The 458,104-nt window shown below is 63.0% G+C and carries 407 protein-coding genes, 3 tRNA genes and 3 pseudogenes (2 of these 413 only partly in view); 198 read left to right on the forward strand and 215 right to left on the reverse strand.

Translation table 11 applies throughout. The annotated features are described in order from the left end of the window. The 3 genes in view from ACMDCR_RS28365 to ACMDCR_RS28375 are tightly spaced (at most 51 nt apart) and all read left to right on the forward strand, a layout consistent with a single transcriptional unit that may run on beyond the window. Positions 1-570, forward strand: partial view of a M23 family metallopeptidase gene (locus ACMDCR_RS28365; RefSeq protein WP_413989814.1) — the final stretch only. 1,368 nt of this gene lie to the left of the window's left edge; the window shows 570 of its 1,938 coding nt (coding positions 1,369-1,938); its start codon lies off the left edge, out of view; it ends in the stop codon at positions 568-570. 51 nt (positions 571-621) lie between these two features. Next, entirely contained in the window at positions 622-1,914 is a 1,293-nt protein-coding gene (locus ACMDCR_RS28370) for an ATP-binding protein (protein ID WP_413989815.1), read from the forward strand. Then, on the forward strand, positions 1,904-2,437 hold the full coding sequence (locus ACMDCR_RS28375; protein WP_413989816.1) for a response regulator transcription factor: 534 nt from the start codon (positions 1,904-1,906) through the stop codon (positions 2,435-2,437). The genes ACMDCR_RS28370 and ACMDCR_RS28375 overlap by 11 nt, the downstream gene beginning before the upstream one ends. A 95-nt stretch (positions 2,438-2,532) precedes the next feature. Here ACMDCR_RS28375 and ACMDCR_RS28380 read toward each other — a convergent pair whose 3' ends face one another. The 5 genes from ACMDCR_RS28380 to cyoA are packed head-to-tail and all read right to left on the reverse strand — an operon-like array spanning position 2,533 to position 7,563. Continuing rightward, positions 2,533-3,273, reverse strand: coding sequence for an SURF1 family protein (locus ACMDCR_RS28380; RefSeq protein WP_413989817.1), 741 nt, complete (start codon positions 3,271-3,273; stop codon positions 2,533-2,535). A gap of 24 nt (positions 3,274-3,297) precedes the next feature. After that, positions 3,298-3,660: a cytochrome o ubiquinol oxidase subunit IV gene (gene cyoD, locus ACMDCR_RS28385; RefSeq protein ID WP_413989818.1), complete on the reverse strand. Its 363-nt coding sequence runs from the start codon at positions 3,658-3,660 to the stop codon at positions 3,298-3,300. Beyond that, positions 3,657-4,280 (reverse strand): cytochrome o ubiquinol oxidase subunit III, encoded by a 624-nt coding sequence (gene cyoC / locus ACMDCR_RS28390; protein ID WP_413993751.1) that lies wholly within the window; start codon positions 4,278-4,280, stop codon positions 3,657-3,659. The genes cyoD and cyoC overlap by 4 nt, the downstream gene beginning before the upstream one ends. A gap of 23 nt (positions 4,281-4,303) precedes the next feature. Further along, positions 4,304-6,310, reverse strand: a complete 2,007-nt coding sequence (cyoB, locus tag ACMDCR_RS28395) for a cytochrome o ubiquinol oxidase subunit I (protein ID WP_413989819.1) — start codon at positions 6,308-6,310, stop codon at positions 4,304-4,306. A 29-nt stretch (positions 6,311-6,339) separates the two neighbouring features. Continuing rightward, a complete protein-coding gene (cyoA, locus tag ACMDCR_RS28400) occupies positions 6,340-7,563 on the reverse strand; it encodes a ubiquinol oxidase subunit II (protein ID WP_413989820.1) in 1,224 nt (407 codons plus the stop codon). A gap of 260 nt (positions 7,564-7,823) precedes the next feature. Between cyoA and ACMDCR_RS28405 the strand changes: the two genes are divergently transcribed. Both ACMDCR_RS28405 and ACMDCR_RS28410 read left to right on the forward strand, forming a co-directional pair. Next, positions 7,824-9,146 carry an MFS transporter gene (locus ACMDCR_RS28405; RefSeq protein ID WP_413993752.1) on the forward strand — a complete coding sequence of 441 codons (1,323 nt, stop codon included), beginning with the start codon at positions 7,824-7,826 and terminating at the stop codon, positions 9,144-9,146. A gap of 303 nt (positions 9,147-9,449) precedes the next feature. After that, on the forward strand, positions 9,450-10,397 hold the full coding sequence (locus ACMDCR_RS28410) for an IS110 family transposase (protein WP_413987661.1): 948 nt from the start codon (positions 9,450-9,452) through the stop codon (positions 10,395-10,397). A gap of 101 nt (positions 10,398-10,498) precedes the next feature. Here the strand turns inward: ACMDCR_RS28410 and clpB are convergent, their stop codons facing one another. After that, positions 10,499-13,099, reverse strand: a complete 2,601-nt coding sequence (clpB, locus tag ACMDCR_RS28415) for an ATP-dependent chaperone ClpB (RefSeq protein WP_413989821.1) — start codon at positions 13,097-13,099, stop codon at positions 10,499-10,501. 558 nt (positions 13,100-13,657) lie between these two features. On the opposite strand from clpB, the gene ACMDCR_RS28420 reads away from it, so the two are divergent. The 12 genes from ACMDCR_RS28420 (at position 13,658) to ACMDCR_RS28475 (ending at position 26,192) form a co-directional block, all read left to right on the forward strand. Beyond that, positions 13,658-14,797 carry a transporter substrate-binding domain-containing protein gene (locus tag ACMDCR_RS28420; protein ID WP_413989822.1) on the forward strand — a complete coding sequence of 380 codons (1,140 nt, stop codon included), beginning with the start codon at positions 13,658-13,660 and terminating at the stop codon, positions 14,795-14,797. Then, positions 14,794-15,378 (forward strand): ANTAR domain-containing response regulator, encoded by a 585-nt coding sequence (locus ACMDCR_RS28425; protein WP_413989823.1) that lies wholly within the window; start codon positions 14,794-14,796, stop codon positions 15,376-15,378. The genes ACMDCR_RS28420 and ACMDCR_RS28425 overlap by 4 nt, the downstream gene beginning before the upstream one ends. Then, entirely contained in the window at positions 15,378-16,226 is an 849-nt protein-coding gene (locus ACMDCR_RS28430; protein ID WP_413989824.1) for an ABC transporter permease, read from the forward strand. The genes ACMDCR_RS28425 and ACMDCR_RS28430 overlap by 1 nt, the downstream gene beginning before the upstream one ends. Position 16,227: 1 nt before the next feature. Further along, positions 16,228-17,148 carry an ABC transporter permease gene (locus ACMDCR_RS28435; RefSeq protein WP_413989825.1) on the forward strand — a complete coding sequence of 307 codons (921 nt, stop codon included), beginning with the start codon at positions 16,228-16,230 and terminating at the stop codon, positions 17,146-17,148. A gap of 28 nt (positions 17,149-17,176) precedes the next feature. Beyond that, the gene (locus ACMDCR_RS28440) at positions 17,177-18,799 is read left to right on the forward strand and encodes an ABC transporter substrate-binding protein (protein ID WP_413989826.1); all 1,623 of its coding nucleotides are present in this window, start codon (positions 17,177-17,179) and stop codon (positions 18,797-18,799) included. 402 nt (positions 18,800-19,201) lie between these two features. Next, positions 19,202-20,146, forward strand: coding sequence for an acetamidase/formamidase family protein (locus tag ACMDCR_RS28445; RefSeq protein ID WP_413989827.1), 945 nt, complete (start codon positions 19,202-19,204; stop codon positions 20,144-20,146). 29 nt (positions 20,147-20,175) lie between these two features. Then, positions 20,176-21,837, forward strand: coding sequence for an ABC transporter ATP-binding protein (locus tag ACMDCR_RS28450; RefSeq protein WP_413993753.1), 1,662 nt, complete (start codon positions 20,176-20,178; stop codon positions 21,835-21,837). Positions 21,838-22,150: 313 nt separating this feature from the next. Further along, positions 22,151-22,813, forward strand: a complete 663-nt coding sequence (locus tag ACMDCR_RS28455) for a DUF3313 domain-containing protein (RefSeq protein WP_413989828.1) — start codon at positions 22,151-22,153, stop codon at positions 22,811-22,813. A gap of 423 nt (positions 22,814-23,236) precedes the next feature. After that, positions 23,237-23,977, forward strand: a complete 741-nt coding sequence (locus ACMDCR_RS28460) for a response regulator (protein ID WP_413989829.1) — start codon at positions 23,237-23,239, stop codon at positions 23,975-23,977. Further along, a complete protein-coding gene (locus ACMDCR_RS28465; RefSeq protein ID WP_413989830.1) occupies positions 23,977-25,347 on the forward strand; it encodes an ATP-binding protein in 1,371 nt (456 codons plus the stop codon). Before ACMDCR_RS28460 ends, ACMDCR_RS28465 begins: the two co-directional genes overlap by 1 nt. 218 nt (positions 25,348-25,565) lie before the next feature. Continuing rightward, the gene (locus ACMDCR_RS28470; RefSeq protein WP_413989831.1) at positions 25,566-25,946 is read left to right on the forward strand and encodes a hypothetical protein; all 381 of its coding nucleotides are present in this window, start codon (positions 25,566-25,568) and stop codon (positions 25,944-25,946) included. A 42-nt stretch (positions 25,947-25,988) separates the two neighbouring features. Beyond that, on the forward strand, positions 25,989-26,192 hold the full coding sequence (locus ACMDCR_RS28475; RefSeq protein WP_413989832.1) for a hypothetical protein: 204 nt from the start codon (positions 25,989-25,991) through the stop codon (positions 26,190-26,192). Between the two features lie 73 nt (positions 26,193-26,265). On the opposite strand, the gene glgA is transcribed toward ACMDCR_RS28475, so the two are convergent. Beyond that, positions 26,266-27,705: a glycogen synthase GlgA gene (glgA, locus tag ACMDCR_RS28480; protein ID WP_413989833.1), complete on the reverse strand. Its 1,440-nt coding sequence runs from the start codon at positions 27,703-27,705 to the stop codon at positions 26,266-26,268. 412 nt (positions 27,706-28,117) lie between these two features. Then, entirely contained in the window at positions 28,118-28,270 is a 153-nt protein-coding gene (locus ACMDCR_RS28485; RefSeq protein WP_413989834.1) for a DUF3309 family protein, read from the reverse strand. A gap of 538 nt (positions 28,271-28,808) precedes the next feature. Here ACMDCR_RS28485 and ACMDCR_RS28490 point away from each other — a divergent pair. The 6 genes from ACMDCR_RS28490 to ACMDCR_RS28515 all read left to right on the forward strand — a co-directional run bounded on the left by ACMDCR_RS28490 (position 28,809) and on the right by ACMDCR_RS28515 (position 35,272). Continuing rightward, positions 28,809-29,228, forward strand: a complete 420-nt coding sequence (locus ACMDCR_RS28490) for a MucR family transcriptional regulator (RefSeq protein WP_413989835.1) — start codon at positions 28,809-28,811, stop codon at positions 29,226-29,228. 593 nt (positions 29,229-29,821) lie between these two features. Continuing rightward, the gene (locus tag ACMDCR_RS28495; protein ID WP_413989836.1) at positions 29,822-30,517 is read left to right on the forward strand and encodes an outer membrane protein; all 696 of its coding nucleotides are present in this window, start codon (positions 29,822-29,824) and stop codon (positions 30,515-30,517) included. A 184-nt stretch (positions 30,518-30,701) separates the two neighbouring features. Then, positions 30,702-31,817 (forward strand): calcium:proton antiporter, encoded by a 1,116-nt coding sequence (locus ACMDCR_RS28500; protein ID WP_413989837.1) that lies wholly within the window; start codon positions 30,702-30,704, stop codon positions 31,815-31,817. A 344-nt stretch (positions 31,818-32,161) separates the two neighbouring features. Further along, the gene (zwf, locus tag ACMDCR_RS28505; protein WP_413993754.1) at positions 32,162-33,622 is read left to right on the forward strand and encodes a glucose-6-phosphate dehydrogenase; all 1,461 of its coding nucleotides are present in this window, start codon (positions 32,162-32,164) and stop codon (positions 33,620-33,622) included. A 476-nt stretch (positions 33,623-34,098) separates the two neighbouring features. Next, positions 34,099-34,602, forward strand: a complete 504-nt coding sequence (locus tag ACMDCR_RS28510) for a hypothetical protein (protein ID WP_413989838.1) — start codon at positions 34,099-34,101, stop codon at positions 34,600-34,602. Between the two features lie 274 nt (positions 34,603-34,876). Then, entirely contained in the window at positions 34,877-35,272 is a 396-nt protein-coding gene (locus ACMDCR_RS28515; protein WP_413989839.1) for a hypothetical protein, read from the forward strand. Positions 35,273-35,347: 75 nt separating this feature from the next. On the opposite strand, the gene ACMDCR_RS28520 is transcribed toward ACMDCR_RS28515, so the two are convergent. From ACMDCR_RS28520 to ACMDCR_RS28530, 3 genes are all read right to left on the reverse strand, one after another. Further along, positions 35,348-36,121, reverse strand: a complete 774-nt coding sequence (locus ACMDCR_RS28520) for a hypothetical protein (RefSeq protein WP_413989840.1) — start codon at positions 36,119-36,121, stop codon at positions 35,348-35,350. Between the two features lie 1,985 nt (positions 36,122-38,106). Beyond that, complete coding sequence (locus ACMDCR_RS28525) at positions 38,107-39,003, reverse strand: fructose bisphosphate aldolase (protein ID WP_413989841.1); 897 nt, start codon at positions 39,001-39,003, stop codon at positions 38,107-38,109. Between the two features lie 333 nt (positions 39,004-39,336). Further along, the gene (locus tag ACMDCR_RS28530; protein WP_413989842.1) at positions 39,337-39,531 is read right to left on the reverse strand and encodes a DUF2735 domain-containing protein; all 195 of its coding nucleotides are present in this window, start codon (positions 39,529-39,531) and stop codon (positions 39,337-39,339) included. A gap of 802 nt (positions 39,532-40,333) precedes the next feature. Here ACMDCR_RS28530 and ACMDCR_RS28535 point away from each other — a divergent pair. The 4 genes from ACMDCR_RS28535 to ACMDCR_RS28550 all read left to right on the forward strand — a co-directional run bounded on the left by ACMDCR_RS28535 (position 40,334) and on the right by ACMDCR_RS28550 (position 44,253). After that, positions 40,334-41,371 (forward strand): glutamine synthetase beta-grasp domain-containing protein, encoded by a 1,038-nt coding sequence (locus ACMDCR_RS28535; RefSeq protein ID WP_413989843.1) that lies wholly within the window; start codon positions 40,334-40,336, stop codon positions 41,369-41,371. A gap of 250 nt (positions 41,372-41,621) precedes the next feature. Continuing rightward, positions 41,622-42,878, forward strand: coding sequence for a 23S rRNA (adenine(2503)-C(2))-methyltransferase RlmN (rlmN, locus tag ACMDCR_RS28540; RefSeq protein ID WP_413989844.1), 1,257 nt, complete (start codon positions 41,622-41,624; stop codon positions 42,876-42,878). A gap of 130 nt (positions 42,879-43,008) precedes the next feature. After that, positions 43,009-43,515 (forward strand): hypothetical protein, encoded by a 507-nt coding sequence (locus tag ACMDCR_RS28545; RefSeq protein ID WP_413989845.1) that lies wholly within the window; start codon positions 43,009-43,011, stop codon positions 43,513-43,515. Positions 43,516-43,689: 174 nt separating this feature from the next. Further along, positions 43,690-44,253: an invasion associated locus B family protein gene (locus ACMDCR_RS28550; protein WP_413989846.1), complete on the forward strand. Its 564-nt coding sequence runs from the start codon at positions 43,690-43,692 to the stop codon at positions 44,251-44,253. Between the two features lie 134 nt (positions 44,254-44,387). Here the strand turns inward: ACMDCR_RS28550 and ACMDCR_RS28555 are convergent, their stop codons facing one another. The 6 genes from ACMDCR_RS28555 to ACMDCR_RS28580 all read right to left on the reverse strand — a co-directional run bounded on the left by ACMDCR_RS28555 (position 44,388) and on the right by ACMDCR_RS28580 (position 49,984). Beyond that, complete coding sequence (locus ACMDCR_RS28555; RefSeq protein WP_413989847.1) at positions 44,388-44,942, reverse strand: VUT family protein; 555 nt, start codon at positions 44,940-44,942, stop codon at positions 44,388-44,390. A 209-nt stretch (positions 44,943-45,151) separates the two neighbouring features. Continuing rightward, positions 45,152-45,781: a DUF1638 domain-containing protein gene (locus tag ACMDCR_RS28560; protein WP_413989848.1), complete on the reverse strand. Its 630-nt coding sequence runs from the start codon at positions 45,779-45,781 to the stop codon at positions 45,152-45,154. A gap of 45 nt (positions 45,782-45,826) precedes the next feature. Beyond that, positions 45,827-46,522, reverse strand: a complete 696-nt coding sequence (locus ACMDCR_RS28565; protein WP_413989849.1) for a corrinoid protein — start codon at positions 46,520-46,522, stop codon at positions 45,827-45,829. A gap of 208 nt (positions 46,523-46,730) precedes the next feature. Then, the gene (locus tag ACMDCR_RS28570; RefSeq protein WP_413989850.1) at positions 46,731-48,083 is read right to left on the reverse strand and encodes an MFS transporter; all 1,353 of its coding nucleotides are present in this window, start codon (positions 48,081-48,083) and stop codon (positions 46,731-46,733) included. Positions 48,084-48,419: 336 nt separating this feature from the next. Beyond that, complete coding sequence (locus ACMDCR_RS28575; RefSeq protein ID WP_413989851.1) at positions 48,420-49,055, reverse strand: PadR family transcriptional regulator; 636 nt, start codon at positions 49,053-49,055, stop codon at positions 48,420-48,422. 251 nt (positions 49,056-49,306) lie between these two features. Further along, positions 49,307-49,984: a DJ-1/PfpI family protein gene (locus ACMDCR_RS28580; protein WP_413989852.1), complete on the reverse strand. Its 678-nt coding sequence runs from the start codon at positions 49,982-49,984 to the stop codon at positions 49,307-49,309. A gap of 91 nt (positions 49,985-50,075) precedes the next feature. On the opposite strand from ACMDCR_RS28580, the gene ACMDCR_RS28585 reads away from it, so the two are divergent. Further along, on the forward strand, positions 50,076-51,062 hold the full coding sequence (locus ACMDCR_RS28585) for a GlxA family transcriptional regulator (RefSeq protein WP_413989853.1): 987 nt from the start codon (positions 50,076-50,078) through the stop codon (positions 51,060-51,062). Between the two features lie 234 nt (positions 51,063-51,296). On the opposite strand, the gene ACMDCR_RS28590 is transcribed toward ACMDCR_RS28585, so the two are convergent. From ACMDCR_RS28590 to ACMDCR_RS28600, 3 genes are read right to left on the reverse strand one after another with little or no spacing between them, the layout of a single operon-like run. Next, positions 51,297-52,418, reverse strand: a complete 1,122-nt coding sequence (locus tag ACMDCR_RS28590) for an ABC transporter permease (RefSeq protein WP_413989854.1) — start codon at positions 52,416-52,418, stop codon at positions 51,297-51,299. 2 nt (positions 52,419-52,420) lie between these two features. Beyond that, a complete protein-coding gene (locus ACMDCR_RS28595) occupies positions 52,421-53,344 on the reverse strand; it encodes an ABC transporter ATP-binding protein (protein ID WP_413993755.1) in 924 nt (307 codons plus the stop codon). 2 nt (positions 53,345-53,346) lie between these two features. Further along, positions 53,347-54,348 carry an HlyD family secretion protein gene (locus tag ACMDCR_RS28600; protein ID WP_413989855.1) on the reverse strand — a complete coding sequence of 334 codons (1,002 nt, stop codon included), beginning with the start codon at positions 54,346-54,348 and terminating at the stop codon, positions 53,347-53,349. A gap of 372 nt (positions 54,349-54,720) precedes the next feature. Between ACMDCR_RS28600 and ACMDCR_RS28605 the strand changes: the two genes are divergently transcribed. The 3 genes and pseudogenes from ACMDCR_RS28605 (at position 54,721) to ACMDCR_RS28615 (ending at position 55,947) form a co-directional block, all read left to right on the forward strand. After that, positions 54,721-55,389 (forward strand): TetR/AcrR family transcriptional regulator, encoded by a 669-nt coding sequence (locus ACMDCR_RS28605; protein ID WP_413989856.1) that lies wholly within the window; start codon positions 54,721-54,723, stop codon positions 55,387-55,389. A gap of 44 nt (positions 55,390-55,433) precedes the next feature. After that, positions 55,434-55,801 (forward strand): annotated as a pseudogene (locus tag ACMDCR_RS28610) (hypothetical protein); the annotation flags it as partial. Continuing rightward, positions 55,798-55,947, forward strand: coding sequence for a hypothetical protein (locus ACMDCR_RS28615; RefSeq protein WP_413989857.1), 150 nt, complete (start codon positions 55,798-55,800; stop codon positions 55,945-55,947). The pseudogene ACMDCR_RS28610 and the gene ACMDCR_RS28615, both read left to right, overlap by 4 nt. A 95-nt stretch (positions 55,948-56,042) precedes the next feature. Here the strand turns inward: ACMDCR_RS28615 and ACMDCR_RS28620 are convergent, their stop codons facing one another. From ACMDCR_RS28620 to ACMDCR_RS28650, 7 genes are all read right to left on the reverse strand, one after another. Continuing rightward, positions 56,043-56,321, reverse strand: a complete 279-nt coding sequence (locus tag ACMDCR_RS28620; protein ID WP_413989858.1) for a hypothetical protein — start codon at positions 56,319-56,321, stop codon at positions 56,043-56,045. A gap of 394 nt (positions 56,322-56,715) precedes the next feature. After that, positions 56,716-59,850, reverse strand: a complete 3,135-nt coding sequence (locus tag ACMDCR_RS28625; RefSeq protein WP_413989859.1) for a cyclic nucleotide-binding domain-containing protein — start codon at positions 59,848-59,850, stop codon at positions 56,716-56,718. Between the two features lie 370 nt (positions 59,851-60,220). Continuing rightward, positions 60,221-62,050, reverse strand: a complete 1,830-nt coding sequence (locus ACMDCR_RS28630) for a glycoside hydrolase family 15 protein (RefSeq protein WP_413989860.1) — start codon at positions 62,048-62,050, stop codon at positions 60,221-60,223. Positions 62,051-62,185: 135 nt separating this feature from the next. After that, on the reverse strand, positions 62,186-63,166 hold the full coding sequence (locus ACMDCR_RS28635) for an HlyD family secretion protein (RefSeq protein WP_413989861.1): 981 nt from the start codon (positions 63,164-63,166) through the stop codon (positions 62,186-62,188). Continuing rightward, positions 63,163-65,487 (reverse strand): ABC transporter permease, encoded by a 2,325-nt coding sequence (locus tag ACMDCR_RS28640; RefSeq protein ID WP_413989862.1) that lies wholly within the window; start codon positions 65,485-65,487, stop codon positions 63,163-63,165. The genes ACMDCR_RS28635 and ACMDCR_RS28640 overlap by 4 nt, the downstream gene beginning before the upstream one ends. Continuing rightward, positions 65,484-66,527, reverse strand: a complete 1,044-nt coding sequence (locus ACMDCR_RS28645; RefSeq protein WP_413989863.1) for an HlyD family secretion protein — start codon at positions 66,525-66,527, stop codon at positions 65,484-65,486. Before ACMDCR_RS28645 ends, ACMDCR_RS28640 begins: the two co-directional genes overlap by 4 nt. Before the next feature lie 168 nt (positions 66,528-66,695). Beyond that, entirely contained in the window at positions 66,696-68,528 is a 1,833-nt protein-coding gene (locus ACMDCR_RS28650) for a hypothetical protein (protein ID WP_413989864.1), read from the reverse strand. A 363-nt stretch (positions 68,529-68,891) separates the two neighbouring features. Between ACMDCR_RS28650 and ACMDCR_RS28655 the strand changes: the two genes are divergently transcribed. Further along, entirely contained in the window at positions 68,892-69,998 is a 1,107-nt protein-coding gene (locus ACMDCR_RS28655; RefSeq protein ID WP_413993756.1) for a DUF2252 family protein, read from the forward strand. A gap of 251 nt (positions 69,999-70,249) precedes the next feature. Here ACMDCR_RS28655 and ACMDCR_RS28660 read toward each other — a convergent pair whose 3' ends face one another. The 3 genes from ACMDCR_RS28660 to ACMDCR_RS28670 form a co-directional block, all read right to left on the reverse strand. Beyond that, complete coding sequence (locus ACMDCR_RS28660; RefSeq protein ID WP_413989865.1) at positions 70,250-71,806, reverse strand: sugar ABC transporter ATP-binding protein; 1,557 nt, start codon at positions 71,804-71,806, stop codon at positions 70,250-70,252. A 230-nt stretch (positions 71,807-72,036) separates the two neighbouring features. Continuing rightward, the gene (locus tag ACMDCR_RS28665) at positions 72,037-72,978 is read right to left on the reverse strand and encodes a substrate-binding domain-containing protein (protein ID WP_413989866.1); all 942 of its coding nucleotides are present in this window, start codon (positions 72,976-72,978) and stop codon (positions 72,037-72,039) included. A 53-nt stretch (positions 72,979-73,031) separates the two neighbouring features. After that, positions 73,032-74,027: an ABC transporter permease gene (locus ACMDCR_RS28670; protein WP_413989867.1), complete on the reverse strand. Its 996-nt coding sequence runs from the start codon at positions 74,025-74,027 to the stop codon at positions 73,032-73,034. Positions 74,028-74,459: 432 nt separating this feature from the next. On the opposite strand from ACMDCR_RS28670, the gene ACMDCR_RS28675 reads away from it, so the two are divergent. Then, entirely contained in the window at positions 74,460-75,392 is a 933-nt protein-coding gene (locus ACMDCR_RS28675; RefSeq protein ID WP_413989868.1) for a dihydrodipicolinate synthase family protein, read from the forward strand. A 610-nt stretch (positions 75,393-76,002) separates the two neighbouring features. On the opposite strand, the gene ACMDCR_RS28680 is transcribed toward ACMDCR_RS28675, so the two are convergent. Together ACMDCR_RS28680 and cpdR are read right to left on the reverse strand one after the other, a co-directional pair. Beyond that, positions 76,003-76,077: transfer RNA gene (locus tag ACMDCR_RS28680), tRNA-Val, on the reverse strand. 77 nt (positions 76,078-76,154) lie between these two features. Next, positions 76,155-76,517 carry a cell cycle two-component system response regulator CpdR gene (gene cpdR / locus ACMDCR_RS28685; RefSeq protein WP_284313823.1) on the reverse strand — a complete coding sequence of 121 codons (363 nt, stop codon included), beginning with the start codon at positions 76,515-76,517 and terminating at the stop codon, positions 76,155-76,157. 280 nt (positions 76,518-76,797) lie between these two features. Here cpdR and ACMDCR_RS28690 point away from each other — a divergent pair, with 280 nt between their 5' ends. From ACMDCR_RS28690 to ACMDCR_RS28705, 4 genes are all read left to right on the forward strand, one after another. Further along, the gene (locus ACMDCR_RS28690) at positions 76,798-77,676 is read left to right on the forward strand and encodes an N-formylglutamate amidohydrolase (RefSeq protein WP_413993757.1); all 879 of its coding nucleotides are present in this window, start codon (positions 76,798-76,800) and stop codon (positions 77,674-77,676) included. Between the two features lie 56 nt (positions 77,677-77,732). Beyond that, positions 77,733-78,212, forward strand: coding sequence for a gamma-glutamylcyclotransferase (locus ACMDCR_RS28695; protein WP_413993758.1), 480 nt, complete (start codon positions 77,733-77,735; stop codon positions 78,210-78,212). A 341-nt stretch (positions 78,213-78,553) separates the two neighbouring features. Further along, the gene (locus tag ACMDCR_RS28700; RefSeq protein WP_284313899.1) at positions 78,554-79,099 is read left to right on the forward strand and encodes an HNH endonuclease; all 546 of its coding nucleotides are present in this window, start codon (positions 78,554-78,556) and stop codon (positions 79,097-79,099) included. Between the two features lie 110 nt (positions 79,100-79,209). Further along, on the forward strand, positions 79,210-80,433 hold the full coding sequence (locus ACMDCR_RS28705; protein ID WP_413989869.1) for a hypothetical protein: 1,224 nt from the start codon (positions 79,210-79,212) through the stop codon (positions 80,431-80,433). Between the two features lie 6 nt (positions 80,434-80,439). On the opposite strand, the gene ACMDCR_RS28710 is transcribed toward ACMDCR_RS28705, so the two are convergent. Beyond that, positions 80,440-81,228 (reverse strand): metallophosphoesterase family protein, encoded by a 789-nt coding sequence (locus tag ACMDCR_RS28710; RefSeq protein ID WP_413989870.1) that lies wholly within the window; start codon positions 81,226-81,228, stop codon positions 80,440-80,442. Positions 81,229-81,382: 154 nt separating this feature from the next. On the opposite strand from ACMDCR_RS28710, the gene ACMDCR_RS28715 reads away from it, so the two are divergent. Next, the gene (locus ACMDCR_RS28715; protein WP_413989871.1) at positions 81,383-81,799 is read left to right on the forward strand and encodes a VOC family protein; all 417 of its coding nucleotides are present in this window, start codon (positions 81,383-81,385) and stop codon (positions 81,797-81,799) included. A gap of 54 nt (positions 81,800-81,853) precedes the next feature. On the opposite strand, the gene ACMDCR_RS28720 is transcribed toward ACMDCR_RS28715, so the two are convergent. From ACMDCR_RS28720 to ACMDCR_RS28735, 4 genes are all read right to left on the reverse strand, one after another. Further along, positions 81,854-82,579 (reverse strand): metallophosphoesterase family protein, encoded by a 726-nt coding sequence (locus ACMDCR_RS28720; RefSeq protein ID WP_413989872.1) that lies wholly within the window; start codon positions 82,577-82,579, stop codon positions 81,854-81,856. Between the two features lie 353 nt (positions 82,580-82,932). Next, positions 82,933-83,688 (reverse strand): metallophosphoesterase family protein, encoded by a 756-nt coding sequence (locus ACMDCR_RS28725; RefSeq protein WP_413989873.1) that lies wholly within the window; start codon positions 83,686-83,688, stop codon positions 82,933-82,935. A gap of 228 nt (positions 83,689-83,916) precedes the next feature. After that, positions 83,917-86,478: a GcvT family protein gene (locus ACMDCR_RS28730; RefSeq protein ID WP_413989874.1), complete on the reverse strand. Its 2,562-nt coding sequence runs from the start codon at positions 86,476-86,478 to the stop codon at positions 83,917-83,919. Positions 86,479-86,759: 281 nt separating this feature from the next. Beyond that, on the reverse strand, positions 86,760-87,215 hold the full coding sequence (locus ACMDCR_RS28735; protein ID WP_413989875.1) for a DUF5680 domain-containing protein: 456 nt from the start codon (positions 87,213-87,215) through the stop codon (positions 86,760-86,762). A 413-nt stretch (positions 87,216-87,628) separates the two neighbouring features. Between ACMDCR_RS28735 and tkt the strand changes: the two genes are divergently transcribed. Beyond that, positions 87,629-89,677, forward strand: a complete 2,049-nt coding sequence (tkt, locus tag ACMDCR_RS28740) for a transketolase (RefSeq protein WP_413989876.1) — start codon at positions 87,629-87,631, stop codon at positions 89,675-89,677. Between the two features lie 1,131 nt (positions 89,678-90,808). On the opposite strand, the pseudogene ACMDCR_RS28745 reads toward tkt, so the two are convergent. The 4 genes and pseudogenes from ACMDCR_RS28745 to ACMDCR_RS28760 form a co-directional block, all read right to left on the reverse strand. After that, a pseudogene (locus ACMDCR_RS28745) lies at positions 90,809-91,696 on the reverse strand (LysR family transcriptional regulator); the annotation flags it as partial. Positions 91,697-91,786: 90 nt separating this feature from the next. Next, positions 91,787-93,019 (reverse strand): multidrug effflux MFS transporter, encoded by a 1,233-nt coding sequence (locus tag ACMDCR_RS28750; protein WP_413989877.1) that lies wholly within the window; start codon positions 93,017-93,019, stop codon positions 91,787-91,789. A gap of 2 nt (positions 93,020-93,021) precedes the next feature. Further along, entirely contained in the window at positions 93,022-93,762 is a 741-nt protein-coding gene (locus tag ACMDCR_RS28755; RefSeq protein ID WP_413989878.1) for an SDR family oxidoreductase, read from the reverse strand. Between the two features lie 17 nt (positions 93,763-93,779). Then, a complete protein-coding gene (locus ACMDCR_RS28760) occupies positions 93,780-94,769 on the reverse strand; it encodes an aldo/keto reductase (RefSeq protein WP_413989879.1) in 990 nt (329 codons plus the stop codon). Between the two features lie 224 nt (positions 94,770-94,993). Here ACMDCR_RS28760 and ACMDCR_RS28765 point away from each other — a divergent pair, with 224 nt between their 5' ends. Further along, positions 94,994-95,209, forward strand: coding sequence for a thiamine pyrophosphate-dependent enzyme (locus ACMDCR_RS28765; protein WP_413989880.1), 216 nt, complete (start codon positions 94,994-94,996; stop codon positions 95,207-95,209). A gap of 100 nt (positions 95,210-95,309) precedes the next feature. Beyond that, on the forward strand, positions 95,310-95,465 hold the full coding sequence (locus tag ACMDCR_RS28770; RefSeq protein ID WP_284313796.1) for a DUF3309 family protein: 156 nt from the start codon (positions 95,310-95,312) through the stop codon (positions 95,463-95,465). A gap of 275 nt (positions 95,466-95,740) precedes the next feature. Here the strand turns inward: ACMDCR_RS28770 and ACMDCR_RS28775 are convergent, their stop codons facing one another. Together ACMDCR_RS28775 and ACMDCR_RS28780 are read right to left on the reverse strand one after the other, a co-directional pair. Then, on the reverse strand, positions 95,741-96,973 hold the full coding sequence (locus ACMDCR_RS28775) for an MFS transporter (RefSeq protein ID WP_413989881.1): 1,233 nt from the start codon (positions 96,971-96,973) through the stop codon (positions 95,741-95,743). A 107-nt stretch (positions 96,974-97,080) separates the two neighbouring features. Then, on the reverse strand, positions 97,081-97,722 hold the full coding sequence (locus ACMDCR_RS28780) for an alpha/beta hydrolase (RefSeq protein WP_413989882.1): 642 nt from the start codon (positions 97,720-97,722) through the stop codon (positions 97,081-97,083). Positions 97,723-98,057: 335 nt separating this feature from the next. On the opposite strand from ACMDCR_RS28780, the gene ACMDCR_RS28785 reads away from it, so the two are divergent. The 3 genes from ACMDCR_RS28785 (at position 98,058) to ACMDCR_RS28795 (ending at position 101,346) form a co-directional block, all read left to right on the forward strand. Further along, complete coding sequence (locus tag ACMDCR_RS28785) at positions 98,058-99,620, forward strand: trimethylamine methyltransferase family protein (RefSeq protein ID WP_413989883.1); 1,563 nt, start codon at positions 98,058-98,060, stop codon at positions 99,618-99,620. A 695-nt stretch (positions 99,621-100,315) separates the two neighbouring features. Beyond that, positions 100,316-100,789 carry a translation initiation factor 2 gene (locus ACMDCR_RS28790; RefSeq protein WP_413989884.1) on the forward strand — a complete coding sequence of 158 codons (474 nt, stop codon included), beginning with the start codon at positions 100,316-100,318 and terminating at the stop codon, positions 100,787-100,789. A gap of 272 nt (positions 100,790-101,061) precedes the next feature. Beyond that, positions 101,062-101,346: a hypothetical protein gene (locus tag ACMDCR_RS28795; protein WP_413989885.1), complete on the forward strand. Its 285-nt coding sequence runs from the start codon at positions 101,062-101,064 to the stop codon at positions 101,344-101,346. A gap of 177 nt (positions 101,347-101,523) precedes the next feature. Here ACMDCR_RS28795 and ACMDCR_RS28800 read toward each other — a convergent pair whose 3' ends face one another. Further along, positions 101,524-102,576: a helix-turn-helix domain-containing protein gene (locus tag ACMDCR_RS28800; RefSeq protein ID WP_413989886.1), complete on the reverse strand. Its 1,053-nt coding sequence runs from the start codon at positions 102,574-102,576 to the stop codon at positions 101,524-101,526. A 148-nt stretch (positions 102,577-102,724) separates the two neighbouring features. Here ACMDCR_RS28800 and ACMDCR_RS28805 point away from each other — a divergent pair, with 148 nt between their 5' ends. After that, on the forward strand, positions 102,725-103,444 hold the full coding sequence (locus ACMDCR_RS28805; protein WP_413989887.1) for a hypothetical protein: 720 nt from the start codon (positions 102,725-102,727) through the stop codon (positions 103,442-103,444). 137 nt (positions 103,445-103,581) lie between these two features. On the opposite strand, the gene ACMDCR_RS28810 is transcribed toward ACMDCR_RS28805, so the two are convergent. Beyond that, on the reverse strand, positions 103,582-104,238 hold the full coding sequence (locus ACMDCR_RS28810) for a TetR/AcrR family transcriptional regulator (protein WP_413989888.1): 657 nt from the start codon (positions 104,236-104,238) through the stop codon (positions 103,582-103,584). 182 nt (positions 104,239-104,420) lie between these two features. Here ACMDCR_RS28810 and ACMDCR_RS28815 point away from each other — a divergent pair, with 182 nt between their 5' ends. The 3 genes from ACMDCR_RS28815 (at position 104,421) to ACMDCR_RS28825 (ending at position 109,037) form a co-directional block, all read left to right on the forward strand. Continuing rightward, a complete protein-coding gene (locus ACMDCR_RS28815; protein WP_413989889.1) occupies positions 104,421-105,788 on the forward strand; it encodes an HlyD family secretion protein in 1,368 nt (455 codons plus the stop codon). Positions 105,789-105,927: 139 nt separating this feature from the next. Further along, positions 105,928-107,517 carry a DHA2 family efflux MFS transporter permease subunit gene (locus ACMDCR_RS28820; RefSeq protein WP_413989890.1) on the forward strand — a complete coding sequence of 530 codons (1,590 nt, stop codon included), beginning with the start codon at positions 105,928-105,930 and terminating at the stop codon, positions 107,515-107,517. Between the two features lie 230 nt (positions 107,518-107,747). Continuing rightward, the gene (locus ACMDCR_RS28825) at positions 107,748-109,037 is read left to right on the forward strand and encodes a glutamate-5-semialdehyde dehydrogenase (protein ID WP_413989891.1); all 1,290 of its coding nucleotides are present in this window, start codon (positions 107,748-107,750) and stop codon (positions 109,035-109,037) included. A gap of 25 nt (positions 109,038-109,062) precedes the next feature. Here the strand turns inward: ACMDCR_RS28825 and ACMDCR_RS28830 are convergent, their stop codons facing one another. Next, complete coding sequence (locus ACMDCR_RS28830) at positions 109,063-110,010, reverse strand: IS110 family transposase (RefSeq protein ID WP_413987661.1); 948 nt, start codon at positions 110,008-110,010, stop codon at positions 109,063-109,065. A 318-nt stretch (positions 110,011-110,328) separates the two neighbouring features. Between ACMDCR_RS28830 and ACMDCR_RS28835 the strand changes: the two genes are divergently transcribed. Continuing rightward, a complete protein-coding gene (locus tag ACMDCR_RS28835; RefSeq protein WP_413989892.1) occupies positions 110,329-110,865 on the forward strand; it encodes a Fur family transcriptional regulator in 537 nt (178 codons plus the stop codon). 11 nt (positions 110,866-110,876) lie between these two features. Here the strand turns inward: ACMDCR_RS28835 and ACMDCR_RS28840 are convergent, their stop codons facing one another. Beyond that, complete coding sequence (locus ACMDCR_RS28840; protein ID WP_413989893.1) at positions 110,877-111,974, reverse strand: FUSC family protein; 1,098 nt, start codon at positions 111,972-111,974, stop codon at positions 110,877-110,879. Positions 111,975-112,191: 217 nt separating this feature from the next. Here ACMDCR_RS28840 and ispG point away from each other — a divergent pair, with 217 nt between their 5' ends. Next, entirely contained in the window at positions 112,192-113,445 is a 1,254-nt protein-coding gene (gene ispG, locus ACMDCR_RS28845; RefSeq protein ID WP_413989894.1) for a flavodoxin-dependent (E)-4-hydroxy-3-methylbut-2-enyl-diphosphate synthase, read from the forward strand. 425 nt (positions 113,446-113,870) lie between these two features. Further along, positions 113,871-114,794 (forward strand): LysR substrate-binding domain-containing protein, encoded by a 924-nt coding sequence (locus ACMDCR_RS28850; protein ID WP_413989895.1) that lies wholly within the window; start codon positions 113,871-113,873, stop codon positions 114,792-114,794. On the opposite strand, the gene ACMDCR_RS28855 is transcribed toward ACMDCR_RS28850, so the two are convergent. Further along, entirely contained in the window at positions 114,786-116,936 is a 2,151-nt protein-coding gene (locus tag ACMDCR_RS28855; RefSeq protein WP_413989896.1) for an alpha/beta fold hydrolase, read from the reverse strand. The genes ACMDCR_RS28850 and ACMDCR_RS28855 overlap by 9 nt on opposite strands. A gap of 177 nt (positions 116,937-117,113) precedes the next feature. Here ACMDCR_RS28855 and ACMDCR_RS28860 point away from each other — a divergent pair, with 177 nt between their 5' ends. Further along, positions 117,114-117,371, forward strand: coding sequence for a hypothetical protein (locus tag ACMDCR_RS28860; RefSeq protein WP_413989897.1), 258 nt, complete (start codon positions 117,114-117,116; stop codon positions 117,369-117,371). On the opposite strand, the gene ACMDCR_RS28865 is transcribed toward ACMDCR_RS28860, so the two are convergent. After that, positions 117,352-118,113: an RluA family pseudouridine synthase gene (locus ACMDCR_RS28865; protein WP_413989898.1), complete on the reverse strand. Its 762-nt coding sequence runs from the start codon at positions 118,111-118,113 to the stop codon at positions 117,352-117,354. The two genes, ACMDCR_RS28860 and ACMDCR_RS28865, sit on opposite strands and share 20 nt — an antisense overlap. A gap of 217 nt (positions 118,114-118,330) precedes the next feature. Here ACMDCR_RS28865 and ftsY point away from each other — a divergent pair, with 217 nt between their 5' ends. After that, positions 118,331-119,596, forward strand: a complete 1,266-nt coding sequence (gene ftsY, locus ACMDCR_RS28870; RefSeq protein ID WP_413989899.1) for a signal recognition particle-docking protein FtsY — start codon at positions 118,331-118,333, stop codon at positions 119,594-119,596. Between the two features lie 3 nt (positions 119,597-119,599). Continuing rightward, positions 119,600-120,268: a septation protein A gene (locus ACMDCR_RS28875; protein ID WP_413989900.1), complete on the forward strand. Its 669-nt coding sequence runs from the start codon at positions 119,600-119,602 to the stop codon at positions 120,266-120,268. Positions 120,269-120,450: 182 nt separating this feature from the next. Here ACMDCR_RS28875 and ACMDCR_RS28880 read toward each other — a convergent pair whose 3' ends face one another. Then, positions 120,451-121,518, reverse strand: coding sequence for a DUF2125 domain-containing protein (locus tag ACMDCR_RS28880; protein WP_413989901.1), 1,068 nt, complete (start codon positions 121,516-121,518; stop codon positions 120,451-120,453). Between the two features lie 197 nt (positions 121,519-121,715). On the opposite strand from ACMDCR_RS28880, the gene ACMDCR_RS28885 reads away from it, so the two are divergent. Then, entirely contained in the window at positions 121,716-121,997 is a 282-nt protein-coding gene (locus tag ACMDCR_RS28885) for a BolA family protein (protein WP_413989902.1), read from the forward strand. A gap of 60 nt (positions 121,998-122,057) precedes the next feature. Here the strand turns inward: ACMDCR_RS28885 and ACMDCR_RS28890 are convergent, their stop codons facing one another. From ACMDCR_RS28890 to ACMDCR_RS28900, 3 genes are all read right to left on the reverse strand, one after another. After that, the gene (locus ACMDCR_RS28890; protein ID WP_413989903.1) at positions 122,058-123,641 is read right to left on the reverse strand and encodes a DUF882 domain-containing protein; all 1,584 of its coding nucleotides are present in this window, start codon (positions 123,639-123,641) and stop codon (positions 122,058-122,060) included. 350 nt (positions 123,642-123,991) lie between these two features. Beyond that, positions 123,992-126,049 (reverse strand): L,D-transpeptidase family protein, encoded by a 2,058-nt coding sequence (locus ACMDCR_RS28895; RefSeq protein WP_413989904.1) that lies wholly within the window; start codon positions 126,047-126,049, stop codon positions 123,992-123,994. 153 nt (positions 126,050-126,202) lie between these two features. After that, entirely contained in the window at positions 126,203-127,720 is a 1,518-nt protein-coding gene (locus ACMDCR_RS28900) for a sigma-54-dependent transcriptional regulator (protein WP_413989905.1), read from the reverse strand. Between the two features lie 263 nt (positions 127,721-127,983). On the opposite strand from ACMDCR_RS28900, the gene ACMDCR_RS28905 reads away from it, so the two are divergent. Next, entirely contained in the window at positions 127,984-129,849 is a 1,866-nt protein-coding gene (locus ACMDCR_RS28905; RefSeq protein WP_413989906.1) for a M3 family oligoendopeptidase, read from the forward strand. A 269-nt stretch (positions 129,850-130,118) separates the two neighbouring features. On the opposite strand, the gene ACMDCR_RS28910 is transcribed toward ACMDCR_RS28905, so the two are convergent. Both ACMDCR_RS28910 and ACMDCR_RS28915 read right to left on the reverse strand, forming a co-directional pair. Then, positions 130,119-131,465 (reverse strand): porin, encoded by a 1,347-nt coding sequence (locus ACMDCR_RS28910; protein ID WP_413989907.1) that lies wholly within the window; start codon positions 131,463-131,465, stop codon positions 130,119-130,121. A 518-nt stretch (positions 131,466-131,983) separates the two neighbouring features. Continuing rightward, positions 131,984-132,838, reverse strand: a complete 855-nt coding sequence (locus ACMDCR_RS28915) for a DMT family transporter (protein WP_413989908.1) — start codon at positions 132,836-132,838, stop codon at positions 131,984-131,986. Between ACMDCR_RS28915 and ACMDCR_RS28920 the strand changes: the two genes are divergently transcribed. The 3 genes from ACMDCR_RS28920 to ACMDCR_RS28930 all read left to right on the forward strand — a co-directional run bounded on the left by ACMDCR_RS28920 (position 132,837) and on the right by ACMDCR_RS28930 (position 136,427). After that, positions 132,837-132,995 (forward strand): hypothetical protein, encoded by a 159-nt coding sequence (locus ACMDCR_RS28920; RefSeq protein WP_413989909.1) that lies wholly within the window; start codon positions 132,837-132,839, stop codon positions 132,993-132,995. The two genes, ACMDCR_RS28915 and ACMDCR_RS28920, sit on opposite strands and share 2 nt — an antisense overlap. A gap of 3 nt (positions 132,996-132,998) precedes the next feature. Then, positions 132,999-133,433: an Lrp/AsnC family transcriptional regulator gene (locus tag ACMDCR_RS28925; protein ID WP_413989910.1), complete on the forward strand. Its 435-nt coding sequence runs from the start codon at positions 132,999-133,001 to the stop codon at positions 133,431-133,433. 225 nt (positions 133,434-133,658) lie between these two features. Then, positions 133,659-136,427 carry an SEL1-like repeat protein gene (locus ACMDCR_RS28930; RefSeq protein WP_413989911.1) on the forward strand — a complete coding sequence of 923 codons (2,769 nt, stop codon included), beginning with the start codon at positions 133,659-133,661 and terminating at the stop codon, positions 136,425-136,427. A gap of 7 nt (positions 136,428-136,434) precedes the next feature. On the opposite strand, the gene ACMDCR_RS28935 is transcribed toward ACMDCR_RS28930, so the two are convergent. From ACMDCR_RS28935 to acnA, 3 genes are all read right to left on the reverse strand, one after another. Further along, the gene (locus ACMDCR_RS28935) at positions 136,435-136,707 is read right to left on the reverse strand and encodes a hypothetical protein (RefSeq protein WP_413989912.1); all 273 of its coding nucleotides are present in this window, start codon (positions 136,705-136,707) and stop codon (positions 136,435-136,437) included. 337 nt (positions 136,708-137,044) lie between these two features. Continuing rightward, the gene (locus tag ACMDCR_RS28940) at positions 137,045-137,713 is read right to left on the reverse strand and encodes a carbonic anhydrase (RefSeq protein ID WP_413989913.1); all 669 of its coding nucleotides are present in this window, start codon (positions 137,711-137,713) and stop codon (positions 137,045-137,047) included. A 130-nt stretch (positions 137,714-137,843) separates the two neighbouring features. Then, on the reverse strand, positions 137,844-140,525 hold the full coding sequence (gene acnA, locus ACMDCR_RS28945; RefSeq protein ID WP_413989914.1) for an aconitate hydratase AcnA: 2,682 nt from the start codon (positions 140,523-140,525) through the stop codon (positions 137,844-137,846). 408 nt (positions 140,526-140,933) lie between these two features. Here acnA and ACMDCR_RS28950 point away from each other — a divergent pair, with 408 nt between their 5' ends. Continuing rightward, positions 140,934-141,221: a hypothetical protein gene (locus ACMDCR_RS28950; protein WP_413989915.1), complete on the forward strand. Its 288-nt coding sequence runs from the start codon at positions 140,934-140,936 to the stop codon at positions 141,219-141,221. 62 nt (positions 141,222-141,283) lie between these two features. Here ACMDCR_RS28950 and ACMDCR_RS28955 read toward each other — a convergent pair whose 3' ends face one another. From ACMDCR_RS28955 to ACMDCR_RS28985, 7 genes are all read right to left on the reverse strand, one after another. Beyond that, positions 141,284-141,703 (reverse strand): type II toxin-antitoxin system VapC family toxin, encoded by a 420-nt coding sequence (locus ACMDCR_RS28955; RefSeq protein WP_413989916.1) that lies wholly within the window; start codon positions 141,701-141,703, stop codon positions 141,284-141,286. Continuing rightward, positions 141,700-141,963 (reverse strand): type II toxin-antitoxin system prevent-host-death family antitoxin, encoded by a 264-nt coding sequence (locus ACMDCR_RS28960; RefSeq protein ID WP_413989917.1) that lies wholly within the window; start codon positions 141,961-141,963, stop codon positions 141,700-141,702. The genes ACMDCR_RS28955 and ACMDCR_RS28960 overlap by 4 nt, the downstream gene beginning before the upstream one ends. Positions 141,964-142,075: 112 nt before the next feature. Next, positions 142,076-142,588, reverse strand: coding sequence for an iron response transcriptional regulator IrrA (gene irrA / locus ACMDCR_RS28965; RefSeq protein ID WP_413989918.1), 513 nt, complete (start codon positions 142,586-142,588; stop codon positions 142,076-142,078). Between the two features lie 236 nt (positions 142,589-142,824). Continuing rightward, positions 142,825-144,021 carry a lytic murein transglycosylase gene (locus ACMDCR_RS28970; RefSeq protein ID WP_413989919.1) on the reverse strand — a complete coding sequence of 399 codons (1,197 nt, stop codon included), beginning with the start codon at positions 144,019-144,021 and terminating at the stop codon, positions 142,825-142,827. Between the two features lie 225 nt (positions 144,022-144,246). After that, positions 144,247-144,831 (reverse strand): cob(I)yrinic acid a,c-diamide adenosyltransferase, encoded by a 585-nt coding sequence (locus tag ACMDCR_RS28975; protein ID WP_413993759.1) that lies wholly within the window; start codon positions 144,829-144,831, stop codon positions 144,247-144,249. Between the two features lie 116 nt (positions 144,832-144,947). Next, positions 144,948-145,496, reverse strand: a complete 549-nt coding sequence (locus ACMDCR_RS28980) for an acyloxyacyl hydrolase (RefSeq protein ID WP_413989920.1) — start codon at positions 145,494-145,496, stop codon at positions 144,948-144,950. A gap of 147 nt (positions 145,497-145,643) precedes the next feature. Beyond that, positions 145,644-145,835 carry a twin transmembrane helix small protein gene (locus ACMDCR_RS28985; protein ID WP_284315583.1) on the reverse strand — a complete coding sequence of 64 codons (192 nt, stop codon included), beginning with the start codon at positions 145,833-145,835 and terminating at the stop codon, positions 145,644-145,646. A gap of 117 nt (positions 145,836-145,952) precedes the next feature. Between ACMDCR_RS28985 and ACMDCR_RS28990 the strand changes: the two genes are divergently transcribed. From ACMDCR_RS28990 to ACMDCR_RS29000, 3 genes are read left to right on the forward strand one after another with little or no spacing between them, the layout of a single operon-like run. Next, entirely contained in the window at positions 145,953-146,900 is a 948-nt protein-coding gene (locus ACMDCR_RS28990; protein WP_413989921.1) for a PfkB family carbohydrate kinase, read from the forward strand. Then, entirely contained in the window at positions 146,897-147,544 is a 648-nt protein-coding gene (eda, locus tag ACMDCR_RS28995; RefSeq protein ID WP_413989922.1) for a bifunctional 4-hydroxy-2-oxoglutarate aldolase/2-dehydro-3-deoxy-phosphogluconate aldolase, read from the forward strand. The genes ACMDCR_RS28990 and eda overlap by 4 nt, the downstream gene beginning before the upstream one ends. Beyond that, a complete protein-coding gene (locus ACMDCR_RS29000) occupies positions 147,544-147,906 on the forward strand; it encodes a hypothetical protein (RefSeq protein WP_413989923.1) in 363 nt (120 codons plus the stop codon). The genes eda and ACMDCR_RS29000 overlap by 1 nt, the downstream gene beginning before the upstream one ends. A 37-nt stretch (positions 147,907-147,943) precedes the next feature. Here ACMDCR_RS29000 and ACMDCR_RS29005 read toward each other — a convergent pair whose 3' ends face one another. Beyond that, entirely contained in the window at positions 147,944-150,706 is a 2,763-nt protein-coding gene (locus ACMDCR_RS29005) for a DNA translocase FtsK (protein WP_413989924.1), read from the reverse strand. A gap of 137 nt (positions 150,707-150,843) precedes the next feature. Continuing rightward, positions 150,844-151,737 carry a LysR family transcriptional regulator gene (locus ACMDCR_RS29010; RefSeq protein ID WP_413989925.1) on the reverse strand — a complete coding sequence of 298 codons (894 nt, stop codon included), beginning with the start codon at positions 151,735-151,737 and terminating at the stop codon, positions 150,844-150,846. Between the two features lie 106 nt (positions 151,738-151,843). On the opposite strand from ACMDCR_RS29010, the gene ACMDCR_RS29015 reads away from it, so the two are divergent. From ACMDCR_RS29015 to ACMDCR_RS29030, 4 genes are all read left to right on the forward strand, one after another. Then, positions 151,844-152,476 carry a malonic semialdehyde reductase gene (locus tag ACMDCR_RS29015; RefSeq protein ID WP_413989926.1) on the forward strand — a complete coding sequence of 211 codons (633 nt, stop codon included), beginning with the start codon at positions 151,844-151,846 and terminating at the stop codon, positions 152,474-152,476. A 170-nt stretch (positions 152,477-152,646) separates the two neighbouring features. Then, complete coding sequence (gene nhaA, locus ACMDCR_RS29020; RefSeq protein WP_413989927.1) at positions 152,647-153,807, forward strand: Na+/H+ antiporter NhaA; 1,161 nt, start codon at positions 152,647-152,649, stop codon at positions 153,805-153,807. A gap of 114 nt (positions 153,808-153,921) precedes the next feature. Then, positions 153,922-154,956: an aspartate-semialdehyde dehydrogenase gene (locus ACMDCR_RS29025; protein WP_413989928.1), complete on the forward strand. Its 1,035-nt coding sequence runs from the start codon at positions 153,922-153,924 to the stop codon at positions 154,954-154,956. A 92-nt stretch (positions 154,957-155,048) separates the two neighbouring features. Next, the gene (locus tag ACMDCR_RS29030; protein WP_413989929.1) at positions 155,049-155,954 is read left to right on the forward strand and encodes a DMT family transporter; all 906 of its coding nucleotides are present in this window, start codon (positions 155,049-155,051) and stop codon (positions 155,952-155,954) included. Between the two features lie 63 nt (positions 155,955-156,017). Here ACMDCR_RS29030 and ACMDCR_RS29035 read toward each other — a convergent pair whose 3' ends face one another. From ACMDCR_RS29035 to proB, 3 genes are all read right to left on the reverse strand, one after another. Then, positions 156,018-156,311 (reverse strand): hypothetical protein, encoded by a 294-nt coding sequence (locus ACMDCR_RS29035; protein WP_413989930.1) that lies wholly within the window; start codon positions 156,309-156,311, stop codon positions 156,018-156,020. Between the two features lie 28 nt (positions 156,312-156,339). Further along, positions 156,340-156,738: a VOC family protein gene (locus tag ACMDCR_RS29040; RefSeq protein ID WP_413989931.1), complete on the reverse strand. Its 399-nt coding sequence runs from the start codon at positions 156,736-156,738 to the stop codon at positions 156,340-156,342. 101 nt (positions 156,739-156,839) lie between these two features. Then, entirely contained in the window at positions 156,840-157,988 is a 1,149-nt protein-coding gene (proB, locus tag ACMDCR_RS29045) for a glutamate 5-kinase (RefSeq protein ID WP_413989932.1), read from the reverse strand. A 287-nt stretch (positions 157,989-158,275) separates the two neighbouring features. Here proB and ACMDCR_RS29050 point away from each other — a divergent pair, with 287 nt between their 5' ends. The 4 genes from ACMDCR_RS29050 to ACMDCR_RS29065 all read left to right on the forward strand — a co-directional run bounded on the left by ACMDCR_RS29050 (position 158,276) and on the right by ACMDCR_RS29065 (position 162,826). Next, positions 158,276-159,004 (forward strand): FadR/GntR family transcriptional regulator, encoded by a 729-nt coding sequence (locus tag ACMDCR_RS29050; protein ID WP_413989933.1) that lies wholly within the window; start codon positions 158,276-158,278, stop codon positions 159,002-159,004. A 151-nt stretch (positions 159,005-159,155) separates the two neighbouring features. After that, on the forward strand, positions 159,156-160,166 hold the full coding sequence (locus tag ACMDCR_RS29055; RefSeq protein ID WP_413989934.1) for an NAD-dependent epimerase/dehydratase family protein: 1,011 nt from the start codon (positions 159,156-159,158) through the stop codon (positions 160,164-160,166). 69 nt (positions 160,167-160,235) lie between these two features. Then, entirely contained in the window at positions 160,236-162,002 is a 1,767-nt protein-coding gene (gene ggt / locus ACMDCR_RS29060) for a gamma-glutamyltransferase (protein WP_413989935.1), read from the forward strand. 185 nt (positions 162,003-162,187) lie between these two features. Further along, positions 162,188-162,826: a LysE family translocator gene (locus ACMDCR_RS29065; RefSeq protein WP_413989936.1), complete on the forward strand. Its 639-nt coding sequence runs from the start codon at positions 162,188-162,190 to the stop codon at positions 162,824-162,826. 45 nt (positions 162,827-162,871) lie between these two features. On the opposite strand, the gene ACMDCR_RS29070 is transcribed toward ACMDCR_RS29065, so the two are convergent. Beyond that, a complete protein-coding gene (locus ACMDCR_RS29070) occupies positions 162,872-163,762 on the reverse strand; it encodes a LysR family transcriptional regulator (protein WP_413989937.1) in 891 nt (296 codons plus the stop codon). A 114-nt stretch (positions 163,763-163,876) separates the two neighbouring features. On the opposite strand from ACMDCR_RS29070, the gene ACMDCR_RS29075 reads away from it, so the two are divergent. Continuing rightward, the gene (locus ACMDCR_RS29075; protein WP_413989938.1) at positions 163,877-164,620 is read left to right on the forward strand and encodes an SDR family NAD(P)-dependent oxidoreductase; all 744 of its coding nucleotides are present in this window, start codon (positions 163,877-163,879) and stop codon (positions 164,618-164,620) included. Between the two features lie 131 nt (positions 164,621-164,751). Here the strand turns inward: ACMDCR_RS29075 and ACMDCR_RS29080 are convergent, their stop codons facing one another. The 11 genes from ACMDCR_RS29080 to leuB form a co-directional block, all read right to left on the reverse strand. After that, entirely contained in the window at positions 164,752-165,150 is a 399-nt protein-coding gene (locus ACMDCR_RS29080) for a GFA family protein (protein WP_413989939.1), read from the reverse strand. Positions 165,151-165,266: 116 nt separating this feature from the next. Beyond that, complete coding sequence (locus ACMDCR_RS29085) at positions 165,267-165,884, reverse strand: hypothetical protein (protein ID WP_413989940.1); 618 nt, start codon at positions 165,882-165,884, stop codon at positions 165,267-165,269. A 166-nt stretch (positions 165,885-166,050) separates the two neighbouring features. Next, positions 166,051-166,653, reverse strand: coding sequence for an HAD family hydrolase (locus ACMDCR_RS29090; RefSeq protein WP_413989941.1), 603 nt, complete (start codon positions 166,651-166,653; stop codon positions 166,051-166,053). Between the two features lie 210 nt (positions 166,654-166,863). Beyond that, positions 166,864-167,511 carry a glutathione S-transferase family protein gene (locus ACMDCR_RS29095; protein ID WP_413989942.1) on the reverse strand — a complete coding sequence of 216 codons (648 nt, stop codon included), beginning with the start codon at positions 167,509-167,511 and terminating at the stop codon, positions 166,864-166,866. A gap of 311 nt (positions 167,512-167,822) precedes the next feature. Continuing rightward, a complete protein-coding gene (locus ACMDCR_RS29100) occupies positions 167,823-169,310 on the reverse strand; it encodes a L,D-transpeptidase family protein (RefSeq protein WP_413989943.1) in 1,488 nt (495 codons plus the stop codon). Between the two features lie 297 nt (positions 169,311-169,607). Beyond that, on the reverse strand, positions 169,608-170,489 hold the full coding sequence (locus ACMDCR_RS29105) for a 3-hydroxybutyryl-CoA dehydrogenase (protein ID WP_413989944.1): 882 nt from the start codon (positions 170,487-170,489) through the stop codon (positions 169,608-169,610). 145 nt (positions 170,490-170,634) lie between these two features. Next, positions 170,635-170,793, reverse strand: coding sequence for a hypothetical protein (locus tag ACMDCR_RS29110; protein WP_413989945.1), 159 nt, complete (start codon positions 170,791-170,793; stop codon positions 170,635-170,637). A gap of 208 nt (positions 170,794-171,001) precedes the next feature. Next, on the reverse strand, positions 171,002-171,943 hold the full coding sequence (locus ACMDCR_RS29115) for an electron transfer flavoprotein subunit alpha/FixB family protein (RefSeq protein WP_413989946.1): 942 nt from the start codon (positions 171,941-171,943) through the stop codon (positions 171,002-171,004). Between the two features lie 19 nt (positions 171,944-171,962). Further along, entirely contained in the window at positions 171,963-172,712 is a 750-nt protein-coding gene (locus ACMDCR_RS29120; protein ID WP_413989947.1) for an electron transfer flavoprotein subunit beta/FixA family protein, read from the reverse strand. A gap of 187 nt (positions 172,713-172,899) precedes the next feature. Continuing rightward, on the reverse strand, positions 172,900-173,649 hold the full coding sequence (locus ACMDCR_RS29125; RefSeq protein WP_284310699.1) for a rhomboid family intramembrane serine protease: 750 nt from the start codon (positions 173,647-173,649) through the stop codon (positions 172,900-172,902). 153 nt (positions 173,650-173,802) lie between these two features. After that, the gene (gene leuB, locus ACMDCR_RS29130) at positions 173,803-174,909 is read right to left on the reverse strand and encodes a 3-isopropylmalate dehydrogenase (RefSeq protein WP_413989948.1); all 1,107 of its coding nucleotides are present in this window, start codon (positions 174,907-174,909) and stop codon (positions 173,803-173,805) included. 489 nt (positions 174,910-175,398) lie between these two features. Here leuB and ACMDCR_RS29135 point away from each other — a divergent pair, with 489 nt between their 5' ends. Continuing rightward, positions 175,399-177,570, forward strand: coding sequence for a primosomal protein N' (locus ACMDCR_RS29135; RefSeq protein WP_413989949.1), 2,172 nt, complete (start codon positions 175,399-175,401; stop codon positions 177,568-177,570). Positions 177,571-177,580: 10 nt separating this feature from the next. Here ACMDCR_RS29135 and ACMDCR_RS29140 read toward each other — a convergent pair whose 3' ends face one another. Both ACMDCR_RS29140 and ACMDCR_RS29145 read right to left on the reverse strand, forming a co-directional pair. Next, the gene (locus ACMDCR_RS29140; RefSeq protein ID WP_413989950.1) at positions 177,581-177,964 is read right to left on the reverse strand and encodes a helix-turn-helix domain-containing protein; all 384 of its coding nucleotides are present in this window, start codon (positions 177,962-177,964) and stop codon (positions 177,581-177,583) included. Further along, positions 177,961-178,257, reverse strand: a complete 297-nt coding sequence (locus tag ACMDCR_RS29145; protein ID WP_413989951.1) for a type II toxin-antitoxin system HigB family toxin — start codon at positions 178,255-178,257, stop codon at positions 177,961-177,963. The genes ACMDCR_RS29140 and ACMDCR_RS29145 overlap by 4 nt, the downstream gene beginning before the upstream one ends. 234 nt (positions 178,258-178,491) lie before the next feature. On the opposite strand from ACMDCR_RS29145, the gene ACMDCR_RS29150 reads away from it, so the two are divergent. The 6 genes from ACMDCR_RS29150 (at position 178,492) to ACMDCR_RS29175 (ending at position 184,384) form a co-directional block, all read left to right on the forward strand. Continuing rightward, entirely contained in the window at positions 178,492-180,018 is a 1,527-nt protein-coding gene (locus tag ACMDCR_RS29150; RefSeq protein WP_413989952.1) for an aldehyde dehydrogenase family protein, read from the forward strand. Continuing rightward, positions 180,015-180,944 carry a transglycosylase SLT domain-containing protein gene (locus ACMDCR_RS29155; RefSeq protein WP_413989953.1) on the forward strand — a complete coding sequence of 310 codons (930 nt, stop codon included), beginning with the start codon at positions 180,015-180,017 and terminating at the stop codon, positions 180,942-180,944. Before ACMDCR_RS29150 ends, ACMDCR_RS29155 begins: the two co-directional genes overlap by 4 nt. A gap of 100 nt (positions 180,945-181,044) precedes the next feature. Then, on the forward strand, positions 181,045-181,788 hold the full coding sequence (locus tag ACMDCR_RS29160; RefSeq protein WP_413989954.1) for a glycosyltransferase family 2 protein: 744 nt from the start codon (positions 181,045-181,047) through the stop codon (positions 181,786-181,788). 282 nt (positions 181,789-182,070) lie between these two features. After that, the gene (locus tag ACMDCR_RS29165; RefSeq protein WP_413989955.1) at positions 182,071-182,859 is read left to right on the forward strand and encodes a glycosyltransferase family 25 protein; all 789 of its coding nucleotides are present in this window, start codon (positions 182,071-182,073) and stop codon (positions 182,857-182,859) included. A gap of 179 nt (positions 182,860-183,038) precedes the next feature. Then, on the forward strand, positions 183,039-183,296 hold the full coding sequence (locus tag ACMDCR_RS29170) for a hypothetical protein (RefSeq protein ID WP_413989956.1): 258 nt from the start codon (positions 183,039-183,041) through the stop codon (positions 183,294-183,296). 185 nt (positions 183,297-183,481) lie between these two features. After that, positions 183,482-184,384 carry a GDP-L-fucose synthase family protein gene (locus ACMDCR_RS29175; protein ID WP_413993760.1) on the forward strand — a complete coding sequence of 301 codons (903 nt, stop codon included), beginning with the start codon at positions 183,482-183,484 and terminating at the stop codon, positions 184,382-184,384. Positions 184,385-184,670: 286 nt separating this feature from the next. Here ACMDCR_RS29175 and ACMDCR_RS29180 read toward each other — a convergent pair whose 3' ends face one another. Together ACMDCR_RS29180 and ACMDCR_RS29185 are read right to left on the reverse strand one after the other, a co-directional pair. Further along, positions 184,671-185,000 (reverse strand): hypothetical protein, encoded by a 330-nt coding sequence (locus tag ACMDCR_RS29180; protein ID WP_413989957.1) that lies wholly within the window; start codon positions 184,998-185,000, stop codon positions 184,671-184,673. 242 nt (positions 185,001-185,242) lie between these two features. Beyond that, positions 185,243-186,088 carry a LexA family transcriptional regulator gene (locus tag ACMDCR_RS29185; RefSeq protein ID WP_413989958.1) on the reverse strand — a complete coding sequence of 282 codons (846 nt, stop codon included), beginning with the start codon at positions 186,086-186,088 and terminating at the stop codon, positions 185,243-185,245. 75 nt (positions 186,089-186,163) lie between these two features. On the opposite strand from ACMDCR_RS29185, the gene ACMDCR_RS29190 reads away from it, so the two are divergent. From ACMDCR_RS29190 to ACMDCR_RS29205, 4 genes are all read left to right on the forward strand, one after another. Continuing rightward, positions 186,164-186,433 carry a hypothetical protein gene (locus tag ACMDCR_RS29190; RefSeq protein WP_413989959.1) on the forward strand — a complete coding sequence of 90 codons (270 nt, stop codon included), beginning with the start codon at positions 186,164-186,166 and terminating at the stop codon, positions 186,431-186,433. Positions 186,434-186,442: 9 nt separating this feature from the next. After that, positions 186,443-186,982 carry a hypothetical protein gene (locus ACMDCR_RS29195; RefSeq protein WP_413989960.1) on the forward strand — a complete coding sequence of 180 codons (540 nt, stop codon included), beginning with the start codon at positions 186,443-186,445 and terminating at the stop codon, positions 186,980-186,982. A 111-nt stretch (positions 186,983-187,093) separates the two neighbouring features. After that, positions 187,094-187,603, forward strand: a complete 510-nt coding sequence (locus tag ACMDCR_RS29200) for a hypothetical protein (RefSeq protein ID WP_413989961.1) — start codon at positions 187,094-187,096, stop codon at positions 187,601-187,603. Positions 187,604-187,747: 144 nt separating this feature from the next. Continuing rightward, positions 187,748-188,719, forward strand: coding sequence for a peptidoglycan-binding domain-containing protein (locus ACMDCR_RS29205; RefSeq protein WP_413989962.1), 972 nt, complete (start codon positions 187,748-187,750; stop codon positions 188,717-188,719). 163 nt (positions 188,720-188,882) lie between these two features. On the opposite strand, the gene ACMDCR_RS29210 is transcribed toward ACMDCR_RS29205, so the two are convergent. The 5 genes from ACMDCR_RS29210 to ACMDCR_RS29230 all read right to left on the reverse strand — a co-directional run bounded on the left by ACMDCR_RS29210 (position 188,883) and on the right by ACMDCR_RS29230 (position 192,673). Next, complete coding sequence (locus tag ACMDCR_RS29210; RefSeq protein WP_413989963.1) at positions 188,883-189,917, reverse strand: ABC transporter substrate-binding protein; 1,035 nt, start codon at positions 189,915-189,917, stop codon at positions 188,883-188,885. Positions 189,918-189,944: 27 nt separating this feature from the next. Beyond that, the gene (locus ACMDCR_RS29215; protein WP_413989964.1) at positions 189,945-190,784 is read right to left on the reverse strand and encodes an ABC transporter permease; all 840 of its coding nucleotides are present in this window, start codon (positions 190,782-190,784) and stop codon (positions 189,945-189,947) included. Further along, on the reverse strand, positions 190,781-191,641 hold the full coding sequence (locus tag ACMDCR_RS29220; protein WP_413989965.1) for an ABC transporter ATP-binding protein: 861 nt from the start codon (positions 191,639-191,641) through the stop codon (positions 190,781-190,783). The genes ACMDCR_RS29215 and ACMDCR_RS29220 overlap by 4 nt, the downstream gene beginning before the upstream one ends. 47 nt (positions 191,642-191,688) lie before the next feature. Beyond that, the gene (locus tag ACMDCR_RS29225) at positions 191,689-192,000 is read right to left on the reverse strand and encodes a hypothetical protein (protein WP_413989966.1); all 312 of its coding nucleotides are present in this window, start codon (positions 191,998-192,000) and stop codon (positions 191,689-191,691) included. Positions 192,001-192,244: 244 nt separating this feature from the next. Continuing rightward, complete coding sequence (locus ACMDCR_RS29230; protein WP_413989967.1) at positions 192,245-192,673, reverse strand: winged helix-turn-helix transcriptional regulator; 429 nt, start codon at positions 192,671-192,673, stop codon at positions 192,245-192,247. 89 nt (positions 192,674-192,762) lie between these two features. On the opposite strand from ACMDCR_RS29230, the gene ACMDCR_RS29235 reads away from it, so the two are divergent. The 6 genes from ACMDCR_RS29235 (at position 192,763) to ACMDCR_RS29260 (ending at position 203,422) form a co-directional block, all read left to right on the forward strand. Continuing rightward, positions 192,763-193,578: an oxidoreductase gene (locus tag ACMDCR_RS29235; protein ID WP_413989968.1), complete on the forward strand. Its 816-nt coding sequence runs from the start codon at positions 192,763-192,765 to the stop codon at positions 193,576-193,578. Positions 193,579-193,638: 60 nt separating this feature from the next. Continuing rightward, a complete protein-coding gene (locus tag ACMDCR_RS29240; protein WP_413989969.1) occupies positions 193,639-194,640 on the forward strand; it encodes an NADP-dependent oxidoreductase in 1,002 nt (333 codons plus the stop codon). A gap of 543 nt (positions 194,641-195,183) precedes the next feature. Then, entirely contained in the window at positions 195,184-195,513 is a 330-nt protein-coding gene (locus ACMDCR_RS29245; RefSeq protein WP_413989970.1) for a hypothetical protein, read from the forward strand. A 305-nt stretch (positions 195,514-195,818) separates the two neighbouring features. Then, positions 195,819-196,610, forward strand: coding sequence for a helix-turn-helix domain-containing protein (locus tag ACMDCR_RS29250; protein ID WP_413989971.1), 792 nt, complete (start codon positions 195,819-195,821; stop codon positions 196,608-196,610). A gap of 329 nt (positions 196,611-196,939) precedes the next feature. Then, the gene (locus ACMDCR_RS29255) at positions 196,940-200,947 is read left to right on the forward strand and encodes a beta strand repeat-containing protein (protein WP_413989972.1); all 4,008 of its coding nucleotides are present in this window, start codon (positions 196,940-196,942) and stop codon (positions 200,945-200,947) included. A 1,155-nt stretch (positions 200,948-202,102) separates the two neighbouring features. Further along, positions 202,103-203,422 carry a porin gene (locus tag ACMDCR_RS29260; RefSeq protein WP_413989973.1) on the forward strand — a complete coding sequence of 440 codons (1,320 nt, stop codon included), beginning with the start codon at positions 202,103-202,105 and terminating at the stop codon, positions 203,420-203,422. 234 nt (positions 203,423-203,656) lie between these two features. Here ACMDCR_RS29260 and ACMDCR_RS29265 read toward each other — a convergent pair whose 3' ends face one another. Next, on the reverse strand, positions 203,657-203,824 hold the full coding sequence (locus tag ACMDCR_RS29265) for a low affinity iron permease family protein (protein WP_413989974.1): 168 nt from the start codon (positions 203,822-203,824) through the stop codon (positions 203,657-203,659). Positions 203,825-203,899: 75 nt separating this feature from the next. On the opposite strand from ACMDCR_RS29265, the gene ACMDCR_RS29270 reads away from it, so the two are divergent. From ACMDCR_RS29270 to ACMDCR_RS29285, 4 genes are all read left to right on the forward strand, one after another. Then, on the forward strand, positions 203,900-204,247 hold the full coding sequence (locus ACMDCR_RS29270) for a low affinity iron permease family protein (RefSeq protein ID WP_413989975.1): 348 nt from the start codon (positions 203,900-203,902) through the stop codon (positions 204,245-204,247). Positions 204,248-204,485: 238 nt separating this feature from the next. Further along, positions 204,486-204,773 (forward strand): hypothetical protein, encoded by a 288-nt coding sequence (locus tag ACMDCR_RS29275; RefSeq protein WP_413989976.1) that lies wholly within the window; start codon positions 204,486-204,488, stop codon positions 204,771-204,773. A gap of 87 nt (positions 204,774-204,860) precedes the next feature. Further along, positions 204,861-205,352 (forward strand): ferritin-like domain-containing protein, encoded by a 492-nt coding sequence (locus ACMDCR_RS29280; protein WP_413989977.1) that lies wholly within the window; start codon positions 204,861-204,863, stop codon positions 205,350-205,352. Positions 205,353-205,720: 368 nt separating this feature from the next. Further along, positions 205,721-206,713 (forward strand): carbon-nitrogen hydrolase family protein, encoded by a 993-nt coding sequence (locus ACMDCR_RS29285; protein ID WP_413989978.1) that lies wholly within the window; start codon positions 205,721-205,723, stop codon positions 206,711-206,713. On the opposite strand, the gene ACMDCR_RS29290 is transcribed toward ACMDCR_RS29285, so the two are convergent. Beyond that, on the reverse strand, positions 206,673-206,882 hold the full coding sequence (locus ACMDCR_RS29290; RefSeq protein WP_413989979.1) for a hypothetical protein: 210 nt from the start codon (positions 206,880-206,882) through the stop codon (positions 206,673-206,675). The two genes, ACMDCR_RS29285 and ACMDCR_RS29290, sit on opposite strands and share 41 nt — an antisense overlap. A gap of 166 nt (positions 206,883-207,048) precedes the next feature. Here ACMDCR_RS29290 and ACMDCR_RS29295 point away from each other — a divergent pair, with 166 nt between their 5' ends. Next, a complete protein-coding gene (locus ACMDCR_RS29295) occupies positions 207,049-207,906 on the forward strand; it encodes a class I SAM-dependent methyltransferase (RefSeq protein WP_413989980.1) in 858 nt (285 codons plus the stop codon). Positions 207,907-208,096: 190 nt separating this feature from the next. Here the strand turns inward: ACMDCR_RS29295 and ACMDCR_RS29300 are convergent, their stop codons facing one another. Beyond that, positions 208,097-208,990 carry a LysR substrate-binding domain-containing protein gene (locus ACMDCR_RS29300; RefSeq protein WP_413989981.1) on the reverse strand — a complete coding sequence of 298 codons (894 nt, stop codon included), beginning with the start codon at positions 208,988-208,990 and terminating at the stop codon, positions 208,097-208,099. Positions 208,991-209,117: 127 nt separating this feature from the next. Here ACMDCR_RS29300 and ACMDCR_RS29305 point away from each other — a divergent pair, with 127 nt between their 5' ends. From ACMDCR_RS29305 to ACMDCR_RS29325, 5 genes are all read left to right on the forward strand, one after another. After that, the gene (locus tag ACMDCR_RS29305; RefSeq protein ID WP_413989982.1) at positions 209,118-209,822 is read left to right on the forward strand and encodes an SDR family oxidoreductase; all 705 of its coding nucleotides are present in this window, start codon (positions 209,118-209,120) and stop codon (positions 209,820-209,822) included. A gap of 353 nt (positions 209,823-210,175) precedes the next feature. Further along, the gene (locus ACMDCR_RS29310) at positions 210,176-211,165 is read left to right on the forward strand and encodes a hypothetical protein (protein ID WP_413993761.1); all 990 of its coding nucleotides are present in this window, start codon (positions 210,176-210,178) and stop codon (positions 211,163-211,165) included. A 308-nt stretch (positions 211,166-211,473) separates the two neighbouring features. Next, positions 211,474-214,749 (forward strand): TIR domain-containing protein, encoded by a 3,276-nt coding sequence (locus ACMDCR_RS29315; protein ID WP_413989983.1) that lies wholly within the window; start codon positions 211,474-211,476, stop codon positions 214,747-214,749. After that, positions 214,746-215,693: an amidohydrolase family protein gene (locus ACMDCR_RS29320; protein WP_413989984.1), complete on the forward strand. Its 948-nt coding sequence runs from the start codon at positions 214,746-214,748 to the stop codon at positions 215,691-215,693. Before ACMDCR_RS29315 ends, ACMDCR_RS29320 begins: the two co-directional genes overlap by 4 nt. A gap of 340 nt (positions 215,694-216,033) precedes the next feature. Then, complete coding sequence (locus tag ACMDCR_RS29325; protein ID WP_413989985.1) at positions 216,034-216,954, forward strand: hypothetical protein; 921 nt, start codon at positions 216,034-216,036, stop codon at positions 216,952-216,954. Positions 216,955-217,169: 215 nt separating this feature from the next. Here the strand turns inward: ACMDCR_RS29325 and ACMDCR_RS29330 are convergent, their stop codons facing one another. From ACMDCR_RS29330 to ACMDCR_RS29340, 3 genes are all read right to left on the reverse strand, one after another. Further along, positions 217,170-217,433 (reverse strand): hypothetical protein, encoded by a 264-nt coding sequence (locus tag ACMDCR_RS29330; RefSeq protein ID WP_413989986.1) that lies wholly within the window; start codon positions 217,431-217,433, stop codon positions 217,170-217,172. Then, positions 217,430-218,224 (reverse strand): DUF899 domain-containing protein, encoded by a 795-nt coding sequence (locus ACMDCR_RS29335; protein ID WP_413989987.1) that lies wholly within the window; start codon positions 218,222-218,224, stop codon positions 217,430-217,432. The genes ACMDCR_RS29330 and ACMDCR_RS29335 overlap by 4 nt, the downstream gene beginning before the upstream one ends. A 254-nt stretch (positions 218,225-218,478) precedes the next feature. Then, complete coding sequence (locus ACMDCR_RS29340) at positions 218,479-219,228, reverse strand: SDR family NAD(P)-dependent oxidoreductase (RefSeq protein ID WP_413989988.1); 750 nt, start codon at positions 219,226-219,228, stop codon at positions 218,479-218,481. A 124-nt stretch (positions 219,229-219,352) separates the two neighbouring features. Between ACMDCR_RS29340 and ACMDCR_RS29345 the strand changes: the two genes are divergently transcribed. After that, the gene (locus ACMDCR_RS29345) at positions 219,353-220,243 is read left to right on the forward strand and encodes a LysR family transcriptional regulator (RefSeq protein ID WP_413989989.1); all 891 of its coding nucleotides are present in this window, start codon (positions 219,353-219,355) and stop codon (positions 220,241-220,243) included. Positions 220,244-220,280: 37 nt separating this feature from the next. Here the strand turns inward: ACMDCR_RS29345 and ACMDCR_RS29350 are convergent, their stop codons facing one another. The 3 genes from ACMDCR_RS29350 to ACMDCR_RS29360 all read right to left on the reverse strand — a co-directional run bounded on the left by ACMDCR_RS29350 (position 220,281) and on the right by ACMDCR_RS29360 (position 222,688). Further along, the gene (locus tag ACMDCR_RS29350; RefSeq protein WP_413989990.1) at positions 220,281-220,985 is read right to left on the reverse strand and encodes an SDR family NAD(P)-dependent oxidoreductase; all 705 of its coding nucleotides are present in this window, start codon (positions 220,983-220,985) and stop codon (positions 220,281-220,283) included. Between the two features lie 163 nt (positions 220,986-221,148). After that, entirely contained in the window at positions 221,149-222,327 is a 1,179-nt protein-coding gene (locus tag ACMDCR_RS29355) for an ATP-binding protein (RefSeq protein WP_413989991.1), read from the reverse strand. 214 nt (positions 222,328-222,541) lie between these two features. Beyond that, positions 222,542-222,688: a hypothetical protein gene (locus tag ACMDCR_RS29360; protein WP_413989992.1), complete on the reverse strand. Its 147-nt coding sequence runs from the start codon at positions 222,686-222,688 to the stop codon at positions 222,542-222,544. Between the two features lie 98 nt (positions 222,689-222,786). On the opposite strand from ACMDCR_RS29360, the gene ACMDCR_RS29365 reads away from it, so the two are divergent. Together ACMDCR_RS29365 and ACMDCR_RS29370 are read left to right on the forward strand one after the other, a co-directional pair. Then, positions 222,787-223,167: a VOC family protein gene (locus ACMDCR_RS29365; RefSeq protein ID WP_413989993.1), complete on the forward strand. Its 381-nt coding sequence runs from the start codon at positions 222,787-222,789 to the stop codon at positions 223,165-223,167. 181 nt (positions 223,168-223,348) lie between these two features. Next, positions 223,349-224,947 carry a purple acid phosphatase family protein gene (locus ACMDCR_RS29370; RefSeq protein WP_413989994.1) on the forward strand — a complete coding sequence of 533 codons (1,599 nt, stop codon included), beginning with the start codon at positions 223,349-223,351 and terminating at the stop codon, positions 224,945-224,947. 84 nt (positions 224,948-225,031) lie between these two features. On the opposite strand, the gene ACMDCR_RS29375 is transcribed toward ACMDCR_RS29370, so the two are convergent. The 4 genes from ACMDCR_RS29375 to ACMDCR_RS29390 all read right to left on the reverse strand — a co-directional run bounded on the left by ACMDCR_RS29375 (position 225,032) and on the right by ACMDCR_RS29390 (position 227,990). Then, positions 225,032-225,430: a YybH family protein gene (locus ACMDCR_RS29375; protein ID WP_413989995.1), complete on the reverse strand. Its 399-nt coding sequence runs from the start codon at positions 225,428-225,430 to the stop codon at positions 225,032-225,034. A 127-nt stretch (positions 225,431-225,557) separates the two neighbouring features. Beyond that, positions 225,558-226,052, reverse strand: a complete 495-nt coding sequence (locus tag ACMDCR_RS29380) for an N-acetyltransferase family protein (protein ID WP_413989996.1) — start codon at positions 226,050-226,052, stop codon at positions 225,558-225,560. 222 nt (positions 226,053-226,274) lie between these two features. Continuing rightward, entirely contained in the window at positions 226,275-227,156 is an 882-nt protein-coding gene (locus tag ACMDCR_RS29385; RefSeq protein WP_413989997.1) for an alpha/beta fold hydrolase, read from the reverse strand. Positions 227,157-227,492: 336 nt separating this feature from the next. After that, entirely contained in the window at positions 227,493-227,990 is a 498-nt protein-coding gene (locus ACMDCR_RS29390) for a DinB family protein (protein WP_413989998.1), read from the reverse strand. A gap of 65 nt (positions 227,991-228,055) precedes the next feature. Between ACMDCR_RS29390 and ACMDCR_RS29395 the strand changes: the two genes are divergently transcribed. Further along, positions 228,056-228,676: a TetR/AcrR family transcriptional regulator gene (locus tag ACMDCR_RS29395; RefSeq protein WP_413989999.1), complete on the forward strand. Its 621-nt coding sequence runs from the start codon at positions 228,056-228,058 to the stop codon at positions 228,674-228,676. Positions 228,677-228,808: 132 nt separating this feature from the next. Here ACMDCR_RS29395 and ACMDCR_RS29400 read toward each other — a convergent pair whose 3' ends face one another. After that, entirely contained in the window at positions 228,809-229,489 is a 681-nt protein-coding gene (locus ACMDCR_RS29400; RefSeq protein WP_413990000.1) for a dimethylsulfonioproprionate lyase family protein, read from the reverse strand. A 91-nt stretch (positions 229,490-229,580) separates the two neighbouring features. Continuing rightward, the gene (locus tag ACMDCR_RS29405) at positions 229,581-230,531 is read right to left on the reverse strand and encodes a LysR family transcriptional regulator (RefSeq protein WP_413990001.1); all 951 of its coding nucleotides are present in this window, start codon (positions 230,529-230,531) and stop codon (positions 229,581-229,583) included. A 142-nt stretch (positions 230,532-230,673) separates the two neighbouring features. Here ACMDCR_RS29405 and ACMDCR_RS29410 point away from each other — a divergent pair, with 142 nt between their 5' ends. The 3 genes from ACMDCR_RS29410 to ACMDCR_RS29420 all read left to right on the forward strand — a co-directional run bounded on the left by ACMDCR_RS29410 (position 230,674) and on the right by ACMDCR_RS29420 (position 232,553). Next, positions 230,674-232,086, forward strand: coding sequence for an MFS transporter (locus ACMDCR_RS29410; RefSeq protein ID WP_413990002.1), 1,413 nt, complete (start codon positions 230,674-230,676; stop codon positions 232,084-232,086). Positions 232,087-232,171: 85 nt separating this feature from the next. Continuing rightward, a complete protein-coding gene (locus ACMDCR_RS29415) occupies positions 232,172-232,333 on the forward strand; it encodes a DUF1328 family protein (RefSeq protein WP_413990003.1) in 162 nt (53 codons plus the stop codon). 37 nt (positions 232,334-232,370) lie between these two features. After that, entirely contained in the window at positions 232,371-232,553 is a 183-nt protein-coding gene (locus ACMDCR_RS29420; RefSeq protein WP_413990004.1) for a hypothetical protein, read from the forward strand. Between the two features lie 67 nt (positions 232,554-232,620). Here the strand turns inward: ACMDCR_RS29420 and ACMDCR_RS29425 are convergent, their stop codons facing one another. Beyond that, the gene (locus ACMDCR_RS29425) at positions 232,621-232,812 is read right to left on the reverse strand and encodes a methyltransferase family protein (protein ID WP_413990005.1); all 192 of its coding nucleotides are present in this window, start codon (positions 232,810-232,812) and stop codon (positions 232,621-232,623) included. A gap of 12 nt (positions 232,813-232,824) precedes the next feature. Beyond that, a complete protein-coding gene (locus ACMDCR_RS29430) occupies positions 232,825-233,382 on the reverse strand; it encodes an isoprenylcysteine carboxylmethyltransferase family protein (protein ID WP_413990006.1) in 558 nt (185 codons plus the stop codon). A 191-nt stretch (positions 233,383-233,573) separates the two neighbouring features. Here ACMDCR_RS29430 and ACMDCR_RS29435 point away from each other — a divergent pair, with 191 nt between their 5' ends. Continuing rightward, complete coding sequence (locus ACMDCR_RS29435; protein ID WP_413990007.1) at positions 233,574-235,094, forward strand: alpha/beta fold hydrolase; 1,521 nt, start codon at positions 233,574-233,576, stop codon at positions 235,092-235,094. Positions 235,095-235,150: 56 nt separating this feature from the next. Here the strand turns inward: ACMDCR_RS29435 and ACMDCR_RS29440 are convergent, their stop codons facing one another. From ACMDCR_RS29440 to ACMDCR_RS29450, 3 genes are read right to left on the reverse strand one after another with little or no spacing between them, the layout of a single operon-like run. After that, entirely contained in the window at positions 235,151-235,384 is a 234-nt protein-coding gene (locus tag ACMDCR_RS29440) for a DUF1127 domain-containing protein (RefSeq protein WP_413990008.1), read from the reverse strand. Beyond that, positions 235,365-235,541, reverse strand: coding sequence for a hypothetical protein (locus ACMDCR_RS29445; protein WP_413990009.1), 177 nt, complete (start codon positions 235,539-235,541; stop codon positions 235,365-235,367). Before ACMDCR_RS29445 ends, ACMDCR_RS29440 begins: the two co-directional genes overlap by 20 nt. Positions 235,542-235,590: 49 nt before the next feature. After that, positions 235,591-236,073 (reverse strand): NUDIX hydrolase, encoded by a 483-nt coding sequence (locus tag ACMDCR_RS29450; protein ID WP_413990010.1) that lies wholly within the window; start codon positions 236,071-236,073, stop codon positions 235,591-235,593. Between the two features lie 357 nt (positions 236,074-236,430). Here ACMDCR_RS29450 and ACMDCR_RS29455 point away from each other — a divergent pair, with 357 nt between their 5' ends. From ACMDCR_RS29455 to ACMDCR_RS29470, 4 genes are all read left to right on the forward strand, one after another. Beyond that, positions 236,431-237,438 carry a GSU2403 family nucleotidyltransferase fold protein gene (locus ACMDCR_RS29455; protein WP_413990011.1) on the forward strand — a complete coding sequence of 336 codons (1,008 nt, stop codon included), beginning with the start codon at positions 236,431-236,433 and terminating at the stop codon, positions 237,436-237,438. Positions 237,439-237,512: 74 nt separating this feature from the next. Continuing rightward, positions 237,513-238,691, forward strand: a complete 1,179-nt coding sequence (gene ampC / locus ACMDCR_RS29460; protein WP_413990012.1) for a class C beta-lactamase — start codon at positions 237,513-237,515, stop codon at positions 238,689-238,691. Positions 238,692-238,856: 165 nt separating this feature from the next. Continuing rightward, a complete protein-coding gene (locus tag ACMDCR_RS29465) occupies positions 238,857-239,363 on the forward strand; it encodes a DoxX family protein (RefSeq protein ID WP_413990013.1) in 507 nt (168 codons plus the stop codon). A gap of 200 nt (positions 239,364-239,563) precedes the next feature. After that, on the forward strand, positions 239,564-240,331 hold the full coding sequence (locus ACMDCR_RS29470) for an SDR family NAD(P)-dependent oxidoreductase (RefSeq protein ID WP_413990014.1): 768 nt from the start codon (positions 239,564-239,566) through the stop codon (positions 240,329-240,331). 133 nt (positions 240,332-240,464) lie between these two features. Here the strand turns inward: ACMDCR_RS29470 and ACMDCR_RS29475 are convergent, their stop codons facing one another. After that, positions 240,465-240,938, reverse strand: coding sequence for a monooxygenase family protein (locus ACMDCR_RS29475; RefSeq protein ID WP_413990015.1), 474 nt, complete (start codon positions 240,936-240,938; stop codon positions 240,465-240,467). A gap of 112 nt (positions 240,939-241,050) precedes the next feature. Between ACMDCR_RS29475 and ACMDCR_RS29480 the strand changes: the two genes are divergently transcribed. Beyond that, the gene (locus tag ACMDCR_RS29480; protein WP_413990016.1) at positions 241,051-241,554 is read left to right on the forward strand and encodes a TetR/AcrR family transcriptional regulator; all 504 of its coding nucleotides are present in this window, start codon (positions 241,051-241,053) and stop codon (positions 241,552-241,554) included. A 54-nt stretch (positions 241,555-241,608) separates the two neighbouring features. Here the strand turns inward: ACMDCR_RS29480 and ACMDCR_RS29485 are convergent, their stop codons facing one another. The 3 genes from ACMDCR_RS29485 to ACMDCR_RS29495 all read right to left on the reverse strand — a co-directional run bounded on the left by ACMDCR_RS29485 (position 241,609) and on the right by ACMDCR_RS29495 (position 247,371). Further along, positions 241,609-242,736 carry an alpha/beta hydrolase gene (locus ACMDCR_RS29485; RefSeq protein WP_413990017.1) on the reverse strand — a complete coding sequence of 376 codons (1,128 nt, stop codon included), beginning with the start codon at positions 242,734-242,736 and terminating at the stop codon, positions 241,609-241,611. A gap of 262 nt (positions 242,737-242,998) precedes the next feature. Then, positions 242,999-246,166, reverse strand: coding sequence for an efflux RND transporter permease subunit (locus ACMDCR_RS29490; protein ID WP_413990018.1), 3,168 nt, complete (start codon positions 246,164-246,166; stop codon positions 242,999-243,001). Next, positions 246,163-247,371 carry an efflux RND transporter periplasmic adaptor subunit gene (locus ACMDCR_RS29495; RefSeq protein WP_413990019.1) on the reverse strand — a complete coding sequence of 403 codons (1,209 nt, stop codon included), beginning with the start codon at positions 247,369-247,371 and terminating at the stop codon, positions 246,163-246,165. Before ACMDCR_RS29495 ends, ACMDCR_RS29490 begins: the two co-directional genes overlap by 4 nt. A 728-nt stretch (positions 247,372-248,099) precedes the next feature. On the opposite strand from ACMDCR_RS29495, the gene ACMDCR_RS29500 reads away from it, so the two are divergent. Next, positions 248,100-248,861, forward strand: a complete 762-nt coding sequence (locus tag ACMDCR_RS29500; protein ID WP_413990020.1) for a hypothetical protein — start codon at positions 248,100-248,102, stop codon at positions 248,859-248,861. A 22-nt stretch (positions 248,862-248,883) separates the two neighbouring features. Here ACMDCR_RS29500 and ACMDCR_RS29505 read toward each other — a convergent pair whose 3' ends face one another. After that, positions 248,884-250,206 (reverse strand): cation:proton antiporter, encoded by a 1,323-nt coding sequence (locus tag ACMDCR_RS29505; protein WP_413990021.1) that lies wholly within the window; start codon positions 250,204-250,206, stop codon positions 248,884-248,886. 647 nt (positions 250,207-250,853) lie between these two features. On the opposite strand from ACMDCR_RS29505, the gene ACMDCR_RS29510 reads away from it, so the two are divergent. After that, positions 250,854-251,615 (forward strand): hypothetical protein, encoded by a 762-nt coding sequence (locus tag ACMDCR_RS29510; protein ID WP_413990022.1) that lies wholly within the window; start codon positions 250,854-250,856, stop codon positions 251,613-251,615. 308 nt (positions 251,616-251,923) lie between these two features. Here ACMDCR_RS29510 and ACMDCR_RS29515 read toward each other — a convergent pair whose 3' ends face one another. Then, positions 251,924-252,163, reverse strand: coding sequence for a hypothetical protein (locus tag ACMDCR_RS29515; RefSeq protein ID WP_413990023.1), 240 nt, complete (start codon positions 252,161-252,163; stop codon positions 251,924-251,926). Between the two features lie 822 nt (positions 252,164-252,985). On the opposite strand from ACMDCR_RS29515, the gene ACMDCR_RS29520 reads away from it, so the two are divergent. Next, entirely contained in the window at positions 252,986-253,576 is a 591-nt protein-coding gene (locus ACMDCR_RS29520; RefSeq protein ID WP_413990024.1) for a hypothetical protein, read from the forward strand. A gap of 17 nt (positions 253,577-253,593) precedes the next feature. Here the strand turns inward: ACMDCR_RS29520 and ACMDCR_RS29525 are convergent, their stop codons facing one another. Further along, positions 253,594-254,643 carry a HoxN/HupN/NixA family nickel/cobalt transporter gene (locus tag ACMDCR_RS29525; RefSeq protein ID WP_413990025.1) on the reverse strand — a complete coding sequence of 350 codons (1,050 nt, stop codon included), beginning with the start codon at positions 254,641-254,643 and terminating at the stop codon, positions 253,594-253,596. 150 nt (positions 254,644-254,793) lie between these two features. On the opposite strand from ACMDCR_RS29525, the gene nikR reads away from it, so the two are divergent. Together nikR and copC are read left to right on the forward strand one after the other, a co-directional pair. After that, a complete protein-coding gene (gene nikR, locus ACMDCR_RS29530; protein WP_413990026.1) occupies positions 254,794-255,228 on the forward strand; it encodes a nickel-responsive transcriptional regulator NikR in 435 nt (144 codons plus the stop codon). A 12-nt stretch (positions 255,229-255,240) separates the two neighbouring features. Next, on the forward strand, positions 255,241-255,612 hold the full coding sequence (copC, locus tag ACMDCR_RS29535; protein ID WP_413990027.1) for a copper homeostasis periplasmic binding protein CopC: 372 nt from the start codon (positions 255,241-255,243) through the stop codon (positions 255,610-255,612). A gap of 43 nt (positions 255,613-255,655) precedes the next feature. Here copC and ACMDCR_RS29540 read toward each other — a convergent pair whose 3' ends face one another. Beyond that, positions 255,656-256,456: an endonuclease/exonuclease/phosphatase family protein gene (locus ACMDCR_RS29540; protein WP_413990028.1), complete on the reverse strand. Its 801-nt coding sequence runs from the start codon at positions 256,454-256,456 to the stop codon at positions 255,656-255,658. A gap of 391 nt (positions 256,457-256,847) precedes the next feature. Between ACMDCR_RS29540 and ACMDCR_RS29545 the strand changes: the two genes are divergently transcribed. After that, complete coding sequence (locus ACMDCR_RS29545; RefSeq protein WP_413990029.1) at positions 256,848-258,299, forward strand: CoA transferase; 1,452 nt, start codon at positions 256,848-256,850, stop codon at positions 258,297-258,299. Between the two features lie 15 nt (positions 258,300-258,314). Here the strand turns inward: ACMDCR_RS29545 and ACMDCR_RS29550 are convergent, their stop codons facing one another. Together ACMDCR_RS29550 and poxB are read right to left on the reverse strand one after the other, a co-directional pair. Beyond that, a complete protein-coding gene (locus ACMDCR_RS29550) occupies positions 258,315-259,223 on the reverse strand; it encodes a GGDEF domain-containing protein (protein WP_413990030.1) in 909 nt (302 codons plus the stop codon). Between the two features lie 106 nt (positions 259,224-259,329). Beyond that, positions 259,330-261,063: a ubiquinone-dependent pyruvate dehydrogenase gene (gene poxB, locus ACMDCR_RS29555; RefSeq protein WP_413990031.1), complete on the reverse strand. Its 1,734-nt coding sequence runs from the start codon at positions 261,061-261,063 to the stop codon at positions 259,330-259,332. Positions 261,064-261,545: 482 nt separating this feature from the next. Between poxB and ACMDCR_RS29560 the strand changes: the two genes are divergently transcribed. Both ACMDCR_RS29560 and ACMDCR_RS29565 read left to right on the forward strand, forming a co-directional pair. Further along, on the forward strand, positions 261,546-261,695 hold the full coding sequence (locus tag ACMDCR_RS29560; RefSeq protein WP_413990032.1) for a hypothetical protein: 150 nt from the start codon (positions 261,546-261,548) through the stop codon (positions 261,693-261,695). A 273-nt stretch (positions 261,696-261,968) separates the two neighbouring features. Beyond that, positions 261,969-262,235, forward strand: coding sequence for a hypothetical protein (locus ACMDCR_RS29565; protein ID WP_413990033.1), 267 nt, complete (start codon positions 261,969-261,971; stop codon positions 262,233-262,235). A 146-nt stretch (positions 262,236-262,381) separates the two neighbouring features. Here ACMDCR_RS29565 and ACMDCR_RS29570 read toward each other — a convergent pair whose 3' ends face one another. Next, positions 262,382-263,356 carry a diguanylate cyclase gene (locus ACMDCR_RS29570; protein WP_413990034.1) on the reverse strand — a complete coding sequence of 325 codons (975 nt, stop codon included), beginning with the start codon at positions 263,354-263,356 and terminating at the stop codon, positions 262,382-262,384. 71 nt (positions 263,357-263,427) lie between these two features. Between ACMDCR_RS29570 and ACMDCR_RS29575 the strand changes: the two genes are divergently transcribed. Then, positions 263,428-263,778, forward strand: a complete 351-nt coding sequence (locus ACMDCR_RS29575) for a hypothetical protein (protein WP_413990035.1) — start codon at positions 263,428-263,430, stop codon at positions 263,776-263,778. 123 nt (positions 263,779-263,901) lie between these two features. Here ACMDCR_RS29575 and ACMDCR_RS29580 read toward each other — a convergent pair whose 3' ends face one another. Further along, positions 263,902-264,966, reverse strand: coding sequence for an SAM-dependent methyltransferase (locus ACMDCR_RS29580; protein ID WP_413990036.1), 1,065 nt, complete (start codon positions 264,964-264,966; stop codon positions 263,902-263,904). Between the two features lie 604 nt (positions 264,967-265,570). On the opposite strand from ACMDCR_RS29580, the gene ACMDCR_RS29585 reads away from it, so the two are divergent. Further along, positions 265,571-265,834: a hypothetical protein gene (locus ACMDCR_RS29585; RefSeq protein ID WP_413990037.1), complete on the forward strand. Its 264-nt coding sequence runs from the start codon at positions 265,571-265,573 to the stop codon at positions 265,832-265,834. Positions 265,835-266,291: 457 nt separating this feature from the next. Beyond that, complete coding sequence (locus tag ACMDCR_RS29590) at positions 266,292-266,579, forward strand: hypothetical protein (RefSeq protein ID WP_413990038.1); 288 nt, start codon at positions 266,292-266,294, stop codon at positions 266,577-266,579. A gap of 185 nt (positions 266,580-266,764) precedes the next feature. Here the strand turns inward: ACMDCR_RS29590 and ACMDCR_RS29595 are convergent, their stop codons facing one another. The 3 genes from ACMDCR_RS29595 to ACMDCR_RS29605 all read right to left on the reverse strand — a co-directional run bounded on the left by ACMDCR_RS29595 (position 266,765) and on the right by ACMDCR_RS29605 (position 268,588). Continuing rightward, complete coding sequence (locus ACMDCR_RS29595) at positions 266,765-267,754, reverse strand: aldo/keto reductase (RefSeq protein WP_413990039.1); 990 nt, start codon at positions 267,752-267,754, stop codon at positions 266,765-266,767. 23 nt (positions 267,755-267,777) lie between these two features. After that, positions 267,778-268,008 (reverse strand): tautomerase family protein, encoded by a 231-nt coding sequence (locus tag ACMDCR_RS29600; protein ID WP_413990040.1) that lies wholly within the window; start codon positions 268,006-268,008, stop codon positions 267,778-267,780. Positions 268,009-268,192: 184 nt separating this feature from the next. Continuing rightward, positions 268,193-268,588, reverse strand: a complete 396-nt coding sequence (locus tag ACMDCR_RS29605; RefSeq protein ID WP_413990041.1) for a cupin domain-containing protein — start codon at positions 268,586-268,588, stop codon at positions 268,193-268,195. Between the two features lie 119 nt (positions 268,589-268,707). Between ACMDCR_RS29605 and ACMDCR_RS29610 the strand changes: the two genes are divergently transcribed. Continuing rightward, the gene (locus ACMDCR_RS29610) at positions 268,708-269,625 is read left to right on the forward strand and encodes a LysR family transcriptional regulator (RefSeq protein ID WP_413990042.1); all 918 of its coding nucleotides are present in this window, start codon (positions 268,708-268,710) and stop codon (positions 269,623-269,625) included. A gap of 195 nt (positions 269,626-269,820) precedes the next feature. Here the strand turns inward: ACMDCR_RS29610 and ACMDCR_RS29615 are convergent, their stop codons facing one another. After that, positions 269,821-270,813, reverse strand: coding sequence for a LacI family DNA-binding transcriptional regulator (locus ACMDCR_RS29615; protein WP_413990043.1), 993 nt, complete (start codon positions 270,811-270,813; stop codon positions 269,821-269,823). 274 nt (positions 270,814-271,087) lie between these two features. Here ACMDCR_RS29615 and ACMDCR_RS29620 point away from each other — a divergent pair, with 274 nt between their 5' ends. From ACMDCR_RS29620 to ACMDCR_RS29640, 5 genes are all read left to right on the forward strand, one after another. After that, complete coding sequence (locus ACMDCR_RS29620; protein WP_413990044.1) at positions 271,088-272,398, forward strand: ABC transporter substrate-binding protein; 1,311 nt, start codon at positions 271,088-271,090, stop codon at positions 272,396-272,398. A gap of 182 nt (positions 272,399-272,580) precedes the next feature. After that, positions 272,581-273,351 (forward strand): L-iditol 2-dehydrogenase, encoded by a 771-nt coding sequence (locus ACMDCR_RS29625; RefSeq protein WP_413990045.1) that lies wholly within the window; start codon positions 272,581-272,583, stop codon positions 273,349-273,351. 35 nt (positions 273,352-273,386) lie between these two features. Continuing rightward, positions 273,387-274,367: a sugar kinase gene (locus ACMDCR_RS29630; RefSeq protein WP_413990046.1), complete on the forward strand. Its 981-nt coding sequence runs from the start codon at positions 273,387-273,389 to the stop codon at positions 274,365-274,367. Next, complete coding sequence (locus ACMDCR_RS29635) at positions 274,364-275,647, forward strand: D-tagatose-bisphosphate aldolase, class II, non-catalytic subunit (protein WP_413990047.1); 1,284 nt, start codon at positions 274,364-274,366, stop codon at positions 275,645-275,647. Before ACMDCR_RS29630 ends, ACMDCR_RS29635 begins: the two co-directional genes overlap by 4 nt. A 647-nt stretch (positions 275,648-276,294) precedes the next feature. Beyond that, entirely contained in the window at positions 276,295-277,185 is an 891-nt protein-coding gene (locus tag ACMDCR_RS29640; protein ID WP_413990048.1) for an adenylate/guanylate cyclase domain-containing protein, read from the forward strand. Positions 277,186-277,255: 70 nt separating this feature from the next. Here the strand turns inward: ACMDCR_RS29640 and ACMDCR_RS29645 are convergent, their stop codons facing one another. From ACMDCR_RS29645 to ACMDCR_RS29685, 9 genes are all read right to left on the reverse strand, one after another. Next, complete coding sequence (locus tag ACMDCR_RS29645) at positions 277,256-278,338, reverse strand: ABC transporter ATP-binding protein (protein WP_413990049.1); 1,083 nt, start codon at positions 278,336-278,338, stop codon at positions 277,256-277,258. Beyond that, a complete protein-coding gene (locus ACMDCR_RS29650; RefSeq protein WP_413990050.1) occupies positions 278,335-279,135 on the reverse strand; it encodes an ABC transporter permease in 801 nt (266 codons plus the stop codon). The genes ACMDCR_RS29645 and ACMDCR_RS29650 overlap by 4 nt, the downstream gene beginning before the upstream one ends. Further along, a complete protein-coding gene (locus tag ACMDCR_RS29655) occupies positions 279,136-279,972 on the reverse strand; it encodes an ABC transporter permease (RefSeq protein ID WP_413993762.1) in 837 nt (278 codons plus the stop codon). It lies immediately after the preceding gene. A 92-nt stretch (positions 279,973-280,064) separates the two neighbouring features. Beyond that, a complete protein-coding gene (locus ACMDCR_RS29660; protein WP_413990051.1) occupies positions 280,065-281,093 on the reverse strand; it encodes an ABC transporter substrate-binding protein in 1,029 nt (342 codons plus the stop codon). A 61-nt stretch (positions 281,094-281,154) separates the two neighbouring features. Next, positions 281,155-281,469, reverse strand: coding sequence for an NIPSNAP family protein (locus tag ACMDCR_RS29665; protein WP_413990052.1), 315 nt, complete (start codon positions 281,467-281,469; stop codon positions 281,155-281,157). A 12-nt stretch (positions 281,470-281,481) separates the two neighbouring features. Beyond that, the gene (locus ACMDCR_RS29670) at positions 281,482-282,957 is read right to left on the reverse strand and encodes an aldehyde dehydrogenase (RefSeq protein ID WP_413990053.1); all 1,476 of its coding nucleotides are present in this window, start codon (positions 282,955-282,957) and stop codon (positions 281,482-281,484) included. An 11-nt stretch (positions 282,958-282,968) separates the two neighbouring features. Beyond that, complete coding sequence (locus ACMDCR_RS29675; RefSeq protein WP_413990054.1) at positions 282,969-284,003, reverse strand: LLM class flavin-dependent oxidoreductase; 1,035 nt, start codon at positions 284,001-284,003, stop codon at positions 282,969-282,971. After that, complete coding sequence (locus ACMDCR_RS29680; RefSeq protein WP_413990055.1) at positions 284,000-285,760, reverse strand: alpha/beta fold hydrolase; 1,761 nt, start codon at positions 285,758-285,760, stop codon at positions 284,000-284,002. The genes ACMDCR_RS29675 and ACMDCR_RS29680 overlap by 4 nt, the downstream gene beginning before the upstream one ends. Then, the gene (locus tag ACMDCR_RS29685) at positions 285,753-286,343 is read right to left on the reverse strand and encodes an amino acid synthesis family protein (RefSeq protein WP_413990056.1); all 591 of its coding nucleotides are present in this window, start codon (positions 286,341-286,343) and stop codon (positions 285,753-285,755) included. Before ACMDCR_RS29685 ends, ACMDCR_RS29680 begins: the two co-directional genes overlap by 8 nt. A 136-nt stretch (positions 286,344-286,479) precedes the next feature. On the opposite strand from ACMDCR_RS29685, the gene ACMDCR_RS29690 reads away from it, so the two are divergent. Beyond that, positions 286,480-287,190, forward strand: a complete 711-nt coding sequence (locus ACMDCR_RS29690; protein WP_413990057.1) for a GntR family transcriptional regulator — start codon at positions 286,480-286,482, stop codon at positions 287,188-287,190. Positions 287,191-287,229: 39 nt separating this feature from the next. Here the strand turns inward: ACMDCR_RS29690 and ACMDCR_RS29695 are convergent, their stop codons facing one another. The 4 genes from ACMDCR_RS29695 to ACMDCR_RS29710 form a co-directional block, all read right to left on the reverse strand. Then, the gene (locus ACMDCR_RS29695; RefSeq protein ID WP_413990058.1) at positions 287,230-287,898 is read right to left on the reverse strand and encodes a DNA-binding response regulator; all 669 of its coding nucleotides are present in this window, start codon (positions 287,896-287,898) and stop codon (positions 287,230-287,232) included. Positions 287,899-288,410: 512 nt separating this feature from the next. Continuing rightward, positions 288,411-289,496, reverse strand: coding sequence for a DUF5666 domain-containing protein (locus ACMDCR_RS29700; protein ID WP_413990059.1), 1,086 nt, complete (start codon positions 289,494-289,496; stop codon positions 288,411-288,413). Continuing rightward, a complete protein-coding gene (locus ACMDCR_RS29705; RefSeq protein ID WP_413990060.1) occupies positions 289,493-290,365 on the reverse strand; it encodes a DUF6502 family protein in 873 nt (290 codons plus the stop codon). The genes ACMDCR_RS29700 and ACMDCR_RS29705 overlap by 4 nt, the downstream gene beginning before the upstream one ends. Before the next feature lie 511 nt (positions 290,366-290,876). Next, positions 290,877-291,608 carry a winged helix-turn-helix domain-containing protein gene (locus ACMDCR_RS29710; RefSeq protein ID WP_413990061.1) on the reverse strand — a complete coding sequence of 244 codons (732 nt, stop codon included), beginning with the start codon at positions 291,606-291,608 and terminating at the stop codon, positions 290,877-290,879. 601 nt (positions 291,609-292,209) lie between these two features. On the opposite strand from ACMDCR_RS29710, the gene ACMDCR_RS29715 reads away from it, so the two are divergent. After that, the gene (locus ACMDCR_RS29715) at positions 292,210-293,511 is read left to right on the forward strand and encodes a porin (protein ID WP_413990062.1); all 1,302 of its coding nucleotides are present in this window, start codon (positions 292,210-292,212) and stop codon (positions 293,509-293,511) included. A gap of 99 nt (positions 293,512-293,610) precedes the next feature. Here ACMDCR_RS29715 and ACMDCR_RS29720 read toward each other — a convergent pair whose 3' ends face one another. After that, on the reverse strand, positions 293,611-295,878 hold the full coding sequence (locus ACMDCR_RS29720) for an FdhF/YdeP family oxidoreductase (protein WP_413990063.1): 2,268 nt from the start codon (positions 295,876-295,878) through the stop codon (positions 293,611-293,613). 403 nt (positions 295,879-296,281) lie between these two features. On the opposite strand from ACMDCR_RS29720, the gene ACMDCR_RS29725 reads away from it, so the two are divergent. Then, positions 296,282-298,285 carry an amidase gene (locus ACMDCR_RS29725; RefSeq protein ID WP_413990064.1) on the forward strand — a complete coding sequence of 668 codons (2,004 nt, stop codon included), beginning with the start codon at positions 296,282-296,284 and terminating at the stop codon, positions 298,283-298,285. Between the two features lie 38 nt (positions 298,286-298,323). Here ACMDCR_RS29725 and ACMDCR_RS29730 read toward each other — a convergent pair whose 3' ends face one another. Then, entirely contained in the window at positions 298,324-299,058 is a 735-nt protein-coding gene (locus ACMDCR_RS29730) for a Crp/Fnr family transcriptional regulator (protein ID WP_413990065.1), read from the reverse strand. Between the two features lie 202 nt (positions 299,059-299,260). On the opposite strand from ACMDCR_RS29730, the gene ACMDCR_RS29735 reads away from it, so the two are divergent. Further along, positions 299,261-300,460, forward strand: coding sequence for an HWE histidine kinase domain-containing protein (locus ACMDCR_RS29735; protein ID WP_413990066.1), 1,200 nt, complete (start codon positions 299,261-299,263; stop codon positions 300,458-300,460). An 80-nt stretch (positions 300,461-300,540) separates the two neighbouring features. Here ACMDCR_RS29735 and ACMDCR_RS29740 read toward each other — a convergent pair whose 3' ends face one another. Then, positions 300,541-301,629 carry an alpha/beta hydrolase family protein gene (locus tag ACMDCR_RS29740; protein WP_413990067.1) on the reverse strand — a complete coding sequence of 363 codons (1,089 nt, stop codon included), beginning with the start codon at positions 301,627-301,629 and terminating at the stop codon, positions 300,541-300,543. 470 nt (positions 301,630-302,099) lie between these two features. Here ACMDCR_RS29740 and ACMDCR_RS29745 point away from each other — a divergent pair, with 470 nt between their 5' ends. From ACMDCR_RS29745 to ACMDCR_RS29760, 4 genes are all read left to right on the forward strand, one after another. After that, on the forward strand, positions 302,100-302,603 hold the full coding sequence (locus ACMDCR_RS29745; protein ID WP_413990068.1) for a hypothetical protein: 504 nt from the start codon (positions 302,100-302,102) through the stop codon (positions 302,601-302,603). Between the two features lie 280 nt (positions 302,604-302,883). Continuing rightward, positions 302,884-303,360: a DUF5681 domain-containing protein gene (locus ACMDCR_RS29750; protein ID WP_413990069.1), complete on the forward strand. Its 477-nt coding sequence runs from the start codon at positions 302,884-302,886 to the stop codon at positions 303,358-303,360. After that, complete coding sequence (locus ACMDCR_RS29755; protein ID WP_413990070.1) at positions 303,357-303,797, forward strand: hypothetical protein; 441 nt, start codon at positions 303,357-303,359, stop codon at positions 303,795-303,797. The genes ACMDCR_RS29750 and ACMDCR_RS29755 overlap by 4 nt, the downstream gene beginning before the upstream one ends. Further along, the gene (locus ACMDCR_RS29760; RefSeq protein WP_413990071.1) at positions 303,784-304,122 is read left to right on the forward strand and encodes a hypothetical protein; all 339 of its coding nucleotides are present in this window, start codon (positions 303,784-303,786) and stop codon (positions 304,120-304,122) included. Before ACMDCR_RS29755 ends, ACMDCR_RS29760 begins: the two co-directional genes overlap by 14 nt. Positions 304,123-304,197: 75 nt before the next feature. Here ACMDCR_RS29760 and ACMDCR_RS29765 read toward each other — a convergent pair whose 3' ends face one another. Next, positions 304,198-305,163 carry a DMT family transporter gene (locus ACMDCR_RS29765; protein WP_413990072.1) on the reverse strand — a complete coding sequence of 322 codons (966 nt, stop codon included), beginning with the start codon at positions 305,161-305,163 and terminating at the stop codon, positions 304,198-304,200. A gap of 395 nt (positions 305,164-305,558) precedes the next feature. Between ACMDCR_RS29765 and ACMDCR_RS29770 the strand changes: the two genes are divergently transcribed. Then, positions 305,559-306,020 (forward strand): MarR family winged helix-turn-helix transcriptional regulator, encoded by a 462-nt coding sequence (locus ACMDCR_RS29770; RefSeq protein ID WP_413990073.1) that lies wholly within the window; start codon positions 305,559-305,561, stop codon positions 306,018-306,020. A 152-nt stretch (positions 306,021-306,172) separates the two neighbouring features. Further along, a complete protein-coding gene (locus ACMDCR_RS29775) occupies positions 306,173-306,574 on the forward strand; it encodes a DUF1398 family protein (protein WP_413990074.1) in 402 nt (133 codons plus the stop codon). 96 nt (positions 306,575-306,670) lie between these two features. On the opposite strand, the gene ACMDCR_RS29780 is transcribed toward ACMDCR_RS29775, so the two are convergent. Beyond that, entirely contained in the window at positions 306,671-307,081 is a 411-nt protein-coding gene (locus ACMDCR_RS29780) for a cupin domain-containing protein (RefSeq protein ID WP_413990075.1), read from the reverse strand. A 322-nt stretch (positions 307,082-307,403) separates the two neighbouring features. Between ACMDCR_RS29780 and ACMDCR_RS29785 the strand changes: the two genes are divergently transcribed. After that, the gene (locus ACMDCR_RS29785) at positions 307,404-307,757 is read left to right on the forward strand and encodes a hypothetical protein (protein ID WP_413990076.1); all 354 of its coding nucleotides are present in this window, start codon (positions 307,404-307,406) and stop codon (positions 307,755-307,757) included. A 177-nt stretch (positions 307,758-307,934) separates the two neighbouring features. Here ACMDCR_RS29785 and ACMDCR_RS29790 read toward each other — a convergent pair whose 3' ends face one another. The 3 genes from ACMDCR_RS29790 to ACMDCR_RS29800 all read right to left on the reverse strand — a co-directional run bounded on the left by ACMDCR_RS29790 (position 307,935) and on the right by ACMDCR_RS29800 (position 309,385). Next, entirely contained in the window at positions 307,935-308,126 is a 192-nt protein-coding gene (locus ACMDCR_RS29790) for a hypothetical protein (protein WP_413990077.1), read from the reverse strand. A 283-nt stretch (positions 308,127-308,409) separates the two neighbouring features. After that, a complete protein-coding gene (locus ACMDCR_RS29795) occupies positions 308,410-308,880 on the reverse strand; it encodes a YHS domain-containing (seleno)protein (protein WP_413990078.1) in 471 nt (156 codons plus the stop codon). A 232-nt stretch (positions 308,881-309,112) separates the two neighbouring features. Then, positions 309,113-309,385 (reverse strand): DUF4242 domain-containing protein, encoded by a 273-nt coding sequence (locus tag ACMDCR_RS29800; protein WP_413990079.1) that lies wholly within the window; start codon positions 309,383-309,385, stop codon positions 309,113-309,115. A 146-nt stretch (positions 309,386-309,531) separates the two neighbouring features. Here ACMDCR_RS29800 and ACMDCR_RS29805 point away from each other — a divergent pair, with 146 nt between their 5' ends. Next, complete coding sequence (locus ACMDCR_RS29805) at positions 309,532-311,505, forward strand: BTAD domain-containing putative transcriptional regulator (RefSeq protein ID WP_413990080.1); 1,974 nt, start codon at positions 309,532-309,534, stop codon at positions 311,503-311,505. 63 nt (positions 311,506-311,568) lie between these two features. Here ACMDCR_RS29805 and ACMDCR_RS29810 read toward each other — a convergent pair. From ACMDCR_RS29810 to ACMDCR_RS29820, 3 genes are all read right to left on the reverse strand, one after another. Continuing rightward, positions 311,569-311,645, reverse strand: a tRNA-Arg gene (locus ACMDCR_RS29810). A gap of 137 nt (positions 311,646-311,782) precedes the next feature. Next, complete coding sequence (locus tag ACMDCR_RS29815; RefSeq protein WP_413993763.1) at positions 311,783-311,917, reverse strand: BrnA antitoxin family protein; 135 nt, start codon at positions 311,915-311,917, stop codon at positions 311,783-311,785. 735 nt (positions 311,918-312,652) lie between these two features. Beyond that, positions 312,653-313,360, reverse strand: a complete 708-nt coding sequence (locus tag ACMDCR_RS29820) for a DUF2461 domain-containing protein (RefSeq protein ID WP_413990081.1) — start codon at positions 313,358-313,360, stop codon at positions 312,653-312,655. Positions 313,361-313,664: 304 nt separating this feature from the next. Between ACMDCR_RS29820 and ACMDCR_RS29825 the strand changes: the two genes are divergently transcribed. Next, complete coding sequence (locus ACMDCR_RS29825; RefSeq protein WP_413990082.1) at positions 313,665-314,747, forward strand: P1 family peptidase; 1,083 nt, start codon at positions 313,665-313,667, stop codon at positions 314,745-314,747. Positions 314,748-314,844: 97 nt separating this feature from the next. Here the strand turns inward: ACMDCR_RS29825 and ACMDCR_RS29830 are convergent, their stop codons facing one another. From ACMDCR_RS29830 to ACMDCR_RS29860, 7 genes are all read right to left on the reverse strand, one after another. Further along, positions 314,845-315,783 (reverse strand): IS110 family transposase, encoded by a 939-nt coding sequence (locus tag ACMDCR_RS29830; protein WP_413990083.1) that lies wholly within the window; start codon positions 315,781-315,783, stop codon positions 314,845-314,847. Positions 315,784-316,229: 446 nt separating this feature from the next. Next, positions 316,230-318,236: an ASKHA domain-containing protein gene (locus ACMDCR_RS29835; RefSeq protein WP_413990084.1), complete on the reverse strand. Its 2,007-nt coding sequence runs from the start codon at positions 318,234-318,236 to the stop codon at positions 316,230-316,232. Between the two features lie 258 nt (positions 318,237-318,494). Then, positions 318,495-319,403, reverse strand: coding sequence for a methyltetrahydrofolate cobalamin methyltransferase (locus ACMDCR_RS29840; protein WP_413990085.1), 909 nt, complete (start codon positions 319,401-319,403; stop codon positions 318,495-318,497). Positions 319,404-319,505: 102 nt separating this feature from the next. Further along, a complete protein-coding gene (locus ACMDCR_RS29845) occupies positions 319,506-320,432 on the reverse strand; it encodes a prephenate/arogenate dehydrogenase family protein (RefSeq protein ID WP_413990086.1) in 927 nt (308 codons plus the stop codon). A gap of 115 nt (positions 320,433-320,547) precedes the next feature. Next, positions 320,548-321,252, reverse strand: coding sequence for a glutathione S-transferase N-terminal domain-containing protein (locus ACMDCR_RS29850; RefSeq protein WP_413990087.1), 705 nt, complete (start codon positions 321,250-321,252; stop codon positions 320,548-320,550). Between the two features lie 96 nt (positions 321,253-321,348). Next, on the reverse strand, positions 321,349-322,440 hold the full coding sequence (gene hisC, locus ACMDCR_RS29855) for a histidinol-phosphate transaminase (protein ID WP_413990088.1): 1,092 nt from the start codon (positions 322,438-322,440) through the stop codon (positions 321,349-321,351). Positions 322,441-322,537: 97 nt separating this feature from the next. Then, positions 322,538-323,338: a chorismate mutase gene (locus ACMDCR_RS29860; protein ID WP_413990089.1), complete on the reverse strand. Its 801-nt coding sequence runs from the start codon at positions 323,336-323,338 to the stop codon at positions 322,538-322,540. A gap of 347 nt (positions 323,339-323,685) precedes the next feature. Between ACMDCR_RS29860 and ACMDCR_RS29865 the strand changes: the two genes are divergently transcribed. After that, entirely contained in the window at positions 323,686-323,961 is a 276-nt protein-coding gene (locus ACMDCR_RS29865; protein ID WP_413990090.1) for a hypothetical protein, read from the forward strand. Positions 323,962-324,169: 208 nt separating this feature from the next. Here ACMDCR_RS29865 and ACMDCR_RS29870 read toward each other — a convergent pair. The 4 genes and pseudogenes from ACMDCR_RS29870 to ACMDCR_RS29885 form a co-directional block, all read right to left on the reverse strand. Beyond that, a pseudogene (locus ACMDCR_RS29870) lies at positions 324,170-324,588 on the reverse strand (IS5 family transposase). Beyond that, positions 324,531-324,920 (reverse strand): IS5 family transposase, encoded by a 390-nt coding sequence (locus tag ACMDCR_RS29875; RefSeq protein WP_413990091.1) that lies wholly within the window; start codon positions 324,918-324,920, stop codon positions 324,531-324,533. Before ACMDCR_RS29875 ends, ACMDCR_RS29870 begins: the two are co-directional and overlap by 58 nt. Before the next feature lie 78 nt (positions 324,921-324,998). Beyond that, positions 324,999-326,363 carry an ABC1 kinase family protein gene (locus ACMDCR_RS29880; RefSeq protein WP_413990092.1) on the reverse strand — a complete coding sequence of 455 codons (1,365 nt, stop codon included), beginning with the start codon at positions 326,361-326,363 and terminating at the stop codon, positions 324,999-325,001. A 90-nt stretch (positions 326,364-326,453) separates the two neighbouring features. Next, complete coding sequence (locus ACMDCR_RS29885; protein WP_413990093.1) at positions 326,454-326,930, reverse strand: YaiI/YqxD family protein; 477 nt, start codon at positions 326,928-326,930, stop codon at positions 326,454-326,456. Positions 326,931-327,047: 117 nt separating this feature from the next. On the opposite strand from ACMDCR_RS29885, the gene ACMDCR_RS29890 reads away from it, so the two are divergent. The 10 genes from ACMDCR_RS29890 to ACMDCR_RS29935 all read left to right on the forward strand — a co-directional run bounded on the left by ACMDCR_RS29890 (position 327,048) and on the right by ACMDCR_RS29935 (position 340,293). Continuing rightward, positions 327,048-328,388, forward strand: a complete 1,341-nt coding sequence (locus ACMDCR_RS29890; RefSeq protein ID WP_413990094.1) for an RsmB/NOP family class I SAM-dependent RNA methyltransferase — start codon at positions 327,048-327,050, stop codon at positions 328,386-328,388. Between the two features lie 95 nt (positions 328,389-328,483). Next, positions 328,484-328,867 (forward strand): endonuclease domain-containing protein, encoded by a 384-nt coding sequence (locus ACMDCR_RS29895; protein WP_413990095.1) that lies wholly within the window; start codon positions 328,484-328,486, stop codon positions 328,865-328,867. A gap of 272 nt (positions 328,868-329,139) precedes the next feature. Next, positions 329,140-330,837, forward strand: coding sequence for a heparinase II/III family protein (locus ACMDCR_RS29900; protein ID WP_413990096.1), 1,698 nt, complete (start codon positions 329,140-329,142; stop codon positions 330,835-330,837). 1,678 nt (positions 330,838-332,515) lie between these two features. Continuing rightward, positions 332,516-334,189 carry a putative bifunctional diguanylate cyclase/phosphodiesterase gene (locus ACMDCR_RS29905; protein WP_413990097.1) on the forward strand — a complete coding sequence of 558 codons (1,674 nt, stop codon included), beginning with the start codon at positions 332,516-332,518 and terminating at the stop codon, positions 334,187-334,189. 43 nt (positions 334,190-334,232) lie between these two features. Next, positions 334,233-334,757 (forward strand): ubiquinone biosynthesis methyltransferase UbiE, encoded by a 525-nt coding sequence (locus ACMDCR_RS29910; protein WP_413990098.1) that lies wholly within the window; start codon positions 334,233-334,235, stop codon positions 334,755-334,757. After that, positions 334,754-335,938, forward strand: a complete 1,185-nt coding sequence (locus ACMDCR_RS29915; protein WP_413990099.1) for a methyltransferase domain-containing protein — start codon at positions 334,754-334,756, stop codon at positions 335,936-335,938. Before ACMDCR_RS29910 ends, ACMDCR_RS29915 begins: the two co-directional genes overlap by 4 nt. Continuing rightward, the gene (locus ACMDCR_RS29920) at positions 335,935-338,310 is read left to right on the forward strand and encodes a SpoIIE family protein phosphatase (RefSeq protein ID WP_413990100.1); all 2,376 of its coding nucleotides are present in this window, start codon (positions 335,935-335,937) and stop codon (positions 338,308-338,310) included. The genes ACMDCR_RS29915 and ACMDCR_RS29920 overlap by 4 nt, the downstream gene beginning before the upstream one ends. Positions 338,311-338,314: 4 nt before the next feature. Beyond that, positions 338,315-338,875, forward strand: coding sequence for a slr1658 superfamily regulator (locus ACMDCR_RS29925; RefSeq protein ID WP_413990101.1), 561 nt, complete (start codon positions 338,315-338,317; stop codon positions 338,873-338,875). A gap of 4 nt (positions 338,876-338,879) precedes the next feature. Next, complete coding sequence (locus tag ACMDCR_RS29930; protein WP_413990102.1) at positions 338,880-339,230, forward strand: slr1659 superfamily regulator; 351 nt, start codon at positions 338,880-338,882, stop codon at positions 339,228-339,230. A 712-nt stretch (positions 339,231-339,942) separates the two neighbouring features. Further along, positions 339,943-340,293: a hypothetical protein gene (locus ACMDCR_RS29935; protein WP_413990103.1), complete on the forward strand. Its 351-nt coding sequence runs from the start codon at positions 339,943-339,945 to the stop codon at positions 340,291-340,293. A 414-nt stretch (positions 340,294-340,707) separates the two neighbouring features. Here the strand turns inward: ACMDCR_RS29935 and ACMDCR_RS29940 are convergent, their stop codons facing one another. Then, on the reverse strand, positions 340,708-341,628 hold the full coding sequence (locus tag ACMDCR_RS29940; protein ID WP_413990104.1) for a DUF4436 family protein: 921 nt from the start codon (positions 341,626-341,628) through the stop codon (positions 340,708-340,710). A gap of 20 nt (positions 341,629-341,648) precedes the next feature. Further along, positions 341,649-341,834 (reverse strand): hypothetical protein, encoded by a 186-nt coding sequence (locus ACMDCR_RS29945; RefSeq protein ID WP_413990105.1) that lies wholly within the window; start codon positions 341,832-341,834, stop codon positions 341,649-341,651. 273 nt (positions 341,835-342,107) lie between these two features. Here ACMDCR_RS29945 and ACMDCR_RS29950 point away from each other — a divergent pair, with 273 nt between their 5' ends. Next, positions 342,108-342,488, forward strand: a complete 381-nt coding sequence (locus ACMDCR_RS29950; RefSeq protein ID WP_413990106.1) for a response regulator transcription factor — start codon at positions 342,108-342,110, stop codon at positions 342,486-342,488. Between the two features lie 204 nt (positions 342,489-342,692). On the opposite strand, the gene ACMDCR_RS29955 is transcribed toward ACMDCR_RS29950, so the two are convergent. Beyond that, positions 342,693-343,718, reverse strand: a complete 1,026-nt coding sequence (locus tag ACMDCR_RS29955) for a peptidoglycan-binding domain-containing protein (protein ID WP_413990107.1) — start codon at positions 343,716-343,718, stop codon at positions 342,693-342,695. 611 nt (positions 343,719-344,329) lie between these two features. Between ACMDCR_RS29955 and ACMDCR_RS29960 the strand changes: the two genes are divergently transcribed. Then, a complete protein-coding gene (locus tag ACMDCR_RS29960; protein ID WP_413990108.1) occupies positions 344,330-345,214 on the forward strand; it encodes a hypothetical protein in 885 nt (294 codons plus the stop codon). Positions 345,215-345,481: 267 nt separating this feature from the next. On the opposite strand, the gene ACMDCR_RS29965 is transcribed toward ACMDCR_RS29960, so the two are convergent. Both ACMDCR_RS29965 and ACMDCR_RS29970 read right to left on the reverse strand, forming a co-directional pair. Next, complete coding sequence (locus tag ACMDCR_RS29965; RefSeq protein ID WP_413990109.1) at positions 345,482-346,195, reverse strand: sugar transferase; 714 nt, start codon at positions 346,193-346,195, stop codon at positions 345,482-345,484. Between the two features lie 658 nt (positions 346,196-346,853). Next, entirely contained in the window at positions 346,854-348,557 is a 1,704-nt protein-coding gene (locus ACMDCR_RS29970; protein WP_413990110.1) for a BTAD domain-containing putative transcriptional regulator, read from the reverse strand. 130 nt (positions 348,558-348,687) lie between these two features. Between ACMDCR_RS29970 and ACMDCR_RS29975 the strand changes: the two genes are divergently transcribed. The 5 genes from ACMDCR_RS29975 to purH all read left to right on the forward strand — a co-directional run bounded on the left by ACMDCR_RS29975 (position 348,688) and on the right by purH (position 353,835). After that, complete coding sequence (locus tag ACMDCR_RS29975) at positions 348,688-349,344, forward strand: peroxiredoxin (protein WP_413990111.1); 657 nt, start codon at positions 348,688-348,690, stop codon at positions 349,342-349,344. 278 nt (positions 349,345-349,622) lie between these two features. After that, positions 349,623-350,654, forward strand: coding sequence for an MBL fold metallo-hydrolase (locus tag ACMDCR_RS29980; RefSeq protein ID WP_413990112.1), 1,032 nt, complete (start codon positions 349,623-349,625; stop codon positions 350,652-350,654). A gap of 169 nt (positions 350,655-350,823) precedes the next feature. Next, positions 350,824-351,297, forward strand: coding sequence for a VOC family protein (locus ACMDCR_RS29985; RefSeq protein ID WP_413993764.1), 474 nt, complete (start codon positions 350,824-350,826; stop codon positions 351,295-351,297). Positions 351,298-351,415: 118 nt separating this feature from the next. Beyond that, complete coding sequence (locus ACMDCR_RS29990; RefSeq protein ID WP_413990113.1) at positions 351,416-352,144, forward strand: type 1 glutamine amidotransferase domain-containing protein; 729 nt, start codon at positions 351,416-351,418, stop codon at positions 352,142-352,144. A 101-nt stretch (positions 352,145-352,245) separates the two neighbouring features. Continuing rightward, entirely contained in the window at positions 352,246-353,835 is a 1,590-nt protein-coding gene (gene purH, locus ACMDCR_RS29995; protein ID WP_413990114.1) for a bifunctional phosphoribosylaminoimidazolecarboxamide formyltransferase/IMP cyclohydrolase, read from the forward strand. Between the two features lie 99 nt (positions 353,836-353,934). Here purH and ACMDCR_RS30000 read toward each other — a convergent pair whose 3' ends face one another. The 8 genes from ACMDCR_RS30000 to ACMDCR_RS30035 all read right to left on the reverse strand — a co-directional run bounded on the left by ACMDCR_RS30000 (position 353,935) and on the right by ACMDCR_RS30035 (position 360,596). Continuing rightward, positions 353,935-354,255 (reverse strand): helix-turn-helix domain-containing protein, encoded by a 321-nt coding sequence (locus tag ACMDCR_RS30000; protein ID WP_413990115.1) that lies wholly within the window; start codon positions 354,253-354,255, stop codon positions 353,935-353,937. Next, entirely contained in the window at positions 354,236-354,601 is a 366-nt protein-coding gene (locus ACMDCR_RS30005) for a type II toxin-antitoxin system RelE/ParE family toxin (RefSeq protein WP_413993765.1), read from the reverse strand. Before ACMDCR_RS30005 ends, ACMDCR_RS30000 begins: the two co-directional genes overlap by 20 nt. Before the next feature lie 111 nt (positions 354,602-354,712). Next, positions 354,713-355,096, reverse strand: coding sequence for a VOC family protein (locus ACMDCR_RS30010; protein WP_413990116.1), 384 nt, complete (start codon positions 355,094-355,096; stop codon positions 354,713-354,715). Between the two features lie 159 nt (positions 355,097-355,255). Beyond that, positions 355,256-356,731 carry a M81 family metallopeptidase gene (locus ACMDCR_RS30015; RefSeq protein WP_413990117.1) on the reverse strand — a complete coding sequence of 492 codons (1,476 nt, stop codon included), beginning with the start codon at positions 356,729-356,731 and terminating at the stop codon, positions 355,256-355,258. Positions 356,732-356,849: 118 nt separating this feature from the next. After that, positions 356,850-357,215 (reverse strand): RidA family protein, encoded by a 366-nt coding sequence (locus ACMDCR_RS30020; RefSeq protein WP_413993766.1) that lies wholly within the window; start codon positions 357,213-357,215, stop codon positions 356,850-356,852. A 90-nt stretch (positions 357,216-357,305) separates the two neighbouring features. Further along, positions 357,306-358,181: a carbohydrate ABC transporter permease gene (locus tag ACMDCR_RS30025; RefSeq protein WP_413990118.1), complete on the reverse strand. Its 876-nt coding sequence runs from the start codon at positions 358,179-358,181 to the stop codon at positions 357,306-357,308. Further along, positions 358,178-359,047, reverse strand: coding sequence for a carbohydrate ABC transporter permease (locus ACMDCR_RS30030; RefSeq protein WP_413990119.1), 870 nt, complete (start codon positions 359,045-359,047; stop codon positions 358,178-358,180). The genes ACMDCR_RS30025 and ACMDCR_RS30030 overlap by 4 nt, the downstream gene beginning before the upstream one ends. Positions 359,048-359,357: 310 nt before the next feature. Next, on the reverse strand, positions 359,358-360,596 hold the full coding sequence (locus ACMDCR_RS30035) for an ABC transporter substrate-binding protein (RefSeq protein WP_413990120.1): 1,239 nt from the start codon (positions 360,594-360,596) through the stop codon (positions 359,358-359,360). Positions 360,597-360,984: 388 nt separating this feature from the next. Between ACMDCR_RS30035 and ACMDCR_RS30040 the strand changes: the two genes are divergently transcribed. Genes ACMDCR_RS30040 through ACMDCR_RS30055 form a run of 4 tightly spaced genes read left to right on the forward strand, consistent with a single transcriptional unit; the run spans position 360,985 to position 363,554 of the window. After that, on the forward strand, positions 360,985-361,773 hold the full coding sequence (locus ACMDCR_RS30040) for an SDR family oxidoreductase (protein ID WP_413990121.1): 789 nt from the start codon (positions 360,985-360,987) through the stop codon (positions 361,771-361,773). A gap of 1 nt (position 361,774) precedes the next feature. After that, the gene (locus ACMDCR_RS30045; RefSeq protein WP_413990122.1) at positions 361,775-362,842 is read left to right on the forward strand and encodes an ABC transporter ATP-binding protein; all 1,068 of its coding nucleotides are present in this window, start codon (positions 361,775-361,777) and stop codon (positions 362,840-362,842) included. A 57-nt stretch (positions 362,843-362,899) separates the two neighbouring features. After that, the gene (locus ACMDCR_RS30050; RefSeq protein ID WP_413990123.1) at positions 362,900-363,130 is read left to right on the forward strand and encodes a type II toxin-antitoxin system Phd/YefM family antitoxin; all 231 of its coding nucleotides are present in this window, start codon (positions 362,900-362,902) and stop codon (positions 363,128-363,130) included. Positions 363,131-363,140: 10 nt separating this feature from the next. Further along, positions 363,141-363,554 carry a hypothetical protein gene (locus ACMDCR_RS30055; RefSeq protein WP_413990124.1) on the forward strand — a complete coding sequence of 138 codons (414 nt, stop codon included), beginning with the start codon at positions 363,141-363,143 and terminating at the stop codon, positions 363,552-363,554. Between the two features lie 29 nt (positions 363,555-363,583). On the opposite strand, the gene ACMDCR_RS30060 is transcribed toward ACMDCR_RS30055, so the two are convergent. Then, complete coding sequence (locus ACMDCR_RS30060; RefSeq protein WP_413990125.1) at positions 363,584-364,525, reverse strand: LysR family transcriptional regulator; 942 nt, start codon at positions 364,523-364,525, stop codon at positions 363,584-363,586. 237 nt (positions 364,526-364,762) lie between these two features. On the opposite strand from ACMDCR_RS30060, the gene ACMDCR_RS30065 reads away from it, so the two are divergent. Continuing rightward, positions 364,763-366,262 carry a CoA-acylating methylmalonate-semialdehyde dehydrogenase gene (locus tag ACMDCR_RS30065; protein ID WP_413990126.1) on the forward strand — a complete coding sequence of 500 codons (1,500 nt, stop codon included), beginning with the start codon at positions 364,763-364,765 and terminating at the stop codon, positions 366,260-366,262. A gap of 108 nt (positions 366,263-366,370) precedes the next feature. Here the strand turns inward: ACMDCR_RS30065 and ACMDCR_RS30070 are convergent, their stop codons facing one another. The 3 genes from ACMDCR_RS30070 to ACMDCR_RS30080 all read right to left on the reverse strand — a co-directional run bounded on the left by ACMDCR_RS30070 (position 366,371) and on the right by ACMDCR_RS30080 (position 369,017). Further along, positions 366,371-366,847 (reverse strand): hypothetical protein, encoded by a 477-nt coding sequence (locus tag ACMDCR_RS30070; RefSeq protein WP_413990127.1) that lies wholly within the window; start codon positions 366,845-366,847, stop codon positions 366,371-366,373. A gap of 263 nt (positions 366,848-367,110) precedes the next feature. Further along, positions 367,111-367,500, reverse strand: coding sequence for a VOC family protein (locus ACMDCR_RS30075; RefSeq protein ID WP_413990128.1), 390 nt, complete (start codon positions 367,498-367,500; stop codon positions 367,111-367,113). A gap of 89 nt (positions 367,501-367,589) precedes the next feature. Then, a complete protein-coding gene (locus ACMDCR_RS30080) occupies positions 367,590-369,017 on the reverse strand; it encodes an MFS transporter (RefSeq protein WP_413990129.1) in 1,428 nt (475 codons plus the stop codon). Between the two features lie 1,525 nt (positions 369,018-370,542). Here ACMDCR_RS30080 and ACMDCR_RS30085 point away from each other — a divergent pair. From ACMDCR_RS30085 to ACMDCR_RS30095, 3 genes are all read left to right on the forward strand, one after another. Further along, positions 370,543-371,289: an outer membrane protein gene (locus tag ACMDCR_RS30085; protein WP_413990130.1), complete on the forward strand. Its 747-nt coding sequence runs from the start codon at positions 370,543-370,545 to the stop codon at positions 371,287-371,289. A 623-nt stretch (positions 371,290-371,912) separates the two neighbouring features. Next, positions 371,913-372,437: a hypothetical protein gene (locus tag ACMDCR_RS30090; protein WP_413990131.1), complete on the forward strand. Its 525-nt coding sequence runs from the start codon at positions 371,913-371,915 to the stop codon at positions 372,435-372,437. Positions 372,438-372,732: 295 nt separating this feature from the next. Beyond that, complete coding sequence (locus ACMDCR_RS30095) at positions 372,733-376,707, forward strand: leucine-rich repeat domain-containing protein (protein WP_413990132.1); 3,975 nt, start codon at positions 372,733-372,735, stop codon at positions 376,705-376,707. A gap of 200 nt (positions 376,708-376,907) precedes the next feature. On the opposite strand, the gene ACMDCR_RS30100 is transcribed toward ACMDCR_RS30095, so the two are convergent. Further along, positions 376,908-376,983, reverse strand: a tRNA-Ala gene (locus ACMDCR_RS30100). A 104-nt stretch (positions 376,984-377,087) separates the two neighbouring features. Here ACMDCR_RS30100 and cbiB point away from each other — a divergent pair. Beyond that, positions 377,088-378,071, forward strand: a complete 984-nt coding sequence (cbiB, locus tag ACMDCR_RS30105) for an adenosylcobinamide-phosphate synthase CbiB (RefSeq protein ID WP_413990133.1) — start codon at positions 377,088-377,090, stop codon at positions 378,069-378,071. Positions 378,072-378,345: 274 nt separating this feature from the next. Here the strand turns inward: cbiB and ACMDCR_RS30110 are convergent, their stop codons facing one another. Further along, positions 378,346-379,812 carry a cobyric acid synthase gene (locus tag ACMDCR_RS30110; protein WP_413990134.1) on the reverse strand — a complete coding sequence of 489 codons (1,467 nt, stop codon included), beginning with the start codon at positions 379,810-379,812 and terminating at the stop codon, positions 378,346-378,348. A 214-nt stretch (positions 379,813-380,026) separates the two neighbouring features. Here ACMDCR_RS30110 and ACMDCR_RS30115 point away from each other — a divergent pair, with 214 nt between their 5' ends. From ACMDCR_RS30115 to ACMDCR_RS30135, 5 genes are all read left to right on the forward strand, one after another. After that, positions 380,027-382,702: a TIGR02302 family protein gene (locus tag ACMDCR_RS30115; RefSeq protein ID WP_413990135.1), complete on the forward strand. Its 2,676-nt coding sequence runs from the start codon at positions 380,027-380,029 to the stop codon at positions 382,700-382,702. Between the two features lie 192 nt (positions 382,703-382,894). Next, positions 382,895-383,293 (forward strand): GFA family protein, encoded by a 399-nt coding sequence (locus ACMDCR_RS30120; RefSeq protein ID WP_413990136.1) that lies wholly within the window; start codon positions 382,895-382,897, stop codon positions 383,291-383,293. Positions 383,294-383,439: 146 nt separating this feature from the next. Further along, complete coding sequence (locus ACMDCR_RS30125; RefSeq protein ID WP_413990137.1) at positions 383,440-385,476, forward strand: FAD-dependent oxidoreductase; 2,037 nt, start codon at positions 383,440-383,442, stop codon at positions 385,474-385,476. 220 nt (positions 385,477-385,696) lie between these two features. Next, the gene (locus ACMDCR_RS30130) at positions 385,697-386,833 is read left to right on the forward strand and encodes an MGDG synthase family glycosyltransferase (RefSeq protein WP_413990138.1); all 1,137 of its coding nucleotides are present in this window, start codon (positions 385,697-385,699) and stop codon (positions 386,831-386,833) included. 90 nt (positions 386,834-386,923) lie between these two features. Further along, a complete protein-coding gene (locus ACMDCR_RS30135) occupies positions 386,924-387,445 on the forward strand; it encodes a hypothetical protein (protein WP_413990139.1) in 522 nt (173 codons plus the stop codon). A 72-nt stretch (positions 387,446-387,517) separates the two neighbouring features. On the opposite strand, the gene ACMDCR_RS30140 is transcribed toward ACMDCR_RS30135, so the two are convergent. The 3 genes from ACMDCR_RS30140 to ACMDCR_RS30150 form a co-directional block, all read right to left on the reverse strand. Next, complete coding sequence (locus ACMDCR_RS30140; RefSeq protein WP_413990140.1) at positions 387,518-388,141, reverse strand: transposase; 624 nt, start codon at positions 388,139-388,141, stop codon at positions 387,518-387,520. A 127-nt stretch (positions 388,142-388,268) separates the two neighbouring features. Continuing rightward, the gene (locus ACMDCR_RS30145; RefSeq protein ID WP_413990141.1) at positions 388,269-390,695 is read right to left on the reverse strand and encodes a GcvT family protein; all 2,427 of its coding nucleotides are present in this window, start codon (positions 390,693-390,695) and stop codon (positions 388,269-388,271) included. A gap of 141 nt (positions 390,696-390,836) precedes the next feature. Next, on the reverse strand, positions 390,837-392,402 hold the full coding sequence (locus tag ACMDCR_RS30150) for a trimethylamine methyltransferase family protein (protein WP_413990142.1): 1,566 nt from the start codon (positions 392,400-392,402) through the stop codon (positions 390,837-390,839). Between the two features lie 227 nt (positions 392,403-392,629). Here ACMDCR_RS30150 and ACMDCR_RS30155 point away from each other — a divergent pair, with 227 nt between their 5' ends. The 3 genes from ACMDCR_RS30155 to ACMDCR_RS30165 all read left to right on the forward strand — a co-directional run bounded on the left by ACMDCR_RS30155 (position 392,630) and on the right by ACMDCR_RS30165 (position 396,602). After that, positions 392,630-393,790 (forward strand): iron-containing alcohol dehydrogenase, encoded by a 1,161-nt coding sequence (locus tag ACMDCR_RS30155; RefSeq protein WP_413990143.1) that lies wholly within the window; start codon positions 392,630-392,632, stop codon positions 393,788-393,790. Positions 393,791-393,906: 116 nt separating this feature from the next. Beyond that, positions 393,907-395,409, forward strand: a complete 1,503-nt coding sequence (locus ACMDCR_RS30160) for an aldehyde dehydrogenase (RefSeq protein WP_413990144.1) — start codon at positions 393,907-393,909, stop codon at positions 395,407-395,409. An 83-nt stretch (positions 395,410-395,492) separates the two neighbouring features. After that, entirely contained in the window at positions 395,493-396,602 is a 1,110-nt protein-coding gene (locus ACMDCR_RS30165) for a mandelate racemase/muconate lactonizing enzyme family protein (protein ID WP_413990145.1), read from the forward strand. Positions 396,603-396,672: 70 nt separating this feature from the next. Here the strand turns inward: ACMDCR_RS30165 and ACMDCR_RS30170 are convergent, their stop codons facing one another. Both ACMDCR_RS30170 and ACMDCR_RS30175 read right to left on the reverse strand, forming a co-directional pair. Continuing rightward, entirely contained in the window at positions 396,673-397,611 is a 939-nt protein-coding gene (locus ACMDCR_RS30170; RefSeq protein ID WP_413990083.1) for an IS110 family transposase, read from the reverse strand. Positions 397,612-397,994: 383 nt separating this feature from the next. After that, entirely contained in the window at positions 397,995-400,808 is a 2,814-nt protein-coding gene (locus tag ACMDCR_RS30175) for a S10 family serine carboxypeptidase-like protein (protein WP_413990146.1), read from the reverse strand. A 442-nt stretch (positions 400,809-401,250) separates the two neighbouring features. Here ACMDCR_RS30175 and ACMDCR_RS30180 point away from each other — a divergent pair, with 442 nt between their 5' ends. Further along, positions 401,251-401,571, forward strand: a complete 321-nt coding sequence (locus tag ACMDCR_RS30180) for an MmcQ/YjbR family DNA-binding protein (RefSeq protein ID WP_413990147.1) — start codon at positions 401,251-401,253, stop codon at positions 401,569-401,571. 100 nt (positions 401,572-401,671) lie between these two features. On the opposite strand, the gene ACMDCR_RS30185 is transcribed toward ACMDCR_RS30180, so the two are convergent. Next, entirely contained in the window at positions 401,672-402,562 is an 891-nt protein-coding gene (locus ACMDCR_RS30185) for a DMT family transporter (RefSeq protein WP_413990148.1), read from the reverse strand. A gap of 183 nt (positions 402,563-402,745) precedes the next feature. Here ACMDCR_RS30185 and ACMDCR_RS30190 point away from each other — a divergent pair, with 183 nt between their 5' ends. The 4 genes from ACMDCR_RS30190 to ACMDCR_RS30205 are packed head-to-tail and all read left to right on the forward strand — an operon-like array spanning position 402,746 to position 405,816. After that, complete coding sequence (locus ACMDCR_RS30190) at positions 402,746-403,684, forward strand: LysR substrate-binding domain-containing protein (RefSeq protein ID WP_413990149.1); 939 nt, start codon at positions 402,746-402,748, stop codon at positions 403,682-403,684. A gap of 49 nt (positions 403,685-403,733) precedes the next feature. Continuing rightward, entirely contained in the window at positions 403,734-404,927 is a 1,194-nt protein-coding gene (locus tag ACMDCR_RS30195) for an MFS transporter (RefSeq protein ID WP_413990150.1), read from the forward strand. Positions 404,928-404,961: 34 nt separating this feature from the next. After that, positions 404,962-405,192, forward strand: coding sequence for a hypothetical protein (locus ACMDCR_RS30200; RefSeq protein WP_413990151.1), 231 nt, complete (start codon positions 404,962-404,964; stop codon positions 405,190-405,192). Between the two features lie 21 nt (positions 405,193-405,213). Continuing rightward, positions 405,214-405,816, forward strand: a complete 603-nt coding sequence (locus tag ACMDCR_RS30205) for a Fic/DOC family protein (RefSeq protein WP_413990152.1) — start codon at positions 405,214-405,216, stop codon at positions 405,814-405,816. Positions 405,817-405,876: 60 nt separating this feature from the next. Here ACMDCR_RS30205 and glk read toward each other — a convergent pair whose 3' ends face one another. From glk to ACMDCR_RS30235, 6 genes are all read right to left on the reverse strand, one after another. Continuing rightward, positions 405,877-406,830 (reverse strand): glucokinase, encoded by a 954-nt coding sequence (glk, locus tag ACMDCR_RS30210; protein WP_413990153.1) that lies wholly within the window; start codon positions 406,828-406,830, stop codon positions 405,877-405,879. Positions 406,831-407,006: 176 nt separating this feature from the next. Next, a complete protein-coding gene (locus tag ACMDCR_RS30215; RefSeq protein ID WP_413990154.1) occupies positions 407,007-407,633 on the reverse strand; it encodes a glutathione S-transferase family protein in 627 nt (208 codons plus the stop codon). 277 nt (positions 407,634-407,910) lie between these two features. Then, positions 407,911-409,308, reverse strand: coding sequence for an NAD(P)(+) transhydrogenase (Re/Si-specific) subunit beta (locus tag ACMDCR_RS30220; protein ID WP_413990155.1), 1,398 nt, complete (start codon positions 409,306-409,308; stop codon positions 407,911-407,913). Between the two features lie 9 nt (positions 409,309-409,317). After that, complete coding sequence (locus ACMDCR_RS30225; protein WP_413990156.1) at positions 409,318-409,806, reverse strand: NAD(P) transhydrogenase subunit alpha; 489 nt, start codon at positions 409,804-409,806, stop codon at positions 409,318-409,320. A 93-nt stretch (positions 409,807-409,899) separates the two neighbouring features. Further along, positions 409,900-411,042 (reverse strand): Re/Si-specific NAD(P)(+) transhydrogenase subunit alpha, encoded by a 1,143-nt coding sequence (locus ACMDCR_RS30230; RefSeq protein ID WP_413993767.1) that lies wholly within the window; start codon positions 411,040-411,042, stop codon positions 409,900-409,902. 123 nt (positions 411,043-411,165) lie between these two features. Continuing rightward, positions 411,166-411,453, reverse strand: coding sequence for a hypothetical protein (locus tag ACMDCR_RS30235; RefSeq protein WP_413990157.1), 288 nt, complete (start codon positions 411,451-411,453; stop codon positions 411,166-411,168). Positions 411,454-411,596: 143 nt separating this feature from the next. Between ACMDCR_RS30235 and ACMDCR_RS30240 the strand changes: the two genes are divergently transcribed. After that, positions 411,597-411,926, forward strand: coding sequence for a CopG family ribbon-helix-helix protein (locus ACMDCR_RS30240; RefSeq protein WP_413990158.1), 330 nt, complete (start codon positions 411,597-411,599; stop codon positions 411,924-411,926). Positions 411,927-412,224: 298 nt separating this feature from the next. Here ACMDCR_RS30240 and ACMDCR_RS30245 read toward each other — a convergent pair whose 3' ends face one another. Together ACMDCR_RS30245 and ACMDCR_RS30250 are read right to left on the reverse strand one after the other, a co-directional pair. Continuing rightward, complete coding sequence (locus tag ACMDCR_RS30245) at positions 412,225-413,757, reverse strand: trimethylamine methyltransferase family protein (protein WP_413990159.1); 1,533 nt, start codon at positions 413,755-413,757, stop codon at positions 412,225-412,227. Between the two features lie 223 nt (positions 413,758-413,980). After that, entirely contained in the window at positions 413,981-414,568 is a 588-nt protein-coding gene (locus ACMDCR_RS30250; RefSeq protein ID WP_413990160.1) for a hypothetical protein, read from the reverse strand. A gap of 103 nt (positions 414,569-414,671) precedes the next feature. On the opposite strand from ACMDCR_RS30250, the gene leuD reads away from it, so the two are divergent. From leuD to htpX, 3 genes are all read left to right on the forward strand, one after another. Continuing rightward, a complete protein-coding gene (gene leuD, locus ACMDCR_RS30255) occupies positions 414,672-415,277 on the forward strand; it encodes a 3-isopropylmalate dehydratase small subunit (protein ID WP_413990161.1) in 606 nt (201 codons plus the stop codon). 266 nt (positions 415,278-415,543) lie between these two features. Continuing rightward, entirely contained in the window at positions 415,544-416,239 is a 696-nt protein-coding gene (locus ACMDCR_RS30260) for a L,D-transpeptidase (protein ID WP_413990162.1), read from the forward strand. Positions 416,240-416,446: 207 nt separating this feature from the next. Continuing rightward, positions 416,447-417,367, forward strand: a complete 921-nt coding sequence (htpX, locus tag ACMDCR_RS30265; RefSeq protein WP_413990163.1) for a zinc metalloprotease HtpX — start codon at positions 416,447-416,449, stop codon at positions 417,365-417,367. A gap of 25 nt (positions 417,368-417,392) precedes the next feature. Here htpX and ACMDCR_RS30270 read toward each other — a convergent pair whose 3' ends face one another. Both ACMDCR_RS30270 and ACMDCR_RS30275 read right to left on the reverse strand, forming a co-directional pair. Next, entirely contained in the window at positions 417,393-419,480 is a 2,088-nt protein-coding gene (locus ACMDCR_RS30270; RefSeq protein ID WP_413990164.1) for a CHASE2 domain-containing protein, read from the reverse strand. Next, positions 419,473-420,213 carry a Crp/Fnr family transcriptional regulator gene (locus tag ACMDCR_RS30275; protein ID WP_413990165.1) on the reverse strand — a complete coding sequence of 247 codons (741 nt, stop codon included), beginning with the start codon at positions 420,211-420,213 and terminating at the stop codon, positions 419,473-419,475. Before ACMDCR_RS30275 ends, ACMDCR_RS30270 begins: the two co-directional genes overlap by 8 nt. 196 nt (positions 420,214-420,409) lie before the next feature. Here ACMDCR_RS30275 and ACMDCR_RS30280 point away from each other — a divergent pair, with 196 nt between their 5' ends. The 7 genes from ACMDCR_RS30280 (at position 420,410) to ACMDCR_RS30310 (ending at position 426,269) form a co-directional block, all read left to right on the forward strand. Then, on the forward strand, positions 420,410-421,150 hold the full coding sequence (locus ACMDCR_RS30280; protein WP_413990166.1) for a ComF family protein: 741 nt from the start codon (positions 420,410-420,412) through the stop codon (positions 421,148-421,150). Between the two features lie 4 nt (positions 421,151-421,154). After that, the gene (locus ACMDCR_RS30285; protein WP_413990167.1) at positions 421,155-422,282 is read left to right on the forward strand and encodes a YwqG family protein; all 1,128 of its coding nucleotides are present in this window, start codon (positions 421,155-421,157) and stop codon (positions 422,280-422,282) included. A 157-nt stretch (positions 422,283-422,439) separates the two neighbouring features. Beyond that, positions 422,440-422,697, forward strand: coding sequence for a glutaredoxin 3 (gene grxC, locus ACMDCR_RS30290; RefSeq protein ID WP_413990168.1), 258 nt, complete (start codon positions 422,440-422,442; stop codon positions 422,695-422,697). 13 nt (positions 422,698-422,710) lie between these two features. Next, positions 422,711-423,553: a carbon-nitrogen hydrolase family protein gene (locus ACMDCR_RS30295; protein WP_413990169.1), complete on the forward strand. Its 843-nt coding sequence runs from the start codon at positions 422,711-422,713 to the stop codon at positions 423,551-423,553. Then, positions 423,550-423,996: a DUF1178 family protein gene (locus ACMDCR_RS30300; RefSeq protein WP_413990170.1), complete on the forward strand. Its 447-nt coding sequence runs from the start codon at positions 423,550-423,552 to the stop codon at positions 423,994-423,996. Before ACMDCR_RS30295 ends, ACMDCR_RS30300 begins: the two co-directional genes overlap by 4 nt. A gap of 294 nt (positions 423,997-424,290) precedes the next feature. Further along, positions 424,291-424,944, forward strand: coding sequence for a TerC family protein (locus ACMDCR_RS30305; protein WP_413990171.1), 654 nt, complete (start codon positions 424,291-424,293; stop codon positions 424,942-424,944). A gap of 296 nt (positions 424,945-425,240) precedes the next feature. Then, entirely contained in the window at positions 425,241-426,269 is a 1,029-nt protein-coding gene (locus tag ACMDCR_RS30310; RefSeq protein WP_413990172.1) for a LacI family DNA-binding transcriptional regulator, read from the forward strand. A 54-nt stretch (positions 426,270-426,323) separates the two neighbouring features. Here the strand turns inward: ACMDCR_RS30310 and ACMDCR_RS30315 are convergent, their stop codons facing one another. After that, positions 426,324-427,847: a S10 family peptidase gene (locus tag ACMDCR_RS30315; RefSeq protein WP_413990173.1), complete on the reverse strand. Its 1,524-nt coding sequence runs from the start codon at positions 427,845-427,847 to the stop codon at positions 426,324-426,326. A gap of 181 nt (positions 427,848-428,028) precedes the next feature. Beyond that, entirely contained in the window at positions 428,029-428,781 is a 753-nt protein-coding gene (gene ubiG, locus ACMDCR_RS30320) for a bifunctional 2-polyprenyl-6-hydroxyphenol methylase/3-demethylubiquinol 3-O-methyltransferase UbiG (protein ID WP_413990174.1), read from the reverse strand. Positions 428,782-429,086: 305 nt separating this feature from the next. Here ubiG and ACMDCR_RS30325 point away from each other — a divergent pair, with 305 nt between their 5' ends. Together ACMDCR_RS30325 and gfa are read left to right on the forward strand one after the other, a co-directional pair. After that, a complete protein-coding gene (locus ACMDCR_RS30325; protein WP_413990175.1) occupies positions 429,087-433,907 on the forward strand; it encodes an NAD-glutamate dehydrogenase in 4,821 nt (1,606 codons plus the stop codon). Positions 433,908-434,063: 156 nt separating this feature from the next. Continuing rightward, positions 434,064-434,630, forward strand: a complete 567-nt coding sequence (gene gfa, locus ACMDCR_RS30330; RefSeq protein ID WP_413990176.1) for an S-(hydroxymethyl)glutathione synthase — start codon at positions 434,064-434,066, stop codon at positions 434,628-434,630. 132 nt (positions 434,631-434,762) lie between these two features. Here gfa and ACMDCR_RS30335 read toward each other — a convergent pair whose 3' ends face one another. Next, the gene (locus ACMDCR_RS30335) at positions 434,763-435,563 is read right to left on the reverse strand and encodes a TrmH family RNA methyltransferase (protein WP_413990177.1); all 801 of its coding nucleotides are present in this window, start codon (positions 435,561-435,563) and stop codon (positions 434,763-434,765) included. 185 nt (positions 435,564-435,748) lie between these two features. On the opposite strand from ACMDCR_RS30335, the gene ACMDCR_RS30340 reads away from it, so the two are divergent. Beyond that, the gene (locus ACMDCR_RS30340) at positions 435,749-436,597 is read left to right on the forward strand and encodes a methyltransferase domain-containing protein (RefSeq protein ID WP_413990178.1); all 849 of its coding nucleotides are present in this window, start codon (positions 435,749-435,751) and stop codon (positions 436,595-436,597) included. 9 nt (positions 436,598-436,606) lie between these two features. Here ACMDCR_RS30340 and ACMDCR_RS30345 read toward each other — a convergent pair whose 3' ends face one another. From ACMDCR_RS30345 to ACMDCR_RS30365, 5 genes are all read right to left on the reverse strand, one after another. Further along, positions 436,607-436,936, reverse strand: a complete 330-nt coding sequence (locus ACMDCR_RS30345; protein ID WP_413990179.1) for a type II toxin-antitoxin system RelE/ParE family toxin — start codon at positions 436,934-436,936, stop codon at positions 436,607-436,609. Further along, on the reverse strand, positions 436,920-437,210 hold the full coding sequence (locus ACMDCR_RS30350) for a type II toxin-antitoxin system ParD family antitoxin (protein ID WP_413990180.1): 291 nt from the start codon (positions 437,208-437,210) through the stop codon (positions 436,920-436,922). Before ACMDCR_RS30350 ends, ACMDCR_RS30345 begins: the two co-directional genes overlap by 17 nt. Positions 437,211-437,301: 91 nt before the next feature. After that, positions 437,302-437,715 carry an 8-oxo-dGTP diphosphatase MutT gene (gene mutT, locus ACMDCR_RS30355; protein ID WP_413990181.1) on the reverse strand — a complete coding sequence of 138 codons (414 nt, stop codon included), beginning with the start codon at positions 437,713-437,715 and terminating at the stop codon, positions 437,302-437,304. Continuing rightward, positions 437,712-438,950 carry a bifunctional glutamate N-acetyltransferase/amino-acid acetyltransferase ArgJ gene (gene argJ / locus ACMDCR_RS30360; protein ID WP_413990182.1) on the reverse strand — a complete coding sequence of 413 codons (1,239 nt, stop codon included), beginning with the start codon at positions 438,948-438,950 and terminating at the stop codon, positions 437,712-437,714. The genes mutT and argJ overlap by 4 nt, the downstream gene beginning before the upstream one ends. Positions 438,951-439,070: 120 nt before the next feature. Beyond that, positions 439,071-440,093 (reverse strand): peptidylprolyl isomerase, encoded by a 1,023-nt coding sequence (locus ACMDCR_RS30365; RefSeq protein ID WP_413990183.1) that lies wholly within the window; start codon positions 440,091-440,093, stop codon positions 439,071-439,073. On the opposite strand from ACMDCR_RS30365, the gene ACMDCR_RS30370 reads away from it, so the two are divergent. Both ACMDCR_RS30370 and secA read left to right on the forward strand, forming a co-directional pair. Continuing rightward, positions 440,092-440,298, forward strand: a complete 207-nt coding sequence (locus ACMDCR_RS30370; RefSeq protein WP_413990184.1) for a hypothetical protein — start codon at positions 440,092-440,094, stop codon at positions 440,296-440,298. The genes ACMDCR_RS30365 and ACMDCR_RS30370 overlap by 2 nt on opposite strands. Positions 440,299-440,795: 497 nt before the next feature. After that, positions 440,796-443,609 (forward strand): preprotein translocase subunit SecA, encoded by a 2,814-nt coding sequence (gene secA / locus ACMDCR_RS30375; protein ID WP_413990185.1) that lies wholly within the window; start codon positions 440,796-440,798, stop codon positions 443,607-443,609. Positions 443,610-444,983: 1,374 nt separating this feature from the next. Here the strand turns inward: secA and ACMDCR_RS30380 are convergent. From ACMDCR_RS30380 to ACMDCR_RS30425, 10 genes are all read right to left on the reverse strand, one after another. Then, positions 444,984-445,718, reverse strand: a complete 735-nt coding sequence (locus tag ACMDCR_RS30380; RefSeq protein WP_413990186.1) for a TfuA-like protein — start codon at positions 445,716-445,718, stop codon at positions 444,984-444,986. After that, the gene (locus ACMDCR_RS30385) at positions 445,715-446,596 is read right to left on the reverse strand and encodes an EamA family transporter (protein ID WP_413990187.1); all 882 of its coding nucleotides are present in this window, start codon (positions 446,594-446,596) and stop codon (positions 445,715-445,717) included. The genes ACMDCR_RS30380 and ACMDCR_RS30385 overlap by 4 nt, the downstream gene beginning before the upstream one ends. A gap of 162 nt (positions 446,597-446,758) precedes the next feature. Next, positions 446,759-447,913, reverse strand: coding sequence for a YcaO-like family protein (locus tag ACMDCR_RS30390; protein WP_413990188.1), 1,155 nt, complete (start codon positions 447,911-447,913; stop codon positions 446,759-446,761). 63 nt (positions 447,914-447,976) lie between these two features. Next, the gene (locus ACMDCR_RS30395; RefSeq protein ID WP_413990189.1) at positions 447,977-448,171 is read right to left on the reverse strand and encodes a hypothetical protein; all 195 of its coding nucleotides are present in this window, start codon (positions 448,169-448,171) and stop codon (positions 447,977-447,979) included. 97 nt (positions 448,172-448,268) lie between these two features. After that, complete coding sequence (locus ACMDCR_RS30400; RefSeq protein ID WP_413990190.1) at positions 448,269-448,652, reverse strand: hypothetical protein; 384 nt, start codon at positions 448,650-448,652, stop codon at positions 448,269-448,271. Positions 448,653-449,050: 398 nt separating this feature from the next. Next, the gene (locus ACMDCR_RS30405; RefSeq protein WP_413990191.1) at positions 449,051-450,250 is read right to left on the reverse strand and encodes a YcaO-like family protein; all 1,200 of its coding nucleotides are present in this window, start codon (positions 450,248-450,250) and stop codon (positions 449,051-449,053) included. Between the two features lie 38 nt (positions 450,251-450,288). Continuing rightward, entirely contained in the window at positions 450,289-450,876 is a 588-nt protein-coding gene (locus ACMDCR_RS30410) for a hypothetical protein (RefSeq protein ID WP_413990192.1), read from the reverse strand. A gap of 76 nt (positions 450,877-450,952) precedes the next feature. Further along, on the reverse strand, positions 450,953-452,920 hold the full coding sequence (locus ACMDCR_RS30415; RefSeq protein ID WP_413990193.1) for a BTAD domain-containing putative transcriptional regulator: 1,968 nt from the start codon (positions 452,918-452,920) through the stop codon (positions 450,953-450,955). A 794-nt stretch (positions 452,921-453,714) separates the two neighbouring features. Continuing rightward, a complete protein-coding gene (locus tag ACMDCR_RS30420; RefSeq protein WP_413990194.1) occupies positions 453,715-456,936 on the reverse strand; it encodes an efflux RND transporter permease subunit in 3,222 nt (1,073 codons plus the stop codon). A 15-nt stretch (positions 456,937-456,951) separates the two neighbouring features. Continuing rightward, positions 456,952-458,104 carry the 3' portion of an efflux RND transporter periplasmic adaptor subunit gene (locus ACMDCR_RS30425; protein ID WP_413990195.1) on the reverse strand. The gene runs 11 nt beyond the window's last position, so the window shows 1,153 of its 1,164 coding nt (coding positions 12-1,164); its start codon lies off the right edge, out of view; the stop codon is at positions 456,952-456,954.

The following is a 458,104-nucleotide window of genomic DNA, read 5'->3' on the forward strand; positions in this document are numbered from 1 at the left end:
ATGGATGACGGCAAGGTCGACTACTACGACGAGGACGGCAAGTCGGCCCGCAAGTTCCTGACCCGCAAGCCGATCGACAGCGGCGAGATGCGCTCGACCTTCGGCATGCGGCGCCACCCGGTCCTCGGCTATTACAAGATGCATACGGGGGTGGACTGGGCCGACAAGATCGGCACGCCCATTCACGCCACCGGCAACGGCACCATCATCAAGGCCGGCTGGACCAACGGCTATGGCCGCCATATCGAGATCCAGCATGCCAATGGCTATGTGACCACCTATTCGCATATGAGCGGCTTCGCCAGCACATCGGTGGTGGGTGCCGAGGTCACCATGGGCGAGGTGATCGGCTATCTGGGCATGACGGGCCTGGCAACCGGCCCGCACATCCACTACGAGGTGAAGATCAACGGCAGCTTCGTCGACCCGATGCGCATCAAGCTGCCACAGGGCCGCGAACTCAACGGCGACCTCCTCACCTCCTTCAGGCAGGAACGCGACCGCATCGACGGCCTGATGAGCAAGGCGCCGGTGGCCGAGATCTCCAACGGCAACACCAACAAGAGCTGAGGCTGGGGGAGGCTCCTCGCGCCCTTGCCCGATCCGTGCCAGAACACGGCCATGAACTCCATCCAGGACACCACCAACAAGAAGAACCTCCACCTGCTCATCCAGCTGCGCTGGCTGGCGGTTATCGGGCAGGTCGTCACCATCCTCTTCGTCGATCTCGTGCTCGGCATCCCCCTGCCCCTCGTCGAGATGGCGGCGGTGATCGCCTTCCTGGTGGGGCTCAATGCCGTCAGCCTGTTACGGCGCCGCAACCAAGACGCGGTGAGCAATACCGAGCTCTTCCTCGAACTCCTGCTCGACGTCGCCGCCCTCACAGTGCAGCTCTATCTGAGCGGGGGCGCCTCCAACCCCTTCATCTATCTCTACCTCCTGCAGGTCATCATCGGCGCTGTGCTGCTGGAGACCTGGTCGATCTGGACGCTGCTCGCCATCACCAGCGCCTGCTTCATCGGATTGACCACCTACAACCAGCCCATCGCCCTGCCCCGGCAGGCCAGCAGCGACCTGACCAACCTCCAGACGCAGGGCCTGTTCATCTGCTTCGTGCTGGCGGCGATACTCCTCGTGTTCTTCGTCACCCGCATCGACCGCAACCTCAGGGCGCGCGATGCCCACCTCGCCAGCCTGCGTCAGCAATCGGCGGAGGAGGACCATATCGTGCGCATGGGCCTGCTCGCCTCCGGAGCCGCGCATGAGCTCGGCACCCCGCTCGCCACGCTCTCGGTGATCCTCGGCGACTGGCAGCGCATGCCCCTGTTCAAGGCCGACCGCGAGTTGACGCAGGAGCTGCAGGAAATGCGCAGCCAGCTCGACCGCTGCAAGGCGATCGTCACCGGCATCCTGATGTCCTCCGGCGAAATGCGCGGCGAGGGCACGCTGCGCACCAGCGTCAACCTATTCTTCGACGGGCTGGCTGAGGAGTGGCGCGCCCATCGCTCGCCCGCCTGGTTCGACTATGAAAACGTCTTCGGGGCGGACGCGCCGATCGTCTCTGATTCGGCCCTCAAGCAGATCGTCTTCAACCTGTTCGACAATGCGCTCGAAGCCTCCCCGGGCTGGGTCGGCGTCACGCTCGAGCGGCGCGACGACATGATCGCGCTGCAGGTCAGGGATGCAGGGCCGGGTTTTGCCAAGGAAGTGCTGGACCAATTCGGCAAACCCTATACTTCCAGCAAGAACCGGCCGGGCGGCGGCCTCGGTCTCTTCCTGGTGGTGAATGTGGTGCGCAAGCTCGGAGGCACGGTCACGGCAAGCAATGAAATCACCGGCGGGGCGCGGGTGGAGTTGACGCTGCCGCTCGCTTCCCTCTCCCCCGGCGAGGCGGGAGAGGCCGATGGAGCCTGAGCGCACGCTGCTGATCGTGGAGGACGACACCTCCTTCGCCCGTGCGCTGCGCCGTTCCTTCGAGCGTCGCGACTATGCGGTGCACCAGGCGGCAGGCCTGGAGGAGGTGCGCAGGCTCCTGGAGGAGCACTCGCCCGACCATGCGGTGGTGGATCTCAAGCTCACCGGCGGCTCGGGCCTCGAATGCGTCAAGGCCCTGCATCTGCACGATCCCGGCATGAAGATCGTGGTCCTCACCGGCTTTGCCTCGATCGCCACCGCCGTGGAGGCGATCAAGCTCGGCGCCTGTCATTATCTCGCCAAGCCATCCAACACCGACGACATCGAGGCCGCCTTCCAGCGCAGCAACGGCGACGCCAGCGTGCCGACCGGCGATGCGCCAACGTCCATCAAGAACCTGGAATGGGAGCGCATCCACGAAACGCTGGTGGATACGCAATTCAACATCTCCGAGACAGCGCGCCGGCTCGGCATGCACCGAAGGACGCTGGCACGAAAGCTGGAGAAGCGTCGGCTGCGGTAGGCTTCAGAGGGGAATCGCGGACTTCCAGCTACCACTCGGAACCATCGCACGCTCCACAAAGCAAGATGCAGGCTGGAAGCCTGCGATCCCAGGGGTTACCGCCGCCTCACTTTTCGCTGGTCCCGGATCAGCAACACCAGTCCCGCCACCGCCATGATTGCCAGGGCGAACCAGGTCAGCGCATAGACGAAATGGTTGTTGGGCAGGTCCACCACCGTCAGCCCGCCGACCGGCACGGCATTCGGGGCGCCCTTGTCGGCGTCGATGAAATAGGGGGCGACGTCCTTGAGGCCGCGCTTCTGGGCGATGGCGTCGACATCGCGCGAGTACCAGCGGTCGTCGGGAGGATCGTTGCTGTGCAGGAAGCCGCCTTCCGGCTCGCTGATGCGCAGCAGGCCGGTGACCTCGGCAGGCCCGAACGCGTTGCCCACCGTGCCGCGCTGGCCCGGCGAGACGAAGCCGCGATTGACCAGCACCACGAAGCCCTTGCTGGTCTTGAGCGGCGAGAGCACCCAATAGCCGCCGCCCAGGGCCGTCGTCGCCTGCGTGAAGGTCGGAGGCACGTCGAGGAAGGAACCGGTGGCCTCGACATGCCGGTAGGCGTCCTTGTCGGCGCCGATTCCCGACCAGTCTTCCGGTCCCGGGGCCTGCGCCGGGGCGGCATGGATGCGGGTGTCGATCTGGTCGATCAGGCCAAGCTTCCAGGTGCGCCGCTCGACCTGCCAGAGGCCGAGCCCGGCCAGCACGATGACGGCAAAGACCAGCGCCACCACCAGGCCGGTGAAGGCGGCCGCCGAACGGGGGGACCGGTCCTCGCCTTCACCTTCCCTGGTCATCGCGGCGGTCTCATCGCGGCGGTCTCACGGCATCTGGCTCATGTCATGCACGGAGACGGGCATCATGTTGTTGACCAGGTGGTACATCACCCAGATCGAGCCTGTCAGCGTGATCACCACCAGCACCACGGTAAAGATCAGGGCCATGAGGTTCCAGCCGCCTTCTGACTTGGCGTCCATGTGCAGGAAGTAGATCATGTGCACGATGATCTGGATTACCGCCAGGGCGATGACGATCAGCGAAGTGGCAAGGTTCGACAGCACCCCGCTCATCACCAGGTAGAAGGGGACGGTGGTCAGCACAACCGACATGAGGAAGCCGGTGATGTAGCTTTTGCGGGTGCCGTGCGAGGGCGCGAGGTCGTCGTGGTGGGCGTCGGCGCTCATCGCAGGATCCCCATCAGATAGACAAAGGTGAAGACGCCGATCCAGATGATGTCCAGGAAGTGCCAGAACAGGCTGAGGCACATCAGGCGGCGGCGGTTGGCGGCGGTGAGGCCATAGCGGGCGACCTGCACCATCAGCGTGAACATCCAGAGCAGGCCCGTGCTGACATGCAGCCCGTGCGTGGAAACCAGCGTGTAGAAGGCCGAGAGGAAGCCGCTGCGCTGGGGCGTGGCGCCGTCCATGATGAGGTGGTGGAACTCATAGAGCTCGATGCCCACGAACGCCATGCCGAACAACGCGGTGATGGCGAGCCAGCCCTGCGTGGCGCCGACGCGGTTATCCATCATCGACAGCATGGCGAAGCCATAGGTGATCGAGGAGAGCAGCAGCATCGAGGTGTTGAGCGCCACCAGCGGCAGCTCGAACACGTCCCTCGGCGAGGGGCCGGCAGCGTAGTTGCCGCCGAGCACGCCGAAGGTGGCGAACAGGATCGCGAAGATGAGGCAGTCGCTCATCAGGTAGATCCAGAAGCCGAGCATCGTGCTCGACCCCTCGGGATGGTCGTGCTCGTCAGCGAGGTAGAAGACCGGGGCGTCGCTTTTGGCCTCGGTGTCCGGCATGAGGATGCTAGTCTGCGACATGATCATTCTCCCGCCGCGAGAAGGCGCGTGCGCGCATTTTCGGTGGCGATCACCTGTTCGGCGGGGATGTGGAAGTTGCGGTTGTAGTTGAAGGTATGGCCGATTGCCACCACCACCGCGGCCACGAAGCACACGATGGCGAGCCACCAGACATACCAGATCATGCCGACGGCAAAACCGGCGGAGAACAGTGCCAGGATGGCTCCGGCGCCGGTGTTCTTGGGCATATGGATCGGCTTGAAGCCTTCCAGTGGACGCTGGTAGCCGCGGCTTTTCATGTCGGCCCAGGTGTCGAGCTCATGCACCACCGGCGTGAAGGCGAAGTTGTATACGGGCGGTGGCGAGGAGGTCGACCATTCCAGCGTGCGGCCGTCCCAGGGATCGCCCGTCTTGTCGCGCAGCTCCTCGCGCTTCTTGAAGCTGACGTAGAACTGCATGAGCATCGCGGCGATGCCGACGGCGATCAGCAGCGCACCGAAGGCGGCGATGACGAACCAGATCTGCAGCGAGGGATCGTCGAAGTGGCGCAGGCGCCGGGTCACGCCCATCAGGCCGAGAATATAGAGCGGCGTGAAGGCGACCCAGAAGCCGACCACCCAGAACCAGAAGGAGATCAGGCCCCAGAAGCGGTCGAGCTTGAAGCCGAAGGCCTTGGGGAACCAGTAGTTCACGCCGGCGAACATGCCGAACAGCACGCCGCCGATGATCACATTGTGGAAATGGGCGATCAGGAACAGGGAGTTGTGCAGCACGAAGTCGGCCGGCGGTACCGCCAGCATCACGCCCGTCATGCCACCGATCACGAAGGTGAGCATGAAGGCCACCGTCCACATCATCGGCAGTTCGAAGCGGATGCGGCCGCGATACATGGTGAACAGCCAGTTGAAGATCTTCGCACCCGTCGGGATGGAGATCACCATGGTGGTGATGCCGAAGAAGGAGTTGACGCTGGCGCCCGAACCCATGGTGAAGAAGTGATGCAGCCACACCAGGTAGGACAGGATGGTGATCACCACCGTGGCGTAGACCATCGAGGTATAGCCGAACAGGCGCTTGCCGCAGAAGGTCGAGGTGACTTCGGAAAACACGCCGAAGGCCGGCAGGATGAGAATGTAGACCTCCGGATGGCCCCAGATCCAGATGAGGTTCACATACATCATCGGATTGCCGCCGAGGTCGTTGGTGAAGAAGTTCGTGCCGAGATAGCGGTCGAGCGACAGCAAGGCGAGCACGGCGGTCAGCACCGGAAAGGCAGCGACGATCAGCACGTTGGTGCACAGCGCGGTCCAGGTGAAGACTGGCATCTTCATCATGGTCATTCCGGGCGCGCGCATCTTGACGATGGTGGCGATCAGATTGACGCCCGAGAGGAGCGTACCAATGCCGGCCACCTGCAGCGCCCAGATGTAGTAGTCGACCCCGACATCCGGACTGTAGGCGATGCCCGACAGCGGCGGATAGGCGAGCCAGCCGGTCTTGGCGAATTCGCCGACGAACAGCGACATCATGACGATGACGGCGCCGGCTGTCGTCATCCACAGGGAGAAGTTGTTGAGGAAGGGGAAGGCGACGTCGCGCGCGCCGATCTGCAACGGCACTACGAAGTTCATGAGGCCGGTGACGAAGGGCATCGCCACGAAGAAGATCATGATCACGCCATGGGCGGTGAAGATCTGGTCGTAGTGATGGGCCGGCAGGTAGCCCTGCGAGTCGCCGAAGGAAATCGCCTGCTGGCCACGCATCATGATGGCGTCGGAAAAGCCGCGCAGCAGCATCACGGTGGCCAGGATGAGGTACATGATGCCGATGCGCTTGTGGTCGATGCTGGTGACCCACTCGCGCCAGAGGTAGCCCCAGAGGCGGAAATAGGTGATGGCGCTGAGCAGCGCGATGCCGCCGGCCGCCACCACGAGGAAGGTGCCGACCAGGATCGGCTCATGGTAGGGGATGCTTTCGAGGGTGAACCGGCCAAAAATGGGGCTCACTGCAACCGTGTCAGTGGAGGACATGACGAGGACCGATCGATATCAGGTTGCAACTAGCCGCGCTGAGCAGGGAACTGCTCGGCTGGCAGGCGGAAGGCTTGCGGACGGGACAGAACCGGAGACATCTTGCGCAGCGCCGGGACGGACTGCTTCCAGGTGTCGAGCTCGCCGGGCCTGGGCACGCCGCAATAATCGGCGACGTAATAAGGGGCGGGACCGAACACCGAGCCGCGGCGGGCATATTTGTCATAGACCAGCGGACGGACATTGTTGACGCTCTCCATGCCGAGACCGCCCTTGGCGTCCACGCTCATCATCTTGTCCAGGCACATCTTGCCGGGCTCGACGCACAGGTTGAGGATGGCGTGGTAGAGGTCCCCGTCGACGGAATTGTAGTAGCGCACCGGCTCGTTCTCGCTGGGCTTCTCCAACACCTGGTAGCTGGCGCGGTCGAGCGTGGTTCCCGAACTCTTCGCCTTCTGGATCCATTGATCGAAGCCGGCCTGGTCGACGCCGTGGAACTTGAAGTGCATGCCGGAGAAACCGGCGCCGCTGTAATTGGCGGAGATGCCCTCATACTCGCCAGGCTGGTTGATGACGGCATGCAGCTTGGTCTCCATGCCCGGCATGGAATAGATCTGGCCCGCCAGCGCCGGGATATAGAAGGAGTTCATCACCGCCGAGGAGGTGATCTTGAAGCTGATCGGCCGGTCGACCGGCGCCGCCATCTCGTTGACGGTGGCGATGCCGTATTGCGGGTAGATGAACAGCCACTTCCAGTCGAGCGAGACGACCTGCACCTCGAGCGGCTGCGCATCCGCGGCCACCGGCTTGCCCGTGCTCACCTGCTCCAGCGGGCGGTAGGGGTCGAGCAGATGGGTGCCCGTCCAGGTGATGGCGCCGATCACGATGATGATCAGCAGCGGGACAGCCCAGATCACCAGTTCGAGCTGGGTGGAGTGATCCCAGTCCGGTTCGTAGCGTGCCGAGGTATTGGACTGGCGATAGCGCCAGGCGAAGAGGATGGTGAGCGCCATCACCGGGATGATGATGACCAGCATGAGCGCGGTCGAATAGAGCAGGAGATCGCGCTGCCTGGCCGCGACGTCTCCCGAAGGGGAGAGGACGACGGCATTGCAGCCGGTCAGGAGCCCCAGCAGGGGCAGCGCCAACAGGCTGTGCCAGGGCTTGGATCGGGTTCCGATGGCATCGTTGCGTCCGAAAACCGGCTTCCATTTTTCGGCACGATGCTGGTGGGCATGGGATGGCTGTCTCATGTCGTGCCGATACGCCTCCGGTTCCGGGATGCACATTGGACATTTTGTCCAATGACAATATCATCACAAAGACGGCAAAAGGTACCCCTAAGAGCTTGGCGCCGAAAAGTGGGTATCTGGTTTCGGCGCAAAAGATATGACACCAAAGCCCTGTAGCATCGGTCCGAATAAAGAAATCGGGCTCGGCGCCATCGGGCCCACTCTCCCGTCCCCTCCGACGGGGGCCGTGATATAAAGGCTCAGGAGCAAGCCGAGCGATGATGAGCACGACGAGCACGACACATTCCGGCCCGCCTGCCTCGCGGCATCACACGATCGCCCCGGGCGAAATCGCCATCGGCGTGATCATCGGCCGCACCTCGGAATATTTCGACTTCTTCGTCTATGCCATCGCTTCGGTGCTGGTGTTTCCCAAGCTTGCCTTTCCGAACCATGATCCGCTGGCCGGCACGCTCTGGTCCTTCGCCATCTTCGCCCTCGCCTTCATCGCCCGCCCCATCGGCCTGGCCCTGTTCACCCTGTTCGACCGGCGCTATGGCCGCGAGATCAAGCTGACCATCGCACTCTTCCTGCTCGGCAGTTCCACGGTCTCGATCGCCCTCCTGCCCGACTACGCCACCGTCGGCGCCTGGTCGGGCACGCTGCTCTGCATCCTGCGCTTCGGCCAGGGCATTGCGCTCGGCGGCACCTGGGACGGCCTGCCCTCCCTGCTCAGCCTCAACGCACCGGTCGGCCAGCGCGGCTGGTATGCGATGATCCCGCAGCTTGGCGCGCCGCTCGGACTGATCGTCGCCAGCGGCCTGTTCGCCTTCTTCTACACAACGCTCAGCCCGGCCGATTTCCTCGACTGGGGCTGGCGCTACCCCTTCTTCGTGGCGCTGGCCATCAACGTGGTGGCCCTGTTCTCGCGCCTTCGCATCGTCGCCACGCCCGAATATGCCGAGTTGTTCAAGACCCAGGAACTGCAGCCCACCCCGATCATGGAGACCATGAAGGAGCAGGGCCGCAACATCATCGTCGGGGCCTTCGCTCCGCTGGCGAGCTTCGCCCTCTTCCACATGGTGACGGTGTTTCCGCTGGCCTGGGTGGTGCTGGAGACCAACGAGAGCCCGGCGCAGTTCCTGTTCATCGAGATCGTCAGTGCCCTGTTCGGCGTCGTCGCAATCGCGGCCTCCGGCCCGATCGCCGATCGCTTCGGCCGGCGCAACCTGATCGCCGTCTGCGCCATGGGCATTGCAGTCTATAGCGGCTATGCGCCGCAATTGCTGAATGCCGGCCACACCGGCGAGATCGCCTACATGATCGCCGGCTTCGTCCTGCTGGGCCTCACCTTCGGCCAGGTTTCCGGCGCGGTGAATTCGGCCTTCCCGATCCAGTACCGCTACACCGGCGCGGCGATGACCTCCGACCTCGCGTGGCTGTTCGGCGCCGGCTTCGCCCCCTTCGTGGCGCTGGGTATCGCATCCCTGTTCGGCCTGGCGGCTTCGGGGGCGTACCTCCTGTCCGGCGCGGTGTGCACGCTGATCGCCCTGTGGGTGAACCTGGAAGGCATCCGGCTGGGCACGCCGGGAGCGCGGGATTAGCCGCGAGCGCCGACGTCCCGTCCCTGGGATCGCAGGCATCCTTGCCTGCTCTTGGAAGCGCTGCGTTTGCTGGAGAGGAAGATGCAGGCAGGGATGCCTGCGATTGTCTATTTCAATCCCATCGTGCAAGCCTAGCTTTTGGATGCCTCCAGCTCGGTGGCCGCCGAGCTGGAGGCGGGAGGGGACGGGTCGTGCCTGCGATAATCGAAGGACTGACTTAGGAGTCTGACCACCCCTCTCTTTTCCATGAGGCCTGAACGGATACCGGCATTGCTCCGGAGACAAGCAGAGGACTTGGAAAAGATGACGAGCAGCCTAGCACACAATGTCGGCACCGACATCGGCAAGGATCATTTGGATGTGGCTGTCCACCCGGCAGGCCTCATCAAGCGCTTTGCCAACACCCAGGCGGGCCATCGCGCCCTGCTTGCCTGGCTTTCTTCCTGGACTGTCGAGCGTGTGGTGTTCGAAGCAACGGGGGCCTATCATCGCGCCTTCGAACGCGCGCTCAACCAGGCCGGCCTGCCGGCCGTCAAGCTCAACCCGCGCCAGGCCCGACGCTTTGCCGAAGGTATTGGCAGGCTGGCCAAGACCGATCGCATCGATGCCATGACCCTGGCCCGCTATGGCCAGGCCGTCCAGCCCGAGCCGACCCTCATCGTCAGCCAGGCCCTTGAGGAGATGAAGCAATTGGCCGCGGCGCGGGACGCCCTGATGAAGATCAAAGTGGCAACCCAGACCCGCCAGCAAACCGCCGAACTCCCCCTGATCAAGCGCCAACTCGCCAAGACACTGGCTCTGACCCAAGCGCAGATAAACGCCATCGACGAGGAGATCGCCAGGCGGGCCGACAAGGATCCCGCCTTCAAGCGCAGAGCCGAAATCCTCGATTCCATCCCCGCCGTGGCACCCATCACAGCTCACGCCATGCTCATCCACATGCCTGAACTGGGCACCCTGTCTCCCCCTCAAGCCGCAAGCCTGGCCGGCCTCGCCCCTGTCCCACGCGACAGCGGCAGCAAAAATGGCAAGCGCTTCATTCGCGGGGGAAGAGCCCTTCTGCGACGAGCCCTCTATATGCCCATGGTCGCCGCTATCCGATGGAACCCCGACCTCGCCGCTAAATACCAGGCCATGGTCGCCGCCGGAAAACCCAAAAAAATCGCCATCGTCGCCATCATGCGCAAGCTCATCATCCTCGCTAACGCCCTCTTGCGAGATAATCGGATTTGGACGCCTAAAGCTGCTTGACCGAATACGGATACTCCCAGGAAAAAGGCGGGCCTGTTCGGACCCGCCTTTCCTTTATTCCCAGTGGTCCAAGAGGCGGACTGGAAGTCCGCGCTCCCAGGTTACGCCGCCGCGGCGTTGACCGCGCGGCCGCCTATGATCAGCCCCGAACCCGTCGCGCTGACCGGGATGTGGCTGCCATCCCTGACCTTGCCGGAGAGGATCATCTCGGCGAGCGGGTCCTGCACCAGCTTCTGGATCGTCCGCTTCAGCGGACGCGCGCCATAAGCCGGATCGTATCCCTTGTCGGCCAGGTAATTCCTTGCCGCATCGTCGAGCTCCAGCGTGATCTTGCGCTCGTCCAGCAGCTTTTGCAGCCGGGCCATCTGGATGTCGACGATCGCGCCCATCTGCGCCTTCTTCAGGCGGTGGAACAGGATGATCTCGTCGACACGGTTGAGAAATTCCGGCCGGAAGTGCGAGCGCACCACCGACATGACTTCCTCGCGCACGGCTGAGGAATCCTCGCCCTCCTTCTGGTTGACCAGATATTCGGCGCCCAGATTCGAGGTCATGATGATCAGCGTGTTGCGGAAGTCGACCGTACGCCCCTGCCCGTCCGTCAGTCGCCCGTCGTCGAGCACCTGCAGGAGGACGTTGAAGACATCCGGATGCGCCTTCTCTATCTCGTCGAACAGCACGACCTGGTAGGGCCGGCGCCGCACGGCTTCGGTGAGGGCACCGCCCTCGTCATAGCCCACATAGCCCGGAGGCGCGCCGATGAGCCTGCTCACCGAGTGCTTCTCCATATATTCGGACATGTCGAGCCGCACCATCGCCGTATCGTCGTCGAACATGAAGGCGGCGAGCGCCTTGGTCAGCTCCGTCTTGCCCACGCCCGTGGGGCCGAGGAAGATGAAGGAGCCGATCGGCCGGTTGGGATCCTGCAGGCCGGCGCGGGCACGCCGAACCGCGGTAGAGACAGCCTGCACGGCCTCGCCCTGGCCGACCACGCGGGCGCCCAGCACGTCTTCCATGCGCAGGAGCTTGTCCTTCTCGCCCTCCAGCATCTTGTCGACGGGCACACCCGTCCAGCGCGAGACGACCTGCGCCACATGGTCCGCCGTCACGGCCTCCTCGACCATGCTGACCTTGCCCTCGCTTGCCTCGGTCTCGGCCAGATCCTTTTCGAGCTTCGGGATCACGGCATAGGTCAACTCGCCGGCACGCTGATACTCGCCGCGGCGCTGGGCGTCCGCGAGCTCGTTCTTGGCCTTGTCGAGCTGGCCCTTGAGATCGGCGGCGCGGCCGAGCTTGTCCTTCTCGCTTCTCCAGCGCTGGGTAAGCTCGGACGAGCGCTCCTCGAGATCGGCCAGCTCCTTTTCGAGCCGGGTGAGCCGGTCCTTGGAGGCGTCGTCGTTCTCGCGCTTCAGCGCTTCTTGCTCGATCTTGAGCTGGACGATGCGCCGGTCGAGCTCGTCGAGCTCCTCGGGCTTGGAATCCACCTGCATGCGCAGGCGCGCGCCCGCCTCGTCGACGAGGTCGATGGCCTTGTCGGGCAGGAAGCGGTCGGTGATGTAGCGGTTCGACAGCGTGGCGGCAGCCACGATGGCGCTGTCCGTCACCCGCACCTTGTGATGCTGCTCATACTTCTCCTTGAGGCCGCGAAGGATCGAGATGGTGTCCTCCACCGTCGGCTCCTCGACGAAGACGGGCTGGAAGCGCCGCGCCAGCGCTGCGTCCTTTTCGACATGCTTGCGATACTCGTCGAGCGTGGTGGCGCCGACGCAATGCAGCTCGCCGCGCGCCAGCGCAGGCTTGAGCAGGTTTGAGGCGTCCATGGCGCCCTCGCCCTTGCCCGCACCGACCAGCGTGTGCATCTCGTCGATGAAGAGGATGATCTGGCCTTCGGCCGACATCACCTCGTTGAGCACGGATTTCAGCCGCTCCTCGAACTCGCCGCGATATTTCGCGCCGGCGATGAGCGCGCCCATGTCGAGGGCGAGCAGGGACTTGTCCTTGAGGGACTCCGGCACGTCGCCATTGACGATGCGCAGCGACAAGCCCTCGACGATCGCCGTCTTGCCGACGCCGGGCTCGCCGATCAGCACCGGATTGTTCTTGGTGCGGCGGGAGAGCACCTGGATGGTGCGGCGGATTTCCTCGTCGCGGCCGATCACCGGGTCGAGCTTGCCCTCGCGCGCGGCCGCAGTGAGGTCGCGGGCATATTTCTTGAGGGCATCATAGGCGTTCTCCGCCGTGGCGCTGTCGGCAGTACGCCCCTTGCGCAGGGCTTCGATGGCCTTGTTGAGGTTCTGCGGCGTCGCGCCGGCATTGGCCAGCGCCTTGCCAGCCTCCGAATCCTTCTCGATGGCAAGCGCCAGCAGCAGCCGCTCGACCGTGACGAAACTGTCGGAAGCCTTGTCGGCCGCCTTCTCGGCGGCTTCAAAGACACGGGCGAGTTGCGGCGTCAGATAGACCTGGCCGGCGCCGGCGCCGTGCACCTTCGGCAATTTCTTGATGGCGGCCTCAACGGCCATGAGCGCCTGGCGCGAATTGCCGCCGGCCCGGTCGATCAGACCGGCCGCGAGCCCTTCCGGGTCGTCGAGCAGCACCTTGAGGAGGTGCTCCGGGGCGAATTGCTGATGGCCTTCGCGCAGCGCAAGAGACTGCGCCGACTGCACAAAACCACGCGCCCGTTCCGTGTAGCGTTCGAAATTCATGGGTTCTTCCTTCCTGCACGCCCAGGGACCCGTAGCATCGCCCAAGCGCCATATGATTTGCGAGCCCCGAAGGCGCCCGCTGACGAAAATGTGGTGAGAGTTGGGTACGGCGCAAGGGGAGGCTGGGAGAGATTTAGAGGGAAGATATGGAAGGGGATCAAAGGGTGCCCCCGCCTCCCAGGGCTCTGAACTCGGGTGAACAAGAGTCGAGGGCTGACCGGCTCGTCATTCCGGCTGGAGCGAAGCGGAACGCCGGAATGACGTTCCCCACCTCTATTGGCCTGAGTTCGGAGCGCCGATGCACCTCCCGCGCGAAGTCGCGGACGTGAGCCGACCATGTCGGCTCACGGTTCGAATTCGTCCCTTGACCGGCGCGCTTTCGCTCTCCAAGCACCACGATAAAGCTATTGACAGACCCCGATCTGCTCGTGTTTTAATCGTGCCCAAGCGGCAGGCATTGCCACCGCCACATCGGCCAAAGGGCCATCGGGCAGTTTCGCCCCACGTCATCTCATGCCATCATGGGATCGCGTGGGGCTTTTTATTTTTTGAGGCTGCATGCGCGCCGTCCGGATTGGCATTCTCTATTCGACAAAGGGCCCCTACGCTGCCCTCGGACGCGACTGCCGCGATGGCGCCGAGCTTGCCATCGAAGACCTCAAGGCCGAGATTCCCGCTGCCGCCATCGAGCCGGTCTTCGGTGATCCCGTAGGCGAAGCCGGGCTTTATCTCGATCAGGCTCGTTCGATGCTGCGCGACCAGGGTTGCCGCCACATCGTCGGCACCATTACCTCGCTGTCGCGCAAGGACGTCATCCCGCTCATCGAAAAGCATGACGGCCTGCTCTGGTACATGTGCCCCTATGAGGGTTTCGAGGCCAATGAGAACGTGATCTACACGGGTGCCTGCCCCAACCAGCACCTGCTGCCGCTCTTCGATCACCTGCTGCCCCGCTATGGCTTGCGGGCCTATCTGGCCGGCGCCAACTATGTCTGGGGCTGGGAGATGAACCGCCTCGCCCGTGAACTGATCATGCAGGCGGGCGGCGAGGTGCTGGGCGAACGCTATTTGCCGTTCGAGGAGACCAATGTCGACCGCCTGATTGCCGATATCGAGCTGCGCCGGCCCGATTTCATCCTCAACAACCTGATCGGCCCGGCAAGTTATGCCTTCCTGGCCGCGATGCGCGCCCTCGCCGACCGCGATCCGCATTTCGAGCCCAGCCATTGTCCTGTCGTGAGCTGCGATCTCACCGAATGCGAACTCGGTGAGATCGCCGGCGGCGCGGCGGTCGGCCAGCTCTCGGCGGCTTCCTACTTCGACAGTCTGGCAACCCCGTACAACCTCGCCTTCAAGCGCCGGGTCGCCGCCCGTTTTGGCGAGAGCCGGCTGGTGTCGAGCTTTTTCGCCGGCGCCTATACCGCAACCCGCCTCTGCGTCGAGACGATCCTGAAGGCCGGCAATGACGATCCGGCCCTGGTACGGCAGACTTTGCATGCCGGTCCTGTCGATACCGTGCTGGGGCCGTTGTCCATCGATCCGCAGACCAACCACGCCGCCCTGCCCTTCCATCTTGGCCGCATCAACCAAGAGGGCGGCTTCGACATTTTGGCCTCGAGGCCCGCCATCGCCGCCGATCCCTATCTGGTGGGCGGCCGCGCCCCCCGCACCTCCCTGCATCTGAGGGTCGTGCGATGAAGGGAACACCGAGCTTCAGAGGGCGGAACGCGCTGGTGCTGCACCGGGTCGATGAGGGCATCGAGCGGCTGATGCGTCAGCTCGAACGGCTTGGCCTCACGGCGACGACGCGGTGGGAAGTCCTCGATCTTTCTAGGGCTAGGCCGGATGTCGTCTTCGTGGACGCCGACCAGGGCTGGAACGGCCTGCTGCCCTGGGCCGCCGGCGAGGCGCCGATGCCCTTGATCGCGCTCCTGGGGTCCGAGGCACCAGGCCGCATCGCCTGGGCGATGGATCACGGCGCGGGAGCCATCATCTCCAAGCCTATCACTGCCTCCGCGGTCTATCCGGCCCTGGTCATGGCCGAGCACATGCACGCCCAGCATCTCGCGACCGCCAGGCGCATGGCGGACCTGGAAGAACGCATGCGCCTCCGGCCCCTCGTCCATAGTGCCGTGCAGGCCATCATGACGGCGCGGGCGATCGACGAAAGCGCCGCCTATACGCTGCTCCGGAGCTGCGCGATGCGCCGCCGGCTGACGATCGAGCACGTGGCCGCCGAGATCCTCACCGGGCTCCAGCCAATGCCGGAGGCCGGCTGATGCGAGTGCTCTCCGAACTCGTGCGCCACCCGGCCGCGTTGATCGGGCTCATCATCGTCGGCCTCGTGGTGCTTGGCGCGGTCTTCGCACCCTGGCTGGCGCCGTTCTCGCCCGATGTGCAATTGCCCGACGGCGCCACCGACGACGGCATGCCCCTGCCGCCCGGCGCGCGCTTCCTGCTGGGCACCGATCCCCTTGGCCGGGACCTCCTGTCCCGCCTTCTGTTCGGCGCCCGCACCTCGCTGGTCATCGGTCTCGTCGCCAATGGCATCGCGGTCGGGATCGGCCTAATCGTCGGCATCAGCGCCGGCTATCTCAGGGGCTTTTTCGGCAATCTCCTGATGCGCTTCACCGACCTGATGATGGCTTTTCCCGCACTCTTGCTCGCGATCGCGCTGGCTGCCCTGCTCAAGCCGAGCCTGTGGATCGTGGTGATGGTGATCGCCATGGTGAACTGGGTGCAGGTCGCCCGCATCGTCTATACCGAGACACGCGGCCTGGTGGAGCGCGATTTCATCACCGCGGAGAGATCGCTTGGCGCCGGGCATGGCCGCATCCTCATCCTGCACATCATGCCGCATCTCGTCCCGACAGCCGTGGTATGGGGCACGCTCGGCATCGCCACCACCGTGCTGCTGGAGGCGACGCTGAGCTTCCTGGGCATCGGCGTGCAGCCGCCGCAAGCCTCGTGGGGCAATATCATCAACGACAACCAGAGCTACTTCCAGACCTCGCCCTGGCTGGTCTTCATTCCCGGCGCGATCATCCTGGCGACCGCCCTTTCCTTCAACCTGATCGGGGACGCGCTCCGCGACATCCTCGATCCGACCCAGCGCGGGAGGGGCTGACATGGTGCTTTTTCTGGGCCAGCGCCTGCTGCAGTCGATCCTGATCCTGCTGGGTGTCGCCGCCATCACCTTCCTGCTGCTCTACTGCCTGCCGGCCGATCCGGCGGTGCTGATCGCGGGACGCAGCGCCACGCCGCAGATGGTGGCCGCCATCCGGCACGAACTCGGCCTCGACCAGCCGCTGATCATGCAGTTCTGGCATTACCTCGAAGGGCTGGCGCAAGGCGATCTTGGCCGGTCCTACACGCAAAAGACCGAGGTGATGCCCCTGATCCTGGCTCGCCTGCCCGCAACGCTGGTCCTGATGGCCGCCGGCATTCTCGTCGAGGTCGCGCTTGGCTTGACCTTCGGTATCATCGCAGCCGTCCGTCGCAACGGCTTCGTCGACCGTGCAGTGATGATGCTGTCCTTCGTCGGCGTATCCTCGCCCCAATTTGTAGTGGCTTTGCTGCTCCTCTTCGTCTTCGCCGCCAAGCTTGGCTGGTTTCCGATGTCGGGCTTCGGCAGCTTTGCCCATGTCGTGCTGCCGGCCACGACTCTCGGCGTCCTGGGCGCCGGCTGGTATGCCCGCATGGTGCGCTCGGCGATGATCGAGGTGCTGCGCCAGGATTATGTCCGCACCGCCCGCGCCAAGGGGGTTTCGGCCTGGCGGGTGGTGATGCGCCATGCCCTGCCCAATGCTCTTTTGCCCATCATCGCCATGATCGGCATCGATATCGGCCAGTTCATGGGCGGGGTCGTGGTGGTCGAGTCGGTCTATGGCTGGCCCGGCATTGGCCAGCTCGCCTGGCAGGCCATCCAGACCCTCGATGTGCCCATCATCATGGGTGTCACCCTGGTTTCGGCGCTCGCCATCGTGCTCGGCAATCTCTTCGCCGATTTCGTCGCTCCCTTCATCGACCCGCGCATCCGCGCGCAATAGCAAGACGGCCAGACTGAGGAGAATATTGATGTTGAAGCAGTTTTTGAAATGTACGGCCCTCGCCGCGGTGCTCGCAGCCGCGCCGTTGATGGCCCATGCGGCAGATACGCCGGCGATGGGCGGCAATATCACCGTGACCTTCAAGGATGATATCGCCACGCTCGATCCGGCCATCGGCTATGACTGGCAGAACTGGTCGATGATCAACGGCCTGTTCTCGCGCCTGGTCGACTACAAGGCCGGCACCACGGAACTCGGCCCGTCGCTGGCCGATTCCTATGATGTTTCGGCGGATGGCAAGAGCTACACCTTCAAGATCCATCCCGGGGTTAAGTTCACCAATGGCCGCGAAATCACGGCAGCCGACGTGAAATATTCGATCGAACGCGCCGTCAATCCCAAGACGCAGGGCCCGGGCGCCGGCTTCTTCCACTCCATCGTCGGCGCCGACAAGATGACCGCCGGCACCAGCCAGACCATGGACGGCATCGTGGTGGTGGACGATCACACCGTGCGCTTCGATCTCGTTCAGCCGGACGCCACGTTCCTGAACGTGCTGGCGCTTAACTTCGCCTCGGTCGTGCCGAAGGAGGCCGTCGACGCCGCCAATGGCGATTTCGGCAAGAAGCCCGTCGGCTCCGGCGCCTTCATCCTGAAGGACTGGACGGTGGGCCAGCATCTGGTCTTTGCCCGCAACCCGGATTATTTCGTCAAGGGCCGCCCCTACATCGACGGCTTTACGGTGGAAGTCGGCCAGGAGCCGCTTGTCGCGCTGCTGCGCCTGCAGAAGGGCGAGGTCGATATTGCCGGTGATGGCATTCCTCCGGCCAAATATCTGGAAATGAAGAATTCGCCCGATTTTGCGGGCATGATCGTCGACCGCGACCAGCTGGAGACCAGCTACGTAACCCTGAACACGCAGGTCAAGCCGCTCGACAATCCCAAGGTGCGCCAGGCCCTCAACATGGCCATCAACAAGGAGCGCATCGTGCGTATCATCAATGGCCGCGCCACCCCCGCCAATCAGGTGCTGCCGCCGCTGATGCCGGGCTACGACAAGGATTACAAGGGCTACCCCTACGACGTCGCCAAGGCCAAGGCGCTCCTGGCCGAGGCCGGCCTTCCCGACGGCTTCTCCACCGAGATCTATACGTCCAACACGGACCCGCAGCCGCGCATCACCGCGGCGATCCAGCAGGATCTTGCCGCCATCGGCGTCAAGGCCGAGATCAAGGCACTGGCCAATCCCAATGTGATCGCCGCTGGCGGCACGCAGGGCCAGGCCGCGATGGCGTGGTCGGGGGGTCTGGGCTGGATCGCCGACTTCCCGGATCCCTCCGACTTCTATGGCCCGATCCTGGCTTGCGGCAGCGCGGTCCAGGGCGGCTGGAACTGGTCCTGGTACTGCAACAAGGACATCGAGCCCCGCGCGGCGGCAGCCGACGCCATGCCGGTACCGTCCAAGGCCGCGGAGCGGGCCGACGTCTGGAAGCAGATCTTCACCGATATCCAGACCAAGGACGCGCCCTGGATCCCCGTGTTCAACGAGCGCCGTGTGGTGGCCAAATCGAAGCGCATGGGCGGCCCGGACGAGGTCTATATCGATCCGACCCGGGTGATCGATTACGACGGCATTTCGGTAAAGCCATAGACTTCTCGAGCCCTCTTCACCGGATGTCGGAGGGGCGTTGTGGATACTGGCGCTCGGAGCTCTACTCGGGCTCTAGAGCGTGGTGCCTTTAAGTTCGATTGCTTTGGCTGTCATCCCCGGCGAGCGAAGCGAGGGAAGGGGATCCAGGGGCTCGTAGGGCCCAGACCTCGGCCCCTGGATCCCCTTCCCTCGCAGTCACAAGCAAAAGCTTGTGACGTGCTCGCCGGGGATGACAGCCTCTCCTGCCTCGTTTGCGATCGAGTCTAAGGCCACTATGCTCTGGCGCCATATCCGCCTATGCCCCTCCCGATCGCAGGGCGCCGAGCCTTCTTCCCCACTTCGTGAAGGAGGGCTGGCGGCGCCTCACATTCAAGAAAACTGCCAGGCAGGAAAGGCCGCAACATGTGCGTGGCATGTGACTACACCATTCACCGCAAGGATCATCATCTCGGCTGGAATCGCGACTTCGCGCCGGTTCTGCGTGCCGAACCCGGTTCGACCATTCATTTCGAGTGCCTCGACTCCTCCGGGGGCCAGTTCGATGCCGGTTCCACCGCGCGAGATGTCACGACCCTGGATTTCTCGCGAGTCAATCCCGTGACCGGTCCTGTCTTTGTCGAGGGCGCCGAACCCGGTGACGTGCTCAAGGTGTCGATCCGGCATTTTGCGCCTTCGGGCCTGGGCTGGACGGCGAATATTCCAGGCTTCGGGCTGCTGGCCGACCAGTTCACCGACCCGGCCATCCACATCTGGAAATATGAGCCTTCAACGTTGGCCCCCTCCCTGTTCGGCCCCGGAGGCAAGGTGCCCCTGAAACCCTTCGCCGGCACCGTGGGTGTCGCCATGGCGGAACCCGGCCTGCATTCGATCGTGCCCCCCCGCCGCGTCGGCGGCAATCTCGACATCCGCGACCTCACGGCCGGCGTGACGCTTTATCTGCCGATCGAGGTACCCGGCGCCCTGTTCTCGATCGGCGACACCCATGCGGCGCAAGGCGACGGCGAAGTCTGCGGCACCGCCATCGAAAGCCAGATGGATGTCGAGGTCACGCTCGATCTCATCAAGGACACCAAACTCGCCTCTCCCCGCTTCACCACGCCCGGACCGGTGACGCATCATCTCGATGCCGCCGGTTATGAAGTCACGACGGGCGTCGGGCCCGACCTGATGACGGGCGCGCGAGAGAGCCTGATGCGCATGATCGACCTGCTCACGGCCGAGCACGGGCTTTCGCCCGTGGACGCCTATATGCTCTGCTCCGTCTGCGGGGACCTCAGGATCAGCGAGATCGTGGATATGCCCAATTGGGTTGTTAGTTTCTACTTCCCGCGGATCGTATTTGCATGACCGCTCTGCTGGCGGACCAACCCGTGGCGATGAACGACAGGCCGATCCTGGCCATCGAGAACCTGTGCGTCGATGCCCTGACGCCCGAGGGCGCACGGCGCGTCATCAACGATGTCAGCCTGAGCGTCGCGCCCGGCGAGACCCTGTGCATCGCGGGTGAATCCGGCTCGGGCAAGTCGGTGACGGCGCTCTCCACCATGCGTCTTCTGCCGGCGACTTCCCTGCGCATCGCCTCAGGCACCATCCGCCTGGATGGACGCGATCTCGCCCGGCTTTCCGAGCGGGCCATGCGCGACGTGCGCGGTGGCGAGATTGCCATGATCTTCCAGGAGCCCATGACCTCGCTAAATCCGGTGATGAGCATCGGCGCCCAGCTTTACGAGGCTATCCGCCAGCACCAGGCGGCGGAAGGCGACAGCGTGCGCGCCCGCGCGATGGCCATGCTGGATGTCGTGCACATATCCGAGCCGGCGCGGCGCCTGCAGCAATATCCCCATGAGCTTTCCGGTGGCATGCGCCAGCGCGTGATGATCGCCATGGCCCTCTCCTGCCGGCCCAAGCTCCTGCTCGCCGATGAGCCGACCACGGCACTCGATGTCACCGTGCAGGCGCAGATCCTTACCCTCATGCGCGAACTCAAGCGCGAATTCGGGACAGCGATCATCCTGATCACCCATGACATGGGTGTGGTGGCGCAGATGGCCGACCGGGTGGCGGTGATGCAGCATGGCAGGCTGGTGGAAAGCGGGCCGGTGCAGGCGATCTTCCGCAACCCGCGCCAGCCCTACACCCAGGAATTGCTTGCCGCCGTGCCCAGGCTCGGCGCCCTGGCCGGCACTGTAGCGCCACCGCGTATCACCAGCACGCCACCGGTCGAAAGGCCCGCCGGTGCCGGGCCGATCCTGTTCGTGCGCGACCTCGAAGTCAGCTATGGCAAGCCGTCCGGCCTGTTCCGGCGCGCCGTGGGGCAGGCGGCGGCCGTGAAGGATGTGAGCTTCGAGATCCAACCGGGCCAGACCTTGGGCCTGGTCGGCGAAAGCGGCTCGGGCAAGTCGACCACGGGCAAGGCCGTGCTCGGCCTGGTGCCCTTTTCAGGCGAGGTGAGCATCGATGGCGACCCCATCCAGGGTCTCGGCGCCGGGGCGATGCGCCCGGTGCGCCGCAAGGCCCAGATGATCTTCCAGGACCCCTATGCTTCGCTCGATCCGCGCATGACGGTGGGCGCCGCGATTGCCGAGCCGATGGCGATCCACGGCCTTGCCTCGCCGGCCGAACGCAAGGACGAGGTCGCGGATCTGCTGCGCCGCGTCGGCCTGTCGCCCGATCTTGCCACGCGCTATCCTCATGAATTTTCCGGCGGCCAGCGCCAGCGCATTTGCATTGCCCGCGCATTGTCACTGCGGCCGGGCCTGATCGTCGCGGATGAAAGCGTGGCGGCCCTCGATGTCTCGGTACGTGGACGCGTGCTCGACCTGATGCTGGAGCTGCAGGAGACCCTGGGCCTGGCCTATCTGTTCATCTCGCACGACATGGCCGTGGTGGAGCGGATGAGCCACCATGTCGCGGTGATGCGCCATGGCAGAATCGTCGAAGCCGGTCCGCGCAACGCCATCTTCACCAGCCCCCGCGAAGACTATACCCGCGACCTGATCGCGGCGGTGCCGATCCCCGATCCCGCGGCCTATCGTTAGAGCGTTTTACTCTGGGAGGCAGGTTGCCACTTGCGGGGTGGGCTATGGCCTGAAGCAGCCCCCAGGCAGACGCAAACGGAGAGCGGGCTTTTTTGGGGCGTCAGGAAGTTTGCCGTCGATCGGCCTCCGACCCCGCCAGCAACATTTCTAAACAACTCTAAATTTACAGCAACAGCCGAGCCACTATCGAAGCTCCAGTGTTTCTGCAGAACTGCGCACCCCCCAAATCAGCGCCGTTAAGCCGCCGATTCGACTGCCGTCGATTTGGTTCTACCTCATTCGCGCACTTCCTATGTTTGAACAGGAGTTTGAAATGCACACATTCACGCGGGCGAGTCGTCTGGCGGTCCTGGCGTTCCTTCCCACCTTGGCTGGATGCGCAGGCGTGACACCGGTTTCCTATTCGGGAGTCGCGTCGTCATCCTATCTGGCACCGAACCCCTCCGACACATCCGGCCACATACCTTATCGCTACGCCTCAACGGTAGCCTGGCGCGCCTATGACAAGGTCATCGTTGAACCGGTCGTAGTCTATCGGGGCCCGGATCAGCAATTCGGCGACATGGTTGAAGAGGATAAGCTATCGCTCGCCCGCTATATGCAGACGCGTTTCACCGAGAAGCTGCTCAGCCGCTTCACGCTGGCGACTCGTCCCGCACCCAACACATTGCGGATCAGGTTGACCCTGACGGGGGCAGTGACCACCACGCCGGTCATCAGCACCCTGTCGCGGTTTGACATGGCCGGTGCTGTCTATAACGGGGTGCAGACCGCCCGTGATCGTGAGGGATTGCTCACCGGCTCGGTCATCTACACCGTCGAGATCTTCGATGCGCCTACCTCACGCCTGCTCACCGCGTTCGTCAGCAAGCAGTATCCGAGCGCGTACAACATTGGAGCGAGTATCGGAAAGCTGGCGGCAGCGCAGACCGGGATCGACAAGGGTGCGGATGCACTGATGGCACAATTGAGGTGACACCGATCCCGGACGGAGCAGCACGGCACTCCGAGGGACGTGCCCAGACGCCACCTCAAGCAAAGGCCGGCAATATAAGTCGGCTGCATCGCCGCTGTCTGCGGACGCCAGAGCTGCAGGCTTGTGCGCCGATCGGAGGGCGCCTCCTGCGGCGGGCGCAGCGGCGGGCGACGATCGATCCCCGTTGCCGAATGGCGCAGATCTCAACGCGCTCGCGGCCACAATATCCTCGCCACTCGATGATCCTAATGGCAAGAAACATCATTCCAATCGCGATCGTCTTCAGCCTTCTTGCCCTGATCGTCTGGATGAATGTCCATGCTCCATGACGGATTGCCGCCATCGGCTCGATCTTACCCGACAGATGGCGATGACGGGGGTCCTGTGTCATCTTCCGAGTCCGTCGACGACAGGCCTATACCTATGACCGACTTCGCCCACATCAGAGCGCATTCGCCTAGAGCGCGAATACTCCTGGTCGAGGATGACCGCGAAATCGCGGGAATGCTCAGGGATAGCTTGTCCGAGCATGGTTTCGATGCCGTGGTCGCCCAGTCCGGGCTCGAGATGGACAAGGTGTTACGCAAGCAAGATTTCGATCTCGTGATACTGGATGTGATGCTTCCCGGCGAGAATGGTTTCGCCATCTGCCGGCGGCTCCGGCTCGAAACGCAGATGCCCATCATTATGCTGACCGCGATGGGCGGCGACACGGACCGGATTATCGGTCTCGAATTTGGAGCCGATGACTATGTCACCAAGCCCTTCAATTCTCGCGAACTGATCGCACGGATTCGGGGTCTCCTCAGGCGGGCCGCCTACGCGACACCCAGCGTGCCACGCCCCGAAATACTGACCTTCGCCGGTTGGCAGATCAATCCCGTCACCCGCCAGCTCACCGATCCGGATGGTGTCCATATATCGATGACCACGGCCGAGTTCGATCTGTTGCTGGCGTTCTGCGAGAATCCGGGCCGTGTTCTCTCGCGTGAGCAGCTTCTGAGCCTTACCCATGCGGGTCTTGCCGGCCCCGTGGAGCGCAGCGTCGACGTTCACATCAGCCGCGTCCGGCAGAAGATCGAGCCCGAGCCGAAAGAACCGGTGATGATCAAAACTGTCAGACTGGGCGGATACCTCTTCACGCCAACGGTCGAGCGCATCTGATGTCCTTGCTGGACCGGTTCAGGTCGGGTTCGGTGCGCGAGCCCATTATCGCCTTGGCCGTGGCGCCGGTTCTCCTGGTGGTTATCTTCGCCGGCATCACCGAACTGATGGGCGGCACTCGGCACGTCATCAGCACTGCCGACGTGTTGGCGGTGAATATCGAAATGGCTGTGAAGGCCATCCGTGCCGCGGACAGTCCCGCGCAGGCTGAGGACATTGTGCGTGCGCTGAACAAAGCCGGCTTGCAGGTGAGGGAGATGACGCGACAAGAGGTCGACCGCGACACGCAAGCGCTGACCTCAGACGGCGATATCCGAAATCTTGTCGCGAAACGCCTGCCGAACCTGCCTGATGTCCAGCTTCGCCATATCGCCTCCCCGGATGCGGCGCAGGACCTCGTGGTTGTCGGGCTCGACGATACACGAACATTGGCATTCACTCTTCGACCCGACGCCAGAGCGCTGGATCTGCGGGTGCTGATGCCCGTGGTGCTCTGGAGTGTCGTGGCGATCGCCCCGGTCGTTATCTTGCTGACGATCTATGCCGGCTTCATGATTACGGCGCCGTTGATGCGGTTCGCCGCCGCCGCCCAGTCTCTTGCCCCGGATGACGGCCCCGAAAGACCCTTCAGCGAGAAGGGTGCGCGCGAGATCAGCGTGCTGGCACGCGCGCTGAACGACATGCGCAGCCGGATCCATACCATGATCAATGATCGAACACGGATGCTGCGAGCCATCAGCCACGACCTGCGCACACCGCTGACACGGCTCCGGCTCCGCGCGGAGCGGTCGTCGCAACCCGAGCTGCGAGATGGCATGCTGAGCGACATCTCCCGCATCAACGACATGATCGAGGAGACCCTGACATATCTGCGCAAGGACGTTGCGACCGAACGTTTGCTGCGCGCCGATCTTCCGAGCTTGCTGGAGACGGTTTGCGCCGACTTTTCGAACGCCGGCTTCTCCGTCTCTTATCGAGGACCGACGCGCCTGACCTACTTCTGCAAGCCGCACGGGGTTTACCGCGCCGTGGCGAACCTCGTCGACAACGGCACCAAATTCGCGACCGATGTGGTTGTCAGCCTGGAGACCATGGAGGGCGGCGCGTTGCAGATCGATGTCAGCGACGATGGCCCCGGCCTGCCGGATGAGCTCAAGGCAAGGGTGCTGGAACCCTTTTTCAAAGGCGACTCCGCCAGGGCGACCGACGGCGACGCCGGATTTGGACTGGGCCTTTCAATCGTCCACGATATTGTCCGCGATCATAACGGTCGGCTGTCCTTCGTTGACCGTAGCCCTCATGGCTTGACAGTCCGTCTCCTGCTGCCTGCTCAAGCCGACGCCGCGCCTCAATCCCCGCGTTCGATTTGATCCATCTTCTTCACAGACGACGACACAAATTGAACTGACGCTGGCACTCGCTCAACATCCAGGCACCATGCAGGCATGGCGGAAAAGCAATCAGCCCACATCAAAAGTATCAATATGAGACATCGGAAACATAACTCAACATATCTTCACATTGCCTAACGAAGATCGCGATAATATCTTCTACTGAACACAGGGCTTTTTATGACAAGGATCATACTATGCTGCGGACCGAGCGCGACAATAATGTTCGTGAACAGATCTTGGTCTGCCTAGGGAATCCCCATGCAGCGGCCGCGATCAACCAGATCCTTACGACGTGTGGCTTCGCCGTAACAACCACGTATGAATTTAGCCAGTTCGTGGAAGCAGCTACCATGGACCGCTACAAGGCCATCGTCACGGCGACCGCCATGATCGATCGCATCCGAGAGGCCACTGCGCTGCCCATCCTCAATGTTGAAGCGTTTACTTCCGAGAGGTCCGATGATGCAGGCTCTATTGTCGATGGAAGATGCCTCCTGAGCGGCGCCCTTGCTCAGCGCATGATTGACTTTCTGGAGGAGCCCGAAGATACCTCGCAAAGTAATGCCTTGCGATGATCTTCAGAAATGGACGTCAAAAATCGACCAAGAGAGAGTGCCGTGGCGAAACGCAAAGGCAACGATGAATCCACTGTTACGATCAACTGTAAAACTGGCGCTATAACCATTGATCTGGTCACGACCGGGCCGGTCCGAATTGTTATGACCGCCGATGGCGATATTGAGGTCGAGGGTCGCAGCATTCTCAATACGATCATCTGGTCTGAGTTTTCTTCTCGACCAACAGCAGCTCTCAACAACTAGGGCGTTTTGCTTTCAGATCGAACCACCGAGAATCGCAAAACGCTTTTGTCACCCGGATTTCGGAGCCCCCGGCTCAGGACGGGCCGGATCTGAGAACCCGGGAATAGATCTTCGCATATTGCCTGGCGCTCCTTTTCCAGGAAAAGTCTGCTTTCATCGCGTGAGATTGAAGCTTGCGCCAGAAGTCGGGCTGCTCGTAGGAGCGCAAGGCGCGATCGACGGCGTGATACAGGTCCTCCGCCGATCCCGGATTGAACTGAAATCCCGTGGCAACCCCGGCGGCCATGGCGGCTTCGTTTGCGTCGATGATCGTCTCCGCCAAGCCGCCGGTGCGTGACACGATCGGAATTGCGCCATATCTGAGCGCGTAGAGTTGGGTGAGCCCACAGGGCTCGAACCGTGACGGCTGAACGACGATGTCGCTCCCGGCATGAAGGAGGTGCGCATGCGCTTCGCTGAACCCCGCGAAGACGGCAACCCTGCCTTGGTATTTTGATGCCAGATCGATCAGCGGATTGATCAGCGAGGGATCGCCCTGACCGAACACGACCAGTTTTGCGCCGCGGTCGACGATGCCGGGAACGACGGCGGTGAGAATATCGATGCCCTTTTGCCACGTCAGCCGGCTTATGACCGACATGATCGGGCCACCGTCGTCGACCAGCCCGAACCGCTCCACGATCTCCGATTTATTGATGTCCCGCCGCTTCAATGAGCGTCTGTCGTATCTTGCTGGTATCAGGGGATCCTTGGCAGGGTCCCAGACATCCGTATCGATGCCGTTGACTATTCCCTGCAAACGTTCCCGGCGTTCGGAGAGGACGCCCTGCAGCCCCATTCCCATATCGTCCGTCAGGATCTCCCGGGCATAGGTGGGGCTCACGGTCGTAATGGCATCCGAAAGTACGATGCCGCTCTTCAGGTAGCTGATATCTCCATAATATTCCAGGTACTCCGTGCTGAAGTAGGAAGCTGGAAGGCCAAGTCTGGTAAATATATCCGCGGAAAACTGCCCCTGGAAGGCGAGATTGTGAATGGTCGTGACGATGGGTATCTTCACCCCGAGCGCAGCCATGTATGCGGCGGCTAGTCCCGTCTGCCAATCATGCAAATGGACCAGATCCGGCCTCCACGGGCCGCCTTTGCCGGCCGCGATATAGGCCGCCGCCAGAGACAGGGCCCCAAAACGTTTCCAATTGTCGGGATGGTCAACACCCTGCTCGTTCAAATATGGCCCGCCAGGCCTTGCAAATAAACTCGCACAATCCAGCAATAATATCGGTATGTCCTCAAACGATCCGGCGAGCAGGTCCGCTTTTTCGCCAAGAAGTTCCAGTTCAGCAATTTTGCTGACGGCGCTGAGCTTCTCAACCAGTCCAGGATATGCGGGAATGAGGGTCGTCGTGGAAATTCCCAGAGGCGCCAACACTTTCGGCAAGGCACCTACAACATCACCTAGTCCGCCGGTCTTGGAGAGAGGAAAGAACTCCGATGCGGCTGACAACACTTCCACCAAGACGCTCCTTTGCCCATGAACCACGGCTGACAGCCTTTGTTCCCGGAGATGCGACAAGGGATAAACGTCGCAAAACGCCGCACTCCAGGCCCGCGGCTATCCCACCCGGAAAATGACGTGTGAATTTACAACACGGCAATCAATAGATGAGTGGCCTGTTACTGTTATGACGGCTTCTCTCATCGAACGATAGCAAAGACAGCTCGAAACGTGGCCTGCGCCTTCAATAGCACTTGCGCTTGTGTGGCGCGCGTGTCCTGAGATCGATCTTATTCGGGATGTTGGGACTTGGGCGCTGCTTTCAACCCATCGCCTGTCACATCAGTTCCCTGGTCGCAGCCAATCCGGATAGTTCTCAAATAACTTGGCGAAGCGTCTGTCGTTCTTGCCAGGACTCCAAATCGATTTGCTATATTACGCCCAGAACAATCAGGATCAGTACAATCACAAGAACACCGCCGAGGCCGCCCGAGGGATAATAACCCCAGCCTGCGCTGTAGGGCCAGGTAGGCAGGGCCGCGAGCAGAAGTATGATTACGATAATAAGGAGAATAGTCCGCATTTTTGTTTCCCCAGCCTGTGAAGGTCGCGTCCAAGCAAACTGTGCTGACAACATGCCATTTCGAAAATCGTTCCATTTTTTGGACCATGCCGTCGGCCGCGAAGACGCTCCTCCCGGGACCTATGCCTCGTACTGGGCTGCTCCTTCCAAAGGGCGCCTATGAATCGGCGCGGGACACGGATGCCGATTGACGCCCTATGTCATTGATATCGTTGCGAAGATCGGCGTTGTCTGACGATGACGATTCCCACGCACCTGCGACCCCGCCTCGCCGGAGGCCCGCGCCTCTTCGATGATTCGCATCTTCTCCTCGACAGTATCGAGGTGAAGACGCCAGGTTTCCACTGGCCGGAGCGGGGTAATCATACCGTCAAAGCGCCAGATTCGTGTTGATGGAGGCGGAACTTGGATATGCTGACTTAAATAAGCCAAACTCTACTCGGCATGTTGCAGGCATGGACTGCATCACCAATACCGTTGTTGTCATGCCACGGTCATTGCTCACGGTCTTTTGTACTCGTTATAAGAAAGAGCCACTATGGACACCTCCATCGCCGAACTGACATCTGACATCGTTGCTGCTTATGTCGCCCATAACTCCGTCGCATCGGCCGATTTGCCTGAGCTGATTGCACAAACACACCGAGCTCTTGATCGTCTTGCTCGTGGTGAACCGGCGGTCGCTACCGAAGCCCCCAAGCTTGTTCCTGCCGTACCCATCCGCAAGTCGGTGACGCCCGACTTCCTGATCTCGCTGGAAGACGGAAAGAAATACAAGTCGCTCAAGCGCCATCTGTCGTCTCAATACGGCATGTCGCCGGCAGAGTACCGGGAGAGGTGGGGCCTGCCCGATGACTACCCGATGGTCGCGCCCAACTACGCCAAGCAGCGCTCTGAATTGGCGAAGTCCATGGGCCTTGGCCAAACCCGGGCAAGAAGCCGCTCCCGCAACAGATAGCGGCCTGCCGCGCGTCGCGGAAAGTCCTGTCCGCGGCGCGCGGCGCCATTTCTGCGTGAAGGCGCCGTATCGGCGGTTTTGTCTGCGGCCCCTTCCTTGTGGCCCAGGCGGCGGAAAGCTTTGCCGCCGCGCCGTCGGGTGACGACACCCCGAAGCTCTTCCACGAGCCGGACACCGGGCAGTCGGTCGCCTGCAGGGAGAATCGTCTGAAGAATTGGCGGTTCCGATCGAAGCGGCATTACCCTGCGTTCGTGACCGGCTATTCCAGGGGCTTGATGCAGTCGGGCCAATCAGCCAAATCGTACAAGGTAGCGTCAAGGCTGATCGCCATCGCCTTACCCTGAGCAACAGCAGCCGCATTATTATACAAGGCGGAGCACGAACGCCACTTGCGCAAAAACTATAACATAAATAACAAGCAAATCACGAAATAGTACACCTTGGGATGCCGCACGAGAAAAACACTCCCGTTAACGGTAAATTAATTTTTTTACGTCTGTGGCGAAATCAAGACTTCTTAAGATCGTGCTTTGAACTTACAACACTGAATTTATGCGCCCATTGGAGTGTCGGTTCGGTCGGGGACTTTGCGAATGAAAACGAAGATTGCCATGGTGCTTGCCGTCGCGGCCTTGGGTTGGTCGGGCACGGCGGGGGCACAGAGCTTGCCGGACGCTTTGCGGCCGATCGGCAATCTGCCAATGCCGCTCTCGCTCATCATTCCGCACTACAGCGAATTGGCCGCGCCCTATGATTGGAGCGGTGTGTGGGCCAAGCCGATCCTGACCTACCAGACCTTGTCCTTCAGCGGACGCGGCAGCCATTATCTCAAGGACGATGACGGCGTCTCGCTGGGGGCCGAGGCGGGCTATAATTTCCAGATGGGCAATATCGTCTTCGGCCCCGCAGCGGACCTGTCCTACTCGTTCATGGATGGAAAGGGCACGCCCGGCGCCCTGCCCCACACCAGGAGCGATGTCGATATGGTCGGTTCGATCCAGGCGCGCGCCGGCTACAGCTTCGATCGCATCCTGATCTATGGAACGGGCGGCTTCGCATTCGCCAATCTTGAGGTCAAGAGCCAGCCTGGCGGTTCGGACAGCGCCACCCTGAGTGGTTGGACCGCCGGCCTGGGCGCGGAGTATCTGTGGAGCGAACATGCCACGCTGCGGGTGGAATACAGGCGCAGCGAGTTTTCAGACCATAATTTCCAGACCCTTCCTCCCGGCCAGACCAAGGTGGGAGCCGGCATGAACATCTTCAGCGGCGGGTTCGTGTACAAGTTCTGAGCAAATTCCAGGACCTTCTTCCGGAATGACCTCTGCATATTCGCCGGCCGGTTCAGACGGAAGTTGCTTTGCCCTAGCGCCCCGGATAGCTGCGAGGATAGGATGCCGCGAGTCGGTCCGACTGCGTCCAGGAATGGGCGCTGTGCTGGTTCGCGGGTCTGAACCCTCAGGAGAAAGGTCGATCATGTCGGGCCACGCTCACGCTTCCCTGCCCGCCTGGACATGGATCGCGCCCCTTCTGGCCGTTGTGCTGCTGGCCCTCAAATTCGCGAATCTCGTGCCGCCGGACGCCGTGTGGGTGCTTGTCCTGGCGGGCGTGCTCCTGGGAGCGGCGGTCTTTGCCGCCGTGCACCATGCGGAGGTGCTGGCGCTGAAGCTGGGCGAACCTTTCGGCTCCATCCTCCTGGCCATCGCGGTGACAGTGATCGAGGTCGCCCTGATCGTCTCCATCATGCTCTCCGGCGCCAAGGGCAGCGAAACGGTGGCCCGGGATACCGTCTTTGCCGCCGTGATGATCGTCCTCAACGGCGTGATCGGCGCTTGCCTGCTCATGGGCGGAAGCCGGCATTTCGAGCAGAGGTTCCAGCTGCAGGGCGCGGCTTCGGCCCTTGCCGTGCTCGGCACGCTCGCAGCCCTCACGCTGATCCTGCCGAACTTCACGCTTACGGTATCGGGCCCGTCCTTCTCCGCGGCGCAAATCATCGTCGTCGGCGCTGCCTCGCTCGTGCTCTGGGGGGTCTTCGTTTTCGTCCAGACCGTCAAGCATCGCGCCTACTTCCTGGATGCTCCGGTTTCCGACGGCCCGGAAAGCGAGGATGCCGAACTTTCGTCGGAAAAGCCAAGTGACCGGGAGGCGGTGATCTGCCTTGGGCTCCTGCTGGTTTCGCTTGTTGCCGTCGTGCTGCTAGCGAAGGTCCTGTCCTACCCCCTGGATATGGGTATCGCAGCAGCCGGCCTGCCGCACGCTTTCGTGGGTGTGGTCATTGCCGCAATCGTCCTGCTGCCGGAGGGCATTGCCGCTGCGAAGTCGGCGGTCAAAAATCAGCTGCAGAACAGCATCAACCTGGCCCTTGGATCGGCGATAGCCAGCATCGGGCTGACCATACCGACCGTTGCCATCGTCTCGTTGACGCTCAACCAGAACCTGGTGCTCGGAATTTCGCCGGCAAACATGACGCTGCTGACCCTCACCCTGTTCGTGGGCACGCTGACCCTGGGCACGGGGCGGACGACGGTCCTGCAGGGCGCGATCCACGTGGTGATATTTGCCGTCTTCCTACTGGTGTCCGCCGTTCCCTAAGGGGTGCGGGGCGAGGCGCATGCCCGCGCCCCGGGACGGCGAACCGGCCGCGTGAAGTGCAAGTTGTCATCCCGGACGCGCTGCATCACTGCGTGCTGCACCGCGTCCGGGATGACGGATGTGGCTTCACCCAATTGCCCCAACCCTTCCCCTTAACTATCCACCCCTCACTTTTTTGCGCTCCCTCTTGATCACGACTGCCATCCATGCACCTATCGCCTCGTAATCCGGCGTGGGGCTCGCATGTGACCGTTCCAGGCAAGAAATCCGCCGCCCGGCGGCTGAAGAAGCCTGGCGTGGCTCAGCCTCTGCCGCAGGGCGCAACAGAAGACTTGAGGACGGGTATTTTGCTGAAAAATTCCACGCGGGTCGGACCCGGCTTTCCCCAGGTCGTCGTGCTCTTCGGCGCTACGGGCGACCTTTCCCGCCGCAAGCTGCTGCCGGGCCTGTTCCACCTCACCAAGGCGGGCTTCATTCCCGGCTGCCGCATCATCGGCGTCTCACTCGACGAGATCGACGCGGACGGCTTCCGCGCCATCGCGCGCGAGGCCCTCGACAAGTTCTCCAGCCGCAAGTTCACGCAGGCCGACTGGGAGTCCTTCGCCGCCTCGCTCGACTATGTGCCGCTGGCCGCCGGCGCCGGCGTGCTGAAGGAGGCGGTCGACCGCGCCGAGGCGGCGCTGGGCACCGAATCCCGCCGCGTGCACTACCTTTCCGTGCCGCCGAACGCCGCGCTCTCCGCCGTGCAGCTCCTCGCCCAGGCCGGACTGGTGGAGCGCTGCCGCATCATCATGGAAAAGCCCTTCGGCGTCGATCTTGAAAGCGCGGTAGCGCTGAACACGAAGCTGCACGAGGTGTTTTCCGAAAAGCAGATCTTCCGCATCGACCACTTCCTCGGCAAGGAGCCGGCGCAGAACATCCTGGCCTTCCGCTTCGCCAACGGCCTGTTCGAGCCGATCTGGAACCGCAACTTCATCGACCACGTGCAGATCGACGTGCCGGAGACGCTGGGGCTATCGACCCGCGCCGCCTTCTACGAGACCACCGGTGCTTACAGAGACATGGTGGTGACCCATCTCTTCCAGATCCTCGCCTTCATGGCGATGGAGCCGCCCACCGCCCTGGAGCCGGTGCCGATCTCGGAGGAGAAGAACAAGGTGTTCCGCTCCATGCTGCCGATCGAGCCGCGCGACGTGGTGCGCGGCCAGTATATCGGCTACCGCTCCGAGCCGGGCGTCGATCCCGAAAGCGACACCGAGACCTTCATCGCCCTCAAATGCGCCATCGACAACTGGCGCTGGGCCGGCGTGCCCTTCTTCCTGCGCACCGGCAAGCGCCTGGCCGAGGGCCAGCGCATCATCTCCATCGCTTTCCGCGAGCCGCCCAAGAGCATGTTCCCCGCCGGCTCGGGCGTGGGCGCGCAGGGCCCCGACCATCTCACCTTCGACCTCGCCGACGCCTCCAAGGTCTCGCTCTCCTTCTATGGCAAGCGCCCCGGCCCGGGCTTCCGCCTCGACAAGCTCAGCCTGCAGTTCGCCATGAGCGAAACCAACCTGCTCGGCGAGGTGCTGGAAGCCTATGAGCGCCTGATCCTCGACGCCATGCGCGGCGACCACACGCTGTTCACCACCGCCGAGGGCATCGAGCGCCTGTGGGAGGTCTCAAGCCCCCTCCTCGAAAACCCGCCGCCCGTGCGGCTGTACGACCAGGGCGGCTGGGGCCCGAAGTCGATCCACCAGCTGATTGCCCCGCATGCCTGGCGGTTGCCCTTCGAGCGGGCATGGCGGGATTCCGGCAAGGAGTGAGGCAGGGAATGCGACGCGAGCCTCCCCCACGAAGCTGGGGGAGGTGTCATTGCGAAGCAATGACGGAGGGGGTGTAGTCAGAATAGAGCGCAGGAAGCGCGGTTCTGGGTTTCAGTTTCATGCGCCTTATCCGGGCCACACCCCCTCCGACCTCACTTCGTTCGGCCACCTCCCCCAGCTTCGTGGGGGAGGCTCGCCGCGCGCCTTCTACTCATCCCCTCATTTCGTTTGAACAAAGTCGCAGGACGGTTTTATAGTCGTTCCAGACTGTTCCCGACTCGGCTTCGCCGAGAACAGGCTCAGTAAAAGACCGACGGCTCTACTTGCGGATATCGATGTCGCGGGGGCGATCATCGCAGTGAGGGGCGATCCGGAGCCTTGGCGCCGGACAATACCCGTCGTGCGTCTTGCCCAGGCGTCATCTTTTCCCGACATGAGCCATCGCCCCATCGACGCCACAGCCCGAGGGACCGGCCATGAGCACTGCTACGATTACCCTTACCATCATCCACACCCTGATCAGCGTCGCCGGCATCCTCGTCGGGGTGCCCGCGATCATGGACATCTTCCGCTCGCGCGTGAATTCGACTTCGATCTGGCTGTTCCTGATCACCGCCATCCTCACCAGCGTCAGCAGCTTCACCCTGCCGCTGCACGCCGCGGATGCGGGCCACGACACCATGCCCGCCATCATCGTCGCCATCGTCGCACTGGTCATCCTGGCGGCGGTGCTCTTCGCCCGGACCAAGGTGCTTGAGGGCGCCCTGTGGCGCTGGATCTATGCCGGCGGCATGGTGATCAGCCTCTATCTCCTGTTCTTCGTCGCCATCGCCCAGACCTTCGGCAAGGTCGGCGTGCTGCAGCCCTCGGCCCCAACGGCCTTCCCCATCACCCAGGGCATCACGCTGCTCATCTTCGTGCTGCTGGGCCTCGCCGCCGTCATCAAGTTCCGGCCATCCACCGCGCAGGCTTACGCCTGAGCCGGTTCAGGCTTGCAGGACAGGGAGCCGGGGGCGACGAGCACCCCGGCTCACCAAGACAGCAGAAACCACCTCCGCTGGCAGCAACCTTCGATCTTCATCATCAGCTTCATCAAAAGCGGAAAGATACGGCTCCCGCCTTACAGCAAGTCTCAATTCCGCCGGCGGCCCTCGACTTGACTATACGGGAGCTTGACGCCTCGCCGATTTGTATGACCTAATTCATTGGTCAAAGAATACAAACAGGCATCGGTCATTGGGGGGCTCGATTTCAATGCGGCTACCGACGATATCTCTCGCCATCGCCCTGGCGATCACGGTTTCATCCTGCGCGGCAATCACCGCCGAGAAGGTTGACGAGAAGGAAGCCCGCCTCTCGGCGGCCCAATTCGTGCGCAACCAGGCCAACACGCCGGCCAAGCTCGCCAAGGCGCAGGCCCTGCCCCAGAACAGGATGTTCATCGTGACCAAGGGCAGCACCAACTACTACATCTACGCCGACGCCGCGGGCTGCCAATGCGTCTATGTCGGCAACGAGGCGGCCTACCAGCAATACCAGGCGCTCAGGATCCAGCAGAACGTCGCACAGGAACAGGTGCTGGCCGCGGAGCTGAACCAGGAGTCCAATCTGCAATTGGGGATGGTGTGGGGGCCGGGATTTTATTATTGATGCATCTCCGGCATCAGCTAGCAAACTCACCAAAAGGATAAAAGGAAACCCGGCGCTAGGCCGGGTTCGTTGCTATCACTCTGGATCGGCCCTCTCTTCGTCGTCATCGTCGTCTAGAACGGCCTTCTGAGCCTGGAGAAGTTTGATCAATTTGCCAATCTCCTTCGGGCCGAGGTCTCCAGAGACAATAAGCCGGTAGCTGCTTCCTCGCGAAAGCGGTCCTCGTATCCACTCCCTCTCGTTGCCGTCGATGGCAACTCGACTTGAGACACCGCCAGACTGGGCGACGACCGGCGGAGCTTCCCGCACGGTCGCAGCCGGATGTGTGTCCTGTGTCGTTTGCACTTGAGGCAGACCCTCCTTTTTACCGGAAGAATCATACCCCCCAGTCTCCTCTTCAACAACCCCTTGCGTCTCGCGATATGATCGAATTAGGCGTTCGGCCGAATCTGGCAAATATTGGCGTTTGGTTATTAAGAAAGAGCGGATAGCAGCGTCACTCGCTTTTTCAGGAAACTGCTTTGCTATGTCAACAAACGGCTCTGGAGCAAGCGCGGCGTCCTTGATCGCAGTAACTCGTTCGGGATCTCCAAGCTCTCGCTCAGCAATATCAATCAATCTATCAGTTACCCACATTGATTCACGAGATCCCTCAAGAAGCCCATACTTTGTTAGCGCGGAAATTATCCCCAGAGATTTTCCATTTAGGGAGGAGTATCCTATGTGGGTTGCAACAAGATCCTTAGGAATCTTGTTTCTGAAGTCCGATTTATAAACGAGAGCTGCCTTCTCGATAGCTTCCCGCAGCCCAATAATGGGGTAGCGGGGACTGCGCAATTTGATTGTCATGACGCGCCTCCTATTCGCGCTCCTTCTACATTTAATCGCGAACTAAATCAAGATTTGCGTGATTATCGTTCGCGGATAGCAGCGAATAACTTGACGGGGCGTCGCGACTCGTCCATTGATATGGCAGCGATTGACGCGGAAAGGGTTGGATATGACTAGGAGGGCCGAGAGCCTTGGCGCTTAGCTGATCGGCGCGCAGGGCGAGGAAAAATAGAAAGGGCCACGACCTGGCTCCCTAGAATGGAAAGGTCGTGGCCCTGAATCGGCAGTCTCTTTCAAGCTGCGTGGGGGCGGTTATAAGCCGGTGCTAGGGAACCAGTTGCAGGGTCTCCCCTAGGGTTCGACTCCCTCCGCCTCCACCGCTCTCCATACGCTAAAATAGAGAATCCGTCTAGGCCGCTAGCTTAGTGAAGGTAACAGCCTGTGCGCCGCTTTTAGAAGAAAATCCAACGCCTTGAGCGTTTAAGAGCAGCTTCCATTGCCGCTAGATTATTCGCAGTCGGAAACCGCCGCCCCCTCTCGTAATCCCTTACGGTCGAACCTTCTCCACGCTCGCCTTATGGATCTTCCCAATCGTTTTTCCGAGGCGGCTTTGAAACTCCGCGTCACTCATGCTCACGGCCTCATCTTCCGAGAGCGCGCGCGAATGAGGCGATCATGCCGCGGTTGTGTCTGAGCTTCTGGCTGGCGTCCGCGCGCATGCAGTCGCCCAAGAGGGGGACGACGCGTTCCACTGCCGTCTGGCGCTGTCTCGCGTGCCTTTGACTTCTGAATTGTCCCCCGCACTCCCATGAGCATGAAAACATATAAAGAACTAATGTTGACATAAATCCCCGCTCTCTGCTGTACTCCTCGCAGGAGGGAAGGCCGGCGTGGCTTGTAATTCCGGATCATGACCGGTATCCGCACCCCTTCCACCCACCCCGATGTCCTGCGGCCTTGCCAGCCGCGCTGCCTGTGGTCCGGCTTCCTCGCGAGAATGGAACCTCGCGGGATGGATTACGGGCGGCGACATCGTCCGGCGGCTTCGGGCTGGTCCATGGGCGAAAGCCCGTTGGGCTGACCGGGCCGGACATGGGGCTTGACGAGAAGCGGAAGGACCGCTCACGACGCCATGTGACATGGTCCTTGGGACATGATCCTTGCGCCGCAGATGCGTCCGTGCAAGCGGGGAGATGCCGGCCGTTCCGGGCCGGACACTCAAGGTGATGCAAGTCACAGTGATGCAAGTCACCGCGACCCAAGTCACACTTGGCCCTGCTTTCGACGCTTCGTGGGTGAGGCGCAGTGTTCATCCGGACCATTCCCGCCTGGCTGCGGGTTGGCCTGGGAGCCTGCGTCATCCAGCATCGTCACCAAGGCCAGGAGAGCGACGTGATCTCCATAGGGCCAGAGGGGCGATGGCTTCCTTTCCGGCAAGGGCCGGGCCGACGAGCCGAGGCTGTGCCTTGGCGCGTGGTTGGCCCTGACAGGAAGAGGCCGGTTCGGCATGCGTCTTGTTGGCGTGCTGCAACCGGTGCGGGGCGACCCGCCGGACGAAGGTGACGGCGGCTTTCCCCAACAAGCCTGCCATGCACCACCTACCACGACACGGCTTTCCTGCGGAAAGCCGCCGTCACCGGAACCGCGCCTGCCGCATGACTCAGCCCGGGAGGGCGTGAGAACGCGGCTGCCTGGCTATTTCTCATATCGATGGGTTTGGGGATTGGCGTTTGCCAAGACTTCAACTGTCACACGTCATGACCGTCGGCACAAAAAAGGCGCGGATGCCGAAGCACCCGCGCCATAATGGCTAGTTTCGTGGGCTTATACCAACCCGCCGTGAGGCCGACCCATTCATGTCATCCCCGGCGAGGGAAGCGAGGGAAGGGGATCCAGGGGTTGAAGGTCGGAGTCCTCTGAGCCCCTGGATCCCTTCCCTCGGCCTATGGCCTCGCCGGGGATGACAGGGACCCGCGAAGAGTCAACCACAACGCTGGTTGGTATTAGACCTTGTCCACGCTCGCCTTGTAGATCTCGCCGATCGTCTTCCCGAGGCTCGCATCGAAATCCGCGTCGCTCATGCTCACGCGCAGGTCTTCCGTCAGGGCGCGCGAGAAGGAGGCGATCATGCCGTGGTTGTGGCTGAGCTTCTCGCAGGCGTCCGCGCGCGTGTAGCCGCCCGAGAGGGCGACGACGCGTTCCACCGCCTTGTGGTCGACCAGCGGCTTGTAGAAATCGGGGACGGTGGGGATGGTGAGCTTGAGCATCACCTTGGTGCCGGCGGGCAGGGCGTCGAGGTGCTTGGTGATCTCGTCGCGCAGGATGGCCTCGGAAGCCTGCTTGTCGGCGCTCTTGATCGAGACTTCCGGCTCGATGATCGGCATCAGGCCGTGGCCGAGGATCTGCTTGCCGATCTCGAACTGCTGGTTCACCACGGCGGCGATGCCGGCCGGGTTGGCCTGGCCGATCACCGAGCGCATCTTGGTGCCGTAGACGCCCTTCTTCACGGCGCGGGCGAGGAGCGTGTCGAGCTCCGGCATCGGCTTCATCACCTGCACGCCGTTCTCCTCGGCGGCAAGGCCCTTGTCGACCTTGAGGAAGGGCACCACGCCGCGCTCTTCCCACAGGTAGGTGGGCACGGGCTTGCCGTTCGCGTCGCCGTCCATGGTGCGCTCGAACAGGATGGCACCGATCACCTTGTCGCCCGAGAAGGCTGGGGCCGTCATGATGCGCACGCGCATCTCGTGCATCAGGCGGAACATCGCCTCATCGCCGCTATAGGTGCTGTCGGCGATGCCATAGAGACGCAGCGCGCCGGGCGTCGAGCCGCCGCTCTGGTCGAGCGCGGCGATGAAGCCGCCCTTGCTGGTCATCTGTGACGTCATATTCGCGTCGGCCATCTTCTTCTCTCCCTGGAACACCACACCGAAAGGTGCTGCCCTTTTGGCGCAGGTGGTGCGTAAAAACAATGGATTATGCCGAGGCCGGCACAGGAAAAGCACCGGGCGGCCCAGCTGGTTGCGAACCGGCGCGAGTATCGATGCCGAAGAAGGCGGAGGCAAGGGGGAACGCTGGGAGCGCGGACGTCCCGTCCGCTCTTGGAAACGAGTCGACCGTAAGGATAGGGCGCACCGGTGTGCGGGTCTTCAGACCGGCATCTTACGACCCAGGTCGAGGGCATGCCGGTCTGAAGACCGGCACCCCGTCCATGGCGCGGCTTTCAAGAGCGGACTTCAGCGCTTGCGCGGATCCGGCAATTCCTGGATCGCCTCGGCGTGGTACCAGCAATTGTAATCGACGACGGGCGGGCGCACGTTCTTCAGCTCCGTCACCGACCTCGTTTCGTCGCGGTGAACAATGGCGCCAGTCCGCGCACGCGGGGTAAAGGCGTAGATCTTGGCAGACTCCCGATAAGTGCTCGTGGCCATGCTCGTCTCCTGAACGTTGATGCAAAACCCGGAGGCGGCACCAAACTTGAGGAATCCATAGCATAACTTGCCCTCGATTTATACAGATTGCCCAGATTTAATGCAGTATTTGCCTATATTATGAGCACACAAGTTTCCGCATTTTTACCCGGCATGGTGCGTTGCGGCAATTTCGGGGATTGCCGGGTTTTTCGGCGGTTTGACTCAGGGGAGTCAGGGGGTGGCGCGGTTTTGGGCAAAGTGGCGTACAAATTGGCGCGGGATTGGGCGTGAGTGGGGTGACGAGGGAGGTTGGTGGGTGGCTGGAGCGAGGCGCGGATTGACAGCGAGCCGCGAGATTTCCTCCAGGCTGGCATCTGCGGATTGCATACATCGACCGAAAGGAGTGAGCCGCGGGCCCTCCCCACGAAGCTGGGGAGGGGCAGGGGTGGGGTGTGGGCAGAGTAGGGCGCGCCCATGAGTCAATGGCCCCAAAAGATCTCAACACATTAAGTCCCGAAATTCCGATAAGCATCCGTGAGCGCAATATCGGGAATTGCTCGGTGCTGAATAGATGTGGCGCTCGGTAGTTCATGGGCGCGCCTTACTCCGCCCACACCCCACCCCTGCCCCTCCCCAGCTTCGTGGGGAGGGCCCGCGCCTTATTTGTCGCCGTTTGCGGACCTCTGTCCAAAGACACTCCCCCCTGCGGCAAAAGCGCCGCGGCGCGTTCTTTGGCACGCATCCTGCTTAAGCCCTCTCAACCCTCGGAGGTCCGGCACAACCGGCCCCGTTGCGTGGCTTCAACTGAGAGAACCCCAGAATGACGAAGTACAAGCTCGAGTATATCTGGCTCGACGGCTACACTCCGGTGCCGAACCTGCGCGGCAAGACGCAGATCAAGGAATTCGATCACTTCCCGTCGCTGGAAGAACTCCCGCTGTGGGGTTTCGATGGCTCCTCGACCAATCAGGCTGAAGGCCGCAGCTCCGATTGCGTGCTGAAGCCCGTAGCCGTCTATCCCGATCCCGCCCGCAAGAACGGCGCCCTGGTGATGTGCGAAGTGATGATGCCCGACGGCGTCACCCCGCACGCATCGAATGCCCGCGCCACCATCCTCGACGATGATGGCGCCTGGTTCGGCTTCGAGCAGGAATATTTCTTCTACAAGGACGGCCGTCCGCTCGGCTTCCCCGAGCATGGCTATCCCGCCCCGCAGGGCCCCTATTATACCGGCGTCGGCTACAAGAATGTCGGCGACGTCGCCCGCCAGATCGTGGAAGAGCACCTGGAGCTCTGCCTCGAGGCCGGCATCAACCACGAAGGCATCAACGCGGAAGTCGCCAAGGGCCAGTGGGAATTCCAGATTTTCGGCAAGGGCTCCAAGAAGGCCGCCGACGAGGTCTGGATGGCCCGCTACCTGCTGCAGCGCCTGACCGAGAAGTACGGCATCGACATCGAATGGCACTGCAAGCCGCTCGGCGACACCGACTGGAACGGCTCGGGCATGCATTGCAACTTCTCGACGAAGTTCATGCGCGAAGTCGGCGGAAAGGCCTATTTCGAAGCGCTGATGGGCGCCTTCGAGACGAATATCGAAGACCACATCGCCGTCTACGGCCCCGACAACCACATGCGCCTGACCGGCAAGCATGAGACCGCGCCGTGGAACAAGTTCTCCTATGGCGTGGCCGACCGCGGCGCCTCCATCCGCGTGCCGCACTCCTTCGTGCGCAACGACTACAAGGGCTACCTGGAAGACCGCCGCCCGAACTCCCAGGGCGACCCATACCAGATCGCCTCCCAGGTGCTGAAGACCATCGCCTCGGTCTCCACGGAAGCAAAGTCAGAGGCTGCGTAAGCGTAACGTGCGTATCTTGAGTCTTACGGCGCGGGTGGCAACACCCGCGCCGTTTTTGCTTCCCGGGTGCACGGGCATGTTCGCTCGGGAAGCGCAGTGGCTGGGACCGCGGACGTCCCCGTCCGCCTCTTGGAAGCGCCGAGCATGCGGGAAAGGAAGAGGCGGACGAGGACGTCCGCGGTCCCAGCCACTGCGCTTCCCGAGCAAGCCTTCTTTATGCTATAGCCCCGGCCAACATCAGGATTTCCACATGTCGGCCCTTTCGATCGAGCCGGCGGCGAGTCTCGCGCTCGCTGCCGTTACGCCCATTTCAAAGCCCTCCCTCGCCGGGATGGACCGTGCGCAGCTCGCGCAGGCGCTCACCGCCGTGGGCGTGCCGGCGTCCGAAGCGAAGATGCGCGTAGCGCAGCTCCATCACTGGCTCTATGTGCGCGGCGCCGCTTCCTTCGACGCCATGACCAACGTCTCCAAGCATCTGCGCGCCCTGCTCGCCGAGCACTACACGCTGGACCGCCCGGAGATCATCGCCGAGCAGATCTCGGCCGACGGCACGCGCAAATGGCTGATGCGCATGCCCTCGTCCGGCCCGGCCGACAAGGGCGCGGAGATCGAGACCGTCTATATCCCGGACGAGAGCCGCGGCACGCTGTGCGTCTCCTCCCAGGTCGGCTGCACGCTCAGCTGCTCCTTCTGCCACACCGGCACGCAGAAGCTGGTGCGCAACCTCACCTCGGCCGAGATCGTGGCGCAGCTCCTGGTGGCGCGCGACCGCCTCGGCGATTGGCCGGGCCAGGAACCGCCCGAGGGCGCCATCGTGCCTGTCGATGGGGGACGCTTCGTCTCCAATGTCGTGCTGATGGGCATGGGCGAGCCGCTCTACAACTACGACAACGTCACCGCCGCGCTGAAGGTGATGTCGGACCAGGATGGCCTGTGCCTGTCGCGCCGGCGCATCACGCTCTCCACGTCCGGCGTGGTGCCGATGCTCGGCCCGCTGGGCGAGGGCATCAACCCGGCGCTCGCCATCTCGCTGCACGCCACCAACGACAATCTGCGCAACGAACTGGTGCCGCTGAACAAGAAATACCCGATCGCCGACCTGCTCGACGCCTGCCGCAACTATGCGGGCCTGTCCAACGCCCGCCGCATCACCTTCGAATATGTGATGCTGAAGGGCGTGAATGACAGTCTGGCCGAGGCGAGGGCGCTGGTCAAGCTGCTCAAGGGCATTCCGGCCAAGATCAATCTGATCCCCTTCAATCCCTGGCCCGGCACCTTCTACGAATGCTCGGACTGGGAGCAGATCGAGGCCTTCTCGGACGTGGTGTTCAACGCCGGCTACGCCTCGCCCATCCGCACCCCGCGCGGCCGCGACATCCTCGCCGCCTGCGGCCAGCTCAAGAGCGAGAGCCAAAAGATGCGGGCGAAGGAAAGGCTGGCGATCGAAGCGGATGCCATGAAGAAGCTGGCGGTGGAAGCCTTCTACGCGCATGGGGCGGAGGACTAGGCGCCCTGGGATCGCAGGCTTCCAGCCTGCCTTTGTCCCTTCCTGCGGGCGTATCGCTTCCAAGAGCAGGCTGGAAGCCTGCGGTCCCAGGGGCGTTTGCGCTTCTGCGAGCCCCGCTATACTCTGCGGAATGTCTTCTCCCCCCGCTCCCTATCGTCCGCCGCGCGTGATCGGCTTCCTCGATCGCATCGTCCTGGTGATTTTCGCCGCGTTTCTCGCCGCAGTTGCCGCGCTCATCTTCGGTGTGATGGGTCTCGCCAACCATGATTTCGGCCAGGACCTCGCCTCCTTCGCCGAGGCGATCGGCCTGCGCACGCTGGCGGATGTGCTGGCCGGCGAGCGCATCGGCGATATCGGCGAGATGATCAGGCAGGGCTTCATGGCGGCGCTGGCGATCTGGCTGGCCCCGATCGCCCTGGTCGCGGTGATCGGCGAGGCCATGGGCCGTTCGGGCTGGATGTTCTATGCCGTCGGCATGGCGCTCGCCTTCGTGCTGGCGCCGATGGCGATGAGCCTCAGCATCCTCACCATCGCGCTGCTCTACCATGCCATGCTCGGCCTTCTCGCCATAGGTGTGGTGGCGGGCACGGTGTACTGGCTGGTTGCAGGACGCGGGGCGGGTGGGCCGGCAACGTGAGTGCAAAACGATCAGATTTAACTATTTGCTCATCGCGAGGGATTAGGTTGAATCCCATTCCGGTCGAACTTTCGCCGGAATCCCTGTCTTTCGTCGCAGTCGCGTGAGGCGGCCGATTCAGGAAGATCGGACGCCACCGCTTTCTGCCCTCTCATTCGGATCGATCGAGCCAGCATGATGTCTCCCCTCCTCCGCATCGCGCTCATCGCCACCGCCGTCGCTTTGTCCGGTTCGGCCCTGGCTGCCCCCCGCAAACCGAAGCCGGAGGCGCCTGCCCCGGCCGCGCCGGCTGCGGGCCAGCAGCCCGCCGCTCTCGGCCAGTTCGGCGACTGGCAGGCCTTCCAGAACGGCAGCGGCAAGAGCAAGTCCTGCTTTGCCATCTCCAGCCCGAAGGACCGCAAGCCTGCCAAGCTGAAGCGCGATCCGGCCACCCTCTTCATCACCCGGCGGCCGGGCGAAGGCGTGCGCAACGAGATCAGCATGATCACCGGCTTCACCATGAAGGACGGGGGCGACGCCACCCTCAAGGTCGGCCGCTCGTCCTTCACGCTCTACACCAAGGGCTCCAACGCCTGGGTGAAGAACGCCGCCGAGGAAGGCACGGTGGTCGGCACCATGCGCAAGAGCAAGGACGCCGTGTTCGAGGGCGCCTCCAAGCGCGGCAACAAGACCACGGACCGCTACTCGCTCGACGGCCTGCCGCAGGCGCTGGACGCGATCGCGAAGGGCTGTCCGTAAGCTGGGAGCGCGGACGTCCTCGTCCGCTCTTGGAAGCGGCGCAGATACAAGAACGGGCGCGACCGGCAAGGTCAGCGCCCTTTCTTTATTACTCGGCGGTTCAAGAGCGGACGAGGACGTCCGCGCTCCCAGCGTCAGGCCGTCGCCATCCGATCCCTGAACACCAGGTAGCCGTAGACGGGCATCACCAGGAACACCATGGCGATCTTGATGGCGTAGTCGGCCAGGCCCAGCGACACCCAGGGCACATCCGTGCCGGCGAAGGCGAGCACCCAGAACAACGTGCTGTCCACCGTCGAAGCCAGGATGTTCGAGATGGACGGCGGCACCCACCAGACATGCTTGCGGAAGCGGTTGAAAACCTGGGCATCCACAAGTTGGCCGGAAATGAAGGCGATGCCGCTGGCGATGGCGATGCGCGGATCGGCCGCGACGAAGGAAACGATCACCGCGATGACGAAGGAGGCCAGCACCACCCTGCGGGTCATCTCAACGCCATGGCGGCGGTTGCACAGATCGGTGACGAAGAAGGCGAAGGGGAACACGAAGGCGCCCCAGGTGAGGAAATCGGCCGTGCCGGGCACGACATATTGCACCGCCCAGTTCGCCGCGGCGACGATCACCGCATGGGCCAGCACATAGCGCCAGCGAAGGCCGGAGAGATAGGAAGAAAGGGCGTTCGTGCTCACGTCGTCATACCTGGAAGAGGGAAAGGGAATTGGCGGGCTGCCTTACAGCAAAAGGCAAGGAAGCGGTACCCCCAAATAGGCATGACAGAAATCGCGCAGGAAACGCAGTGCCTGGGACCGCGGACGTCCTCGTCCGCATCTTGGAAACAGTGCGTTTTACGATAGAGAAAGAGCGGACGAGGACGTCCGCGGTCCCAGCCACTGCGCTTTCAGGCTATTTCCTTGTGAGACCCGAGGAACGGCTCTATCCCCGCAAGCCCTGTGTAATGCACTTCCAGCGGCAGGCCCAGGCGGGCCGCCGCCGCCCGCGCCTTCTTCTCCAGCGCCTCGTCGGGCACCTGGACCAGATACATCACGCGCTTGTAGTTGCCGAAATAGATCGGCAGGAGCTGGGGGTGCTTGTCGAGCTTGAGGCCCTTGATGACGAAGCGGTCGAAATGACGCACCAGGAAGTCGGTGAGATAGAAGGTGCCGATCTCCTCGTCCTGCATCTTGTCGAACACCTCGGCGCCCGCGAAGAAGGAATAGCAATGCGGGCCGTCGATGCGCTCGACGCCCTCTTCCTTCAGCACCTCGTCGAGCATGCCGCCCGAGCCGCAATCCCCGTAGAGCACGAGGATCTCGTCATATTTGGCGCGGTTCGCACGGATCTTGCGACGCACACCATCCGGAATCTTCTGGGGGTAATTGTGCCAGATCGCCGGCAGGCAGGTGATCTCGATGTGATCCCAGCCATTGGCCTCTTTCACGGCCAGGAATTCGCGCGCCAGCGCCCCGCAGGCGATCACCAGCGTCTTGCGGGGGCTCGAGGCCGAAGCGTCGGTCATCGTCTTCTCCAAGAACCGGCGCCGGGGAGACATGGGCGGTCGGAGACCGCCCCTCCATCATGCGCTGGCCATGCCCTGGCGCTTGCCGATCAGGGACTTGGCCGTTTCCACCGCGATGGCAGCGTCGCGGCAATAGGCATCGGCGCCGACGGCTTCCGAGAAGGCCTCGTTCAGCGGTGCGCCGCCAACCAGCACGATATAGTCGGAGCGGATGCCCTTTTCCTTCATCGTGTCGATCACGACCTTCATATAGGGCATGGTCGTGGTGAGAAGAGCGGACATGCCGAGAATTTCCGGCTGGTGCTTCTCCAGCGCCTCGAGATAGTTCTCGACCGGATTGTTGATGCCGAGGTCGATCACCTCGAAGCCGGCGCCTTCCATCATCATGGTGACGAGGTTCTTGCCGATGTCGTGGATGTCGCCCTTGACGGTGCCGATCACCATCTTGCCGACCTTCGGCGCGCCGGTTTCGGCGAGCAGCGGGCGCAGCACGTTCATGCCGGCCTTCATCGAGTTGGCGGACATCAGCACTTCCGGCACGAACAGGATACCGTCGCGAAAGTCGATGCCGACGATGCGCATGCCCTCGACCAGCGCCTTGGTCAGCACGTCATAAGGGGTCCAGCTGCGCTTCAGCAGGATCTCGACGCCATCGACAACCTCGTCGGCGAGGCCGTCATAGAGGTCGTCATGCATCTGTTCGACGAGCTCGTCATCGGGCAGAGAGTTCAGATCGAGATCGCCGTCGGACATAGGGTGTGGTTCCTGCACAGGGGATGGAGCACGAATTACTATAGAACGCTTCTTAATGCGAGGTAGCCCGACTGGGGTTCTCCACGCTGTCGCGTCTGGGACATGCGATATTCAAACTGCGACAAGGGTTTCCTGGGATCGCAGGCGTCTCGCCTGCATCTTGAACCGCGTCGTTTCCAAAAGCAGGCGAGACGCCTGCGCTCCCAGCCTACACCGTCTTCCTGAACCCGCTCGACAGCGCGCCCATCAGCGAAAGCACTGCGCCGATCCAGGCGATCAGGACCGTATGTCCGCTCGCCGCCAGGCCGAACACCACGGCCGCCACGGCCGCGCCCATCGACTGGCCAAGCAGGCGCCCCGTCGACTGCAGGCCACTTGCCCCGCCCGAACGCTCGCGCGGGGCGCTGGCGATGATGATGCGGTTGTTGGGCGACTGGAACAGCCCGAAGCCGAAGCCGCAGACGCCGAGACGCCAGCCGATGTCGAGACTGGTGGGGTTCGCGCCCATGGTGGCGACGCAGACGAGTCCCACGGCCAGAATCACCAGCCCGATGCTGCCGAGGCGCTCAGGCGGAAACCTGTCCGACAAGCGCCCGGCGACGGGCGCGATCAGCGCGGTCATCAGCGGCCAGGGCGTCATCAGGAAGCCGGTGGCTGCCTCGGAACGGCCGAGGGTCTGCTCGAAGAAGAAGGGCAGCGCGATATAGGCCATGTTCTGGGCGGCGAAGGAGCAGATCGAGGTCGCCATCGAAAGCGCGAAGACCGGCCGCCGCAACAGGTCCACCGGCAGCATCGGCACGTCGAGCTTGAGCGAGCGCCAGACCAGCACGGCGCCGGCGATGGCAGCGCCGAGGATCATCAGGCCCGCCCTCGTGTTGCCGCCGGCGTCGGAAAAGGCGTCGAGGCCGGCAATCAGCAGGCCAAAGGTGACGGCGTTCAGCAGGGCGCTCGTCCAGTCGAAGGCATGGCCGGAGGCAGGCGTCTGCGGCAGGGTGCGGGCGGCGATGATGAGGGCGATGATGCCGAGCGGCACATTGACCAGGAACAGCCATTGCCAGCTCGCGACGGTAAGGATGGCGGAGGCGACGCTCGGGCCTGCGGCCGAGGACACCGCCACTACCAGCGCCGTATAGCCGACGCCCGAGCCGAGCAGCGCCTTCGGGAAGATGTAGCGCACCAGCGCGATGTTCACGCTCATGATGCCCGCCGCGCCGATGCCCTGGATCACCCGCATGCCGGCCAGGAAGGGCAGCGTGTGGGCGTTGGCGCAGCCGAAGGAGGCCGCCGTGAAGATGGCGAGGCCGCACCAGTAGATGCGCTTGTAGCCCATGATGTCGCCGAGCGAGGCGAGCGGCAGCAGCGATATGGTAACCGCGAGCTGATAGGCGGTAACCACCCAGATCGCATCGGAAGGCGTGATCGCCAGTTCCGTCGAGATCGAGGGCAGCGCGACATTGACGATAGCGCCGTCCAGAACCGCCATGGTGAGGGCGATGCCGATGGTCAGGAAGGCGAAGGCGCGCTGGGGATTGGGCAGGCCATCGAGGGCGGCGGCATTCATCGGGGTACCCGCAAACACAAGAACCCGGCGGGCGCGAGGCCCACCGGGAAATTCGTCAAACAAATATCGGCGAAGAAGCCTAAGAAGGAGTGGCCCTGCCGGGGCCCTGAATAGCCGATCCAGCAGGACGGGGAAGACCCAGTTTTATCCTATTATCTTCTCTACCCGTGAACCGGGCAGCATCAAGACGCCTAAGCGGACTTCCTATGGCTGTCATTCCCGGCCGAGCTTCTCACGAGCGAAGCGAGAGAGGGCGAGGGGAAGGGAATCCAGGGCTGCCGGGGATGACAGGGCGTTGGTTCCCTTGCTCTAATTTCCTGCCTTCTAACGCGTACCTCAGTTCTGATCGCCCGGGCCGACGATGTCGCGCGCGGCCTTCTCGATGATCGTGCGCACGCGTTCGGCCTCGGCCTTGGTCCAGGGACCGCGGCGCATATGCAGGGCGTGCCTGAGGGTGTGGAAGGCCTCGCGCACCATATCCGGGGTGGAATGGCTGGCGAACGCGCTGGCCGCAAGGTCCATGCGGGCCATCACGCCATCGACCGCATCGCGGTTCTCAGCCAGGAAGGCCTCGCCCTCGGGCGTGATCGTGTGGAGCTTCTTTGTGCCCTCCGAAGCCTCGGCGCGGATGTAGTCCTGCTCCTCGAGCATGGTGAGCGTGGGATAGACGGCGCCGGGGCTCGGCGCATAGGCGCCGCCGAACTTCTCCTCGATGGCGCGGATGAGATCGTAGCCGTGGCGCGGCTTTTCCGCGATCAGCGCCAGGATGACGAGGCGCAGGTCACCGTGACCGAAAACCCGTCCGGCCCGCTCGCCGAAGCCGCCACGGCCGAAGAAGCCGCCAGGCCCTTCGCCGAAGCCACCGCGGCCCCAGCGACCGCCGCCACGCGGGGCACAATCCCGCTCCTCGCCGCGGCCCCAGCCCCGGAAACCTTCGCGCCCCCAGGGCGCCTGATGATGTCGTCCAAACATGCGATATACCTTTCGTTGCATCGTTAAGATAAATCTTAAGATATATCGAAAGATACAATTTGCAAGAGATTTTTTTGCGAGAGAAGGCGATGGTCGAGAGGGAGGGGAGGGCTCCGGGTGCACGGGCACCTTGCCCGTCCCGGAGCCGGAGCAGGCGACGCGGCGCCTTTTCTCGGCGCGCGCCCAAAATCCGGTGGCGCCGCGGTGTTCAAGAACGGGCGAGATGCCCATGCACCCGGGAACCCTGCGTCTCAGGCCGCTACATGCAACCCGGCGATGATGCGAGCACGATCGGCGACGGTTGCGGCCGAATCGGCCCGCACTCGTTCGACGACGGCTGCCGGTGCCGTGCGGGGTGAGCCGGCATCGAAGGGCGGTGCGGGAGCATATTCGAGTTCGAGCTGAGCCACCTGCGCTGCTTCCCGCCCGACCAACTGCGCGATGGCCACCAGGGCGAAATCGATGCCCGCCGTGGCGCCGCCACCCGTGATCAGCTTGCCGTCTGTAACGATGCGCTCCTCCACCGGAATGGCGCCAAGCCCCTCCAGCAGGTGATGGGAGGCCCAATGGGTCGTCGCGCGCTTGCCACGCAGCAATCCGGCGGCACCCAGCACGAGGGCACCCGTGCAGACCGAGGTCACGAAACGCGCCGACGCGGCCTGGGAGCGCACGAAATCGAGGATTTCGACATCCTGCATCAGGGCATTCACTCCGGCGCCGCCGGGAATGCAGATCAGGTCGAGCGCCGGGCAAGCGCCGAGCGTGGTCGTTGGCCTGAGTTCGCAGCCAGCGGTGGCACGCACGAGCTCCAGGTCCTTCCAGATCAGATGCAGGTGGCAGTCAGGAACCTGCGCAAAGAGATCGAAGGGTCCGGCGAGGTCGATGAGCTGGAAGCGGGGGAAGATCAGGAAGCCGATCTGCAGGGTCATGGCGTTTTCTCCAGTGCTGTTGACAGGCCCCTTCTACATCCTCATGCTCTGGCACAAATGACATTTGACCCACACATTGTGCCAAACCACCATGTCCGACCAGACTGAACGAAGGGTCGACCTGCTCGCCTTTCCAAACTTCCAGCTGCTCGATATCGCCGGACCGATGCAGGTCTTCGCCACGGCCAATCGCGTCATCGAAGATGCGGGACGGTCACCGGTCTACCTCTTGCGCATCATTGCGCGACAGGCCCAGACCATGGCCTGGGCGGGCCTCACCTTGCTGAGCGACCCCTTGCCCGGCACGGACGAGCCCTGCGACACCCTGGTGATCGCGGGCGGCGATGCAGTGCATGAGGCTCTCAGGGATCCCGAACTGGTGGCGTGGATCGCCCACAAGGCGCCGAACACCCGCCGTATCGCCTCGATCTGCACGGGCGCCTTTCTCGCCGGCGCGGCCGGCCTGCTCGATGGCCGACGGGCGGTCACGCATTGGGATTCCTGTGACCTGCTGGCGCAGACCTTCCCGACCGCCAGGGTGGAGCCCGATCCGATCTTCATCGAGGACGGCAAGCTCTGGACCTCGGCGGGCGTCACCGCCGGCATCGACCTCGCGCTTGCTCTGGTGGAACGCGATCTCGGCCACGCCGTGGCCATGGCGGTGGCGCGCGATCTCGTCGTCTTCCTCAAGCGCCCCGGCGGCCAGTCGCAATACAGCGCCGCCCTGGCGCTGCAGCATGGCGAGGAACGCTTCGAAACCCTGCATGGCTGGATGCGCGAGAACCTTGCCGAGGATCTCTCAATCCCCGCTCTCGCCGCCCACTGCGGCATGAGCGGGCGCAGCTTCCAGCGTCACTACCGCCAGGCGACCGGCTTGCCGGCAGCCCAGGCTGTGGAGCGGCTGCGCGTCGAACAGGCGCGGCTGCTGCTGGCGGATTCGGATCTGCCACTGAAGAAGATCGTGCGGCAATGCGGTTTCGGCTCGGAGGAGACGATGCGCAGGAGCTTCGCGCGGCAACTCGCCACCACACCGCAGGCGTATCGGGAGAGGTTCCCGGGTGCGCAGACATCACGGTGACATGTAAGCATGGCGCGATGTCCACATCTTGGAAACGATGTGTTTGTGGTGTGGGAAGAGGCGGACGAGGACGTCTGCGGTCCCAGTCACGCCGCCCGGGCGGGATAGGGCGTTACGACCCCTGTCATTCTCCGCGGGAAACAGCATGACTGGGACCGCGGACGTCCTCGTCCGCCTCTTCTGTCTCACAGAGCTAGGCGTTTCCAAGAGCCAGAAGATGCTGGCGCTCCCAGGTCAATCCAGCGTCTCTCGATAGAAATACACCGCGATAAATCCCGTAAGCAGCGCGAAGAGCGCGATCGGCCACAGCTCAGGCCAGATCTCAGCAAGACCGTTGCCCTTCAGCAGGACGCCGCGGATGATCCTCAGCGCATGGGTGAGCGGCAGGATCTCACCGAGCCATTGCGCCCACACCGGCATGCCTTTGAAGGGGAACATGAAGCCTGACAGCATCATCGAGGGCAGCAGGGTGAACTGCGCCATCTGCTGGGCCTGCATCTGCGTGGCCGAGACGGTGGAGAAGGTGAAGCCGAGCGCCAGGTTGCAAGCGATGAACAGACCAAGCGCCAGGAAGAGCAGCGAGATCGAGCCGCGCACCGGCAGGTGAAAGGCGAAGATCGAGATCGAGATGATCAGTATGATCTGCAGATAGCCGATGCCGATATAGGGCACGATCTTGCCGAGCATGACCTCCACCGGCCGCACCGGCATGGCGAGCAGGTTCTCCATGGTGCCGCGCTCGCGCTCCTTGGTGATGGAGAGGGTGGTGATGATCAGCGTCGAGAACACCAGCACCGTGCCGATCAGGCCGGGCACGATATTGAGCACAGTGAGCTGCTCGGGATTGTAGCGGGCGTGCACCTGGAACTGGAAGGGCTGCGTGCCCATGGTCGAACGCATGGTCGGCGGCAGGTCGCGGTCGAAGATCGAGCCGAGCGAGGCAAGAGCCGCGGTGGCATTGCCGATGGCGGTGGGATCGGTGGCATCGGCATCCAGCAGCACGGAGGGGCTTTCGCCGCGATCGATCGAGCGGCCGAAATTGGGCGGGATGTTGAGCACGAAGATGACATCACCCCGCGCGATCGCCTGCTCGGCCTGCTGCTCCGACTTCATCTCGATGAAATCGTAATAACCGGTGTTGCGCAGCGCTTCCACCAGTGTGCGCTCATATTGAGAATGGTCGGCCGAGAGCAGGCCGGTCGGCAGATTCTTGGGATCGGAATTGATGGCGTAGCCGAACAGGAAGAGCTGCATCAGCGGCAGCACGATGATGAGGCGCAGCGTCATCGGATCGCGCCGCATCTGCGTCCATTCCTTGCGCAGCACCGCCATGAAACGCCAGAACGAGAAGCCCATGATCACCCTCCCGGCTGACTGAGGAGGTGGATGAAGACATCCTCCAGCCGTGGCTCGACTTCCTCCCAGGTCAAGCTGGAAGCATCGGGCAGCGAGGCGATGGCCTTCTTCAGCGCCTCGCGATCGGATCCGGCGACGTGGAGCGAACGGCCGAACACGGCGGCGGCTTCGACGCCGGGCGTCTGGCGCAGGATGCGCGAGGCCTCGTCGATATTCTCGCCCGTGCCTTCGAAGGTGACGAGACGGGCATTGGCGACGACCTCGGGTGCCGTGCCCTGGACGACGATGCGGCCATTGGAGAGATAGAGGATGCGCTGGCAGCGCTCGGCCTCATCCATGTAATGGGTGGAGACGAGCACGGTGAGCCCCTTGCCGGCGAGGTCGTGGATCATGTCCCAGAATTCGCGCCGCGCCTTGGCGTCGACGCCGGCCGTCGGCTCGTCGAGAAGCAGGAGCCTGGGATCGTGCAGGATGCAGGCCGAGAGTGCCAGGCGCTGCTTCCAGCCGCCCGAGAGCTGGCCGGCAAGCTGTGTGGCGCGGTCGGCGATGCCCATGCGCAGCATGACGTCATCAATGGCCGCTTCGCGCCCGGGGATCTCATAGAGCCTTGCGACGAAATCGAGGTTCTCGCGGACCGTGAGATCTTCGTAGAAGCTGAAGCGCTGCGTCATGTAGCCGACCTGGCGGCGGATCTTCAAGGGCTCCTTGAGCACGTCGAAGCCCAGGCACGTGCCCTCCCCGCCATCGGGGGTGAGCAGACCGCAAAGCATGCGGATGGTGGTGGTCTTGCCCGAGCCGTTGGCACCGAGAAAGCCGCAGATCTCGCCTTCCGGCACCTGCAGGGTGAGGTCCTCCACCACCTTGCGCTCGCCGAAGCTCTTGCGCAGGTGGCGGACATCGATGGCGAGCGGGGTGTTGCCGTTCATGCTCATGGCGCAGCTGCCCTGCCCGGCGCCTCGTTCATGGGATGCACGTCGACAGGCTGGCCGGGCTTCAGCAGCGTCGCCTGGTCAGGCGGCGGCCTGGCCTCGATCAGGTAGACCAGCTTGGCCCGCGTCGTGTCGCTATAGATGATCGGTGGCGTATATTGCGGCTGTGGCGCCACGAAAGAGATGGTGCCGGTGATGCCGGCCGCGCAATTGTCACAGCCGATTCTCACCTGATCGCCGCGATGCAGCCTGGCGAGATCTGGCTCCGGCACGAAGAAGCGCACGAAGATATTGGCGGGCGGCAGCAGCGAGACGACCGGCGCGCCGGCGGCCATCGTTTCGCCCGGAAGCGCAAGCGTGTCGGCGACACGCCCGCTGACAGGAGCGGCGACATGGCGCTGATCGAACCGCCATTGGGCTTGCGCAAGCGCGGCCTCGGCGGCGCTGACGGCCGCCCGCTCGGCCTCGATCTCACCCGGACGGCCCATCGGCGCCTTGACCTGGGCCAGCGCCGCCTCGGCCACCGAGACGCGCGCCACTGCCGAGGTTGCGGTCGCACGCAATTGATCGATGTTCTGGAAGGTGGTGTTGCCACTCTTCAGCAATGTCTCTGCGCGCTGGAGGTCTGCTTGCGAGCGGTCGCGCGTGGCGACGGCGTCGGCAAGGTTGGCCTCGGCCTGGCGGATCTCGGTATCCTTGCCGCCGGCCTGGAGATTGGCGACCTGCGCCTTCACCTGGGCAAGCTGCTGGCGGGCCTGGTCGACGGCCGCCTTGTCCTGCGCATCGTCTTGCGCAAACAGCGGCTGGCCCTCTTTCACCTCATCGCCCCGCCCGACCGAGAGGGAGACGAGAGTGCCCTGCTGCGTCGGCCCGACCTTGACGTAATCGGCCTCGGCATAGCCCTGCCAGCCCGGGCTGCCCTCATCAGCCTCGAACTTCCAGAACAGTGCCGCACCCGCCACCAGCAGGGCAATGATGACGAAGATCAGGGAGCGATTCACGAAGGCACCAAATGCAACGCAACGTTCTCGTTGCATTATGCGCCGATTGAGGGCAAGATCAAGGCAAAGGAAGTTTGCCTCGAAAGAGGGAGGGCGCGACATAAGAGCTTCCCCCACGAAGCTGGGGGAGGTGGCTCGACGAAGTCGGGTCGGAGGGGGTGTGGCCCGACGGGCTCCTCGTAACAGAATAGGGCTCTGGCCCTCTCAAAGAGCCAGAGCCTTGCCATTTTAGGGCAAGCCTGTAGGACCACACCCCCTCCGTCATTGCTTCGCAATGCCACCTCCCCCAGCTTCGTGGGGGAGGCTCTCGCGTCGCGCCCCTTCCCGGTCGCCACTCTGTATCTCAGTATTCCGAGGCCCTATAGATCGCGCATGTCCGACTCGACTTTCATCGCCACGCAAAGCCCCTTCCGGCGAGGACCCGGCGGGCGACCGACGCGTGCGGAAGCGGAGCGGCGGCACCGGGCGCTGCTCGATACCGCCGCCCGGCTCTTCATCACGCGCGGCCTTGACGGCGTTTCGCTGGAGGCGATCGCCGAAGAGGCCGGGGTCGCCAAGCGCTTCGTCTATGCTCGCTACCGCGACAAGGGCGACCTCTTTGCCGACACGCTGAGGCGCCTGATCCAGGAGCGGCTCTCCTTCATCGGCAGTTACGAGGTCGGACCGGCGCCGGTCGACCAAGGCCTGCAAACCTTCGCCGAAAAGCTGGAAGTCGCCGCCACGCAACCAGAGGCTCTGGCGCTCTATCGCCTCGTCATCACCGAACTCCACCGCTTTCCGGCCCTGAGCAGTCTGTTCGTCGACAAGATGCGACTGAATGTGCTGGGCAGCGTCACGCGCGTGCTGACCACCTACCAGACCCGCGGCGAGGTCCATTTCGACGATCCCATGATGGCGACGGAGCTTTTCGTCACCCTGGTGGTGCAGGGCGCCCGCGGACGCGCGCTGGTCGGCATTCCCGAGACGCCCGACGAGATGCGCCGGCGCACCGCGGCTGCCGTGCGGCTCTTTCTCGATGGCTGCCGGGTAAAAGGAAGGTAGGCTGCTCATCGCAGAAGCGGAGTATCTGAGTAGCGGTCTCCACCATCGACGCCGTCTGGAGTCGGGACAGCGACATGGCCGTGGCCGTGCTCGAAGCCATCAAGCAGACCAACCGCCCCCGATATCAAATTCGTGGGTCGGCGGGGCCGGCATGAAGGACATGGTCAAGAACGTAACTGACGGCGACAGCGCGATCCCGGCGGACGTGCTCTACCCGCCGTCGATGGTGGAGATCGCCATGGACCTTATGGCCGCTCACCTCTACGACAAGTTGTCGGTGAACGGCAATTACATCCTCGACGCCCCGCTGGTGACTCCCTGGACAACCAGAGCGGCGTCAACGCAAATGTCGGTCTCAACGTCCCCGGGACGGATCCATCGACCCCAGGCACCCCGCCGAACACGGGCGTGAACATCGGCAATGTCTCATCGCAACTGGCCAATATGACTCGCAGCCAGCGTATCGCGCTGAAGAAGCGCTGCTCGCTGATCCTCGGCGCGTCGGACGATTACGACGCAGACCTGATCAAGCTCTGCCGCATGCTCGCCAAGCTCTGAGCCCCGGCACGGCACTGAAAAGTAAGGAAAGGCGGGCCCGTCACCGGCCTTTCCGTGGCATCGGGCCGATTCCCGTATCGAGCCCGATGCCCTCCTCAATGCAGCCCCACCCGCGCCAGCAGGCCGTACAGGCAGCCCTTGAACAGGATGTAGAAGGCCAGGCTGAGATAGCCGGAGATTACCAGCTCGACGAACTGGCGTAGGCCGCCTTCCATCAGCGCCATCACGCCATAGGTCGAGATGAAGTTGAAATTGGCGCTGAACAGCGTCAGGAGATCGTAGGAGGTGATCGCGAAGAGGCCCGCGAACATCCCCATCAGCAGGAAGGTCCGCCACGCCGGACCGTTGAACAGGGCATTAAACAAGAATTTCATCGAAACTCCCTCCGCGAGACAGCGCCATCCTGCGCGCAGGACGGGCGCGGGGGAAATCAAGCCGCCACAAGGTTGCGCGAGAAAACCGCACGCCGGACGCGCAGCATCGTGACGCACGGGACTGTAACGGCGGCGCGGCGGGCAGCGTAGAAGAAAGCCCAGGGTCCAGCCGCCCTCGCCGTCCGGGAACGACGTATCGCTCGTGGCTGGTTTCACAGCGATCACCGCCATGAGGCTGACTTACCTTGAGCGTTTTGCGATTTGACGGAATGGGCGAGAAGCGCAAAACGCTTCAGCGCGTTCTACTTTCAGATCGAATCACCAAGAATCGCAAAATGCTTTTGATCCCAGTAGGTTAATTTCGAAATCCGCTCCTGCCAGAACGCATTTTGCTTTAGTGGCGGAAGCGTTGCTCGGCCTTGTTGAGGCGAGCGATCTGCTCACGCATGATCTCCAGGGCCAGCGCAGGGATCTCGGCAACGAGGTTTAGGAAGACATCGCGGGCGAGGCGCAGGGCCACGACATCGCCCACGGCAATGACTGTGGCCGAGCGCGGCGCGTCACTGATCAGACCCATCTCGCCGACGATGGAGTTTGCGGGGTTGCTGGCGAGATGCACACGGCCATCGGGGAGTTCGGCGAAGACATCGACCGCTCCGGACAGGATGATATAGGCGGCGTCGCTCTCGTCGTCCTGGTAAAATAGCGTCTGGCCGTCGGAAAATCGCACGCGCTCGCTGGTGATGGCGATCAGCTTGAGACGCGGCGTGTCCAGCAGGGCGAACATCGGCACTGCGCGTAGAGCCCTGATTTCGGGCCGCTCCTCCGGCAGAGCTTCCTCCGTCGCCGGCGCCCCACCCGCCGCGGCCTGGGCCGAGCGCTCGATGCGGTTTCCCGCCGTGGTGACCACGAGATCGAAGGTCTCGCCCGGTGGAGGGTCGCGCATGGCGGCCAGCAGCGTGCGCCCGGCCATGCGACGGCGCACCGCCGAGAAGATCCTCTGCTGTTCCTCGCCGGATGTCGAGAGCACCGGCTGGTCCAGGATCAGGATCTCGGGGCGCTTGATCAGGCAGCGCACCAGGCCGATCGCCGCGCGCTGCGTCACCATCAGCGTGCGTCCCTTCGGCCCGACCTCGTGGTCGAGGCCCAGGCCGAACACCGTGCCGTCGAGATCGTAGCGCCGCACCGCCGCATGCAGTGCGTGGCTGACGCGCTGCTCCGCACCGGGAATGGCATGGTTGATGCGGCCGAACAGCAGATTGTCGCGCAGGCTGGCCGAGACGCACAGGCGTCCGGGATCGTAGAACTCGATGGCATCCTTCAGGACGCCGGCGCCCGCCCGCATCAGATTGCCGCGCACCCACAGCACCTTGGCAGAGACGGCCTCGGTCAGCAGGCCGAGATGGTGATGCGTCTCGCAATATTCGAAGGCAAGCGCCGCCAGGGCCTGGCGGTCGGGCTTGCCGAGCGAGGGAATGCCCATCCGGCCGGCACGCGCCACGATGTCGGCGAAGCGCGGCAGGTCGCTGTAGGAAATGAAGGAGAAGCGGTCGAACAGGATATGATCGTTCGAGACCTGAGCAAAGATCTCGCAAGTGGTGGCGGCGATGTTGAGGCCAAGGGCGAGAATATCGTCGAAAAGCCCGTCTTCCCGGAGGAAGGCCAGGATGACGACATCGTCTGTCAGCGTGTCCAGGCTGGCCTTGCGCCTGAGCACGCCGAAGAAGATGTTTTCGCCAATCGTGGCATGATGATTGTAGCTGCTGGGATCGAAGGCTTCGATGCAGGCCGCCGAGCCGCTCACTTCCAGATCCTCGATCACGGCAAGCCGCGCCTTGACGATACGGCTGCTGAGATCAGCGCCGGGATCCTCCGGCAGGTCGCTGGCGAGGCCGAGGGCGAACACCGTTTCGGCCAGGCCCGTGTCGTCCAGCAATTCGATGAGTTCTCCCTCAATCGCGGGCGAGGTTTCAGCAGCGGCTGGGCGCTCGTCCGTGACGTCGGCCTCCCTGTCCGGCTCATCCCCCCAATCCGTGTAGGACCGCGTTTCGGGCGGCTCCGGTGCAGGCCGGCGCAGGCTGTAGGTCAGGTTGTGGCGCAGCGTGCCGCCGAAGACCGGCGGATCGGGGCCGAGATAGGCGAGCTTGGCGCCAAGCCAACGGGAGGGCAGATTGGCGAGGTCGTGTCCGGCGAGGCGCACCTTGCCGGAATAATCGGAGTAGCGCCGGGCCAACACCTGCGCAATGGCGACATAGCCCTCCCCGCGCGAGCCGGTGAGCAGGATGTGCTGGCCGAGCGGCAACGTGAGGTTGATGCCGTCGAGCAGCATGTCGCCGCTCGGGCTGCGCACCCTGAGCGCCTCGATCTCGATGCTGCCGGCGATCGCCGGCGGCGGCGCGCCCGTCGCAAGCGGCAGTTCCGCCAGCGAGAACTGCTCGACGATCTGCGTATATTTGACCTGTACGTCCAGGCGTTGCTGGTCCCAGTCGATCAGTTCCTTGGTGGGCGGCGGCAGGTCTCGATAGGCGGAGATGACCGCCACGAGCTGGCCGATGTCGAGGTTGCCGCGCAAGGCGAAATAGCCGCCGATCGAATAGAACAGAAAGGGCGTGATCTGCGACAGCGTCGAGTTGATGAACTTCACCATGAACTTGCGCCCATAGAGATCGTAGCGGATCCAGAACAAATCGTTGAGGATGGTCGTGATCTTCTGGCCCTCGTAACCGCGCGTGTTGTGGTTGCTCACCTCCGCCATGCTGTCGACGATCTCGCCAACCTGGCCGGCGAGGGTGCGTGAGCGTATCTGGCGCAGGCGGCCGAGGCGCAATTGCTCGCGCCGCATCCGGGGAATGATGATGGCCTGCACCAGCACCATCAGCCCGGCCAGCAGGCCCAGGAGAGGGCTCTGCAGGACGATGAAGGCGAGCGCCGTCGCGGCCTGGCCGCCGAGGAAGGCTGGCTGGATGAAGGCATCGCCGACGAAGCCGCCGATTGGCTCGACCTCGTCGCGGATGATGGTGGCGACCTCGGCCGAGCGGACGGAGCGTATCGCCTCGGGGCTGAAGCGCAGCAGGAGGTTGAAGAGGTCGAGGCGCAGGCGCCGCAGCAGCAATTCGCCGAGCTTGCCTTTCTGCATATTGACGACATAGCGGAAGAAGCCGTTGATCATCACCAGCACGATGAAGATCAGGCTGAGCGCCATCAGATATTCCATGCGCGAAAGCGGCAGCGCGGTGTATTTGAAGGCGTAGCCGCCGAGGAAATCGGGCAATTCCAAGTCGATATGGACGAGCGGAACTTCCACGGTGCCCTTGTTGAAGGCACGGCCCTGGATGGCGTCATTGACGATGCCGCGCGGGAGATCGAGAGAAAGATAATAGAAGGGCAGCGAGACCAGCACGATAACGATGATGTAGATCTGCTGCCTGCGGCTGTTTTTCCAGATGTAGGTGAAGAGTGGTTCCAGCGTCTTGCCACCCGTTTGCGAGTGGCTCTGACTTTCTGAACTCGGAGACGACGCCTGCACCATAGTCCTTTGTTCTCCGGGCCCGATGCATATCAATGCCGATATGGCAAAGACCGTCAACTATGACAGGCACGTGCAGCAAGGTATTCTGCGTTCCTGCAAGATCGTAATGCAGAAAACGTGATCTGCGCGCGAAAGTGGCGATGGCAGGTGCGCTTGAGCGGCGCGGGGGCGAGATGAGGCGCCGCCGAATGAATCGGCGCTGGTTGCGCCCCCTCGCCCCGTTCTTACGGGGAGAGCATAGAGGTGAGGGGCTACGCGACCTCGGCAGGATTGCTTGCTCAAATATATCGAGCGGAAACAAGGAAGCGACACGCACGCACCAGATCACCGTGCCACAGAGTACGCTAATCCCGGAACCCTGCGCTGCCCCTCACACCGGCTCCGGCTCCTTCGGTGCTTCACCTGCCGCTTCCGCGCGCTCCTCGGCCGGGCCGCTGCTGCGGGCGAGGTTGAGGGCCGTGTTGATCAGGCCGATATGGCTGAAGGCCTGCGGGAAATTGCCCAGCATGCGGCCGGCCACCGGATCATACTCTTCCGAGAGCAGACCGACATCGTTGCACAGGCTCTGCAACCGTTCATAGAGGCGCCGGGCATCGCCGTAGCGGTTCTGCAGCGTGTAGACATCGGCCAGCCAGAAGCTGCAGACGAGGAAGGTGCCCTCGCCAGGCGGCAGGCCGTCATCCACGCGGTCGGTGTGGTAGCGATGGGCGAGGCCGTGATGCAGCAGCGTGTCCTCGATGGCCTTTACCGTACCGGCCACGCGCGGATCGTCCGCGGGCAGGAAGCCCACCAGCGGGATCAGCAGGAGGCTGGCATCGATAGTCTTGGAACCATAGGCCTGCACGAAGCTGTCGAGAGCGGGGTCGAAGGCCTTCAGGCAGACGTCCTGATGGATCTCGTCGGCAATGGCCCGGCAGCGCGCGACGAAATCGGGCCGGTCGCCCGTCTGGGCCGACATGGTGGCGGCTCGGTCGAAGGCGACCCAGGCCATCACCTTGGAGTGAGTGAAGTGCTGGGCGCCGCCGCGCACTTCCCAGATGCCCTCGTCCGGCCGGCGCCACGCGCTTTGCAGATAGGGCAGGATGACCTCGCTGAGGGCGCGGGTGCGTGGATGGCGCGGCATGCCGCCCATCGCAGCCTGCAGCATGGCGTCGGCCACCTCGCCATAGACGTCGAGCTGGAACTGCTCGGCGGCGGCATTGCCGATGCGCACGGGCCGCGAGTTCTCGAAGCCCTGCAGCCAGCGCGGCTCCCATTCGAGCAGGTTGCGCTCGCCGGAGACGCCATACATGATCTGCATCTGCTCGGGCGCGCCCGCGATGGCACGCATCAGCCATTCGCGCCAGGCCGAGGCCTCCTCGTAATAGCCGAGCTTCATGAAGGCCTGCAGCGTCATCGTGGCGTCGCGCAGCCAGCAATAGCGATAGTCCCAGTTGCGGGTGCCGCCGATCTGCTCGGGCAGCGAGGTGGTGGCGGCGGCGACGATGCCGCCCGTCGGCATGTAGGTAAGCGCTTTTAGCGTGATGAGCGAGCGCTTCACCGTCTCGGTGTAGCGGCCCACCGGCGGGCAGCGCGAGGCGAACTCGTGCCAGAAGTTCTCCGTGTCGGCGAGCGCCGTCTCGACATTGCGGCTGGGCATGATCGGCAGATGCGAGGCGGTGTAGGTCAGCAGGAAGGGCACGCGCTCGCCAGCCGAGACGCTGAAGGAGCCGGCCGTGTGAAGATCCGCGCCCTCCAGCGGCACGGGCGTGCGCAGCACCAGCCTGTCCGGCCCCGCCACTGCGACGATGGCGCCGTCTTCCGTCTGGGAGACCCATGGCACGGTTCGGCCATAGTCGAAGCGGGCCACGAAATCGGTGGTGAAGTCGACCTTGCCGGTGAGGCCGATGACGATGCGCGCGAGGTCGTTCGAGTTGTCGCGCAGCGGCATGAAGTCGATGAGCATCGCCGAGCCCTGGTCGGTCTCGAAGGTGGTCTCGAGGATCAGCGTATCCGGTCGGTAGCGCCGGCTGCTGCGGGCATTGCGATCGGTGGGGGCGATGCGCCAGCGCCCATTCTCGGGCGTGCCGAGCAGTGCGGCGAAGGAGGCGGGAGAATCGAAGCGCGGAAAGCACAACCAGTCGATCGAGCCTTCGCGCGACACCAGGGCAGCGGTCTCGCAATCGCCGATGAGGGCGTAATCTTCAATCCGGGCAGTCACTGGTCTTCCTCTTCAACGGCAGGGACAGGAATTGATCTCCTCGCCTCACGGGAATAATCCGACGAGGACAATCCGTCCAGTCAAACCGCTTGCGGAAGGCGAGCGTCGCTGAAGAGAGGGACAGGCTTACCCGGCCTATTGCTGACCGCCCATGAACACCGTCATCCCCGGTTCGAGCCCCTGCACCTCACTCGCGGGATCGAGCCGCAGCATGAAGCTGTTGAGGTCATGGTCGCCGACGGCCCGGGCGGCGCGCCAGGTCGCGAACTCGCCGAGCGGTCGCATTTCGCTCACCACGGCCGCGAAGGGACCGGCACCGCTGGTGCTCAACGAGACCCGCGAGCCGACGGTCAGGCCGCGCAGTTCATCCTCGCGCATGACGAAGGAGGTCCAGGGCTTTTCCTCAGGCACGAACACCACGACCGGCTTGCCGGGGGTGAGAACTTCGCCGATCTCGGCCACCACCGTGCCGACGATCCCGGCCTGCGGGGCGAGAAGGCGGGTCTTGGCGAGGGTCGCCTCGGCATCCGCGACGGCACTCTCGGCCAGGACGACTTTGGCGTCGGCCAGCGCGCGTTCCTCTGCCGTCGGCCCAGCCTTGTCGGCGGCAAGCTGCGCCCTTTTGAGGTCGAGATCGGCGGTGGCCTTGGCAAGCGAAGCGTTGCTCTCGTCGAGCTGCGAACCGCTGTTGAAGCCGCGCTGCTTGAGCGCGAGTACGCGCGTATTCTCCTGCTGTGCGAGCAGGAGATTGGCCTGCGCCGTCTCAACAGCGCCGGCAGCGATGTCGATCTCCTCGGCGCGCACCCCGGCGTACACATTCGCCCGGTCGGCCCGAGCGCTTCCCAACGCGGCATTCGCCTGGCCAAGGGCGGCGACAAGATCGGGGTTGTCGATGACGGCGAGAAGATCACCCTTGACGACATGCTGGCCCGGCGCGACGCTCACCTGCACCAGGCGCCCATTGACCTCTGGAGCAAGGCGGATCTCGGTACGCCGCACCATGCCGGCGGCAGGCGCCGGCGCGGCTGGAGCGGGCTTACGCTCATAGAAGAATACGCCGGCGGCCACGGCAGCGCCTGCCAGGATCACCAAGGCGATACGGCTTGCCTTGCTCATGCCGGCTTCTCCTCTGCGGCGCCGAGGCGGGAGAGCAGGAAGGCGAGCACGGCGTAGACGCCCACCAGGATCCAGAGGCCTCGCCAATCCGCAGCCACATCGGCCACGGAGGCGCCCATCTGATTGATGCGAACCATGGCATCGATGCCGAAGGTCGAGGGAATGGCGGCACTGGCGGTTCTCACCACTGCGGGAATCGCTTCCTGCGGCCAGGCGACGCCGACCAGGAAGAACAATGGCAGGCCGAAGCCGACCAGGATGATCACCGCCGTCTCACGCCGTTTGGCAAGCGCTCCGAGGGCCTGGCCGAGGAAGCTCACCGCCAGGATGAATGGGATGGAAAGCACAAGGAGGTCGAGCAGGTGCGGGCTCGCGGCATAGCCGTAGATATGCGGCATCACGACGAGATAGAGGACGTAGGCCGGCAGCGCCAAAGCCAGATGGGCCAGCGCCTGGCCGATCAGCGCCAGCGGCTGGCCACGCCTTCGCCGTGCGGCAACCGCTCCCTCCTCGTAGGCGACGCCGCCAAGTGTGGCGACGCCCATCACCAGGGTCTGCTGCAGGATGAGGATGAAGGCGGCCGGCACGACGTAGGCGCCATAGGCGCCGGTGGGATTGAACAATGGCTGGCTGAGAAGTTCGACCTGGGAACTGCGCACCAGCGCTGCCCGGTAGAGGCTGCCGTCAGGTCGCGCCGAGCCGGCGAGAATATCGATGGAGGCCGCGGAGGCCGCTTCGCTGATGCCCTGCAAAGTGCGGTTGTAGACCAGGAAATACGCCGAATCGACAAAGGCGGGAATGCGCGCCTTCCGGCCTTTGAGGATGTCGCGCTCGGTGCCTTCCGGTATGGAGACGACGCCATACACTTCGCGCCGGGCGATCGCCGCCTGCGCATCCGTGAGGTTGAGGGGACGCGCGACGACCTTGATCGCCTCATGGGCATCGAGCGTCTGCACGAGGGCACGGCTGATCTCGGAGTTGTCGTCGTCGACGACAGCGATCGGGATATCGCGCACGAGCTGGCCGACATAGGGCTGAGGGTAAAGTGCGGAATAGAGCACCGGGCCCAGGATGATCAGCCCGAGCGCGCCGGAATCGCGCAGGACCCGGCCATATTCGGCGCGGAAGCTGCCGACGAGACCGAAAGAGTGCGCACCGGGCGCAACGGCTTCGGCCGGCACGGGCGGATTGCGCAGGACCGAACGCGCTCGCAGCCAGGCGAGCGCGAAATAAAGCACTGCGAGGCCCGCCAGCATCCGGAAGGCACCGAGCGAGTCGACGGCGGGAACGCCCCGCGCCGCCTGGTCAAACAGGATCTGGATATACCAGCGCAGCGGCAGCATCGTGCCCCAGGCCTGCGCGAACGGCCCCATGCCGAGCACGGGAAAGCCGACGCCGGCGAAACCGAAAGCGGGCGAGCAGACGATGCCGGTAAGCGAGAGGGCGAGCGGCAGGTTGCGCACCAGAAGCACGAAAAGCGCGCCAAGCGACAGATAGGCCGACATCAGGAGCAGGGCACTCGCGCCCGCGAGCAGCGCGTTGCCGCGAAACGGGACGGCGAAGAGGCCGTGGATGACGCCGAGCCCCCCCGCCATGAGCAAGATGAAGACGCCGAGATAGGGGGCAAGCTTGCCGATGAGCGCTGTAAGCGGGCTGCCACCGGCCGTCTCCAGCCATTCACCCGCCTTGCGGCGCCGGCCGAATTCCGACCCAACCGCAAAGGCGCCGGCGATGGCGACCATCACATGCAGCACCGTCGGCATGATTGCACGCAACAGGAACTGCGCGTAGTTCAAGGCGGGGTTGCTGAGAACATATTGCTCAACGTCCAGGGTACCGGGCGTGAAGGAAGCCGCGCGGCCGGGCGGATTGGGCAAGGCAGCGGCAGCGCTGGTGATGGCGGCCTGGATGCCGCTGGAGGCGATATTGCCCGGCGTGAAGTACTGCTTGTTGTAGAGATCGACGATCTGCGGCCGCCGGCCGGCCAACACGTCGCGCTCGAAATTCTCGGGGATATAGACGGCGGCGATTGCGGCGCCCGAGCGGACCGCATGCATGGCGCCGGTGAGATCACCGCTCCTTGCGGCAACGTCCACACCCGGCGCCGCCGAAATAGCCTGGACGAAAGACGCCGAGGTCTGGGAGCGGTCGGCATCGACGATATCGACATGCAGGCCCCGGATCACGACATTGCTGAAGGTGCCGGCGAGCACCGTGAATGCGAGCAGCGGCGCCACGAAGAGGAGCAAGAGGGCCACAGGGTCACGCCGTATCCACGCGACCTCGCGAGCGGCGACGGCGGCGATGCCGGTCCCCCTCATCGCCCGCCCTCCGCAAGATCGACATAGGCGCTCATGCCGGGCCGCAAGTCGGGCAGCTTGTCAACCGGATAGGCACGGACCTCGAAGGTGCGCAGGTCAAAATCGCCAGTGGCGCGCGTCGCCCGCCAGCCGGCATATTCGCCCTTCGTGGCGATGGTGCGGACCTCCACGGTCACCTGGCGATCCCCCAAAGCGGGAATGCGCACCACCACCTTGTCGCCAATCTTGAGCCGCTTTACCAGGTCCTCGCGCAGGTCGAAGCGCAGCCAGACATCGCTGAGATCAACCAGCGAGAGCAGCGGCACGCCGGGCGAGACATATTCACCGACCTCGGTGCCCACCTGGTAGACCTGCGCCGAGGAGGGGGCCGTCACGGTGAGCTCGCCCACCTGCGCCTGGAGCGTTGCGATCGCGGCTGTGGCCTTGGCAAGGCTCGCCTGGGCGACCTGATGCTCCTCGGCAGTATAACCGGTCACGGCTTCGTCGAGAGAGGCCTTCGCCTGTTCGAGCGAACGGTGAGCTATATCGAGCGAAGCAGTCGCCTCGTCGAGCTTCTGCACGGAAGCAAAATCCTTTTCCGTCAGCTGACGCGTGCGGTCATAGGTCTGCTGCTGCAGGGTCAGATTGGCTTGCGCCGAGGCCAGGGCAGCGCGGCGAGAATCGATGACCTCGACGCGCGTGCCGACATTGATGCGGGCAAGATCGGCCGCCGCGACGGTCTGCGCCGCCTGCGCTTCCTTGAGCTGGGTGAGGAGCTCGGGATTGTCGATGCCGACCAGCACCTGCCCGGGCGTGACGTTCTGGCCCCGATCCACTGGCCGCTGCGCCACACGCCCATCGATGCGGGCCGCGATATCGATGCGGCGCGCATCCGCTTCGCCCTGCACCAGCAGGGGTTGAGGCTGCACGACATACCACAGCGATAGGGCAACGATGCCCGCAATGATCAATGTGACAAGAATTGTGGCAGGAACGGCCGAATGGGCCCTGCCCGCGGGTTTGTCCGTCGGCGCAGGGCCGGGTGCAGGCTTATCGCTCATCGTCCGGCCTTCCGGATGGAGGACAGGCAACTCAGGAGGATCACTGGAACGTCAGCGGTGACGCCTCCGGCATTGCAATATCGGCTCATCCCTTGCCTCCGGGCCCATCGCGAAATTCGCGAGGAAGCTAAGGGCCCCGGCCGGGCAGCGGGAGTGAGTGGTATAGTGCTAACTGTTAGCGCCTATGCTTTCAAGATGAAGCGTGGTGAGACGATCGAAGCGGGGGGTATTGCGCAGACGGTCGAGCCGCACGTCCATGCGGATCCAGGCCCGTGCCAGCTCCCGTGCTGCAATGGAGGCTTCGAGTTCGGCAAGGCTGCGGCCATCGTCTCCCGCGGCAGCAGCCAACGTGGCGATGGCGAAGCGGGACGCAGACAGCCGGCCCGCCAGCAGGCGCTCGGCGCGTTGTGGTTGGCCCTGCAGCGCCTCCAATTCGGCCAGCGCCAAGGCGAGCGTCGGAAAGGCGGCGGCCGTCGCCTCGTTCCAGGTGCGGGCGACCTCCGCCGCGAGCCGGCCGGTGCCCCCGAAAATGTCGGCCAGCGCAAGATGGAAGGCCGCTTCGAGAGGAAGGCCGTGGAGGTTCGCGCCGAAGCGATCGAGCAGGGCAGCGAAGCGGCGGGACTCGAAGTGACACACCGCCTCCGTGATATCCTGCTGGGAGGAGATCGGCTCGATGCTGCGCGCCTGGCGGAACATTCGCTCGGCCTCGCCGTGACGTTCGAGGATGGTTAGGAAAGCGCCGAAGATGCGCTGCGCCCTGGCATTCTCGCCAAGGCGGATCGAGGCGGTGAAGGCGGCTTCAGCCTGTACCTTGTCGAAATCGAGCCAGGCCGCGACCGTGGCGAGCGAGGCATGCGCCTCGATCGAAGACGGGTCGAGCGCGATGGCCTGGGCCGCCGCCTCGCGAGCCCGCCGGCCTGCCTCGTCCCGCCCGATCAGGCCAAGGCGATACATGTCACAGTTGCAATCGGCGATGCCGGAGAACCCGCGCGCATAGTCCGGCGCGGTCTTCGCCACTTGCTCGAACATCGCCGCTGCCCTGTGCAGGCTGTCCGGCGTCTGCTGGTCGAGGAACATGCGCCCGCGCATGATGCCGGCAAACGCCGCCAGCGCCTGCGGGCCGGGACGGATCTCATTGGCGCGCATACGGGAACTGTCGAGCCTCAGCCGGTTCAGCATGGTGGCCGCGATCTTGTCCTCCAGCTCGGCGAGGTCGTCGTCAGGCGTATCGAAACGGTCGGACCAGATTACGAAGCCGTTGGCGTTGGAAACCTCGATCGTCACGCGCAGCCGTGCACCGACACGGCGGACCGTGCCCTGGATCAAGGCGTCGATGCCGAGCTCGGCGGCCATATCGGCGAGGGATTTCTGTCCGGCGGCATGCAAGGTCGCCCCGCGCGAGGCGACATGCATGCCCTCGGCGCGGCTGAGCGCATAGATGAGTTCATCCGTCAGACCGTCCGCAAAGCTCTCGTCGACAGGATCCTGAGAAAGTGCCCGGAAGGGCAGCACGGCGATCGCCGCGCCGCTTCCTTCGGCGAAGAGTTCCTCGCTCCCATTCACCTGGGTGGCTTGCGGCGGTGGCGCCGGGCTCTGCCAGCGGAAGGCCGGTATGTAACGGCCTGTCGGCATGTCGATGCGGACTTCCTCGCCCGAGCCTTCGCCTAGGTAATAGTCCTCCAGCTTGCGCCGCAAGCGCCTCGCCTCCACCCGCACGGCCGAATCGATACGCGGATCATAGGCGAGCCCGCGGCTATAGACCTCATTGCCGATCACCGCCTCCTTCAGTGACGCACCGCGGTCGGCCAGCGTCTCCTCGACAATGAAGGCGAGAAAAGCATAGAGCCTGTCCGACCCGCTGAAAGCCTGGCTGGCCTTGAGTCGGTCGAGGGCGGCGCGGATGGATGCCGCTGGCGGGGTCTGGGTCATAAGGGGGTCACTTCGTCTCAGGCAGAAGGAGCGATGAACGCGGCCACGCCTGGCGTAGGACAGTCCGGTCATCGACAACCTTCTTAGTCGATGCCGCCAGCCCGACAAAGATATCAGGCAAATAAAACGGGAGAGCTGTCGTCCTTGAACCTAAAAGGACCACGCCGCCGCAGCAATGTTAGCGCCTCTACTCACATCAACTCACCGGGCTCGGATGCCGTTATACAGGCACACGCCCTGCCCTGCGTCACGTTGGCGTCACCGCTGCCATTGAACAATCAGGCAAAATACAAGCGGTGGGCTTCGCGCAACACCGCGACGTCTCGGGAACGTTCACTCAGGTGTGCTCATTTGCGGCCAAAATTGGCTCGCCGCCCATCGATTCCAGACATTCGGCTATTCTCCTCTCAGCGAGCGCAGAAAGGCGTGATCGCGATGTCCTTCCTCAAGCAGAATCAGAATTTCGAAAAATGGCTGGGCACCCAATGCTCCGTGGTGGAGGCCGATCTCGTCCGCAAGCATCGCCGCATGCGCCATGATGCCATGAGCTTCCTTCGCGCGACCTATTTCTACTGGTGCAAGCATATCGAGGAGACCTGCAAGGATGTGAGGCACGCCCCGGCGGTTCTGGCTGTGGGGGACATCCACGTCGAGAATTTCGGGACCTGGCGCGATGCCGAGGGCCGGCTGATCTGGGGCGTCAACGATTTCGACGAGGCGGCGATGATGCCCTACACCTTCGATCTCGTACGACTGGCGACGAGCGTGAAGCTTTTCCCGGACAGGATGCTGTCGATGGGCCGGGCCTGCGAGGCCATCCTGCTCGGATATCGCCGAGGGCTCAAGCGTCCCGGCCCCACCCTGCTCGACGAGCATGCCACCTGGATGCGCCCGCTGGTTGCCTGTACGGACGGCGATCGCCGGCTGTTCTGGCGCGACATCGACAATCTCCACCCCTGTGGGCCGCCCGACGAGGCGCTTGCGGCACTGGACTCGGTCCTTCCGAAGGGGGCCAAGGTCGAGTTTCATGCCAGCTGGGCCAAGGGCGGTGGCAGTCTCGGCCGGCCGCGTTTCCTGATGGTCGCCAATTTCCAGGGCGGCCGCATCGTGCGGGAGGCGAAGGCCTTCGTAACGTCGTCATGGGACTGGGTACATCACAAGCCAGGCAGCCCGGACAATTTCATGCGCCTTGCGACAGGCCCTCACCGGGCGCCGGATCCGATTCTCGACGTCCACAAGAATGCCTATATCGTGCGCCGCGTGGCTGCCGATTCCCGCAAGATCGATCTCAGCGCCGAAGGCACCTCCCTGATCGACGAACGCATCCTGGCGGCGATGGGCGCCGATCTCGCCGCCATCCATTGCACGGACAAGCGTAAGGCGGCGCTGATCGACGACGATCTGAAAGGCCGGCGGGATGACTGGCTGCGCGACTGTACCGAGCGAGCGGCTGACTGGGCGAAGGGCGTCTACAAGGACTACGTCAAGCAAACCCCGCATTTGGACAAGGAAAAGGATAAGCCCAGCCCTTGCCATGCCTAGAGCAAAGCGCGCTCAAGCGTAACCGTTGCTTTCCCTCAGAGCAAAATGCGTTCAGGTGGGAGCGGATTTCGAAATTAACTTACTGGTATCAAAAGCGTTTTGCGATTCTTGGCGATTCGATCTGAAAGTGAAGCGCTCTAACTTATTGTTTTGACAGGTCTTTGCTATTTTTGACTATTCCATCAATTTGCAAAATGCTACAGGAAGACCGGCGTTGATCCCTCCGGCACGCGTCCGGCAGACCCACAATGTCAGACGTCCTTTGCCGCCGAGACATAGCCGGTGGGCTTCGTCTCGGGGTGGGCGGGATCGGGATGTTCCAGCGCCGCGAGCGCCATGATGCGCTCTTCCGAGGCCTCGTCGAAGCTGATCTCGCCGGCCAGCCGGCCAGCGCGCATGACGAGGATTCGATCCGAGATGGTCAGGACTTCGGGCAGATCGCTCGATATCACCAGTATCGCCAGCCCTTCGCGCGCAAGCTCGCGCATCAAGGCGTAGATCTCGGCCTTGGTGCCGACATCGACACCACGGGTGGGCTCGTCGACGATCAGCACGCGCGGCTTGGAAGCCAGCCACTTGGCCAGCACCACCTTCTGCTGGTTGCCGCCACTGAGCAGGCCGACGAGCTGTTCGATCGCCGGCGTCTTGATGCTGAAGCGATCGACATAGGTGCCGATCATGCTGGTTTCATCACCCGTGCGTATGAAGCCCGAACGCGACAGGCGGCCAAGCCCAAGCGCTGCAAGGGAGAGGTTGTCGCCCACGCCCATGCCGAGCACCAGACCCTGGTTCTTGCGGTCCTCGGGCACCAGCGAGATGCCAAGTCGCATGGCATCGCGCGGCCGCGAGATCGTCACGGGCCGGCCGTCGAGCGTCACTGTGCCGGTGGCGGGTGGCGGTGCCCCGAAAATGCCCAGCGCCACTTCCGAGCGACCGGCGCCGACCAGCCCGGCAAGGCCTACGATTTCGCCCTGCCGCAGATCGAAGGAGATGCCGTCATAGCGCTCGCCGTCGCAGAGCCCCTGTACGGAGAGGACGACCGGCCGCTCGGTCTCGTCCGGCCGGACGCGCTGCACCTCGGCAAGGTCGCGTCCCACCATCAGTCGCACCACCTCTTCGGGGCTGGTGTCGGCAAGGCGCGTGGTGCGCACATGCAGGCCGTCGCGCAGCACGGTGACCACGTCGCAATTGTCGAACACCTCACGCATGCGATGCGAGATGTAGAGGATGGTGACACCGCGGGCCTTGAGGTCGTGCACCACCTTGAAGAGCACAAGCGAGTCGGCCTCCGAGAGGCTCGAGGTCGGCTCGTCCAGGATGAGCAGGCGCGGCTCGTGCACCAGCGACTTGCAGATCTCGATCAGCTGCTGCTGCGCGATGGTGAGATCGCCGAGCCGCGTGTCCGGATCGAGCTTGATGCCAAGGCGGGCCATCGCCTGGCGCGCGCTGGCGAACAAGGCGCGCCGGTCCACGAAGACACCGGCCATGCGCGGCTCGACGCCGAGGAAGATGTTCTCGGCGATCGTCATGTTCGGGGCGAGCATGAGCTCCTGGAAGACGATGGAAATGCCCTGGCGCGCGGCGTCCTTGGCGCCCGTAAGCTCCAGCGTCTTGCCGTCGAAGACCAGCCGTCCGGAGGTAGGGGCCTGCGCGCCCGCAATGATCTGCATCAGGGTCGACTTGCCCGCGCCGTTCTCTCCCATGATGGCGTGGATGGTGCCCGCCTCGACGTGGAACGAAACGTTCTTGAGGGCCTGCACGCCGGGATAGCTCTTGGAGATGTCCTCGACGCTGAGAAGCACGGTCATGGCAGGCTCCAGTGGGTTAGCGGCATTTGTCTTCTTGCTCGGCGCCGGAGGGAGGCGCCGCCGTCACTCCGGCCCTAGCGAAGCGAAGAGCCGGAATCCATGAACACAACCTTCACATGACTGTGTTCTCGGCCTCCCGGTCTCCTTTGCACTCACGAGAAAAGCTTGTGAGGATACTGCTGGAATAACGAAGCTGAGGCGGCCCACATAATGGGCCGCCCAACTGTCGCTCATTCGCCGGTCGCGAACTTGGCGACATTGGTGGAATCGACAATGTCGACGCCGGTGTCGATCACGGGATCCACCTTCTCGCCCTTGGAAAGCTTCTCCAGGAGGTCGATCGAACCGGTGCCCATCGCGAGCGGGCGCTGGCCGACCAGCGTCGTGGCATAGCCTTCCTTCAGGAGCTTGATCTGGGCCGGCAGCGTATCGAAGGACACGATGACGAACTTGCCGGACTTGAGGTCCGCAACCTTGTTCTTCAGCGCCCTCGTATAGGCTTCGGGCGCAAACATCGGCCAGCCGCCGGAGAAGAAGATGCCGTCGAGATTGGGGTTCTTGGCCAGGATGTCCTGGATGAGCTGCACGGCGGCGCTGGAGTCGTCGTTGCAGGAGAAGGGCGAGCCTGCCACCTCCTTGAAGTCGCCGGACAGCTTGGACTTGAAGCCCTTGATGCGGTCGTTGAGGTTCTGAGCCGAAAGGCCGCCGGTGATCACGGCATAGGTGCCGCCCTTCGGCAGGGCCTTGGCGAAGGCCTCGCCGGCCGAAACGCCGCCGCCCTCGTTATTGGTGCCGATGAAGGTGATGCGCTTGGACTTGGGCGCATCGGAGTCGAAGGTGATCACGGGAATGTTCTTGGCGAGCGCGGCACTGATGACACTGCCGATCGAGTCGGCGTTGTTGGGCGCGATGGAAATCCCGACGACCTTCTTGGTGATGAGGTCGCGCACGATGCGGGCTTGCTCGGCGTCGTCGAGCTGGGCAGGGCCGGTGAACAGGCATTCGGCGCCGACCTTGGCTGCCTCCTCCTTGCAGCCCTTCTCGGCGTCTGCATAGAAGGGCACACCGAGCGCCTTGGGCACCAGGGCGAAGACCTTCTTGTCCGCGGCGTGGGCCTGGCCGGCCATGGCGAGTACGGCGACCGCGATGGTCGCAAGCAACGTCTTTTTCATGTTTCCTCCACTTGGTTGGTTATCGGGAGCGCCCTCCTATCGAGGGCGACCATTCATCGTCTCCGCCAAACACCCTTCCGGAGCTGATCGATGAAGACGGCGAAGACAATCACAGAGCCGACGAAGACCCCCTGCCAATAGGCATCGGTACCAAGCAGCACGAGGCCGTTGCGCAGGACTTCCAGGATCACGGCGCCGACGAAGACGCCGAGCACGGTGCCTTCGCCGCCATTGAGGTTGGTGCCGCCGATCACCGCGGCGGCGATGACGCTGAGCTCCTTGCCCACGCCCTGGTTGGAGATGCCCGAGGAGAGGTAGCTCACCTCCACGATGCCGGCGAGACCGGCCAGGAGCGAGGAGATGACGTAGACGCTGATCTTGAGGTTGTCGACGTCGAGGCCGGTCAGGCGGGCCGCCTTCTCGTTGCCGCCGACCGCATAGAGCTGGCGGCCATAGACGGAACGCATGAGCACGAGGCTGACGACGACAGACAGGATGAGGAAGATGATGAAGGGCGTCGGCAGCCCCATGAGGTCCCCGCCCCCGATCGCATAGAACCAGTCGCCGTCGGGCCGGAAGCCGTCGATCGACTTGCCGCGGGTGATCACCAGGGCCAGGGCACGGGCGATACTCATAGTGGCGAGCGTGGGCACGAATGGCGGCATGCGCAATTTGGTGACGCAGAGCCCGTTGAAGAGACCGACGACCGCGGCTGCCAGCAGGGCCAGCAGGCAGGCTGGCACCACGCCGAAGCCCGCCGCCATCAACGCCGCCGAGGACACCGCACAGAGGCCCCAGACGCTGCCGACGGACAGATCGATGCCACCGGTGATCATCACCATGGCCTGGCCGAGCACCACGATGCCAACGAAGGAGAAGTTGCGCGCATCATTGAGCAGATTGTCGGAACTGGCGAAGTCGGGCTCGAGGATCGACAGCACGACGACCATGATGGCGAGCGCCGTCACGATGCCCGTCTCGCGCGAGCGAAGCAGCCGCCGCACAAAGCTGGGACGGGACGGGGCGTCATCGGCGCGGAGCTGGCTCATACCTCGAACCTTCTGGCTGGAAACGAAAGTCTCGGGCAACGGGGATGGAGGCAGATCGGAGGCGGACGCGTCAAAAAGGCTGCGCGGCGCTGCAAAGGCATAGACCCGTTTCCGCGCCCGTGCGGAAGCAAGCCTGTCCTCGCTTGTGTGATTTGTTCGAGCCTGCGGTGGCGTGACCGGCTATGCCGCCGCCAATCCCTGTCCTCCCTGGAACTCCACCGGTTTGCATTTGTTTGGTGTCGCAACCAAGTTAGTTAAAGTCTCGGCACAGCGCAAGGCGGGTTGCGAAGCCCGCGCTGGTCTTATCGCCCAGGGCAGCTTGTTTGGCGACATTCATCACCGCTTTGCACCCCCTGCGGTCGCATAACCCGAGATGGGTTACTCCGCCGATTGCCATGTGCCATAGAAGATGGGTTCATCCGGAGAATGCACATGATGCTGGAAGCTTCCGCCAAGGGCGTCTACCCGATCGCGCCGACGCCCTTCGAGCCGGATGGACGGATCGACTTCAATTCCATCGACAGGCTGACGGATTTCTATATCGGCTGTGGCAGCACCGGCATGACGGTGCTCGGGGTGATGGGCGAAGCGCCCAAGCTCGACGGGCCCGAGGCCCTGGAGGTGGCGAGGCGCTTCATCAAGCGGGCGCCGACCCTGCCGGTCATCGTCGGTATTTCCGCGCCGGGTTTTGCGGCCATGCGCTCACTCGCCCATGCCGCGATGGACGCCGGCGCGGCCGGTGTGATGATCGCCCCGCCCAACACGCTGCGCACCGATGACCAGATCGTCACCTATTACCGGCAGGCAGCGGAGGCCATCGGCGCCGACATCCCCTTCGTGATCCAGGACTATCCTCTCAATTTCACCGTCGTGATGACACCGGGCGTCCTGCGCCGCATCATCACCGACAACCCCTCCTGCGTGATGGTCAAGCATGAGGATTGGCCGGGCCTCGAAAAGATCTCCACCCTGCGCAAATGGGAGGCGGAAGGGAGCCTCCGCCATGTCTCCATCCTGTGCGGCAATGGCGGGCTGTTCCTCGACTTCGAAACCGAGCGGGGCGCCGACGGCGCCATGACCGGCTATGCCTTTCCGGACATGCTGGTGGATGTGGTGCGCCGTGCCGAGGCCGGCGAGCGTGACAAGGCACATGACCTCTTCGATGCACATCTGCCCCTGCTGCGCTACGAACAGCAACAGGGCGTGGGCCTTGCCGTGCGCAAATATCTGATGGCGCGCCGCGGCCTCATCGCTTCCGACGCCCAGCGCACCCCGGCTGGCGGCTTGTCGGCGTCCGCCAAGGCCGAGATCGAATATCTGCTCGCCCGCCTCGCCCGTCACGACAAGCGCGCCGCCATCGCCTGATTGGCACAAGCGGCCATCAATCGTCCGATGGGCTTGCAATTCGCCGCCAGGCTCCCCACCCGCCCTGCGTGCATGTGCCGAAGGATACCGCACCTGCGTTGAAATCGTGCCAACTTGCTCTTGCGGTTCCATGTGGGGACTGAGCACAGGAGTTGGTGGAAATGACCTTGATCACTCGTCTAAGGCGAGCCGCTGTAGCCGCGGCGCTCGTCTGCGGGGCGACAGGTTCTGTCGCCAATGCACAAAGTGGATATTTCGTGAACGGCAGGCCGGCTACGCCTGAGCAAGTGCAGTACATGGCTGCGAAGAATTTGCCATATGGCTCCTACTGGTGGAACCCCAATACCTGCAATTGGGGGGTCGTAGGGAATGCCTGCGTCATAGGAAACACCTGTGGCCGCTACGTGTCCATGAGTGAACGATGCATGTTGTATTACTCAGGCTAAAGCCGAGCCTGTACCGACCTGTCGCGTGGAGAGCTTCGAATGCGAGAAAGCTTTCCACGCGCTGATCGCAGCCATCGACCACGGCTGAAGGACGACAGCGAAAGGCCAAGGGCAGCCAGCACCGACAGCCGATTGTTCCAAATGACTTGAAAAAGCCTTCGCGATGGTGGGCGCGACAGGGATTGAACCTGTGACCCCTACGATGTCAACGTAGTGCTCTCCCGCTGAGCTACGCGCCCATCGCTTGCGGAGGCCGGCCTCATAACAGGTTGAATCAGGGCATGCAAGCCGTGACGCCGGTTATTTTCGGAAAAGCTCAGGCGGCCTTGAGGAGCTTGTCGACTTCGTTGACCAGGTCCTTGAGATGGAAGGGCTTGGAAAGCACCTTGGCATCCTTCGGCGCGGCGGAATCCGGGTTGAGGGCAACCGCGGCGAAGCCCGTGATGAACATCACCTTGATATCGGGGTCAAGTTCGGTGGCGCGGCGGGCGAGTTCGATGCCGTCCATCTCGGGCATGACGATGTCGGTCAGCAGCAGCTCAAACGGCTCTTCGCGCAGACGGTGATAGGCCGACAGGCCGTTGTCGTAGGACATCACCTCATGGCCGGCATTCTGCAGGGCGCGCACCAGGAAGCGGCGCATGTCGTTGTCGTCTTCAGCGAGTAGAATCTTGTTCATTGCTTGCGCGTCCCGAATCTCCAGCCAGGCCGGAGCTCACTCGATCTCTATAGACCGTCGTCGTGGTAAATGCTTCGTTTACATCGCAATAGAGTTAACCCGTCTTGGAGTGCTTCGCCATACACGCGACAGCGTCCAGTAAGCAGAAAATGATCGTGCAGGGCTTGTGATGCTTCCGCACACGTGATTTTCTCGAAACCAGCAAATCCGTTCGTGCGTTCCTATCCGTATCCGGTTCGGAGGGAGCCGCCTGATATCGTCGTTGAGGTCCGTCACCGGCATGGAAATCGAGCTCACCCCTCCCTTCGACGTGGTCGAGCCGGCGACCCACTCGGCGCCCCTTCTGTTCAATTCGCCGCATTCGGGCCGGGTCTATCCGCGCACCTTCCTGGAATCCTCGCGTCTGGACGCCCATGCCCTGCGCCGCTCGGAAGACGCCTTCGTCGATCTCCTGCTCGCCGATGTCGCCGGCACCGGGTCGGCCCTGATGAGCGCCCGCTTCCCGCGCGCCTATCTCGACGTCAATCGCGAGCCCTACGAGCTCGATCCGCGCATGTTCGACGGGCGCCTGCCCAACTACGCCAACACCCGTTCCCTGCGGGTCGCCGGCGGGCTCGGCACCCTGGCCCGCGTGGTGAGCGAGAGCCAGGAGATCTATGCCAGGCGCCTGCCGGTGGACGAGGCGCTGCGGCGCATCGAGGAACTCTACAAGCCCTATCACCGCACGTTGCGCCGCCTGCTCGGCGAGATCCATCGCGAGTTCGGGGTGGCGCTGCTGGTCGATTGCCACTCCATGCCCTCCTGCGGTCTTGCACGCGAGGAACGCCCGCGCGCCGACATCGTGCTGGGCGACCGCTATGGCACGTCCTGCTCCCATCTGATCATGGATTGCGCCGACGACACGCTGCGTTCGCTCGGCTATTCGGTGGGGCGCAACAAGCCCTATGCCGGCGGTTATATCACCGAGCATTACGGCAATCCGGGCGCCGGCTTCCATGTCATCCAGGTCGAGATCAACCGCGCCCTCTACATGAACGAGCGGGACTTCACCCCGCTGCCGGCCTTCGACCGGCTGAAGCAGGACCTCGTCGCCCTGCGCGATGCGCTCGCGGCGCTGCCCTTCCACTATCTCGATGCGTTCCACCTGGCGGCCGAGTGAACCCGTACGACGCACCTATCCCCGACGCCGGCTGGGTCTTCGGCTACGGGTCGCTGATGTGGAACCCGGGCTTTGCCTTCGAGGAACGCCGCAATGCCGAGATCCACGGCCTGCACCGGGCACTGTGCATCTGGTCGCATGTGCATCGCGGCACGCCCGAAAAGCCTGGCCTGGTCCTCGGCCTCGACCTCGGCGGCTCCTGCCACGGCGTCGCCTTCCGCGTGGCGCCGGAGAACTGGGCCGCCACCGTCGAGTATCTGCGCCGGCGCGAACAGGTGACCAGCGTCTATATCGAGATCGTGCATGAAGCCCGGCTCGACGACGGCCGGCGGATCGCGGCCCTCGCCTATCGGGCCGACCGCCACCATCTGCAATATTGCGGCGCGCTGCCGAGGGATCGCCTGCTGGAGACGGTGCGCGACGCGGTAGGCCTGTCGGGCGCCAATCCCGACTATGTGCTGGCAACGCATGATCATCTTGAGGAGCTGGGTATTCCGGATGGGACCCTGAGCTGGCTGGCGAAGCAGCTGCGCTAGGCCTGGGAGTCGCTGGCCTCCCAGCGGGCTCTTCCCGGGTGCGCGGACATCTTGTCCGCATCTTGGAAATGCAGCGTGTGTTGATAAGGAAGTTGCGGACAGGATGTCCGCGCACCCGGGAGGCTGCCTCCGCGGCTTTCTCCCTTTTACCAAATGGCCCCGTTTCCAACGGCAGGCCAAGAAGCTGGCGGTGCCAGGAATGCTCCCAGTTCCCCCTTCACAAGACCGACACGTTAATCCTACATTGTCGGCACGAACGGCCGAATCGGCTTTCGGCTGAGCATTGGTGTCAGGAGTGCGTTGTGACGGCGCATGTCTCGCCTGCCGTTTTTCATCCGCCGGTGTCGCCGGAGGCGTGTCCCGCCCTCGTGCTCAACGCGGATTACAGGCCTCTCTCCTACTACCCGCTTTCGCTGTGGTCCTGGCAGGATGCGGTGAAGGCGGTGTTCCTCGACCGGGTCAACATCATCTCCGAGTATGACAAGGTCGTGCGAAGTCCCACCTTCGAGTTCCGATTACCCTCGGTGGTCTGCCTCAAGAGTTACGTCAAGCCCAGCCGGAACCCCGCCTTCACCCGCTTCAACGTCTTCCTGCGCGACTGCTTCACCTGCCAATATTGCGGCACACGCTCGGACCTCACCTTCGACCATGTGATCCCGCGCTCCCGGGGCGGACAGACAACCTGGGAAAACGTCGTTGCCGCCTGCTCGCCCTGCAATCTCAAGAAGGGCGGCGCCATGCCCGCCGAGGCCGGCATGCACCCCCACCAGAAACCCTTCGCCCCCACCCTCTCCGACCTGCACCAGAACGGCCGGCACTTCCCGCCGAACTATCTGCATGAGAGCTGGCTGGACTATCTCTACTGGGATACCGAGCTGGAGCCGTAGAGCATTTTACCTTCAGATCGCATCACCTAGAATCGCAAAATTCTTTCGATATCCGTCAGTCAACTCTCAAATCCGCTTCTACCTGAACGCATTTTGCTCTGGGCATCGGCATGGGGAAATTCTCGGCAGCCGTGGGGAACGAACCGAGAGCACCGGCAACAGGCGTCGTTGTCAGCCTCCTTCTCGCTGCCCCGCTCGCGTCAGGTTTTGCGACCGGTGCGCTGGGTCAGTCGGGGCCGGACCTTCACGCCTACACGGCGGCGCGCTTCGTGCCTTACACCAATGCCGGCAGCGGAGCGGCTCCTTTCACCAAGGCGCCGAAGCTCTCCTTCCTCGTGCAAGTCCCGGGCGGTAGCGCCTCACATCAGTTCACCATGACCATGGATACCGGCTCGACCGGCGTGGTGATATCGGCGGCCGATCTGCCCGGCTATTCGACCGCCAACGCGCAATACCCGCAGGGCTGGGAGTTTCTGTCGAGCAGCAAGCTTCTGTGGGTCGGCCGCTGGATCCCGCGCGAGCTGGTCTTCCTGGACGCTTCGGGCGCCGGGCTGGCCACCGCCCAGGTTCCCGTGCTGGCGGTCGAGACCCAATATACCTGCCCAGGCTGGAGCGAAAAGCGCAATCAGCCGACATGCACCGACCCGCAGCAGACAGTTTCCATGCCTACAGGCATCGCCTATATGGGCGTGGGTTTCGGTCGCGAGCATGACGGGCAGCCGCAGGGCACCCCGGACAAGAACCCGTTCCTCAACCTCACCGCCATCGAGGGCCGCCCCATCCGGCCAGACACCTACCGATCCGGCTACATCGTCACCCCGAGCGGCGTGCATCTGGGGTTGAGCCGGGCCAACAGCCACGATTTCAGCTGGACCAGGCTGCAGGGCCCCAGTCTCGATGCGGCTGGCAAGCCGGCATCCAACGATCCACGCGACTGGAAGCAGGCGGCAATGACCGTATCCGTCAATGGCCAGCCCGCGGAGGCCGGCGCGGTTCTGATCGATACGGGCATTCAGCAAATGTATCTTACCGTCTCGAACCCCTCGGCATTGCCCACCCAACCCGTACCCAATCCCAGCCGCGAGGGAGCCGAGGCAACCGGCCTGGCAGCCGGGGCCGAGATGACAGTGTCCTTTCCGGACGAGGCCACTCCAGTCGCACAATATGCTTTCACGGCGGGCGACGTTGCCGACAAGGCGGCGCCGAGCGTGGTCCTGGTCAATCGCCCGGGCACACCGGCCTTCGTCAACACCGGCCGGCACTTCCTGCGCGACTACGATGTGGCCTTCGATGCCGATGGCGGCTGGTTCGGCTTCCGCAAGGTGGCGCCTTAGCGTACCTCATACCGTCCCGTAGGGATGCCATGCCGGGCTCCTGGCCGGGAGGCTCGCGAACACCCTGGCATCGTCGTCCTCGAAGATCGCCGCCGTCAGCGTGCCGCCATAGCAGGCGCCAGTGTCGAGATTGATGCGATTGCCGCGGAAATCGGCCTCGTCGACCGGCGTGTGGCCATGCACGATCTTCTTCTCGAAGCGCTGGCCGGAGGGCAGGAACTCGTCGCGGATCCAGATCAGGTCATGCTCCTTCTGCTGGGCCAGCGGCACGTCGGGCCGGGCGCCGGCATGCACGAAGAAGTAATCACCGAAGGCGAGGCTGAGCGGGCGCGTGCGCATGAAATCGAGATGCGCCGGGATCATCTTCGCTCGAAACTCCTTGCGCAGCGCCTCGATATCCGTCGGCGAGGAGGGATTGGCCCCCTGGATGTCGACGCCATAGCTGCCGATCGTCTCCAGGCCGCCCCATTTTACCCAGACATTGGCATCCGGATCCCCCTTGAGGAAGGACATCAGCAGGGTCTCGTGATTGCCGCGGATGACACGGAGTTCGCAGCCGGTTACCTCGCCCATCAGGCGTTGGACCACGCCGCGTGAATCAGGCCCGCGGTCTACGAGATCGCCGAGGCTGATGACGATATGCCGCCGATCCGGCTTCGCACGTGCCCGGGCCGAGGCCCTGGCGAGCATGTCCTCGACAAGGTCGAGATGGCCGTGGACATCGCCAAAGGCAATGATAGTGGTTCCCGCCGGAACGCGCGGCGGGATCGGGAAGGGCACGATACGGTTCTGCATGCGGCACACCATAGGGAGGGCGCGGAGCGAGAGCAAGGCGGGCAGATAAATCGGCTCGGCTCTAAGACATATTGCAAAAACCGGCCGCAACCGTACATCTTCAACCGGAAGTTTTGGACATGGCCACGATCGGCCTTCCCGGATGGAGAAAACGATGAAGGTATCGTCTATCGATCACGTCGCGCTTGTGACCACCGATCTCGACAGGTCCATAGCCTTCTACCACGATATTCTGGGGCTGCGTCGGATCGAGCGACCGGCATTCAGGAGTCAGGGAGCGTGGATGTCGTCGGGCAGCTTCGAACTTCACCTGACCATCAACCCGGATGGCCATCTCCGCAGGCAACCGAGCATCGATACGGGGGATATTCATTTCGCCGTAAGGGTTGCGGACTTCCCGGCGGCACTGGGGCACTTGAAGGCGAACGGCTACAGTGAAAAAGCGCCCGATGGAGACCCCAAGCGGCTCATCCTCCGGCTGGAGGGCCCAGCACCTTTTCAGCAAGCCTACTTGCTCGACCCCGACAATCACGTGATCGAACTAAACAGCGCAGAGCTTAAGATCCCCTGACGGTTTGCACACCATCACAGGCGGGACTTTCGACCGAAGCCATTCCATCCAGCGTCAGAAGATCGTCACTTCGCTACCCTCGATCAGCACCGCGGTGAGCGGGCCGCCGAAGCAGGCGCCGGTGTCGAGGTTGATGCGATTTGGCTTGAAGGTCGCGACATCGACCGGGGTGTGGCCGTGCACGATGCGCTTGCCGAAATCGCCGTCGAAGTCGAGGAACTCCTCGCGTATCCAGAGTAGGTCCTCTTCATCCTGCTGGTCGAGCGGCCGGCCGGGACGCACGCCCGCGTGCACGAAGAAGTAATCGCCGCATTCGAAGGTGAGCGGACGGCCCATCAGGAAGGAGAGATGGTGCGGAGGGATTTTGTCCATGAGGGCGATGCGCAGGGTGTGGAGGGTTGGGCCCTCGGCCAACAGCCCTTCGAGGTCTACGCCGTAGCTGGTCATGGTGCGCAGGCCGCCATTGTGCAGCCAGGCCTGGGCATTCTCACCGCCCCGGATGAAATCCAGCATCATCGCCTCGTGGTTGCCGGCCAGCACCACGGTTTCGCACCCCTCTATACCGTCGGCGAGGCGCCCCACCACCGGCGCCGAATCCGGCCCGCGATCGACGAGGTCGCCCACCGAGACCAGGACATGCCGCCGCTCGGGAAACTCGGCTACACGTTCAGCCACCCGTTCCAGCAATGCCTCCAGCTTATCGTAGCTGCCATGCACGTCGCCAAAGGCGATAATACTGATGCCGTCTGGAATACGCGGCTCAACTCTATCGCCTTGCATGATCGTCGCTTCCTCCTGCCAAGAAGAGCAGAGTGCCTTTAGCGACTACATTATGGCAAGGGCCTGGGAGCGCGGACAACAGCCACATTGAACAAAGTTCAATGTGGCTGTTGTCCGCTCTTGGAAACGAGTCGTTCTCCGACAAAAGAAGAGCGGACGAGGACGTCCGCGGTCCCAGCCGCGCCGTTTCCCGCGGTGAACGACGGAAGTCACGGTAGGGCTTGCGCTGGAAGCGCAGTGACTGGTACCGCGGACGTCCCAACGACACTCGAGAAAGTTTCGGACGATCCGCCGCTCACCTGTCATGGAAAGTCTTTTCCAAGGGCCAGCAGGAATGCCGGTGGCTCTTCGCATCAGAATATCGTCACCTCCGCGCCTTCGAACAATGCCGCCGTCAAGTTGCCGCTGGCATAGGCCTTGGTGTCGAGATTGATGCGGTTGCGATTGAAGTCCGGCCTGCGCACAGGGGTGTGGCCGTGGACGATCTTCTTCTCGAAGCGCTGCTTGGAATGGAGGAACTCGTCGCGAATCCAGACGAGGTCGCGTTCCTCCTGCTCGGCCAGAGGCACGCCAGGGCGTACACCGGCATGGACGAAGAAGTAATCGCCGATGCTGAAGGACGTGCGCAGGCTGCGCAGGAAGTCGATATGGGCTTGCGGCATGGCGGCAAAAATGTCCTCGCGCAATTTGCCGGCGGCCTTCTCGACCCGGAAGTTCTGGCGGCCGGCAATGCCGTAGCTCTGCAGGAAAGCCTCGGCACCGAAGAAGCTGCGCCAGGCGTCGCCGATTGGTTTGTCGTCGAGGAAACCGAGCAGCGCATCCTCATGATTGCCCTTGAGGACGATCAGTTCGCTTCCCTTTACGCCCGCCATCAGCCGCTCGATGACCCCGGCCGAGTCCGGACCACGGTCGATCAGATCGCCAAGGCTCACGACGACGTGACGCGCACCCGGCAGCAGGAGCGCGCGGCGCTCGATGCGTTCCAGCAAAGGTTCCAACAGGTCGAGCCGGCCGTGAATGTCGCCGATCGCGACCACGCAGGTCTGCGGCGGCATGCTGGGCGGATCTGGAAAAGGCGCGGGCTTGTGGGGGCCCGTCTTCTTCGGCATCGGCGATATCCAAGACACGAAATCCCTGCCTCCTGCTTCGGAGAGGGCGGATATGGGGAGTCAAGACTTCGGGGATGCAAGCTCGAACGTCAATGTTCAGGTGCTTCTATGACGTGGAGAACGTGCCTCGGCGTGCGAATCGGCGAGGTTTTGCCCAAGCGCGCGACGCGAAGCCTCCCCCACGAAGCTGGGGGAGGCTGATGTCGCGCCCTTCCGCTGCGCTACTGCCTAGCTGCGTGGCTTGAGGTTCTCGGCATCGTACAGCGGTTTATACCCCACGCCTGCGACTTCCACCGGATAGGTCTCGCCGAAATATTCCACCTTCAGCTTGCGGCCCTGCTGGCAATAGGACCAGGGCAGATAGGCGAGCGCAATGTTCTTCCCGATGGTCGGGCCATAGGCGATCGAGTAGGTATAGGAGCGGCGGCCGAGTTCGTCGACGAGCGTCTCGCCGGTTTCCGGATCCATCACGGGCAGGATGCCGACCGGATAGCGCGCCACGCCCTTGGCATCGATGTTATCCGTCATGACCAGAGTACAGAGCATGGCCGGCTGGTGCTCCCGGGCACGATGCTCCAGATGCCTAGCCTTGCCGCAGAAATCGGCTTCCTTGACCTTAGGACGCTGCAGGTCCGTCTCGATCAAATTGTACTCGGTGTTGAGTTCCGCATTCTGCAGGCGCAGGCTCTTCTCCATGCGGCGGGAATTGGCGTAGGTCTCGACGCCGAAGGGCATCACGCCGGTGGTGCGCAGCGCATCCCAGACGGCGAGGCCGTCCTCATAGCGCATATGCAGTTCCCAGCCCTGCTCGCCTACATAGGAGATGCGGAAGGCCGCGACGTCCTTGCCGCCGACGCGGATCGGCTTGATGGCAGCGAAGGGGAAGTTGGCCGGCTCCAGGCCCGCCGGTTCCTCCACCACCTTTTGCAGCGTCGTGCGGGCGTTCGGGCCCCAGATGCCGATTGTGACGAACTTCTCGCTGACATCGGTGACGGTGACGTCGAAACCCTTGTCCTGGGCGACGCGGCGCAGATACTGGTAGTCGCGTGGGCCGGCATCGGCACCGTCGACGACGCGGCAGCGGTCGGCCATGCGGATGACGGTGAGGTCGGCACGCACCATGCCCTCCTCGTCGAGGAAGTGGGTGTAGATGCCCTTGCCGATATTGGCGTCGCCACCGATCTTCGCGGCGCAGACCCACTCCATCAGGGCGACGTGATCCGGGCCCTCGACATCGACCATGGCGAAATGCGACAGGTTCACGATGCCGACGTCTTCGCTCATCGCGAGTTGCTCGGCATTGGAGACGCGCCAGAAATGGCGGTTGTCCCACTCGTTAGAGCGCACCGGCACGCGGTTGCCGTATTTTTCCAGGAGATGCTCGTTGGCGGCGTAGCCATGGGCGCGCTCCCAGCCGCCGAGTTCCATGAAGTAGCCGCCGAGTTCCTTTTCCCGCTCGTAGAAGGGCGAGCGGCGCACATTGCGGCCGGTGTCATAGGGTTCGCGCGGATGCACGGCCGGATTGTAGATCTTGCGGGCCGCCTCGCCGCAGCGCCCTTTGATGAAGTCTTCCTTCAGCATGTGCGGGGAGAAGCGCGCATAATCGATGCGGTTGTGGTCGATCGACGTGCGACCGTCCGTCATCCAGTCGGTCACCAGCTTGGCCATGCCTGGGGCGTCCTTGACCCAGATGGCGACGGCATACCACAGGCCGCGCACCTTCTGGCTCTCGCCGATGGAAGGGCCGCCGTCGGTGGTGACCTGCAGGAGGCCGTTGAAGGAGTGGCCCTCGTTGTAGCCGAGTTCGCCGAGGATCGGCGTCAGCTCCATGGCGCGCTCCAGCGGCGCCATGATCTGCTCCATGTCGAGGTCGCGCTGCGAGGGGGAGAGGCGCGCCTCGTGCTTTTCGAGAATGTCGCGCGGATGGCAGAGGCGCGGATGCGTTTCCTCGTAATAGCCCCACTCGATCTGGCCGCCCTCGGCGGTGGTGGGATCGCCGGTGTCGCGCATATAGGCCGAGTTGCCCTGGTCGCGCAGCAGAGGCCAGCCGATCTCCTTGCCGGTGCCGGCGAACTCGTTATAGGGCCCGAAGAAGGTGAGCGGATGGTCGACCGGCATTACCGGCAGATCTTCGCCCGCCATCTCGGCGATCAGGCGGCCCCACAGGCCGGCGCAGACCACGACATAGTCGGCCTCGATGGTGCCGCGATCGGTGACCACGCCTTTGATGCGGCCGTTCTCGATGACGAGTGACCTCGCCGGCGTATTGGCGAAAGCCTTGAGCTTGCCCGAGGACTCGCCCTGGTCGACCAGCTTGCCGGCCACCGTTTGCGAGCGCGGAATGACGAGGCCGGCATCCGGATCCCACAGGCCGCCCTGCACCAGGCTCTCCTCGATCAGCGGGAACTTCTGCTTGATCTCGGCCGGCTCGATCAGGCGAGCGCGTGTACCGAAGGCCTTGGCGGAAGCCACCTTGCGCTTGATTTCGTCCATGCGGCCGTCGTCGCCCACACGTGCGACCTCGAGCCCGCCCACACGAGCGTAATGGCCCATCTTCTCGTAGAAATCGATGGAATAGAGGGTGGTCCAGCAGGACAGGAAGTCGTGGCTGGTGGTGTAGCAGAAGTCGGAGGCATGGGCGGTGGAACCGATATCGGTCGGGATGCCCGACTTGTCGATGCCGACGATATCGTCCCAGCCCCGCTCGATCAGGTGGTGGGCGACGGCCGCGCCGACGATACCCCCCAGCCCGACGATGACGACCTTCGCCCTTTGTGGAAACACTGCCATTTGCCTGCGACTCCGAATGCGTGATGCGGGGGGACATTAGAGACAGCGCAGGGCCGATTGCTGCCTGACAGCGACATTCTCGAAAGGCTGAGCGACGGGGAGAGCGGATTTCTGGGAGCGCGGACTTCCAGTCCGCACTTGGAACATCCGCCCGTCAGAGTGAGGGCCACCTGTCCATCATTGCCAGCCGTTTCGCTCGATCCCGAAATGGTGACGGTTCCAGGGGCGGACTGGAAGTCCGCGGTCCCGGGAAGATGTTCGCACTTCCTGTCTCCCTCGCTCTAAGGCCGGATCAAGCCCCCGTGGAATTGCAGACGGTAGGCCTCGACCCCGCCTATGAAGATGCGCTCCACGCCAAGGAAACGCTCGGTATGCCCGGTACTGGCGCTCTCGAAGCGCCTTTTGCCCACACCATAGCTGAAGTCCCCGAGGAAACGTCCCTCGCCATAGAGCGCGGCGCGCGCTTTCTTCACCACCGTGCCGGCTGCTCCAGCGTCGATCAGCAGCGGCTCCAGGATATGGCCATAATAGTTCATGGCCCAGACCGGCTGCTTCTCGCGCCAGACGATTTCCTGGCCGAGGAAATCGGCTCCGCCAAAATAACTGTCGAGATAGCGCCAGTCCCCCCGGCCATATCCGATATCCCGGGAGCCCGGACGGCAGGAGACCTGTGGCGCGCCATCACTCACGTAAGCCGCGGCCTTCGCCTCGACGATGAAATCCTCCAGCATGCTCATATCGCCCTCTATCAAGAACAAAACAAGAACATCGATCTTTCTAGTGCGACGGGCAAGCGGAAAGCAAGTCTTTTTCCAGATCGCTCCGCGCTGGACGGGGAACAGCCAGCCCTGCCGCGCGCCGGCCAGCACGTGCCCAAGCAGCCTGGGAAATGATCGGTGATTCAGATGATCGCATGGAGCCCGCGCCGGGGTTCGGGAGCGGCCTCGTCGAAGGTTGGGAAATATCTGTTGTGGCTCAAGTCGAGGGCGCGCTAGGTTCGGTCAAAAGGGCTGGCCATCTCCGACCGCCGATAGTCATCCCGCTGGTTTTGGTCCGATTTGGCAACCGATATGTCTGCACGCCCCGACGCCCGTCTGACGCGACAGTTTATAGCGTAATCTCAACAGGATAACGAAGAGGGACTAGTTCGATGAACGCTCCGGCTCCAACAATTCCGGCGACCGCTGCTCCGCTGCCGGCGCCCAAGGATCCTCATCTGCGCAAGCTGGCGAACTGCATCCGCTTCCTGTCGATGGATGCCGTGCAGAAGGCCAAGAGCGGCCACCCAGGCGCGCCGATGGGCATGGCCGACATTGCCACCGTGCTCTTCCGAGAGTTCCTCAACTTCGATGCGGCGGATCCGCATTGGGTCGACCGGGATCGTTTCGTCCTGTCGAACGGGCATGCCTCGATGCTGCTTTACAGCCTGCTCTACCTGACGGGCTATCAGGATATGACCATCGACCAGCTCGAGCGCTTCCGCCAGGCCGGCAGCAAGACGGCGGGCCATCCCGAATATCGTCACGCCGGGGGCATCGAGCTCACCACCGGGCCGCTCGGCCAGGGCATCGCGGACAGCGTCGGCATGGCGCTCGGCGAGCGCATCATGAATGCCGAGTTCGGCGACGATCTCGTCAGCCACTTCACCTATGTCTTCATGGGCGATGGCTGCCTCATGGAAGGCATCAGCCAGGAGGCGATCTCGCTCGCCGGCCACCTCAAGCTCGGCCGGATCATTGCCTTCTGGGACAATAATTCGATCACCATCGACGGCTCGACCCGTCTCTCCGTGTCCGACAACGAGGTCGAACGCTTCCGTGCCAGCGGCTGGCATGTTCAGGAGATCGACGGCCATGACACCGACGCTATCCGCGAGGCGATCAAGATCGCCCAGTCCGTAACGGACCAGCCTTCCATGATCGCCTGCAAGACGATCATCGGCTTCGGCTTCCCGACGCGGGCCGGCACCCAGAAAGCCCACAGCGACGCGCCGGGCGAGGACGAGATCGCCGGCGCGCGCCAGCGGCTGGACTGGGATTCCCCGCCTTTCGTCATTCCCGAGGATCTCCTCAACGACTGGCGGCAGACGGGCTCCAAAGGTTCGGCGGCGCGCACGGCCTGGGCCGAACGCGTCAAGAACGCACCGGACGGCATCCGCCAGGAGTTCGAGCGCCGCAGCGCGGGCAAGCTGCCCGACAACTGGAAGCAGGCCATTCTCGACGCCAAGAAGGAGTTCGTGGAGGGTGGCAAGGATCTGGCCAGCCGCCAGGCGAGCGGCTCCGTCCTGAACCATCTCTTCGCCGCCATTCCCGAATTGCTCGGCGGCTCCGCCGACCTGACGCCCTCCAACAACACCAAGGCCAACAACCAGGTCGAGATAAAGCCCGGGGAGTACAAAGGCTCCTACATCCATTACGGGGTTCGCGAGCACGGCATGGGGGCGGCAATGAACGGCCTCGTGCTGCATGGCGGCCTCGTCCCCTATGGCGGCACCTTCATGTGCTTCTCCGATTATAACCGACCCGCAATCCGCCTCTCTGCCCTGATGCAGATCCGCACGATCTTCGTCATGACGCATGATTCCATCGGCCTCGGCGAGGACGGTCCCACGCATCAGCCCGTCGAGCACCTGGCCGCGTTGCGGGCGATACCCAATCTGGGCGTCTATCGCCCGGCCGACGCGATCGAGACGGCCGAGTGCTGGGAGCTGATCCTCGACCAGCCGCGGCGTCCCGCACTCATCGCGCTTTCCCGCCAGCCGCTGCCGCTGCTGCGAAAGGACGCCTCCAGCGAGAACAAGTCCGCCCGGGGCGGCTATGTCCTGCTGGAAGCCGACGGTGAGCGCAGGCTCACCCTCTTCAGCACCGGATCGGAGGTGCAGCTCGCCGTGAAAGCCCGCGAGATCCTGCAGCAGGAAGGCATTCCAACCGCCGTCGTCTCCATGCCCTGCCGCCTGCTGTTCGAGGAGCAGGACGCTGCCTATAAGCGCTCCGTGCTCGGCCAGACGAAGGCGCGCGTGGCCGTCGAGGCGGCAGTGGAACTGGGCTGGGAGCGCTATCTCGGCTTCGACGGGCGTTTCGTGGGCATGCACGGCTTCGGCGAATCGGGAAAGATCGCCGACGTCTATGCCAAGTTCGGCATCACGGCCGACGCAGTCGTCGATGCCGCCCGCGAAGTGGTTCGCGCGACTGCGGCGTGAGGTCTTTTGGCGAGGGGCGGTGCGCTGCCCCTCGCCGGGAAGGCTGCTTCGCTTGCCTTCCTTCCCCGCGGGCTTGGATGAAGCGGAGCGTTTCGCGGCAGAGAGTTGTGAAATGGCCAATTCCAATCCTTCAGCCAAACGTTCTCGTTCCCACGCCCTTTCGGGCTGGGTTGATTGAGGAGACCGGGCGATGGCGGCTGCGGGGCAGCCGTGAAAGCAGGATCATGGAAGATGCAGGCCGCACTGTCGGTGCAGGCCACCATCGCCTTGTTCCGGCTTGCCCGGCACACTGACAAGGCGTGCAAGGCCACCTGTTTTTTTCCGCCTTCTGAAGGCGGAGGCGAGCCGGGAGCGGATGGCACGGACCATCCGAACCCGGCCCAGCCGGCTCGGCAAAGGGGCTGAGCGACGTCCGTCCTGGCCGGACGGTGGCATCAGCCGTCTTCACCGCATCGGCGGGAGGAGGGACGAAGGCGTTGCCGGGCACAAGCCCTTCACGCTCCGTCCGGGGATCCAGGGCACTTCCATGGGGTGCCGATCCCGTCTGTCCCGCTCGTCACCCCTGGAGGCCGGCTTCAAGAGAAGCAGGACCGCCACATGCGCCTGCCACCTGGACAGGCTGTCGGGGTGGATGGAAGCGTTCGGGGCCGGGTTGCGCACACGCTGGCCGCTGACGCCTCATTCCGTTACGGAATAAAGTATGAGAGGGAACGCAAGTCAAGCATCGTTCTTTCTTTATTCTTACGCCACAGGAGGAGCATGCGAGGCAGGGTGTTGCCGATTGATCCGGTCGCAGACGGGCGGTCTGCCCGGTGGCCAAATAAACGCGCTATCACCGTAGTCTGCTTCGCCAATCTGCACGATGTCCGCAAGGCGCCGGTGCCGATGGTCAACATCATCGGCGACCACGCCCCTGCCCACCAGCCCTTCGATGCCTCGTTCACGGCGGACGTGGCCGATTTCGCCCGCCCCGTCTCGCATTAGGTGCATTCCTCCTCCAACGCCCGCAACGTCACCGCCGGTGCCGCTCGCGACTTTGTCCGCGCGACGGCGGAGTGAGGTCTTCTGGCGAGGGACAGTGCGCTGCACCTCGCCAAGCCAGCCGCTTTTATGCGGCTCCCAAAGCGGGGATCTGTACCGCAAGGCGTCCACGAGAACCGCGAATGCGGCGGAAGGCTGCCGGCGGCTGGTATAATAGAGATGATAGCCTGGAAAAGGCGGAGACCAGTCGGCAAGCACCTGCACCAGACGTCCAGTGGCAAGATGCTCGGCCACCTGGTCTTCCATCACATACCCCAGACCGAATCCCGCCAACGCCGCGCGCACGATCATGCCGGTGCTGTTGAAGGCGAGCTGCCCTTCGACGCGGACCCGGATTTCGTGGCCGTCCTTCTCCAGTTCCCAGGAGTAGAGGCCACCGCCGCTCAACATGCGCAGATTGATGCACTGATGGGCCGCCAGGTCCTCGGGTGTCCTGGGCATGGGGCGGCCCGCGAAATAGCCGGGCGACCCCACGATCGCCAGACGCAGGTTCGGACCAATGCGCACCGCAACCATGTCGTTCGCCAGCGCTTCGCCCAGACGCACGCCCGCATCGAAGCGTTCGGAGACGATATCGGTGAAACTGGAGTCGAGACTGAGTTCGACGTGGATGTCGGGGTAGTCAGGCAGGAGCCTTTCCAGCACCGGCCAGAGGACGGTCGTCGCCGCGTGCTCGGAAGTGGTGATGCGTATGGTCCCGGCCGGCTTCTCCCGCAATTCGCCGAGAGACCGCAACTCCGTGTCGATACTGGCCAGCGCCGGCTTCAGAGTTGCGAGCAAACGTTCGCCCGCCTCGGTCGGAGCGACATTGCGCGTTGTACGGGTGAGCAGGCGCACGCCGACGCGGGCCTCCAGTCGGCGTATCGTGTGGCTGAGGGTCGATTGCGAGGTGCCGAGCCTTGCCGCGGCGCGCGTGAAGCTGCGTTCTTCGGCGACGATCAGGAAGGCATTCAGGTCGACAAGCTCGTCACGCTGCATTTATGAAAACCGGATATAGTGATATGCGGTTTATATCACCCAATCAGCACAATCCGCCAGCGGCAGACTGCCTGGGAGCTGGTGACCTGCTCAGACCCTGTCCGTTCGCTGAATCAGAAGCCAGGCGCTCAGACCGCTGCCGATGGCAAGCGATGCGATGACCCAGCCCATCGGCCATGGCGTACCGTCGGCGAAGGCACCGACCAAGGCGGAGCCGAGGATGCCGGTTCCGTACTGCGTCGCTCCAACCAGGGCGGAGACAGCCCCTGCCTGATCAGGATGTTGGCCAAGAGCGCCGGCAATGGAATTGGCGACGATGAAGCCGGTCGCCGTCACGAAGACGAACAGCGGCACGGCGAGGCCCCAAAGCCCGCCCCAATCCGTCCATGCCGTCGCCGCCAGGATCACGCCCGACAGGGCGGCGCCTGCCGCACCCCAGCGCAGCAGCCTGTCGCTGCCGAGCGACTTGACCAGGCGCGCGTTCAGGAGGTTCGACGCCATGATGCCGACAATGCCGCAAGCAAAGAGCAGGCCGTAGAACTGCGCCGGGACGTGGTGATAGGTGATGTAGGCGAAAGGCGTGCCGGCGATATAGGCGAACATGGCACCGTAGAAGAAGCCACCTGTGCCTGCATAGCCGAGGAAACGGCGATCCCGCAGCAAGGCGCCGTAGCCGGTGAAGGCTCGCCAGAGCGATGCCTGCCTGCGGCGCTCCGGCGGCAGGGTTTCAGGCAGGGCCGTCAGGGCAAGAAGCGTCGCGGCGCCGATGAGCACCAGGAACCAGAATATCGCGCGCCACCCGGCCAGAGCCAGGATCTGCCCGCCGACAATCGGACCGAGCAGCAGCGCGATGGCCATGACGGTGATCAGCGTCGACATCATCTGCGCCGCCTTGTAGCCCTCGTAGAGATCGCGCACCATCGCCCGCGAGAGCACCACGCCTGCGCAAGCGCCCGCCGCCTGTAGCACACGGACGGCAATCATGGTCATGGCGCTATCGGCCAGCGCGCATCCGGCCGAGCCGATGATGAAGAGCAGGAGGCCAAAGGCGACGGGCAACTTGCGGCCCAGCCGGTCGCTGATCGGGCCCCAGAACAGCTGTCCCAGGCTGAAGCCGATCAGGTAACCGGAGACGGTCCACTCGATCGTGCCTTCGCTGGCGTTCAGCGCCCGCCCCATGGCCGGCATAGCCGGCAAATAGAGATCCGTCGAAATCGAGGCAAAGCCCATGAGGGTGCTGAGAATGGCCAGGACATGCAGGCCATGCCGTTCGCCTGCATCATCGAGCGGAGCCAGAGGAGCGCTTTCAGCCTGGATCTGCATGATTACAGCTCCTGTGCCGTTGGGCGGAACAGAATCTCGTTCACGTCCACCTCGTCGGGCTGGCTCATGGCGAAGGCCACCATGCGGGCGAAGGAGATCGCGGGTATGGCGTAGGCCTCGTAGAAATCCCTGATGCCCTTGGCGACATCGGCCTCCGTGATGCTGGCCGGCAGTTCGCTTTCCACCGCTCCGGGCGAGATGATCGTCGTGCGGATATTGTAGGGCTTGACTTCCTGCCGGAGGCCCTCGGAGATCACGCGCACCGCAGTCTTGGTCGCGGAATAGACGGCTCCGCCCGGCCGCACCTTGTGCCCGGCAACCGAGGAGACGTTGATGATATGGCCGCTCTTCTGCCGGGTCATATGGGGGAGCGCCGCCGCGATCCCATAGAGGACACCCTTGAGATTGACGTCGATCATGCGGTCCCAGTCCTCGACCTTGCCGCGTTCGAGAGGCGAGTGGGGCATGAGGCCGGCATTGTTGACGATCACGTCGAGCCGGCCGTGCAGCGATACCGCTCGATCGGTAAGGGCCTTGACCTGACCGCAGTCGGTGACATCGGTCTGCACGATTGCCTCGGCCGGCAGGCTGAGTTCCTTCGCGAGCGCCCGTAGCCGATCAAGCCGGCGGGCACCCAGTACAACTTTTGCGCCCTCGGCGGCGAGGTAACGCGCCGTTGCCTCGCCGAGACCGCTGCTTGCGCCCGTGATGACGACGACCTTGCCTTCGATATTCCGTGACATGTTCGGTTCCCTATGGCTCAGCGGCCGGTGGTGGCCATCAGATGAGCGGGGTAGCGCTCGCCTTCGAGCTTGATCTCGGCGGCGGCGGTCTCGATCTCCTGCAGATCCGCGGGCGTCAGCTCGATATCGGCCGCGGCGAAGTTTTCCTCGAAGCGAGGAAGCTTGGTTGTGCCGGGGATCGGAACGATCCAGGGCTTTTGTGCAAGCAGCCAGGCGAGTGCGATCTGGGCGGGCGTCGCCTTTTTCTCCGTGGCGATCCGCTTCAGAAGGTCGACCAGGGCCTGGTTCTTTTCCATGGCTTCGGGCGTGAATCGCGGCAGGATCTTGCGGAAATCGTTTTCGCCGAGCTTGGTGTCCTTGCTCATCGCGCCTGTAAGGAAACCCTTGCCAAGCGGGCTGTAGGCGACGAGGCCGATGCCAAGATCCTCGCAGGCCTCGAGGATGCCGTTGGTCTCGGGGCCGCGCGTCCATAGCGAATATTCGTTCTGCAGCGCCGTCACGGGCTGCACCGCATGGGCCCGGCGAACCGTGTGTGCGCCCGGCTCGGACAGGCCGAAATGCTTCACCTTGCCTTCGGCTATCAGATCCTTGACCGCACCCGCGACGTCTTCGATCGGCACGGCCGGGTCGACGCGATGCTGATAGAACAGGTCGATGACCTCGATGCCGAGACGCTTCAGCGAGGCTTCGGCAACGGCGCGGATATGTTCAGGCCGGCTGTCGAAGCCGTTCGATTTGCCATTCTCGATTCTGAAGCCGAACTTCGTGGCAATCACAACCTGGTCGCGGAAAGGCCTCAACGCTTCGCCGACGATTTCCTCGTTGGTGAAGGGACCATACACCTCGGCAGTATCGAAGAAATTTTCCCCCCGTTCGACGGCCTGACGGATGAGCTTGATGCTCTCCTCGTTCGACAAGGCGTGGCCATAGCTGAAATTCAACCCCATGCAGCCGAAACCGATGGGAGAGACTTCGAGGCCACTCTTTCCAAGCAAGCGCTTTTTCACGGCTCTCATCCTTCCTCATGACAATGCATTGGAATGAGGATAAGGCGAGCCGCCTATATCGATTAGATGGCATAATCGGCATAGAGCTATATCTGAGATTAATAAGTAAGCAGAAGAGCGAATGGGTGTCGCTCCACGGCGCCACCGTCGCTATTTCCTGGCATCTGCGAAGCGCCTGGTAACTCCACGTCACCACCATCATCTATGCCAACCGCGCCTACAAGGTGCTGATCGATGAGGTCAGGGGCGTGGGGCTCGGCGAGGTCGGCGGCAAGGGTCTCTCGATGTTCGAGCTCACCGATCCCGTGCTCGACTGGGTGAAACTTGCCGAATGCATGGGCGTTGAAGCTGTGCGGGTGGAAACCAATGCCGGTTTGATCTCGGCTTGCCGCTCCGCCATTGGCCAGAGCGGCCCGAGGCTGATCGAAGCCGTGTTCTGAGAAAACAAACGCGGGATCGAGAATATTACAGCAGAGGGAACCTTCAGGCTTCGCCGACGTTTACTGTCGGCGAACAAGAATAAGCCCAGGAGAGATTCTCATGCTTGGCACCATTCTCCTTGTCATCGTCATTCTGATGCTTATCGGAGCCCTACCGACCTGGGGCTATAGCAATGGTTGGGGCTACGGCCCCTCTGGCGGACTTGGCCTCATCGTAATCATTCTACTCGTCCTGGTGCTTATGGGACGAATATAGGATAAGGGCGGGGGTGCTTTTTGACCGGCACCGTAAAGCTTTGTGTTTTTTGGAATGTCGCGCAGCCCCTCACCTCTATCCTCTCCCCGTAAACGGGGCGAGGGGGCGCAATCGTCGCGAACTATTCACTGGCGTCCCGTCTCGCCCTACCGGTTGGGCGAGACTCGACCTCGCAAGCCGAGCCCTAACTTCGAAGTCCCCTCGCCCCGTTTACGGGGAGAGGATAGAGGTGAGGGGCTGCGCGACCTTCTTAATTAAAGATTTTCACACATCTTCTACACCCGCCCCTGCAGATGCCTCGCTTTCCGCAATTGCGGGAACCAGTACCACCACAGGCCGGCAACGCCGATGGTGGCCGCCCCTCCCAGGATAACCGCGGGCACCGCGCCGAAGGCCCAAGCTGAGATGCCGGCGCGGAATTCGCCGAGTTCGTTCGATGCGCCGACGAACACCATGTTGACCGCGTTCACGCGCCCACGCACGGCATCCGGCGTCCAGAGCTGGATCAGCGTCTCGCGCACATAGACGCTCACCATGTCGAAACCGCCCATCAGCGCGAGCGCCAGCACCGAGAGCCAGACCTGCGTGGAAGCACCGAACACGGCGGTGAAGAAGCCGAACAGGGCGACGCAGACGAACATGATCACGCCGGCATGGTCGCGCACCGGATGGCGCATCAGGAAGGCGGCGACCAGGATCGCCCCGACGCCCGGAGCGGAGCGCAACAGGCCTAGGCCCCAGGGGCCGACGGTGAGGATGTCGCGCGCATAGACAGGCAACAATGCGGTGGCGCCGCCCAGCAGCACGGCGAAGAGGTCGAAGGAGATGGCGCCGAGCACGATCTTCTCCCTCCAGATGTAGCGGAAGCCGGCCACCAGCGTCTCGAAGCTCGGCTTCTCCTTCCTGACCCGCATCCGTGCTGGCAGCCGAATGCCGGCGGCCAGCACGGCGCCGACTGTGAGCAGCGCCAGCGAGGTGGAATAGGCCGCTTCCGGCGAGACGCCATAGAGCAGGCCGCCCGCCACCGGGCCGAGCACGGTGGCGATCTGCCAGGAGGAACTGCCCCAGGCGATGGCGTTGGCAAGATCGTCCTCCGGCACGAGATTGGGCATCAGCGATTGCTGCGCCGGTCCGAAGAAGGCGCGCAGCGTGCCCAGCACCACCAGCACGCAGAAGATCGGCACCACCGTATGCGCACCCGTCATCGTGAAGGCGAGCAAGGCCATGGCGCAGAGCGCCTCGCCGATGATGCAGCCCGTCATGATCGCGACGCGGTTGAAACGGTCGGCAACCGTGCCAGTCACCAGAACGAGCAGGAAGGCGGGCAGGAACAGCACCAGGCCGACAATGCCGAGGTCGAAGGGATCGCGTGTGATATCGTAGACTTGCCAGCCCACGGACACGCCCATGATCTGGGCGGAGAAACTGCCGAGAAAACGCGCAATCCAGTAACGAAGAAAGCCGGCATGGCGAAAGGCGCCCGTGCGCGGCGAAACGAGGTCGGACATGATGGGGAACCGCGGAAAAACGATTTGCTTTTAGGGAGATGAAGCGTCGTATGCAACTGCCGGGAGCGCGGAGGTCTCGTCCGCTCCTGGAAATGGGGCGGGTGAAGCTAAGGAAGAGCGGACGAGGACGTCCGCGCTCCCAGCGTTTCCTTCAGGAACCGGGCCGCCAGCCTTGCCGCCCTGGGCGAGATCTCATGTCCCACGTCCGGCAATAGATGCCGCTGCACCCGCACGCCAGCCTCCACCAGCCAGCGTTCGGCCTTCCCATCCTCCTCAGGCGGCACCGCGCCATCTGCGGCGCCATGCACGAGCAACACGGGTGTCTCCTTCGCCGGAATAAAGGGCTCGGGCCTGACGAAACGCCCGGAGAGCAGCACCACCGCCTTTGCGCGCCAGCGGCCGGAGGCGAAGCCGTCGAACACGATGGTCGCTCCTTGCGAGAAGCCGACCAATGCCACTCGCTCTGGCGCGTCGGCAAAGCCATGGCGGGCAATGAGGCCTTCAATCACTCCGTCACAAGCGCCCCGCGCCACCTGGATGCGTCCAGGACGATTCGCCAGCGTGACGGCATCGAGATCGTACCACTGGCGCCCCGGCCCGGGCACGCAGGCGAGGGGCGCATCGGGCGCGATCACCTCAGCCCCGGGCAGGGCGCGTCGCAGCACCCTTGCGAGCGGATCGAGATCATGGCCGAAAGCGGCGACGCCATGGAAAAGGAGGACGAGATGGTCGGAATATCGGGCCTTCATGGACGCAACCAGACGATTTCTTTGTTTTCCGAGACGTAGCGGAAGATCTGAGATCGGCGCCAGTTCTGGAGTACATGTTGCCAATCAATGCCGCAGCATAGTTCGAGACGGCTGGGCAGCGCCATCCCGCCAGGGCAATATGGGGGGTGGGTCTTCAGACCCGGCTCTTCCTTTCCCAAGGCGCGAGCGGTGCAGGCTGGTCCGAAGACCCGCCCCCCTCTCTATCCTCCCCGCGCCGTCAGCGTCGCTTTCCGGCAATTCTTCGGCGCGCTTGGGCGGCGAGCCGGGCGCGGTCTCCCCTATGACAGGCGGATCGAATTCCGGGAGAGAGCGCCATGACAGAGGCCGTCGACACCACCACGCACACCGAAGCCCCTTCCGCCTCGCGCCGTGGCCGGGACGCCCGCCGGGCCGCGCGGGTGCAGCGTGGTGGCGTTTCGATACCTTATATCACCCGCAACATACCCCTCACGGAGGTGCTCTCCGAAGAGGCCATGCAGATCATCGAGCACAATGCCGAGACGCTGCTGGAGGAAATCGGCCTGGAGTTCCGTGACTATCCCCGCGCGCTCGAACTTCTCAAGGGCGCCGGCTGCGACATCAAGGGCGAGCGCGTGCGCTTTCCGCGTGGCCTCGCCCGCAAGCTGATCCAGACGGCGCCTCAGCAATACACCCAGCATGCGCGCAATTCCGAGCGGAATGTCATCATCGGCGGCAACAACACGGTGTTCGCTCCCAATTACGGCTCGCCCTTCGTGCATGACCTCGACAAGGGCCGCCGTTACGGCACCATCGAGGACTTCCGCAATTTCGTGAAGATGGCCTATGCCAACCCCTATGTGCATCATTCGGGCGGCACGGTCTGCGAGCCGGTCGACCTGCCGGTGAACAAGCGCCATCTCGAAATGGTCTATGCGCATATGCGCCTTTCCGACAAGCCCTTCATGGGCTCGGTCACGGCGCCGGAGCGGGCGCAGGACACGGTCGACATGGCCAAGATCCTGTTCGGCGAGGATTTCATCCAGCAGAACACCGTCTGCACCAGCCTGATCAACGCCAATTCGCCGTTGGTGTGGGACAACACCATGCTCGGCGCGGCCGATGTCTACGCCCAGAACAACCAGGCCTGCATCATCACCCCTTTCATCCTCTCGGGCGCCATGAGCCCTGTGACCGTGGCTGGCACGCTGACGCAGGTTCTGGCCGAGGTCCTGGCCGGTATCTCCTTCCTGCAGCTGGTGCGACCCGGCGCCCCGGCCATCTTCGGCACCTTCGTCTCGACGCTCTCCATGCAGTCGGGCGCACCGACCTTCGGCACTCCGGAAGCGGCGCTGTGCATCTATGGCGCCGGCCAGCTTGCCCGCCGCATGAAGCTGCCCTTCCGCTCCGGCGGCTCGCTCTGCGCCTCCAAGATCCCCGATGCCCAGGCGGCCTATGAGAGCGCCAACACGCTGCTGCCGGCGATGTTCGGCGGCGTCAACTTCATGCTGCATTCGGCTGGCTGGCTCGAAGGCGGCCTCTCGGCCTCCTACGAGAAATTCGTGATGGACTTCGACCAGCTCGGCGCCATGCATGTGCTGGCGAAGGGCGTCGACATGTCCGAGAACGGCCAGGCCATGGACGCCTTCCACCAGGTCGAGCCAGGCGGCCACTTCCTTGGCTGCGCCCACACCCAGGCCAACTTCGAGACCGCCTTCTACCGTTCCAACGTGGCCGACAACAATTCGGTCGAGCAGTGGGAAGCCGAGGGCAAGCTGGACGCCGCCCAGCGTGCCAACAAGATCTGGAAGAAGACGCTGGCTGACTACGAGGCCCCCGCCATCGATCCCGGCATCGACGAGGCGCTGCGCGATTTCATCGAACGCAAGAAGGCCTCGATGCCCGACGCGATGTACTGAACCTTTCGGAGATCAGGATCTCCAGCGCCGCCCTTCGCAGGGCGGCGTTTTGCTTTTCGGACGCGGCCCAGCGCATGAAGGCGAATCTTGCCAGCGCTGGCACCAGCATCGCCAGCCAAAACGACACTTCCGGGGCCAGTTGCCGAGCGCCGTTGCCAAGCGCCGTTGCCAAAACCACCGGGGCGGCCGAGCAGGCTCGACATGAAGCACTTCATGCTGGCGCGTTATTCGATCTCCCTTTGAGAGTGCACCAACGTATCGGCTGGCCACGTCGTTTTCTCCGCCGCCAATTACAACGCAAGAAGACCACTATACAATCGTAATTTTATCTTTGTTATTGAGATATATTGATTAAATATCTTTATTTACATGGAATTGATATTTTTAATACAATATACCTATCTTAGATAATTTTAATATATATTTAATGTTATTTCAATATTGGTTTATATATACTGTAGTTCTGGTATAATCTTGCTACCCAATGTTTTTATCCCGCTCTTGTGGATATATCCCAATTCCGGAAGAAGCGCTTGCTTACTATACGTATTCACGCTTAAGGCATAAATCGTGAAGCCGGTTGATTGCTTCACTGCTATAGATACCGTCACACTAAAAGAAATCGACTGCCGGTTGTAAGGGAAGGTGGATTTTTGCCACATTTTCCTTACGGTAATATGGAAAAATAAACGATCATGAAGCAGCTTGTATTTGTCGTCCTGGCAGGTGTGGCCCTCGCCAGTTGTTCGACCGTGACACGCGGCACGACCAACAAGATCCAGGTGGTCTCCACGCCGTCAGAAGCCCATGTCCAGACATCGATAGGCAATTCCTGCACGACCCCCTGCACCTTCGAAGTCTCCCGCAAGAGCGAGTTCGTCAGCACCATCAGCAAGGATGGTTATCAGCCGATGGACGTCCCGGTGAAAACCCGCGTCGCTGGGGCTGGCGCCGCCGGCTTTGCAGGCAACCTGCTTCTGGGTGGGGTGGTCGGCATGGGCGTCGACGCGGCAAGCGGCGCCACGCTGGAGCAGTATCCAAATCCGATCACCGTCACCCTGCAGCCAGTCGCGACGGTCAAGGCACCCGCCTCTTCACGCCCGAAGAGGCAGAAGCGTGTCGCGGGCGCCAATGATGCTTTCGACCGCAGAAGCGGCCCAACGAGCTGATCCGGCTGCGGCTCACCCGATAGAACTGACGTGGCGGCCCTTGGCCGCCACACCGATGGAAAATGCTCCAATTTGGCCCTGCATTCGCCATGCGCCATTTGGGATGAGGGGCGTGTTACCAGCGTAACATCGGCAGCCCGGCTTATGGGGGTGACGGCGGCATCATCTGTAACCCCGTGTTGAAAAGCACGGAAGTCATCCGCGCCCTCCAGCAAGATCTGTCCATCGATCAAGCGCAAGCCCGCGCAAAGACAGAAAGATGGAAGACGACGATGTTCAAGAAGATCCTGACGGGTGCTCTGGTTGCTGCCACGCTGGCTGGCGCTGCCCTTGCTACCACCGGAACCGCCGAAGCCCGCTATGGCCGCAACGGCGCCTTCGCCGCCGGCGCCGGCATCGGCCTGATCGGCGGCCTGCTCGCCGGTGCCGCCTACAGCAACAGCTATGGCTATTACGACGATTATCGCCCGGTCTATTATCGCCGCTGCTACATCGAGCGCCGCCAGGTTTCCGACTACTACGGCTGGCACTGGGAGCGGGTGAAGGTCTGCTACTGAGTACGAGTTGCATCCAGGTCGCATCGTATCGAAGGCCTCGCGAAAGCGGGGCCTTTCTGCTCGTGGGGATTCCGGGTGCACGGGCATCCCGCCCGATCTTCGGCCACCCTACTTGCGGAAGAGGAGGAACGGGCAGGATGCCCGTGCACCCGGATCGGAGAAGGCTCGCTTGTACCCCTACTCCGCCGCCAACGGCAGGCGGTTCTGCCGCCGCCAGGCGATGGGAGTCGCGCCGGTTACGCGCAGGAATTCGCGGTTGAAGTTGGATTTGCTGAGAAAGCCGGCATCCATCATCACATTGATGACGCTTTCATCCGTGGCGGCGAGCAGGCGGCAAGCCTCCTCGATGCGGTGCTTGTTGACGTAATGCGACACGCTCATGCCGTGGATGCGGTTCACGGCCGAGGAGACGCGACGGGCAGGCTGTCCGAGCTTGCGGGCAAGGCGGCCGAGATTGAGGTCGGTGTCGCGGTAGAGCTTACGGTCCACCATCAGTGCATCGAGCGCCGCGGCGACTTCGCGGTCCTCTTCCGCGGCCTCCGGTACGACTGCCGGCATCCGGGGCGGCTCGGATGTCACAGCCTCCTCCGGCTCGCTCACGGTGCTCGAGCCTGCCACTGAGGCGGCAGAGCCGAGAATCAGCAGGGCAACGACATTGAGGGCCGCCACGATCGCGGCCGCATGGGCACCGCCGAGCCAGGCCATGTCGACGCTGATGGCAAGGTCCGTCACCACCGACACCAAAGTGGCGAAGGCCGTGACCTGCAGCGAACGGTAGGAGCGCAGCACGCCGTCGAGACGCGGGGCTACCAGCCTGTCAGGCCCGCCATAAGCCAGCCATGCCAACGCACTACCATAGCCGAGGAAGGTGAGGGTCACCACGATGTCGATCAGATGTGGCCAGAGGAGTATCAACGCAAGCACGAGCATGGCGGGCAGGAGATGCGGCCACACGCTCTTCCAGTGCCAGCCGGACTCTTCGACGGAGAGACTGCGGAAGCTTATCCAGGCCATCGCCGGGTTGAGCGCCGCCAGCACCGCCTGCAGCGGTATCACGGCATTGAGCCCATAGCCCCAGTGCAGGCCGATCACCAGCGACTGCAGGACATAAAGGCTGAGCAGCAGGAAGAAGGGGTTGTCATGCCAGGCACGCCCATCGTGCCGCAGCATCTGCACCAGCAGGATGAGGAAGAGCAGCGCACATATGAACGGCAGAGGCAGGAAGATCATGGACGTATCGTAATCCCGGCAGGCACATCGGACCATCCCCTCATGTCCCGTATCGCGTTCGCGCTCGACCCGGATCGCGATCGAGGTCTCGCCGCCGGCGCTCCTGGTCTTAGATGGCCGCCATCCGGACATGGAAAGGAGAGCGCATATGAGAAAGACATGGATTGCCGCCGGACTGGTCGTTGCAGCCGTCTGGGCCCTCCCCGGCCGGGCCTGGACAACGACAAGCGAGCTCGACGTCAGCAGGATCACCGGCGTGGTCATCGAGGGCGAGGCGGCCCGCATCGACATCGCCACCGATGCCGGCGCGCCCTACAAGGCGGTGCTGCGCGGCCGCACCGAGGGCTGGTTCTCCTTCTGGTATTCGAGCTGGTCCGGCAATCGCTGCGAGCTCACCGGTGCCATGACGATTTCGGGGTCGGAGCTCCTCGTCAACACCGGCTCTCAATCCTGGTCGCTGTTCGATGATGCCGACGCCTGCGGCATCGAGCTCGACGTCAACCTGCCGGCGGGCGGGGCGGTGACGATCGATCAGAAGGCGACGATGTCTCGCCTAACGGGCGATTTCGGAGCCCTCAAGGTGAAGAGCCATGCCGGCGACATCGTGCTGGACGGCCATGCAGGCAGCATCGACATCGAGGGCAATGCGGTGCAGGCCCGGTTGGCCTTCGACAGGGTGGAGCGTGACGAGACCATTGCAATCAGCGGCAACGCGCTCAATGCCGAACTGAGCTTCCCGTCGGCCACTCCGATCGACTACAGCGTGAACGGCAATGCCGCACTGGTCGACAGCACCCTGGCGAGCACGCCGGGGGCGAAGCCGCAGGTGCGGATCAATGGGAATTTCTTGAGGGCAAGGATCAGGTAGGTGGCCTGGGAGCGCGGACGTCCTCGTCCGCTCTTGGAAACGATTTGGCATGAAAAAAGGGTGCGACCACAGAAGGTTGCGCCCTTTCTGTACACGCCTCGTTTCAAGAGCGGACGAGGACGTCCCCGCTCCCAGCCTTACCTCACCCTATAGCCGGACATGAACACCCGTACGGCCGACTCCGCCACGGCGCGAATGCGTTCCGGACTGGGGCTGACCTTGGTAGCCATGAAGAACATCGGCTTCACCAGCGGGGCGTGCGACATCTCCAGGAACTGCGCGGCCGCGAGCTGGGTGTCGGGGATGTCGAGCTGGCCGGCGGCCACGCGCGTTTCGAGATATTCGGACAGGCGGTTGCGCGAATAGCAGGGTCCGCGCTCATAGAAATGCTCGCCCAGCTCGGGCATGCGTTCGGCAATGCCCATCACGGCGCGCATGGCCGAGATGATGCGGGGCTGGGTGATGAAGGTCGTGATCTCGATAGCGATGCGCAGCAGCACGGCCTCGATATCCGTCGAGGTCTTGAAATCAAAATTGAAGATGCCCTCGACATGGGCGGCACGCTCTTCGTCGATGATCACCGAGAACAGCCGCTCCTTGCTCTCGAAATAGACATAGAGCGTACCCTTGGAGACGCCGGCTTCCTTGGCGATATCGTTCATGCTTGCGCCTTCGAAGCCCTGAGCCAGGAAGACCTTGCGGGCGCCGTCCAGAATCTGGCGGCTCTTGGCATTGTCGATGATCGGCAGAATCGTGGCCGGCACCTTCGGCGACACCGAGCTTTCGGCGAGCATGGTGAAAAATCCATCCTGTTGTGACCGAACCGTTCGGTTCGATTTCTATTGCGTATCGCAGCAAGGCATGTTAGTCAACGGGCAAATGACCGAACCGTTCGGTTCGATCCGAGCAATGACCGAACCGTTCGGTTCGAATACAGAGGCCAAACCTCGGCCTCCATCCCCGGTGGGAGAAGACGATGGACGCAGCCCGCGAACATAACCATGCCGATGCCACTTCGAACGCCCTGAGCGCCGACGACAACGATCTTATCGTAAATAATGTCGTTCCGCTGGAACGCCAGCGCGCCGAGGCTCCGGCGCCGCAGGACGCGCCTTCTGCCAAACCTACTGAAGCCAAGCCCTCTGAAACCCGGAAGAGCGAACAGGCCCCTGCTCCCACCACGCAGGCACCCGCGGCTCCTGCCGCGCCCGCGAAGAAGCGCTCCAAGGCCCGCATCATCTTCCCCAGCCTGATCGCCATCGCGCTCGCCGGCGGCGGCTGGTACGGTTATGAATGGTGGACGAATGGCCGCTTCATGGTCGACACCGATGATGCCTATGTGCAGGCCGATGTCTCGACCCTCGGCATCAAGGTCGCAGGTTACGTCAAGACGGTGCCAGTGCAGAACGGCGATGCCGTTAAAGCCGGCGACGTGATCGCCACGCTCGATGACACCGACTATCGTACCGCGCTCGACTCGGCCAGGGCCAAGCGCGCCACGCAGACCGCCACCATCGGACGCATCGATCAGCAGATCACCGCACAGCAGGCCGCCATCGACACCGCCAATGCCGGCGTCGCCTCGGCACAGGCCGGCATCGAATCGGCCAATGCCAATGTCGACTCGGTTAAGGCCGAGATCGTGCGCGCCAATGCCGCTTTCGAACGTGCCAATTCGCTGGCCAACCAGAACTTCGGTTCCAAGGCGACCCTCGACCAGGCCACGGCAGACCGCGACCGCGCCAATGCATCGCTCGCCAGCGCCAAGGCGGGCGTGACCAATGCCCAGGCCGCCCTCACCAGCGCGAAGTCGGCTGTGACCGCTGCCACCGCCAACCTCGCGGTGATCCAGGCTCAGAAGGCCGAGGCCGAGCAGACCGCCAAGGAACTAGACGTCGACGTCGCCAAGGCCCAGAACGATCTCGAAGCCACCGTGGTGCGCGCGCCGACCGACGGCATCGTCGGCAACCGCGCTGCCCAGCCCGGCCAGTATGTCGCCCCCGGTTCGCGTCTGGTTGCCCTGGTGCCGCTGAAGAGCATCTACATCGCCGCCAACTTCAAGGAGACCCAGCTCGGACCGCTGGTGCCCGGCCAGAAGGTGGAGGTAGCGGTGGACTCGATGGACGGCCAGACCTTCGAAGGCACTGTCGGCAAGTTCTCGCCGGCCTCCGGCTCGGTGTTCAGCCTGCTGCCGCCTGAGAACGCCACCGGCAACTTCACCAAGATCACCCAGCGCGTCCCCGTGCGTATCGAAGTTCCCGCCGACATCGCCCTCAGCGGCAAGCTGCTGCCGGGCCTGAGCGTGGTGGTGAACGTCGACAGCCGGACGGGCCCGAAGGGGTAAGCTTCCCGGGTGCGCGGACGTCTCGTCCGCTCTCCCTCCTCTGCAACCGCCACGTTTCCTAGGCGCGGAAATCGCGACATTTATCCTTGATGGAATGTCGCTGCGATGTCCGCGCACCCTGGATTAATGGGAGGCCGCCATGGCCACCGCAACCGCCACACCAACCGCCATTCCCGCCGCGCCCGCCTCCGACAAGATCGATGGGCGCAAGCTGATCGCCTTCCTCGCGATGGTGTTCGGCATGTTCATGGCGATCCTCGACATCCAGGTCGTCTCGGCCTCGCTGCCGCAGATCCAGGCCGGTCTCGGCGCTTCCAGCGACGATATCCCATGGGTGCAGACGGCCTATCTGATCGCCGAAGTGGTGATGATCCCGCTCTCGGGCTTCCTGTCGCGCGCCTTCTCCACCCGCTGGACCTTTGCGATCTCCTGCGCCGGCTTCACGTTCATGAGTTTCCTTTGCGGCACGGCGACCAACATCAACCAGATGATCGTCTACCGCGCGCTGCAAGGCTTCATCGGCGGCGGCATGATCCCCACCGTGTTCGCGGCGGCCTTCACCGTGTTCCCGCGCTCGAAGCAGCCGATCGTTTCACCGATGATCGGCCTGGTCGCCACACTCGCCCCCACCATCGGCCCGACCGTCGGCGGCATCCTGACCGAGTGGTATTCCTGGCATATGTTGTTCTTCATCAACGTCGTGCCCGGCATCATCGTCTCGATCGTCACCTTCATCATGGTCGATTTCGACAAGCCGGACCTCTCGCTCCTCGACAATTTCGACTGGACCGGCCTGCTCTCGATGGCCCTCTTCCTCGGCGCCATGGAGTACGCGCTGGAGGAAGGTCCGAACCATGACTGGTTCGACAGGACCTCCGTGCTGGTGATGTCGATCCTTTCGGCCATCGGCGGCATCGTGTTCTTCGCCCGTGTCCTGACAGCCAAGGCGCCGATCGTCGATCTCTATTCCTTCTCGGACTCCAATTTCGCCGCCGGCTCGGCCTTCTCTTTCGTGCTCGGCATCGGTCTCTATGGCCTGACCTATCTCTTTCCCGTCTATCTCGACGTCGTGCGCGGCTACGATTCCAAGCAGATCGGGGAGACGATGTTCGTCACGGGCGTCTGCATGTTCCTCACCGCCCCGGTTGCGGGCCGGCTGATGGCGAGCATCGACGTGCGCTACATGATCGTGGGAGGCCTGCTCGGCTTCGGCCTCAACACCTGGATCATGACCTATGTTACGCATGACTGGGATTTCTACGAGATCCTGATCCCGCAGATCCTGCGCGGCGTATCATTGATGATGTGCATGGTGCCGATCTCCAACATCGCGCTTGGCACGCTCGCGCCCCAGCGCATCAAGAACGCCTCGGGCCTGTTCAACCTGATGCGCAATCTCGGCGGCGCCGTGGGCCTGGCCGTCATTAACACGGTGCTCAACAAGCGCGAGGACCTGCATCTGGCCCGTCTCGGCGAGATGGTGAACTGGAGCCGCGACAGCGTGATGCAGACCTATGAGAACATGAAGGCCGGCTTCTCGACCTTCGGCGCGGCTGCAGACCAGATGACCATCGCCAACCTGGTCGGCATGATGCGCCGCGAGGCCTTCATCCTGGCTTTCTCCGATGTGTTCCTCCTGATGACCATCCTGTTCGTCTGCCTCAGCGGTGCGATCTTCTTCGTCAAGCGCCCGCAGGTGATGGGCGGCGGCGGTGGCGGCGGGCACTGACCGGAAGCTGGGCGCTCAACTGGCCGGCGCGGAAGTTTCATGCCGACCTGGAGGTCGGCCCACCAAGTGCCGCCTTTCCTGGGATCGCAGGCATCCTTGCCTGCCTCTTGGAAACGGTAGGCTCACAGGAAAGGAAGAGCAGGCAAGGATGCCTGCGATCCCGGGAAGCTTGCAACCTCATCCGATCCGGCCTAACCAACTCAGCCTGACCTACCAACCGAGGGTGAAGCATGCCCGACGCAAACCGGGGATTGGACGACGGCAATGTCGCTGCCGTCATGCGCAAATTGGGAACTGCTGCGCGCGCCGCGGCGCGCACCCTGGCGCTCGCCCCGGCTCCACGAAAGGATGCGGCCCTTGAAGCCATGGCCAGGGCGATCGAGGCCAATGTATCGGGCATCCTCGCCGCCAACGCCCTCGACGTCGCCGATTCCATCGCCCGTAACCAGCTCGCCTCCTTCGTCGACCGCCTGACCCTCAACGAGAAGCGCGTGGCCGGCATCGCCCAGGCGATTCGCGAGGTCGCCGAGCAGCCCGATCCGGTCGGCCGCGTGCTGGCGACATGGAAGCGCCCCAACGGCCTCGAATTCGAGCGTGTCTCGACGCCGCTGGGCGTGGTCGGAGTGATCTTCGAAAGCCGCCCGAACGTGCTGGCCGATGCGGCGGCCCTGTGCCTGAAGGCCGGCAACGCCTCGATCCTGCGCGGCGGCTCGGAAAGCTTCCGCACCTGCCTCGAGATCGCCAAGGCCCTGCGCACGGGCCTGCAGGCGGCCGGCCTGCCCGAGGCCTCGATCCAGATGGTGCCCACCGCCGACCGCGCCGCCGTGGGTGCCATGCTGGCGGGGCTCGACGGCACTATCGACGTGCTCGTGCCGCGTGGAGGCAAGAATCTCGTCGCCCGCGTGCAGGCCGAGGCCCGCGTGCCCGTATTCGCGCATCTGGAAGGCATCAACCACGTCTATGTGCATGAGGGCGCCTCGCTCGACATGGCCATCCCGCTGGTGCTCAACGCCAAGCTGCGCCGCACCGGCGTGTGCGGAGCAGCCGAGACTCTGCTGGTGGACCAGGCTGTCGCCCCAACCTTCCTGAAGCCGCTGGTCAAGGCCCTGCTCGAAGCCGGCTGCGAGGTGCGCGGCGATTCCCGCACCCTTGCCGTCGACCCCCATGTAAAGCCGGCCGACGATACCGACTGGGCCACCGAGTATCTCGACGCCATCATCTCGGTGAAGGTGGTCCCCGGCATCGACGCCGCGCTCGCCCACATCGACCGCTACGGCTCGCATCACACGGATGCCATCGTCACCGGCGACGAGGCGGCGGCGCAACGCTTCCTCGCAGAGGTGGATTCGGCCATCGTGCTGCACAACGCCTCGACCCAGTTCGCCGACGGTGGCGAATTCGGCTTCGGCGGGGAGATCGGCATCGCGACCGGCCGGATGCACGCGCGCGGGCCGGTGGGCGCCGAGCAGCTCTGCTCGTTCAAGTACAAGGTGCGCGGACAGGGCACGGTAAGGCCTTAGCGCCCCTGGGAGTATCCGTATTCGGTCAAGCAGCTTTAGGCGTCCAAATCCGATTATCTCGCAAGAGGGCGTTAGCGAGGATGATGAGCTTGCGCATGATGGCGACGATGGCGATTTTTTTGGGTTTTCCGGCGGCGACCATGGCCTGGTATTTAGCGGCGAGGTCGGGGTTCCATCGGATAGCGGCGACCATGGGCATATAGAGGGCTCGTCGCAGAAGGGCTCTTCCCCCGCGAATGAAGCGCTTGCCATTTTTGCTGCCGCTGTCGCGTGGGACAGGGGCGAGGCCGGCCAGGCTTGCGGCTTGAGGGGGAGACAGGGTGCCCAGTTCAGGCATGTGGATGAGCATGGCGTGAGCTGTGATGGGTGCCACGGCGGGGATGGAATCGAGGATTTCGGCTCTGCGCTTGAAGGCGGGATCCTTGTCGGCCCGCCTGGCGATCTCCTCGTCGATGGCGTTTATCTGCGCTTGGGTCAGAGCCAGTGTCTTGGCGAGTTGGCGCTTGATCAGGGGGAGTTCGGCGGTTTGCTGGCGGGTCTGGGTTGCCACTTTGATCTTCATCAGGGCGTCCCGCGCCGCGGCCAATTGCTTCATCTCCTCAAGGGCCTGGCTGACGATGAGGGTCGGCTCGGGCTGGACGGCCTGGCCATAGCGGGCCAGGGTCATGGCATCGATGCGATCGGTCTTGGCCAGCCTGCCAATACCTTCGGCAAAGCGTCGGGCCTGGCGCGGGTTGAGCTTGACGGCCGGCAGGCCGGCCTGGTTGAGCGCGCGTTCGAAGGCGCGATGATAGGCCCCCGTTGCTTCGAACACCACACGCTCGACAGTCCAGGAAGAAAGCCAGGCAAGCAGGGCGCGATGGCCCGCCTGGGTGTTGGCAAAGCGCTTGATGAGGCCTGCCGGGTGGACAGCCACATCCAAATGATCCTTGCCGATGTCGGTGCCGACATTGTGTGCTAGGCTGCTCGTCATCTTTTCCAAGTCCTCTGCTTGTCTCCGGAGCAATGCCGGTATCCGTTCAGGCCTCATGGAAAAGAGAGGGGTGGTCAGACTCCTAAGTCAGTCCTTCGATTATCGCAGGCACGACCCGTCCCCTCCCGCCTCCAGCTCGGCGGCCACCGAGCTGGAGGCATCCAAAAGCTAGGCTTGCACGATGGGATTGAAATAGACAATCGCAGGCATCCTTGCCTGCCTCTTCTCATGCCTCACACACCGTTTCCAGGAGTAGGCTGTAAGCCTGCGATCCCAGGAGCGCTGGCGAAACGGCCCTGCCGTTGCTACATAGCATCCATGGCACACAGCCATTCCCACGACCACGATCACCACGGGCATGCCCATGACGGCGATGCCCCGGTCTTTGTTGCGCCCGATCACGACCACTCGCAATGTGCCGAGAGCGCCCTCAGCCGCGCCGAGACCCTCAGCGCCGAGCGTGGCGTGCGGCTCACCGCCATCCGCCGGCAGGTGCTGGAGGCGCTCGCCGCCAACCACCACCCCATCGGTGCCTACGAGCTGATCGAAAAGCTCGAGGACGGCGAGGGCAAGCGCCCGGCGCCGATCACCGTCTATCGCGCCCTCGACTTCCTGCTCGAACAGGGCTTCGCCCACCGCATCGAGAGCCGCAACGCCTTCATCGCCTGCGCGCATGATCATTCCGGCAGCGGCGTGGTGATGTTCCTGATCTGCGAGAGCTGCGGCACGGTGGGCGAAGCGGAGTCCGACCTCGTCGGCAAGGCCTTGGCCAAGGCGGCCGGCGCCATCGGCTTCCAGCCAAGGGGGCAGGTGATCGAGATCGCGGGTATCTGCAGCCATTGCCGGGCGAAATAGCCGGGAGCGCCCTACTCCTCTCGCGCCATCTCGCCCGCCCTTTCCGCAAGGTCGCCGAGGTCCTTCCCGAGCTGCTCGAATCCAAATCGCAACGTATAGATCCGGCCCATCTCGTCGCTCTCCAGCGTACGAAAAACGCCCTCGGCCCTCAGCCTGTCCATGGCGGTGACATAGGCGGCCAGGCTTGCCTCGAAGCCGGCGAGGTCGGGGGCGACATAACGCCGGCGCAGGGCTTCGGCGATCGCATGCAGCAGGGCCACCGTGGCGTCCCGCAGGCCGAGCAACGGCTCGCGCAGGGCCGGCGCCACGCTTTCGGGCGACGCGCGTACGCATACGCGCGCGATGATCACGAGATCATGCCTGACACGGTGGAGCGTGCGCGCCAGCGGCTCGACATCCGCGACATTGCTGAGATGGGCCTTGCGCTCGCGCGCCGCCTCGTCCGCCGCTGCGTCGACCTGACGCAGCCCGGCGCGGATGCTGGCCTGGAGGGCAGCGACATCAGGCCGGCCCTGCCCCTCGATCATCCCCGACACCAAAGCGATGAGCAGTTCTGCATTGAACTCGGTCACCCTGGCCGCAGCAGCGGCAACTACGTCATGGGCGCGGGCCGGCAGGACCACCATGGCCACCGACACACCCACGACGATGCCGACGACAATCTCGGCCACCCGCTCCAACGCGAAGGCGTAAGGCGTGAGCGTCGAGCCGGAGGGAATCAGCACGATCAGCGCGGTGATCGGCGCGACGCGAAAGTTGGGGCGCAAGGCCGCGCACAAGGCCGTTGGCGCCACGGCGACGAGCACCGCCAGCCCCGTCTCGAGGTTGGAGTGATGCGGTATGGCGATGGACACCAGGGCTCCCCACACGGCCCCCACCAGCGTACCGGCCATGCGGTCCATCGCCGCTTTCACCGAACCGCCGAGGCTCGTCTGCATGACGATGACGGAGGTGATCACCGCCCAGCTGCTCTGGCTGAGCCCCACCAGCCTGACGAGCGCGAAGGCAAGCCCCGCCGCCACGGTGATACGGATGGCGAGCGTCAGCTCGGACCGCTTGGCCGAGAGCCATTTGAGGAGGGAGGCCGAACTCAGGACGCCGATCATCATGCTCTCTTCACATCACTTCCATCCGGCCATGCTATCGGCGTGAGATGAGCTTAAGGTGTCGAGCGGATTCAGGCCAGTGGGCACCGCTGGGATCGCAGGCATCCTTGCCTGCCCTTGGTAACGCGAGGCGTCTACGAAGGAGCGTCTGCGATCCCAGGAAACCTTGACCTCCTTTCCCCGAAGGTCCATGTCATCCCAAACAATTCTCCGGTGTCCGATGATCCCTTCCTATGAGCGCTTCGGCCTGAAACTCCGCCGCACCACCGTTCCCGTCAACGTCGGGGGCGTTATGGTCGGCGGCGGCGCACCCATAGTCGTGCAATCGATGACCAATACCGATACCGCCGATGTCGACGGCACGGTGCGCCAGGTCGCGGCGCTTGCCCGCGCCGGCTCCGAACTGGTGCGCATCACGGTGGACCGGGATGAAGCCGCCGCCGCCGTGCCGCGCATCAAGGAAAGGCTGCTGCGCGTCGGCATCACCACGCCACTGATCGGCGATTTCCATTATATCGGCCACAAGCTCCTCGCCGACCATCCGGCCTGCGCCGAGGCGCTCGACAAATACCGCATCAATCCCGGCAATGTCGGCTTCAAGGACAAGAAGGACCGCCAGTTCGGCGCCATCATCGAGACGGCGATCCGCCACGACAAGCCGGTGCGCATCGGCGCCAATTGGGGCTCGCTCGACCAGGAACTCCTCACCCATCTGATGGACCAGAACGCCAGGAGCGCCGCGCCGGTGGATGCTCGCACGGTGACCTGGGAGGCGCTCGTGCAATCGGCCCTGCTCTCGGCAGACCGGGCCGTGGAAATGGGCCTGCCAAAATCAAAGATCATCATCTCGGCCAAGGTCTCGGCCGTGCAGGACCTGATCGCCGTCTATAACGAGATGGCCAACCGCTCCGACTATGCCCTTCATCTCGGCCTCACCGAGGCTGGCATGGGCTCCAAAGGCATCGTGGCCTCGGCTGCCGCGCTCTCGCCCCTGCTGCAATACGGCATTGGCGATACGATCCGCGTCTCGCTCACGCCCGAGCCGGGCGGGGACCGTACGCAGGAAGTCAAGGTCTCCCAGGAAATCCTGCAGGTGATGGGCATCCGCACCTTCGTGCCCCTGGTCGCCGCCTGCCCCGGCTGCGGGCGCACCACCTCCACGGTGTTCCAGGAACTCGCCCAATCCATCCAGGGCTTCATCGTGGAGTCCATGCCGGAGTGGAAGTCGCGCTATCCGGGCGTGGAGACGCTGAAGGTCGCGGTGATGGGCTGCATCGTCAACGGCCCTGGGGAGAGCAAGCATGCCGATATCGGCATCTCCCTGCCCGGCACCGGCGAAACGCCGACCGCCCCGGTATTCGTCGACGGCCAGAAGGCGGCCACCCTGCGCGGGGCCGGCATCGCCGACGAATTCAAGCAGATGGTGATCGACTATATCGAACGGCGCTATGGGGTAAGACCGGCGGCGGAGTGACCTGGTCCCGGGTGCACGGGCATCCTGCCCGTTCTTCCTCTGTTGAAGATGCTCCTTTTCCAAGAACGGGCAGGATGCCCGTGCACCCGGAAAGCTTACCGATATCTCTCCACCATATCCCGAGCCGTAGCCGACGGTTCCGCCCTGCCCCGTGGCGTCTCGTGGCCGTCGAGCAGGCCAATGTCGCGAAGGAGATGGCTGGGGAGGTTGGGCCTGCCCGTCGAACCGGCGCCAAGGACGGCTTTGCCTGCGACGCAGCCCTTCCATCCCAAATAAGGCAGCCTTATCGCTCCGAACAACGTGACGGTCATGGGATTTCTCCTTGCCGGCATGAAACTTATGCCTCATTGCTGGCGATAATCCCATGAATGCGGCAAGATGACCAATCGAAGCTCGGGTCACATGCATAAAGAGGCTTTATGGCAATGGTATATCCGCTCCCACCTCTCGCCGCGATCCGCGTCTTCGAGGCGGTGGCGCGGCATCTCAGTTTCACCAGGGCGGCGGAAGAGATCGGCATGACGCAGGCCGCCGTCAGCTACCAGATCCGTATCCTGGAAGAGCGCTTCGGCGGGCCGCTCTTCCTGCGCCTGCCGCGCCAGATCGAGCTCACCGACGCCGGGCGGCGGCTTGCCCCCGCCGTGACCGAGGCCTTCGCCATGATCAGCGAGGCCTATGCCGCCGCGAAGGGCGGAGTGCAGGCCACGCTCACCATCAGTGCCTCCGTGACTTTCGCAACCATGTGGCTCGCCAGGCATATCGGGGACTTCCAGATCGCCCATCCGGCCATCGCCGTGCGCATGGACGCCAGCAATCGTTACGCCGATTTCTCACGCGAGGAGGCGGATGTCGGCATCCGCTCCGGCGCGGGACAATGGCCGGGCCTCAGCGCTCATCTCCTGGTGCAAGGCGACTTCTCGCCGATGCTGAGCCCCAAGCTCGCCGCCAGCATCCCGGTCCGCGAACCATCGGACCTCCTGCGCCTGCCCATCCTCGACGCCGACGACCCCTGGTGGGAGAACTGGTTCGCCGCAGCCGGCACTATCTATCCAACGCCGGTGAGAGACAGGCGCCTCGGCATGCAGGCCTTCGCCGCCTCGGCGGCCCTTGCCGGCCAAGGCGTCGCCATCCTCTCCCGCGCCCTCTATGCGATGGATCTGGCCCAGGGACGGCTGGTGCAGCCCTTCGACCTGCTGGTGCAGAGCGACATGGCCTTCTACCTCGTCTACCCGGAGGCCCGCCGCAATGTGCCGAAGATCAAGGTGTTCCGGGAGTGGATCTTGAGGGAGGTGGCGCAATCGCCTGCTCCCGTGCCGGCAAAAGGGGCAGGGCCGAGTGTCTCAGCCTGACGGGTTCAGAAGCCGGCTCCCCTCGACGGAGAAAAACTGCATGGTGCCCGTGGAACCATCGAGCTTGATCTCGCCACGCTCTTCAAACGAAAGCCTGGCGTGAGCAACGAGATCACGGACGGTGCGTGAAGCTAGGATCTCTCCCGGCTGGGCGCGGTAGAGCAGGCGCGATGTCAGTTCGATTACGGTGCCGGTGAAATCACCACCCCGCTTTTCACATTCGCCAATATGGATCGCCGCGCGAGCTCGCAGGCCGGAGGTGTTCATTCGACTGCGGATCGCGATTGCGCACTGGATGGCCTGTGTCGGGCGCTTGAACACGACGCGATATGGATTTCCTCCATTCACGACTTCACTGCCTTCGATGAGGTGGATTTCATCACGAATTTCGTCGTCGAATCTTCCAGTTAGGTCACGCGATACTTCTTCGCCAATGCCAGTCACAGGCGCTGGCAGGCCAACAATCTCCATGTGCAGTACGGTCACCAGCACGCTCTCAACAGGCGTCTTCGGTGGCACGCCAGAAAGAAACGCCTGTATTTCATCAACCATTCCGTCCGAACCGTTCCCCCAGATGACGTGATCCTCGCCTTGAAGTTCGGCATATTTGGCGCCGGCGATGTGCCTGGCCAGATAGCGTCCTTCCTCAACTTTCACCCAGCGATCCCCCGTCCTGTGAATAATAAGCGTCGGAACATGAATGGCGGGCAGTATATCGCGGACGTCTATTTCAGTATTCCAGCGCCATAGGGAGATTGCGTCGGAAGGAGAAGCGGAATTCCGCAAATATGTCGCGAACCATTCCCTCTCAAACGGGTCTTTCATCAGGCTGGGCGCTGCATTGCTCAGGTCCGCGGGCTCTCCCCAGTCCCGTTCAATAGCGGCCAGTTCCTCCTCCATCTCGCGCATGGTCTTTGCCCATGGATAGTCTTCCGACCATATTCCCTTGGCAAATGCGCCGTTAAGTACGAGCGCGGCCGTTCGATCGGGATAGGTCGCGGCAAAAAGCATGCACATATTGCCGCCTTCCGAACTGCCGAAAAGAACGGTTCGCTTCGATCCAGCCGCATCCAATACCGCCCGGACGTCCTCCATCCGTTGATCGAGTGTCTGAAAGCCGGCACTGCGATCGGAGAGTCCGGTACCCCGCTTGTCCATGCGGATCAGCCGGGTGAAAGAACCAAGCCGCCGCAGCACATGTGTCAGACGTGGGGAGGTCCAGGTGAAATCGAGGTTGGAGACCCACCCAGGCACATAGATCAAGTCAATAGGGCCGTCGCCGGTGACTTGATAGGCGATATTGCTCCCCCCTGATTTGACATAGTGAGTAGGCGGCGGCCGCATGGAGTGTTCCATTCGGCTCGGACCCTCACCTGCCGAAGCCTGTTCCGGGCTTGTTTGTGAGGCGGATGCCATCCGGCGCGTGCGAAGGCCTTCATGCAATTCTCTGGTTGCCGGCTCCGGCTGAAGACCGAGCTGCCGCTGCAATACATCGCGACATTGCTCATATTGCTTAAGAGCAAGGCTGAAGCGGCCTTGAGCGGCGTAGGTCCGCATCAAAGCCCGATGGATATCTTCCCTGAGTGGTTCCAGAGCCAGTAGGCGCATCGCCATTCGCAAACAAGAAGCGAGGTCGCTGGTCGTGGAATAATGGGCAATGAGCTTGTCCATGGCGGTGATTGCGGCCGCCCTCAATCGCTCGCGTTCGATCCTGCACCACTCTTCGAACGGTTCTTCGTTCACTCTGAAGCCGTCGAGAAAGTCGCCATGATAGAGGGCGAGGGCCCGCTCGAACTGCTCCGGCGTGGAGCCTGCCACCAGCTTCGTGAAGTGCGCGACATCCACCTCAACATCATCGAGATTGAGTGTAATATTGTCGCCGTCGGTCAAGAACCGTCCCGCGTCGGAGGGGTGCCTCAACTTCCTCATCGCGTGCAAGGTCTGCCGCAGGCTCATCCTCGCCTGCACCTCGCCATGCCCTCCCCACAACAGGTCGACAATCTTTTCGCGCGACTGGGAGTGTCCCGGCTGCGATGCGAGATATGCCAGAATTGCACGTGCCTTACGGCCAAGAACAGGCAGCGCCGCGGCATCATCGACCAGCTCGAAACCTCCCAATAGTGAAAGGTGAAGGTGCGCCATTGGATCCGTCGCAGCTGAGAATTCAATTGCGATCCTTGAGCGTGATCGCCCCGAATTCAACTGGTAGTTGTCGCAAGGCGTCACTTTTCACGAATCCATCACTCTCGTTTCTACGCACCTCTCACACGAGCAGCAGACACTGTTTGGCACGAGATACTCTTCCTGCAGGAGGACAACGTGCTGGACCCGACCATCAACGAACGGCTCTCCTGGTCATATAATTCCGGGCAATATCCACCGGCCGAAACCGGGATTGCGCCCCTGCGCTACGATATTGCGCGTGCTCGCTATCTGCAGAAGCAGCGGGCTGATCGGGAATCAACGATCGGTCGCTTGGATTTCCAAACCAGGGCCAACCGCTGGTATGAGGCGATACCTCGTGCCGGACGCCTCCTGTCACGGCATTTGTCATCGCTCAGGCGGGCCGCGTTCTGATCCCTCGTCTCACCACGGGCGGGGCCGGCGGCCTGTGCAATTCGGCCGGTGTCGGACTGATCGGGCCGGCGTAGCCGAGCGCTCGCAATCTCTCGTCCATGTGGTCGGGTGGCGGCGCCTGCGCCTCCACGGGCGGCTTCTTCGGCAGGATCGGCACGCTCACCGCCCGCGCGTGGAGATGCAGCACCGGGCCGCCTTCGCGCGGGGCGCTGCCATAGATGGCGTCGCCGACGATGGGAAAACCCGAGGCGGCGCAGTGCAGGCGCAGCTGGTGGGTGCGGCCCGTGCGCGGCTTCAGCTCCAGCCAGGCGAGGCCTCCGGCACGGCCGAGCACGCGGAAATCGGTCTGCGCCGGCAGCCCGTCTTCGGCCGGCTTCATCCACCAGCCGCGCTCAGGCGAGCGGCGGGCGATGGGCATGTCGATGAGACCGGTGTCCTCGGTCGGCCCACCCTCGACCACCGCCCAATAAGTCTTCTCGACGCCACCCTCGGCGAACAGTTGGTTGAGCGTGCGAAGCGGGCGGGCGTGGCGGCCGAGCACCAGGCAGCCCGAGGTATCCTTGTCGAGCCGGTGCGCGAGTTCCGGCGGTTTGGGCAGGCCGAAGCTGAGCTGGCCGAGCATGGCCGAAAGGTTCGGCCCGCCCTTCGGCCCGGCATGCACGGGCAGGCCTGCGGGCTTGTCGAGGATGAGGATGAGGGCGTCGCGATGCAGCAGGCGCGCGGTCAAATCGAGCGAAATCATCGCTTAGCGCTATCCCGATTGGCCTGAGTGAGCTAGAGCAAAATGCGTTCAGGCTGAAACGTTTTTCCAGAAAGGCACGCTGCGTTCCGGCGCATTTTCCGATTCTCGGTGTTTCCGTCTGGAGGCGAAACGCGCTAGAGCTTCCTGCAGCAAACGACTATTTTTTCGCGGCAGGACCATCCCTGCGGCCTTGGCGCGAGAGACAGCAAGAGTTTCAATGACTGAAAGCGAAAAGCAGAAGCCCGGCTTCTTTTCCCGCCTGTTCGGGCGCGGGGCGGAAACCCCGGTACCCGCGCCAGCGGAGGAAACGCCTCAGGCTCCTGAGCCGACGCCACAGCCCGCCCCGCAGGAGCAGGCCGAGCCTGATCTGAAGCAGCCTGAGCATCCTCAAGCCGGGCATCCTCAAGCCGGGCACCCCTTGGAGGCGCTGATCGAACCAGCGCCGCTTGCCGCCGCCGAGTTGATCGTGCCCGAGCTGCTCGTCGATGCAGTGCCCCCTCCCCGCGAGCCTGTGCCGGCACCCGTCCAGGTTCCCGAGCCTGTGCCCCCCCAGGCGCCAGCGGAAAAGAAATCCTGGTGGAAGCGCCTCAAGGAAGGTCTTTCGCGTTCCTCTTCCGCCATCAGCCGCGGCATCACCGACATCGTCCTGAAGCGCAAGCTCGATGCCACCACCATCGAGGAACTGGAGGATGTGCTGATCCAGGCCGATCTCGGCGTCGACGTCTCCACTCGCATCGCCGCTGCCATCGGCAAAGGGCGCTTCGACCGCCAGATCTCGCCGGACGAGGTGCATCAGGTCCTGGCGAGCGAGGTGGAATCCATCCTCACCCCCGTCGCCAAGCCGCTGGTGCTCGACCACTCGAAGAAGCCCTTCGTTCTCCTGATGGTGGGCGTCAACGGCTCGGGCAAGACCACCACCATCGGCAAGCTCGCCGCAAAATTCTCGGCAGACGGGCTGAAGGTGACCCTGGCCGCCGGCGACACCTTCCGCGCAGCCGCCATCGAGCAGCTCAAGGTCTGGGCCGATCGCACCCGCTCGCCCATCGTGGCCCGCGAGCAGGGTTCAGATTCGGCGGGCCTGGCTTTCGACGCCCTCAAGGCAGCGCAGGAAAACGGCTCGGACGTGCTGCTGATCGACACCGCCGGCCGCCTGCAAAACAAGACGCAGCTGATGGACGAACTCGCCAAGGTGGTGCGCGTCATCCGCAAGATCGACGAGAGCGCCCCGCACGCGGTCCTGCTGGTGCTCGACGCCACGGTGGGCCAGAATGCCATCTCCCAGGCCGAGATCTTCGGCAAGACGGCCGGCGTCACCGGCCTCGTGATGACCAAGCTCGACGGCACCGCCCGCGGCGGCATCCTGGTGGCGCTCGCCGCCAAATTCGGCCTGCCCGTGCATTATATCGGCGTCGGCGAAGGCATAGACGACCTCGAACCCTTTTCCGCCCGGGACTTCTCCCGCGCCATCGCCGGCCTGGAGTGAGCCATGCTGCTGGAATCCGAGGCGCCGACGCGCCAGAAGGTCAACCCCGCCCTGAAACTGCTGCTGGAGATGGGGCCGCTTTGCGTGTTCTTCGTCGCCAATATCCGGCCCGAATGGTTCAGGCCGCTGGTCGAGGCCATCCTGCCGGCCAGCATGTTCCAGGGCGACAGTGGCGGCATCTTCATCGCGACGTCCGTGTTCATCCCCATCACGGTGCTGGCGATGGCCGCCGGCCTCCTCATCATGCGGCGCATCCCGATCATGCCGCTTGCCTCCGGCATCTTCGTCATCGTCTTTGGCATTCTGGCGCTGTGGCTGCACAATGAGGTCTTCATCAAGATGAAGCCGACCATCTACAACGGCCTGGTTGGCGTCATCCTGCTCGGGGGCCTCGCCTTCGGCCGCTCGCTGGTGCGCTATGTCTTCGAGTCGGCCTTCGATCTGCAGCCCGAGGGCTGGCGCAAGCTGACGCTCAACTGGGGCGTGTTCTTCCTCTTCCTCGCAGTGCTGAACGAGGTGGTGTGGCGCAATTTCTCGAACGAGTTCTGGAGTGGCTTCAAGCTGCTGGGCACCATGCCGATCACCCTTCTCTTCACCGCCACGCAGGTGCCGATCCTCCTGAAATACGAGGTGAAACCGCAGGAGGCAGCGGTCGAGAAGGACAAGGCGTGAGTTCCAACACCATGGAGAGCCAGTCCTCTTCCGGACGCATGGGCATGGATTGAAGTGTCAATCACTGATCGACATTCTTGAAAGGTCGCGTCTGAGGGAGGGGTAATGTCGATCTGGAGATCGACACTCCGTGTTTGGAGCGCCTTCCCCAGCAAAAGTGACCCGCGAGCAGAGGCGCCCCCTCAGAACAGTTTCGGCACCTTGCCGGCCGGGAAGGCGCCGATATTGACCTTGCCGTTGGCGACCTTCACCGGGACCTCCACCGCGGCCTTGCCGTCGATATTCGTCGGCTTGCCCAGCATCGAGAGGCCAACGCCAAGAAGGCTCGTGAGGCTGGCGGGCACGCGGCCCGACTGCTTGAGCGTATCTGCGAGCTCGGGCACGCCGGAAAGCGCCACCACGAGGTCGCCGGAGGGATGGCCACTTGTCTCCAGGCCTACCATGCCGCTGGCCTTGACGCTGCTGGGGCCACGATTGAGCTGGGCCTGCGTGATGGTCAGCGTGCCGCCATTCTCGGCCCAGTCGCGCAGGCGGTCCTCCATGGGCATGGGCTGCAGGTCGATCCGGGTGATGGTGCCCCGGAAGGTGGCACTCAGCGGCGATGAAGCGCCAAGGAACAGGTCAACGGGCGCCACCGCCTTGGCGTCGACATCGGCGGCGAGGTCATAGGCGCCCGGCGCCGCATTGGCCCCCTCGGCAAGGCGTATATGCGCTTCCACATTGGCGGTATCGAACATCGTCTGCGTCTGGCCGCCGCGATCGACCGTGGTGGTGAGGCCCTTGATCACCATGTCGGCATTCTGCGGGCCCGAGGTCCAGATCGAGGCGCTCGCCTCGGCGCTGGTCCAGTTCGAGGTGACGGTCACGCCATCCCCATCCTTGTCGACCAGCACCATCGGGCTCTTGGCCTCGAGCAGCACCTTGTTGGGTTGGTAGACCTGCGCTACCGCATTGATCTCACCGAGATTGGCGCTGAAGGCCTTGCCGGCGCGGTTGCCTTCGACCTTGGGGCTGGCGCAATGCACCTCGATGCGGAAGGGATAGCCGCCAACGCTGCGCTGGTCACAGCTGATCTGACGACCGAGCTCGGCCTGCTTGGCGATGAAACGGTCCATCTCGGTGCTTACGCGGCTGGTCGCATACCACCAGAAGCCTGACCATGCGATCGCGACGATGGCCAGAAGAATGATAGGCAAGAAGACGCGACGCGAGGAACGGCGCGGTACGGGGACGGTCATGTCAGTGGGCAAGGGCTTGTTCTCGTGAGGACTGCGCCGCGTAGCAATGCAGGCCGGGGCCTGTCAATCATATGTGGCGTGGAGGCTTGCTTGCTCTGATCTTGCATATTCATGTTGCTGCAAACCACGCTTCCTTTTTCGACACGATGCTCTATTGCGAAGAATTACGGCCGGGACGTGTCATCCCGACGGACGATAGGAAATTGCCGATGTCCTCCATCCACGCCTTGATTGAAACCAGATTGCACGAGGCCTTCGCGCCGGATCGCCTATCGGTGCTCGACGAATCCGCCGCCCATGCCGGCCATGCCGGCCATAGCGGCAGCGGTGAGAGCCATTTCCGGGTGCGCATCGTCTCGGCAAGTTTCGCCGGCCGCAGCCGCGTGGATCGCCACCGCATGATCAATGAGGCCCTGAAGCCGGCTTTCGAGAAGGGCGTGCATGCGTTGGCGATCGAAGCCACCGCGCCGGGCGAAGCGGTGCGGTGGTGATCTGGGAGCGCGGACATCGCGACATGCAAGCATGTCGCTGTGATGTTCGCGCTCCAAGGCTCAGTTCGTCGAGGCGATCGAGCCGGTGAAAATGTCCGGCATCGGCGCAAAGCTGGCGGTGCGCAGCGGCTTGACGGCCGCGCCCGTGAACTTGTCGGCGCGCAGATCCTGATAGGCGCTGACGCCGAAGTGGATCACAACGGCCTTGGAAGGCGGCGTGATCAGCGAAGCCGTCTGTCCCAGGTCAGGCTTGATCAACGTCGCCTGCTGCTTGTTGCGGGCAGCGGAGACCGGTGCCGAGAGCGAAGCGAAATTCTGCTTCTCGAAGCGCGTGGCAATCAACTGCGGACGCTGCGGACGGGCAGTGTTGGTCACCGGTGTCAGGTCGGCAAAGCCGAGCGCACGCTGGGTCTGGCGGCTCACGCTGCGCTTCATGAAGCCTTCGCTGTTCTGGGAGAGATCGGCGAAGATCGGCGGCTTGGGATCGACAACAGGCCTGCTGTTCGCGCTGGTATCGACAGCAGGCTGGGTAGCAGGAGGATCAAGCGCGGCAACCTGCTGGGGCGCAGGCTGGCTGTCGTCAGGCTGCGCCGCCCCGTCGCCGGGACGGATCGGCGGCAGCGGGACATTGGACGCCATCTGCGCCGACGCGCCTGCCTGCCAAACCATCCGCGGGCCACCATCAGCCGAAGCAAGCTGCGGTTGCGCCACATCGGCGGCCGCCGGCTGCGTATCGATACCCGACGGGCGGCGCGAAGGCAGCGGGACAGGTGCCATGCGCGGAAGCGGCGCTGGATCCGCATCGGCCATCGCCATCTGCGGCAGCGGGGCCGGTGGCGGGGTCACGATACGGCTGTTGCGGCTGTTTCGCGTATCGGCCTGTGCCACCGCGACGGACGGCGGAGGCGCGGAGGAGGTGGTGGTGTTGGAGCGCACACCGAACAGGGCCGCGAAGAAGCCGCCGCCGCCACCGCCCGACGAACCGCTATCGCCGGAATCATCCTCGCCCAGGCCACCCCCCACGGCTCCGCCGTTGCGGCGGATCTCGTTGAGAGCGACGTCATAGCCCGGCATCGGGCGCCCATCGGAAGGAATCAGCACGGTCTTGCCATCCGGGAAGACGGAGGCGAGCTCGGTGCGGCTCATGCGCGGCCACATACGCACGCCGCCGGCATCCATATGCACGAAGGGCGAACCGGAGGTCGGGTAGAAGCCGACGCCGCCGCGCTGCAGCCGCAGGCCCGCGACGCGCAGCTTGGTGAGCGACACGCCGGGGATGAAATAGTCGATGGCCTTGCCGAGCGTGTGCTGGCTGAACTTCGCGACACCGCGCGAGCGGCGGCGGAGCATGTTGTTGGTGCCGGGCGAGCGGTAGCCGCAGACGATGTTGATTGGCTGGGACGCGCCGACTTGGCGATAGACCAGCCACAGCGTGTCGAGCACGCGCGGGTCCATGCTCACGGACTCGTTCTTGCGCCAGTCGCGCAGGAACCAGTTGATCTGCTTCAGCGCGGCGGGATCATAGGACCCGTTGCGCTTGTAGACGATGTTGATGGTCTCTCCCGTGTGGAGATGACGCATGTTGAGCGAGCGAGTATCGCCATTGGCGACCGCGTCTTCCGTCGGCCGAACCAGAACCGTCATCACCAAAGCTGATGCGAGGGCTGTGGCCAGAATGCGACCGGTACGCGAAACACCAATCCGGGGCAAAAGGCTGAATGGATTCTGCACGATTACGGTTCTCGGCGCAAAGACTGAGGGACGGGGTGGGAAGGACTATCCATGGATGGAATGGCCGACACCTGGTCCAGATTGACAGAGTCTTGCCGAGATTGGTTAAAGCACCGTTGATGCACCGTTCGACCCCTCAGTTTTATCCGTTTGCCTCGGCCCTATAAATGGCCTTTTGCTGGCGAAACGTGGCAAAAAGACGAACGCCGGGTTGGCAAAAGCCAACCCTTACTAAACATGGTTAAATCGTTCCATATCAGATTTCAGCCCTGAAGGCCAAGAGCCGAAATGACCTTCTTGTCATATCCGTAGATGTCGTCGAACAATTTCAGGTCGCCATCGTCATCCACGCGGGCGGTGAAATAGGCAATGTGGACAGGAATTTTGTCTTTAAGATCAATACGTTGCTCTTTGCCACCGACCAAGCTTTCCACACGGTCCGCGGTCCAGCCATTATCCGCACCCATCACGATCTCGGCGAACTGATAGGGGTTATCCACACGCACGCAGCCATGGGAGAAGGCCCGCTTGTCTTTGGTAAACAGGCTGCGCATGGAGGTGTCGTGGAGGTAGACCGAGAAATTGTTGGGGAACATGAACTTGATGTGGCCGAGCGCATTATCCTCGCCCGGCGGCTGGCGCACCTGCATCTGGCCACCCGCATAGGTGACCACGAAGCCATGGCGCTGGAGGAAGTCCGGATCATTGGCCAGCTTGGGCAGATATTCCTTCTTGATGATCGACTGCGGCACGTTCCAGGAGGGGTTCATCACCACGAAGGCCATGGTATCGGAGAAGATCGGGGTTGGCGTGTCGGGCTTGCCCACCACCACCTTGGCATCGTGCACCATCTCGCCATCCTTGGTGACGCGGACCATGAATTCGGGCACGTTCACCATCACGTTGGAGGTGCCGATGTCATGGGGCAGCCAGCGCCAGCGTTCCATATTGGCAACGATCTCGTCCTCGATATTGACGCGAGGCTGGCGCAGCGCCGCGTTGAGTGCGGCCACGGTGGACGGGCCGAGCGCGCCATTCGGCTTGAGGTTGCGGCGAACCTGGAAGTCGCGCACCGCCTTCTGCAGGTCCTCGTCATAGACATCGCTGTCGGCATCATCAGCCGTCAGGCCCAGACGCGTGCGCAGGAGGGCGACGCGCGTGTCGCTCATTCCCACCTTGAGGGTCGGCCCCGAAGGCACCACCGGCGGCGGGGTCTGGGCATTGGCGGCGCTGGCCGCCCGCACCTCGGCAAGCTTGCGCTTGAGCGCGAGATATTGAGGCGCGACCGGATTGTAGCCGTCGAGCACTGCCACCGGGTCGGAGGCGATGGCCACCGAGGCGAGTCCGGCAAGTGGGTCGGGCATGTTTGGCGCGGCCACGATGTCTTCGCCGATCTCCTTGGTGTCGACCCGGCCCGAGGAAGCCTCGCGGATATAGGTCAGCACGGCGAGCGAGATGGCGATCTCGGCATCGGCATCGGCATTCGCGTCGCCCTTGCCGAGCGCGTCAAGGCCGGGCACGCGGAAGGCAGAGGCGTCGAGCCCGTCCTCGTCGGCATGGCCCATGCGCTCGACCAGCCCCTTGGCAACGGGGGTGAGAGCATCGTTCTCGACCCAGAGAGGGGCGCCGCCGCGCAGATTGTAGAAATCGCTGACCGCCCGGGCATAGGGGCCACGCGTGGCGATCTCGGCGAGCTTCCCGGCAAGCGCCACGGCCACCGGATTGGCAGGTGTGGCCTCAGCAGGAGTAGCGGCCTGGGCGGGCGCGGGCGCGGCAGGAGGCGTCGCGGCCTGAGCAGGCGTGGCGGGAGCCGGCGTGGTGGCCTCAGCGGGTGCTGGAGCCTCGGGGGCAGGCGGTGTCGTGGCCTGGGCAGGCGCGGCATCTGGAACAGCCGGCGGGAGCTGCGGCGCGGGGCCGGCGCCGGGTGTCGCAGGGACATCGGGGCCGGCAGGTGACGCAGAGGCCGAGGTCGAGGGATCGGCCGGCTTGGCGGGTGCCACGCCGTCGGTCTTTGGCGTCGCGGAAATCGAGGTCGGCACGTCGGGGGCGGTTGCGGATTCAGCCGGCGCGGGTGCCACCACCGGCGGGGCAGGCACCGGCACATTCTCAACCGGAGCGGGTGTCAGGGCGGAGGTCGAAACGGGATCGTTCTGGGGCTGGGCCGGCGGCCTGACCGAGGCCTGTTCCTTGGGTGAGACGGTGGCCGGCTCGGTCTGGGGGCTTGTTGGAGCGAAGGCATTCTGCTTTTCCGCCGCACTCAGGGCGGGAACGGCTGGCGTGCTATTATTTTGCGCAAAAGCTGGCAGAAATACTGCGCTCAAGGCCAACGCCAGAGCAACCGAACTCAACAAATTGGAGCGGTAACTCATTTTATCCCTCAATCCTGGCGCGCAATGTTTGGAGCGCCAGCTTCCATTATTTCGATAGTGACCAGTACTATGCCAGATTCAAGACAAATTCCGGTGTGCGAACAATCACGCTGCCCGATGCCCCTGGTTAAGTTCCTCGGGTCTCACGCCGATCGCCGCTTCGTCAAGTCCCAATTCCTTGAGCTTGCGATAAAGCGTAGACCGTCCGATACCGAGCTTGCGCGCAACCTCCGTCATCTGCCCGCGATGATGGCGGATGGCGAATTTTAACATATCAGCTTCGAGTGACTCCATCGTGCGAACGTCGCCCCTAGCGTCGAGCATGGCCATGGTATGGGGCTCGCGCACGGTGATGATCTCGCGCAGAGGTTGTCCGGTAATCATGGCCGGGCCGGTATGCACGGGCTTGGGCGGCAGCAGCGGGGCCGAAGGCACACGGACGTCGAAACCCTCTACCCGGGCAGCAATCTGCGGCAGCTCGGCGATACCGATCTCATCGCCTTCCGCAAGGATCACGGCGCGATAGATGGCATTCTCGAGCTGGCGCACATTGCCGGGCCAGTCATAGGCAGAGAGCAGGGCAAAGGCTTCCGAGGAGATGGAGCGGACCACCTTGCCCTCCTCCGCGCTGAAGCGGGCGAGGAAATGCCAGGCGAGGTCGGCAACGTCCTCCCGGCGTACCCGGAGTGGAGGCAGCATGATCGGGTAGACATGCAGGCGGTAATAGAGGTCTTCGCGGAAGAGCCCGGCCTTGACGAGGTCGATCAGGTTGCGGCTGGTGGCCGAGATCAACCGGAATTCCGTGCGCACGGCGCGGCGAGAACCAAGGGGCTCGACCTCGCCATTGCGCAGCGCGTCGAGCAGCTTGAACTGCAGGGCCGGCGGCATCTCGCCGATATCGTCGAGGAAGAGCGTGCCGCCATGGGCCTCGGCGAGCTTGCCGACCTGCCTGTCGGCGACGCCGGCGGCATTCTTCTCCTGGCCGAACAGGATGCGCTCGGCCTCGTTCTCCGGCAGGGCGGCGCAATTGACGGCGACGAAAGGTCGGCCACGCCGATCGCCCGCGCCATGGATGGCACGCGCCACCATCTGCTTGCCGGTGCCGGCCTCGCCCTCGATCAGGACCGGAATGGTGGAGGCGGCCGCCTTCTCGCCGAGGCGCATCACGCGCTCCATCTCGGCGCTGCGGCTGACGAGATCCTTGAAGCCGAGCGTGCCGGCGGCACGCTTGGCGAGGAGACGCATCTCGCGCTCCATGGCCCGCTGCTTGAGAGCGTTGCGGATGGAAACCTGCAGCCGCTCGGCGCCCACAGGCTTTACCACGAAATCCGCCGCGCCCGCCCGCATGGCCGAGATCACCGCATCGATCGAGCCATGTGCCGTCTGCACGATCGCCGGCACCTCGATGCCCCGGTGACGCATGCGGCCGAGCACGCCCATGCCGTCGAGATCGGGCATCACGAGGTCGAGGATGACGAGATCGATGAGCCCGCTTTCCAGTTCCTTCAGCGCCGCCTCGCCGCCATCGACCAGGCGCGCATGATAACCGAAGCGCCGCACCATCGCCTCCAGCAGCCGCCTTTGTACCGGATCATCGTCGGCAATCAGAACAGTCGAGCCCATCAAACCCCCGCCACACTTCAACCCGGGCGAAACGCCCTATTGTGCCGTTTCGGATCATCTAGGAGCAGAAGCGTGAAGGACTGCTTAACGACGTTGGGAGAAAGTACCTTCCCGGGTGCGCGGACGTCTCGTCCGCATCTTCCTCTGCGCCGGCTCCGCGTTTCCAAGACGCGGACGAGAAGTCCGCGCACCCGGGAAACCCTTACCGCCAGCGATTCGGATGTGTATATGTCCCCTCACATCCGTCTCGAAAGGGAGATTCCATGGCCGGCAAGACAGCCTCGGCAGCCTCTGGTTCCGCCAAGCCCGCATCCGAGTCCCGCAAGGCGCCAGCGCCCCAGGCGAACGGTGAGCTCGGCTCCCTGCCGGAATGGAATCTCGCCGACCTCTATCCCTCGATCGATTCGCCTCAGATCACCGCCGATCTCGACAGGGGCCTCGGCGACTGCATCGCCTTCGAGGAGGCAAACAAGGGCAAGCTCACCGAGGTGCTGGCGGGCGAGGGCGGCGCTGGCAAGCTCGCCGCCATCATCAAGGCCTATGAGGAGATCGAGGATCGGCTCGGACGCATCGCCTCCTTCGCGGGCCTCCTCTATGCCGGCGATACCACCGATCCCGCGCGTGCCAAATTCTATGGCGACGTACAGGACAGGCTGACCACCGCCTCCTCGCATCTGCTCTTCTTCACGCTGGAACTCAACCGCATCGAGGATGGCACCCTGGCCAGCGCCGTGGAGGACAACGCGCTCGCTCACTGGAAGCCCTGGCTCGACGACATCCGCATGGAGAAACCCTACCAGCTCGAGGATCGCATCGAACAATTGTTCCACGACAAGTCCGTCAGCGGACGCGGCGCCTGGAACCGGCTGTTCGACGAGACGATCTCGGGCCTGCGCTTCCGGGTGGAGGACAGCCAGGAATTGATGCTTGAGCCGACGCTGAACCTGTTGCAGGACCCCTCGCCCACCAAGCGCGAGAATGCGGCCCACGCCCTGGCACGCACCTTCAAGGACAATCTGCGCCTGTTCACGCTGATCACCAACACGCTGGCCAAGGACAAGGAGATCTCCGACCGCTGGCGTGGTTTCGAGGACGTGGCGGATTCACGCCACCTTGCCAACCGCGTCGAACGGGAAGTGGTGGATGCCCTGGTGGCCGCGGTGCAGGACGCGTACCCCCGGCTCTCCCACCGCTATTACCGGCTGAAGGCAAAATGGTTCGGCCTCGACCAGCTCAACCATTGGGATCGCAACGCACCCCTGCCGAAGGTGGAGTCGAAGCCGATCAAATGGGAGGAGGCGCGCGCCACCGTGCTCGACGCCTATACGGGCTTTTCCCCTCGCATGGCGGGGATCGCCCGGCGCTTCTTCGACGAGCGCTGGATCGATGCGCCGATCCGCCCCGGCAAGGCGCCGGGCGCTTTCGCCCATCCCACCGTACCCTCGGCCCATCCCTATGTGCTCCTGAACTATCAGGGCAAGCCACGCGACGTGATGACGCTTGCCCATGAGCTCGGCCATGGCGTGCACCAGGTGCTGGCCGGCCACAATGGCGCGCTGATGGCGCCGACGCCCCTGACCCTGGCCGAGACTGCTTCCGTCTTCGGCGAGATGCTGACCTTCCGCGCACTCCTCGCCAGGGCGGCCAGCCCCGAACAGAAGAAGGCCATGCTCGCCGCCAAGGTGGAGGACATGATCAACACGGTGGTACGCCAGATCGCCTTCTACTCCTTCGAGCGCAAGGTCCATATCGAGCGCCGCCAAGGCGAACTGACCTCCGAGCGCCTCGGCGAGATCTGGCTGTCGGTGCAGACCGAAAGCCTGGGTTCGGCCATCCATATCGGCCCGGGCTACGAGACCTTCTGGACCTATATCCCGCACTTCATCCACTCGCCCTTCTATGTCTACGCCTATGCCTTCGGCGACTGCCTGGTGAACTCGCTCTACGCCGTCTACGAGAAGGCGGATCAAGGCTTCGCCGAACGCTATCTCGCCATGTTGGCCGCTGGCGGCACCAAGCACCATTCGGAGCTGCTGAAGCCGTTCGGGCTGGACGCGAGGGACCCCGCCTTCTGGCAGATCGGGCTGGGGATGATCGAGGGCATGATCGCGGAATTGGAGGCGATGTAGCTTTCCGGGTGCACGGGCATCTTGCCCGTTTCTTGAAACGATGCGCTTTACGACAACGGAAGAACGGGCAGGATGCCCGTGCACCCGAAGCCCTGCCCCACGTGCTACGGGCAATAGAAGAGGCGCCGTGGCTGGGACCGCGGACATCCCTGCAACACTCAAGTGAGGGTCGGACGATCCGCCTCTTCCCCGTTGCAAGCTCTCCGCTTCCACCTCAACCAGCCAGTCCAGGCTCAACGTCCGGACCACGGTGGCGATCTGGTTCCCCCTCAGAAACTGCGACGGAACTCGACGCCCCCCATCACCGCGCCGGTGTCGGCCTTGGAATTGTTGTAGAGTCCTTCGCCGCCTATTTCGTTGAACCCGGCTACCTTGGCGTGGGTGGCCTGGTAGGAAACCTCCGGGATGACGTCGAAGCCCTCGACGACCGTCCACTTCATGTTGGCGCCGACGACATAGGCGTCGAATCCCGAGCCGACACCGTCGACCTCCACAGCGGTCGGCGCATCGAAATGGGCGTAGCTGCCGAAGATCATGCCTCGCAGGTTGGGCGTGAAGTTGATGGCAAGCTCGCCTTCGACAGAAACGGCCTTGGCGTTCTCCACGCGGCCATCGACGGAGAAGCCGTCATAGTTGGGGGGCGAGCCCGCGGTGGCGTTCAGATTCATCGCGGCACCGGTATAGATGCTAGCTCCACTCGAATAGGCGCCTTCGATCGCGAAATAGCCACCGGCCAGCACCGGGATCTCCCAGGAGGCGCCAGCGCCCACCGCATAGCCCCATTTCGATCTGTCACTGCTATTGGGATTGCCGCCAACGAGCCAGAGCTGATGGGCGGCGGCCATGATTTGGATCTTGTCGAATTTCCCGCTGGAGTATGCGATATCGCCGATGATATCAGGATAGCGGTTGCCGCCATAGGCGACATCGGCAACGCCGACTGGGTTGTCGTTCAAGATGCCCTGGCGGGCATGCGCGGGATCCTCCAGCGATAGCGTGGCACTCCAGCCGGAGTTGCCGAACTGCGCCGTATAGGCCAGCACCCCGGTAGTGCCATCCTGGCCCGAGCCCGCATAGGGCGCGAAGATCGTGTCAGCATAATAGTTGTCATAGAAGGCAAAGCGCGATTCCGCGTAGCCGGCCGTCAGGCCCCCGAATTCGACATAGGCCTTTTCGACCACATAGTTGCTGCCGCTATAGCTGCCGAAGGGCCGTGTCTGCGGGCCGGGATGGCCGAAATTGGCATCGATCGAGAAGTAGGAGCGTAGCACCCCGTAGTCGGTCTGGGTGCGGGCATCGAAATCGAGCTGGAAGCGTCCCTGGAAAGCGGTGGAATCGACATCGCGCCGCCCTCCTCCTCGCCCGGGAACGAAGCCAGGCGTGGTGCTATAGGAGCCGCCAGGAATGGAATTGAAGCCGTAAAGGGCGCGCATGGTGCCGGCGATCTGCAGGCAGGTGTTGCTTCCCGGCAAGTAGAAAAAGCCCGGGCCGAATTGCGAGCACACCTTCACATATTCGACGGCCTGGCTCTTCATCTCTGGCAGATCGGCGGCCGCGGCGGCACCTGCGCCAGCGAAGCTGGCAACGACAGCCAGGAAATAGGACTTGATACTCATTCCATTCTTCCCCAAGCAACTTTCGATCAAATCCTCCCTTTCCGACAGACCCGGCACGTACGACACATGCTCTTCGTCGTTGCGGTAGCCAAAGAAGGATCGACAGACGGAAGCTTGCGCCGCTCACTGGATGTACACAATGCGGAATTAGCATCGTTTCTTAAAGTAAAGTCGATTTTATAAATGCGTTACAAAATAGGCACATAGACTATCGTTAACAAATAATTACCAACTGCCGTTGCCATAGCACGTTTCGCGAGTAAGGTAGACGGCCCGGGACCTTCCGGAGCGTCGGCCGCCACCTCAAATCCTCAAGATTATTCCTTCAGTCGGAATCACCTGAGCTCCGAAAGCGCCGATTCCTCCGCTGAATTACGCTTGAGACGCGCTTCCACCCGATGCGATTCCTGCGGGACACAGGAGGAGCAGAAGATGCTGATGACAGGGCTCCGAGGAGTATTCGCAGAGCATTCCGCGGGGCCGCACCTTTCCTCACGATGATGCGCAAGTGTCGCTGTTCAAGAGGCGGATGAAGACGCCCGCGCTCCCAGCAGCGGCGTCCAGCCAAGCGTCATGCCGGCGGCCGCCACGAGGATCGCAGCAGCGCCCATCATCTGCAGCGGTTCGAGCCGGTGGCCGAAGGCAGCGAGGTCGACGATAACAGCCACCACCGGATAGATGAAGGAAAGCGCGCCGGTGAGGCTGGTGGGCAGCTTCTGGATGGCGCCGTAGAGCAGGATATACATGAGGCCGGTATGCACCACGCCCAGCGTACCCAGGATGCTCCAGGTCCCCGCTTCATGCGGCAGGGCGGATAGATGGGCGAGCGGGGCCAGCATCACCATGCCCACCACCACCTGGATCAGCGCGATCAGATGCGGCGGCACGCCTTTCAGCCTCTTCGCCACGATCGCCGCGAGCGCATAGAAGAAGGCCGCGCCGAGCGCCATCGCGATGCCGGCAAGATAGTCCGAACCGCTGACGCTGAGGCCCTTGGCCTGTACGATGCCGAGCATGCCAATGAAGGCGAGGCCGAGCCAGAAGAGCTTCGAGGCCGTCAGCTTCTCCGCAAAGAAGATGACGCCAAAGCCCACCAGCATGAAAGGCTGGGTGTTGTAGACGGCGGTGGCGATCGAGATCGAGGCGCGTGGATAGGCCGCAAAGAGCAGCAGCCAATTGAGCACGATGGCAACGCCTCCGATCGCCGCCAACCCGGCCTGTCGCGGCGTGATGACATCGCGCCGGAAAAGGCCGAGCGCCAGGCACACCAACGCCAGCGTGCCCGCACCGAACAGGCAGCGCCAGAACACCACATCGATCACCGCCTGGCCGGAGACGAGCACGAACCAGCCGATCGTTCCCGAAATCATCATGGCCGCCGTCATCTCGGCCGTGCCGCGCAACCGTTCCATCGCCGTGGCTCCCTTGGAAAGAGCCGCCATGCTATTCGGCCCCACCGATGATTTATATGGATCTTCCAAGGTCATTCATGGCATCTTCCTTCTTATCAAAGGCGAGATGGAGATTTGACCTGTGCTCGATGATCTCGACCGACGCATCGTCGAAATCCTGGCGGAGGATGCGCGGATTTCGCTGAAGGAGCTGGCGGCAAAGGTGAATCTCTCTTCTCCCAGCGCCTCCGAACGCCTGAAGCGCCTGGAGGAGCGTGGCGTAATCCGCGCCTTCACGGTGGATCTCGATCCGGCGGCTCTCGGCTACACGCTGCAGGTCATCGTGCGCATCCGCCCGCTGCCAGGCCAGCTCCACCGCGTTCAGCAGCTCATCGAGGAGATCCCGGAATTTACCGAATGCGACAAGGTCACGGGCGACGACTGTTTCATCGCCCGTCTGCACCTCACCTCGATCAACCAACTCGACGAGATCCTCGACCGCATCATCGACAGGGCGGAGACGAACAGCTCGATCGTAAAGTCCCAGCCGGTGAGGCGGCGGCTGCCGCCGTTGTAGAGTCTTTGATTTCGCAGCGTTTGGATGGGATCCCCCATGCGACGCAAGGCCCGATCGGCATCTCGGACATCTTCCGAGATGTGTCCCTGCTGCATACACATCGATAACGCTGACACGCTTCTACCCTAACGGAATCTCTCGTTGCATTTGCCTGACTTTACGATACTTCTATATATCATGGAAGTAATGTGGCGCGGTTGGGGTATGGCAAAAAGACTTTTCGCCTTGAGTGCTTTGCTCGTCCTGCTCCCCCTCGCGGCGTGGGCAGACGACAAGCCCCAGTATGGCATCGTGAACTACAGCTCCCCTGAGTACCAGGCCGTTCGCGACAGGCTGCAGCCGCTGGCCGACAAGGGCGATGCCGTAGCACAATACATGCTGGGGCTCGATTGCGACCGCGGCCAGGGTATGGCCCCCAACCCGCCGGACGCCCTTCTCTGGTATGGCAGGGCGGCGGCCCAGGGATTGCCGGCCGCCCAAAACAATCTCGGCACGCTCTACGCCCAGGGGCGCGGCGTGCCCATCGATTGGCCGGAAGCCAACAGATTGTACCGCCTCGCGGCACAGAGGGGAAATGTTGCGGCCCAGATGAACCTTGCGGCGATCTATGCAAACGGGCTGGGGGTGCCGAAGAACGACGTTGAGGCCGCTCGCTGGCTGCTTATCGCCGGGCGGGCTGGTTTTGCACCCGCACAGGCGCAACTCGTTGTTTCCTATTCGCAGGGACGTGGCATGCCACGGGATGAGAGCAAGGCGGCATCGTGGAGACTCGCGGTCGGTTCGCGCGAGAACGAACTGCGCAACGGCAACAATATGGGTGTGCTGCCAGCCGATAAGTTAGCAGCCCTCCAAGACTATTCGCCCGCCATCGGTTGGTACAGCGACGCCGCGAAGAAGGGCATGCCAGAGGCGCAATTCATCATGGGAGCCATCGAGGCCAATGGCAGGGGCGTGTCGCGCAATATCGGCGAGGCGATTGGTTGGTACGAGAAGGCAGCCGGTGGCGGAAACGTGCACGCCATGGACAATCTGAGCGATATCTACCTGCACGGCGGTGAAGACGTTCCGATCGACGCGCGGAAAGCCTATGACTGGGCCTACCGGGCGGCGCTGTCTGGTGATCCCGGTGGCGAAGGCCGCCTCGGCTATATCTATGGCAGCGGCAACGGCGTCATGCCAGATCAGACCGCGGCAGCGTTGTGGTACCGCAAGGCAGCCGAGAAGGGTAATGCCGGCTCGCAATTGGCAATGGCCTCGCTCTACCTTCAGGGGCAGGGCGTCCCCAAGGATGCGACGCAAGCCCGTTTCTGGCTTGAGAAGGCCGCAGCGCAGGGCGTCTCGCAAGCCCAATATATGCTGAGCATGTTGCCGAAGAGCGGAGACCTTACCACCGGGGGTGAGGTCCAGTCCCTCAACCTGCTGCGAGAGGCGGCCGAGCAGGGGAACGCCGGTGCACAGAATGACCTGGGCGTGATCTACGCTCAGGGCAAAGGTGTGGCGAAAGACGAAGCACAGGCCGCCTCCCTGTTCCGGAAGGCCGCGATGAGCGGCGATATTGAGGCCCAGACCAATCTCGGCCTTGCCTATGCAAATGGCCTCGGCGTGGCGAAGGACCCGATGCAGGCAGCCTTCTGGCTCCGAAAGGCGGCCGTACTAGGGCATGTGAAAGGGCAGAGCGCGCTCGGCTACATGTATATGACCGGCACAGGCGTGCCTCAGGACGCCAAGGAAGCGCTGACCTGGCTGGAGCCGGCCGCCGAACATGGCGATCTGCCGGCACAGATCAATCTGGCATCCCTCTATTCCGGCAATTCCGACATTCCTCGAGATCAGACCCAACTTGTCTACTGGACCAGAAAAGCCGCCGAGCAGGGCTATGCGCCCGCTCAGGCCAGCTTGGGTGAGATGGAACTCTCGGCTACGCCGGGCCAGCAAGACAGGGTCGAAGCCAATGCCTGGCTTCGCCAGGCCGCCGATCACGGGCAGTTGGATGCCCAGCTCAATCTTGGCCGCATGTATCTCAACGGCGATACGGTGCCGAAAGACACGCCGCAGGCCATCGTCTGGTTCGTCAAGGCCGCGGATCAAGGCTCGGTGGATGCCCAATTTTTGCTGGGCCGTATATATTGGATAGGCGACGGCGTCCCAAAGAGCGGTAGTACGGCGGCCGGTTGGCTCCGCAAGGCCGCGGAAGGCGGACAAGCCGACGCGCAAACCTTGTTGGCCCATCTTTACGAGCAGGGCGAGGGTGTCGACAAGGATGATAGCCAAGCTGCTCTATGGTACCGCAAGGCCGCCGAACAGGGGCGGCCGCTCGCCCAGGGCATGCTTGGCCTTTTCTATATGACGGGTCGAGGCGTGGCGCCGGATGTCAAGGAAGCGGAGATCTGGCTGAAAAAGGCTGCAGATCAGGGCGACCTCACTGCGCAGCTCAATCTCATATCGCTCTATGCGAACGGCAATGGCATCTCCAAAGATATGCGACAGGCCGCCAATTGGGCTATCAAGGCAGCAGCTCAGGGCAGCGCCCCGGCGCAAACATATCTCGGTAATTTCTATATCCAGGGCGTAGCTGGCTTGACCGACCATACCCAAGCCGCTTTCTGGTTTCGCAAAGCAGCCGAACAAGGTGTCGTCGAGGCGCAGAACAACCTCGGCTACATGTACATGACCGGCGACGGCATCCCGCAGGATGACAAACAGGCCGTGTATTGGCTGCAGAAGGCGGCAGACCACGGCTATGCAACGGCTCAGATCAATCTTGGGCGCACGTTCATGAAAGCCAGCAGCGCGGTACGGGATGATAAGCAGGCCGCATTCTGGCTCCAGAAGGCCGCCGACCAGGGCTCACTGCCGGCGAGGCAGGATCTTTCCACGCTGCAGGCCCAGATAACCACGCCTGCAGAACCAGCTCATTGCCCCGCTTTGGGCTCCACGGTTCTGCCAGGCCTTGCCAGCTTCGAAGCAGCGACTTCGGCCTGCGAGCATCTTTGAAACTGCCTCAACCGGCGAGGAGGTGGCAGCCGCTTGCCACGAGGAGCAGCCAGGCGACACCGTCCCATTCGTGGAGCGAGGCCGCCGGCGGCCGCCGCCTTGCCGCCAGCGCCAGCAGGGCCTGGAGAACAGCGATCATGACGAGCGTGCTCGTGAAACCGGAAAGGAAGCCCGTCGGACTCGAGGCGGCAAGGAACGCGGCACTGACAAGCTCGACGATGAAGATATGGACCGTCACGCGTGAGACGAGATCCAGCTTACGGATGGTGAATGTGGTCATAGTGATAACGGGGATGGGATCGACCGAAGGCCGCATGCAGGTTTTCGCGGCAGCCAGGCTCGTTCGATACAGGCTATGGTAGCGGTTTTGCTTTCGAAGACTGGCTCCAGGGAACCGATAACGCCCGCATTTTACCTTTGTCGGCCACGCGAGCCAAATAAGGATTGCATAGTATTTTAGCGGGTGTCGTATCAGGAAGTCATAAAGAGAGAGGCAGGATCTTGCTATATTGCCAAGCCTGACTTAACGGCACACATAGTATTCGGAGGCCGCGAGACGATGGCGAGTTCGATATCGAACTGGCTCGTGCGGTCCTGGTTCCGCGCCTGTCCGTCCCTCAATAGCTCCCAAACAGCGAAGGCGGCACGCCGACGTCCTTGACCATCGGCTCGAAGCGATGGGTCTTCGGATCCCGCACCAGAAGATGTCCCGTCGCCACGCCGAAATAGGCGCCATGGAGTTCCATCTCACCGGCATTGACGCGGCGGCGGACGCTGCCGAAGGTCATCAGATTGGCAAGGCTCTGCTCGACGGCCGCCAAATTGAGGCGCGCCATGTAGTCTTCTGACGGCACCTCGCCGGGGTCCTCCAGCGTATCGGCGGCCGGAGCGATGATCGACATCCATTTGCCGATGAAATCGCCCGAGGAAAGTGGCGCGCTCTTTTGGGCGAAGGAGCGGATACCGCCGCAGCTGGCATGGCCCATCACCACGATATGCTTGACCTTGAGCGCTTCGACCGCGAACTCGATGGCCGCGCTGGTACCGTGGAACTGGCCGCTGGTCTCGTAGGGTGGCACGATGTTGGCGACGTTGCGCACCACGAAGAGCTCGCCCGGGCCGGCATCGAAGATCACTTCCGGGGAGACACGGGAGTCGCAGCAGCCGATGATGAGAATCTCCGGACTCTGCCCGGCTTCCGCCAGGGTCTCATAACGCTGGCGCTCCCGGGCAAAGCGGTCGCCGAGAAAGGATTTGTAGCCGGCTATGAGACTGTCTGGGATCATGGTGTCCTGGGAGCGCGGACGTCCTCGTCCGCTCTTGAAACGACAACATTGCAGAAAGTGACGGAGCCTTATCCGACACCGCCACGCTTGTTATTAAGGAAGAGCGGACGAGGACGTCCGCGCTCCCAGGTTACGCCGCCAGGTTGCGCAGCACGAACTGCAGGATGCCGCCATTCTTGAAGTAGTCGAGCTCGTCCAGCGTATCGATGCGGCAGAGCAGCGGCGTCTTCACCACCGAGCCGTCGGCCTTCTTGATTTCGGCTTCGATCACCGCGCGCGGCCTGATCGTCTCGATGCCGTTGATGGTCACGGTCTCGTCCCCCTTCAAGCCCAGGCTCTGCCAGGAGGTGCCTTCGGCGAAGGTGAAGGGCACAACGCCCATGCCGACAAGGTTGGAGCGGTGGATGCGCTCGAAGCTCTGCGCGATCACGGCGCGCACGCCGAGGAGGTTGGTGCCCTTGGCCGCCCAGTCGCGCGAAGATCCGGTGCCGTATTCCTTGCCGGCGAAGACCACCAGCGGCACGCCCTCGGCATTGTACTTCATGGCGACGTCGTAGATCGGCGCCTGTTCTCCATCCGGATAATGGATGGAGAAGCCGCCCTCCACGCCCGCCAGCATCTGGTTCTTGATGCGGATGTTGGCGAAGGTGCCGCGCATCATCACCTGATGGTTGCCGCGCCGCGTGCCATATTGGTTAAAGTCGACCGGACGAACCTGATGGTCCCTGAGATATTCGCCCGCCGGGCTCGCCGCCTTGATGGAACCGGCCGGCGAAATGTGGTCGGTGGTGATCGAGTCGAGGAAGAGGCCAAGAATATGCGCATTGTGGATGTCGGTCGGCGGCACCGGCGTCTTGGTCATGCCCGTGAAATAAGGCGGGTTCTGCACATAGGTCGAGCGCTCGTCCCAGGCATAGGTCTGGCCCGAAGGAGCTGAGATCTTCCGCCAGTTCTCGTCGCCCTTGAACACATCGGCGTATTTCTCGACGAACATTGCCTTGGTGACGAACTGGTCGATTATGGCCTGGATTTCCGCGCCGTCGGGCCAGATGTCGGAAAGGAAGACCGGCTTGCCATCCGAGCCGGGGCCGAGCGGCTCAATGGTGAGATCGACCTGCAGCGAGCCCGCCAGCGCATAGGCCACCACCAGCGGTGGGGAAGCCAGGTAATTTGCCTTCACGTCCGGATTGACGCGCCCCTCGAAATTGCGGTTGCCCGAAAGCACGGCGGCGCCGACGAGATCACCCTTGTTGACAGCCTCGGAAATCTGCTCCGGCAGTGGGCCGGAATTGCCGATGCAAGTGGTGCAGCCGAAGCCCACCAGGTTGAAGCCGAGAGCATCGAGATCCTTCTGCAGGCCGGACTGCGCCAGATAGGCCTCCACAACCTGCGATCCCGGGGCGAGCGAGGTCTTGACCCAGGGGCGCGACTTCAGGCCCCTGGCCGCGGCCTTGCGGGCGAGCAGCCCCGCGGCGACAAGCACGGAGGGGTTGGAGGTGTTGGTGCAGGAGGTGATGGCGGCGATGGTCACCGCGCCATGGCCGATGGCATAGTCGGTGCCGGCCACGGGCACCGTCTTGCCAGCTTCGCCGGGCTTCTTGAACTCGCCATCGAGCGCGGTGAGGAAGCCTGCCTTGGCGTCGGAGAGCAGCACGCGGTCCTGCGGGCGCTTGGGACCGGCGAGGGAAGGCAGCACGGTGGCTAGGTCTAGCTCGAGGATGTCGGTGAAGACTGGATCGGGGCTGCCCGCCGTGCGGAACATGCCCTGGTCCTTGCAATAGGCTTCCACGAGCGCGATGCGATCGGGGGTGCGGCCGGACTTGTCGAGATAGCGCAGCGTCTCGGCGTCGACGGGGAAGAAGCCGCAGGTCGCGCCATATTCGGGCGCCATGTTGCCGATGGTGGCCTTGTCCTCAAGCGTCATGTGGTCGAGGCCGTGGCCGAAGAACTCGACGAACTTGCCGACCACGCCCTTCTTGCGCAACATCTGGGTAACGGTGAGCACGAGGTCGGTGGCGGTGACGCCAGCCGGCAGGCGGCCGGTGAGACGGAAGCCGATTACCTCGGGGATCAGCATGGAATTGGGCTGGCCCAGCATGGACGCCTCGGCCTCGATGCCGCCGACGCCCCAGCCGAGCACGCCGAGACCGTTGACCATGGTCGTGTGGCTGTCGGTGCCGACCACAGTGTCGGGATAGGCAAGCGTCGTGCCATCCTCGTCCTTCGTCCACACGGTCTGGGCGAGATATTCGAGGTTGACCTGATGGCAGATACCGGTGCCCGGCGGCACCACGCGGAAATTGTCGAAGGCCGACTGGCCCCACTTCAGGAAGCGGTAGCGCTCCTGGTTCTGCTCATACTCGCGGGCAACATTGTTCTTGAAGGCATCGTTGTTGCCGAAATAGTCGACCACGACCGAATGGTCGATGACCAGATCCACCGGCACCAGCGGGTTGATGCGGGTGGGATCGCCGCCCAGCGCCTTCATTGCGTCGCGCATGGCGGCAAGGTCGACCACCGCGGGAACGCCGGTGAAGTCCTGCATCAGCACGCGGGAGGGGCGGAAGGCGATTTCGCGTTCGGCCTTGCCGCGATTGACCAGGAAGGCGGCGACCGCCTCGATGTCGGATTTGGAGACGGAGCGGCCATCCTCGAAGCGCAGGAGATTCTCGAGCAGCACCTTCATCGAGACAGGCAGGGCGGAGATGCCGGAGAGGCCATTCGCCTCGGCCGCCTTCAAGGAATAATAGGTGTAGGTCTTCGCGCCCACTTGCAGTGTCTTGCGGGCTTTGAAGCTGTCGAGCGATGCCATGGCAGGTTCCCTGAAAAAGGCTGGGTGGACAACCCCAAACCTATGATACGTCAGTGGAATTCGCGCTCGCGGGGGAGTTTGTGCGGCGCGGTATGCGGTGTTTATAGAAGGATTCCAGGAAAGCCGCTACTGCCGTGCGGTAAATTGCTTACGATCGCAGAACTGGGCTGCATGAGGTGCGGATCTCGCTTGCGGGACTTGAGGTCCTTTTGGCAGAGGGCGCAACGCTGGAGCTTCCCCACGAAGATTCACACTTCCTTAACTTTAACCCCGCATTTGCCGCAAGAGCTCCGATTTTGGCAGGCAATTTCGCTTTATGACCATTGGCACAGCATCTTGGTGCCGCATTTGGCTCCTACCTCGAAACCACGCCGATATTTAAAGAAAACGACTGCCCGCGAGCATTCCATGCCCCCTCTGACTCAGCTCTTTGCCTCGCTCCGCACCGAATTCCGGCACGCCTGGTTTCCGACCCTGCTGATCTCCAGCATGGTCCTCCTGCACGACCTCGCGACCGGCAGCCAGCATGGCGGGCTGGTGGTGGTGCTGTTGATCGCCGCCTTCATGCTGGCCCGCCCGCAGCGCCTGCGCCGCCACTCCCCGCTGGAGAACTGGCGCCACAGCCTGATCTATGCGGTGACAGTGCTGGCCGCGACGCTCGTGTCTCTCGGCGCGCTGGATCTTTTGAGGCGCTAAGCTGAAAGAACGTCTGAAGGCCGTTCTCGGTCCATTCGGATCGCTTGCACATCGCGGAGAGATCAGTCCCAAGGATTGAGGAGATCCAAGCCGAAGCCTTGGAAATCATTGATATTGCGCGTAGCCAGGACGAGGCCATGGGCGTGCGCCGTCGCAGCGATGAAGGCATCGAGACTGGCAAGCCCGACGCCTTTCTTCCTTGCGTGGCCCATGAGATCGCCCCAAGCGAGGGCGACATCTGTGTTTACGGACAGTACCCGGCCGGCAAAACGCTGCGGCAGATCATGAGCAAGCCAAGCTGCGAGCTCAGTTTTCCGCCTGCCTTCGTCCATGAGCGCGATTCCTCGACGGATCTCGGCTAGCGAGATCACACTGACGAAGGTTCTGTCCTCATCGAGTTCGTCCAGCCATCGCAAGACGCCCAAGTCTGGCTTCACTCGACGAACCTCGGACAGGACATTGGTATCGAGCAGCATTCTCAAAGCAAGGACTCGCCCGGTTCATCCCTGACCCGGTCGAGGTCGAGCTCACTGCCCCTGAGCGGCGACTTGAGCAAGAACTCCGCCAAGCTGCCGCGCCTCTGCGTTTTGCGTTGCCATTCTTCGACCGAAACCACAACAACACTGGGCTTGCCGTTGCGCGTGATGGTTTGTGGGTCGTTCTGGGCGCGCTCCATCACTTCCGAGAGCCGAGCCTTGGCGCCGGCAACCGTCCACACATCTTCAATTGCTGAAGCGGACATCTGCCCTCTCATGACTATTGCGACTATAGTGACTATATATAAGGACAGGGTGCAAAAAACAAACGGCGCACCAAGGTGCGCCGCGCGATAACCTAAAAATCTTTGGAGGCCTTCAACCTTCCTTGCGCCGCAAGCGTACGATCACGTCGACGCGGGCGATCTCATAGCCTTCCGGGACCTCCGGCATCTGGGCCATGCCGACTTCGCCGGGAATGTCGAGCACTTCATTGTCGCCTTCGACGAAATAGTGGTGGTGCTCATGGACGTTGGTGTCGAAATAGGTCTTTGAGCCGTCAACAGCGAATTCACGCAGCAGGCCAACTTCGGTGAACTGGTGCAGTGTGTTGTAGACCGTGGCCAGAGACACCGGCACGCGGGCCTTGGAGGCCTCGTCATGCAGGATTTCGGCAGTGATGTGCCGATCGCCCTTCTGGAACAGCAGCCAGCCGAGTGCCAGGCGTTGGCGGGTGGGCCGCAGGCCGACATCGCGAAGCATCGAGCGCACGTCGTGGAACGGGCAGCCGGTACGCTGGTGGTCGCGGACGGGAAGCTGGTCGCGCGAGGCATTCGGCTCGGGCGAGGCGGGCTTGGCGGAGCGATCAATATTGATGACGGTGGTCGACATGGATCGTTTCTACAACGTTTAACGGCACTATTCTAGGGATGATAAGCCGCAGGTGCAATCGCACTCCTATGCAATATCGCATAAGACGCAGCGAAAATCGCCTACTCCAATCGGCGAATCCGCTCCTCACTGCGAGTTTGGCGCGGATTCATGCGGTTTGTTGTAATTCCGATACACCGGAACTCGTGACCGGGACGTGAGACGGGACAGGGCTTTCCGATACCTCCATCGGTGCATCAGCCCTTGCGCAAGGCCTGCAGTATCTGCACGCCGGGATGCCCCGTGACCGGCAGGCCGAGGCGGCGCTGGGCGCTCTTGATGGCCTCGATGGTCTTGTCACCAATCGAACCATCGGGGGTGCCGACGTCATAGCCCGATCGGATCAGCAAGGCCTGCAATTCCTTGCGCTGGGCACGCGAGAGGCCGGGATCTTCCGTTGGCCAGGGCGTCACGATGGGCCCGCCGCCCTTGATGCGGTCGGAGAGATTGGCGATCGCCAACGCGTAGGATTCGGCGGCGTTGTAGGAATAGATCACATCGAAGTTGCGGAAGACCACGAAGGCCGGCCCGCGCGGGCCGGCCGGCAGCAGGATAGCGGCACTGCCGCCGCCGCTGAGCGCAGAACCGTCGATGCGCGTCACGCCCATCGACGCCCATGAAGAGAGAGGACGCTTCTTGGTCCGGCCGGCGAGGCCCGGCTTGAAGCTGGCCGGCAGGCGCACCTCATAGCCCCAGCGCGCGCCGGGCTGCCAGCCGGAATGGGCGAGGTAGTTGGCAGTGGAGGCGAGCGCATCCGGCACCGAATCCACCACATCGCGGCGACCGTCGCCATCGCCATCCACGGCGAGGCGCAGGAAGGTGGAAGGCATGAACTGGGTGTTGCCGAAGGCGCCGGCCCAGGAGCCGACGAGATGATCGGGATTGACGTCGCCGCGCTGAATGATCTTCAGCGTGGCGATGAGTTCGCCCATGAAATAGCCCTGCCGGCGGCCGCCATAGCAGGAGAGCGTCGCCAGCGATTGCACAAGCGGGCGCGTGCCCGGGCTCTCGCCATAATTGCTCTCGACGCCCCACACCGCCACCACCGTGGCGGGATCGACCCCGTAGCGCCGCTGCACGCCGGCCAGCACCGAGGCATATTTCGACATCATCTGCTTGCCGTCGGCGACGCGCTGGGCATCGACGAGGCCGGCCATGTAGTCCCAGATCGCCGTCTTGAACTCGGGCTGCTTGTTCATGGCGTCGATGACGGTCATGTCGGGCTGAAGTCCGTTCGTCTGGCGTGCGAACACCGAAGGCGAGACGCCGGCTGCCTGCGCCCGCGCCCCGATGGCGGCCAGGCAGGACTGGAAAGACGCCGCCGAGGCCGGCAGGGCCGAAAGGGCAAGAAGGGCAAATGCAGGCAGGAGCGATTTTTTCATAGGCGCGATCATGAATCATCAAGGTAAATGAAAGATGGCGAAATTCGGCGTGGATAGGGCCGGCAAGGATTAAATGCACGTAAGGCGAGCATCCTGGGAACGCGGACCTCCCTGGGATCGCTGGCACCTCAGCCACAACCATCCCGATGGTTGTGACGACAGCCTGCCGGTGGCAACGATGCGCTTACCGGAAAGGTGGGGCAGGCAAAGATGCCTGCGATCCCAGGGATGACCAGCCTACCTGTTCTCCCCCGGCACCCACAGGACATCCCCGCTTGCCTTGTGGTTCAGATACCGGCTCGCCACGAACAGGTGGTCCGACAGGCGGTTGATATAGCGCAGCGCCTCGGGCGAGACGATTTCGCCGGCGGTGTGGGAGAGTGCCACCATCACCCGTTCGGCCCGCCGGCTCACGGTTCGGGCAAGGTGGAGATGGGCCGCGCAGGGCGTGCCGCCAGGCAGGACGAAGCTCTTCAGCGCCGGCAGCGCGGCGTTCATGGCATCGATCTCCTGCTCGAGACGGTCGACCTGGCTCTGGGCAATACGCAGCGGCGTCCAGGTGATCTCCTTCTCGCCGCCCTCGGGGGTGCAAAGGTCCGCGCCGAGATCGAACAGATCGTTCTGGATGCGGGCGAGCATCGCGTCGATCTCGCCGTACTCGCGGCCGCTATATTGTCGGGCGAGCCCGACGGCGGCATTGGCCTCGTCCACCGTGCCATACGCCTCGACGCGCAGATCCGCCTTCGAGCGGCGCTCGCCGGTGCCAAGCCCGGTCAAGCCGTCATCGCCGGTGCGGGTGTAGATCTTGTTGAGGCGAACCATGAAATGCCCTGGGAGCGCGGACATCCTGTCCGCTCTTAGAGACGACTCGCCCAAGGATAAAGGAAGAGCGGACATCGCGACATGAGAACATGTCGCTGCAATCCAGCGTTCCCGGCCTAGAACTTATAGCCCACACGCATGCCGTAATTCGTCAGGCCGCGATTGTGATCGCACAGGCCGGCGTTCGAATTGTGCTCGACTGTGGCCATGATGCGCCAGTGCTCATTGATATCGTAGCCCAGGCTCCCCGATTCCCGGAACAGCGCGTGGCAACCAAGATCGCTGCGGTTGGCGCCATCCTCGGAATAATTGTTGAGGCTGCCGCCGAAATCGCCTTCCACGAAAATGTTCTGCGTGATGTTGTACTGCCAGGCAAGACCCGCATAGACGGTCGAGGTTCCTCCGCCGAAATTCAGCGTGGTGCCGAGATTGGGTCGCGGCAGCCACCATGTCTGCTCGCCGCCCCAGGGCTTGGCGAACAGGATTTCGGCATTGATATCCGGCCCAGTGCTCTTCTCGGGGCTGGTGAGGTCGTGCAGCAACCCGCCGAAGCGCAGTTCATTGATGAAGGCGTCGGCTCCGAAAGAAGCCGCGGTCGCGTCCTGCGCATGCGCAACAACGACCGTTAGAAGCAGAATAAAGACCGCGGAAAGGACGTAACGCATGGACTGACATCCTTCTGATTCCGCGCACGGTAGCAGAGAGAATGTGTTCGCCAAGCGTTTTTAGCTAGAAGCCGCAGGCATATGCCAATCTTGATGCACAGATGCAACGCCTGAGTGCTCGCAAAGGTAGAGCCCCTAGTCGGCAATCTATCTATGAGCGAAATAGATCGCCGCCATGATGATGACGATCGCCACCGCCTGGAGGAGCACGCGCAACTGCATCAGCTTCTGCGAGCGCTGGCCGTCGCCGCCCTTCATCATGTTGTGCAGGCCCATGCCGAGCACGATGGCGACGGCGAGGATGGCGAAGGGGACGAGGATGTAGAAAAAGGAAGCCATCTAAGGAGTCTAGGCTGGAGAAGCGGCGGCGTCGAGGGCGAAAAAGTCGCGGGTGCTTTCCCCGCTCTCTTTGGCAATGCTATGACGAATCATCATTCTAATGAGGCAGGAGCGGCCGTGTTCGAGTTCCCCCGCAAACAGGCGCATGTCGTGTGCAGCGGCGCGGCTTCCTTCGATTCCATCTTCCGGATGGAGAAGCTGCCGACCGGCCCCGGCAAGGTGCTGCCGCTGCATGCAGTCGAGGTCGCGCATGGCATGGCGGCAAGCGCCGCGGCGGCGGTGGCCAAGCTTGGCGGCCGGGCCACCCTGTTTTCGCGCGTGGGCGATGACGGGGTGGGCGAGCGCATTGTCGGCGATCTCTCCGCCGCCGGCATCGACTGCCGCTTCGTGCGTCGCGCCAGAGACGTGCATTCGCCCATCTGCACCGTGCTGATCGACAAGACGGGCGAGCGGCTGGTGGTGCCCTATTACGATCCGGCGCTCGGCAAGGACCCGTCCTGGCTGCCGCTAGACCTTGTCGCCCGCGCCGACGCCGCGCTGGTCGACATACGCTGGCCGGAGGGCGCGGCGGCGGTGCTGAAGGCGGCCCGCGCCGCCGGCAAGCCGGCCGTACTCGATGCCGATACCGGGCCGCAGGCGGTGATCGGGGAACTGGCTGATCTGGCGAGCCATATCGTATTCTCCGAACCTGCAGCCCTCGCCTTCAGCGGCGCGGGAACGCCGCGGGACGCGCTGAAGGCCCTCACCGGACAACTTGACGGTTTCCTCGCCGTTACCGCCGGACAGGAGGGTTGCTACTGGCTGGAGCGCGAAAGCGGACAGGTGCGCCGGCTGCGCCCGCCAGCGGTCGAGGTGGTCGACACGCTGGCAGCCGGCGATGTCTTTCACGGCGCCTTCACCCTCGCCATCGCGGAAGGCGCGCCGATCCCGCGGGCGATCGCCTTCGCCAATGCAGCTGCCGCCCTGAAATGCCGCAGCTTCGGCGGGCGCCTCGGCACGCCCACGCGGGAGGAAGTGGAAGCGGCCCTGCAAGTCGTCGTACAAGTCTTGGAGGAAACCGTATGAACAGCGCCGAATTGAAAGAACGCATCGCCGCCTTCCCCATCCTGCCGGTGATGCCTGTGCGGTCCATCGACGAAGGCCTCGCCGACATCGACGGGCTGGTGGAGGAAGGCGCCCCGGTGATCGAGATCCTGTTTCGCACCCCCCAGGCGCCGGAGGTGCTCCGCAGGGCCCGGATGCGCCACCCCACCTGCATCTTCGGCGCCGGCACGCTGCTGCATGAAGGCCATGTAAGGCTGGCTGTCGACGCCGGCGCAGCCTTCACCGTGAGCCCTGGCCTAACCCCTGCGCTCCACGAGGCCGTCACGGCCGCCGGCCTCCTCCACATGCCCGGCGCCCTCACCGCTTCCGAGGTGATGCAGGCGCGCGAATGGGGTTATACGCTCCTGAAATACTACCCTTCCGAGGCTTCGAACGGGCTCGCCGTGCTCTCCGACTACGCCAACATCTTCGAGGATGTCGGCTTCGTCACCACGGGCGGCATCCATGCCGGCAAGCTCGCCGTCTATGGCGCAGTGCGTAACATCCTCGCCGTGGGCGGCGGCTGGATGATTCCCTCGCGCCGCCCCACGGAGGATCCGGACCTGCGCGAGCAGGCAGCCATCTTCAAGGCCGCGCGGGACGCGACGCTGAAAAGAGCGGCGTGATGGCGGAGAAGAGCATCGCCGAAAAGCTGCAGGTCAAGGGTGCGCGACGCCTGGCGGTGCTTGACGCGCCGGCACATCTGGATGCCGCCATCGAGGGCGCGCGGGCACCGCTCGCCGAGGCCGAGGTAGCGCTGCTGTTCGTGCGGGACAAGGCCGGGTTGCTGACAAGCCTGGCGGCCAACCTGCCGGCGATGCGGACGGACGCCATCCTGTGGATCGCCTATCCCAAGCTCACCTCGAAGCTGAAGGGCGATCTCAGCCGCGACATCATCCACAATCTCGTGCCGGACCATGGGCTCGATACGGTGGCCTCGATCGCGGTGGACGAAGACTGGTCGGCACTGCGGTTCAAGCGGGCGTGACGATTGGCAGGACGGCGCGACGTCCCAGCCACAACGCCTATTCCTCGTCCTCCATCTCGTCACCATCGTCCGCGTTCCTGACATCGCGGCTGTAGACCAGGATCTCGCGCTTGCCGGCATGGTTCGCCGGGCCGACGATGCCGTCCTTTTCCATGCGCTCCACCAGCGAAGCGGCGCGGTTGTAGCCGATCTGCAGGCGGCGCTGGATGTAGGAGGTCGAGCACTTCTTGTCGCGCATCACGACCTTCTTGGCCTGCTCGTAGAGGTCGCCGCCATCCTCGGCGCCAAAGGCCCCCTTGTCGAACACGGCGCCGTCGGCAGCATCCTCGTCACCGCCCCCCTCGTCCTCGTCCGCCGTGATGGAGTCGAGATAGTCGGGACGGCCCTGGGCTTTGAGATGGGTGACCACCTTCTCCACCTCCTCGTCGGAGACGAAGGGGCCGTGCACGCGGGAGATGCGGCCACCGCCGGCCATGTGCAGCATGTCGCCCTGGCCGAGGAGCTGCTCGGCGCCCTGCTCGCCCAAGATGGTGCGGCTGTCGATCTTGGTGGTGAGCTGGAAGGAGATGCGGGTGGGGAAGTTCGCCTTGATCGTGCCGGTGATGACGTCGACCGAAGGACGCTGCGTCGCCATGATCAGGTGGATACCGGCGGCTCGTGCCATCTGGGCCAGGCGCTGGATCGGCCCTTCGACATTCTTGCCCTCCTGGATCATCAGGTCGGCCATTTCGTCGACGACAATGACGATATAGGGCACGGGCGAGAGGTCCATCTCCTCCTGCTCGTAGAGCGCCTGTCCCGTCTCCTTGTCGAAACCGGTCTGCACGGTGCGCAGCACGGCCTCGCCCTTGGCTTTCGCCTCGGCGGCACGCTGATTGTAGCCATCGATGTTACGCACGCCGAGCTTGGCCATCTTCTTGTAGCGTTCTTCCATCTCGCGCACCGCCCATTTCAAGGCGAGCACCACCTTCTTCATGTCGGTGACGACGGGCGCCAGCAGATGCGGGATGCCGTCATAGATGGAAAGCTCCAGCATCTTCGGATCGACCATGATCATGCGGCACTCGTCCGGCTTGAGTCGGTAGAGAAGCGACAGGATCATGGTGTTGATAGCTACCGACTTGCCCGAGCCGGTGGTGCCGGCGACCAGCAGATGCGGCATCTTCTCGAGCTGGGCAATCACCGGTTCGCCACCGATGGTCTTGCCGAGGCCCAGCGCCAGCTTGTAGCGAGACTTCTCAAAATCCTCCGAGCCCAGAAGCTCTCGAAAATAGACCATCTCGCGCTTGGCGTTCGGCAGCTCGATGCCGATGACGTTTCGGCCAGGAACCACCGCGACGCGGGCCGAGAGGGCCGACATCGAGCGGGCGATGTCGTCGGCAAGGCCGATGACGCGGGAGGACTTGATGCCGGCCGCCGGCTCCAGCTCATAGAGCGTAACAACGGGGCCTGGTCGCACATTGATAATCTCGCCACGCACGCCAAAGTCTTCCAGCACGCCTTCAAGGAGACGAGCATTCTGCTCGAGCGCATCCTGTGACACCGTGGTGCCGACCTGCCGCTTGGGCTCTGACAACAGAGTGAGGGGTGGCAGCTCATAGCGATGCTCGAAGGGAAAGTCCGGCTCGCTCTCGCGAACGATGCGCTTACCCTGCTTGGGCGCGGCTGCAGGCTGGCCGACGCGCGTGGTGGTGATGGCAGGCGCCGCACGCTGGGCCGCTTCCTCCGCGCTCATCAGGGGGCGTTTCGCGGGACGGGCCAGCGGCGCCTCGTCGTCATCCTCGTCGGCATAGGGCATGTAGCTGTCCCGGCTGCCGGAATACTGGTCGACCGCCTCGGGCAGTTCCTCCCCGTCCAGCGAGATCGCCTCATGCGGGCGGCGAGCATCGGCGCGCGGAGCGGTGCGCGGCGTGAAGGCTGGCTCGCGGCGCACGGGCGCGGTTGCCGCGTCGTCGGGCGAACGGCCGAAATGCTGGGCGGCGGCGCGCACGCGGGCGAAGAGATCGGCAATGCCACCGGGCCGGTTCATCGGCGGAGCCACGCGCTGCGGCACCACCTTCACCCGCTTGCGGAACAGGGCGCTCTTGGCCATCAGGCCCCAGTGCAGCACATGGCCGAGGAAGGCGGAGCGCTCGTCGTCCTCCTCCTCTTCCTCGCGGATACGGCGGGGCTGGCCACGAATGCGCATCGGCAGCTCCGGCGCCGGACGCTCCTCCTCGGTGTAGTGGAGGAAAAAGCCGGAGGCGAGCGCCAGCGTTCCGATGGCGCCGGCGCCGAGCAGAAGCGTCAGCATGCCTTGCAGGACGACGGAATGCCGCGCAAACAGGAAGGGCGCGAAGAGGTAGAAGGCCCAATCGCCCACCGCGCCGCCGAGGCCGGTCGGCAGCGGCCAATGCGTGGTGATCGGCAGGCCAGAGGCAAAGCCGGCGGCAAGCAGCACGCCCACCACCAGGCAGATGAGGCGCATGCGCTGCGAATCGATGGCCTTGTGAGCGAGCAGACGCCAGCCCAGAATGGCGATCGGCGCCAGCAGCGCGATCGAAGCGATGCCGAGCATCTGGGTGAGGAAATCGGCCACCACGGCGCCGCCGAAGCCGAGCCAGTTGCGGATCGGCAATTCGCCGCCGACATGGTTGTAGCTGGCATCCTGCACCGACCAGGTGGCCAACGCGATGGCCCCGAGCCCCGCCATGGCAATCAGCGCCATGCCCAGCAGTTCGTTGAGCCGGCGCGCGAGCATGCCCTTCAATTCGTCGGGAAGAGCGTAGCTCTGTGTAAAGCCGCGTCGCATGGTCCGCATTGCCAAGCCTCAAATCAACAAGGTGCGGCAATCCGGAACGGATTCGAGATCAGCGGGAACGCAACACCATAAGCCCAGGGACAGGCTAGAGGGCGGGAGTTAAGGTGGGGTTTACTGGGAGCGCGGACATCACGGCGCTACTCGCCCAGCCGCTTCCTCAGGTCCTCGATCAACCACTGGCTGACCGGGCCGAGGTGCTGGCCATGGCGGCGGACCACATACATGGCAATGCGGGCGCCGTTGCTCTGCGCCAACCGCAGGCGCTTCAGCCTGCCGGCGGCGATATCGCCGTTCACCAGCCAGGCCGGCATGTGGCACCAGCCGAAGCCGGCCAGGAGATAGTCGAGCCTGGTGGCGATGTCGGCGAAGCGCCAGACATGGGTGGAGAAGATGTTGCCACGCATGTTCTGGGTCAGCGGCGTGCGGTCCATCAGCACGAGCTGCGTTTGGGCCTCCACCACCTCCTGGCTGACGGGTTCCGGGGCCTGGGCCATCGGATGATCGGCAGCCACCACCGGAATCATCTCGACATCGACGAGCTTCTCGACATTGAGATCGCGCGAGCCGGTGGCGAGCAGGGCATAGATGGCGAAGAGCACATGGCCGTCGCGCAGGCTCTGCTCCGGACCGCCGAGGCCTTCCGTGATCAGCTTCACCGGCATAAAGGGAAAGGCGAGGCTCAGCGCCTTCAGGCTCTCGATCAGCACCGGTTGGGGAAAGAGCGGGTCGACCGACAGCGCCAGCTCCGGCTCGCATCCCCCAGCGATCGACCCGGCATGGGCGCGTAGCGTATCGGTGCGGGCGATCACCTGGCGGGCATCCATCAGGATGGAGCGGCCGGCCTCGGTCAGCACCGGCTTCTTGGCGCTACGGTCGAACAAGGCGAGGCCGAGCGTATTCTCCAGCGTCTGCACCGCCTGGCTGATGGCCGACTGCACACGCCCGAGCCGCCTTGCGGCGCCCGAGAAGCTACCCTCATCGGCCACGGCTATCAGGATCCGAAGCTGGTCCAGGGTCAGGGAATCGATCATTGGAAGCTCTTCCATCACTTCGACAGATGGATACCATCATAATTTGGCCAATTGAAGTGATGGTTTTGCAGCGCGATATAGCTTGCGATGCAAAGGAGACACCATCATGCGCAACGAAGCCATCGAAGGCGGTGCTGCCGGTTCGGCCCTCAAGGGCCGCGTCGATGCCGCCGTGCTCGACCAGCTCTTCTACAAGGCCCGCACCCACAACGCCTTCCTTGACAGGCACGTGCCTGACGCCCTCCTGAAGGAAGCTGTCGACATCACCTTGCAGGGCCCGACCTCGGCCAACCAGCTGCCGCTGCGCGTCGTGTTCGTGCGCAGCCCGGAAGCCAAGGCCCGCCTTAAGGACGCCCTGGCGCCTGGCAATGTCGACAAGACCATGGCTGCCCCGGTCACCGCGATCCTCGCCTATGACCTGAAGTTCTACGAGCATCTGCCCCGCCTCTTCCCCCATGCCGACGCCAAGTCCTGGTTTGCCGGCAACGAGGCCTTCGCGAAGGCCAGCGCCCACACCAACGGCACTCTGCAGGCCGCCTATTTCATCCTGGCCCTGCGCTCGCTTGGCCTCGACGCCGGTCCGATGGGTGGCTTCGACAGCGCCAAGGTCGACGCCGAATTCTTCCCGGACGGGCAGTTCAAGTCGAACATCCTGGTCAATATCGGCTATGGCGACGACGAGAAGCTCTTCCCCCGCAGCCCGCGCTTCCAGCCGGAAGAGATCGTGACGTTTGCGTAAGACTTCCAGCCGGTGCGCAAATCCTGGGAGCGCGGACTTCCAGTCCGCTCCTGAGCCACAAACGATAGAAATAAGGACGCCGCGGTTTCAACAACCGCGGCATTTTCCTTTACAACGTTATCGTTTCAAGAGCGGACTGGAAGTCCGCGCTCCAGGATTCCCGGCCCCGCATGCATTCTCCCTCCCGTCCCCGTTCCTTCCTGCGCAGCTTCCTCGCCACCGAAGCGGCGGGCGGCATCATCCTGATGGCAGTGGCGGCTTTGGCGTTGATCGTCGCCAATTCGCCGCTCGACGAGGCCTATTTCCACGCTCTGCATCTCTCCATTGGGCCGCTCAGCCTGCTGCACTGGATCAATGACGGGCTGATGGCCCTGTTCTTCCTGCTCGTCGGGCTGGAGATCAAGCGCGAGGTGCTCGACGGCCAGCTCGCCAGCTGGCCGCGCCGGGCTCTGCCGGGCATCGCGGCGCTGGGGGGCATGGTGGTGCCGGCGGCGATCTTCGTGGCTGTGAACTGGGGACATTCCGACACGCTGAAGGGCTGGGCCATCCCGTCCGCCACCGACATCGCCTTTGCGCTCGGCGTGCTGGCGCTGCTCGGCCCACGCGTACCGGCCTCGCTCAAGGTGTTCCTCACCGCGCTCGCCATTATCGACGATCTCGGCGCCGTGGTGATCATCGCGCTGTTCTACACCGCCAAGCTCGACATCTGGATGCTGAATGCGGCGCTCGCCCTGCTCGTCGTGCTCTCGGTCATGAACCGGCGCGGCGTGACCTTCCTGCCGGCCTATCTGGCGCTCGGCGCCGTGCTGTGGGTGCTCACCCTCCTTTCCGGCGTGCATGCAACGCTGGCGGGCGTGGCGCTTGCCTTCACCATCCCGCTGCGGCCATCGGACAGCGGCGAGCACACGCCGCTGCACCGGCTCGAACATGGCCTGCACCCCTGGGTAACCTATCTGATCGTGCCCATCTTCGGCTTCGCCAACGCCGGCGTGGCGCTGTGCGGCATGACGCTCGCCAATCTCGCCGATCCCGTAACCTCCGGCGTGACGCTCGGTCTCTTCCTCGGCAAGCAGATCGGCGTCTTCCTGTTCGCTGCCCTTGCGATCCGGCTGAAATGGGCGCAACTGCCCGAACATGCCGGCTGGGGCCAGGTCTACGGCGTGGCGCTGCTGTGCGGCATCGGCTTCACCATGAGCCTGTTCATCGGCGGCCTCGCCTATGCCGACGCTGCGCCGCTCCTCGACGAGACCAAGCTCGGCGTGCTGATGGGCTCGCTGCTCTCGGCAGGCGCGGGGGCGCTCGTGTTGGCCCTGGTGAGCGGCCGGAAGTGATCTTGGAGCGCTAGCATTTCAATTGATCCGACATTCCCCCGGTGATATGCCAGCGCGCCGTTCCTATATAGGGCGGGCAATCCTCAAGACGTTTTACGGAGAAGGACTGGTACAGTGGGTTACAAGGTCGCCGTCGTGGGCGCCACAGGCAATGTGGGCCGCGAGATGCTGAACATTCTGGCCGAGCGGGCGTTCCCCGCCGATGAAGTGGTTGCGCTGGCTTCGCGCCGCAGCCTGGGCACGGAAGTTTCGTATGGCGAAAAAACGCTGAAAACGCGTGACCTGGCCACCTATGACTTCTCCGACACCGACATCGCCCTGATGTCGGCTGGCGGCGACGTGTCGAAGGAATGGAGCCCCAAGATCGGCGCGCAGGGCTGCGTGGTGATCGACAATTCCTCGGCCTGGCGCTACGACGCCGACGTGCCGCTGATCGTGCCGGAAGTGAATGCCGATGCCATCGTCGGCTTCTCGAAGAAGAACATCATCGCCAATCCGAACTGCTCCACCGCGCAGCTCGTAGTGGCGCTGAAGCCGCTGCATGACCGCTTCGGTATCAAGCGCGTGGTCGTTTCCACCTACCAGTCGGTCTCCGGCGCGGGCAAGGAAGGGCTCGACGAGCTCTTCGCCCAGACCAAGGCCGTCTATGTGAACGACGCGATCGCGCCCAAGAAATTCCCCAAGCGCATCGCCTTCAACGTGATCCCGCATATCGATGTCTTCATGGAGGACGGGTACACGAAGGAAGAGTGGAAGATGGTGGCCGAGACCAAGAAGATCCTCGACCCCAAGATCAAGCTGACCGCGACTTGCGTGCGCGTGCCGGTGTTCATCTCCCACTCGGAAGCCGTGAACATCGAGTTCGCCAAGCCGGTGACGGCGGACGAGGCGCGCGACATCCTGCGCTCGGCGCCCGGCTGCCTCGTCATCGACAAGCGCGAGCCCGGCGGCTACATCACGCCCTATGAGGCGGCAGGCGAGGACGCCACCTACATTTCCCGCATCCGCGAGGACATCACCGTGCCGAATGGCTTGGCGATGTGGGTGGTTTCCGACAATCTGCGCAAGGGCGCGGCGCTCAACGCGATCCAGATCGCCGAGGCGCTGGTGAACCGCAAGCTGCTGCAAGCCAAGAAGAAGGCGGCGTAGGGCGCGACTTCAGCGCACACAAGTTGTGTGCGCGACCTCCCCCACGAAGCTGGGGGAGGCGAGTCGCGCTTCACCTCCCACCTCTCGCGCCCATGTCCGTCGCCCAAACCACCACCGCCCAGCGCCCGGGCATTCCCTCCGCCGCCCTCGCCGCGCTGTTCGTGCCGCTGTGGTCGACCGGCTTCGTGACCGCGCGCCTTGTCGCTCCGCATGCCGAGCCGCTGACTTTTCTCGGCCTGCGCTTCGCCGCGGCCGGAGCCGTGCTCGCTGCCTACGCGCTTTTCGCCGGTGCGCCCTGGCCGCGCAGCGCCAAGGGTTGGCTCGACGCCCTCGTCGCCGGCATGCTCATCCATGGCCTTTATCTCGGCGGTGTGTTCTGGGCCGTCGCGCACGGCCTGCCTTCGGGCATTTCGGCCCTGATCGCCGGCCTTCAGCCGCTCTTCACAGGCCTGCTTTCCAAGCCTCTGCTCGGCGAGGACGTCTCACGCAGGCGGGCGCTCGGCATTGCCATCGGTGCGCTCGGCGCCGGCCTCACCTTGCTGCCCAAGCTCGGTGCGGCGGGCGATGGCGGCATTCCCGTCGTCCCGCTCCTCGTCTGCGCCGCCGGCATGGCTGCCATCACCCTCGGCACGATCTGGCAGAAAAGCCGCGGACGCGGCGCGGACCTCACCACCAACACGGCCATGCAATATGCGGGCGCATTGGTGCCAATCCTCATCGGCATCGCCCTCACGGAACAGGGCCGTTTCGACGCCACTTCCCTGCCCGGCTGGCTGGGCCTGCTCTGGTCGATCTTCGGCATGTCGATCGGCGCCATCCTGCTCCTGATGGTTCTGATCCGCCGTGGCGCGGTCGCCCAGGTCGCCTCCCTGCTCTACCTCGTGCCCGGCGTCTCGGCCGTGATGGCCTGGGCCATGTTCAGCGAGGCGCTCACGCTTATTCAGGTTGCGGGGCTCTTGGTGGCGGCGCTCGGCGTGGCGGTCGCAAATAGGGGATAGGTGGGAGAGCGGATCGTCCGACACTCTCTTGAGTGTCGTAGGGACGTCCCCGCTCCCAGCAACTCAGCGATAGACCCAGTATTTCACCCCGTTGCCGGGATCGACGAAACTGTCACTGGCGCGGCTGACCACCTTCTGACCGGCGGCGAAGCGGCGGCAACGGCCGTCGGCCATGTGGTTGTCGACCTCGCGCTGGAAATTGGCGCCTGCGGCGTGCAGGGCGTTGACGTGCTCGGGCGTGCGGCAGGCGATGTAGGCGCGATCCAGCGGCCTTGCCACCGGGATCGAGCTCGGAGCGGTGGTGGTGCAGGCGCCGAGCAGGGCCAGCGGGGCAAACAGGGAGCAGAGGCGGAGCATAAGGAGTCCTTGGGAGGAGAAAGGCGGCTTAGCCGTCAACGGCGTCGTGGCAGCACAGGCAGAGCTTGTTGCCATCGGGGTCGCGGACATAGGTGCCGTAATAATGGGCATGATACTCGGGCCGAAGCCCCGGCGCACCCTCGTCCCTGCCGCCATGGTTAAGGGCAGCTTGCCAGGCGCGCACCACGGCAGCGCGATCGGGTGCCAGGAGCGCGATCATCGGTCCGTTGCCGGGTGAAGGAGCGCCGCCGTCAAAGGGCTTGCCAATCAGGAAAATCGGACGCGGCGCGCCGGGCTTGACCCATCCCGCCCAGGGGCGCTCTTCCTCGCGGAAGCGCAGGACAAGGCCAAGTTCGCCGAGCACCGCTTCGTAGAAACCGAACGCTCGTTCGAAATCGCCGACGCCGAGGAAAGTGTGGGAGATCATGAGCAGTATCCTCGCGTGGAAGCCTCCCCCAAGCTTCGTGAGGGAGGCTGCCCATGCTTTACCATCTTGCCTTGCGCAACCCGCGCCTGTTCCTGCTTGCCCTATTCCACCGTCACCGTGCTCAGGTCCTCGAAGCGGCTGAACAGGGCCATGTCGTCTCGGTGGATCATTTCCGTCGGCCCGGCCCAGCCGAGGATGTCCTCGATGCTGCGGCTCTTCTTGCCGGCGATCTGGGCGGCCTCGCCGATGTCATAGCCGACGAGGCCGCGGCCGACCTCGGCGCCCGAGGGATCGCGGATGATGACGGCGTCGCCCTGCGAGAAGGTGCCCTCCACACGCTTGACCCCTGCCGGCAGCAGGCTGGCGCCGTTGCGCAGCGCCTTGGCGGCACCGGCGTCGACATGCAGCGTGCCGCGCGGCTCCAGATGCCCGGCGATCCACTTCTTGCGGGCAGTGACGGGGTTGGACGGGGTGAGGAACCAGGTGCACGGCCCGCCTTCCTCGATGCGCTTCAGCGGCGAATCCACCTTGCCCGAGGCGATCACCATGGTGGTGCCGCCACCCACTGCGATCTTCGCCGCCTCGACCTTGGTGCGCATGCCCCCGCGCGAGAGCTCGGAGCCGGCATCCCCAGCCACACCCTCGATCGCCGCAGTGATGCGTTGCACCACCGGGATCAGCGTCGCGGCCGGGTCGAGATGCGGCGGAGCGGTGTAGAGCCCGTCGATGTCCGAGAGCAGCACCAGACAGTCGGCGCCGGCCATGGTGGCGACGCGAGCAGCTAGGCGGTCATTGTCGCCATAGCGGATCTCGGTGGTGGCCACCGTGTCGTTCTCGTTCACAACCGGCACGCAATTGAGTTCCAGCAGCCGGTCGATGGTGCGGCGGGCATTGAGGTAGCGCCTGCGCTCCTCGGTGTCGCCGAGGGTGACGAGGATCTGCGCGGCCGTCAGTCCCCTTGCGCTCAGCGTCTCCGCCCAGGCCTGGGCAAGGCCGACCTGGCCGACCGCGGCCGCAGCCTGGCTCGACTCCAGCGCCAGCGGCCCCTTGGGCAGCTTCAGCAGCGTGCGTCCGAGCGCTATGGCGCCGGAGGAGACCACGATGATCTGGGCGCCGCGCCCGGAGTGGCGGGCAAGATCTTCGACGAGGGAGGCGAGCCAGTCGCGGCGGAGCTTGCCCTGGGCGGAATCGACCAGGAGGGAAGAGCCGATCTTGACGACGATGCGGCGGAAGGAGCTGAGTTCGGGCATGGTGCAACGGGGTTAATGCGAGCCGGCCCGTTCGACAAGGGGGAATGCTCCCAGGTGCACGGGCTTCCAGCCCGTTCTTGGGAACTGGCGCTTTCCGGCACCGTGAGAACGGGCTGGAAGCCCGTGCACCCGGAATCCTGTGGCCAAATCCAACCCCCCTCCCTTTATCCCCTCGCAATATGGTAGGAGGAATGCAACGAAAACAATTGGAACAGGTTGAGTCGCGTCCCAGCGGTCGATCCGCCACACCGCGCTCCGTCTCGTTCGATAAAAAGAAGGAATCGCCTATGGCACGCAGCGCTGGCCGCGCCCGCTCAGGGACATCGCAGACCCGTCACAGCCAGGCGGCGGCGCTGATAGGCCAGCGGATCGTGGCAGGCGAATGGCCCGTTGGAGTGGCCCTGCCCACAGAGGCGGATCTCTCGCGCGAACTTGACGTTTCCCGCGCTTCGCTGCGCGAGGCGATCAAGCTCCTCGCCGGCAAGGGCCTGCTCTCCTCGACGCCACGGCGCGGCACCATCGTGCAGCCGCATTCGAACTGGAACCGTCTCGATGTCGACGTGCTGGTCTGGCAGACCTCCGGCGGCGCCACCAAGAGCTTCGTCAAGGACCTGTTCGAACTGCGTCGCATGATCGAGCCGGAAGCCGCGGCGCTCGCGGCCGAGCGCGCCACGCCCGAACAGCGCGCAGAGGTGGCCGACACCTTTCGCGCCATGGAGGCCGCCACCGAAGTGCAGGCCTCGATCGACGCAGACCTCGCCTTCCATCGCGCTATCGTCAAGGCCGCCAACAATGTGCTGCTCGCCGCCTTCCAGCCGGCCATCGAGGCCTCGCTCGCGGTGTCCTTCACCGTTTCGCGCGCCGGCCAGATCCACCCGCATATCGTACCGATGCACCGCGCGGTGGCCGAACCTATCATCGCGGGCGATGCCGAGGGCGCTCGCAAGGCTATGAACGTGCTGCTCGACCGCTCGGAGTCGGATGCCGCCAGCGTGGCGGTGGATGACAAGACTTGAACCTGGGGCGCGGACGTCCTACGACACTTAAGTAAGTGTCGGACGATCCGCTCTTTATCCCGGATGCGCGGACGTCCCGTCCGTCCTTGGAAACGATGCATTCTGCAGTTAAGGAAGAGCGGACGGGACGTCCGCGCACCCGGGAAAACTCATGAAAATCTGGGTTACCGGCAGCGCCGGCTTCATCGGCTTCCACCTCGCCCGCCGCCTGCTCGACGAAGGCCATCTCGTCACCGGCATCGACGGCTTCACGCCCTATTACGACCTCGCCCTCAAGCGGGCCCGCCACGCTGTCCTCGAGCGCTCGAACGCCTTTCGCCCGAGAATCTTCATGCTGGAGGATCGGGAAGCGCTTTCGGCTCTCGCCGCCGAGGAGACGCCCGACATCGTCCTCCACCTCGCCGGCCAGGCAGGCGTGCGCTACAGCCTGGAAAATCCGCGCGCCTATGTGGATGCCAACCTCGTCGGCCTGTTCAACCTGATGGAGGTGGCGCGCGAGGCCAAGGTGAAGCATTTCCTGTTCGCCTCGACCTCCTCGATCTACGGCGCCAACGCCGCCATCCCCTTCCGCGAGACCGACAGGGCCGACCAGCCCCTTACCCTCTACGCCGCCACCAAGAAGAGCGGCGAAACCATGCTGCATTCCTACGCACATCTGTGGCAGATGCCGGTGACCTGCTTCCGCTTCTTCACTGTCTATGGTCCCTGGGGCCGGCCGGACATGGCGCTGTTCAAATTCGTCGACGCCATCGAGGAAGGCCGGCCGATCGAGGTTTATGGCGAAGGTAGGATGGAGCGCGACTTCACCTTTGTCGGCGACCTCATCGAGGCGATCCTGCGCTTGATGCCCCTGATCCCCCGGCGGGGCGAACCGGTGGGCCGCGAGGGCCTCGATTCACTCTCCCCGGTGGCGCCGCACCGCGTCGTCAACATCGCCGGCGGCCAGCCGGTGGGACTTATGGCCTTCATCGAGACGATCGAGGCGGCGATGGGACGCAAGGCCGAATGCAGGATGCTGCCGATGCAGCAAGGCGACGTGCCGCGGACATTCGCCAGCGCGGAGCTTCTGGAGGCACTGACGGGATACAGGCCGACGACGGGCATCGACGAAGGAGTAAGGGCGTTCGTCGAGTGGTATCGGGCGTGGAAGCAGCGGGGCTAGACCAGCCACTGAGCCCCTTCCCAGCCGGATCGTCCGCGTCTACCCTCCTCCAAAAGAAGGAGACCGCCCGTGAAACGCTTCCTCGCCTCCATCCTCACCGCCCTGCCTCTCGCCGCCTCACCCTTCGCTGCCTCTGCCGCCTCTCGTCCCGCGGTGGAAGCGCCTGACGGGATGGTGGTGTCCTCCCAGCATCTGGCCTCGCAGGCCGGCGCCGATATCCTGGCCGAGGGCGGCAATGCCATCGATGCAGCTGTGGCAGTGGGCTATGCGCAGGCGGTGACCAACAGCTGCTGTGCCAATATCGGTGGCGGCGGCTTCATGGTGATCCATCTCGCCAAGGACGATAGGAACACCTTCATCAATTTCCGCGAGAAGGCTCCGGCCGCGGCCAGCAAGGATATGTATCTGGACGCCCAGGGCAATGTGATCAAGGGCGCCAGCCTTTATGGCTACAAGGCGGTAGGCGTGCCGGGCAGCGTGCTCGGCCTTGACACAGCGCTGTCCCGCTACGGCACGCTGCCGCGCGACAAGGTGATGGCGCCGGCCATCAAGCTCGCCCGCGAAGGGTTCGTCCTCACCCGCGGCGACACGGACATCATCGATGCCGGCGCCCCGCTCCTGAAGAAGGATCCCGAGGCGGCCAGGATCTTCTTCAAGCCCGACGGCTCCGCCCTCCAGCCCGGCGACACGCTCGTGCAGAAAGACCTTGCAGATACGCTGGAGGCCATCGCCAAGAACGGCCCCGACGGCTTCTACAAGGGCGACAACGCTCAGAAGCTGGCCACGGCGATGAAGACCAATGGCGGCCTGATCACCGCGCAGGATCTTTCCGACTACACAGTAACGGAATCCACCCCCGTCACATGCACCTATCGCGGCTATGCCATCGCCTCCTCGCCCCCGCCCTCCTCCGGCGGCACCACGCTCTGCGAAATCCTCAACATCCTGGAAGGCTACGACCTCAAGGGGATGGGCTGGCATTCGGCCGAGGCCGTGCACACCATGGTCGAGGCCATGCGCCACGCCTATATGGACCGCAACACCTATCTCGGCGATCCGGCCTTCGTGAAGAACCCGCTCGACCGGCTGCTTTCGAAGGACTACGCCGGTGAGATCCGCTCGAAGATCCTTCCGGACAAGGCAACGCCGTCCAAGGACGTGCAGCCGGGCACCGCGCCGCATGAGAAGACGGAAACCACGCACTACTCCGTGGTCGACAAAGCCGGCAATGCCGTATCCGTCACCTACACCATCAACGGCCTGTTCGGCGCCGGCGTGATCGCGCCTGGCACAGGTTACCTGCTCAACGACGAGATGGACGATTTCACCACCAAGACGGGCGTACCCAACCTGTTCGGCCTGATCCAGGGCGAGGCCAACTCGATCGCTCCCGGCAAGCGCCCACTGTCCTCGATGGCACCGACCCTGGTCACCAAAGATGGACACATCCTCGCCGTGCTCGGCAGCCCCGGCGGCTCGCGCATCATCACCATCACGCTGCAGACCATCCTCAACCTCATCGACTACGGCATGCAGCCGCAGGAGGCGGTGGATATGCCACGCATCCACCACCAATGGCTGCCGGACGAGGTCTACGCCGAGCCCTACGCCCTCTCGCCCGACACGGTGAAGATCCTGCAGGGCATGGGCTACAAGATCACCCAGCAGACCCCGTGGGGCGCTGCCGAACTGGTGGCACTGCCGGCGCCAGCGGCAACGGGCCAGGGCACAGCGAGTTCCGGCAACGATTCGAGCTTCGGCGGCCAGATGAAGCCGGGGTTTGTCTATGGCGCGAACGACAATAGGAGGCCGGCGGGGTTGGCCGTAGGGGAATGATCCTCTGGGACCGCCTCGCGCAGGAGCGCGGGTGCGGCGAAGTCGTCCGTTTCCTTGGCGGGAATGGCATGGTCATGGGCCTTCTGTTCGGCCCCATCCGGCGCTAAGGTTTGCCTGCCGCGCCGCGGTAGATCGATGCGACGGCAGCGCGTTCGCGAACGCGCCACTCGCTAGTGGAGAGAACCTTGTCTGAAACCGTGACCCTCCTTTCCATTCTCGGCGTCTTCCTGCTCGGCGCCATGAGCCCGGGACCGAGCTTCGTCGTCGTTTCTCGCATCGCGGTGGCCGGCGAGCGCCGCGACGGACTGGCGGCCGCGGTCGGCATGGGCGCCGGCGGCTTCATCTTCGCCTGCATCGCAGTTGCCGGCCTTACCGCACTCCTGTTGCAGGTGGCGTGGCTCGATATCCTCCTGCGTGTCGCCGGCGGCGCCTATCTCATGTGGATCGGCATCAAGATCTGGCGCGGCGCCAGGGACAAGCTTGAGATCGCAGCCGGCCAGCAGGGGCGCCAGGGCTCCTCCCGGAAAGCCTTCGTTCGGGCGCTGCTGGTGCAACTCGCCAACCCGAAGACTGCTATCTTCTATGGCTCGATGTTCGCGGCCATGCTGCCAGCCCATCCACCGCTCTGGATGCTCCTCGCCCTGCCGCCTTTGCTGTTCTGCAACGAATTCGGCTGGTATGCCATCGTTGCCGTCACTTTCTCGGCCAGCCGGCCGCGTTCGCTCTATCTGCGTGCCAAGCCCTGGATCGACCGGACAGCCGGTGCCATCGTCGGCGCCCTCGGAACGAAGCTAATGGTGGAGGGCCTCAGGGCCGTCCGTTAGAGCAAGGTGCGCCTAAGCGTGAACACGCCTCGTTCTAGCTGTGCCTCACACGCCCTCCACAAGCGCCCCCGCCAGATAGTCGGCGAAGGCGCGGGCCTTCTGGGTCGGACGACGGCCGGCGGGGAAGACGACATGAGCGGTAACGGGAGCGAGGCGGTAGTGACGGAGGATCTCGACCAGCGCGCCTGAGGCCAGTTCCTCCCCGCACATCCAGGTGGAGGCGGTGGCGATGCCGAGGCCCGCGCTTGCACAGGCGACGGCGCCCGCAGCGGAGCGGGTGCGCAGGCGCAAATCCGCCGGCCGGGTCTCGCTAACGCCGTCGCGGCTGGCGGTCCAGTTCTGCTCACCGCCATCGCTGGGCCCACCGATAAGATGGTGCCGGTCGAGATCAGCTAGGCTGGTGGGCGCCCCGCGGCGGGCGAGATAGGAAGGCGCGGCGATGAAAAGTCGCCTGGCGGTAGCGAGCCGGCGCGTCACGAAACTCGAATCCGGCTGCTCGCCGAGGCGAAGCGCCAAATCCGCACCCTCGGCGATGAGGTTCTCGAAGCGGTCGGCCATCATCAGGTCGACCCTGAGCTCAGGATGGCGCTCGAGGAAGACGGGCAGGAGCGGCACGATCTGACGCACGCCGAAGGTCGGCGGCAGGGCGACCCGCAGCATCCCGGACAGCCTGTCGGCCCCACGCGCCGCGTTCTCGGCCTCCTCGATGCCGGCCAGAGCATCGCGCGCCCGGGTGAGCAGCGCCTCGCCGGCATCGGTGAGCGAGAGTTGGCGCGTGGTGCGTGTGAGCAGCTTGACGCCGAGCCGCTCCTCCAGCGCCGCCACCGTACGGGAGACCGAGGGCTGCGACAGGCCGAACTCGCGCGCCACCTTCGAGAAGCTGCCGGTCTCGACGGTACGCACGAAGATGCCGAGTTGCTGGAGGCGATCATTCATACATGCAGTGTATATATCATATGGGATCTGCACCGCTACCCCGTCCTGTACGCATGACTTAAGTCCTTGGTCAACGCCGCAGTGCGGCGCTCCAGCAAAGCAAGGATAGGGATCATGGACGAACTCAAGGGCAAGGTGGCGATCGTGACAGGCGCTTCGAAGGGCATCGGCGCGGCGATCGCACGGCAATTCGCCAAGGCCGGCGCCGCTGTGGCGGTCAACTACGCCGCCAGCCGCGATGGCGCCGACAAGGTGGTGGGCGACATCCTCCGCGAGGGCGGCAAGGCGGTGGCCATCCAGGCCGATGTCAGCAAGGGCGCCGACGTGCAGCGCTTGTTCGCCGAGACCAAGGCGGCGCTTGGCACGCCCAGCATCCTTGTCAACAATGCCGGTGTCTTCAGTTTTGCGCCGCTCGACACGGTCACCGAAGCGGACTACCGCCGCCAGTTCGACATCAACGTGCTTGGTACTCTGCTCGCCACGCAGGAAGCGGCTCGCGGCTTCGGCCAGGGCGGCAGCGTCATCAACCTCTCGACGATCTCCAGCACCAATCCCGTGCCGAATTCGGTGGTCTACTCCGCCTCCAAGGCGGCCGTCGACGCCATCACCAAGGCGCTCGCCAATGAGCTTGCCGGCCGTGGCATCCGCGTCAACGCCATCGCCCCCGGCATGACCGAAATCGAAGGCCTGGCCGCGCTGGGCGTCGACGCCGAGGCTGCCAGGTCGATCGGCGCGAACCTGCCGATGGGCCGGGTGGGCCGTCCCGACGACATCGCCAGCGTCGCGGTGTTCCTGGCCTCCGACCAGTCGGCGTGGCTGACCGGCGAACGGATTACGGCGTCGGGTGGGCAGAGGTAAGCCTGGGAGCGCGGACGTCCAGTCCGCTCTTGAACCACCAACGTTTCTTGGAAGGGCGCGACCATTAAGGTGCGCGCCCTTTTCTACGCCCGTAACGTTTCAAGAGCGGACGGGAAGGCCGAGTTCCCGCGTCAGAACCACATATCCGCTACGCAGGTGCCGTCGCGCGGCAGGTCCTCGAAGCTGTCGAGGCCGTCGAAATGGTCGATGAGGAGGGCAGCCACGGCGTCGGGTTCGGCAAGGCGCAGGTTCACAGCGATGCGGCGCTGGCCCTTGTCGTTGGTGCGAGTGGCGCGCCAGTAGCCGACACAGCCGCAATGCAGGCAGAAATGGAATTCGAGGCTGGGTCTCTCGCGCGCACGTGCGTAGGCGCGCGTCTCCCCCGAGACGTGGATGTCCTCGTTCTCGTGACCATAGGCCCAGAGCGTACCGTAGCGCCGGCAGGCGGTGCAATTGCAGGCGGTGGCCGACTCCTGCACGGCGTCACAGCGCCATCGCAGTTGGCCGCAGAGGCAGGATCCTTCGATCATATGTGTGCCCTTCCCCGGTTTGCGCCGCGCAGCTTACAGCATCGGGGCGGGGGCGGGATGAAGAAAGAGCGCAAAACGAAGTCCCCCACGAAACTGGGAAAGGAGCGTCGCCCCCTTCATTGCACCGGCACGCTCACGCTGATCGTCCTGTCGAATACATACACAGCATCGACGATCGCCTTCGCGCCGGCTTCGGTTACCACCTCGCTCCCCAGCGGCAGTCGAGTGGCGGGGTCGAAATAGGCCGTGATATGGGAGGCAATGTTCTGCGGCGCGGTGTCGAAGCCGAAGGTGAGGGCAGGCTTGTCCTTGTAGGGCCGCTCGCCGAGGCATTGCAGATTGAAAAGCTTGACTGTCGCGACATACTCGGCTGTCGGCCAGGCCCCTGTAAGATCAGGCATCTTCTCCGCCTCGACAGGCTTCCAGCCGTCAGGCTGCTTGCTCCAGGCCTTCTGCCTGTCGATGACGACGAGATCGATCAGCTGGCCTTTGCCCGTCTTCGTCATGCGATAGGAGCCGGATGGCACCACCAGTGTGGTGATGGTGCTCACCGGCACCGGCTCGGGCTTCTGCCCCGAGGCCGCCGGCGGCACCACGCTCACCTGCATCTCGATCCGGAACGGCCCGGCCTCGGCCTTGACGGCATTGAGCGCCTTGAAGTCCGACAGGCAATCGGCAGCGGCGGGGGAACCGGCCGCCAGACAGGCCAGGACCGTGATGGCGAACTGCTTCATGTTCTTCCCCGTCGAGGTGCGATTCCCGCTGCGCAACATGCCTACCCGGGCGCGAACTTAACAGCGGATCTTTACAGGCGTTGCAGAAACAGGCCCCTGTCGGAGCCGCCTGTACAGCCGCCCCTGGATCGCTTCGCTGCGCTCTCATTGACGGTATTTCTCCGGGTTATGCGCGCACGCCCTTCTCCGCCAGGAAGCCCCGCAACCAGGCCTCGTCGCGGAACACCTCCGCCTGGAATCCGGCCTGCCGGGCGCCTTCGACATTCTCTGGCTTGTCGTCGAAGAAGATCGAGCGCGCCGGGTCGAGCCCGGCCTGTTCGGCCACCACCTCGAAGGCGCGCACCGCCGGCTTGCCGTGACCGATCAGGTGGCTGAGATAGGGTTCGTAGGCGGCAAAGGCGCCGCCCGACGCGGCCAGCACGAAATCCCAGTGCTCCTGGTTGGTGTTGGAGAAGATGACGACGCGGTTATGCCGCGCCAACTCGCCCATCAGCGCCAGCATGGAGGGATCGACGGCGAGGTGGCAGCACCAGTCGTCGAGGAAGATCTCCCAAGGCTCGGCATAGCCGGCCTCGGCCTTGAGCTGGGCATGGAAATCGCGGATCGGCGCCCCCGTCTCCCAGCGGCTTTGCCTGAAAAGCGCGCCGACTTCCGCCATGCCCCAGGCGGGGGCGCAGCGCGAGGCGAGGCGGGTGAACAGCACGGCATTGTCATGCTGCACCACGACGCCGCCGAGATCGAAGACGAGAGCCTGGAAGGGAGAGGACATGGCGGGAATCCATTGGCAAGACAGCCTCGGAGGGCAATCGGGAGATTTTAGGGCGACCCTCCCGGGGAGAGGCAGGCAAGGATGCCCGTAGATGCCAGCTTTGGTCGATGAGGGTGGCAGAAACATAGTCATTGCGAGCGAAGCGAAGCAATCCAAGGCTCGCAGGCAAGGATGCCTGCGACGCCAGGAAGCCACGCCATTTGCCGCAGCTCAATTCCCGAGCCGTCCCTCGAGGTCGGCGAAGGACACCATCACGTGATCGCGATAGGGCGCGCGCTCCTGCAGGCGGGCATACCAGGCCTCGACATTCGGCACGCGAGGGCGGGAGATGTCCAGGCCGTAATAGCGGTAGAGCGTGGTGCCCACCGTGATATCAGCGAGGCTGAGCTGTTCGCCGAGCATGTAGGCCCGCCCCTCCAGCCAGCGGTCGAGCAGCTGGAAATAGGCCGTGCACTTATCGATGCCGCGCTGGACGGTCGCGGCATCGCGACGATGTGGCGGCGTGCGGTAGAAGCCCCAGAAGATGTCATTCAGGAAGGCGGGCTGCAGCCCGGTCTGCAACCAATCCATCCAGCACTCGGCCTCTGCGCGCGCCGCCGGATCCTCCGCCCAGAACCGCCCGGCGCCATAGCGGGCGGCGAGATAGCGCAGAATCGTGTGCGATTCCCATACGACACTACCGCCGTCGTTGACCACCGGCACGCGGCCATGCGGGTTCATCGCCAGGAATTGCGGCGTGTCCAGCCCGCCGAAATTGCCACCGGCGGGGATGTGCTCATGGACAAGGCCAAGTTCGCCCACCAGCCACATCACCTTCTGCACATTGAAGGAATTCCGCCGTCCCCAGATTCTCAGCATGGCCCGCCTCCGATGGATGCTCCAGCTATACTCCGAAGCCAATATAGCAGGGTGCTGCCGGCGGGGTGGTGTCAATGGTCTTGATGCGGGAACGCAATAGCCGGCTTCACCTTGCCGGGCGGGATGGGACTGCCGGCAAGGAAGCGCCATGTGGAGCCTCCTCCGATCACGCCCGAGGTTGGCGTTTTTCAATGGTGGAACGAAGCACTTATCTTTTGACGAACTCCAACCGTACCGCCCTATCTCAATCGTCATCGCTTCAAGCGCCGGCAGGATGCCGGCGGTTCCAGGGATAAGTCCGCGCTCCCAGCCTAATACGGGTTCACCACCTGTGCGTCGGCGATGCGCGAGGCCGAGCCGAAGTCGAGATTGTAGACGTCGGGGCGGAAATGGGCCGTGCCGTCGGGGGTGACATAGGCGGTCATATAGACCCAGTGCACTGGCACGCGATCAGGGATCGGCTGGTCCTTGCGCTCGCCGGTGGCCACCTCCTGGGTGACCCGCCTGGCGTCCCAGCCATCGCCCAGCAGCCAGGCGGCGAGGTCGTTGACGCCCTGCACGCGTACGCAGCCATGCGAGAAGAAGCGGTCGACCGAGCCGAACAGCTTCTTGGTGGGCGTGTCATGCATATAGACCGATTCCGAATTCGGCATCTGGATGCGCAGCTGGCCGAGCGCGTTGCCCATGCCGTTGGCTTGGCGCACGATATAGTTGGCGGCCTTCGGGCTCGACCAGTCGATCGACTTCGGATCGATCGTCTTGCCGGAACCGTCCATCACCGACATGTTCTGCCGGGCGAGATAGGAAGAGTCCTTCAGCATGTGCGGCGCAATCTCCTTCTTGATGATGGATTGCGGCACGGTCCAGGTGGGGTTGAAGTTGATGGCGGTGATTGTGGCATCCACTTCCGGCGACGGGTTCTGCGGGCGGCCGACCACGGCGAAGTAGCGGCGCACGACCTGGCCGTTCTCGATCGCCTCGACCTGCGCGCTCGGGATGTTCACCACCACATAGCGGGTGTTGAAGTCGATGAAGCGGGCGCCGACGCGCTCCATGTTGTGGCCGATCTGGATCAGGCGCTGCTGCACCGGCACGGCCATCTGGGCGTGGGTACGGTCATCGATCTTGCCGGTAGGCTGCAGGCCATAGCGCATCTGGAAATGGCCGACGGCGGCCGTGAGGCCGGCATCCCATTTCGGATTGTCGCGCTGATATTCAGGCAGGTCCTTCTCCATCACCAGGCGCTGGCGCAAAGCGAGCACAGCCTCGCCCGAGGCGCCGGCGCCAAGGCCAACGGGGGGAGCGGCCGGGAAGCCGCCATTCTGGGCGATCTTGGCGTAGTACTGAGCCAGGCCGTTGAGGCGGTCGAGCGAGCCGGCGTCGAAGGTGGGGACCGAGGACCAGGGCGTGGCGGGGATGGCAACCGGCGTGGAGGCGGCGTAAGACGGACCAGCCTTCACCACCTTCTTGGCGACCTTGGGTTTCACCGGGGCGGCGGGAGCGGGCGTCGCGCCGTCGGCAGTTGCAGGCGCTGCCGGGGCGGTAGCGTCAGGAGCAGTGCTCGCCGTATCAGGCACGGCGGGAGAAGCCGGAGCCGGCGTCGCAGCCTGGTCGACGGCAGGAGCCGGAGCCGCGGGAGCAGGATCCGCGACGGCGGCTGGAGCGTCGGGAGCGGGCGTTAGGATGGGAACATCGGCGGCAGGGGCGGGCGCCGAGGCATCCTGGGCCATCGCAGGAACGGCGGCGCTCAGGGCCAGAACGGAAACGGCCGCAAGGGCAATATGGACAAACTGCTTCATTCCTGAAACTTCCGGGCTCGCCGGCGGGAGGCTGCGCCAGCACAAAAAGGGATCATAAGCGGTCCTCTATCACGCGGGCGCTCCACGCGGTATGGCCGCCACATTCTCGCCGCACGAAAAGCCGGGCGGCGTGTCCGATTAACCACAACGGCGCATATATCAGCCGCTTGCGGCCAGATCGGGGCATTCGGCCAGATCTTACCGCCGCAGGGTTAACGAGATGTCCTGGGAGCGCGGCATCGCGGACGTTCCTGGGATCGCAGGCAGAGATGCCTGCGATCCCAGGAAAGCGCTCCCCTACCGCGTCGCCACGGGCTTTTCGCCGCGATAGTCGTAGAAGCCGCGCTTGGTCTTGCGTCCCAGCCAGCCGGCCTCGACATATTTAACCAGCAGCGGGCACGGGCGGTACTTGGAGTCCGCGAGGCCCTCATGAAGCACCTGCATGATGGACAGGCAGGTATCCAGGCCGATGAAGTCGGCGAGTTGCAGCGGGCCCATCGGGTGGTTCGCGCCGAGCCGCATGGCGGTGTCGATCGATTCCACCGTGCCCACGCCCTCATAGAGCGTGTAGATCGCCTCGTTGATCATAGGCAGGAGGATGCGGTTGACGATAAACGCCGGAAAATCCTCGGCGACCGCGATTTCGCGCTCGAGCTTGTGGATGAAGTTCTTGGCGGATTCGAAGGTGCTGTCGTCGGTGGCGATACCACGGATCACCTCCACCAGCTGCATCACCGGCACCGGGTTCATGAAGTGGATGCCGATGAAGCGCTCGGGACGGTCGGTAGCGGCGGCCAGGCGCGTGATCGAGATCGATGAGGTGTTGGTGGCCAGGATCGCCTCGGGCTTGAGATGCGGGCAGACCGCGCCGTAGATCTTCACCTTGACCGGCTCGGCCTCCGTCGCCGCCTCGATGACGAGGTCGCAGGCCGCCAGCGGCTCGAGATCCGGAGCAGCCTTGATGCGCGACAGGGCCTCGTCGCTCTGGGCCTGCGTGATGGTGCCTTTGGCAATCTGACGCTTGAGATTGCCGTTGACGGTGGCCAGGCCATTGTTGACCTGCTCGGCCGAGATGTCGTGCAACACCACGTCCAATCCAGCCAGCGCGGCGACATGCGCGATGCCGCTGCCCATCTGCCCGGCGCCGATGATCCCGACCGTCCTGATATCCAACGTCATTTCCAGTCCTTGCGCCCTGTATCCAAGTCCCTGGTATCCAAGTCCCTGCGCTTCGTCAGCGATCTTATCGATGTGCAGTGCGGTAGGGAAGATGGTTTGGCAGCTGCAAGTTGTCTTTGCGGGAGGGAGGTTCGCACTCCCGGCCTCAACTTTCCCTGATCCAGGCCAGCAGCTGCGGCATGGCTTCCTGCATCGGCAGATGGCCGCCTCCTTCGATGGCAATGAAGAGCTTGGGCTGGCTGGCAAGGTCGAAGAGCTTGCGGGCGAAACGGATCGGAATGGCGTCGTCATCCGTGCCGTGCACGATCAGGAGCGGCGCCGGACCGCGGCGATGCGTTGGTCGGCATGGCGGCCGCCCCAGATCAGGTAGCGAACCGCGTTCACTGAGCGTTGACGTCTCGTTCGGTCTTGACGTTGTACGGCACGATAAAGGGCGCGACCGGCTAAGGTCAGCGCCCCTTCTTCCCATGGCAGTGTTTCCAAGAGGCGGACGAGACGTCCGCGCTCCCAGCCTACTTCCCGAGCTTGGCGAGCTCGTCCTTGAGCTCTGGCAGGGCGGTATAGAGGTCGGCCACCAGGCCGTAATCGGCGACCTGGAAGATCGGGGCTTCCTCGTCCTTGTTGATGGCGACGATGACCTTGCTGTCCTTCATGCCGGCCAGGTGCTGGATCGCCCCGGAGATGCCGACCGCGATGTAGAGATCGGGGGCGACCACCTTGCCGGTCTGGCCGACCTGCCAGTCATTGGGGGCGTAGCCGGCGTCGACCGCGGCGCGCGACGCGCCCATGGCGGCACCGAGCTTGTCGGCGACGGGCTCGATATAGGTCGAAAAGTTCTCGCGGTTGGCCATGGCGCGGCCGCCGGAGATGATGATCTTGGCCGAAGCCAGTTCCGGCCGGTCGGACTTGGCCAGCGCCTCGCCCTTGAACGCGGAGAGGCCGGGATCGGCGGCTGAAGACACCGGTTCGACGGCGGCCGAACCGCCCTCGCCCGTGGCGGCGAAGGAGGCCGTGCGCACGGTGATCACCTTCTTGCCGTCCTTCGAGGTCACCGTCTGGATGGCGTTGCCGGCATAGATCGGCCGCTCGAAGGTGTCGGCCGAAACCACCTTGACGATGTCGGAGATCTGCATGACGTCGAGCAGGGCGGCAACCCGCGGCAGCACGTTCTTCCAGGCCGGCGTCGAGGGCGCCACGATGGCGTCATAGCCCGGGGCGAGGCCGACGATCAGGGCGGCGGTCGGCTCGGCCAAGCGATGCTCGTAGGAGGCATCGGCGACGAGGACCTTGTCGACGCCCGCAAGCCTGGCGGCAGCCTCGGCGGCGGCCTGCGCCCCGGCGCCGGCCACCAGCACATGCACGGGGGCACCGAGCGCGGCGGCCGCCGTCAGGGCGCGGGCGGTGACGTCCTTGAGGCCGGTGGCATCGATTTCGGCGATGAGAAGTGTGGTCATGTCTCTAATCCTTCGCTTCTCAGATGACGCCGGCTTCGTTCTTGAGCTTGTCGACCAGCTCGGCCACCGAGGCGACCTTCTTGCCGGCCTGGCGGGCGGCCGGCTCGACCGTCTTCACGATCGTAAGGCGCGGGGCGATGTCGACGCCGAGGGCCTCGGGCGAGGTCTCGTCGATCGGCTTCTTCTTGGCCTTCATGATGTTGGGCAGCGAGGCATAGCGCGGCTCGTTGAGGCGCAGGTCCGTGGTGACGATGGCGGGCAGGGTGAGCGTCACGGTCTGCGAGCCGCCGTCGACCTCGCGGGTGACATCGAGCTTGTCGCCGGCCAGCTCGACCTTGGAGGCGAAGGTGCCCTGCGGCCAGCCGAGCAGGGCGGCCAGCATCTGGCCGGTGGCGCCCATGTCGTCGTCGATGGCCTGCTTGCCGAGGATGACCAGGCCGGGGGCCTCGTTGCCGATCACCGCCTTGAGCAGCTTGGCGACGGCGAGCGGCTCGACGGTGGCGTCGGTCTTGACCAGGATGCCGCGGTCGGCGCCCATGGCCAGGCCCGAGCGCAGCGTCTCGGCCGCCTGGGCCGGGCCGATGGAGACCACCACCACTTCGCTCGCCTTGCCAGCTTCCTTCAGGCGCAGCGCCTCCTCGACGCCGATCTCGTCGAAGGGGTTCATCGACATCTTGACGTTGTTGAGATCAACGCCCGAACCGTCCGCCTTGACGCGGATCTTCACATTGTAATCGACCACCCGCTTCACGGGCACGAGCACTTTCATGGGGACTCTCCAGACGGGGAACCGTGTGATTTACGGCGGCATAGCGGCCCGGCGCCCGGCGCGCTATCGATGAACCGACAACTCGCGTCGCGCCAAAGCCGCCGCCATGGCAATTCGATGACGGATTTCAGCTAATGGGCGCGGGCATTTGTGTCAATGCGACACGACGGGGAGCGCGGAAGGCCCTTCAATCGAACGTGTCGCGCCAGTCGTTCTTCGCCGGTGGCGGCGCCCTGTCGAACAAGGGCGCGTCCGAACTCTTCAGCGGCAGCACCAGCACTGCGCCGGCGAGGAGACCGCCAATATGGGCGAACCAGGCGACATCGCTGGTGGAACTGACGAAATAAGCATAGATCGCGAAATAGGCCTGGTAAAGGATCCAGGCGCCGATGGCCCAATAGGCCGGCAGCTTCAGGGGGATCCGGAAGAGCACCAGCACCCAGATCTTCACATTGGGGTGCAGCAGCACATAGGCCGCCACCACCCCCGAGATCGCGCCCGACGCCCCGATCAGCGGGCTGGTGGAGTCCGGCGCGGTGAGGGCGTAGGCGAAAGTCGAGAGCACGGCGCAGGCAAGGTAGAAGAACAGATATTTGAAATGGCCGAGATCGTCCTCGACATTGTCGCCGAACACCCACAGGAACAGCATGTTGCCGGTGAGGTGCATCCAGGAGCCGTGCACGAAGGCCGAGGTGATCGGCGTCAGCCATTCCGGCACGCGCAGATATTCCGGCGGCAGGTTCATCTTCTCGAACAGCACCACGGGGATGGTGCCGTAGGAATAGGTGAAGCCCGCCGTATCCGCCACGAAGGTACCGGGCACATAGCCCGACTGGAAGAAGAAGAACACCGCGACATTGGTCGCCACCAGTGCCCAATTCACCCACGCCTGGGAGATCCGTCGGTGGGGATTGTCGTCATAGAGCGGAATGATCATGGCGCGCCCCGATCGAGATGCCGATGCAAGTCGCGTGCCGGCGTGGGGCAGTGTAAAGGGTGAAGGCGAAAGAATAAAGGCAGGGGTTGTAGCTGGGAGCGTGGACGTCCTACGACACTCAAGAGAGTGTCGTAGGACGTCCACGCTCCCAGGTTAAGCCTGTTCCATTGCCTTGATGACGGCGGCGCCCATGTCGCTGGTCGAGACCGCGTTCTGGCCCGGCGCCGCGATGTCCTTGGTGCGCAGGCCTTCGCCCAGCACTTCGGCAATCGCCGCGTCGAGGCGGTCGGCGGCTTCGGCGAGGCCGAAGGAATAGCGCAGTGCCATGCCGAAGGAGGCGAGAGTCGCGATGGGGTTGGCAAGGCCCTTGCCGGCGATGTCGGGAGCTGAGCCATGCACCGGCTCATACATGGCCTTGCGCTTGCCGGTCTTGGCATCGGTGGCGCCAAGCGAGGCGGAGGGCAACATGCCAAGCGAGCCCGTGAGCATCGCCGCCACATCCGAGAGCATGTCGCCAAACAGGTTGTCGCAGACGATCACGTCGAACTGCTTGGGCGTGCGCACCAGCTGCATTCCGCAATTGTCAGCGAGGATGTGTTCGAGCTTCAGCTCCGGATATTCGCTCTTGTGCACGGATGTCACGACCTGCTTCCACAGCACGCCCGACTTCATGACGTTGTGCTTCTCCGACGAATGCAGCAGCCCCTTGCGCACCTTGGCGAGGTCGAAGGCGACGCGGGCGATGCGCTCGATCTCATGGGTCGTGTAGACCTGGGTGTCGACAGCGCGCTTCTCACCGCTCTCCAGCGTGACGATCTCCTTCGGCTCGCCGAAATAGACGCCGCCGGTGAGCTCGCGAACGATCATGATGTCGAGGCCCTCGACAAGCTCTCGCTTGAGCGAAGAGGCATCGGCCAGCGCCGGATAGCACACGGCGGGGCGCAGGTTCGCGAACAGGCCAAGATCCTTGCGCAGGCGCAGAAGGCCGGCCTCGGGGCGGGCTTCGTAGGGCACATCGGCCCATTTCGGGCCGCCGACAGCGCCGAACATCACGGCATCGGCTTCCTGGGCGCGTTTCATGGCGTCTTCCGAGATAGCCTTGCCATGCGCGTCATAGGCAGAACCGCCGACCAGATCCTCCTCGGTCTCGAACGAGGCGAGGCCGGACTTGTTGAGAAAGGCGATCAGTCGCCTGACCTCAGCCATCACCTCGACACCGATGCCGTCGCCAGGAAGAAGGAGGAGCTTTTGCGTCGCCATGATGATGAATGCCTCGAAGTTGGAGATTGGCGGGTGATTAGACGAGCACGCGGGATGGTGCAAGGTGGTTGGGCTGAGGCCATCCTGCAGCAGCTGGAAACCGGCATAAGTCCGTAAGTTATCCGGGTATATTTAGTGCCACCATGGTGTGGTCAGCTCCGCCGGCCTCGCACCCGCCTCCTGGAAATGGAGTGTGTTCCGGAGGAGACACGGGTCTGGTGTGCCGATCTGGAGATCGGCACACCGATTGCGGCCGGCGCCTGGGACCGCTGCCATCCTTGCCTGCTCCAGGAAACGGCTCGCGAGCCAGAAAAGACACTCCGATTTAGCCATCGCCTCGGACAGATCGTCTTGACAGACTCATCCCCCTCCCCGACCTGTCAGCGATGAGCACGGCCAGATCATCGCGAGCGAATGCAGGAAACGGGCATCGCCCTTTTCAATCCCGCCGCGTTTCCAAGAGCGGACGAGGACGTTCGCGCTCCCAGCATGGCTAATCCAGGCGATGTCGTCGAGATTCTGCTGCCGGTGGCGCTGGAACGCACCTACAGCTATCGCGTGCCCTTCGGCATCGTCCTGATGCCGGGCGATGTCGTGCGCGTGACGCTTGGACCGCGCGAGGTGGTCGGCGTGGTCTGGGACGGCGATGGCGTGCTGCCCGCCTCCTCCAACCGCCTGAAATATGTCGAGGAGCGCCTCGCTTTGCCGCCGGTCTCCGAGCATATGCGCCGCTTCATCGAATGGGTGGCGAACTGGACGCTCACCCCGCGCGGCATGATCATGCGCATGGCCCTGCGGGCGCCGGAACTGCCGCCGGAAAAGCCGCGCCTCGGCTATCGCTACAAGCATGAGCCCGAGCGGATCACCCCAGCGCGCCGGCGGGTCATCGCCCATCTCGCCGACGGTTTCGTGCACGAGAAGCGCGCTTTGATCGAGGCGACCGGCGTCTCGCCTGGCGTGGTCGACGGCCTGGTCGATGCTGGCGCGCTCGAGCCCGTGGCGCTGCCGCCCGAGCCGGCGGCGCTGATGCCCGACCTCGATTATTCCGCCGCCAGCCTCAACGAGGCGCAGGCGCTGGCGGCAACCTCCCTGCAGCAGGCGGTGGCGGCGCGGCGCTTTTCAGCAGCGTTGCTCGAGGGCGTCACCGGCTCGGGCAAGACGGAGGTCTATTTCGAGGCGGTGGCGGAGGCTGTGCGCCAGGGCGGCCAGGCGCTGATCATGCTGCCGGAGATCGCCCTCACCAACCAGTTCCTCGACCGTTTCGCCCAGCGCTTCGGCGTGCGACCGGCCGAATGGCATTCGGGCGTCAACGCGGGCAAGCGCGCACGGCTCTGGCATGGCATCGCCAAGGGCGAGGTGGCGGTGGTGGCGGGCGCGCGCTCCGCCCTGTTCCTGCCTTTCGCGGATCTCAGGCTCATCATCGTCGACGAGGAGCATGACAGCGCCTACAAGCAGGAGGACGGCCCGCGCTACAATGCCCGCGACATGGCGGTGGTGCGCGCGCGCCTCGTCGATGCGCCGGTGGTGCTGGCTTCCGCAACGCCCTCGATCGAAAGCCGCGTCAATGCCGATCGCGGCCGCTACGGCCATATCACCCTGCCGGAGCGCTTCGGCGGGCGGGCGCTGCCGGCGATCTCCGCCATCGACATGCGCACCGGTGGACCCGAGCGCGGCAAGTTCATCGCCCCCGGCCTTGCCACCGCGGTGAGGCAGGCTCTGGAGGCAGGCGAGCAGGCGCTTCTTTTTCTCAACCGGCGCGGCTATGCCCCCCTCACGCTCTGCCGCAAATGCGGCCACCGCTTCCAGTGCCCGAACTGCACGGCCTGGCTGGTGGAGCACCGCTTCCGCAAGAGCCTGGTCTGCCACCATTGCGGCCACCTCGCCCCTGTGCCGAGGAATTGCCCGAGTTGTGAGGGCGAGGACACGCTCACCCCCTGCGGGCCGGGCGTCGAGCGCATCGCCGAGGAAGTCGCGGGCCTGTTCCCGGACGCGCATACCGTGATCCTCTCCTCCGACGTCCATGGCAGTGCCGAGCGGCTGAAGCAGGAGCTCGACACCGTGGCGAAGGGCGAGGCGAACCTCGTCATCGGCACGCAGCTCGTCGCCAAGGGACACAACTTCCCTCACCTCACGCTGGTGGGCGTCGTCGATGCCGATCTCGGCCTCGGCACCGGCGATCCGCGCGCCGCCGAACGCACCTTCCAGCTCCTCGGCCAGGTCACGGGCCGAGCCGGCCGGGGCGACAGGCCGGGCCGCGCCCTGTTGCAGAGCTACGATCCTGGCCACCCAGTAATGCAGGCGCTGATGTCGGGCGACAAGGAGAGTTTCTATACCCGCGAGATCGCCATCCGAGCCAAGGCGGGGCTGCCGCCCTATGGCCGCATGGCCGCCCTGACCATCTCGGACGAGGACCGGGGCAAGGCGGAGGGCTTCGCTCGGGCACTGGTGAAGGTGGCGCCCTTCGACGCGGCGCTACGCGTGCTTGGCCCCGCGGAAGCCCCGATCGCGGTGATCCGCGGCCGCCACAGGATGCGGTTGATCTTGCAGGCGCCTCGGGAGTTCGCGCTGCAGGATTATATCAGGGCCTGGCTGGCGGCCGGGCCGAAGGCGAGCGGGCAGTTGGCGGTGGAAGTGGACATCGATCCGATGAGCTTTGCGTAAGAGGGCCAGCCTACGCCACTTTGTCCAGATGATAGGGCATGATCAGCACCTCGGCCGGGATGCCCCATTCGCGGTTGAGCTTGTGGATCATCGGCAAGGTGAGGGCGCGCCTTCGCCGCAGGATCTCGGAGGCGCGGGAGCGCGAGCCTAGTAATGTGGCAAGATCCTTGTGGGTCTTGCCGCCGATCTCCATGCGATAGAGGATGGCCTCGATAGGATCAACGGGTCCCACCGGCCAGTGATGAGCCTCATATGCTTCGATCAGATCGGCAAGCACGGCGAAACGGTCGCCATCCGGCGTCCCCGGCTCCGGCTGATGGTCGAAATAATTTTCGACCTCACCAAGCGCCCAGTCATAATCCGCTTCGGTGCGAAGAGGGCGGATGTCCTTCATATCGTCTCCGGATCGATCTTGTCGTAGTCCCTATGCGTGCCGACGAACTTGATTAGAACGCTTTTATGTAGGTAAGCCACATGAACGACGAGGCGGAACTTGTTCCCGCCGATATCGAAGATAATGCGGTTGTCCGCAATGAAATCGATTGTAGTCCCGAATTGCCGCTTCACATCGGCTGGGCCTGCCCAAACCGCTCGCGACACTTCAGAATGCCAAGCTTCCAAAGGTGCCTTGGCGTGCGGGTAATCCTCCCAAAACAGCCTCAGTGTACGCTTGGCGATGACTTGCATACGAATAGGCTAGCAAATTCCCGTGGCGGGAACAAGGCGCCGCTGGGAGCGCTGACGTCTCGTCCGCTCATGAATCGCTGGTGTCAACGCAAAAGACGTAAACGCGACCGCCCGCGCCTTCCCCCAAACCGCCCCATTTCCAAGAGCGGACGGGACGTCCGCGCCCCAGGCTTCCCCCCCGCGCCCAAAAACGCTATGAGCATGCCCAAATCGCAGCCATCACAGCGAGCCATCATGACCAGTCCCGTTGCCGAAACCCGTGAGCTTCTCGAGGCGCTCGGAGTTCCGGCCAGCCGTTTTTCCGGCGGCAACCGCATCGTTCGCACGCCCCTGACGGGCGAAATCATCGGCCAAGTTCAGGACGATACGCCCGAATCGACCACCGCCGCCATCGGCAAGGCGCAGGCCGCCTTCGAGGCCTGGCGCAAGGTACCGGGGCCGCAGCGCGGCGAACTGGTGCGCCTGCTCGGAGAGGAGTTGCGCGCCGCCAAGACCGAACTCGGCCGGCTCGTTTCCCTCGAAGTCGGCAAGATCGTCTCCGAGGGCCTCGGCGAAGTGCAGGAGATGATCGATATCTGCGACTTCGCCACCGGCCTTTCCCGCCAGCTCTACGGGCTCACCATCGCCACCGAGCGTGGCGACCATCGCATGATGGAACAATGGCACCCGGCCGGCGTGGTCGGCGTGATCTCCGCGTTCAACTTCCCCGTGGCGGTGTGGAGCTGGAATGCCGCCCTCGCCTACGTCTGCGGCGACAGCGTCGTCTGGAAGCCCTCCGAGAAGACGCCGCTCACCGCGCTCGCCGTCGAAGCGATCTTCCACAAGGCCGCCAGGCGCTTCGGCGGCGTGCCGGACGGCCTGCTCACGCTCCTGCTCGGCGCCCGCGAGGTCGGCGCTGTGCTGGTGGATGATGCCCGCGTGCCCGTGGTCTCGGCCACCGGCTCCACCGCCATGGGCCGCATCGTCGGCGAGCGGGTAGCGCGGCGCTTCGGCAAGTCGATCCTCGAGCTTGGCGGCAACAATGCCTCTATCGTGACGCCCTCGGCGGATCTCGATCTCGCACTGCGGGCCATCGCCTTCGCCGCCATGGGCACGGCGGGCCAACGCTGCACCTCGCTGCGTCGGCTGATCGTTCATGAGAGCGTCTATGACACCCTCGTCGGCAAGCTGAGACAGGTCTACGCCAACATCAAGGTCGGCAATCCCGTCGCCACCGACGCGCTGGTCGGCCCGCTGATCGACGCTCAGGCCTACGAGGGCATGCAGAAGGCGCTCGCGGACGCCAGGCAAGCCGGCGGCACGGTGCATGGCGGCGCCCGCGTCGCCGAGGCGGGCCCGGCCGAGGCCTATTATGTCAGGCCCGCTCTCGTGGAAATGCCGGAGCAGAAGGGCCCGGTGGTGCACGAGACCTTCGCACCCATTCTCTATGTCCTGAAATATGGTGATTTCGACGAGGCGCTCGCGCTGCAGAACGGCGTGCCGCAAGGCCTGTCGTCCTCGATCTTCGCCACTGACATGCGCGAAGTCGAGCGCTTCGTCTCCGGGCAGGGCTCGGATTGCGGCATCGCCAACGTCAATATGGGCCCCTCTGGCGCCGAGATCGGCGGGGCTTTCGGCGGCGAGAAGGAGACCGGCGGCGGGCGCGAAAGCGGCTCGGACGCCTGGAAGGCCTATATGCGGCGCCAGACCAGCGCCATCAATTACGGCCGCACCCTGCCGCTGGCGCAGGGCGTCAAATTCGACGTCGAGGCGGACACTTGAAGGCGCCGCTAAAACGCCTGCTGGCGGGCTGCCTGACGCTAGGCCTGATGGCCGCGCCGGGCCTCGCCAGCGCGGATGATACAGCGCCTCCGGTCCCGCCGACGAAGGCTGCCGCGAAGCCCAAGTCGAAACCACTGGTGAGGACGAAGGCAACGGCAAAGAAAGCGGCCAGGCCTGCGGGCGCCGGTTCCTTGTTGCTGCCCCAGCCTGAGCCGATGGATGCGGGATTGGCGGAACCCAGGTCTGCCTCCACAAATTCTGCCACTAGAAAGTCCACTCCCGCGAAGCCCCTGGCTGCCAAGGCAATCGCTGCGACGCCACCCGCAGCCAAGCCTTCCGCCACCGAGGTGCCGGCTGCGGCGGACGCGAGCCCTGCAAGCCAGGGCTCTTCCGGCGCCGTCACCCCTCTGCCTCCGTCCCGCCCGATGGAACTTGTGAAGCTCGACCGAGCCGGCCAGATGTCCCCCACGGAGGACGATCTGCAGACGGCCAGCATCCCGGTCTCCGGGCCACTAGGCGTGCACGTCTCGGCCGAGACGCTGACGAGGCCGGGGCCAGGTACGGGCGACTCCGTCGATACGCTGATCAGCAAGCATGCCCAACGTTACGGCCTGCCGGAGAGCCTGCTGCGCCGGGTGGTAAAGCGCGAGAGCGGCGGCAATCCGCACCTGCGCCACGGGCCCTATCTCGGCCTGATGCAGATGCGCCTCGATACGGCCCGCGGCATGGGCTACAACGGCGGCGCCGAGGGCCTGCTCGACGCGGACACCAGCCTCACCTATGGCGCGGCTTACCTCGCCAATGCCTGGCGCGTCTCCGGCGGCAATCCAGACCGGGCGGTGAGTCTCTACTCCGGCGGCTATTATTACGAAGCCAAGAGGAAGGGCATGCTGCCCAAGCTGATCAAGGGTGTGCCGGCGAAGTGATCGATAGCGACATTTCCTACGTCATATTGTCTCCTTGTTTCCATGACGCTGTTTCCGTTGTACTTGCTAGTCTCCGCGTCACCGCACCGGAGTCCACCCCTTGCCCGATTTCCCCGCGCTCAGCATCATCATCCCCACCAAGGACCGTCCGGAGCTGCTTGTGCGGGCGTTGCGCTCCGTGGCGGCACAGACGTTCGGCGATCATGAGATCCTCGTCGTCGACGATGGCGACGGCAGCGGGAGCGCGGCAGCCGAGGCCTTCGACCCTGCCATCCGCACGTTGGCGACCGGCGGAGCCGGTCAGGTACCGGCGCGCAATCTCGGCGTCAGCGTGGCGCGAGGCGAGCGTATCGCCTTTCTTGATGACGACGACTGGTGGGCAGAGCCCGGGCATCTCGCAGCCATGCTTGCGGGCGGCCCGCGCCACGCCTTGCTCTACGCCTCCGGCCGAATCGTCACCGAAGGCGATCGGCCCGACGCCGGAACGGAAATGCCCTTCGTCGCCCATGCGGATGCGCAGGCGATCCGCCGCGACAACCGCCTGCTCATTCCTGGTGTGATCTATCCGCGGGCACTGCATGGCAATCTCGGCCCCTTCGACGAGAGCCTGCCCTTCTACTGGGACTGGGACTGGTATCTGCGCCTTTTCGCTGCGGACGTGGACTTCGTCGGGCCGCTGAGCGAGGCCGTGCGCATTTCGGCCCGCGGCGACAGCGTCTCGGCGGTGGGAAACGCGGAAGCCAGACGAGCCAATCTCGACCGCCTGGCCGCCAAGCATGAGCTGGGCGAACTGGTGGTCAGGAATCACGAATCCATCGCCAGGGACGGCAATACCACAAGTTGAGGGCACTTGCAGCCTCCCGTGATCGTATATGGACTTCCCGACTAGCGGACAACACTTGGATTGAAGAATTCGCCCAGACCGCGTTATGGTTGTCATGTCCGGATAGGAGGAAGTCGCGCGCGTAATATTCGGTCGCGCGATCTATGATGCTGAGTTGATTTGATAAAAATCGATCCCCGCCATTTCTGTGTCCCACGCGCCTCCACACGCCGTTCAACCCCAGATAGGTAGACGGTGCCGATATTTTGGACGAGACAATTTTCTCCTTGGGGCCGGCATAAGATGATTTATGAGCCTATGCCGCTTTGCGTTTTTTATCTCAATCTTGACCGCCGCACCGACCGGCGCCGTTTCATGGCGGCACAATTTGCGGCCCTGGCGCTTTCTGCCGAACGGGTGGAGGCGTTCGCGCCCGAAGCAGTACCGGTGGCCTCGCTCGCCCGCTGGACCGATCCGGTACGCCCGCGCCACGTCAGCCCGCCGGAGCTCGCCTGCACCTTCAGCCATCGCAGAGCCTGGCGGCTGATCGTCGAACGCGATCTGCCTGCCGCCTGCATCCTCGAGGACGATGCCTGGCTCTCGCCCGCCTTCGCCGGCTTGATTGCCGCCGTGACAGATCTCGCCGGATTCGACCTCGTCAAGATCGAGCAGCGCGACCAGCCTGCCAATATCGGCCGACAGGCGGGCGAACTGATGCCCGGCATCGGCCTGCACCGGCCCTACAGCTTCGTCGCCGGCGGTGGCGGCTATCTGCTCTCGCAGGCGGGTGCCCGCAAACTCCTGGCTCGCTCGGTGCCGCTCGACATCCCGCTCGACCGCATTCTGTTCGACCCGGACGAACCGCTATTCCATCGTCTCCAGGTCGCGCAGGCCGTGCCGGGCCTGGTCATGCCGGCCGAACACGGCCACTGCGCCGACAGCGTCGCGGACAGTGACATCGCCGATGCCCAGCGCAACCGTGTGCTCGCACGCACGGTGATCCCAGTCCCGGACGCAAGGCGCCGCGCCGCCCTGCAGCGCAAGGGTGAGGCGGATGGGGCAAGGATCACGCTGATCCCGCTGGCGGTATGAGGGAGCGCCTCGCCCTTGTGGCCCTCGGCCAGGGATGACACAAGAGATGTTATGGTGTTTTGCGATTTGACGGAATCGGCAAGAATCGCAAAGACTCGTTAAAGCAAGAAGTTAGAGCAATGGGCGCTGGCGTGTAAGCGTGCTTGCTCCAGACATCTCGCAAGCGGAAGGAAACCGTCTTGTCCACGGAAATCCCGGATCAGCTCTTCCTCGATGGCGTGCTGGTCGGCCAGAACGAACTCGTCACACCCGGCATCGTCGCCGTGGTGCTGGACGATGACAGCGTGCATGACGTGCCGGCTTCCGAGTTGCGCCGACGTTGCGAGGCGCTCGGTCGCGCCCGCATTCGTGCCTTCCTGATGGCGCCTGCCGATTTCGAGAAGGTCCGCCCGGTCGCGCAAAGGCATAGCGAAGAGGCCGGGAAAGACGAAGAGTGAGGCTCGAGAGCGGACACCCTTCCACCTTTTCTGGTTGAGGGCAGCGTTCCCAACCAGGTGAGGACCCCTGCGTTACCAGCCCCTTGAGCTTGACCCGATTCCCCCTCACAAATGGCTCATATAAGGGGAGGCAGCCTTTGGGTTCTCTGGCGGGAGCGAAGGTCTGGGTGGCCGGCCATCGCGGCATGGTGGGTTCGGCGCTGCTGCGCCGGCTCGCGCGCGAGGGTTGCACGCTGCTCACCATCGACAGGGCCGAGCTCGATCTGCGCCGCCAGGCCGAGACCGAGGCCTGGCTCGATAAGGCACGGCCCGACGCGATCTTCCTTGCCGCGGCCAAGGTCGGTGGCATCCTTGCCAATGATCGATTCCCGGCTGATTTCCTCTACGACAATCTGATGATGGAGGCGAACGTCATCCATGCGGCGGCGCGCACCGGAGTCGCGAAGCTGGTACTGCTGGGTTCCAGCTGCATCTATCCGCGGGAGGCGCCCCAGCCCATCGGCGAAACGGCGCTGCTCACCGGCCCGCTCGAGCCCACCAATGAATGGTATGCCATCGCCAAGATCGCCGGAGTCAAGCTGGTGCAGGCCTATCGCCGCCAGCACGGCTGCAACTTCATCGCGGCCATGCCTTGCAACCTCTACGGCCCGCGAGATAATTTCGATCCGAAGTCCAGCCACGTCCTGGCCGCCCTGCTGCGGCGCGTGCATGAGACGAAACTCCGCGGTGATACCTCGATTGAGATCTGGGGCACGGGCTTGCCGCGCCGCGAATTCCTGCATGTCGACGACGCCGCCGACGCCCTGGTCCGCCTGGCGGAAACCTATTCGGACGAACGCCCGATCAACATCGGCGCCGGGCGGGACATGACCATCCTGGAACTGCTGGAAACCATCAAGCAGGTCGTGGGCTATGAGGGCGCCACCACGCATGACCGCTCCAAGCCGGATGGCACGCCGGCGAAGTTGATGGACTCATCCAGAATGCGGGAACTCGGGTGGGAACCCGGGATAGGGCTGGAGGCGGGGCTCAGGGAGACGTACCGCTGGTATGTAGAGAATGAGGCAGGGGGAAACACGGCCGGATGAGGCGCAGTGGCTGGGACCGCGGACGTCCCCACGACACTCGAGAGAGTGTCGGACGATCCGCTCTTGGAAACGATGAACGCTACGAAAGAGGAAGAGCGGACGAAGACGTCCGCGGTCCCAGCCACTGCGCCATTAGCAGAAAAGCCGGCTAAGCTTGCGTTTTTCCTCGCCGCTCGCCTCGGCGAGCTGTGCTTTCAGCCGGGCGTCCAGTGCTCGGCCGGACGCCCCTGCCGACCGCACCAGCTGCGGATGGCAAGCAGCTCAGTGATCGAAGGCCCGCGCGCCATCACGCCGCCTCACGCAGGTCGCGCGCCCGGTCATAGGCGCTGGGGTAGGCCAGCGCTCCAGCCAATCCGCGCTCAATGGCACCCGAGAGAGCCAGGCTCACGCCGATGGCGTTCGCGATCTCGAAGAACCAGGGGTCGGTCGGCCCGATGGCAGCGAACGCACCCTTGCGCTGGCCCGGCAGCCAGCCATTGAGGCGGATGGCCACTACCTGCCAGTCGCACGGGGATGACCGCATCTCGATATCCGCAGCTCCGTCGATGGTAGCCGCCGTCATGCCGTTGATGTGGATGATCGGGAGGTCATCGAACTGCACGGTGAGGTCTGACATCCAAGGATTCCGGTGGAGAGGATGGGCGAAGTGTATTAAGGGATATTTCCCGTGTCAAGGATTTTATAAGGGATATTTCCCTTGCACTGAGGGGGGATGCTTCCCGGCTTAGCACATTGCGGGATTGCTGGTGCTTTTCCAGGAACGGCTAGTTGGCGGCGACCCCGGCTGCCAGCGAATGCCACAAACGAGGTGCAGCACGATCGAGCAAGGGCGGACACGATGCCCCCGCTCTCCCAACCTCAGAAAAACTTCCAGCCGCCCACGACCCTTCCCACGATGTTCAGGTCGTCTTCCGTCTGCGCCACCTGGACGTGACCGCCATTGTCGCTGATCACGCGGATGGTCTGGTCGCCCAGGATCTTCGAGGTTTCCAGACGCTTGAACTGCAGGGCGCCCCAGCGGTCGCGGATGGCATAGATGCCGTCGGGCGAGGGAACCTTGTGGCGGAGATCGATGATCAGCGGCATGCCCGGTTCGATGGTGGGGCGCATGGAATCACCGATGGACTCGGCCACCATCAAATCCCCCGGCCGAGCGCCCATGGCACGCAGGAACCAGGGCGGGAAGATCCAGGCGTCCGGCTTGATGGCGTCGACCGACTGCACGGCATCGCCGTTGCGATTGTAGACGAAGGTGGCGGCATTGGCATGACCGCCAGCGCCCATGGCGAAGCGCGTATCCGCCTCCACCACACCATTGGGCGGGATCGAGGGCGGCTGCTCGGGATCGGTCGGATCGGGCGCCTCCGGCTCAAAGGCGGCCACGGGATCGGGCGCATCGGGATCATAGGTGGCGACCCCGAAGGGGCGCTCCTCTTCCTTGAAGCCGCCCGCCGCGCCAGTGCCTGGGGCCCCGGCTCCCGCCGGCCCGAGGACGTCGCTCTCGGCCAGGCTGCTTGCCGGAATGCCGAGCACCTTGGCGAGCTTGACTGCCGTGCGCAGAGTGGGCGAGCCGCCCTTGCGCTCGAGATCGCGGATGGCATCGGCGCCGAGCCCGGCTTCCAGACTGGCCTTGCGGCGGCTCTTGCCGAGTTCGGCCAGCCGCTTGTCGATCAAAGTAATGATGTCGCTCATACGCGGGATCATGCCCGCATTTCCCGCATAAGGGAAGAGGGATATTTCCCTTTGACAGTGCGGGATATTTCCCTCTAGAATTATTTCATGAACCTCCTCGTCACCACCGACGCCTTCCACGCCGCGCACGATCTGCCGGAGGCCAGGAGGTCCGCCTCACACTCGAAAGGATCCCGCATGACTCCCTCGCAGATTCGCCAAGCCGCCCGACTCTGGGCTGCCGGCTACGACACCCGCGCCATTGCGGAGGCGATGCGCGACCTTCCCGGGCCCCCCGATGCCCGCGAGGCGCGGCTGTGCCGCCATATCGAAGCGATCAAGGCCGAAGCGCGGCTCGTCCGCGCGCGAGCAGCTTGAGGTTCTGCCATGACGAGCCTGTCCATTCGAGATCTCGAAGTGCGCCTGGTTTCCGCGGGGGAGATCCGCGCCCGCCGCGACCGGCTGTGGGGGGTCCAACCCAAACTCAAGCAGTCTACTTTGCTGGCAAATCATTTGCCAGCAAAGCCCGACGCCGTGGCGCTCTATCGCCTCGCCTATGCCTATGATCCGCCGGCGACGGACACCCTCCTCCCTGGCAAGCTGGCGAACTGCAGCATCCCAGGCGGCACCACTGCCGAGCGCGCGGGGTCCCGCAGGGCCTACAAGCGCAAATTCGCCGCGCTCATGAAGGAGATCGCCTCCATCGCCGCTGCCCATCGGGTCAGTCTGGCAGACATTCGCGGCACCGGCCGTGCGCTGGCGGTACGCCTCGCCCGGCGCGAGGCCTGCTACGCGCTGGTGATGCGTCATCCCGAGCTCTCCTACGTTAGCATCGGCGAGCTCCTGAACAAGGACCACACCTCCGTGCATTACGCCGCGCATCGCCACGCTCGGCTGACAGGCCTGCCACCGGTGGCGCGCTCATGAGCCGCCGGTTCCGCCCTTACGAAGAGATCCACGAGGCCCGAAGGTGCAGCGCCCTCCGCCGGCCGTCGCAGAACGGCACCCATTCCCCATCCCAACCCGGAGCCCCGAATAATGTCCCGCACAGGCCGCAAGCGTGCGATCGCCGCGCGTGAGAAGAACGGGCGCCCCAGCCGCGCCCAGCGCCCCGTCGAAGTCATGGAGGCCGTCGTTCTCGCCCAGCCCCACCGCCGCGGCAGCACCGACAAGCGCTGCGCCAGCGTATTCGGCCGCTTCTGCCTGCGCCTGAAGTTGCGGCAGGAACTCACCGACGCCGGCGAGGAATACGCCGCAACCGTCAAGCGCTGGCGCGCCGCCAAGGGCATCCCCACCCCCTTCCACAACGAAGCCTCCGGCTCCGGCCGTGGCGCCGCTGACCAGACCGTCGCCGCCTGGCAACGCCACATGCTGGCGATGGAACGGGCGATGACGGGGGCGGGCCTGAAAGCGCTGCTGGCGGTGAAGCAGCTCACGCTGGACGGGAATGAACTCGGCATGGACCAGGACGGGCCGGCGGTAGAGGGGCTGGTGGCGTTGGCGGTGCATCTAGGGTTGATGCGCAAGGGCACGCACCCATGGATGTAGCTCTCGATAGAGACGCGCAATGGTTGTAGTAAATCAGCACGCGATGCCCAATGTTCTCCGCTTTCCATGAAAACCTACGGACAATCTGAAAGAGCTGATATATTGCACCTCAATCCGACACCCTCTAGTCGATCGGAGGCATAGATGGGCCGTAACCTTTGTCTCGGAAATACAGGACCGGACGTCCGAAACCTGCAGAAAATGCTGAATTTTCATGGCAGCAAACTTATTCCAGACGGAATTTTCGGTCCGCTGACCTTGCGAGAAGTCCGGCGTCTTCAACGCGCCGCGACTATAGATCAGGACGGCATCGTGGGCCCTCTTACAAAGCTCGCCCTTTTCCCGTCGCTGCAGATCGACTCTGTTTATTACCTCTCGCCCTTCGGGATCGACCTCCGGCCATTGTTTGCAAGGGCCACGGCGCAATCGTCGCTGGTGGCGCAGACCCTCCCCAAGCTTCAGACCGCGAATGTCACGGCGGCGGCGCCGCCCCCGCCATCATCACCTACGGTTGCTTCCTCTGCGACGCCTACTCCTACCCCCACGCCTGCTCCGACTCCTACGCCTGCTCCTCCCTCGACTCCCACAATCAATTTCCAGAATCTGATCGTCCAGGGCGGCAATCAGTTCGCCTGGAACCCCTGGGCGCCCTCGCCCTTTGTCGCGGGGGTGACGGGCACATTCGTCATTCGCTGGGGCGATGCGGGCTTCAACGGCCTGAAACTCAGCGGCCAAGGCCAGTTTTCCGTCAACTCGCTCCACTCGCCGAACGGCAAATGGACAGGACAAGGAGGAATCCAGCTTCAGCCGCTCGCACCATGGCTGGACAGGAACCTGAAATTCTTCGACGAGCGCCTCGACCTCACCTCGGTTTTCGTCACGGGCTTCGTGCAGAGAAACGAGAACTCCAGTAATTTTCAATCAGGCGGCGGTGTGGGCTGGCAGCCAAGCCTTTCCTTGATCAAGGGAACCGGTGACGACCCCATCCTGACGCTCTCGCTCAACCTCCAGCTCGTCAAGGCCTGGGATCTCCATACGGGAGAGGGACAACCGATCTCACCGCAAGTCGGCGTCGGGCTGGGATTGGATATCTGGCAATTGCTTCACCAGAAATGAGCAAGGTGCGGCAGGAATGCCGCCGCGCCACTCGTATCGCAAGAATCCAGAACGAAGAGGGGCGGTATTGAAGACAATGCAGGCGTGCGACACTCCACTGTTCGCCGCCAACCAAGCCACTGCGCGGTTGACGGCGAGGAGTATGGTATCCGGGCCTGCGTTCCTACTTGGTGAAGCCGAGTTCCTTATTGGCTTTGATCACGTAGTCGTTTGTATAGGTGGAGGCGAGATCGACAGGTCCGGTGATTTTGCCTGCCTTTTTCAGCACGTCCAATACAGTCGCGGGGCCGTCTGGGGGCATCATACCGTCAGGCAGGAACTGCCCCTTATCCTGGTTGAGCGCGTCAATGTAATCTTGCCGGCTGGTGAGCTGATTGCTGACGAAATCCTTGGGCAGGTTATCGGCAATGTCAGCGGCGCTGTGGGTGCTGATCCAATGCATTGTCTCAACCATTGCGGTAACCACGCGCTGGGTTTCCTCCGGATGCTTTTCAACCCAGTCGGCGCGAACGATGATCGAGGCGGTCGGCCAGGTTCCGCCAAGCCACTTCTTGACACCCTCTGTCGTTGCAAGATCGAACGCCGAGTAGCCGATACCCTTTTTTTCGATTGCGCTCACGGTCGGCTGGGTGGTCATACCGCAGACGATCTGACCGTGAATGAGACCCGCGATCAACGTCGCACCGGCGCCCACGCCCAAGCGTGAGAATTTATCGGATGTGAGACCGCTATGAGCGGCAAGGTAGAGCGTCAGCGCATCTGTGCCGGAGCCGATATCGGTCACGCCGACGGTCTTGTCGGCCCAGTCGGCTGGGCTCTTGATATTCGAATCCTTGGCGCACATCTCGCGTTCGCCCGGAGCGCCGCTCAATTGCACGATTTCGATGACTTTCTTGCCGTGGAGCTGAAAATCAATCGTGTGATTGTACCAGGCACCGGCCATATCGACCTGGCCTGAAATCATCGCATCTTCGGCTCCGACCGCATCGTTTTCGGTCGAAAGCTCCATATCGATACCGTGCTTTTTGAAAAAGCCGAGATTTTGCGCGAGTTGGTAGGGCAGATAGATCTGCTTGTCGACGCCGCCGACCATCATCGTCACTTTCATGTCGTCCGCACGCGCCCCCACACCTGTCGTAAGGCTGAGCGTTGCTGCCATGAGAGCGCCGAGCGCCACGCGTTGCATGATTTGCTTCAAGTTATAGTCCTCCCTTCACGTTGATTGTCATACGTCTTGAATGTTCTCGGCCGAGCTGGGTTTGCGCCACGCCAGCAGGCGCTTTTCGATCCTTGCCATGAGCATTTCCACGCCCAGGACGATCATGCCGATCACGAACATGCAGCCGAAAACGCCGTCGGAATCGAAAGTGTTTTGCGCGGTCTTGATCACCAGTCCGAGACCGTGTTGGGCCCCAAGGATCTCACCAACGATGGCACCTATGATCGAAAACCCGAGCGCGACATGCAGGCTTGCGACAATCCATGTCATGGCCGATGGAATGATGACCTGGCGAATGACATCCGCTCGCGAGCCGCCCAGGATACGAATATTGGCCACCAGATTCGGATCAACGCTCCGCACGCCCTGGTAGGCGTTGAAGAACACCACGAAGAAGACGAGGACAGCGGCCAGAATGGCTTTGGCCGCGAGCCCCAGCCCCAGCCACATCACAAAGATCGAGCCGAGCACGATCCTCGGGATTGCGTTCAGAAACTTGATGTAGGGGTTCATGACATCGGACAGATAGTCGACCTGGCCGAGCAGGATGCCCATGAAAACGCCGCTGACGACGCCAACGACGAATCCGATTGCGGCTTCTTCCAGGGTCACGAAGATCTGAAACCAGAACGAGCCATAGGCGGTGCCGTTGACAAACCAGTCCGCCAACCGCACGACGACGCCGGTTGGCGAACCAAAGAAGAGCGGATCGACAACACCCGTATCGGAAGCAATTTGCCAGGTTCCGATAAAGGCGACCAGAATGCCGATCTGGCCTAGCAAAACCAGGAGGCGGCGGCGTCTGGCGGCGGCGCGAAAACCCGCCGAAACAGTGGCGTCGGTCATGCGATGGTCTCCCTGGCCGATACCGCCGCGCCTTGACGGGCATAGGTTCGCTGCACTTCGTCACGCAACGCCTCCCATATCTGCTGATGCAATTCGAGAAACCGCGGCTGGAAACGTATCTCCTGCAAGGCACCGCGTGGGCGAGGCAGATCGATGTCGAAAATCGCCTTGACTGTTCCCGGCCCAGCCGTGATGACGACCACCTTGTCGGCGAGACCGATCGCCTCCTCCAGATCATGGGTGACGAACAAGACTGTTGGCCGATCCCGCTCCCAGAGTGTGAGCAATTCATTCGACATGATCGAACGGGTCTGAACGTCGAGCGCGGAGAAGGGCTCGTCCATCAAGAGGATCGAGGGTTTGTTGATGAGGGCGGCGGCCAGACTCGCACGCTTGCGCATGCCCCCTGACAATTGATGCGGATAGTGCTGCTCAAATCCGGAAAGGCCGACGATGCGCAGCCAATTGCGCGCCATTTCCAGCGCATCCTTTTGCGGAACCTTGTTGAAGATGGGCCCGAGCGCGACATTGGTCACGACGGATCGCCACGGCAGGAGGGCGTCCGCCTGGAACATGAAGCTGACGCCTTTGGCGATGCCGGAGACGACCTGGTTTGAAACAGTCACCTTGCCGGCGCTGGGCCGTTCAAGGCCGGCCAGCATTGTCAAGGTTGTGGATTTGCCGCACCCCGTAGGCCCGACAATGGCACAGAATTGCCCTGGTAATATTTCCAGATTGACGTCGTGGAGCGCCGTCATTGTCTGCCCCACTGGAGATATAAAACGTTTGGTGACGCCTTCAAACTTGACATGACCAAACTTGACATCGCCCAGTCCCGGCGGCGGATTGTTCCCCATGGGCACTCCCAACTTTTATATTATTATGCGAATCTCGCTCACGCCCTTTACCTCAACCGCTCTGCCCTCCTTCTGAAGCTTGGGACGATCCGCCCTTTCGCGGCTCCGCATGCAGTTGCTGCGGCGGCATCCTCGATGCCTATGGCGAGGGTGTCATATTTGCCGGCAAACTGGACACCTTGCGACCTAGTACGCCATGCCCGCCCCGCGGCAGTCTCGCAGGCATCCGGAAAAATGTGGGATAGGAAGACCTGGTTGTCGGGAACATCGCCGGACGGGCTGTGCTCAAGCTTGAGCCCCACGGTTTTTCCGGCGGCGAAGGCCGTTTCCACCGCGAGCATCAGAGCAACTACAGCCATGCTGGGAACCACGCGATCGAGAGTGAACCCCCCGCGGCTCCCCCTTCAAGGTGCAGTCGTCCCAGAACAAGGACTCCGCGTGGAGCACAATAGGAAGGCAGACTTAGAGGGGAATTAGGCGTCTCCTGAGACTAAGTGGACCGACTTCGGGCCTTCACCCCTCTACGCGCACAAGCAGCTGGCCCGGACGCAGGGCCAGACCGAGTTCATCGCGGCGGGAACGATCACGCAGGGAAGCGGCCGATCATGGAGCAACGATGCGTATGGCACGTGTTCCGACCGGCGCGCCGGTCGCGCGGTCGATGGTGACTGGGTCGATCTCCGTTCCGGTCTCCGCGTCGAAGAAGCGAGTCACCTTGCCTCCCCCGCAATGCTTGCGTCCCCACGCACCGATTGCAAACAGGACCGGCAGGAAGTCTCGGCCGGCTTCCGTCAGCACATATTCGTCCCGTGGCGGACGGTCAGAATAGCGGTGTTTCTCCAACAGCCCGTCCTCAGTCAGGGATGACAGCCGCCCCGTCAGCATCGTCGGCGCGATACCGAGGCTCTTGCGAAATTCATCGAAGCGGGTCAGCCCCGCATGGGCATCGCGCAGGATCAACAGGCTCCACGCGTCCCCCACGAGCGCCAGACTCCGGGCGATCAGGCACGGCTGGTTCGAAAGATTTTTCATGTCAGTATCTTTTTAGTAGTGACTTACTATGAAAACGATAGTAACTCCTTGCGCAACGATGTTCCACGACAAAATGAAAGCCAAGGCAGATGAGCAAGACAGAGCGCGGCGTTGCCCTGGTCACGGGCGCTTCCTCCGGCATCGGGCTGGCGACAGCGCAAGCGCTGCGGCGCCATGGCTACCGCGTCTTCGGCACCAGTCGAAAGCCGATGCCAGGCACGCCGGACGGGATCACGATGCTGGTCTGCGACGTAACCGGCGACACATCCGTGCAGAACGCTGTCGACGAGGTTTTGAGCCGCGCAGGGCGGATCGATCTTCTCGTCAACAATGCCGGGATCGGGCTGCTGGGCGGCGCCGAGGAATCCACGACGGCGCAGGCGAAAGCCGTATTCGACGTGAACGTATTCGGCATCATACGCATGACAAATGCGGTCCTGCCCGTGATGAGACGGCAGCATGGAGGCCGGATCGTCAACCTCAGCTCCATTCTGGGGCTGATCCCCGCACCCTATAACGCACTCTATGCATCGACCAAGCACGCGATCGAGGGCTATTCGGAATCCCTCGACCACGAAGTGCGTACGCAAGGCATTCGCATCGTGCTTGTCGAGCCGGGCGTGACACGCACGTCCTTCGAGGAGAACATCACGCGACCGGACCGGCCGCTCGCCATCTACGATACGATTCGCGCCAAGGCGGAAAAGCTGATGCGCGAGATTGTCGCGAAAGGCGACGCGCCCAAGGTGGTCGCCGAAGCCGTCCTGAGGGCCGCCGACGCGGTGTCGCCGAAGAGGCGCTACACCGCCGGAAAGACTGCGGGACAGGTCCGCTTCATGCGCCGCTTCCTGCCCGAGTCCTTGGTCGACAGGAACCTTCGGAAATTCAACGGACTTCCCACCTGAGCTTGCAATCGCTGCCTTGCTCACCCCCGCCTGCTCGCCACGGAAACGAAAGCTAATCGGATGAAATCATTCCAGATCGATCGCTATGCCAAGGGTGGAGCTCTGCGGCTTGGCGAAAGTCCAGAGCCGGAGTTGCGGGACAATGACGTCATGGTTGCGATTCATGGCGCCGGCGTGAACCTCCTCGACAGCAAGATCAGGGATGGAGAGTTCAAGTTCATCCTGCGCTATCGACTGCCACTGGTGCTGGGTAACGATGTAGCGGGCGTCGTGGTCCGGACCGGAGCCAATGTCCGGCGATTCAAGCCTGGGGACGAGGTCTATGCACGTCCGGCCCAGGATCGCATCGGTACATTTGCGGAATATATTGCCATGGACGAGGCCGATGTGGCGATGAAGCCGGCTAATCTGACCATGGAAGAGGCCGCCTCCATCCCGCTTGTCGGGCTGACGGCATGGCAAGTACTTGTCGAGCGGGCCAGGTTGCAGAAGGGGCAGAAGGTCCTGATCCATGCCGGCTCGGGCGGTGTGGGCACGATGGCGATCCAGCTTGCCAAGCATCTGGGTGCCCATGTGGCCGCGACCACCAGCACGGCAAACGTCGCTTTGGTGAAAAGTCTCGGCGCGGATGTCGTGGTCGACTACAAGAAGGACGACTTCGAGAACGTGCTGCAGGGCTATGACGTCGTGCTGAACAGCCTTGGGAAGGACACTCTGGATAAGTCGCTCGCCGTACTGAAGCCGGGCGGGAAGCTGATCTCGATTTCCGGTCCGCCCGATCCCGACTTCGCTAGGCAGAACGGCTCCGGCTGGCTGCTTCAACAAGTCATGCGTTTGCTGAGCGCCGGCATCAGGAGAAAATCGAAACGCCGAGGGATCCACTATTCGTTTCTCTTCATGACGGCGAACGGCGCCCAACTCGCAAAGATCACCGCTCTGATCGAAGCGGGCGACATACGCCCGGTGGTGGACCGGGTGTTCCCGTTCGAGCGGACCAATGAGGCCCTGGCCTATGTCGAGACGGGTCGCGCGAAGGGCAAGGTCGTCATCACCGTGAAGTGACGCCTGGTCTTTGGCCCAGCAGGAAAAACCAGAAATAGAAACGTCATTGATTTCAAACAACGCAGGTTTCTTCGGAATTGCTTGGATAAATCAGAAAATCGGCCAGCGTGAAGCTGGATTCGCATAGCGATTGTTATGGTCGGTCGGTTGGCACGAATGCTTTTAGCCTACGCGAATACTAAATGACCGTGCGCGGATGGCCGCTTTGCGCCCTTCGTGAGCGTGGAAATTCACCTGTCTAATTCCCGAAAACAGACCATCGCCTCGATGGCGGAATAACCAAGCGCCGTCAGTTGGGCCCCGCCTCTCTGCAATTTAGTGCGCTCAAAACAGCACATTTCGGAAAGGTTTTTGTCGCCTGTTGCTGCATTGCATCATGTCCGGCGTTTCCCCAGCATTGCTTAGTTTTTCAGCAACGGGCCCCTTGCTCGGCCCGCTCGAACGTTGGAATTGTAAGACGAATTATAATCCTTTTGGGTGAAGTTTCTTATGCAGCGTGAATGCTCGCTAAGTCTTTTGAGGTATGGCTGGCGCAATCAGCCAATGGACTGCGGTACTGTCATTGCCGCCGCCCATTCCGAGCCATGGTGCGTGGGCATCGACCTTGAGACCGGCAACTGCATCGGCTGGTTTCGCATCGATGGCGGCGTTCCCATGATCTGCGTCGCCGCCATTACCGTCGTCGCTCGCCCCCTCTTGCTCGGCTGCACCTCCCATGGCGGGAACAAGAGCGACATCGTCTCTGATACCATAGGCCGATGCCGACGGAGCTATCGGCCTAAGCGATCCGTACGCACGACTTCAATCGACCTGCCCTCGGACATGTCGATCCATGTCGAGCATCAAAATGACCAAGCCTGTGCCTGCGCATGAAAACGAAGCCGCCAGGATCGGCCGTACAGCGTAGCGGAAGACTTTATGAAGGAGTACGTGCCTGGGAACGGCTCTCGACTGACGGTGCGCCAGCCATCGCGATCAAAAGGGCCCCGTTGCCGCGCGAACCGCGCGATATCGGGGATAGAACGCCGGCGCCGCCCCGGGTTCTATCCACACTTCCCTATGATCGGTCTGAGCAGTTCTCCGTTTGGAAAGCACGGATCAGTTCGCTGAGCGATGTCGGACTGCCAGATGGCAAGAGCCCCGCGGAAGGGTTTGAACTCGAATACATGAACTGTAACATGGCAGAGTTCGTGTTCAATTCGGGCCACTTCGGTACTCAAACGTTTAAACGCTTGCCTCAACGGTCGAGCCGTCCAGCCATCAACCATTGGCTTTTATTTCGCATGCGATCCGGTGAAGCTTGGTTCAAAACCGGCGAACGCCGGATTGACGCTCGTCGGGGCGCGGTATTTTTGATCTCCCTCGACGAAGACTTTCTCGGTGGCGTTACCGATTATGATGGCCAACTCCTTATACTGCCGCGCGAAGCCTTCGCAGCGGTTGGCTGTGACCTCGACAGCCTGTGCAACATCCTTCTCTCCGGCAGTCTGATAGAACTCCTCTGCGACTATCTGATCAATCTGGAAATGCGGGTCGTACGCATGTCTCCGGACGAGCTTGGGGTGGCGGGACGGGCTACCGTCGAAATGATTGCGGCCTGTTTGCGGCCGTCACTCGACCGGTTGGAGCAGACGCGCGCTTCCCTTGAATCCGCGCTCTTCAGACGCGCGCACGCTCATATTCAAAAGCACTTGCATGAGCTCGATCTCACGCCGGAGCGCGTCGCGAGCCAGCTTCGGATTTCGCGCTCGAAACTGTACAGAGCTTTTGAAGACGTCGGCGGCGTTACCGGATACATTCAACAGCAGCGCTTGCACGCCGCCCATGCTGAGCTTGCCTCAAACACCGACAAGCAAGTGCAGGAGATTGCCTATCGCTACGGCTTCAACTTTGCATCGGATTTCGCGCGTGCGTTCCGTCGCAAGTTTGGCTACAGCCCGCGAGAGGCACGCAATCGCCAGCGTCGCTGACACACTGTGGGTTGCGATACCTCAGACCAAATGCGATCGATCGGGCCTGGCGCGGCATACCTCTTTTTTGAGACGGTCTGCTTGCTATTGGGACCAGCTGCTCGGTGACTCAGGCGTATTCGTGGCTATTATCGTGCAGCATCATAGTTAAGATCGCTTTGGCGCGACAATAAGACTCATCGCTACAGATTTTGCTGAGGAAGTACTATGAAACGGCGTGGTTACGCCGGCCATAGGCTTGTGCCATGTCAAGAAAAGTAAGTTTACCTGAGGTGTATACTGCGCGCGCTGACGGCGGTTTGCTGGCTTTCGGAACCTGCCGTCGACTGATGGCGATTCTGCTGGCGGCCAATAACGTGCTTGGCGTGCGGCCCAAAGCTCTGTGGCTTGGTAAATTCGCGCTTGGTGGGATCTTGGCCGTGGCGATCGGTGCGATGAGCATCACTGTGATCCCGCGGGTGGCGAACGCTCAGAACTATACTGCAGGCGGTGGAACCGCGGCAGGCGGCAACGCGGTGGCGATCGGCACGAGCAGCCAGGCCAGTGCCACGGGCGGCGCTCCCGTGGCCTTAGGGGATGGCGCCAAAGCGATCGTCACCGGGTTAGGCGGCTCTCCCATTGCCATCGGCACGAATGCCAATGCAAGCGGAACAGCCCCTACCGGCTTTACTTTTGAAGCGGTTGCGATCGGCAATGGAGCCGTCGCCACGGGGCCATGGGCCACGAGCGTCGGTACGACCGCTTCCGCAACAGGAACCGGAGCCAGCGCCTTCGGTACATCCGCCAATGCGTCGGCAAACCAGACCACGGCGATCGGAAATGGGGCGGCCGCCTCCGCCCTTGAAGCGACGGCGGTCGGCTACCTGGCCAATTCATCGGGACAATACGCGGTAGCTCTCGGCTGGAATGCGGCGGCCTCAGGCAGCGGCGGAATGGCGCTGGGCGCCGGCACTGTGGCTAGCAATGTCAATACGGTCGCACTCGGCGTTGACGCCAATGCCACCGGAGGCGGCGCCAGCGCCCTGGGGACCTTCGCCAGTGCTACGGGAAGCAATTCCACGGCGGTCGGTGTCAGTTCCACGGCCAGCGCCAACTTTGCATTCGCCGCAGGCTGGTCGGCCAGCGCCAGTGCCGTCAATGCCTTTGCTGGTGGCTATCAGGCCACTGCGTCGGGGGCAAACTCGACCGCGCTTGGCCCTCTTGCCACCGCGTCGGGTGATTCCGGGACCGCCCTTGGCAACCAAGCGCAAGTGCTGGCCTTCGGCGGGGTTGCGCTGGGATCGGGTGCAGTGGTTGGCAACGCGGCGACCTCCGGCGTCGCGCTCGGCAACAACGCAAGCTCCAGCGGCGCATACTCCACTGCAGTCGGGGTTGGGGCAACGGCCCTCGCGACGGGTGCCGTGGCGCTCGGCGGCAACTTGACCGTGGGCGCCAGCGCCTCAGGCGTCAACGCGATCGCCGTTGGTGGGCAATCAGCCGCCAGCGCGACCAGCGCCATCGCCATCGGCTCGAATGCAACGGCCAATTCCGCCGAGGCGGTGGCCATGGGAACCAATGCGGTGGCGACCGGCGGCAAGGCGGTGTCGATCGGCTCGGGCAACGTCGCCAACGGCAATGGTGCGGTGGCGATCGGCGACCCCAACACCGCGACCGGCAATGGCGCGGTCGCAAGCGGCATGGACGATACGGCAACCGGCAACGGCTCGGTCGCCATGGGCAACACGAACCTGGTCGGCGGCGGCGGGCAGGCGGTCGGCACGGCTGGTACGGCCGCGCAAGGAGCTGTCGGCGTCGGCTTTCAGAATACAGTCGTTGGCCAGGGCGCGGTGGCGCTCGGAAATGGCAACAACGCACAGGGCCAAGGTTCCCTCGCACTGGGCAACACCAGCAGCGCACTCGGCGCCGGTTCGCTCGCGTTCGGCGACACGGCGATTGCCAACAACGCTGGCGACGTGGCGCTGGGATCGGGGTCGGTGACGGCGGCGGCGATTGGCACGGCCAGCACGGTGATCAACGGCACGACATATACTTTCGCGGGCACGACCCCGACCAGCACGGTTAGCGTTGGCTCGGTGGGCAAGGAGCGCACCGTTACCAATGTTGCAGCAGGCCAGATCACGGCAACATCCACGGACGCGGTCAACGGTAGCGAACTCTATGCCACCAATCTGGCGATCACTGGCCTGGGCAGCACCACCAACAATCTGGGCAACACGACGGCGACCACAATCGGAGGCGGGGCGACCTACGATCCGACGACGGGCAACATCACCGGCTTCAGCCAAAACATTTCCGGCATCAGCTCCACCGGCGGGGTGGGCGCACCCGCCGCGCAGACGACGGTTGGCGATGCACTGGCGGCGCTTGATACCAACACGACGAACCTGGCCAATATCTCGGTCAAATATGACGACACAACCGAGAGCAAGATCACCCTGGGTGCGACGGGCGGCGCCGGCGCAGGCGCGCCGGTGACGATCACCAACCTTGCCAATGGTGCCGTGACCTCGACCTCGACCGATGCGGTCAATGGCAGCCAGCTCTATGATGTCAGCCAGACCGCGAGCAAGGGCTGGAATCTCACCGCCAATGGCGCGAACTCCAGCAATGTCGCGCCGGGCGACACGGTCGACCTGAACAACACCGATGGCAACCTCGCCATCACCAAGACGGACAACGCCGTCACCTTCAATCTCTCTCCCGACGTGACTATCGCCAACAGCCTGTCGGTGGGTGGCACCTCGGTCACCACCAATGGCCTGACCATCACCGGCGGTCCAAGCGTGACGACGACGGGTATCGATGCGGCCGGCACGAAGATCACCAATGTAGCCGCCGGTACCATCTCGGCAACCTCCACGGATGCGGTGAATGGCTCCCAACTTTACACGGCCGTCAACAATGCCACCGCCAATGCGGTCCAGTATGACGATGGCACGAAGCAGACGGTGACGCTGGGCGGAACTGGCGGAACGACGATCGCCAATCTGGCGAACGGCGCTGTTTCCGCGACCTCGACCGATGCCGTCAACGGCTCTCAGCTCTATGGGACAGCCAACAGCATTGCCAACACCCTGGGGGGATCCACCGCGGTCAACGGTGCGGGTGAAGTCGTAGGATCGTCATTCAACGTGCAGGGGAACAGCTATTCTACCGTTTCGGATGCCTTCACAGCTGTCGACACCAATCTCACCACACTGAACAATTCCATCGGCAATATCCAAAATGGCGCGACCCTGAAGTATTTCACGGCTAACAGCACGCTTCCGGCAGCAGCGGCGGCCGGCACGGATGCGACCGCCGCAGGGCCGGCAACCTCTGCCAGTGGTGACCGCTCCGTCGCGATCGGCGCCAACGCGTCGACAGCGACTGGTGCTTCGGACAGCATTGCTATTGGCAGTTCATCGAATGCTGGTGCCGTTAACGCGGTTGCCATTGGCAATGGCGCGCAGGTGACCACGGCAAACTCCGTGGCGATCGGTGCCGGCTCGACAGCGACCGCGGCCCCAGTCGGCACTGCCAACACGACCATTAACGGAACGACCTACGCATTCGCCGGCAGCTCACCTGTCGGTACCGTGAGTGTCGGCTCCCAGGGCGCAGAGCGTACGGTGTCCAACGTTGCAGCAGGCCAGTTGAGCGCGACCTCGACCGACGCCGTAAACGGTTCGCAGCTCTATGCGACCAACCAGGCGGTGGAGGCGCTGTCAACAGGCGGTGCCGGGCCTGTGCAATATTCCAGCCCCGGCAGCCTCACCACGCCGAACGGCGGCATCGCGACGAACGATGTGACGCTCGTGGGCCAGGCCAATGCCCCGGTAGGCGTCCACAACGTCGAGGCTGGCGCGGTGAGCGCCGCTTCCACTGACGCAATCAATGGCTCTCAACTTTATGGTACGGCCTCGTCGGTGGCCACTGCTCTTGGCGGCGGCTCTACGGTGAATGCAGCCGGCCAAATTTCGGCGCCAAGCTACAGTGTGGGCGGTAACAGCTACAACAGTGTTGGTGGCGCTATCACGGCTCTGGACCAGCGCTTTGCCAGCATTGACGGCAACATAGCGGGTCTTCAGAAACAAATTTCGAGCAACTACAAAAAGGCCAATTCCGGCATCGCTTCCGCGATGGCAGCCACCGGTCTTCGTTACGACGATCGTCCGGGGAAGGTCTCGGCTGCTGCTGCCCTGTCGGTCTATCACAGCCAGGTCGGCGTCGCCGCCGGCATTGGCTGGACCTCGGAGAACTCCAAGTGGCGCGCCAATCTTGCTGGCACCTACTCGCCAAGCCAGAGCAAACCGGACTTTGGTGTCGTGGGTGGTCTGTCGTACACCTTGAACTGACGTAAGCGCCTGGCTCTATAGTAGAGGTGTCGTATAAAACAGGAAGCGTGCGCGAAGGGTGAAGGACGGCATATCGGATACTACTATGTATGTAAAGGCTTGTAGCTTCTCTAGTTCTTTAGCTTATGGAGGATCGATGAGCTAAATCGAGCGCTTTCTAAAGCTAAGAAATTACATACAAAGTTTCGGCACTTCGTCATTCTCCGTGGTTTGTGACCATTGACGTGCTTACTACGGGGGCACTTGTGCCTTTTGTCGTCTTCTAAAGTAGAGCAACGGCTCCGTGTCTTGGCGGGCTCCGTTGATTGGTTGCCGTAACCCGACAATTCCGGCGGGCGTTGCACCCTGGCAAGGCAAGGCGCTACGGGCGCTAAAGGTATTTAGCAACCAGTGGATCACTTGAAGGCAGGCATTTGAAAGATCGGTCTCGGCGTCGCTCTTGAACTGCGCCCACACCGTGCGAGGAGCGGCCGTTCTTGTAAGGCACTTCCGGCCGGGCCATGGTCCGAACAGCATTTGGCTCAAAAAGAAGCCCGGCTGGGAGGTCAAGCACAGCCGGGCTTCCAGTTTTAGATCAGGGGCCTCGCAAACCCGGAGAAACTCTAGCAGCAATCCTTATCTCGTCAATACTGCTACCATTCAACGCACCGGTCAAAAAATCGGCGTATTATAGATAACAACTAAGTATGTGACGCATCCCCTGCGTGCAAAACTTTGGGTTGTATTACGTTTTTATTAGATTTAAAGACTAACGCCTAACCACTATGGTATATTCGTTACAAATAAATAAAAATATTTCAATTTAATCAAATTAGTTGAGACATACGGCATACTGAGTTACCTATTCATAGGAAAGTTTCATTATATGCGATATTGTATAATTATGAAAACTGAAATATGTACCAATTATATTTAAAGAAAAGTTCGCGATTTTGGAAAGTATGCTCAGAATTTCAACGTTTATATTTGTGTCTTTGCAGCCACACCTTGTAGCAAAATGGCCATTTAGTGACGAAAGCGTGTTGCACTCGGCAACTTCCAGGCCCCATGGTGCGCTAATGATCCTCCTAACGGGATCTAAACCCCGGCATGGTCGGGAAATCGCACACGGCCACCTCAATGGCCAAAGTAAAAACAAGTCTTGGAGGTCATCTTATGATGATTAAGTCTCTTCTACTTGGCGCTGCTGCCGGTATCGCCGCCCTCGGCGCTGCCCACGCCGCCGACCTGCCCATGACCAAGGGCGAAGCCGTTGAGTATGTAAAGGTTTGCTCGACCTTCGGCCCCGGCTACTTCTACATCCCCGGCAGCGACACCTGCCTCAAGATCGGCGGCGAAATTCGCGCTGACTACCGCGCATTCGGTGGCGACCGCTTCAGCTCGCTTGGCCAATATATCAACAAGAGCAGCTTCAACCGCAACGACAACCGCACCGCCTTCAACACCCAGGCTCGCATCTGGTTCGACGCTCGCACTCAGACCGATTGGGGTCTGCTGCGTTCATACTTCCAGATTAACGCTGACTCCCACCCGATCAGCCAGGGCGGCCGCAGCAATACCTATAACGGCAACAGCTTCTCCATCGACAAGGCCTTCATCCAGTTCGGTGGCCTGACGGCCGGTTACGCCCATTCGTTCTTCGGCTTCTACGATAACGAGTACGGCGACACCATCTGGGCTCCGTACTACGCTGAATCGAACACGGTGAACCTGATCGCCTACACCGCCCAGTTCGGCGGCGGCTTCAGCGCCACGCTGTCGATCGAGGACGGCCGTGATCATCGCTCGAACTCGGTGATTAACGGTTACATTCCCGGCGGCCAGCAAGTGCCGGATGTTGTGGGTCAGCTTCGTTATGATGCTGATTGGGGTTCTCTGGCCGTGCAGGCGGCAGGACATCAGAATCGCAACGGAGAAGCCGTTAGCGCCGCCACGGGGGCCGTCATTCCCGGACCTCATACGAATAAGTATGGCTACGCGGTCGGCGGTACCGTTCTGATCAAGCTTCCCTTCATCGACGCTGGCCACTTCATCGTTGAAGGTCAGTATGCCAACGCTGCTACCGATTATCTTGGCGGCGGCGCTACGGTTCTGGGTACAGCAGACGTCCTCCCGACGACAATTGCCGCCGGCCCTCTGGGACGCGGCTTTGAAGAGGGCAAGGGTTGGTCGATCGTGGGCGAACTCGGGGGCAACATCACGCCTGTCCTGAACGCCAACCTGGTGGGCAGCTATATCGACACCAACTACGACAAGGCGTACTCGGCGACCGAACTCAAGATCAAGGAGTACACGATCGCGGGTAATCTGACCTATACGGTTGTCAAGGGCCTGACGGTCGCTGGCGAAGTGTCCTACACTCACGTCTCTGCCGACAATGCTCCATACTTCGTTCCAACTTCGATTTTCCCCGCCCTGCGTGATGTTAGTGGCAACGTCTGGCAGGCTGGCATCCGCATCAAGCGGACCTTCTAAGCCGTTTCCAGAACGGAGAAGCCCGGCAAAGGCCGGGCTTTTTTTGCTTAATGCTTGACTTGACACCAGACATATCACGGCAGTCTTCAGAGAGACGCCCTGGCGAAAGTTCATGGTCTCGCCCCCGCTTATTTGGGGCGCTGCGGCTTGGTGAAAGTCCGGAGGCGGAGCTGCGGGACAACGACGTCATGGTTGCGATTCACGGCGCCGGCGTGAACCTCCTCGACAGCAAGATCAGGGATGGCGGTGCTGAAGATCAGCAGCCGCGTCTAAAAAGTGAAGCATAGGCCCGGAAACGCTTCGGATTACGATTACGAGACAGCCCAGCACGAATGTGACAGGGTGGCCGGTGGCTTTGGAAACCTTGTCGGCAGCTTGGCCGAACATCGCGTTCAATCTCATTCGTGTGCATCCGCCAATTGTGAACCGGGTGAAAGGGATGCGCAGGTAAGTCCAATTCCAAGGGGTATCGCCATAATGAAACAGATCGACGCGCTTATTCAATGGTTTGCAGCGACCCTGGCCACCTCCCTCGGCTTTCTGGGAATTATGCTGACGCTCTTGTTGGGGTTCCTGGTCGGCATAATCTCAAGGTTCGGAGAGAGCTGGTCCCTTCTATTCAATATGTATCTCTCCGTCGTCGCCATTGTCATAGCTGCGACAATCCTGGTTGCCCAGAAGCGGGATACGAATGCTATCCAGGCCAAGCTGAACCATCTGATCTTGTCGGGAGATTCACATAATCAACTGGTTGGCATCGAGAAATCCACGGTCGAGGAGATCGAAGATATACGCGCTCAGCAGCATGCCGACCGGGACACCTGAGCGCAGCCGGGCCAGAAAGCTATAGAGGTAGTTCCGCACGGTCTCGAAAACGCTGGCCGGTCAGTTCCGCCACCTGCCTGCCGCTTCTCGGTATCCACGGCGTCGCGGGCTTTCGGCACGACGCAACCGACAGGCCTGCATCTTAGGATGGGAGTGTGCGGAACTATTCCCTCTCCGCACAGTTGAACTGCCCGAGGCGGCAAGAAATAATACCGAGCCTCAAGAGATCGGAGATCCCGTGAACGCGCTCTTTGGCCCCTGGCTCGACAATTACAACTCGATCATAAAGTTAAATGTCGAGGCACAAGAGGTCGTTAGTCTCAGAGTCATGAAACTGGCCTACGGCGGAAGGCGTTCCGAGATTGAAACGCAACGTATGATATCTGAAAAACTTGCGGCTCTGGCTGTAGCTCAGATCGGTATGCTGAAGGACATTGCGACCGGACAAGGCCTTCTTGCGCCTGGCCGCGCCATCACCGTCTTCCAACGCCAGGTCAGCGCAAATCGTCGACGTCTATCGCGGTAATCTCGATAGGCCGAGACCTCCCTATCTCCTGCAATTCGATGCAATCAAGAACCCGCCAGGCTGTGCCGAGCGGAAAAGGAGACTGTCATGTCTGATAAGAACCTCGATCGACTTCTCGTGCACACCCTGAAGGACGTGTATTTTGCCGAGAGCGCCATTCTGAAGGCGCTTCCGAAGATGGCCAAGGCCGCCAAGGAGCCCGCGTTGCAGAAGGCCTTTCAAACCCATCTCAAGCAGACCGAGGGACATGTTACCCGTCTCGAATCCGTCTTCAAGTTCTTGAAGCTGAAGCCGGAAGGGGTGCCCTGCGAGGCGATCAAGGGCATTCTCAAGGAGGGCGACGAAGTCGGCGAAGAATTCGAGGGCGGTTCGGCGCTCGATGCTGGCCTGATTGCCGCTGCCCAGGCCGTGGAGCACTACGAAATTGCCCGCTATGGCGCCCTCAAGGCATGGGCTGGCGAGCTCGGCCTGAAGGAAGTCGCGCGGCTGTTCGAAGAAACCCTCAGCGAGGAAGAGGCCACCGACAAGCTTTTGACCGGCCTCTCCAAGACATCGAACAAGACGGCAGCCGCCGCCTGAGCGAGATCCTTCAATGACGGGGTCGGTCCTGCGAATGACGCGGGACCGGCCTTTTTCGTCTTGGCCCGACCCATCCTTCGCCGACTACGGGGAAGTATTGGGTCGGGCCTTCTCCGGTTTAGGTTGGGGCCGGCAGCCACCTCGCCCTGGTCTCGCAGAGATCGCGCAGGCAGTTGCGGCCGATTGACAAATCGAGACGCCAGCGACATCTTTCCTGTTGGCGTGACCTACGCCCAACCTCCCAAGACCCTCCCCAGCACGGTCTTAAACGGAGGCAAAGGGACTTCAGTCTCAGGTCGCTGTCCGGGTCCCATCGCTTCGGGCGTGGTTGCTGGGGAACTTGCGTCCGGGGCGTGAAAGGCCTGACAATGACGCAAAACGGAAATCTCAAACGCCGTGTACGCGCTCGCGCCGCCAAGACGGGCGAGTCCTACACCGCAGCTCTCAGACATGTTCGCCAGTCCCCGCCGGACCATCCCGACGCCAGATCGGTGCGCCTGGCCGTAACGCAAACCTCTTTGTTCAACGATCCCCGTGATATTTCCGGGCTTCGCGCCAGCGGCATGGAAATACGGCGCCTGATGCGCGAGGCCCATGACGCCGGGGCGCGCATCGTCCATTTCCCCGAGGGAGCAACCTGCTCCCCTAACAAGCGCATCATGTCCGAAACCGGTCCCGAAGATATCGGCCCCTCCGACTGGAAGCGGTTCGAATGGGCCATCCTACGCGAGGAACTGGACGCCACCAGCAAGCTGGCAAGGGAGCTCGAACTCTGGACGGTATTCGGCTCCGTGCATCAGCTGACCCCACCGCACCGGCCCCATAACAGCCTCTATGTCGTCTCCGATCGCGGAACCCTGGCGACGCGCTATGACGAACGCATGCTCTCGAACACCAAGATTTCGTTCATGTATGCCCCGGGGCGGATTCCCATAACCTTCGACGTCGACAGGGTCCGTTTCGGATGTGCGCTCGGCATGGAGGCGCACTATCCGGAAATCTTCACGGAGTACGAGGAGCTGGATGTCGATTGCGTTCTCTTCTCCACCACCGGCGAGTCCCCTTTCCCCGTGCCGGCCTTCCCGGCAGAGGTGCTGGGACACGCCGCAAGCAATTCGTATTGGGTGAGCTTCTCCGCCCACGCACGGCAAAGCGTTACGGCGCCTTCTGGAATAGCGTCCCCCGACGGCCAATGGGCCGTGCAATGCTCAAGAGACGGCGCGCCCTCTCTGGCCGTCGTGGACATCAAGACGAATCCGCGTCATCCAGCCCGACCGTGGCGGCGCCTGGCGCGCTCCGATCTTTACATCACGCATCAGGTCAGCAGCGATCCGAGAAGCGACAGCCGCAAGGCCTTCTGAGGAAGGACGAACCGCCGGCCCATTCCCGAGCGTATTCGCCGAACGAGCCGCGGGCTTCGGCCTGGTCGGGCGGAAAGCCGGCCAGGCTCGGCATGCACGCGACCTGCCAGTCGGAGAGGATCTCGACAGCCCGGGTCGGCATCTTCGTCGCCACCCGGGCGCCGGACAAGCCGGGGTGTCTCCTCATTGGAAGTCTTGCGATCGAGAGAGTGTCCATGCCTTTGACGATTGTTGGTGGCAGCCTTTATTCAGCGCGTCACGAACCTCGGCTTATGCAGCAAGTGCCGCATCCGGTTCTCGAGCCGCCACCCTATCCACGAACTCATAGAGCAGCCATGGCCTCCGACAACATCCTCCACTCTGGTGTTCCCAGCCGCACGGCCCTCAAGGTCGCCACGCAGCGTGCCGTGCACCAGTTGCTGGACCACCCGCTGATCTTCGACGATCCCCTTGCCCTGCGCATTCTCGGCCGGCAGGAGGCCGAGGAACTGCGCGAGGATCCCCATCGCTACAACAACCCGATGCAGCGCGGCATGCGCGCCCATGTGATCGCCCGCAGCCGCCTCACCGAGGACGAGTTCACGCGTGCCGCCGCGGCCGGGGTCCGGCAATATGTGGTGCTGGGCGCCGGGCTCGATACCTTCGCCTATCGCAACCCGCACGAGGCGCTGGGCCTGCACCTCTACGAGATCGATCATCCGGCAACGCAGCAATGGAAACGCGAGCGGCTGGAAGAGGCCGGGATCGGCGTGCCGGAGGGCGTGACGCTGCTGCCGGTGGATTTCGAGTCAGAGACGATCGCCGGGCGGCTGGCCGAGGCAGGCTTTCGCACCGACCTACCGGCCTGCTTCTCCTGGCTGGGCGTGACGATGTATCTCAACGAAGAGGCCATCATGGCGCCGCTCCGCTTCGTGGCGAGCCTGCCGCGAGGCACCTCGATCACTTTCGATTACCAGAAGGTGCCGACCACGCCCATCGAACAGGTCATCAACCAGATGATGCGCGACATGGTCGCCGGTGTCGGCGAGCCGATGGTGTCCGCCTTCGAGCCAGACGCCCTGCGCGACAAGATCGCGGCCTTGGGCTTCGGGGAGATCGAGCTCTGGGACGGCCCGCTGATCAATGCGCGCTATTTCCGGCGGCGCAACGATGGCTGGCACACCTTTTCGAATTTCCTCTGCGCCAGGGTGTGATGGGGTTGCCGAGCAGGGAGTCTCAGCAAGACCCTGCCCTCGGGCGGCGGCTTGGAACGGAAGGCGCAGCTGGAGTGTCGATCACTGATCGACATTCTTTCTTGGAAACGATGCGCTTGCTGGAAATAAAGATGTCGATCGGTGATCGACACTCCGTGTTTGGCGCGCCTCTTTAAACTCACGCCAGCACCTATCCCCGGATCGCCGCGGATGACAGCCACTGCCGCACTTCACTCACGCTCGCCGCATGGCGGGGCTTGCGAGGCCAGATCAGGTAGAAGTCCGAGCCGCCGCGCAGCTCCTTGCCGAACAGAGGCACGAGCCGGCCGGCCGCCAGGTCGTCGTCGATGAAGAGCCGGCTTGCCAAAGCCAGGCCCTGGCCGGCGATGGCGGCCTCGATGGCCAGCGAGGTCTGATTGAAGCGGATGTTCTTGGCCGCCGCCGGCGGGCCCATCGGAAAGGCCTGCTCCAGGAATGACGGCCAGAGATCATGGGCATCGTGCAGGAGGGGATAGCGCCCGAGATTGGCGCCTTCCTCCGGCCGGCCGAGCTTCTCGATCAGGAGCGGGCTGGCGACGGCAACGAGGACGTGCTCGAAGAGAAGCTCCGCGTTCAGCCCCGGCCCAAAGGGCGGACGGCCGTGGCGAACGGCGAGATCGACGGCGTCGGTCTGGAAATTGGCGATGCGGTCATTGGCGACGATCCTGAGATCGATGTCGGGATGGGCGGTCGTGAAGTCCGGCAGGCGCGGGATCAGCCATCGGGAGGCGAAGGTAGGCGTCACGCTGATGGTAAGATGTTGCGGCTCCGGCCGCAGCGTCGCGGTTGCCTCAGTGATGAGCTCGAAGGCGCGTCGGATATTGGCGACATAGGTGCGCCCCGCTTCCGTCAGCGCCAGGGTGCGCGGCAGCCGCTCGAACAGCTTGACGCCCAGCTCTGCCTCCAGTCCCCGGACCTGCTGGGCGACGGCGCCCTGGGTGACGCCGAGCTCCTCCGCCGCGAGGCGGAAGTTGAGCTGGCGCGCGGCAACCTCGAACACACGCAGCCCGTTGAGGGAAGGAAGGCGGTGGACACTTTCTGGCATCGATAGATTTTCTACTGGATGATATGCCGGGAACTGGTTCGCGATTGCGGCGGCAAGCTGCTATAGCTAGATCTTACTCGCGCCGCAGCGACAAGTTTCTTCACCCTCAACGAATTCCGGGGCAGACATGGCAGTAGAAAAAGTAGCACTTGTCACGGCCGGCGGCAGCGGCATGGGTGCGGCGGCAGCGCGCAAGCTTGCGGAGACCGGCTTCAAGGTCGGCATCCTCTCTTCCTCGGGCAAGGGCGAAGCACTGGCCGGCGAACTTGGCGGCGTCGGCGTCACCGGATCGAACCAGTCGAACGCGGATCTCGGCCGGCTGGTGGACCTTGCCGTCGCGCGCTGGGGCCGGATCGACGTGCTCGTCAACAGCGCCGGCCACGGCCCGCGGGCGCCTATCCTGGAGATCTCCGACGAGGACTGGCATCGCGGCCTCGACACCTATCTCCTCAACGTCATCAGGCCGGCCCGGCTGGTGACGCCGGTGATGCAGCGGCAGAAGGCAGGGGTCATCATCAACATCTCCACCGCCTGGGTCTTCGAGCCGAGCGCGATGTTCCCGACCTCGGCCGTCTTCCGCGCGGGCCTCGCCTCCTTCACCAAGATCTTCGCCGACACCTATGCGGGCGAGAATATCCGCATGAACAACGTGCTGCCCGGCTGGATCGACAGCCTGCCCGCCACGGAGGAGCGCCGCCAGGGGGTGCCGCTCAAGCGCTACGGCACCAGCGAAGAGATCGCCGCCACCATCGCCTTCCTTGCTTCGGAGGGGGCGTCCTACATCACAGGGCAGAACATCCGGGTGGACGGTGGGGTGACACGGGCGGTGTGAGGGCGCGGTAGTTGAGTCTACGCAGGCGGGCTAAGCACGGCTGGGCGAGATGAGGCGGTTGAAGACGTGGCGGGCCGGTTGCGTCCCCTCGCCCCGTCCTTACGGGGAGAGGGGACTTCGAAGGCGCGCCTTACACTAATGCGTCCCATCTCGCCCAGCCGAAGCCCCAGGGTTCCTTTTATCGCAGCTCCCCATACGCATTAGCTTCCGCTTCATCGTTCTTCGTGCAAGATTCGTTACAGGGCCGGGTTAGAATGAAGGCGTCGCCGATTCGTGCGGTGGCCCTCGTACGTCTGTCCCCGCTGCCGGCGCCGCGGGCATTGACGGGACGCTTCGACAGGAGAACCGGTCCGGTGCGGCTAAGATCTGCCCTTCTCAACATCGCCACTGTCCTCGGCCTTGCCACCCTCGCACTATCGGCCACGCCGCCATCGCAGGCAGCCGCGCAATCGTCGAGCATTCCGGGCTGGTTGGCCGCCCATGTCGGCGAAGGCCCGGGCCAGATCGCTCAGCCGGTACTGCTCCGGGCGCGATCGCTCTACATGCAGAAGCTGAGCTCCGGGGCGGTGAGAAATGCCTGCTACTTCGCCATGGACGCCACCCGTCCCAACGATCCGGGCACGGGGCGCTTCTACATCATCTGCGAATCCGCCCATGCGTTCCGGGTGATCGCGGCAGGTCATGGCAGCGGGCGCAACCTGCCGGGTGCCGCGAATTTCGCCAATGGCAGGGCGTGCGCCAAGAATTTCGGCAATGCCCTGGACTCGGACCTGACGGCCGGCGGCCCCTATGTGACGGGCGAGACCAAGACCTCCTTCAAGGGCTATTACCGCACCACCGGAAAGCAGGACGCCGTATTCATGCGCACCTTCCTGCAGTTCGATGGTGAAGGCGAGACCGCGAACGCCCGCCAGCGCGCCATCGGCGGCCATGAGGCCGCGGCGCTGAAGGGCGTGTGCCTGCGCAAGGAGCCGGGCAGCCCCTATGCCGACAGCAACGGCTATGTGCCGTTCGGCAACCTCGTCGATTACACCGGCGGGCGCAGCGACGGCTGCACCAGCTGGTCGCCCGGCAACATCCAGCAGATCCTTGCTATGGTGAAGGGCAATCCGACGACGCTGTACATCTATCCCGGTGCCGCCGATGTCGACGCCGTAGCGCGGGCGGTGGCCTCGGGCCAGTCGCCTGCACGCGCGGGTCTCTACTGGAACGCCTCGTGCCTGAGAACCATCGGAGCGCCGCATTTCTGGCCAAGGCAGACGCTGGAGCCGATCATCGCCCAATACAAGGCGGCGCATCCGCCAGGACCGCCACGGCCGACGCCGATCTGCGCGGGCCAGTGAGGGCCGCGCCAATCCTGCGATGACCGGAGCCCGGCGCAAGGCTCGACCTTTGCGATCAAGTAAACGGTTTGCGTAGTCGCCTCTCTGAGGTGAGGTTCAGACCATACATCCGTCCTTTTGCACTGACACACGGCAGATCTATATCTCAAAGGCCAAATAATACCCGCATCGCGATACGACGATGCCAGTAAACCGGTGCAAAAAGCGCTGGCTTGAGTAGGGCTTTGCCGACACTATTGCCCACAATCAAATCACGCGACCGGGGGCGGGAAGCGATGTGGCTGATCCTGTTGGATGTATCGGGGTCGATGGCTGACCCTTTCGGCGGAACGGTCACCACAGGCGGCCGACAGCGAACGACACAGGCCAAGACCAAGATCGACGCCGCGAGGGAAGCGCTTCTGCTTCATCTCGACAGCCTCGGCCAGGCAACGCAGGTGACAATCCTCGCCTTCACGACCAGCACAGAACCCATCTTTGAAGGAGCGAGCAACGACACCGCAGCGATCCGCACTGCCTTGGCTGGCGTCGAGCCACATGGAGGGACCGACATCGCTGCCGCCCTGCGGGCGGCCAAGGCAGGGCTGGACATACATCCAGCCGATCTGCTGGCAAGGATCCTGCTGATCTCGGATGGCCTTTCCGACGCGACAGAGGCTGCGGAGGCTGCGGCAGAGCTGCAGCGCGCACGAATTCCGATCGACGCCATCCTGATCGATACAGAGGAAGCGGCCATCGACCTGATACGGCGCGTCGTTGGCGCCAGCGGCAGCGTGACGGGCGTCACCTCGGAGCCGGACATGAGATCGGCGCTCGAATCCGTCAGCAACGACTTCGCGGCCGAGAGGGCGGCCGCACAGACGGCGCTGGAGAGCTTGCACCAGGCTGTGGCACAGGCCATGCCTGCACCGGCCGAGGACGACGTCGGATTCACCGTTGCATCGCCTGGAGAGCTGGCCCAGGACACCTGGGCGTCGTTGTTGGTCTTCATGCACCTGGCGAGCCTCACGGATCAGGTGCGCAGCGAGGCACTCGGCACCGGCAGGCTCAAGGGAGCCGATGTCCTGAGCGCTCCGGTTGTTTCGACGCGGCTGTCGCGAGGCACGGATGTGGTGCTCACGCCCAGGATCCCTGGCTTCGACGTGAACCCGAGGTTCGTCCCCACAACCTGGTCGGAGGATATCGGCAAGAGCGAGTTCCGCATTCGGCCAACCAATGCGCCCCCAGGACCTGTGGTGGGCGAAGTGGAAGTCGCAGTGCAAGGCCTTCCAATCGCCCGCATACCTGTTTCGATCCAGGTTCGAGCGCCAAAAGAGCCGCGTCCGTCGGATAACCAGCCGGCACTGAACAGCGCGAGCGCCTTTCGAAAGGTTTTCGCTTCCTATGCCCGGACCGATCTGCCGGTCGTGGAAGCATGTGCCAAGGTCTACAGGGGTCTCGGCATTTATGTGATCGTGGACAAGCACGAACTGCTGGCCGGAGAAGCATGGCAAAGCACGATCAAGTCGCTGATCGCGGCATCCGATGCCTTTCAGCTCTTCTGGTCACCGGCGAGCAGCGTATCGGATAATGTCAGGGACGAAATAATGGATGGTTTGGCCGTTCAGAGCAGTCGAGGCATCGGCTTTATTCGTCCCACCTACTGGGAAGAGCCTCCGCCGGCACTGCCCGCCAATCTCAGCCATCTGAATTTCGCATTCCTGGACCTGAAGGGCCTTGGAGCATCGCCGGCACATGCCCTGCCGCCCCCTCCCGGCCGCGACATCCCTTTGGAAGGGGCAAGTCCAATTCCGGTGACGGTGTTGCCGCTCATGCCGGATTCCTCTGCCGCCGCAAATCGCGATATAGCCGCCGATACCGCCTTTGCCGTCCGCTTCATCGAGCAGACCCTCGGAGTTCGCTATTATCCCGTACCGACCCTGCTGGTCGATCGCTTTACCGTCCGGGCGGTGCGCAAGACGGAAACCGTCGATCTCGGACCGTATGAACAGGCCCGCCAAGACAAGCTGCATGACTTGGCCCAAGTGCTCCAGGTCGTTTGTCTTGATCTCCATGTATGCAGGTTTTGGAAGGATGCCGACTGGGAAATCGCAAAGGCCACTGCGGCGGCGACCGCGCAGCATGCCGCTGTGCCCGCCACCGCCTTTGAGCAGTTGAGATATTGGTGTGAATCCGACCCTGGCTCATGGCTCCTCCCCCCATGGAGGGACCACCCTGCCGGTCTCGCCGATTGCGCGAATGTCCGGGATGCGGCGGCCCGCGTCGTTGGATCTGCCCTGAAGGATACCGGCGAAAACGCCCAATTGCAGATAGGCCGCTACCGGCTCGATGACGTCTGGCCCGCATGGCGAGACCGGCTCGAACCGCTCGGCCTGATGCTTGCCGGCCATTCATATGACACGACAATCAGCGGAAGCCGCGCCGCGTTTCGCCAAGGCCTCGGCCTGCTGTGGGCCGACATTGAGCCCGTTCTTACTGCGTACAAGGATCGCTTTGGCGAACGGCCGGCACTCCCTGAGGGATTCGATGCGTCGCTGACGCTCGCCGATACCCTCTGCGACGGCCTTCTGATGAAGAGCAAATTCGGCCCATCCCTCGGACTGGGATTTGTTCATGGAGAAGTCGAGCCCAAAGGCGGCTGGCGCGCGGCCCATGGTGCTCTGCTGGCCGCCGGACTTCCCGGTCTGCACCCGGCGCAAACCTTCATCGAGTTTGCCGACGCCTATTTTGGCGCAGTAGCGCGCGTGCTTCAGTCGCGTGCACTCGAAATCGGCGCCGAACCGATCACCGGGGGATATGCCCTGGATTTAAAGACCTGGGAGCGGCTCGTGCCGACAGGCGTGCCGCGGGATCTCGACACCGTGGCGGCACCGAACTACGGCCTGGATCAAACACCCAAGGTCCTCATGGTTGGATCGGTGGGCGCATTTGCCCAGGCCGTGGAGCGCGCCTGGGCCGAAGCAAGAGCCCTGTTGGGGTCGGCACAGCATCGCAAATCTTCGACGCTCGTTGTCGTGGACGCCCCGACCTACGGCATCTTTGCCCCGGCCCGAGCCAGCGAGGTGGACGCGCATTTGTTCGACAAGGCCCGGAGTTGGGCGGTGCCTTCAAGTCTGGTCTTGCCCGGCACGCCTCGGGTGCTGCTTTGCAGCGATGCCCTCGATGACTTCCGTGCCGCCGTGGACGCCGAGCGGGCCGCGCCAAACCTGGCCCGGCTGTTTCTGCGCAGCATCCTCGTCCATGAACATTTCCACGCCTATGCGGCGACGTCCCCAACGGAGGACGGGCACCCGCCGGCAGGACCTGGCTTCGAGCAGCTCTGGCAAGATGCGATTCCGGTGAACGAGGCGCTCGCCACCTGGATGCAGGTGCATCTGGCGCGCAATCTGCCGGATCTGTCCGCAAAAGTCTGGGACTACATCAATTTCGGCGACTATCCGTCTTGGCCCTATGCCGGGGCTGCGGTGATCGAGCAGGTCTTTGGAAGACAAGGCCTGGCAGCGGTTCGATCGCTGGTGGAACTGTTGCGGTCCGACCCTCCGGCTGCGGTCGCCTGGATGCAACGTGAGGGTGACTTTCGATGACCGACCATACAAAGCCTCGGCGGAGGGCGATCATCGATGCGCATTTGCATCTTTATGATAGCCAAGCCAATGCCTTCGCCATTTTCGAACAGAGGCAACCCGGCCTTGAGGCCCTTGTTGGCGACTATTCGGCCCTTCCCAGGACCTATCTCCTCGATGACTATCTTCGCGACAGCGCTTCGAGGGATGTCGAAGGCATCATCTGGCATGAATTCATATCCCGGGATGCCGAGAAGGAGATGACATGGGGCCAGCACCTCGCGTCGGCGTCGCAGCTTCCCATAGCCCTGGTCGGCCTTGTCGACTTCCTCGACCCACGCCTGACCGAACGGCTCGAGTTCTATCGTTCCCTGCCGGCCGCTGCCGGCGTCCGGCAGCATCTGGGTTGGGATGCAAGCAATCCTCTCCGATGTTTTGCCACGCGTCCGGACTTCCTTTCGGATGCCAAGTGGCGGGAAGGATTGAAGCAGCTGCGCGGGGGAAGGCTGCGCTGCGGACTGGAGGTCTTCTCCCCGCAATTGCCTGACTTGCTCGACGTCGTCAGGCAGTTTCCGGATATCGGCTTCACGGTCGCCGTCATGGGCTGGCCGACCGACCTGACGGCCGAGGGCTACAGGCGCTGGCGGGACGTTCTCACAGCCATCGCCCGATGCGGCAACACCGTGGCGAGCATCTCGGCGATCGAGTGCATCTTCGGCATGTCATGGCGGCCGGAGCAGTTGAAGCCTTGGATGCTGGCCGTGGTGGAAGCATTCGGGCCCGGGCGAACCATGCTCGGCAGCCATTTGCCCTTGACGGGGCTTTCACACGGTTTCGACCCGCTCTACGACGGCTACGAAGCAATTCTGACGGGGTTTTCGGAGGAGGAAAAAGACCAGCTCTTCCGGGGCACCGCCATGCAATGGTTCGGCGTACCGAAACGAGAGCTGTTGTCCGAGACCTGAATTCGCCCTCGCCGCGGCAAACGCGGCGCGTTCGGGCGCTACGGATCCGGCTCTTCCTTTGAGGCGGGTCGATCGTTCAAAGGCGGTCGACGAAGGTGCCGGACCAAACTGCAGGCCTGAAAACCCTCGCCCTCAGGGGGCGCGGATTGGCGCAGCCGCTGGGGCGGATTTGCACCTTGCCAATGCAGGTCTTTGGGATCAATCTTGCAACGGTGAGCCGCACACCCGGAGAATGTCGGGGACAAGCAGTCGGCCATATGACGGTCCATGGCAGGGCAGTTCCGCCCCTTGTTCTTACCGTCGCCCCGCCAATCTGATGGGGCCTTTGGAAACCGATCTCATGGACGAACGACAGCAATGGACATACGATGCGATTCTGGCCCGGTGCAAGGACCTGATCCCGCCTCTCGACCTCCACAAGCACATCAAGCACGGCACTTTGGTCGCGTACCACAGCACGCTGGATGGCATCGATTTCTGGGCGAACGATCCCGCCGATTTCGAAGCCGAGCTGAGCGGGCGGGCGAAACGGCCCGACGCCGGTGAATTGCCAAAGCCCGGCGAGTGCGGCTCCTCCTTCGACGCCACGCGCACGCCCCGTTCGGCCAATGCCTCGATGATCGGCATGAGGGACGATCCCACCAACTGGGCTCTGGAGGCGTCGTTGGGCGCAACCGAAGGCGTGGGGTTCCGCGAGCAATGGCGGCCCCCGCCACAGCCCCGGCCGGCACTGCTGCCGGAGACCCAGTATGGCAGCAAGCGCATCTCCCTGGGCTTCGGCGAGACCGGCAAGAGGCTTACCTTCACCGCCCTCCACGCCTCTGTCTCCAAGAGGAAGTGCAACGTCCACATCGACGAGCGCGGCTTCGTGGTGGCCGCACCCGATGGCGCCGTCATCACGCCCACCTTCTGGGGGCACCTGGCGAACGAGCTGCTGCTCAAGACCAAGTTCCGCGACTGGCTCAACCGGAAGGTTGGCGACAATGTCGTCGGAGCGCTGGTCGTGGAAGTGGTCAACCACTTGTCGCTGCGATTTCCCGATGCCGAGAACGGCTTCGCCGGCCTGGAAGGCAAGGTGAACCGCATCAAGGGCATCAATGACGTGGAGGACATCGGCAAGGTGTTCCTGCCGATCGGCCTCACGGCTGACCTGTGGCACTTCAAGAACTCGACCGTGCAGGCCAATTACTACTGGCACGACGGCCAGCAGACGCTGACGCTGAGCTGGGGCGGGACGTTCGACAAATTCGGGTCGAAGTGATGGGTTAATACCAGCGGCTCTCGTTGCGGCTCGAAATTTTTGGCTCATCGAACCAGAAACGGACTGTCATACCCGGAGAGCGAAGCGAGGTAAGGGGATCCAGGGGCCAAAGTCTCGCCTTGTCGACTCCTGGATCCCCTTCCCGGGACCTTCGGTCCCGCCGGGGATGACAGTTCTATTCCGCGCCGATGAGACAGTGATGAGGGCGCTTGGTATCAGCGCCCTCCGCGGACCAGCCTCAGCCACGCGCCCAGGTGGAAGGCGCTCATCAGCAGATACATCATCGCCATGCCGCTCAGCGGCGATACAGGACTTGCCGAGCAGGGCATGTCCATCGAATTTCCGCCCAGGACCGTGGTGAGCACGGCCATCAGCGCGAAAGTCGGCGATGCCGCGACGGCCAGCCAGTCGGCCGGGCCGAAAGCGGCGGGGTTCCGGCGGATGGCGCCGCCGGGCCCGCTGGAACATGCCTCGCTCATGGCTTGACGCCCGCCTGCTGCTCCCGGAACGCCGCCTCGCCAGCGTCCGAGACCTTGACCCACTCCTTGTCGGGCGCGGCTTCGGGGACATAGCTATTGTGCCAGTTCCACCATTTGTAGGTCGGGGTCTGCGGGTAGCCTTCGGGCGAGTTCTCCCAGACCTCCTGCCGGCCCAGCGGCGTGATGTCGAGATAGTTCCAGGTGCCACCCATCTGCTCATCGCCGCGATTGTTGATGAAATAGGTGCGGAACACACGGTCGCCGTCACGGATGAACACATTGGTGCCGTGCCATTCATCCACGCCGAAGTCTTTGTCGAAGCTGTCCGTGATCGTGTACCACGGCATCTTCCAGCCCATCCGCGCCTTGAGGCCGGCGATATCGGCCTGCGGCGCGCGCGAGGCGAAGACGAGGGTGGTGTCGCGGGCGTTGAGATGGGCGACATGCGCGACCTGGTCCGCCACCATCGAGCAGCCGCGGCAGGCATGCTCGGGCCAGCCGAACACGCCGGGCTCATAGAAGGCGCGGTAGAGGATGAGCTGGCGCCGCCCCTCGAACAGATCGGTGAAGCTTGCCTTGCCCATGGGCCCGTCGAACACATAGTCCTTCTCGACTGCCACCCACGGCATCCGCCGCCGCTCGGCCGCCAGCGCATCGCGGGCGTGGGTGTGGGCCTTTTCCTTCACCAGCAAGCGCTGGCGCGCGGCCTCCCACGCCTGGGGGGATACGACGGGTGGCGTCTTCAGGGCCGATAGCCCGCCTTCATGTCCGTTCTGCTGTACTGTCGTCATGGCTCTGTAACCTCCGAATTCCCGGCGGGCTCCCGCGCTCCCATGCTGGGGGGCGATCCCGCGCGCTGCTGGTCAGCGGTTGTTGACCGTGAGGAGAGTGTGTCACCGGGGAGCGAAGGGCGGGAGTTACAAGTGTGACGGGATTTGCGGAGGCGCTAATCGCAGCCGCGGCGTGGGGGCGATTAATATACGCCTCGATCCCCGAGTGGGCGGCGGCCTTGGACGTCCTGTGCCGTCCACCCGGATGACCACCGTCAGACGTTGCTGACACCGCCGTCGACGACCATGTCGGAGCCTGTCATGAAGGAGCTCTCGTCCGAGGCGAGGAAGAGGGCCGCAGCCGCCAGTTCCTCGGGACGCCCGATTCTCAGCATGGGCGTGTAGTTGGAGTACATCTTGCGAAGTGCGGCAGCCTCCTCGGGCGTGGTCGCTTGCGAGTCCATGATCGGCGTGTCGACGGCCCCTGGGCTCAGGAGGTTCGCGCGGATGCCGCTGTCCTTGAATTCGGCCGCCCAGGTCCGGACGTATGAACGCACCGCCGCCTTGGTGGCCGCATAGGTCGAGTGGTTCGCCAGGCCCATATAGTGCATGGCCGAGGATACCAGGATGATCGATCCTCCACGACCCATCATCGGCAGCATCTTCTGCACGAGGAACAGGGGGCCCTTGGCCATCAGGTTGAACGTGCGGTCATAGTGCTCCTCCGTGATTTCACGCAGCGGCACCTGTTCGGTGAAACCCGCGTTGGACACGACCGCGTCCACCCTGCCCTTGGCACTGCGGACGGCGTCGGCGACGCGGTCGAGGTCTTCGAGGCTGGACGCATCCGCCTGGATGGCGGTGACGTTGCCGCCGATGGACTGCACTGCCTCATCTAGCGCATCCTGGCGACGGCCGAAGATGAAGACATGCGCGCCCTCCTTCACGAATCGCTGGGCAATGGCGAGCCCGATGCCGCTCGTGCCGCCGCTGATGACCGCGATCTTGCCTGCCAAACTAGACATGGAACTTCCCTTCAATTTGCGCTCCCGGATCGTCCGGGACCTGTTGAGGGTTCTTAGGTAGGTTATGTCAAAATCAAAGATAATGTTATAAAACTCCATAAGATTAATTCTTATAGAGAATAAGATGGATCGATTTCACGAATTGAACGCCTTTATCGCCGTCGTTGAAGCGGGCGGTTTTTCCGCCGCTGCGCGGAGAACCGGCGAGTCCCAACCGGCCGTCAGCAAGGCGATCGGCGCGCTGGAGAAACGCCTCGGCGTGGCGCTCTTCAACCGCAGCACGCGCAGTGTGACGCTGACCGATCAAGGGCAACGATACTATGAGCGGACAAAGCCGCTCGTCGACGAGATGGAGGAAGCCGACAGCGAACTGACCAGCAGCAGGCTCGATGCCTCCGGCCTGATCAGGATCGCTGCCGCCTCCACGTTCGGCCGCCTCCATATCCTGCCGTTGATCCCCGAGCTGCTGTCACGCAATCCTGGCCTTCAGGTCGATCTCGTCCTCTCGGACTTCGTGCGAGACATGGTGGAGGACCGGATCGATCTGGCGATACGGGTAGGTCCCGTCGACTTGCCGGATGCGGTCGTCCGGCGCGTGGCCGGCACGCCGCTCGTATGCGTCGGCTCCCGTCGCTACTTCGAGCAGCGCGGGATACCCAGGAACCCCGCCGAGCTCGTCGATCACAACTGCCTCATCTATGGTGGCCTGCTCGAGTCGGCGAATTGGCCTTTTGTGGGACCGGAGGGCCGCTTCAGCGTGTCCGTGCGTGGAAATCTTTCTTCCAACAGCGTCGAAACGATGCGGGCGGGTGTTCTGGCCGGCCTCGGCATCGGCCTGTTCGCCAAGGTCTCGCTTGCCGATGAACTTCGGCATCCGGACGTGATCACGATCCTCGACGAATTTATAAGCGAGGTCAGAGACGTAAGCCTCGTCTGGCCGAAACGCCGCTTCATCCCCGCTCGCGTGCGCCGCGCGACCGACTTCTTCGCGAAGGAGATACCACAGCGACTGTAGGAGGCGGTCTTTTACGCGCTCCGGCCTCGCCCAGGTCTCACCACCGGACAGTGCGGCCGAGATAGTCGAGGTACTGCAAACCCGCCTTGCCGCTCTGTGCGTCGATGGTGTCGGCCACCTTGGGGATGCTCTCCTCGATGCTCAGCCTGCCCTCGGGGCCACCCATATCGGTGCGGACCCAGCCCGGGGCGATGAGGAGCATGGCCCTGGAGTCGTCGCGATGACGGGCGGCGAAGCTGCGCATCAGGGTGTTGAGGGCCGCCTTGCTGGCGCGATACACCTCCCTGGATCCGGACTCGTTGTCGGTGACACTCCCCTGCCCGGACGACATGATCCCCAGCGTCCCCGTCGGGACCACAAGCGGCTCGAGACTTTCCAGCACGCGCATGGGGCTCAGGGCGTTCGTAACCATGACCCGGATGAACTCTTCGGTGGCAACCTCTGCAATCGTCTCCCGCGGATTGTTGGTCACGCCGGCATTTATGAACAGTAGATCGAAGGCCCGCGACGACAGCCGCGCCTGCAAGGCGCCGACCAGGACGGGATCGTTGATGTCGACGGTCTCGACCTCAAGCCGGCCTTCCGACGCCTCGGCGAGTTCATGCAGCCTTGACCTGGAGCCGACTCGTTCGGTGGCGACGACGCGCCAGCCTCGCTGCAGGTATTCGGCGGCCAAGGCATAGCCGAGGCCGCGCGACGCGCCGATGAGGAGCAGGGCTTTGTCGGAGGAGAATGTCGGCATTTCGTTCGTCCCTTGTGAAGCGTTCACTCAGGATAGAGCTTCCGACAGCAGGCGGAAGACGCAGCTTTTGCAGTATATAGCTGCGTTGGACGCCGTGTGAGGTTGCCATGCCTCCGAGAATTCCACGACGAACGCGCGCCACGGCGAGACGCAAGCCAAGCGATCAGAGCGGCATCCGGAACGTGAACCGCGTCTCCTCCTGCGTCGAGGCCGCATCGAGTGTGCCCCCATGCGCTCTGGCGATCTCCGAACAGATATAGAGGCCGAGACCCAGACCCTGTTGGTTGGGCTTGGCCGACGCGCGTACGAAGGGTTTGAACAGCTCTTTCAGGACCGCAACGGGGATCGGTTCGCCCGAGTTCGCGACCGATAGCTCAAAAACAGCAGGCGTCCTGGTTGCCTTTACCATGATGGGTTGATCTTTGGCGCCATGGGTCAGCGCGTTGGCGACCAGGTTCGAAAGCATCTGACCTATGCGCGCACTGTCGCACTCGATCGGCCCTTCGATGGCGAGCTCGCTGATGATCTCGCGGTCGGGCTGGGACTGTCGAAGCTCGCCGACGACCTGTTCCAGCATCGTTTCAAGGTTGTCGGTAACGTGGCGCTCGAGCGAAATGCCGCTGCCAAGACGGCCTCGAGCCAGGTCCAGCACGTCGTCGATCAGTCCCGACATGCGGTTCACGCTCGTTTTCATCATGCCGGTCAGGGATCTGATCCTCGGGACGTCGTCGGTCCTGTCGATCAACTTGAGGCCTGCGTCGACCGATGCCAGCGGGTTTCTGAGATCGTGACCGAGCACGGCGATGAATTGTTCCCGAATTTCGCTGTTCTCGATTTCGCTGGCAAGGCGGGCGCGGCCGGAGGCAAGCTGCTGATGTGCATCGAGGTGAAAGGCAATGAGTTCCGCAAACAACTTGAACGTGCCCAGCACCGCCGGGTTGTTGAGCTTATGCGGTTGTGGATCGATAGCGCAGAGCGTGCCGAAGAACCGCCCGTCCCGCAGGATGATCGGCATCGAAATATAGCTCTTCAACCCATAGGTCGCAGGCGTGTGGTGATTGCAATAGACCGGGTCCTTGTCGACGTCATCGATAACCACGACTTCGCGGTGCTGGCGGATCTCGTTGCAAATCGTCGTTTCGACTTTCAGTTCGCCACCAGGCTGGAGGCCGAACGCAATCTCGTCGCGGACGCCACAGGCCACCCATCGATCTTCCGTCACCCGCGCGACTGCGGCGAATCCCGTGCCGGTGGTCCGGCAGACCACATCGAGAATTGTGGGAACCGCATCAATCCCTGAGATGGCATCGATGTCTTCTTGAAAGTCATGCAAGGCGATCACTCATGAAACAGCAGGGTGATCCTAAAGCAAAATGCGTTCAGGTCGAGACGGTATTTCGGATTAACTCACTGGAAATAGAGGCATTTTGCGATTCCTGGTGGTTCGGTTCGGATGTAAACCGCTTTGGTACGCCCTTGGTAGGAGACCATCCGGTCAATTTAAATCCATCGCTGATCGTTTGGGCCGAATGGCTGAGCGGCGGCGGTCTATCGTATCAAAGCGCCCGGATGAAACGCCGGTTGTCCTCCTTGAACCCGACGGACTCATGGACCTCCGCCCATACCCTGGCGCGCAGGAGCGCGGGAGACCAGATGGTCTGTGAATACTGGCCGAGCATCGGGCGATCGATGGCAGGAACCAAGGGCCACGCCTGCACCCGCGCCCTCATGTGGCAAGGGTGCCGAGGGAACCACGCCGCTATCCCGGGCGTTCCCACCGTCAGACACACCGGGAGGTCCCATGAAGGATTGGAAGCCGGCAAATTACAATTCCGTCAGCCCCTATCTTGTCTGCCGGGATGCCGAAAGGGTGATCGCCTTCCTCACTGCGGCCTTCAAGGCCGAGTTGCTGCGCCGCTTCGACCGGCCCGACGGTTCGCTGATGCATGCGGAGCTGCGCATCGACGACAGCATCGTCATGCTGGGCGGCGGCGCGAGGATGGAGCCGTCCGAGGGGATGCATATCCACGTCTATGTGCGCGATGTCGAGGCCGTCTATGAACGTGCCCTCAAGGCCGGCGGCACCAGCGTGCAGGAGCCCGTGCGCAAGCGCGCCGACGACGACCGCCGCGCTGGGGTGAGCGACGGCTGCGGCAATATCTGGTGGATCGCAACGCAGTAGAGGGCCGGTGGCACCTCGCCCGGCCATATGTTCTGCAACCGAAGATAGAGATATTTGCAACAATACAACTTATATTCTTGGCGGCCATTTGATCGGGGTCGATCTTTACTGCGCGCCACCGAGCAACTGTCATAAAATCGCGCTAGCGTCGAGATCTCCTCCCCCTACGTGAGCGCCCGCCATGAACGCACCCGACAGCGAAACCAGCTTCGATATCAGCCGCCGTAAGCTCCTCGCCGCCGCGGGAATCGGCGCCGGGGCGCTGCTGACGGCCTCCCTCGCCAAGGCCGAAGAGGCCGCCTCGGGCGCGATCAGCGCCGCCGCGGCCGATCCGGTGGCGACGCCACCCGTGGCCGGGCTCCATCTGCAGTTCGGCGCCGACGCTTCGGCGCAGATGGTGGTCTCCTGGCATACGCTGCAGCCGGTGAAACAGCCGCGTGTGCTCGTAGGGCGACCCGACGGCAAGCTGGAGCAGACCATAGCGGCCGATGAAGCAAGCTACATCGACGGCAAGTCCCAGCAGACCGTCTATGCCTATCACGCCAAGGTCGGCGGCCTCGATGCCGATGCGGCCTATCTCTACGCGGCGCTGCATGAGGGCGCCGAGCCGCAATTCGGCACCTTCCGCACCTCGCCGCGCGGACGCCGGCCCCTCAGCTTCACCAGCTTCGGCGACCAGGGCACGCCCACCCTCGGCAAGGTCTTCACCCCGCCCGCCGGCGTGACGCTGCAGGGCACCACCTATATCAACGACAATCTCGGCTCGCCCGCCGCCGGTGATACCACGCTCGGCGTAGAGCGACTGCGCCCCCTCTTCCACCTCTTCAACGGCGACCTGTGCTACGCCAATCTCGCGCAGGACCGTGTGCGTACCTGGTGGGACTTCTGGAACAACAACACCCGCAGCGCCCGCAATCGCCCCTGGATGCCCTCGCCCGGCAATCATGAGAACGAGCTTGGCAACGGGCCGATCGGCTACAAGGCCTACCAGACCTATTTCGCCCTGCCACTGGCCGAGGGCCAGACGGAGGTGACGCACGGCCTGTGGTACAGCTTCACCGCCGGCTCGGTGCGGGTGGTCGCCATCGCCAATGACGATATCGTCTACCAGGACGGCGGCGATTCCTATGTGCGCGGCTATTCGAACGGCGCCCAGAAGGCCTGGCTCGAGAAGGAGCTGGCCGCTGCCCGCGACGACAAGGCCATCGACTGGCTGGTGGTGTGCATGCACCAGGTCGCCATTTCAACCGCCGACAAGTTCAACGGCGCCGATCTCGGCATCCGTCAGGAATGGCTGCCGTTGTTCGACAAATATGGCGTGGACCTGGTGGTGTGCGGCCATGAGCATCATTACGAGCGCTCCCACCCCATCCGCGGCCAGCAGAACAACGAGACGCTGACACCGATTCCGGTCGGCACCGCCACCGACGTGATCGACACCACCAAGGGCACGGTGCATATGGTGATCGGCGGCGGCGGCACCTCGGTGCCCTCCAACGAACTCTTCTTCACTCCGCCCTGCTGCCGTGTCATCACCCGCGTTGGCGACAAGAGCCCAACCACCCACAAGCGTGTGCCCATCTATGTGACGGAAGTGGCGCCCTGGTCGGCCGTGCGCAACGCCGCCCATGCCTATGGCTTCGCCGCCTTCGACCTCGACCCGGGCAAGGGTCCGGGCGACATGACCACCATCAAGGTGACCTATTACGACGTAGTGGGTCCGGACGGCCAGGTCGCGCCCTTCGAGAGCTTCACGCTCCGCCGACCGCGGCGCGATTGAGAGGGAAAACTTCGCGTTTGGCGAAATGAACGCCAGGCGCGGGAGGTCGACCTCAACAGCCCGTGCGGCAGGGCCCTTGCAGGCTCAAGGCGCCGGCACCGAATGATGTTCGTGCTCGATGATCCATTCACCGGCGATCTTGCGCAGCCCCATGGTCAGGCGGAAGTCGAGATCGGTCGGTTTGCCGTCATCATCGGGTCCGTAGCAATGGCCGTGGGCGGTGGCAAAGGCGACATCCTCGCCGGCGGTGATCCGGATGTCGGAGAACTCGAATTTCACCGGGCCGCTCGACCAGCCGAGGAAGAGATCCCAAGTTGCACGATAGGCCTCGCGTCCCTCGCTCTGGAACGGCCCGGGCACGTCGAACATCAGCATGTCGGGCGAGTGATGTTTCAGGATGCCCTCATAATCACGCCGGCGCACAGCGGCGCACCAGGCCTCGATCAAGTTGAGGATGGCGTGATGATCACGGTCGAATGTCATGCTGCCTCCCGACGAAGAACGCGCTCGCGAGGAGCGAGTATGCCAGGCTCTACGGAACGTGGTGCCATGTTGTTACCGCCGAACCGGGCAGCAATGCCCTCGGCGCAAGGCGCGGCCCTTCCCCAACTTAGTTTGGGCCAGGCCTCTTCGCCGCATCCGTCGCGCCGGCGACCTCGACGAGCGCATCGGCGGTGAGGCGGAAGAAGACCTTCTCCTCCTGCGCCAACGCGCCGAGTTCGGTATAGAAGCACACCAGCCTCTCGTTGCGCCGGTCGGCCGTCCAATCGATCCGGGCAAAGCCGCGCTCGATAGCGAGACGCGCAAGGGCACGCACCAACGCCTTGCCCACGCCCTGGCCCCGCGCCCGCTCCAGGACGAACAGCTCCTTCATGAACAGGCCGGGCTTCAGCCCAGGACCGGGATAGAGCGACGAGAAGGCCACGAACCCCACGATTGCATCGGTCTCGGCGAGGAGGATTCCGGCTCCCGCCGGCAGTGCGTCCAAGGAGGCCCGGATGTCGTCGGCGACCGGCACCGGCATGCCGTAATGGCGCTGCATATCCTGGAACAGCGAGACGAGCTGGGGAATATCATCCGGGGCAAAATGGCGGATCTTGAGCATCGTGTCGGTTCACTCGGCATTGACAATCTTGATGGAGGTGCGGTGGTGCAGAATGGAACCGCAGGGAACAGCGCAGACTATCCGTCGCTTGAGCGAAGCGTAACAAGCCGAGGGAGGAAAGTTTTCGCTCGCCGGCGTGACATTTCTATTGCGACCCGCCGATGAGACGTGCCTCGGCGGTGCAGACTCGCGGGGCGCCTTACCAGGGACTGGAGGCAATGCTCACGCCAGCTCCAGCACCGCATCCGCGAACGCCAACGGTGCTTCCTGAGGCAGGTTGTGGCCGATGCCGGGGAGGATGCGGCGGTCATAGGCGGCAGTGAAATGGGCGGCATCTCGGTCCACCCGGGCCGGCGGATCAACGCCATCGTCGGCGCCCTGCAGCACGATGGTCGGCACGGTGATGGCGGGCTGCGTGGCGAGTTGCGCCTCGATGGCGGCATAGGCAGGATCGCCGGGGATGCCGCCATAGCGGTGGCAATAGGAGTGGATGACGATGTCGACGAAATCCGGATTGTCGAAGGCGGCGGCGCTACGCGCGAAGGTTTCCTCGTCGAAGGCCCAGCTCGGCGACCACAGCTTCCACAGGAGATGGCAGAGCGCATGGCGCTTTTGCGCAAGACCGGCCCGGCCGCGCTCGGAATGAAAGTAATACTGATACCAGTAGCGCGCCTCTTCCTCCGGCTCAGCAGGAATGCCGGCGTGGGCGATGTCCTGGATGTTGTAGCCGGTGCCGCAGCTCACCAGGCCACGTACCCGCTCCGGCCACAACGCCGCGACGATCGAGGCAGCACGCCCGCCCCAGTCATAGCCGCCGAGGACCACGCGGCGGATCGCGAGCGCATCCATGAAGGCGAGGAGATCGGCCCCGAGCGCTGCCTGCTCGCCGGAGCGACGCGTCTCGGCCGAGAGGAAGCGCGTCGGGCCATAGCCGCGCAGGAAGGGCACGAGACAGCGCACACCCGAAGCGGCGAGGAGATCGGACACCTCGTCATAGGCATGGATGTCATAGGGAAAGCCGTGCAGCAGGATGACGGGTGGACCATCGGCAGGGCCGGTTTCAAGATAGGCGATATCGAGGACGCCGGCCTGGATGGATTTCATGCGCGCGGGCTCCGGAGGAATGGTGACAGGAACTTAGGGGCATGCTGCTGACATAAGTGTGTCAGCAGTGATTGAGGGCTGTGAAAGAGGCGCGACGCCAGCCCCCCCCCACGAAGCTGGGGGATGTGGGCCGACAAAGTCGGCTCGGAGGGGGTGTGGTCGGGCGGACTTGACATGGAAGAAAAAGGCAAAGGGGCTTCCTGGGAATAATCTGCGCTCTTTCTATGAGGTTGAGTCCGCCGGGCCACACCCCCTCCGTCATTGTTTCGCAATGCCACCTCCCCCAGCTTCGTGGGGGAGGCTCGCGTCGCGCCCGCAATCTAGGGCCACTCTCTCCTACTCCCTCCGCCCCGGCTGCATCTGGTGCAGATAGACCGCCAGCGTATCCCAGGGTGGCGTGATGCCGAGTTGCGCCAGGATGCGGCAGGCCTCGCCGCGGTGGATTGTGGCATGCACGGCCACGTGCAGGAGCATTTCCTCCCGCGTCATGCAGCCTCTGTCGCCATCGGTGAAGGTGAAGGAGACGGGCTCCCTCAGCGTCTCCGGCGAGACCTCGCCGACATAGTCGAGATACCAGCGGTCGATCGCGGCGAGACTGGCGCGAAGGTCCGCCAGCGCCGGTGTCTCGACCGTATTGTCTGATGTGTAGGGATGCGCGCTGCCCGCGAGATGCGCCGCGAAGATACGGGCGACCACATGATAGTGGTTGACGAGGCGCAGCGTAGTGTCGAGTGCGCTCTTCTGCGCCACCGGGTCGAGCAGCGCGAGCTTGCCGACGAGTTCGGCATTCGCCCAGGCGTGATAGCCATAGAGGGTGCGCAGCGGGGCGTTCATCGCCGATACTCCCGTTCCCGCAAAAATGTGAGTAAGTTCTTCATATTCTGAGCGGGAGCGGAAAATTGTCTACTCGCATTGTGAGGCCCCGCGCCACCCTACGCAAGGAACCGCGTCAGGCTCGTTCGCGGGCCACTGTGGAGGCGGTGATCGAGGCCGGGGCTCGCATTCTGAGCGAGCAGGGCTGGGCCGGCTTCACCACCAACAAAGTGGCGGAGACGGCCGGGGTAAGCATCGGCTCGCTCTACCAGTATTTCCCCGACAAGGTCTCGCTGGTCGGCGCCATTCGGCGGCGGCATCTCGACGACAGCCTCACCGCGGTGAGGCTGGCCGGAGCAGGCGACATTCCGCTCAAAGACTTCGTGGCAGGTCTCGTCGACAACCTCATCGCCGCCCATACCCTCCATCCCGGACTGCAGCGCGTCCTGCTCGACGAGGCGCCGGGCATGGACGAATTCTGGGAGCAGAACGCGCGGATCGAAGCCGACTACATGGCCTGTTTCACCGATATCGCCGCCGCCTATCGAGTGCGGCGGGGCGGCGTCGATGACGAGACGATGGGCGTGATCATCTCGGACACCATCGATGGCGTGATCCACAACGCCGCCCGCCGCGGCAGGCTGGAAGATGTGGAGATCCGGAACGAACTTGTGCGGATCATCCGGCTCTATCTGGCGGAGGGCTGATTGGGGGATGGGAGTGGCGGTCTCCACCACCACAACGGCTCTCGCCGACGTGGTGAGGCCATCTTTCTTTTCCGACAAATGCCTCGTTTCCAAGACTGGCGGTCGGAGACCGCAACTCCAATGCGACCGGCGTCACGACCGCATGGCCGCGCCCGCCGCATCCAGCCTTGCCTCGGTAGCCAGATCCCCGCGCCAGAGATAGAGCGCCGCCAGGGCCCGCTCACCGGCGCGCATGGCGTGGGGCACCCCGGGCGGGTGGTGGATCACGGCGCCGGCGGGCCTGTCGGTCCACCCACCCGCAACGATTTCGGCCTCGCCCCGCTGCCAGGCGCCGAGGTTGAGCGGAATGTAGATCTCCTCCGCCGGGTGCCGGTGCGCGGGATAGAAGATATGCGGGCCGAGCAGCAGCACGCCGCAGCGAATGCCGCCTTCAACGAGGCCGTAGGGGCCGGCTATCTCGCTATAGCCATAGCCGTCGAGAAAGCCGGAATTGGGCGGGCTTACCCGGTAATTGGGGTTCTGCCGCCAGCGCAGGAAGGGCGAGAGGCCTGAGAGAGCGTCGGTCACGGACGCGAGAGCCGGCTGCTCCTCAGGCGCGCGCGCGAGGCAATCGGGCCAGTCGCGTAGCACGGGGAGAAACGCCTCGCCATCGCCCGGTTGGCGGCGGAAAGGTTCCTGTGGGAGAGCGGCCATGAAGGGGCGAGCAAAATCAGCCTCGCCGACCAGGAGGCGGCCGATCTCGCCGAACAGCCGGGCGAGCAGGGCATCCGGCACCGGGCCGGCGGATGGTTCGGTTCTCTGCGGCTCGGACATGCTGTTTCCCCGGGCTGGCGTCAAAGGCCGCGCGAGGGAGCCGACGCAGCAAAGCATAGGCATCGGGCCGGCTCACAGGCAAGCGAGGCGATCAGTCGCCCTCGCGGCTTTCCTCCAGGCCATGGTGCCAGGCGCGGCAGGTGGAATGCAGCAGGCCGCGCAGCCAGCGATGGGCGGGATCGGCATCGAGGCGCGGATGCCAGAGCTGCGATATCCTGATCGCCTCTGTCCGCACCGGCAGGGGAAAGGATTCGACTGGCGCCTGCGCCGTCTCGAGCCAACGCTCCTGTTCCGCGCGGATGAAGGAATGCGTCACCAGCGCCACCAGGTCGGTGGTGCAGGCCATCGCCAGTGCAGCGGGAAAGCCGGGAACCATGGCTACGACATGGCGCCGGAGGCCGAGCGCCGCCAGTGCCTCGTCGACCGGGCCATCCCAGCGCCCCCGGCGTGAGGTCACCACATGGGCGCAGGCGGCGTAACGCTCGGGCGTGATCTCGCCCGCCATCAGCGCATGCCCCCGCCGCACGACTCCGACAAAATAGTCACGGAACAGGGCCTGCACGCGCACTTCGGGGCCGCTGGCGCCGAGCACACCGATCTCGAGGTCGATCAGTCCCTCCCGCAGGGGGCGGACATCCTTGTCCGGCTTCGGCGCAAAGCGCAGGCGCACCCTGGGGGCCGCCAGCCTGGCGGCAGCAACGAGCCGGCCGGCAAGCGCATCCACGAAGCCTTCATTGGCACGGATGGTAAAGACGCGATCGAGGCTGGCGAGGTCCAACCCTTCGGCCGCCGGTTGCAGCACCGCCCTCACTTCATGCGCCAGTTCCCCCACGCGCGCCTGCAGCAACGCGGCATGAGGCGTGGGCACGAGGCCGCGTCCGGCCCGGACCAGCAGGGGATCGCCGGTGGCGGCGCGCAGGCGGGCGAGCGTCCGGCTCATAGCGGAAGCGCTGAGGCCCAGCCGGCGGGCCGCGCCGGCGACGCTGCCTTCCGCGAGCAGCGCATCGAGGGCGGTCAGGAGGTTGAGGTCTGTGTCGGCCATGCGCCAGGCTAGCACAGGCGGCGTATACCTTCATCCCTGGCATGGCGCTCTGTGCAGCTATTCAATGCATCCCCTGCGTCTTTCGCCATGGCTGGCCGGCGCTATCCTGTCCCGGATACCTTCATCCGGGAAGACCATGACAATGTCGAACTCCACGAAAACCGCCTCTGCCGACGGCAATGAGGATCCCGATGCCGCGGAGGACGGACTGCCCAGCCCGCAGCGCCATTACGTTGTGGCAGCCGTCCTGGCGGCCGTCGTCCTCGTCGTGCTCGACGGCGCGATCGCCAATGTCGCCCTGCCCACGATGGCCGCTTCGCTGCAGGTTTCCTCCTCGCAGTCGATCTGGGTGGTCACCGCCTACCAGATGGCGCTGGTGATGACGCTGCTCCCTGCGGCTGCGCTGGGCGAAAGCCGGGGTTATCGCCGCGTGTTCGTAGCTGGCGTCGTGCTGTTCACCGCCGCCTCGGCCCTGTGCTCCCTCTCCCCCTCGCTGCCCTGGCTGGTGGGCGCGCGCTTCATCCAGGGCATCGGCGGGGCAGCCGTGATGGCGCTCGCCGTGGCCCTGTTGCGCTTCGCGACGCCGCGAAGGCTATTGGGTGCGGTGCTCGGCTGGAACGCCCTCGTCATCGCACTGTCCGCGGCGGCCGGCCCCACGATCGGTGCCGCGATCCTGTCGGTCGCCGGCTGGCCCTGGCTGTTCGCCGTCAACCTGCCGGTTGGAGCCATCTTGCTGCTGGCGGCGCAGGCCCTGCCCCGCACCGGCGGCACGGGGCGCGGAGTCGATGCCTTCAGCGTGCTGCTCAATGCCGGCACCTTCGCGTCCCTGGTGGTTGGCGTCGACCTCCTGGCCACGCGGCCAGCATTCGCAGCCGGGCTCCTAGCCGCTGCTGCTCTCAGTCTCGCCGCTTTGATCCGGCGCGAGTTACCCCGCACCACCCCGCTGATCCCGATCGACCTCCTGCGCGACAGTTCCTTCCGGATTTCCGTGATGGCCTCGATCTGTTGCTTCGCGGGACAGATGGCTGGGATGGTGGCGCTGCCCTTCTATCTGCAGCACGGCCTTGGCCAGGACGCGTTCATGACCGGCCTCTTCATGACGCCATGGCCGCTCGCGACGGCCGTTGCCGGCCCGATCTCGGGACGCCTCGCGGATCGGGTCTCCTCGGCGTGGCTATGCGCGGCCGGCGGGACCTGCCTCGCCCTCGGCCTTGCCGGCGCCGCGCTATGGCCGCTGCAGGGCAACCCGCTCCTGCTGATCCCCTTCACCATTGCAAGCGGACTGGGTTTTGGCTTCTTCCAGACGCCCAATAACCGCAACATGCTGCTCTCGGCTCCCCGCGCCCGCAGCGGCGCGGCGGGCGGCATGCAGGGCACTGCGCGCCTCGCGGGCCAGACGGCGGGTTCCGTCATCATGACGCTGCTCTTCACCCTCGCCCCGGCTGACACGGCTCCGCGCGCCGGCCTTGCCATCGGTGCCGCGCTGGCGATCCTTGCCGCCGCGGTGAGCACGCTGAGAGCCGGCCGACGCGTGGCGGACGAGGCCGCGGCCTGAGGATTGGGGGACATAGCCTCGGAACAAACCACGCCCAAGCCGGGTTTGCTCCCTGCTGTGGAAGCCAAGCTCGGAGCGGGCCGTCATGATCAAGTGGATACTCATTCTTCTCATTATCGCCGCCGTGGCGAGCGTGCTCGGCATGCCGCGGCTGGCGGGCACAGCGGCGGCCGGGGCGCGTATCCTGATCGGGGTGGTGCTGGTGGTGTTCCTATTGGTGATGCTGGGCCTCCTGTCGATCGCCTGAGGCGGCTTTGCCCTATGATGATGGAGAGGAGAGAGGCATGAACAAGGGCTTCGTCTATGAGTCGGATGTGGCCGACTTCAAGATCGTGGCGGTTATCTTCGACGATGACGGCCTGGTGGTGCATGGCCAGGCTGTGGAGAGCCGCGAGGAAGCGGAGGAGTTCATCCGCAAGGCCCTGGCCGATCTCCGGGATGTAGAAGGCTTCGCCGTTCCGCGCTGAGGGATGATTCGTGCTCGCCTTTGCGCGAATAGTGCGTGCCGGCCTTCGGGCCGGCACCTCCTCCGCATCACTCCTGCCCCAGGGTATGCCGGCGCAGGCCCGGATGGCGGCGCGGCAGCGGAAGCAGCATCCAGACCTGGCGGCGATAGGCGGCATAGCGGGCGCCGAAGAAGCGAAGCAGGTCGCGTTCCTCAAGCTGGATGCCGACCAGGATATAGGCGGTGGTCACCATCGCAAACATTAGGTGGCCGAGCGACATCACCGGCGCCGATCAGAAGGCGATGATAAAGCCGAGATAGATCGGGTGGCGCACCAGGCGATACAGCCAGGGCGTCTTGAACATCATCGCCGCCGGGTTGAGGCCGGCCCAGTCATCCAGAACCTGGCGCAGGCCGAAGAGCTCGGTGTGACTGATAAGGAAGGTGCTGAGCAGCACCAGCCCCCATCCGAACCAGAAGAGGCTCCAGACCAAGGCGGCGGGCGTGCCCTCCAGCGACCAGACAACGCTGGGAAACGGTCGCCATTGCCAAAAGAGCAGGTCGAGTGCCAGGCTCGCGAGCAATACGAAGAGGCTGCGCTCGATCGCCTTGGGTACGACGCGCGTCAACAGCTTCTTGAAGGCGGGCCGCGCCATCACGCTGTGCTGCACGGCGAACAGGCCGAGCAGAACGAGGTTGACCACCAGCGCTGGCAGCAGGGGGCCGGCCCTGCCGTCATCGATGCCCTTGGGCACGAAGGCGCCGGCGGTGAAGCCGATGGCGTACAGGAAGGTCAGAAGGAAGATGAGATAGGACATGAGGCCGAAACCGGCCTTGAGAATGCGTGTCACGGGCGTCTCCTGAGCTTGGGGGTAGATATCCTTCACCCCGCTGTGCTCAGTCCCTTCAACAGCACCGACGTATAGGCCAGCGTTGAAGCAATCGTGGAATTACCGGCAGCCGGCGTGTTATTGTCAACCTGGGGCGGTTTTCGGGCGCCGCGAGCGCGAAAACCGGAGGTACGGGAGCTATGACTGCAGATATGCTCGAGATACGTGTGCTCGGGGATTTCCAGGTGTTGAGCGAGGGAGCCCCCGTGGGCTTTCCGCCTTCGAAGAAGACAAAAGCACTGCTCGCCTTCCTGGCGGTGACGGGAAAGCCGCATCAGCGCGAGCGACTGTGCGAGATGTTCTGGGACATTCCCGACGATCCCAAGGCGAGCCTGCGCTGGAGCCTGTCGAAGATCCGCCAGCTCCTGCCGGAGGAGGAGGCCGCCATGCTGCAGGCCGACCGCAGTGTGGTGCAAATGCAGCCGGGCCACCGGCTTGACCTCGAGCGCCTCGGCCCGCTCGAGCGCTCCGCGCTTGCCGATCGCTCCACCGAGGAGCTGGAGGCGACCTACGCCCTGATGGCCGGCCCCTTTCTCGCCGATGTCAGCCTGCCGCGCTGTCCCGATTTCGAGGCCTGGCGCACGGCCCTGTGCGACGAGTTGGAGATCGGCCGGCTCAACTTGCTACGCGAGCTGGTCTCACGGCTGGAGGACGAACCAGCCCGGGCCTTGCGCTACGCCCACGCCATGGCGAGCGCTCTGCCCGGCAATGACGAAATCAACCGGCAGATCGAACGGCTGAACCGTTCTGCACTGGCACAGGCCGCGACGACGCCGCGCGCGGACGTTCAGCCTGCTCCGGCGCCGGAGACCAGGCCTGCGCAGGATCTCGCCCATCAGGAGGTGCGCTTCTGCCGAGGGGCCGGGGGCGTTCGCATCGCCTATGCCATTGCCGGCCGCGGCAAGCCCGTGCTGCGGGCGGCGCACTGGATGTCGCATCTGCAATATGATTGGGAAAGCCCGGTATGGCGGCACTGGATGCAGGCCCTTTCCGAGCGCAACCGTCTGGTGCGCTATGACGAGCGCTGCAACGGCCTGTCCGACTCCGAGGCGGAAGATCTTTCCTTCGAGGCCATGGTGGAGGATCTGGAGTGTGTGGTGGAGGCAGCGGGCCTGGAACGCTTCACCTTGCTGGGCATCTCGCAGAGCTGCGCCATTTCGGTCGCCTATGCCACCCGCCATCCCGAGCGCGTCTCCGGCCTGGTGCTCTATGGCGGTTATGTCAAGGGCTGGCGCAAGCGCGGCAATCCGCGAGAGGTGGCAATGCGCGAAGCCCTGGCGACCTTGATGCGCGAGGGGTGGGGCCGGAACAATGCACGCTTCCGCCAGCTCTTCACCTCGATGTTCATCCAGGACGCCACCGAGGAGCACATCGCCGCGCTGGATGCCCTGCAGAGCCGCACGATCTCGCCCGACAATGCCTGGCGGCTGCAGAACAGCTTCGCCGATATCGACGTCAGCGAGCTCCTGTCCAAGGTGAAGGTTCCGACCCTGGTGCTGCATGCACGGGACGATGCGGTGGCACCGGTGTCCTCCGGCCGGACCTTCGCGGCCGAGATCGCCAATGCCCGCTTCATCGAACTCGATTCAGGCAACCACATTCTTACCGAGAACGAACCGGCCTTCGGGCAGTTCGTCCGCCATCTGCGGGCTTTCATCGACGCGACGAGCTAATGGACCGGCCGCCGCGGCCCGGCATGGCCCGCGCCGGGCCTCGGGGCCGCTCAAACCTACAGTCCTTCGCGGCCATGGCGGATGGCATAGCTCACCTCGCAGCGCGACAGGCCGATATCCTTGAGCAGATGATCGGGCATTTCGAGGAGCGCCCGCTCGCCGGCGAGGGCCTCGACGCGGCGGGCCAGCCAGCGGCTTACAAGCCGAGACATGATGCCGAACCGAGCAAGGATGTAAAAGGTCCTGCGGGGTGGGGGCGGAACGTAGAGCTCATCGATCGCGGATGACATGGCAGACCTCCTTCGCCATAGGCGCCATCATCGGCGCATCCTCTTCTGCCGCGCGCGCGTCTGCGCCAGCGTTGAAGGAATCGCTGAATTCCGCGGGCAGAGCGTTGTATCGGGGCGCGGAGACTGCCAGGCCGGCCGCTCGATCGGCGAAGGCCATTTCGGCGGGTTTCATCGCTATGGAGCGGATGTCGATCGGGTGAAGGCGATCAGGACCGGAGCTGATACGACCCAGCAGAGCCTTCGTCCCCTGGCGCCCTGCCCATGAGCCTCCTCAGCAGGCTGGCGAGTCCGGGATCGTCGACGATGATGACTGCGTCGGTCAGCCTCATCCATTGCACACGGCGTTCGGCCTGTTCCTTCCAGGCGCGCAGGGCACCAGTCACCCGCAGCGGATAGAGGCTCACCTCCACGCGCTCGAAACGGTCGGCCCAGCGCTTCCAGTACAGGAAGGAGCCGAGCGCTTTCTTGTGCGGGCGGCCGGTCAGGCCTGCTTCCTGCTCAGCCTCGATGCGAGCGGCGACGTGATCCTTGCAGCCCTTGATCGGCCAACCCTTAGGTACCGTCCAGCGATGGCTGGTGCGGGTGGTGACGAGGCAGACCTCCACACGCCCGTCGCGCTCGCGCAGGGGCAGCGCCGCGACCTGGCGGCGGGTTGGGTTGGGCAGGATGTCGATGACCGTGTGCTGCACTGAGACTCCCCGCTCCGGCCAATCCCTTATGACGCAGAGGCGGTATTTCTGCGTGACAGGCATAGGGTGTTGCGGCATCGGTATGGCGTATCTGGATCGACTGGTTGCTACGTGCCGACTATCACTATGGCGACATGAAGGGCGCACTGTCGCTCAACCCGCCCGGCGCGCACCGATACTGGCGCCGCTCCTGTGGGGACCGAACCGAGTTTGATAACAAGCCGAGCCCGATATCGCTCTGACGCGAGCGCCGAACCAGTTCCAGCCATTAGTCTTGCTATACACAATTATTAAAAATCGTGTATACGTCTCCCTAAGGACGTATCGCTCAACGTCCATCCAGCAGACGAGTTCTCCATGGCGGCACTTTCAGCACCTCCCCACGGCTCTATTTCCCCCGCAGCCCTAACACTCTATGCCGATCTTCTGCAGAAGGTCGAGGCCGTGCAGCGACAGCCTGGGTCAATCTCGCGCAAGAAGGTGCGGGGCGATACCTATCTCTACGCGGTCGAAAAACACGGCCAGACCCGTATCCAGCGCTATCTTGGTCCGGCCAAGGACGAGCAGGCCATCGAAGAATCCGCACTGATCCAGGCCGAAGCTCAGCATGCCAGGAGCCGCCGCACGCAGGTCTCCATGCTCAAGCGAGCGGGCTTGCCCGGCCCCTCGCTCGAGGTCGGCCGGCTGCTTGAGGCCGTGGCGCGCGCCGGCCTGTTCGAGAGCGGCCTGGTGTTGATCGGCACCATCGCCTTCTCGCTCTATGCGCCCATCGTGGGCGCCATCCCCTCCGCCGCCTTTTCGATGACGCAGGACGCCGATTTCGCCGTGGCCTCGGTCACCGATACCAGAGGTGACGCCGACCTCACGACAGTGCTGCGTCGCGCCGATCCGACCTTTCAGTCCGCCCCCAGCTTGCACAGAACCGATCTGCCGCGAAAGTTCCGGGCTTCGACTGGCTTCGAAGTGGAGATCCTCACGCCGGTCAGAAACCGGGAGGACGATGGTGTCGTCAATATTGCTGGGCTTGGTGCCGGTGCAACGCCGCTGCACTTCATGGAATTCCTGATCCAGGATGCGATCAAGGCGGTGGCGCTCTACAATGACGGCATCAAGGTGACGATCCCCAATCCGGCCCGGTATGCCATTCATAAGCTGATCGTGGCGCAGGAGCGTTCGATTGGCGTAGCCAAGCGCGACAAGGATCTCGCCCAGGCCGGCGCGCTGATCGCGATCCTCCATGCCAACGATCCCTTCTTGTTGCACGACATTTGGGAAGAGGCGCGAGCCAGGGGTCCAAAATGGCGCACGAATATCGAGCGCAGCATGAAGATGCTGGCGCTGACGGAGGAGGATCTGACGCCCTAAGCGCCACCGCCAATCCATCGCCGACTTTCGGCCAAAATACTGTCCTAGGCGAAGGCCCCGCCATGGAGACAGGCATGACCTTGTTGCTCTCGCGCCGGCAGGCTCTTGCCGGCTCTCTGCTCGCCCTCCCCTTGCTATCAAGCCGTTCCGCCAGGGCACAGCCTGCCCAGCCAACGCTGCAGCAGGCGGTCGACGCTGCGGTAATGCCGCTGATGCAGGCGCATGACCTGCCCGGCATGGCGGTGGCTGTTACGATCGGCGGAAAGCGTTCCTTCTTCAACTATGGCGTCGCCTCCCGTGAAAGCGGACAGAAGGTCGACAAGGACACGCTGTTCGAGCTCGGCTCCCTCTCGAAGACCTTCACCGCCATCCTCGGTGGCTGGGCGCAGGCGCGGGGCGCCCTCGCCTTCGGCGACAAGGCGAGCCACCACTGGCCTGCGCTCGCCGGCAGCAGCTTCGACAAGATCAGCCTCATCGAACTCGGCACCTACACGGCGGGCGGCCTGCCGCTGCAGTTCCCCGCAGGGGTAAACGACGAAGCCAGTATGCTCGGCTATTTCCGGAGCTGGCGCCCAGCCTTTGCGCCGGGAACCCGCCGGCTCTATTCGAACCCGAGCATCGGCCTGTTCGGCTATCTCGCTGCCCGCAGCCTCGGCCAGCCCTTCGACACACTGATGCAAGGCACGATCTTTCCCGGCCTTGGCCTGAAGCGCGTCTTCATCACGGTGCCCGCGGCGGAGATGGAGAGCTACGCCTGGGGCTATGCCAAGGGCAACAAGTCAATCCGCGTCGGACCGGGCGCGCTGGATTCGGAGGCTTATGGTGTCAAGATTTCGGCAGCCGAGATGGCGCACTATCTTGAAGCGGTGATGGGCGGCGCAGGCCTCGACGACGATTTCCGGCACGCGATTGCCGCGACGCAAAGCGGCTATCACCGCGTCGGCGGCATGGCGCAGGGCTTGGGGTGGGAGATGTATGACGACCCGGTCAGCCTCGACCAGCTGCTAGCCGGCAATTCCGCCGACATGGCGCGCAACGCCAACACGGTCGCGCCGCTCGACCCGCCGCTGGCTGCGGGACGCCCCTTGCTTGCCAACAAGACCGGCTCCACCAACGGCTTCGGCGCCTACGCCGCCTTCCTGCCGGCCAAGGGCCTGGGCGTGGCGATGCTGGCGAACCGCAGCTACCCCAACGAGGCGCGGGTAACAGCGGCTTACGCCATCCTCTCAGCACTGGAGAAGGGGTCGGGGTAGGGTCGCAGTTCCCCCTCGGGCGTTAGAGAGAGCGGAGATCACGAACCCCTTTGGCGGGCCGAAGGAGGGCGACCGCCGTCTTCGTCACCGGCAAATGTACCATTTTGTAACATGCCCCCGTCCGGCAGCGTAGACGGAGCGTAAGTTCGTCTTTGATTGGCCGATATGAAGACTCTCCTCGATTTCTATCACCGCTTTGTTTTTCCTCGCTTTCAATCCTGGTACGCACTGCCGCTGCGGCTGATCGTGGGTTGCGGTTTCATGGAGCATGGCTATGCCAAGCTGGCACGCGGACCGGATTCCTTCGTCGCGATACTGCATGCGCTCGGCATGCCCTTCCCGGCCTTGCTCGCCTGGGCGACCATCCTGATCGAACTCCTCGGCGGCCTGGCCGTGCTCATCGGCCTGCTTGTGCCGTTGGCGAGCCTGCCGATGGCGGTGGTGCTGCTGGTGGCCATTGTCACCGTGCACCTGCCCAACGGCTTCAGTTCGATCAAGCTCCTTTCGGTCGATACAGGCGGCGCCCATTTCGGCCCGCCCGGATATGAGACGGACCTCCTCTACCTCGCCGGCCTCATGGCGCTGGTGCTGGGAGGAGCGGGTCCGCTCGCGGTGGATCGACTGGTGTTCGGGACGCGTTCGAGGCCGCGCGAGACCGTCTCCATGTCGTGACTCGGCAGGATGGGGGGGTCAGTGAATATCAGGACTTTCGGCAGCGGCACCTCCCGGCCCGCCTAGAAGGTGACAACGGCCTGCGCGCCGTGTCCGCCTTCGAGGATTGGCCATTCCTCCCTCAGTCTGCGACAACAAGAGCCTTTGCTGGCATCCTGGTCCGGAGTGAAATGTGAGCGCGGCAAAGAAGGAGACTTCCCATGGCGCGCATCTTCATTTCCGGCTCCTCCGCGGGGCTTGGCCTGATGGCCGGACAGCTCCTGGCGGAACAGGGCCACAAGGTGGTGCTGCACGCCCGGAACGAGGCTCGCGCCGCCGATGCCCGGCGTGAACTGCCGGCCGCCGAGGCCGTGATCACTGGCGACCTCGAAACGATCGCAGGCGCCCGGGCCGTTGCCGGACAGGTCAACGCGCTCGGCCCCTTCGATGCTGTGATCCATAATGCCGCGGTCGGCTATCGCGAGGACAAGCATCTCACCGCCGACGGCCTGCCGCACGTCTTCGCGATCAATACGCTCGCCGCCTATATCCTCACCGCGCTGATCGGGCTGCCGAAGCGGCTGGTCTATCTGAGCTCGGGCATGCACCATCATGCCCGCGCCCATCTCGACGACATCCTCTGGGAACGCCGGCCTTGGGTCGGCTCCACCGCCTATGCCGAGAGCAAGCTGCATGACGTGCTCCTCGCCTTCGCCGTAGCGAGACTGCGACCCGAGGTGCATTCCAACGCACTGGAGCCGGGTTGGGTACCGACCAAGATGGGCGGGCCCGGCGCGCCCGACGATCTCGACCAGGCCCACCGCACCCAGGCTTGGCTCGCTGCGGGCGAGGATCCGGCCGCCGACGTTACCGCCAGCTATTTCTACCACCTCAAGCCTCGCCAGCCGAACCCTCAGGCGCGGGACACGGCCGTGCAGGACCGATTGCTGGCCATTTGTGCGGAGGTGTCGGGCGTGAAGCTGGCATAAGGCATTTCCAGAGCAAAATGCGTTCAGATAGGAGCGGTTTCGGAATTAACTGACTGACATCAAAAGCATTTTCCGATTCTCGGCGATTCGACCTGAAAGAAAGATGCTCCAGCCGGGAGTTCCCGGCTTCCTCTCAGTTCGCCCGCGCCTGCCTGTCGGCGCGCAACCGGCCCTCGCTCGACATGAACAGTCCCTTCGCCTCCCGGACAGGCGCAAAAGCGCCCAGGCCTGGGAGTTCGGGCATGCTGACATACACCGCCTCCACGCCGCCGCGGGCGCAATAGGCCTCATGCCAGAAGCCACTGCCTTTTGTATCGCGCAGGAAATTGCGCCACCAGACGGCGTGCGGGGCCTCACGGGTGAAGCGGGTAAGACTGTCCTGGTCGCGCCAATATTGGCGTATGCCCAGATGGTTCCAACCGAACAGAAAGGTTTGGTGCCCCAACAACCCTTCCGGCCGCTCTCGGGAAAGTCGGGCCAGGCCGCGGCCGACGCCTAAGAGCGCCGGCAGGACCCGCAAACTTCCCACCCGAAAGCCGAGCAGCACCACCACGAGGTCCGGATAACCGGACAAATCGACTGTCTGTCTGCGCGCATCCGCTTGCATGGTCGACCTCCCCTGCTTACACTGTAAACATACCAGATAATGTGTACACCGTAAACAGATGAAAGATCAGCACGGCAGCTTGCAGGCCACCCTTGTCCGAACGGCAGTTGCAATGCTCGACCAGGGGGCCGAAGAGATCAGCCTGCGCGCCGTGGCACGCGCCGCGGGCGTATCGGCCATGGCGCCCTATCGCCATTTCCAGGACAAGGTCGCGCTGCTGCAGGCCGTCGCCGACCACGGCTTCACCATGCTCCGCGTCGATCTCGAGGAAGCCGACCGCTCGACCGATGGCGAGGAAGCGCTGATCGCGCAAGGCCTCGCCTACCTTGCCTTTGCCGAGCGCAATCCCGCTCTTTTCAGGCTGATGTTCGCCAGCGACCGGAAAGCGCGCCGCGACAACGGCACCGACCGCACTGCCTATGATGTGCTTTCGCAGCGCGTCGCCGGCCTCGTCCCGGCCACAGCCGACACGGCGACCCTGGCCTGCTGGGCCCTGGTGCACGGACTCGCCACACTGGCGCTCGACGGCCAGATCCGCAGCGAACCCACACAGGCCAGGGCGGTTCTGAGGAAGCTGGTCGACGGCCTTGGCCAGAACGCGGGGCGTCCAGCTTGATTGTCGCAAGCGAAGTTGTCTGTCCGTTGGGCTCAACTCGTTTGGGAACTGACACTATTGCCTTAGGATGATCCGTCGAGGTGCGTTGATGACTCTGATCGGGAGGGTGATGAAGGAGGCGAGTGTTCCACTCACGGCTGTCTGGCTTTTGGGCGTCGCGCCACGATCTGCCTCTATCCCCTCCTGCAAAACGTGCTCAAGCTGTGGCCCCACGCTGGCAAGCTGTGCGAACTTGCCATGACTCAAGGAGTCGGGCCCCTTCAAGGTCGTCAAATCCACCACGATCGCCCCCATCGCGGCCAGTTCCTGTACATCGCTGTCGGCGCCGAGCCTTCCCTTGTCGCCTGCGATGAACCTTGAAATTCGCAACGCTTGGTCATCTTTCGATATGACGACGAAGAAGGGCTTACGAGGCCGTCCGATACGCCGCATCTCCGACTTGAACACGTCGATATCGATGTCTGGCGCCGCTAGAACGACAACTCCAACCTTATTCGCTCCCGTCGTATCGCCAGATATCTTGATTTGTCGTATCGCCTCCACTGTCACCCAGTTGCCCATGGAGTGGGCGACGATGTTGATCTCGTCGGCGTCACTGGCGGCAATAAGGCGAAGTGTGTGTTCCAGGTCATCGCGCGCGACCGTCGCACTGTTGGTATCGTAGACATAACCGGTGAGGCGTCCCTGCGATGCCCAGGTAAACAACACCGGCACAGCGGGTGAGCCGGAGTCCTGGATGATTTGCGTGAAGCGATAGAGCCCCTCCGCAAACATCGTGTTATAGCCGTGGATGAAGACCAGTACTTTGCGCTTGCCGCGTGGCTGGGCGGATAGCCTGCTATTCAGCGTGCGGACGAAAGCCTTTTCACTATCGATATAGGCAGCCTGACGTACAACAAAATCGGTTTTGGGATTCCCGGGCGGCGAGGAGGGCCATTCGACCTGCCCATCCGCATGCTTGGGCGGGACTGACACCGTAATCGTTGCGTAATCAAGTGTCCCCGATCGTTCACCATTGAAAAGGGTTCCCGGTCTGGAGTCGCGCTCTCGGGTTGTGGCAACGAGCAGCGTATGTTCGTTCGCACCCGTGGCGGGTTGCGAAACGGCGCTGAGATATCCGCTTTCGGGCCGCGACGCGCAGCTCCCCAGCGGCGCCACGGCGATTGCAATCGCACAGGTCACGGCGCACCGGAGACCTACGACGGCGCCAACAACCCTTGTGTGGTTCCGATTTTGTGCCAAATCGAACCCCCAACGCAATCCTCGATCGCAGCGCTCCTTGCCCCTGCGTCGACGCTATACTCGGTCGGTGTAATTTGCACGCCCATATTGCCCGGGCGTGCGAGTCTCCGGCTTAAGTCGAGGCAGCGCGGGTGATGCCGAGAGCAGCCGCCAAGAACGGGATATCGCCTTGGGGCAGGCAAACTCGGCAAGCGCGCCGTGCCTATCCTGTTGCGCCCGCTCCTTCCGTCGTCACCGGCGCCGGTTTCTTCTTCTTGCCGCTGGAACGCCATTCCTCGAAGCGCTGAACCATCACGAAGAAGGCCGGCACGAACAGCACGGCAAGACAGGTCGAAGCGATCATGCCGCTGAACACGGTGATGCCGATGGAGGACCTTGCGCTGGCGCCGGCGCCGGTGGCGAACACCAGCGGCGCCACGCCCAGGATGAAGGCGAAGGAGGTCATCAGGATCGGGCGGAAGCGGGCTCGGGCCGCCTCCAGCGCCGATTCCAGGATCGGCTTGCCCTCGGCCCGCATCTCGCGCGCCACTTCCACGATCAGGATGGCGTTCTTCGCCGACAGCGCAATCAGCAGCACCAGGCCGATCTGCACATAGAGATTGTTGTCGATACGCAGGCCGTTGAGCACCAGCACCGGCCCGATCAACGACAGCGGCACGGCGAGGATAACCGAGATCGCCGCGTACCAACTTTCATACTGGCCGGCGAGCACGAGGTAGACGAGCAGGATCGCAAGGGCGAAGACCATGTACATCTGGTTGCCGACGACCTTCTCCTGGTAGGACATCGCCGTCCACTCATAGCCGACGCCCGGCGGAAGGGTCTTGGCCGCGATCTCCTCCATCAGCTTGATGGTCTGCCCGGAGGAGAAGCCGGGCCGCGACACACCGGTGATCGTCGCCGAAGGATAGAGATTGTAGAGGCTGATCAGCGAGGGGCCCACCGTCGGGGTGATCTTCAGTAGGGTGCTGATCGGGATCATCGCCCCGTCCTGATTTCGGACAGTGAGCTGATCAATATCCTCCAGGCGCTTGCGCGCATCGGGCTCGCCCTGAACATAGATCTGATAGACCCGTCCAAAGCGATTGAACTGGTCGACATAGCTGGATCCGACATAGCTCGCCAGCGCCGAGAAGACCTGGTCGACGGTGAGCTTGAGGCCCTCAGTCTTGGTGCGGTCGATATCGACCTTGTACTGCGGCACGCCCGCCCGGAACGAGGAAGAGACGCGCTGGATCCCCGATTGCGTGGAAGCTGCGGCAACCATCGCGTTGACAGAGGCCTGCAGCTTGGCAAGGTCGGAGCTGCCGTCCCGCAATTCGATCTGCATGGTGAAGCCGCCGGCATTGCCGATACCCTGGATCGGAGGCGGGGGCACCACCAGGATATTGGCTTCACGGATCTGCGACAGCACCTGGTTCAGCTTGGTATAGAGCGGGAGCAGGGTCTCCCCTTTGCCACGTTTGCTCCAGTCGTCTAGCATGACGTAGACGACGCCTGCGTTGGCCAATGACGCGCTGTTGTCGAGCGGGGAGACGCCGGCGATAGCGATGGCCTCGGAGACGCCGGGGACCTTGCGCACCGCGTCGGAGGCCTCGCCCAGCACCTTCTGCGTGCGTTCGAGTGAAGCACCGTCGGGCAGTTGCACCGCGGCCAGGAAATAACCCTGGTCCTCGATCGGCAGGAAGCCGGTGGCGACGCGTGAGAAGCCATAGCCCGCTCCGGCGATGATCAGCAGCGCGATCACGGTCATCAGCGCGGCATGGCGGGTCATCCAGCCGATGAGCGCAGCATAGCGATGCTCCAGCCAGACATAGCCGGCGTCGAAGCCCCGATAGAAGAAGTTGCGCTTCTCGACGGGCACGGTCGGCCGCAGCCAGAGGGCGGCCTGGGTGGGCTTCAGCGTGGCGGCATTGATGGCGCTGATCAAGGCGGTCGCAGCGATGACGAGCGCGAACTGGGCATACATCCGCCCTGTCAGCCCGGGGAGGAAGGAGGCTGGCAGGAACACCGCCATCAGCACCAGGGTGATGCCGATGATCGGGCCGAAGAGCGCATTCATCGCAGCGATTGCCGCATCATGCCCCGACATGCCCTTGTCGATGTTGTGGGCCGCGCCCTCCACCACCACGATGGCGTCGTCGACCACGATGCCGATCGCGAGCACGATGGCGAACAGCGTCGAGAGGTTGACGGTGAAGCCCATCGCCGCCATGGCCGCGAAGGCGCCGATGATGGTCACCGGCACGGTTGTCGCCGGAATCAGGGTGGCGCGCCAGTCCTGCAGGAAGACGAGGATGACGATGAGCACGAGGATGCCCGCCTCGATCAGCGTCTTGTAGACCTCATGCACAGACTGATCGACGAAAAGCGTCGTGTCGAAGGGGATGGAGTAGGTCACGCCCGGCGGGAAGTTCGCGGCGAGTTCCTTCATCTTGGCATCGACTTCGGTGGCCGTGTTGAGCGCATTGGCGCCGGGCGACTGGAAGATGGCAAGACCCGCCGCCTGCTTGTTGTTGAGCGTGAAGACCTGGCTGTAGGTCTGTGCGCCCAATTCCACGCGTCCGACATCGCGCACGCGGGTGACGTCGCCCGCCGTGGTGCCGGCCTTGATCACCACATTGGCGAACTGGGCGGCGTCCTCGAGCCGCCCGGAGACATCGAGCGTGTACTGGAAGTCCTGCCCCGTCGACATCGGCGGGGCGCCGAGCTGGCCGGCGCTGACCTCCTGGCTCTGCTGCTGCAGGGCGTTGATGACATCCTGCGCCTGCAGGCCTCGCGCCTGCATCTTCTGTGGATCGAGCCAGATGCGCATCGAATATTGGCCCGCGCCGAACACCGTCACATTGCCGACTCCAGGCAGGCGGGAGATCTCGTCCTTCATTCTGAGCGTAGCGAAGTTGCTGAGATAAAGGCTGTCGCGGCTGGCATCCGGCGAGGTGAGGGTGACGATCTGGAGGATCGAGGTCGACTTCTTCTGCACCGTGACGCCCTGGACCTGCACCGATTGCGGCAGGGAGGCCATGGCGGCGGAGACGCGGTTCTGCACCAGAACCTGCGCGAAGTTGAGATCCGTGCCGATCTTGAAGGTGACGGTGAGCGTATAGGTGCCGTCGGCGCCGGCATAGGACTGCATATAGAGCATGTCCTCGACGCCGTTCACCTGCTGCTCGATGGGCAGCGCTACCGTGTCGATCACGGACTGGGCGCTGGCGCCCGGATAGCGCGTGGTCACCTGCACCGTGGGCGGCACCACATCGGGATATTGCGCCACCGGCAGGGCGAACAGCGCCACGCCACCGATCACGACCATCAGGATGGCGATGACGTTGGCCAGAACCGGCCGTTCGATGAAGAATTTCGAGATCATGGCTGGGACGCCTTCGCATTGGCGCCCTGACCGGCAGGCTGGGACGCATCCTGCGGATCGACCTTCTGTCCGGGCACAGCACGCAGTATGCCGTCCACCACCACCTTGTCCGTGGGATCGAGGCCGCTGGTGACAACCCGCATATCCCCGTCCAACTGGCCGATCTCGACCTTGCGCTGCTCGACCACATTGTCGTTGCCAATGATGAGGACGTAGCGCCCGCCCTGGTCGCTGCCGATGGCGGTATCAGGCACCAGCAGGCTGTCGCCCTGGCTGGCAAACGGCACCCGCACCCGCACGAAATAGCCGGGCAGGATACCATAGCCAGGATTGTCGAGCTGAGCCCGCACCGCCAGGGTGCCGGTATTGGCCGTCAGGGCCGGAGCGACATAGTTGAGCGCACCCTTGTGAGGGTAGCCATCCTCGTTCTGCAGGCCGACCTCGACCGGCACCTTCTTCAGGTCGGCCAGGGTCACGCCATTTTTCTTCATGTTGACGCGGATGTTGAGGACGTCGGTCTCGCTGACATTGAAGTCGATATAGATCGGGTCGAGCTGAACGATCGTGGCGAGGACGGTGGCCGTGCCGTTGCCGACATAATCGCCCAGCGAGACCTGCCTCGCCGTGACGATACCGTCGTATGGCGCCTTCACGTCGGTATAGCCCAGGTTGAGCTGGGCCTGCTCGATCGCGACCTTGGCCTGGTCCACGCTCGCTTGCGCCGAGTCGCGGCTGGCTACCGCCTGTTCCAACGTCGCCTGCGAAGCGAAGTTCTGCACCTGCAGGCTCGCCTGGCGCTTGTAGTTGGCGAGCTGCTGGGCATAGTTGGCCTCGGCGCTCGCTTGCGAAGCCTGCGCGTTTTCAAGTGCCAGCTGGTAGGGCTGCGGTTCGATCGTGAAGAGCGAGGTCCCCGTCTTCGCAAAGTCGCCGTCCTTGTAGCGGATGGCGTCGACAAAGCCCGCCACGCGCGCCACCAGGTTGCCCGAATTGATCGCTGTCGCATTGCCCGTCGCCAGCAGGTAATTGGTGACGGTCTTCTTAACCGGCGTGGCGACGCCCACCTTGGGCGGCGGCGGGGGGGCATAACTGTTCTGCTGGCCACAGCCGGCGAGGGCGACAGCCAGGATGGCACCCAGCATCAAGGGCAGAGCCGGCCTCCTTGCTGTCAGCGCATTCGAGGGAAAGAGGGCGCGAGAGCAAATCATCTTGTCATACCCTTTTGCAGTGCTGACGGCCGGTGGCCGGACGAAGAAGAGCGAGAAAGCCTAGGAAGATCGCCGGCCGGAAGGCACAGGCGCCACGCCGGCTTGGAACAATCGCGCCGGTGAGCCGCGAGGCGGCATCATCCGATCACGCGAAAAGTCCGAAAAATAATCGCCGCGTCGGCGACAGCATATCGACGTCATCACAGAACGAGACCTGCGAAGTTCTGGCCGGCGCATCAGGCGATACCCAGTGTTACCGCTACAGTCTGCTCGCATGCTGTTGCAGCAGATCCTCGATGTCGTTGTGGAAGATGACGGCGGCTGGGCTCCTAGCAGGCGCCGCGAACTTGCTACTATTGCGACAGCAATTCTGCTCATCCAGGCACCAGCTTCACGATCTACCAGCACATAATGTACAGCCGTCGCCGTGCATGCGCTGGGAACGCACCCCTTTGAATCCAGAAAATTACACTAAGCGTAAATTGATGAAAGTATAATTTCAGCGAAGGCGGCGTTTTGGATACCGGCACTCCAGCCGAATATAAAGCATAGAGAATCAATGGTCTGCCGACAGGCAAAGAAAGATCGGGACAAAGCGAGGCACGCTCCGGCTGCATCGCCGGGAAAGGCATGGGATCGCGTGATCGAGCCCAATAGATGTGCCCGCCATTGCTCGGGCACATGCTTCGGTGCGATCCTTGCCGGGCCGCCCTGGTCGGGAGCCTGCAATGGCCAGCTATGAAGTCGTCATCTGCATCTTGACGTTCTGCTGCCTCCTTGCAGCGTCGCTCGGCGCGCTGCTGCTCTATTCCAGGCTGCCGGAGCGCTACCAGCACGAAGAGACTGTCGCCATCATCAGGCTGATCGGCAACGTCTTCATCGTGATGACATCGCTCGTGCTCGGCCTGATGATCAACTCGGCCCGCAATGCCTTTGACGGTGTCGACCACAATGCGCATGTGATCGCCACCGATATGATCCTCCTGGACCGGACACTGCGCCGTTACGGCCCCGAGGCCGACGACATGCGCGCGCGCCTGCTCGCCTACGCGCGCCACGCCCGGGATAGCACGAGGCCCACGAGCGATCCCCTCATCATGGGCGATCCGGTTTCCGAGCAATTGCTGACCGCCACGGGCGACGACCTCAAGACCCTGAAACCCGCGGATACCGAGCAGGCCAACCTGGCGCAGGATGCCCATAAGATTTACCAGGCGATCTACGAGCTGCGCTGGGAACTGGTCGAACAGGCGCAAGGAACGCTGCCCCTGCCCCTGCTCGTGATGCTGGTGGCGTGGCTCATGCTCGTCTTCGCAAGCCTCGGCTATCGCGCACCGAATAATCGCGTGGTGGTCTGCTCGCTGGTGTTGGCCGCGGCGCTGATCGCCGGCACGGTTTACCTCATTCTCGACATGGACGGGCCGTTCAGCGGGCTCATCCAGGTCTCGGATGCCCCCCTCGACCGGGTCATTGCCGAATTGACGCGATGACGCCAGGGCTCGCGGCGGGCTTTCAGGACGGCTTCGCGTGCCCGCCCGCTTCCGGGACTGCGTCATGGTCCGAGGCATGGCCGCCGGCCGACCCCGGCACATTGCCTTTATAGAGGCGGCTGAGAACGGCTGGTGTCGAGAGGCCCTGGACCACGATCGTAAAGATCACCACCACATAGCAGGTGGCCGCGAGCGTCGGTCCGTAGGGGCCCTCCGGAATGGTCAGCACGAGCGCGATCGAGACCGCTCCGCGCAGGCCCACCCAGGTCAGCGTCGAGACCATCCTTGCCTTTTCCGGCCAATCGGCGCGTGAGAAGCCGACGGGGACCGCAATGCTGACGAGACGTGACAGGATCGCCAGCGGGATCGCCGCAAAGACGACGACCTGGGTGAAAGCAGTGAAGTCGAGGTTGAAGATCTCCGCGCCCATCAACAGGAACAGCAGGGTGTTGACGAGGTCGTCGACGAGCGACCAGAAGGTCGCAAGATGAGGTCGCCAGGCGATTTGGCGGGATGTCTGCGGCCTGGCATTGACCATGACGAGCCCAGCGACGACCACCGCTATCGGTCCGGAGACGTGAAACTGCAGGGCGATGCGATAAGTCGCGAGAGCCAGCGCGATCGACAGGGTCAGCCTCACGATCTCGTCCTCGCTATGCTCGACGAGGAGCCGCGCCGCGTAACCCGCGACCGCGCCGATAGCGGCCCCGCCGGCGCATTCGATCGCCAGCGCGCTTAGCAACCGGCCGTTGCCGATGACGCCGCTCTCCCCCCCGATCAGCGCCACTGCCGCCAGGAACATCACGACGGCAGCACCATCGTTGAACAGGCTCTCGCCGGCGATGATGTCCCTGAGGCCGGCGGGAAGGGCGACGCGCTTGAGGAGCACATCGACGGCTACGGCATCGGTGGGCGCCAGGATCGCGCCGAGCAGGAAGCACCAGGGGAGCGGAACCGGCGTGCCGAACAGGTTGGCGAGCAGCCAGAAGCCGAAGGCGAAGACGCCGGTGGCTATCAGCACCCCGATGGTCGCAAGAACGAAGACAAGCCTGCCCTCGCGCCGGAGGCCCTTGATATCGGCATGCCAGGTGGCGGCGAAGAGCAGCAGCGCCAGCATGCCGTCGAGAAGTGTATGCGGAAGGTTGGCATGTTCCACGCGCTGCCGGTAAGCCTGGGGAAACCAGAACGTTGGCGCAATGTGGCCGGCGGCCACGATCGCCAACGAGACCAGGAGCGAAGCCAGAAGCAGCGCGATGCTGCGCGGCAGCTTGATGAAGCGCTCGTTGGCGAGGCTTACCAGCGCGGCGAATAGAAAGATAATCGAGGCGACGTCAAAGACGGACATGGCAAGCGCCGCGCTCGTTCAAGGCCATCGCAGGCCGAAAGCGCCCTGCCCGTGTGCTTTCCTGCGCAGGAGAAGGTCCCTTCACAGCCCACTCTCCATGAATGACACCCGGCTGAATGGAAATGCTTCTCCCGCAATCTCTATCTTCTTTGCTGCGTTCCGCAAGCCTGCCTGCGGCGGAGAGTTCGGCCTGGGCACTGTTGATGACCTGCCAACGAACGCGGCTCTCCCCTCCTCCGCTCCGATCCGCGCCCTGCGGCAGATTCGGAGAAGCGGGCGACATCACGGCAGCGACTGTCATCATGATATAACGTTTTGTCGAGTAAACGGGAGACAGCGCTATCGACTCTCCTCTGTCCGGCAAGACTTATGACACGCTCAACTGCCGCAAGGGCACGGAGGTGGCTGCGAATATTTTCAGGTGAGGCGGGTTCGACCACAGACGAGCCCGCATCCCAGAGATATTCTCCCTATCGTGGCAAAGAAGACGTGCTATGCTCCAAAGGCGAGAGCAATGAAAGCGTCCAGAATACTGGATCGACTTCAACAAGACCAAGAATCCTGCTGCTCCGTCAAATACTTGGCCCAGCAATCACGAGCGCAATCATGCGCCAGCGGGTCTGAAAGCTATGCGAGGGATCGAATTCATGCAAAACCACACATCTTTCTTGGCTCAGAACGCCGCCCTGCGGGCATTCCTGGCGATTGTTTCGGTGCTATGCGCCGTGACGGTCGGGGCCGGGGCGGCCATGGCCCAGCAGCCGACGGCAGCCCAGCGCAATGCCATCAAGTCGGCATGCCGCGGGGATTTCATCGCGAACTGCTCGGGCGTGACACCTGGCGGACTGCCTGCCCTGCAGTGCCTTCAGAAGCACAATGACAGCCTCTCCCCCGCCTGCCAGAAGGCGATTGGCGCGCTGAAGGGCGGCAAGTCCTCATCCGCCGCGCCGATGACGCCGGCGCCCCAACCCGCCGCCGCCCCTGCGGCGGCGGCCCCCAAGGCTGCCCCAACGACGGCCCAGCGCAACGCCATCAAGGCCGCCTGCCGGTCCGACTTCATGTCGCAATGCTCAGGCGTGACGCCGGGCGGCACGGCGGCGCTCTCCTGTCTTCAGCAGCACAGCGCCTCGCTATCAGCCTCCTGCCAGCAGGCCGTCGCCGCGATCGGCGGCGCTCCCGCCGGCGCCGCCGCGCCCAGCACGGCCACGCCGGCGGCGGCGCCCGCCATGCCCATGCGGGCCTTCTCGCCGCGCGAGGAAATCTTCATCGTGCGCCAATCCTGCGGCCCCGACTTCCGGGCGTATTGTGGTGCCGTTCCGCTCGGTGGTGGTCGCGCCATCGCCTGCCTGCGCCGGAACGCCGCCCGCCTGTCGCCCTCCTGCCAGCAGGTCCTGGCCTCCGGTCGCTAGAGGCAAGATACGTTGAGGCATAAACGCCGCGTTGCTCTAACCCATTCTTTCGACGGGTCTTTGCAGATTCTGCACCCTTTCTAGAGGCGTCTAAAATCCCATCGTCGGAGTTCCGCCCGACGACAAAGGGGCTGCGGCGCGATCCACGCCACAACCCCTTGTGCCTGATACCAATCCGGCAGAGTACCGGTTGACACGAATTTCTTTGGTCTCGTTTCGCTTTTCACCGTGAAGCGCCGGGAACCGCAAGATGCTTCAATGCTACCGAGTCAAACCGGTTAGTCGTTTTTCACTGAACGCATCTTGCTCTAGTAATAGCGGCAAACACGTACACCGTTGACCCAACGGTAGACGCAGGTCCGCCGGGGCGCCACGTAAGCGCCGCGGGGCGCGACATAGGCATGAGGATAACGCCGGACCACCGCACCATTGGGGCCCGCGCAGCCCGCGCGATAGACGCCGCGGGCGCAGACGACAGCGTCCGCCTTCGTTGGGGCAAAAACCCAGGCGGCAGCGATAAGCCCGAACGCCAAAAGCAAATACTTCATTCTATCCTCCTCCTTAGACGCTGTTAATTCTGCTCGGATGCGGTCATCCATTGCACCGTATTACAACTGAATTATAACGCAAAGGCTGATTCTGGTGCGCCATGAAATGGGGAATCCATATATTTGCGCGGCTTAACTCGGCTCTCCGCCACGTATAGCTTATTCATAACGGGCGATGAGATTGCAGATCAAAAAAATATCGTACCTGCCAGAATGCCTTCAAGGGGCCGCAATCTCACCGGCTTCGGGACCGAGCGCATCTTCGTGCCATCGACACGCCGCGTGAAACGTTACGCCATGCCCGCATCCTGTATTCTAGCTCAGAGGTGCCGGTGGAAATTTGCAGGTCTCCCCGAGTTCGGCGGCGGATGGACCTTTGGATGCTGCCTTCGCATACCAGGCCTCGAAGTCCGGCCGGGTCAGCAGCAAACTCCCCGCCGCGACCAAGCCTGGTAGGACTTTGTTCAGCATGATCGCGAGAACCGCCTGCGCCATTCCCACAGTTTGAAGTCGCCGACGATCGTTTCCGCGGCCGGATGCCGGATAAACGCCGCCAGATCAAGGGCATGATCGCACCCCGGACCTCCGGGCAAGCGGGTGGCGGCATGGCTTTCTTCACGCTGGCCACACGCATTTGTGTGCCGACCGTTACCGGAAGTTCCCCTACACTTGCTTCATCGATACCTGTCTGGTTCGGCATGCGGGTGCGGCGATTGGGGGATCGCAGAAAATGACGGGTTGGCAGGAGAGATCCTGCCTCCCCGAAATATGAGTGGAGCACAGACTGCCCTATGGACCCCGTTTGCTGCCGGAGACCATGACATGCTGGAAACCAAGATCGGACGACGAGACGCGCTGAGAGGGATGGCCCTGGCCGCGTGGGCCGTCGGGCTTGCCACACTCTCCTTCATGGAGGGTATCGCACCCCTGCCGACGTTCTCCTTCTATGCGTCTGATATCGCCGAAGCCACCCCACCTGCCGAACGAAGCGAGACGCCTCGCCCCATGGGCCGCGGCGACGGCGGTCTCGTTTATGGCGTGTTCGCGGCTTCGGCGCCTTCCGCCGGCAGGATCGCCACGCTGGATCTCGCGGCGGCTCAGGCGGCCCCCGGCGTGATCGCCGTCTATCCACGCCACGCGGAGAGAGCCACCTCTGCGCCCGCGATCGGGACACCCGTCGGCTTGCCGGATCCGGCTGCGTGGCAGAAGGGACAATATGCGCTCGTCCTCGCCAGGACACCCGAACAGGCAAGCCGCGCCGCCGGGCTCATCCGTGTGACCTATGCGCCGCGGCCCGCCGATCCCGGCCTGCACGACGCCGTGGTTCGCGTGCCAGCTTCGGGACCGGGCGGCTCCTCTCCCGACTGCCTCGCTGCCTGGAAAGGCGTGCCAAGCCAGCCCTCCAATTCGTAACGCGCGCCGGCAGCCCTTCAGGATTGGCTCGCCGGCAGGCGGTCATAGCCTCTGCCGCGATAGATCAGGGCGGAGACGATCCAGCTCGCGATGATGATGCCGACGATGGCAAAGCCAAAATTGGCGAGGTTGTCGTTCATGGTTGTGATCGCCGCCCAGATACCGCCGTCGAGACCGAGCTTGTCGGCGATCATGCCGAGCGCCTCGATACCGCCGATGAAGACGGCGACGACAACGGAGACGGCGGTAATCGTCAGGTTGTACCAGAGCTTGCGCATGGGATTGATGAAGGCCCAGCTATAGGCCCGTGTCATCAGCACGCTGTCGGTCGTGTCCATCAGCGACATGCCTGCGGTGAACAGAGCCGGAAAGACCAGGATGGTCCAGAACGACATGCCCTGTGCAGCCTGGGCGGCCGAAATGCCGAGGAGGCCGATCTCGGTCGCGGTATCGAAACCGAGGCCGAACAGAAAGCCGATCGGATACATATGCCAGGAGCGCGAGACCACGCTGAACAGGGGCTTGAAGATACGCGCTATCAGGCCGCGGCCTGCGAGCAGTGCATCGAGATCCTCATCGACAATCTTCTCGCCGCGCCGAGCCCGCTGGAAGGCGGCCCAGATGCCCTTGAGGATGAGGAGATTGGCGAGGCCGATAGCGAGGAGGAAGAGCGCCGAGACGGTGGTGCCGATCACCCCGCCGATGTCGTGGAACGCCTCGAGACGGCCCTGCATCGCCGCCGCTGTCGCGGCGATGACGACGGAGGCGATCACCACGATGGTCGAATGGCCGAGCGAGAAGAAGAAGCCGACGGAAAAGGGCGCCTTGCCGTCCTGCATCAGCCTGCGCACGACATTGTCGATGGCGGCGATGTGGTCGGCGTCGAAGGCGTGGCGCAGGCCGAACATATAGGCGAGGAATGCCGTACCGAGCAGCGCCGGCCGCTCCGCAAAGGCCATCCAGGCCCAGAGCCAGGCGGCTAGATTGGCTGCCACTAGCAAGACGAAGGTCGTCGTCGCCTTGATGCGGACGGCAGAACGTGCATCGTCGAAGGGATTGGGCAGCACGAACGGGCCTCCGGTTGAACGTATGCACTTTTCCATGAAAGTGATTACGCCACCACCGGCAAATGACGTAGGCAGCGGCATTAAGCGCTTGCGCCCCACGGGCTGACACCACCTATTGAAGAGATCTCCAACCGCGGCGAGGCGGCCGGCATGCAGCGCATCACCATCAGTATCGACGACGACCTCCTCGATACCATCGATCGACTCAGCGCGCGCCGCGGCTATGCCAGCCGCTCCGAGGCCCTGCGCGACATCGTACGGGAGGCCGTCACGCGCGAGCAGTCGGCGGAGGCGGAGGACGCGCCGTGTCTGGCCACCCTCACCTATGTCTATGAGCACGAGACGCGCGACCTTGCCAGCCGGCTGACGCGCGCCCAGCATCACCGCCACGATCTTTCCGTGGCCACGCTCCACGTGCATGTCGACGAACATGAGTGCCTCGAAGTGGCCGTACTGAAGGGCAGCGTGCGCGAGGTAACCACCTTCGCCGACGGCGTCACCACCCAGCGCGGGGTGCGGTTGGGGGCACTGCAGATCGTGCCGGCGGTGGGTCATGCGGGCCATGCGCATGACCATCAGACGTGACAGGACATTCCAATGACCAGGACCCCCATCTCCCGGACTGCCATCGCCATCTTCTTCGCACTCGGACTCGGCGGACCGGCCTTTGCCCATGCCCATCTCAAATCGGCGGTGCCCGCCGTCGACGGCACGGTGGCGGCAGCCCCGAGCGAGCTCGACCTCACCTTCAGCGAGGCCATCAACCTGAAGCTCTCCGGCATCAAGGTCACGGGCCCCGACGGCGCCGCCGTCGCGACCACCGGCGCCATGCTGATGAACGCCGACACCACGCTGATGGTCACGCTGCCCGCAGGCCTTAAACCCGGCAGCTACAAGGTGGACTGGCATGCCCTCGCCAGGGACGGTCATGCCACTCACGGCAGCTATGGCTTCACGGTGAAACCCTGAGGGGTCATTCCGCCTTCGGGTCGCGGCCTCCTGCGGCGGCGGATCAGATCTCGAGAAGGAGCGGCCGGTGGTCCGAGACTTCCGGCTGCGCCACGACATCGAAGCCGAGAACATCGACATTGACGCTGACGAGCATGTAGTCGGCGAAACGGCCCGGCTTTGCGTAATACGAGGTGCGCGTGTCGGTGAAGCCGCGCCCGGCGACCAGATCCGACAGCCCGATCCCGCCCATGATGCCGAAGGTCGCGCTCTCAGGCTCGACGTTGAAGTCTCCGCACGCGACCACGCAATCGCCGGGCTCGGCGAACAGGCTGCAGAGCTCGGCGAACCTGTGGGCTTGCGCCAGCCGTTCCGGCGTATCCTGCTTGCCGGAAAGATCGCGCAGGCCATGCATATGCGCCACGAAGACCACCCGCCTCTTCACGAAATCATAGACCCGCACGGCATGCGCATTGCGCGAGCGGGGATGCTCGCCATAGCCGTCGGGCGAGAAGTCCTTGTGAACGAAAAGCTGGGCCTGCCCGATGATCGGGAGGGAGCGGCGTACGAAAGTCGCCAGCCCCCATTGCGAGGGAACCGCCTCGGCGCCGTCCCACAGCACGCCCTGCGCAGCCGGGCAGAAGATCGCGGCATGATCGGGCAGGGCGACGCAGACATCGCGAAAGAAGTTGGCGCGCTGCGGGAGCTGGTGGTCGCCATCGCGATAGTCGAGCCAGTCCTTCCCCGTGGCTGGGCTGTGCACCACTTCCTGCAGGCAGAGGATGTCGGGAGAGGCCGAGGCGAGGTAGGGAATGAGACGGTCGTGAAGCTTCCCGCCCCAGCCGTTGAGGCACATGATACGCAAGCTGGAACCCTCCCTGCCGAGCCCAATCGCAACGATGCCGGAGGTCCTGATTAGCGCATCGCCGAGAACTATTCCGCCGCTCAAACCTGGGCGCGTCGCCGGCTGACGCTGCTACGCTGCTCGATTGCACGATCGGAGGATGTCAGCGCAATGCGGAGCCCTCGATAACGTGCGTGGAAAGCAGCTTTTTGGCGATGCGATACAGGCGAGCAAAGTAAATCTCTCCAAGCCATGATATTGTCGCCCTTGCATCAAGTAACCGAATAGCTCCCCATTCAACATCCTCCCGGGACAGCTCCACACTCGAAGCAGAGATTCACATGTTTTCCGGCCGCCCTCCGATAGTGGCGGCATCGGGATTCGTCGAAGCATGAGATCAAAGGGGAAGAAGATGGAAGCTTCAGTGCCCGCCGAGCGGACCGAGCAGCGACTGTCCGAGGGCCATCTGCCCGCTCTCGCCGCTCTGGCGGGGCAGCTTGGACTGCTGCCCCATTTTACCGGCGAGGCGATCTTGCACGGCAGTGATCCCGTGATCCGCTCGCCTCATCGGCTGGGAGAGGCGTCGGGTATTGCCCAATTGCTGATCGGTATCGCTGGCGCCGCGGTCTGGCGGCAGCGCACGGGGCAATCGACCGACATTGCGGTCGATATCCTGGACGCGCTGCACTTTCTGCATCCGACCCATTTCGTCCAGCAGCAGGGCCGGTCGATCAACGTCGGTGCCGAGAATGTCGATGTGAACGATCTGTTCCTGTGCCGGGACGGGCGCTACATCATGTTGGAGGCCGGGCCGCCCTATCCAAAGCTCTTGAAGGGCTATCTGAACTTCTTCGATTGTGGTGACAACAAAGCCTCGATAGCCCGCGAGGTCGCGCAATGGGATTCGCTTGCCCTCGAAGAGGCACTGGCGCGGATCGGCGTGCCCGCCTGCCGTGCGTATACCCGTGAGGAATGGCTGCAGCATCCCCAGGGCCGGCTGCTTGCGCAAACCCCGGTGGTCGAAATTGAAAAGATCGCGGGCGGGCCGCCGGTGCCCTTCGACAGGCCGGATGCAGCCGCCTCTCCCCTGCAGGGGATCAAGGTCCTCGATTTCACCCATGTACTGGCCGGACCGCGCAGTGCGCGCACGCTCGCCGAATACGGAGCCGAGGTGCTCCATATCTCTGCTCCGAGCTATCCAGACACCTTCGCGCAACATCTGGGCGTCGATGTCGGCAAGCGCTGCGCCTATCTCGACCTGAGAGGGGAAGCCGACCGCGCCACAATGTTGGCCTTGGCCCGCACCGCCGATGTCTTCGTCACCACATATCGCGCGGCTGTGAATGCCAGGTTCGGGCTCCTGCCGGCGGCCCTAGCAGCACGGAGCGAACGGGGCATCGTCTGCATGACGGCAAGTGCCTACGGGCACGCGGGCCCGTGGCTGGGCAGGCCCGGCTTCGATCAGAACGGCCAGGTAGCCTCCGGCTTCGCCGCCGCCGAAGGAGCCCCCGGCATCCCCCGTTTCTCCCCGGTCTTCTACCTGGCCGATCTTATCACCGGCTATCTTGCTGCAGCGGGCATGATGGCTGCCCTGCTGCGGCGGTCCATCGAAGGCGGCTCATACCATGTCAAGCTCTCGCTGACGCGTAGCGCAATGTGGGTCCAGGAACTCGGATTCCTCGACACGGCGCAGCAGCACGGTGTGCCCGAGCACGACACCTACCCCGCCAAGATGACGACCTTCGCCACCGTCTACGGCGAGGTCGCCAATCTGCGGTCGCCCCTGCACTTCAGCAATTTACGCCTGCCCGAAGCGCTCTCGCTCGAACCCTATGGCGCAAGTGCTCCCGCGTGGCGCACATGATCCATCCCAATCGACCTATTGCTCTCCCGCCAGCACTCGGTTCCGCCCTGCCATCTTGGCCGAATAGAGGGCCTGGTCGGCTCGGCGATAGAGGTCGGAAACGCCGTCGGTCTTCCGGCAGCCGGCGATGCCGGCCGAGAAGCTGTAGGCAAAATCCGGCGGGTCCGTCAGCGGACGCGACGCGCGGATGATCACGAGCAGGCGCTCCACCAGCGCAACGCCTTCGCTCACCGCCGTGCCCGGCATCACCAGCACGAACTCCTCGCCGCCGACGCGGCCGAAGCAGTCGCTGCGGCGAACGTTCTGGTGGATGCGATGGGCGAAGTCGCGCAGCACGATATCGCCGGCCTGGTGACCGAACCTGTCGTTGATATATTTGAAATTGTCGATGTCGAGCACCACCAGGCAGCCCTTGCCTTCCGGGGCCCTGATGAAGCGTTCCTGCATCTCGGTGATTTGCGCCATCACGAAGCGCCGGTTGGCCACGCCCGTCAGTTCGTCCGTCTGGGATACCTTGATGGCGAGGTCACGGTCCTGACGAATGCTGCGCTCCTCCGCGCGCAGATGAGTGATGTCGCCGGCGATGCACAGCATCCAGCCGCTCTCGTCCACCGCCTCGGTCATCCAGAGCCAGCGGCCGTCATGGAGATCGCTCTCGAAAGCGCGGAAGCCGGTCTTGCCACGTCGCGATTGGGTGGAACGCAGCCATTCCTCGAAATCCACGGCGTTGATCACCGTACCCCTGCCGAGGCCGAAATTGCGCCGCATCAGATCCGGCCACAGCGGCTCCTCGCCGGCCTCGATGAAGTAGGCGGCGCGAAAGGCGTCATTGGCATAGCGCAGGCGGTCGTCGGCGTCATAAAGCGCAATCAGCGCTCCGGTCTGGTCGACAAGGGCAGCAAGGCGTTCGAGCTGTGCATCCATATCAGGCGTTATCACCGGGCATGGTTAGAGAGTCGCGGGGAGGCACGCGCCGACCTTTCAGAGGCGCGAGCCTTGTCGACGTTGAAGAATTCGACGATGTTCCCGTTTATCGCCACAAATTGCTTTTCGCCAGATCGATCACCTCGTCTGCCCGCCCGTTCATCACTGCCTTGACCATGTAGAGGGAGAAGCCTTTCGCCATCTCGGCGGTGACCGAAGGCGGCATGGCAAGTTCCGTGCGGTTGACCACCGCGTCCACCACCACCGGCCCGTCATGGGCGAGAGCGGCGGCCACGGCGCTCTCTACCTCGCCCGGATCCTCGACGCGGATGCCGCGGATGCCGATTGCCTCGGCCATGGCCGCGAAATTGGGATTCTCCAGCTCCGTGCCGAAACTGAGGAACCCAGTGGATTTCTGCTCCAGCTCGATGAAGCCGAGGGCGCCATTGTTGAACACCACCACCTTCACCGGCAGCTTCAGTTGCTTGAGGCTGATGAGGTCGCCCATCAGCATGGTGAAGCCGCCGTCCCCCGAGAGCGAGACCACCTGCCGGCCCGGCGCGGCGGCCTGGGCGCCGATGGCCTGCGCCATCGCATTGGCCATCGAGCCGTGCCAGAAGGAACCGAGCAGGCGCCGGCGGCCGTTCATCGCCAGATAGCGCGCGGCCCACACGGTGGGCAGGCCGACATCGCAGGTGAAGACGGCGTCGCCCGCGGCAAGATCCCCAATCGCCTTCGCCACCTGCTGGGGATGGATGAGGCCGCGGCCGGGCTTGCCTTCGGCGAGGCGGTCAAGCTCCTTGCGGGCCTGGGCGTAATGCTGCTGGGCCTTGGTCAGGAAAGCCTCGCTCCGCCCCTCCTTCAGCAGCGGCAGCAGGGCCGCAAGCGTCTGTTTGACGTCGCCCACCACCGGCAGGTCCACCGGCGCGCGGCGGCCGATCTGGCCGGCGCTGATGTCGACCTGCGCGATGCGCGTCTTCGAACCCTTGGGGTAGAACTGCCTGTAGGGGAAATCGGTGCCGAGCATCAGCAGCACGTCGCAATCCAGCATGGCGTAATAGCCCGACGAGAAACCGATCAGCCCGGTCATGCCGACATCGTAGGGGTTGTTGCCCTCCACATGCTCCTTGCCGCGCATGGAATGCACCATCGGCGCCTTCAGCCTGTCGCCGAGGGCAATGAGCTCGGCATGAGCGCCGGCGCAGCCCGCCCCGCACATCAGCGTGACGCGTTCTGCCCCGTTGAGCAAAGTTGCGAGCTTTTCAAGCGTTCCGGGCGCCGGCGTCACCACGGGCACCGGCGGCAGAAGCGCCTCGATTTTGGGCATGGGGGCAGGTTCGGCCGGCTGCAGGGCGACGTCGCCGGGGATCACGATCACGGAGACGCCGCGCTTGCCTACCGCCTCGCGGATGGCGATTTCCAGCGTGCGCGGCATCTGGCGCGGGTTGGAGACGAGCTCGCAATAATGGCTGCACTCCTTGAAGAGATTTTCGGGATGCGTCTCCTGGAAATAGCTCGAGCCGATCTCTGCCGAGGGGATATGTGCGGCTATGGCCAGCACCGGCACGCGAGAGCGCTGGCAGTCGAAAAGGCCGTTGATGAGGTGCAGATTGCCCGGCCCGCAACTGCCGGCACACACAGCGATGGTACCGGTGAGCTGCCCCTCCGCGCCGGCCGCAAAGGCGGCGACCTCCTCGTGCCGGACGTGCAGCCACTCGATCTTGCCCTGCCGGCGGATGGCATCCGTGATGCCATTGAGGCTGTCGCCCACTATGCCATAGATGCGCTTCACGCCGGCGGCAGCCAGGGTCTCGGCGAATTGCTCGGCAACATTCGTCATGGGGTCAGCTCCTTCGCTTTAGGGACGCGCGGGAGGTTAGGACGGGAGGGGACGAAGAGCCATGCCGTGACGATGGGGAAGACTGCTGAAAATGTGGTCGCCAGGGATCACGGACATCCCCGGCTTCCGAACATGGGCCCGTCATTTCGCCTGCGGCACGACGGCCAGAAGCGTGGATGGCCATGCATGAACCCGCCCAACTCGGCTACGAACGCCCCGATTTCCGCCTGCGATCATCGCCCCTGGGGTAACGACGTGACATCGTCGGAAGACGCCACCTTTTCGAGAGATATGTCGAAGCCCTTGCCAAATAATAGTTTGCCTTTCTTGCAACCGTATGTAGGTAAATCTGCTAATCAGGCTGCCGACTGTTGATTCGCAGAAGCTCGATCGGTCCAAGCATGTCAAAAAACGGACCTCGAATAAACTGGCTGTCGTTTGTCGTGAGCGTTCATCGCAAGCTCAACGACGAGGACATGACTATGCGTGATCTTGCACAGGCCACCCAAATTCCCTCTGCCACGCTCCACCATCTTTTCGTAGGAGGCGAGTGCACAAAGGAGGCCTATTTGGCGCTATGCATGTGGCTGGAAAGGGACCCGGCGGACTTCTACGAGATCGAGGATGAGTGAGGGTGTAAACCGTTTAAACGCTGCTTCAACGCTGCATTCAGGCGTTTGGCGATTTGACGGACTCGGCAAGAACCGCAAAGACGCGTTAGAACAAGGTGTTGGAGCAAGGGATGTTTGTGCGTAACCGCGCTTTGCGCCGGTGAGCGGTGTGCAAGCCGGTCCGGTGCCTGCCAGTATCACGCTGGCGTCACGCCTTCTTCGCGCAGGTACCAGCGGAGCTCACTCGTCAAAAGAGAAGCAATGACAGCGCAATTTCCTGCTTGGCAGTCTCGAATGTCCATCGACTACAATGAGGTCGTGCAGCTCATCGCCCCTGGCGAGGACGAGGGCGGCCCCGAGCGCTGGGGTGCCATGCGGTGGGGAGGAACAGTTGAAGAAATGCCACTGTGGAAGGCGATACGCACCGTCATCATCGATTGGGCGGGCTCCCACCGGCAATTGGAAGCACAGATCATTTCCACTCGCGGGACTTCGCTAATGAACCTGGCGGCAATCCAGGCCACGTACAACCGGGACGATTTTCCGGCGCGCGGCAAATAGGCCATATGGCCACTGGGCCGGAAACCAAGCCTCGATAGTCAACGATCTCTACTCCACTGTGCCGAAGCGCGTGGATCCGTAAACAGTGTAGCCAGCTTAGCCCCTGTCGATCCCCGCCAGCGTTTCGGAACTTCCGATAACAGGCCTCAGCGTACGACAATCTGGTTTTTGCCCTTGCGCTTGGCGTCATAGAGAAGCTGGTCTGCTACCCCGAGCGCTGCCTCGACGCCATTGGGGGGCGTATTGAAGACCGCCAGCCCCATCGAGAAGGATACGGGAAAGTCCGCTTGGGCGACAACAGAATCCAGGCGTTCTTTCACTCTCGCCGCCGCGTCGTGGCCCTCCTCTTCGTTGCCGCCAATCATGAGAATGGCAAACTCGTCCCCGCCGAGCCGTCCACAGGTTTCCTCACGACGGGTCCGATCGGCCAGGGTGCGGCCGATGAGTCTCAGCAGCTCATCACCGGCTGCGTGGCCGCGCACATCGTTGACCTGTTTGAAGCCATCAACGTCGATATAAAGCAGGGAGAACGGAAGACCGTGCCGTTGCAGGACAGCAAGGGCCTTCTCGATCTCAAGCTCCAGCTTCGTGCGATTGGGAATGCCGGTGAGCCCATCAGTCAGGGCCAAATCCCTCACCTCCTTCACGCGGCGCCGCATTTCCAAGATTTGCATTGCAGTTTTGGCGAGGCTCGCAAGCTTTTCGCTTTCATCATTCGAAAAGTGGCGTGCCTTCGTGTCTACAGCGCAGATTGCGCCGAGAGCAGACCCATCCGAAGCGATAAGAGGAGCTCCCATATAGCTGCGAATACCTGGATCAGCCGTCACGAAGGGATTGGAGGCAAATCGAGCATCCTTGGATGCATCCTCGACCAGAAGAGGAGAATCCGTCTCTATTGTGTGAGAACAGAAACTCAATTGGGCCGGTACGACCTCCATTTCCATCCCGGCAAGGCCCATGTGATAGGTATTTTCGTCGTCAACCAGCGATACCGCAGACATCGGTACAGCGAATGTCAGCCGTACCAGATTGCAAAGAGCATCGAGGCCGTGATCCCGGCCCATTTCAATCGTCTCATAGGCTCTCAGAGCGGCGAGTCGGCGTTCATCGAACAGTTTCATGCTGACCAGTATTCCCGTTCATCCGTGCATGTAAGAACGTTTTACACTCAGAGGCAAGACCGATAGCCAAGGTGCTGCAATTCACAGCGACGAAGCGTGCATTCCTATCGCTACCGAATACTTCTCCTATTGGAAATATTTTAGACTTAGATTTGAAAATTGAAATTAAATTCACGAATTTGCTAATGATTGCGTTGAACTCACTGGCAATCATTCACCGAAGCAACTTCGACGTACTACGACCCGTCAAAAATAACTTGCTCTCTTTTACCAAACGCATTGCTGTTCCACCGACAGCGACACGGCCTGTCGCTCGCGGCACAAAATGCCAAAGCCATATGAAATCAGGTTTGGCCATAGCCTTAATTTTTGAAGAAATTGGCCTATCCGGCGAGGGGACACGTTTTCGAGAATGCCCTTGAGAGGTTGCATCAAGTGTTCGAGAGGACGGGCGGTGGCCCTCGAGGGGCGAGCGCTTGATCTCGGCGAAGCCTTTGTGTGAGCCCGGATTATCAATGACCACGACATCGCGCGGCTTCGCAAAATCAAGGCGTCTTGGCAAGAAGTGCGACGGCCATGTAGGGCTCATGCTTTCTTGGGTTGGTGGCGAGACGCTCCACAAAGCGCGCAAACAGTTCAGCCACTAAACTCGTCCGATCACGAGCTGGATCGATCAGTCTTGCGATCGTCGGCCCGGACCAGGCTTGCGTCATATCGGCATGACGCTTCGCAAACGATAACCGATCACCTGTCCGCTGAAAGTCATCCCAGCAGGGATCTGCCACCTTTAGAATTTCAAGCCGCTCGACGACCAAATCCGCGAAGCGGCCGCTGCCTATAAATGGCGCCTGAATGTCTTCAAACGATCGAAGACCAATCGGGATGGTGATGTGACGCCGCTCCTCCTTCGAAAAAAGCCCGTCGCGGCCCATGTCCTCCACAGTTGACCATAGTTCGCCCAGAAGCCACTCCCAACCCGACTCCGTTGCGGTTCTCGCGGTGAAGCCGGTCAGCAGTTTGGCGCCGGGCCGCATTTCGCTGGATCGCACCTCAAGGAAGCGACACCAATCGTCAGCTTGCTGCTGCCGCACGGACTTCATAACCTCGGGCGACTGGCTCATACCTGCCAGAATATGGTCCTCCGCGTTGGCGGGACTACGGCTCATCCATTGCAGAGCCCAGGTCGTCCAGCCCAGGTGAACTCGACCCGAGGGGAGAAGCCTATGAAAGAATGATCGTCCGATCGCGGCAGGAAAGACATCCGCGGTGCCCGCCAAATAGCTATTCGGCTCGTTTTCTAGCGCTTCAAAAAGAGCGGAGAAATCATTCGAAGGCAGGTCCGTATGAATAACTTCGATGGGAACGTTCGAGCCCGCCCTGCAACGCAGCACCTCGATCGCCATGCGCAGCGGGGCCATCGAGTTCCGCCCTTGAGAAGACCCATAATCGACGATCGTCAAAGGCCCGTCGTCGATTGTCACGGTCTGGCAAGCCATCTGCCACAAAGACGACAGCAACTCGATACCGGCGGCCTGCATGGCGGAATGACGATTATAGAACCCGTCTCCTTCCATGGCCGAAAGATCGCGTTCAGCGTCACTCTTTGACATAGCCGGGACACTAGTGGAATTGCGCTCGCTTGTGAACTGACAGGGCGCAGCGTTCACGGCAGGGGCTCATGCGCGGCCTTTCGGACCTTATCGATGAGTTCCTGAATTGGATCGAAATCGCTCCACAGCCGCGGGCTGGCCGGCGCCGATCCAGCTCGATCGCAGCGTCCTCAGGAGCCCGCTCAGACGCTCCAGGAGGGCCTGAGGGCAGGCGAGTTGCATCTCCTGGCGCCCACGTCGTTCATCGGCCTTCGACTTGCGTCGACCGGTTACCGCTTCGAAGTTCCTCCAGAACTTCCTGAAGTAATGCACGAATCAAAGTCAACTCGTCGCTGATTTCGTGCGCAGCCGTAATAACGCTGGCCTGGCCCAACCGGGAAGCTAGCAGTCTGTCCGTTTGGCGTTCTTCAATAAGTCTTTTCGCGTCCTCTAGAAAATTGGCCATCGTCATGTTCCCTTGCAAAGGCTGGGAGCGTCGCTGCCTCGCTTCAAACAATGTCCCACTATCATGATAATGGAAATGTTGCCGGATTAAGAAAATATTGATGAATGATATTTGACGATTGCAGCTTGCTTTATACTGTTGGAAGGGTCTGTTTGAGCAATGAGCGCGGCGTCAGGCGACCAGAGTTCGCCCCTGGAAGGCGAAGAGCGCATCTATCGGGCGCTCAGGAAGACTATTGAAGCCTTCTTCGAGGGGCACGATATCGCCCCTGACCGGCGGGAAGCCTTTCTTAAGCGACTCCGCAAGGATCTCGTACTGCCGGCGCCGAAGACATTCCGGTCGAGAGTGGCGTTCACCAGCCAACGCGACATCAATCGCATGTGGGCAGTTCACGAGAAAAAGCAGGGCAAGCCCAAGAAATAGGCTGGAACCATCATGGTTCCTTACTTGTTACAATTGGGACGGGTCGCCCTTCATTGGGAAGCCCGATGTCGGCAGAGCGTACACCCCGCTCGATGAGAACCGTCGACACCGGCATTCCCAGCGTCTCCTCTGCCAATCGCTTCTCCTATGAGCGGGCATGAGAAACGAAGGCGAAAACCGTCGGGGAGCCCGTCGTACCAATCTCGGTTCCGACAAGACGGGCTCCCCATCCTACACGGGTCATTTCCCCTGGCTGGGGGCTCGCCCGCTCAGAGGACAGACCTCCCTGGCGAGCCTCCTTCCTGCACCCTGCGGCGGAAAGTAATCCTTAGCCGACATTGAGGAACCAAACCGGCATACCTCCATGACATAGAAATACTTATCCTTTTGGCGCTGTGCACCTTGAGGGCGCCTAATAGACTGCTAATAGCGGCGCGATACCGGAATGCATTGACACATGGGTTCGGGGGTTATGGTCATGCCGCAGGTCACCCGTTACCTGGTTCTTCCCTTTACACGTGATCATCGCGGAGAGCTGCTGGGTCTCGAGCCCGAAGAGGTACCCGACGCGGCCAGGGCGAATTTCCGGGCATTCAACATGGTGGGGAGGGCAAGGCGCGTCGCCAAGGTCGTGGGGACAATCGCTTTCTCACACTCCGGCGACCTGGCTGCGGGTGTTCTTGGTGACCCTGTGATCCTGGCTCGCTATGGCGAAACGCCGGACGACGCGGTGGGAATAAAATAGGAAAATAGCGTCAATCGAACCTGTAGTTGATGCCCGGACGGATAATGTTTGTTTTAAAATGTGCCAATTGAGAAGCACTATATCCGATACCGGGATCTTGACGCCTCACACGGGTAATAGCGCCTGGATCGTTGTTCAATTATTCAGCCTTCAAGATTCTTGCGAAAGCCTCATCATTGAAGCTGTCAGAGGCCAACGCGGCGCATCTGTTCCTCGGGGTATCGACTACCCTCTACCGGCATCGCCACCCTGCTCTCGTTCAGCTCGCGGATATCGTCCGCCGTCAGATGCACGGACAGCGCCCCGATATTCTCCTCGAACCGCTCAAGCTTGCGGGTGCCAAACAGGGGCACGATCCAGGTCTTGCGAGCGAGCAGCCATGCGAGCGCCACCTGCGCCGGGCTTGCCCTGTGCCGCTCACCAACATTGCGCAGCAGATCGACGAGGCGCTGATTGGCGTCACGCGCTTGGGAGGCAAAGCGTGGAACTGTACGACGCATATCGGTATCGCTGAACTTCGTGTCGGCATCGATCGTACCGGTGAGAAAGCCTTTGCCGAGCGGGCTGAAGGGAACCATGCCGATGCCGAGTTCTTCGAGCGTCGGAATGATCTCGTCCTCGGGCTCGCGCGTCCAAAGCGAGTATTCGCTTTGAAGCGCCGCCACTGGCTGGACAGCATGCGCGCGGCGAATGGAGTTCGCCCCGGCCTCCGAGAGGCCGAAAAACCGAACCTTGCCCTGCTGGATCAGGTCTTTCACGACGCCCGCGACCTCCTCCATTGGCACGTCGGGGTCAACGCGGTGCTGGTAATAGAGGTCGATGTAATCCGTGCCGAGCCGCTTCAGACTGCCTTCGACCGCGCTGCGAATTTGCGCCGGCTTGCTGTTGACGCTGCCGCGATGCTCGCCGGTGTCCTGATCGATATCCCAACCAAATTTGGTCGCGATCTTCACCTTGTCGCGGATACCGCGAAACGCTTCGCCCACCATGACCTCGTTTGTCCAGGGGCCATAGGCTTCGGCGGTATCGAAGAAATCCATGCCGAGATCGGCGGCTTTGCGCAGCAGCGCGATCATATCGGGGCGATCGGGAATGTCGCGTGATTTGCCGTAGCCCATCGCGCCGAGCGAGAGAGCCGTGACTTCCAGCCCTTGGCCGAGTATGCGTTTTTCCATCGTACGGCTCCTTTGGCCGTTGTTCAGAACGGTTTATAGCCCGGCCGCTTATAGAGCTTGCCGGGACCATTGATGATATCGGGCGTGTAGACCTTTTCGGTCCAGTCACCGGACGCGATTTCTTCCAAACTGACCGAAACAGAGTCCTCGCCGTAGCCGAGGCTCGTCATAACTGCTTTCGTCATGCCGTCGGCAAGCTTCTGCTTCTGCTGTTCAGACGTGCCAGGCCAGAGCTTCACGATCACATGGGGCATCGACTGTCTCTCGATTACACGCGCAGCATGGTCTTTATGGTGCCGAGATGAGGCGCGATATCGCCAATATTCTTTCGTGCGTTTACCGGTTCTTCTGCCATGGGGTGAATTCCTCAAAAAAAGCATTGTGAAGGTGAGAATCTATCGACATTTGGAGAAAGCAACGGCCATCCATACGCGGCCCTCAGCCGCCATATTGCTCGTCTGTGACCTTTTCCATCCAATCGACATACTTGCTGTCAAGCTTTTCCTGAATGGCGATGTGGCTCATTGCAGTGGTCTTACCTGCCCCATGCCAGTGCTTCTCACCCGGCGGGAACCACACGACATCGCCGGGATGAATGACTTCGATGGGGCCGCCCTGGCGCTGCACCTGTCCACAGCCGGCTGTAACGATCAGCGTCTGCCCGAGAGGATGGGTGTGCCAAGCCGTCCGCGCGCCCGGCTCGAATGTCACAAGCGCGCCGGAAACACGGGCGGGCTCAGGCGGGCTGAATAGTGGATCGATGCGAACCGTGCCGGTAAACCAGTCGGCGGGACCTTTGCCGGACGGCTGCGCACCGCTGCGTTTGATCTCCACGGCGAAACTCCTTTCGAGAGGAGGGGCAAGACTGCGCCCTCGTGTTCCCAAAAATAACAAGCACCATTGCCTGCGATAACTGGGTATAATCCGCATAGGCTCATTAGAGAGACTTCTTAATGCAGAGGGAAACGGCTGCCGATCTTGTCGCCTTTCTCGTGGTGGCGCGGGAGCAAAGCTTCACGCGCGCGGCGGCGCAGCTTGGCGTGTCGCAATCGGCGCTCAGCCAAACCATGCGTGGCCTTGAAGCGCGGCTGGGGGTGCGGCTTCTGACAAGGACAACGCGCCGCGTATCGGCGACGGAGGCCGGCGAACGCCTGCTGCGCACGATCGGCCCGCGCTATGCGGAAGTTGACGCCGAGCTGGAGGCCGTGATGGCGCTGCGTGACAAGCCCGCTGGCACGATCCGACTGACTGCGACCGAGAACGCCGCGGCGTCGGTCCTCCTTCCCGCATTGGGGCACTTCCTGCCGAGATACCCCGATATCAAAGTTGAAATCATTACTGATTTCGGACTGACAGATATCGTGGCCGAGCGGTTCGATGCTGGCGTGCGGTTCGGCGAGATGGTCGCCAGCGGCATGATTTCGGTCCGCATTGCGCCGGATGCGCGCATGGCTGTGGTCGGCGCTCCCTCGTATTTCGCCGAGCGCAGGCCGCCGATGACGCCGCAGGACCTGACAGAGCATGACTGCATCAATCTGCGCCTGCCCACCCATGGCGGGCTTTACAGCTGGGAGTTCGAAAAATCCGGGCGGGAGTTGAATGTGCGCGTCAGCGGCCAGCTTGTTTTTGCAACATCCGGGCTCATTCTCGCCGCTGCGCGGCTAGGCCTTGGTCTCGCCTATCTGACGGAAGAACAGGTGAGCGGCGATCTCAAAAGCGGTCGTCTGGTCCGCGTGCTCAGCGACTGGTGCGCGCCCTTTTCGGGCTACCACCTCTACTACCCGAGCCGCCGCCAGCCAACACAAGCCTTTGCGCTGCTGGTCGACGCGCTACGGTATCGAGGTCCCGCAAAGCCTTCTCAAAAGTCTTGAGAAAACTGATCCGATCCGCACGAGCCCCTAGATGGGAGTTTTCAAGCCTAGGGCACGAACGCCCGTAGCGTCCAAGACCAATGGATGCATTCCTTGGGTCTCACGCTTTCAACTGGCGTAAGCGAATGGCCGCTGGCAACACCAAAGATCGCTGTCGCAAGTCGCTCTTTCTCCTCGAGCCCACAAACGATCACGTCATGCAGAATTACGCATGCGGAGCTGTGCTTCCAGGAGATGAGCGTTTTCGCCCTCATTCGCCTCCTCGACAATGCGACCTATCAACATTTTCAGTGCCAGTGTCGCCATCTTATGACCGTCCTGCGCCACCGTTGTAAGAGAGGGGCTAGCAAAGCGGCTGAAGGGATGGTCGTCATGACCGGCAACTCGAAGCTGCCCCTCCCGTCCCACGGCAAGACCATGTTCGCTGGCCGCCGCCATCACACCGAATGCGGTTCGATCGGTGGCACAGAGGATGGTGTTGGTGGGGAGCGGTCCCCTCGACAGCAGCTTTGCCGTGTGCTCAAACGCCACGGCTTCAAACTCCCAGCTGTGGGCTGGGGCCGAAATGACTTCAGGACGTGCATTCCTCCGCTCCATGGCGCGGATATAGGCTTCCCGTCGTTCGATGGCGTTTCGATTGACGCGCGGCATATCGAAATAGCAGGGCGGTTCGCCAGTGCGGAGCAGGTAGTCGACGATCAGGGAGATGCTCTGAAAATTGTCCGTTCCGACAAAAGGCGCTTCGACATCGATGCGCGTATCGGCGAGCACGAGGGGAAACGTACCTGCCAGCTCCTTGAGGGTTGAGATCTCCGAAGTCGTGCCGAGAGGGACAACGATCGATCCGGCGACACGCATGGACATGAGATTGCGAACGGCACGCTGCTCCATCGAGCGCCGGCCGTGCGAATTCAGGACGATTGTCCAATAGCCCTCGTCTAGCGCACTCAATTCCACCTGCTCAACGAGAGCCGCATAAAACGGATCAAGCAACGATGGGACGATGATTCCAATCATCTTTGGTGTTTTGCGATTGACGTTTACAGCGAGGAGATTGGGCTGATAACCTAGCCGTCCCATCGCGTGTTCAATGCGTTCGCGTGTAGCCGGTCGCACGCTATCCGGGTCTTTGAAATATTTCGACACAGTCGGACGCGAGAGGCCAGCCGCAAGAGCGAATTCCTCCATCGTTCGGATCCTTCCTGATCCGCCGAAATCCTCTGCTTCCGAAACTGACATACGCTGCTCTTAACCCCGCAAAAAAAGTTTTCCTACTCTTTATGCCAAAGCTCTGCACGTAACGCACGTGCTAAACGAATGTCGTCGAAAATTTTTACGCGCGATAAGAAATTTGTATACATGCGATATTGACGAATGAGATATTTTCAGACAAATAGGGCTCGTCGGGAGCGGGAATTCGAGGATTGAGATCAATCCCCCCGCCCCTAAACGGGAGAACGACATGAGGAGAGTGTGGAAGGCAGCCGTGTGCATAGCGGCCCTCGCGGGTACGGCCGCGTATGCACATGCCGAGACCCTTACGATCGCTACCGTGAACAATGGCGACATGCTTCGCATGCAGAAGCTGACCGACGATTTCACGAAGGCCAACCCCGACATTCAGTTGAACTGGGTGACGCTCGAAGAAAACGCGCTGCGCGACAAGGTCACCCAGGACATTGCCACCAAGGCCGGTCAGTTCGATATCCTCACAATCGGCACTTACGAGGTTCCGATCTGGGCCAAGAAGGGTTGGCTGGCGCCGCTGGACTTCGATAAGAGCTACGACGTCGACGATCTCCTGCCCCCGATCCGGGCCGGGCTGAGCTATGACGGCAAGCTCTACGCAGCCCCGTTCTATGGAGAATCTTCGTTCACGATGTATCGCAAGGATCTGCTCGAAAAGGCCGGGCTCAAAATGCCCGAGCAGCCGACTTGGGACTTCGTCAAGGAAGCTGCCCAGAAGATGAACGACCCCGCCAACGGCGTTTACGGCGTGTGCCTCCGCGGCAAGGCGGGCTGGGGCGAGAACATGGCCTTCATCGACTCATTGGCGAATTCGTTCGGCGCTCGCTGGTTCGACGAGAACTGGAAGCCTCAATTCGATCAGCCTGAATGGAAGGCGACACTCACCTATTATGTCGACCTGATGAAGAAGTATGGCCCGCAAGGTGCTCCTACAAACGGCTTCCAAGAAAATCTGACCCTGTTTAACCAAGGCAAGTGCGGCATCTGGATCGATGCGACGTCGGCTGGATCCTTCGTCGTTGACCCCAAGCAATCGACCGTCTCCGACAAGGTTGGATTTGCTGTGGCGCCTAATGCCGGCCTGGGCAAGGGCGGCAACTGGCTCTGGGCCTGGTCTCTCGCCATCCCGGCTTCGTCCAAGAAGATTGATGCGGCGCAGAAGTTCCTGGCCTGGGCGACGAGCAAGCCATATCTCGATCTCGTAGCCAAGACGAACGGATGGTCCAACGTTCCGCCAGGTACCCGTACCTCGCTCTACAAGGACAACAACTACCTGCAGGCCGCGCCGTTTGCCAAAATCACGCTCGACTCGATCATGTCGGCAGATCCCACCCATCCTACGGTCAAGCCAGTGCCTTATGTCGGCGTGCAGTTCGTTGCAATTCCTGAGTTCCAGGGCCTCGGAACGAACGTCGGTCAGCAGTTCTCGTCTGCCCTTGCCGGCACTGAGAGCATAGATGACGCGCTCTCCACCTCGCAGGAGCAGGTGAGCCGTGTCATGACCAAGGCCGGCTACATCAAGTAATTCCTCGTGCCCAACTGCTGTCCCGTCCTGGACGGGACAGCCTCTTACCGACATTGCCCCACGACAGGTTTAGGGCCGGAGTTATTCGGAGATCACTGCACCTGATCCGAACGACCTTTCCCGCATGTGGAATGGCGCATGGGGGATCGTATCCAAGTGGCTAATCATTCGAGGATGAAGACATGAGACTTGAAGGCAAAGTAGCACTCATCACCGGCGCAGCACGCGGCATTGGCTACGGTTTCGCCAAGGCCTTTGTGGCCGAAGGCGCAAAAGTCATCATCGCCGACATCGATATCGCCAGGGCGGAAAGCGGCGCCAAGGACATAGGCCCCGCCGCCAAGGCCATCCGGCTGGACGTGACAAAGCTCGACGACATCGAACGTATCGTCAAAGAGGTCGATCAGGAGTTTGGTGGCATCGACATCCTCGTGAACAACGCAGCCATCTTCGACATGGCGCCGATCCAGGACATTTCCGAAGCCAGCTACGATCGCGTCTTCAACATCAATCTGAAGGGCCCGCTCTTCATGATGAAGGCCGTTGCGAATGCGATGATCGCTCGCGGCCGCGGTGGCAAGATCATCAATATGGCAAGCCAGGCCGGCCGCAGAGGCGAAGCCCTTGTCACGCTCTATTGTGCCTCCAAGGCGGCCATTATCTCGGCGACGCAATCTGCTGCGCTTGCTCTTGTCAAGCATGGCATCAATGTCAATGCGATTGCGCCGGGTGTTGTCGATGGCGAGCATTGGGATGTCGTCGACGCAAGCTTCGCCAAATGGGAAGGTCTCAAGCCGGGCGAGAAGAAGGCCGCCGTTGCGAAGGCCGTGCCGATCGGCCGCTTCGCAAACCCCGAGGACATCGCTGGCCTCGCGATCTTCCTGGCATCCGCTGAGAGCAATTACATCCTGGCCCAGACCTACAATGTCGATGGCGGCAATTGGATGAGCTGAGCGGTCAATCCGATCAATCCAGACAGGACATGGCCATGCGTTCACATCAGCCGATCGCACCGGAATCCCTCGGACCAACCCTCACCATCGGCGAGATCCTGGTGGAGATCATGGCGACATCGCAGGGAGAAGGCTTCAGCGAACCCCAGACGTTCGCGGGACCCTTTCCCTCGGGGGCACCGGCTATTTTCATCGATCAGGTCGCACGTCTTGGCGGAGGCGCTGCGATCGTCTCCTCGGTCGGCGATGACGACTTCGGCACGCTGAACCTTGAGCGCCTCCGTCGCGACGGCGTCGATGTCTCGGCTGTGACAATTGACGCCAATCGTCCGACCGGGAGCGCCTTCGTCCGATATCGGCCTGACGGCGCTCGAGACTTCATTTTCAACATCACCCACTCCGCAGCGGGCCAGTTGTCGCTAACGCCCGATGTAAGGGTGATTGCCGAAAAGGCAGGCCATCTTCACGTCATGGGCTCCTCTTTGGCCATCCCGGGCGTCGCGACGCTTATCGACTTTGCACTGACCGCCATTCGCGCACGCGGGGGATCGGTGTCCCTCGACCCGAATGTTCGCAAGGAACTCCTCACGGATGGTTCTGCCTCTTCAAGCTTCGAGAAGCTCCTGCAGCAGGCCGATCTCCTACTGCCGTCCGGCGACGAGTTGCTGGCGGTCGCAGGTCGGCGCAATCACGAGGAGGCCTTGTCCGCGCTGTTCGACCTGGGCGTAAGCGAAATTGTTCTCAAGCGTGGGTCGGAAGGAGCCTCCTACTTCCGGCACGACGGTTCGATCGGCGACGCCAAGGCGTTCCAGGTCACCGAGATCGATCCGACAGGCGCCGGCGATTGCTTTGGCGCGACGTATCTGACGTGCCGCCGGCTTGGCATGGACCCTGACAAAGCGCTTCTGATGGCGAACGCCGCCGGCGCTCGAACCGTGACCCGACAAGGTCCTATGGAGGGTGTTTCGACCCTGCATGAACTGAACAACTTCATCGAAGGAACGCCTGGATCATGACGAACGCTGTTCTGACGAACCTCGCAAAATCTCGCACGAACGGCCATCCGGTCGGCATTACTTCGGTCTGCTCTGCTCATCCATTGGTCCTGAGGGCCGCTCTCCGGCAGGCAAGGCGGCTGAACAAAAGCCTTCTGATCGAAGCGACATGCAATCAGGTCAATCAGTTCGGTGGGTATACCGGCCAAACGCCCAAAGCATTCGTGGGTTTCGTCGCGGACCTTGCTGCTCAGGAAGACCTGTCGACGGATCGCATTATTCTCGGTGGCGACCATCTCGGTCCGAACCCTTGGAGAAAGGAATGCGCTGAATCCGCCTTGGCGAAGGCCGAGGAGATGGTCGGTGCCTATGTGGAGGCTGGGTTCACCAAGATCCACCTCGATGCTTCAATGGGCTGCGCAGGCGAGCCAGTCGCTCTCGATGATGAGACGACGGCTGAGAGAGCCGCACGCCTGGCTTCAGTCGCGGAAAAGATCGCGAGGCGCCGCGGTGCCACTCCGCCTTGCTATGTCATTGGCACAGAAGTTCCCATCCCAGGCGGCGCTGACCATGCGCTCGATGACATCACACCAACGTCTGCGGATGCAGCGCGGGAAACGCTCGAGATCCATCGCCGCGTTTTCACGAAGCACAATTTGCAAAGCGCATATGAGAGGGTCATCGCCCTAGTGGTCCAGCCGGGTGTTGAATTCGGGAACGACAATGTCATTCCCTACGCACCTTGCAACACGTCGGGCCTGACCAACCTGCTGAATGAGTATCCGGCCTTCGTCTACGAAGCCCACTCGACCGATTACCAGTCGGAAGAGGCATTGTCGCAGCTCGTGCAGAACGGCTTTCCTATCCTGAAAGTTGGGCCCGAGCTGACATTTGCCCTTCGGGAGACGATCTACGCCTTGGATATGATCGCCTCCGAAATTGTCGAGGGATACGGCGCCAGGCCATTGGCTGCAGCCATGGAAAAAATAATGAACGACGAGCCCATGTACTGGGATAGTTACTATAAAGGCTCAACGAGAAATAAATATATCGAGCGCCACTATAGCTATAGCGACCGTATACGCTATTACTGGGGCAAGGGTAAGGCTCAAGAAGCTTGGTTGAATCTGGAGAACGTACTTTCAAGGATCGCTATCCCGGCTACCCTCCTGTCCCAATACCTGCCGGATCTTTCTTTGACCCCCGCTCAAGTATCTTCGCCGCAAGCGATTGTCATGGCGTCGGTTGAGCGGGTTTTGAAGCGCTATGACGAGGCCTGCAACGCACGCCCACGGCAATAGGGGCCGCCCCAATCTGTTCCCAGCCTGGTCGCAACGCTGAGCAGAGCGTTGAGGCCGAACGGCCCGGCCGCAGGCGTTTTGCCGATCCGGCCTCCCGTGTTTGGTATTTACGACATGCGGCCGGGCTACCCTATTCAAAGTGCGTTGGTGGATAGGTTCTAGGCTGGGCATAAGCTATTGAAAATATTGAACCCCATGCAAAGGAAACACCCTCGAAGTACTAGCGTGTGAGGGTGCTGTTCCGTCGCTGATCTGGAGCATGTCCGGGGTTGCATCTATCGGCGGTCGCCAAGAAGCGAGGCGACGAAGTACCGACAAGAGGTCAAAGGCTTGTCCGCTTTGGGAAGATCGGGCCAGAGGCATGAATGGCCGACATCAGCGCGAAAGCAGAATGTCGCTACCAGGCATGCTTCCAATGGCTTTTATGGCGCCAACCCAACCTCCAGCTCCGCAGTCATCGATGTCTGCTTCGGCGGATCGGCAAAACCGCGCTTGATGCCTGATCTGGGCGCACAGGTAAGATTTCCTTTCGGACCGCAGACCGTAAGCGTTCGGCAAGTCAGCTATCCGATCTTAGACTACTAGCGGATAAGTCGAAGGCAATTTTGGTGTATTATAGACCTTGCTCTCGGGGCGGATACGAGTTGATGGATCAGGAAAGAGTTCTAGCCGCAGTCCTCTTGGCCGATGTCGTGGGCAGCACCCCGCTCTATGACCGCATCGGCGACAATGCCGCGCTGCAACAGATCTCGGATTACCTCAACGCGATACGCGAGATCGTCGCCCGGCACGGCGGCAATTTCATCCACTCGAAGGGCGATGACGTCCTCAGCCTGTTCGAGAAACCGGAGGCGGCGCTGACGGCCGTCTGCCAAATCAGCGGCGAGCTGCCGAAAGGGTCGTTGAGAGCTCGGATCGGATTGCATTTCGGGCCGGTCATTCGCACGCGGGGCGACGTATTCGGCGACGTCGTCAATGTCACCGCAAGGTTGTCCACCACGGCCAACCCAGGGGAGGTGCTGATCAGCCAGAGCTTCTTCGAAGCCCTTTCCGCAGAGAGCCGCAGTCCCTTGCGGCTCCTCGACAAAATGGCCTTCAAAGGGAAGCAGGAGCTCTTCGACGTCTACACCTTGTGGAGCGATGATCGTGCCCTCAGCACGCAGATCGTCAGGGGGGCTACCATTATCAACAGGCGCTCCGCCCCAGAGCGGCACATCAATCTGGTCATCCGCTATGGAGATCTGCTGCGATCCTGCCGTCAGGGCGAATTCGTGACCATCGGCCGATCCCCGGAATGCGACATCGTCGTCGAGCGGCCCTGGGTCTCGAGGCATCACGCAACCTTCACCATTTCCAACGGCAGGGCCCGGCTCGAAGAACGAAGCTCGTCGGGTACATTCTTGTCGACGGGCCCTGACCATGAAGTATTCGTGCGCCGCGAAGACGTTCTCCTCTTCGGCTCCGGCGTCATCTCACCTGGATTAAGGTCGTCCCTCAGCGAGGCCCAGATCCTTCACTACGAAATTACCTTAGGCTGACGAGCGACGAACTTCCGCTCACTGCGCCCAGCACTTCCGGCGTGGGTGCCACTTGCCGTTGCACCTGGACTCAATTTTCGCTGAAGACCCGGAGATTGTCGCAGTGAACGCGTAGCCTCAACGCCTCGCCCTGCTGCGGCAACGGGGCGCCGCTTTGGCGCAGGCGCACATCGAGGTCTTCGCCCCAAGGCGTGGACGTCGCGAGCTGAACCACGTCGCCAAGATAGGTGGCATTCCTCACGACGACAGAAATGCCTGGCGTTTCCGGAGACCCACCGGACAACGGCAGGGCGAAAGCATCGGGGCGGATCATCACCGCAACCGCATCGTTGTGCCTCCGGTTCTCGTTACAGATAGCGGGGAGAAGGGTGCCATCCGGCAGGCGCACCGCGTGTCGATCGCCGTTTCCCTGGACGAATATGCCTGACACGAAGTTCGAGTGCCCTATAAAGCTTGCCACAAATCGGTTAGCCGGCTCCTCGTACAGGCTTCGTCCGCTGCCGAGCTGTTCGATCCGCCCGTGGTTGAAGAGAGCTATGCGATCCGACAGGCGCAGGGCCTCCTCCTGATCGTGCGTGACATAGAGAATCGTCACGCCGGTCTCGAGATGGACTCGTTTGATCTCGTACTGGATCTCCTCGCGCAGCTTCTTGTCCAGCGCTGCCAGCGGCTCGTCCATCAGCAGGATGGGCGGATCATAGGCAAGCGCCCGTGCCAGCGCGACACGCTGCTGCTGGCCGCCGGAGAGCTGTGCGGGCATGCGATCGGCGTAGGCGTCCAGGCGCACCAGCTTGAGCATGGCCTTGACCTTGGCATCAACATCGGCACGCGGCAGGCGCCGCACCCGCAACGGAAACGCGACGTTGTCGGCCACGCTCAGATGAGGAAATAGCGTATAGCGCTGGAAGACCATGCCGATGTTGCGCTCGTTCGGAGGCACACGAAGCATGGATTTGCCGTTGAGCAGAACGTCACCGGCAGAAGGATCCTGGAAGCCGGCGATCACATAGAGCGTGGTGCTCTTGCCGGAGCCGGAGGGGCCGAGAAAGGTGACGAATTCGCCCCGTGCGATGTCGAGCGAAACCTCTTCGACGGCCGTGACGCTGCCATAGTGCTTCGCAAGACCTCGAATGGCGAGGAACGGATCCGTCATGCGGAGGTCTCCTTTCTCAGGAGTGTAGCGAGAAGCAACAAAAGGGCGGAACAGCCCACGAGGAGCGCCGAGACGGCGGCAATGACGGGCGAAAGGTCTTGGCGCAACGTGGTGTAGATGCGAACTGGCAAGGTCTGCAGATCCGGACTTGCCATGAAAATGGCAATCACCACCTCGTCCCAGGAGGCAAGGAAGGAGAAGATGGCTGCGCCAAGGAGGCCCAGCCGAATGGCCGGAATGGTCACCCGCAGCCTTGCCTCGAGCGGCGTCGCGCCACACAGGATGGCGGCATTCTCGATCGCGACATCGAAATGCAGCAACGCATTCGAGATCGAAATGATGGCGAAAGGCAGCGCCACCACGAGATGAGCCATCACGAAGCCGATGAAGGTGCCGTTCAGGTGCAGGCGTAGGAAGAAGGCATACAGTGATACCGCCATCACCACCACCGGCATCACCATCGGGGTCAGGAAAAGGGCGCGCAGGAGTTCCCGCCCCGGAAAGCGTCCCCGAGTCAGCGCCAGTGAGGCCATGAAGCCGATCACGACCGACAGAACGGTCACCACGACGGCGATCTCGAAGCTCGTCAGCAGGGAGGCAAGCCAGTCGGGATCACTGAACAGCGCACGATACCATTTCAAGGTCCAGGATGGCGGAGGGAACTGCAGCCATTGCGAGGAGCCGAAGGAAAGCGCCACGATGAGCAGGATCGGAAGGAGCAGAAACAGGCCGACCAGCACGCCGATGGCGACCAGAAGCCAGCGCAGCCAGCCGAGACGGGAGAAATCGAGCAACATTCAGTGCCCTCCCCCTTGCGTGCCGAAGCCGAACCAGCGGATCTGCACCGCATAAAGGCCGAGTGTCACGACCAGCAGCACGGTTGCGGCCGCGCCGGCCAAGCCCCAATTCAGGAGCGACTGCACCAACTGCGCGATGAGCTCAGCCAGCATCATGTTGGAGGTCCCACCGAGGAGGGACGGCGTGACGAAATAGCCGAGCGACATCACGAAGACCATCAGGACGCCGGCACCGATGCCCGAGGCGACCAGCGGCAGGAAGACCTTGGTGAAAACCTGCCAGCGGTTCGCCCCGCATAGCGAAGCCGCCCGCAACACCGAAGGATCGAGCGTGCGAATCGTCGAGTGCAGCGGCAGGATCATGAAGGGCAGCATGATATAGGTCATGCCGATGGTGACACCGACGAGATTGTTGATCAGCGGCAGGGGTTGCGAGATCAGGCCGACCTCGATCAAGGCGCGATTGATGACGCCGGTGCGCTGCAAAAGTACCATCCAGGCATAGGTCCGGGCCAGCAGATTGGTCCACATCGAAAGAACGATGATGCCGAACAGCAGGTCCGCCCAACGACGCGGTACGATCGCCATCAGCCATGCCACGGGGAAGGCGAGCAGGAGCGTCACTGCGGTGACGATGCCTGCCACCAGGAATGTATTGGCGAAGACCCGGATGTAGGTCGTCGATCCGAAGACCTCGGCGTAATTCTGCAGACCCGGCTGAGGTTCCAGGATGCTGCGCAACAGAAGCACCAGCACGGGGATCACGAAGAAGAACGTGATGACGGCGAGTGCCGGGGACACCTGGCCGAGGCCGGATAGGAGGCGCCGGCGCTCCATCGCCCTGCTGGGCTGATGGGGGTCGGATTGAGCCGGCCCGTCCTTGAGGCGGGAGATCGCCGTCATGACTTCGTTGTCGCTCCGCTCTCGGCTTATTTGGCCTGCCAGTCATACCAGCGCTTGCCGATCTCGTCGCGATGCTCGGCCCAATAGGACATGTCGAGGTTGATCTGCGAGGACGTGAACTTGTCCGGCAGGCCGGCAGCAGCCTTGGTATCCATCATCGCAGCCGATTTGAGGTTGGTCGGAGCGTAGTTGGTGGCAGTCGCCAGGTCGGCTTGTCCCTTGGGGCTGGTCGCTTGGGCGAGGAACTTCATCGCGGCCTCTTTGTTCTTCGTGCCCTTAGGCACCACCAGCACGTCGGCTGCCGTTAGGTTCTGCTGCCAGGAGATGCCGATGTTGGGATTGTCGCCCTGCAACGCAAAGATGCGTCCATTCCAGAACATGCCGATCGGCGCCTCGCCTGAAGCGAGCAGCTGCTGCGATTGCGCGCCGCCGGTCCACCAGACGATGTCGGACTTGATCGTATCGAGCTTCTTGAAGGCACGGTCGAGGTCGAGTGGATAGAGCTTGTCGGGCGCCACGCCGTCGGCCAGTAGGGCAATCTCGATCACACCCGGCGCAGACCATTTGTAGAAGGTGCGCTTGCCGGGAAAGTTGGCGGTGTCGAACAGATCGGCCCAGGTCTTGGGCTCCTTGCCGCCGAGCGCGTCTTTGTTGAAGCCGAGTACGAAGGAATAATAGAAGCTGCCGACGGAATGATCGGTCACGAAGCGCGGATCAAGATCGGATTTGTTGACGACCGTAAAGTCGATAGGCTCCAGCATGCCGGCCTTGGCCGCGGCGATAGCGAAGTCTCCCTCGACGTCAACAACGTCCCAGTCGACATTGCCACTGTCGACCATGGCTTTCAGCTTGCCGTAATCGGTCGGGCCGTCCTCCTTTACCGCAATGCTCGTGGTCGCGGTGAAGGGTTCTGCCCAGGATTGCTTCTGCGCATCCTGCGTGGTGCCGCCCCAACTGGTGAAGACCATGCTGTCGGCGGCGTGAGCGAATCCGGCGCCGAGCGCCAGAATGGATAGGGCGGCGAGGCCGGCCGCGGCGGAACGAAGGCGTGTCATGGCATGGTTCCCTTTTTTGCTCGGATGGTCGTCTTCTTTCGCTAAGTGTGCTCCACCGGCCTCAGGCCAGAGGAGAGAAACGGGTTGGCTTCAGGATCTTGTTTTCCATGGTCTCGATGAGAGCCTGGATCTTGGGCATGAAGGCCTGCCAGGCCGGATCGGCAGCCAGGGCCTCGCGGCGCCGCTCGCGATCGTTCAGGTCCGCAAAGGCCCAGATGTGCACGATCTGGTTGAGCGGACCGATTTCGGAAAAGAAATAGCCAACGAGTTGGCCGAGATAACCGCGCTGAATGGCGATGCCCTCTTCCTCGACCAATTTGAGGTAGGATGGAACCGTGCCGGTTCGCAGGCGATAGGTCCGCATCTCGTAGATCATCACCCCAGCTCCTCAGCGCATCACGAAGGGATCGGGAATTGGATCGTCGCTCGTGCGGATCCAGACAGATTTCGTCCGGGTGTAGTCGAGAATGGACTCCCGCCCACCCTCGCGGCCGAGGCCGGATAATCCGTAGCCGCCGAAGGGCACGATCGGGGACACGGCCCTATAGGTGTTGACCCAGACGATGCCGGCCCGCAGGCGCCGGATCAGCCGATGCGCGCGGGTCAGGCTGTTGGTAAAGACGCCCGAAGCGAGGCCGTAGCGCGTGTCGTTGGCAAGGCGCACCGCCTCTTCCTCATCGTCGAAGGCGAGGACGCTCAGCACCGGACCGAACAGCTCCTCGGCGACACAGGGCACCGTGTTATCGCGTGCCCGCACGATGGTCGGCTCGAAGAACCAGCCCTCGTGGCGTCCGGGTGGGCGGCGGCCGCCGCAGACCAGCTCGGCGCCCGCCTCCAAACTGGCGGAAAGCACCCTCTCGATGCGATCACGCTGCTGGCGCGTGGCGAGCGGACCCATTTCGGTGGCGCTATCTTGTGGATCGCCGATACGAATGGCCGCTGCCTTGTCCTTCAGGATCGCAAGAAAGCGCTCCTGCGCAGTACGCTCGACGTAGAGGCGCGAGCCAGCGACACAGCTCTGCCCGGTGGCGGCGAAGATTCCGGCGACAACGGCATTGGCGGCGCTGTCGAGATCGGCGTCCGCGAAGACGAGCACCGGCGACTTGCCGCCGAGCTCCAGCGTGGTGTGGGCGAGGTTTTCGGCCGTGTTGCGAACGATATGCCGGGCGGTCGCCGGCCCGCCCGTGAAGGCGACGCGGGCAACGAGCGGATGGCTGGTCAGCACACGGCCGGCGGGTTCGCCGAAACCGGTGATCACATTGGCGACGCCTCTCGGAAAGCCCGCCTCATGCACCAGCCGCGCAAATTCGAGCAGCGGTGCCGGCCCCTCTTCCGAGGCTTTCAGTACCACTGTACAGCCGGCGGCGAGAGCCGGGCCGAGCTTCACTGCGGAGAGAAAGAGCTGCGAATTCCATGGAACGATGGCGGCGACGACGCCGATCGGCTCGCGGCGCAGATATACCTCCATATCCGCCTTGTCGATCGGCAGGTGCGCACCCTCGATCTTGTCGGCCAGGCCGCCGAAATAGCGGAAATATTCCGCGACATAGCCGATCTGCGCCGTGGTCTCGCGGATGATCTTGCCGGTGTCGCGCGTTTCGAGCTCGGCCAGCCGGCCGGCGTGCTGTGCGACGAGATCGCCGAGCCTTACCAGGAGCTTGCCGCGTTGGCTTGGCGTCAGCCCGGCCCAACTCGGATCGAGGAAGGCGCGGTGGGCAGCCTCGACCGCGCGATCGACCTCTTCGGCATTGGCAGCCGGCATGTCGGCCCACACCTTCCCCGTCGAGGGGTCAAGGCTTTCGAAGCTTTCGGCTGCATCGACGAAGTCGCCATCGATATAGAGCTGAAAACGGGGGCGGACCATGCAGCGTCTCCTCAGGCGAACGCCGGCATGACATGCCGGATGAAGAGTTCGAGGGACTTCCTCTTCCGCTCATGCGAAATGCCCGAATCGATCCAGATCGAGAACTGGTCATAACCGAGCGTCTCATAGCCCTTGAGCCGGGCAATCACCTCGTGGGGTTCGCCGATGACGAGGCTCTTCCGCACGGCCTGCGGCGAATATTGCGGCATGGCCGCTTTCTCTTCGGCGGTCAGCGGAGCCATGATGCCCTGGTGGATGGGGCGTTTGTTGAGGAACCAGGCGCCGAAGAGGCAGTAGAAACTGCTGAGGTCGTCGCAGAGCTGGTGAGCCTCCTGCGGCGAATCCGCCACGAAGGTATGCTGCAGCAGCATGATTTTCGGCTGAGGCACCTCAGGATGATTGGCGACCGCGGTCTTGAAGCGCTCCATGAGGCTGGCTACCTCGGCATCGCCCGCTGCGAGCGGCGTAACCTGGACATTGCAGCCCGTGGCGACCGCGAAATCATGGCTGTTGGGATCGCGCGCGGCGATCCAGATCGGCAGGTCGGCCTGCACCGGCTTGGGCGAGGACGTCGTCTTCGGAAAGCTCCAATATTCGCCTTGATGGGCATAGTCGCCCGCCCAGAGTTTCTTCACCGCAGACACCAGTTCGCGCATGCGCAAGCCGGCGCCCATGGCATCCAGGCCAGGCACCAGGCGCTCATATTCGAACATGTAGGCGCCACGCGCGATGCCAAGATCGAGCCGGCCATTGCAGGCGACATCCGTCATTGCCGCCTCGCCGGCAAGCTTGATCGGATGCCAGAAGGGCGCGACCACATTGCCGGTACCGAGCCTGATGCGCGTGGTCTTCGCGGCGAGGTAGGCGAGCTGGATGAAAGGATTCGGCGCGATGGTGAAATCCATGCCGTGGTGCTCGCCGATCCATACGGTCTCGAACCCGGCGTCCTCGGCGATAACGGCCAGTTCTCCCAACTCCTCGAACAGCTCGCGGTGTGGCTTGCTCACATCGGACCGCTCCATGTGAACGAACAGAGAGAACTTCATGCCGGGCTCCTCGCACTGAAAGGCCTGCCAGACTCGTCGACGCGGTGGACGGTGCCTTCCTCGGCATTGCCGATATAGACTCCGAACTCGTTCTCCTCGCGCTCTCGCACGAAGCGGCGCAGCATCGAGCGGACAGCGTCGTCCCGCAGGCCGTTCCAGGGAATCTCGTCGAAGGCAAAAAGCCGGGCCTGTCCGGCAATCTCCGGCAGGGCGAGAAGTGAACCGCGATAGTAGATGCGCTGGAAGTTGGCTGCCCCCGGCTCCTCAAACACGGCGAACAGGAAGCCAAGTTCGACGGCGAGACCGAGCTTGGCCAGAACACCACGAAGGGAAGCAGGATCGGCGCGCGGCTCCAGGCTGTGGCCCTCGGGAAGGTCGCAGCGTCCCCCTCCCCGGTCGAGGAGCAGCACGGCCTTGTCGCTTTCGAGGATCGCACCGACACTGACCTGGCCGGCTGTCGCTGCCAGCGCCTTCTGCGACAGGGCAAAATCGACATAGGCACCGCGGCAGTAACCAAGCGGGTTGGTTTCGCTGCCGCCAAAGGCGGCGACTTCGCCGATCAGGATGATGTGATCGCCGGCATCGACGACATTATGCGTCCGGCAATCGAACCAGGCCGCGGCCTCCTCGATCACGGGGCTGCCGGTTGTCTCGCATCGCCAGCGCGAGCCCTTGAACTTGTCCGATGTCTTGGAGGCGAAGAGGCGCGAGACATCCTTCTGATGCTCGGCCAAGACCGACACGGCGAAATGCCGCGTGCCGGAGAAGATGGGGTAGCTCGATGCTGTCCGCGCGATGCACACCAGGATCAGGGGCGGATCAAGCGATACGGAGCTGAAGGAATTGGCGGTGAAACCGCGCGGCGTGCCGTCGGGCTGCACCGTGGAAACGATGGTCACGCCAGTCGGGAATGCCCCGAGAGCTCGCCGGAAGGCAGCCGGATCCGTCGTCGGCAGGGCCAGGAAAGTCTGCAGAATGCCGTTCACCGCCTCGGGGTTCACGAAGGCCATCATGTGGCGCTCGTTCGGCAGCACTTCGGCCCGCGCCCGTGGTGCCTCGGCTGCCATACGCCGTGACATGGCGGGCGAGGAGTTGGCATCGAGCTCTCCGGTCATGAAGAGCGACGGCATCTGCAACGCTCCAAGCCGGCCTTCGTGAGCACGGTCCGAGGTGGCGAATAGGCGATAAGTGCGCGCATATCCCGCAGGATCGACTGTGCACAGCAGATTGCTCACGGTCTCTGCCTTGGCCGCCAAGCCGGGAGGTACGGGTGAGCCGAACCAGCGCTCGATAGCGGCCGCGTTCGAGGTCTGCGTACCCACGATCTCCAACGTGGCGGCGCGTTGCTCCACCCCGCTCCGTTCGGCGGGGGAGCGGCAGTAGACGGCATTGAGCGCGGTGATGGACCGGCAACGCCCGGGATGGTTCAGAGCGAACTCGATGGCAATGAGAGCGCCCATGGAGTGCCCCACAACATGAGCTTTCTCGATGCCCAGGCTGTCGAGAAGCTGGCGCGTCTGCTCAGCATAGTCGGACAACTGCGGCTCGATGGGTGGAGGCGAGGAGCGGCCATGCCCCAGCATGTCGTAGGCGATAATGTCGAAACGCTCGCCAAGCGCCTCGAATTGCGGTGCCCAGATCGAGGCGTCGAGACCAACGCCATGGATCAGCACCACCGGGTCGCCCTTGCCGGACCGAAGAACGCGGGTGATGCCGGCCACCTCACCCAGTTTATGCGGGAGTCGTTCCTCACGCATTGTCGGTCGCCCCGAGCTCCTTGAGATCCTGATAGCGATCGCCGATGCGATGATGCGGACGGCCTCCGATCGATCCGCCGAGCGCCACCACGATTTCGTCCGGAGCAGGCGCGTCTGGGATGGAAAATTGCACCGTGAGGTAGTGCGAGCGGCGCCCCTCATCGATCTTGTCCATCAGGGGGATGACGACCGGACAATTCGGGCCGCCGCGCGTATTGGTAAAACTGAGATAGCTCTTGGCGCCGACCGCCTTGCGGAAATGGTTGCCGAAGCGCAGCGTATGAATCAGGGCCGACGCATGTTCGAGTTCGCCGGACGTTCCCACAACCGCTGCTTTGCCATACGCCTCGATCGCCTCACCGGACCCGGCAAGAGCAACCATCTGCTGGGTGAGCAATGCACCGAGCTTAGGTGCCACCTGATGGATAGCAGGCTTGAGGTCCTCCACGAAACCTCTGCCGGCCCACGGATTTTGGATGACCGCGGCTGCAGCAAACAGGCGAAAAGTTCCTGGCACTGCCCGCTGACCTTCCACCTTCACGTCCTCGACATAGGTCACGATCTTGCGCACGCCGTCTTCCATGCAGCCACCCTCAATCAAGGAAATGGACCAAAGGCCCTTTCTGTGTATGATGGTATACCATATTACGATCATGTCAATTCAGCTTCCATTCGCTGCGACGATGTGATCCAACGGCTGCTGCAACCGGAAACGTCCCATGACTGCCAGCAAAAAGATGACCCTCCATCCGGAAGACACGGATTCCTTCGAGGACATGCGGATTGAGCGGCCGGGCAAGACATTGCGAGAGCTGACGCTCGAAAAAATGCGAGACGCGATATTGGAAGGTCGCTTCAAGCCAGGTGAGCGATTGGTCGAACGCACGCTTTGTGACCGACTGGGGGTTAGTCGCACCGTTGTGAGGGAAGTGCTGCGCCATCTTGAGACGGAGGGGCTTGTCGACAATTTGCCCCAGCAAGGTCCTGCCGTGGCCAGGCCGGATCCGGTCAAGGCAGCGCAAATCTACGAGATCCGGGGATTGCTGGAAGGGGAGGCAGCGCGATCCTACGCGCTGATTGCCACCCCCGATGGCGTAGCGCGCTTAGCGGCATGTATTGATCGAAATGAGTTGGCTTTCGCCAGTGGTAGCTCGAGTTTGGTACTTAAGGGCACCAATGATTTCTACGAGGCTCTGTTTCACATGGCGGGCAAGGAAGTTGCCTGGTCTATTGTCCAGTCCCTAAATATGAGAATTAACCACTTGCGAGCCTTGACGATCTCCGAGCCGGGACGCGGCCCCAACGCCATCGCGGAAATGAGAGCTATTCTGACTGCCATCGCAACTCACGATGGGGACGGCGCGTATGAGGCCAGCATCGAACACATCAAATCCGTCGCCTCTTTGGCTGCACAGAAGCTCACGAAGTGACGGCTATTGGAGTTCTTAAGTTAAAGGCAGACGATGTAACTATTCGACAAGCGGCGTAAAAAAGTTATGCGTCTTTAGCACCACCTCCGTCCGATTATTTGCATTCAGCCTTTGAAAAATATGTCGAATATGAACCTTTACGGTATTTTCGCTCATACTTAGATCGGAGGCGATTTTTCTATTCGACGACCCCTTCTGCATTTCCCGCACGATTCTCAGTTGCGCCGGCGTAAGATTTACGCCGGCAAGTCTCGATCGTTTGCTTTTCTTGTAATTTTCAGCAGCACTTGCCGAAGGTTGCCTCGATGATACGAGCTGCCCTCCTCTACGCAACAATTTTACGGCCAGAAGTATGGCATCAATACTTGATGATGTTGGAATAATTCCATTTGCACCAACTCCCAGCGCCTCGGAGATTTCCTGAGCAGATCCTACATCGCTAATGACGATGACTTGACCGCTAGGCGCCAGGCTCCGCATTTTTCCAGTCGCTTCAAAACTTGTCGTACCTATATTTCTGATTTCTGACTGTATAACGATAATTATATCAGCCATTCCACCCGTATTTATCCATTCATCTAGAGTACTGTAGCCACTTACGTCCATATCAGGAATCGCATGACTTAGGCACGCCTGTAGACACTGGCGGAAAAGCAATTTCTCAGCCAAAATGGTAATATGAGGCATATCGCCGGTGTCGTTAGTCATTCTGGCGAGCGATTTTATTGGGCAATCCATCCTGTGGTCATTGGTCCCGTTAACAACGCGATCGCAATGGCGCTCGCCGGATTACGGCGAGCTCAACTGCAAGCCATCACCGCCGATGCTCCACGCCGCCGGAGCCGGTCTGGACAGCGTGGAGCGGGGCCTTGGCAATGGGTCTCGCGAACTTCTTGCAGGCAATGATGTTCAATGTCTTGGAGGATATTGAACGCTGCGTTTCTCTCACCCAATAGTGTCAAAAATAGGGCTATAGTCGTATATGCGTGAATATATCTCGGAATAGATTCAAATAACGCTACAATATATAAAGTCTGAAGCATTGTATTTTGAATATTATAAAGACAGATGCTGTAAAAAACTTTTGACATTCTGTATATATGCTTTGCAAAGGCGTTGGGCTTTAGGCTCGATTGCTTTGGCCGCCATCCTCTCTCACACATGGAGGTCCGCATCAGCGGATCACCGCAGGAAGCGAGGCCGCAGGATCGCGGGCGGCCTCAATGGTTTGATGGCGGACCGCCCGAGTTGGGGGGACCGCCTGACGGCGGGCTGCCACCTGGTCCATTGGTGCCATTGGGCATATTCAGGCCAGGCAGGTTGCCGGGCATTTGCGGTGGCGGTGCTTTGAGAGGAGAGGAAGGTGGCGATGGGCGGGTTCCATCGATGCTGGCGCCATGCAATTCCAGACCACCGCCTGCAATTCTGCCAAAGGTCGCGACGACGGCCGCCCCTTCAAGCTCTCGTGGATTGATGCGAGTACGCGCCGCAGGAAGCTGGAAACCGAATCCGAACATTATCCGGGATGAGGAATTCTCGACATAACTCTCCAGGATGATGCGTGAGAGGCGCGGGTCGGCGAGCAAGAGCAAGTCCTGCCGGCTGGAATCGAGGTGGAACATGTTCGCGGCAAGATGCCCCTTTGCAATGACGCGGGTGCCTTTCCACTCGGGATTGCTGCCCTTGATGAGCAGGCCCCCGATCTGCTGTTGGCCCGTTGCGTCGATCATCAGGGGGCCGGCTACGCTAAACCTGGCGCCCGGCCGATGCTCGATTCTGCTCGCGACAATCATTCCGTCCAAACGTCTCAACCCGAACACAGCAACGACGTCGCCGGCGCGTATGTTTGCCTCCCTCAAGCTTGAAGCGATCTGTATCCTCTGGCCCAAGACAAGCATTTCGGACCCATTCACGGATTGAACGGGGCCGACAACCTCGCTGGTCACCTCGATATGCGAGGCGACCAGCCGGTCTCGATGGCCATGGGCCAGGACCTGCACAATCTGGCCCAGCCGCAAAGACGACACCTTGGCGCGCTGGCCGTCTATGAAGACCGGCACATCATCGGGATAGGAAACATGAAGGTTGTTGACGACAATACTGCCAAAGCCCCGAATCGTTCCAATGACGCCGGTGCCGCCGATGCCACGGTCGCGGAGACCTTTCTCCTTGGCGTTACGAGGTGGATGCTCGATCTGCGTCGGTGTTTCCGGTTCTTCGCCCTTTGCGCGTGAAACAATCGTCGCAACAAGGCTTGCCAGGAGGTGCCCCAGCCGCCGACGCGTGATCGGTGATGCGCGGCTCATGAGTCACTCCTTTTGGAGGCTGGCTCCGAAAGCTGCGCTCTTTGCATATCGTAGCTTGCCGGCTCCGAGTAAATGTAGATGCCGAAGGTCCAGCGCCAATCGCCGCTCTCCTTGTCTCCCGCAGCCGCATAGGCATCCCGATTGGCCTTGTTGAGAGCCACCTTCGCAATTGCTTTCGACTTCTCCTCGAGCAGCTTCGCGATGTCTGCGGAAATGGCGTCGTAGTGAACGGCACGCTCGAAGAATAGGGGAACGGGAGAGGACACATTTGCCACGGCCGCTGCGATGTGGTCGTGCAGATTGCGTCCAAAATAGTAGAGCTGTTGATCATCGCCGCCGCGCGGGATAAGGGCACTATCGAGCAGTGCTATACGATCATCCGAGCCGATCGAAACGAGTTCGCGGTTAAGCCATTCGTCGAGAACGGCGCGCGGCCGCACGTCTTTCGTCACCGAGGAGACGAGGCGATCGAACGAGGGCTCTGTCCCCGCGGCCGTCCGTGGCAGGATCAGGGGATTGCCATGCTCATCCGTGAATTCCGGAGCGGCGAGCCAGCGAGCCAGAATGGCACTTGTACTTGAGACAGATGCAGGAACGACATGCACGGGCGCGCCAGCACCTCGAAGCCTGCGAACCTCCTTGCGATGGATTCCCGTCAGCAGACTGACGCGACTGTCTGTCTGCTTCTTATCGGCCAGGCCAAAATCGTGCTCCGCTACATTGATGTAAAGTTCGCGCAGGAGCTCACACAGATGGGGGAAAGTCACACCACTGCGCACCAACATCCGGACAAGAGGTCTAAGGAGCCTCGCCAAGGGTCCATGCACACGCTGGGCATCCGGCAGTATAAATTCCCGACCCTTTTCCATATCTCACCATATCATCGCATGGACACCGGCATATAGCCGTTCGGCCCTGTACGGCAATGATGCCTCGGCGGCAGCGTCATGCGCGGATTGGAAATTGGCAGCCTCCGGTCCTTGGGTGCCGTAGCGGCACTCTGCTCACAAAATTCGAACAAGGTGCGTTTGCTGACCAGAGAGATGTGTGGGAAAATTCTACACAAATATAGATGCGATGATACATCCTGTCAATAATGAAGCAAGCGTGGCGAAGAGTACGGTTGCGTTTGCGCGATTGAAGCAAATGGCTTCCACCGTGGAGCTATGGAGCCTCGCGATGTGATGGAATCGACAAGAATTGTAAAGGCGCGTCAAAACAAGGCGTTGGGGCGATGGGCAACTGCGTGTAGACGAGCCTTGCTTCAAGCAATCGAAACGGCATGTTTGCGTGGACCATGCCAACAAGGTGACAGGCTCGAGATATCTCGCAGGCGATCCGGCGTCCTGGCGCACATTTCGGCGAAATCGTTGCGTGAATTCAACCGTACTCCGTTTGAGGCTGGAAAATATAGCCCCCCGTCCTGATCGTCCGAATGAAGTCGGCAAGTGGGTCTTCCGTCGAAAGCTTGCGCCGCAAACGGCTGATCAGGATGTCGATCGACCTTTTGGGAACGTCCACAGCCGTTCCGTGGATGAATGTTATCAATTCCTCGCGGGAGACCACCTTTCGGGCATTCCGGCACAGAGCTGTCAAAAGATCGGCCTCGGCGCAGGTTAGGGATATTCGGGCGCCAGAGGGCGATCGCAGATAGCGGCGAGAAGGATAGAAGGCATGGTCGCAAAACCGCCATGCTCCTTCAATGTCGGGCTCTTGCCTGGTGCCTGAAACCATCTCCACGACATTCTGCTGCAAGGCGGTTTGAATATGTCTGACCAAATCAGCCAGATCGAGTGGCTGAGGGACCACCTCTTCGAAGCTCTCCACCGGGGGAGTTGTTTGGCCGCTTTCGGCGGCCGGCATGCGAAGGGCCTCGCTTTCTCCATGACTGGCTTCGTGACTGGCTTCGCGCAGCCTGAGGTAGAGTCTGCGCACGCGCTCGCTGGGACGGCTGACATCCAGAGAGACGAAGTCGACGATGTTTTTCTTGTCGGCCATGGGGGCGGCTATCATGCTGCGATCGCACGCATGGCCATTGTTCGTGATTGAGCCCGCCAGATGGGCGCGAACTTCCCAATTGTCTTCAACGACGAGCAAGTGGATCTTGGTCAATAACGGCCTCGTTCAATCACGCCTCGACGCTTCTGCCTGATCGAGAACGGTTGGTTGGTTGGTGCCCTCGCCAGGGACTTTCGGCAGCGGCGACAAGTCAGACTGCGATTTGTGGGTAAATTTCCCACAAAGTATAAAAGGCACATCCGTCGCCGTCAATCCATTTCAAGCCCGGCACGTCCCTGAGACTACGTCGGCCAACGGAATCTCCGGCACCGCCGCGACAATCAGACTGATTGGCATGGGCGGAAGCGAGGACTCGATGCCCCGCCAGTGGGACTTTTCCGCATTCAATAGATCTCCGTCAATTTTCGAGATCCATAATATAGATATAAATATAATATGTATAAATTCTAATATAATTTATAATAAATGATATACTTGTGACAGATTGGCCACACGTGCGGACAAACAATGTCGATATCTCAGTATCATTGAGAAGCAATCTTGCCACTCAGTTTAAAATCTGACCAATTTTAGGCACGGGCAGGTCTGAGAGGTCTCATAAACCTGCCTCGACGAAACCCCGGGGTCAATAAAGCTCGAGAACGAAACGACCGAGCTTAATTAAAACGTACAGGCACTTGTCAGGAGACAAAACATGAGATTCGAGCGATTGCTTCTCGGCGCCGCTGCAGGTATCGCCGTCATCGGCACTGCGCAGGCCGCCGATCTGCCCATGACCAAGGGCGAAGCCGTTGAGTATGTGAAGGTCTGCTCGACCTTCGGCCCCGGCTTCTTCTACATCCCCGGCAGCGACACCTGCCTCAAGATCGGGGGCGAAATCCGCGCCGACTATCGCGCATTCGGCGGGGACTCCCTCAGCATGTCCGGTAACGTGCTGACCAAGACCAAATTCAACCGCAACGACAACCGCAGCGCCTTCGGCACCCAGGGCCGTATCTGGTTCGATGCCCGCACCCAGACCGATTACGGTCTGCTGCGTTCCTACTTCCAGATCAACGCCTCCGGCCGTACCGCCAGCCGCACCGGCACGGGCACGACCAATTCCTTCTCGGTTGACAAGGCCTTCATCCAGTTCGGCGGCCTGACGGCTGGTTACGCCCATTCCTTCTTCGGCTTCTACGATAACGAATACGGCGACACCATTTGGGCGCCCTACTACGCCGAATCGAACACCGTGAACCTGCTCGCCTACACCGCCCAGTTCGGCGGTGGCCTCAGCGCCACGCTTTCGATCGAGGACGGTCGCGACCATCGGTCAGGCCTTGCCCTCAACAGCTACACGGCTGGCGGCCAGCAGGTTCCCGATGTGGTTGGACAACTGCGTTACGACGGCAATTGGGGTTCGGTTGCAGTTCAGGCAGCGGGTCACCAGGTTCGTAGCGGCGGGACCACCGCCCCATATGGGAGCACCTATGGATTTGCTGCCGGCGGCACAATCTTGATCAAGATACCGGCAATTGACGGCGGCCACTTCGTCGTGGAAGGCCAGTATGCCGATGGCGCCACCGATTACCTGGGCGCGGGCAATTCCGTACTCGGAGCAGCAGACCAGTTTGAAAAATACGACACCACTGGCGCTCTCGGCAACTTTACCCGTGGCAAGGGCTTCTCGATTGTGGCCGAACTCGGCGCAAACGTTACGCCCGACCTGGTCGCAGCGTTGGTGGGCAGCTATATCGACACATCTTACAGCGACGCCCTCTACAACACGACCACCGATGCTCCCGTGGACTTCAAGATTCGGGAATTCACCGTTGCGGGCAATCTGACCTATACGATCGTCAAAGGACTCACTTTGGGCGGTGAGGTTTCCTATACCCGTGTATCGGCCAAGAATGCTCTCGTCCTGGATAGCGCCACCGATACCGACGTCATCAAGAAAAGTGTCGATGCCAATGTGTGGCAGGTGGGTTTGCGTCTAAAGCGCAGCTTCTGATCTGATCAAACAGAGTTAGGAAAAGGGCTCGATCTTTTCGAGCCCTTCTTCATTGTGTGCCGGTTGAGCGACTTTTATAGCATCGGCCCCGTTCGATGATTACGCGACCTTTCGGAGCCTTACTGGCAAGGACTTATATGACGGCGTACCGCTCTGGGGGTCCTGGTAGGTCAGTGGGCAGAGATTGTTCGCTTCGGGGTAATAGGCGCCGATTGAGCCCGGGGCGATGTCATGCGCGATCGCCGTCAGACGGATGCGCCTGTGCTCCTGGCCCGGGATGGCGGAGATGATCTCCACCAGATCGCCGTGCTCCAGGTTCTGCGCCGCCAGATCCCGCTCGCTGATGAACAACACGTCGCGCCGGCCGAACACGCCACGGTAGCGGTCATCGAGGCCATAGACGGTGGTATTATACTGGTCATGGCTGCGCAGTGTGGCGAGCTTCAGCACATCCGCCCCGGCCAGCGACGGGTCTTCCTCCAGCCCGACGAAGGCGATGAACTCGGCCTTGCCGGACTTGGTATGCCAAACCCGCTCGGTCGGGCCCAGTGGCAGACGAAAGCCGCCCGGGTGGCGGATGCGGGTGTTGTAGTCGCGGAAGTCGGGGTACACCGCCTCGATCTTGTCGCGGATCCGGTCGTAATCGGCAATCAGACCTCGCCAATCGACCTTGCTGGCGGGCAGGGTCGCCATGGCGATGCCGGCGATGATCGCGGGTTCTGAGCGCAAGTGCTCCGAAGCCGGCTCCAGCTTGCCACGGGAGGCATGCACCATAGACATCGAATCCTCGACCGTGATCGATTGCGCGCCGGTCGCCTGCATGTCCCGCTCCGTACGGCCAAGAACGGGCAGAATGATCGATTGCTTGCCGATCAGAAGGTGGGAACGGTTCAGCTTGGTGTTCAGATGCACCACCAGGTCCAGGTTGCGCATGCCCTGGTAGCTCAGGTCGGCGTCGGGCATCGCAACCGAGAAATTGCCGCCCAGGGAAACCAGCACCTTGGCCCTTCCATCCACCATCGCCTGCATCGCCTTGACCGCGTCATGGCCGTGGCCTGGTGGCGGGCGGAAGCCGAAGGCTTTCTCCATATTGGCGAACATCAGCGGATTGGGCTTCTCGGTGATGCCGACCGTGCGGTTGCCCTGCACGTTGGAATGACCGCGCAGGGGGCAGATTCCAGCGCCGGGCTTGCCGTAATTTCCGCGCAGCAACAGCAGAGCCGCGATCTGCTGTACATTTTGCGTGCCCTTCTCATGCTGGGTAATGCCCATGCCATAGCTGACGATCGTGGCGTTCGATCGGATATAGGCATCCGACACCCCCTCGAGCGCGCTGCGGACCAAGCCGCTGGCGGCCTCGATTGCCTCCCATGGCGCCTGTCGCAGATCCTCGGCGAAGGCATCGAACCCGTTGGTGTGGGCGGCGATGAAGTCGCGGTCGAGCACGCTCTCGCCTGCATCGGCGCGGGCGATGATGGCCTTCATGATGCCCTTCAGCGCGGCCGCATCGCCGCCTACCTTAACCTGGTAGTAGGTCGAGGCGATTGGAGTGGCGCTGAAACTCGCCATCTCGATGGGGTTTTGCGGATCGGCGAAGCGCTCCAGCGCTCGTTCCTTCAGCGGATTGAAGACGATGATCGGCACGCCCCGCCGCGCGCATTCATGCAGCGTGCCCATCATGCGGGGATGGTTGGTGCCGGGATTGTGGCCCATCGCGATGATCAGGTCGCAATGGTCGAAGTCCTCGAGCGAGACGGTGCCCTTGCCGATGCCGATCGCCTGTGGAAGGCCGACGCTGGTCGCCTCGTGGCACATGTTGGAGCAGTCGGGGAAATTGTTTGTGCCGAATTCGCGGGCGAAGATGTTGAACAGGAACGCCGCCTCGTTCGAAGCGCGGCCGGAAGTGTAGAACTCCGCCATGTCGGGATCCGGCAGACCGCGCAACACCTTTCCAATTCGAGCGAATGCGTCGTCCCATTCGACCGGCTTATAGGTGTCGCTTGCCCGATCGTAAGCCATCGGGTGGGTGATGCGGCCGTGGTTCTCCAGTTCGTAATCGCTCTGCTGGAGCAATTCCGTGACCGTGTGCTCGGCGAAGAATTCGGGGGTGACGCGTTTCTTCGTCGCCTCCCAGGTGACGGCCTTGGCCCCGTTCTCGCAGAACTGGAAGGTGGAGGTATGATCCTTGTCCGGCCAGGCGCAGCCCGGGCAGTCAAAGCCATCCGGCTTGTTCGTGCGTAACAGCAGCAGCGGCGCCTCGGCGACATGCATCTGCTCGGCAACGGCCCTGGCGGTTGCCCGCAACGCGCCCCATCCGCCCGCCGGGGCATCGTAGCGATGGACGCCTGGAACATCACGTTTTTCCATCGCCAGGACCATCCTTACTTTTGAAGCAGAGCGTTATATTTAAGCAGGAATAGCGCTATAGTCTGCTTATATTGCCTGATGCATTGAAGATTGGATAGGCTTTCTCACAGCGTATCGCCGGTGCGACCCGAGGCACTCCAATGTGGGACCGGTTCGACGTATTCGGCGCATTCAGTTGGCGATTGGGTGATACAAACAGAATCAAACGAATACTGAGCGAAATTCGAACCCAAACAAACATCAATATGGTTGACAATGTTCGAATTCGTGTTCACCACTTGGGGGGAGACTGTCCGGCTGGCGACAATCTTATCAATCTCCGGGTAGCCAAGTCCTTCCCTCAGCTACCTAGCCGGCCGGTCCCATATTGATCGCAGGACGCTTCTCGCACCGAAAATGCGCCATGAAAGACAAAGACCTTGTCGACCTCGACATAGCTGACCTGACCAGGCTGATGGAAGAAGGGTGTCTGACGGCAGTCGAGCTTACCGTCCTTTGCCTGAACCGGATCTGCAGCTACGATCGGAGGGGCGTGGCACTCAATGCCGTGTCCATCCTTAATCCGGGGATGTTCGAGGAGGCTGGATATCTGGATGCCGAGCGCCGGGCCGGCCGGCTTCGAGGGTCCTTGCACGGTATTCCCCTCGTGGTGAAGGACAGTTTCAAAGTCGCGGGACTGACGGTCGCCGCCGGCTCGCCCGCTTTCGCGGATCTCGTCGCATCCGACGATGCAGCGTCGGTGGCCCGTCTACGCGAGGCAGGAGCCCTGGTGATCGGCAAGACAAATATGCCCCCGATGGCCATCGGCGGTGGCCAGCGCAGCCTCTATGGCAAGACATCGAGCCCCCATAATCCGGACTATCTTGCGGCCGCCTGGCATTCGGGGTCCTCGATCGGATCGGGAGTGGCGGTGGCCGCCGGTTTTGCTCCTATCGGACTGGCCGAGGAAACCGTATCTTCCGGCCGCTCGCCCGCCTCGAACAACGGGCTTGCTGCGTATACGCCATCACGGGGCACGGTTTCGATCCGGGGCAACTGGCCGTTATTTGCGTTGCGCGACGTGGTCGTGCCCTACGCGCGCAGCCTTGCGGATCTTGCTCTGGTAATCCGTGAAATTGCAAAGCCCGACCCGGTGCGCGAAGGCGACTTGTGGCGCGAACAAACTCATGTCGAGATCCCCGGCGCATCCAAGGCCTGGGCGCGGGACCCGACGGAGGCGCTGACGGACGGTGGCCTTCGCGGCAAGCGCATCGGCGTGCCGAAAATGTATGTGGGCCGGGACACCGAAGCACGCCGGCCAATCGTATTGCGGGACAGCATTCGGCGCCTTTGGGAAGAGGCAGAGGCGCAACTCGCGGCACTTGGGGCCGAAATCATCCACGTCGAGTTCCCCGTCGTCTCGGAATATGAAGGCGACCGCGCTGGGGCGGGAACACTTGCCAGCAACGGCTTCGTCCCCGAGGACTGGGACTCGACCGAGATAGGCGATCTGGTCGCAAGTTGTTGGAAGCAATTCCTGCGCCTGAACGGCCCATCGGACGGAGAAAGGCTCGCGGAGACACCGCCGGAAATGATCCATCCCGACCCTGCGGACGCGATGGATCCGCGCCGCCGTGCGAGTGCGCATGAAGGACGGGACGAGTTCCGCTACGACCGGATCATCAAATACGCCAGGAGCAGTCCAGGTCGTCCCCTGGCGGAGTTCCCGCAACTGGCCGCTATCCTGCGCGGCCTCGAGCGCGCGCGACACATACTGTTCGAGGAATGGCTGGCACGCGAGGGGCTCGACCTCGTGGCGTTTCCGGCCAATTGCGATATTTCGCGTGCCGACGCCGAGACAGACCAGCTGTCTTCCGACCATGCCTGGACCAACGGCACGGTCTTTTCCAACATGAACCATGTGATGCGGCACCTCGGGATTCCATCGGTCTCGGTGCCTATGGGGGTCATGGACGACACCGCCATGCCGGTGAGCATCACCTTTTGCGGCCCCGCCTGGATGGACTTCGCGCTTTTGAATGCGGCCCATGACTATGAACGAGCCAGCCATCGGCGAGTGTCGCCGGCGTTCACGCCCGCACTGGCGCTCGAAGCGCCTTGTTTCCGGCCGCAGCTGCCGAAAAGCGTCGGGCCGATCGGGATCGAGCTGTCGGCGCAGGCGGTTCTCAACGCCGACGGTTCGGTAGCGGTGCGGGGACGGGCCTGCGCGCACGCCGGCGCTGGTCCCGCAGCTCTCAGCCTTTTCCTCGATGGCGCTGCCATAGGTGCCGGTACTGGTACCTTGGAAATCGACCGCACCATCTCCCGCCACGAACGAGGCCGCCTTTTCCGTTCGCTGTTGTGCGCTCTCGCCTATGGCGGTGACGGGCAGGTGGCGGCACGCTTCATTGAGATGCCTTACGGGTGAGATCAGGCCAGCTTACGGCGAAGGAAGGCCTCCCAGGCTTAATCGATCGGGTAGATCCCATGCAGTACCGTATCGAAATGGTCCTCGATCTGGGATGTGCAGGCGCATGATCGCAGGCGTAACGCATCTTCGTCCTCGATGATGAAGACGCCTCGGCGTGTTGAGACCAGCCCTTCGCTTCTGAGACCCTGCACGACGCGCGTGACGAAGGTCCGTCCCACGCCGAGCAGCTGCGCAAGCTGTTCCTGGGTCATCTCGATCTGGTTGCCTTTCGTCCGGGCTACGGCGGCAAGCAGCCACTTGGCCGTGCGCTGAGATATCGTATGGGTCGCATTGCATGCTGCCGTCTGGAAGATCTGGGCCAGCAGGCAGTCCGAATAGCGCGAGAACCAGTGTCGGAGGGCGATCGAGTCGAGCTTGGCCTGTTCCAGCGCGGTGGTCTTGATGCGAAGGAACTTGCCGGGTGCGCGAACGAGCGCCGTGGCATAAGCGGGGACGTGGCCGTTCGATACGATGCCTCCTACGGCTCCTTCGCTGCCGATAAGACCGACTTCGACGCCATGACCGTCGTCATCGACCCAAATGCTGAAAGCCGCCATCGACGATGCGCAGGGAAACCAGGTGTGCTGCACATCCTCGCCGGCCTTCTGCAGCACGTCGTTGGCCTTGAGATCGAATTTGAAGAAGTGAGGCAGGAGGCGAGCGCGGTCGTCATCGCGCAGCTGTGCCAAAAGCCGGTTCTGCATGAGCTCGTCTTCAATGGGTGGGCTCATCAATTCACCTCTCAATTCCTCAGCCGAACTGTCCACAAGTGGACCGACGAACCGATCGGGCTTGTGTTACTCACGAACATAACTCGCCTCCGGGGCTGGTCCGTAACGTGGCAACCCCCACCCGCGTTCCATCTGCGAAGAGGCCGATGCATCGTCATACCTGCGTGAGGGTCACTTGCTCTCGATCTGCGAAAGAAAAAGCATGGGTGATCTCGATCCCGCCGAGCCCGATAGCGATCGGGTTTACATCACGCGGGAATTGTTGACCCGGCCCGTCGGGCTCTCGGATCCGACCCGCGAAAAGGCGACCCTGCTGGACCTCGCCTATCAGATGGCCAACGCGCCCGACCAGGTGCTGCCGCGTTTCGTCCAGCACGCCCTGGCGATCACCGGCGGAGTCTCGGCCGGATTGAGCCTCCTGGACAGCGAGGATGCGAAGACCTTTCGCTGGTGTTACCTGCAGGGCGAACTCACGGCCTTCGAGGGGGCCGAGACGCAGCGCGACGACAGCCTCTGCGGAACGACGATGGACCAGAACGCGACCGTGCTCGCCCGCCACCCCGAGCGGTTCTACGCCTGGATTGCCGAGGCCGGGATCGTGGTTCCGGAAGTCCTGCTGGTTCCTCTCTATCTGGGCAGCCAGGCGCCTACGGGCACGCTGTGGATCGTCGCGGCCAGAGAAGGCCATTTCCATGGCGGACACGCCCGGGCGATCGTCGAGATCGCCGCCTTCGTGGGCATTGCCATCGAGCTCATCAAGGGCCGCGACAGGCTGACGGAAGCGCTCGACCAGCAGGCCCTCGTCGCCCGCGAGATGGGGCATCGGCTCAACAATCTTTTCGCCATCACCGATGGGCTCATCCGGTTGAGTGCCCGGCAAGCGGCCACACCAGCCGAGATGGAGCGGGCTCTCGTCGGCCGCCTGCACGCTCTGGCGCGCGCGAATGCGCTGGTGAGGCGGGATTTGAGCCGGACCGGTTCCGTCTCGCTGCCCGCCGATCTCGGCGGCATCCTGGAAGCGATCCTGGCACCCTACCGGGACAGCTCCGGCGCCATGCTGCGCGTTGCCATCGACGGGCCACATGTGGCCTGCGGCGAGCGCTCGATCAACGGCATCGCCCTTCTCTTCTACGAACTCGCGACCAACGCCCTGAAATACGGCGCCTTGCAGGGGGAAGGTTGCATTGCCGTCACCTGGCGCGACGAGCTGGATGAGGTCGTGGTCAACTGGGTGGAACGGTTTTGCACGAACGAGGCATCAAAGCCGGGGACTGGCGGCTTCGGGACAACCCTGATCGAAACCACCGTGACGAAGCAGTTCGGCGGCAGCCTCGACTATGAATGGACCGGCCAAGGGCTAACCATAACCATCAGGCTGCCGACGGCTCGCCTGGGCATGTAAAGCGAAAGGGATTGGGCTTGGTCCCCTTTGGCTATTTGACCTGACAGCGCCCGAGGCCTCCGTCGCTGCTGGCGATCCGGCTATTGCAGATTGGCCGCGAAGAACCGCACCACTTCAGAGTTAAACTCGGTATGGAACGCCTCGCGATCGAAGCTCGCGGGATCCATACAAATGAGGGGTGCCATCTTGGCCAGGTGCGGGCCGCAGGGCGGCAGGAAATCGTAGTGGCCGGCGTTGGCGACAACGTGATACTCGGGCGGCCGGGGTAGAGCCAGACGTACGGCCTCATCGTAATAGGGAGCTGGCTGGTGGCTATCATTGGCGGCGCGCCAAAGCTGGATCGGAACATGAACAGCCGCAAGGCCCGCCGGGCTGAAGGTGAAGCCAAACGCTGGAGCGGCAACCACCAGAGCCTTGATCCGCTTGTCCGGAATCCACGCGTCCCCCGGAACATTGGTGCCCAGGCGCAGATCAATTCCAGCCTGCCTCAATGATTGGCAAAGGTCATGGTCGGGGTGCGCCTGGCAGTAAGGTTTCATCTTATCGAGATCCGGCACGCCACCGGCTGCCACGAGGACGGTGAAGCCACCATTGGAGAAACCAAACGCGCCAATATGATTGCCGTCCAACCGGTCGCGTCCCGGCCATTCCTCCAGCATATAAGAGATCAGCCGATGTAGCTGGGCAGGGCGGCGCCAGAGATGCAGGACCTGGCTTTGGTCGTCGTAGGTATCGCCCGCATGAGAGATTGCGGCAACCACGAAGCCATTGTGAGCCAGTGCCCACGCGGTATCGTAATTGCTTTCGAACGAGCCGCCTCCCCCATGCGAAAACACGACCAGCGGAAGGCGTTGCCCGAGGATTGATGCTCCCTGTGCAACAATCTGCTTGAAGCTCCCGACACGATGCTCGGTTGCCGGCGCCTCTGTGGGGTACCAGATGCCGCCTGCTAGCGGACGATCGTTGCCATTGGATATCTCGATCTCCTCGAAGCCGACATTGGCAGCACGAGCTGGAAGAATAAGGATAAGGACAGCGACAACGATGAAAACCAGGCGCATTTCGACTTCTTCCTGAGAGAAAAAACAGCGGCTAGGCAAGGCAATTTGGCCTTGCACGAACCTGCCCAACGTCGGCGACAAATGCCATGCCTTTCCGCGTGCGATCATTGCCCCCCGCGGTGTGGCACTATTCTCGCTATGCCGTGGGGTCGAGAATTCGTACCGACCCCCGCGGCGGCGCGACGCGATGGGCAGGTTGTAGTGTCAACCTGCCCAACATACTGTTGCGGCTCATGAATTCCGCCTCTCTCCCCCGCACTCCCCAGCCCGCTCTTGCGTCCCATTCCCTTTCGTTGACGCCCCGTGCCGGCCCTGGCATAAACGTCACATATCCACCGTGGATTGTTGTGCCCGGAGCTTCCCGCTTCGGGCTTTTTGATTCCCGGGGGCGGCGCTTTGCCTGCCCCCTGCATCGGCCCATCGCATCCCTGTCACCCGCCCGGCGCTCCCGCGGCGGGTTTTGCTTTTTGGGCTCCGGGTCACTCCGGCCGGTCTGGATCAGCGGCTCTTCGCCTTCCACGGCGAGGGCATCTCCTGCGCGTCCCGCGCTTTTCCCTTCCCAGTTCCAGGACGTTTCCATGGCTCTCGGTTTCGACTACAGGCCTGCCGCCGTGCAGCTGCCCATCGTGAAGTATCATGCCCGCGAGGGGCAGTTCCTGCGCATTGACCGCTCGGCGCGCGGTGTCGGCGCCACCGACATCACCGACAATTTCGCCGCCGTGTTCGACATGGAGGCGATCGAGGTCGGCTGGATGGCCTTCGGCCATGGCACGCGGCCGGACATGCGCCTCTTCCCGCTGGGGCAGGACTGGCCGGAGGCGCCGGGCCCGCAATTCAAGCGCGGCGTGCGCCTCATGTTGCAGCTCTCCGAGCGCCATGGCGGGGATGTACGCGAGCTCTCCTCCACCTCCGGCCTCTTCATCGCTGCCATCGATGCCCTGCATGACGAGTTCCTTGCGAGCCGGCTCGACAATCCCGACAAGCTGCCGGTTGTGGTGCTGGCGGCGGCCGAACCCGGCGGCCAGCCGGATTTCGTGATCGCCGGCTGGGTCGAACGGCCCGAGGGCCTTGCACGTGGCTGAGACAGTCAAGCCCAACCCAGCGAAGCGCCGGGCGACGAAACCCAAAGTGACGAAGCCCAAAGTGACGAAGCCCAAGATAACGAAACCCAAGGCGACAAAACCCAAAGCCTCGAAATCGTTGGCCGAGAAGCCGGACGCGCCCAAGCGCGTCCGGTCCAGGATGTCCCCGACGCATTCACACCCTCCCCTTGATGGGGAGGATCGACGTGAAGCGTCGGGGTGGGGTGACCCGGCACAAGCTTCTCAGAAGACGAACACCTGCGACACCCTTCCGGCGAAGATGGCGCTTCCCACCCCACGCCGGACTTCGTCCGCCCCTCCCCATCAAGGGGAAGATGTAACCGGCCAGTCCACAACCCGCTTTCGCAAGGGCGCGTCCGGCAATCCAGCCGGACGGCCCAGGGGCTCGCGCAACCGGCTGGGCGAGGCCTTTCTCGCCGCCTTGCAGGCCGATTTCCTGAGGCACGGCACCGCCACCATCGCGGCGCTGCGCGACAAGGCGCCGGCCACCTATGTCAACACCGTGGCTGGCCTCCTGCCCAAGGAGGTCAAGCTCGGCGAGGAACGCCAATTGAGCGATGAGGAAGTCCTTGAACGCATCCGACAGCTCGACGCCATCATCGCTCCTCTCCTCCGCGCTCAGGGTCGCCGCGCTGCCCGACGTCATCAAGGTGGTGATGACCAGCCGGGCCGCCGCCGAGGCTCAGCCCTCCCCCAAGGTGGTGGCGCCATGAGCATTCGGGGAAACCGCCGATGAGCCGCAACCGTGACATCGAATGGCTGCTGGCGACGCTCCTCCTCGCCCTCGGCCTTACAATCGTGCTCCTGCCGAACGCCTTCCTCACGCCCTTCTTTGCCGGCTATTCCGGCCAGGGCATCCCGGAAGATCCGCTCGGCGCCGGCATGGCCTGTGTCGGTATGCTGTGGACCGCCGGGCTGAAGGTGAACGGTAGCTGGCCGGGCGGCACGCCTTGGATACGCCTGGCCTGTGCCATCCTCGGCTCGGGCGTGTGGGGCTATTTGTTTGCCGGCATTGCGCTGTCGGGCGCTGTGACGAGCCTGTCGCTCTACGGCGTGATCATCGCGTTCTCGCTGCTCGCCTGCGCCCGCTGCGGGGCGGATGCGGCGAAATCGCTGATCGCACGCCGCAAGCTGGCCGGCAGGAAGGAGGCGGCGCGCCATGTGGTGGGATAGCCAGATCCTCTGGGCCGGCGCGGCCGGCCTGATCACCGCCACGCTGAGCGGCCTAGGCGCCTTGATCTATGGCCGCCGCCAGAACCGCCCCGCCGTCGCCCATGCCAATCTGCCTGGCGCAGTGGAGGATCTCGACGACAAGATGGACGCCCTCTCCGACGCGTTCGCTCAGCATGTGAAGGATGTGAACAAGGACATCCCCCGCATCAGCGAGGAAATCATCACCCGCCTCGCTGACCTCGACGATAAGGCCGCTGCCAACGCCCGTGCCCTCTCAGAGCTGAAGGGCATGCTCAACGCCATGATGATGGCACGGGCGCGGTGAGCGAGTGAGATAGAGTATCCCTCCGGCCTGCGGGCCGGAGGGGCCTTTTTTGCGTTGCGAGAGAACATTACCTGGTTAGATCAAAAGTCGGAGCGCGCGCTCCCTCGTGGCGAGATGAGCGCCCACGACCACAAGGGCGGCGCCGAGCACAGTGAGGGGCAGGATGGGTTCACCCCAGGCGAAGAACCCGATCAAGGCAGCAAAGACGATGGCCATGTAGCTCCAGCTATTCACCTTTTCGCCGGGTGCCAGTGCGAAAGCCCGAGCGTAGAAATATTGGCCGGCGATGGTGAACGCCGCGGTGAGGGCGATAGGCAGGATCTGGTCCACACCCGGCGCCTGCCAGCTCCAGGGCAGTGGGAAAGCCGAGAGGAGCAGGGCGAAAAGCGAAAAATAGAACATCTGGCGCTGTGCCGGCTCGCTCGTCGACAGCGACCAGATGACCAGCGTTGCCGCGGCACCACCCAGGGCGGCCAGCACGGCCGCGATCTCGCCGAAAGAGAGGCTGAGGCCCGCAGGCCGCACGATCAGCGCCACGCCGGCAAAGCCGATCAGCACGCCAAGCCAGACCCGTCGCTCGGCAAGGCGGCGAAGTGCGAACAGGACCAGCACCGGCACGAAGACAGGGCCGAGTGATTGCAGCACCACGGCATTGGCGAATGGAATACGGGCGATGGCATAGAAATAGGTGAGCAACGCGGCATAGGTGAAGACCGAGCGCAGCAGGTGCAGGCCGATGCGTTGCGTGACGAGACCGCCCGCCGGGCGTCGCATCGCGACCCAGAGAGCCATGAAGAGGAAGCAGCATAGATTGGTCCAGAAGACCAGGGCGAAGGCATCGAGCCCCTGGGAAGCAAAGCGCGCCGCACTTGCGCCTAACGCGAAGAGCAGCGCCGCCATTACCATCGAGACTACACCAGCCAGCGTGCCCCGGCTGACGCGAAGGCGGCCGGTCTTACCACCAGGAGAGCCTCCACGCCGCAGGGGTGCCTGACACCAACGCCTGCCCCACGGATCGTCCTGAAATTCGATGCTGGACATGCTGCTGCCTCACGCTCGCGCAACGGTCTGGGACCGATGGGAGGCAGCATAAGCCTGCCCTACTGACAACATTCTGTCAGCAATATCGGCGCCCTGCTCTACCCGACCTCCACCAGCACGGTGCCGGCGCCTTCACCATGGCCCGGCTGCGCCAATAGCCGGGGAAATGTTGGGGAAGAAGTGAATCGCTCTGAAGCTGTGATTCCGGCGGTCCGAAGGACCGGGAAGGGATACAGGGGCCGCAGTTATGCCCTATTGGCCCCTTTGGGGAGGCGATTCGGTAAGTCAAAGCTTCGCGGCTCTGGTCCGACTATCGAGCCTCTCACATCTCGCAGAGCAAGTTGACAAGGAAACATTATTCATATAGTTTCCTAGGAAACCAAAAGGCAGCAGCGATGGCCGGATACAGTAAGACTGTCAGCGACCTGGAAACGCATCTCGGCTACTGGCTACGCTATGTCTCCAACCAGGTCTCGCATGCCTTCGCGCTCAAGGTGCAGGCGCGCGGGGTCACCGTGGCCGAATGGGTGGTGATGCGCCAGCTCTATGAGGCGCCTGCACGGCCGAGCGATCTGGCCGAGCAACTGGGCATGACGCGGGGCGCCATCTCCAAGCTGGCCGACCGGCTGGTGGCCAAGCGCCTGATCACGCGCAGCGCCGCCGGCGGCGATGGCCGGGCCCAGATGCTGGCGCTGGAGAGCGAGGGGCGGGCGCAGGTGCCCGTACTGGCCGCTCTCGCGGACCGCAATGACGAGGAATTCTTCGGTGACCTGGATGCCACCACCCGGCAAACCATCGAGAGTGCCATGAGGGAGATCGTCCGGCGACGGGGATTGAAGGCCGTTCCCCTGGAATGAACAGCCAGCCTGGGCAGGCTCCGGAAGAGCATCCTGCGGCTTCCCGATAAGAACCTGCGTCGAAACAAAGAGTTTGAGTAAAGCAGCGTCAGCGCTTTAACGCGCTTTGCTCTGGCGGCGGACCATGCACAACCCAATCGGAGGAGCGGCACATGGATACCCCAGTGAAGGAAGTCGTACGCGAAATGACCCGGGCCTCGGACGAAGAGCGGATCAGCTTTCCGGAGGTGGTGAAGGCCCTGATGGCCGTCGGCGTGGAGCGCTATCACGCCGATCTCATAACCGGGACGAAGATCTATTTCATGCCGGATGGCAGCCATGAGCCGACGTCTAGCTATGCCACCGCCGAGACCGGCATCGCCTTTTCGGCCAAGGGGGTGGAGCAGGCCGTGCGCGCCGTCCAGCGCGGCGAGATCGGCTATCGCACCTTCTGCGACCGCATCGCCGCCGCCGGCTGCGTAGGCTATCTCGTCAGCCTCGTGGGGCAACAGGTGCTCTACTACGGGCGCAGCAATGAGAACCATGTCGAGTGGTTTCCGGGGGCGAAACCCTGAGTCGGGGCAAGCACACCGGATGCGGAGTGGCGGTCTCTGACCGCCATCTTGAACCGCAAGATCTACCGGACAGGGCGATGACGCGACCACTCCAACTCATCCTTCCTGCGGTGCCACCTGGTAGTCCTCCTCACTCACCTTCTCCAGCCAGTCGACGGCCTTGCCGTCAAGCGCCTCGGCGATGGCGATATGCGTCATGGCCGTGGTCGGCGCGGCGCCGTGCCAATGACTCTCGCCGGGCTCGAACCACACGATGTCGCCTGCGCGGATCTCCTGCACTGGCCCGCCTTCGCGCTGGGTCCGCCCGCAGCCGGCTGTGACGATCAGCGTCTGGCCGAGCGGATGCGTGTGCCACGCCGTGCGCGCGCCCGGCTCGAAGGTGACGATGGCCCCGCCTACCCGCGCCGGTTCGCTGCCCTTGAACGGCATGTCGAGACGCACCGTGCCAGTGAAATAATCGGCTGCCCCCCTCGCCGAGGGTTGGGAACCGTTCCTGGTGATCTTCATGACTGTTCTCCTCGACTTCGGGCGACCGGTGCGCCACCATTCGGAGCCAGTCTAGAGACATCGAGTGCCGACGATAAGACCGGAAGAAGATCCAGCCTCCTAGAGCAAAGCGCGTCTGAGCGTAAAAGTTGCTTTGCTCTAACTCTCGGTTTCGACGCGTCTTTGCGATTCCTGCCGAGTGCGTCAAATCGCAAAACGCCTTGGCGGACAGAGGTGGATCCACACCAAAGGTGCAATCCGATTGACGCAATATAACGCCCTTCTCACGACCCATCCCTACAATAGAGCTGCTTGGGGGCGCTTGATCACAGGAAGCATCAGGATGTTCAAGGGCAAGGCAGTACTGAAGAACCCCGAAACGGGCCAGGTTGTCGGAACGTTTACCGAGAACTCTCATTCGAGCGGCGAGACGCATGCGGAAGTTGTACTCGATGCACCCGTCACGCTGGATGGTACAGCGCGCCTGGAGATCCACACCAACACGTTCGACAATGCAGTGATCTCTATCGCGGCCTCCGATCCAGCCGGCACCACCATCCACAAATTCGGCGGCATCAGCACGCTCGGCCGCCTGCCGGACAAGGCCCCAGTGTCCCTGGTGCGCACGCCCGGCGGCAAGCTCGGCACTTTGCTGGTCGTGCTCGGGGACGGCGTCGTCCACAGGGAGAATTACTGATCCGGCGGCCGTTGAACGCAAAGCGGGGCGCCACTATGGCTTTCAGGTGAGAAATGGCGTCCCGGACAAGGTGAAACTGTGGACACGTATGCCATTGTTACCACAATGGATCCTTACCGCGCAGTTCTGTTCGTGGCGGAGGCTCTAGCGAATTGCATCCCAGCGTTATTGTAGCCGCTAGCTTTGGATGCCCTCTATGTGATCACGCAGCTTGACACACTGGCCAACAACCGCACCCTTGTCTTCCCTAAGCTTCTCCATCAGATGGTCGCCATAAGCATGGCACAACTGCTCGGTTTCAAAGCGTGGCAATGGCTCCGGAATGACGACATGTCCGGTGAACGTCGTGATCAGCACGAAGACGTACATGCGAGTTTCTCCAACGAGTTACACCCGACAAATCGGTCTCGATGCCCGCCAGGGCTCGATGAACTCGGGGCTCACAGCCCTGGTCGCTGGGTCGCTGCCATTGTCAGCGCGGATCCTGGCGATCGATTTGAGACGGGTCGGCCGGTCGGCTGGCAATCGCAACAGATGGCGTCTCCGTGCTCCCGATGACGTGTCCAGATGAGGCGACGCCCCCGTACCCTGATCGGCGGGGTCAGGCTGGACACACCAACCCGCCGATCGCGCTTCGTCGACATTGTTCGCCTTACTTAGTCGGCTCAGGCTCGTCCTTCACCGTTGGCCAATTCTTGTCAGCTCGACTGATATTTTCGAGCTCATTCTTTCGCCACTCGGTCGTCCAATATTTGGTGTGATTTACATAGAGCTTGCCGTTGACGATCGTGAAAGCCTCTGGATCGACCGTATCCTTGTGGCCATTCTCGTATGCAACGCCCATCGCACAATGTCCGTCATATTGAGCCGCATACTTCTCCGGATTTGCGGTGAAGAGATCGAGATCATCTTTGCTGGCAAACTGCCAACGCGCATCATGCCAGACAGTCTGATACTCAAGCCTGCCTGGTACTGCCTTTCCGACGGTAAAATAGGCGACAGTGTCATAGCCGCCGATTGCCAGTCTTGGCATCCCGCTCATCTCTGGTGCTGTATCGGCCAAGGCGGGGAAAGTGAACATGGCGAGTGCTAGCGCAGCCAACGTCTTCGTGGTCGTATTCATTTTCTGCTCCATAAGAAACGTCCTGGTGGATCTCCTGCGACACTTCCTCGGGCCTGCAAACTAGGTGTTCATGGTGATCTCCGTTCTGGGAAAAAGCGCACCCGCCCGCCCCCCGATGGCAGCCAGTTCCGCACCGTGTCTCATGATGATGTCGAATAGGCCCGGTCAGCCGCGCCGCAAGGGCGTCCCTTCAGCCAAACGTCGGAATTCGCGTTCGGCCGGCACAGAACCGTCAGCCAGCGGTCGTCGGATCAATGATCGTCGAGATTTCGCTTATGACGTTTGCCGGAAATCCGCTCAGCTCGGCATGTTTGCGAATGGTTGTTTCGTCTTCCGCCAAGTAGATGCAGAATGTCTTGTTTGCGGCGATGTAGGAATGGTCCCACTGGACACGAGGAGCAAGCTGCAACAGGGCATTGTTTGAAGCCCTCGAGGCGTCCCTCAGTTGCTCTTTCTCGAACGTTCCTACCGCCGGGATATCGCGCTCGATGAGATAGCGTTTCATTTCTCGGTGCCCTTTTCTCAGCTGCATACGGCCTGAACTGACGGATCTGACACCCTTACCAAGCATATCGACCGCTCACGACGCGTAGGTCAAAGCGTGATAAAGTCGTAATTCCGTTGGTGGCCAGCCATGGGGAAGCGGCGGGCATGCAAATTCGGCTCCTCGGTTCGCCGGCGATACTGGCTGGAGACCGGCGGTTGGAACATCCTTCGCGCAAGGCGATGGCGCTGCTCGCCTATCTCGCCATGCGCGCGGACGAGCATGTCTCCCGCGGACATCTGGCCGGCCTCCTTTGGGGCGACAGTGGCGAAGAGCAGGCGCGTGCAAACCTGCGTCAAACTCTCGGTCAGCTTCGAAAGCTGTTCCAGAACGCGGGGCGGGATCCCATCATGGTTCCGTTCGACAAGGTCGTTCTGCAATCCGAAGGCATTCAAATTGATGCCCGCACCGTCTTGAATGGCCTGGGCGACCAGGAATTGGTTGCACTGGCAGCCGGGCCCGCATTCCTGGAGGGGTTTTTTGTATCTGCGCCGGAATTCGAAAACTGGATGGTCTCTCAGCGCAACATGATTCAGTCGCGCCTCATATCGCGGCTGCAGCAAGCGGCTGGCAGCGCCTCCGAACAAGGTCAATACGCGGCCGCAGCTGTGCACTTATCCGCCGCGCTTGCGATGGATCCGCTTCAGGAAAAAATGCACCGGGATCTGATGCTGGCTCTGGTTGCACTGGGCCGGGCGGACGAAGCCCTCTTGCAGTATGAAAGATGCCAAAAAATCCTGGCGAGGGAACTTGGTGTCGGGCCGGATATGCAAACCCGGAAAGTGGCCTCGGAGGTACGGGCGCGACGGCTGGTGGCGCCGAGGGAAGCGGCCATCGGCACGGATCAGGAAGAGGCCGAAGGCCTGGTCGTTCCCCGAGAGCCGGCTTTGGCCACCAGCGCCCAGAGGGAAAGGCTCTCGATTGCCGTTCCTCCCTTTGTCAGCCTGAACGGCGATGCCGAACAGGACAGCCTGAGCCGCATGCTGTGCGAGGATATCATCAACACGCTTACGCATTGGCAGCTGTTCTCCGTCCAATCGCGCGCAGCGTCGCTTCAGGCCCACGGTACCGAGTCCATCGGGCAATCCATCGAGCTAAACCCCAAGGCCCGCTACATTGTCGAAGGTAGCGTGCGGCGCATGAACGGCTTCATGCGTATCGCGGTTAAGCTGATCGATACCGAGGCCGGATATCACGTGTGGGCCGAGCATTTCGATTGCGGAACGGCTGACATTTCAAGCGTTCATGACCAGCTTGTAAGCAGAATTGTCGGCACGCTGGTCGGCCGGACCGAAGTCGCAGCCGCCGAGCGCGCGAACCGCCGAGCGCCAACGAACCTGGCCGCGTATGAATGTGTCCTGCAGGGCAATGCCTTGCCATGGGAAGACCCGGAGGGAAGCGCCGAGGCTCGGCGCCTGTTCTCGAAAGCGATCGAAATCGACCCTGGCTATGGACTTGCCCATGCCCTGCTGGCAGCGATCACCCTGAAGCAATGGCATGACGGACTTGGCGAGACCGACGCCATACTGAATGAGGCCTACCGCCTGGCGAGAAGGGGTGTGGAACTGCAGAGCGGCGAGGCCACATGTTTTGCCATTCTGGGTACCGTCTGCATGTTCAGGAGGTCTTTCGACGTCGCCCAGCAACACTTGCAGAGGGCCCTCGAGATCAATCCGGGCAACCAATGGAACACAGCGGATATGGGTGCCCTGCTCCTCCATGCCGGGCAGCCCGAGGCCGCGTTGGTCTATCTGGATCGGGCGCGGGAGATCGACCCCTATTTCGATCCTCCATGGTACTGGTGCAGCGTCGGCATAGCGCACATGCTCCGGCGTGGCTACAGGGACGCCATCATCGCCTTCGATCGTTTCCCGGTTCCGAACTATCGCGTCGCAGCGCTCATGGCAGGTTGCCATGCCCGGCTGGCAGAAACAAAGCAGGCGGCGGCACTCATAAGGGAATGCCTGAGCCTACGGCCGACGCTACGCATCGCCGCAATCATGAGGATAGAACCCTTCAAGAATCCCGCCGACGCTGCACACATCGCAGAGTGTCTTGAGATGGCCGGCTTGCCGGCTTGATCTGAAGGCCGTGCGGACGATCAGCGAATGGGGATGCTAAACCCTAGATATCAATAACTTAGATGGCGTCCCGGAAGGGATTCGAACCCCTGACCTACGGTTTAGGAAACCGTTGCTCTATCCTGCTGAGCTACCGGGACAGGCCGGGGAAGACGAAAGCCTGTTCGGGGTCGAAAGGTCAAGCGGTTTTGTCGTCATGATATGCGGGAAAGGCTTTCCTCCCCGAAACAGGAGATGGCGCGAGGCATCGTTCCCGAAACTTTGGCCTGGGGTCGGGTCACACCGCCCACGGCGGACCCAGCCATTCGCGTAGTGCCGCGTTCATGCGGGTCTGCCAGCCACGGCCGGTGGCGCGGAACATGGAAACGACGTCGATATCCAGATCGATCGTAACGCGCTCCTTCGATTTCATAGTCGGGCGCAGGCGTGCTGTTACATTGCGTTCCAATGATTTTGCCCGAGCGGAAGGGGAAGACGACTCGGCAATTTCAACTCTATCGAAATCCATTCTTATCTCTCGTTGCGTGAACTGATTATCAATACTTACGCTAGGTATCATAGTCCGTTGCGGCAGTCGATATCCGGAGCGGCGCCTGTCAGGACGATAAAACGATTTACCAAATTCGCCGCTCGCGCCGCGGCACACGGTAAATCATTCAGGAAGTGAATATAGATATTGCAAAAAGCCGGCTTCATATCCCCATACGGACAGCCATCCGACAATAGAAACTTCAATACTCCATATTGAGTCAGGAGGTTGAGATGTTCGAGCGATTCAAGCCCGCAAATAATACCGCAAGCGAAAAAACGCTTTGCTTTACCTTGACGTAAGGTCCCGTGTCGTCGTTTACGTTCATCTGGTGCAGGCTCGCACCACCTCATCGGCCGCTGGATTGACTACATGGCTCCACGCCAAACAGCAGTTAATGGCCTTTGCGCAAGGTTGTCTGGCATTTCGGCAAGAACCTCTCCTCTTTAGTATTTACGCCGCCTTTTGTCGTCTTCTCGACAAGATGGGTAATTTCCGCAACGAGAGGATTCCTGCTCGCGGGCATGATTCGCCCTCGCCAGAGATAGACCTGACGCACGCGTCAACTCGACAATGGTTACGAGATTGTCGATTTGTCGGTGTGAGTTGACGCGAAAGTCAACCACGTTCCGGCGGGATCGCCGCAAGGGCCACCCAGCCGAAGTCGAGCAGCGGCAGCGCCGATGCGATGAAGCTGGTGCATTCGCCTACCAGGCCGGGACCATGGATAGCGGCTTCGGCCAGAGGGTGCCGCACCACGATGGATTTGAGCTTCAGCGCGGCAACGAGATCGGCGTCGACGATGCCGGCGGCTTCGCGCGGCGGGCGTTTGAGGCTCCATTGCTGATCGAAGGAGAGACCTGCCCCGGAAAGGCTGGCGCTCATGCCGCGGAAGCGTTCCGGACCGGCAATGATGGCCTGGCGAAAGGCGGCGAGTTGCTTCGGCTCGAGATCGTAAAAGCCAGCGGCGGCGAAGCAGCCTTCCGGGGCGATATGGATGTAGAAGAGGCCGGGATCGCTCTTGCTGCCGGACCGCGTCATGACCGCGCCCGCGTGGGTCTTGAAGGGGCGCTTGTCCTTGGCAAAGCGTACATCGCGGTGGATGCGGAAAATGGAACCCTTGGGCGAGCCGCGCATCGGCAGGCCTTCGGCGCTGCACGCCTCGTTCAGTGCGGTGATGAAGGCACCGAGCGGACCGAGCACATGGGCCTCATAGAGGTCGCGGTTCTCCTGGAACCAGGTCCGGTCCTGGTGGAAATCGAGCGCCCGGAAAAAGCGTAGCGCCTTGTCGCCGAAGCCGGTGAAGGAAGGGGCTGGCTTGGACATGGGAAATACCAGGGAGAATCAACGTAGGATTGCGGCTCACTAGATTGCATGCGCGCGCCTCCACGTCACGAGACTTGGAACGCGGCTCTCCTCTCCGGGACTGGTGGCCTCTTGTTCGTCCGCTCCCCAAGCCATCGGCCCAAAGCGGCGGGCCGGGAAGATCAGGCCCTCAGGTTAGACCCCGGCGGTAGACAGGATGGTTAGAGCGGGCTGGCAAGATGCGGGCGGTCCCGGGAAGTATGCCGCATCCTGCCGACACAGAATCCCGTTATAGAGGAACATTCCTCAGCATCTGGTGTGAGCCATGTCCCCTGATCCGATCACCCACGGCCCTGGCGGCAAGGAGCGGGCGCGCGGGCTTGGATTGCCGTTCGTCAGCCCGACCGGACCGTGCAATGCGATCACCGACGTGATGGGTATCGCCGTCGGCATGAGCACGCTGATCCAGGGCCAGAGCATCCGCACCGGCGTCACGGCCGTGCTGCCGCGCATGGCGGCGGGCCTGATGGAGCCGGTCTGGGCCGGCTTCTTCGCCCTCAACGGCAATGGCGAGATGACGGGCACGCATTGGATCGAGGAAGCCGGCTGCTTCACCGGGCCGGTGCTGATCACCAACACCATGTCGGTTGGCATGGCCCATCACGGGTTGGTGCATTGGCTGGCCCGGCGCTTTCCGGCCGAGCTTGCCGATGATTTCTGGCCGTTGCCGGTGGTGGCCGAGACCTATGACGGCTATCTCAACGACATTGCCAGGCTTGCGGTGACGCAGACTGATGTCGCTGCCGCGCTCGACGGGGCCGCCTCCGGCCCGGTGCCCGAGGGCAATGTCGGCGGCGGCACAGGCATGATCGCATATGAGTGGAAGGGCGGCACAGGCACGGCCTCGCGGCTGGTAGCGATAGGAGACGACATCTTCACCGTGGGCGTGCTGGTGCAGGCCAATCATGGCCGCCGACCGTGGTTCCGTATTGCCGGAGCGCCGGTGGGCGAGCGCCTGCCCGGAGGTGCCTTCCGCCGGCGGGAGCAAGGCTCGATCATCGCCATCATCGCCACCGATGCACCATTGCTTCCCACGCAATTGAAGCGCCTCGCCCGTCGTGCGGGCCTTGGTGTCGGGCGAGGCGGCACGCCCGCAAGCAACTCCTCCGGCGACATCTTCCTCGCCTTCACCACCGCCAATGGCCAGGGCAGGCTGCCGGAACCGCCGCGGCTGAGCTTCGCAGCGGTGTCGAACGATCTCCTCGACGGGCTGTTCCTCGCGGTCGTCGAGGGCGTGGAGGAGGCGGTGGTGAACGCCATGCTGGCCGCGGAAACCATGAAGGGCCGGCAGGGGCGCGTGATCGAGGCGATCGACCATGAGGCGCTGCTGAGGGCAATGAGGGGATAATCGGGAGCGCCGACTCTGCGGCTGGTTCCTGGCATCGCAGGCATCGCTGCCCATGGGCGCTAACTTTTGTCGATGAGGGCACTGGCTTGGAGCAACCTTAATCGACTTGGGTTTTTGGGGTCCAAATTGAGCCTCGGATAAGGACGGCTCTGGCGATGATGAGAAGCTTACGCATTGCGGCGATGACGGCGACCTTTGTCTCCTTTCCTTTTGCCTTAAGACGGTCGTAGAGGACCTTCAGGTCGGGGTTCCACTGAGTGGCGGCAGCCAGGGTTGGCAAATAAAGGGCGTTGCGAATGTTCTTTCTGCCACCTGCGATTGAGCGAGTGCCGCGCACGGTGGCGCTGTCGTTGTTGAAGGGGGCGACGCCGACGAGAGAAGCGATCTGGGTCGGCTCCAGATGCACCAGTTCGGGCAATCGGATGATCAGGACGAGGGCACTGTAATCGCCGATGCCGGGAATGGAGAGTAGGAGCTTGAAGGCCTTGTCGAGGTCGCCATGGGCTCGCAGTTCCTTCTTCAAGGCAGCGAGCTCTTGCTTGGCCCTGGCCTTGAAGCTTGTGATATCGGCTTTGATCTTGGCGATAAGACCTGTGTCGCGATAACGATCCAGACGCCCCTGCAGGCGGATGGCATCCTCGCGCGCTTGTTCGAGAAAGAGCAGTTTCTCGGCAAAACGGGCCAATCTGGCATCTGAGAACGCGGGTTTTTGCTCCCCCAAGGCCGTGAAGCGGGCAATCAAGACGGCATCGATGACGTCCGTCTTGGCCCTCTTGAGCTGCATCTTGCGGTAGAGCTTGATCTGGGCGGGCTGGTGCTGGGCGATCGCGAAGCCGGCTTCCTGCAAGGCCTGGATTAAATCGAAGCCGTAGCTGCCGGTGGCCTCCACGCCAACCAGGCTTACCTGCTGGCGCTTGAGGAAGGCGATGATCTGGGCAAAGCCCGCAGGCTCGTTGCTGGCTTCCAGCCGCTCCTCATCCTTGTCCAACCCGACATCGAGCTTGGCCTTGCCGATGTCGATTCCTGCAACGTTCATGCTACCATGAGATGTCTTCATTTGGCCCTGCCTTGTGTGCGAACCCAAGGTTCTGGCAACCTTCCGGGTCGATTGAAGAGGCCGTCCGACGATCAAGCTCCAAGACAGGCCCAAGCCTGGTGGCGATCACGATCCGAACGAACGGCCGCCATGGGCTGGGTGGCCACCCAGCCCATGGCACTCCTCACGAAGCAGCACAACTAAAGCACATCCCAATTACACAAGTGGCGATCTCCGATCGCCAATCTTGGAAACGATGTGTTTGCCGATGAAGAAGATGGCGATCGGAGATCGCCACTCCGCGTTCCCTGCACCTTTTCCGCAAGGTTAGCGCTCATAGGCATCCCAGCCTGCTCTCGGAAACGACTCGTGTGCAGAAGGGAAGAGCAGGCTGCCGCCACAACCATCGAGATGGCTGCGGCTGAGATGCCTGCGGTCCCAGGGAGCTACCCCCGGCGCCTGCGTTCTCTTCCACCGCGCCCGGTCTCTCCATCCCCGCCACGCTTGAAGGTGATACCCAACTCCGCCTCCAGATGCGGGAAGGGGTCGGATTTGTGCGGAATAGCCATGGCGCTGACGAAATGGGCCTGAAAGGAGGGCTCGATCGCCGTTTCGATCTTCTCGATCTTGCGTACCACCTCCTCGATCTCCCTGCGGGCCGAAGCGTTGAGCAGGGCGATGCGGGCGCCCGTGCCGGCGGCGTTGCCCGCGGAGCCGACCTTGTCGAGCTCGCAATCCGGCACCAGGCCGAGGATCATGGCGTGCTTGACGTCGATATGGCTGCCGAAGGCGCCGGCCAGCGTGATGCGGTCGACTGCTCCAACGCCGTAATGGTCCATCAGCAGGCGCACGCCGGCGTAGAGCGCGGCCTTGCCGAGCTGGATGGCGCGTACGTCGTTCTGGGTGACGGCGATGCGCGGCTCGCCCTCGCGGATGAGATAGCGGAAGGTGCGCCCATCTTCTTCGACGCGTGGCGTGCGCGCGGCCATCGCACCATCCACCACGCCGTCGGGCGTGATCAGCCCGGCAAGCAGCATCTCGGCGATGGCCTCGATGATACCGGAGCCGCAGATGCCGGTGACGCCAAGACTGGCGGTTTCCTCGGGAAAGCCCGGCTCATCCGACCAGAGGTCGCAGCCGATCACCTTGAAGCGCGGCTCCAGCGTTGCCGGATCGATTCGCACGCGCTCGATGGCACCGGGCGCGGCGCGCTGGCCGGAGGAGATCTGGCCGCCCTCGAAGGCCGGCCCGGTGGGCGAGGAGCAGGCGAGCAGGCGCTCGCGATTGCCGAGCACGATCTCCGCATTGGTGCCGACATCGACCAGCAGCGAGACTTCCGGCTTCAGATAAGGCCCTTCGGAGAGCACCACGCCCGCCGTGTCGGCGCCGACATGGCCGGCGATGCAGGGCAGCACATAGACATAGGCGCCGCTCGAAAGCGGCAGGTTGAGGTGGGCCGCACGCGTCTGGTAGGCGCCGTCGATCGTGAGCGCGAAGGGCGCGCCGCCGAGTTCGGTCGGATCGAGCCCGAGGAAAAGGTGATGCATAATCGGGTTGGCGACGACGGTCATCTCGAGGATGTCGTTCGAAATCAGCCCGACCTCTTTCGTCACCGCGGTAGCGATCTCGCCGATCGCCTCGCGCACGGCATTGGTGAGCTCGACATCGCCGCCCGGATTCATCATCACATAGGAAACACGGCTCATCACGTCTTCGCCGAAGCGGATCTGCGGGTTCATGATGCCGGAGGAGGCCAGCACCTCGCCGCTGGCAAGGTCGCACAGATGCGCAGCGATGGTGGTGGAGCCGATGTCGACGGCGAGGCCGACACCCTGCTCATGCAGGCCCGGCCAGACGCCGACGATCTCGCGCTTGTGGCGGACGGCCACGGTCACCGACCATTTGCCGTCGCGCAGGGCTTTCTGCAGGAGGCGCAGCGATTCCAGCGGGGCGGTGATGTCCTTCAGCTGCCATTGTTCTTCCAGCGCCTCCTGCAGGCGGCGAAAGTCGCTCGAGGGATCGTGCATGTCGGGCTCGCGCACCTCGACATAATGCAGCGCCACGACCGGCTCGATGGCGATGTCGCGGATCGCGGCGCTCTTGCGCACCACCTGGCGATGGACCTGGCTGTCGGGCGGCACATCGATGACAACGTCGTTGCACACCCTGGCCTGGCAGCCCAGGCGCCTGCCTTCCTGCAGCAGCCCGCGCTTGGAGACGTAGCGCGCTTCCACCGCGTTCCACCCGGTGACATGCTCGGGCGCGGAATTGATGCCGAGCTTGGGGAACTTGCCCTCGCCCACCTCGACCTGGCAGCGTCCGCAGATGCCGCGCCCGCCGCAGACCGAATCGAGGTCGACGCCGAGCTTGCGCGCCGCTTCAAGCACCGAGGTGCCCTCCGGGAAACGACCGCGTTTACCGGAAGGCGCAAAGAAGACGAGGGGGTTGGTCATCGGCAGGTATTCCTGGGTGCGCGGACATCTTGTCCGCATACCCTTCTTAAAAAACGATTAGTTTCCGAGGTGCGGATCGTCCGGCACTCTTGGAGTGTCGTAGGCGTCTGCACCCCCCGGAAATCTCCCCCCATCACCTCCATTGGAGATGATGGGGGGAATGAGCTGGGAGGAGGGTTTAGACCTCAACCACTTAAGTACTCGTCATCAAAAGTGCAGCCCCAAAAAGTGCACGGTGCTCTTCCTGGGACCGCCGGCTCACCCGCGCGCGCGCCGGCGTTCGCGGCGGCCGGCACCGGCGGCAGCCTCGGCGCCTTCGGGGGTCGGCTCGCGGAACTTCTTGATCCAGCTCATGCAGTTCGGGTCATGGCCCATCACCACGTCGGCGCCGAGAATCGCCTGGATGTCTTCGAGGTGCAGCGGGTTCATGATCGCCGAGGTCATGCCGGCACCGATCATCATCGGCAGGAAGGAGGCGTTGAGGCCGCGGCGGTTCGGAAGGCCGAAGGAGAAGTTGGAGGCACCACAGGTGGTGTTGACCTTGAGCTCGCCCTGCAGGCGACGCAGCAGATGCATCAGCTTCAGGCCGGCATCATTGATGGCGCCGACCGGCATGACCAGCGGATCGACCACGATGTCCTCGCGCGGAATGCCGTAATCGGCGGCGCGCTCGACGATCTTCCTGGCGACCTCGTAACGCACGTCCGGATCCTCAGAAATGCCGGTCTCGTCATTGGAGATGGCAACGACGGCCGCACCATACTTTTTCACCAGCGGCAGCACGCGCTCCAGGCGCTCTTCCTCGCCGGTGACCGAATTGACCAGGGGCTTGCCCTTGTAAACGGCAAGGCCGGCTTCGAGCGCCTCGACGATGGACGAGTCGATCGACAGCGGCACATCGACGGTGTCCTGCACCAGCTTGATGCATTCGGCCAGGATCTTCGGCTCATCGGCGAGCGGAATGCCGGCATTGACGTCGAGCATCTGGGCACCAGCCTCGACCTGGGCGAGTGCATCGGAGACCACGCGCGAGTAATCGCCGGCGGCCATCTCGGCGGCAAGGAGCTTGCGGCCGGTGGGGTTGATGCGCTCGCCGATCATCACGAAGCGCTTGTCAAAGCCCAACACCACCTTTTTCTTGTCCGAAGTGATAACCGTTTCGGTCATGGTCTGTCCGTTCCGCCCAGAGGAATTGTAACCGTCTAATTAGGGTCGCTGATACGATAGCCGCTAGCCTGCAAGCGACGGGATTTGGCGCTGCTGGGAGCGCTACTTCCCGTGCTTACGCCCGAAATCCGGTTCCGCCGTCTCCTGGCCGAGATCGATGATCGAGCGGCGCACCGCCCGTGTACGCGTGAACAGCTCGAACAGCTTGTCGCCCTCCCCCCAGCGGATCGCCCTCTGCAGATAGGCAAGATCCTCCGAGAAGCGCCCCAGCACCTCCAGCACGGCCTTCCGGTTGTTGAGGAAGACGTCGCGCCACATGGTCGGATCGGAGGCGGCAATGCGCGTGAAGTCGCGGAAGCCGCCCGCGGAGAACTTGATGACCTCCGATTCCGTCACCGTCTCCAGGTCATCCGCCGTGCCGACGATGTTGTAGGCGATGAGATGCGGCACATGGCTGGTGACGGCAAGCACCAGATCATGGTGCTCGGGCGTCATGCATTCGACCTTGGAGCCGAGCTTCTCCCAGAACTCGCGGTAGAGCGCCAGCTTGGCCTGGTCGATATCCTCGGCCGGGGTGAAGATGCACCAGCGATTGCCGAACAGGGCGGCAAAGCCGGCATCGGGGCCGGAATACTCGGTGCCGGCCACCGGATGGGCGGGAATGAAATGCACGTGAGGCGGCAGGAAGGGCGTCATCTGCGCCACCACCGCGCCCTTTACCGAGCCGGTGTCGGAGACCACGGCACCAGCTTTCAGATGGGTCCCGATCACCTCGGCAACGGACCCGAAGGCACCCGAGGGCACGCAGAGGATGACGCAGTCCGCGCCTTCGACGGCGGCTGCAAGATCCTGCGTGACGATATCGGCGATGCCGAGTTCCTCGACGCGCTTCACAACCTTCTCGCTGAGATCGGCCGCCACCAGCGAGCGTGCCAGCCCCCGCTCGCGGGAAGCACGCAGGATGGAGGAGCCGATCAGGCCGATGCCGATCACGCAGAGGCGGTCGAAGAAGATGGAGACGTCGGACATGGGGCTCCTTGGATATCCAGCCTTCTGTGCACGATGGGGCGGGGGAAGGCAACCTGGGAGCGCGGGCATCCTACGGCGCTCAAGTGAGTGTCGTAGGACGTCCGCGCTCCCGGCATTACCCCCGCTTCGGGATCTCCAGCCCGCGCTGCACCGCCGGCCGCCGGAGGCAGCGCTCCAGCCAGCCGGGTACACGCCTGAAGCTGGCATAGTCCACAAGTTCGCCCGCGCCATAGAAACCGATGAGATTGCGCACCCAGCCAAGCATGGAGATGTCGGCGATGGAGTAGTCGGCGCCCATGATATAGTCGCGGCCTTCGAGGCGCGTCTCGATCACGCCGAGCAGGCGCTTGGACTCGGCGCGGTAGCGCTCCAGCGGACGCTTGTCCTCGATGTCCTTGCCTGCGAATTTGTGGAAGAAGCCGAGCTGGCCGAACATCGGGCCGATGAACGCCATCTGGAAGAACACCCACTCGATGGTCTCATAGCGCCCCGCCGCGTCGGCGGGAATGAGCTTGCCAGTCTTCTCGGCGAGATAGAGCAGGATGGCGCCGGATTCGAACAGGCCGAGGGGCTTGTCGCCGGGACCATGCGGATCGATGATCGCCGGGATCTTGCCGTTCGGATTGAGAGCCAGATATTCCGGCGTCCAGCTCTCGTTCTTGCCGATATCGATAAGGTGCGGCTCGTACGGCAGCCCTGTCTCCTCAAGCATGATCGAGACCTTCACGCCATTCGGCGTCGGCAGGGAATAGAGCTGGATGATGTCGGGGTTCTTGGCCGGCCAGCGGCTGGCGACGGGGAAAGCGGATAGATCTGACATGCTTATTTCCTCGAAAAATCAACGATACCGTCATTGCGAACGGCGCGAAGCAATCCGGACTCACACAGCAATGACGGATGGGAGGCGGTACACAGACTAACGAGTCAAGAATTCCTTCAGCGCTTTCACCACCAGCTGGTTCGCCTCTTCGGGGCCGACGGTGAGGCGCAGGGCGTTGGGCAGACCGTAGGCGTCGATGCGGCGCAGCACCAGGCCGCGCTGCGTGAGGAAGGCATCGGCATCCCCAGCGCTGCGTCCGGGCTCGGGCGGGAAGCTCACCATCACGAAGTTGCCGACCGAAGGCGTCACCGTCAGCCCGAGGGCACTGAGTTCCTGTGTCAGCCAGGCCAGCCATCTGTCGTTGTGCGCGATGGCGGCGGCGACATGCGCCTCGTCCCCGATCGCCGCGATGCCGGCCGCCATGGCAGGACCGGAGACGTTGAAGGGACCGCGAATGCGATTCAGTGCCTCGATCACCGCCGGCGGACCGACCATCCAGCCGAGGCGCAGATTGGCCAGGCCGTGGATCTTCGAGAAGGTCCGGCACATCACGACATTGGCCGATGTCGCCACCAGTTCGAGGCCCGATTCGTAGTCGTTCGCGCGCACATACTCGGCGTAGGCGGCATCGAGCACGAGCAGGATGTCGGCCCGCAGCCCTGCATGCAGGCGCTTTACCTCGTCGAAGGGCAGATAAGTGCCCGTGGGGTTGTTCGGATTGGCGAGGAAAACGAGCTTCGTCTTGTCCGTCACCTTGGCAAGCAAGGCATCGACATCGGCGGTGTAATTGGTCTCAGGCGCGGCGACGGGCGTGGCGCCGGCCGCGAGCGTGACGATCTTATAGACCAGAAAGCCGTGCTCGCTATGGAGGGCCTCGTCGCCCGGCCCGAGATAGGCATAGGCAAGGAGCGAGAGCAATTCGTCCGAACCGGCGCCGCATAGGAGGCGGGCGGGATCGAGCCCATAGCGGCTCGCAATGGCGGCGCGCAGGACCTTGGAAGAGCCTTCCGGGTAAAGCGCCAGCTTTTCGCCGGCGGCGACATAAGCCGCCTTCGCCTTGGGGCTGGCGCCAAGCGGGGTCTCGTTGGAGGAAAGCTTCCAGACCTTGACGCCCTCGGGCGCACTCGACTTGCCCGGCACATAGGCATCGATGGTAAGCACGCCGGGGCGGGGGACAGGACCGTTCATATGGAGATTCCGGGCAAATTAGACACGATTTGTGGCGAGAGGCGGACCAAAGCCTCCCCAGCTTCGTGGGGGAGGCTTCGCGTCGCACCCTTATTGATCACCCCTTGCCCCCGTCCGGCAGCACAAAGGCCGGCGCGTGGGAGCCGATGGGCTCGAGGCTGGTGCCGGCGGGCAGGGCTTCGGCGAGCGCCACCACGGTCTGCCCCGGATGGAGCGCCACCAGCAGCGCCGCACCGGCGTGGGCGGGAATGCTCCAGCCATGCGGCAACTTGGCCGGCGCCTCAGGCAGCACGGCCGAGACAAGGCGCACATCGTTCGAGGAAGGAGGCTCGTCGATCGGCTTCGACAGCACGTAGGTCGGCAAGGCGGCGGGATGGTCGGCACGCTCGACGAAGGGCAGCCGCGCGATGATCTTCGGCGCCGTCTCGCCCTCCAGCGCCCGCCACCAGGCTCCGGGAGCGGCCACCGGCACCAGGCCGAGATCGCCGCGCGAATGGCTGAGCGCCTGGATCACATCGCCGGCATCGTCATGCGTCTCATAGGGCACCACGAAACCGAAATGGAAGCGCGCCACGTCGCGCATCGCCGCATTGCCGAGCGAGATGTCGCCATGGACCGTGTAGGGCGCCTGCACATGGGTGAAGGTGGCGATGATAACCCGCCAGATCGATTCCACGATGTCGACAGGCAGGATGCCGTGATGGCGGCCGACGATCTCGCGCATCATCGAGGCCTCGCGCCCGGGCCGGAAAGCGGAACCCGACGCCTGCGAACGCTTGATGGTGATGAGTTGGTCGATGATGTCGCCCCGCTCCATCAGGAGCTTGTGCATGCCTGCGTCGATGCGATCGATTTCTTGGCGGAGATCGGCAAGGCTGGGCGCCGGCGTCTGTGTCATGGCTGCAATCGGGAGACCGGATGTGGGGGAGCTTGTCATAGGCGGCAAGGCCGGGGATGGCAACCTTCGCGCATAGGTAGCGGATCGCCTGATCTTACAGTAATGGTTTGCAATAAACGGGAGAGACACGTTTCTCGTGCAGTATTCCTTAATGGCAATCTACCAGAGCACCCATGCTCGCACGCGTTAGTTGCATAAAGTGAGCAGTATTTTGTCGTAGGACTCATGAGTATTCGTTACTTCACGACTTATCACGAACGCTTTACCGTACCTAATCTTCATAATTTCGGCAAAATCTAAGCGCCAACGTGGCGGTGGAGGGGCTAGTAATATTAGAGGATCTGCTCATGAGAATTTTGATTACGACAGCCATTGCCGCCGCTGGTCTGGTTATTGCCGCTTCCAGCGCTTATGCCGATGGCATCACCGATTTCTGGTCGCTCCAGAAGGGCTATGGCTATGACGCGGCGACCGCGCCTGCCGCACCCGCCGGCTGGCCGCTTTATCAGAAGTGGCTCGGCCCGGAGCCGGCGGCCGCGACGGCCGCCCAGCCCACCACCATTCACCATGCCACTCTGCGCCGTACCCGCCACGGCAAGGTGATCGAGCCGACCCACGGCTGATATCGAGCCTCATGGAGCTTGAGGGGGCGGAGGCTTGTGCCGCCCCTTTTTGTTTGGACTGATGAAGCGCCCTGCGGGGCGCTTTTTTGTTGGATACGCGCGGCCCTTTGAGGCGGACCCATCGCAGAAGCGATCAATTGACGCCCCGGCGCCGCTTTCACCAGGCATCGCCAATAATGAAGAAACGCGCGCTAGGGTCGAGACTCAATCAGAGCCACCAGGTGACGGCAGCAGCGAGGTATACGCCGGCAGCGAAGACGATAGCGAGTTTGTCATAGCGTGTTGCGATGCGCCGCCAGTCCTTGAGCCTGCAGAACATACGTTCGATAAGATTTCTGTCTCTGTAGAGGGTGGATAGAAGGGATGAGGTCGCTTGCGGGTTGGATTGTTGGGTATGACCGGCCGAGTTCCGCGCTCCAGCAAGAATTGGCGGAGGCCATCGCTGTCATAGGCAGTGTCTGCCGCACACAAGGCGGCTGGCGGCAAAGAAGCGAGCAAAGGCAGGGCTACTCTGACATCGCCCAATTGGCCGGGGGTCACTTCGAAGGCTATTGGTCGTCCCCAACCGTCTACAACGGCATGGATTTTGGTCGTGCGGCCAGCGCGTGAGCGCCCGATCGCTTGAATTTGGTCCCCCCTTTTCCGCCAGCGGCGGAACGATGGGCCTTGGCGGTTGTGGAGTCGATCATCTGCGCCTCGCCAGGAGTAACCTCGATCAAGGCGAGGAACAGGCGACGCCAAATTCCCTGCATCGTCCAACGTCGAAAGCGATTATAGACGGTGGTCGCCGGACCGTACCGAGCTGGGCAATCTTGCCAGCGGCACCCACTTTTGAGAACGTGGACAATACCGCTGATGACCCGGCGATCATCGACCCGATGCGCGCCGGATCGATGCTTCGGCAAGAGTGGCTCAATCCTCGCCCATTGATCGTCACTGAACCAGAACTCATTCGCCATGATCCAAGCTCCAAGCTCCATTCAAAGCTTTGAATCACATTGGAAAAATTCTTTCAATAGCTTGAATGAGTTTCGACCCTAAGCCTCGAGCCCCACCTCCGCCAGTGCCGCCTTCTGCCGCTGGGCCACCTCTTCGGTCGAGAAATTTTCGATCGCCGCCTCGAACAGGCGGTGAAAGTTGAGCTCGGCCTTGAGATGCAGGAACACGCCGCCGAGGCCGATGGCGGCGCGGTCCATGAAGACGAATTCGCGCGGCACCGTCACCGGCCCGTTCTCCTTCAGCGCCTGGTGCACCGTGTACGCCTCACGCCTGCCATATTCTGCCGGCGAAACGCCGTCGGCAATGGTGCGCACGCGATCGTCGAGCAGGGGACCGAAGATGAAGCGCGCCCAGACATTCAGCGTTTCGATCAAGTCCTTCGAGAGGTTGTGGAAGCCCCAGGTCTCATACGCGGAAACGATGCGTTCCGGCTCGCCCTGCAACAGGCCGCGGTAGAGATCGACCACGCCGCCGACAAAGGCGGGCGGGAAAATGCGGATGCAACCATAGTCGAGGAGATTGATGCCCGCCGCCTCGCCGTGCTCGCTGAAAACCGTATAATTGCCCAGATGCGGATCGCCATGGATGATGCCGATATGGGCGAAGGGCTGCCACCAGGCGCCGAACATCGCCGCGGCGAGGCGGTTGCGCACGTCAAGCCCGGCATCCTTGAAGGCGAGGATGCGCTCGCCCGTCAGCCAGTCCATTGTGAGCAGGCGCCCGGTGGAAAGCTCCGGCCACACGCGTGGTGCGCGTATATCCGAAATGCCGAGCGTGGCGAAGGCGTTGCGGTAGAGCGCGGTGTGCTTGGCCTCGCGGCGATAGTCGAGCTCCTCGCGCACGCGCTCGCTAATCTCGTGATAGATCTCGCGGGTGTCGATGGCCGGGTCGAAGCGCCGGTGCAGGGCGAACAGGACCTGAAGCTGGGAAAGATCCGCCTCCACGGCGGACTGCATATCGGCATATTGCAGCTTGCAGGCGAGCGGCGTGCCGTCCTTGGCGGTGGCGCGGTGCACCTGGCCGAGCGAGGCCGCCGCAGCCGGCTCGTGCTCGAAGCTGCCGAAGCGCTCCGCCCAGGCCGGGCCGAGCTCGGCGATCATGCGCCGCTTGACGAAGGCCCAGCCCATCGGCGGCGCCTGGCTCTGCAGCTTGGAGAGCTCGGCGGCATAATCGGGCGGCAGGGCATCGGGAATGGTGGAAAGGAGCTGGCCGACCTTCATCAGCGGGCCCTTGAGCCCACCGAGTGCACGCGCCAGCGCCGCCGCGTTGGAACCGGAGGAACCGCCCCCCACCAGCCTGGCACCGGCCATACGCGCCGCCACGCCGCCGACATTCACGCCCACCTTGGCATAACGCCTGGCCCGCGCGGAAAGCCGGTTCGCTTCATCATCACGCTCGGCCATGCTGTACTCCGACGGTAAGACGTCCTGGTTGCGCCTTGTAGATAGGGCGGCGGGGGCGAAGTGCAAAGCGGCGCGGTGGCGCACCCGGGATTACCTCCCCGTCCGCTTCAGCCTGACGATCGCCGCCTCCAGCGCCTGCAGGAAAGCCGAACGGTCCTTCTGGGAGAACGGCCGGGGACCGCCTGTGATCTCGCCGGTGGAGCGCAACTCGTCCATCAGGTTGCGGGTGGCGAGGGCCATGCCGATCGAGGCGTCGGTGAAAGGCTTGCCGGTGGCCGAGAGCACGCTCGCGCCGGCCTTCACGCAGCGGGCGGCGAGCGGAATGTCGCTGGTGACGACCACGCCGGCGGGCGAGGCGCGTTCGGCGATCCAGTCGTCTGCGATATCCGGGCCGGCGCTCACCAGCACGAATTCCACCAGCGGATCGCGCGGCACCCGCATGAAGCTGTTGGCAACGACATAGGTCTTCAGCCCGTGCCGCCCGGCCACGCGGTAGACCTCGTCCTTGACGGGGCAGGCGTCGGCGTCGACGAAGATTTCGATGGTCATGGCGAGGCGATAGCGCATCGGCACGTCGGAAGCGAGCCCCCTGCGGCGCAGGTTGGGAGCGGCGCCTTTCCAAAAACAATTCCCCGCCCATGGCAAAATACTTTATGCAGGCGGCCACATTGGATCGCTGAGACCTTGAACAAACCTCCCATTCCCACCCGCCGCAGCGCTGCGGCTGCCCGCCTCGAAGCACCTGGCCTTGCCGCCCGCGCTCTCGCCGTCAAGGCCGTCGACGGCGTGCTCGGCCAGGACATCGCGCTGGAAGACGCCTTCGAGAGCGCCAGCCTGGAGCCGCGCGACCTCGCGCTGGCACGCATGATCGCCGGCGTTTCCATGCGCCGCTATGGCAGCATCGGCACCATTCTCGACAGCCTGCTTGCCAGGGGCATGCCGCGCAAGTCAGGGCCGCTGGAGGCGATCCTGATCACCGCCGTGGCGCAAATCCTCTTCCTCGACGTGCCCGACCATGCCGCCGTGGACCTTGCCGTGCGCCTTGCTCGCCAGGACGACCGCGCCCAGGCCTTTTCGGGCCTCGCCAATGCCGTGCTGCGCAAGGTTTCGGCGACCAAGCAGGAGCGCCTCGCCGCCCTGCCGCCCGAGGCCGACACCCCCGCCTGGCTGTTCGAGCGCTGGCGCCGGCAATATGGCGAGGCGACGGCGCAGGCCATCATCGCCGTCCAGCGTGTCGAACCGGCACTCGACCTCACCGTGAAGGCCGATGCCGCCGGCTGGGCCGAGCGTCTGGGCGGGCGCGTGCTGCCGACGGGCTCGCTGCGCCTGTCCCATACCGGCCCGATACGGGCGCTGGAGGGCTATGAGGAAGGCGCCTGGTGGGTGCAGGACGCCGCCGCCGCCTTGCCCGCGCGCCTGGTCGGCAAGGTGGAGGGCCTGCGCGTCGCCGATCTCTGCGCCGCTCCCGGCGGCAAGACGGCGCAGTTCGCGGCCGCCGGCGCGAAGGTTACGGCCGTCGACAGGTCGCAGCCCCGCCTCGAGCGCCTGCGCGAAAACCTCAAGCGCCTCGATCTCCCGGCCGAGGTGGTGGTGTCGGACGTGCTCTCCTGGAAGGCCGAGCCCTTCGACGCCATCCTGCTCGACGCGCCCTGCAGCGCCACCGGCACCATCCGCCGCCATCCGGACGTGGCCTGGAGCAAGTCGGCCGAAGACATCGGCGCGGTGGCCGACCTGCAGCGCCGCATGCTCGGCCGCATGGCGGGGCTCCTGAAGCCCGGCGGCCTGCTGGTCTATTGCACCTGCTCGCTGGAAGCGGAGGAAGGCGAGCAGCAGATCGCGCGGTTCCTTGAAAAGCACGACCGCTTCCGCCTGGAGCCAGTGACGGCTGCGGAGATCGGCGGGCTCGAGGGCGCGGTGACACCAGAAGGCACGCTGCGCACGCTGCCGTCCCTGCTGCCGGACGAGGATGCGGCGATGGCAGGGATGGACGGGTTCTTCGCGGCGAAGCTGCGGTATTTGGGGTAACCACACGGACAGGGCGCGACTCGCCTCCCCCACGAAGCTGGGGGAGGCCCACGTCGTGCCCTTGAAATTCGGCGATATCATGCCAGCATTACGTTATGGAAGAGCTCCGCCCGTACCGGCAATCGGCCCGCAAATTCGCTCGTTCCCTGCGTTCCAATATGACCAGGGGCGAGGAAATACTCTGGCATGAGTTGCGTCGGAGCCAGCTTGGCGTCCGCTTCCGGCGTGACATGCCTCTCGGCCCCTACTTCCCGGACTTCGTCAGCACGGCTATTCGGCTAGTGATTGAGGTCGATGGGCGCACGCATAACGAAGAAGCTGCCAAGCTTCGCGACAACGAGCGACAGGACTGGCTCGAACGAAACGGATGGCGCGTTCTGCGTTTCAGGGATGACATTATTATTGGCGGCTCACTCATTGTCGTCGAGACCATTCGAACTGCTGTTCAGGAAGAGCTTGCCAAGCGGAACCGACCCTGAGCCCTTTCCTTGCAGGCATCAGCCCGTCGGGCCACACCCCCTCCGACCTCACTTCGTTCGGCCACCTCCCCCAGCTTCGTGGGGGAGGCTCGCGGCGCACGCTTGGCTTGATCCTCTCACCTCACTCCCCTCTCCCCTTCCCCCCAAAACTTAACCCAACCGCCCGTTTTCACACCCCAAAGGCTTGCGCGAAGCTCCCGTAGCGTTCAACAAGGGGCAGTTGTAGACAGGCGGGCGCCGCCCCGTCTCTTTCCTGGAGGTATGCATCAAGGATGAGCCGAGGCACTCTGGGCCCCAAGCTCCGTCTCTCCATGCATGCAGCCGGCGAAACCGGCCGCGCCCTGCTGACGCGTGTCTACCTCTCGCCCTTCATGCGCTGGCGCTTCGGGCGCAGCGAGCCTGAGAAGCTGGTGCTGGCGCCGCAGGACCTGCGCGCCTCCGATCCCACGCGCGCCACCGAGTTCATTGCCGGCCGCTACACCTTCGCCGGCAAGACCATCGTGCTCAACGAGGTCTCGCCCTTCGCGGTGGCCCCGCCCTCCCCGGCCTGGCGCGAGACGCTGCTCGGCTTCACCTGGCTGCGGCACCTGCGCGCCGCCGACGGCCTGGCCGGCAAGCAGACGGCGCGCCGTCTGGTCTCCGATTTCGTGCGCTCGAACCTGCGCTTCCAGCCGGAGGCGCTCGACCCCCTGCTCACGGCCCGCCGCCTGCTCTCCTGGGTGAGCATGGCGCCGATGGTGCTGGATGGCGCCGACCGCGGCTTCTACAAGGCCTTCATCCGCGCCATCGCCTGGCAGGCGAGCTATCTCCTCCATGCCGGGCGCAACACCACCGATGGCATGCCCCGCCTGCTCTGCGCCGTGGCGGTGATGCAGGTGAGCCTCTGCCTGACCGACAAGGTGAGCCTGCGCCGCCCGGCCCAGCGCTGGCTGGTCGGCGAGCTCACCCGCCAGATCCTCTCGGACGGGATCCATATCAGCCGCAACCCGCAGGCCAATATCGAGCTCCTGCTCGACCTCCTGCCGCTGCGCCAGTCCTTCTCGGCGCGCAACGCGGTGGCCCCGCCCGAGCTCCTCGGCGCCATCGACCGCATGATGCCGATGCTGCGCTTCTTCCGCCACGCGGATGGCGCCTTTGCCGCCTTCAACGGCATGGGCTACACGCAGAGCCACCTGATCGCCACCCTGCTCGCCTATGACGATGCCCGTGGCAAGCCCGTGCAGAACGCCCCCCATGGCGGCTACCAGCGCGTCGAGGGCCACGGCGCCGTGCTGCTCGTGGATACCGGCCTGCCGCCGCCGATCAACGTCTCGCAGGAAGCCCATGCCGGCACGCTCTCCTTCGAGTTCTCGGCCGACAATTTCCGCATCGTGGTCAATTGCGGCGCCCCCGCGGCCGGCCGCGAGAACTGGCGCCACCTCGCCCGCTCCACCGGCGCGCACTCGACGGCGATCGTCAACGACGCCTCCTCCAGCCATTTCGCCGGCGGCACACGCAAGCCCGGCATGGGCGGCCGCGCCATCCTCTCCGGCCCCAAGCATGTGCCGGTGCAGCGCGACACCACGCCCACCGCCGTGACGCTGACATCGAGCCATGACGGCTATCGCCACGATTTCGGGCTGATCCACAAGCGCGAGCTGACGCTGAGCCAGATCACCGGCGCGCTGGAAGGCCGCGACAGCTTCCTCGACCACCATGGCGGCCGCTGGCTGGGCAAGCAGCCCGTGCTGCTGCGCTTCCACCTCCACCCGGCTGTGGCCGCCCGCCCGGCCAATGGCGACACCCAGATCGTGATCACCCTGCCCAACGGCAAGGAATGGCTGTTCCTGGCCGACGTGCCATTCACGCTGGCGGAGACGGCGCATCTGGCGAACCCCGAGGGGCCGAGAAGATCGGTGCAGATCGTGATGACGCTGCCGGAGGGGGAGCACACGATGAGCTGGGCGTTCCTGCCGGCGGATCCGGTGTGAGGCGTGGCGCGGCTTGCATGGAGGCGATTGAGATCATGGTTGCTGCAGGCCAGATCGCTAAGGAAGAAGCGCTCCGTCATCCCCGGCGCGCGTAGCGCGGGAAGGGGATCCAGGGGCCACGAGTGATACCCTTTAGCCCCTGGATCCCCTTCCTTTCGCCCTCTCTCGCCGTCACAAGCAAGAGCTTGTGACGCGCTCGCGAGTGGCTCAACCGGGGATGACAGCGCGCTAATTCTCTAACGATCCACAAGCGTCGGACTCTCTCGCCTCCGCCGCCTTCTCACCGCCATAGCCAAGCGCTCGCGTTCCCACGCCCTTTCCGGCTGGGTTGATGAGGAGACCGGGCGATGGCGGCTGCGGGGCAGCCGTGAAAGCAGGATCATGGAAGATGCAGGCCGCACTGTCGATGCGAGCCGCCATCGCCCCGTTCCGGCGGCCCGGCACGCTGACAAGGCGCGCACGGCCACCTGTTTTTTCCGCCTTCTGAAGGCGGAGGCGAGCCGGGAGCCGATGGCACGGACCATCCGAACCCGAACCCAGCCGGCTCGGCAAAGGGGCTGAGCGACGTCCGTCCTGGCCGGACGGTGGCATCAGCCGTCTTCACCGCATCGGCGGGAGGTGGGACGAAGGCGTTGCCGGGCTCAAGCCCTTCACGCTCCGTCCAGGGATCCAGGGCACTTCCATGGGGTGCCGATCCCGTCTGTCCCGCTCGTCACCCCTGGCGGCCGGCTTCGAAGGAAGCAGGACCGCCGCATGCGCCTATCGCCTGGACAGGCCGCTGGGGTGGATGGAGGCGTTCGGGGCCGGGTTGTACAGACCCCGGCCGCTGACGCCTCATTCCGTTACGGAATAAAGCATGGGAACAAATGAAAGTCAATATCCGTTCGTTCTATGTTAAACCGAATCCAACGCCTGTCTCATCCGCGGGGTAGGATGCCACGCAGAGCACCATCGATTGACACGAGCACCGACGAGCGGTTTGACCGGGTCAGCAAGGGATCGCTTGAGACAAGCGCTTCCAGCGCCGCGCCTCTCCTGCAATCTCAACACCGACATTCCGATTCCCTTCTTTATCAAAGCCACTTGTCCGCGTGCCTCCCAACGCTCGCAAAGGTGCACTGCTTCCGGATCAGGGCGTTTTAACGTCCGATTGGACGCCAGAAATCTAGTCAAGTTGTTGCCGGTACTATTACGGTCCTTGTCTATAATTCTATTTCGGAGCTCGTTAGGGTCCTGTTGGCACCGACAAGAAAACCAATTTTACGGGCAATTATTCACCATCTTATAAGCTGGCCTATTATCTGGTGGTCGCAATTCTGCAGGTAATTGGCGGATAGATTGACTGTGTTCCATTGATATTGCTACTGATACGGTCTTGAAGCGATCCCAGGGCTGGAAATGCGCAGGGTGTCCGACACTCCGTCGTCAGAAATGCGCGCCCTGACCCGATAAGAGCATTCCCATACGTAAATAAGTCTGGTTATTTATTTGAACTGTTGCAGCGCGGTGACAGTTTTTCTGAAAATTCTTGTTTATGAATAGGAAACACAAAGTTTTTAGTGTCGCGTGAAGTTTCAGGTGAACATTTACGCTAGGTTTATGGCTGTCTTAAGAATCGGCAGGGGATGTGGAAGTGCGCCGCTTTTGGAGAAAGTTTAGGTTTCTCAAAGAGGCAGCAGTGAGGGCCGGTGAAGTCGCGGACGGTGGCTTAGTACCTCCCGGACTCCTCGACAATACCCGCGAGCTGGTCTCCATCTATGATGACAAGCTGACGCTTACGCAGTGTGGGGCGCGCCTCAAGACTTTGCGTGGCGATCGGATGTCGATCGGTGCGAGTTTGTTCGACATCTATCCAGAATTCGCAACGGGCGAGGCTCGGAAGGCGCTTGACAGAGCACTTTTCGCCAAAGCTCCAGCGATCCTCAACCTTGCCACCGCATCTAAGCGGGAAGTGGAAGTCCGCGTATTTCCAACGGCGGCTGGGATTGGCCTGATCGAGTCAGCGGAAGTCGCGATGGTCTCGGCGGAAGCTGACCATAGCAAGCTGCTGCACCAGGCTACCCACGATGTATTGACCGGCCTTCAAAATCGGCAGCGCCTGAGTGATCGACTTAAGGAGATCCTGGCCACGCACAACGGAGTGCGTGAGCGTTCGGCTCTGCTTCAGATCGATCTTGATGATTTTAAGTCGGTCAACGATACACTGGGACACGGCACTGGTGACGCGCTGCTCAAGCTCGCCGCGAACCGAATACGCGGCGTGCTACAAGAGGGTGACTCCGCATACCGCTACGCTGGCGATGAATTTGCGATCATCCAATACGGCAAAGATCCGAGCGAAGCAGAGAGTGTGGCGCAGGCCCTTGTCGATGCTTTCAAGGCTCCTTTTATCATCAATGAAATGCCACTCTTCGTGGGCGCCAGCGTTGGCATCGCGTTCGGCCCGCAACATGGTGGGCAAGGCGAGGAACTTATGAAGGCGGCGGATATTGCCCTGTATGCCGCCAAGGGGGATGGTCGGGGTTGTGCCCGGGTCTTTAATCGCTCAATGCTGCTTTTGATCGAGCAACGAGAAAATCTCCGGCGCAGCCTGCGGTTGGCGTTGGAGCGGCAGGAACTTCTACTTGAGTACCAACCGATGCTACGCTCATCGGGACAGGTTGTCGGCTTCGAAGCGCTGGTACGTTGGGACCACCCGGAAGTTGGACGGATAACACCAAATGTGTTCATTCCCATTGCCGAAGCAGACGGATTGATGGAAGAGATCGGGCGCTGGGTATTGGAGGAGGCTTGTCGGCAGGCGATGACCTGGCCGGACTCTCTGAGTATCGCCGTCAACCTATCGCCAGCGCAGTTCCTCGGTGGCACCCTCACCGACGTCGTGGCCCAGGTCATCGACAGCACAGGTATCAGAGCCGACCGAATTGAACTGGAAATCACTGAATCTGTTTTGCTGGAAGAGACGGTCGATAACCTGGACACCCTGAACACCCTTAATGTGTTGGGCATTCGCATCTCCCTGGACGACTTCGGCACGCGCTATTCGTCGCTCAGCTATCTCAAGAATTTTCCTTTCGACTCATTGAAGATAGACCAGTACTTCATTCGGGATGTCGAGAGAGAGCGGAAGAGTCAGACAATTGTGCGGACAATAATTGGCATGGCGCATGGTTTGGACATGATCGTGACGGCCGAGGGGGTCGAGACGGCCCCGCAGGCTCAATGGCTAATCAACGAGGGCTGTGACCTACTCCAGGGCCACCATCTCGGCCAGGTCATGAGTGCGGAGAAGGCGCGGATGTACGCGTCGAAGGCCGGAGCCTCGCGCAGGCGCCGCGAGCGTATCAACTGAAGTCAACACCTACTCGCCGGGCATCGCAACAGCAGAGAGTGATATGTCGCCGCAAGCCACGCACGACACTAAAGCGGATCATGATTTCCGCATGATGGTTCAGATCGACATGGAAATGGCGGCGTTCCACTCCAACTGGATGCATTGTGATTATATTGCAACCTATCTGGCGCGCACCATAAGCCACAATCGTCCAGATTCCGTGTTGTTCGCCAACGTGTTTTCGTCCGCGCTGAACGAGTTGCTGGAAATAACGTTCAGAGGCCGCCACGCCGGCGGCACGTTCGCCTGCAGGATCTCGCGCCAGGACAGCATCGACAGGGTTGAGCTCACCTTCACCTCCACGAAGGACGAGCAGCGCTTCTTTGAGCATGCCGTTGCCCGCATCCGGGGTGGTGACGCCGAAGCCGACTACATGAGTTCCTTGTCCGGTGACCCCGGCCCCAGCCGCGACATACTGCTGGTCGAGCTCGCCGTCAGCTATAACGCGGCAGTCACCATCCAAGCGCATGACAATGACACCATCACGCTCATCGTCGACCTCCCACTCGGGGGCCTGACACATTGACCGCGGTAACCTTTGCCAACAAAGCGCGATTCAAGGCGCAGTTCGACCCGAACAATCAGGAGTTTTCGCTTTCCGGCACGTTGCGCCCGCAGTCCGTCGACGAGATCGCGCCAAGCCTAGCGCTGTTCAGGGACTCGATCGATCGGGTAAGCGGTGTTCTCTACGTCAATGTCCGGCGCCTCGGGCAGATGAACAACACCGCCTTCCATGCCTTCGCGCGGGTGATGCTGGACGCCAGCCGCGTCAGGCCGGATCTGCGGTTCATCGTCGTGACGTCCAGCGTTGTCGGCTGGACGACGGAAAAATTCGGCCGGCTGAGCCTGATCGAGCCGGCCATCAAGGTCGAGGAGTACGACGCCAACTTCTACCCTTTTCAGAGCATTCTAGAAGAGAGCCGTTTCTTCCCGGTTCTGCGCACCCAGACCAAGATGACATGGCGCCATGAGCGCAACATCCTGCCGCGGCACGGGCTGAAAGAGAACATGGCGGTCGCGGATATCTGCTGCGGCATCGGCGATTTCGCGGCCCTCGTATACAAGGACTTCAAGCCCTCGCGTCTCGTCGCGCTCGACCATTCCAGGCCGAGCTTGGCGTACGCGCGCCAGGTGGCCGCCGATTTTGATCTCCACGGCATTGAATATGTCTATGGCGATGCCGCGGAACTGCTGCTGGAAGACAATCAGTTCGACTTCGTTACCTGCCGGCACGCCCTGCAGGTTTTCCCCAGGCCCCAAATGATCCTCAAGGAGCTCTTCCGGATCTGCAAGCCGGGCGGCCGAGTCTACCTCACCAATGAGAAGGTCTCGCATTGCGTCGGCGAACCGCGCGGCGAGTCGATCAAATGGACCTATGAACAGGCAGCCAAGGTTTGGGCGCACTTCGATATGGACATCGAGTGTGGGCCGAAGAGCCGACGTTACATGGTCGATTGCGGCTTCGAAAATATCAAGATGGAGACCTTCATGGTCAGCAATCTCGATGGGGATCCGCAGGATTTCGCCGATATCGTGCAAGCCTGGGAAAACGCTTTCGTCGGTCAGATGTCTACCCACCGCGGCGACACTCAGGAGTTCATGGACCGCTTCCGTCGTGGCTTCCAGGATCACATCTTCGCCGCGCTGCACCCTAGAGGCTATGCAGGCTGGCCAATCTGGGTGGCGTCCGGGACCAAGCCGCAATGACTAACGGCGCTGCCTCCCCGCCATGGTACCGGCGCTTTTCTCCCAGGAGCTTCCGGGGCAAATTCATTCTCGTGGTCGGCGCGGCGGTGCTCTTCGACTTGCTGCTCGGCGGCGGCATTGCTCTTTGGAACGTGCAACGCCTATCGCGTGACGCGGCGCAACAAGTGGGCAACGGCCTGACCAAGGCCAGCCGAGAATATCTGCAAACCTACATCGACGCGACGGCGCTGCGGGCCAACCTTCTGTTCGAGCGCGTGCATTCTGAAGTCGGCGTGCTCGCCGGCTCGATGCAGGCGATGATCGATCATCCCGATACCGCTAAGGCGATCGGAGACGCCATCGCCAAGGACCGCACCCTGTCGACGCCCCTGGTCTACAACACAGTCGGCGATTGGGTGCAGAACCTCCCGGGTGCCCCGGGCACGACCAGCGTCTGGAGTTACCTGCTCGACTCCAAACATCAGCCGACACCGGCCGTCCAGGATCATGTGCGCGAAAGCGCGCTGTTCGACATTCTTGGTCCGACGCTGATGCAGACCGGATCCAAGAAACTCCAGGTCTATTATGTTGGCCCGAAAGCCCTCCCCCTGATGCGCGCCACACCGGCGTCCGAGCTCGCCCAGACCTTCGACAAGCTCTACCCCGGTCATAACAAGGCGAATTTCTGGGATTTCTTTTTTCCCGGCATCTACGAAGACTGGCAGACCTGGCTGGACAAGCCGTCGAGCCGGCCGCTCGATGACGTGACAACCATCACGGCACCCTATATCGACGCCAATTCCGGCAAGCAGATCGTCTCGTTCTTTCGCCCGCTCTGGACGGCGGACCGAAAATCGGTTGCCGGCATGGCCGCGGCCGACGTCACCCTCGACCAGCTGACCGACCTGGTGCAGAGCGTGAAAGTCGCCGAAACCGGCTTCGGCTTCCTTGTCATGTCCAATGGTAATGTCGTTGCCGTGAATTCAGCCGGCGAGAAGACGCTCGGCGTGGTCACCGCCAGCGACGCCGCGGGACAGGGCGTCACGGGCCTGGACCGCTCTTTGAAGAAGAGCGACCAGCCGGCGATCGTCGCCTTGAGCATGCCCACGGACAACAAGCCGGATATCCAGCACATCCTCCTTAAGCAGAATGGCGAGGATGTCCCGTACATCGCCGTACTCAAACAGCTCGCGCCCACTAATTTGTGGAACAACGGGCCGATCGTGAAGGAGACGATGACACTCGGATTCCTGGTACCCGAACGCGAGATCTATGCCTCGCTGATCGCGGCGCAGTCCGACATCTCGAACGCGACCAACCGGATCCTCAAATATCAGATCCTGACGGTGCTGGTCAGTTTGTTCGTGGTGTTCGTCGCGATCTTCGGCATTTCGAAGCGGATCACGGCGGGCCTCAGCGCCCTGGCTACAGCAGCACGCCAGCTGCAGTCCAAGGACTACTCGGTCCGCGTTGACATCCCCACCAAGGATGAGGTCGGCGAGGTCGGCGTTGCCTTCAACCGCATGGCGGAGGAAATCAGCTACCACACCGAGAACCTCGAGCAGCTCGTAGAGGATCGCACCCGCGACCTGGAGGACGCCAACTCGGAGATTTCGTTGCTTAACGAGAAGCTCCGCAGTGAGAATGTTCGCATGGGTGCCGAGCTCGACGTAGCCCGGCAGATCCAGATGATGGTGCTGCCGAAGGACCGCGAGTTGTCGAAGATCTCGGGGGTCGAGATTGCAGCCTATATGCGGCCGGCCGACGAGGTGGGCGGCGACTATTACGATGTGCTGCGCCAGGGGCAAAAATTCAAGGTCGGAATCGGCGACGTCACCGGCCACGGCCTGGAAAGCGGGGTCCTGATGCTGATGGTGCAGTCGGTTGCGCGGGCCCTGCAGGAAACGGGCGAGGGCGACCCGCTGCAGTTCCTTGACCGGCTCAATCGGGCAATCTTCAAGAACCTCGAGCGAACCAATTCAGACAAGCATCTATCTCTCGCCTTCCTCGACTATGAAGACGACAAGCTGACGCTTTCGGGCCAGCACGAGGAAGTTGTCGTCCTACGCGCCGGCGGCGGGGTCGAACGCATCGATACGATCGACCTGGGATTGCCGATCGGACTCGAAAAGGACATTCTGCCTTTCGTTGCGACTGTCAACATACCCTTTGCAAGCGGCGACGTAGTGGTGCTGCATACCGATGGCGTGACCGAGGCAGAGGGCGCGAAAGGCGAGCTGTTCGGCCTTGATCGTCTTGTAGAGAGCGCGCGTCAGCATTACGGCTCGAGCGCAGAGGTAATAAAGGACAGGATCGTCGCAGACCTGATGACGCATATCGGCGGCAACAAGATTCACGACGACATCACGCTCCTTGTCATGAGGCATAGGTAACGTTATGACCACACTTTACGGACCGGCAGAGATCGTAATCGGCATGAACGAAAGTGTCAGCCGCGTCAGGCTGTTCGATGGCCCCCTCGACCTGCGATGGCATCATTGTGCAACGACGTCGGACTTCATTGCCGACCTGTTCGCACTGCCGTTTCATGCCTCTCGCAACAACTACCGCGAGGTGCGACACAATATTGGCTACGTCGTCAACGAATTGATCGAGAACTCGGTCAAATTCCGCGAGCCGGGCGAGATCAGGGTTGAGGCGGCGATGGACGTCGACTGCTTCAAGGTCAAGGTTTCCAACGTAGTCAGCACCGAAGCGGCCGTGTCGTTCCAAGCCCTGCTCGCACAGATCACCGTCGGCGATCCCGGCGACCTGCTCATCGAGCGCATCGAGGCCAACGCAGCCGATCCCGAGGCCTCAGGTTCGGGCCTTGGACTGCTGACGCTGATGAGCGACTATGGCGCCCGCCTGGCTTGGATCTTCAGTCCCGTCGACGATGGTAAGTGCGTCTCTGTCGAAACCTTCGCCGCTATTCCCCTCATCCAGTCGCAGCAGTGAGAGCATGAATCCGAATTTTGAAATCAAGTCGGACGAATACCGTGTCTGGGCCGAAGGCAGCATCATCCACTTCGAAGGCACGATGCGGCTATCGGGAGCGGATGCCTATGCACCGATCATGGCCCTGCTGACCGAGATCGTGTCGACAGCGCCGGATAAGATCACGCTCGATCTGACCGATCTCGAGTTCCTCAACTCCTCGGGTATCAATCTGCTGGCAAAATTCACCATTGAAGTGCGTAAACACCCCAACGTTGTGCTTGTCGTGCGAGGAAGTTCCGAGATCCCGTGGCAAAATAAGTCGCTGCCCAACCTCAAGAAGCTTCATCAGGCGATCTCCCTGGAAATCGATTGATAACTAGAACCGGCTCTTGCTGAGTCTTTCCGTCGGGGACTGTACCGGCGCCCTATGCGAGGTAGGTTCTTGCTCGAAATCGCTGGCATCTGCACCTATTGTAGTGATTGGGCCATTGCTGAAAAAACGCTTTCAGTAACAGAGCTTTAGTGACTTTCAGTGTTCGCCGCCGTTGCGATCGCCCGGTATCGGGCGTCCTAAGCTGCCGGCGGGGAACGCCGGAGAATGTCGCAGCCCGACAGCGCTCGGGCGATCATCACTTGCTCGCCAGCGGCGCGAAGAAGAAGTCGGATCGGCAGATTGTAAAGGCGCCTAAGCCTCACGGCGATGACTGGTGTCCTCGTGTCCGGCTGCACGACGTGCCTTTCTGATCCCTTGAGCGATTTTCTCTTGCCAGCTTGTTTTGCTTCCCGTTCTAGTTCCGCTTAGCCCAACCTAACCAAATCCAAAAGGGCGCAAGCGGGATATTTCCCGCGGGGAGGATCAATGACCGAGCGCCTAAAGCGCAGGGTTGCCAGAGACCCATGGCAAATTCGCGGGAATGTTCTTCGCTCCGTGGCGATATGGGCCGCTGGTCCTATGGTGGCTGGCGCCTTGTTAGGACGTTATTTAAAGCAAGTCGGGGATGATTATCCCCTTGCAGAGTGGACGCTGGAACCTGCCGCGACAAGCATCAGGTCCAATCCGGCTATCTCAGGGGAGGCGCAATCCTATGATCGATGATTTCCGGCGCGATGTCGCGCTCTTCCTTGCGGACGCGGCGAGCACCAAGCGCACCGTCACTTACAGTGAGCTGGAGCGTCGTTTTGGTGGCATTGGGCGTGGCCGCGGCAAAAGCCTCGACATCATCGCGGAGCGCCTGCACTTTTATGGCCATCCTTTGTTGCCCGTACTCGTGGTATCCGCCGAGACGAAACTCCCCTCCGTAGACGCGGAGATCTACCAGCAGTTCGGGCTTACAAACGACAAAGCGATCATTGTCGAGCAAGAGCGCTGCTTCATGCATAATTGGAACGCAGTATTTTTGTTACCCCCTGAGGAACCAAGGGAATTGGTGGGCTGAGAATGGCTCCGGAAGATGTCCGCGTCTGAGGTCTTTGGCAGTTCGAACGACTGGGGCGTTTCGCTTTCAGATCGAACCACAGTGAATCAAAAAATGCTTTTGATATCAGTTAGCCAATTCCGGGATTCGCTCCCACTTCACCGTACACGATAGTGCTGGCTGAGGACGGCGCGATGTGCTGATCATGGGTGTTGCTCAATCGCGTACGGTGAACCTGACGCATCTGGCTTGCCATCTATCTGAAAGTAAGACGCTCCAGCCGCCAGCAAAATCTTCAATGGTCCTGACACCGATGCTGAAGCAGAAGGTCGCTCCTGCGATCAAGTCCGTTTTTGCAGGTCGGCGCTTGACAATAGACCGTCTTAATTCGGCCCCGCAGACGTCGGCAGCGTGCCTGGCTGCGGGTTGGATGCCTTACGGCCGGGCACCGCTTCGGATCCATGAGGCAACAAACAGGCAGAGGGCGATGGTCGCGCCGAACTCGGCGCAGAAAAATATGAGCACGTCGGCCCTGATGCCGAGCGGCGGCGTGCCGGGCAAGGCAGCCCGGAGGGCAGGCACCGCAAAGATGATCGCTCCGAGAGCGCCCGCAAAGGTGACCTCGACGCGCCTGACGCCGGCGAAGACGAGGCCCCCGATCAGCAGACCGCAGATGGCGATCACGGCCATGGCGACGTAGACGGCAATCCCGAAGATCGACACGGCTCCCGATCGCCGGATATCGAGCCGAAGACCGACGGCTTCCTTGCCCACCGCGGGCTCGGCCCGGCCTCGGACGCGAAAGCCCAGCAAGCCTTCCCAAAGCGTCACGTGGATAGGCAGCGCCGTCTCCTTCCCATCCGCGCCCGTTTCGCTGACAGCCAAGGTCATGCTCGCCCGGTACTCGTCCAACGGATAGTCGCGCACGTCTCCATCGTTGAGATCGAAGTCGAACACCACTTCGGGAAGGGGCTGGCCCACGGTGATGGCGACGTGCTCGACCTGATTGCCGCGCTGGATGACGAGTGAGCGGTTGCGGTCGCCTATGGCGGCAGGCGCACCCGCGACGGCTTCCGGTACCATGCTGATCCGCATCTGCAGCGAGGAATTGACCGGGTCGACGCGGAGTGGATGAAGATAGATCGTCACGATGCCGTCGCCGAGCGCTTTGCCGAGGTGCGCCTCGACGGGCCGATCCGATGGGCCGAACAATATGAGCATGAGCCCATAGGCGAGGGCACATAGACCAACGAGCACGACCAGGAGTGCAATCCGACGCCGTGTGGATCGCGCCGGGTGCGACGGGGTCGACGGGCCCGGGGCGTCCGTCTTGGGCTGACCGAGGGTGTCATTCATCGATATGCCCTCTCGAACCGCTACCGTCCGATGACTTCCACGGCGATGGGGGTTCTCTGATCGGTGCGGATCCAGCAGGCTTGATCAACCGTCATGCCGCACGTGCCGCCCTGCGCTGTCGCCGGGCGCACCCACTGCTCCAGCGCTATCGACACGAGCGCAACCGCGATCACGGACAGCACGCACTTTGTGAAGTTATCCACCATCGACGCCTCCCTCCAATGGCACGAAGCTTATTCTGGACGGTCCTGCTCAGCAATGACGGGATGGCGCAACGCGCGGAGGAATACCGCCTGCTCCACGGGTTCAAGCGCGCATGGATGCCCATCGCGGCGGCGCGATGCTCAGCTATTGCTTCGCCACTCGGTATCGATCGTCAGGGGCGACGGTCGTCCGCTCGCCGCTGAAACGATCTCATGTGATCCAGACGACCGCCGACTTCGTAAGATGTGGGATGCTGGATTTCCGAGACAGTCGCAATGGGCGCGATCGTTTATCTCATCGACGATGATCACTCATTCCGAACGGCGCTTTGTCGGCTTCTGCGCGGCGCTGATTTCCTGGTCGAGGCTTATCCCTCCGCCAGCGAGTTCTTGAAGGAGAAACGACCTCGAGACGTCGCTGGCTGCGTCGTGCTCGACGTTGATATGCCGGGCATGAACGGACTCGCACTGCAGGAGCAACTTGCGGGAAACCGCTCGACCCTGCCAATCATCTTTTTGACGGCGAATGGCGACAAGGCCGCAAGAGCGCTGGCCATCGGGTCAGGGGCCGCCGACTTCCTTACCAAGCCCGTGTCGAAAGACATTCTTGTCGCTGCAATCAAACGTGCGATGGAGACGCCGCGTTATGCTGGCTAGGTCAGTACCGTTCAACGGAACAATCATGTGATTGATTCGAAGGCGACGATCGCTCAGCGATTGAAGCGCGAGCCCCCCGCTTAGCCACGTGGCATGCCGTACCTAGAGCAGAATGCATTCAGGTCGGAGCGGATTTCGAAACTAACTTATTGGTATCGAGAGTATCTCGCGATTCATGGCAATTCGATCTGAAAGCAAAACGCTCTAAGTCGCAAAGTAGCCACTTGAGAGTTCCAACGCGCGGTTTTCCTTCAATATGGTCCTTGCTGGTTGACTTTCGTTCGACTGCGTTCTGACATATTCGGTAAACACGCTGTCAAGTTCTGAATCGTGAATCTCGATCTTGGCGTGTGATGCATGAATCATTTCATGGATCAGCACATTATTGTCTTTTGGCGTTGTCGAAGTAGTCAGATTAGAATTCAGGATTACGAATGTCTTGAAAACTACACCCCCGACGGTTACGCCTCGAAAGGTTTGCCCGGGTGGAGCGTTGATCCCCCTGTGACATGCCATTACTCTCAAAACACCAGGCGAGCCGGAATGCTTGTTCTCACATGCCTGCCTCGCGAGCGCTACATCTTCTTCCAACACGATGGAGTCGACGAAATCGATTACGTCGGGGCTGGTAGCTGACGAGAAGTCGACCGCGATCTGCATCCCGAAGTTCTTCAATCGGGCGTTCGCGAAATCGACCTGGGGCTGGAAATTGAAGCCACCCTCCCTTTCGGTCTTCTTGGACATCGAGCAGTAAATATGGAGGGTCTTGTTAAATTGCTTTGGTTTTGCGCCACTGCCGACACTGGACGGCGTTGACAAGCTAACTTCGCTGGCAAAGAAACGCGTGTCCGAGGGGGGCGGAGAGACAAGGTTGCCCGGTGGACAGCACGAGCATATATCCAAGCGTCGGCTTGCCTTCTCCCAGACCGCCATTTCCTTATCAAGCGCAGCGATTGTCATTTTCCCGACAATGTTGTCGGCCGTGCGCTGATAACTGTAGTTAATAATGCCTCGCTTGCTCTTGAAGCTCAGGACCGCTGCTGCAGTGGAGGAGCCATAAGTTTGAGAGCGTATCTCGCCGTCATCTATTCGAAGCCAATCAAGCGCCAACAGTGCCATCTGCACTTTCGCGACGGCCCGGCCCTGCGTGCCAACGGTCAGATGGGCGGTGTCGTCGACGAGGCAAGCTTGCAAGCGGGGGTCGTCGCGGAAGAGACTGCTGATCAACACGTTAACCCCCAGAGAGTCCCGCCCACGTTGGCGCCACTATCTCCCATGTGATTGCCAATGAATAGAGCGCCAATAGAATGAGGCGCGCATGGTCCCGGACAAGCTCTTACGATGATCGTAACGGGGGGTGCGCCTCATCAAACTGCACTCTGAGGCGAAGCCTGAGTAACCTGAATTAACGTGTGCTTTCGTATGCGGCAAAGTCGCTCTCAACGACTTGCATGGCCACGATGCCGAAGATCCGCTTTCTGACCGCTAGAGCAAAATGCGTCCAGGTGGGAGCGGATTTCGAAATTAACTTACTGGTATCAAAAGCGTTTTGCGATTCGACCTGAAAGTGAAACGCTCTTGTCAATGTCCGCCCTTGAGGCGAAGCTGACTGCGCCACACGGCTTCCCAACGTCCCGTTCAGAGATTTGCCGACTGTTCTTCCGAGCCAGGCGCCCGGGCGGCAAGCCTCCAGCGTCACAACGGCTCTACGGCCCTTATGCAAGCTGGGCGGCCGCGTCGCACGGCGCGATTATCGGGCCCGCTGCGCTCCAGCTCCAGAGCTGCAGCGCGTCGCGGCACCCGTCGATCGGCTTCGATCGCCAGCGAGGAAGTTGTCGTCCATGATTCAGTTCCAGAAATTCCCGATCTACATCCTGTATTCCTTGCACCGGCAGCAGGCCGTCGATCCCCTGTGGCGCCAATATTTTTCGGAAATGAAAACGGCGCAGAAAAATGCGCAGGACCAGCTTCAGAAGCACCATCTGGAGGCGATGAAGAGATTCCAGCAGATCGCGCAGGAGAAGGACGATCTGATCAGTGCCGTCATGCAATGGCAGCTCATGGAGGACCTGGATCCGAAGTACCGGAAAGAGATCCACGAGTACGAATCGACCGTCGAACATATTTTAAGAATAATTTCCCGCACCAGCATCGGAAACAAGCTGTTGGGCATGCTGAAGCCGGATCAGAAAATATTTATCATTCCTGCCACATGGAACGAACCGACGGCGCAGACCCTGCTGAAGACGGAAGCGGAGGGAGGCGGTATCCGGATATACTTCAACCCCGCGGCCTTCCGGCACATTTTCGTCTCGGGGCGCCCGCCCGCCGATGAAACGGAGGATACCCTGTTTCACGAACTGGTCCATGCCATGCGATTGTCGCAGAATAGAAAAAGCGAGAGAGCGCTGTTGAACGCCGATTTCAACAAAAGCCTGGAAGAATTTGTCGCGACGCAGTTCGAAAACATCTTTCACGCGGCCCGCCGCAGATCGGATGTTTACAGCACTTATCTCGGCGGATACCGGAACAAGGAAGACATGTACAAATATCTCATAGAGGACGCGGAACTCGTGATGGCCCTGAAATTCATTCTGCAATACGAGCCCCTGGCGGCCGCCGCCGCCGTCCTGCAGCAGCCCGAATACAATCCCTTTCGGGATCTAAAGGAAATCGAGCAAAAATCGCTCAGGCACTTCAAGCTTGATAAGTTTATGGATTTTTGAAAAGCCGAGTTGGAGGATATTTTCAGGAGGCAGCAGCGGATCGCCGAAGATCCCTGTCGAGCTCGCCGGGTCCTCCGTCATCTGCAGGCCACGTTGCCGACCTGGCTGGGCTCGAGCCGCTTCGCCAAGATGGAGAAGTGCGTCGCGTGAGGCCGAAAAAGCAAGGCCAGGGTCGCCGGTGGCAACGACCCTGGCCTTTGGCGCGGCCGATGAACGCCGCGCCGGACTCCGGCAGGGAGCCTATGGTGGCCCCCTGCGGTCACACTTTCAGTAGGAACCCGAGGATTTCATCACGGCCGGAACGGTCTTGGCGATGATCGAGAGGTCACGCCAGAAGCTCCATTCCCGGACATAGCGCACATCGAGCGCCACGCGGTCGTGATAGGAGGTGTCGTTGCGGCCGCTGACCTGCCACAAGCCAGTCAGGCCGGGGCGGACGCGCTTGTAGTCCTCGATATGCAGGCCGTAGCGGGCCATCTCGTCCCGTACGATCGGCCGCGGGCCGACCAGGCTCATGTCGCCGAGGATGATGTTGATGAGCTGGGGCAGCTCGTCAACGCTCGACTTGCGCAGGAACTGGCCAATCGGCGTGATGCGCGGATCGTTCTTGAGCTTGTGCGTCTCTTCCCACTCCTGCCGGGCGGCTTCGTTGTCCCTCAGATGCGAGCGCAGGACCAGGTCGGCGTTGACGACCATGCTGCGGAACTTGAGGCAGGGAAAGCTCTTGCCGCCCAGGCCCACGCGGTTATGCCGGATGAAGAGAGGGCGGCCCTGGAGGACAAGCAAAGCGCCCGCCATGGCCGCGATCAAAGGCAGCAGAAAGATCAGGGCAGCCGAGGAGACCGCGACGTCGAACCCCCGCTTGCTGATCTGCGCGACTTTGCGCGAAAGGATCTTCTTGATCTCGACATGGCCGGAACCTGCGTCCCGGGTACCAGCAATACCGGCGTCAGAATTCACGCCAACAGTTTCAGTTGCCACCTTCGTATCCTCTACGGAGAGTTGTTTTTCGACCTTACTCGGACAAATTTTACAGCGGGCTGGTAATATAAATATCGACTATGATCTTTATACTATCTACGCGACCCGAACCCACCCAACAGTTCATATATGCTACGTACAACAACGTCTGAACTGTAGGCTTTGGCGATGTGACTTAGTTTTGTCTTTCGCCGATTGTGAGCAGTGTAATACACGAGCGGGTTGGACGGGTCGTTAGCATCTCGTCCTAAGTCTTAACTGATGGTACAAAAAACGAGCAAAAAACGCGGCGGAAGGACAAAAACTAGGCATTTGCCGGGTTCGACTGCGATTCCGCAGGCGCAAAGCGGCATTTGCCCACCGGCGCGGATGATCGACGCTCCAGCGAGGGAGAACCTGTCATCCCTGCAAGGCTAGGGATCTTCGATATGAGGGCAGGTTAAGGCAGGCGGCGGACACCGGCGTGACGCGGCAGGGGCATGACCGGCCGGCATGGCGCGCGACCTCATTCCGGCCGGAGCGTATCCTCACAAGCTCTGCTTGCGAGTGGGAGCGACGGAATCCATGAACACAACCTTGGAAGGACAGTGTTCTTGGATTCCGGGTCTCCCTACGGTCGCCCGGAATGACGTCGCGCCCTACCTGAAAGCAGGACGCCTCAGATCGCCTGCGCCCTTGCCAGGCAGCGCTCCTGGTCACGTGCCCTGGCCAGGTCGCCGAATCGTGCGGCGGCCTCGTGCAGCAGTGCGGCGGCAAGCCCGTTGTTGCCCTGGGCGCGCCGCAGAACCCCGCGCGCCTCCCACACGGCGGCGACCCAGGGACCGCCCTGCCACATGCCGGCGATGCGCTCCGCCTCGTCGATGCGCCGGCCCGCCTGCTCGATTTCGCCCGCTTCCGCAAGGGCGATCGCAGAGGCGACCCGGAAACCCATGGAGCAAGGCTGGCAGGTGCTCTCTTCCGCGATGAGGCGGTCGCCATGCCGGATCGCCTCGGCCACCTGGTCGATATCGGTGGCCGCTTCCACCGCCAGCGCCGTGTAGCGGATGAGCAGATGCGGCGTGAGCCAGGTCTGCTCGGCGATGTTCAGCCCCTTCTGCAGCAGGCGGCCTGCCTTCCATCGCTGGCCGCGGGCCAGCGCCACCTCCGCCAGGCGATGCAGCGCAAGAGCACGGCCGACCAGGGCGCCGGCCTCGGCGTGAAGCTCGTCCGCCCGGGTCAGAAGCTCTTCCGCCTCGTCGAGACGGCCCGAGAACAGCGCGGCCTTGCCGAGGATCAGGGTCGCCAGCGCCTGGCCGTGGACCGAGCCGACATCCTCTGCGATCGTCAGCAGCTCGCGCGAAAGATTGGCCATGTCCGCGTGGCCGCGAGCGTTGCACAGGCAGAATTCGGCCAGGCACAGATGGCCGTCGAAGACACTGCCGGCGGCTGGAAGCGGCTGGCGAACCCATTTCACGAATTCGGAGCGGAAGAGATCCTGCCATTGCCCCTGCATGTGGGCGACCAGCCCGACTAGGGCGCTGGCTTCGCCGATCTCGCGGCCGAGTTCGCCCGCCAGCGCCAGGGAGCGCGCCTCCTGGGCCTTGCGCTCGGCCTCCTGGAAATCGCCGCTGTGGAGATGGATGATGCCCCAGGCCATCAGCCCGCGCACATGCTCGTCGATGCTCTTGGGCGCGGCGTCGCCGGGGGTAACGGCCTTCTCGTAAAGCGCCACGGTGGCGCGATCCGGACCGAGGCCCATGTCGATGCGCAGCCTCTCGCGAAGGGCCTGGAACAGGCGGATCGCCTCGCCGCGATTGCCCGCGTCGAGCGCCGCCTGCATCAAGGCGCGTGCCGCTTCCTGGTCGATCGGATCGACCTTGAGCACCTCCTGCCAGAGCCCGGCGGCCTTGAGCACCTGGACATGAAGCGCCTGCAGCCTCTCGCGCGGTTCCTGGGTCCACTCCGCATAGCGATCGTCCGGCAGGAGTTCCCCGCCATAGTCAGGCGCGAGCGCGGCGCACGCAGCCGCATCCTTGTTCTTCAGCGCCGCCGTCGCGGCTGCCTCATAGCGTTCGAGATCGATCGTCAGCTTCGCTTCCGGCGCGAGCGACAGCACCTCCCCGTTCAACCCGATCACTTCGTTCGCCTGCAGCGTCTGCCGCGCAAAATGCACGGCCTTGCGCAGGTTGGCGGCGGCCGCTTCCGGGGCAAGGTCGGGCCAGAGCGCCTCCATCACCTGCTCGCGGTGAAGGCGATGCCGGGGGGCGAGTGCCAGCAGCTTGACCAGCGTGACACTGCGGGAGCGCCGCCAATCCGTCTCGGTGGTGGTCCGCCCGTCGACGGTGACGCGGAAACGGCCGAGAAGCTGAACGTCAACGTCCATGGAATCACTCCAAGATCATCATTGCCAGGATTATAATTGGGGGCCGTCTCACGGCTTGTCTTTGCGGGGAACGGCCTGGGAACATTGCTGTGCTAAGGTCGCATCGTCATCACACAACAGGAGACGGAAAATGTCACTCCGTATTGGCGATCTTGCACCGAACTTCCAGGCAGAAACGACCCATGGTTCCATCGACTTCCATGCCTGGCTTGGCGATGCCTGGGGAATTCTGTTCTCGCATCCCAAGGATTTCACTCCGGTCTGCACCACGGAACTGGGGTACATGGCGAAGCTGAAGCCCGAGTTCGACATGCGCAACGTCAAGGTTATCGGCCTGAGCGTCGATCCCGTGGCCAAGCATTCGGTCTGGGCAAAGGATATCGAGGACACGCAGGGAATGGCGCCGAACTATCCGATGATCGGTGATACCACGCTCGAGATCTCCAAGCTCTACGACATGCTGCCGGCAGGTGCGGGCGATACCGCGGAAGGGCGGACGGCGGCGGACAACCAGACGGTACGCAATGTCTATGTCATCGGCCCGGACAAGAAGGTGAAACTTGTGATCGTCTACCCGATGACCACCGGCCGCAACTTCGACGAGATCCTCCGCGTCATCGATTCCATGCAGCTGACCGCCCGCCACAAGGTGGCGACGCCGGTCAACTGGAAGCACGGCGACGATGTCATCATCACCACGGCGGTGAGCGACGAGGATGCCGAGCGCTTGTTCCCCAATTTCACGCGCGTGAAGCCCTACCTGCGTACGACTGCACAGCCAAAGTGAGGTGAAGGCACTCCCGGAACCGGACCTGGACTTCGCGGGATCACCAAAATGGGCGCCGATTTTGTCATGCCCGGGCTTGACCCGGGCATGCAGCCGCCGCCCCTGATGGATCTGTGGTGCCCTGGATTGCCGGGACAAGCCCGGTAATGACAAAAGAGCCGGGGTTCCCGCGATTTTTCGTCCCGCTCTCAGCCGAGCCGACGTCGCAAGTCTCGATGACATGCATGAAGTATTCGATCGGGAATACCGAAAGAACCAAAACCAGAAGGACAGGTCCGATGATCTTCCGCCAGCTCTTCGACAGTGTTTCGGGCACCTACAGCTATCTCATCGCCAGCCGGCCGGGCGCCGAGGCCCTGATCATCGATCCTGTCCTCGAAAAGGTGGATCGCTATGTCAAGCTGCTGCAGGAACTCGATCTCCGGCTGGTCAAGGCGGTGGATACGCATCTGCATGCCGACCATGTCACCGGCCTCGGCGCCCTGCGTGACCGCACGCGCTGCATCACCGTGATGGGCGAGCAAAGCAAGGCGGATGTGGTCTCGATGCGCCTGTCGGACGGGGACCGGCTCGAGATCGAAGGCATCGGCCTCGAGGTGATCTATACGCCGGGCCACACCGACGACAGCTATTCCTTCGCCATGGCGGACAGGGTGTTCACCGGCGACACGCTGCTGATTCGCGGCACCGGCCGCACCGATTTCCAGAACGGCGACCCGCGCCAGCAATATGAGAGCATCTTCGGGCGGCTGCTGCGCCTGCCGGACACCATGCTCGTCTACCCCGCCCACGATTACAAGGGCGACACGGTGAGCACGATCGGCGAGGAGAGGCGTAACAATCCGCGCCTGCAGGTCAAGGACGCCGACGCCTATGTCGAACTCATGAACAACCTGAACCTGCCCAATCCGAAGATGATGGATGTGGCGGTGCCGGCCAACATGCATATCGGCTTTCACCAGGAGGCCGTCGCGGCCCGGGGCTGGGCGCTCACGCCCGAGCAGGGCATGGCATTGCTCGGCAGGCAGGAAGCCGTTCTCATCGATCTAAGGGAACAGCGCGAACGCGAGCGCCACGGCCGCATTCCAGGCGCCGTCCACTGTCCCTATCCGACGCTTGCCGCCGAACTCACCGGCGCCGGCCTGCTGCATGAACTCGCCCGCAACCGCCGGCTGGTGTTCTTCTGCGCCTATGGCGAGCGCTCCGCCATGGCGGTGCAGGCCGCCCAGGACGCGGGCGTCACCGCGGCGCTGCATATCCAGGGCGGCATCGCGGCATGGAAAAATGCGGACGGGCCGGTGGAGGGCTGAGGCGAGGCCCCCTCTCGACATGATGAGCAATGGGCTGGCCCCTGGCGGGCCTGTTGCTGCTACAACCTTTCAGCGCTGCCGACGGAACGCCATGCGGCACGAGTGCATTCTATGTTCGTGTGGAACCGGAACGGAATCGACTTCGAAAGTGAAAGGACAAGCCATGGCCATCGCCAAGAACACGATCTGCGTATGGTACGACAAGGATGCCGAGGCGGCTGCCCGCTTCTACGCCGCGACTTTCCCCGACAGTCATGTAAGTGCCGTCCACCGTGCTCCCGGCGACTACCCGTCCGGCAAGGAGGGCGATGTGCTGACGGTCGAATTCACTGTCGCCGGCATCCCCTGCCTGGGCCTCAATGGCGGGCCCATGTTCAAGCATAACGAAGCCTTCTCCTTCCAGATCGCCACCGACGATCAGCAGGAAACCGACCGCTACTGGAACGCCATCGTCGGCAATGGCGGCCAGGAAAGCGCGTGCGGTTGGTGCAAGGACAAATGGGGAGTCTCCTGGCAAATCACGCCACGCGTGTTGAGCGAGGCGATAGCCGTCGGCGGCGCCGAAGCAAAACGCGCGTTCGAGGCGATGATGGATATGAAGAAAATCGACGTCGCCGCGATCGAGGCGGCCAGACGTGGCTGAGGACGCCAGGGTGTTTTGCGATCTGACGGAATCGGCAAGAATCGCAAAGACGCGTTAAAACAAGGAGCTAGAGCAATGGGCGTTTGCGTGTAAACGCGCTTTGCTCCAGGTCAATTCGATGCCCAACCGTGCCAGGATCCTGGTCGTCCTGACCAACCATTCCGCCTATCCGAGCCGGCCCGACAGGACAGGGTTGTGGCTGGCTGAGCTGACCCATTTCCTCGATATCGTGGACGTGGCCGGCTACGATAGCGATTTCGTCAGCCCGCACGGTGGGCCGGTGCCACTGGATGAACGCAGCCTCGGCTGGCTTTACCTGAACAACGCGATGCGTGAGCACCTAGGAGATCCAGCCTTCATCGCCAGCCTGAGGAACACCAAAGCCGCTGCGCAGGTCGATCCGGCGGACTATGCCGCCATCTACTATGCGGGCGGCCACGGCACGATGTGGGACTTCTGCGACAGCGCTTCTCTCACCAAGCTCGGCGAGCGCATCTATCGACAGGGCGGCGTGGTGTCGGCCGTCTGTCATGGTGTTGCCGGTCTGCTCGATCTGAAGGACGAGGACGGTCGGCCGCTGGTCGCAGGCCGGAAAGTCACGGGATTTTCCAACAGCGAGGAATGGCTTTCGGGGCTGAAGAGCCAGGTGCCGTTTCTTCTCGAAGACGAGCTGATCGCCCGTGGCGCCCACTATAGCAAGGCCTGGCTGCCGTTCACGTCCTTTGTCGTGGTCGATGGGCGGATTGCGACAGGCCAAAACCCGGGCTCGAGCAAGGCGATCGCGAAAGCAGTGGTCGCGCTTCTCGCGGAACGGCCGCTCGTCAAGGAAGGCCCTCCTGAATCCTGACGACGATCCGCGACTTGGCGAACAGTCAGCCACTTTCTCTCCCTCTCCGCTCCATCTTGCGCTATCAAGCCGCGCAAACCCCGCCTTCGGAGATTCCCGCCTTGATCGCTGCCGCCCCAATCACCCGCGCCCTGCTCTCCGTTTCCGACAAGACTGGTGTCGTCGATTTCGCCAAGGCGCTGGCCGGCCGCGGGGTGGAGCTGATCTCCACCGGGGGCACCTACAAGGCACTGGTGGAAGGGGGCCTCAAGGTGAAGGAGGTCTCCGAGCTCACCGGCTTTCCCGAGATGATGGACGGGCGCGTGAAGACGCTGCATCCCAAGGTGCATGGCGGCCTGCTCGCCATCCGCAGCCATGCAGAACATCGCGCCGCCATGGCGGCGCACGATATTGCCCCGATCGATCTTCTCGTCGTCAATCTCTATCCCTTCGAGGCGACGCTGGCGCGCGGCGGCTCCTTCGAGGACTTGATCGAAAACATCGATATCGGCGGCCCCGCCATGATCCGCGCCGCCGCCAAGAACCACGACGATGTCACCGTGATCGTCGACGTCGCCGATTACGACGAGGTGCTGGCCGAGATGGCGGAGAACGAGGGCGCGACCACCCTCGCCTTCCGCCGCCGCCTCGCCGCCAAGGCCTATGCACGCACCGGTGCCTATGACGCGGCGATCTCCAACTGGTTCGCCGGCACGCTGGAGATCGAGGCGCCTGCCTTTCGCGCCATCGGCGGCACGCTGGCCGAGGCCCTGCGCTACGGCGAGAACCCGCATCAGAGTGCGGCCTTCTATGTCACGCCCGAGAAGCGCTTCGGCGTCGCCACCGCCACCCAGCTGCAGGGCAAGGCGCTCTCCTACAACAATCTCAACGACACCGACGCCGCCTTCGAATGCGTGGCCGAGTTTGATCCTGCCAAGTCGGCGGCGGTGGTGATCGTCAAGCATGCCAATCCCTGCGGCGTTGCCGAGGCGCCGACGCTGGCGCAGGCCTATGAGAAGGCGCTCGCCTGCGACCCCGTCTCGGCCTTCGGCGGCATCATCGCCGTCAACCGGGAACTTGACGCCGACACGGCGAAAAAGATCGTCGAGATCTTCACGGAGGTGATCGTGGCTCCGGCAGCGAGCAAGGAGGCAATCGCCATCATCTCGGCCAAGAAGAACCTGCGCCTGCTCGTCACTGGCGGCCTGCCGGACCCGCGTGCCGAGGGACTGACTGCCAAGACGCTGGCCGGCGGCCTTCTCGTGCAGGGCCGGGACAATGCCGTGGTCGACGACATGGCGCTGAAGGTGGTGACCAAGCGCGCCCCGAGCGAGCAGGAAATGGCGGACATGCGCTTTGCCTTTCGCGTCGCCAAGCATGTGAAGTCGAACGCCATCGTCTATGCGAAGGACGGCGCGACGGTAGGCGTCGGCGCCGGCCAGATGAGCCGCGTCGACTCGGCGCGCATCGCCGCCGCCAAGGCTACCGACGCGGCGAAGGCCGCCGGGCTGGCGGAGACACTGACCAAGGGCTCGGTGGTCGCCTCCGACGCCTTCTTCCCCTTCGCCGACGGGCTGGAGGCCGCGGTAGCCGCCGGCGCCACGGCGGTGATCCAGCCGGGCGGCTCGCAGCGCGACGCCGAAGTCATCGCGGCGGCGGACGCCGCGGGGCTGGCGATGGTGTTCACGGGGATCCGGCACTTCCGGCATTGACACTCTGGGATCGCAGGCATCCCTGCCTGCCCCTGGAAACGCGGCGCATGCCGGAAGGGACAAGCAGGCAGCGATGCCTGCGATCCCAGGAAGCTTCCCTCACGCCAGTATCTGCAAACCGTGCTTCTGGATAAGCGAGAGAAGCTTCAACGCCATGCCGCTCGGCCGCTTGGCGCCGGTTTCCCATTTCTCCACCGTGCTCTCGCTGGTGTTGAGATAGCGCGCGAACACGGGCTGGCTGACATGATTGCGCTCACGCAGGGCCTTGATTTCGAGAGGATCGAATAGTGTCGGTTCAACAAGGCTAAGTTCATCGAAATGCCGCATGGTGGCTTTGGTAACAGTGCCCGCGCGATACATTCCGCTGACGGCGCTATGGATCGCCTCGAAAGCCTCGCTCTTATGCTTTGTCTTGGCCATGACAAATCTCCACCAATTCCCGGATTGCCAATTCCTTGGCGATCGCCTCCACAGTCTTGCGAGCATAGAGCGCAGCAAGCTCGCGAAAGGCAGCCAATTCGTCATCCTCAATATTGGCTCGATCCTTCTTGGCAAAGAGATAGGCGTAGACCCAATATTGGCCGCCCTTCGCCAGGACGATGCCACGATGCATGTTCTTGTTCAGGCGCTTCTTGAAAACGCCACCGCCGAGATCATCGCCCTGTCCAAGTAGAACTTGCCGAATGGCCTCGCACAGTTCTTCATCGTGGATCCGGGCCTTCTTCGCCGCTCTGGCAAACCATGCCGTCTTGAAAACCCGGGGAATGTCCGCACCTGAGTAGAACGAGTGAAATGTAGCACCAAGTGCTGGATATTCAAGTTTCCTGACTTGATCCTTGGTGATCGAGTGTCGACCGACAGGAGCCCACGGTCTCGGCTACCGCGTCTTGGTGCATATCTCGACCAACGCGCCGTTGTTATCCCTGACATAGGCCACCACCTGGCCCCATGGCTTCCGCACCGGCCGGGTCACAGATGCGGCGCCGTGGAGGACGGCCTTGCGGTAGGCGATCTCGACATCGTCGACCACGAAGGCGATCTCGACGCCGGCGGGTGGGGTGTCGGGGCGGTTGCGCTGGATGGGGCCAAGCATGGTCTCGACGAATTTCTCGTCGGCAAAGCCGAGCGCAGTCTCGCCGGTAACGAGCTCGGCAAATTCGCCATCGGCAATGAAGCGCGTCTCCAGCCCGAAGGCCGCCTTGTAGAATGCGCATGTGGCGCCGACATCGGGGACATAGTGGATGACATAGCCGAGCTTCATGAGATTCTGTTCCCTGTTTGTTCATATAACAAGTAAAGCAGGCGGGGCGGTTTGTCGAGCCCTTCCTGGGATCGCAGGCATCCTGCCTGCTCTTGGAACCGAAGCGCTTTCCGGCAAAGGAACAGCAGGCAAGGATGCCTGCGATCCCAGGTTTTCGGCCTACCCGTGCGGGTTTTCCACCCGCGGCCAGATCTCGCGCGAAAGCTTCTTGTAGTCCGTCACGCGCGGATCGGAGGGATAGGGCGCACCGGCGTCGATATAGATGATCTCGGCCGCAATCGGGGCAAAGCCAGCGTGGAAGTGGTTGGTGGATTTCACCAGCAGGATGTCCTTGTCCCCGTAATCCACGCCGAGATTGGTGAAGATGTCGGGCTCGAAGGTCTGGGTGCGGTTGGTGTTGAGGATCACGTCGATCTCGGTCCCCTCGATGCGCACCACGGCGGCCGGGCCGAGGGTGACCCGGCTCTTGCCGAAGCTCTGCCAGCCCTCGGTCACCGCGCGGCGCACTTCCACCATGGCGTCGATGGGCTGGCCCTCGGAAGCAGGGCCGGCCTTGCCGCCGAAGCGCAGCATCAGCCTGGCGCCCTCCCCTGCCGCGAGGCAGAAGGTTACGGCAATCGGGTCCCAGATGGTGGCAAGGCCGATACGGTCAAGACCACGCTCCAGCATGCGGGAGAGGATCAGCGTGCCGTCACCGGCGACACCGCCGCCCGGATTGTCCCAGACGTCCGCGATCACCACCGGCTTGCCGGGCTTTTCCGCCACGAGGGCCAGCGCCTGGTCGAGGCCTTTGTCGATGCCGACCATCGGCATGGCCGTCCTGCCGCGCAGGCCGAAGATTTCCATGCCGAGCTCCCGGGCAAGCGCATCGCCCTTGGCTTTGTCATTGTCGGTGACCACCATCATCTGCGTGCCCAGCTCCGGCACGTCGGCGGCCATGAAGCCGTGGATCAGGGAGATGGAGAGGATACCGTCCCTGCCCTGCATCGCCTTGATGCGGTCGACGAAGGAGCGCATCGGCTCGCGGCTGGTTGGGAAGACGCCGATCATGCGGCAGTCGAAGGTGGAGATCACCGGCTTGATCTCGCCCCGCAGGGTACGCAGAGCGAGGTCGACGACATGCTCGCCACGCTCGTAGAAATCCGTGTGCGGAAATTCGAGGAAGGCGGCCAGGATGTCGGCATTGGCGACGCGCTTCCTGGTCAGGTGGCTATGCGGGTCGAGTTCGCTGGCCACAAGCACCTCGGGGCCGACGATGGCGCGGACATGTTCGAGCAGGTCGCCCTCGCAATCGTCATAGCCCTGCGCGACCATGGCGCCATGCAGGCCGAGGACGACGGCATCGACTGGCAGCGCGGCACGAAGCTGGGCCAGTATCTCGTCGCGCAAGCCCTCATAGGTCTCGCGCTGCAGCAGGCCGCCGGGCTCGGCCCAGGTTCCCGTGCCCTCGATCAAGGTGAAGCCTTCTTCCTTCGCGCGCTTGCGCAGCACCACCATGGGCGATGAGCAGAGCGTGGGCGTCTCCGGATGCTGTCCGGGGCCGGCATAGAAGGCCATTTCGAAACTCGCCCGATCGGTGGGAACGGGGGAGAAAGTGTTGGTCTCGGTGGCGAAGGAGGCGGTGAAGATGCGCATTGGGGACCTGGGAGCGCGGACGTCCCTACGACACTCAAGTGAGTGTCGGACGATCCGCTCTTGGAAACGACACATTCTACGACAGAGGAAGAGCGGACGGGACGTCCGCGCTCCCGGCTTAAGGCTTATACGCCACCGCCTCGATCTCGACCTTGATGTCGATCATCAGCCGGGCCTCCAGCGTGGTGCGGGCGGGCGGGTTCGTCGGGAAATAGCTGCCGTAGACCTGGTTGAAGGCACCGAAATCCCGGGCGTCCGACAGGATCACCGTGGTCTTCACCACATCCTCGAGCCCGGCGCCTGCCAGCGCCAGGGCCTTGGCGAGATTGTCCATCACCGCGCGCGTCTGCTCCTCGATGCCGCCCTGCACCACGGAGCCGTCCGGCAAGGTCGGCACCTGGCCGGAGATATAGATGCTGTCGCCCGCCCGCACGGCGGGGGAAAGAGGCACGCGGGCAGAGCCGAAATATTGCTTGGTCATAATACCTTCCTGGGAGCGCGGACATCCTGTCCGCTCTTCCCTTATCGTAAGGCGATTCGTTTCCAAGGGCGGACAAGATGTCCGCGCTCCCAGTCACTTCACCGCCCCCAACGCCAGCCCACGCATCAGATAGCGCTGCAGCCACATGAACATGACGGCGATGGGGATTGTGGCGACAAAGGCGGCCGCCATCACGTAGTTCCACTCCACCGTATAGCGCCCCGCCACCTGGTTCACGACCTGGATCGGAAGTGTGTAGACGTCCTGCTTGCGCAGCATCGAGAGGGCGAGCGGATATTCGTTCCAGGCGAAGATGAAGGTGAAGATCGCCGTCACCACGATGGCGGGTACGGCAAGTGGCAGGAACACTTTCACCAGCGTCTTGAAGGGGCTGGCGCCCTCGATCCAGGCCGCCTCCTCGAGGTCGCGGGGGATGGTGGAGAAATAGCTCTGCAGCATCCACACCGCGAAGGCGAGGTTGAAGCCGATATAGACGAAGACGAGGCCGGTTAGGCTATCGATGAACTGGAAATTCGTGGTCCACCCCAGATAGGTGCTGGTCAGATAATTGAGAAAGCCTCCCGCTTCGATCAAGAGGCGGAACAGGCCAATCACCAGGACGATCGGCGAGAGCATCTGCGAGATCAGCAGAAACTGCCGGAAGGCTCCGCGCGCGGCGAAACGGTAGCGGCTGAGCGCATAGGCGGCAGGGATCGAGATGACGATGACGAGTAGAGTGGTGCCCAGCGACACAAACAGGGAGTTCAGCAGCGCCGGGCCGAAGCCGGTCTCGTTCCACATGTCGACGAAATTGCGCCAGGTCGGCTCGCTCGGCCACCAGGTTGGCGACAGCATCTCGCTCGAAGGCTTGAGCGCCGTGACGAACATCACGACGAACGGAAACAGCGCCATCACCACGACGGGCGAGAGCAGGATCCAGTAGAGGATGGAACGCTTGAGCTTGCTCATGACGTCTTCTCCTCGCGCATGGCTAGGCGCACATAGATGATGGTGAAGACCAGAAGCAGGATGAACATGATGATCGACACCGCCGAGGCCTCGCCCAAGCGCCCGATGCGGAAGGCAAGCTTGTAGAGATAGGTCACCAGAATGTCGGTCGAATTGGCGGGGCCGCCTTGCGTCGTCACCCAGATGATCGGGAAGGAGTTGAACACGTTGATTGTGTTCATCACGAAGGCGATGTTGATGAAGGGCCGCAGCAAAGGCAGCGTGATGTAGCGGAATTGCTGCCAGTGGCTCGCGCCCTCCACCGAGGCGGCGTCATAGAGATCGTCGGGTACCGAGGAGAGGCCGCCGAGAAAGATCGTCACCGTGAACGGGATGGACACGAGGATGCCGATCAGGATCTGCATCGGAAAGGCGGTCGAGGCCTGCGCCAGCCATTCGATATTGGTGTTCATCACGCCGAGCCCCTTGAGGCCCGAATTGAGCAGGCCGCTCTCCCCGTTCAGCGCCCAGCGCCAGACGATGGCCATCATGGCGAGCGATACTGCCCAGGGCAGCATGACGATGACGCGCGCCAGGCTCCGGCCGTGGAAATCGTCGTTGAGGATCAGCGCTATGGGGACCGAAACGACCAGCGTGCCGATCACCACGCCCGCCGTCCACGCCAGGGTGCGCCAGAGTGCGGCGACGAAGTCGGGATCGTTGAACAGCGCCTGGAAATTGGCGAGGCCCGAGAAATCGCGGAGCATGCCGAAGCGGTTGACATCATGCACCGAGATCGTGCCGATCTGATAGAGCGGCCACAGGATGATGAAGGCCGCCATCAGGAAGCTTGGCAGGATGAGTAAGTAGGGTGTCGCCCGCCCCATCAGGGTCTCCGGGTGGTGGGTGAACTTGGGTAGAAGCGCGACCTAGCCTCCCCCACGAAGCTGGGGGAGGTGGGCCGACGAAGTCGGCTCGGACGGGGTATGGACCGCTAGCTGCTCACGGCAAAAAAGAACTCTGATTCATGAGAAGCCTGAGTCTGGTCGCACGAAGGCGAGCCCGCCAGGCCACACCCCATCCGACCCGACTTCGTCGGGCCACCTTCCCCAGCTTCGTGGGGAAGGCTCTGCGTCGCACCTTCTACGAAAAAGGCCTTTCTCCCCGAACCGGTGAGACAGGCCCTTCGTCAAGCTCTCACTTCTTGCTCAGGATGTCGTTCGCCTGCGCAGCCGTGGCCTTCAGCGTGGGCTCGATGTCGTCGGCCTTGCCCAGATAGATCTTCTGGATCGCATTCGAGGTGACCTGCGCGATTTCCTCCCAGCCCGGGATCACCGGGGCGAAGTGGGCGCCGGGCAGCAGCGAGGCGAAGACCTTCAGGTCCGGATCATTGGCGAACATCGGATCCTGCGCCTCCTTGGCGTTCACCGGCAGGAACCCCTCGACCTTGTCGAAGGCGGTACGCTGCTCGGTGGTGAACAGGAAGTCGAGGAACTTGAAGGCCTCGTCCTTCACCTTCGAGTTCTGGAACAGCACGATGGAGTCGGTCACGCCATAGGTGAAGGGCTTGCCATTGGGGCCGATCGGGATCGCGGCGACGCCATATTTCAAGTCCGGCGCCTCCTTCTTGATCTGGCCGGACAGGAAGGGCGCGGTGATCACAGTGGCGACCTTGCCCTGCTTGAACAGGTTCTGCACATCCTCGCGGGCATAGGAGGTCACACCGGGCTCGGTCAGCCCGCCATCGATAAAGCCCTTGTAGAGCTTGGCGGCGTCGATAGCCGCCTGACTGTCGACGCCCGACTTGCCATCCTTGACGATATCGCCGCCCATGCCCCACAGGCCGTAGTAGAAATAGACGTCGGTCTCGATTTCCTTGCCCTGCAGGCCGAAGGGCGCCACGTCCGGCGTGGCCGCCTTGATCTTGGCCGCGTCGGCCTTGAAGTCATCCCAGGTCTTCGGCGGCTCGGTGATGCCGGCCTTGGCGAAGACGTCCTTGTTGTAATACATCGCGCGGGCGGAAGCGGCGATCGGCAGGCCATAGGTCTTGCCGTTCAGCACCGAGGGGGAGAGGAAGGTGTCGATGAAGCGGCCCTTGATCTCGGGTGTCATGTAGCTGTCGAGCGGGGCGACGACATCCTGCGAGACATAGTCGAGCAGCCAGCGCGTGCCGATGATCGACAGGTCGGCATTGGTGCCGGCCGAGATGTCGGTGGTCAGCTTCTGCTGCAGGTTGTCCCAGGGAACGACCTCGATCTGTATGGTGGTGCCGGGGTTGGCGGCTTCGAATGCCTTGGCGGCGGCTTCGAAATAGGGGCCGGTGCCCTTGGAATATTCGGCGATGGTCACACGCACGGTGCCGGCTTGCGCCGCGGACGCATAAGCCAAGAGTGAGGCGCCTGCCATCAGCATCGCCATCCGTCCGATCGTCTTCATGAAACGTCCCCATCTTTCTGACTGCTGCGGTTCATACGGCGCCCCGCGCCTGTCGCCCGCATGACGGGCGCTAATCTTCCCCGTAATCGGCTGGCTGGCAAGAGGCTTTGGCGGACGGAGTGTAATCGGTTCCACAGAGGGATGGCTGTATCGATTTACCGCCCCAAAGCGCGGAGATCTTGTCTGCGCATGAAGCGAATCGCTTTCCGGAAAAGCCCGGCGGCGTGTGAAGAACGCCACCTCGAGCAGTCGCATCCTTGCCCAGGGACGAGCTTCATTCCCGGCGCCATCGTTTCCGCGAATGGACATCGCGACATGCACGCTCCCGGATTTCCTTCTCCTGCGAACCGTGCATAGATGCGCCGTCCTGCCTGCAGCGAGTCTCCCCATGTCCGATAGCCCGCCCCACCCTCTCGGCCTTGCCGGGCGCCATGTGCTGATCACAGGGGCAGGTGGCGGCATCGGCCGGGCGATGGTCGCGGCCTTTACGGGAGCGGGCGCCATTGTCTCCGGGGCGGATCAGGATACCGCCACGATGGCGGAGTTGCCGCTCGCCCATCGCCTTGCCTTCGACTTGACCGACGCCAAGGCCTGTGCCGACGCCTTCGCCGATCTTGCAGGGGTGGGCGCGGCACCCGAGGTGCTCGTCAACAATGCCGGCTTCACGCGCGCCGAAACCATCGGCCAGGTGGACGAGACGGTGTGGGAGCGCGAGATCGCCATCAACCTCACCGGCGCCTTCCACATCACCCGGCCCGTGGTCGAGGCGATGGCGAAGCGCGGCGGCGGCGCCGTGGTCTTCGTCGCCTCGGTGAACGCCCTCGGCCATTACGGCAATCCCGCCTATTCCGCCGCCAAGGCGGGACTTGTCTCCTATGCCAAGTCGATTGCCGTCGAGATGGGCGAGAAGGGCATCCGCGCCAATGTGGTCTGCCCCGGCTCGGTGCGCACGCCGGCCTGGGACCACCGCCTTGCCAAGGACCCGGCGATCTTCGAAGATGTGATTTCCCATTACCCGCTCGGGCGGATGGTGAGTCCGGAGGATGTGGCCAACGCCACCCTCTTCCTCGCTTCCCCGCTCGCCGCCGGCGTGACGGGAGCGGTCCTGCCGGTGGATGGCGGCCTCACGGCCGGCAATCTGCGCTTCGTGCGGGACATCATCGAAAGGAGAGCGTGAAATGGCGGGCCTGCAGGTCAAATCCTTGGAGAAGCGCTACGGCACCGCCAGCGTGCTGCATGGCATCGACCTCGACGTGAAGGATGGCGAGTTCGTCGTGCTGGTCGGCCCTTCCGGCTGCGGCAAGTCCACGCTGCTGCGCATGATCGCCGGCCTGGACGAGATCTCGGGCGGCGAATTGTGGATCGGCCCCAGGCTCGCCAACAAGCTCTCGCCCCAGCAGCGCAACATCTCCATGGTGTTCCAGTCCTACGCGCTGTTCCCGCACATGACCACCCGCGCCAATATCGGCTTCGGGCCGCGCATGCGCGGGGAGAGCGCCCAGTCGATCGAGCCGCGCGTGCAGAAGGCGGCGGGCGTGCTCAACCTGAACAGCTATCTCGACCGCTATCCGCGCCAGCTCTCCGGCGGCCAGCGCCAGCGCGTCGCCATGGGTCGCACCATCGTGCGCCAGCCCGAGCTCTTCCTGTTCGACGAGCCGCTCTCCAACCTCGACGCCAAGCTGCGCGTGCAGATGCGCACCGAGATCAAGGCCCTGCACCAGGACCTCAAGACCACCATCGTCTACGTTACCCACGACCAGATCGAGGCCATGACCATGGCCGACCGCATCGTGGTGATGAATGCCGGCCAGATCGAGCAGGTGGGTTCGCCCCTCGAACTCTATGACAGGCCCGGCAACCGCTTCGTGGCGAGCTTCCTCGGCTCGCCCTCGATGGGTTTCATCCCCGGCACGGTGGAAAAGGGCGACGGGCCGCCGAGGCTGCGCACCAAGGGCGGGCTCCTGCTGCCGATGGGCGAAAGCAGCGCCGCCTCGGGCCAGGCGGTGGAGATCGGCATCAGGCCGGAGCATTTCCTGCTCACGGACGCCCAGAACGGCTTCCCTTTCCTGGTCAGCGTGGTCGAGCCGACGGGTGCGGAGACGCATCTGTTCGGCAGCATCGACGGCACGGAGATCCGCGCCGTCTTCCGCGAACGCCTGTCGCCTGAGCCGGGCGAGACGGTCTACCTGACAGTCGTACCGGGCAATGTGCACGTGTTCGATCCGAAGACCGGGGTGAGGCTGTAGAAAGATTTTGCCAGAGCTGTCTAATTTGTCTATTTTAGACAAAATTGGATCGTCACCATGAAATCCTTCGCTTCCACTGAGCTCAAACAGCATCTTGGTGACATTCTCGCCGCCGCCGAACATGAGCCGATCGCCATCACGAGACATCGCAAGGCTCGCTATGTGCTGATGGACATCGAGACTTATGAGCGCCGCTTCGGGAATGATCCGCGACAAGCCTACGCTATCGAGGAGATGCCACCGGAACACCTAGGCTTGCTCGAAGAGGCTCTCGCCGATCTAAAGTGAGACCGAAATCATGACTGCCCCGAAGTCCGGCGATGTTTGGCGCTACGATTACCTTTGGCGCTGGCAATTCGAGGCAGGCGAGACAGAGGGCCGCAAAGATCGCCCTATCTCTCTCATCGCCGTCATGATGAATCGGGAAGGCAAGACCAATCTCTTCATTCTTCCAATCACCTCTTCGCCACCCCCGCCTGACCGGCTGGCCCTCAAGGTCCCGGAAATCGAGCGGCGCAGAGCTGGCCTCGACGATATGCCGCTCTGGGTCATTCTCGACGAATACAATCACGATCTCCTTGAGGGATCCTTCTATTTCGATCCGGGCGCACGCATCGGCCGGTTTAGCGAGGCTTTCCAACGAACGGCACTGAACGCCTTTCTCACGGCTGCCAAAAGCCGAAAAACCCGAAAGGTGCCCCGTACCGACTAAGCCGAACGCTGCCAAGCAGGTCTTGCCTTTCAGAAGTGTCTCCGTGAGGCGAGCTGTGCAGCCCACCTTCCCGAATCTTCCACATCCGCTACCGCAAAACTCCCCCGCTCCGCCCGCACCCGCGCCGTGATGTGCTCGGCCACCGCCTTCACGCGCCGCGTGTGATGCGTATCCGGGTGGGAGACCAGCCAGTAGCTGCGGGTGAAGCGGATGTCCGGCAAGAGGCGGCGTAGCTCCGGGAAGCGGCGGGCGGCGTAGTCGTGCATGATGCCGATGCCGTGGCCTGCGCGCACCGCCTCCATCTGCGCAACCACGCTGCCGCATTCGAAGCGCCGGCTCATCAGGCGGCCGAGCGTCTCGGCGTAGTCGAGCGCGCGGCTGTAGACGAGGTCGTCGACATGGGTGATGAACAGCCGGCCCTCCAGATCCGCCTCGCGGGTGATCGGCCCCGTATGCGCCAGGTAGCTCTCGGAGGCATAGACGCTGAGCGTGTAGTCGGTGAGCTTCTTCACAAGGAGCTTGCCCTGCGCCGGGCGCTCCAGCGTCACCACGATGTCAGCCTCGCGGCGCGAGAGTGAGAAGGTGCGCGGCAGCGGCACGAGCTGCACCACCAGCTCGGGGTGCAAGGCGGCGAGCGCTCCGAGCTCCTGCGACAGAAAGTAGTTGCCGAGTCCATCAGGCGCACCCACGCGCACGATGCCGCTGATCGTCGCCGCCGTGCCGGAGAGGTCGGCGCTCACACGCAGGAATTCGGATTCCGCCCTCTCCGCTGCCACCAGCAGCGCCTCGCCGGCAGCCGTGAGGGCGCAGCCCTGGTTCTGCCGGTCGATCAGCCGTGTGCCCATCGCCTCCTCCAGCGCGGTGAGCTGGCGGCCGACGGTGGCATGGTTGAGCTTCAGGCGGCGCGCTGCGCCGAGGATCTGGCCGCTGCGCGCGACTGCCAGGAAGATACGCACATGATCCCAGTTCATGGAACACGACTATAATTTTCGCACATCGGGAGTGCAAGACATCTCATTGATGTGCGCAGTGTGGGGCCGCATAAGAGAGGCAGTCATCCCGGACGCATTGCGGCACGCAGTGACGCGATGCAGATCCGGGATCGCGAGCAGAATGAGGCTCACTACCCCATAACGGTCCCGTGTCTGCGAGGCGACACTTCGTGCCGCGTCGCGGACGGGATGACATCCCCCAAGGAGGAAGCAGGCATGGCACGAGAGATCTCCCATTTCATCGGCGGGCGCATCGTCGCCGGCAAGAGCGGCCGCAGCGCACCGGTCTACAATCCCGCCACCGGCGAGAGCAGCGCGAACGTCGCCCTCGCCTCCACGGCGGAAGTGCGGAGCGCGGTGGAAGCCGCCAGGGCCGCCGCGCCGGGCTGGGCCGCCACCACGCCGCTGCGCCGCGCCCGCATCCTCAACCGCTTCCTCGCTTTGCTCGAGCAGCGCATCGACACCCTGGCCGAAGTGATCACCGCCGAGCACGGCAAGGTGTTCTCCGACGCCAAGGGCGAGATCCAGCGCGGCATGGAGGTGGTGGAGTTCGCCACCGCCGCCCCGCAGCTCCTCAAGGGCGAGGTGACGGAGAATGTCGGCACCCGCGTCGACAGCCATTCCCTGCGCCAGCCGCTCGGCGTGGTCGCCGGCATCACGCCCTTCAACTTCCCGGCCATGGTGCCGATGTGGATGTTCCCGGTGGCGCTCGCCTGCGGCAACTGCTTCATCCTCAAGCCCTCGGAGCGCGATCCCTCCGCCTCGCTGCTGCTGGCCGAATGGCTCAAGGAAGCGGGCCTGCCGGACGGTGTCTTCAGCGTGGTGCAGGGCGACAAGGAGGCCGTCGACGCCATCCTGACCGATCCCGACATCAGCGCCGTCAGCTTCGTGGGCTCCACCCCGATCGCCCGCTACATCTATGAAACCGCCACCCGGCACGGCAAGCGCTGCCAGGCACTGGGCGGGGCGAAGAACCACATGATCGTCATGCCCGACGCCGACATGGACCAGGCCGTCGACGCCCTGATGGGTGCGGCCTATGGCTCGGCCGGCGAACGCTGCATGGCGATCTCCGTGGCCGTGCCGATCGGCGACAAGACGGCGGATGCCCTGGTCGCCAAGCTCGAGCCCAAGATCCGCGCGCTCAAGATCGGCCCCGGCACCGATCCCGAGGCGGAGATGGGCCCGCTGGTCACCAAGCAGCATTACGACAAGGTGCGCGGCTATATCGACGCCGGCGAGGCGGAGGGCGCCAAGCTGGTGGTCGACGGCCGCAGCTTCAGGATGCAGGGCTATGAGGGCGGCTATTTCGTCGGCGGCACGCTGTTCGACAACGTCACCACCGACATGAAGATCTACAAGGAAGAGATCTTCGGCCCCGTGCTCGCCGTCGCCCGCGCTCCGGACTATGCCACCGCCGCCCGCATGATCAACGAGCATGAATTCGGCAACGGCACCGCCATCTTCACCCGCGATGGCGACGCGGCACGCGAATTCGCGCATCAGATCCAGGTCGGCATGGTGGGCATCAACGTGCCGATCCCGGTGCCGATGGCGTTCCACTCCTTCGGCGGCTGGAAGGCCTCGCTGTTCGGCGACCATCACATGCATGGTCCCGAGGGCGTGCGCTTCTACACCAAGCTCAAGACCATCACGAGCCGCTGGCCGACGGGCATTCGCGCCGGCGCCGACTTCGTGATGCCGACGATGAAGTAAGCCCGGCAGCGCGCTTTCTTCCCTGGGATCGCAGGCTTCCAGCCTGCCTCTTGAACCGGCAGGCCTGCCGGGTAGGCAGGGCAGGCTGGAAGCCTGCGGTCCCAGGAATTACGGGTTCGGCAGATATCCCACGAAGCCGATGATCTTCCACGCCCCTTCCACCCGCGTGCAAAGGTAGAGCGTCTGCCAGTTGATGACATCGGCGCTGCCATCCGCCTTGCGGATCGTCCCATCGAATTTCTTGTGCGCCACCACGCGCTCGCCGCTGATCTCGATCTCGGTGAGCGACGTCGCGCGATAGAGCGCCTCGCCCCGCGGCTCCGCATAGGCGGTCTCGGCCGAGAGCCTGGCCTGCGCGAGCCAGCGGTCGCGATAGTCCTCCAGGCGCGGGAAGACCATGCGCCATTCGTCGGGATTGGCCGATTTCATGCCGCTGAGGCCGAAGAAGCGGTCGGCGAGAAAATCGCCGGCGATCGCCTCCCAATCCGCCGCGAGGAACGCCTCGATATCGCGGCGGACCAGCATCTCCCACAAGTCGTGGCGCTCGGGATCGTGGGGAAAGGGGTTGGTGTCGGGGGATGGCATGGGAAACTGTACGCTTTGGTTGCAATTATGAGATGCCGCGCAGCCCCTCACCTCTATCCTCTCCCCGCAGGCGGGGCGAGGGGACTTCGAAGTTGCGTCTTAGTCGAAGAAGTCGAGTCTCGCCCAACCGGCTGGGCGAGAGATGGCGTCAAGGAATAGAGTTCGCCGGTGGCGCCCCCTCGCCCCGCTCGCGGGGAGAGGATAGAGGTGAGGGGCTGCGCCACATATCAGAAAGCGCCGCTGCGAACCAAGCCCCCTTCGCCCTACTTATACCTTCCGCCCCGCTGCAGCACCTCGATCTTGTAGCCGTCGGGGTCGGCGATGAAGAAGAACCGCGCCTCGCCTCCTCCCGGAAGGGACAGCAGCTTGAGGTCGCCCGGTGCGAGGCCCAGTGACTTCATCTGGCCGTGCGCAGCGGCAAGGTCGGAGACGGAGACGGCGAGGTGGCCATAGCCGTTGCCGAGATCATAGGGCTCGGCGCGGCCCTTGTTGACCGTCAGCTCCAGCTCGAAGCCATGCTCGTCGGCGAGATAGATCAGCACGAAGCTCTCGAACTCGTAGCGTCCGGCGATCTGGAAGCCGAAGGCGTTGCGGTAGAACTCGACCGAGCGAGTCTCGTCGAAAACGCGGATCATGCTGTGGATCATGGCCATGACGTCGGACCTGCCGTTCGAGCAAAAGGAGATCGCCAGGTTAGAGGCGCCGGCTTCGGGTCGGGTAGTAGCATTGCATTACACGCCGACTATTTCGCGCCCGCCTGCTTGACCTTGAGCTCGTTGCCGGCACGCGCGTCGAGGCCGAACATGTCGAGGACAGCGGCGAAGGCGAGCAGCCCGATGAAGGCGAAGGCGATCTGGAAGTCGATGAGCGGCAGCTTGCCCGGCGCTCCCGGGAACCAGAGTTCCGCGAGCCTGAGCGCCGCAGCGCCGACGCCGATGCCGATGCCGAACGACATCTGAAACGCCACGTTGAACAAGGTGTTGGCCCCGCTCATGCGCGCCTCCGGCACCTCGGCGAACGCGATGGTATTGAGGGCGGTGAACTGCATCGAGCGCGTAAGGCCGCCAGCGAAGAGCAGCGCCCAGATCACCGGCACCGGCGTCGCCGGCGTCAGCAGCGCGCAGCAGGAGATCAGGATGGCGTTGAGCAGCCCATTGCCGATCAGCACCTGGCGGAAGGAGAAACGCCGCAGCACCGCCGTGGTGAAGGGCTTCATGGTGATGTTGCCGGCGAAGATCCAGAGCACCAGCAGGCCCGCCTGGTAGGCATCGAGCCCGAAGGCGAGCTGGAACATCAGCGGCGTCAGGAAGGGCACGGCGCCGATGGCGATGCGAAACAGCGAGCCGCCCCAGATGGTGATGGCGAAGGAGCGGATGGCGAGCGCCGACAGATCGATCAGCGGGTGCGCGGCGCGCATCACATGACGCACCGCGAGGCCGGCGATGACGGCGCTTACCGCCAGCCAAAGCACCGCCAGCGGCATGGAGGCATTCTCGCGCGAGATCAGGTCGAGCCCGTAGATCAGGCCGAAGCAGGCGGCGCCGACCAGCACAAAGCCGAGCCAGTCGAAAGGCTTGGCGCCATCGGCCTGGCCCGGCGGAATCAGCTTCATGGTGAGCAGGAAGCCGACGAGGCCGAGCGGCACGTTGAGGAAGAAGATCCAGTGCCAGCTCGCATAGGTGGCGAGGAAGCCGCCGACCGGCGGCCCAAGCACCGGCGCGGCGAGACCCGGCCATGTGATCACCGCGATGGCGCGAATCAGATCGGCCTTCGCGGTGTTGCGCAGCACGATCAGCCGCCCCACCGGCACCATCAGCGCCCCGCCGACGCCCTGCAGGATGCGCGCCGCGGTGAAGAACCACAGATTGGTGCTGAGGCCGCACAGGATCGAGGCGGCGGTGAAGATCACGATGGCCCAGCCGAACACGGTGCGCGGCCCGTAGCGATCGGCCACCCAGCCGCTCGCCGGGATCAGCACCGCCAGAGTGAGCAGATAGGCGGAAATGCCGATATTGAGGTCGATCGGGGCCACGCCGAAGGACTCGGCCATCTGCGGCAGGGCGCTGACAACGACCGTGCCGTCCAGCATCTCCATGAAGAAGGCGCCGGCCACGAGATAGGCGAGGACATTGCTTCGCGTGGCGCTGCTCTGTGCCGGAGCGATGGTCATGGGGGTGGTTCCGAACTCGACAAGGCCGCACGAGACTCATGGGCCTCCGGCAATGGTCTGACCATAGAAAAAGAGCGAGGGCGTGGGAAGAGAAAGGTGGGAAGACATACTGGCCCGCCGATGCAGGTCCGACTGTCAGGTCCATTGGCCCTGACCTCGCGGCCTGAGACGCACCAAACGCGGAGTGTCGATCTCCAGATCGACATCTTTCCTGCCGGCCTCGATGGCCTCGGACGAGGCTGTGAGTAACAAATAGCCGAGCCACCGCGTTCTCACGCCCTTTCGGGCTGAGTCATGACAGTGGGCGCGGTCAAGGTGACGGCGGCTTTCCGCAGGAAAGCCGTGCCTTGCTGGTTCATGGCTCTGGCGGGCTTGTTGGGGAAAGCCGCCGTCACCTTATTCCGGCAGGTTGCCCCGCACCGATCCCGCACATGCCAACAACGCGCATGCCGGACCGGCCTCTTCCCGGCCCTTGCCGATTCGGGAAGGCACGCCCTGTCGCCCTGGAGATCACGTCGCTCTCCTGGCATCCGGGACATGCTGGATGGCGCAGGCCCCCAGGCCCTCCCGCAGCCATGCGGGACCGGGTGGGATCGTCCTGCGCCTCACCCACGAAGCGTCGAAACCAGGGGCCCGCGGCGACCTGCGTCCCGCAAGTGATCCGGCCCGGAGCGGCCGGCCTCTCTCCTGGTCCCGGGGACGCATCTGCGGCGCAAGGATCATGTCCCCAAGGATCATGCCCCACTGCGCCGTGAGCGGTCCATCCGCCTCTCATCAAGCCCCGCATCCGGCTCGGTGACGACCCACAGGCTTTCGCCTGAAGGCCGGCCGAAGCCGCCGGACGATGTCCCTCGCACGCGATCCAATCCCGCGAGGCTCCACTCTCACGGGCCGTCCGGACCACAGGCAGTGCGGCTGGCAAGGCCGCAGGACATCGGGGTGGGTGGAAGGGGCGCGGCCACCGGTCATGATCCGGATTTACGAGCCTCGCCCTCCTTCGCTCCGGGGACGAGTAGAGCAAAGCAGGAGTGGAATGTCGAGGTATGGTCCTATTTGTCCAACGTACTCCAACGGCACGCCGGGCGCGGCCGGCCAGAGCCGAAGTCGGGCGGGCCAGCCGGACAGTCAACGATGCGCCCTCGCCAAAGGCGTCGTCATACCCGCCCGGACGGAGCTTCCTCAGACTATGACAGGCCGACTTGTCGATCAGGGCGCGCGGTGGACCGCAGCCCGGCAGGACGAGGCTGTGGCCGTTTATGCGCGACTGCTTCTTGGTCCGGCGAGACCTATTCGGGATCGCGGCGGAGACCGACTTGGTGCAGTGGGAGGTGATTTTCGCGTGCCGACCTACGCGGTGAGCATTTGAAATATAGGTAGCTGCCGTAGGTTCAGGCGACAAATCGCCTTGGTTCCTCGGGATGTGATATTAATGCAACACCGTGGATTTATCGCCTCACCACCGATTGTAACCCTTCATTACCTAACGTAATGTGCGGAGTGTTCTCAATATCTGCGGTGAAGTGCCATGCGTTATCTGCCTCCTGCTCTCCCTGTTCTCGCTACCTTGGTTTTCTGCGGTGCCGCCGCGGCCGCTGATCTGGCACCCCGCGTGGCTGAGCCTGTGGCGCCCGCTGCCGCCACTTTCTCGTGGACGGGCTTCTACGCCGGCCTGCATGCCGGCGCCGCCTTCAACAAGGCCGATACATCGGCCGGCGCCTTCGATGGACTGGGCCGTCTTGATGAAAAGCTCGATAGTACAGGCTTCGTCGGCGGTGTTCACGTCGGCTATAACCAGCAGTTCGATGGCGGCTTCGTCGTCGGTATCGAGGGTGATATCGACTATCGCAATCTCAATAAGAAGAAGGCAGTGCCGGGTGATTCGTTCCCCGCGCCCGGCGGCGGCGACGTGGACGCCAGCGCCTACCGCAAGATTGAGAGCGACTGGCAAGGTTCGCTTAGAGCCCGTGCGGGTTACGCCATCGGCAACATCCTGCCCTATCTAACCGCCGGCGTTGCTTTCTCGGATGAGAAATATACCGATGGCCAGGCCACCACCGGCTATTCGAGCTTCCGCCATGAGAATAGCACGGTGATCGGATGGACGGCCGGCGCCGGCGTCGAATATGCGATGACCGACAATTGGCTGGTGCGGGGCGAGGTGCGCTACACCGATTTCGGCAGCAAGAGCTTCCGGTTCAGCGATGACGATGACCGTACCACCGTCAAGCTTCGGGAGATCTCCACAACGCTCGGCGTTAGCTACAAGTTCTGAGCCTGAAAGGCGTTCGAGGCCGGGCGGATAACCGACGCGGAGCTTGAAGATTACCGGTGAGGCCGGGAGGCGAAATGCGCGCCCGGTCCCCGTCCGGACCTGCTCGCTGCTTTGGTCGTCATGCGACTGGTCACGCCAAAGGACTCCAGATTGCCTTCGTGATCGAAGACCGGGACGACCATCGCGCCGGCTTCTCGCCCCACCTTCGCCCAGTAGGCATTGATCGTGTCGGCGTGCCGCTGAGCGTCCACGACCGAGGATAACAGATGAGATGTGTTTGCGGGCATCTTGCCTCCACTGTTCGAATCGGTCCGGCGAAGAAACCACGCGGAGGGGGCGACAAGGTGACCTCGCGTGCCAAGGAATCGACCCAACTATTCCCAATTCCTTAAGCTCGTCGTCCAACAGGATGACGACAACTCGAACCTCGTTGCGAGCCTGCGTCAGGAGCGCGAGGTGGAGAACTGGAGAGCTGGCGGAGGTGTATAGAGCTGGAAGGGCAACAGACGAGAAGCTTCAGGTGAACGACCAGGTCGTTTGTCGTACCTGTGAATCAGGTTGCTCTTGTTATTTTGGTAAATCCTTCTGCTGTACAAGGCTTTGCAAATTGCAGGAGCTTTCGAATGGCCCAGGCCTCGCCAACGACCTCGGATATTGTCGCAGCAACGGGCTTGGCAATTGGCGGCATCTTCGGCCTCGCCGGTACCTTTGTCGGGACCGCCGAATTACGCGAATCCTTCTGGACGATCGACGGCGTGGCCATCGTGGTGGCCGCCACGCTTTTGACCATGAAATATCTGCGGCAAGGACAAGACTGCATTGCGGCTGGATACCTGACCTTCGCCGCTGGTGAAAGCCTGCTGCTGGCGGGCAACGCAGCGGGGCTTCAGGCCAGCGTCCCGTCCTATGTCGGGGGAATAGCCCTCTGGTCGGCAGGCCTCATCATGATCAGCGCTCCGAAGACCTTTCCCTTGTGGGTGCGCTTGACGGCGCTGGTGGCGGCCGTGCTGTTTGCGGTGACAGTGGGTCGGATTATCTGGGGCGTCCCTTTGCTTCCGACCTCCTCTCCCCTGCCGGCCCTGGGATATCCCTTCCTCGTGCTGACATTCGCGGGTTGGATTTGGACCCTTCTTAGGCCCGGGCCCTAAGTGGCCGGCTGCGACGTCTTTCCCGATCTGAGAGGTCGAGTACGGTTCGACTGGTCGAACCCTGGGAACCTCTCAACATCCTCACGAGAGATATGTAGGGCTCGTATCCCTGATCTAACGCCAGGGCAGAATCGACTTCATCAGTTATTTATTTCCAACTACTTATTTGCTTCCGATGGTCGATAGTGCTTAGATAAAAGCAATGGTATCTATCATTGAAGTGAAAAACAAGCCTCAAGAATTCGTCTTAATACTGGAACTTCTAGAGAATCGAATAGACTGAAGGCGATTCCCGATGCCTCAAGCTGATTCCTTTAGACTGGCACAACAGCGCATCGCCCAGGAACGCTCCGAGCAGACGAGAATAATCGACCTCCGCGATCTCGAACTTGAAGCCATTCCCGATGAACTCTTTCAGCTTACGCATCTTAGGGACCTAAAAGTGGGGTTCAGCTCGACGATTGGTCATCGTCTGAAATTTCGACAGCAATTCGAGAAATTGCGATCTTTTACCGAGCTTTCAATGCTAGCAGTGATCAACAGTGATATTGATTCGATCGACATTCTGGCCGGAATGACACATCTTCGTCATCTCATCATCGCCCAAAATTTCGTCGATACCTTAACTCCATTAGTAGCTCTTAACACGCTCCAGCACCTCGACTGCTCCCACACACAGATCCGCGACCTTGCGCCGGTTGCTGTTCTCGAAAACCTCGAGCATCTCGGCTGCTCCAACACACAGATCAACGACCTCGCGCCGGTTGCTGTTCTCGAAAACCTCCAGCACCTCGACTGCTCCTACACACAGATCAGCGACCTCGCCCCGATCGCTGTTCTCTCAAACCTCCAGCACCTCGACTGCTCCTACACACGGATCAGCGACCTCGCGCCGGTCGCTGTTCTCTCAAACCTCCAGCACCTCGACTGCTCCTACACACGGATCAGCGACCTCGCGCCGGTCGCTGCTCTCGAAAACCTACAGCACCTCGACTGCTCCCACACACGGATCAGCGACCTCGCGCCGGTCGCTGCTCTCGAAAACCTACAGTTCCTCTCCTGCTCCCGCACACAGACCAGCGACCTTGCGCCAGTCGCTGCTCTCGAAAACTTACAGCGCCTCCACTGCTCCTACACACGGATCAGCGACCTCGCGCCGGTCGCTGCTCTCGAAAACCTACAGTTCCTCTCCTGCTCCCGCACACCGATCAGCGACCTCACGCCGGTCGCTGCTCTCGCGAACCTACAGCACCTCTCCTGCTCCGACACACAGATCAGCGATCTCGCGCCGGTTGCTGCCCTCGAAAACCTACAGCACCTCGACTGCTCTATCACACAGATCAACGACCTCGCTCCGGTTGCTGCTCTCGAAAACTTACTGCACCTCGACTGCTCCTACACACAGATCAGCGACCTCGCGCCGGTCGCCGCTCTCGAAAACCTCCAGCACCTCTCCTGCTCAACCTCACAGATCAGCGACCTCACGCCGGTCGCTGCTCTCGAAAACCTCCAGCACCTCGACTGCTCAAACACACAGATCAGCGACCTCACGCCGGTCGCTGCTCTCGAAAACCTCCAGCACCTCTACTGCTCAACCTCACAGATCAGCGACCTCGCGCCGGTCGCTGCTCTCGAAAACCTCCAGCACCTCGACTGCTCAAACACACAGATCAGCGACCTCGCGCCGGTCGCTGCTCTCGAAAACCTCCAGCACCTCTCCTGCTCCACCACACAGATCAGCGACCTCGCGCCAATCGCTGCTCTCTCTAACCTCCAGCACCTCTCCTGCTCCACCACACAGATCAGCGACCTCGCGCCGATCGCTGCTCTCGAAAACCTCCAGGACCTGTACTGCTCCGACACACAGATCAGCGACCTCGCGCCGGTCGCTGCTCTCAAAAACCTCAAGCGCCTCGCCTGCTCCGAAACACAGATCAGCGACCTCGTGCCGGTCGCCGCTCTCGAAAACCTCCAGGACCTCGACTGCTCCTACACAGAGATCAGCGACCTCGCGCCGGTCGCTGCTCTGGGAAGTCTCTTCAATTTGAGCTGTGCGGCATGCCACCTAACAGAGATTCCAAGCTTCATGCTCGACATGCAGACATCGCTAAACCTGCGTGCAAGGGGTTGCACCATCACGGGCATCCCATTCGGCGTCCTTTCACAAGACGAAGATGACGACTTCCGGCCTGCGCTGAGAGCACATCTCGCTGATCTTGCAGCGGGACAAGCCAACATTCTCGATGTCAAACTTGTCCTTCTCGGCAATGGGGCCGTCGGCAAGACCCAGATTGCCCGGCGCCTGTCGGCTCTGCCCTTCAACCCCGAATGGGACTCGACGCACGGCATCCGCATCATCGACAAGGCAATTCCGGAGAGCCTGACCGACGACCTGTGCTTGCATATCTGGGATTTCGGGGGCCAGGATATCTATCACGGTACTCATGCCCTGTTCCTGCAGGGGCCTGCCTTGCTCATGCCCATATGGGCCAAGGACCGCGAGAATCGCGATAGTTATGATCATGGGGGGTTGCGCTTCCGCAACCACCCCCTGGCTTATTGGCTCGATGTCATCCGCCACCAGGCAAGCACCCAAAACCCAATCCTCATCGTCCAGAACAAGTGCGATCGCATCGAGGACGAAGAGCGGCGCTTCAGGATCGCTGACGAGGATTTGCAGGCGTTCAGCTACGTTAAGGAACTTCGTGTCAGTGCCAAGGAGGGGCGCGGCATGGCAACGCTGGAAGAAACCCTGCGCGATGCTGCTTCCTGGCTGCAAAGCTCCGAGCGCACAGGATTGCCCCTGATCGGTGCCGGGCGTCTGCGAGTCCAACGCCGCCTCGAAGCCTTGCGTTCGGCCGACATGATGTTGCCACCGGCCGGACGCCAACATCGGTTGCTCGAACGAACAGACTTTGAAAAGATCTGCATCGAGGAAGGAGGGATTTCTTCCCCAGAGATGCTGCTAGCCTATCTCAACGCCAATGGCACACTTTTCCATCGCTCCGGTCTGTTTCAAGATCGTATTGTGCTCGACCAGAGCTGGGCACTGGAGGCTATCTACGCCATATTCGATCGCGAGCGTGTCTACAAAGTCCTGCAAGCCAACAATGGCCGTTTCTCGCGTATTCTGCTTGGCCAACTGGTCTGGCGGGAACATAGCGATGAGGAGCAGAAGCTTCTTGTGAGCATGATGCAATCCTGCCGAATCTGCTTTCCACACCGGCGCTTTGCGGGCGCCTACGATGAGGCGGACGAATATATCGCGCCAGACCTGCTGCCGGACAGAAGCAGGATTGTCGATCAACTTGAGGCACGCTGGGACAACAGCCTCGCCTGCGAGGCTACCAGCTTTTCATATGGGCTTCTGCATGGAGGATTGATCCGCTCCATAATGGCTGAAATTGGCCAGTCCGCTGGCGTCGATGCCCTCTATTGGCGCAGCGGTCTCTATGCCTATGAAGGCCGCACCCGCAGCCACCTCCTGATTGAAGAGGCAATGACCGGCGACTGGCAGGGCATCATCCGCGTACGAACGCAGCGAGGCGCTGCAAGAGAGCTGATGTCTCAAACAGTTGCCATTGTTGAACGTATCCAGAACAGCCTTGGCATGTCCGGCAAAATCGAACAATCCGCGCCCGCAATCGAGCCAGTGTTGCACCAGGTCATGACGTTCCAGCAGGAGAAGCCTCCTGTGCCCGAATGGTACGTATCCTTTGCATGGGGCGATGACCGCACGCCGGAGGGCCGGGCACGCCAACAAGCGGTCGATGAGCTTTGCACAAGAGCGACAGCCGAAGGATACAAGATCATACGTGACAACGAGAAGCTGAGTCTCGGGGACAGTATTTCTGCCTTCATGCGCCGGATCGGTGCCGGCGACCGAGTCTTCATTATTCTCAGCGAAAAATATCTTCGCTCGCCCTTCTGCATGTTCGAATTGAGCGAAATCTGGCGCAACGCCAAGCAGGAGGGTTCCGGCTTTCTCAAGAGGGTTCGCGTCTATGCTCTCCCTGACGCCAAGATCGATAGCGTGCGCGATCGAACTGCCTGGGCTGTCCATTGGAAAGTCGAGTATGAGGGCCTGGACAGCGTCGCCCGCGAACATGGTCCAACTATCCTAGGCGAAGCAGGTCAGCGTGAACTCATGCACATGCAGCGGTTCTACACCCAGGTTTCCGATATCCTTGCCACTATTAGTGACGTCCTTCTGCCGCGGAGCCTCGACGATTTGACGCGTTATGGCTTTGATGCGCCGAAGGAAGAATGATGTGAGCCGGCGGCTTGCTCGGCGAGACGCTTCTTGAGATCGCAGGTCAAGCCGACATAGCGCTGGCCTGGGGTGCCTTCGCTTTCCAGAAGGTAGACATACCACAAGAACCGGCCCTCCTTCGCCAAGGCTTCGGAGGGCATCCTGCTTCGATGATAGGGTGTGGACCTGTCCTGCGAAGCGCGGAGCGCGAAGCAGGATGGTGGAGCTGATGAGATTCGAACTCACGACCTCTGCAGTGCGATTGCAGCGCTCTCCCAACTGAGCTACAGCCCCGGCTGCCCGGAAGCGTCGCCATTTAGTGTTCGCGCCTCCCCCCTGTCAAGCCGCCTGCGGCCCGGATCCGGGGTCGGGCATGATCAATTTGGTTTGCAATACCTATGGATTTGTTCTCACGCATTCTCAGCCTGGCGATCGCCTGGGCCTTTGAAATGATTTTGGGCTACCCGCGGCCCCTCTATGCGCGCATCGGCCACCCCGTCACGTGGATGGGCACGCTCATCGCCGGGCTCGACCGCCGCCTCAATGTCGAGGCAGACACCCGCTCCACGCGCCGCTCGGCCGGCATCGTCGCCACCGGCATCCTGGTGGTGGTGGCCGGGCTTGGCGCCACCATCATCGAGCGCCTCTGCCTCTCGTTCACCTACGGCTTCATCCCGCTTGGCATCATCGCTTCCTCGCTGATCGCCTCCAAGAGTCTCGCCGAGCATGTCGAAAACGTCGCGCATGGGCTGGAGACGGGCGGTCTCGCCGGCGGGCGCAAGGCGGTGTCGATGATCGTCGGCCGCAACCCCGAGACTCTGGACGAGCCCGGCGTATGCCGCGCCGCGATCGAGAGCCTGGCCGAGAATTTTTCCGACGGCGTGGTGGCGCCGGTGTTCTGGTATGCGCTGTTCGGCCTGCCGGGCATCGCCGTCTACAAGATCGTCAACACCGCCGATTCGATGATCGGCCACCGCACGCCACGACACGAGGCCTTCGGCTGGGCTTCGGCCCGCCTCGACGACTGGCTGAACCTGATTCCCGCGCGGCTCACCGCCCTCATCCTCAGCGCCGCCGCCTTCATCAGCCACCGCCGCGGCCGCGCGGCGATGCAGACGGTGCGGCGCGACGCCGGCAAGCACCGCTCCCCCAATGCCGGCTGGCCCGAGGCGGCGATGGCCGGCGCCCTCGACCTGCGCCTCGCCGGCCCGCGCGTCTATGGCGAGACGGTGGTCGACGATGCCTATATGGGTGATGGTCGCGCCGATGCCGGCGTCGCGGATATCTACAAGGCGCTGAACCTCTTCCACACGGCCTGCGTGATCCTGTCGGCGGTGATCGGCGTGCTGACGTTCTATCTGGTGTACAAGCAATATCACTGAGGGAGAGAATGGTTGCCAGAGGTCGCGACTCGCCTTCCCCACGAAGCTGGGGAAGGTGGCGTTGCGAAGCAATGACGGATGGGGTGTGGTCCGACGGGCTCGGCTCTTAAGGGAAGAACTCGGATTTCTTCAACAATAGAATTGAGCCTTATTCCGTTGGCTCATAGCCCGTAGGGCCACGCCCCCTCCGAGCCGGCTTCGCCGGCCCCAGCGCACACAAACGGTGTGCGCGATACCCCAGCTTCGTGGGGGAGGAGAGTCGCGCCTGCTTCTCTCACCCCAGCCCCGCGATCCTCTCGATCATCGCCATGTCGAGATGCCCGGCCAGATGGATCGCGAAGGCGTCCAGCGTCTCCTCGACCGCCATCTCGTACTGCATGTCGCCGCCCTCCCCGCCGAGCCGTCGCAGCCAGGCGGCACGCTGGCGGTCGTCGCCGAACAGGCCGTGCACGTAGCAGCCCGCGACGCGGCCATCGGCGGACCAGGCGCCGTCCGGCGACCCGTCTGCGAGATGCAGCACCGGGCGGGCGAGCGCCGGGCCTTCGGTGATGCCGACATGCATCTCATAGCCCGCAAAGGGCACGCCGTCGGCCGCCGTCTCGCCCGTCACCGCCACCAGGCGCTTGTCGCCGGTGAGGCGGGTGGCGACGTCGAGAAGACCGAGGCCCGGCACATCCGCAGGCGCGCCCTCGATGCCGTCGGGGTCCTCGATGCGCGCGCCCAGCATCTGGTAGCCACCGCATAGGCCCAGGACATGGCCGCCGCGCCGGACATGCGCAGCGAGGTCGATGTCCCAACCCTCGGCGCGCAGGAAGGCGAGGTCGGCGATGGTGGCCTTGGAACCGGGCAGGATGACGAGGTCGGCAAACGGCAGGACCTCGCCCGGCTTCACCATCACGAGATCGACCTCCTCTTCCTGCGCCAGCGGGTCGAGATCGTCGAAATTGGAGATGCGCGGCATCATCGGCACGGCAATCGTGATCCTGGCGCCAGCCCGGCGACCGCCATAGCTGCCGAGCGCCAGCGCATCCTCCGCCGGCAGCTTCGCCGCGCCTGGGAAATGCGGCACCAGCCCCAGGGCCGGCCAGCCGGTCCGCGCGGCGATGAAGCGCATGCCGTCGGCGAAGAGCGAGGGGTCGCCACGCATCTTGTTGACGATGAAGCCCTTGATCAGCGCTGCGTCCTCCGGCGCCACCGCCGCCTGCGTGCCGAGGAGCTGGGCGATCACCCCGCCCCGGTCGATATCGCCGACCAGCACGACGGGCGCCTCGACGGCACGGGCAAAACCCATATTGGCGATGTCGTTGGCCCGGAGATTAACCTCCGAGGCCGAGCCGGCGCCCTCGACGAGGACGAGATCGGCCTCTTCGCGAAGGCACGCAAAGCTGTCGAGCACATCGGGCAGTAGCCCGCCCTTCAGCCCCTGATAGTCGCGCGCCCTGGCCGAGCCGCGCATACGGCCCTGCACGATGATCTGCGCACCCGTCTCCGACTGCGGCTTCAGGAGCACCGGGTTCATATGCACGCTCGGCGCCACCCGCGCCGCCCGCGCCTGCAGCGCCTGCGCCCGGCCGATCTCGCCTCCATCGGCGGTGACGGCGGCATTGTTCGACATGTTCTGCGGCTTGAAGGGGCGCACCCGGAGGCCCCGGTCGGCGAAATGGCGGCAGAGCCCGGCCACCAGCAGCGACTTGCCGACATCGGAGCCGGTACCCTGGAGCATGAGGATCTTGGCGGGCATGGGGGTCCTGGGGTGGGGGTAAGGAGCCGCCCGCTGTATCACTGGTGAGAACGGTCTGCAGCAGCAATATAATGGAACGTCGTGCCGCCCCACCTCTCACGATAAATGTCCCCCCGGCCATCGATTCGCCACGCACATCCTTATGATCGTTCCTGGCTGGAATCGTGGGGCACAACGCCCTACACTTCCAGAATCGGTTCATTCGGACGGTGGCATGGCGAACGCTGAGGCTGGCAGGGGCCAGGATACCACGCAGGAGGCACAGTCCTTCGACGCGCTGATCCGGCGCGCCCGGCTGGCCATCGCGTGGGAGGGGGCCTGGCCGCGGCTGGCTTTGCCGCTCGGCGTGTTCGGGCTCTTCCTCGCCGCCAGCTGGTTCGACCTGTTCGGCCAGCTCTCCGGGCCGCCGCGCCTCGTCATCTTCGTGCTTTTCGTTGCGGGACTGATCGCTTCGCTCTGGCCTCTGGTGCGCCTGCGTGCTCCCACGCGCGAGGAAGCCCTTTTCCGGCTCGACCACGCCGCCGGCCTGCCGCACCGCCCGGCCACCGCAAGGCAGGATCGTCTTGCCCAAGGCAGCGGCGATCCCCTGGCCGAAGCGCTCTGGCGCCGGCATCGCCGCGCCGCGCTGGAAGCAAGCCGCAACATCCGACTCGGGGTGCCCTCGCCCAACCTGCCGGCGCTCGATCGCTATGGCCTGCGCGTCGGGCTGGTGCTCGCCCTCGTCGTCGGCTTCTTCTATGCCGGGGCCGAGCGCCTGCCGCGCCTGATCGGTGCCCTGCAATCCCCCGCCTACGATATCGCTGCCCTCTTCTCCGGCCCCACCGCCGAGCAGGCCGGCACCCGGCTCGACGCCTGGGTCACCCCGCCGCCCTATACGCGCCGCGCGCCGCTGGTGCTGACGGACGCGAATCAGGCCGCGCCGACCGCGGTTCCCGCCGGCTCGCTGCTGGTGATCCGCCTCGCCGGCGACAAGGAGGCCCGCATCAGCGCGAGCGGGGGCACCAGCGAGGAAGCCGCCGCCACCGCCAATGCGCCCGATCCCAACCTGATCGAAAGGCGCCTTAAGCTTAGCGCCGACGCCGGCGTCGAGATCGCGCGCTCGAATGGCGCGGTGACGCGCTTTGCCTTCACCGTCATTCCCGACCGGCCGCCGACCATCGCCTTCGACGGGCCGGTGAAACCCGACGGCAAGGGCGGCATGACCTTCGCCTACAAGGTCGACGACGACTACGGCGCCGCGTCCGTGGAGGCACGGGGCACGCTGGCGAACGAAGGCCATCCGCTCTACGCTCCGCCAAAGATTTCCCTGCCCACGCCGGCCGGCCATGCCCGCAGCGGTTCGGTGACGGCGACGCGCGACCTCTCCTCCGATCCGCTTGCCGGCGCCACCGTGACGATGACGCTGGTGGCGCGCGACGATGCCGGCAATGAGGGTCGCAGTGCGCCGCAGGACGTGACGCTGCCGCAGCGCGATTTCACCAACCCCCTCGCCCGCGCCCTGATCGAGCAGCGCCTGAAGCTGTCGCTCGACGCCAACCAGGCCGGCGAGGTCAAATATGCGCTCCACGCGCTGATGATCGCGCCGGAGGATTTCACCAAGGATGCCGGCCTCTATCTCGGATTGCGCACGGCCTGGGACCGGCTCGACCATGCCAACTCCGACGACGACTACCGCAATGTCGCCGATTACCTCTGGCAGATCGCCAATGCCATCGAGGATGGCGACGGCACACTGGCCGAGCGCCAGCTCAAGGCCGCACGCGAGAAGCTGCGCCAGGCGATCGAGCGTGGCGCCTCGCCCGAGGAGATCCAGCGGCTCACGCGGGAATTGCGCCAGGCCATGAACAATTTCCTCAAGGATTATGCCCAGCGCCAGCAGCAGGCCCTCAAGCATGGCCAGAAGCCGAATGCTGGCAAGCAGTTGCGCATGATCTCGCCCGACGAGCTCGCCAAGCTGCTCGACCAGCTCGAGAAGTCGGCCCGCGAAGGCAACAAGGACGATGCCGAAAAGCTGCTCTCCCAGCTCGACGATATCCTGAACAACCTCGCAAATCCCGAGGATGTCGGCCAGGGCGATCCCTCGATGCAGCAGATGCAGCAATCGCTCAACGACATGAGCAAGATGATCCTGCGCCAGCAGCGCCTGCGCGACCAGACCTACCGCCAGAACCAGCCCCCGCCCCAGGGTGGCCAGGGCGATGAGAGCCAGGGGAACGACCAGGGCCAAGGAAACGACCAAGGACTGGGGAACGACCAGAATCCGGGCGACAATCAGGCCCAAGGGGATAATCAGGGACTGGGTGACGACCAGAACATGGGAATGGATGGCCAGGGGCAGCAGGGCCAGGGCCGTCAGGGCGGACGCCAGCAGGGGCAGAACGGACAGGGTGGGCAGGGCCAGGCCGGCCAGGGCATGCCTTCGATCGGGGATCTGCGCAACAAGCAGCAGGCGTTGCGCCAGCAGCTGGAGAAGATGCAGCGCGACCTGCGCGAGAGCGGCACCGAGGCGCCGGACGCCCTGGGCGAGGCCGGCCAGGCCATGCGCGATGCCGAGGGCCAGCTCGGCGACAAAAACAGCGAGGATGCCATCAACTCGCAGGGCAGGGCGATCGAGGCATTGCGCCGCGCCGCCAAGAATCTCGGCGAGCAGCTCGCGGAGGCCCAGCGCAATGCCAAGGGCCAGGCCCAGCAGGGCGGCCCGCGCAACCGCGACCCGCTCGGCCGCCAGTTGCCGAACAGCGGCCCGGATTATGGGGCCGACGGCTCGATCGACGCCTCGCCCTCCAAGCGCGCCGGCAAGGTGCTCGAAGAGCTGCGCCGCCGCCTCGCCGACCCGAACCGGCCCAAGGCCGAGACCGACTATCTCGAGCGCCTGCTGAACAACGAGTGATGCTGGGAGCGCGGACGTCTCGTCCGCTCTTCCTCTGTCGTGGAACGATCCGTCGCCAAGAGCGGACGGGACGTCCGCGCTCCCGGGAAAATTCCTCTCCTCTTGCCAGAATGCGACCTTCGTACCGTATTCCGACAATTCGCTCCCCCCGCGCCCGATAGGATGGCCCGCGAAGCACCCAGGGAGCAGCCGATGACCAAAGCCCTTCGCGCCACCGGATCCTGCCTCTGCGGCGGGGTATGCTATGAAGTGCACGGCGCGCTCAGCGAGGTCAGCGCCTGCCATTGCTCGCAATGCGCCAGGACCACGGGCCACCATCTCGCCTCGACCAATTGCGCCAATGACGACCTGGTGCTCACCACCAGCCAGACGCTTCGCTGGTACCGCTCCTCGGAGAAGGCGGAGCGCGGCTTCTGCTCGGCCTGCGGTGGCAATCTGTTCTGGCGGGCCTTCGGTGCCGGCGAGACCAGCATCGCCGCCGGCACGATCGACCGGCCGACGGGACTGATGCTGACCAGCCACATCTATACCGCCTCGAAGTCGGACTATTACATCATCGCGGATGGAGCCGAGCAGTATGAGGTGTCGTAACTCCCGGGTGCGCGGACGTCACAGCGACATGCGTGCATGTCGCGATGTCCGCCCCTCCCTCTGCATCAAGCGTTCTCGTTTCCAAGATGCGGGCATCGCGACATGCGAGCATGTCGTTGTGATGCCCGCGCACCCGGGAATCTCCAATGTCTTCTGATCCCCTGCTCCAGCCCTACCAGCTCAAGCATCTCACCTTGCGCAACCGGCTGATGTCGACCGCCCATGAACCGGCCTATACCGTGGACGGCATGCCAGCGGACCGCTACCGGCTCTACCATGTCGAGAAGGCGAAGGGCGGCATCGGGCTCACCATGATCGGCGGCTCCGCGGTGGTGGCGCCGGACTCGCCGCAGGCCTTCGGCAATATCCTGCTCTACAAGGACGAAGTGGTGCCCCATCTTGCCCGCCTCGCCGACGAGGTGCACGAGCATGGCGCGGCCGTGATGATCCAGATTACCCATCTGGGGCGCCGCACCCATTGGGGCAAGGAGGACTGGCTGCCGATCATCGCCCCTTCCTCCATCCGCGAGCCTGCACACCGGGCCTTCCCCAAGGCGGCGGAGGACTGGGACCTCCGGCGCATCATCACCGCCTATGCCGACGCGGCCGAGCGCGTGAAGGCGGCCGGGCTCGATGGCTTCGAATTCGAGATGTACGGCCACCTCATCGATCAGTTCTGGTCGCCCGCCACCAATCGGCGCGAAGACGAATATGGCGGCAGTCTCGACAACCGCCTGCGCTTCGGGTTCGAGGTGATGCAGGCGGTGCGCGAGCGCGTCGGTCCGGATTTCATCGTCGGCACCCGCATGGTCTGCGACGAGGACTGGGACCGCGGCATCTCGAAGGACGAGGGCCTCGATATCGCCCGCCGCATCGCGCGCTCGGGCCTGGTCGACTTCATCAACGTCATCAAGGGCCATATCGACACGGACGAAGCGCTGAGCCATGTCATCCCCGGCATGGGCGCGCGCTCGGCCCCTCATCTCGACTTTGCAGGCGAGGTGAAGCAAGCCACCGCCATCCCCACCTTCCACGCCGCTCGCATCCAGGATGTCGCCACCGCCCGCCATGCCGTGGCCTCCGGAAAGCTCGACCTCGTGGGCATGACGCGCGCCCACATGGCCGACCCGCATATCGCCCGCAAGATTGCCGAGGGGCGCGAGCATGAGATCCGGCCCTGCGTCGGCATGGGCTATTGCATCGATTCCATCTATGGCGGCGAGGCGTTGTGCATCCACAACGCCGCCACCGGCCGCGAGGGCTCGATCCCGCATGTGATCACCGACAAGGCTGCTGTCTCCAAGCGTGTCGTGGTTGTTGGTGCCGGCCCCGGCGGGCTGGAGGCGGCGCGGGTCGCGGCAGCACGCGGCCATCGCGTCACGGTGTTCGAGGCAGCGGACGAAGCGGGCGGCCAGATCCGCCTGACCGCCGCCCTCAAGCGCCGGCGCGAGATCATGGGCATCATCGACTGGCGCGTCGCCGAATGCGAGCGGCTGGGCGTGCAACTTCATTTCAACACTTATGCCGAGGAAGACACGGTGCTGGCCGAGGCCCCCGACATCGTGGTGGTGGCGACAGGCGGCCTGCCCAACACCTCCTTCCTCGACTCGGGCGAGGATCTTGTCACCACAAGCTGGGACATCCTCTCTGGCGCCTCCAGGCCGGCGGCGAACGTGCTGCTCTATGACGACAACGGCGCCCATCCCGGCATGACCACCGCCGAATTCATCGCCGAGGGCGGCGCGAGGCTCGAACTTGTCACGCCCGAGCGCAGCCTGGCCCCGGATGTCGGCGGCACGAATTTCCCGGCCTATTTCCGCGCCTTTTCCAAAGCCGGGGTGCAGACGACCCTGAACCTTCGTCTCGAAGGCGTGGCGCGCGAGGGCAACACGCTGGTCGCGCGGTTCTTCGACGAATACGGCAAGCGCGCCGTGGAAAAGCGGGCAGAACAGGTGGTGGTGGAGCACGGCACCCTGCCGCTGGACGAACTCTATTTCGCCCTGAAGCCGCATTCCTCCAATCTCGGCGCGGTGGACTACGAGGCACTCACCGCGGGCAGGCCGCAGGCGCTGGCGGGGAACGAGGCGGGCAGGTTCCAGCTCTTCCGCATCGGCGACGCGGTGGCATCGAGGAACATCCACGCGGCCGTCTATGACGGCATGCGCCTTGCGATGGCGTTCTGATCTGGGAGCACGGACGTCCCTACGACACTCAAGAGAGTGTCGGGCGATCCGCTCTTGAAACGACTCGGTGGCAGTCAAGCTCGCAACGATCCAGGTCCAAGCAGTGCCCAAGGACACATGATGATACCGGCGGTTGCCCGAAAATGCGGAGATTGCCGCATTTCGACAGCGCAAGGCGGCTGGCCTATTGTCGTCCCTCCCGATTCGACCGGAGCCGCCCGTGCCGTCTTCCCCAAAGATCCTCTTCCTCAGCGTCTCCGCCGGCGCCGGGCATACGCGTGCGGCCGACGCACTGAAGGAAGCGACGCTCCTCCTCGATCCGAAGGCCGAGGTGCGCCATCTCGACGTGATGGACCATGTGCCTTCCACCTTCCGCAAGATCTATACCGACTATTACATCAAGCTCGTGACCCGGCATCCGGCGATCTGGGGCATGCTCTACCAGGCGAGTTCGGAGGCGCCGCCCGATGCGATGTCGCAGAAGCTGCGGCGGGCGGTGGAACGCCTCTCCAGCCGTCCCCTGCGCGGCGCCATCGACGCCTTCGCGCCCGATGCCATCGTCTGCACGCATTTCCTGCCCGCCGAACTGTTGATGCGCGAGATCGGCAAAAGCCGCCTCGGCGTGCCCGTCTTCGTGCAGATCACCGATTTCGACCTGCACCGCATGTGGGTGATCCCGCGCATGACGGGTTTCTTCGCCGGCAACGAGGAAGTCGCCTTCCGCCTCCGCGCCCATGGCGTCGAGGCGGCGCATATCCACGTCACCGGCATTCCGATCATGCCCGCCTTCGCGCAAAGCCATGACCGCGCGGCCTGCGCGATGGCCTTCGGGCTGGATCCGGCGCGGCGCACCTACCTGCTGATGGGCGGCGGCGCCGGCCTGGGCGTGGCGCCGCTAGCCAAGCGCCTGGCCGCCATCGATTCCGAGTTGCAGCTCGTGGTGCTGGCTGGCAGGAACAAGCCGGTGCTGGAAGACTTGCAGGCGGCCGCGGCCGGGCAGCCCGGCCGGCTCTTCCCCCTCGGCTTCACCAATGAGGTGCCGCGCCTGATGGCGGCGGCCGATCTCGTCATCACCAAGCCCGGTGGTCTCTCCACCTCCGAATGCCTGGCGATGGGCGTGCCGATGCTGCTGAGCGCGCCGATCCCAGGGCAGGAGGAGCGCAATGCCGACTACCTCCTGGAAAACGGCGCCGCGATGAAGGCAATTGACGAAGTCGGCCTCGACTATCATATCGCCCTGCTCAAGGCCGAGCCGCAGCGCCTTGAAGCCATGCGCCGCAATGCCCGCGCCCTCGGCCGCCCCCGTGCCGGCGAGGATGCCATGAAGATCGTGCTCGAGAAAACTGCGATTGTCTGAAATCGCAGTTTTCTCCAGACTTGGCTTTGACGCATTTTCTTAATCGAAAAGTCTGCCAACTTTTCTGGAAAATGCTATGGCCGCCCTGCCATGACAGCCACCGACATGCCGCTCGCCGCCACCGGCCGTGCCCGTCTCCTGCAGCCGATCCTCCTGATCGGAATGGTGATGCTGCTCGGCTTCTTCTTCGCCAATGTCGAGATCCAGATCGAGGGCAGCCATGGCTGGGCCTCCAGCCTGCCGACCTGGCGCATCGAGCACCACTGGCTGCTCGACATCTTCTGGGGCAGCCGCCCGATGACGGGCTACCACGCCTGGATCTTCCCCTTCATGGCGCTGTTCTTCCACTTCCCGCTGATCTTCGCCTGGCGCTGGTCATGGCGGCTGGAAGCCCGCGTCATCGCCTGCATCATGATGTTCTGGCTGAGCGAGGACTTCCTCTGGTTCGTCTGCAACCCCGCCTTCGGGCTCGCGAAGTTCGCCCCCGAATTCATCCCCTGGCACATCCACTGGTTCGGACCGGCACCGGTGGATTACTGGACGATGAGCGCGGCGGCGGCGGTGCTGATGGGATGGTCGTATTGGGAGCGGGGACTTCCAGTCCGCTCTTGAAACGATAGAGTCCCGGAAGAAGCAGACGCGGTCATTTGCCAGCGCACCGCCCTTGTTTGCGCGACCTGCGATTCAAGAGCGGACTGGAAGTCCGCGCTCCAGGTTTCGTTTTGCGCTCGAGAACGGCCACTCCTCCGCCTTCGCGCAGAGCCGCGCTTCGACCGAGTTCTGTTCGATATAATAGCGCGCTGCCTCAAAATGCCGCTCATTGCGGATTTTGCGATCGAAGTATTCCGGGAACCACAGGCTTCCTTGCCGTCCCAGCAAGCGATTAATCTGCAGGGCCGTGAAGGATTTCCAGGCGTGAACAATAGCTGATAGGGCATGGCCGTTGATGGGGGTTGCCAGGGCATGCACGTGGTTCGGCATGACGCTCCAGGCATGGAGCCGATAGCGCTGCCCATCGAAATGCAGTAGCGAATCCTCAACGACGCGCCCCACCTCCGGCTGACGGAGAAGCGCCTCGCCATGCCCGCTGTCGAGAAGTTCCTCGAAGCGTTTGCGTTGTTCGGTGGGATCCGGCTTCGCCTCCTGCTTGGCCGCTTTCAGGCGCTCACGCACCTCTGCGGGCAAAGAATCGGCCAGGCGAAATGTGATGCTTTGGGGCTCTTCGCCGACTTCCCAATGAGGCAGATACCCTCGCGAATGCCACTCAGCCTTCGGACGCAAGGGATGGGGATGCTTTTTGTCGACCAAGGCGCAATTCCGGAGCGCGGACTTCCAGTCCGCTCTTGAACCACATACGTCTCAGACAATGGTACCCCGATTGCGCTCTATCCTGCAAAGGCGAGGTTCAAGAGCGGACTGGAAGTCCGCGCTCCCATCACCCCCGCATCCTCGAGCCCTTCGGATCGAAAAGCGGCTCGGCCGCTACCTTCGCCCCTCTCCGCTCGCCGATGATCTCGATCTCATAGGGCGCCGCCGCATCGAAGGCCGCTGCCTCGACATAGCCGAGCGCCACCGAGGCCTTGGAGTGGTGCGCATAGCCGCCGGAGGTCACCCAGCCGACCACCTTGCCGTCGCGCCAGATCGGCTCGTCGCCGATCACGTCGGCATCGAGAGCGTCGACCACGAAGGTGGCGAGCTTGCGCGTTGGGCCGGCGTCGCGCGCCTTCAGCATGGCGTCGCGGCCGATGAAATCGGGCTTCTGGGTGGAGACGAAGCGTTCGAGGCCGGCTTCCCACGGCGTATAGATCGGGCGGTATTCGCGCGACCAGGAGCCGAAGCTTTTTTCGAGGCGCAGCGAATTGAGAGCGCGGCCGCCGAACAGCTTCAGGCCGAGATCCGCGCCTTCCTTCACGAGGAGATCGAACAACGTGCGCTGATGCTCGGGCTTGACCCATAGCTCGTAGCCGAGATCGCCCGTGTAGGTGACGCGGCCGACGATGGCGGGCACCGTGCCGACATTGAAGCGGCCGAAGGCCATGAACGGGAAGGCTTCCTTCGACAGGTCCTCGTCGACGACGCGGGTGATCAGCTCACGCGATTTCGGGCCGGCGATTTGCAGGCCGACGAGATCGAGGCCATGGGCGCGCAGGGTGACGCCGCTCTCGGGCAGGTGGGCCTGGAACCACCGCATGTGATACTGCTCGGCAAGGCCCGAACCGAAGATCATGAAGCGGTCGTCGGCCTCGCGCGCCAGCGTGAAATCGCCAATGAGCATGCCGTTCTCGTTGAGCATGGGCGTCAGCACCATGCGCCCCCTGGCCGGCAAACGGTTGGGCAGGAGCTTGTCGAGCCAGGCATCGGCACCCTTGCCGGAAATCTCGTACTTCGCGAAATTCGAGATCTCGAGCAGGCCGACGCCGTCGCGCACGATGGCGCTTTCAGCGGCGACATGCGGGAAATCATTGGAGCGGCGGAAGGAGAAATCGTCGTTGGCCTCGGCCTTGGAGGGCGCGAACCAGAGGGCGTGCTCCAGGCCGCACATGTCGCCGAATACGGCGTTGTGGTCCTGCAGCCGCTCATAGATCGGCGTGGTGCGGAAGGGGCGGGCCGCCGGCAGCTCCTCGTTGGGGTAGCGGATGCGGAAGCGGCGGGCATAGTTCTCGCGCACCTTGGCGTTGGTATGCGTCAGCGTCGTCCAGTCGCCGTAGCGGGCGACGTCCATGCCCCAGACGTCGAAGCCGGGATCGCCATGCACCATCCAGTTGGAAAGGGCGAGGCCGACGCCGCCACCCTGCGAGAAGCCGGCCATCACACCGCAGGCGACCCAGTAGTTCCTGAGGCCGCGGATCGGGCCGACCAGCGGATTGCCGTCCGGCGCGAAGGTGAAGGGGCCGTTGATGACGCGGCGGATGCCGGCATTCTCGAAGGCCGGGAAGTGGCGGAAGCCGACTTCCAGCGACGGAGCGATACGGTCGAGATCGGGCTCCAGCAGGTTCTGGCCGAAATCCCAGGGCGTCTCTCTCTCCGACCAGGGCTTGCAGGCTTGCTCATAGGTGCCGAGCAGCATGCCGCCGCGCTCCTGGCGCATGTAGATCTCGCCCTCGAAATCCAGCGCGGTGATCACCTCCTTGCCGGTGGAGGCGTTGATCTCGGCAACTTCGGGCATGTCCTCGGTGAGGAAGTACATGTGCTCCATGGCAAGCACGGGCAGCTCCAGGCCGACCATGCGGCCGCACTCGCGCGCCCACAGCCCGCCGCAGTTGACGACGTGCTCGGCGTGGATGTTGCCCTGCTCGGTGACGACATCCCAGGTGCCGTCCTCGCGCTGCGACATATCGACGACGCGGTTGCGCAGGACGATGTCGGCGCCCTTGAGCTTGGCCGACTTGGCGTAGGCATGAGTCGTGCCATAGGGATCGAGGTGGCCCTCCAGCGGATCGTACATCGCGCCTGCGAACTGATTCTCGTCCATCAGCGGCATCAGCTTCTTGGCTTCGGCAGCCGAGATGATCTCGGTATGCATGCCCAGATATCGGCCCTTGGCATGGGCCATCTTCAGCCAGTCCATGCGCTCCTTGGTGCCGGCCAGCATGACGCCGCCGGTGAGATGCAGGCCGCAGGACTGGCCAGAGAGCGCCTCGATCTCCCGGTAGAGCTCCACGGTATATTGCTGAAGCTTGGCGACGTTGGGATCGCCATTGAGGGTGTGAAAGCCGCCCGCCGCATGCCAGGTGGAACCCGCCGTCAGCTCCGCGCGCTCGATCAGGGTGACATCGGTCCAGCCGGCCTTGGCGAGATGGTAGAGCACGGAGCAGCCGACGACGCCGCCGCCGATGACAAGGACACGGGTGTGGGATTTCATGGGGAGCGGTATCCTAAGGGTCGAGAGTTAGCAAAATGAGGCGGTGACTTCCCGGGTGCGCGGACATCTTGTCCGCATCTCCCCTTCCATCGGGCGTATCGTTTCCAAGATGCGGACAAGATGTCCGCGCACCCGGGAAGCTTAAAAGTCTGTCGGTGCGCCGCCCTCTTCCTTGCGCCTGGCGACGAAGGCATTGAGCTCCTCGCGGATGGCGGGATCCATCGGCGGCTCCTCATAGGCCGCCAGGCGATCCTTATAGAGCCGGTTGGCGCGATCATAGGCGGTGGGCGAGCCCGCTTCCCGCCAGGTCTCGTAGTTGCGCCAGTCCGAAATCATCGGCGAGAAGAAGGCGGTGCGGTAGCGGGCCTGGGTATGGGCGCAGCCGAAGAAATGACCGCCCGGGCCGACCTCTCTGATCGCGTCGAGCGCCAGCTCGTCGTCATTGACCTGGAACGGCATCAGGAAATTGGTGATCATGTCGAGAAGATCGGCGTCGATCACCATCTTCTCGAAGCTCGCATGGAGGCCGCCTTCCATCCAGCCTGCGCCATGCATCAGCAGGTTCACGCCGCCCATCACCGCGCCCCAGAGGGAGAACACGCTCTCATAGGCAGCCTGGGCATCGATGGTATTGGCGGCATTGGTGTTAGAGGAGCGGTAGGGCAGGCCGTAGCGCCGGGCGAGCTGGCCGCCGACGAGAGCGGCCTTCATCTGCTCGGGCGTGCCGAAGGCGGGCGCGCCGGTCTTCATGTCGACATTCGAGGTGAAGCCGCCATAGGCAAAGGGCGCGCCCGGGCGCACGGACTGCGACAGCACCAGCCCAGCCAGCGCCTCGGCATTCTGCTGGGCCACCGCCCCGGCGATGGTGACCGGCGCCATGGCTCCGGCCAGCGTAAAGGGCGTTAGCACGGTGAGCTGGTTGTGCCGAGCCATCTGGATGACGCCTTCCATCATCGGGATATCGAGGCGCAGCGGCGAATTGGAATTGATGATAGTGAAGAGCGAAACCTCGCGATCCAGTGTCTCGCGGTCGATGCCGCGCGCGATCCGCACCAGCTCGAAGGCATCGAGGTTGCGCTCGCGCCCAAGCGAATAGGCATGGACAGGCTTGTCCGACAGCGTCAGCAGGTCATAGAGCGCGTCGAGATGGCGCACCGAGGCGTGGACATCGGCCGGCTCCACGGGATAGCCGCCCCACAGATGCACGGCGTCGAGGGTTTGACCGAGACGGATGAGGTTCTGGAAGTCGCGGCGGTTGCCGGGCCGGCGCCCACCATCGCGGTCGGCCACGTTGGGCGCACTCGCTACCGAGCAGAAGGCGAGATGGTCACCGCCGATGGTAAGGTTCCGCTTCGGATTGCGCGCATGCAGGGTGACGCTCCTCGGGGCGAGACCGAGCTTCGATTCGACCAGGCCACGATCGAAGCGCACTTTGTTCGTATCAGGCGCGACATCGGCGCCCGCGGCCTTGAGGATGACCTTGGCCTCCTGATGCAGCACCTCGATGCCCATCTCCTCCAGGATCTGCAGCGAAGCGGCATGGATGGCTTCCAACTGGTCCTCGGAAACGGCGTTCACGGCCGGAAACGGACGCTTGGGCTGGGGGCGGTAGACGGGACCCGAACTGCCCGCGCGCTGGCGTTCCTCGCGGCCGCGACGGCGCGGCTTTTCGCTGGTTTCGAGGGAGAGTTCCGGCGGGGTTTCCATGGCGGGCGGTTCCTTTTGTACGCAAAACCTAGCGTGCGCCCGAGGTGTTCGCCATGGCGAAAGGGGGCTATCGCATTTTTGGATTGCCTCATCGAATTAAGGCGCGCCCGGCGCAAAAGGGCTGGGGTTAGAGTTGGTGGAAATGGGGGCGGGTCTTCAGACCCGCCTTCCTGAAAGCGCCGCGTTTCAGGCTGGTCTGAAGACCAGCCCCCAATCAGAGATCTCCCATGGCCCGCTACCAGCTCTCCCATCTGCCGCGCATCACCGGCGGCCCAGGCGCTCGTGAATTAGCCGGCGAACTAGCGTCCGCCAGGCTCGGCAAGGGCGCGCAGGTGCTGCTCGTCGCCGATCCCGGCCTGAAGGCCACCGGCCTCATCGACGACGTCGAGGGCTCCCTCAGGAAGGCCGGGCTCGGCGTTTCCATCTTTTCCGAATTCGGCGGCGATCCCACCATCGTCTCGGCCGATGCCGCTGCGGCACAGGCCCGGCGCACCAAGGCGAAGGCGGTGATCTCGCTGGGCGGGGGCTCGGCGCTCGACCTCGGCAAGGTCGTCGCCGCCATCGCCACCACCGCCGCCACGGCGCGCCGTTCGGCTGAAGACTATGCGCTCTGCGCCCGCTCATTCCCGCGCAAGCGTCTGGTTTCGCTCGTCATCCCTACCACCTCGGGCACAGGCTCGGAATGCACCCGCACCGCCATCCTCACCCGATCCGACAAGGCCAAGGTCTGGCTGTGGGGCGAGGAGCTGAAGCCGGACGAGGTGATCCTGGATCCCGAAGCCACGCTGTCCCTGCCGCCGGTGCTGACGGCGTGGACCGGCATCGACGCCCTGGTCCATGCGCTCGAGGCCAGCACCAACGGCAATGCGACGCCGGCTAACAATGTCCACGCGCATGAAGCGATCCGCCTCGCCAGCGCCAACCTGGCCAATGCCGTCGGCAAGGGCAGCGACCTCGCCGCCCGCGAGGGCCTGCAGCGTGCCGCCGCGCTCGCCGGTGTTGCCATCGACAATTGCGGCACGGCGGTCGCGCACAACATTGGCCACGCGCTCGGCTCGCTGCGTCCCGTGCAGCATGGCCGTTCGGTGGCACTCGGCATGATCGCCACCCTCGGCTGGAACATCGAGGGCGATGACGGACGCTTCACCGCCGCCGCTGAGGCCATGGGCCTGAAATCGGCCGCCGACCTCCCCGCCGCCTTCGACCGGCTGGTGCGCTCGATCGGCATCAAGGTCTCGCTGGCCGAGGAGTTCGAGGGTGTCACCCCCATGCGCCTCGCCGATCAGATGGGCCGGCCGGAGAACGCGGCGATGCGGGCTTCAAACCGCCGTACCATCGAGGATGCCGACCTGCTGCGCTTCGCCGAGCGCGTGCTGACGCAGGCCTGATGGGAGCGCGGACGTCCTACGACACTCAAGTGAGTGTCGGACAATCCGCTCTTCCGCTGTCGTAGAACTCAACGTTTCTAAGAGCGGACAGGATGTCCGCGCTCCGAGGATCTCCAATGCTCGACAAGTCCCCCACCCGTTCCGACTGGGAAGCCAAGGCAGCCGCGCTGAAAGCCGAGGGCCGCGCCTTCATCGACGGTGTCTATGTCCCGGCCCGCTCCGGCAAGACCTTCGCCAAGACCTCGCCCATCGACGGGCGCGTGATTGCCGAAGTCGCCGATTGCGGCGCCGAGGATATCGAGGCAGCCGTCAAGGCCGCGCGCGCCGCCTTCGAGGATGGCCGCTGGCGCCACAAGGCTCCGGCCGAGAAGAAGCGCATCATGCTGCGCTTCGCCGAGCTGATCCGCGCAGATCTCGAGCACCTCGCCCTGCTCGAAACGCTCGATGTCGGCAAGGTTATCGGCAATTCGCTCGCCGTCGACGTGCCCTTCTGCGCTGATTGCATCCAGTACTACGCCGAATTCGCCGACAAGAGCTTCGACGAAGTGGCGCCCACCGGCCCAAACGACCTCGCCATCGTCCGCCGCGAGCCGCTCGGCGTGATCGGTGCCATCGTGCCCTGGAACTACCCGCTGATCATCACCTCCTGGAAGATCGGCCCGGCGCTGGTGGCCGGCAACTCCGTGGTGCTGAAGCCTGCCGAGCAGTCGCCGCTCTCGGCCCTGCGCCTCGGCGAACTGGCGAAGCGGGCGGGACTGCCGGACGGCGTGCTCAACATCGTACCCGGCTTCGGCGAGAAGGCCGGCAAGCCGCTCGCGCTCCATGCCGATGTCGACATGATATCCTTCACCGGTTCCACCGAGGTCGGCAAGCTGATGATGCGCTATGCCGGCGAGAGCAATATGAAACGTGTGGCGCTCGAATGCGGCGGCAAGAGCCCGCATGTCGTGCTCGCCGACGCCGATCTCGACGCTGCCGCCTCCGGCATCGCCTGGGGCATCTACTACAATCAGGGCGAAACCTGCCATGCCGGCTCGCGCGTGATCGCCCATGCCTCGATAAAGGATGCGCTGGTCAGGAAGATCGGCGAGGTCGCGGCACGTGAGATCCCGCTGGGCCATCCGCTCGATCCCGCCGCCCAGATGGGGGCGCTCGTCGAGAAGGGCCATATGGAGCGTGTGCTCAACTATATCGGCGTCGGCACCAGCGAGGGCGCCGTCATTGCCCATGGCGGCAGCCAGGCGATGGCGGAGACCGGCGGCTTCTATGTCGAGGCCACCATCCTCGACGGCGTCAGGCCTGAGCACCGCGTGGCGCGCGAGGAGATCTTCGGTCCGGTGGTGGTGGTGACCAGCTTCGAGGACGAAGCCGAGGCGCTTCGGATGGCCAACGATTCCATCTACGGCCTCGCCGCCGCGGTCTGGACCAGGGACATGGGCGCCGCCCATCGCTTCACGCGCGATCTGCGCGCCGGCACGGTGTGGGTGAACTGCTTCGACAAGTCTTCGCTGGCAACCCCCTTCGGCGGCTTCCGGCAATCGGGCTTCGGAAGGGACCGCTCGCCGCATGCGATCGAGAAATACATGGATTTCAAGACGGTCTGGACGGCTTATTCTTAATCCCGGGTGCGCGGACGTCTCGTCCGCATCTGGAAACGCAACGCTTGCAAGAGGAGGCGGACGAGACGTCCGCGCACCCGGGAATGAAAATCACCGGCATCGAGATCACTCACCACCGCCTGCCCCTCGACCCGCCCTTCAATGCGAGCTGGGATTCCAAGCCGCGCACTTCCTTCGATGCCACCATCGTGCGCGTAACCACGGACGAGGGCGTCACGGGCTATGGTTCGGGCGACACCATGACGGGCTTTGCCGGCCACGAGCGCTTCTTTATTGGCGAGGACCCGATGGCGATCGAGCGCCATTATCGCATCCTCTCCAACATCCAGTTCCATTACGGCCGTTGCTGGCCGCTGGATCTGGCGCTGTGGGACCTTGCCGGCAAGATCACCGGGCAGCCCGTGTGGAAGTTGCTCGGCGGCCTCTCCAACAAGGTGGCCGCCTACGCCTCCTCCGGCACGCTGCGCAAACCCGGGGATCTCGCCGATGCGGCCGAGGCCTATCTCGGCCAGGGCTTCAAGGCGCTGAAGATCCGCTTCCATCGCGGCGACTGGCGCGCCGACATCAAGGCGTTGGAGGCCGTGCGCTGCCGCGTTGGACACAAGCTCGATCTGATGGTCGACTGCAACCAGGGCTGGCGCATGTCCTGGGACGCCTACGCGCCCTGGTCGCTCAAGGACGCCGTGCCGGTGGCGCGCGAGCTCGAACGCCTCGGCGTCTACTGGATGGAGGAGCCGCTGCATCGCTCCGACCGCGAGGGCATGCGGCGCCTGCGCGAAATGGTGGATGTGCGCATTGCCGGTGGCGAGATGACGCGCGAGCTCTACGAGTTCCGCGATCTCATCCGTGACGGCTGCCTCGACGTGCTGCAGCCCGACGCCGCGCTGGTCGGCGGCATCACCGGCCTTCGCCGCGTCGCCGCGATGGCGCATGAGAACAACCTCGTGTTCACGCCGCATACCTGGACCAACGGCATGGGCGTCGCCGCCAATGTCCACCTCACCGCAGGCCTTGCCGACGCACCCTTCGTGGAATTCCCTTACGACCCGCCGGAATGGAGCCTGCCTCGCCGCGACTTCATGATGACCGAGCCGCTCGCAGTCGGCACCGACGGCATGATTACGCTGAGCGATGCGCCCGGCATGGGCTATGCGCTGGACGAAAAGGTGCTGGAGAAGACGCGGATCGGGTAATCCCGGAAGCGCGGGGTCTCCAGTCCCTGGGCGCTGACTTCACGGAGCGTGGTGCGGGATTGGAGCAACCTTAATCGACTTGGGTTTTTGGGGTCCAAATTGAGCCTCGGATAAGGACGGCTCTGGCGATGATGAGAAGCTTACGCATTGCGGCGATGACGGCGACCTTTGTCTCCTTTCCTTTTGCCTTAAGACGGTCGTAGAGGACCTTCAGGTCGGGGTTCCACTGAGTGGCGGCAGCCAGGGTTGGCAAATAAAGGGCGTTGCGAATGTTCTTTCTGCCACCTGCGATTGAGCGAGTGCCGCGCACGGTGGCGCTGTCGTTGTTGAAGGGGGCGACGCCGACGAGAGAAGCGATCTGGGTCGGCTCCAGATGCACCAGTTCGGGCAATCGGATGATCAGGACGAGGGCACTGTAATCGCCGATGCCGGGAATGGAGAGTAGGAGCTTGAAGGCCTTGTCGAGGTCGCCATGGGCTCGCAGTTCCTTCTTCAAGGCAGCGAGCTCTTGCTTGGCCCTGGCCTTGAAGCTTGTGATATCGGCTTTGATCTTGGCGATAAGACCTGTGTCGCGATAACGATCCAGACGCCCCTGCAGGCGGATGGCATCCTCGCGCGCTTGTTCGAGAAAGAGCAGTTTCTCGGCAAAACGGGCCAATCTGGCATCTGAGAACGCGGGTTTTTGCTCCCCCAAGGCCGTGAAGCGGGCAATCAAGACGGCATCGATGACGTCCGTCTTGGCCCTCTTGAGCTGCATCTTGCGGTAGAGCTTGATCTGGGCGGGCTGGTGCTGGGCGATCGCGAAGCCGGCTTCCTGCAAGGCCTGGATTAAATCGAAGCCGTAGCTGCCGGTGGCCTCCACGCCAACCAGGCTTACCTGCTGGCGCTTGAGGAAGGCGATGATCTGGGCAAAGCCCGCAGGCTCGTTGCTGGCTTCCAGCCGCTCCTCATCCTTGTCCAACCCGACATCGAGCTTGGCCTTGCCGATGTCGATTCCTGCAACGTTCATGCTACCATGAGATGTCTTCATTTGGCCCTGCCTTGTGTGCGAACCCAAGGTTCTGGCAACCTTCCGGGTCGATTGAAGAGGCCGTCCGACGATCAAGCTCCAAGACAGGCCCAAGCCTGGTGGCGATCACGATCCGAACGAACGGCCGCCATGGGCTGGGTGGCCACCCAGCCCATGGCACTCCTCACGAAGCAGCACAACTAAAGCACATCCCAATTACACAAGTGGCGATCTCCGATCGCCACTCCACGCCTATGGCATCCCTGCCTGCCTCCTCCCATCCCCATATGCTGCACTTCCAAGAGTAGGCAAGGATGCCTGCGATCCCAGGATTGATCGCCCCGGCGTCGCTATCGACGGGGCGATAAGCGCAGGCGGCAATCTCACGCCCTCTTGCCCGGGCGTGGCGCGGAGCGTTGCAAGGGCGCCCTTGCCAAAGCAGGCTCGGCACCCGCTGCGGCGACGATCTCCGCCGGTGCGGGCACGGCACCGAACAGATTGGCCAGGCGATCCCCGATCGGGGCGCCGAGACCGGTACAGGGATCCGGTCCGATGCGCGCACGGTAGAAGCCGTTGTCGCCGCTGACGATATCGCTGAAACAGGTCTGGTTCAGCCAGAGCTTGGGCGTCACCAGGCCGAGCCTGGCACCGAAGCTAGCGAACAGGCCCGCATAGAGCGGCGCTACGGCGCTGGTGCCCCCCAATGGAACCGAGGCGCCGTGAATGACGAGCTGATAGCCGGTGAAGGGATCGGCATTGCCGGCGACATCGGGAACCATGCGACCGGGGCCCTGCGGCGCGCCTGCCTGCCAGGGCTGCGACGGGAAGATCGTGGAGAAGCCGCCACCCGTGCCGTTCCCCTCGGGGCTGCCAGGGTCGTTGTTCCATACTGTCTCCGCCTGCGGCGTCTTGGTGGTGCCTCCACAGCCGATCACATAGGGAGAGGAGGAGGGCAGATCGACATTGGCTGGAGTCGCGCCACCATCCGACGAATCATTGTCGCCGGAGGCCGCGAAGACGATCATACCGCCGGAAGAGGCGGCCTTCGCCGCAGCGTTGAGGTTGGCGGCGTAGTCCACGCCCGCCTGCTGGCCTGCCGCCTGCCAGTTGGCTTCGTCCGAACCCCAGGAAATCGAACAGACATCGCAGCCATCGGCGGATGCCGCCGAGATCGCCGCGGCAATGGAACCCATGTCGGTCCCATCGGCCCAGTAGACGCGGATCGATGCCGGCTGTCCGGTCGCGAGCGTATAGGCGGCGGCGGCGATCTCGATGTCCATCGTCACTTCGGTGTCGGGATCCGCCTCATCGCCTTCGTGTCGGCCTGGACTGTTTCCCGGCCCGCTGATCACGACATCCTTGAGCGTGGGCGAAGGCTTGCCGATCGACTGGAAGAACGCCTCGATGTCGCTTGTCACGTAGCCACCGTCGAGTTCGATGATGGCGATCACCCCGCCACCCCTCAGCCCGGACGGCCATGAATAGGCCCGGCAGCGGTCAGGAAGGGTCCAGGGGGCGGCATTCGGCGCGACCCTCAGGGTCAACTTGCCCTTGCCCTGTCCAGGCCGCTTGAAATAAGGCCGGAGATGTTGGCGCGCGGCCTGGCGGGAGGCGGCGAGCAGGCTGGCAAACCTGGCGCGCATTGCAAATTGCATGATTACGCCGTCATAGAGGGCGGTCAGATCCGCTTTCATCTGCGTGCGCGAGGCGCCGTCGAGATAGATCATGTGTCCCGAGGCGTAGTTGCGGATCGTCAGATTGGCGCGCGCCTTCGAATCAACGAGCGGCATGGCATCAAGCGTGAGCTTCGTCTGGAAGAAGGGCGTCACACCATCGAAATAGCCATTGGCCGAGAACACTTTAAGATCCGGATTGGCCGCCATGGCCGCGGCGAGATCACCCGCCGTGTAGACGATCGGATTGCCGCTTGCATCCTTGCCGCCCTTCTGGGACCCCGTCGGATCGATATGGGAGAAGTCCCAGTTCGCATAGGCTTGGTCGTTGAGGTCGACGAAGTTGGATGTCGAGGTGAATTGGAGGTCATTGTTGAGATAGACGTTCCACATCGAGGTATAGACGCCCGAGACCGCCGCCATGGTGGGATCGTTGGAGCCCGAAGCCGGATCGACGATTGCGGCGATGCCGGTGTCGATGGCCGTGACCCGCCCGTCATAGATGCCGAGCGCCAGTCCCTGGTTCTGCAGCAGCGCCACCAGGAATGACGACGTGATGCCGTTGTTGGCCTCTACATTCAGCGCCCAGGAATCGAGCACGACCGGAGAAATGCCGAGCATCTCACCGAGCGTCTGAGTCGTCGCCGGATCGCTCTTGGGGAAGGCTGCGAGCGCCTTGGCATAAGGGCCCTGGGCGAAGGCGATCACCTGCGTCATGAAGCTTGGCAGGTCGGTCGGCGGTGGCGAGACCGTTGTCTTCTTGTGCCACCAGGCATCGGCAGCGAAGGTCGGCAACAGGCCGACGGGGTTGGAAAAAGTCGGCGGATAGTCGAGCACGCTCGATTGCAGGACGATGCCGTTCAGGTCGATGCCATCCTCGTGCAGCATCCAGGCGAGCACGCAGGAGCGCGCCGTGCCGTAGGACTCGCCGAACAGGAAGCGCGGGGAGTTCCAGCGGCCGAACGCCGTCAGATACCGCTTGATGAATTGCTTGATCGAGCGAGCGTCCTGGTCAACCCCCCAGAAGTCGCGATTCTTGGCCGGTGCGATGGCCGCCGAATAGCCGGTACCGATAGGGTTTATATAGACGAGGTCGGTGCGGTCGAGCAGGCTATCGGGGTTGTCCTCCATCCGGTAAGGCGGCGGCGGCGTGAAGCCGGGCATGTCGGTATGGATGCGCCGTGGTGAATAGGAACCCAGGAGCAAAAACACGGCGGAGGAACCCGGCCCACCGTTGTAGAAGAACGTGACCGGCCGCGTGCTTGGATCCGCCCCGTCTTCGGTGAAGGAAACATAGAAGAACTTCGCGTTTGGCTTCGAGGAGGACGGATCGACCGCCACGAGATGGCCGGCGCGAGCTGTATAGGCAATGGTCTTGCCGCCGATGGTCGCCGAATGATGGGTGATCGCGGCGTTTTCTGACGTATCTGTCACGTTGTCGTCGGGGCCGGCGCCATAGGGTGTGGTATCGAGGACAGGAATGTCGGTCGGTACAGCTTCCTGGTTTGAAGCGGCAATCAACATGAGATCCTCCTGAAAGGTTGAATATGTTGAAGCCCCCCGGCTGGTGATCGCTGTCGTAGGTTCTCCACTAGGTCTGGTATTACGAATTTGTGTTTCCCGATCCGGATCGGAAAAATAACGAGCGCCAAGACTTGCTTCCCGCGCTAGGTTTTACTGGCGGGTTTGGTGCACGGCCAAGGTATAGCATCCTGACTCAGCAAGACCGACGCAATGTCGCAAGATCAAATGTTGTGTATGCATTCCATGGTAGTGAACTAACCGTCATTGCGACGGTGTTCAGTATAAACAATTTTCCAATCCCTCGCCAGCAGAAGCATCCATGGGTCGTTGACATACGTTGACGTACAATAAGGATAGCAAACGGTATTATTGTCCCATCTTGAATGAGCCGGGCGCTCTGCGGACGCAGGGCGGCGGATACTCCATGCCGGGGAGGGCGAACATGGCCAGCGCCGAGGATCTGCGTCGTCTCGCTTTGAGCCTGCCAGGCACAAGCGAAGCCCCGCATTTCGACCGCATCGCCTTCAGAGCCGTGCGCATCTACGCCACGCTCGCGCCGGATCGGTTGAGCGCCAACCTCAAATTCACGCCGGAAGAGCAGGAATTCAAATGCCTGCTCGCCCCCGAAGCCTTCAGCCCGATCTCCAACGCCTGGGGTCGCCAGGGCTGGACGGTTGCAGTCTTGTCTCCGCTCTCGGATGAAGAATTGCGGGCGGCGCTGGAGATGGCCTGGAAGCATGGCACGGCGAAGAAGAGGCGCTGAACGGCAACAACTGTGTCTGCATCACCTCTCCACACTTACTTCACCTGCCGAGGCCGCGCGCATTGCCGCGGTGAGACAGATATCGGCAACTCTGGCGCGGCTACGCCATCCTCAACCGCTGCGCCCGAGCCTCCCACCAGACGAGGCCGAGGCTGGCGGCGACGATCAGCGCCGCGCCGGCGAAGACATGCGGCTTGGGAACATCCTGCCAGAGCAGATAGCCGTAGATGAAAGCCCAGACGAGCCCGGTATATTCGACCGGCGCGATGGCCGAGGCGGGGGCGTGGCGATAGCCCTCATAGAGCAGATATTGAGCGATGCCGGAGAGGAGGCCGAGGCCGAGCATCAGGGCCCAGCCGGTGAGATCGGGCGTCTTCCAGATGAAGGGAAGCACGGCGCCGCACACCACCACGAACAGGCCGGCGGTTGCGATCATCTGGTTGGCCGTGCTCTCGCTCCGGTTGATGAGACGGATCAGCACCGTGCCCCAGGCCCAGCAGAAGGCGGCGAACAGCACCATGGCGGCAGGCAGGAAATCGGCGCGGCCGGAAGGGTCCGCCGCCACGATGACGCCGACGAAGCCGGCGCTGACGGCGCCCCAGCGCGCCAGCGACACCTTCTCCTTCAGGATCAGGATCGAAAGCACCACGCCCATCACCGGCGCGCCGAAATACATCGTCGTGAGGTCGGCGAGGCCGAGATAGCGCGAGGCATTGTAGAAGCTGAGCCAGGCCACCAGCAGCAGGAAGGCGCGCGTGGTCAGCGCCCATTTGTTCTGGCTTTTCCAGATCGGCGGCTGGCCCTGGCGGTGGGCGATCGCCATCCCCAGGAATACGATGGTGATCGAGCGCAGAAAGAGAATCTGCGGCACCTCGTAGCTCTGCACCAGCCATTTCACCGTGGCGTCCTGGATGGAGAACAGGCAATAACCCGCCGCCGCCAGCGCGATGCCGGTCAGGGGGCGTGTATCGGAAGGGGAAGCGGGGGGCATGGGAGGGAAACAAACTTGTCAGGCAATAAACTATGCCTACGCCTCTATGGTTAAAGAAGTTGCTTGCACGCGCCATTTGCCGCCTCGTTCATGTCGTGTTCAAGCTAGGGCGAATATGCGGGAACGGGATGATGCGGCAGACGGTGATCCGGCCTTGGCGCCGGGCAGGGTAGGATTTCTGAAATGGACAGGCGCTGGTTGCCGCTGAATGCGTTGCGCGCTTTCGAAGCGGTCGGGCGCCAGGGTAGCTTCACCGCCGCCGCCCAGAGCCTGCTCGTCTCCCAGAGTGCGGTGAGCCGCCATGTCATCGGCCTCGAAGACTTCCTCGGCGTGCCGCTATTCGACCGCAAGCCCCCGCAGCCGGCGCTGACCGAGGCAGGCAAGCGCCTGCTGCCGGTGGTGGAGAAGGCCTTCGAGCGCATCGACACCACGCTTGAGGAGATCATGCGCGAGCGCGGCGAGCCGCAGCGTTCGCTCCGCGTGCTCCTGCCCACCACCTTCGCGCAACGCCTCGCCGTGCCCATCCTGCGCCATTTCCGCGCCGAGTTCCCCGACCTCAAGCTCGACATCGATTCCCGCCCGGTGCCCGGCAATGCCGAGCGCGAGGCCGATATCGCCGTGATCTACACCCCGCCGCGCGTGGCGCCCCAGGTGCTCGACCTGCTGTGGATGGTGAAGCTCACCATCCTCTGCCATCCCGAGGTGGCGGCGAAGGCCGGCACGATGGACATCGCCACCTTCCTCGCCGCCAACGACCTCCTGCATGTGAAGCTCGATGCCCGCCCGCCGGCCTTCCTGTGGGAGAATTTCGCCCGCGCCGCCCATGTCAGCGCCGGCCCGCTCGACCGCGGCCTCGTCTTCGACACTGCCCAGCTCGCCGTGCAATATGCCCTCTCGGGCGCGGGCCTCGCCCTGGTCGACCCCGTGCTGTTCGAGGAGGAGATCCGCGCCGGCAGGCTGGTGCGGCCTTATGACATCCATGTCGACGACGGCTATGGCTACTACCTCTCCATCCATCCCGACGATCTCGACCGGCCGGAGATAGCCCTCTTCCGCTCCTGGCTGATCCGCCGCTTCTCCCGCCCGCCCGCCATCAGCGAACCGCCGCAACAGGCGATGTGAAACGAAAAGCCCCTGCACGACTGATTCCCCCTGCTCGAAAGCCTCACCTTTGCGTTCCCCTTACGCTTCCATCGCTGCCCTGCTGGTCTCCGTCGCCGGTGTGCTGGCCGGCAATGGCGTGCTCACCACCCTCCTGCCGGTGCGGGCCGAGCTCGAGCATTTCCCTGCGCTCGCCATCAGCCTGATGGGTTCGGCCTATTTCGGCGGCATGTTGACCGGCGCCCTCCTGACGCCCCGGCTGGTGCAGCGCTTCGGCCACATCAAGGCCTTCGGGCTTTCCTCCTTCTGCGGCGCGCTGATGATCCTCGCCGCTGGCACCTTCGTGGAACCGCATGCCTGGGTCTGCATCGGCTTCCTGCGCGGCTTCTTCCTCGCCGGCATCTACGCCATCGTCGAGAGCTATCTGCAAGGCAAGGCCGAGAACCGTATCCGCGGCCGGCTGCTCGGCCTCTATTCGATCACCCAATATGGCGGCTGGGCCATCGGCAACCAGTTCATGCGGCTGGGTGACCCGCACGCCTTCACCATCTTCGGCATCGCGGCGGCCGTACTGGCGGTGTTCCTCTCCCCGCTCCTGCTCATCGAGGACGGGCCACCGCCGAAGGACTCGCGCCGGCCGAGCATGCGCTTGCTCTGGCTGCTGAGGACCACGCCCGTCGGCTTCGTCTGCGCCGCGCTGATCGGCTTTGCCAACGGGCCCTTCTGGTCGCTCACGCCGGTTTATGCAACCAAGCTCGGCATGGACGGCGTGCAGACCGGCACGCTGGTCACGGCCATCACCCTGGGCTCTGCCGCCTTCCAGTTTCCCGTCGGCCGCATTTCTGACGCCTTCGACCGCCGCAAGGTGCTGATGGGCCTGTGCATCCTCACCGCTCTGTTCGAGGTCGGCATCTACTGGAGCGGTGCTCGCCTGATCGGCTGGCCCTTCGTGGTGGTCGGCTTCATCATCGGCGGCATCATCTCGACGCAATATTATGTGAGCTCTGCCTATACCAACGACATCACCGGCCGCGACAACGCCGTGGGTGTCGCCTCGGCCTTGCTCTTCCTCTACTGCATCGGCGCCGTGCTCGGCCCGGTGACGGCCTATTACGTCATGCGCTGGCTTGGGGATTCGGCACTCTACCTCCACAATGCCGGCATCCACGTCGCCATGGCGGTGTTCGTGATGCTGCGGGTCCTGAGGAGCCCTGCTATCGAGAAGGTTAGGCTCAGCCGCGTAGCCGCCACCGCCGATAGATGATAGTTTGTTTCAAAGCCCTTGGGATTTGCGGTTGATGTCGGACAAGAGAGACGATTTCTGGCTTTTCACTTCTCAGGCCCCCGAAGCGGTGGCCTGGCGCCGGGCACAGATCATCGCGAGCAATGCGATCGAAGGTATCGAGGTCCATCCGGAAAATGCCGCTTGGGACAGGGAGCTTGAAGAAGCGGGCGCCTCGGTTGAGAGGCGCATCGAGCTTTTCGTGGAGCGCATGAAGGACAAAGCGAGGAAGCAATCCGCTGCCTGATCACGTCGCGTTCGCCCTCACATGACCAGGTCCTCAACTGAGGCGGCCACTTATAATCGTTATTTCTATATTGGATCGGAGCCGCGTGTTCCAATCAACAAACTCGGCATCAAGGACCGGGCGCTGCTCGAAGAAGCCGAGGGCCTGCTTGTTGAACTAAGGGTAGCCCAGGGCCTGCCCCGCAAGGCTCTGCAACTCACCTATGCCGGCTTCAAGGCGATACACCACCATCTCTTCCAGGATCTTTTCGACTGGGCCGGCAAGGAGCGTACCTATACGACGGCGCGCAACCCGATCGTGAGCTTTGCGCAGCCTGAGCACATCACGGGCTGGATGGAGGCCCAATTCATCTCATTGCGCGGCGACAACTATCTGCGAGGGCTGGACAGGACTGTTTTCGCGCAGAAGGCGGCGGTGCTGGTCAACGAGATCAACGCGGCCCATCCTTTCATCGATGGCAATGGCCGGGTGCAGCGCCTGTGGCTACAGATCGTCGCGGAACAGGCCGGGTACCGAGTAGAGATCCACCGCCAGGATCGCGAGGCCTGGAACGAAGCGGCGCGGATCGGCTTCCTGCGATCCTCAGAGCCGATGGCGCGATTCATCTTCGAGCGAATGGCATAGCCGGGAACGCGGACCTGACCACAACATGCGAGTGTCGTAGGGAGGTCAGCGCTCTCAGCATCACCAATGCGCCGCTACTGCGGCGCAGCCGATCAGGCCTGGCGTGGGATGCGTGATCAGGCGCGTCGGGATCTGGGCCAGGAATTTCTCCAGCGGCGTCTTGGCTTCGAAGGCATGGCGGAAGGCTTGCTTGTCCATCAGGGCCGAGAGCTTCTGCACCACGCCGCCATAGAGGAAGACTCCGCCCTTGGCCGCAAACATCAGGGCCACGTCGCCGGAGAAGCGGGCGAGATAGTCGAAGAACAGGTGGGCGGCCTCGACGGCGGTGGCGTCCGTGCCCGCCACGGCACTGGTACCGATATCGGCGGCGCTGCGGTCCTGGGGGTGGCCCGCCAGTTCGTTGAGGGCGGCGTCGATCCGCTGGAGACCGGGACCGGACAGCACGTGCTCGCCGGAGACGCGGCCGATCTTGTGCCGGATGAGTTCGTGCGCCCTGGCCCATTGGCCATCCGGCACGCCGATCTCGGCATGGCCGCCTTCCGACGGCACGGCCACCCAGCGCGAGCCGCCGCGCACCAGCGCGCCGACGCCGAGTCCCGTACCCGGACCAAGCACTGCCATGTTGCCGCCAGAGGTGTAGGCCTGCACTTCGCCGATCACGGTGGTGTCGCTGTCGGCCAGATGCGGCAAGGCATGGGCCACCGCCTCGAAATCATTGATCACGTCGAGCCGTATGAAGCGCAGCGCCGCCGCCAGCTTCGGCGGGTTGAACAGCCAGCTCTGGCGGTTCGTCGGGCCGACCATGTCGCCTGCCACCGGCCCGGCGATGGCGACGACGCCGGCATTGGGGCGCTCGCCGACCTCGGTGATATAGGCCTCGATGGCATCCTGGAAGGTCGGGAAGTGCTCGTTCTCGTAATGCCGTTCGCTGCGGTAATCCGTCCGCCCCCTGTTGACGAGCGCAAACCGGCTGTTAGTGCCGCCGATATCGCCGAGCAAGGTCACATCTGTCATGGGTGTTCCCATCTTCTTGGTGGTTGCTGCGAAGGTGACGTGTCGGGACGGAATTGGCAAGCGCGCTCACTTGCCCCGCTTCCTACCCGTCGGCTTCCCTAGAGCAGAACCATCCCCCCAAAGGCCTTTGAACCACGTCTAGCAGCTTTCTGCTCCGACCCAAGAATTATGTAAGATTATTCAGAACTCTGTTCGTGGCGTCGCCAAGTCTCACCGATCACAGGATGGGTCATGATGGCCCGCCGCAGCGTCCGGAAGACCGGCAGATCCTGGGCAGGCTCATGCCAATCGGCTAGCATGGCCGCATAGGCATCGACGATAGTCGGCGTTTCACCGAAAAGGAACGGCCCCTTCATCGCTCCGGCGACAATGGCAAAGATACGATCGGACTCCCGGCTCGCCGCCACGCGAACAGCCTCGATCCCAGCCTCGCTCGCATCGGCCGTAAAGCGGTCGGCGTAATAGTAGCGCAAGGCCGCAGGATAACCGGCGACGGCGAGGAACATCAGCCAGCGCAGCGCCGTTCCGCGTTCCGAGGAACCGGCGGGCGGCAGCAGGCCCGAGTCCGGGCGCGCCTCGTCGATCGCAAGCACGATGGCCGCCGTCTCGGCCAGCACGGTTCCGCAGGGCATGATGGCCACCGGCACCTGAGCCGCCGGATTGAGCGCGAGGAAATCCGGCTCATGCTGGCTGCTCTTCTTTTCAACCAGGATCGCCTCGGGCTCGATGCCAGCCCAGGCGAAGGCGATCGCGGTCACCAGCGATCCGCTTTGGGGGCGCCAATAGTGCCGCCATTTGGTCATCTTGGTCTCATCCTTTGCTTGGGCTCGGAGACATGACATGCTGCGATGTCAGTACTGCCCCTCACCTCTATCCTCTCCCCGTAAACGGGGCGAGGGGGCGCAATCGTCGAATTCTATTCGTCAACGCCTCATCTCGCCCAGCTGTCGTGCGAGATGAGGCGATTGAAATGATACGCGCCTTCGAAGCCTCCTCGCCCCGTTCTCACGGGGAGAGGATGGAGGTGAGGGGCTGCGCGACCTTCCAAGGGCCTCCAGGCCGCCGCCCCTTCCCACCCCCTCACAGGCTCTTCAGTATCTCTTCCACCATCTTCTTGGCATCGCCGAACAGCATCATGGTATTGTCCCGGAAGAAGAGTTCGTTCTCCACGCCCGCATAGCCCGAGCCCATGCCGCGCTTGATGAAGAGCACGGTCTTGGCCTTCTCGACATCGAGGATGGGCATGCCGAAGATCGGCGAGGCCGGATCGGTCTTGGCGGCCGGGTTGGTCACGTCATTGGCGCCGATGACGAAAGCCACGTCCGCCTGGCCGAACTCGGCATTGATGTCCTCGAGCTCGAACACTTCGTCATACGGCACATTGGCCTCGGCCAGCAACACGTTCATATGCCCGGGCATGCGGCCGGCGACGGGGTGGATGGCATAGGCGACGTCGACGCCCTCGGCCTTCAACCTGTCGGCCATCTCGCGCAAGGCGTGCTGGGCCTGCGCCACCGCCATGCCGTAGCCGGGTACGATGATGACCTTGGAGGCATTCTTCATGATGAAGGCGGCATCCTCGGCCGAACCCTGCTTCACCGGCCGGGTTTCCGGCCCCTTGGCCGTACCGGCCACAGCATCGCCGCCGAAACCGCCGAGGATCACCGAGATGAAGGAGCGATTCATGCCCTTGCACATGATGTAGGACAGGATTGCACCCGAGGAGCCGACCAGCGCGCCGGTGATGATCAGCGCCAGATTGCCAAGCGTGAAGCCGATACCCGCCGCCGCCCAGCCCGAGTAGGAGTTGAGCATCGAGACGACCACCGGCATATCGGCGCCACCTATGGGGATGATGATCAGCCCGCCGAGCAGGAGCGCCGTCAGCACGATCAGCCAGAAGAAGGCATGCGCCTCGAAGACGACGAAGGCGATGATCAGCAGAACCAGCAACGCGGCGACGGCGGCATTGATGATGTGCCGGCTTGGCAGCAGGATCGGCGCGCCGGACATATTGCCGTTGAGCTTGGCGAAGGCGATGATCGAGCCGGTGAAGGTGATGGCGCCGATGGCCACGCCGAGCGACATCTCGACCAGCGAGCCATGCTCGATCGCACCGGCCTCGCCGATGCCGAAGGCAGAGGGCGCATAGAGGGCACCGGCGGCGACGAACACGGCGGCAAGACCAACACCGGAATGGAAGGCGGCGACGAGCTGGGGCATCGCCGTCATGGCGACGCGCCGGGCCACCACGGCGCCGATGCCGCCGCCGACGGCGATGCCGAGAACGACGAGCAGCCACCCCGACCAGTCGGAAGGCGGCGCCACCGCGAGCGTGGTGAGGATGGCCACGCCCATGCCGATCATGCCGAAGCGGTTGCCCTGGCGCGAGGAGGCGGGCGAGGACAGACCGCGTAGCGCCAGGATGAACAGCACGCCGGCGACGAGGTAGAGAAGCTGGGTCAGGTTGACGGACATATCAGAGCCTCACTGCGCCGCAGGCGGGGCGATCCCGTCCTGGGCTGAAGGCTTGGGTCTTTCTTTCGGCTTGTACATGGCCAGCATGCGCTCGGTGACCAGGAAGCCGCCGAAGATGTTGATGGAAGCAAGGATCAGGGCAAGGAACCCGAAACCGCGCGCCCACCAGGAGCCGCCCTCTCCGGCCATCGACACGCCGACGGAAAGCAGGGCACCCACCACGATCACGGAAGAAATGGCGTTAGTCACCGACATCAGCGGCGTGTGTAGTGCCGGGGTTACGGACCAGACCACGTAATAGCCTACGCAAATCGCCAGCACGAAGATGGCGAAGCGGAAGACGAAGGGATCGATCGCGCCCCCGCTCGCCGCATGGGCCGCCGCGCCGATGGTGGTGGCGATCTGGTCTGCATAGGAATGGGCGAGATCGGCCGCCTGCCGGGCGCCCTCGGCGGCAGCATTGGCCTTGTCGAGCAGTTCCTGCGGCGTATCGGCCATGGCGATCTCCCGGAATTGGGGGCGGGTCTTTGGGTCCACCCGGAAACGCAGAGCCAGCAGGCGGGTCTGAAGACCCGCCCACCGAAGAGTCCCTCAGCCAACCTGCAGCTGGAACATCGGATGGACGATGGCGCCGTCGCGGGTAAGGAGCGTCGCCTTGACGAGTTCGTCCTCCCAGTTCGGCGCCAGCACCTTCTCCTTCTTGTCGACCAGCGTCTCGACAAAGGCGAGGAGATTGCGGGCATAGAGCGAGGAGGCAGAGGCGGCGAGGCGCCCGGGAACGTTGAGATAGCCGATGATCTTCACGCCATTGGCCGTGGTGACGACCTCGCCGGCCCTGGCGCCTTCGACATTGCCGCCACGCTCGACGGCAAGGTCCACCAGCACCGAACCCGGCTTCAGGCTCTCGACCATGGCTGATGAGACAAGGTGCGGCGCCGGCCGGCCGGGAATCAGGGCGGTGGTAATGACCACATCCTGTTTCCTGATATGCTCGGCAACGAGCGCTGCCTGCTTGGCCTGGTACTCCGCCGACATCGGCTTGGCATAGCCGGCCGCCGTCTCGGCCTGTCTGAACTCCTCGTCCTCCACCGCCACGAATTTGGCGCCGAGCGAGGCGACCTGCTCCTTCGCGGCGGGACGGACATCGGTGGCGGTGACGATGGCGCCGAGACGGCGGGCGGTGGCGATGGCCTGCAGGCCGGCGACACCGGCGCCCATCACGAAGACCTTGGCGGCCGGGACAGTGCCCGCCGCCGTCATCATCATGGGAAAGGCGCGGCCGAACTCGGCGGCGGCATCGACGACGGCACGGTAGCCGGCGAGGTTGGCCTGCGAAGAGAGCACGTCCATCACCTGGGCACGGGTGATACGAGGCATCAGTTCCATGGCGAAGGCGGCGACGCCGGCCCGCGCCACGACCTCAAGCGCCTCCTGCTGGCCATAGGGATCCATGATCGCCAGCACCAGCGCACCGGCGGGATAGGCGACGAGTTCCTCGGCCGCGGGACGGCGGACCTTGAGGACGATCGCGGCACCCTGCAGGGCTTCGGTGTTCGAAGGAGCGATGGCGGCGCCAGCCTCCCGGTAATCGGCATCGGTAATTCCGGAGGCAAGGCCGGCGCCAGCTGCCACCGTGACCGAGGCCCCAAGGGCGATCAGCTTCTTCACCGTATCGGGCGTGGCGCCGACGCGTGGCTCGCCGGGATCGACTTCTTTGGGTACCGCTATGCCGATCATGGTCGCTCCTCGACGGGGACATAAGGAGGCACGGAACATTCGCCCGGCGAGGGCCGGTCGAGCCAGGCTCCCCGAAATGGGAGCGGAGAGATCACGGAAGATGGCCGCCGCGGCGGGATCTCAATGGGTGAGAAGCAGCAGGGTCAGGAGCTGGATCACAACGACCAGAGCGCCGGGCTTCCAGCTCCAGTTCTTCACAGCCATGCCCAGGATGTTGGCAATCGTCGAAACGATCAGCAGGAAGGAGGCGATGCCCCAATGATTTGTCGTGCCGCCGATGCCCAGCGTGACGACGATGCCAAGCACCCATGCCATACCGATCCCGGACAGGCGCAGGAAGCCTTCATAGGTGCCCTTGTGATCGGAAAAATCGTGCGAGGTCATCGCTTCTTGATGTGCTTCGGCCATTTTCATCCCCAAACTTGGATAAGGGCCTTTAGCGCGAAGTGCCCTTGCGCGCAATGCGGCGAATTGTGGGCGTGGCGCAAACCTCAGCCGATGAGCAGGGTTCCGGAACGCAAGCGTCCGAGCGGAACATTTGCGGCGCACCGATGCTTCACTACATTGCGCTACAAGAGACTACATGGGTATTTGCTATGTCCGCGATTCCTTTCTCGTTACGCCTTGATCCTGCAATCAAGGTACGATTGGATGCGGAAGCCAAGCGCATCGATCGTTCCGCTTCCTGGCTGGCAACTCAGGCCATCGGGGCCATGCTCGATGCCCGTGCGACTAAGGAAGAGGCAATTCGAGCTGCAATTGTCGAGGCTGACAAGGGCGAGTTCATTTCAAGTGCAGCAATGCGTCGATGGATCAAGTCCCTTGGAACCGAAAAGGAGCTACCGCCTCCGGAGATTGATGTTTTCCCGAAGCGCTCGTAGTTGATAATGGAGATCGTATACCTTCGCAGCGCCCAAATCGACTATCTGTGAATGCACGATTATTACTCAAATATCTTTCCTGAAGGGAAGTCACGGGCGGAAGTGCATTTTGAGGCCACTGAAAGGGTGCAAATGGAAACCCGGCAATCGGTCGCCTGATGTCGCCAAGCAGCATCCGGGAAATCGTTATCCCGCGGACGCCGTTTTCGCTGGCCTACCGCATAAGATCCGGGCAGATCGAGGTCCTTCGTGTCTGGGACGGACGCGCTGACCGGTCGCTTCTCGACATCCGGTAGTCTCAATACCACGCATCCGGCACCTCGGCCTTTTTCCGTGCCACATAATCCGTCAGCGCCTCGCGCTTGTCATCATCCATGGGCGTCGCCTCATAGGCTTCCAGCATGGCCTTCCACTTGCGGTTGGCGCGCTTGACGATGTCGTGGCTGCCCTCCTCGCTCCACTGTTCGAAGGAATTGTTGTCCGAGAGCGGGAAGTCGTAGAAGGCAGTCTCGTAATTGCGCATTGTGTGGGCGCTGCCGAGAAAATGCTTGCCGGGGCCGACCTCGTGGAAGCCATCGAGGGCGAAGGCGTTCTCGTCCACCGGCATGCCGAGCGCCAAAGTGTGGAGGGCGCCGAGCTGGTCGGCATCCATCACGAATTTCTCATAGGACATGGCGAGCGCGCCCTCCGCCCAGCCGGCCGAGTGCAGGATGAAATGGGCGCCGGCGAGAAAGGCTGGCCACATCGAATTGGCGCTCTCATAAGCGGCCTGCGCATCCGGTATCTTGGAGGCGCAGAGATTGCCGCCGCAGCGCAGGGGTACGCCGAGGCGGCGGGCGAGCGCGCCAATGCCGAGATAGCCCAGCGCCGGTTCCGGTGTGCCGAAAGTGGGTGCACCCGATTTCAGCGACATCGATGACAGGAAATTACCGAGGATCGCCGGCGCGCCGGGACGTTCGAGCTGGGTCAGCGCCACGCACATCATCGCCTCGGCAAAGCACTGGGCGAGAGCGCCGGCCGTCGTCACCGGACCCATGGCGCCGCCGAGGATGAAGGGCACGCAGACCGCCGCCTGGTTCGCGCGCGCATAGGTGCGTATAACGCGCGAGGCCTCGCCATCGAGAACGAGGGGTGAGTTTGTGTTGACATTGCCGAGAATGACGCAATTGGCGTCGACGAAATCGGCCCCGAACAACACCCGGCACATTTCGATGGAATCGGCGGCGCGCGGCGCGGTGGTCACCGAGCCCATGAATCCCTTGTCGGACAGGGTCATGTGAGCGAGCACCATGTCGAGATGGCGCTTGTTGACTGGCACGTCCACCGGTTCGCACACCGTTCCGCCGGAATGGTGCAGCCAGGGCGTCATATAGGCCAGCTTCACGAAATTGCCGAAATCCTCCAGCGTGCCATAGCGCCTGCCACGATCGGCATCGGTGACGAAGGGCGAGCCGTAGGCGGGCGAGAACACCGTGTGGGCGCCGCCGATCATCACCGAGCGCTCGGGATTGCGGGCATGCTGCATGAAACTCGCAGGGCACGTGCGCTGGATGATCGAGCGGATCAGCCCGCGCGGCGGCCGGACGCGCCAGCCATCGGTGTCGGCACCCGCCGCCTTGAAGAGATCCACGGCCTCCTGGTCGCCGCGGATCTCGAAGCCGACCTCCTCAAGGATGCGGTCGGCATGCTCCTCGATGAGCGCCAGCGCCTCCTCGGAGAGGATCTCATAGGGCGGGATCTTACGGGTGATGTAGGGAGGCGCGGCCGGCCCGCTGCGCGCCCCGCGCCGGCCTGATCGAGAGCGCCTTGCCTCCGTCACTGCTTCCGTCATCGTCCCGCTCCCTGCTGTTTCGAGCGATGCTAACGGCAAGGCAGGCCGTCAAAGACTGAAAGCAGACATCGGCTGTTCCAGAGGCGACAAATGCTGGGGGCTCTCCGGGTGCGCGGGCATCTTGCCCGCATCTTCCCATCCATTGCGCGCATCGTTTCCAAGGTGCGGACATCGCGACATGCAAGCATGTTGCTGTGATGTCCGCGCACCCGGGAACTCCCAGCTAATGCACCGGTGAGATGATCGTCACCGAATGGTCGAGCGAAAGGCGGCGGATGGCGAGTTCGGCGTCCATGACATTGTCCATGCCGGCGAGCACCGTCTCCGCTTCGTCGCCCCTGGCCTCGTGGCGCACCTCCAGGGTACCGAAGCCGCGCTCGATGCTCTTGCGCTCGACGCCGAGGATGGAGCGGGCGGACAGCGTTTCTTCCACCCCGTTGCGGATCGAGATCAGCACCAGCCGCCGGTCGGTGATCAGCACCACGCGGTCCCTTGCGCGGAGATAGGCGGCATAGGGTGCGCTGATGAGATAGACGCCGAAGATGCAGGCCGGCAGTGCCAGCAGGCTGAACAGCAGCGGCAGCACCAGCGAACCGCCATTGGCGATGGCCTGCCAGGCCGCGGAGAGACAGGCCCAGGCGATCGGCAGGCTCAACACCGTAATCATGGCGCCGGCGCCGAAGGTGGAAATGGCATTACGCGCCGCCTCGCGCGGGTCCGGCGTGGTGACGTAGACGATGGGTTCGGCCGGGGCCAGGGCCTTCACTGTCGCCCGGCGCGCCGCTTCACTGAGCCGTAACAGACCAGACATGGTGCCTTCTCGGTTCTCTCACGCCCAAATTACTTGTCACCCGGAACAGCAAGCCATAAAAGACCGGGCAATAAAAGCTTCAGTTCGAAACGGTTCTCAGCCAATGGACAAATTCACGACGCTCACCGGTGTTGCCGCGCCCCTGGAGATCACGAACGTAGACACGGACATGATCATCCCCAAGCAATATCTCAAGACCATCAAGCGCACGGGATTGGGCGCCGGCCTGTTTTCCGAGATGCGCTTCAACGACGACGGCAGCGAGAACCCGGATTTCGTGCTGAACAAGCCTTCCTATCGCCACGCCAAGATCCTGGTGGCCGGCGACAATTTCGGCTGCGGCTCCTCACGCGAGCATGCGCCCTGGGCTCTGCTCGACTTCGGCATCCGCTGTGTGATCTCCACCTCCTTCGCCGATATCTTCTACAACAACTGCTTCAACAACGGCATCCTGCCGATCGTCGTTTCGGAGTCCGATCTCGAAAAGTTGTTCGATGATGCCAGGCGCGGCGCCAACGCCACGCTGACGGTGGACCTCGAAGCCCAGGAGATCCATGGGCCGGACGGCGGCACGGTCACGTTCGACATCGATCCGGCCCGCAAGAACAAGCTGCTCAAGGGTCTTGACGACATCGGCGTGACCATGGAGAAGACGCCGCATATCGCCTCCTTCGAGCAGAAGACGGCTGCGGCGCGCCCTTGGATCTGAATGAGCCGCTCGAAAGCCCGCATGCCTTGTCGTGGTCCTGCAATCCCGGCGCTGGAAGGGGCCGGGCCGGTGGCGGCCATGCAACCCGCGGCGGCTGGACCGGCGGAACTCTGTCAAATTGTTAGGGTTGACGTTGCGAAGAAGCTGGTGCCGGCAATTTCCTAACGAAGCTATTGCCCGAGATAACCAGCTATTAACCCTGATAAGCTCTACTCGCCCGGAAAATTGCCCGAATTGATACTGATTCCTGGTTTGGAAGGTCTGTGATGCCCGATTTGTCCCGCCGCCTGTTCGTGCTCGGCGCCCCTCTCCTTCTCGCCAGCTGCGCGTCGTCCCGCCGCCTGTCGGCGGACGCCTTCTTCGACGGCTGGGGCGGGAGCGACTATAACTACCGCGCCATCTATGCCGGCAGCGAGGACAATGGCTATCCGGTGCCGGCGATCGACCTGAGGCAGATCGATCCAGCCTTCTACCGCCGTGAGGTCTCGGATCCGACAGGCGAAGCGCCCGGAACCATCGTGGTCGACCCCAATAACCACTATCTCTACCATGTGCACGACCAGGGCCTTGCCACCCGCTACGGGGTCGGCGTGGGTCGCGAGGGCTTCGCCTGGCATGGCAACGCCACCATCAAGCGCAAATCGGTCTGGCCGACCTGGACGCCCCCTTCCGACATGGTGAAGCGCGATTCCGAGGCCGCCAAATATGCCGACGGCATGCCCGGGGGCCCCGGCAACCCGCTGGGTGCCCGCGCCATGTATCTGTTCCAGGGCAATCGCGATACGCTCTATCGCCTGCACGGCACGATCGACCCCACCTCGATCGGCAAGTCCATGTCCTCGGGCTGCATCCGACTGCTCAACCAGGACATCATCCATCTCTACAACAATACGGCCGTGGGCACCCATGTAGTGGTGCTAGCCTCCGACGACCCGGGCGATGAGGTCGACGCTGCAATGTAAGGCGGGCAGAGCGCGTTATGAGAGCTCGGCTTAGAAAAGAGCGGCGATAGAAAAAAGCGCCGATACTACCGTCCTTACGAGCGCACTCTCTCGAATCGAGACCTGGAGCCTCTCCATCTGCCACATGACAAAGCTTTCATGCGGCTTCCTCTTGCATAGGCTATAGTGGAGTTCCGATCTTATCGCTGGATAAACGGGACTCCTTCGATGCATTACGCGCGCACGGCCATCCTCCTTGCCGGCATGACCGCCCTGTTCATGGCGATCGGCCTGGTTCTGGGCGGCAAGACCGGCATGATCATCGCGCTGGCGATCGCCATCGCCACCAATATCTTCGCCTATTGGCGCTCGGGCGACATGGTGCTGTCTATGTATGGCGCGCGCGAGGTCGACGCGCGCAGCGAGCCGGAGCTTTACCAGCTCACGGCGGGGCTGGCGCGCAACGCCGGCCTGCCCATGCCCAGGCTCTACATCATCGACGATCCGCAACCGAATGCCTTCGCGACCGGCCGCGACCCGGCCAATGCCGCCGTCGCCGTGAACAGTGGCCTGCTGCAGATGCTCTCGCGCGAGGAGGCGGCGGGCGTGATCGCGCATGAGCTCGCCCATATCAAGCATCGCGACACGCTGCTGATGACGGTGACGGCCACGCTGGCCGGCGCCATCTCGATGCTCGCCAATTTCGGCATGTTCTTTTCTTCAGGCCGCGATCGCGAAGGGCCTGGTCCCATTGCCAGCATCGCGATCGCCATCCTGGCGCCGGTCGCCGCCATGATCGTGCAGATGGCGATCTCGCGCTCCCGCGAATATGAGGCCGACCGCCTCGGCGCCGAGATCAGCGGCAATCCGCGCGCCCTCGCCTCGGCCCTGGCACGCATCCACGGTGCCGCGCAACACATTCCCAATGAAGCCGCGGAGGCCAACCCGGCCACGGCCCATATGTTCATCATCAACCCGCTGTCGGGCCGCTCGATGGACAACCTGTTCTCCACCCATCCCGATACCGGCAACCGCATCGCCGCGCTGGAGGCGATCGCCCAGCGCATGGGCGCCGCGCCGAAGCGTCAGGCCGGATTCGTCGAAGGTGTCGGGCTGGACGACCTGAAGCCGCGCGGGCCGTGGGGGTAACCGGGAACGCTTACCGAGAACGCCCTCAAGACAACGTCTTCACCCAGTAGGCAACAGCCGGATCACCAGGCCATTGCTCTGCAAGGCTCTTGAACAGTGCCAGAGCCTGCCCTGAATCCTGTCTCACCGCAGCGTAAGCCGCCAGATACGCCAGCCGCCTCTGGGGCGTGGCATCGTCGGGCCAGGGGCTGAACACGGCCGTCTCCGCGGCGCGCCCGCGTAGCACCACCGTGCCGAGCGGGCGCATGAGGTCCGGTTCGCCGATCGCCTTGGCCGCGCGGGCGCCGAGACAGATCGTCGTGCCAAACTGCTTGTTGATGGCTTCGAGCCGCGCGGCCGAGTTCACCGCATCGCCATGCGCGGTGTAGTCGAGATGGCCGAGGCCTCCGACATCGCCGACGATCACCGGCCCGGTATCGAGGCCGATGCGCGTGCGCCCGAAGCCAAGCTTCCTGGCATCCTCGCGATTGCGGAATTCCTGGGTGAAGCGGCCAATCTCGATGGCGCAATCCATCGCCACCCGGGCATGACCGGGCAGAGCGAGCGGCGCATTGAACAGGCCATGAACGGCATCGCCCACGATCTTGTCGACCATGCCGCCGTGGCGGATGACGATGGCGCAGACCCCGTCGAAATAGGCATCGAGCGCGCCGACCAGCGTGCGCGGCTCGGCGTTCTCCGACATGGTGGTGAAACCCTCGATGTCGGAGAACAACGCCGTGACCTCGCGCAGTTCGCCCTCGATCCTGAGTTCCTCCGGGGCCGCCGCCAGCCGGCGAACGATCTCCGGCGAAAGATAGCGCCCGAACTTGCGCTCGATGGCGTTGCGCAGCTTGCGGGTGCGCGCGAACATCACGACCAGGGCCGAATTGGCGGCGGCAACGGCGGGAATCAGTGGCCCGACGGGATCGATGAGCAGGCCCGTGCCGGCGAAGAGGCCGACACTGAAGCCGATCCAGCCGAGGATCAGGACAGCCAGGATCGAGCTTGCCACCAGCGGCCCGAGCCAGAGGGCGGCGGCAAGCGCGACCAGGCCGAGCGCGGCTGCCGCCGCCGGCTCGATGAGGCGGGGATTGTGGATGCGAAGCGGGATATCGCCTGAGCGCAGCCCTTCGATCGCTTCGGCCTGCACCTGCACGGTCGGCGTGTTCGGCGCCACGGCAGTGGCAAGGAAGGCACCCGCTTCCGGGGCTGTCGCGCCGATCAGGACGATGCGGCCTGCGAAGCGCTCAACCGCTATCTTGCCATCGAGCACATCCGCGGCGGAGACCGTGCGGGCTCCCCAGCTCAAGGGCGAGGTGAGATGCAGGCGGATGGATGCGCCTTCGCGCAGGGGGATATGACGATCACCCACGGAGATCGTCGCTCCGTCCGGTTCGATCACGAAGGCAGACGCCTGCTGGGTATCCCGGAAGACTTCCACGGCAAAGCCGGCATAATCCTCATTGGCGGCATTCACGAAAACAGGCGCCTGCCGCACCTTTGTCCCGGTGCCAGCGGAGAAGGAGAGCGCTCCCACGGCAACGGCGCCCTCGATGAGCACAGGCAAGGGGGCATCGACACCCTCCGCAGCCTGCGACGGTTGCGGCGTCGGCGCTCCCCTGGCTCTGGCGATCATCGCGGGAAAGGGCGGCTCGTCCTTGCCTTCTTCGTCCAGCAGAAGACCGAGGACCACGTCCGATCGCGCCAGGGCGTTGCCGAGCGCCTTGTCGTCATCGGGCAGGCTGTCGGCAACGGTGTTGAGGTCGGTCCTGCCGGTCGACTTCGCAAGCTCCCGCAAGGTCGGCCCCGGCGCACGGCGATCGGCACCGTTGAGCAGGATGTCGATGCCGATCACCGCGGGCTTGGCGTCCTGCAGCTTGCTGACGAGATCGACATAACGGGCTCGCGGCCAGGGCCAGGAGTCCTTTTCGGCCAGGCTGTTGCGGTCTATGGCGACGACCACCACGCCATCCGGCAGCCGCTTGGCGGGAATGACGGCTTCGATGAGATCGAAGGCCTCCTCGCGCAAGGTATTTGCCGCGTTGCCGGGATTGAGGATGAGGAAGCCGAGTCCGACGATGAAGGCCGCCAGGCCCGTCGCAATCGCGGGCTTGAACGCAGGATCAGCCACGCTCGGCGTCCTGGCTGGCGCCGTCTCCTCCGCCCGCAGCCGTCTCCGCCTGGGCCAGGCGCGTCAGGGCGGCGACGTCGCAATGCACGATGGCGCCCCGCCTCTCGATGGCCCCGCGCTCCTCGAAGGAGGCGAGCAGGCGGTTGACCTTGGGCCTGGAGGCACCGACGAAACTCGCGATGGCGCTCTGCGAAATTGTAAGCGGCGCACTGCGGCCCCCATCCGGCCGTGTGCGCCCGAAGCGCTGCACGTGCCAGAGCAGGAAGCGAGCCAGGCGCGCCTCCAGCGGATAGAGCGCGATCGATTCAAGCTGGTCGGTGGTGTCGCGCAACCGGGCGCACAGCACCTGCAGGATCAGCATCTGCATGGCAGGGCGGGTGGAAAGCAGTCGGGTAAAAGGCGCCTGTCCGATGAAGCCCACCACCACAGGCCCGACCGCCGTCGCATCGGCGGTGCGCCGCCCGCCATCAAGAACCGCGATCTCGCCGATCACATCGCCCGGCCCGGCTTCGCGCAGGATGAGCTCGCGTCCATCCACCGACACGATGGAAAGGCGGATCGACCCCTGCAGCACGATCAGCATCCCCTCTCCCGGCGCGCCGCGCGAGAAAAGCTGTTCGCCGTCCTTGAAACGCTGCTCGACGGCAAGGGCGGCCACGGCGTCGATATCGTCGGGACTGGCGCCGGCGAACATATCCAGGCGGCTGATGGCAGTGCGAAGGGGAGCGGACATCGACAAGGGCATTCCGTCTGAAGGCGGGACTACGCCCGCCATAATGGCTATGTCGGGCCGGCTCGGCAAATCATGGCGCAATTCTGCAGCATGATACCAGTGTCCATCTTGGCGACACACCCCAAGTTATGATGACAGTCGAGAGGTTCTTTGTCACTTTACCGGGATGTGTGCCGATGCCGTCGCATTCCCATCGTTGTCGCGCCTGCTGTCGCGGGTGGGCGGACGGCTGGCCGATATCGTGCTGCCGCCGCGCTGCCTGGTCTGTCGCGAAGTGACAGGCAGCCACGCGGGCCTTTGCGTAGCCTGCTGGCGCGACCTCTCCTTGATCGAGCGGCCCTACTGCGAAAGGCTGGGGATTCCCTTCGTCTACGACCATGGTGACGGCATGATCTCGGCCCAGGCGGCCGCCGACCCGCCAGCCTATGGCAAGGCCCGTGCCGCCGCGCGCTACGAGGGCGTGGCGATCGAATTGGTGCACCGGCTGAAATATGGCGACCGTGTCGAGATCGCACCCTTCATGGCGGGATTGATGACGCAGGCCGGACGCGACATCCTCGATGGCGCCGATATGCTCATTCCGATACCGCTGCACCGGCTGCGTCAGTGGCGCAGGCGTTTCAACCAGGCGGCGCTGCTGGCGCGCGAAGTGAGCCGGCGCTCGGCGATCGCCTATGAGCCGCTGCTGCTCACCCGCGCCAAGCGCACTGCCCGTCAGGTCGGACTGAGCCGCAAGGAGCGCGCCCGCAACCTGCAGGGCGCCTTCGCGGTGGCAGCGACGGACCGCCCGGCCATCAAGGGCAAGCGGGTCGTGGTGGTCGACGACGTGCTGACCTCGGGCGCCACGGCGGAAGCCGCCGCCCGCACCCTGGTGCGCGCCGGCGCTGCAAGCGTCGACATGCTCGTCTTCGCCCGGGTGGCCACGCCGTTGGAATGATGGAATGCAGGGACTTGAAGTAATGCTGGGGCTGGAAATGGGGAAGCAAGCGCCAATCGCGTGGCCGGAGAGCCGCGGGGACATTCTGGCGTCCCTGCAGGAAGCGGGCCTGCCCGCCGGCACCGCCGTCCATCTCGCCGAGCAGGCGCAGCCCGCGCTCCTGCTCGAGACCGAGGTCGCCGACGAGATGCAGATCCCGCTCGGCGCCAGCAAGATCGGCGGTTTGCCAGACCTGCCCCTCGACATGGCATGGCCCGAGCGCCCACCCTATGAGGACGCGGTCGTGCGGGCGCGGGCACACCGGGTCGAGGCTGCGCGTCTCCTGAGCGAGGCCACGCGGCCGGGCTCCTGGATGACGCCCGAGCAGGCCAGGCTCTTCAGCCGCGAGCGAGGCGATCTCGCTTCTGCGGTGGAGAGCGTGTTCCCGCTCGCCTTCATCGCCCAACTCGATCTCGCCAGCCTGTCGTCGCATGCGGGTTTCCCGGCTCTGCTGCCCCATCATGGCCGCCTCCTGTTCTTCTGCGACTATTGGGAACGCCCGCCGGGCTTCGACCCCCATACCGCCGCCGGCTTCCGCCTGATCTGGGACCGGACGCCAGTCGAGCAGCTCGAGCGCAAACCCGCCCCGGCCGTCCTGGCGGCGATGATGCGCGAGAGATGGAACAGCCTGTTCCGGCCGGCTGTCGTGACCGCGCGATCGGTCTTCACCACAATCCCGCCCAGTGACCGGAATTTCGACGCCTTTGCGCATGGCGAAGACGCCGGCGCCTTCTGGGACGAGGACAGCGATGAGACCCGCTACGAAGGCTGGCTCGCCCGCTTCGGCACGCCCGACAGCCGCGAGGGCCCGAACCACCGCCTCGGCGGCTGGCCCGCCCCGCTGCAGAACGGCATGCAGGCCATGGCCAAGCTCGCCACGCACGGCATCTATTGCGGAACCGGCGATGCTTTCAACACCGCCGAAGCCCGACACCTGCTCAAGACCGCCCATCGCTGGCGCCTGCTGCTGCAGATCGGCCGCGACGACGCCGCTGGCCTGCTCCCCTCCGGTTGCCTCTATGTGCTGATGCGCAAGCAGGACATGCGTGCCAGGGCCTTCGACAAGGCCTGGATGGTGTTCCAGAGCGATTGAGAGGGCCGTGGACATCCCAGTAACCGCCTCTTTGACTTCGATAACGCTCGCACCGCCTCCCTTGTGAGAGCCCCCCAACCGCCTATAATGCCTGATTGAATTTTGCCGGAACCTCCCTATTTCTCAGGGAGTTCTTTTACTGATCGGAAATACTGGCATGCCGCCCGTCGTGGTTTATTCCAAGTCCTGGTGCCCCTATTGCAGGGCAGCAAAGACCCTTCTCACCCGTAAGGGCGTTCCGTTCGAAGAGATCGATGTCGATGGCCGGCCGGAGCTGCAGAAAGCTATGAGCGTGCGAGCCCACGGCCAGTATACGGTGCCGCAGATCTTCATCGGCGAGACCCATGTCGGCGGCAGCGACGATCTGCACGACCTCGAGGCCACCGGCGGTCTCGACAAGCTTCTCGCAGCCTGAAGGAAATCCCACGATGCGATTCAAAGCCGCCGTCCTGCAGATGCGCTCCGGCGTGGTGCCTTCCGCCAATGTCGCCACCGTGGCCGCCGCCGCGCGCGAGGCCAAGGCCGCCGGGGCGGACTATCTGCAGACCCCGGAGATGACCACCGTGGTCAACCGCGACCGCGCCGCCATGATGGCCGCCATCGGCGATGACCGCAGCAATCCCGAGCTCGACGCCTTCCGCGCCATCGCACGCGAAAACGCCATCCATCTCCATGTCGGCTCGATGGCGGTGCGCGTCGGCGACAAGGCGGCCAACCGCGCCTTCGTGATCGACCCAAAGGGTGAAGTCGTCGCCTCCTACGACAAGATCCATCTGTTCGACGTCGATCTTGCCGGTGGTGAGAGCTGGCGCGAATCCAACGCCTATGTCGGCGGCAACGATGCGGTGACGGTGGACCTGCCCTTCGGACGCCTCGGCCTTGCCATCTGCTACGACGTGCGTTTCCCGCAGCTCTTCCGCGCCTATGGCGATGCGGGCGCCGATGTGATCACCGCCCCGGCCTGCTTCACCAAGCAGACGGGCGAAGCACATTGGCATGTGTTGCAGCGCGCCCGCGCCATCGAGAATGGCGCCTGGATGATTTCGGCCGCGCAGGTCGGCCATCACGACGACGGCCGCGACACCTATGGCCATTCCGTCATCGTCGATCCCTGGGGCCGCGTCACCGCCGATGCCGGCGACACGCTCGGCCTGATCTATGGCGAGATCGACGTTCATGCCGTGGCGGCGACGCGCGGCAAGATCCCAAACTTGAAGAACGCCCGTTCCTTTACCGTGAAGACGGAGCCGGCGCTGAGGGCTGCAGAGTGATCCGTTTCTCCCTTGTCTGCGACCAGGGACATGCCTTCGAAAGCTGGTTCCGCGACAGTTCATCCTATGACGACCAGGCTGGACGCGGCCTGTTGAGCTGCCCCCATTGTGCTTCGGTGAAGGTCGACAAGGCCATCATGGCCCCGCAGGTCGCCCGCAAGGACCGCGTGCCGGCTCCTCCTGTGGCGGCCCCACAGCCGGTGGCGCTGATGTCGCCCGAGGAGCAGGCGCTGCGCGCCAAGGTGCGCGAATTGCGGGCGATGCTGACCGAGAAATCCGACTATGTCGGCGAACGCTTCGCCAACGAGGCGCGCGCCATGCACGACGGCGAGATCGAGCACCGCGCCATCCATGGCGAGGCTTCGGGCGAGGATGTGCGCAGCCTGATCGAGGACGGCATCGAGATAATGCCGCTGCCGATGCTGCCGGACGAGCGGAACTAGGCTCACGAGCGTTGAGCAACTGTTCCAACAGCCATGCACGATCGGAACTTTTCTTCCACCGCAACTTGCGGTAGAGGACACCTACCAGGCCGGGCCCCTCTGGCAGTTCTACGGCAGGCCGTCAGCAATGGTTTCGATTCGGAAGCCTGACTGACGACCCAGCAGGAACTGTGATGTCGGACTGGAGCAGACAGAGCGGCCCCGGCGCGTCCCTTCCCCAACGCGGCCAAGGTTATAAACCTTGGCAAAAATCTGGAACCGCTCTCCCGCATCCATACGAGAGAGCCCTTCTCCATGTCCGACTTCGTGTTAACCGACCTCGTTTCCGTGGCTTCCATGGTCGCCCTCGGCCAGGTCATCATGATCGACCTCGTGCTGGCGGGCGACAATGCTCTCGTCATCGGCCTCGCTGCGGCGGGTCTGCCCAGAGAACAGCGCACCCGTGCCATCCTGATCGGCATCGCCGCCGCCACGGTCCTGCGCATCATCTTCGCCGCCGTTACCACCCAGCTCCTCGCCATCGTCGGCCTGCTGCTCGCCGGCGGCATCCTGCTGCTGTGGGTGTGCTGGAAGATGTATCGCGAACTGCGCACCGGCCATCATGAGGAGAATGCCGCCCACCACGCCCTGGCGGGTGGCGAGAACGGCAACGGCAACGGTTTGCCGCGCAAGACCTTCGCACAGGCCGCCTGGCAGATCGTGGTGGCCGACGTCTCGATGTCGCTCGACAATGTGCTCGCCGTCGCCGGCGCTGCGCGCGACCATCTGTGGGTGCTGATCTTCGGCCTCGCCGTTTCCATTGCCCTGATGGGCATCGCCGCCAGCCTCATCGCCAGGCTGCTGCAGCGCCATCGCTGGATTGCCTATATCGGCCTTATCGCCATCCTCTACGTGGCCTGCGACATGATCTGGCGCGGCGCCGCGGAGGTATGGCCGCTTATGTTCTGATTGGCACGTTCCAAAAGCCGTTGGCGCGGATTTCCTGCCCCAGGAAGCACTCCAAGGCCGATTTTGCAGCCTGTCTTTTTGGGTGCAGCGCGTAATGGATGAGGTGCGCCAATCATCCATTGACGTAGCGCCTGCGTTGCCTTCAAGCAAAGGATCCGCGGCGCCGCTTTCCTACACTAACCATCTGTTCTTGAATGGATATTTCGAAAATTGGGCCAATGAAATCGATTTATCGAAACGTTTGCGCCCGTGCCTGTTCTGAGGTACGTTCCTGAAAAATCGGTATGGACATCTCGATGGCACGGGCGACGGTGCATGATCTGGCAAATGCCGCAGGCGTAAGCCTGGCCACGATCGACCGCGTGCTCAACCGGCGCGGCGGCGTGCGGCCGGCGACGATCGAGAAGGTCGAACAGGCCATGGCGCGGCTGAACTACCGGCGTGACCTGGCTGCCGCCATGCTGGCCAAGCAGCGCGAATACCAGCTCGTCTTCCTCATCCCCACCGGCGTCAACACCTTCATGCGCAACCTCGCCGCCGAGGTGGCGCGCCTCGCCGATCTCAACGCAGCAGAGCGCGTCAGCATCCGCGTGATCGAGGTGCCACCTTTCGACGACGACACGCTCGCCCTCGCCCTCAACGGGCTGGAGGGCACGCCGCTCACCGGCGTGGCCGTGGTCGCTACCGACAACGCCCTGGTCCGCCAGGCCATCGACCGGCTCTCCGTTCGCGGCGTGCCAGTGGTGACACTGGTCTCCGACGTGCCGGCCTCGCGCCGCGCCCATTTCGTCGGCATCGACAACAGCGCCGCGGGCCGCACCGCCGCCTCGCTGATGGGCCGCTTCCTGAATGGCCGCAAGGGCCGCATCGCCATCCTTGCCGGCTCGATGTTGCTGCGCGACCATGCCGAGCGCCATTTCGGCTTCGAGCGCGTGTTGCGCACCGAATATCCTGAATTGGCCGCCCTGCCGGTGATCGAAGGCCGCGACAATGCAGCCATCGCCGAGGAGGTTCTCGGCGCCCTGCTCGATGCCCACAGCGACATCATCGGCCTCTACAGCCTCGGCGCCGGCAATCGCGGCGTCATCGGAGCCCTGCGCAAGCGCGGCCTCGGGCAGAAGATCTGCGTCATCGCCCATGAGCTGACCGACCATTCGCGCGAGGCCCTGATCGAGGGCACCTTCGACGCCATCCTTAACCAGGATCCCGGCCACGAAGCCCGCAGCGCCATGCGCGTCCTGCGGGCGCTGACGGACGGCCAGCCCATCGATCCCGGGCAGGAAAGGATCAGGATCGACATCTATCTGAGGGACAATCTGCCGTAGAGCGGGTGAAGGCGCCGATTTGCGCGCTGAGAGAACCGCGCGCGAATACTCCCCCTATGGCCCCTCCACCACTATCCGCGCGTCCTCGTGCAATGCTTTGCGGCTGTCGTCGCGCGAATAGAACATGTGACCGCCGCCATAGACCTTGAACTGCAACCGTCCCGGCGGGCCGTAGTCGGGCACCTGGTCGAGCAGGCGCTTGTTCTGGAAATAGGGGATCTGGATATCCGTGAGGCCGCCGGTCACCAGCACGCGGAAATGCGGGTCGAGCGCGAGCATGCCTCGCAGCGCATCCATGGACGAGGGCGGTGAAAGGTGGTCGCCCCAGTCCCATGAGCCACCGACCCGGCCGTTGAGGATCTCGTAGCGCTCGGCAGTCTTCCAGCCCAGCTCGCGATTGTAGAGATCCATGATCGAGCTGGTCATAGGCGCCTCCAGGCCCTCCAGGGCGGGGTCGTGCCAATTGTTGTAGTTCGAAGCCGGCTCCGGATCATAGGCGCTGACGGTGGCGTCGTAGAAGCCGACGACCTTGCCCTCGGGCCGGAGGATTTCGCGCTGGAAAGTCGTCTTGTCGATGCGCCCGCCGAGACGCTTGACCAATGCCGGATCCAGACCCGTCAGCTCGGTCACGCGCTGCACCATGCGGGCTACCGCTTCCGTGTCGCGCGGGCCGCGCAGGTAATCCTGCAGATAATCGCCGATCGCATATCGCTCGACATCCGCGAGCTGCCCGCGGGTGACGGGCCCGGACTGCTCACGGTGGGCGGCGGTGTAGGCCGGCAGGCGGTCCAGCCAATAAAATGCACCGTCGTCGGCAGAAAAGTCGAGCGCCGGCGAAATCAGCACCAGGCCGTTGATGCCGATACCCTCCTTCAGGGCGAGTTCCTCGGCCAGGCGTGGCCCGCGAAACCCGCCATAGCTCTCGCCGGCGATGAATTTGGGCGACTCGAGCCGCTGGTTCTGTGCGAGCCAGCGGCGCACCACCACCGTCAGCGCCTGGATGTCGCCATCGACGGACCAAAGGCTCTTGCGAACCTCGTCACCGGTCGCGGTGATACGGCTATAGCCGGTGCCCGGCGGATCGATGAAGACGAGATCGGTGAAGTCGAGCCAGGTCTCGCTATTGTCGACCAGCAGCGGAGGCGCCGAAGGATAGATCTTTCCGGCTTCCATCGGCAGGCGCCAGGGCCCGATGGCCCCGATATTCAGCCACGCAGAGCCTGCGCCGGGCCCGCCATTGAAGACAAAGGTCACGGGCCGCGATTTGACCTCTGCGCCGTCGAGCTCACAGGCGATATAGCCGACCTGCGCGAGTTCATGCCCCTTCTCGTCCCGAAGCCTTAGACTGCCGGCCGTCGCCTTGAAGCTCAGGACGCGGCCGCCCGCCAAGGAGATAGTGTGATGCGTAACCGAGTCCACCGGGAGGCTGGGCGGCCGATCGGCGTCCCGGTCGTCTCCCCGTTCGGCCTTGGCTGCAGGGGCGGCGGGCGAGCCATCCTGCGCCCGGCCCGGCATTCCCGGAACAACGATGGCGATAAAGGCCATTCCAACGAGCGCAAGCCAGCGAGACAACGACATGGGCACTCCCTGGAGCAAGGCGCGTTTAAGCGTAAACGCTGCTTTGCTCCGGCTCTTCGTTTCGACGCATCTTTGCGATTCTTACCGAGTCCGGCAAATCGCAAGACGCTATAGTTTCGGTGCAGATCATGGCAGGGAAACACCAGCTCTGCCCGTCGGAGGGGAGGTCCCAGAGACGCCCTCATCCGGCGCCACGGCTGAATACCATCATGTAGTTGACGTCCGTATCGCGGGCGAGCAGCCATTCGTCGAGCAGGGGATTATAGATCACGCCCGCCCGGTCGAGTTCCGCCAGCCCCTCAGGCTCGACTGCCACTCCAATCTCGGAAGGCGTGACGAATTTGTTCCAATCATGCGTGCCGCGCGGCACCCAGCGCAGCACGTTTTCCGCCGCTACGATGGCGAGCGCATAGGCCTTCATCGTGCGATTGATGGTGGAGACGAAGAGGAGGCCGCCGGGCTTCACCAGGCCGGCGCAGGTTTTGAGGAAGGCGGCGGGATCGGTAACGTGCTCGACGATCTCCATCGCCAGCACGACGTCAAAGCGCTCGCCCGCCGCCAGCAGGTCCTCGGCCGCGCTGTTGCGGTAGTCGATGGTGAGGTTGGAGCGCGCGGCATGGGCTTTGGCCATCTCGATATTGGCACCGGCCATGTCGATACCAGTGACCGAGCCGCCAAGCTTGGCCAGCGGTTCGCTGAGCAGGCCTGCACCGCAGCCGATATCGGCGAGCCGCAGATCCCTGAACCCGTCCAGCGCGGTGGCCGAGCGGCCGAAATGACCAGCAATCTGGTCCCGGATATAGCGTAGCCGCAACGGATTGAGCCGATGGAGTGCCTTCATGCTGCCGCGGGGGTTCCACCAGTCGGCCGCCATGGCGTCGAAGCGCTGGATCTCCTGCGGATCGACCGAAGAATTGGAGAGGGTGGCGTTCATCTGAGAACCTCAATCGTGGCGGATATCCGCGAATTCCCACAGGTAGCGCTGCCGGAAAAGTGAATCTCACAGCTGGGAGACTGGGTAAAGAGCGAACGTATCATCAGACCAATTAACCTGTCCTGCCTCAGGGGTATCTCGCATTAACACTACGAACCCAACTTTCTCGATATTGTCATCGCAAAATGGCAATTTCCGTCGCTGCTGGACTTTGAGCGGCCCCAATTTGAGCTATGGTCGCCCAAACCGGCTGAAGCCGGTACCAGCGCCGCGGTCAGACGGCGCAGCAAGATAGGGAGAATACGATGGCGTGGCGTGATGATGAAGCCCGGGCCGCCCTGATTCGTCGGGCAGCAGGCAGCCTGCGGGCGGGCCGGACGCCGCCGATGTTCGCCGAGGCCCTGTTCGGCCGCACGACGCTCGAGGATCTCTCGTCCCACGATGCCGCCTCCCTCGCCTTCCTGGCCGAGCAGGCCTGGGAGCATGTCCAGCGCCGCACGCCCGACCGGGCCGATATTCGCGTCGTCAACCCGATGATGCCCGATGGCCGCGAGATCTCCGTCGTCGAGATCCTCAACGACAACATGCCCTTCCTGTTCGACTCCACCATGGCAGAACTCACCGAACAGGGCACCGAGGCGCTGCTGGTTGCCCACCCGATCGTCGCAGTGGAGCGCGACGGCGACGGCAAGCTGGTGCGCTTCTACGGCAACACCCTGCCCGAAGGCGCCAAGGGCGAGCGCGAGAGCCTCATCCATATCCATATCCCGCGCATCGATTCCGATGCCGACCGCCAGAAGCTGGTCGACGGGCTCACACTCTCGCTCAACGACGTGCGCGCCTGCGTGCAGGACTGGCGGGCGATGCGCGACCGGGTCGAGCAGGCGATAGAGGCCTTCCGCTCGAATCCCCCGCCGCTGCCGGTGGATGAGATCGCCGAGGCCAACCAGCTCCTGCAATGGCTGTGCGCCGACAATTTCACCTTCCTGGGCCTGCGCGAATACCACTTCTCGGCCGAGGCGGACGCCTCAGACGAGGTGAGCGAGGGCCCGGGCCTCGGCATCCTGCGCGACCCCAACGTCAAGATCCTGCGCCGCGGCACCGAAATGGTGGTGATGACGCCGGAAATTCGCGAATTCATGCGCGAGCCGACCATCCTCATCGTCACCAAGGCCAATGTGAACAGCCGCGTGCACCGGCGGGTGCGCATGGACTATATCGGCGTCAAGCTCTATTCGCCGGAGGGCAAGATCGAGGGCGAACTGCGCCTCGTCGGCCTTTTCACCTCGGCTGCCTATACGCGCTCGGTGCGGCAGATCCCCTATGTCCGCCACAAGGTGGCGCAGGTGCTGCAGCGCGCCGGCCTCGACCCCGAAAGTCATTCCGGCAAGGCCATCCTCCACATCCTGGAGGAATATCCGCGCGATGAGCTGGTGCAGATCGACGCCGAGACGCTCTACAATTTCGTCATGGAGATTCTGCTGCTTTACGAGCGCCCGCGTCTCCGCGCGCTCGTGAGGCCCGACAAATTCGACCGCTTCGTCTCCATCCTCGTCTTCATCCCGCGCGAGAAATACGACACGGACGTGCGTCTCGCCATCGGCGCCCATCTCGCGCAGGTCTACAAGGGCCGCCTGTCGGCCTCCTATGCCGCCTTCCCCGAAGGCCCGCTCGCCCGTGTGCACTACATCATCGGCCGCTATGACGGCGAGACGCCGGTGATCGACCGGGCCGCGCTCGAGGCCGAGATCACCTCCCTCGCCACCAATTGGGGTGACAAGCTGAGAGCGGCGCTTGCCGGCACCACGGACGGCATGCGCGCCCGCCTGCTCGGAAACCGCTACGCCAAGGCCTTCCGTGGCGGCTATCCGGAAGTGTTCTCGACGGCACAGGCCATTGCCGACATCGGCGTCATCGAGAAGCTCTCGCCGGATCGCCCGGTCTCGCTTTCGGTCTACAAGCGCGAGGGTGACGACAACCCCAGCCGTTTCAGCCTGAAAGTGTTCTCGCACGGGGCGCCCCTGTCGCTCTCCTACCGCGTGCCGGTCATCGAGAACCACGGCCTGCGCGTCGTCAATGAACGAACCTATCGCGTCACACCCGCGGCCAATCCGGCTCCCACGCCCGTATGGCTGCACGACATGACCATCGAGACCGCCGATGGCCAGCCGATCAACATCACGAGTGATTTCAACCACCGCCTCGAAGCCTCGATCATGGCCGTGGTCAGCGACCGGGCCGAGTCCGACGGCTACAACGCCCTGATCCTGCGCACCAGTCTGGGCTGGCGCGAGATTTCCACCATCCGGGCCCTGTCGCGCTATCTGCGCCAGATCCGCGCACCCTTCTCCCAGGATTACATGTGGGAGACGCTGCGCAAGAACACCGAGATCACCGCCAGCATGGTGGCCCTGTTCCAGACGCGCTTCGATCCGCGCCTCGTCGCCACCGACGCCGAGCGGGCGGCGCGCGAGACGACGATCATCGCCAATATCGAAGAGGAACTGAAGCAGGTCTCTTCCCTCGACGAGGACCGCATCCTGCGTCGCTTCACCAATCTCGTGCAGGCGATCGTGCGCACCAACCTCTGGCAGGTTGGCCCGGATGGCCACCCCCGCGCGGTGATCACCTTCAAGTTCGAATGCCGCAAGGTCGACGGGTTGCCGGCGCCCAAGCCCCTCTATGAGATTTTCGTCTATTCGCCCCGCGTCGAGGGCATCCATCTGCGCTTCGGCAAGGTGGCGCGCGGCGGCCTGCGCTGGTCGGACCGGCCGCAGGATTTCAGGACGGAGATCCTCGGCCTCGTCAAGGCGCAGCAGGTCAAGAACGCCGTGATCGTGCCGGTGGGCGCCAAGGGCGGCTTCGTGCCCAAGCGCCTGCCCCCGCCCTCCAACCGCGACGCCTGGATGGCCGAGGGCACGGAAGCCTATCGCATCTTCATCCGCTCACTGCTCGAGTTGACCGACAACATCGACGGCGACAGGATCGTGCCGCCTGACAACACCATCCGGCATGATGGCGATGATCCCTATCTCGTGGTCGCGGCCGACAAGGGCACGGCGACTTTCTCCGACACCGCCAATGCGATCTCGATCGAGAAAAATCACTGGCTCGGCGACGCCTTCGCCTCCGGCGGCAGCGTGGGCTATGACCACAAGAAGATGGGCATCACCGCGCGGGGGGCCTGGGAGGCCGTCAAGCGCCATTTCCGCGAGTTGGGCACCGACATCCAGACCGTGCCCTTCAGCGCCGCCGGCGTCGGCGACATGTCCGGCGACGTCTTCGGCAACGGCATGCTGCTCTCGCCCGCCACCAGGCTGGTGGCCGCCTTCGACCATCGCGACATCTTCCTCGATCCCGATCCGGACCCGGCCGGCAGCCACGCGGAGCGCCTGCGCATATTCAACCTGCCGCGATCGAGCTGGCAGGACTATGACAAATCGCTGATCTCAAAGGGCGGCGGCGTGTTCTCGCGCTCGCTGAAATCGATCCCGCTGGCGCCCGAAGTGCGGGCGCTGCTCGACCTCAACAAACCGGAGGCGACGCCCTTCGAGGTGATGACGGCGATCCTGAAAGCCCGCGTCGACCTGCTCTGGTTTGGCGGCATAGGCACCTATATCCGCGCCGCCAGCGAGACCGACGACCTGGTCGGCGACCGCGCCAACGATCCCATCCGCATCACCGGCTCGGATCTGCGGGCACGGGTGATCGGCGAGGGCGCCAATCTCGGCGCCACCCAGCGAGGACGCATCGAAGCGGCGCAGAAGGGCATCAAGCTCAACACCGACGCCATCGACAACTCGGCCGGCGTCAACACCTCCGACGTCGAGGTCAACATCAAGATCGCCCTCGCCCGGCCCGAGCGCGACGGGCGCCTCAGCGAAGCCGATCGCAACGCCCTGCTCGCCGCGATGACCGACGAGGTCGGCCAACTCGTGCTGCGCAACAACTATCTGCAGACGCTCTCCCTCTCGCTCGCCGAGCGCAAGGGCCTGGGGGAGACGGGCTTCCTCACCCGCCTGATGCAGACGCTGGAACAGCGTGGCCTGCTCGATCGTGCGGTCGAGTTCTTGCCGGACGACAGCACGCTCGTCGAGCGAACCCGGCGCGGCCAGGCACTGACGCGGCCTGAGCTCGCCGTGCTGCTCGCCTATGCCAAGCTCACGCTCTATGACGACCTCCTGAGCACCAGCGTGCCGGATGATCCCTATCTCGCCCGCGAGCTGACCACCTATTTCCCGCAGGAATTGCGGCAGAAGTTCCCCGACGCCGTCGAGCACCATCGCCTGCGCCGGGAGATCATCGCCACCAACCTCGCCAACGGCATCATCAATCGCGGCGGCCCGTCCAGCGTGGTGCGGCTCAGCGACGAGACCGACGCCGATGTGCCCGCCATCGCGCAGGCCTTCGCGGCGGTGGACGAATCCTATGGGCTCGGCCGCCTCTATGACGGCATCGATGCCCTCGACAACAAGATCGACGGGCAGCTCCAGCTCGGCCTCTATGCCTCACTGCAGGACCTGCTGCTCTCGCGCGTGGTCTGGTATGTGCGCAATGTCGATTTCAGCCCGGGGCTGGAGGCGGTGATCTCGCGTTTCGGCACCGGCATCGGTGAAATTGCCGCCGGACTCGACGCCTCCCTGCCTGAGGACATGCAGGCCGCCCGCGGCAAGCGCCGGCAGGAACTCGTGGATGGCGGCGTACCCGAGGAACTCGCCGGCAAGCTCGCCAACCTCGACGCGCTGGGCTCGGCGCCCGACATCGTGCTCGTCGCCGGCCGCACCGGCCGCGCCATCGGCGAGACGGCCGCGACCTTCTTCGCGACCGAGGCCGACTTCCGCCTCGACCGCATCATCGCTGCCGCACGTGGGGTGCCTGCCAACGACTATTTCGAGCGCCTCGCCATCGACCGGGCGATCGACCAGATCGCGGCGGCCGAACGCCGCCTGGTGGCGGACATGCTGGCCACCGGCCTCTCTGGCCAGGCGGCGACGCAGGCCTGGCTCGAAGCCCATCCGGAAGCCACCCGCATCCGCCGCTCGGTGGAGGAGATCGCGGCGAGCGGCCTGTCGCTCGCCAAGCTCGCGGTGGCGGCGAACCTGTTGGGCGATCTGGTGAGGGAGTGAGGCTCAGGCTTTTGGACCAGATGCGGCGCGAAAGCCTCCCCCAGCTTCGTGGGGGAGGCCCGCGTCGCGCCGTTTTGTAGCTGCATTCATCCGACTTTAGCGCCATACTCCCTCTCGTCAGGCTGCGCTGAAAAGCAGCCGCATGGGGAGGAAGTCATGACAGTTTCGATTCATCCGGCCGTCGATGGCGGCGTCAAGAAAGGCAGCGACAGCTTTGCCGGCGGCACGCTGGTATGCGCCTGCCAGACCCGGCCGGTGAAGGTGGCGATCAAGGGGCAGATCGCCCACAACCACGCCTGCGGCTGCACCAAATGCTGGAAGCCCACCGGCGCAACTTTCTCGGTGGTCGCGGTGGCGCCCACCGGCAATGTCACCGTGCTGGAGAATGGCGACAAGCTCAAGGTGGTCGATCCATCAGCCCTGATCCAGCGCCATGCCTGCACCGAATGCGGCGTGCACATGCATGGGCCGGTGGAGCGCGAGCACGCATTCCAGGGTCTCAGCTTCGTGCATCCCGAACGCTTCGAGGAAGAAGGTTGGGCCGAGCCGGGTTTTGCCGCCTTCGTTTCCTCCATCATCGAGTCGGGCACCGACCCCTCCGATATGGCGGGCGTGCGCGGAAGATTGAAGGAACTGGGTCTCGAGCCCTATGATTGCCTGTCGCCCGGGCTAATGGACTATATGGCGACATGGGTGGCGAAGAAGAATGGGGTGCTGAAGTAGCCTGGGAGCGCGGACTTCCAGTCCGCTCTTGAACCACGATGAAGGCAGAACGAGGCGCAGCCGTCAGCACGGCCTGCGCCTTTTCATCGTGCCGATCCGTTTCAAGAGCGGACGAGACGTCCGCGCTCCCAGTTACCGCGCCAGATGATGCAGCACGATGCCGCTCGTCGTCGCGACGTTGAGGGAATCGAAGCCGCCTCTCATATCGAGGCGCACGCTGCGTAGCTGGCTCAATATCGCTTCCGGCAGGCCCGGCCCCTCGGCGCCGAACAGGACGGCCTGCCGCCCCCGAGGAGCGATGTCGCGCAGGGTCTCGCGGCCTGCGGGGCTGGTCGCCAGCACCTCGAAGCCATGCGCCAGCAAAGCGTCGCACAGCTTGGCGATCTCGCCGCCTTGCGCGAAGGGCGTGACCAGCGCCGCCCCGGCCGAGACCCGAATGGCCTTTCGATAGAGCGGGTCGCAGGAGGCGGCATCGATCAGCACGCCACCGACACCGAAGGCAGCGCTGTTGCGAAAGATGCCGCCGATATTGTCGTGGTTGGCGATGCCAGAGAGCCCGACCACGAGGGCATTCTCAGGCATGCTGGCCAGCAGGGATTCCGGCGAGGCTGGTTCTCCCCGCAGGCCGATCGCCAGGATGCCGCGATGCATCGGAAAGCCGGCGATGCGATCGAGCACCGCGCGCGTGGCGACATAGACCGGGATGGAAGTCGGCACGCTGGCGAGCAGATCGGCCAGTGGCTCGACCCGGTTTTCGCCGATCAGGATGGACTCGATGGCAAAGCGCCCGAGCTTCAGCGCCGTCTGAAGCACCACCTCGCCCTCGACGACGAAGCGGCCGCCCCGGCCCTTGAGATCGCGCTCGCGGATTTCGAGATAGGCCTCGATGCGCGGATCGGCGGGGTCTTCGACAGGGCGCAGAAATGGTGGCATGGGCCTCAATCACACGTTCGGACGGAGCGAGCGAAAGTCGCCATCTCCGCCACCTCGCGGGTGAAATGCAAGCGCGAATGCCCTACATAGCGTCCAAAGCAAAATGCGCTCAGGCAGAAGCGAATGGAGAATTCAACTCGTTGGCTTCAGAAGCATTTTGCGATTCTTGCTGATTCGATCGGAAGATGGACCGCTCTATGACAACGCCTCTGCTCTTCGATCCCGCCGCTCTGGCGCAGCATCGCCGCCGCGCCGCCGCCCGTCCGGCCGATTTCCTGCTGCGCCACGCCGCCGAGGACATGGCAGACCGCCTCGCCGCCGTGCTGCGCCGCTTCGAGGCGGCGGCGGAGATCGGGCCCCTGTCGCCCCTGCTCGGCGAGACCCTGTTGCCCGCTCTCTCCGCCAGCTGGCAGCGCGCCGATATCGCCGATGAAGTGCTGCCACTCGCCCCGGATAGTATCGACCTTGCCCTCTCCGCCCTGTCGCTGCAATTCGTCAACGACCTGCCGGGCATGCTGAGCCAGATTCGCCGCGCGCTGAAGCCCGACGGCTTGCTGATGGCGGTGCTGGTGGGTGGCTCGAGCTTGAGCGAATTGCGCGAGGCCTTCTCGCAGGCCGAGCTCGAGGTCGAAGGAGGCGTCTCCCCCCGCGTTGCCCCTTTCGCCGACGTGCGCGACATGGGTGGCCTTCTGCAGCGCGCGGGCTTCGCCCTGCCGGTGGTCGACGGTGAAACCCTGACCGTGCGCTACGACAACGCCTTCGCCCTGATGGCGGACCTGCGCGCCATGGGCGCCACCAATGTCATGACGCAGCGCCGCAAGAGCTTCACGCGCCGCTCCACCCTGCTGCGCATGGCCGAGATCTACCAGGAACGCTTCTCCGATCCGGACGGCCGAATCCGCGCGACCTTCGAGCTGATCTGGATCTCAGGCTGGGTACCGCATGAGAGCCAGCAGAAGCCGCTGCAACCGGGCTCGGCAAAGACGAGGCTGGCGGATGCGCTGGGGGTGAAGGAGCATCGGGAGGAAGACTGAGGCCAGAGGTCAGCCATTCTTGTTTTTGATACCGAGCGCTGCCTCGAAATCCCGACCCTTTCCCAATATCTCCAATATTACGATGCGCTTATTCTCTTCATCAATGAAGTAAGAAATCGTCACCTGTCGGCGATAGAACGCAAGTCGTGTCCCAGGCCTCATCCCGGGTCGGACGATTCCACGTTGTGGAAACTGAGTAAGACCTCGGCAAAATTCTTCAATACCGAGAACAAAACTTCCGGCCGTTTTCGGCGCAACCGCCTTGGCTATGTGCTTGTAGATTGACAGGAGATCCGATCGCGCATTCAGTCTGAAGAAAATTTCATACCGCGTCGTCATGAGACGTTACTTGCGCAGCATGATAGGTTCTCAACTCCGCAAACACCTCGTCGGCAGAAATGACGTCGTCAGGGTTTTTCATGTAGTCGTCATAGGCGGCGTTGACTTGTTCAACAAGCCACTTCTCAACGGCCTCATCGCGCGCCCGAAGGCTGCGCAAACCATCGCGGATAACCTCACTTTCAGAGGCATACTCGCCCGATGCGACTTTTTCCTTCACCATATCAAGCATGTCGTGCGGCAATGTAATGCTTATTGCTTGGGTGGTGCGCATGACCCGCCTCCTCAATAAATTCGAACAAGGCATAATACCATGCGGCATGATTAAATCATACTGGCAGGACGGGCCGTTCTGAGTTCTCTACCTATCGCGCCGGCACTAGATCGATCAGCATCGGGATCAGCGGCTCGTCGGCGGGCGGCATGGGGTAGTCGCGCAACCTGGTCGGCAGCACCCATTTCACCGCCTGCCCCTCCTTGCCATGCGGCGTGCCCTGCCAGCGGCGGCAGATCCACAGCGGCATCAGCAGGGTGAAGTCCTCATAGGCGTGGCTGGCGAAGGTGAGCGGGGCGAGGCAGGGCTCCTCGACCTCGATGCCGAGTTCCTCGCGCAATTCGCGGATGAGGGTCTCTTCCGGCCGCTCGCCGGGTTCGAGCTTGCCGCCTGGAAATTCCCACAGGCCCGCCAGCGCCTTGCCTTCCGGGCGCTGCGAGATCAGCACGCGGCCGTCGGCATCGACGAGCGCGCAGGCGGCGACGAGAAGGAGGCGCCTGGTCACGAACGATAGTCGCCGTTGATCGCCACATATTCCTTGGTGAGGTCGCAGGTATAGACGCGGTCGCTCGCCGAACCGAGGCCGATATCGACGGCCACCGTGATCTCCTGGCCCTTCATATAGGTGGAGACCTTCTCTTCGTCATAAGTCGGGTCGCGTTCGCCCTCCACCGCGACACGGATGCCGCCGAAATAGATCGACAGCCGGTCACGATCTGCTTCTTCGCCGGCCTTGCCAACGGCCATGACGACACGGCCCCAATTGGCGTCCTCGCCAGCGATGGCCGTCTTGACCAGCGGCGAATTGGCGATCGACATGGCAATGCGGCGGGCCGCCTGCCTGGAGGTGGCGCCGCGCACGTCGACGGTGACGAACTTGCGCGCGCCCTCGCCGTCACGCGCGACCTGCTGGGCAAGGTCGAGCAGCAGGCCATCAAGCGCCTTGGCGAAGGCGGGCAGACGCGGATCGGAAGCCTCCGTCGCCGGCTTGCCGCCGGCCTTGCCGGTCGCGAACAGCAGGAGCGTGTCGGAGGTCGAGGTATCGCTATCGACCGTGACGGCGTTGAAGCTGTCGACGACGCCCTTGGCAAGCAGGTCCTGCAGCACGTCCTGCGCGATCGGGGCGTCGGTAAAAACGAAGGAGAGCATGGTCGCCATGTCGGGCGCGATCATGCCGGCGCCCTTGGCAATGCCGTTGATGGTGACCGTGGTGCCGCCGAAATCGACCGTGGCGGTAGCGCCCTTCGGAAAAGTGTCGGTGGTCATGATGGCGCGGCCTGCATCTTCGAAGGCGCCGGGAGAGACTCGGGCGGCGGTCTCGACCAGCACATCCTGGAATTTCGTGGCGTCGAGCGGCTCGCCAATCACACCGGTGGAGGCGAGATAGACCTGTGATGGCGCGCAGCCAGCGGCTTCGGCGGCGAGTTTCGCCGTCAAGGCGACGGCCTCGGCGCCCCTCTTGCCCGTGAAGGCGTTGGCATTGCCGGAATTAACCACGAGCGCCCGCGCCGTACCGTCCTTAAGGGCGGCGCGGCACCAGTCGACCGGTGCCGAGGGACATTTGGAGCGGGTGAAGACGCCGGCGGCCTGCGTGCCCTCGTCGAGCAGCACCAGCAGCACATCGGTGCGGCCCTTGTAGCGGATGCCCGCCTCGGCTGTTGCCAGCCTCACGCCGGCGATCGGCGGCAGATACGGGAAACGCGCGGGAGCGAGCGGGGACAGGGGCGCGGCCTTGGCCATGGCGGATACTCGGCAGGGACTATGGGATGGTGTGTCCTGGGATCGCAGGCTTGCCAGCTTGCTCTTCAATAGGCGGTGCTTCGAAGAGCAGGCTGAGAAGCCTGCGATCCCAGGAACGAATTATTGCGCGGGAGCGGGAGCAGGAGCTGGAGCCGGAGCCGGAGCCGGCTGGCTCTGCTCGTCCGGCTGGCCGGCGTCGGGCAACTGCATGTCGCCACCGGGGGCGGGAGCCGTGGCCGGCGCGGCGGAGGGCGGCGGCGCCACCACCTTTGCCTTGGCGCGCAGATCGGCGAAGAACTTCTGCTGAGCCTGCTGGGCCACGAAGTCGGCGAGCTGCGTCTTGTACTGGTCGAGGGAGGGCGGCTGCTGCCGACGGCGCTCTTCCAGCTTGATGATGTGATAGCCGAACTGCGTCTTCACCGGGTCGGAAACGTCACCCGGCTTCATGTTGAAGGCCGCGTCGGCGAATTCCTTGACCATGCGGTCCTTGGTGAACCAGCCCAGATCCCCACCCTGGTCGGCAGAACCCGGATCCTTGGAGACTTCCTTGGCGACCTTGGCGAAGTCCTCGCCGGCCTTCAGGCGGGCTTCGACCTTCTTGGCATCGTCCTCGCTGGCGACCAGGATGTGGCGGGCATGCACCTCGTCCTGCACCGGCATCTTCTGGACGATCTGCTCCTCATAGGCCTTCTTGATGGCCTCGTCCGTCACCGCGTCCTTGCTGACCTTGGCGACGAGCGCATCGATCAGGATGCGCTGGCGGTAGAAGGCAAGCTTCTTCTGCAGCGCGGCGTCGTCCAGGATCTTCTGCTTCTCAGCCTCGTTGGCGGCCAGGCGCAGGTTGATGGCAGCGTTGATGATCACGTCCTGGCGCTTGGCCGGCGAGAGCTGGGGCGACAGGTTCGGTCCGATCTCCTGTGCCACCGCTTCGAGGTCGTCCTGCGTGATCGGCTGTCCGTCGACCGAGATCTCGGGCGTCGCCGCCGGCGCTGCGGGAGCCGGCGCGGCAGCGGCCGGAGCCGGTGCGGGCTGGGCTGCAGGCTTGGTCGCATCCTGCGCGAAGGCAGGCGCGGCGGCGAGCGCCAGAGCGGCAACGCTGGCGAACAGGATCGCGGCGGGACGCGCGCGGCGGGTTAGGATCATGGGCAGGTTCCTTGACGAAAGAGGGGGCAAATCCGGTGCGGTGTCTCGTCCGGGCGGACGCTGTCTCAGCGACAAGCCCGCATTGTTCCCTATCCCGGACGAGCGCCTCGCAGCGCTGATAGGACAGGACAAAAGCCAGGTCAATGTCGCCTGCGAAATGGCGTTTCAAGCGGCCTTTTACGAAGGGCAGTCGTCAAAACTGTGACAGCCTGTTTCGGCCTGGTTTCCCTTGTCACGCAAAAGAGCGCTTCCTCATGGAGATTGTCACGGATTTTTCAGCGAAATGACGTGTCTGACCGATTTGTAAGGCGCCGGTTCGATTGACACCCCCACCCCCAATACTTAAGTGAGTCCGGCCAGCGAACCTTCGAACCGTGGTGCTGGCGTGGGGTCCCTCGCGGGGCTCTGGAACGTCCGGTTCACGAAATTTGTCTGGAGCGGCCTGCTCCCCGAGCGACGGAGATCCCCAAAGGGGGCTCGCCGTCATTCTCGTGCCACATCGCACTGCGATCGGGATAGGGCCGTCGCTGGAGCAAAACGCGTTTAAGCCCAAGCGCCGTTTTTCACCAGCTCTTTATTTCGACGCGTTTTTGCGGTTCTTACCGGTTCGGTCAGACTGAAGAACGCTCTTGGGGTGTCGCACGCGGCTCCCGATGGTTCGGATCATGGCGCCGCCCCGGCGCAAAAATTTGAAGGCCTTCTATGTTCGGCTCGCTCGCCAAGAAACTGTTCGGCTCCTCCAATGACCGCAGGCTCAAAGCCTACAATCCCAAGGTTGCCGCCATTAACGCCTTGGAGCCGGAAGTGGCGGCGCTGTCCGACGAGGCGCTACGCGCCCGCACAATGGAATTCAAGGCCCAGCTCGCCGCCGGCAAGAGCCTGAACGACATCCTGGTGCCCGCCTTCGCCACCGTGCGCGAGGCCGCCAAGCGCGTGCTGGGCCAGCGCCACTTCGACACCCAGCTGATCGGCGGCATGGTGTTGCATGAAGGCGCCATCGCCGAAATGAAGACCGGCGAGGGCAAGACGCTGGTGGCCACCGCCCCCGTCTACCTCAACGCGCTCGCCGGCAAGGGCGTGCATGTCGTCACCGTCAACGACTATCTCGCCCGGCGCGATTCCGAATGGATGGGCCGCATCTACCAGTTCCTCGGCCTCACCACCGGCGTGATCGTGCACGGCCTCTCCGACGAGGAACGCCACGCGGCCTATGCCTGCGACATCACCTACGGCACCAACAACGAATTCGGCTTCGACTATCTGCGCGACAACATGAAATATGACATGGCGCAGATGGTCCAGCGCGGCCACGCCTTCGCCATCGTCGACGAGGTCGACTCCATCCTGGTGGACGAGGCGCGCACGCCGCTGATCATTTCCGGCCCGCTGGAAGATCGGCCCGAGCTTTACATGACCATCGACGCGCTGATGCCCAGCCTCAGCAAGGAAGACTACGAGCTCGACGAGAAGCAGCGCACCGTCAACCTCACCGAGGAAGGCAACGAGCATGTCGAGCAGATGCTGGCCGGTTCCGGCCTCATGCGCGAAGGCTCGATGTATGATGCGGGCAATGTCACCATCGTCCATCACGTGAACCAGGCGCTTCGGGCCCACAAGCTGTTCACGCGCGACAAGGACTATATCGTCCGCAACGACGAAGTGGTGATCATCGACGAGTTCACCGGCCGCATGATGCCGGGCCGGCGCTATTCGGAAGGCCTGCACCAGGCCCTGGAAGCCAAGGAAAAGGTCACGATCCAGCCCGAGAACCAGACGCTGGCCTCGATCACCTTCCAGAACTATTTCCGCCTCTACGCCAAGCTTGCGGGCATGACCGGCACGGCCGCCACCGAGGCGGACGAGTTCATGGACATCTACAATCTCGAAGTGATCGAGATCCCGACCAACCGTCCGGTGCAGCGCCTCGACGACGACGACGAAGTCTATCGCTCGGTCGACGAGAAATACAAGGCGATCATCCGCCTGATCGAGGACTGCCGCAGGATCGGCCAGCCCCTGCTGGTGGGCACCACCTCGATCGAGAAGTCCGAGACGCTGGCGCAGTACCTGCTCAAGCAGGGCTACAAGCAGCGCGACTTCTCCGACCCCAACGCCTTCGCATCCCTCTATGACGGCGACCAGGGCACGGCCGAGGAGAAGGTCTTCGCGGTACTGAATGCCCGCTATCACGAGCAGGAAGCCTTCATCGTCAGCCAGGCCGGCGTACCCGGCGCCATCACCATCGCCACCAACATGGCGGGCCGCGGCACCGACATCCAGCTCGGCGGCAATGCGGACATGCGCATCAAGGTCGAGCTCGGCGACATTCCGGCCGGGCCGGAGCGCGATGAGGCAGAAACCAGGATCAGGACCCAGGTCGCTGGCCTGAAGGAGAAGGCAATCGCGGCCGGTGGTCTCTACATCATCGGCACGGAGCGCCACGAGAGCCGGCGCATCGACAACCAGCTGCGTGGCCGCTCCGGCCGCCAGGGTGACCCGGGCCATTCGCGCTTCTTCCTGTCGCTGCAGGATGACCTGATGCGCATCTTCGGCTCGGACCGCATGGACGGCATGCTCGCCAAGCTCGGCCTTAAGGAAGACGAGGCCATCGTGCATCCCTGGATCAACCGCGCGCTTGAAAAGGCGCAGCAGAAGGTCGAGGCGCGCAATTTCGATATCCGCAAGAACATCCTGAAATACGACAATGTGCTGAACGACCAGCGCAAGGAAATCTTCGAGCATCGCCGAGAATTGATGGCGCAGGAGTCGGTCGACGACTCGATTACCGACTTCCGACACCTCGTCATCGACGATCTCGTGCGCGCCCATGTGCCCGAGAACGCCTATCCCGAGCAGTGGGACACCAAGGGTCTGCACGTCGCGATCAATGATGTGCTGAACCTTGACCTGCCAGTCGAGGACTGGGCCAAGGAAGAAGGCATCGCCGAGGAAGAGCTGACCCATCGCATCACCGATGCAGCCGACAAACACGCCGAGGAGCGCACCACCGCCTTCACCCCGGAGGTGACGCGCCAGGTCGAGAAGGCGGTGCTGCTGCAGACGCTGGACAATCTCTGGCGCGAGCACATCGTCACGCTCGACCATCTGCGCCAGGTCATCGGCCTGCGCTCCATGGCCCAGCGCGATCCGCTGATCGAATACAAGTCGGAAGGCTATCAGCTCTTCTCGGACCTGATGCAACGCTGGCGCGAGGATGTCACCCGTACGATGTTCCGCCTGCAGGTGATGCCCCAGGAGCCGGAACTGCCGCAGATGTACGGCCAGCACATCGATCCCCTCACCGGAGAGGACGAGTTCGCATCAGCCGGCGCCGGCTTCCCGCCCTCGCAGCTCAGCGCGCCGATCGCCGTCGGCGAAAGGGCGGGCATGACGTCAGTGGCGCCCGAGACCCGCGATCCGAACGATCCCTCGACCTGGGGCCGCATCGGCCGCAACGAGGCCTGCCCCTGCGGCTCGGGCAAGAAATTCAAGCACTGCCACGGTCAGTTCGTGTGAGGGTGGGAAACGCGGACAGCGCGAACCAACTGTCCGGTACGACTATGCTGGCCGGCGCGCGCTGACCGGGTTTCGACATGTCTTTGCGATTCTTGCCGATTCCGGCGAATTGGAAAGCGCAGCAGAGCATAATGGCCTTAGACCCGGTCACCAACGAGGCAGGAGAGGCTGTCATCCCCGGCGCGCGTAGCGCGGGAAGGGGATCCAGGGGCCACGAGTGATACCCTTTAGCCCCTGGATCCCCTTCCTTTCGCCCTCTCTCGCCGTCACAAGCAAGAGCTTGTGACGCGCTCGCGAGTGGCTCAACCGGGGATGACAGCGCGCTAATTCTCTAACGATCCACAAGCGTCGGACTCTCTCGCCTCCGCCGCCTTCTCACCGCCATAGCCAAGCGCTCGCGTTCCCACGCCCTTTCCGGCTGGGTTGATGAGGAGACCGGGCGATGGCGGCTGCGGGGCAGCCGTGAAAGCAGGATCATGGAAGATGGCAGGCCGCCTTGTCGGTGCCAGACGCCATCGCCCCGTTCCGGCGGCCCGGCACGCTGACAAGGCGCGCAAGGCCACCTGTTTTTCCGCCTTGTGAGGGCAGAGGCGAGCCGGGAGCGGATGGCACGGACCATCCGAACCCGGCCCAGCCGGCTCGGCAAAGGGGCCGAGCGACGTCCGTCCTGGCCGGACGGTGGCATCAGCCCTCTTCACCGCATCGGCGGGAGGAGGGACGAAGGCGTTGCAAGGCTCAAGCCCTTCACGCTCCATCCAGGGATCCAGGGCACTTCCATGGGGTGCCGATCCCGTCTGTCCCGCTCGTCACCCCTGGAGGCCGGCTTCGAAGGAAGCAGGACCGCCGCGCGCCAATCACTTGGACAGGCTGTAGGGGTGGATGGAGGCGTTCGGGGCCGGGTTGTACAGACGCCGGCCGCTGACGCCTCATTCCGTTACGGAATAAAGCACGAGAACGAACGAAAGTCAATATTCGTTCTCTTTGTGTGCTGCGACCAACGGCGTGTATCACCGGAGGGAAGGCTGCCAGGCGGAGTGTTGTCGATTTATCCGGTCGCCGACTAGCGGTTTGACCGGCTAGCTCGGGGATCGTTCAAGAATGAGTGCTTCAAGCGCCGCGCCTCTCCTGCAATCCCAATACCCGCATTCCGATTCACTGATTCTTTAACGGCCCCTAGAGCGCGATGGCATTAGGTTGATCGCTGGGCCGTCATTCCGGACGACTTAAGGGAGATCCGGAATTCATGAACACTGCCCTTTGAAGTTGGTGTTCATGGATTCCGGCGTTCCCACTCACAAGCACAGCTTGTGAGGATACGCTTCAACCGGAATGACGGCCCCAGCAATCAGTGATCCAACATAATGCCATTACGCTCTAGCCACCATCAGCTAGCCGTTGGGCCACGCGATTGTGCAGCACGACAAAGAATCCCGACTGCGCGAGGGTGAAATTGGGCTTTTCTGCTGGCTTGCCCGCATCCGCCCGAAGGCGCTCGAGCAGGGCGATGGCGTCTTCCCGCTTCTGACTGCGAGCATGACGCTCCAGTGCTTCTTCCATCGCACTGGCTTGCAGCCCTGAAAACCCCGCCCTGGCGACGATGTCGGGCCACGTCCTCTCCTTGAAATGAATCTGCTGGGCCGCCTGGAGCAGCCGCTCGCCCTCATGCAGAGACAAGACGTTGACCGATCTCATGTCTTGCAACGTGACCTCGACATCGACAAGGGCAATGCTGAGAGGTGCATAGCCGAATTCCGCCGGTGCATGCGCCACCCCGACATCCGCATCCGCCACACGCCGGCCGCTGGCATAATCCTCGAAGATCCGCCCAACCCCGATCATACCGTAGGCGGCACACTCGGCCCCGCGCAGAGCCCCCATGCTTGCCGCGCCATAGACGCGAATGCCGCAGCTGATGGCATAGAGAATCTCCTTGTGCCACACGGAGGGAGCGTGGTCGAAAACGCCATCGATCAGCCCGATAGCGTCCGCACCCTGCATGGCGGCGGCAAGTAAGTCTCCACAACCGGCCGGAGGGCGAACCTCGAACCCGTGCAGCAATTCGGGAGCGACACCGTGGAGGCTTGGGCCTGTGAAGAGGATGGAAGTCATGGCATATCCTCGGCGGCTTTCGGCGCGGCACTCTGATCGGTGCGCTTCGCAGCATCGGGTACCGCGTAGGTCACAGCGCCGATACTGGCGATCACAACGCATGCAATGCCCAATGTCTGCTGCATGCTGAGGGCTTGTTGCAAAATGACAAACCCAGCCAATGCGGCAACCGCCGGCTCTAGGCTTGCCAGAATACCGAAGGTGGCCGAAGGCAATCGCCTGAGAACGACGACTTCCATCGCATAGGGGAGCAACGGCGTCAGGATAGCTAGTCCTGCCGCCTTGCTCAGCAGATCACCTGCCGGCGGAAGGCCGCTCTCAACCAGCCCGATGGGTATGGTGATGAATGCGGCGGTTATGAAGGAAATCGCGAGCCCTTCGAGCCCTTGAAATACCGATCCTATCCGCTTCATCAATATAATAAAAAGCGCCCAGCAAATTGCTCCCAGAAAGGCGAGCGCTATGCCAAGAGGATCAGCGCTCCAGCCTTGGCTGGTCCTCACGAGCAATAACACACCAGCTAGTGCAATGACGGGCCAGGTCAAGCGCCAACTTCGCCTCAAACCAAACGCAGCGACGCTCAGCGGACCAAGAAAATCGATCGCAACCACAAGACCCAACGGTACTCGGGCGATTGCGGCGTACACCGTTAGCATCATTGTTCCGATTGTTGCTCCCAGCAAAAGAGCCGCAATCCATTGGGTCTTACTATAGGTATGAACTTTTGGACGCGCGATGATCGAAAGAATCAAGGCTGCCCAGCCTATCCGTTCGGAGGTGGTTGCAAGAGCGCCGTAACTATCCATCACCGGCCTTGAAAGTGCCGCGCCAAGTTGCTTTGAAGCAATGGCTACTAACGCCATCACAACGGCGAGCATAATCTGCGAACTCGTCCACATCCTATCGTGATTTTTGTCGCCTCGTTGATCCTGCAAAATATCCCGCCGATCCGCTTAACCTTCAAGCATGAATTCAAATAAGTATCTTAGTTTTCACGCAGGAAAGTTGGCCTCCCAATAAAACTTCGAGTTACCTTGCTACTAATGTCCAAACACTCGTAATCTTGGAACTAAAGCACGAACAACGTGTACGCCTTTCACTGGGCCGGGAAGGTCAAAAAAATATACATCGGCGCACCCCGCGCTTCCAAGGCACTCAGCAACAAAGTCCAGTTTTTCCGCAACGGACATACCTGATTCAGAGGTGCATTGTGCCGTGCAAACGGCAAGCGGTATGGCTTCACTTGCCGAGGAGGGAAGCGTAGCGCCAGCCTCCTCGTATTCGGTTTCCGCCAAATCGTCCCGTGAGCCCGCGATATTGGTCAAACGGGACTGAGCGGCCTCAAGCAGCGCAGCCAAAGTGGCTTCACCTATTGTCATCCGGCAGGCATAGCCTCCCGAAAGACGCTCCCCGGCCCCTTGCACGTGCAGTATTGGTCTGGCGATAACCGCTGCGACCACAGGCAATCCAAATCTATTGGGAATCTCAAAAAAACTCGGCTCTAGGCCGGCTAGCCGAACCTTATCTACGGCCTCGTCTAAGCCAGCGTGGCAACCTCTTTGCCATCTTATGAGGCGAGAATTATTAGGCTGAAATCCATCCTGCTCCACTGCGAAGGTGGCATCACGTTCGACAAGTTCAAGGAGGGCTGCAAGAGCAGCGAAATAAAAATTCGGCCCGGCCGCCAGTCCACTCGATCCGACGCTGAAAACATCGTAATCCCACGGAAACTCGACACGCATATCAAGGCCGATAAGCTCATACGGCGCGAAAATCGGCTCCCCGGTTCCATAGCATTGTCCGCGCACCCAAGCTCGCTGACAGGTCGGATCGAAGGCCGCATAATCACACCGATCAAGCCGGTCAAGCGGAACCAGTTTTTTCCCCCTGGAAGTCATCTCAGCCGGAGTGCCAAATTCCGCCACCAGTTGACTGGTTTGTTCGGCCACAGCGCCTTCGACAGACTCCATAATCGCCGAGATGCGGGCCTGCTCGTGCGTGAGTCCTTTCCCTTGGCTCAATGACAGCGTTCGGGAATTGGGACGTACCGCGAACCACACAGGGATCCCGATGACATCGAGGTCCGTCAAATCGCCGGCTCGGGTGATCCCGAATGGCGCAAGCGGCGGAGAAAAGGAAGAAAACTTGTTGTTTTCGCTCACTTCTCTCGAGGAATGTGAACTTGCGCCATCCATTTAGGGACTCTATCAGACCGAAACCTAACTCAGTTGACGGTCAGTAGACCGCAGCGGACTGCACTATAGGTCGCCACGCACCGCCGCTTCAAGATTCTTACGAGCCGTCGTGACACCGACGACTGGAAACCGGTACTGAGCCTTGGCTTCAATTGGTGGCCTCTTATACGTTGCCTTGGCTTCTACTGGCGGCATCTTATATGTCGCCTTGGCTTCTACTGGTGGCATTTTGTAGGTTGCTTTTGCTTCGACTGGCATTTACTTTGTTCCCGTTATTTGGAGCCAATTTAATTGCGCGTTTTCGTCGGCAGTGCCCAATACCGCACTCGACCCTGCCAAGGGTTACTATGAGCCGTCATAGGAAAATAGCAAGCGCCAACGCATCTGTAACTAAAATAGAAAATTGATCTATCGCTTTTAACAAAATGACAAGTATCAGAGCCCTTATCAGCAAAAATAAGTTTCCAACACCGGAAACTTTTGATCGCCTCGGTGGACGAAAGGCGGATTTGGACGACTTTTTCTCTTTGACAGGATACGCGACACTTGCGCCATTCGTTGCTGCTACATTGTTCAAGTGACTGTCGAAATGGGCACTATTGGTGTCGACGCGTCTAGATATCTGCGCGTGCGCTCTTTCCAAGTTCCAAGCCACCGCCAGAATGCGGACAGGACGCATCTTCGACTGCACCCTCGTGTTGGCCGGCATCCGCTGGGCTGCTTCCATCTCGATTGACATTTGTCCTGCCCCCTTTATCAGGCGCGCTCGAGAAAAGAATTATACTATATCTATGAGCTTATATATTAGATATACTTCACACTATACGCGTATGTATCGTCAGAAAGTTGCCAAGCACCATTCACAGCACCTCGACATCTTCCGGACTTCGGAGAATTAAGACGGCCTCACCATTCTACAGGAAATTCGCATCAAACCTCAACAGTATCATTGACACAAAGAGGCGAACGGAGCTTAGATAAACAATAAATGATAATAAAAGTAAACTTTAGATATTATTTATACTAGTGAAATACAGAAAATATACAACATTATATTACCAATCACATCTAAAGCTATAATTCTACTAAAACAGAACGCATAATTGATGCAACAAAGCTACAAATCCAAAACGAATTTCATAACCTAGAACTCCAGCCCCTTAGTAGAGTATCGATGTCATCAGCCTGAAACTGCGAAATATCGTCTTCAAAAGCGACCTTCAGGCGCGGCACGAGTGCCCGCACCACATGAACCCCTGCAACACCAGTAGGCAGATCGAAGAAAAATATCTTACCATAGCCGGACTTACAAAGTTCCTTGATGACAACCGAAAGTTGTTCGTCCTTTGTGAGACTCATATTCCTTGCATACTTCTTCATGCAGGAAGATAGAAGGGGCGCGCCGTCCTTCACAGGGAGATCAACCGAGGGAGCCACTTCATATTGGGACGCGTCCATGTCGTCACGCGCGCCGGAAATATTTGTGAGCCGGGATTGAACGGCCTCCAACAAGGCTGCAAGAGCCGCGTCTCCCGCGTCAAGGCGGCAGGCATGGCCGCCCGAAAGACGCTCCCCGCCCCCACTACCTCCCAGCACCGGCCTTGTTACGACGGCGGCCACGACCGGCAGAGCGATATCGCAGGCCAATTCGAAGAAGCGCGGCTCCAGCCCGGCCGCCCTCACCTTGCCGACGGCCTCGTCCAACCCCTGGTGTAAATCTGGCTCGTAGCGCAGAGGTCGCGCATAGATGCTGTTAACCCCTATCAGTTCCACGAGCGAGTTAGCGTGCCGTTCGATAAGCTCCAGCAGGGCGGCGAGAGCCGCAAAGGATAAACTTGGCCCCGCTGCAAGCCCGTTCGAGCATACTTTGAACCCCCTATAGTCCCATGGGAAACTGGAGCGCATGTCGAGCCCAACGAGTTCATATGGTGCCAGCACAGTCTCGCCAGTCTCCTGATCGAAACCGGGAACCCAGGCCCGCTCCTTGCCGAGGTCGAGCGACGTGAACTTGCATCGGGACATATTACGCAACGGAATGATCGGCGCGCCTCTTTCCATCATCTGCCGAAGAGATCCGAATGTATTGATCAATGGGCGCGTCTGTTGCGCGACCGCCCCCTCCACGGATTCCATAATGGCCGAGATACGCGCCTGCTCGTGTGTGAGGCCCTTGCCCTGGCTCACAGATAGGGTGCGGGAATTCGGTCTCACCGCGAACCACACTGGAATCCCGATCGTATCCAGACTTGTCAGATCTCCAACGCGGGTGATGCCAAATGGCTCAAGGGGAAAGGAAAAGGAGGCGGGCTCGGCGCTCGCCTCCTCCCGATTCGTCACCCTTTCTTCAACAAGGGGAAGTTGCGGAGCGGGCCGCATTACTTGTCGGTGTCATCCGACAGAACGGCACGTTGCAGACCCTCGCCCTCCTCGCCCATCAACTGGCGCAGCGCCGCCCCGATGGGAGGATAGATCATGGCATTGGTATGCATGGCTTGTGTGTTCATCGCGTGCGCGGTCGTCATCGCCTGCGCCGTGGTCATAGCCTGGGCGGTAGCCATCGCCTGCGCAGTGGCCATAGCCTGGGCCTGCGCCTGAGCCATGGCTTGAGCCTGCGCGGTGGCCATCGCCTGAGCTTCCGCGGTGGCCATCGCCTGAGGATCGGCTGCCGCATTGGCCCGAGCGGAGAATGCAAAGTCCACGTCCGTGAGCTGCACTCCGGCTTGTACCAGCGACTCTACCCCGGCCGCCCTGCTCGTGTCCGTCGTCCCATCCGTTCCATCGCGGATATCGCTGACGAGGCGCCACAGAGAGGCGGCAATCTTGGCATAGCCATCGCCACCTGTCACAGCACTGTATTTCTGGATTTCCTCATCACTTATCTCGACGACACGCAGCGGCTGCGTTCTGATCAGAAGGACACCACTTCCACGCTCGCCGATAACATACATACGTCCATCAGACATTCTGCTTCCCCTCGCCAGGCTTTAACAACAACTCGATAGTTTATGGCTTTATCTATACTTTCCACCGCACTCGTACTTAGTCCAACCCCGCAAGCTTGAAGCCCTTCGCAAAGAGCTCGACGTCTTCCCTTCGCCTGTCGGGGGCGAGTTGAGCCATCTCCATGGCCGTAGTGCCCGGATACATGTCACGTAGGCGATTGCCATAGTGCCGCGCGATATCGCTATTCCCCAGCAACCCATGGCAGGCCGCAAGTACGCGCAGAACTGCTTCGTCGCTCTTCATATTCTTGCACAGATCGATACCGGTGGCGAAATCCCTACGTCGTACGGCAATGGTTGCGCCGTACCACCAATAGTAATCCGGAGGGAACGGATTCAGCTCAAGCGACCTCTGGAAGCGTTCCCAGCCGGCGTCCGCTTGGCCGATATGGGACAGGGCATCCCCGTGATGGGCGAGCAGATCGGCGGAATGGGGATTGAGCGTCTCCGCTTCCATGAACTTCTGCGCGGAATAATCGAAATCACGCTGATAAAGGGCCACGACAGCCGCCATCCAATGGCCACCGCCATTGCCGGCATCGATCTCGATGGCAATTTCCGCTTCCCGCTTAGCTTGGTTGAGGAGATAGGGATCGCTGCCACCGAGCATCAGCCACTCGAGAATCAGGGTCTGTGCGATGCGGGCATGGGAAGGCGAAAACTCATTGTCCTCCTGGACAGCCGTCTTGAATTCCGACCTCGCCCGCCGCAGCCTTGGCAGATCGCAGTCTCTGAGCCTATCCTGCCCTTCCAGGTAGTGACGATAAGCGAGCGGCTTGGGATCCGCCCGCATACGTTCCAGCTGGTCTCTCTCGATCTCACTGGCCAGGGTCGACGCGATCTGCCGTGAGATCAGGCGGAACGCCATCGGTAGCTTCTCCAAGGCCACCGGATACTCCGCAGCCCAGATGATCTCATGCCCCGGCTGGCGTATCAGCCTGAGCGCCATCTGCCCTCCGCTAGGTACCATGAACCCGGAAATCAGGTAACCGCTGCGCAGAGCCGCCATACGATCGCTGTCGAAGGCCTCCGCCACACCGAAGCTGCTGTGTGGGGCAACCACGGCAAAGGTGCGGTGCCGCGACAGGTCGTTGGCGACATCCTCGATCAGCGCGCGGTGCAGCGGATCCAGTATCTGCCCGGGAAGGGGCTTGGGAGGAAAGAGGGCAACGCGCGGCAGACCAGCCATGCTGCGCACGGCGGAGATTTCCCGCACGGCTTGACTTGGAACGGCGGCTTCCCGATCGGACACAATCTGAAGGCGGGCCCTCGGCGCGCTGGCCTGGATACGGCGAACCGCCGCCAGGGTCTCTGGCCGCGGTTCGGCGTCGAACTCGCGACGCAGCATCTCGATCAACGCGGCATAGGTGCGGTTCACCGCCTCGATATTGCCATTGCGGCCGTAGGCCTCCATCAAGGCTCGAAACGTCTCCTCGCGCTCCGGCTCCAAGGCCAGCATGCATTCGCCGATCTTGTCGATCTCGCGTTCCTGCGCCCGGCCAAAGCGCGTCATCTCCACCAGCACGTCGGCGGCAAGTGTCAGCACCAGGCGGCGGAAGCGCTCGCGCTCGCCGCGGAACCATTGCGACAATTCCGCACCGCCGGTATCGATGGTATCGAGGAGATCGCCCTTGGCCAGCAGCACCCCTGACAACCGTTCGGCCAGCACGGCCGATTTCTGGTGCATCAGGATGGTGGCAAGGTCGCTGCGCTCGGCGCCGGGACCCGCCGTCAGATGGGGGCCGTTGGTCTCTACCAGCACCTCCTCATGCGGCCAGCAGCGGTTGATGCGCACCAGGAGCTGACGAAGATTGGTCAGCGCCTTTTCCTCGGGGGCATCGTCCCACAGCAGCGAGGCAATCGCCTGCCGGCTCATCCGGCGGCTGCCCGCGAGCAGGAGCATCGTGACGAGGACATAACCCTTGGCCGGAAACACTCCCTCCGTGGCAATGGCCACATGGGGGATTCCGACCAAATGAATAGCGATATCGCGCTCAGCGTTCATGCAACGATCTCCGGGCTCCCGAAGGCAGCCTCGAGGTTGTCAAAGCCAACCTGCCTTCTGCGAGATCTGGCGCCGTTTAAACGCACGCCCACCACGCGGCAGGAAGAATATACGAACTGCGCCCGACGAACAGCCCGCAAACAATAATCTCTAGCTATTTTCACGCAAGTCAACAAGACGACCCCACCTCGTCTTTTCAAGTCACGGCCGCGTCACACAACACCCGATGCGAGGCCAAATCAAGTTCAGGCCCCGAAACGACGATACTCTAGGATAGTTACCTAAAGTAATCACGTGGAGTTATGATATTGGTAAGCTTGAAATCGGAGAGAACGTTGCATATCCGTTACGAAATCGACAGAGGCGAGAAACAATGCGCTGCGGCGTGACACGGTAAGCTGGCTCTTTGGCATGCAAACACCACGGGAAGCGACAATGCCTACCACACTGGGCACCATTGCTTGCCCATGATCTGGCGCTTCACCCGCAAAGTAGCATGATCGACATGGGACAGAGATTGCAGGCTAACCCATAGATCACGCTCCCACCGCCATGGGGCAGTCGCGCTCCAAACACAAAAAGCCTGCCCGCCCAACAGAAGAAGCGGGAGACATTTCGGAATAGAAATTACGCTACAACACACGCCTAGCCCAAAAAGAGCACCCCGCGGCCAAATCCGGGCCGCCACTGAGGATCTGAAGCCTTCCCGCCTGTTAGGGAAGTCCGCAGGCTTGTCACATGAATTTCACCAGATGGCAAAACATAGCGGGTTGTACCATACTTAACGACAGGTTTCAGCTTCCCTTTGGTTCAGCCATGGTGGCCGGCGTCACGGTGCTCGGCTTGGATTTTTCACCGAAGACCGTGCGCACGACCAAGCGTATGGAAACATAGAATACCGGCGTGAGGAAGAGGCCTAGAAGGGTGACCCCGGTCATTCCCGACGCAACCGCCGTGCCGATGGCCTGGCGCAGCTCCGAGCCGGGGCCTGTGGCGATGGCAAGCGGGATCACGCCGAGGATGAAGGCGAAGGACGTCATCAGGATCGGACGCAGGCGCAGCCGGCAGGCCTCCACCACCGCATGCCAGGGCGAATCGCCATGATCCTCGCGCTGGCGCGCGAATTCCACGATCAGGATGGCGTTCTTGGCGGCGAGGCCGATCAGCACGACGAAGGAGATCTGCGTCATGATGTTGTTGTCCATCTGCTTGGTCCACTCGCCCCACCAGGGCAGCCCCCGGGCCATGCCGCCGAGCAGCGCCGCCAGGATGGCGAGCGGGACGATCAGGATGATGGCAAGCGGCAGCGACCAGCTTTCATATTGCGCCGCCAGGAACAGGAAGACGAAGAGCACCGCGATGCCGAAGACCACGAAGGCGGTGTTGCCGACGGAGCGCTCCTGGAAGGCGATCTCGGTCCATTCGAAGCCGACGCCCGGGGGCAGCACCTCACGCGCGTCCCTTTCCATCAGGTCGAGCGCAGTGGTGGAGGAAACGCCAGGCAGCGAGCTGCCCTGAACCGGGATGGCGGGATAGATGTTGTGGCGTGTCATCGTATCGGGGCCGGTGCGGTTCTCGAAACTCACCAGCGAGCCGAGCGGCACCAGGCCGCCCGAGGCGTTGCGCACCTTGATGCGGGCAAGGTCCGCGGTATTGACGCGGTTGCCGCCCTCGGCCTGCGCCGTCACCTGGAAGGCCCGGCCGAAGCGGGTGAAGTCGTTCACATAGGACGAGCCGACATAGACCTGCAGCGCCTCGAAAATATTGCCGATCGGCACGTTGAGCATCTGTGCCTTCACACGGTCGACATTGACGAAGAGCTGCGGCCCGCGCGTGGAGAAGGTGGTGAAGACCTGGAACAGGCCCGGCGTCTGGTTGGCCTTGCCGACCAGCGCATTGGCCGCCTGTTCCAGCGCCTCCAGGCCGACGCCGCTGCGGTCCTGCACCTGCATCTTGTAGCCGCCGCCCTGCCCGAGGCCCTGGATGGTGGGCGGGTTGATGACGAAAACCAGGCCCTCCTCGATCGCGAACACGCGCTTTTGCAATTCACCCACGATCTTCTGCGCGCTCAGCCCTTCCTTGAGGCGCTCGTCGAAAGGCTTGAACGGCACGAACAGTGTGGCGGCATTGGAGGCCGCCGTGAAGGTCACACCGGAGAACCCGGCGACACCGATGACATGCCCGACGCCCGGACTGGTGGAGGCGATCTCCTGCGCCTTCTTTACCACCGCATCGGTGCGCTCCAGCGAGGCGCCGTCCGGCAGCTGCACCACGACGATGGCGTAGCCCTGGTCGGACTCCGGCACGAAGCCCGTCGGCGTCCTCTGGTAGATGTAGAAGGTTGCGTAGATCAGCCCGCCATAGAGGAGGAGGAAGACGAGCTTATGGCTGACGGCAAAGCCCACCACGCCGCCATAGCCGCGGGACAGGCGCTCGAAGCCCCTGTTGAAGCCGTAGCCCAGCCCCTGCAGCCAGCGGAACAGGAAGAAGCGGCTCCTGTGGCTGGGGTCGTGCGGCTTCAGCAGAATGGCGGCGAGCGCCGGCGACAGGGTCAGTGAGTTGAAGGCCGAGATCACAGTGGCGGCTGCGATCGTCACCGCGAATTGCTGGTAGAACTTGCCTGAAATACCAGGAATGAAGGCGGTGGGCACGAAGACCGCGCAGAGCACCAGCGCGATGGCGATCACGGCGCGGCCTACCTCGTCCATGGTGACGTGAGCGGCGCGGTTGGGCGTCATGCCGTCGTGAATGTTGCGCTCGACATTCTCCACGACCACGATGGCATCGTCGACCACGATGCCGACCGCCAGGATCAGGCCGAACAGCGTGAGCATGTTCAGGGAAAAGCCAAGCCCGCTCATCACCGCGAAAGTGCCGATGAGCGAAACGGGAATGGCGATGATCGGGATGATCGCCGCCCGCCATGACTGCAGGAAGATGAAGACGACGATGACGACCAGCACGATCGCCTCGGCGAAGGTGTGGTAGACCGCCTCGATCGAAGCCGAGACGAATTCCGTCGGGTTATAGACGATGGAATATTTCAGCCCAGGCGGAAAGGCGGAGGCCAATTCCTCCATCTTGGCCTTGACGCGGTCGGCGGTGGCGAGGGCATTGGTGCCCGGGCGCTGCAGCACCGCAAGGCCTACGGTAGGCTGGCCGTCGAGATAGAGGTTGGAGCCATATTGCTTGGCGCCCATCTCGACGCGGGCGACATCCTTCAGCTTCAGCACGCGGCCATCGGCCGTCGACTTGATGATGACATTGCGGAACTGTTCGGCGTCCTGGAAGCGGCCGAGCGTGGTGACGGTGATCTCGCTGGTTGTGTTTTGTGGCGAGGGCTGGCCGCCGAGCGTGCCGCCCGAGACCTGGACGTTCTGTTCACGCAGGGCGCCGACGACATCGCCCGCCGTCAGGTTGAAGCTGGCAAGGCGATCCGGGTCCAGCCAGACGCGCAGGGCCGGCTCGCGCAGGCCGAAGGTGAAGGTCGAGCCCACGCCGTCGACACGCGCGATGATGTCGTTGACGTTGACGATGGCATAATCCGACACCCCGTAGTCGCTCAGCGAATTATCGGGCGAATACATGGTGACGATGAGCAGGAAGTCCGACGAGGCCTTGTTCACGGTGACGCCGAGCGTACGCACCTCGGCGGGCAGGCGAGGCTCGGCGGTGGCGATGCGGTTCTGCACCTGCACCTGCGCGATATCGAGATCGGTGCCGGTGGCGAAGGTCACCGTGATCTGCAGCGAACCGTCATTGGTGGACTGGGAGGTCTGGTAGATCATCCCTTCCACGCCGTTGATCGCCTGTTCGAGCGGGGTCGCCACCGTCTCGGCAATGGTTTCGGCATTGGCGCCGGGATAGGTGGCATTGACCGTGACGGTCGGTGGAGCGATCTGCGGGAACTGGGCGACCGGCAGGTTGAAATAGCAGACGAGACCCACCACCACCGTGACGATGGAGACCACGGCGGCAAAGATCGGGCGATCGACGAAGAAATGGCCGAATTTCATGGGCGTCGCTCCCGATCAGTTGGCGTCGGGAAGAAGCGGGTCCGGCACATCCAGCTTGGTGGGCTGCGGGATGACCTCGCTGCCCGGGCGGGCGCGCATCTGACCGTTGATCAGCACCGCGTCCTCAGGCTTGAGACCGTTCCTGATCACCCGGAAGGTGCCGAATTTAGGTCCCGTCTCCACGGGGCGGATGGTTGCCTTCTTGTCGACGACAACGACCACGTAGTGCCCCTGCGACGACTGCCCCACTGCCACATCAGGCACGACCAGTGCATCATATGGCTCGCCCACGGCGATGCGAATGCGCCCGAACAGGCCCGAGGTGAGGAAGCCGTCCGGATTGGCCACCTTGGCGCGTGCCGTCACCGTGCCCGTCTGGGCATCGACCTGCGGGTCGAAATAGTCGAGCGTGCCCCGGTGGGAGAAGGTCTTCTCGTCGGAGAGCGCGATCTCCGCTTTCATGCCTTCATCGGTGCCTGACGAATCGACCTTGCCGCGCGATGCGCGGTGATAGGCAAGGTAGCTCGCCTCGTCGAACTCGAAATAGAAATAGATCGGATCGACGGCCACGATGGTGGTGAGTGGCGCCGTGCCGTTGGCCACCACCAGATTGCCGGCCGAAACGAGCTGGCGGCTGATCTTGCCTGAGATCGGCGCCGTGATGGTGGCGAAGTTTAGGTCGAGCTTGGCGGTGGCGAGCGCCGCGTTGGCCGAATCGATTGAGGCTGCCGCTTCCTGGAACGCCTGCAGGTTGGACTGATAGGTGGCGTCGGTGACGTTGCCGCTCTTCTTCAATTCCTCGGCGCGGGCGAGATTGGCCTTGGTGAGATCGATTTTGGTCTGAGCGATCTTGACCTGGGCGGCGGCCTGGTCGACAGCGGCCTGGAACGGACGCGGATCGATGGAGAACAGCACGTCGCCCTGCTTGACCAGCGAGCCTTCGACGAAGCTCGATTTGTCGAGATAGCCGGTGACCCGCGAGGTGATGGCGACGGAGGGCCAGGCCCGGAAGCGGCCGGTGAATTCCTCCATCTCGGTGATCTTGCGGCTGACGGGATTGGCCACGGTCACCGGCATGGCCGGCATCTGCTGGGCCAGGGCGGCGTCCGCCATACCCAGGACAGCCAAGGCCACCACACCGCCCGCCAGCCGGCAACAGCTCCGATGC

It is taken from the genome of Labrys okinawensis, from assembly GCF_047345005.1.
Classification (GTDB): domain Bacteria; phylum Pseudomonadota; class Alphaproteobacteria; order Rhizobiales; family Labraceae; genus Labrys; species Labrys okinawensis.

Excerpts from the sequence above, each read along its gene's own strand:
- ACMDCR_RS28370 (WP_413989815.1), top strand. The coding sequence starts at position 622 with ATGAACTCCATCCAGGACACCACCAACAAGAAGAACCTCCACCTGCTC.
- ACMDCR_RS28375 (WP_413989816.1), top strand. The coding sequence starts at position 1,904 with ATGGAGCCTGAGCGCACGCTGCTGATCGTGGAGGACGACACCTCCTTC.
- ACMDCR_RS28380 (WP_413989817.1), bottom strand. The coding sequence starts at position 3,273 with ATGACCAGGGAAGGTGAAGGCGAGGACCGGTCCCCCCGTTCGGCGGCC.
- cyoD (WP_413989818.1), bottom strand. The coding sequence starts at position 3,660 with ATGAGCGCCGACGCCCACCACGACGACCTCGCGCCCTCGCACGGCACC.
- cyoC (WP_413993751.1), bottom strand. The coding sequence starts at position 4,280 with ATGCCGGACACCGAGGCCAAAAGCGACGCCCCGGTCTTCTACCTCGCT.
- cyoB (WP_413989819.1), bottom strand. The coding sequence starts at position 6,310 with ATGTCCTCCACTGACACGGTTGCAGTGAGCCCCATTTTTGGCCGGTTC.
- cyoA (WP_413989820.1), bottom strand. The coding sequence starts at position 7,563 with ATGAGACAGCCATCCCATGCCCACCAGCATCGTGCCGAAAAATGGAAG.
- ACMDCR_RS28405 (WP_413993752.1), top strand. The coding sequence starts at position 7,824 with ATGAGCACGACGAGCACGACACATTCCGGCCCGCCTGCCTCGCGGCAT.
- ACMDCR_RS28410 (WP_413987661.1), top strand. The coding sequence starts at position 9,450 with ATGACGAGCAGCCTAGCACACAATGTCGGCACCGACATCGGCAAGGAT.
- clpB (WP_413989821.1), bottom strand. The coding sequence starts at position 13,099 with ATGAATTTCGAACGCTACACGGAACGGGCGCGTGGTTTTGTGCAGTCG.
- ACMDCR_RS28420 (WP_413989822.1), top strand. The coding sequence starts at position 13,658 with ATGCGCGCCGTCCGGATTGGCATTCTCTATTCGACAAAGGGCCCCTAC.
- ACMDCR_RS28425 (WP_413989823.1), top strand. The coding sequence starts at position 14,794 with ATGAAGGGAACACCGAGCTTCAGAGGGCGGAACGCGCTGGTGCTGCAC.
- ACMDCR_RS28430 (WP_413989824.1), top strand. The coding sequence starts at position 15,378 with ATGCGAGTGCTCTCCGAACTCGTGCGCCACCCGGCCGCGTTGATCGGG.
- ACMDCR_RS28435 (WP_413989825.1), top strand. The coding sequence starts at position 16,228 with ATGGTGCTTTTTCTGGGCCAGCGCCTGCTGCAGTCGATCCTGATCCTG.
- ACMDCR_RS28440 (WP_413989826.1), top strand. The coding sequence starts at position 17,177 with ATGTTGAAGCAGTTTTTGAAATGTACGGCCCTCGCCGCGGTGCTCGCA.
- ACMDCR_RS28445 (WP_413989827.1), top strand. The coding sequence starts at position 19,202 with ATGTGCGTGGCATGTGACTACACCATTCACCGCAAGGATCATCATCTC.
- ACMDCR_RS28450 (WP_413993753.1), top strand. The coding sequence starts at position 20,176 with ATGAACGACAGGCCGATCCTGGCCATCGAGAACCTGTGCGTCGATGCC.
- ACMDCR_RS28455 (WP_413989828.1), top strand. The coding sequence starts at position 22,151 with ATGCACACATTCACGCGGGCGAGTCGTCTGGCGGTCCTGGCGTTCCTT.
- ACMDCR_RS28460 (WP_413989829.1), top strand. The coding sequence starts at position 23,237 with ATGACCGACTTCGCCCACATCAGAGCGCATTCGCCTAGAGCGCGAATA.
- ACMDCR_RS28465 (WP_413989830.1), top strand. The coding sequence starts at position 23,977 with ATGTCCTTGCTGGACCGGTTCAGGTCGGGTTCGGTGCGCGAGCCCATT.
- ACMDCR_RS28470 (WP_413989831.1), top strand. The coding sequence starts at position 25,566 with ATGCTGCGGACCGAGCGCGACAATAATGTTCGTGAACAGATCTTGGTC.
- ACMDCR_RS28485 (WP_413989834.1), bottom strand. The coding sequence starts at position 28,270 with ATGCGGACTATTCTCCTTATTATCGTAATCATACTTCTGCTCGCGGCC.
- ACMDCR_RS28490 (WP_413989835.1), top strand. The coding sequence starts at position 28,809 with ATGGACACCTCCATCGCCGAACTGACATCTGACATCGTTGCTGCTTAT.
- ACMDCR_RS28495 (WP_413989836.1), top strand. The coding sequence starts at position 29,822 with ATGAAAACGAAGATTGCCATGGTGCTTGCCGTCGCGGCCTTGGGTTGG.
- ACMDCR_RS28500 (WP_413989837.1), top strand. The coding sequence starts at position 30,702 with ATGTCGGGCCACGCTCACGCTTCCCTGCCCGCCTGGACATGGATCGCG.
- ACMDCR_RS28510 (WP_413989838.1), top strand. The coding sequence starts at position 34,099 with ATGAGCACTGCTACGATTACCCTTACCATCATCCACACCCTGATCAGC.
- ACMDCR_RS28515 (WP_413989839.1), top strand. The coding sequence starts at position 34,877 with ATGCGGCTACCGACGATATCTCTCGCCATCGCCCTGGCGATCACGGTT.
- ACMDCR_RS28520 (WP_413989840.1), bottom strand. The coding sequence starts at position 36,121 with ATGACAATCAAATTGCGCAGTCCCCGCTACCCCATTATTGGGCTGCGG.
- ACMDCR_RS28525 (WP_413989841.1), bottom strand. The coding sequence starts at position 39,003 with ATGGCCGACGCGAATATGACGTCACAGATGACCAGCAAGGGCGGCTTC.
- ACMDCR_RS28530 (WP_413989842.1), bottom strand. The coding sequence starts at position 39,531 with ATGGCCACGAGCACTTATCGGGAGTCTGCCAAGATCTACGCCTTTACC.
- ACMDCR_RS28535 (WP_413989843.1), top strand. The coding sequence starts at position 40,334 with ATGACGAAGTACAAGCTCGAGTATATCTGGCTCGACGGCTACACTCCG.
- rlmN (WP_413989844.1), top strand. The coding sequence starts at position 41,622 with ATGTCGGCCCTTTCGATCGAGCCGGCGGCGAGTCTCGCGCTCGCTGCC.
- ACMDCR_RS28545 (WP_413989845.1), top strand. The coding sequence starts at position 43,009 with ATGTCTTCTCCCCCCGCTCCCTATCGTCCGCCGCGCGTGATCGGCTTC.
- ACMDCR_RS28550 (WP_413989846.1), top strand. The coding sequence starts at position 43,690 with ATGATGTCTCCCCTCCTCCGCATCGCGCTCATCGCCACCGCCGTCGCT.
- ACMDCR_RS28565 (WP_413989849.1), bottom strand. The coding sequence starts at position 46,522 with ATGTCCGACGGCGATCTCGATCTGAACTCTCTGCCCGATGACGAGCTC.
- ACMDCR_RS28570 (WP_413989850.1), bottom strand. The coding sequence starts at position 48,083 with ATGAATGCCGCCGCCCTCGATGGCCTGCCCAATCCCCAGCGCGCCTTC.
- ACMDCR_RS28575 (WP_413989851.1), bottom strand. The coding sequence starts at position 49,055 with ATGTTTGGACGACATCATCAGGCGCCCTGGGGGCGCGAAGGTTTCCGG.
- ACMDCR_RS28580 (WP_413989852.1), bottom strand. The coding sequence starts at position 49,984 with ATGACCCTGCAGATCGGCTTCCTGATCTTCCCCCGCTTCCAGCTCATC.
- ACMDCR_RS28585 (WP_413989853.1), top strand. The coding sequence starts at position 50,076 with ATGTCCGACCAGACTGAACGAAGGGTCGACCTGCTCGCCTTTCCAAAC.
- ACMDCR_RS28590 (WP_413989854.1), bottom strand. The coding sequence starts at position 52,418 with ATGGGCTTCTCGTTCTGGCGTTTCATGGCGGTGCTGCGCAAGGAATGG.
- ACMDCR_RS28595 (WP_413993755.1), bottom strand. The coding sequence starts at position 53,344 with ATGAACGGCAACACCCCGCTCGCCATCGATGTCCGCCACCTGCGCAAG.
- ACMDCR_RS28605 (WP_413989856.1), top strand. The coding sequence starts at position 54,721 with ATGTCCGACTCGACTTTCATCGCCACGCAAAGCCCCTTCCGGCGAGGA.
- ACMDCR_RS28620 (WP_413989858.1), bottom strand. The coding sequence starts at position 56,321 with ATGAAATTCTTGTTTAATGCCCTGTTCAACGGTCCGGCGTGGCGGACC.
- ACMDCR_RS28625 (WP_413989859.1), bottom strand. The coding sequence starts at position 59,850 with ATGGTGCAGGCGTCGTCTCCGAGTTCAGAAAGTCAGAGCCACTCGCAA.
- ACMDCR_RS28635 (WP_413989861.1), bottom strand. The coding sequence starts at position 63,166 with ATGAGCAAGGCAAGCCGTATCGCCTTGGTGATCCTGGCAGGCGCTGCC.
- ACMDCR_RS28640 (WP_413989862.1), bottom strand. The coding sequence starts at position 65,487 with ATGAGGGGGACCGGCATCGCCGCCGTCGCCGCTCGCGAGGTCGCGTGG.
- ACMDCR_RS28645 (WP_413989863.1), bottom strand. The coding sequence starts at position 66,527 with ATGAGCGATAAGCCTGCACCCGGCCCTGCGCCGACGGACAAACCCGCG.
- ACMDCR_RS28650 (WP_413989864.1), bottom strand. The coding sequence starts at position 68,528 with ATGACCGGACTGTCCTACGCCAGGCGTGGCCGCGTTCATCGCTCCTTC.
- ACMDCR_RS28655 (WP_413993756.1), top strand. The coding sequence starts at position 68,892 with ATGTCCTTCCTCAAGCAGAATCAGAATTTCGAAAAATGGCTGGGCACC.
- ACMDCR_RS28660 (WP_413989865.1), bottom strand. The coding sequence starts at position 71,806 with ATGACCGTGCTTCTCAGCGTCGAGGACATCTCCAAGAGCTATCCCGGC.
- ACMDCR_RS28665 (WP_413989866.1), bottom strand. The coding sequence starts at position 72,978 with ATGAAAAAGACGTTGCTTGCGACCATCGCGGTCGCCGTACTCGCCATG.
- ACMDCR_RS28670 (WP_413989867.1), bottom strand. The coding sequence starts at position 74,027 with ATGAGCCAGCTCCGCGCCGATGACGCCCCGTCCCGTCCCAGCTTTGTG.
- ACMDCR_RS28675 (WP_413989868.1), top strand. The coding sequence starts at position 74,460 with ATGATGCTGGAAGCTTCCGCCAAGGGCGTCTACCCGATCGCGCCGACG.
- cpdR (WP_284313823.1), bottom strand. The coding sequence starts at position 76,517 with ATGAACAAGATTCTACTCGCTGAAGACGACAACGACATGCGCCGCTTC.
- ACMDCR_RS28690 (WP_413993757.1), top strand. The coding sequence starts at position 76,798 with ATGGAAATCGAGCTCACCCCTCCCTTCGACGTGGTCGAGCCGGCGACC.
- ACMDCR_RS28695 (WP_413993758.1), top strand. The coding sequence starts at position 77,733 with ATGTGGAACCCGGGCTTTGCCTTCGAGGAACGCCGCAATGCCGAGATC.
- ACMDCR_RS28705 (WP_413989869.1), top strand. The coding sequence starts at position 79,210 with ATGGGGAAATTCTCGGCAGCCGTGGGGAACGAACCGAGAGCACCGGCA.
- ACMDCR_RS28710 (WP_413989870.1), bottom strand. The coding sequence starts at position 81,228 with ATGCAGAACCGTATCGTGCCCTTCCCGATCCCGCCGCGCGTTCCGGCG.
- ACMDCR_RS28715 (WP_413989871.1), top strand. The coding sequence starts at position 81,383 with ATGAAGGTATCGTCTATCGATCACGTCGCGCTTGTGACCACCGATCTC.
- ACMDCR_RS28720 (WP_413989872.1), bottom strand. The coding sequence starts at position 82,579 with ATGCAAGGCGATAGAGTTGAGCCGCGTATTCCAGACGGCATCAGTATT.
- ACMDCR_RS28725 (WP_413989873.1), bottom strand. The coding sequence starts at position 83,688 with ATGCCGAAGAAGACGGGCCCCCACAAGCCCGCGCCTTTTCCAGATCCG.
- ACMDCR_RS28730 (WP_413989874.1), bottom strand. The coding sequence starts at position 86,478 with ATGGCAGTGTTTCCACAAAGGGCGAAGGTCGTCATCGTCGGGCTGGGG.
- ACMDCR_RS28735 (WP_413989875.1), bottom strand. The coding sequence starts at position 87,215 with ATGAGCATGCTGGAGGATTTCATCGTCGAGGCGAAGGCCGCGGCTTAC.
- tkt (WP_413989876.1), top strand. The coding sequence starts at position 87,629 with ATGAACGCTCCGGCTCCAACAATTCCGGCGACCGCTGCTCCGCTGCCG.
- ACMDCR_RS28750 (WP_413989877.1), bottom strand. The coding sequence starts at position 93,019 with ATGCAGATCCAGGCTGAAAGCGCTCCTCTGGCTCCGCTCGATGATGCA.
- ACMDCR_RS28755 (WP_413989878.1), bottom strand. The coding sequence starts at position 93,762 with ATGTCACGGAATATCGAAGGCAAGGTCGTCGTCATCACGGGCGCAAGC.
- ACMDCR_RS28770 (WP_284313796.1), top strand. The coding sequence starts at position 95,310 with ATGCTTGGCACCATTCTCCTTGTCATCGTCATTCTGATGCTTATCGGA.
- ACMDCR_RS28775 (WP_413989881.1), bottom strand. The coding sequence starts at position 96,973 with ATGTCCGACCTCGTTTCGCCGCGCACGGGCGCCTTTCGCCATGCCGGC.
- ACMDCR_RS28780 (WP_413989882.1), bottom strand. The coding sequence starts at position 97,722 with ATGAAGGCCCGATATTCCGACCATCTCGTCCTCCTTTTCCATGGCGTC.
- ACMDCR_RS28785 (WP_413989883.1), top strand. The coding sequence starts at position 98,058 with ATGACAGAGGCCGTCGACACCACCACGCACACCGAAGCCCCTTCCGCC.
- ACMDCR_RS28790 (WP_413989884.1), top strand. The coding sequence starts at position 100,316 with ATGAAGCAGCTTGTATTTGTCGTCCTGGCAGGTGTGGCCCTCGCCAGT.
- ACMDCR_RS28795 (WP_413989885.1), top strand. The coding sequence starts at position 101,062 with ATGTTCAAGAAGATCCTGACGGGTGCTCTGGTTGCTGCCACGCTGGCT.
- ACMDCR_RS28800 (WP_413989886.1), bottom strand. The coding sequence starts at position 102,576 with ATGATCTTCCTGCCTCTGCCGTTCATATGTGCGCTGCTCTTCCTCATC.
- ACMDCR_RS28805 (WP_413989887.1), top strand. The coding sequence starts at position 102,725 with ATGAGAAAGACATGGATTGCCGCCGGACTGGTCGTTGCAGCCGTCTGG.
- ACMDCR_RS28810 (WP_413989888.1), bottom strand. The coding sequence starts at position 104,238 with ATGCTCGCCGAAAGCTCGGTGTCGCCGAAGGTGCCGGCCACGATTCTG.
- ACMDCR_RS28815 (WP_413989889.1), top strand. The coding sequence starts at position 104,421 with ATGGACGCAGCCCGCGAACATAACCATGCCGATGCCACTTCGAACGCC.
- ACMDCR_RS28820 (WP_413989890.1), top strand. The coding sequence starts at position 105,928 with ATGGCCACCGCAACCGCCACACCAACCGCCATTCCCGCCGCGCCCGCC.
- ACMDCR_RS28825 (WP_413989891.1), top strand. The coding sequence starts at position 107,748 with ATGCCCGACGCAAACCGGGGATTGGACGACGGCAATGTCGCTGCCGTC.
- ACMDCR_RS28830 (WP_413987661.1), bottom strand. The coding sequence starts at position 110,010 with ATGACGAGCAGCCTAGCACACAATGTCGGCACCGACATCGGCAAGGAT.
- ACMDCR_RS28835 (WP_413989892.1), top strand. The coding sequence starts at position 110,329 with ATGGCACACAGCCATTCCCACGACCACGATCACCACGGGCATGCCCAT.
- ACMDCR_RS28840 (WP_413989893.1), bottom strand. The coding sequence starts at position 111,974 with ATGATGATCGGCGTCCTGAGTTCGGCCTCCCTCCTCAAATGGCTCTCG.
- ispG (WP_413989894.1), top strand. The coding sequence starts at position 112,192 with ATGATCCCTTCCTATGAGCGCTTCGGCCTGAAACTCCGCCGCACCACC.
- ACMDCR_RS28850 (WP_413989895.1), top strand. The coding sequence starts at position 113,871 with ATGGTATATCCGCTCCCACCTCTCGCCGCGATCCGCGTCTTCGAGGCG.
- ACMDCR_RS28855 (WP_413989896.1), bottom strand. The coding sequence starts at position 116,936 with ATGGCGCACCTTCACCTTTCACTATTGGGAGGTTTCGAGCTGGTCGAT.
- ACMDCR_RS28865 (WP_413989898.1), bottom strand. The coding sequence starts at position 118,113 with ATGATTTCGCTCGATTTGACCGCGCGCCTGCTGCATCGCGACGCCCTC.
- ftsY (WP_413989899.1), top strand. The coding sequence starts at position 118,331 with ATGACTGAAAGCGAAAAGCAGAAGCCCGGCTTCTTTTCCCGCCTGTTC.
- ACMDCR_RS28875 (WP_413989900.1), top strand. The coding sequence starts at position 119,600 with ATGCTGCTGGAATCCGAGGCGCCGACGCGCCAGAAGGTCAACCCCGCC.
- ACMDCR_RS28885 (WP_413989902.1), top strand. The coding sequence starts at position 121,716 with ATGTCCTCCATCCACGCCTTGATTGAAACCAGATTGCACGAGGCCTTC.
- ACMDCR_RS28890 (WP_413989903.1), bottom strand. The coding sequence starts at position 123,641 with ATGACGGTTCTGGTTCGGCCGACGGAAGACGCGGTCGCCAATGGCGAT.
- ACMDCR_RS28900 (WP_413989905.1), bottom strand. The coding sequence starts at position 127,720 with ATGGGCTCGACTGTTCTGATTGCCGACGATGATCCGGTACAAAGGCGG.
- ACMDCR_RS28905 (WP_413989906.1), top strand. The coding sequence starts at position 127,984 with ATGGCCGGCAAGACAGCCTCGGCAGCCTCTGGTTCCGCCAAGCCCGCA.
- ACMDCR_RS28910 (WP_413989907.1), bottom strand. The coding sequence starts at position 131,465 with ATGAGTATCAAGTCCTATTTCCTGGCTGTCGTTGCCAGCTTCGCTGGC.
- ACMDCR_RS28920 (WP_413989909.1), top strand. The coding sequence starts at position 132,837 with ATGGCCGCCGTCATCTCGGCCGTGCCGCGCAACCGTTCCATCGCCGTG.
- ACMDCR_RS28915 (WP_413989908.1), bottom strand. The coding sequence starts at position 132,838 with ATGATGATTTCGGGAACGATCGGCTGGTTCGTGCTCGTCTCCGGCCAG.
- ACMDCR_RS28935 (WP_413989912.1), bottom strand. The coding sequence starts at position 136,707 with ATGACCACATTCACCATCCGTAAGCTGGATCTCGTCTCACGCGTGACG.
- ACMDCR_RS28940 (WP_413989913.1), bottom strand. The coding sequence starts at position 137,713 with ATGATCCCAGACAGTCTCATAGCCGGCTACAAATCCTTTCTCGGCGAC.
- acnA (WP_413989914.1), bottom strand. The coding sequence starts at position 140,525 with ATGGCATCGCTCGACAGCTTCAAAGCCCGCAAGACACTGCAAGTGGGC.
- ACMDCR_RS28950 (WP_413989915.1), top strand. The coding sequence starts at position 140,934 with ATGCCCCCTCTGACTCAGCTCTTTGCCTCGCTCCGCACCGAATTCCGG.
- ACMDCR_RS28960 (WP_413989917.1), bottom strand. The coding sequence starts at position 141,963 with ATGTCCGCTTCAGCAATTGAAGATGTGTGGACGGTTGCCGGCGCCAAG.
- irrA (WP_413989918.1), bottom strand. The coding sequence starts at position 142,588 with ATGTCGACCACCGTCATCAATATTGATCGCTCCGCCAAGCCCGCCTCG.
- ACMDCR_RS28970 (WP_413989919.1), bottom strand. The coding sequence starts at position 144,021 with ATGATCGCGCCTATGAAAAAATCGCTCCTGCCTGCATTTGCCCTTCTT.
- ACMDCR_RS28975 (WP_413993759.1), bottom strand. The coding sequence starts at position 144,831 with ATGGTTCGCCTCAACAAGATCTACACCCGCACCGGCGATGACGGCTTG.
- ACMDCR_RS28980 (WP_413989920.1), bottom strand. The coding sequence starts at position 145,496 with ATGCGTTACGTCCTTTCCGCGGTCTTTATTCTGCTTCTAACGGTCGTT.
- ACMDCR_RS28985 (WP_284315583.1), bottom strand. The coding sequence starts at position 145,835 with ATGGCTTCCTTTTTCTACATCCTCGTCCCCTTCGCCATCCTCGCCGTC.
- eda (WP_413989922.1), top strand. The coding sequence starts at position 146,897 with ATGAACAGCGCCGAATTGAAAGAACGCATCGCCGCCTTCCCCATCCTG.
- ACMDCR_RS29000 (WP_413989923.1), top strand. The coding sequence starts at position 147,544 with ATGGCGGAGAAGAGCATCGCCGAAAAGCTGCAGGTCAAGGGTGCGCGA.
- ACMDCR_RS29005 (WP_413989924.1), bottom strand. The coding sequence starts at position 150,706 with ATGCGGACCATGCGACGCGGCTTTACACAGAGCTACGCTCTTCCCGAC.
- ACMDCR_RS29010 (WP_413989925.1), bottom strand. The coding sequence starts at position 151,737 with ATGATCGATTCCCTGACCCTGGACCAGCTTCGGATCCTGATAGCCGTG.
- ACMDCR_RS29015 (WP_413989926.1), top strand. The coding sequence starts at position 151,844 with ATGCGCAACGAAGCCATCGAAGGCGGTGCTGCCGGTTCGGCCCTCAAG.
- nhaA (WP_413989927.1), top strand. The coding sequence starts at position 152,647 with ATGCATTCTCCCTCCCGTCCCCGTTCCTTCCTGCGCAGCTTCCTCGCC.
- ACMDCR_RS29030 (WP_413989929.1), top strand. The coding sequence starts at position 155,049 with ATGTCCGTCGCCCAAACCACCACCGCCCAGCGCCCGGGCATTCCCTCC.
- ACMDCR_RS29035 (WP_413989930.1), bottom strand. The coding sequence starts at position 156,311 with ATGCTCCGCCTCTGCTCCCTGTTTGCCCCGCTGGCCCTGCTCGGCGCC.
- ACMDCR_RS29040 (WP_413989931.1), bottom strand. The coding sequence starts at position 156,738 with ATGATCTCCCACACTTTCCTCGGCGTCGGCGATTTCGAACGAGCGTTC.
- proB (WP_413989932.1), bottom strand. The coding sequence starts at position 157,988 with ATGCCCGAACTCAGCTCCTTCCGCCGCATCGTCGTCAAGATCGGCTCT.
- ACMDCR_RS29050 (WP_413989933.1), top strand. The coding sequence starts at position 158,276 with ATGGCACGCAGCGCTGGCCGCGCCCGCTCAGGGACATCGCAGACCCGT.
- ACMDCR_RS29055 (WP_413989934.1), top strand. The coding sequence starts at position 159,156 with ATGAAAATCTGGGTTACCGGCAGCGCCGGCTTCATCGGCTTCCACCTC.
- ACMDCR_RS29070 (WP_413989937.1), bottom strand. The coding sequence starts at position 163,762 with ATGAATGATCGCCTCCAGCAACTCGGCATCTTCGTGCGTACCGTCGAG.
- ACMDCR_RS29075 (WP_413989938.1), top strand. The coding sequence starts at position 163,877 with ATGGACGAACTCAAGGGCAAGGTGGCGATCGTGACAGGCGCTTCGAAG.
- ACMDCR_RS29080 (WP_413989939.1), bottom strand. The coding sequence starts at position 165,150 with ATGATCGAAGGATCCTGCCTCTGCGGCCAACTGCGATGGCGCTGTGAC.
- ACMDCR_RS29085 (WP_413989940.1), bottom strand. The coding sequence starts at position 165,884 with ATGAAGCAGTTCGCCATCACGGTCCTGGCCTGTCTGGCGGCCGGTTCC.
- ACMDCR_RS29090 (WP_413989941.1), bottom strand. The coding sequence starts at position 166,653 with ATGTCCTCTCCCTTCCAGGCTCTCGTCTTCGATCTCGGCGGCGTCGTG.
- ACMDCR_RS29095 (WP_413989942.1), bottom strand. The coding sequence starts at position 167,511 with ATGCTGAGAATCTGGGGACGGCGGAATTCCTTCAATGTGCAGAAGGTG.
- ACMDCR_RS29100 (WP_413989943.1), bottom strand. The coding sequence starts at position 169,310 with ATGAAGCAGTTTGTCCATATTGCCCTTGCGGCCGTTTCCGTTCTGGCC.
- ACMDCR_RS29105 (WP_413989944.1), bottom strand. The coding sequence starts at position 170,489 with ATGACGTTGGATATCAGGACGGTCGGGATCATCGGCGCCGGGCAGATG.
- ACMDCR_RS29115 (WP_413989946.1), bottom strand. The coding sequence starts at position 171,943 with ATGACCACACTTCTCATCGCCGAAATCGATGCCACCGGCCTCAAGGAC.
- ACMDCR_RS29120 (WP_413989947.1), bottom strand. The coding sequence starts at position 172,712 with ATGAAAGTGCTCGTGCCCGTGAAGCGGGTGGTCGATTACAATGTGAAG.
- ACMDCR_RS29125 (WP_284310699.1), bottom strand. The coding sequence starts at position 173,649 with ATGATCATTCCGCTCTATGACGACAATCCCCACCGACGGATCTCCCAG.
- leuB (WP_413989948.1), bottom strand. The coding sequence starts at position 174,909 with ATGGCGACGCAAAAGCTCCTCCTTCTTCCTGGCGACGGCATCGGTGTC.
- ACMDCR_RS29135 (WP_413989949.1), top strand. The coding sequence starts at position 175,399 with ATGGCTAATCCAGGCGATGTCGTCGAGATTCTGCTGCCGGTGGCGCTG.
- ACMDCR_RS29140 (WP_413989950.1), bottom strand. The coding sequence starts at position 177,964 with ATGAAGGACATCCGCCCTCTTCGCACCGAAGCGGATTATGACTGGGCG.
- ACMDCR_RS29145 (WP_413989951.1), bottom strand. The coding sequence starts at position 178,257 with ATGCAAGTCATCGCCAAGCGTACACTGAGGCTGTTTTGGGAGGATTAC.
- ACMDCR_RS29150 (WP_413989952.1), top strand. The coding sequence starts at position 178,492 with ATGACCAGTCCCGTTGCCGAAACCCGTGAGCTTCTCGAGGCGCTCGGA.
- ACMDCR_RS29165 (WP_413989955.1), top strand. The coding sequence starts at position 182,071 with ATGATTTATGAGCCTATGCCGCTTTGCGTTTTTTATCTCAATCTTGAC.
- ACMDCR_RS29175 (WP_413993760.1), top strand. The coding sequence starts at position 183,482 with ATGGTGGGTTCGGCGCTGCTGCGCCGGCTCGCGCGCGAGGGTTGCACG.
- ACMDCR_RS29180 (WP_413989957.1), bottom strand. The coding sequence starts at position 185,000 with ATGTCAGACCTCACCGTGCAGTTCGATGACCTCCCGATCATCCACATC.
- ACMDCR_RS29185 (WP_413989958.1), bottom strand. The coding sequence starts at position 186,088 with ATGATCCCGCGTATGAGCGACATCATTACTTTGATCGACAAGCGGCTG.
- ACMDCR_RS29190 (WP_413989959.1), top strand. The coding sequence starts at position 186,164 with ATGAACCTCCTCGTCACCACCGACGCCTTCCACGCCGCGCACGATCTG.
- ACMDCR_RS29195 (WP_413989960.1), top strand. The coding sequence starts at position 186,443 with ATGACGAGCCTGTCCATTCGAGATCTCGAAGTGCGCCTGGTTTCCGCG.
- ACMDCR_RS29200 (WP_413989961.1), top strand. The coding sequence starts at position 187,094 with ATGTCCCGCACAGGCCGCAAGCGTGCGATCGCCGCGCGTGAGAAGAAC.
- ACMDCR_RS29205 (WP_413989962.1), top strand. The coding sequence starts at position 187,748 with ATGGGCCGTAACCTTTGTCTCGGAAATACAGGACCGGACGTCCGAAAC.
- ACMDCR_RS29215 (WP_413989964.1), bottom strand. The coding sequence starts at position 190,784 with ATGACCGACGCCACTGTTTCGGCGGGTTTTCGCGCCGCCGCCAGACGC.
- ACMDCR_RS29220 (WP_413989965.1), bottom strand. The coding sequence starts at position 191,641 with ATGGGGAACAATCCGCCGCCGGGACTGGGCGATGTCAAGTTTGGTCAT.
- ACMDCR_RS29225 (WP_413989966.1), bottom strand. The coding sequence starts at position 192,000 with ATGGCTGTAGTTGCTCTGATGCTCGCGGTGGAAACGGCCTTCGCCGCC.
- ACMDCR_RS29230 (WP_413989967.1), bottom strand. The coding sequence starts at position 192,673 with ATGAAAAATCTTTCGAACCAGCCGTGCCTGATCGCCCGGAGTCTGGCG.
- ACMDCR_RS29235 (WP_413989968.1), top strand. The coding sequence starts at position 192,763 with ATGAGCAAGACAGAGCGCGGCGTTGCCCTGGTCACGGGCGCTTCCTCC.
- ACMDCR_RS29240 (WP_413989969.1), top strand. The coding sequence starts at position 193,639 with ATGAAATCATTCCAGATCGATCGCTATGCCAAGGGTGGAGCTCTGCGG.
- ACMDCR_RS29245 (WP_413989970.1), top strand. The coding sequence starts at position 195,184 with ATGGACTGCGGTACTGTCATTGCCGCCGCCCATTCCGAGCCATGGTGC.
- ACMDCR_RS29250 (WP_413989971.1), top strand. The coding sequence starts at position 195,819 with ATGGCAGAGTTCGTGTTCAATTCGGGCCACTTCGGTACTCAAACGTTT.
- ACMDCR_RS29255 (WP_413989972.1), top strand. The coding sequence starts at position 196,940 with ATGGCGATTCTGCTGGCGGCCAATAACGTGCTTGGCGTGCGGCCCAAA.
- ACMDCR_RS29260 (WP_413989973.1), top strand. The coding sequence starts at position 202,103 with ATGATGATTAAGTCTCTTCTACTTGGCGCTGCTGCCGGTATCGCCGCC.
- ACMDCR_RS29265 (WP_413989974.1), bottom strand. The coding sequence starts at position 203,824 with ATGAGATTGAACGCGATGTTCGGCCAAGCTGCCGACAAGGTTTCCAAA.
- ACMDCR_RS29270 (WP_413989975.1), top strand. The coding sequence starts at position 203,900 with ATGAAACAGATCGACGCGCTTATTCAATGGTTTGCAGCGACCCTGGCC.
- ACMDCR_RS29280 (WP_413989977.1), top strand. The coding sequence starts at position 204,861 with ATGTCTGATAAGAACCTCGATCGACTTCTCGTGCACACCCTGAAGGAC.
- ACMDCR_RS29285 (WP_413989978.1), top strand. The coding sequence starts at position 205,721 with ATGACGCAAAACGGAAATCTCAAACGCCGTGTACGCGCTCGCGCCGCC.
- ACMDCR_RS29295 (WP_413989980.1), top strand. The coding sequence starts at position 207,049 with ATGGCCTCCGACAACATCCTCCACTCTGGTGTTCCCAGCCGCACGGCC.
- ACMDCR_RS29300 (WP_413989981.1), bottom strand. The coding sequence starts at position 208,990 with ATGCCAGAAAGTGTCCACCGCCTTCCTTCCCTCAACGGGCTGCGTGTG.
- ACMDCR_RS29305 (WP_413989982.1), top strand. The coding sequence starts at position 209,118 with ATGGCAGTAGAAAAAGTAGCACTTGTCACGGCCGGCGGCAGCGGCATG.
- ACMDCR_RS29315 (WP_413989983.1), top strand. The coding sequence starts at position 211,474 with ATGGCTGACCCTTTCGGCGGAACGGTCACCACAGGCGGCCGACAGCGA.
- ACMDCR_RS29320 (WP_413989984.1), top strand. The coding sequence starts at position 214,746 with ATGACCGACCATACAAAGCCTCGGCGGAGGGCGATCATCGATGCGCAT.
- ACMDCR_RS29325 (WP_413989985.1), top strand. The coding sequence starts at position 216,034 with ATGGACGAACGACAGCAATGGACATACGATGCGATTCTGGCCCGGTGC.
- ACMDCR_RS29330 (WP_413989986.1), bottom strand. The coding sequence starts at position 217,433 with ATGAGCGAGGCATGTTCCAGCGGGCCCGGCGGCGCCATCCGCCGGAAC.
- ACMDCR_RS29335 (WP_413989987.1), bottom strand. The coding sequence starts at position 218,224 with ATGACGACAGTACAGCAGAACGGACATGAAGGCGGGCTATCGGCCCTG.
- ACMDCR_RS29340 (WP_413989988.1), bottom strand. The coding sequence starts at position 219,228 with ATGTCTAGTTTGGCAGGCAAGATCGCGGTCATCAGCGGCGGCACGAGC.
- ACMDCR_RS29345 (WP_413989989.1), top strand. The coding sequence starts at position 219,353 with ATGGATCGATTTCACGAATTGAACGCCTTTATCGCCGTCGTTGAAGCG.
- ACMDCR_RS29350 (WP_413989990.1), bottom strand. The coding sequence starts at position 220,985 with ATGCCGACATTCTCCTCCGACAAAGCCCTGCTCCTCATCGGCGCGTCG.
- ACMDCR_RS29365 (WP_413989993.1), top strand. The coding sequence starts at position 222,787 with ATGAAGGATTGGAAGCCGGCAAATTACAATTCCGTCAGCCCCTATCTT.
- ACMDCR_RS29370 (WP_413989994.1), top strand. The coding sequence starts at position 223,349 with ATGAACGCACCCGACAGCGAAACCAGCTTCGATATCAGCCGCCGTAAG.
- ACMDCR_RS29375 (WP_413989995.1), bottom strand. The coding sequence starts at position 225,430 with ATGACATTCGACCGTGATCATCACGCCATCCTCAACTTGATCGAGGCC.
- ACMDCR_RS29380 (WP_413989996.1), bottom strand. The coding sequence starts at position 226,052 with ATGCTCAAGATCCGCCATTTTGCCCCGGATGATATTCCCCAGCTCGTC.
- ACMDCR_RS29385 (WP_413989997.1), bottom strand. The coding sequence starts at position 227,156 with ATGAAATCCATCCAGGCCGGCGTCCTCGATATCGCCTATCTTGAAACC.
- ACMDCR_RS29390 (WP_413989998.1), bottom strand. The coding sequence starts at position 227,990 with ATGAACGCCCCGCTGCGCACCCTCTATGGCTATCACGCCTGGGCGAAT.
- ACMDCR_RS29400 (WP_413990000.1), bottom strand. The coding sequence starts at position 229,489 with ATGTCCGAGCCGCAGAGAACCGAACCATCCGCCGGCCCGGTGCCGGAT.
- ACMDCR_RS29405 (WP_413990001.1), bottom strand. The coding sequence starts at position 230,531 with ATGGCCGACACAGACCTCAACCTCCTGACCGCCCTCGATGCGCTGCTC.
- ACMDCR_RS29410 (WP_413990002.1), top strand. The coding sequence starts at position 230,674 with ATGTCGAACTCCACGAAAACCGCCTCTGCCGACGGCAATGAGGATCCC.
- ACMDCR_RS29415 (WP_413990003.1), top strand. The coding sequence starts at position 232,172 with ATGATCAAGTGGATACTCATTCTTCTCATTATCGCCGCCGTGGCGAGC.
- ACMDCR_RS29420 (WP_413990004.1), top strand. The coding sequence starts at position 232,371 with ATGAACAAGGGCTTCGTCTATGAGTCGGATGTGGCCGACTTCAAGATC.
- ACMDCR_RS29425 (WP_413990005.1), bottom strand. The coding sequence starts at position 232,812 with ATGTCGCTCGGCCACCTAATGTTTGCGATGGTGACCACCGCCTATATC.
- ACMDCR_RS29435 (WP_413990007.1), top strand. The coding sequence starts at position 233,574 with ATGCTCGAGATACGTGTGCTCGGGGATTTCCAGGTGTTGAGCGAGGGA.
- ACMDCR_RS29440 (WP_413990008.1), bottom strand. The coding sequence starts at position 235,384 with ATGTCATCCGCGATCGATGAGCTCTACGTTCCGCCCCCACCCCGCAGG.
- ACMDCR_RS29445 (WP_413990009.1), bottom strand. The coding sequence starts at position 235,541 with ATGGCCTTCGCCGATCGAGCGGCCGGCCTGGCAGTCTCCGCGCCCCGA.
- ACMDCR_RS29455 (WP_413990011.1), top strand. The coding sequence starts at position 236,431 with ATGGCGGCACTTTCAGCACCTCCCCACGGCTCTATTTCCCCCGCAGCC.
- ampC (WP_413990012.1), top strand. The coding sequence starts at position 237,513 with ATGACCTTGTTGCTCTCGCGCCGGCAGGCTCTTGCCGGCTCTCTGCTC.
- ACMDCR_RS29465 (WP_413990013.1), top strand. The coding sequence starts at position 238,857 with ATGAAGACTCTCCTCGATTTCTATCACCGCTTTGTTTTTCCTCGCTTT.
- ACMDCR_RS29470 (WP_413990014.1), top strand. The coding sequence starts at position 239,564 with ATGGCGCGCATCTTCATTTCCGGCTCCTCCGCGGGGCTTGGCCTGATG.
- ACMDCR_RS29475 (WP_413990015.1), bottom strand. The coding sequence starts at position 240,938 with ATGCAAGCGGATGCGCGCAGACAGACAGTCGATTTGTCCGGTTATCCG.
- ACMDCR_RS29480 (WP_413990016.1), top strand. The coding sequence starts at position 241,051 with ATGCTCGACCAGGGGGCCGAAGAGATCAGCCTGCGCGCCGTGGCACGC.
- ACMDCR_RS29490 (WP_413990018.1), bottom strand. The coding sequence starts at position 246,166 with ATGATCTCGAAATTCTTCATCGAACGGCCGGTTCTGGCCAACGTCATC.
- ACMDCR_RS29495 (WP_413990019.1), bottom strand. The coding sequence starts at position 247,371 with ATGATTTGCTCTCGCGCCCTCTTTCCCTCGAATGCGCTGACAGCAAGG.
- ACMDCR_RS29500 (WP_413990020.1), top strand. The coding sequence starts at position 248,100 with ATGGCCAGCTATGAAGTCGTCATCTGCATCTTGACGTTCTGCTGCCTC.
- ACMDCR_RS29505 (WP_413990021.1), bottom strand. The coding sequence starts at position 250,206 with ATGTCCGTCTTTGACGTCGCCTCGATTATCTTTCTATTCGCCGCGCTG.
- ACMDCR_RS29510 (WP_413990022.1), top strand. The coding sequence starts at position 250,854 with ATGCAAAACCACACATCTTTCTTGGCTCAGAACGCCGCCCTGCGGGCA.
- ACMDCR_RS29515 (WP_413990023.1), bottom strand. The coding sequence starts at position 252,163 with ATGAAGTATTTGCTTTTGGCGTTCGGGCTTATCGCTGCCGCCTGGGTT.
- ACMDCR_RS29520 (WP_413990024.1), top strand. The coding sequence starts at position 252,986 with ATGCTGGAAACCAAGATCGGACGACGAGACGCGCTGAGAGGGATGGCC.
- nikR (WP_413990026.1), top strand. The coding sequence starts at position 254,794 with ATGCAGCGCATCACCATCAGTATCGACGACGACCTCCTCGATACCATC.
- copC (WP_413990027.1), top strand. The coding sequence starts at position 255,241 with ATGACCAGGACCCCCATCTCCCGGACTGCCATCGCCATCTTCTTCGCA.
- ACMDCR_RS29545 (WP_413990029.1), top strand. The coding sequence starts at position 256,848 with ATGGAAGCTTCAGTGCCCGCCGAGCGGACCGAGCAGCGACTGTCCGAG.
- ACMDCR_RS29550 (WP_413990030.1), bottom strand. The coding sequence starts at position 259,223 with ATGGATGCACAGCTCGAACGCCTTGCTGCCCTTGTCGACCAGACCGGA.
- poxB (WP_413990031.1), bottom strand. The coding sequence starts at position 261,063 with ATGACGAATGTTGCCGAGCAATTCGCCGAGACCCTGGCTGCCGCCGGC.
- ACMDCR_RS29560 (WP_413990032.1), top strand. The coding sequence starts at position 261,546 with ATGCGTGATCTTGCACAGGCCACCCAAATTCCCTCTGCCACGCTCCAC.
- ACMDCR_RS29565 (WP_413990033.1), top strand. The coding sequence starts at position 261,969 with ATGTCCATCGACTACAATGAGGTCGTGCAGCTCATCGCCCCTGGCGAG.
- ACMDCR_RS29570 (WP_413990034.1), bottom strand. The coding sequence starts at position 263,356 with ATGAAACTGTTCGATGAACGCCGACTCGCCGCTCTGAGAGCCTATGAG.
- ACMDCR_RS29580 (WP_413990036.1), bottom strand. The coding sequence starts at position 264,966 with ATGTCAAAGAGTGACGCTGAACGCGATCTTTCGGCCATGGAAGGAGAC.
- ACMDCR_RS29585 (WP_413990037.1), top strand. The coding sequence starts at position 265,571 with ATGAGCGCGGCGTCAGGCGACCAGAGTTCGCCCCTGGAAGGCGAAGAG.
- ACMDCR_RS29590 (WP_413990038.1), top strand. The coding sequence starts at position 266,292 with ATGGGTTCGGGGGTTATGGTCATGCCGCAGGTCACCCGTTACCTGGTT.
- ACMDCR_RS29595 (WP_413990039.1), bottom strand. The coding sequence starts at position 267,754 with ATGGAAAAACGCATACTCGGCCAAGGGCTGGAAGTCACGGCTCTCTCG.
- ACMDCR_RS29600 (WP_413990040.1), bottom strand. The coding sequence starts at position 268,008 with ATGCCCCATGTGATCGTGAAGCTCTGGCCTGGCACGTCTGAACAGCAG.
- ACMDCR_RS29610 (WP_413990042.1), top strand. The coding sequence starts at position 268,708 with ATGCAGAGGGAAACGGCTGCCGATCTTGTCGCCTTTCTCGTGGTGGCG.
- ACMDCR_RS29615 (WP_413990043.1), bottom strand. The coding sequence starts at position 270,813 with ATGGAGGAATTCGCTCTTGCGGCTGGCCTCTCGCGTCCGACTGTGTCG.
- ACMDCR_RS29620 (WP_413990044.1), top strand. The coding sequence starts at position 271,088 with ATGAGGAGAGTGTGGAAGGCAGCCGTGTGCATAGCGGCCCTCGCGGGT.
- ACMDCR_RS29625 (WP_413990045.1), top strand. The coding sequence starts at position 272,581 with ATGAGACTTGAAGGCAAAGTAGCACTCATCACCGGCGCAGCACGCGGC.
- ACMDCR_RS29630 (WP_413990046.1), top strand. The coding sequence starts at position 273,387 with ATGCGTTCACATCAGCCGATCGCACCGGAATCCCTCGGACCAACCCTC.
- ACMDCR_RS29635 (WP_413990047.1), top strand. The coding sequence starts at position 274,364 with ATGACGAACGCTGTTCTGACGAACCTCGCAAAATCTCGCACGAACGGC.
- ACMDCR_RS29640 (WP_413990048.1), top strand. The coding sequence starts at position 276,295 with ATGGATCAGGAAAGAGTTCTAGCCGCAGTCCTCTTGGCCGATGTCGTG.
- ACMDCR_RS29645 (WP_413990049.1), bottom strand. The coding sequence starts at position 278,338 with ATGACGGATCCGTTCCTCGCCATTCGAGGTCTTGCGAAGCACTATGGC.
- ACMDCR_RS29650 (WP_413990050.1), bottom strand. The coding sequence starts at position 279,135 with ATGTTGCTCGATTTCTCCCGTCTCGGCTGGCTGCGCTGGCTTCTGGTC.
- ACMDCR_RS29655 (WP_413993762.1), bottom strand. The coding sequence starts at position 279,972 with ATGGAGCGCCGGCGCCTCCTATCCGGCCTCGGCCAGGTGTCCCCGGCA.
- ACMDCR_RS29660 (WP_413990051.1), bottom strand. The coding sequence starts at position 281,093 with ATGACACGCCTTCGTTCCGCCGCGGCCGGCCTCGCCGCCCTATCCATT.
- ACMDCR_RS29665 (WP_413990052.1), bottom strand. The coding sequence starts at position 281,469 with ATGATCTACGAGATGCGGACCTATCGCCTGCGAACCGGCACGGTTCCA.
- ACMDCR_RS29670 (WP_413990053.1), bottom strand. The coding sequence starts at position 282,957 with ATGGTCCGCCCCCGTTTTCAGCTCTATATCGATGGCGACTTCGTCGAT.
- ACMDCR_RS29675 (WP_413990054.1), bottom strand. The coding sequence starts at position 284,003 with ATGAAGTTCTCTCTGTTCGTTCACATGGAGCGGTCCGATGTGAGCAAG.
- ACMDCR_RS29680 (WP_413990055.1), bottom strand. The coding sequence starts at position 285,760 with ATGCGTGAGGAACGACTCCCGCATAAACTGGGTGAGGTGGCCGGCATC.
- ACMDCR_RS29685 (WP_413990056.1), bottom strand. The coding sequence starts at position 286,343 with ATGGAAGACGGCGTGCGCAAGATCGTGACCTATGTCGAGGACGTGAAG.
- ACMDCR_RS29690 (WP_413990057.1), top strand. The coding sequence starts at position 286,480 with ATGACTGCCAGCAAAAAGATGACCCTCCATCCGGAAGACACGGATTCC.
- ACMDCR_RS29695 (WP_413990058.1), bottom strand. The coding sequence starts at position 287,898 with ATGACTAACGACACCGGCGATATGCCTCATATTACCATTTTGGCTGAG.
- ACMDCR_RS29700 (WP_413990059.1), bottom strand. The coding sequence starts at position 289,496 with ATGAGCCGCGCATCACCGATCACGCGTCGGCGGCTGGGGCACCTCCTG.
- ACMDCR_RS29705 (WP_413990060.1), bottom strand. The coding sequence starts at position 290,365 with ATGGAAAAGGGTCGGGAATTTATACTGCCGGATGCCCAGCGTGTGCAT.
- ACMDCR_RS29715 (WP_413990062.1), top strand. The coding sequence starts at position 292,210 with ATGAGATTCGAGCGATTGCTTCTCGGCGCCGCTGCAGGTATCGCCGTC.
- ACMDCR_RS29720 (WP_413990063.1), bottom strand. The coding sequence starts at position 295,878 with ATGGAAAAACGTGATGTTCCAGGCGTCCATCGCTACGATGCCCCGGCG.
- ACMDCR_RS29725 (WP_413990064.1), top strand. The coding sequence starts at position 296,282 with ATGAAAGACAAAGACCTTGTCGACCTCGACATAGCTGACCTGACCAGG.
- ACMDCR_RS29730 (WP_413990065.1), bottom strand. The coding sequence starts at position 299,058 with ATGAGCCCACCCATTGAAGACGAGCTCATGCAGAACCGGCTTTTGGCA.
- ACMDCR_RS29735 (WP_413990066.1), top strand. The coding sequence starts at position 299,261 with ATGGGTGATCTCGATCCCGCCGAGCCCGATAGCGATCGGGTTTACATC.
- ACMDCR_RS29740 (WP_413990067.1), bottom strand. The coding sequence starts at position 301,629 with ATGATCGCACGCGGAAAGGCATGGCATTTGTCGCCGACGTTGGGCAGG.
- ACMDCR_RS29745 (WP_413990068.1), top strand. The coding sequence starts at position 302,100 with ATGGCTCTCGGTTTCGACTACAGGCCTGCCGCCGTGCAGCTGCCCATC.
- ACMDCR_RS29750 (WP_413990069.1), top strand. The coding sequence starts at position 302,884 with ATGGCGCTTCCCACCCCACGCCGGACTTCGTCCGCCCCTCCCCATCAA.
- ACMDCR_RS29755 (WP_413990070.1), top strand. The coding sequence starts at position 303,357 with ATGAGCCGCAACCGTGACATCGAATGGCTGCTGGCGACGCTCCTCCTC.
- ACMDCR_RS29760 (WP_413990071.1), top strand. The coding sequence starts at position 303,784 with ATGTGGTGGGATAGCCAGATCCTCTGGGCCGGCGCGGCCGGCCTGATC.
- ACMDCR_RS29765 (WP_413990072.1), bottom strand. The coding sequence starts at position 305,163 with ATGTCCAGCATCGAATTTCAGGACGATCCGTGGGGCAGGCGTTGGTGT.
- ACMDCR_RS29770 (WP_413990073.1), top strand. The coding sequence starts at position 305,559 with ATGGCCGGATACAGTAAGACTGTCAGCGACCTGGAAACGCATCTCGGC.
- ACMDCR_RS29775 (WP_413990074.1), top strand. The coding sequence starts at position 306,173 with ATGGATACCCCAGTGAAGGAAGTCGTACGCGAAATGACCCGGGCCTCG.
- ACMDCR_RS29780 (WP_413990075.1), bottom strand. The coding sequence starts at position 307,081 with ATGAAGATCACCAGGAACGGTTCCCAACCCTCGGCGAGGGGGGCAGCC.
- ACMDCR_RS29785 (WP_413990076.1), top strand. The coding sequence starts at position 307,404 with ATGTTCAAGGGCAAGGCAGTACTGAAGAACCCCGAAACGGGCCAGGTT.
- ACMDCR_RS29790 (WP_413990077.1), bottom strand. The coding sequence starts at position 308,126 with ATGTACGTCTTCGTGCTGATCACGACGTTCACCGGACATGTCGTCATT.
- ACMDCR_RS29795 (WP_413990078.1), bottom strand. The coding sequence starts at position 308,880 with ATGAATACGACCACGAAGACGTTGGCTGCGCTAGCACTCGCCATGTTC.
- ACMDCR_RS29800 (WP_413990079.1), bottom strand. The coding sequence starts at position 309,385 with ATGAAACGCTATCTCATCGAGCGCGATATCCCGGCGGTAGGAACGTTC.
- ACMDCR_RS29805 (WP_413990080.1), top strand. The coding sequence starts at position 309,532 with ATGCAAATTCGGCTCCTCGGTTCGCCGGCGATACTGGCTGGAGACCGG.
- ACMDCR_RS29815 (WP_413993763.1), bottom strand. The coding sequence starts at position 311,917 with ATGAAATCGAAGGAGCGCGTTACGATCGATCTGGATATCGACGTCGTT.
- ACMDCR_RS29820 (WP_413990081.1), bottom strand. The coding sequence starts at position 313,360 with ATGTCCAAGCCAGCCCCTTCCTTCACCGGCTTCGGCGACAAGGCGCTA.
- ACMDCR_RS29825 (WP_413990082.1), top strand. The coding sequence starts at position 313,665 with ATGTCCCCTGATCCGATCACCCACGGCCCTGGCGGCAAGGAGCGGGCG.
- ACMDCR_RS29830 (WP_413990083.1), bottom strand. The coding sequence starts at position 315,783 with ATGAACGTTGCAGGAATCGACATCGGCAAGGCCAAGCTCGATGTCGGG.
- ACMDCR_RS29835 (WP_413990084.1), bottom strand. The coding sequence starts at position 318,236 with ATGACCAACCCCCTCGTCTTCTTTGCGCCTTCCGGTAAACGCGGTCGT.
- ACMDCR_RS29840 (WP_413990085.1), bottom strand. The coding sequence starts at position 319,403 with ATGACCGAAACGGTTATCACTTCGGACAAGAAAAAGGTGGTGTTGGGC.
- ACMDCR_RS29845 (WP_413990086.1), bottom strand. The coding sequence starts at position 320,432 with ATGTCCGACGTCTCCATCTTCTTCGACCGCCTCTGCGTGATCGGCATC.
- ACMDCR_RS29850 (WP_413990087.1), bottom strand. The coding sequence starts at position 321,252 with ATGTCAGATCTATCCGCTTTCCCCGTCGCCAGCCGCTGGCCGGCCAAG.
- hisC (WP_413990088.1), bottom strand. The coding sequence starts at position 322,440 with ATGAACGGTCCTGTCCCCCGCCCCGGCGTGCTTACCATCGATGCCTAT.
- ACMDCR_RS29860 (WP_413990089.1), bottom strand. The coding sequence starts at position 323,338 with ATGACACAGACGCCGGCGCCCAGCCTTGCCGATCTCCGCCAAGAAATC.
- ACMDCR_RS29865 (WP_413990090.1), top strand. The coding sequence starts at position 323,686 with ATGAGAATTTTGATTACGACAGCCATTGCCGCCGCTGGTCTGGTTATT.
- ACMDCR_RS29875 (WP_413990091.1), bottom strand. The coding sequence starts at position 324,920 with ATGGCGAATGAGTTCTGGTTCAGTGACGATCAATGGGCGAGGATTGAG.
- ACMDCR_RS29880 (WP_413990092.1), bottom strand. The coding sequence starts at position 326,363 with ATGGCCGAGCGTGATGATGAAGCGAACCGGCTTTCCGCGCGGGCCAGG.
- ACMDCR_RS29885 (WP_413990093.1), bottom strand. The coding sequence starts at position 326,930 with ATGCGCTATCGCCTCGCCATGACCATCGAAATCTTCGTCGACGCCGAC.
- ACMDCR_RS29895 (WP_413990095.1), top strand. The coding sequence starts at position 328,484 with ATGGAAGAGCTCCGCCCGTACCGGCAATCGGCCCGCAAATTCGCTCGT.
- ACMDCR_RS29900 (WP_413990096.1), top strand. The coding sequence starts at position 329,140 with ATGAGCCGAGGCACTCTGGGCCCCAAGCTCCGTCTCTCCATGCATGCA.
- ACMDCR_RS29910 (WP_413990098.1), top strand. The coding sequence starts at position 334,233 with ATGTCGCCGCAAGCCACGCACGACACTAAAGCGGATCATGATTTCCGC.
- ACMDCR_RS29920 (WP_413990100.1), top strand. The coding sequence starts at position 335,935 with ATGACTAACGGCGCTGCCTCCCCGCCATGGTACCGGCGCTTTTCTCCC.
- ACMDCR_RS29925 (WP_413990101.1), top strand. The coding sequence starts at position 338,315 with ATGACCACACTTTACGGACCGGCAGAGATCGTAATCGGCATGAACGAA.
- ACMDCR_RS29930 (WP_413990102.1), top strand. The coding sequence starts at position 338,880 with ATGAATCCGAATTTTGAAATCAAGTCGGACGAATACCGTGTCTGGGCC.
- ACMDCR_RS29935 (WP_413990103.1), top strand. The coding sequence starts at position 339,943 with ATGATCGATGATTTCCGGCGCGATGTCGCGCTCTTCCTTGCGGACGCG.
- ACMDCR_RS29940 (WP_413990104.1), bottom strand. The coding sequence starts at position 341,628 with ATGAATGACACCCTCGGTCAGCCCAAGACGGACGCCCCGGGCCCGTCG.
- ACMDCR_RS29945 (WP_413990105.1), bottom strand. The coding sequence starts at position 341,834 with ATGGTGGATAACTTCACAAAGTGCGTGCTGTCCGTGATCGCGGTTGCG.
- ACMDCR_RS29950 (WP_413990106.1), top strand. The coding sequence starts at position 342,108 with ATGGGCGCGATCGTTTATCTCATCGACGATGATCACTCATTCCGAACG.
- ACMDCR_RS29960 (WP_413990108.1), top strand. The coding sequence starts at position 344,330 with ATGATTCAGTTCCAGAAATTCCCGATCTACATCCTGTATTCCTTGCAC.
- ACMDCR_RS29970 (WP_413990110.1), bottom strand. The coding sequence starts at position 348,557 with ATGGACGTTGACGTTCAGCTTCTCGGCCGTTTCCGCGTCACCGTCGAC.
- ACMDCR_RS29975 (WP_413990111.1), top strand. The coding sequence starts at position 348,688 with ATGTCACTCCGTATTGGCGATCTTGCACCGAACTTCCAGGCAGAAACG.
- ACMDCR_RS29980 (WP_413990112.1), top strand. The coding sequence starts at position 349,623 with ATGATCTTCCGCCAGCTCTTCGACAGTGTTTCGGGCACCTACAGCTAT.
- ACMDCR_RS29990 (WP_413990113.1), top strand. The coding sequence starts at position 351,416 with ATGCCCAACCGTGCCAGGATCCTGGTCGTCCTGACCAACCATTCCGCC.
- ACMDCR_RS30000 (WP_413990115.1), bottom strand. The coding sequence starts at position 354,255 with ATGGCCAAGACAAAGCATAAGAGCGAGGCTTTCGAGGCGATCCATAGC.
- ACMDCR_RS30010 (WP_413990116.1), bottom strand. The coding sequence starts at position 355,096 with ATGAAGCTCGGCTATGTCATCCACTATGTCCCCGATGTCGGCGCCACA.
- ACMDCR_RS30015 (WP_413990117.1), bottom strand. The coding sequence starts at position 356,731 with ATGCGCATCTTCACCGCCTCCTTCGCCACCGAGACCAACACTTTCTCC.
- ACMDCR_RS30025 (WP_413990118.1), bottom strand. The coding sequence starts at position 358,181 with ATGAGCAAGCTCAAGCGTTCCATCCTCTACTGGATCCTGCTCTCGCCC.
- ACMDCR_RS30030 (WP_413990119.1), bottom strand. The coding sequence starts at position 359,047 with ATGGGGCGGGCGACACCCTACTTACTCATCCTGCCAAGCTTCCTGATG.
- ACMDCR_RS30035 (WP_413990120.1), bottom strand. The coding sequence starts at position 360,596 with ATGAAGACGATCGGACGGATGGCGATGCTGATGGCAGGCGCCTCACTC.
- ACMDCR_RS30040 (WP_413990121.1), top strand. The coding sequence starts at position 360,985 with ATGTCCGATAGCCCGCCCCACCCTCTCGGCCTTGCCGGGCGCCATGTG.
- ACMDCR_RS30045 (WP_413990122.1), top strand. The coding sequence starts at position 361,775 with ATGGCGGGCCTGCAGGTCAAATCCTTGGAGAAGCGCTACGGCACCGCC.
- ACMDCR_RS30050 (WP_413990123.1), top strand. The coding sequence starts at position 362,900 with ATGAAATCCTTCGCTTCCACTGAGCTCAAACAGCATCTTGGTGACATT.
- ACMDCR_RS30055 (WP_413990124.1), top strand. The coding sequence starts at position 363,141 with ATGACTGCCCCGAAGTCCGGCGATGTTTGGCGCTACGATTACCTTTGG.
- ACMDCR_RS30060 (WP_413990125.1), bottom strand. The coding sequence starts at position 364,525 with ATGAACTGGGATCATGTGCGTATCTTCCTGGCAGTCGCGCGCAGCGGC.
- ACMDCR_RS30065 (WP_413990126.1), top strand. The coding sequence starts at position 364,763 with ATGGCACGAGAGATCTCCCATTTCATCGGCGGGCGCATCGTCGCCGGC.
- ACMDCR_RS30070 (WP_413990127.1), bottom strand. The coding sequence starts at position 366,847 with ATGCCATCCCCCGACACCAACCCCTTTCCCCACGATCCCGAGCGCCAC.
- ACMDCR_RS30075 (WP_413990128.1), bottom strand. The coding sequence starts at position 367,500 with ATGGCCATGATCCACAGCATGATCCGCGTTTTCGACGAGACTCGCTCG.
- ACMDCR_RS30080 (WP_413990129.1), bottom strand. The coding sequence starts at position 369,017 with ATGACCATCGCTCCGGCACAGAGCAGCGCCACGCGAAGCAATGTCCTC.
- ACMDCR_RS30085 (WP_413990130.1), top strand. The coding sequence starts at position 370,543 with ATGCGTTATCTGCCTCCTGCTCTCCCTGTTCTCGCTACCTTGGTTTTC.
- ACMDCR_RS30090 (WP_413990131.1), top strand. The coding sequence starts at position 371,913 with ATGGCCCAGGCCTCGCCAACGACCTCGGATATTGTCGCAGCAACGGGC.
- ACMDCR_RS30095 (WP_413990132.1), top strand. The coding sequence starts at position 372,733 with ATGCCTCAAGCTGATTCCTTTAGACTGGCACAACAGCGCATCGCCCAG.
- cbiB (WP_413990133.1), top strand. The coding sequence starts at position 377,088 with ATGGATTTGTTCTCACGCATTCTCAGCCTGGCGATCGCCTGGGCCTTT.
- ACMDCR_RS30110 (WP_413990134.1), bottom strand. The coding sequence starts at position 379,812 with ATGCCCGCCAAGATCCTCATGCTCCAGGGTACCGGCTCCGATGTCGGC.
- ACMDCR_RS30115 (WP_413990135.1), top strand. The coding sequence starts at position 380,027 with ATGGCGAACGCTGAGGCTGGCAGGGGCCAGGATACCACGCAGGAGGCA.
- ACMDCR_RS30120 (WP_413990136.1), top strand. The coding sequence starts at position 382,895 with ATGACCAAAGCCCTTCGCGCCACCGGATCCTGCCTCTGCGGCGGGGTA.
- ACMDCR_RS30125 (WP_413990137.1), top strand. The coding sequence starts at position 383,440 with ATGTCTTCTGATCCCCTGCTCCAGCCCTACCAGCTCAAGCATCTCACC.
- ACMDCR_RS30135 (WP_413990139.1), top strand. The coding sequence starts at position 386,924 with ATGACAGCCACCGACATGCCGCTCGCCGCCACCGGCCGTGCCCGTCTC.
- ACMDCR_RS30145 (WP_413990141.1), bottom strand. The coding sequence starts at position 390,695 with ATGAAATCCCACACCCGTGTCCTTGTCATCGGCGGCGGCGTCGTCGGC.
- ACMDCR_RS30150 (WP_413990142.1), bottom strand. The coding sequence starts at position 392,402 with ATGGAAACCCCGCCGGAACTCTCCCTCGAAACCAGCGAAAAGCCGCGC.
- ACMDCR_RS30155 (WP_413990143.1), top strand. The coding sequence starts at position 392,630 with ATGGCCCGCTACCAGCTCTCCCATCTGCCGCGCATCACCGGCGGCCCA.
- ACMDCR_RS30160 (WP_413990144.1), top strand. The coding sequence starts at position 393,907 with ATGCTCGACAAGTCCCCCACCCGTTCCGACTGGGAAGCCAAGGCAGCC.
- ACMDCR_RS30165 (WP_413990145.1), top strand. The coding sequence starts at position 395,493 with ATGAAAATCACCGGCATCGAGATCACTCACCACCGCCTGCCCCTCGAC.
- ACMDCR_RS30170 (WP_413990083.1), bottom strand. The coding sequence starts at position 397,611 with ATGAACGTTGCAGGAATCGACATCGGCAAGGCCAAGCTCGATGTCGGG.
- ACMDCR_RS30175 (WP_413990146.1), bottom strand. The coding sequence starts at position 400,808 with ATGTTGATTGCCGCTTCAAACCAGGAAGCTGTACCGACCGACATTCCT.
- ACMDCR_RS30180 (WP_413990147.1), top strand. The coding sequence starts at position 401,251 with ATGGCCAGCGCCGAGGATCTGCGTCGTCTCGCTTTGAGCCTGCCAGGC.
- ACMDCR_RS30185 (WP_413990148.1), bottom strand. The coding sequence starts at position 402,562 with ATGCCCCCCGCTTCCCCTTCCGATACACGCCCCCTGACCGGCATCGCG.
- ACMDCR_RS30190 (WP_413990149.1), top strand. The coding sequence starts at position 402,746 with ATGGACAGGCGCTGGTTGCCGCTGAATGCGTTGCGCGCTTTCGAAGCG.
- ACMDCR_RS30200 (WP_413990151.1), top strand. The coding sequence starts at position 404,962 with ATGTCGGACAAGAGAGACGATTTCTGGCTTTTCACTTCTCAGGCCCCC.
- ACMDCR_RS30205 (WP_413990152.1), top strand. The coding sequence starts at position 405,214 with ATGACCAGGTCCTCAACTGAGGCGGCCACTTATAATCGTTATTTCTAT.
- glk (WP_413990153.1), bottom strand. The coding sequence starts at position 406,830 with ATGACAGATGTGACCTTGCTCGGCGATATCGGCGGCACTAACAGCCGG.
- ACMDCR_RS30215 (WP_413990154.1), bottom strand. The coding sequence starts at position 407,633 with ATGACCAAATGGCGGCACTATTGGCGCCCCCAAAGCGGATCGCTGGTG.
- ACMDCR_RS30220 (WP_413990155.1), bottom strand. The coding sequence starts at position 409,308 with ATGTCCGTCAACCTGACCCAGCTTCTCTACCTCGTCGCCGGCGTGCTG.
- ACMDCR_RS30225 (WP_413990156.1), bottom strand. The coding sequence starts at position 409,806 with ATGGCCGATACGCCGCAGGAACTGCTCGACAAGGCCAATGCTGCCGCC.
- ACMDCR_RS30235 (WP_413990157.1), bottom strand. The coding sequence starts at position 411,453 with ATGGCCGAAGCACATCAAGAAGCGATGACCTCGCACGATTTTTCCGAT.
- ACMDCR_RS30240 (WP_413990158.1), top strand. The coding sequence starts at position 411,597 with ATGCTTCACTACATTGCGCTACAAGAGACTACATGGGTATTTGCTATG.
- ACMDCR_RS30245 (WP_413990159.1), bottom strand. The coding sequence starts at position 413,757 with ATGACGGAAGCAGTGACGGAGGCAAGGCGCTCTCGATCAGGCCGGCGC.
- ACMDCR_RS30250 (WP_413990160.1), bottom strand. The coding sequence starts at position 414,568 with ATGTCTGGTCTGTTACGGCTCAGTGAAGCGGCGCGCCGGGCGACAGTG.
- leuD (WP_413990161.1), top strand. The coding sequence starts at position 414,672 with ATGGACAAATTCACGACGCTCACCGGTGTTGCCGCGCCCCTGGAGATC.
- ACMDCR_RS30260 (WP_413990162.1), top strand. The coding sequence starts at position 415,544 with ATGCCCGATTTGTCCCGCCGCCTGTTCGTGCTCGGCGCCCCTCTCCTT.
- htpX (WP_413990163.1), top strand. The coding sequence starts at position 416,447 with ATGCATTACGCGCGCACGGCCATCCTCCTTGCCGGCATGACCGCCCTG.
- ACMDCR_RS30275 (WP_413990165.1), bottom strand. The coding sequence starts at position 420,213 with ATGTCCGCTCCCCTTCGCACTGCCATCAGCCGCCTGGATATGTTCGCC.
- ACMDCR_RS30285 (WP_413990167.1), top strand. The coding sequence starts at position 421,155 with ATGCAGGGACTTGAAGTAATGCTGGGGCTGGAAATGGGGAAGCAAGCG.
- grxC (WP_413990168.1), top strand. The coding sequence starts at position 422,440 with ATGCCGCCCGTCGTGGTTTATTCCAAGTCCTGGTGCCCCTATTGCAGG.
- ACMDCR_RS30295 (WP_413990169.1), top strand. The coding sequence starts at position 422,711 with ATGCGATTCAAAGCCGCCGTCCTGCAGATGCGCTCCGGCGTGGTGCCT.
- ACMDCR_RS30305 (WP_413990171.1), top strand. The coding sequence starts at position 424,291 with ATGTCCGACTTCGTGTTAACCGACCTCGTTTCCGTGGCTTCCATGGTC.
- ACMDCR_RS30310 (WP_413990172.1), top strand. The coding sequence starts at position 425,241 with ATGGCACGGGCGACGGTGCATGATCTGGCAAATGCCGCAGGCGTAAGC.
- ACMDCR_RS30315 (WP_413990173.1), bottom strand. The coding sequence starts at position 427,847 with ATGTCGTTGTCTCGCTGGCTTGCGCTCGTTGGAATGGCCTTTATCGCC.
- ubiG (WP_413990174.1), bottom strand. The coding sequence starts at position 428,781 with ATGAACGCCACCCTCTCCAATTCTTCGGTCGATCCGCAGGAGATCCAG.
- ACMDCR_RS30325 (WP_413990175.1), top strand. The coding sequence starts at position 429,087 with ATGGCGTGGCGTGATGATGAAGCCCGGGCCGCCCTGATTCGTCGGGCA.
- gfa (WP_413990176.1), top strand. The coding sequence starts at position 434,064 with ATGACAGTTTCGATTCATCCGGCCGTCGATGGCGGCGTCAAGAAAGGC.
- ACMDCR_RS30335 (WP_413990177.1), bottom strand. The coding sequence starts at position 435,563 with ATGCCACCATTTCTGCGCCCTGTCGAAGACCCCGCCGATCCGCGCATC.
- ACMDCR_RS30340 (WP_413990178.1), top strand. The coding sequence starts at position 435,749 with ATGGACCGCTCTATGACAACGCCTCTGCTCTTCGATCCCGCCGCTCTG.
- ACMDCR_RS30345 (WP_413990179.1), bottom strand. The coding sequence starts at position 436,936 with ATGACGACGCGGTATGAAATTTTCTTCAGACTGAATGCGCGATCGGAT.
- ACMDCR_RS30350 (WP_413990180.1), bottom strand. The coding sequence starts at position 437,210 with ATGCGCACCACCCAAGCAATAAGCATTACATTGCCGCACGACATGCTT.
- argJ (WP_413990182.1), bottom strand. The coding sequence starts at position 438,950 with ATGGCCAAGGCCGCGCCCCTGTCCCCGCTCGCTCCCGCGCGTTTCCCG.
- ACMDCR_RS30370 (WP_413990184.1), top strand. The coding sequence starts at position 440,092 with ATGGGCAGGTTCCTTGACGAAAGAGGGGGCAAATCCGGTGCGGTGTCT.
- ACMDCR_RS30365 (WP_413990183.1), bottom strand. The coding sequence starts at position 440,093 with ATGATCCTAACCCGCCGCGCGCGTCCCGCCGCGATCCTGTTCGCCAGC.
- secA (WP_413990185.1), top strand. The coding sequence starts at position 440,796 with ATGTTCGGCTCGCTCGCCAAGAAACTGTTCGGCTCCTCCAATGACCGC.
- ACMDCR_RS30380 (WP_413990186.1), bottom strand. The coding sequence starts at position 445,718 with ATGACTTCCATCCTCTTCACAGGCCCAAGCCTCCACGGTGTCGCTCCC.
- ACMDCR_RS30385 (WP_413990187.1), bottom strand. The coding sequence starts at position 446,596 with ATGCTCGCCGTTGTGATGGCGTTAGTAGCCATTGCTTCAAAGCAACTT.
- ACMDCR_RS30390 (WP_413990188.1), bottom strand. The coding sequence starts at position 447,913 with ATGGATGGCGCAAGTTCACATTCCTCGAGAGAAGTGAGCGAAAACAAC.
- ACMDCR_RS30395 (WP_413990189.1), bottom strand. The coding sequence starts at position 448,171 with ATGCCAGTCGAAGCAAAAGCAACCTACAAAATGCCACCAGTAGAAGCC.
- ACMDCR_RS30400 (WP_413990190.1), bottom strand. The coding sequence starts at position 448,652 with ATGTCAATCGAGATGGAAGCAGCCCAGCGGATGCCGGCCAACACGAGG.
- ACMDCR_RS30410 (WP_413990192.1), bottom strand. The coding sequence starts at position 450,876 with ATGTCTGATGGACGTATGTATGTTATCGGCGAGCGTGGAAGTGGTGTC.
- ACMDCR_RS30415 (WP_413990193.1), bottom strand. The coding sequence starts at position 452,920 with ATGAACGCTGAGCGCGATATCGCTATTCATTTGGTCGGAATCCCCCAT.
- ACMDCR_RS30420 (WP_413990194.1), bottom strand. The coding sequence starts at position 456,936 with ATGAAATTCGGCCATTTCTTCGTCGATCGCCCGATCTTTGCCGCCGTG.